At 61.8% G+C, this 387,099-nt stretch carries 357 protein-coding genes, 4 tRNA genes, 1 pseudogene and 2 riboswitches (1 of these 364 running past the window's edge); of the genes and pseudogenes, 197 read left to right on the forward strand and 165 right to left on the reverse strand.

The features are described 5' to 3' along the window. The 6 genes from BLT85_RS14795 to BLT85_RS14820 form a co-directional block, all read left to right on the forward strand. Nucleotides 1-738, forward strand: the 3' portion of a protein-coding gene (locus BLT85_RS14795; protein WP_231701490.1) for an ABC transporter substrate-binding protein. Its footprint begins 123 nt before the window's first position; only the last 738 of its 861 coding nucleotides appear in the window; its start codon lies beyond the left edge, outside the window; it ends in the stop codon at nucleotides 736-738. Next, nucleotides 731-2,710 carry a Fe(3+)-hydroxamate ABC transporter permease FhuB gene (fhuB, locus tag BLT85_RS14800; protein ID WP_093396360.1) on the forward strand — a complete coding sequence of 660 codons (1,980 nt, stop codon included), beginning with the start codon at nucleotides 731-733 and terminating at the stop codon, nucleotides 2,708-2,710. The genes BLT85_RS14795 and fhuB overlap by 8 nt, the downstream gene beginning before the upstream one ends. A gap of 25 nt (nucleotides 2,711-2,735) precedes the next feature. Next, a complete protein-coding gene (locus tag BLT85_RS14805) occupies nucleotides 2,736-3,485 on the forward strand; it encodes a sulfite exporter TauE/SafE family protein (RefSeq protein ID WP_093396363.1) in 750 nt (249 codons plus the stop codon). Between the two features lie 91 nt (nucleotides 3,486-3,576). Next, a complete protein-coding gene (locus BLT85_RS14810; protein ID WP_093396366.1) occupies nucleotides 3,577-4,587 on the forward strand; it encodes a zinc-binding alcohol dehydrogenase family protein in 1,011 nt (336 codons plus the stop codon). 119 nt (nucleotides 4,588-4,706) lie between these two features. Beyond that, nucleotides 4,707-5,630 (forward strand): hydroxymethylglutaryl-CoA lyase, encoded by a 924-nt coding sequence (locus BLT85_RS14815; protein ID WP_231701491.1) that lies wholly within the window; start codon nucleotides 4,707-4,709, stop codon nucleotides 5,628-5,630. Between the two features lie 61 nt (nucleotides 5,631-5,691). Continuing rightward, a complete protein-coding gene (locus BLT85_RS14820; RefSeq protein WP_093396372.1) occupies nucleotides 5,692-6,735 on the forward strand; it encodes an NAD(P)H-dependent flavin oxidoreductase in 1,044 nt (347 codons plus the stop codon). A gap of 5 nt (nucleotides 6,736-6,740) precedes the next feature. Here the strand turns inward: BLT85_RS14820 and fhuF are convergent, their stop codons facing one another. From fhuF to BLT85_RS14850, 5 genes are all read right to left on the reverse strand, one after another. Continuing rightward, nucleotides 6,741-7,508, reverse strand: coding sequence for a siderophore-iron reductase FhuF (fhuF, locus tag BLT85_RS14825; protein ID WP_157718188.1), 768 nt, complete (start codon nucleotides 7,506-7,508; stop codon nucleotides 6,741-6,743). Between the two features lie 195 nt (nucleotides 7,509-7,703). After that, entirely contained in the window at nucleotides 7,704-9,353 is a 1,650-nt protein-coding gene (locus BLT85_RS14835) for a diguanylate cyclase (protein WP_093396381.1), read from the reverse strand. After that, nucleotides 9,340-9,732 carry a response regulator gene (locus BLT85_RS14840; protein ID WP_093396383.1) on the reverse strand — a complete coding sequence of 131 codons (393 nt, stop codon included), beginning with the start codon at nucleotides 9,730-9,732 and terminating at the stop codon, nucleotides 9,340-9,342. Before BLT85_RS14840 ends, BLT85_RS14835 begins: the two co-directional genes overlap by 14 nt. A 180-nt stretch (nucleotides 9,733-9,912) precedes the next feature. Beyond that, nucleotides 9,913-13,830: a PAS domain-containing protein gene (locus tag BLT85_RS14845; protein WP_093396385.1), complete on the reverse strand. Its 3,918-nt coding sequence runs from the start codon at nucleotides 13,828-13,830 to the stop codon at nucleotides 9,913-9,915. 75 nt (nucleotides 13,831-13,905) lie between these two features. Next, entirely contained in the window at nucleotides 13,906-14,679 is a 774-nt protein-coding gene (locus BLT85_RS14850; protein WP_093396387.1) for an SDR family NAD(P)-dependent oxidoreductase, read from the reverse strand. A gap of 247 nt (nucleotides 14,680-14,926) precedes the next feature. Between BLT85_RS14850 and BLT85_RS14855 the strand changes: the two genes are divergently transcribed. After that, nucleotides 14,927-16,669, forward strand: coding sequence for a SulP family inorganic anion transporter (locus BLT85_RS14855; RefSeq protein ID WP_093396389.1), 1,743 nt, complete (start codon nucleotides 14,927-14,929; stop codon nucleotides 16,667-16,669). Between the two features lie 14 nt (nucleotides 16,670-16,683). Here BLT85_RS14855 and BLT85_RS14860 read toward each other — a convergent pair whose 3' ends face one another. The 6 genes from BLT85_RS14860 to BLT85_RS14885 form a co-directional block, all read right to left on the reverse strand. Continuing rightward, nucleotides 16,684-17,316 (reverse strand): cytochrome b/b6 domain-containing protein, encoded by a 633-nt coding sequence (locus BLT85_RS14860; protein WP_197673852.1) that lies wholly within the window; start codon nucleotides 17,314-17,316, stop codon nucleotides 16,684-16,686. A gap of 11 nt (nucleotides 17,317-17,327) precedes the next feature. Next, nucleotides 17,328-18,062, reverse strand: a complete 735-nt coding sequence (locus BLT85_RS14865; protein ID WP_093396395.1) for a sulfite exporter TauE/SafE family protein — start codon at nucleotides 18,060-18,062, stop codon at nucleotides 17,328-17,330. After that, nucleotides 18,062-18,847: an SDR family oxidoreductase gene (locus tag BLT85_RS14870; RefSeq protein ID WP_093396397.1), complete on the reverse strand. Its 786-nt coding sequence runs from the start codon at nucleotides 18,845-18,847 to the stop codon at nucleotides 18,062-18,064. The genes BLT85_RS14865 and BLT85_RS14870 overlap by 1 nt, the downstream gene beginning before the upstream one ends. Nucleotides 18,848-19,194: 347 nt before the next feature. Continuing rightward, a complete protein-coding gene (locus BLT85_RS14875) occupies nucleotides 19,195-20,127 on the reverse strand; it encodes an SDR family oxidoreductase (protein ID WP_093396400.1) in 933 nt (310 codons plus the stop codon). Then, complete coding sequence (locus BLT85_RS14880; protein WP_093396403.1) at nucleotides 20,124-21,065, reverse strand: bile acid:sodium symporter family protein; 942 nt, start codon at nucleotides 21,063-21,065, stop codon at nucleotides 20,124-20,126. The genes BLT85_RS14875 and BLT85_RS14880 overlap by 4 nt, the downstream gene beginning before the upstream one ends. After that, nucleotides 21,062-22,387 carry a flavin-containing monooxygenase gene (locus tag BLT85_RS14885; RefSeq protein WP_093396406.1) on the reverse strand — a complete coding sequence of 442 codons (1,326 nt, stop codon included), beginning with the start codon at nucleotides 22,385-22,387 and terminating at the stop codon, nucleotides 21,062-21,064. The genes BLT85_RS14880 and BLT85_RS14885 overlap by 4 nt, the downstream gene beginning before the upstream one ends. 100 nt (nucleotides 22,388-22,487) lie before the next feature. On the opposite strand from BLT85_RS14885, the gene BLT85_RS14890 reads away from it, so the two are divergent. The 13 genes from BLT85_RS14890 to apbC all read left to right on the forward strand — a co-directional run bounded on the left by BLT85_RS14890 (nucleotide 22,488) and on the right by apbC (nucleotide 34,713). Then, nucleotides 22,488-23,468 carry an AraC family transcriptional regulator gene (locus BLT85_RS14890; RefSeq protein ID WP_093396408.1) on the forward strand — a complete coding sequence of 327 codons (981 nt, stop codon included), beginning with the start codon at nucleotides 22,488-22,490 and terminating at the stop codon, nucleotides 23,466-23,468. Between the two features lie 293 nt (nucleotides 23,469-23,761). After that, the gene (locus tag BLT85_RS14895) at nucleotides 23,762-25,132 is read left to right on the forward strand and encodes an ABC transporter substrate-binding protein (RefSeq protein WP_093396410.1); all 1,371 of its coding nucleotides are present in this window, start codon (nucleotides 23,762-23,764) and stop codon (nucleotides 25,130-25,132) included. 265 nt (nucleotides 25,133-25,397) lie between these two features. After that, the gene (locus BLT85_RS14900; protein WP_231701608.1) at nucleotides 25,398-26,129 is read left to right on the forward strand and encodes an ABC transporter permease; all 732 of its coding nucleotides are present in this window, start codon (nucleotides 25,398-25,400) and stop codon (nucleotides 26,127-26,129) included. Next, nucleotides 26,126-27,004 (forward strand): ABC transporter ATP-binding protein, encoded by an 879-nt coding sequence (locus BLT85_RS14905; protein WP_093396413.1) that lies wholly within the window; start codon nucleotides 26,126-26,128, stop codon nucleotides 27,002-27,004. The genes BLT85_RS14900 and BLT85_RS14905 overlap by 4 nt, the downstream gene beginning before the upstream one ends. Before the next feature lie 70 nt (nucleotides 27,005-27,074). Continuing rightward, nucleotides 27,075-27,818, forward strand: coding sequence for a GntR family transcriptional regulator (locus BLT85_RS14910; RefSeq protein ID WP_093396416.1), 744 nt, complete (start codon nucleotides 27,075-27,077; stop codon nucleotides 27,816-27,818). A 10-nt stretch (nucleotides 27,819-27,828) separates the two neighbouring features. Continuing rightward, nucleotides 27,829-29,568, forward strand: a complete 1,740-nt coding sequence (locus BLT85_RS14915) for a fumarate reductase/succinate dehydrogenase flavoprotein subunit (RefSeq protein ID WP_093396419.1) — start codon at nucleotides 27,829-27,831, stop codon at nucleotides 29,566-29,568. Nucleotides 29,569-29,630: 62 nt separating this feature from the next. After that, the gene (locus tag BLT85_RS14920; RefSeq protein WP_093396422.1) at nucleotides 29,631-29,864 is read left to right on the forward strand and encodes a 4Fe-4S dicluster domain-containing protein; all 234 of its coding nucleotides are present in this window, start codon (nucleotides 29,631-29,633) and stop codon (nucleotides 29,862-29,864) included. Between the two features lie 10 nt (nucleotides 29,865-29,874). Then, nucleotides 29,875-30,834, forward strand: coding sequence for a HEAT repeat domain-containing protein (locus BLT85_RS14925; protein WP_093396426.1), 960 nt, complete (start codon nucleotides 29,875-29,877; stop codon nucleotides 30,832-30,834). A gap of 55 nt (nucleotides 30,835-30,889) precedes the next feature. Further along, nucleotides 30,890-31,213: a ferredoxin FdxA gene (gene fdxA / locus BLT85_RS14930; protein ID WP_093396429.1), complete on the forward strand. Its 324-nt coding sequence runs from the start codon at nucleotides 30,890-30,892 to the stop codon at nucleotides 31,211-31,213. A 178-nt stretch (nucleotides 31,214-31,391) separates the two neighbouring features. Beyond that, nucleotides 31,392-31,754 (forward strand): DUF971 domain-containing protein, encoded by a 363-nt coding sequence (locus tag BLT85_RS14935; RefSeq protein ID WP_093396431.1) that lies wholly within the window; start codon nucleotides 31,392-31,394, stop codon nucleotides 31,752-31,754. Next, nucleotides 31,751-32,758: a YeiH family protein gene (locus tag BLT85_RS14940; protein WP_093396434.1), complete on the forward strand. Its 1,008-nt coding sequence runs from the start codon at nucleotides 31,751-31,753 to the stop codon at nucleotides 32,756-32,758. The genes BLT85_RS14935 and BLT85_RS14940 overlap by 4 nt, the downstream gene beginning before the upstream one ends. 26 nt (nucleotides 32,759-32,784) lie before the next feature. Further along, nucleotides 32,785-33,561 (forward strand): ferredoxin--NADP reductase, encoded by a 777-nt coding sequence (locus BLT85_RS14945; RefSeq protein WP_093396437.1) that lies wholly within the window; start codon nucleotides 32,785-32,787, stop codon nucleotides 33,559-33,561. Between the two features lie 51 nt (nucleotides 33,562-33,612). After that, nucleotides 33,613-34,713: an iron-sulfur cluster carrier protein ApbC gene (gene apbC / locus BLT85_RS14950; RefSeq protein ID WP_093396440.1), complete on the forward strand. Its 1,101-nt coding sequence runs from the start codon at nucleotides 33,613-33,615 to the stop codon at nucleotides 34,711-34,713. Nucleotides 34,714-34,740: 27 nt separating this feature from the next. On the opposite strand, the gene BLT85_RS14955 is transcribed toward apbC, so the two are convergent. Genes BLT85_RS14955 through BLT85_RS14975 form a run of 5 tightly spaced genes read right to left on the reverse strand, consistent with a single transcriptional unit; the run spans nucleotide 34,741 to nucleotide 40,082 of the window. Continuing rightward, a complete protein-coding gene (locus tag BLT85_RS14955) occupies nucleotides 34,741-35,772 on the reverse strand; it encodes an AbrB family transcriptional regulator (protein WP_231701492.1) in 1,032 nt (343 codons plus the stop codon). Next, on the reverse strand, nucleotides 35,765-37,285 hold the full coding sequence (locus tag BLT85_RS14960; RefSeq protein ID WP_093396443.1) for a tripartite tricarboxylate transporter permease: 1,521 nt from the start codon (nucleotides 37,283-37,285) through the stop codon (nucleotides 35,765-35,767). Before BLT85_RS14960 ends, BLT85_RS14955 begins: the two co-directional genes overlap by 8 nt. Nucleotides 37,286-37,287: 2 nt before the next feature. Further along, nucleotides 37,288-37,743 (reverse strand): tripartite tricarboxylate transporter TctB family protein, encoded by a 456-nt coding sequence (locus BLT85_RS14965; protein WP_093396446.1) that lies wholly within the window; start codon nucleotides 37,741-37,743, stop codon nucleotides 37,288-37,290. Nucleotides 37,744-37,794: 51 nt separating this feature from the next. Next, nucleotides 37,795-38,775, reverse strand: coding sequence for a Bug family tripartite tricarboxylate transporter substrate binding protein (locus tag BLT85_RS14970; protein ID WP_093396449.1), 981 nt, complete (start codon nucleotides 38,773-38,775; stop codon nucleotides 37,795-37,797). 47 nt (nucleotides 38,776-38,822) lie between these two features. Beyond that, on the reverse strand, nucleotides 38,823-40,082 hold the full coding sequence (locus BLT85_RS14975; RefSeq protein ID WP_093396452.1) for an OprD family porin: 1,260 nt from the start codon (nucleotides 40,080-40,082) through the stop codon (nucleotides 38,823-38,825). A 191-nt stretch (nucleotides 40,083-40,273) separates the two neighbouring features. Between BLT85_RS14975 and BLT85_RS14980 the strand changes: the two genes are divergently transcribed. Both BLT85_RS14980 and BLT85_RS14985 read left to right on the forward strand, forming a co-directional pair. Next, nucleotides 40,274-40,942, forward strand: a complete 669-nt coding sequence (locus BLT85_RS14980) for a response regulator (RefSeq protein WP_093396455.1) — start codon at nucleotides 40,274-40,276, stop codon at nucleotides 40,940-40,942. Next, on the forward strand, nucleotides 40,939-42,318 hold the full coding sequence (locus BLT85_RS14985; RefSeq protein WP_093396458.1) for a sensor histidine kinase: 1,380 nt from the start codon (nucleotides 40,939-40,941) through the stop codon (nucleotides 42,316-42,318). Before BLT85_RS14980 ends, BLT85_RS14985 begins: the two co-directional genes overlap by 4 nt. On the opposite strand, the gene BLT85_RS14990 is transcribed toward BLT85_RS14985, so the two are convergent. From BLT85_RS14990 to BLT85_RS15000, 3 genes are read right to left on the reverse strand one after another with little or no spacing between them, the layout of a single operon-like run. Beyond that, the gene (locus BLT85_RS14990; protein WP_093396460.1) at nucleotides 42,257-43,354 is read right to left on the reverse strand and encodes a 5-oxoprolinase subunit C family protein; all 1,098 of its coding nucleotides are present in this window, start codon (nucleotides 43,352-43,354) and stop codon (nucleotides 42,257-42,259) included. The two genes, BLT85_RS14985 and BLT85_RS14990, sit on opposite strands and share 62 nt — an antisense overlap. After that, on the reverse strand, nucleotides 43,351-44,055 hold the full coding sequence (gene pxpB, locus BLT85_RS14995) for a 5-oxoprolinase subunit PxpB (protein WP_093396463.1): 705 nt from the start codon (nucleotides 44,053-44,055) through the stop codon (nucleotides 43,351-43,353). The genes BLT85_RS14990 and pxpB overlap by 4 nt, the downstream gene beginning before the upstream one ends. A gap of 2 nt (nucleotides 44,056-44,057) precedes the next feature. Continuing rightward, entirely contained in the window at nucleotides 44,058-44,804 is a 747-nt protein-coding gene (locus BLT85_RS15000) for a 5-oxoprolinase subunit PxpA (protein WP_093396466.1), read from the reverse strand. A gap of 80 nt (nucleotides 44,805-44,884) precedes the next feature. Between BLT85_RS15000 and BLT85_RS15005 the strand changes: the two genes are divergently transcribed. Continuing rightward, complete coding sequence (locus BLT85_RS15005; RefSeq protein WP_093396468.1) at nucleotides 44,885-45,568, forward strand: type 1 glutamine amidotransferase domain-containing protein; 684 nt, start codon at nucleotides 44,885-44,887, stop codon at nucleotides 45,566-45,568. 135 nt (nucleotides 45,569-45,703) lie between these two features. Further along, entirely contained in the window at nucleotides 45,704-46,666 is a 963-nt protein-coding gene (locus BLT85_RS15010; RefSeq protein WP_093396471.1) for an NAD(P)/FAD-dependent oxidoreductase, read from the forward strand. 64 nt (nucleotides 46,667-46,730) lie between these two features. Here BLT85_RS15010 and BLT85_RS15015 read toward each other — a convergent pair whose 3' ends face one another. Then, entirely contained in the window at nucleotides 46,731-46,898 is a 168-nt protein-coding gene (locus BLT85_RS15015) for a DUF1328 domain-containing protein (protein ID WP_093396474.1), read from the reverse strand. A 55-nt stretch (nucleotides 46,899-46,953) separates the two neighbouring features. Next, entirely contained in the window at nucleotides 46,954-47,793 is an 840-nt protein-coding gene (locus tag BLT85_RS15020) for a BON domain-containing protein (RefSeq protein ID WP_093396477.1), read from the reverse strand. A 286-nt stretch (nucleotides 47,794-48,079) separates the two neighbouring features. On the opposite strand from BLT85_RS15020, the gene BLT85_RS15025 reads away from it, so the two are divergent. Next, the gene (locus BLT85_RS15025; RefSeq protein ID WP_093396480.1) at nucleotides 48,080-48,646 is read left to right on the forward strand and encodes a DUF4136 domain-containing protein; all 567 of its coding nucleotides are present in this window, start codon (nucleotides 48,080-48,082) and stop codon (nucleotides 48,644-48,646) included. Between the two features lie 25 nt (nucleotides 48,647-48,671). On the opposite strand, the gene BLT85_RS15030 is transcribed toward BLT85_RS15025, so the two are convergent. The 4 genes from BLT85_RS15030 to BLT85_RS15045 all read right to left on the reverse strand — a co-directional run bounded on the left by BLT85_RS15030 (nucleotide 48,672) and on the right by BLT85_RS15045 (nucleotide 52,124). Then, the gene (locus BLT85_RS15030) at nucleotides 48,672-49,220 is read right to left on the reverse strand and encodes a cupin domain-containing protein (protein WP_093396483.1); all 549 of its coding nucleotides are present in this window, start codon (nucleotides 49,218-49,220) and stop codon (nucleotides 48,672-48,674) included. Between the two features lie 111 nt (nucleotides 49,221-49,331). Beyond that, nucleotides 49,332-50,405, reverse strand: coding sequence for an alanine racemase (gene alr / locus BLT85_RS15035; protein WP_093396486.1), 1,074 nt, complete (start codon nucleotides 50,403-50,405; stop codon nucleotides 49,332-49,334). Nucleotides 50,406-50,494: 89 nt separating this feature from the next. Continuing rightward, nucleotides 50,495-50,851 carry a RidA family protein gene (locus BLT85_RS15040; RefSeq protein ID WP_093396489.1) on the reverse strand — a complete coding sequence of 119 codons (357 nt, stop codon included), beginning with the start codon at nucleotides 50,849-50,851 and terminating at the stop codon, nucleotides 50,495-50,497. Further along, nucleotides 50,826-52,124 (reverse strand): D-amino acid dehydrogenase, encoded by a 1,299-nt coding sequence (locus BLT85_RS15045; protein ID WP_093396491.1) that lies wholly within the window; start codon nucleotides 52,122-52,124, stop codon nucleotides 50,826-50,828. The genes BLT85_RS15040 and BLT85_RS15045 overlap by 26 nt, the downstream gene beginning before the upstream one ends. 154 nt (nucleotides 52,125-52,278) lie before the next feature. Here BLT85_RS15045 and BLT85_RS15050 point away from each other — a divergent pair, with 154 nt between their 5' ends. Continuing rightward, on the forward strand, nucleotides 52,279-52,773 hold the full coding sequence (locus tag BLT85_RS15050) for an Lrp/AsnC ligand binding domain-containing protein (protein WP_093396494.1): 495 nt from the start codon (nucleotides 52,279-52,281) through the stop codon (nucleotides 52,771-52,773). Nucleotides 52,774-52,817: 44 nt separating this feature from the next. Next, a complete protein-coding gene (locus BLT85_RS15055; protein ID WP_093396497.1) occupies nucleotides 52,818-54,131 on the forward strand; it encodes an NAD(P)/FAD-dependent oxidoreductase in 1,314 nt (437 codons plus the stop codon). A 7-nt stretch (nucleotides 54,132-54,138) separates the two neighbouring features. Here the strand turns inward: BLT85_RS15055 and BLT85_RS15060 are convergent, their stop codons facing one another. The 7 genes from BLT85_RS15060 to BLT85_RS15090 all read right to left on the reverse strand — a co-directional run bounded on the left by BLT85_RS15060 (nucleotide 54,139) and on the right by BLT85_RS15090 (nucleotide 61,833). Further along, nucleotides 54,139-55,476, reverse strand: a complete 1,338-nt coding sequence (locus BLT85_RS15060) for a ribonuclease J (RefSeq protein ID WP_093396500.1) — start codon at nucleotides 55,474-55,476, stop codon at nucleotides 54,139-54,141. 60 nt (nucleotides 55,477-55,536) lie between these two features. Next, nucleotides 55,537-56,766, reverse strand: coding sequence for a nucleoside recognition domain-containing protein (locus BLT85_RS15065; protein ID WP_093396503.1), 1,230 nt, complete (start codon nucleotides 56,764-56,766; stop codon nucleotides 55,537-55,539). A gap of 109 nt (nucleotides 56,767-56,875) precedes the next feature. Continuing rightward, nucleotides 56,876-57,748, reverse strand: coding sequence for an N-acetylmuramoyl-L-alanine amidase (locus BLT85_RS15070; RefSeq protein ID WP_093396506.1), 873 nt, complete (start codon nucleotides 57,746-57,748; stop codon nucleotides 56,876-56,878). Nucleotides 57,749-57,810: 62 nt separating this feature from the next. Further along, nucleotides 57,811-59,484: a GGDEF domain-containing protein gene (locus BLT85_RS15075; protein WP_093396509.1), complete on the reverse strand. Its 1,674-nt coding sequence runs from the start codon at nucleotides 59,482-59,484 to the stop codon at nucleotides 57,811-57,813. A gap of 52 nt (nucleotides 59,485-59,536) precedes the next feature. Beyond that, nucleotides 59,537-60,361, reverse strand: a complete 825-nt coding sequence (locus BLT85_RS15080; protein ID WP_093396512.1) for an endonuclease/exonuclease/phosphatase family protein — start codon at nucleotides 60,359-60,361, stop codon at nucleotides 59,537-59,539. Nucleotides 60,362-60,417: 56 nt separating this feature from the next. Next, entirely contained in the window at nucleotides 60,418-61,053 is a 636-nt protein-coding gene (locus tag BLT85_RS15085; protein WP_157718189.1) for a thiol:disulfide interchange protein DsbA/DsbL, read from the reverse strand. 162 nt (nucleotides 61,054-61,215) lie between these two features. Further along, on the reverse strand, nucleotides 61,216-61,833 hold the full coding sequence (locus tag BLT85_RS15090) for a c-type cytochrome (protein ID WP_093396517.1): 618 nt from the start codon (nucleotides 61,831-61,833) through the stop codon (nucleotides 61,216-61,218). Nucleotides 61,834-62,097: 264 nt separating this feature from the next. Here BLT85_RS15090 and yihA point away from each other — a divergent pair, with 264 nt between their 5' ends. Then, nucleotides 62,098-62,742, forward strand: coding sequence for a ribosome biogenesis GTP-binding protein YihA/YsxC (gene yihA / locus BLT85_RS15095; protein ID WP_093396520.1), 645 nt, complete (start codon nucleotides 62,098-62,100; stop codon nucleotides 62,740-62,742). 236 nt (nucleotides 62,743-62,978) lie between these two features. On the opposite strand, the gene polA is transcribed toward yihA, so the two are convergent. Further along, nucleotides 62,979-65,726 carry a DNA polymerase I gene (gene polA, locus BLT85_RS15100; protein WP_093396523.1) on the reverse strand — a complete coding sequence of 916 codons (2,748 nt, stop codon included), beginning with the start codon at nucleotides 65,724-65,726 and terminating at the stop codon, nucleotides 62,979-62,981. A 94-nt stretch (nucleotides 65,727-65,820) separates the two neighbouring features. Between polA and BLT85_RS15105 the strand changes: the two genes are divergently transcribed. Continuing rightward, nucleotides 65,821-66,105, forward strand: coding sequence for a DUF2782 domain-containing protein (locus BLT85_RS15105; RefSeq protein WP_093396526.1), 285 nt, complete (start codon nucleotides 65,821-65,823; stop codon nucleotides 66,103-66,105). Between the two features lie 6 nt (nucleotides 66,106-66,111). After that, entirely contained in the window at nucleotides 66,112-67,065 is a 954-nt protein-coding gene (locus tag BLT85_RS15110) for a homoserine kinase (RefSeq protein ID WP_093396529.1), read from the forward strand. Here the strand turns inward: BLT85_RS15110 and znuA are convergent, their stop codons facing one another. Continuing rightward, complete coding sequence (gene znuA / locus BLT85_RS15115) at nucleotides 67,066-68,022, reverse strand: zinc ABC transporter substrate-binding protein ZnuA (protein ID WP_093396532.1); 957 nt, start codon at nucleotides 68,020-68,022, stop codon at nucleotides 67,066-67,068. 81 nt (nucleotides 68,023-68,103) lie between these two features. Here znuA and BLT85_RS15120 point away from each other — a divergent pair, with 81 nt between their 5' ends. The 9 genes and pseudogenes from BLT85_RS15120 (at nucleotide 68,104) to BLT85_RS15160 (ending at nucleotide 78,069) form a co-directional block, all read left to right on the forward strand. Continuing rightward, nucleotides 68,104-68,586, forward strand: a complete 483-nt coding sequence (locus BLT85_RS15120; protein WP_093396535.1) for a Fur family transcriptional regulator — start codon at nucleotides 68,104-68,106, stop codon at nucleotides 68,584-68,586. Continuing rightward, nucleotides 68,583-69,386: a zinc ABC transporter ATP-binding protein ZnuC gene (gene znuC, locus BLT85_RS15125; RefSeq protein ID WP_093396538.1), complete on the forward strand. Its 804-nt coding sequence runs from the start codon at nucleotides 68,583-68,585 to the stop codon at nucleotides 69,384-69,386. The genes BLT85_RS15120 and znuC overlap by 4 nt, the downstream gene beginning before the upstream one ends. Continuing rightward, nucleotides 69,379-70,164 carry a zinc ABC transporter permease subunit ZnuB gene (gene znuB / locus BLT85_RS15130; protein ID WP_093396541.1) on the forward strand — a complete coding sequence of 262 codons (786 nt, stop codon included), beginning with the start codon at nucleotides 69,379-69,381 and terminating at the stop codon, nucleotides 70,162-70,164. The genes znuC and znuB overlap by 8 nt, the downstream gene beginning before the upstream one ends. Before the next feature lie 84 nt (nucleotides 70,165-70,248). After that, a pseudogene (locus BLT85_RS15135) lies at nucleotides 70,249-71,243 on the forward strand (ligase-associated DNA damage response exonuclease). Continuing rightward, nucleotides 71,243-72,838 (forward strand): ATP-dependent DNA ligase, encoded by a 1,596-nt coding sequence (locus tag BLT85_RS15140; RefSeq protein WP_093396544.1) that lies wholly within the window; start codon nucleotides 71,243-71,245, stop codon nucleotides 72,836-72,838. The pseudogene BLT85_RS15135 and the gene BLT85_RS15140 overlap by 1 nt, the downstream one beginning before the upstream one ends. Continuing rightward, the gene (locus tag BLT85_RS15145; RefSeq protein WP_231701494.1) at nucleotides 72,822-75,290 is read left to right on the forward strand and encodes a ligase-associated DNA damage response DEXH box helicase; all 2,469 of its coding nucleotides are present in this window, start codon (nucleotides 72,822-72,824) and stop codon (nucleotides 75,288-75,290) included. The genes BLT85_RS15140 and BLT85_RS15145 overlap by 17 nt, the downstream gene beginning before the upstream one ends. Then, entirely contained in the window at nucleotides 75,287-75,937 is a 651-nt protein-coding gene (gene pdeM, locus BLT85_RS15150; protein ID WP_093396547.1) for a ligase-associated DNA damage response endonuclease PdeM, read from the forward strand. The genes BLT85_RS15145 and pdeM overlap by 4 nt, the downstream gene beginning before the upstream one ends. An 81-nt stretch (nucleotides 75,938-76,018) precedes the next feature. Continuing rightward, on the forward strand, nucleotides 76,019-77,233 hold the full coding sequence (locus BLT85_RS15155; RefSeq protein WP_093396550.1) for a putative DNA modification/repair radical SAM protein: 1,215 nt from the start codon (nucleotides 76,019-76,021) through the stop codon (nucleotides 77,231-77,233). After that, nucleotides 77,230-78,069 (forward strand): TIGR03915 family putative DNA repair protein, encoded by an 840-nt coding sequence (locus BLT85_RS15160; RefSeq protein ID WP_093396553.1) that lies wholly within the window; start codon nucleotides 77,230-77,232, stop codon nucleotides 78,067-78,069. Before BLT85_RS15155 ends, BLT85_RS15160 begins: the two co-directional genes overlap by 4 nt. Here the strand turns inward: BLT85_RS15160 and BLT85_RS15165 are convergent. The 5 genes from BLT85_RS15165 to BLT85_RS15185 form a co-directional block, all read right to left on the reverse strand. After that, entirely contained in the window at nucleotides 78,066-78,695 is a 630-nt protein-coding gene (locus BLT85_RS15165; protein WP_093396556.1) for an SCO family protein, read from the reverse strand. The genes BLT85_RS15160 and BLT85_RS15165 overlap by 4 nt on opposite strands. Beyond that, a complete protein-coding gene (cyoE, locus tag BLT85_RS15170) occupies nucleotides 78,692-79,597 on the reverse strand; it encodes a heme o synthase (RefSeq protein WP_093396559.1) in 906 nt (301 codons plus the stop codon). The genes BLT85_RS15165 and cyoE overlap by 4 nt, the downstream gene beginning before the upstream one ends. A gap of 65 nt (nucleotides 79,598-79,662) precedes the next feature. Further along, nucleotides 79,663-80,700 carry a COX15/CtaA family protein gene (locus BLT85_RS15175; protein WP_093396562.1) on the reverse strand — a complete coding sequence of 346 codons (1,038 nt, stop codon included), beginning with the start codon at nucleotides 80,698-80,700 and terminating at the stop codon, nucleotides 79,663-79,665. Nucleotides 80,701-80,704: 4 nt separating this feature from the next. Beyond that, nucleotides 80,705-81,304: a hypothetical protein gene (locus BLT85_RS15180; RefSeq protein WP_093396565.1), complete on the reverse strand. Its 600-nt coding sequence runs from the start codon at nucleotides 81,302-81,304 to the stop codon at nucleotides 80,705-80,707. Next, nucleotides 81,291-82,022 (reverse strand): SURF1 family protein, encoded by a 732-nt coding sequence (locus tag BLT85_RS15185; RefSeq protein ID WP_093396568.1) that lies wholly within the window; start codon nucleotides 82,020-82,022, stop codon nucleotides 81,291-81,293. The genes BLT85_RS15180 and BLT85_RS15185 overlap by 14 nt, the downstream gene beginning before the upstream one ends. A gap of 69 nt (nucleotides 82,023-82,091) precedes the next feature. Between BLT85_RS15185 and BLT85_RS15190 the strand changes: the two genes are divergently transcribed. Further along, entirely contained in the window at nucleotides 82,092-82,307 is a 216-nt protein-coding gene (locus BLT85_RS15190; RefSeq protein WP_093396571.1) for a twin transmembrane helix small protein, read from the forward strand. A 17-nt stretch (nucleotides 82,308-82,324) separates the two neighbouring features. Here the strand turns inward: BLT85_RS15190 and BLT85_RS15195 are convergent, their stop codons facing one another. The 4 genes from BLT85_RS15195 to coxB are packed head-to-tail and all read right to left on the reverse strand — an operon-like array spanning nucleotide 82,325 to nucleotide 86,547. Further along, nucleotides 82,325-83,224 carry a cytochrome c oxidase subunit 3 gene (locus BLT85_RS15195; RefSeq protein ID WP_093396572.1) on the reverse strand — a complete coding sequence of 300 codons (900 nt, stop codon included), beginning with the start codon at nucleotides 83,222-83,224 and terminating at the stop codon, nucleotides 82,325-82,327. Between the two features lie 30 nt (nucleotides 83,225-83,254). Continuing rightward, nucleotides 83,255-83,821, reverse strand: coding sequence for a cytochrome c oxidase assembly protein (locus BLT85_RS15200; RefSeq protein ID WP_093396573.1), 567 nt, complete (start codon nucleotides 83,819-83,821; stop codon nucleotides 83,255-83,257). 10 nt (nucleotides 83,822-83,831) lie between these two features. Further along, a complete protein-coding gene (ctaD, locus tag BLT85_RS15205) occupies nucleotides 83,832-85,412 on the reverse strand; it encodes a cytochrome c oxidase subunit I (RefSeq protein ID WP_093396574.1) in 1,581 nt (526 codons plus the stop codon). A gap of 10 nt (nucleotides 85,413-85,422) precedes the next feature. After that, nucleotides 85,423-86,547 (reverse strand): cytochrome c oxidase subunit II, encoded by a 1,125-nt coding sequence (gene coxB / locus BLT85_RS15210; RefSeq protein ID WP_093396575.1) that lies wholly within the window; start codon nucleotides 86,545-86,547, stop codon nucleotides 85,423-85,425. Between the two features lie 387 nt (nucleotides 86,548-86,934). Here coxB and BLT85_RS15215 point away from each other — a divergent pair, with 387 nt between their 5' ends. Beyond that, nucleotides 86,935-87,579: a hypothetical protein gene (locus BLT85_RS15215; protein WP_093396576.1), complete on the forward strand. Its 645-nt coding sequence runs from the start codon at nucleotides 86,935-86,937 to the stop codon at nucleotides 87,577-87,579. Nucleotides 87,580-87,594: 15 nt separating this feature from the next. On the opposite strand, the gene BLT85_RS15220 is transcribed toward BLT85_RS15215, so the two are convergent. Together BLT85_RS15220 and prlC are read right to left on the reverse strand one after the other, a co-directional pair. Beyond that, entirely contained in the window at nucleotides 87,595-87,858 is a 264-nt protein-coding gene (locus BLT85_RS15220) for a YheV family putative zinc ribbon protein (protein WP_093396577.1), read from the reverse strand. Then, on the reverse strand, nucleotides 87,855-89,897 hold the full coding sequence (prlC, locus tag BLT85_RS15225; RefSeq protein ID WP_093396578.1) for an oligopeptidase A: 2,043 nt from the start codon (nucleotides 89,895-89,897) through the stop codon (nucleotides 87,855-87,857). Before prlC ends, BLT85_RS15220 begins: the two co-directional genes overlap by 4 nt. 123 nt (nucleotides 89,898-90,020) lie before the next feature. On the opposite strand from prlC, the gene BLT85_RS15230 reads away from it, so the two are divergent. Continuing rightward, the gene (locus BLT85_RS15230; protein WP_093396579.1) at nucleotides 90,021-90,563 is read left to right on the forward strand and encodes a gamma carbonic anhydrase family protein; all 543 of its coding nucleotides are present in this window, start codon (nucleotides 90,021-90,023) and stop codon (nucleotides 90,561-90,563) included. Nucleotides 90,564-90,711: 148 nt separating this feature from the next. Next, the gene (locus BLT85_RS15235) at nucleotides 90,712-91,737 is read left to right on the forward strand and encodes an NADP-dependent oxidoreductase (protein ID WP_093396580.1); all 1,026 of its coding nucleotides are present in this window, start codon (nucleotides 90,712-90,714) and stop codon (nucleotides 91,735-91,737) included. 203 nt (nucleotides 91,738-91,940) lie between these two features. On the opposite strand, the gene BLT85_RS15240 is transcribed toward BLT85_RS15235, so the two are convergent. From BLT85_RS15240 to BLT85_RS15255, 4 genes are all read right to left on the reverse strand, one after another. Next, the gene (locus BLT85_RS15240) at nucleotides 91,941-93,608 is read right to left on the reverse strand and encodes a long-chain fatty acid--CoA ligase (protein WP_093396581.1); all 1,668 of its coding nucleotides are present in this window, start codon (nucleotides 93,606-93,608) and stop codon (nucleotides 91,941-91,943) included. A 123-nt stretch (nucleotides 93,609-93,731) separates the two neighbouring features. Next, nucleotides 93,732-94,427, reverse strand: coding sequence for a sensor histidine kinase (locus BLT85_RS15245; protein WP_093396582.1), 696 nt, complete (start codon nucleotides 94,425-94,427; stop codon nucleotides 93,732-93,734). Continuing rightward, entirely contained in the window at nucleotides 94,424-96,028 is a 1,605-nt protein-coding gene (locus BLT85_RS15250) for a tetratricopeptide repeat-containing response regulator (RefSeq protein ID WP_093396583.1), read from the reverse strand. The genes BLT85_RS15245 and BLT85_RS15250 overlap by 4 nt, the downstream gene beginning before the upstream one ends. A gap of 172 nt (nucleotides 96,029-96,200) precedes the next feature. Next, a complete protein-coding gene (locus BLT85_RS15255; protein ID WP_197673853.1) occupies nucleotides 96,201-97,595 on the reverse strand; it encodes an alpha/beta hydrolase domain-containing protein in 1,395 nt (464 codons plus the stop codon). A gap of 232 nt (nucleotides 97,596-97,827) precedes the next feature. Between BLT85_RS15255 and BLT85_RS15260 the strand changes: the two genes are divergently transcribed. Further along, nucleotides 97,828-99,660 (forward strand): glycosyl hydrolase family 79 C-terminal domain-containing protein, encoded by a 1,833-nt coding sequence (locus BLT85_RS15260; protein WP_093396584.1) that lies wholly within the window; start codon nucleotides 97,828-97,830, stop codon nucleotides 99,658-99,660. A 54-nt stretch (nucleotides 99,661-99,714) separates the two neighbouring features. On the opposite strand, the gene BLT85_RS15265 is transcribed toward BLT85_RS15260, so the two are convergent. Beyond that, a complete protein-coding gene (locus BLT85_RS15265) occupies nucleotides 99,715-100,434 on the reverse strand; it encodes a hypothetical protein (RefSeq protein ID WP_093396585.1) in 720 nt (239 codons plus the stop codon). Between the two features lie 705 nt (nucleotides 100,435-101,139). Then, nucleotides 101,140-101,216 (reverse strand) — tRNA-Arg (locus BLT85_RS15270). Nucleotides 101,217-101,423: 207 nt separating this feature from the next. On the opposite strand from BLT85_RS15270, the gene BLT85_RS15275 reads away from it, so the two are divergent. After that, nucleotides 101,424-101,858, forward strand: a complete 435-nt coding sequence (locus BLT85_RS15275; protein ID WP_093397823.1) for a c-type cytochrome — start codon at nucleotides 101,424-101,426, stop codon at nucleotides 101,856-101,858. A 53-nt stretch (nucleotides 101,859-101,911) separates the two neighbouring features. Here the strand turns inward: BLT85_RS15275 and rep are convergent, their stop codons facing one another. Then, nucleotides 101,912-103,918, reverse strand: coding sequence for a DNA helicase Rep (rep, locus tag BLT85_RS15280; RefSeq protein ID WP_093396586.1), 2,007 nt, complete (start codon nucleotides 103,916-103,918; stop codon nucleotides 101,912-101,914). A gap of 190 nt (nucleotides 103,919-104,108) precedes the next feature. Here rep and BLT85_RS15285 point away from each other — a divergent pair, with 190 nt between their 5' ends. Next, nucleotides 104,109-105,779 carry a putative bifunctional diguanylate cyclase/phosphodiesterase gene (locus BLT85_RS15285; protein WP_093396587.1) on the forward strand — a complete coding sequence of 557 codons (1,671 nt, stop codon included), beginning with the start codon at nucleotides 104,109-104,111 and terminating at the stop codon, nucleotides 105,777-105,779. 3 nt (nucleotides 105,780-105,782) lie between these two features. On the opposite strand, the gene BLT85_RS15290 is transcribed toward BLT85_RS15285, so the two are convergent. Further along, the gene (locus BLT85_RS15290; RefSeq protein WP_093396588.1) at nucleotides 105,783-107,288 is read right to left on the reverse strand and encodes a YifB family Mg chelatase-like AAA ATPase; all 1,506 of its coding nucleotides are present in this window, start codon (nucleotides 107,286-107,288) and stop codon (nucleotides 105,783-105,785) included. A gap of 30 nt (nucleotides 107,289-107,318) precedes the next feature. Next, nucleotides 107,319-107,594 carry an accessory factor UbiK family protein gene (locus BLT85_RS15295; protein WP_093396589.1) on the reverse strand — a complete coding sequence of 92 codons (276 nt, stop codon included), beginning with the start codon at nucleotides 107,592-107,594 and terminating at the stop codon, nucleotides 107,319-107,321. Between the two features lie 504 nt (nucleotides 107,595-108,098). On the opposite strand from BLT85_RS15295, the gene glnK reads away from it, so the two are divergent. The 15 genes from glnK to BLT85_RS15370 all read left to right on the forward strand — a co-directional run bounded on the left by glnK (nucleotide 108,099) and on the right by BLT85_RS15370 (nucleotide 120,159). After that, complete coding sequence (gene glnK, locus BLT85_RS15300) at nucleotides 108,099-108,437, forward strand: P-II family nitrogen regulator (RefSeq protein ID WP_093396590.1); 339 nt, start codon at nucleotides 108,099-108,101, stop codon at nucleotides 108,435-108,437. Nucleotides 108,438-108,487: 50 nt separating this feature from the next. Further along, the gene (locus tag BLT85_RS15305; RefSeq protein WP_093396591.1) at nucleotides 108,488-109,738 is read left to right on the forward strand and encodes an ammonium transporter; all 1,251 of its coding nucleotides are present in this window, start codon (nucleotides 108,488-108,490) and stop codon (nucleotides 109,736-109,738) included. 81 nt (nucleotides 109,739-109,819) lie between these two features. Then, complete coding sequence (locus BLT85_RS15310) at nucleotides 109,820-110,242, forward strand: secondary thiamine-phosphate synthase enzyme YjbQ (RefSeq protein WP_093396592.1); 423 nt, start codon at nucleotides 109,820-109,822, stop codon at nucleotides 110,240-110,242. Between the two features lie 122 nt (nucleotides 110,243-110,364). Further along, nucleotides 110,365-110,823, forward strand: coding sequence for a hypothetical protein (locus BLT85_RS15315; protein ID WP_093396593.1), 459 nt, complete (start codon nucleotides 110,365-110,367; stop codon nucleotides 110,821-110,823). 242 nt (nucleotides 110,824-111,065) lie between these two features. Further along, nucleotides 111,066-111,173, forward strand: a riboswitch (guanidine-I (ykkC/yxkD leader). A 52-nt stretch (nucleotides 111,174-111,225) separates the two neighbouring features. Continuing rightward, nucleotides 111,226-112,233: an ABC transporter substrate-binding protein gene (locus BLT85_RS15320; RefSeq protein WP_093396594.1), complete on the forward strand. Its 1,008-nt coding sequence runs from the start codon at nucleotides 111,226-111,228 to the stop codon at nucleotides 112,231-112,233. A 61-nt stretch (nucleotides 112,234-112,294) separates the two neighbouring features. Continuing rightward, the gene (locus tag BLT85_RS15325; RefSeq protein WP_093396595.1) at nucleotides 112,295-113,347 is read left to right on the forward strand and encodes a fatty acid desaturase family protein; all 1,053 of its coding nucleotides are present in this window, start codon (nucleotides 112,295-112,297) and stop codon (nucleotides 113,345-113,347) included. A gap of 1 nt (nucleotide 113,348) precedes the next feature. Beyond that, nucleotides 113,349-114,134: an SDR family NAD(P)-dependent oxidoreductase gene (locus tag BLT85_RS15330; protein ID WP_093396596.1), complete on the forward strand. Its 786-nt coding sequence runs from the start codon at nucleotides 113,349-113,351 to the stop codon at nucleotides 114,132-114,134. Next, entirely contained in the window at nucleotides 114,131-114,892 is a 762-nt protein-coding gene (locus tag BLT85_RS15335; RefSeq protein ID WP_231701495.1) for an SDR family NAD(P)-dependent oxidoreductase, read from the forward strand. The genes BLT85_RS15330 and BLT85_RS15335 overlap by 4 nt, the downstream gene beginning before the upstream one ends. Beyond that, the gene (locus BLT85_RS15340) at nucleotides 114,892-115,770 is read left to right on the forward strand and encodes a DMT family transporter (RefSeq protein WP_093396597.1); all 879 of its coding nucleotides are present in this window, start codon (nucleotides 114,892-114,894) and stop codon (nucleotides 115,768-115,770) included. Before BLT85_RS15335 ends, BLT85_RS15340 begins: the two co-directional genes overlap by 1 nt. Next, on the forward strand, nucleotides 115,770-116,546 hold the full coding sequence (locus BLT85_RS15345) for a creatininase (protein WP_093396598.1): 777 nt from the start codon (nucleotides 115,770-115,772) through the stop codon (nucleotides 116,544-116,546). The genes BLT85_RS15340 and BLT85_RS15345 overlap by 1 nt, the downstream gene beginning before the upstream one ends. Next, the gene (locus BLT85_RS15350) at nucleotides 116,543-117,325 is read left to right on the forward strand and encodes an N-acyl homoserine lactonase family protein (RefSeq protein ID WP_093396599.1); all 783 of its coding nucleotides are present in this window, start codon (nucleotides 116,543-116,545) and stop codon (nucleotides 117,323-117,325) included. Before BLT85_RS15345 ends, BLT85_RS15350 begins: the two co-directional genes overlap by 4 nt. Further along, nucleotides 117,322-118,089: a hypothetical protein gene (locus BLT85_RS15355; protein WP_093396600.1), complete on the forward strand. Its 768-nt coding sequence runs from the start codon at nucleotides 117,322-117,324 to the stop codon at nucleotides 118,087-118,089. Before BLT85_RS15350 ends, BLT85_RS15355 begins: the two co-directional genes overlap by 4 nt. Nucleotides 118,090-118,172: 83 nt before the next feature. Further along, nucleotides 118,173-118,928: an ABC transporter permease gene (locus BLT85_RS15360; protein ID WP_331456738.1), complete on the forward strand. Its 756-nt coding sequence runs from the start codon at nucleotides 118,173-118,175 to the stop codon at nucleotides 118,926-118,928. Between the two features lie 4 nt (nucleotides 118,929-118,932). After that, nucleotides 118,933-119,775, forward strand: a complete 843-nt coding sequence (locus BLT85_RS15365) for an ABC transporter ATP-binding protein (protein WP_093396602.1) — start codon at nucleotides 118,933-118,935, stop codon at nucleotides 119,773-119,775. 87 nt (nucleotides 119,776-119,862) lie between these two features. Next, nucleotides 119,863-120,159 carry a hypothetical protein gene (locus BLT85_RS15370; RefSeq protein ID WP_093396603.1) on the forward strand — a complete coding sequence of 99 codons (297 nt, stop codon included), beginning with the start codon at nucleotides 119,863-119,865 and terminating at the stop codon, nucleotides 120,157-120,159. A gap of 30 nt (nucleotides 120,160-120,189) precedes the next feature. Here BLT85_RS15370 and BLT85_RS15375 read toward each other — a convergent pair whose 3' ends face one another. From BLT85_RS15375 to lptM, 6 genes are read right to left on the reverse strand one after another with little or no spacing between them, the layout of a single operon-like run. Continuing rightward, complete coding sequence (locus BLT85_RS15375) at nucleotides 120,190-120,918, reverse strand: HAD family hydrolase (RefSeq protein WP_093396604.1); 729 nt, start codon at nucleotides 120,916-120,918, stop codon at nucleotides 120,190-120,192. Beyond that, on the reverse strand, nucleotides 120,915-121,829 hold the full coding sequence (xerC, locus tag BLT85_RS15380) for a tyrosine recombinase XerC (protein WP_093397828.1): 915 nt from the start codon (nucleotides 121,827-121,829) through the stop codon (nucleotides 120,915-120,917). The genes BLT85_RS15375 and xerC overlap by 4 nt, the downstream gene beginning before the upstream one ends. 20 nt (nucleotides 121,830-121,849) lie before the next feature. Then, entirely contained in the window at nucleotides 121,850-122,554 is a 705-nt protein-coding gene (locus tag BLT85_RS15385) for a DUF484 family protein (RefSeq protein WP_093396605.1), read from the reverse strand. After that, entirely contained in the window at nucleotides 122,551-123,381 is an 831-nt protein-coding gene (gene dapF, locus BLT85_RS15390; protein WP_093396606.1) for a diaminopimelate epimerase, read from the reverse strand. Before dapF ends, BLT85_RS15385 begins: the two co-directional genes overlap by 4 nt. Before the next feature lies 1 nt (nucleotide 123,382). After that, nucleotides 123,383-124,636, reverse strand: coding sequence for a diaminopimelate decarboxylase (gene lysA, locus BLT85_RS15395; protein ID WP_093397830.1), 1,254 nt, complete (start codon nucleotides 124,634-124,636; stop codon nucleotides 123,383-123,385). A gap of 6 nt (nucleotides 124,637-124,642) precedes the next feature. Beyond that, nucleotides 124,643-124,789, reverse strand: coding sequence for an LPS translocon maturation chaperone LptM (lptM, locus tag BLT85_RS15400; protein WP_093396607.1), 147 nt, complete (start codon nucleotides 124,787-124,789; stop codon nucleotides 124,643-124,645). Nucleotides 124,790-124,894: 105 nt separating this feature from the next. Between lptM and cyaY the strand changes: the two genes are divergently transcribed. Together cyaY and BLT85_RS15410 are read left to right on the forward strand one after the other, a co-directional pair. Further along, the gene (gene cyaY, locus BLT85_RS15405; protein ID WP_093396608.1) at nucleotides 124,895-125,233 is read left to right on the forward strand and encodes an iron donor protein CyaY; all 339 of its coding nucleotides are present in this window, start codon (nucleotides 124,895-124,897) and stop codon (nucleotides 125,231-125,233) included. Next, complete coding sequence (locus tag BLT85_RS15410; RefSeq protein WP_093396609.1) at nucleotides 125,230-125,409, forward strand: DUF1289 domain-containing protein; 180 nt, start codon at nucleotides 125,230-125,232, stop codon at nucleotides 125,407-125,409. The genes cyaY and BLT85_RS15410 overlap by 4 nt, the downstream gene beginning before the upstream one ends. On the opposite strand, the gene BLT85_RS15415 is transcribed toward BLT85_RS15410, so the two are convergent. Further along, on the reverse strand, nucleotides 125,410-128,247 hold the full coding sequence (locus BLT85_RS15415; protein WP_231701496.1) for a class I adenylate cyclase: 2,838 nt from the start codon (nucleotides 128,245-128,247) through the stop codon (nucleotides 125,410-125,412). Between the two features lie 10 nt (nucleotides 128,248-128,257). Then, entirely contained in the window at nucleotides 128,258-128,494 is a 237-nt protein-coding gene (locus BLT85_RS15420) for a TIGR02647 family protein (protein ID WP_093396611.1), read from the reverse strand. A 183-nt stretch (nucleotides 128,495-128,677) separates the two neighbouring features. Between BLT85_RS15420 and BLT85_RS15425 the strand changes: the two genes are divergently transcribed. Continuing rightward, nucleotides 128,678-129,337, forward strand: a complete 660-nt coding sequence (locus tag BLT85_RS15425) for a glutathione S-transferase (RefSeq protein WP_093396612.1) — start codon at nucleotides 128,678-128,680, stop codon at nucleotides 129,335-129,337. 42 nt (nucleotides 129,338-129,379) lie between these two features. Here BLT85_RS15425 and BLT85_RS15430 read toward each other — a convergent pair whose 3' ends face one another. The 4 genes from BLT85_RS15430 to BLT85_RS15445 form a co-directional block, all read right to left on the reverse strand. Further along, nucleotides 129,380-131,287, reverse strand: coding sequence for a beta-ketoacyl synthase (locus BLT85_RS15430; protein ID WP_093396613.1), 1,908 nt, complete (start codon nucleotides 131,285-131,287; stop codon nucleotides 129,380-129,382). 198 nt (nucleotides 131,288-131,485) lie between these two features. Next, entirely contained in the window at nucleotides 131,486-131,848 is a 363-nt protein-coding gene (locus BLT85_RS15435; protein WP_093396614.1) for a cupin domain-containing protein, read from the reverse strand. Between the two features lie 207 nt (nucleotides 131,849-132,055). Then, nucleotides 132,056-133,552: a CoA-acylating methylmalonate-semialdehyde dehydrogenase gene (locus BLT85_RS15440; protein WP_093396615.1), complete on the reverse strand. Its 1,497-nt coding sequence runs from the start codon at nucleotides 133,550-133,552 to the stop codon at nucleotides 132,056-132,058. A 214-nt stretch (nucleotides 133,553-133,766) separates the two neighbouring features. Continuing rightward, on the reverse strand, nucleotides 133,767-135,110 hold the full coding sequence (locus tag BLT85_RS15445) for an aspartate aminotransferase family protein (RefSeq protein WP_093396616.1): 1,344 nt from the start codon (nucleotides 135,108-135,110) through the stop codon (nucleotides 133,767-133,769). Between the two features lie 194 nt (nucleotides 135,111-135,304). Here BLT85_RS15445 and BLT85_RS15450 point away from each other — a divergent pair, with 194 nt between their 5' ends. Both BLT85_RS15450 and BLT85_RS15455 read left to right on the forward strand, forming a co-directional pair. Further along, a complete protein-coding gene (locus BLT85_RS15450) occupies nucleotides 135,305-136,804 on the forward strand; it encodes an aldehyde dehydrogenase (protein WP_172829838.1) in 1,500 nt (499 codons plus the stop codon). Between the two features lie 2 nt (nucleotides 136,805-136,806). Further along, complete coding sequence (locus BLT85_RS15455; RefSeq protein WP_093396618.1) at nucleotides 136,807-137,958, forward strand: MFS transporter; 1,152 nt, start codon at nucleotides 136,807-136,809, stop codon at nucleotides 137,956-137,958. Between the two features lie 7 nt (nucleotides 137,959-137,965). Here the strand turns inward: BLT85_RS15455 and BLT85_RS15460 are convergent, their stop codons facing one another. The 4 genes from BLT85_RS15460 to BLT85_RS15475 form a co-directional block, all read right to left on the reverse strand. After that, a complete protein-coding gene (locus tag BLT85_RS15460; protein ID WP_093396619.1) occupies nucleotides 137,966-140,038 on the reverse strand; it encodes a TonB-dependent receptor family protein in 2,073 nt (690 codons plus the stop codon). A gap of 31 nt (nucleotides 140,039-140,069) precedes the next feature. After that, nucleotides 140,070-141,284 (reverse strand): osmoprotectant NAGGN system M42 family peptidase, encoded by a 1,215-nt coding sequence (locus BLT85_RS15465; RefSeq protein ID WP_093396620.1) that lies wholly within the window; start codon nucleotides 141,282-141,284, stop codon nucleotides 140,070-140,072. A 23-nt stretch (nucleotides 141,285-141,307) separates the two neighbouring features. After that, entirely contained in the window at nucleotides 141,308-143,059 is a 1,752-nt protein-coding gene (gene ngg / locus BLT85_RS15470; protein ID WP_093396621.1) for an N-acetylglutaminylglutamine synthetase, read from the reverse strand. Nucleotides 143,060-143,186: 127 nt separating this feature from the next. Then, the gene (locus tag BLT85_RS15475) at nucleotides 143,187-144,959 is read right to left on the reverse strand and encodes an N-acetylglutaminylglutamine amidotransferase (RefSeq protein ID WP_093396622.1); all 1,773 of its coding nucleotides are present in this window, start codon (nucleotides 144,957-144,959) and stop codon (nucleotides 143,187-143,189) included. A gap of 253 nt (nucleotides 144,960-145,212) precedes the next feature. Between BLT85_RS15475 and BLT85_RS15480 the strand changes: the two genes are divergently transcribed. From BLT85_RS15480 to gabT, 3 genes are all read left to right on the forward strand, one after another. Continuing rightward, on the forward strand, nucleotides 145,213-145,680 hold the full coding sequence (locus BLT85_RS15480) for a MarR family winged helix-turn-helix transcriptional regulator (RefSeq protein ID WP_093396623.1): 468 nt from the start codon (nucleotides 145,213-145,215) through the stop codon (nucleotides 145,678-145,680). Nucleotides 145,681-145,847: 167 nt separating this feature from the next. Beyond that, on the forward strand, nucleotides 145,848-147,308 hold the full coding sequence (gabD, locus tag BLT85_RS15485) for an NADP-dependent succinate-semialdehyde dehydrogenase (RefSeq protein WP_093396624.1): 1,461 nt from the start codon (nucleotides 145,848-145,850) through the stop codon (nucleotides 147,306-147,308). Between the two features lie 60 nt (nucleotides 147,309-147,368). Next, on the forward strand, nucleotides 147,369-148,643 hold the full coding sequence (gabT, locus tag BLT85_RS15490; protein WP_093397833.1) for a 4-aminobutyrate--2-oxoglutarate transaminase: 1,275 nt from the start codon (nucleotides 147,369-147,371) through the stop codon (nucleotides 148,641-148,643). A gap of 3 nt (nucleotides 148,644-148,646) precedes the next feature. Here the strand turns inward: gabT and BLT85_RS15495 are convergent, their stop codons facing one another. Continuing rightward, complete coding sequence (locus BLT85_RS15495; protein ID WP_093396625.1) at nucleotides 148,647-150,086, reverse strand: phospholipase D family protein; 1,440 nt, start codon at nucleotides 150,084-150,086, stop codon at nucleotides 148,647-148,649. A gap of 80 nt (nucleotides 150,087-150,166) precedes the next feature. On the opposite strand from BLT85_RS15495, the gene BLT85_RS15500 reads away from it, so the two are divergent. From BLT85_RS15500 to BLT85_RS15510, 3 genes are read left to right on the forward strand one after another with little or no spacing between them, the layout of a single operon-like run. After that, a complete protein-coding gene (locus tag BLT85_RS15500; protein ID WP_093396626.1) occupies nucleotides 150,167-152,749 on the forward strand; it encodes an intermembrane phospholipid transport protein YdbH family protein in 2,583 nt (860 codons plus the stop codon). Between the two features lie 12 nt (nucleotides 152,750-152,761). Then, nucleotides 152,762-152,950 (forward strand): YnbE family lipoprotein, encoded by a 189-nt coding sequence (locus tag BLT85_RS15505; protein ID WP_093396627.1) that lies wholly within the window; start codon nucleotides 152,762-152,764, stop codon nucleotides 152,948-152,950. Between the two features lie 10 nt (nucleotides 152,951-152,960). Continuing rightward, nucleotides 152,961-153,311, forward strand: coding sequence for a YdbL family protein (locus tag BLT85_RS15510; protein WP_093396628.1), 351 nt, complete (start codon nucleotides 152,961-152,963; stop codon nucleotides 153,309-153,311). 26 nt (nucleotides 153,312-153,337) lie between these two features. On the opposite strand, the gene BLT85_RS15515 is transcribed toward BLT85_RS15510, so the two are convergent. The 4 genes from BLT85_RS15515 to BLT85_RS15530 all read right to left on the reverse strand — a co-directional run bounded on the left by BLT85_RS15515 (nucleotide 153,338) and on the right by BLT85_RS15530 (nucleotide 156,892). Further along, on the reverse strand, nucleotides 153,338-153,571 hold the full coding sequence (locus BLT85_RS15515; RefSeq protein WP_093396630.1) for a hypothetical protein: 234 nt from the start codon (nucleotides 153,569-153,571) through the stop codon (nucleotides 153,338-153,340). A gap of 86 nt (nucleotides 153,572-153,657) precedes the next feature. Continuing rightward, nucleotides 153,658-154,635 carry a lipase secretion chaperone gene (locus tag BLT85_RS15520; protein WP_093396633.1) on the reverse strand — a complete coding sequence of 326 codons (978 nt, stop codon included), beginning with the start codon at nucleotides 154,633-154,635 and terminating at the stop codon, nucleotides 153,658-153,660. A gap of 47 nt (nucleotides 154,636-154,682) precedes the next feature. Beyond that, nucleotides 154,683-155,618 (reverse strand): triacylglycerol lipase, encoded by a 936-nt coding sequence (gene lipA / locus BLT85_RS15525; protein WP_093396635.1) that lies wholly within the window; start codon nucleotides 155,616-155,618, stop codon nucleotides 154,683-154,685. A gap of 218 nt (nucleotides 155,619-155,836) precedes the next feature. Beyond that, nucleotides 155,837-156,892 carry a transporter substrate-binding domain-containing protein gene (locus tag BLT85_RS15530; RefSeq protein WP_093396637.1) on the reverse strand — a complete coding sequence of 352 codons (1,056 nt, stop codon included), beginning with the start codon at nucleotides 156,890-156,892 and terminating at the stop codon, nucleotides 155,837-155,839. Nucleotides 156,893-157,025: 133 nt separating this feature from the next. Between BLT85_RS15530 and BLT85_RS15535 the strand changes: the two genes are divergently transcribed. Together BLT85_RS15535 and BLT85_RS15540 are read left to right on the forward strand one after the other, a co-directional pair. After that, a complete protein-coding gene (locus BLT85_RS15535) occupies nucleotides 157,026-157,517 on the forward strand; it encodes an NfeD family protein (RefSeq protein ID WP_093396640.1) in 492 nt (163 codons plus the stop codon). Between the two features lie 2 nt (nucleotides 157,518-157,519). Then, nucleotides 157,520-158,443 carry an SPFH domain-containing protein gene (locus tag BLT85_RS15540; protein ID WP_093396643.1) on the forward strand — a complete coding sequence of 308 codons (924 nt, stop codon included), beginning with the start codon at nucleotides 157,520-157,522 and terminating at the stop codon, nucleotides 158,441-158,443. A gap of 14 nt (nucleotides 158,444-158,457) precedes the next feature. On the opposite strand, the gene BLT85_RS15545 is transcribed toward BLT85_RS15540, so the two are convergent. Next, nucleotides 158,458-161,595: an efflux RND transporter permease subunit gene (locus tag BLT85_RS15545; protein WP_093396645.1), complete on the reverse strand. Its 3,138-nt coding sequence runs from the start codon at nucleotides 161,593-161,595 to the stop codon at nucleotides 158,458-158,460. Then, nucleotides 161,592-162,848, reverse strand: coding sequence for an efflux RND transporter periplasmic adaptor subunit (locus BLT85_RS15550; protein WP_093396648.1), 1,257 nt, complete (start codon nucleotides 162,846-162,848; stop codon nucleotides 161,592-161,594). Before BLT85_RS15550 ends, BLT85_RS15545 begins: the two co-directional genes overlap by 4 nt. A 189-nt stretch (nucleotides 162,849-163,037) precedes the next feature. On the opposite strand from BLT85_RS15550, the gene BLT85_RS15555 reads away from it, so the two are divergent. The 3 genes from BLT85_RS15555 to BLT85_RS15565 all read left to right on the forward strand — a co-directional run bounded on the left by BLT85_RS15555 (nucleotide 163,038) and on the right by BLT85_RS15565 (nucleotide 166,609). Beyond that, nucleotides 163,038-164,729, forward strand: coding sequence for a long-chain-fatty-acid--CoA ligase (locus BLT85_RS15555; RefSeq protein ID WP_093396651.1), 1,692 nt, complete (start codon nucleotides 163,038-163,040; stop codon nucleotides 164,727-164,729). Nucleotides 164,730-164,827: 98 nt separating this feature from the next. Beyond that, nucleotides 164,828-165,802, forward strand: a complete 975-nt coding sequence (locus BLT85_RS15560) for a calcium/sodium antiporter (RefSeq protein ID WP_172829839.1) — start codon at nucleotides 164,828-164,830, stop codon at nucleotides 165,800-165,802. 93 nt (nucleotides 165,803-165,895) lie between these two features. Then, entirely contained in the window at nucleotides 165,896-166,609 is a 714-nt protein-coding gene (locus BLT85_RS15565) for a VC0807 family protein (RefSeq protein WP_093396654.1), read from the forward strand. Between the two features lie 84 nt (nucleotides 166,610-166,693). Here the strand turns inward: BLT85_RS15565 and BLT85_RS15570 are convergent, their stop codons facing one another. Continuing rightward, nucleotides 166,694-166,933, reverse strand: coding sequence for a VF530 family protein (locus BLT85_RS15570; protein WP_093396657.1), 240 nt, complete (start codon nucleotides 166,931-166,933; stop codon nucleotides 166,694-166,696). A gap of 313 nt (nucleotides 166,934-167,246) precedes the next feature. Here BLT85_RS15570 and BLT85_RS15575 point away from each other — a divergent pair, with 313 nt between their 5' ends. Beyond that, nucleotides 167,247-168,374, forward strand: coding sequence for a zinc-binding dehydrogenase (locus BLT85_RS15575; RefSeq protein WP_093396660.1), 1,128 nt, complete (start codon nucleotides 167,247-167,249; stop codon nucleotides 168,372-168,374). A gap of 170 nt (nucleotides 168,375-168,544) precedes the next feature. Here the strand turns inward: BLT85_RS15575 and BLT85_RS15580 are convergent, their stop codons facing one another. The 14 genes from BLT85_RS15580 to BLT85_RS15645 form a co-directional block, all read right to left on the reverse strand. Beyond that, nucleotides 168,545-170,713, reverse strand: a complete 2,169-nt coding sequence (locus BLT85_RS15580; RefSeq protein WP_093396663.1) for an AAA family ATPase — start codon at nucleotides 170,711-170,713, stop codon at nucleotides 168,545-168,547. 86 nt (nucleotides 170,714-170,799) lie between these two features. After that, complete coding sequence (locus tag BLT85_RS15585) at nucleotides 170,800-171,201, reverse strand: hypothetical protein (RefSeq protein WP_093396666.1); 402 nt, start codon at nucleotides 171,199-171,201, stop codon at nucleotides 170,800-170,802. A gap of 222 nt (nucleotides 171,202-171,423) precedes the next feature. Beyond that, entirely contained in the window at nucleotides 171,424-171,672 is a 249-nt protein-coding gene (locus tag BLT85_RS15590) for a hypothetical protein (RefSeq protein ID WP_093396669.1), read from the reverse strand. 109 nt (nucleotides 171,673-171,781) lie between these two features. Next, entirely contained in the window at nucleotides 171,782-172,177 is a 396-nt protein-coding gene (locus BLT85_RS15595) for a hypothetical protein (protein WP_093396671.1), read from the reverse strand. Nucleotides 172,178-172,273: 96 nt separating this feature from the next. After that, nucleotides 172,274-172,525: a hypothetical protein gene (locus tag BLT85_RS15600; protein WP_093396673.1), complete on the reverse strand. Its 252-nt coding sequence runs from the start codon at nucleotides 172,523-172,525 to the stop codon at nucleotides 172,274-172,276. Nucleotides 172,526-173,089: 564 nt separating this feature from the next. Next, entirely contained in the window at nucleotides 173,090-174,220 is a 1,131-nt protein-coding gene (locus tag BLT85_RS15605) for an aminotransferase class V-fold PLP-dependent enzyme (protein WP_093396676.1), read from the reverse strand. 147 nt (nucleotides 174,221-174,367) lie between these two features. Next, nucleotides 174,368-175,231, reverse strand: coding sequence for an ABC transporter permease subunit (locus tag BLT85_RS15610; protein ID WP_093396678.1), 864 nt, complete (start codon nucleotides 175,229-175,231; stop codon nucleotides 174,368-174,370). After that, nucleotides 175,228-176,133: an ABC transporter permease subunit gene (locus BLT85_RS15615; RefSeq protein WP_093396680.1), complete on the reverse strand. Its 906-nt coding sequence runs from the start codon at nucleotides 176,131-176,133 to the stop codon at nucleotides 175,228-175,230. Before BLT85_RS15615 ends, BLT85_RS15610 begins: the two co-directional genes overlap by 4 nt. Next, nucleotides 176,130-177,266: an ABC transporter ATP-binding protein gene (locus tag BLT85_RS15620; protein WP_093396683.1), complete on the reverse strand. Its 1,137-nt coding sequence runs from the start codon at nucleotides 177,264-177,266 to the stop codon at nucleotides 176,130-176,132. Before BLT85_RS15620 ends, BLT85_RS15615 begins: the two co-directional genes overlap by 4 nt. Before the next feature lie 131 nt (nucleotides 177,267-177,397). Next, entirely contained in the window at nucleotides 177,398-178,498 is a 1,101-nt protein-coding gene (locus BLT85_RS15625; protein ID WP_093396685.1) for a polyamine ABC transporter substrate-binding protein, read from the reverse strand. A gap of 101 nt (nucleotides 178,499-178,599) precedes the next feature. After that, complete coding sequence (locus tag BLT85_RS15630; RefSeq protein WP_093397839.1) at nucleotides 178,600-179,691, reverse strand: extracellular solute-binding protein; 1,092 nt, start codon at nucleotides 179,689-179,691, stop codon at nucleotides 178,600-178,602. A gap of 102 nt (nucleotides 179,692-179,793) precedes the next feature. Continuing rightward, nucleotides 179,794-181,164, reverse strand: a complete 1,371-nt coding sequence (locus BLT85_RS15635; RefSeq protein ID WP_093396688.1) for an aspartate aminotransferase family protein — start codon at nucleotides 181,162-181,164, stop codon at nucleotides 179,794-179,796. 43 nt (nucleotides 181,165-181,207) lie between these two features. After that, nucleotides 181,208-182,554, reverse strand: coding sequence for a glutamine synthetase family protein (locus BLT85_RS15640; RefSeq protein ID WP_093396691.1), 1,347 nt, complete (start codon nucleotides 182,552-182,554; stop codon nucleotides 181,208-181,210). After that, nucleotides 182,551-183,315, reverse strand: a complete 765-nt coding sequence (locus BLT85_RS15645) for a gamma-glutamyl-gamma-aminobutyrate hydrolase family protein (RefSeq protein WP_093397842.1) — start codon at nucleotides 183,313-183,315, stop codon at nucleotides 182,551-182,553. The genes BLT85_RS15640 and BLT85_RS15645 overlap by 4 nt, the downstream gene beginning before the upstream one ends. Before the next feature lie 272 nt (nucleotides 183,316-183,587). On the opposite strand from BLT85_RS15645, the gene BLT85_RS15650 reads away from it, so the two are divergent. From BLT85_RS15650 to aguA, 6 genes are all read left to right on the forward strand, one after another. Continuing rightward, nucleotides 183,588-185,012 carry a glutamine synthetase family protein gene (locus BLT85_RS15650; protein ID WP_093396694.1) on the forward strand — a complete coding sequence of 475 codons (1,425 nt, stop codon included), beginning with the start codon at nucleotides 183,588-183,590 and terminating at the stop codon, nucleotides 185,010-185,012. Between the two features lie 400 nt (nucleotides 185,013-185,412). After that, entirely contained in the window at nucleotides 185,413-186,678 is a 1,266-nt protein-coding gene (locus BLT85_RS15655) for an NAD(P)/FAD-dependent oxidoreductase (protein WP_093396697.1), read from the forward strand. A gap of 13 nt (nucleotides 186,679-186,691) precedes the next feature. After that, complete coding sequence (locus tag BLT85_RS15660; RefSeq protein WP_157718191.1) at nucleotides 186,692-187,324, forward strand: TetR/AcrR family transcriptional regulator; 633 nt, start codon at nucleotides 186,692-186,694, stop codon at nucleotides 187,322-187,324. Further along, on the forward strand, nucleotides 187,324-188,109 hold the full coding sequence (locus BLT85_RS15665; protein ID WP_093396703.1) for a M90 family metallopeptidase: 786 nt from the start codon (nucleotides 187,324-187,326) through the stop codon (nucleotides 188,107-188,109). Before BLT85_RS15660 ends, BLT85_RS15665 begins: the two co-directional genes overlap by 1 nt. Before the next feature lie 160 nt (nucleotides 188,110-188,269). Further along, entirely contained in the window at nucleotides 188,270-189,148 is an 879-nt protein-coding gene (gene aguB, locus BLT85_RS15670) for an N-carbamoylputrescine amidase (protein ID WP_093396705.1), read from the forward strand. Then, nucleotides 189,148-190,245 carry an agmatine deiminase gene (gene aguA, locus BLT85_RS15675; RefSeq protein ID WP_093396708.1) on the forward strand — a complete coding sequence of 366 codons (1,098 nt, stop codon included), beginning with the start codon at nucleotides 189,148-189,150 and terminating at the stop codon, nucleotides 190,243-190,245. Before aguB ends, aguA begins: the two co-directional genes overlap by 1 nt. Before the next feature lie 195 nt (nucleotides 190,246-190,440). Here the strand turns inward: aguA and BLT85_RS15680 are convergent, their stop codons facing one another. Then, the gene (locus tag BLT85_RS15680) at nucleotides 190,441-190,656 is read right to left on the reverse strand and encodes a hypothetical protein (protein ID WP_093396711.1); all 216 of its coding nucleotides are present in this window, start codon (nucleotides 190,654-190,656) and stop codon (nucleotides 190,441-190,443) included. Between the two features lie 39 nt (nucleotides 190,657-190,695). Then, nucleotides 190,696-192,090 (reverse strand): argininosuccinate lyase, encoded by a 1,395-nt coding sequence (argH, locus tag BLT85_RS15685; protein ID WP_093396714.1) that lies wholly within the window; start codon nucleotides 192,088-192,090, stop codon nucleotides 190,696-190,698. A 166-nt stretch (nucleotides 192,091-192,256) separates the two neighbouring features. On the opposite strand from argH, the gene BLT85_RS15690 reads away from it, so the two are divergent. The 6 genes from BLT85_RS15690 to BLT85_RS15715 all read left to right on the forward strand — a co-directional run bounded on the left by BLT85_RS15690 (nucleotide 192,257) and on the right by BLT85_RS15715 (nucleotide 198,545). Beyond that, nucleotides 192,257-193,318, forward strand: coding sequence for a sensor histidine kinase (locus tag BLT85_RS15690; protein WP_093397845.1), 1,062 nt, complete (start codon nucleotides 192,257-192,259; stop codon nucleotides 193,316-193,318). 20 nt (nucleotides 193,319-193,338) lie between these two features. Then, nucleotides 193,339-194,088, forward strand: coding sequence for a LytR/AlgR family response regulator transcription factor (locus BLT85_RS15695; protein WP_093396717.1), 750 nt, complete (start codon nucleotides 193,339-193,341; stop codon nucleotides 194,086-194,088). 79 nt (nucleotides 194,089-194,167) lie between these two features. After that, nucleotides 194,168-195,109 carry a hydroxymethylbilane synthase gene (gene hemC / locus BLT85_RS15700; RefSeq protein ID WP_093396720.1) on the forward strand — a complete coding sequence of 314 codons (942 nt, stop codon included), beginning with the start codon at nucleotides 194,168-194,170 and terminating at the stop codon, nucleotides 195,107-195,109. Beyond that, nucleotides 195,106-195,894 (forward strand): uroporphyrinogen-III synthase, encoded by a 789-nt coding sequence (locus BLT85_RS15705; RefSeq protein WP_093396723.1) that lies wholly within the window; start codon nucleotides 195,106-195,108, stop codon nucleotides 195,892-195,894. Before hemC ends, BLT85_RS15705 begins: the two co-directional genes overlap by 4 nt. Beyond that, nucleotides 195,881-197,317 carry a uroporphyrinogen-III C-methyltransferase gene (locus tag BLT85_RS15710; protein WP_093396726.1) on the forward strand — a complete coding sequence of 479 codons (1,437 nt, stop codon included), beginning with the start codon at nucleotides 195,881-195,883 and terminating at the stop codon, nucleotides 197,315-197,317. Before BLT85_RS15705 ends, BLT85_RS15710 begins: the two co-directional genes overlap by 14 nt. Next, a complete protein-coding gene (locus BLT85_RS15715) occupies nucleotides 197,310-198,545 on the forward strand; it encodes a heme biosynthesis HemY N-terminal domain-containing protein (RefSeq protein WP_093396729.1) in 1,236 nt (411 codons plus the stop codon). The genes BLT85_RS15710 and BLT85_RS15715 overlap by 8 nt, the downstream gene beginning before the upstream one ends. Nucleotides 198,546-198,585: 40 nt before the next feature. Here BLT85_RS15715 and BLT85_RS15720 read toward each other — a convergent pair whose 3' ends face one another. The 4 genes from BLT85_RS15720 to trxA form a co-directional block, all read right to left on the reverse strand. Beyond that, a complete protein-coding gene (locus BLT85_RS15720) occupies nucleotides 198,586-199,569 on the reverse strand; it encodes a 2Fe-2S iron-sulfur cluster-binding protein (RefSeq protein WP_093396732.1) in 984 nt (327 codons plus the stop codon). Continuing rightward, nucleotides 199,566-201,032, reverse strand: a complete 1,467-nt coding sequence (ubiD, locus tag BLT85_RS15725; RefSeq protein ID WP_093396735.1) for a 4-hydroxy-3-polyprenylbenzoate decarboxylase — start codon at nucleotides 201,030-201,032, stop codon at nucleotides 199,566-199,568. Before ubiD ends, BLT85_RS15720 begins: the two co-directional genes overlap by 4 nt. A 171-nt stretch (nucleotides 201,033-201,203) precedes the next feature. Then, nucleotides 201,204-202,469 carry a transcription termination factor Rho gene (rho, locus tag BLT85_RS15730; RefSeq protein ID WP_093396738.1) on the reverse strand — a complete coding sequence of 422 codons (1,266 nt, stop codon included), beginning with the start codon at nucleotides 202,467-202,469 and terminating at the stop codon, nucleotides 201,204-201,206. Between the two features lie 214 nt (nucleotides 202,470-202,683). Beyond that, entirely contained in the window at nucleotides 202,684-203,010 is a 327-nt protein-coding gene (trxA, locus tag BLT85_RS15735) for a thioredoxin TrxA (RefSeq protein WP_093396741.1), read from the reverse strand. A 147-nt stretch (nucleotides 203,011-203,157) separates the two neighbouring features. Between trxA and ppx the strand changes: the two genes are divergently transcribed. Then, nucleotides 203,158-204,663, forward strand: a complete 1,506-nt coding sequence (gene ppx, locus BLT85_RS15740) for an exopolyphosphatase (RefSeq protein WP_093396743.1) — start codon at nucleotides 203,158-203,160, stop codon at nucleotides 204,661-204,663. Here ppx and ppk1 read toward each other — a convergent pair. Genes ppk1 through BLT85_RS15755 form a run of 3 tightly spaced genes read right to left on the reverse strand, consistent with a single transcriptional unit; the run spans nucleotide 204,642 to nucleotide 209,148 of the window. Beyond that, on the reverse strand, nucleotides 204,642-206,819 hold the full coding sequence (ppk1, locus tag BLT85_RS15745) for a polyphosphate kinase 1 (RefSeq protein ID WP_407920180.1): 2,178 nt from the start codon (nucleotides 206,817-206,819) through the stop codon (nucleotides 204,642-204,644). The genes ppx and ppk1 overlap by 22 nt on opposite strands. 40 nt (nucleotides 206,820-206,859) lie before the next feature. Then, nucleotides 206,860-207,873, reverse strand: coding sequence for a porphobilinogen synthase (gene hemB, locus BLT85_RS15750; protein ID WP_093396749.1), 1,014 nt, complete (start codon nucleotides 207,871-207,873; stop codon nucleotides 206,860-206,862). 42 nt (nucleotides 207,874-207,915) lie between these two features. Further along, complete coding sequence (locus tag BLT85_RS15755) at nucleotides 207,916-209,148, reverse strand: GGDEF domain-containing protein (RefSeq protein ID WP_093396752.1); 1,233 nt, start codon at nucleotides 209,146-209,148, stop codon at nucleotides 207,916-207,918. A 256-nt stretch (nucleotides 209,149-209,404) separates the two neighbouring features. On the opposite strand from BLT85_RS15755, the gene BLT85_RS15760 reads away from it, so the two are divergent. After that, complete coding sequence (locus BLT85_RS15760; RefSeq protein WP_093396755.1) at nucleotides 209,405-209,965, forward strand: DUF6436 domain-containing protein; 561 nt, start codon at nucleotides 209,405-209,407, stop codon at nucleotides 209,963-209,965. A 16-nt stretch (nucleotides 209,966-209,981) separates the two neighbouring features. After that, nucleotides 209,982-211,490, forward strand: coding sequence for a methyl-accepting chemotaxis protein (locus tag BLT85_RS15765; RefSeq protein WP_093396758.1), 1,509 nt, complete (start codon nucleotides 209,982-209,984; stop codon nucleotides 211,488-211,490). Nucleotide 211,491: 1 nt separating this feature from the next. Here BLT85_RS15765 and BLT85_RS15770 read toward each other — a convergent pair whose 3' ends face one another. Both BLT85_RS15770 and BLT85_RS15775 read right to left on the reverse strand, forming a co-directional pair. After that, nucleotides 211,492-211,938 (reverse strand): YaiI/YqxD family protein, encoded by a 447-nt coding sequence (locus tag BLT85_RS15770; protein ID WP_093396761.1) that lies wholly within the window; start codon nucleotides 211,936-211,938, stop codon nucleotides 211,492-211,494. 28 nt (nucleotides 211,939-211,966) lie between these two features. Then, nucleotides 211,967-213,883 (reverse strand): ATP-binding cassette domain-containing protein, encoded by a 1,917-nt coding sequence (locus BLT85_RS15775; RefSeq protein ID WP_093396763.1) that lies wholly within the window; start codon nucleotides 213,881-213,883, stop codon nucleotides 211,967-211,969. A gap of 45 nt (nucleotides 213,884-213,928) precedes the next feature. Between BLT85_RS15775 and BLT85_RS15780 the strand changes: the two genes are divergently transcribed. Beyond that, the gene (locus tag BLT85_RS15780; RefSeq protein ID WP_157718192.1) at nucleotides 213,929-214,444 is read left to right on the forward strand and encodes a TIGR02444 family protein; all 516 of its coding nucleotides are present in this window, start codon (nucleotides 213,929-213,931) and stop codon (nucleotides 214,442-214,444) included. Here BLT85_RS15780 and BLT85_RS15785 read toward each other — a convergent pair. The 6 genes from BLT85_RS15785 to BLT85_RS15810 form a co-directional block, all read right to left on the reverse strand. Further along, the gene (locus BLT85_RS15785) at nucleotides 214,441-214,956 is read right to left on the reverse strand and encodes an AlgP family protein (RefSeq protein WP_093396767.1); all 516 of its coding nucleotides are present in this window, start codon (nucleotides 214,954-214,956) and stop codon (nucleotides 214,441-214,443) included. The genes BLT85_RS15780 and BLT85_RS15785 overlap by 4 nt on opposite strands. 17 nt (nucleotides 214,957-214,973) lie before the next feature. Next, nucleotides 214,974-215,447, reverse strand: a complete 474-nt coding sequence (gene rsd, locus BLT85_RS15790) for a sigma D regulator (protein ID WP_093396770.1) — start codon at nucleotides 215,445-215,447, stop codon at nucleotides 214,974-214,976. A 123-nt stretch (nucleotides 215,448-215,570) separates the two neighbouring features. Continuing rightward, on the reverse strand, nucleotides 215,571-216,086 hold the full coding sequence (locus BLT85_RS15795) for a disulfide bond formation protein B (RefSeq protein ID WP_093396771.1): 516 nt from the start codon (nucleotides 216,084-216,086) through the stop codon (nucleotides 215,571-215,573). Between the two features lie 106 nt (nucleotides 216,087-216,192). Then, nucleotides 216,193-216,690, reverse strand: coding sequence for a protein-export chaperone SecB (gene secB, locus BLT85_RS15800; RefSeq protein ID WP_093396774.1), 498 nt, complete (start codon nucleotides 216,688-216,690; stop codon nucleotides 216,193-216,195). A 46-nt stretch (nucleotides 216,691-216,736) separates the two neighbouring features. Further along, nucleotides 216,737-216,994, reverse strand: a complete 258-nt coding sequence (gene grxC, locus BLT85_RS15805; protein WP_093396777.1) for a glutaredoxin 3 — start codon at nucleotides 216,992-216,994, stop codon at nucleotides 216,737-216,739. A gap of 2 nt (nucleotides 216,995-216,996) precedes the next feature. Beyond that, on the reverse strand, nucleotides 216,997-217,419 hold the full coding sequence (locus BLT85_RS15810) for a rhodanese-like domain-containing protein (protein ID WP_093396780.1): 423 nt from the start codon (nucleotides 217,417-217,419) through the stop codon (nucleotides 216,997-216,999). Nucleotides 217,420-217,596: 177 nt separating this feature from the next. On the opposite strand from BLT85_RS15810, the gene gpmI reads away from it, so the two are divergent. Genes gpmI through BLT85_RS15830 form a run of 4 tightly spaced genes read left to right on the forward strand, consistent with a single transcriptional unit; the run spans nucleotide 217,597 to nucleotide 222,654 of the window. Continuing rightward, nucleotides 217,597-219,135, forward strand: a complete 1,539-nt coding sequence (gpmI, locus tag BLT85_RS15815) for a 2,3-bisphosphoglycerate-independent phosphoglycerate mutase (RefSeq protein WP_093396783.1) — start codon at nucleotides 217,597-217,599, stop codon at nucleotides 219,133-219,135. Between the two features lie 12 nt (nucleotides 219,136-219,147). Then, nucleotides 219,148-220,332 (forward strand): murein hydrolase activator EnvC family protein, encoded by a 1,185-nt coding sequence (locus BLT85_RS15820; protein WP_093396786.1) that lies wholly within the window; start codon nucleotides 219,148-219,150, stop codon nucleotides 220,330-220,332. Between the two features lie 49 nt (nucleotides 220,333-220,381). Continuing rightward, nucleotides 220,382-221,683 carry a S41 family peptidase gene (locus tag BLT85_RS15825; protein WP_093396789.1) on the forward strand — a complete coding sequence of 434 codons (1,302 nt, stop codon included), beginning with the start codon at nucleotides 220,382-220,384 and terminating at the stop codon, nucleotides 221,681-221,683. A gap of 14 nt (nucleotides 221,684-221,697) precedes the next feature. Next, entirely contained in the window at nucleotides 221,698-222,654 is a 957-nt protein-coding gene (locus tag BLT85_RS15830) for a divergent polysaccharide deacetylase family protein (protein WP_157718193.1), read from the forward strand. Here BLT85_RS15830 and hisF read toward each other — a convergent pair. The 4 genes from hisF to hisB all read right to left on the reverse strand — a co-directional run bounded on the left by hisF (nucleotide 222,651) and on the right by hisB (nucleotide 225,590). Beyond that, nucleotides 222,651-223,424 (reverse strand): imidazole glycerol phosphate synthase subunit HisF, encoded by a 774-nt coding sequence (hisF, locus tag BLT85_RS15835; RefSeq protein WP_093396794.1) that lies wholly within the window; start codon nucleotides 223,422-223,424, stop codon nucleotides 222,651-222,653. The genes BLT85_RS15830 and hisF overlap by 4 nt on opposite strands. Before the next feature lie 79 nt (nucleotides 223,425-223,503). Beyond that, nucleotides 223,504-224,256 carry a 1-(5-phosphoribosyl)-5-[(5-phosphoribosylamino)methylideneamino]imidazole-4-carboxamide isomerase gene (gene hisA, locus BLT85_RS15840; protein ID WP_093396798.1) on the reverse strand — a complete coding sequence of 251 codons (753 nt, stop codon included), beginning with the start codon at nucleotides 224,254-224,256 and terminating at the stop codon, nucleotides 223,504-223,506. Nucleotides 224,257-224,351: 95 nt separating this feature from the next. Continuing rightward, nucleotides 224,352-224,993, reverse strand: a complete 642-nt coding sequence (gene hisH / locus BLT85_RS15845; RefSeq protein ID WP_093396801.1) for an imidazole glycerol phosphate synthase subunit HisH — start codon at nucleotides 224,991-224,993, stop codon at nucleotides 224,352-224,354. Between the two features lie 3 nt (nucleotides 224,994-224,996). After that, nucleotides 224,997-225,590, reverse strand: a complete 594-nt coding sequence (hisB, locus tag BLT85_RS15850) for an imidazoleglycerol-phosphate dehydratase HisB (protein WP_093396804.1) — start codon at nucleotides 225,588-225,590, stop codon at nucleotides 224,997-224,999. Nucleotides 225,591-225,679: 89 nt separating this feature from the next. On the opposite strand from hisB, the gene BLT85_RS15855 reads away from it, so the two are divergent. The 5 genes from BLT85_RS15855 to BLT85_RS15875 all read left to right on the forward strand — a co-directional run bounded on the left by BLT85_RS15855 (nucleotide 225,680) and on the right by BLT85_RS15875 (nucleotide 230,548). Beyond that, entirely contained in the window at nucleotides 225,680-226,816 is a 1,137-nt protein-coding gene (locus BLT85_RS15855; protein WP_231701497.1) for an NAD(P)/FAD-dependent oxidoreductase, read from the forward strand. Nucleotides 226,817-226,870: 54 nt separating this feature from the next. Next, complete coding sequence (locus BLT85_RS15860; protein WP_093396810.1) at nucleotides 226,871-229,051, forward strand: AsmA family protein; 2,181 nt, start codon at nucleotides 226,871-226,873, stop codon at nucleotides 229,049-229,051. After that, nucleotides 229,048-230,145, forward strand: a complete 1,098-nt coding sequence (gene mutY / locus BLT85_RS15865) for an A/G-specific adenine glycosylase (RefSeq protein ID WP_093396813.1) — start codon at nucleotides 229,048-229,050, stop codon at nucleotides 230,143-230,145. The genes BLT85_RS15860 and mutY overlap by 4 nt, the downstream gene beginning before the upstream one ends. Further along, nucleotides 230,114-230,386, forward strand: coding sequence for an oxidative damage protection protein (locus BLT85_RS15870; RefSeq protein WP_093396816.1), 273 nt, complete (start codon nucleotides 230,114-230,116; stop codon nucleotides 230,384-230,386). Before mutY ends, BLT85_RS15870 begins: the two co-directional genes overlap by 32 nt. 86 nt (nucleotides 230,387-230,472) lie before the next feature. Next, a tRNA-Phe gene (locus BLT85_RS15875) sits at nucleotides 230,473-230,548 on the forward strand. A 51-nt stretch (nucleotides 230,549-230,599) separates the two neighbouring features. Here the strand turns inward: BLT85_RS15875 and BLT85_RS15880 are convergent. Continuing rightward, a complete protein-coding gene (locus BLT85_RS15880; RefSeq protein WP_172829841.1) occupies nucleotides 230,600-231,850 on the reverse strand; it encodes a PAS domain-containing sensor histidine kinase in 1,251 nt (416 codons plus the stop codon). 124 nt (nucleotides 231,851-231,974) lie between these two features. On the opposite strand from BLT85_RS15880, the gene BLT85_RS15885 reads away from it, so the two are divergent. The 10 genes from BLT85_RS15885 (at nucleotide 231,975) to BLT85_RS15930 (ending at nucleotide 240,967) form a co-directional block, all read left to right on the forward strand. Next, complete coding sequence (locus BLT85_RS15885) at nucleotides 231,975-233,450, forward strand: RAD55 family ATPase (protein WP_231701498.1); 1,476 nt, start codon at nucleotides 231,975-231,977, stop codon at nucleotides 233,448-233,450. Beyond that, nucleotides 233,443-233,829: a response regulator gene (locus tag BLT85_RS15890; RefSeq protein WP_093396822.1), complete on the forward strand. Its 387-nt coding sequence runs from the start codon at nucleotides 233,443-233,445 to the stop codon at nucleotides 233,827-233,829. The genes BLT85_RS15885 and BLT85_RS15890 overlap by 8 nt, the downstream gene beginning before the upstream one ends. 127 nt (nucleotides 233,830-233,956) lie before the next feature. Then, nucleotides 233,957-234,877, forward strand: a complete 921-nt coding sequence (locus tag BLT85_RS15895; protein WP_093396825.1) for a DUF389 domain-containing protein — start codon at nucleotides 233,957-233,959, stop codon at nucleotides 234,875-234,877. A 210-nt stretch (nucleotides 234,878-235,087) separates the two neighbouring features. Beyond that, a complete protein-coding gene (locus BLT85_RS15900) occupies nucleotides 235,088-235,855 on the forward strand; it encodes an ABC transporter ATP-binding protein (protein ID WP_093396828.1) in 768 nt (255 codons plus the stop codon). Between the two features lie 14 nt (nucleotides 235,856-235,869). After that, nucleotides 235,870-236,622 (forward strand): ABC transporter substrate-binding protein, encoded by a 753-nt coding sequence (locus tag BLT85_RS15905; protein WP_093396831.1) that lies wholly within the window; start codon nucleotides 235,870-235,872, stop codon nucleotides 236,620-236,622. Nucleotides 236,623-236,664: 42 nt separating this feature from the next. After that, entirely contained in the window at nucleotides 236,665-237,357 is a 693-nt protein-coding gene (locus tag BLT85_RS15910; protein ID WP_093396834.1) for an ABC transporter permease, read from the forward strand. Next, nucleotides 237,354-238,055 carry an ABC transporter permease gene (locus BLT85_RS15915; RefSeq protein WP_093396837.1) on the forward strand — a complete coding sequence of 234 codons (702 nt, stop codon included), beginning with the start codon at nucleotides 237,354-237,356 and terminating at the stop codon, nucleotides 238,053-238,055. Before BLT85_RS15910 ends, BLT85_RS15915 begins: the two co-directional genes overlap by 4 nt. Before the next feature lies 1 nt (nucleotide 238,056). Next, nucleotides 238,057-239,256 (forward strand): methyltransferase, encoded by a 1,200-nt coding sequence (locus tag BLT85_RS15920; protein ID WP_093396840.1) that lies wholly within the window; start codon nucleotides 238,057-238,059, stop codon nucleotides 239,254-239,256. 338 nt (nucleotides 239,257-239,594) lie between these two features. Then, nucleotides 239,595-239,670: transfer RNA gene (locus tag BLT85_RS15925), tRNA-Thr, on the forward strand. Nucleotides 239,671-240,622: 952 nt separating this feature from the next. Beyond that, nucleotides 240,623-240,967, forward strand: a complete 345-nt coding sequence (locus BLT85_RS15930; protein ID WP_093396843.1) for a PilZ domain-containing protein — start codon at nucleotides 240,623-240,625, stop codon at nucleotides 240,965-240,967. Here the strand turns inward: BLT85_RS15930 and BLT85_RS15935 are convergent. From BLT85_RS15935 to BLT85_RS15965, 7 genes are read right to left on the reverse strand one after another with little or no spacing between them, the layout of a single operon-like run. Then, nucleotides 240,964-243,060, reverse strand: coding sequence for a flagellar biosynthesis protein FlhA (locus BLT85_RS15935; protein WP_093396846.1), 2,097 nt, complete (start codon nucleotides 243,058-243,060; stop codon nucleotides 240,964-240,966). The genes BLT85_RS15930 and BLT85_RS15935 overlap by 4 nt on opposite strands. Nucleotides 243,061-243,073: 13 nt before the next feature. Beyond that, a complete protein-coding gene (gene flhB / locus BLT85_RS15940) occupies nucleotides 243,074-244,204 on the reverse strand; it encodes a flagellar biosynthesis protein FlhB (RefSeq protein WP_093396849.1) in 1,131 nt (376 codons plus the stop codon). 3 nt (nucleotides 244,205-244,207) lie between these two features. After that, the gene (gene fliR, locus BLT85_RS15945) at nucleotides 244,208-244,996 is read right to left on the reverse strand and encodes a flagellar biosynthetic protein FliR (RefSeq protein ID WP_093396852.1); all 789 of its coding nucleotides are present in this window, start codon (nucleotides 244,994-244,996) and stop codon (nucleotides 244,208-244,210) included. A 5-nt stretch (nucleotides 244,997-245,001) separates the two neighbouring features. Beyond that, complete coding sequence (locus tag BLT85_RS15950; protein ID WP_093396855.1) at nucleotides 245,002-245,274, reverse strand: flagellar biosynthetic protein FliQ; 273 nt, start codon at nucleotides 245,272-245,274, stop codon at nucleotides 245,002-245,004. A gap of 7 nt (nucleotides 245,275-245,281) precedes the next feature. Continuing rightward, nucleotides 245,282-246,046, reverse strand: coding sequence for a flagellar type III secretion system pore protein FliP (gene fliP / locus BLT85_RS15955; protein WP_093396858.1), 765 nt, complete (start codon nucleotides 246,044-246,046; stop codon nucleotides 245,282-245,284). Further along, nucleotides 246,043-246,414, reverse strand: a complete 372-nt coding sequence (fliN, locus tag BLT85_RS15960) for a flagellar motor switch protein FliN (protein WP_093396861.1) — start codon at nucleotides 246,412-246,414, stop codon at nucleotides 246,043-246,045. Before fliN ends, fliP begins: the two co-directional genes overlap by 4 nt. Continuing rightward, a complete protein-coding gene (locus tag BLT85_RS15965) occupies nucleotides 246,411-247,250 on the reverse strand; it encodes a FliM/FliN family flagellar motor switch protein (RefSeq protein WP_093396864.1) in 840 nt (279 codons plus the stop codon). The genes fliN and BLT85_RS15965 overlap by 4 nt, the downstream gene beginning before the upstream one ends. Nucleotides 247,251-247,722: 472 nt before the next feature. On the opposite strand from BLT85_RS15965, the gene BLT85_RS15970 reads away from it, so the two are divergent. From BLT85_RS15970 to BLT85_RS16050, 17 genes are all read left to right on the forward strand, one after another. Further along, nucleotides 247,723-249,132 carry a sigma 54-interacting transcriptional regulator gene (locus BLT85_RS15970; RefSeq protein ID WP_407920151.1) on the forward strand — a complete coding sequence of 470 codons (1,410 nt, stop codon included), beginning with the start codon at nucleotides 247,723-247,725 and terminating at the stop codon, nucleotides 249,130-249,132. A gap of 13 nt (nucleotides 249,133-249,145) precedes the next feature. Then, nucleotides 249,146-249,469: a flagellar hook-basal body complex protein FliE gene (locus BLT85_RS15975; protein ID WP_093396867.1), complete on the forward strand. Its 324-nt coding sequence runs from the start codon at nucleotides 249,146-249,148 to the stop codon at nucleotides 249,467-249,469. A gap of 6 nt (nucleotides 249,470-249,475) precedes the next feature. After that, complete coding sequence (fliF, locus tag BLT85_RS15980; RefSeq protein WP_093396870.1) at nucleotides 249,476-251,128, forward strand: flagellar basal-body MS-ring/collar protein FliF; 1,653 nt, start codon at nucleotides 249,476-249,478, stop codon at nucleotides 251,126-251,128. 19 nt (nucleotides 251,129-251,147) lie between these two features. Continuing rightward, nucleotides 251,148-252,158: a FliG C-terminal domain-containing protein gene (locus tag BLT85_RS15985; RefSeq protein WP_093396872.1), complete on the forward strand. Its 1,011-nt coding sequence runs from the start codon at nucleotides 251,148-251,150 to the stop codon at nucleotides 252,156-252,158. Nucleotides 252,159-252,169: 11 nt separating this feature from the next. After that, a complete protein-coding gene (gene fliH / locus BLT85_RS15990; RefSeq protein WP_093396874.1) occupies nucleotides 252,170-252,874 on the forward strand; it encodes a flagellar assembly protein FliH in 705 nt (234 codons plus the stop codon). Continuing rightward, nucleotides 252,871-254,205: a flagellar protein export ATPase FliI gene (gene fliI / locus BLT85_RS15995; RefSeq protein WP_093396877.1), complete on the forward strand. Its 1,335-nt coding sequence runs from the start codon at nucleotides 252,871-252,873 to the stop codon at nucleotides 254,203-254,205. Before fliH ends, fliI begins: the two co-directional genes overlap by 4 nt. Continuing rightward, nucleotides 254,202-254,627 carry a flagellar export protein FliJ gene (gene fliJ, locus BLT85_RS16000; RefSeq protein ID WP_093396879.1) on the forward strand — a complete coding sequence of 142 codons (426 nt, stop codon included), beginning with the start codon at nucleotides 254,202-254,204 and terminating at the stop codon, nucleotides 254,625-254,627. The genes fliI and fliJ overlap by 4 nt, the downstream gene beginning before the upstream one ends. A 72-nt stretch (nucleotides 254,628-254,699) precedes the next feature. Continuing rightward, entirely contained in the window at nucleotides 254,700-254,978 is a 279-nt protein-coding gene (flgM, locus tag BLT85_RS16005) for a flagellar biosynthesis anti-sigma factor FlgM (protein WP_093396881.1), read from the forward strand. Then, complete coding sequence (gene flgN, locus BLT85_RS16010; RefSeq protein WP_093396884.1) at nucleotides 254,975-255,415, forward strand: flagellar export chaperone FlgN; 441 nt, start codon at nucleotides 254,975-254,977, stop codon at nucleotides 255,413-255,415. Before flgM ends, flgN begins: the two co-directional genes overlap by 4 nt. A gap of 242 nt (nucleotides 255,416-255,657) precedes the next feature. Continuing rightward, a complete protein-coding gene (gene fliD, locus BLT85_RS16015; protein WP_093396887.1) occupies nucleotides 255,658-257,007 on the forward strand; it encodes a flagellar filament capping protein FliD in 1,350 nt (449 codons plus the stop codon). Continuing rightward, nucleotides 257,004-257,408 carry a flagellar export chaperone FliS gene (fliS, locus tag BLT85_RS16020; protein WP_093396890.1) on the forward strand — a complete coding sequence of 135 codons (405 nt, stop codon included), beginning with the start codon at nucleotides 257,004-257,006 and terminating at the stop codon, nucleotides 257,406-257,408. The genes fliD and fliS overlap by 4 nt, the downstream gene beginning before the upstream one ends. Beyond that, nucleotides 257,386-257,706: a hypothetical protein gene (locus BLT85_RS16025; protein WP_093396893.1), complete on the forward strand. Its 321-nt coding sequence runs from the start codon at nucleotides 257,386-257,388 to the stop codon at nucleotides 257,704-257,706. Before fliS ends, BLT85_RS16025 begins: the two co-directional genes overlap by 23 nt. Continuing rightward, nucleotides 257,703-258,956, forward strand: a complete 1,254-nt coding sequence (locus BLT85_RS16030) for a flagellar hook-length control protein FliK (RefSeq protein WP_093396896.1) — start codon at nucleotides 257,703-257,705, stop codon at nucleotides 258,954-258,956. Before BLT85_RS16025 ends, BLT85_RS16030 begins: the two co-directional genes overlap by 4 nt. Before the next feature lie 46 nt (nucleotides 258,957-259,002). Next, nucleotides 259,003-259,473, forward strand: coding sequence for a flagellar basal body-associated FliL family protein (locus BLT85_RS16035; RefSeq protein ID WP_093396899.1), 471 nt, complete (start codon nucleotides 259,003-259,005; stop codon nucleotides 259,471-259,473). Between the two features lie 10 nt (nucleotides 259,474-259,483). Then, on the forward strand, nucleotides 259,484-260,236 hold the full coding sequence (locus BLT85_RS16040; protein WP_093396902.1) for a FliA/WhiG family RNA polymerase sigma factor: 753 nt from the start codon (nucleotides 259,484-259,486) through the stop codon (nucleotides 260,234-260,236). Then, nucleotides 260,230-261,102 carry a flagellar motor stator protein MotA gene (gene motA, locus BLT85_RS16045; RefSeq protein WP_093396905.1) on the forward strand — a complete coding sequence of 291 codons (873 nt, stop codon included), beginning with the start codon at nucleotides 260,230-260,232 and terminating at the stop codon, nucleotides 261,100-261,102. The genes BLT85_RS16040 and motA overlap by 7 nt, the downstream gene beginning before the upstream one ends. Beyond that, nucleotides 261,099-261,995: a flagellar motor protein MotB gene (locus BLT85_RS16050; protein WP_093396907.1), complete on the forward strand. Its 897-nt coding sequence runs from the start codon at nucleotides 261,099-261,101 to the stop codon at nucleotides 261,993-261,995. Before motA ends, BLT85_RS16050 begins: the two co-directional genes overlap by 4 nt. Here the strand turns inward: BLT85_RS16050 and BLT85_RS16055 are convergent. From BLT85_RS16055 to flgA, 6 genes are all read right to left on the reverse strand, one after another. Then, nucleotides 261,971-262,447, reverse strand: a complete 477-nt coding sequence (locus BLT85_RS16055) for a hypothetical protein (RefSeq protein WP_157718194.1) — start codon at nucleotides 262,445-262,447, stop codon at nucleotides 261,971-261,973. The two genes, BLT85_RS16050 and BLT85_RS16055, sit on opposite strands and share 25 nt — an antisense overlap. Continuing rightward, nucleotides 262,438-263,394 carry a transcriptional regulator gene (locus BLT85_RS16060; protein WP_093396912.1) on the reverse strand — a complete coding sequence of 319 codons (957 nt, stop codon included), beginning with the start codon at nucleotides 263,392-263,394 and terminating at the stop codon, nucleotides 262,438-262,440. The genes BLT85_RS16055 and BLT85_RS16060 overlap by 10 nt, the downstream gene beginning before the upstream one ends. A gap of 190 nt (nucleotides 263,395-263,584) precedes the next feature. Then, on the reverse strand, nucleotides 263,585-264,496 hold the full coding sequence (gene lafA, locus BLT85_RS16065) for a lateral flagellin LafA (RefSeq protein WP_093396914.1): 912 nt from the start codon (nucleotides 264,494-264,496) through the stop codon (nucleotides 263,585-263,587). Between the two features lie 144 nt (nucleotides 264,497-264,640). Next, nucleotides 264,641-265,576, reverse strand: a complete 936-nt coding sequence (lafA, locus tag BLT85_RS16070) for a lateral flagellin LafA (RefSeq protein ID WP_093396916.1) — start codon at nucleotides 265,574-265,576, stop codon at nucleotides 264,641-264,643. 148 nt (nucleotides 265,577-265,724) lie between these two features. Then, nucleotides 265,725-266,615: a lateral flagellin LafA gene (gene lafA / locus BLT85_RS16075; RefSeq protein ID WP_093396918.1), complete on the reverse strand. Its 891-nt coding sequence runs from the start codon at nucleotides 266,613-266,615 to the stop codon at nucleotides 265,725-265,727. Between the two features lie 137 nt (nucleotides 266,616-266,752). Next, nucleotides 266,753-267,532: a flagellar basal body P-ring formation chaperone FlgA gene (gene flgA / locus BLT85_RS16080; RefSeq protein ID WP_093396920.1), complete on the reverse strand. Its 780-nt coding sequence runs from the start codon at nucleotides 267,530-267,532 to the stop codon at nucleotides 266,753-266,755. Between the two features lie 111 nt (nucleotides 267,533-267,643). Between flgA and flgB the strand changes: the two genes are divergently transcribed. The 20 genes from flgB (at nucleotide 267,644) to BLT85_RS16180 (ending at nucleotide 284,611) form a co-directional block, all read left to right on the forward strand. Then, a complete protein-coding gene (gene flgB, locus BLT85_RS16085; RefSeq protein WP_093396923.1) occupies nucleotides 267,644-268,009 on the forward strand; it encodes a flagellar basal body rod protein FlgB in 366 nt (121 codons plus the stop codon). Between the two features lie 2 nt (nucleotides 268,010-268,011). Further along, nucleotides 268,012-268,440: a flagellar basal body rod protein FlgC gene (gene flgC / locus BLT85_RS16090; protein WP_093396926.1), complete on the forward strand. Its 429-nt coding sequence runs from the start codon at nucleotides 268,012-268,014 to the stop codon at nucleotides 268,438-268,440. Then, on the forward strand, nucleotides 268,440-269,120 hold the full coding sequence (locus BLT85_RS16095) for a flagellar hook capping FlgD N-terminal domain-containing protein (protein WP_093396929.1): 681 nt from the start codon (nucleotides 268,440-268,442) through the stop codon (nucleotides 269,118-269,120). Before flgC ends, BLT85_RS16095 begins: the two co-directional genes overlap by 1 nt. Before the next feature lie 32 nt (nucleotides 269,121-269,152). After that, entirely contained in the window at nucleotides 269,153-270,331 is a 1,179-nt protein-coding gene (gene flgE / locus BLT85_RS16100) for a flagellar hook protein FlgE (RefSeq protein ID WP_093396932.1), read from the forward strand. Between the two features lie 9 nt (nucleotides 270,332-270,340). Beyond that, nucleotides 270,341-271,069 (forward strand): flagellar basal body rod protein FlgF, encoded by a 729-nt coding sequence (locus BLT85_RS16105; protein WP_093396935.1) that lies wholly within the window; start codon nucleotides 270,341-270,343, stop codon nucleotides 271,067-271,069. A 12-nt stretch (nucleotides 271,070-271,081) separates the two neighbouring features. Next, nucleotides 271,082-271,867, forward strand: coding sequence for a flagellar basal-body rod protein FlgG (gene flgG, locus BLT85_RS16110; protein WP_093396938.1), 786 nt, complete (start codon nucleotides 271,082-271,084; stop codon nucleotides 271,865-271,867). A 4-nt stretch (nucleotides 271,868-271,871) separates the two neighbouring features. Next, the gene (flgH, locus tag BLT85_RS16115) at nucleotides 271,872-272,528 is read left to right on the forward strand and encodes a flagellar basal body L-ring protein FlgH (protein ID WP_093396941.1); all 657 of its coding nucleotides are present in this window, start codon (nucleotides 271,872-271,874) and stop codon (nucleotides 272,526-272,528) included. A 58-nt stretch (nucleotides 272,529-272,586) separates the two neighbouring features. Continuing rightward, nucleotides 272,587-273,648 carry a flagellar basal body P-ring protein FlgI gene (locus BLT85_RS16120; RefSeq protein ID WP_231701611.1) on the forward strand — a complete coding sequence of 354 codons (1,062 nt, stop codon included), beginning with the start codon at nucleotides 272,587-272,589 and terminating at the stop codon, nucleotides 273,646-273,648. Between the two features lie 8 nt (nucleotides 273,649-273,656). Beyond that, nucleotides 273,657-274,676 (forward strand): lytic transglycosylase domain-containing protein, encoded by a 1,020-nt coding sequence (locus BLT85_RS16125; RefSeq protein WP_093396947.1) that lies wholly within the window; start codon nucleotides 273,657-273,659, stop codon nucleotides 274,674-274,676. Then, nucleotides 274,673-276,040, forward strand: a complete 1,368-nt coding sequence (flgK, locus tag BLT85_RS16130; protein WP_093396950.1) for a flagellar hook-associated protein FlgK — start codon at nucleotides 274,673-274,675, stop codon at nucleotides 276,038-276,040. The genes BLT85_RS16125 and flgK overlap by 4 nt, the downstream gene beginning before the upstream one ends. A 41-nt stretch (nucleotides 276,041-276,081) precedes the next feature. Next, nucleotides 276,082-276,996: a flagellar hook-associated protein FlgL gene (flgL, locus tag BLT85_RS16135; RefSeq protein WP_093397858.1), complete on the forward strand. Its 915-nt coding sequence runs from the start codon at nucleotides 276,082-276,084 to the stop codon at nucleotides 276,994-276,996. A gap of 11 nt (nucleotides 276,997-277,007) precedes the next feature. Beyond that, the gene (locus BLT85_RS16140) at nucleotides 277,008-278,045 is read left to right on the forward strand and encodes a hypothetical protein (RefSeq protein ID WP_093396953.1); all 1,038 of its coding nucleotides are present in this window, start codon (nucleotides 277,008-277,010) and stop codon (nucleotides 278,043-278,045) included. Between the two features lie 154 nt (nucleotides 278,046-278,199). Further along, the gene (locus BLT85_RS16145) at nucleotides 278,200-278,553 is read left to right on the forward strand and encodes a tryptophan synthase subunit beta (RefSeq protein ID WP_093397861.1); all 354 of its coding nucleotides are present in this window, start codon (nucleotides 278,200-278,202) and stop codon (nucleotides 278,551-278,553) included. Between the two features lie 176 nt (nucleotides 278,554-278,729). Next, complete coding sequence (locus tag BLT85_RS16150; RefSeq protein ID WP_093396956.1) at nucleotides 278,730-279,581, forward strand: STAS domain-containing protein; 852 nt, start codon at nucleotides 278,730-278,732, stop codon at nucleotides 279,579-279,581. Nucleotides 279,582-279,583: 2 nt separating this feature from the next. Then, nucleotides 279,584-279,946: an STAS domain-containing protein gene (locus BLT85_RS16155; protein WP_093396959.1), complete on the forward strand. Its 363-nt coding sequence runs from the start codon at nucleotides 279,584-279,586 to the stop codon at nucleotides 279,944-279,946. Next, nucleotides 279,943-280,338, forward strand: a complete 396-nt coding sequence (locus BLT85_RS16160) for an anti-sigma regulatory factor (protein ID WP_093396963.1) — start codon at nucleotides 279,943-279,945, stop codon at nucleotides 280,336-280,338. Before BLT85_RS16155 ends, BLT85_RS16160 begins: the two co-directional genes overlap by 4 nt. Next, nucleotides 280,335-281,345 carry an ATP-binding SpoIIE family protein phosphatase gene (locus tag BLT85_RS16165; protein ID WP_093397864.1) on the forward strand — a complete coding sequence of 337 codons (1,011 nt, stop codon included), beginning with the start codon at nucleotides 280,335-280,337 and terminating at the stop codon, nucleotides 281,343-281,345. The genes BLT85_RS16160 and BLT85_RS16165 overlap by 4 nt, the downstream gene beginning before the upstream one ends. Beyond that, entirely contained in the window at nucleotides 281,338-282,198 is an 861-nt protein-coding gene (locus BLT85_RS16170; RefSeq protein ID WP_093396966.1) for a sensor histidine kinase, read from the forward strand. The genes BLT85_RS16165 and BLT85_RS16170 overlap by 8 nt, the downstream gene beginning before the upstream one ends. Further along, entirely contained in the window at nucleotides 282,191-284,131 is a 1,941-nt protein-coding gene (locus BLT85_RS16175; RefSeq protein WP_093396969.1) for a response regulator, read from the forward strand. The genes BLT85_RS16170 and BLT85_RS16175 overlap by 8 nt, the downstream gene beginning before the upstream one ends. 45 nt (nucleotides 284,132-284,176) lie before the next feature. After that, nucleotides 284,177-284,611, forward strand: coding sequence for a PaaI family thioesterase (locus BLT85_RS16180; RefSeq protein WP_172829843.1), 435 nt, complete (start codon nucleotides 284,177-284,179; stop codon nucleotides 284,609-284,611). Nucleotides 284,612-284,624: 13 nt separating this feature from the next. Here the strand turns inward: BLT85_RS16180 and BLT85_RS16185 are convergent, their stop codons facing one another. The 6 genes from BLT85_RS16185 to BLT85_RS16210 all read right to left on the reverse strand — a co-directional run bounded on the left by BLT85_RS16185 (nucleotide 284,625) and on the right by BLT85_RS16210 (nucleotide 289,790). After that, on the reverse strand, nucleotides 284,625-286,754 hold the full coding sequence (locus BLT85_RS16185; RefSeq protein ID WP_231701612.1) for a xanthine dehydrogenase family protein molybdopterin-binding subunit: 2,130 nt from the start codon (nucleotides 286,752-286,754) through the stop codon (nucleotides 284,625-284,627). 67 nt (nucleotides 286,755-286,821) lie between these two features. Next, complete coding sequence (locus tag BLT85_RS16190; RefSeq protein WP_093396977.1) at nucleotides 286,822-287,274, reverse strand: (2Fe-2S)-binding protein; 453 nt, start codon at nucleotides 287,272-287,274, stop codon at nucleotides 286,822-286,824. A 147-nt stretch (nucleotides 287,275-287,421) separates the two neighbouring features. Further along, nucleotides 287,422-288,483, reverse strand: coding sequence for a M20/M25/M40 family metallo-hydrolase (locus BLT85_RS16195; RefSeq protein ID WP_093396980.1), 1,062 nt, complete (start codon nucleotides 288,481-288,483; stop codon nucleotides 287,422-287,424). Between the two features lie 52 nt (nucleotides 288,484-288,535). Further along, nucleotides 288,536-289,087 carry an ATP-dependent Clp protease proteolytic subunit gene (locus BLT85_RS16200; protein ID WP_093396982.1) on the reverse strand — a complete coding sequence of 184 codons (552 nt, stop codon included), beginning with the start codon at nucleotides 289,085-289,087 and terminating at the stop codon, nucleotides 288,536-288,538. Nucleotides 289,088-289,234: 147 nt separating this feature from the next. Next, complete coding sequence (locus tag BLT85_RS16205; protein ID WP_093396985.1) at nucleotides 289,235-289,441, reverse strand: DUF2795 domain-containing protein; 207 nt, start codon at nucleotides 289,439-289,441, stop codon at nucleotides 289,235-289,237. Nucleotides 289,442-289,514: 73 nt separating this feature from the next. After that, nucleotides 289,515-289,790 carry a con-10 family general stress protein gene (locus tag BLT85_RS16210; protein WP_093396988.1) on the reverse strand — a complete coding sequence of 92 codons (276 nt, stop codon included), beginning with the start codon at nucleotides 289,788-289,790 and terminating at the stop codon, nucleotides 289,515-289,517. 277 nt (nucleotides 289,791-290,067) lie between these two features. Here BLT85_RS16210 and BLT85_RS16215 point away from each other — a divergent pair, with 277 nt between their 5' ends. Further along, entirely contained in the window at nucleotides 290,068-290,280 is a 213-nt protein-coding gene (locus BLT85_RS16215; protein ID WP_093396991.1) for a heavy-metal-associated domain-containing protein, read from the forward strand. A 24-nt stretch (nucleotides 290,281-290,304) separates the two neighbouring features. On the opposite strand, the gene BLT85_RS16220 is transcribed toward BLT85_RS16215, so the two are convergent. Then, on the reverse strand, nucleotides 290,305-291,165 hold the full coding sequence (locus BLT85_RS16220; RefSeq protein ID WP_093396994.1) for an acyl-CoA thioesterase: 861 nt from the start codon (nucleotides 291,163-291,165) through the stop codon (nucleotides 290,305-290,307). Between the two features lie 186 nt (nucleotides 291,166-291,351). On the opposite strand from BLT85_RS16220, the gene ligD reads away from it, so the two are divergent. From ligD to rfbC, 10 genes are all read left to right on the forward strand, one after another. Beyond that, nucleotides 291,352-293,934 carry a DNA ligase D gene (gene ligD / locus BLT85_RS16225; RefSeq protein ID WP_093396997.1) on the forward strand — a complete coding sequence of 861 codons (2,583 nt, stop codon included), beginning with the start codon at nucleotides 291,352-291,354 and terminating at the stop codon, nucleotides 293,932-293,934. Nucleotides 293,935-293,953: 19 nt separating this feature from the next. Then, nucleotides 293,954-294,178 carry a DUF2188 domain-containing protein gene (locus BLT85_RS16230; protein WP_093397000.1) on the forward strand — a complete coding sequence of 75 codons (225 nt, stop codon included), beginning with the start codon at nucleotides 293,954-293,956 and terminating at the stop codon, nucleotides 294,176-294,178. Nucleotides 294,179-294,251: 73 nt separating this feature from the next. After that, a complete protein-coding gene (locus tag BLT85_RS17035) occupies nucleotides 294,252-294,338 on the forward strand; it encodes a small membrane protein YohP (protein ID WP_157718202.1) in 87 nt (28 codons plus the stop codon). A gap of 128 nt (nucleotides 294,339-294,466) precedes the next feature. Then, nucleotides 294,467-294,598, forward strand: a riboswitch (cobalamin riboswitch). Between the two features lie 83 nt (nucleotides 294,599-294,681). After that, nucleotides 294,682-298,977: a cobaltochelatase subunit CobN gene (locus BLT85_RS16235; RefSeq protein WP_093397003.1), complete on the forward strand. Its 4,296-nt coding sequence runs from the start codon at nucleotides 294,682-294,684 to the stop codon at nucleotides 298,975-298,977. 4 nt (nucleotides 298,978-298,981) lie between these two features. Next, nucleotides 298,982-299,458: a MotA/TolQ/ExbB proton channel family protein gene (locus tag BLT85_RS16240; RefSeq protein ID WP_093397007.1), complete on the forward strand. Its 477-nt coding sequence runs from the start codon at nucleotides 298,982-298,984 to the stop codon at nucleotides 299,456-299,458. Further along, nucleotides 299,436-299,735, forward strand: a complete 300-nt coding sequence (locus tag BLT85_RS16245) for a DUF2149 domain-containing protein (RefSeq protein ID WP_093397010.1) — start codon at nucleotides 299,436-299,438, stop codon at nucleotides 299,733-299,735. The genes BLT85_RS16240 and BLT85_RS16245 overlap by 23 nt, the downstream gene beginning before the upstream one ends. A 251-nt stretch (nucleotides 299,736-299,986) precedes the next feature. Further along, complete coding sequence (locus BLT85_RS16250) at nucleotides 299,987-301,033, forward strand: NAD-dependent epimerase/dehydratase family protein (RefSeq protein WP_093397013.1); 1,047 nt, start codon at nucleotides 299,987-299,989, stop codon at nucleotides 301,031-301,033. A gap of 63 nt (nucleotides 301,034-301,096) precedes the next feature. Continuing rightward, nucleotides 301,097-301,873: a glucose-1-phosphate cytidylyltransferase gene (gene rfbF, locus BLT85_RS16255; RefSeq protein ID WP_093397015.1), complete on the forward strand. Its 777-nt coding sequence runs from the start codon at nucleotides 301,097-301,099 to the stop codon at nucleotides 301,871-301,873. 12 nt (nucleotides 301,874-301,885) lie between these two features. Next, nucleotides 301,886-303,193 (forward strand): NAD(P)H-dependent oxidoreductase, encoded by a 1,308-nt coding sequence (locus BLT85_RS16260; RefSeq protein WP_093397018.1) that lies wholly within the window; start codon nucleotides 301,886-301,888, stop codon nucleotides 303,191-303,193. 72 nt (nucleotides 303,194-303,265) lie between these two features. Then, the gene (gene rfbC / locus BLT85_RS16265) at nucleotides 303,266-303,814 is read left to right on the forward strand and encodes a dTDP-4-dehydrorhamnose 3,5-epimerase (protein ID WP_093397020.1); all 549 of its coding nucleotides are present in this window, start codon (nucleotides 303,266-303,268) and stop codon (nucleotides 303,812-303,814) included. Here the strand turns inward: rfbC and BLT85_RS16270 are convergent. The 10 genes from BLT85_RS16270 to BLT85_RS16315 all read right to left on the reverse strand — a co-directional run bounded on the left by BLT85_RS16270 (nucleotide 303,782) and on the right by BLT85_RS16315 (nucleotide 313,740). Then, nucleotides 303,782-304,810: a glycosyltransferase family 2 protein gene (locus BLT85_RS16270; RefSeq protein WP_093397023.1), complete on the reverse strand. Its 1,029-nt coding sequence runs from the start codon at nucleotides 304,808-304,810 to the stop codon at nucleotides 303,782-303,784. The genes rfbC and BLT85_RS16270 overlap by 33 nt on opposite strands. 248 nt (nucleotides 304,811-305,058) lie before the next feature. After that, nucleotides 305,059-306,699 (reverse strand): complex I subunit 5 family protein, encoded by a 1,641-nt coding sequence (locus BLT85_RS16275; RefSeq protein ID WP_231701499.1) that lies wholly within the window; start codon nucleotides 306,697-306,699, stop codon nucleotides 305,059-305,061. Further along, on the reverse strand, nucleotides 306,696-308,210 hold the full coding sequence (locus BLT85_RS16280) for a proton-conducting transporter transmembrane domain-containing protein (RefSeq protein ID WP_093397026.1): 1,515 nt from the start codon (nucleotides 308,208-308,210) through the stop codon (nucleotides 306,696-306,698). Before BLT85_RS16280 ends, BLT85_RS16275 begins: the two co-directional genes overlap by 4 nt. After that, on the reverse strand, nucleotides 308,210-309,634 hold the full coding sequence (locus BLT85_RS16285; protein ID WP_093397028.1) for a complex I subunit 5 family protein: 1,425 nt from the start codon (nucleotides 309,632-309,634) through the stop codon (nucleotides 308,210-308,212). The genes BLT85_RS16280 and BLT85_RS16285 overlap by 1 nt, the downstream gene beginning before the upstream one ends. Then, nucleotides 309,634-309,921 carry an NADH-quinone oxidoreductase subunit K gene (locus tag BLT85_RS16290; RefSeq protein WP_093397031.1) on the reverse strand — a complete coding sequence of 96 codons (288 nt, stop codon included), beginning with the start codon at nucleotides 309,919-309,921 and terminating at the stop codon, nucleotides 309,634-309,636. Before BLT85_RS16290 ends, BLT85_RS16285 begins: the two co-directional genes overlap by 1 nt. After that, a complete protein-coding gene (locus BLT85_RS16295; RefSeq protein WP_093397033.1) occupies nucleotides 309,918-310,829 on the reverse strand; it encodes a hydrogenase subunit MbhD domain-containing protein in 912 nt (303 codons plus the stop codon). Before BLT85_RS16295 ends, BLT85_RS16290 begins: the two co-directional genes overlap by 4 nt. Beyond that, entirely contained in the window at nucleotides 310,822-311,157 is a 336-nt protein-coding gene (locus BLT85_RS16300) for a cation:proton antiporter (protein WP_093397036.1), read from the reverse strand. Before BLT85_RS16300 ends, BLT85_RS16295 begins: the two co-directional genes overlap by 8 nt. Beyond that, nucleotides 311,150-311,401 (reverse strand): monovalent cation/H+ antiporter complex subunit F, encoded by a 252-nt coding sequence (locus BLT85_RS16305; protein WP_093397038.1) that lies wholly within the window; start codon nucleotides 311,399-311,401, stop codon nucleotides 311,150-311,152. Before BLT85_RS16305 ends, BLT85_RS16300 begins: the two co-directional genes overlap by 8 nt. Then, nucleotides 311,398-311,889 carry a Na+/H+ antiporter subunit E gene (locus tag BLT85_RS16310; protein WP_231701500.1) on the reverse strand — a complete coding sequence of 164 codons (492 nt, stop codon included), beginning with the start codon at nucleotides 311,887-311,889 and terminating at the stop codon, nucleotides 311,398-311,400. The genes BLT85_RS16305 and BLT85_RS16310 overlap by 4 nt, the downstream gene beginning before the upstream one ends. Before the next feature lie 180 nt (nucleotides 311,890-312,069). After that, a complete protein-coding gene (locus BLT85_RS16315; RefSeq protein ID WP_093397040.1) occupies nucleotides 312,070-313,740 on the reverse strand; it encodes a methyl-accepting chemotaxis protein in 1,671 nt (556 codons plus the stop codon). Between the two features lie 328 nt (nucleotides 313,741-314,068). Between BLT85_RS16315 and BLT85_RS16320 the strand changes: the two genes are divergently transcribed. After that, complete coding sequence (locus tag BLT85_RS16320) at nucleotides 314,069-315,247, forward strand: acyl-CoA dehydrogenase family protein (protein WP_093397042.1); 1,179 nt, start codon at nucleotides 314,069-314,071, stop codon at nucleotides 315,245-315,247. Nucleotides 315,248-315,265: 18 nt separating this feature from the next. Next, nucleotides 315,266-316,408 carry an acyl-CoA dehydrogenase family protein gene (locus BLT85_RS16325; protein ID WP_093397044.1) on the forward strand — a complete coding sequence of 381 codons (1,143 nt, stop codon included), beginning with the start codon at nucleotides 315,266-315,268 and terminating at the stop codon, nucleotides 316,406-316,408. 52 nt (nucleotides 316,409-316,460) lie between these two features. Here BLT85_RS16325 and BLT85_RS16330 read toward each other — a convergent pair whose 3' ends face one another. Together BLT85_RS16330 and BLT85_RS16335 are read right to left on the reverse strand one after the other, a co-directional pair. Then, nucleotides 316,461-317,237 (reverse strand): outer membrane protein OmpK, encoded by a 777-nt coding sequence (locus BLT85_RS16330; RefSeq protein ID WP_093397046.1) that lies wholly within the window; start codon nucleotides 317,235-317,237, stop codon nucleotides 316,461-316,463. 101 nt (nucleotides 317,238-317,338) lie between these two features. Then, nucleotides 317,339-319,900 (reverse strand): putative bifunctional diguanylate cyclase/phosphodiesterase, encoded by a 2,562-nt coding sequence (locus tag BLT85_RS16335; protein ID WP_093397048.1) that lies wholly within the window; start codon nucleotides 319,898-319,900, stop codon nucleotides 317,339-317,341. Nucleotides 319,901-320,107: 207 nt separating this feature from the next. On the opposite strand from BLT85_RS16335, the gene BLT85_RS16340 reads away from it, so the two are divergent. The 6 genes from BLT85_RS16340 (at nucleotide 320,108) to cydC (ending at nucleotide 327,075) form a co-directional block, all read left to right on the forward strand. After that, on the forward strand, nucleotides 320,108-320,467 hold the full coding sequence (locus BLT85_RS16340) for a CidA/LrgA family protein (protein WP_093397050.1): 360 nt from the start codon (nucleotides 320,108-320,110) through the stop codon (nucleotides 320,465-320,467). Then, nucleotides 320,460-321,188: an LrgB family protein gene (locus tag BLT85_RS16345; protein ID WP_093397052.1), complete on the forward strand. Its 729-nt coding sequence runs from the start codon at nucleotides 320,460-320,462 to the stop codon at nucleotides 321,186-321,188. Before BLT85_RS16340 ends, BLT85_RS16345 begins: the two co-directional genes overlap by 8 nt. A gap of 135 nt (nucleotides 321,189-321,323) precedes the next feature. Beyond that, nucleotides 321,324-322,736: a cytochrome ubiquinol oxidase subunit I gene (locus BLT85_RS16350; protein ID WP_093397054.1), complete on the forward strand. Its 1,413-nt coding sequence runs from the start codon at nucleotides 321,324-321,326 to the stop codon at nucleotides 322,734-322,736. Between the two features lie 2 nt (nucleotides 322,737-322,738). Then, nucleotides 322,739-323,743: a cytochrome d ubiquinol oxidase subunit II gene (cydB, locus tag BLT85_RS16355; protein ID WP_093397057.1), complete on the forward strand. Its 1,005-nt coding sequence runs from the start codon at nucleotides 322,739-322,741 to the stop codon at nucleotides 323,741-323,743. Beyond that, a complete protein-coding gene (gene cydD / locus BLT85_RS16360; RefSeq protein WP_093397060.1) occupies nucleotides 323,724-325,421 on the forward strand; it encodes a thiol reductant ABC exporter subunit CydD in 1,698 nt (565 codons plus the stop codon). The genes cydB and cydD overlap by 20 nt, the downstream gene beginning before the upstream one ends. Beyond that, nucleotides 325,414-327,075, forward strand: coding sequence for a thiol reductant ABC exporter subunit CydC (gene cydC, locus BLT85_RS16365; RefSeq protein WP_093397063.1), 1,662 nt, complete (start codon nucleotides 325,414-325,416; stop codon nucleotides 327,073-327,075). The genes cydD and cydC overlap by 8 nt, the downstream gene beginning before the upstream one ends. A 9-nt stretch (nucleotides 327,076-327,084) precedes the next feature. On the opposite strand, the gene BLT85_RS16370 is transcribed toward cydC, so the two are convergent. The 3 genes from BLT85_RS16370 to BLT85_RS16380 all read right to left on the reverse strand — a co-directional run bounded on the left by BLT85_RS16370 (nucleotide 327,085) and on the right by BLT85_RS16380 (nucleotide 334,585). Further along, complete coding sequence (locus tag BLT85_RS16370) at nucleotides 327,085-330,357, reverse strand: carboxyl transferase domain-containing protein (RefSeq protein ID WP_093397066.1); 3,273 nt, start codon at nucleotides 330,355-330,357, stop codon at nucleotides 327,085-327,087. A 3-nt stretch (nucleotides 330,358-330,360) separates the two neighbouring features. Beyond that, nucleotides 330,361-332,055 (reverse strand): AMP-binding protein, encoded by a 1,695-nt coding sequence (locus BLT85_RS16375; protein ID WP_093397068.1) that lies wholly within the window; start codon nucleotides 332,053-332,055, stop codon nucleotides 330,361-330,363. A 133-nt stretch (nucleotides 332,056-332,188) separates the two neighbouring features. Continuing rightward, nucleotides 332,189-334,585, reverse strand: a complete 2,397-nt coding sequence (locus tag BLT85_RS16380; protein ID WP_093397071.1) for a penicillin-binding protein 1A — start codon at nucleotides 334,583-334,585, stop codon at nucleotides 332,189-332,191. A 184-nt stretch (nucleotides 334,586-334,769) separates the two neighbouring features. Between BLT85_RS16380 and BLT85_RS16385 the strand changes: the two genes are divergently transcribed. From BLT85_RS16385 to BLT85_RS16440, 12 genes are all read left to right on the forward strand, one after another. After that, complete coding sequence (locus BLT85_RS16385) at nucleotides 334,770-335,834, forward strand: pilus assembly protein PilM (RefSeq protein WP_093397074.1); 1,065 nt, start codon at nucleotides 334,770-334,772, stop codon at nucleotides 335,832-335,834. Then, nucleotides 335,834-336,412 carry a PilN domain-containing protein gene (locus BLT85_RS16390; protein WP_093397077.1) on the forward strand — a complete coding sequence of 193 codons (579 nt, stop codon included), beginning with the start codon at nucleotides 335,834-335,836 and terminating at the stop codon, nucleotides 336,410-336,412. Before BLT85_RS16385 ends, BLT85_RS16390 begins: the two co-directional genes overlap by 1 nt. Beyond that, the gene (locus BLT85_RS16395) at nucleotides 336,409-337,032 is read left to right on the forward strand and encodes a type IV pilus inner membrane component PilO (protein WP_093397080.1); all 624 of its coding nucleotides are present in this window, start codon (nucleotides 336,409-336,411) and stop codon (nucleotides 337,030-337,032) included. Before BLT85_RS16390 ends, BLT85_RS16395 begins: the two co-directional genes overlap by 4 nt. 5 nt (nucleotides 337,033-337,037) lie before the next feature. Continuing rightward, complete coding sequence (gene pilP, locus BLT85_RS16400; RefSeq protein ID WP_093397875.1) at nucleotides 337,038-337,559, forward strand: type 4a pilus biogenesis lipoprotein PilP; 522 nt, start codon at nucleotides 337,038-337,040, stop codon at nucleotides 337,557-337,559. A 56-nt stretch (nucleotides 337,560-337,615) separates the two neighbouring features. Continuing rightward, nucleotides 337,616-339,790: a type IV pilus secretin PilQ gene (gene pilQ, locus BLT85_RS16405; protein ID WP_093397879.1), complete on the forward strand. Its 2,175-nt coding sequence runs from the start codon at nucleotides 337,616-337,618 to the stop codon at nucleotides 339,788-339,790. A gap of 5 nt (nucleotides 339,791-339,795) precedes the next feature. Next, nucleotides 339,796-340,311 (forward strand): shikimate kinase AroK, encoded by a 516-nt coding sequence (aroK, locus tag BLT85_RS16410; RefSeq protein ID WP_093397083.1) that lies wholly within the window; start codon nucleotides 339,796-339,798, stop codon nucleotides 340,309-340,311. A gap of 80 nt (nucleotides 340,312-340,391) precedes the next feature. Next, entirely contained in the window at nucleotides 340,392-341,471 is a 1,080-nt protein-coding gene (gene aroB, locus BLT85_RS16415) for a 3-dehydroquinate synthase (RefSeq protein ID WP_093397086.1), read from the forward strand. Then, nucleotides 341,468-342,997, forward strand: a complete 1,530-nt coding sequence (locus BLT85_RS16420) for an AAA family ATPase (RefSeq protein ID WP_093397089.1) — start codon at nucleotides 341,468-341,470, stop codon at nucleotides 342,995-342,997. Before aroB ends, BLT85_RS16420 begins: the two co-directional genes overlap by 4 nt. Nucleotides 342,998-343,225: 228 nt before the next feature. Then, nucleotides 343,226-347,674: a glutamate synthase large subunit gene (gene gltB, locus BLT85_RS16425; RefSeq protein WP_093397092.1), complete on the forward strand. Its 4,449-nt coding sequence runs from the start codon at nucleotides 343,226-343,228 to the stop codon at nucleotides 347,672-347,674. A gap of 91 nt (nucleotides 347,675-347,765) precedes the next feature. Next, the gene (locus tag BLT85_RS16430; RefSeq protein ID WP_093397095.1) at nucleotides 347,766-349,184 is read left to right on the forward strand and encodes an FAD-dependent oxidoreductase; all 1,419 of its coding nucleotides are present in this window, start codon (nucleotides 347,766-347,768) and stop codon (nucleotides 349,182-349,184) included. A 125-nt stretch (nucleotides 349,185-349,309) separates the two neighbouring features. Next, on the forward strand, nucleotides 349,310-350,401 hold the full coding sequence (gene hemE, locus BLT85_RS16435) for a uroporphyrinogen decarboxylase (protein WP_093397098.1): 1,092 nt from the start codon (nucleotides 349,310-349,312) through the stop codon (nucleotides 350,399-350,401). A gap of 21 nt (nucleotides 350,402-350,422) precedes the next feature. Beyond that, nucleotides 350,423-351,193: a ParA family protein gene (locus BLT85_RS16440; RefSeq protein ID WP_093397101.1), complete on the forward strand. Its 771-nt coding sequence runs from the start codon at nucleotides 350,423-350,425 to the stop codon at nucleotides 351,191-351,193. Nucleotides 351,194-351,208: 15 nt separating this feature from the next. Here the strand turns inward: BLT85_RS16440 and BLT85_RS16445 are convergent, their stop codons facing one another. Further along, nucleotides 351,209-353,008 (reverse strand): SLC13 family permease, encoded by a 1,800-nt coding sequence (locus BLT85_RS16445; RefSeq protein WP_093397103.1) that lies wholly within the window; start codon nucleotides 353,006-353,008, stop codon nucleotides 351,209-351,211. Between the two features lie 331 nt (nucleotides 353,009-353,339). Here BLT85_RS16445 and BLT85_RS16450 point away from each other — a divergent pair, with 331 nt between their 5' ends. After that, entirely contained in the window at nucleotides 353,340-355,130 is a 1,791-nt protein-coding gene (locus BLT85_RS16450) for an acyl-CoA dehydrogenase C-terminal domain-containing protein (protein WP_093397106.1), read from the forward strand. A gap of 477 nt (nucleotides 355,131-355,607) precedes the next feature. Next, nucleotides 355,608-357,395 (forward strand): acyl-CoA dehydrogenase C-terminal domain-containing protein, encoded by a 1,788-nt coding sequence (locus tag BLT85_RS16455; protein WP_093397109.1) that lies wholly within the window; start codon nucleotides 355,608-355,610, stop codon nucleotides 357,393-357,395. 314 nt (nucleotides 357,396-357,709) lie between these two features. Here the strand turns inward: BLT85_RS16455 and BLT85_RS16460 are convergent, their stop codons facing one another. Then, nucleotides 357,710-358,492, reverse strand: coding sequence for a 2-keto-4-pentenoate hydratase (locus tag BLT85_RS16460; protein WP_093397112.1), 783 nt, complete (start codon nucleotides 358,490-358,492; stop codon nucleotides 357,710-357,712). Beyond that, a complete protein-coding gene (locus tag BLT85_RS16465; protein WP_093397115.1) occupies nucleotides 358,489-359,397 on the reverse strand; it encodes a TauD/TfdA dioxygenase family protein in 909 nt (302 codons plus the stop codon). Before BLT85_RS16465 ends, BLT85_RS16460 begins: the two co-directional genes overlap by 4 nt. A 108-nt stretch (nucleotides 359,398-359,505) precedes the next feature. Between BLT85_RS16465 and BLT85_RS16470 the strand changes: the two genes are divergently transcribed. The 4 genes from BLT85_RS16470 to BLT85_RS16485 are packed head-to-tail and all read left to right on the forward strand — an operon-like array spanning nucleotide 359,506 to nucleotide 364,783. Then, a complete protein-coding gene (locus tag BLT85_RS16470) occupies nucleotides 359,506-360,573 on the forward strand; it encodes an AraC family transcriptional regulator (protein ID WP_093397119.1) in 1,068 nt (355 codons plus the stop codon). Then, complete coding sequence (locus BLT85_RS16475; protein WP_093397123.1) at nucleotides 360,566-361,225, forward strand: ABC transporter ATP-binding protein; 660 nt, start codon at nucleotides 360,566-360,568, stop codon at nucleotides 361,223-361,225. The genes BLT85_RS16470 and BLT85_RS16475 overlap by 8 nt, the downstream gene beginning before the upstream one ends. Beyond that, nucleotides 361,222-363,693, forward strand: a complete 2,472-nt coding sequence (locus tag BLT85_RS16480) for an ABC transporter permease (RefSeq protein WP_093397126.1) — start codon at nucleotides 361,222-361,224, stop codon at nucleotides 363,691-363,693. The genes BLT85_RS16475 and BLT85_RS16480 overlap by 4 nt, the downstream gene beginning before the upstream one ends. Continuing rightward, on the forward strand, nucleotides 363,683-364,783 hold the full coding sequence (locus BLT85_RS16485) for a lipocalin-like domain-containing protein (protein WP_093397129.1): 1,101 nt from the start codon (nucleotides 363,683-363,685) through the stop codon (nucleotides 364,781-364,783). The genes BLT85_RS16480 and BLT85_RS16485 overlap by 11 nt, the downstream gene beginning before the upstream one ends. A 6-nt stretch (nucleotides 364,784-364,789) precedes the next feature. Here BLT85_RS16485 and BLT85_RS16490 read toward each other — a convergent pair whose 3' ends face one another. After that, the gene (locus tag BLT85_RS16490) at nucleotides 364,790-365,713 is read right to left on the reverse strand and encodes a polyprenyl synthetase family protein (RefSeq protein ID WP_231701501.1); all 924 of its coding nucleotides are present in this window, start codon (nucleotides 365,711-365,713) and stop codon (nucleotides 364,790-364,792) included. 186 nt (nucleotides 365,714-365,899) lie between these two features. Here BLT85_RS16490 and fni point away from each other — a divergent pair, with 186 nt between their 5' ends. The 5 genes from fni to BLT85_RS16515 are packed head-to-tail and all read left to right on the forward strand — an operon-like array spanning nucleotide 365,900 to nucleotide 371,820. Continuing rightward, on the forward strand, nucleotides 365,900-366,964 hold the full coding sequence (fni, locus tag BLT85_RS16495; RefSeq protein ID WP_093397132.1) for a type 2 isopentenyl-diphosphate Delta-isomerase: 1,065 nt from the start codon (nucleotides 365,900-365,902) through the stop codon (nucleotides 366,962-366,964). Continuing rightward, the gene (locus BLT85_RS16500) at nucleotides 366,961-368,244 is read left to right on the forward strand and encodes a glycosyltransferase (protein ID WP_093397135.1); all 1,284 of its coding nucleotides are present in this window, start codon (nucleotides 366,961-366,963) and stop codon (nucleotides 368,242-368,244) included. The genes fni and BLT85_RS16500 overlap by 4 nt, the downstream gene beginning before the upstream one ends. After that, nucleotides 368,241-369,413: a lycopene beta-cyclase CrtY gene (gene crtY, locus BLT85_RS16505; protein WP_093397138.1), complete on the forward strand. Its 1,173-nt coding sequence runs from the start codon at nucleotides 368,241-368,243 to the stop codon at nucleotides 369,411-369,413. The genes BLT85_RS16500 and crtY overlap by 4 nt, the downstream gene beginning before the upstream one ends. Beyond that, complete coding sequence (locus tag BLT85_RS16510) at nucleotides 369,410-370,900, forward strand: phytoene desaturase (protein ID WP_093397141.1); 1,491 nt, start codon at nucleotides 369,410-369,412, stop codon at nucleotides 370,898-370,900. The genes crtY and BLT85_RS16510 overlap by 4 nt, the downstream gene beginning before the upstream one ends. Then, nucleotides 370,897-371,820: a phytoene/squalene synthase family protein gene (locus tag BLT85_RS16515; protein WP_093397144.1), complete on the forward strand. Its 924-nt coding sequence runs from the start codon at nucleotides 370,897-370,899 to the stop codon at nucleotides 371,818-371,820. Before BLT85_RS16510 ends, BLT85_RS16515 begins: the two co-directional genes overlap by 4 nt. Here BLT85_RS16515 and BLT85_RS16520 read toward each other — a convergent pair. From BLT85_RS16520 to BLT85_RS16540, 5 genes are all read right to left on the reverse strand, one after another. Continuing rightward, complete coding sequence (locus tag BLT85_RS16520) at nucleotides 371,777-372,307, reverse strand: sterol desaturase family protein (RefSeq protein WP_093397147.1); 531 nt, start codon at nucleotides 372,305-372,307, stop codon at nucleotides 371,777-371,779. The genes BLT85_RS16515 and BLT85_RS16520 overlap by 44 nt on opposite strands. Beyond that, on the reverse strand, nucleotides 372,304-372,786 hold the full coding sequence (locus tag BLT85_RS16525) for a hypothetical protein (protein WP_093397150.1): 483 nt from the start codon (nucleotides 372,784-372,786) through the stop codon (nucleotides 372,304-372,306). Before BLT85_RS16525 ends, BLT85_RS16520 begins: the two co-directional genes overlap by 4 nt. A gap of 102 nt (nucleotides 372,787-372,888) precedes the next feature. After that, complete coding sequence (locus BLT85_RS16530) at nucleotides 372,889-374,613, reverse strand: DUF885 domain-containing protein (RefSeq protein WP_093397153.1); 1,725 nt, start codon at nucleotides 374,611-374,613, stop codon at nucleotides 372,889-372,891. Then, the gene (locus tag BLT85_RS16535) at nucleotides 374,610-375,314 is read right to left on the reverse strand and encodes a DUF1028 domain-containing protein (RefSeq protein WP_157718195.1); all 705 of its coding nucleotides are present in this window, start codon (nucleotides 375,312-375,314) and stop codon (nucleotides 374,610-374,612) included. Before BLT85_RS16535 ends, BLT85_RS16530 begins: the two co-directional genes overlap by 4 nt. A gap of 95 nt (nucleotides 375,315-375,409) precedes the next feature. Beyond that, nucleotides 375,410-375,964, reverse strand: a complete 555-nt coding sequence (locus tag BLT85_RS16540) for a cytochrome b (protein WP_093397158.1) — start codon at nucleotides 375,962-375,964, stop codon at nucleotides 375,410-375,412. Nucleotides 375,965-376,337: 373 nt separating this feature from the next. Between BLT85_RS16540 and BLT85_RS16545 the strand changes: the two genes are divergently transcribed. Together BLT85_RS16545 and BLT85_RS16695 are read left to right on the forward strand one after the other, a co-directional pair. Then, nucleotides 376,338-377,558 carry an alpha/beta hydrolase family esterase gene (locus BLT85_RS16545; protein WP_093397161.1) on the forward strand — a complete coding sequence of 407 codons (1,221 nt, stop codon included), beginning with the start codon at nucleotides 376,338-376,340 and terminating at the stop codon, nucleotides 377,556-377,558. Between the two features lie 131 nt (nucleotides 377,559-377,689). Next, a complete protein-coding gene (locus tag BLT85_RS16695) occupies nucleotides 377,690-377,836 on the forward strand; it encodes a hypothetical protein (protein ID WP_157718196.1) in 147 nt (48 codons plus the stop codon). Nucleotides 377,837-377,993: 157 nt separating this feature from the next. On the opposite strand, the gene BLT85_RS16550 is transcribed toward BLT85_RS16695, so the two are convergent. The 4 genes from BLT85_RS16550 to rpsU all read right to left on the reverse strand — a co-directional run bounded on the left by BLT85_RS16550 (nucleotide 377,994) and on the right by rpsU (nucleotide 382,424). Next, nucleotides 377,994-378,070, reverse strand: a tRNA-Ile gene (locus tag BLT85_RS16550). A 113-nt stretch (nucleotides 378,071-378,183) separates the two neighbouring features. Further along, nucleotides 378,184-380,040 (reverse strand): RNA polymerase sigma factor RpoD, encoded by a 1,857-nt coding sequence (rpoD, locus tag BLT85_RS16555; protein WP_093397164.1) that lies wholly within the window; start codon nucleotides 380,038-380,040, stop codon nucleotides 378,184-378,186. An 86-nt stretch (nucleotides 380,041-380,126) separates the two neighbouring features. Continuing rightward, nucleotides 380,127-381,992: a DNA primase gene (gene dnaG, locus BLT85_RS16560; protein WP_093397167.1), complete on the reverse strand. Its 1,866-nt coding sequence runs from the start codon at nucleotides 381,990-381,992 to the stop codon at nucleotides 380,127-380,129. Between the two features lie 216 nt (nucleotides 381,993-382,208). After that, nucleotides 382,209-382,424 carry a 30S ribosomal protein S21 gene (rpsU, locus tag BLT85_RS16565; RefSeq protein WP_036989131.1) on the reverse strand — a complete coding sequence of 72 codons (216 nt, stop codon included), beginning with the start codon at nucleotides 382,422-382,424 and terminating at the stop codon, nucleotides 382,209-382,211. Nucleotides 382,425-382,615: 191 nt separating this feature from the next. Here rpsU and tsaD point away from each other — a divergent pair, with 191 nt between their 5' ends. Further along, nucleotides 382,616-383,653 carry a tRNA (adenosine(37)-N6)-threonylcarbamoyltransferase complex transferase subunit TsaD gene (gene tsaD / locus BLT85_RS16570; protein WP_093397169.1) on the forward strand — a complete coding sequence of 346 codons (1,038 nt, stop codon included), beginning with the start codon at nucleotides 382,616-382,618 and terminating at the stop codon, nucleotides 383,651-383,653. Here the strand turns inward: tsaD and plsY are convergent. Continuing rightward, a complete protein-coding gene (plsY, locus tag BLT85_RS16575; protein ID WP_093397171.1) occupies nucleotides 383,650-384,234 on the reverse strand; it encodes a glycerol-3-phosphate 1-O-acyltransferase PlsY in 585 nt (194 codons plus the stop codon). The two genes, tsaD and plsY, sit on opposite strands and share 4 nt — an antisense overlap. Before the next feature lie 51 nt (nucleotides 384,235-384,285). Here plsY and folB point away from each other — a divergent pair, with 51 nt between their 5' ends. Then, nucleotides 384,286-384,648 carry a dihydroneopterin aldolase gene (gene folB, locus BLT85_RS16580; protein WP_093397174.1) on the forward strand — a complete coding sequence of 121 codons (363 nt, stop codon included), beginning with the start codon at nucleotides 384,286-384,288 and terminating at the stop codon, nucleotides 384,646-384,648. Continuing rightward, complete coding sequence (gene folK / locus BLT85_RS16585) at nucleotides 384,645-385,193, forward strand: 2-amino-4-hydroxy-6-hydroxymethyldihydropteridine diphosphokinase (protein ID WP_093397177.1); 549 nt, start codon at nucleotides 384,645-384,647, stop codon at nucleotides 385,191-385,193. The genes folB and folK overlap by 4 nt, the downstream gene beginning before the upstream one ends. Nucleotides 385,194-385,197: 4 nt before the next feature. Here folK and BLT85_RS16590 read toward each other — a convergent pair whose 3' ends face one another. Both BLT85_RS16590 and BLT85_RS16595 read right to left on the reverse strand, forming a co-directional pair. Then, entirely contained in the window at nucleotides 385,198-386,379 is a 1,182-nt protein-coding gene (locus BLT85_RS16590; RefSeq protein WP_093397180.1) for a multifunctional CCA addition/repair protein, read from the reverse strand. 65 nt (nucleotides 386,380-386,444) lie between these two features. Continuing rightward, nucleotides 386,445-387,099: SpoVR family protein (locus BLT85_RS16595; RefSeq protein ID WP_172829844.1), on the reverse strand; the 655-nt coding region annotated here is incomplete at its 5' end.

Raw genomic sequence — 387,099 nt, forward strand, 5'->3', positions numbered from 1 at the left:
GGCCTGGGCGTGACACCCCTCGCAGTCGCCGAGCTGGACAATTACCAGCGCTGGGTGGCGGTCCCTGAGATGCCGCCTACGGTTCATGACCTTGGTCTGCGTACCGAGCCCAACCTGGAACTGTTGGCGCAGCTACGTCCGGACATGATTCTCATCACGCCGCAATTCGAAGCAGCCCGGTCCAAGCTCGAGCGGATCGCGCCGGTTATCAGTCTGTCGATCTACCGCCCGGATGGAGATGCCTACGCCAACGCCCGGGAGGTCACCCGCGAACTCGGCAGGCTCACCGCAACCGCAGACCGCGCCGAAGCGCTGATTCAGGCAGTCGATGCGCAGCTTGCCGCATTGCGCGTCGCGCTGGCCGACCAGTCCATCGAGCCACTTTTCGTGGCCAGCTTTATGGACGATCGCCACGTTCGGGTGTTCGGCCCGCAAAGCCTGTTCCATGCGGTGCTGATCCGCGCCGGGCTGTCCAACGCGTGGACCGGTTCGGACAACTTCTGGGGGTTCGCCCAGGCCGGCGTGGAAAAACTGGCCGAGCCGCATGAAGCCGGGCTGATCGTCCTTCGGCCATTGCCCTTGAATGCCGAGCGCAGCCTTGCCGCCAGCGCCCTCTGGCAGAACCTTCCATTCGTCCGCGCGGGGCGGGTTTATGAACTGCCGCCCACCTGGCAGTTCGGTGGGCTGATTTCCGCGAGCCGCTTCGCAACGCTTCTGGCCGAGGCGCTGGATGGCTGAGCCGATGGGCCGGCGTCCGCCGGTGGGTCTGTGGATTGGCGGCCTTTTGCTTGTCGCGTTTGCACTGGCGGTGCTGCAGCTGTCTGTTCGCCTGCCGCCCCCGCTCTGGACAGAAGCGCTGCTGCAGCCGCAGCTGAGCGATGTGCGCCAGTTGCTGGTGCATTTCAGCTGGATGCCGCGGCTGGTCATGAGCGGTCTATGCGGCGCCGCGCTGGGGCTCGCTGGTCTGCTCATGCAACAGGTGCTGCGCAATCCCCTCGCTTCGCCCTCTACGCTTGGTGCGGCGAACGGGGCGCAGTTGGCTCTCGCACTCGCCACCTTGCATGCCCCGGCATTGCTTGTCGCCAGCCAGTGGATCGCCTTCGCCGGCGCGGCGCTGGCTACGCTGGCTGTGCTGCTATTGGCAGGACGGCGCGGGTTCTCCCCGCTTAGCCTGATTCTGGCGGGCATGGTCATCAGCTTGTATCTGGGTGCGCTGAACGTCGTGCTGATGCTGACGCAGCCGCAGGGGCTGACCGCGCTGTTCATCTGGACAGCGGGCTCGCTCAGTCAGAACAGCTGGGATGGCGTGATGTTCCTGCTGCCGCGGCTGGCCCTGGCGCTGCTTGCCGTATGGATACTGGCGCGCCCGCTGGCGCTGCTCGAACTGGACGAGACCGGGGCGCGCAGCCTTGGCGTGTCGCTCGGGCGCTTGCGTGTTCTGGCGCTGGGTATCGCAGTGTTCCTCACGGCCTGCGTGGTCAGCAGCGTCGGGGTGATCGGTTTCATCGGCCTCGCCGCGCCGGCCATCTGCCGGTTGATGGGCGCCCGCGGCTTCGCTCAGCGGTTGGTCTGGACACCGTTGCTGGGTGCCGCTTTGCTGTGGCTGGCCGACCTGGGACTTCAGCAGCTGGCCAGTGAGCGCAGTGAACTGCTGCCCACCGGCGCGGTGACCGCGCTGCTTGGAGCGCCTCTGCTATTGTGGCTGTTGCCGCGCCTGCGCATGGGTGCGGCCCCGGCAGTCCGCGCCGTGCCGAGTAGTCCCGCTCGGGCGGGCCCGGCGCGGCATACCCTGGTCGTGCTTGGCCTGAGCGTACTGCTGCTGGCGGCCCTGGCGCTATTTCTCGGGCAGGGAATGGATGGCTGGTCCGCCACGCTGGACTGGGCGGTGATCGAATGGCGTTTGCCGCGGGCGATGTCCGCCGCGGGCGCCGGCTTGATGCTGGCGCTGGCCGGAACCCTGCTGCAACGACTGACTGGTAACCCGATGGCTAGTCCGGAGATCATGGGCATCAGTGCCGGCGCGGCGCTGGGCCTGATGGCCATGGTCTTCCTCTGGCCTGCCGCGCCTTTGCTCGTTCGGCTGGCGATCGGCTGTCTCGGTGCTACGGTCACGCTGTTCATCATCATCGGCTTCGCCCGCCGTCAGGATTTCTCGCCGGAACGGCTGCTGCTGGTGGGTATCGCGATTAGCGCGCTGTTCGATGCGGTACAAACGCTGGTGCTGTCGATGAACGATCCGCGCGGTCAGGACCTGCTTGGCTGGCTTTCCGGCTCGACCTATCACGTGGAGCTGCCGCTGGCACTGGTCGCCCTGATCGGCGCCGGGGTTTTGCTCTCGCTGTGCCTGCCACTGCAACGCTGGCTGACGCTCCTGCCGCTGGGCGACAGCGCGCCTCGCAGTCTTGGCGTACCCCTGGCACGGGCGCGGCTGATGCTCATGTTGCTCGCCGCGCTGCTGACCGCAGCAGGCACGCTGGTAATCGGGCCGCTGAGCTTCGTCGGCCTGATGGCTCCGCACATGGCGCGGCTGCTCGGCTTTCACAAGGCACGCGGACAGCTACTTGCTGCGGCGTTGCTGGGCGCAGGGCTGATGCTGCTGGCGGACTGGCTCGGTCGCATGTTGATGTTCCCGGACCAACTGCCGGCCGGTCTGCTGGCGGCCGTCATCGGCGGCGCCTATCTTGTCTGGGGGCTCGGTCGTCGCGCCTGAGTCGCTCTGCAACCACGGACTGCCGATGTTCGAATACCTTGCACTGTTCATCTCGGGTTTCTTCGCCTGGATCGTATCCACCCTGGGCGGTGGCGGAGGCGCCTTCGTACTGGTGCCGCTGGTGGGTTTCATCGTCGGTGCGCAGGCGGTGGCGCCTGTCACCACGCTGGCCACCCTGATGGCCGGGGGCGGGCGGGTTCTGGTGTTTCGCCGCGACGTGCAGTGGTCCGTGGTGCGCTGGGGTCTGCCGGGAGCCGTACTTGGCGCCATCGGTGGCGCGTTGGTATTCGCTTCGCTGAAAGTCGAATGGTTGCAGATCGTCGTCGGTCTGTTCCTGATCAGCATGGTGGTACAGCATCGCTTCGGTGCGCGTGGGCGCAGCTGGACGCCTGCCAACTGGTGGTTCTTTCCGGCTCACATGCTGGTGGGTTTCGTCTCGGGGCTGGTCGGTGCGGTGGGCCCTGTGCTCAACCCGCTGTACCTGAGCGCCGGGCTCAGCCGCGCACGTCTGATCGGCACCAAGACGGCGATCTCCCTGCCCATGCAGATCACCAAGCTGGTCAGCTACGTGATTCTCGGCGCGCTCAGCGGCGAGCTGCTGTGGTTCGGCGTGGCGGCGGGAGCTGGCGCGGTGACCTCCAACTGGCTGGCCCGGCGCCTGTTGCGTGGCATGGCCGAGCGCACCTTCGAGGGCATCGTCTTCGCTTTCATGGCCATCAGCGGAGCCTGGATGATCTGGCAGCAACGTCAGACGATCGCCGTGCTCTGGCAATGACCGACTCGGCGCACAGAGCTTTCCTCCCCGCCTTTCGGCGTCTAAGGTTGGAGCAATCGTACATAACGTTCGAATTTGGTGAGGATATGCAATGAAAGCGATCGGCTATACCCAGCACGGTGACAGTTCCCGTGACGACGCACTGGTCGAACTGGACCTCCCCCGGCCCCAGCCCGGCCCGCACGATCTGTTGGTCCGGGTCGCCGCGGTATCGGTCAATCCGGTGGACACCAAGATCCGACGCACCCGCCCGGCGTCCCCGGACGAGCCGCAGGTGCTTGGTTGGGACGCGGTGGGTACGGTCGTGGAGACCGGCGATGCGGTAGAGGGCTTCGCCGCCGGTGATCGGGTGTTCTACGCCGGCGCTGTCAACCGGCAGGGTAGCAATGCCGAGTTCCAGCTGGTCGATGCGCGCATCGTCGGCCATGCGCCGGTATCGATCAGCGATGCGGAGGCAGCGGCCCTGCCGCTGACCGCCATCACCGCCTGGGAGTTGCTGTTCGATCGGTTTGGCGTGACCGAGGGCAGCGGCAAGGGGCGAAGCCTGCTGGTCATCGGCGCCGCGGGCGGTGTCGGTTCCATGCTGGTGCAGCTCGCCCATAGGCTCACCGACCTGACCGTGATCGGCACCGCAGCCAGGCCGGAAAGCGCCGAGTGGGCGCGCCAGCTAGGCGCCGACCACATCATCGACCATAGTCAGCCCATGCTGGCGCAGCTCAAACAGCTGGGCCTGGAGTCGGTCGACATGATCGCCTCGTTGACCCATACCCAGGATTACTACGACCAGTACATCGAATGTCTGACTCCACAGGGCAAGCTCGGGTTGATCGATGATTTCGACAGCCTCGACGTGATCAAGCTCAAGCCCAAGAGTCTGTCCCTGCATTGGGAGTTCATGTTTGCCCGCAGCCTGCATCAGACCGCGGACATGGCCGCACAGGGCAAACTGCTCGAACGCGTCTCGCAATTGATCGATACCGGCACGCTGCGAACCACATTGGGTGAGCACTTCGGCACCATCAACGCAGCCAATCTGCTCAAGGCCCACCGGTTGTTGGAGAGCCACAAGGCGCGCGGCAAGATCGTGCTCGAAGGCTTCTGAACGCAGCCTCGTCTCGCTACGTCGAGATCCGAGGCTACGCCTTGACAGTCCAAGGGCTGGACAACACCTTCGCCTGAGAAACGGCTGCCGGTTCGGCGGCCTTGCCAAGGAACATGTACGTGTCGACACAGTTTCCACCGCGAGTACGCCTGGTTGAAGTAGGCCCGCGTGACGGGTTGCAGAACGAGCAGCAGCCGATCAGCGTGGCTGAGAAGGTGCGGCTGGTAGACGATCTGAGCGCCGCGGGTCTGGGCTACATCGAGGTCGGCAGCTTCGTCTCACCCCGTTGGGTGCCGCAAATGGCTGGAAGCGCCGATGTGTTCGCTGCCATAGAGCAGCGTCCTGGCGTGACCTATGCAGCGCTGGCTCCTAACCTCAAGGGCTTCGAGGCGGCGTTGGCGGCCGGCGTGCGTGAAGTGGCGGTATTCGCTGCGGCATCCGAAGCCTTCTCCCAGCGCAACATCAACTGCTCCATCGGCGAGAGTCTGCAGCGCTTCGCGCCGTTGATGGAGGCGGCAGCAGAGCACGACGTGCGCGTGCGCGGCTATATTTCCTGCGTGCTGGGCTGTCCCTACGACGGCGCGGTGCAGCCCGCAGACGTTGCGCATATCGCAGCCGAGCTGATCGGCATGGGCTGCTACGAAGTGTCGCTGGGCGATACCATCGGCGTGGGTACCGCCGGCGATACGCATCGCCTGTTCGACAGGGTCTGTCGCGACGTGCCGCGCGAACGACTGGCCGGCCACTTTCATGACACCTATGGCCAGGCACTGGCTAACATACATGCTGCGCTGATCGAAGGCATCGCCGTGTTCGACAGCTCGGTGGCCGGCCTCGGCGGTTGTCCTTACGCGCGCGGCGCCACTGGCAACGTGGCCACCGAGGATGTGTTGTATCTGCTCAACGGGATGGGTATCGAGACCGGCGTCGACATGGATCGTCTTGTTACAGCTGGCGATCGTATATGTCAGGTACTCGGCAAGCTGAACGGCTCCCGGGTAGCCCGGGCCATGCTGGCGCGAATTGAGTCTGCGACCGGGTGAGACGCGCCCCGTCCTCCTCGTCATACGGCTGGCCTGGACCAGCCCTTTCCAAGGAGAGCCAATGAACCGCTCCAATCCGCTGGGAACACGAATTCCCTTGATTCAGGCGCCGATGGCCGGAGTGCAGGGCAGCGCGTTGGCGCTCGAGGTATGCCGCGCCGGTGCGCTTGGTTCGTTGCCTGCCGCGATGTTGTCGCCCGATGTGCTCGAACAGGAGCTGAGCAGACTAGCCGAACACAGCGCCGGACCCTGGAACGTGAATTTCTTCTGTCATACGCCACCTCAGCCGGACGAGGCGGCGGCGCTCCGCTGGCGCGAAGCGCTGCGGCCGTATTACCAACAATTCGGTATCGATCCGGACTCGGTCAAACCCGGCGCAGGCAGACGACCCTTTGACGCCGATAGCCTTGCGCTGCTCGAGCGTTTCCGGCCGGCGGTGGTCAGCTTCCATTTCGGCCTGCCTGAACCCGCTCTGCTGGATCGGGTCAAGGCGCTTGGTATCCTCGTGCTGTCTTCAGCCACGACCGTTGAGGAAGCACGCTGGCTGGAAGCGCGCGGAGCCGATGTCATCATCGCCCAGGGATCGGAAGCGGGCGGTCATCGCGGCATGTTTCTGAACGATGACCTGACCGCGCAGCTCGGAACTCTGTCCCTGGTGCCGCAGATCGTCGACGCAGTTCGCCTGCCGGTGATCGCGGCGGGAGGAATAGCCGATACCCGTGGCATACGCGCTGCCCTGGCGCTCGGCGCTTCAGCGGTGCAGCTCGGCACCGCCTATCTGCTGTGTCCGGAATGTACTACCACGCCGATCCATCGTGCGGCCCTGGCCAGTCCGGCCACTGCTCGTACCGCCTTGACCAATGTATTCAGTGGACGCCCCGCGCGGGGTATCGTCAATCGGGTGATGCGCGAGCTGGGCCCGATGTCGCCGGCTGCGCCGGCCTTTCCGCTGGCGACCGCGGGTATTGCACCCTTGCGAGCGGCTGCTGAACAACAAGGCAATGGTGACTTCTCGCCCTTATGGTCGGGCCAGAACGCCAGCGGCTGCCGGGAAATCCCGGCCTATCAGTTGACCGCCGAGTTGGGCAGCGCTTTCTCCGACTGAGCCGATCAGGCTTCGCGCGCGAGAATGGCGTCAGGTTGGTAGCCAGCCGGAGGGTTATCGGTGTGCGGACAGGTCGCGCATAGCTTCTTGCCCGGTAGCAGGTAGCGCACACAGCAGTGTTTGCGCTGCCGGTGCGGTTCGTCCGTGCCCGGGCGCTGCACATAGCGGATGCTGCCGTACAACGGATTGGTGTAACCATTGGGTCGACAGGTCGTAGTCAGCAGCTCCCTGCCCTGGCTCGTTCTGGCCTCCGGTGCCCCAGCGGAAGCGACCTCTCCAAGCGCCCATTCGTAATAGTGGCCGACGCTGCTCCAGAGTACCTTGGGCGCGATCTTCACCTGTGAGCACAGTGCCCGGATCACCGGATCAAGGTGATGGTCGAGTAGTTCTTCGAAGCGTTCGAACCCATTTACAGGTTCACGCGACCACGGGCGACCTATATCTGGCAGGACGAAGACTTCCGGCAGCCCGTCTTCGCCAATGACCACGCGAAGCGAGGCAACATGCACCGGCAGGCGCCAGTTGTGCAGCAGGCTGGCGGTCAGCACTGCCGGAACCAGGCGCAGGAAGTGATACTTGATCCAGATCGAGGCAAGCGCACGGCGATCGGCGTCGGCGTATTGCGGAGCGAAGCGCAGCAGATTGTCAGACAACTGTTGCGGGGCCAGATACTGCTGAAGGTCCACGGACGGACGCGGATCGCCGGCCAGCGTCAGCGTCTGGCCGAGCCTGGCCAGCGGGCCGGGGAACAGGTCTGGCAGTGTCTGAATCATGCGTTCTCCGTTGGCAGTCACCCGCTTCGGGCCGGCATGCATAAGGGTAGGATGTCCGCGGCCGGGGAGGTCGCGGAGGTCGATTACCAGCGATAGCTGAGGCTGGCGATGACGTTGCGGCGATTACCGTACCAGCAATAGTAGTCGCAGGTGGTGACATATGCCTTGTCGGCCAGGTTGTTGGCGTTCAGTTCATTAGAGCAGTCCCTGCTTCTGCTGTGGCGCGACGATCCGGTTGCGCCCCTGGGCCTTGGCCTGGTACAGCCCGGCATCGGCGCGCTCGAGCACCTCCTCGGTCTGCCACTCCGGCGCTTCACAGGCGCTGACGCCGGCACTGAACGTGCATTGGAACGGGCCTTCGCTACCGCTGAATTGCAGGGCCTCGAAGCCCTTGCGGATGTCGTCGAGGATGCTCTTGGCGTCCTGAGTATTGCAATTGGGCAGCACGGCCACGAATTCTTCACCACCGTAGCGGCCGAGACGGTCGATCTTGCGCAGGCGTTGACGCAACAGGTTGGCCAGCGCTCGAATGACATTGTCTCCAACGCCGTGGCCGTGGCGGTCGTTGACCAGCTTGAAGTGATCGATATCGATCATGGCGACGCTAACCGGCATATGTGTGCGTTGCGAGCGCTCCACTTCGAGCTCGACCTGCTCCTTGATGTCGGCGTGCTTGAGCAGCCCGGTAAGACTGTCCCGGGCCAGCGCCCGGCTGACCAGACGGGCACGCTGGGCACGGGAGAACACCGTCGTCAGCAAGGCACTGTCGCTGATAGGTTTGGTGATGAAGTCGTCGCCGGCCTTGAGCAACGCGGCCATCTGCCGGCCAAGGTCGGTTTCGGCGGACAAGTAGAGAATCGGCACGCGCAGCCAGTTGTCGTGCAGGCGGATCATTTGTGCCAGCTCGGGCCCGGAATAGCCAGGCATGTGCACGTCCATCACGATCACGTCCGGCAGGAAGTTATCGATATGTTCCAGCAGTTGTCGCGGCTGCTCGACGGTCTCGACCAGCATCCCTGCGGCACTCAATACAGTAGCGAAGCGTGCCGCCAGCGCCGTGTCGTCGTCGACCACGAGGATGCGAAACGGCTCGTTCTGCAGCGATCCGAAGCAGCGCTCCAGGCGATTCTCCAGCGCAGCCAGATCGACCGGGCGCGTGAAGAAACCCTGGGCGCCCGCACGCACCGCGGCGATCTGGATATCGAAGTCGTCGTTATCGCTAACCGCGATCAACGGCATAGGATGGCTCCAGCTGCTTTGCAGCTCGGCGATAGTCTCAAGCATCTGGTAGCCCGGTCCGGCCGGGCTGACGTCGATGACCAGCGCGTCCGGCTGGTGCGCCCGCAGCGCGGATGTCAGCGATTCGGCATCGGCGTGCCGCTCGACGCGGTAGCCGAAGCTCTCCAGCGTCTGTGACATGCGCATCGCCAGATCCGGGTTCGCTTCCAGTACCTGAATACCTCGATTCTCGCAGGTGTCCGCTATCATCTGGTCGGTGATCGGCTCTTCCGGTGCGGGGCCCAGCGGCAGCCGCCCAAGCAGGGCGATGCCGTCGGCCAGTTCCTGACGGCACGTTTCACCGAAGCCATCGCGCAGGCAGCGATTGGCCAGCTGCTCTAGCTCTCTTGCCTGCACGCCAACTTCGGCGAAGCCGAAGCTTCCGGCTGATCCGGCCAGCATGTGCAACTGGTCGCGAATCGGTTCCAGCGACTGCAGGTCAGGCTTTTGCTGCGCTGCCAGCTCCAGGGCCTGATCACGCAGCGCGGGCAGTTGCTGCTTCAGGCGCTGGCGAAATCCGTCGGAAAGCTGCTGAAGCTGTGCGCGCAGATGGTCAGTGGGCTGCATGCCACTGGCTCCAGATCGTTCGTACCTGCTCGGGGAGGGTCATCGGATCGAATGGCTTGGTGATCACGTGAGCGGCGCCCATGCGTTGGTATTCCTCTATTTCCGGTGGCTGAACCTTGGCAGTCATGAACACGATAGGTACGTCGTCCAGCGCCGGTTTTTCACGCAGATGGCGAAGCGTCTGCGGCCCGTCCATGCCGGGCATCATGACGTCCAGGAGGATGAACTGGGGAGCAAAAGCCTCGGCCACCTCCAGCCCCTCAGGGCCCGATGCGCAGGATTTGACGGTCATTCCGCCGACAATTTCCAGCGCAATGCGGACGATTTCCCGAATCGATGAGTCATCTTCGATGTGCAACAGTCGCTGCAGGTCACTCATGTCCGGCTCCAGGTGAAAATTTCGGCCTGCGGCATAACCCCTTTCCGGTCGGACGCGGCAGTGTCGCCGATGATCGGCAAGTCCAAGCGCAATGGTGAACGTACCAGGGACGCGAGTCGAGCCCGGTTTTGCATTCCAGGCAATGAGCTGCTGCGAAAGGCGCAGCACAGCGCGGAGTGCTCATTGCGGCTCGCTCTGCACTCCGTGGCCTGGTGTGCTCAGCGGCCTCGACTCGCCTGCGTCGAGCGGCAGGGTAAACCAGAAGGTCGAGCCACTTCCTTCGATGGACTCGAAGCCGACTCGGCCTCCCATCCGTTCGATCAGCTCGCGACTGATCGCAAGGCCCAGGCCGGTCCCGCCCCGCCTGCGCGTGTCCGAGCTGTCTGCCTGACTGAACTTGTTGAACAACAGCGGCTGCGCTGTCGCGGGTACGCCCTCGCCCTGGTCAATAACGCTGACCCGCACTTCCCCGTTTTCGGCGACAGCCTGGAGCGTGACATAGCCCTGCGGATGGGAAAACTTGGCCGCGTTGGACAGATAGTTGGCCAGAACCTGCCCGAGCCGCTGCGCATCGACTGTCACCTCAACATCATCGATTCGCCCTGCCTCCAGCCTTACCTTGTACTGGTCGGCGTAGCTGCGATTGGCTTCCAGCGCCTGCTCCAGCAGGGGTCGCAAAGGCTCGATCCGCATGTTGAAATGCACCTTGCCCAGCGTCAGCTTGTCCATGTCCAGCAGATCATTGATCAGACTGTTGAGGTTCTGACTGTTGCGTTGGGCGATCTCGAGCAGCCGTTGCATGGGTGGCGGTATCTCGCCGAGCGCGCCACCTGCCAGTAGCGAAAGCGCGCCGGACACCGCCGTAAGCGGCGTCCGCAGTTCATGGCTGACGGTGGATACGAACTGCGATTTCATCTGCTCGATGCGGTGCTGTTCGGTGGCATCCCAGAGGAAGCCGCCCAGCCACAGCAGGTTGCCCTGGGAGTCGAACTCCCCACGACCCTTTTCGCGCACCCATACCTCGTGGCCGGCGGCATGCACGATCCGATAGCTCAGCTCGTAGCTACCGCGTTGATCGATCTGCTCCTGTACAGCGAAGGTCAGCTCGAGGTCCTCCGGATGCACGACGCTGGCATAGCTGCGGACGCGACTGTCGATGAAATCGCTGGCCGGGTAGCCGGTGATCGCCTCGATTTCATCGCTGAGATACTGCATCGTCCAGTTCGCATCGTTCTGGCACCGGTAAACAGCGCCCGGCAGGTTGGTGACCATGCTGCGGTAACGTGATTCGCTTTTCTGTAGTGCGCGGGTGGCCTGAATCAGCTCGGTGATATCGGTGGCGATACCGAGAAAGCCAATGGGCTGCTGGTTCTCGTCGGCCATGCGCGTTACCGTGAGGTTGACCAGGCGTTGCGTTCCGTCCTTGCGGATGAAGGTCCACGGCAACGTTTCCGCCCGACCTGAGCGCACCTTGGCGACGAACACGTCGATACCCGTCACTGGTCTGCCCAGCTCCTCCGCCAGCGCCGCGGCCCGACGCTCCACTTCGGCGGGCAGGTGGAAGAGTTCGGGTGTGGACTTGCTGACGATTTCACTCGCGGTATAACCCAGCAGCTTCTCGGCGCCACTGTTGAACAGCGTGATGATGCCGTCGAGATCGATGGTGATGATTGCGACCTCGGTCGAGGCGTCGATTACTGCTCGAAGCGAAGAGCGCGCTCGGCGGATCTCCTCGGTACGCTGTACTTCGTCACTGATATCGGCATGGGTACCGCTCATCAGCAGGGGTTGACCGTGCTCGTCATGGCTGACGACCTGCCCCCTACCGAGCATCCACACCCAGTGCCCGTCCTTGTGGCGAATGCGAAACCGGGCCTGGAAGTAATCTTCTCTACCCTCGAAATGCTCCTGGACGCTGGCGCGCACCATCAGAAGATCGTCAGGGTGTACCAGGCTGCGCCAGGTATCGATCGTGGTCGGCTCGAGTTCCTCGAGTCGGTACCCGATGGTTTGCGCCCAACGCTCGTTGAATACGCACTCGCCGGTCTGGATGTTCCACTCGCCGGTGCCGATGTTGGTCGCTTCGATAATCGAGGCCAGACGCCAGCGCTCACGCTCGAGCGTCACTTCGATATGCTTGCGCGCCGTCACGTCGCCAATGAAGCCGTACCAGACTATATCGCCGTTATCGAGCTTGTGCGGGCTGGCAAAGCCGGCGACCCAGATTTCGCCCAGGCGCGGGTGCAACACTCGATATTCGCCACGCCAGACAGTAAGGTTCTCCGCCGATTCGCTGATGCTTTGCATGACACGGTCTTGGTCATCCGGATGCAGCCGTGAGATAGCTGTGGAAGCGTCTTTGGCTGCTTCCTCGGCGGTCACGCCGTAAATCTCCTCGATGCCTTCGCTGGCGTATGGGAACCAAAAGCGGCCATCGGTCGAGAGTTGAAATTTGTAGACCATCCCCGGCAAATGACGCGTCAGCCTGTTGAAGCGCTCGATCAGCGCATCGCGATCCTGCTCGGCCCGCGCGCGCGTCAGGGTGGAACCCACCCAGCGGCTGCAGAGCCGCATGAATTCGATGTCGATCTCGTTGAAGTCGGCCCGCACGGGCCGCGAGCTGGAGAAGCTGATCGTACCGAAATACTGGCCATCCACCACAACGGGTGCGCCGATATAGGATTCGACCTTGAACGTTTCGTAACTCAGATGTTGGCGGAAATCCGAAGCGCCGATGCGTGACAGATCGAGCACGTCCTTGTGTTCGATAACCAGGCTGCAGAAGGTCTGGCCGAGATCAAACACGTCGCCGTCATGCAGTGACTGGTCGGGACTCTGCTGCGCGACGACCAGGAACTGGTCACCTTCGATTCGGCTGACAATGCCCTGATCCAGCCCCAGGTAGTCACATCCCAGGCGCAGGGCGTTGTGCAGTCGAGCGCTAACGTCGAGCGAGGGTTCGGCAGCCATGTCGTTTAATGCATGCAAAGCCTGCTGCTGTAGTCGCGTCTGCTCGAGCGTCTGACGCCGCGCCGCGGCGCGGGTCAGGCTCAGCAACAAGAGCAACAGAGCGGTCGCTGCAAGGAAGGCTCCAATCCACCTCGCCAGCTGCTGCAACTGGTCGGCGCGGTGTTCGGCGAGGCTTTCGGTGACATCGCGCCAGGCAAGGATAAGCGCTACGGCGGGGGCGGAGCGGTTGGTCCGGGCGCGGTCATGCATGGGAAACTGGGAAACCAGATAGTGCTGCTCTCCGGCAGTAAGCAATTGGTGGCTAGGCCGATCAGCGGACAGTTCAAGCTGGTCTGCCTGCATCCATTCGAGCGCCTCTTCGCGCGAATAGCTGTCGAGCAGCCAGGTACCGTCCTCGCTGGTCGCCAGGCCGTCGCTATTATGTTCGCTTCGATTGATGGCAAGGGTCGGCTGGTGCAGCAGAACGGCCAGGCCAGCACCGAGCTCCCTGTCGAGCTGACGCAGCTCCGGAAGCATGCCGAAACCGACTTCAAGCGTGGCGACGACCGGCGCGCCAGCCTCGTCGGAGGCGCGAATCGGCACGACACCGCTCATGCCCAGGCCGAAACGGCCGACCTCCAGGCCGCTGCGCGCTACACCGCTGCGCTGCGCTTCGGTCAGCATCGGCCGGTTGCCCACCAGAGAATCGCCCCAACGCTCCGGGCGGTGCATGCGTAGCAGGCTGACGACGCCCGGGCTGAGATGTATATGCAACTGGTTGGCGCCTGCGTTCTGCAAGGCCGTCCAGAAACCGCTCATGTCCTGTTCAAGCCTCGCCCGGAACGTCGCCACCAACGGGCTATGCAGTCCGTCGCGCTGGGCCAGCTCAGCGGTCCGACGTATCAGACGCAGGGTATCGTCATCTTCCGAAACGGTCTCGGCCGCCATCAGTGCCTGTCGCTTCAACGCCTGCTGCGACTGCATCACCGCCAGCCGCTGCAGTTCTGCCTGGGCAGCGAGCTGCCCGGCCCAGCGATCTTCGCGCTGATGCCAGCTCAACAGTCCCAGAGCGAGAAAAAACAGAGCGAGGGCGAGGATGCCAAAGGGCATCACCAGACGCCCCGTTAACGGCAAAACGGGTTTGGCCATCGAGGGTTTCCACAGGTTTATGGGCAGACAATAGCCGTAAAGCGAAGCCCCTGCCAGCCGCCCAGCGACCTGCGGTCAGAGGCTGTTGCTCAGGTGTCCGCCATCGACATTGAGTACGCTGCCGGTCATGAACGAGCCGGCTTCGCTGGCCAGCAGCAGCAACGGCCCGCTCAGCTCCTCCAACTGACCGAGCCGGCGCATCGGGACCTTGCTGCGGATGTACTGCTGGCCTTTTTCGGTGTCGAAATAATCGCCGTTCATCTCGGTACGAAAATACCCCGGTGCGATGGCGTTGACCCGAATACCATGCCTGGCCAGTTCCAATGCCATGGCCTTGGTGAGCTGCACGACACCCGCCTTGGCAACCGCATAATGGCTGAGCGCCGTGCCCACCCGCAGACCCAGGATCGAGGCAATATTGATCACGCTGCCGCCGGTTTCGGCCTTGGCCATGGCGACGGTGGCACGATGGGCCACGCGCCAGGCGCCGTCCAGATTGGTATCCATCATGCTGCGCCAGTTGCCTTCGCTCATGTCCAGGAACGGCACCGGATCGCCGATCCCTGCGTTGTTGACCAGCACGTCCACCGTGCCGAAGGCCGCCTCGGCCTGGGCGAACCCGGCGTCGATGCTGTCGCCGTCGGTGACGTCCATCGGCACCGCCAGGGCCTGACCACCGGCTGACTCGATCCGTTGCACCAATGATTGCAGGCGTTCGACACGCCGCGCGGCGACAACGACGCGAGCACCGGCCTGGCTCAGGATCAGCGCAAAGTGTTCACCCAGGCCGCTCGATGCGCCAGTAATCAGCGCGGTTTTGCCGCTCAGGTCGAAACGGTTGTTGCTCATGTCTTGCTCCTTTCTTGGTTTGGGCCGCGTCGCTTGCGCAGCGACGGAACGACTACGGCGCTGCGCTTTCTGTTATTTTCGTACGACATGGTGGCGCCGGCCGATCATGTCATCTGCGCATTGTGGCGGTATTTTGAATACGTTGAACGGGGGCTTGAATGATCATCGACTCGGCGAATTCCTCGCCATGTAATGACCCGTTTGTGCAGGCGGGGTTCGAACCCCGCCGAGTCCGGGTCGCGAGCTGATGCTGGAAAATCCAAGGTTGCGCCCTCCGGGCGGCACCGGATGGCTGGCGTGGCTGCGCAACTATCGCGCGGCATGGCTCAGCGGTGATGTAACCGCCGGGTTGGTGGTCAGTGTGATGATCATCCCGCAAAGCATGGCCTACGCGATGCTCGCCGGCCTGCCGGTGGAGATCGGCCTCTATGCGAGCATGCTTCCGCTGGTGGGTTACGCGCTGTTTGCCAGCAGCATGACCCTGTCGGTCGGCCCGGTTGCGGTCACCGGCCTGATGACCGCTTCGTTGATCGCACCTCTGGCTCCGGCGGGCACCGAACTGTATCTGCAGCTGGCCATCTGGCTGGCGCTGCTGTCCGGCGCGATGCTGTTCATCCTTGGCCTTCTGCGCATGGGCTTCCTGGCCAATTTCCTCAGTCATCCGGTGATCAGCGGCTTCCTCAGCGGCGCAGCGTTGCTGATCATATTCAGTCAACTGCCGCATGTTTTCGGTCTGGCGGCGTTGCCGCACACGCCAGCGCAACTGGCGGACCAATGGCGACCGGTCAACAGTCTGGTCACGGCAATGGGTCTGATCAGCCTGGGCTGGCTGATGTATGCACGCACCCGACTCGCTGGCCATCTGGTTCGGTTCGGGCTGCATGTGGGCGTTGCCAGACTGGCGGCGCGGTTGGCGCCGATCCTGGTCGTGGTGCTCGGCATCGCTGCGACCGCCGGGTTCGATCTGGCCGAGCGCGGCGTGCCGGTAGTGGGCGATCTGCCGGCCGGTCTGCCATCGTTGCAGTGGGTCACGCCGGACTGGAGCCACCTGCGCGTGCTGCTGATTCCTGCTGCGCTGATCAGCCTGGTCAGCTTCGTGGAAAGCGTATCGCTGGCGCAATCCCTTGCCAGGCGCAAGCGCGAAAGCATCGACCCCGATCGCGAGCTGCTGGCGCTTGGCGCCGCCAATGCCTGCGCGGGCATGTCGGGCGGCTTTGCGGTGTGTGGCGGGCTGTCGCGCTCGGTGGTGAACATGGAGGCCGGTGCCAATACGCCGTTGGCCAGCATCATCGCGGCGGTGATAATCGCGTTGATTGTGGCGACGCTGGCACCCCTCTTCCCGCATCTGCCGCTGGTGGTGCTGGCAACCATCATTCTGGTCGCGGTCACGCCGCTGATCGATCTGGTCAGCCTGCGGCGCGCCTGGGAATACGATCGAGCCGAAGGCCTGACGCTGCTGCTGACAGCGCTCGGGGTGCTCGTTTTCGGCATCGAAGGCGGCATCATCCTCGGCGTCTGCCTGTCGATTGCCTCGCAGCTATGGCGGGGCAGCCGTCCACACGTTGCGGTGGTCGGTCGCGTGCCGGACACGCAGTATTTTCGCAATGTGAACCGGCACCTGGTCGAAATCGAGCCGCATCTGCTGGCCATTCGCATCGACGAAAACATCTTTTTTGCCAATACCAAGGCCGTCGAGCGAGCCTTGCTCGATGCTTTCAACGATTACCCGGACACCCGCCATGTGTTGCTGATCCTATCGGCGGTCAACCACATCGACAGCACCGGGCTGGACATGCTCAGCGAACTGACCGAAGGCTTTGCCGAGCGCGGCGTGCGGTTGCATCTCGCCGAGGTGAAGGGACCGTTGATGGACCAACTCACCGAGACCGACTGGATCAGTCAGCAGGTGGGCGAGGTGTTTCCCAGTACACACATCGCGTTCAACACCCTGGCCAATCTCAAGAGCGAGGAGCCGGCGAAGACGGAATAGGATGGCCGCTGCTGCTACAGGCCGCTCGCAACCCAGATGGCCAGGCCGGCCGTCACCAAGGCCGCAACCAGGACCATCGGGCGTGCCGGTTTGGGTGGTTCGACCGCGGCCGGAACGGGCTTGCGCCCGTGCAGCATGGCGCCGACGAGTTGTTTCCCACGCCACTGATACGCGGCGATGGCCAGCAGATGAACGCCAATCAGCAGGTACAGCGCCTCTTCGGTCGAGCGATGCCAGCCGCTCAGGGTTCGGCTCAGTTGCGATGAGACCTCTCCTGCCCAGGGCCCGCTGAACGCCACATCATCGCTGGAAAACAGGCCGGTAACAGCCTGGAAGCCAAACAACCCGAGCATCGCCAGCACCGACAGCGCACCGACGGGCGTATGGCCTGGGCCCTGCCACTGGCCGTGCCACTGTGCGACGAGTCTATGTGGCGTCGGCACGAAGCTGCTAAACCGCGCCGCGCTGGGCCCGCAGAAGCCCCATACCAGGCGGAAGCCGAGCAGGCCAACCACGGCCAGCCCTAAACGCTGATGCCAAAGCATCCACGCCTCGCCCAGACTTACGGTCAGCAGTGCCCCGGCCACGGCCAACACTAGCAGCCAATGAAACAGTCGCGTGGGAAAGTCCCAGACCTTTATCCGCACAGCGACTCCTCTTACCAGGCGTGCACGACTAGCAACGCGCCAGTCAGTGTCAGCAGCGTATAGACGATCTGCCGGAAGCGCGTCTCGTCGACGCGATGATGCAGCCATTCCCCGAGCAGTATTCCGACGACCAGAAGCGGTACGTAGGTTAGCGTGCGCGGCAGGGCGGGTATCAGGCTGCCCTGAAGCAGGAACAGCAGACTCAGACTCGCATTGAGGGTAAACCACACGCTGAGCATGGTCGCGCGCAGACGACTCTTGTCCAGCTCGGTTCCGGCCATGGCATAGACCAGCAGCGGCCCGCCGGAGGCGAACAGGCCGTGCGTGATGCCAGCTGCAAACGTCAGCGCTCGGCTGAGCCAGACCGGGTGTGCCTGGGAAACCACCCCGCGGGCCAGGCGCCACAGTTCACGGCCGGCGAACCAGACGATCAGCAGCCCGAACAGCAGCTTGAGCAACTGGTCATCAAGGCCGGTGTGCACCTGATAGCCGACGAGTGTGCCGGTCAGCATCAGCGGCAGAATCATCCGACTGAGCAGCGGCCAGTCTATGTACCGTCGGTTGCGCCAGGCGAGAAAGCCGCTCATCAGCACGCTGAGCGGAACCAGCACCGGCATCACCTCAGGCAGTGGCAGCACCAACGCAGCCAGTGACAAGGCGATGACCAGGCTGCCGAAGCCGGTGACTGCTTCGATGGTGTAAGCGATCAGAATGCATACGCCGACCCAAAGCCATGGGTCGATCATCAGCGCAGGTCCCCGGCGAATCGTTTGCGGACCTGGCGCAAATACAGTGACGGCGCGAAGCGCCAGAGCAGACTGCCGAAGCGAGATACCGGCTCGGGCATCAGCCAGCGCTTGCGTTGATCCAGGCCGTCGGCGATCAGCCCGGCCATCCACTCGGCGCTTTTCATACCGCCAACCATCGAGCGCGGGTGGCGTGCAACCTGGCCGTCCTTGTCGAGTGCGTGATGTTCGATAGGCGTGTCGAGAAAGCTCGGGTAGGCCATAAGCAGATGTATTCCGTCCGGTTCGAGTTCGAGTCTGAGTACCTCGAAGAACTGGGTCAAGGCGCTTTTTGCCGCGCAGTAGGCGGCGCGACCCGGAACCGGCATCCACCCGGCCATGGAACCGACGCAGATGATGCTGCCGCGGCTTTCACGCAGTAGCGGCAGAGCAGCGATGGAAAGTTCGACCGGGCCCTGCCAGTCTACCGCCATGACCTTGCGGAACACCTTCGGGTCGGTCTGGTGCGCTGGCGAACGGTGGGTGATGCCGGCGTTGTTTACCAGCAGGTCGAGGCGGCCGAAGCGTTTGCGGGTTTCGCTGACGAGCCGCTTGATGTCCGCTTCGCTGGTTATGTCTGTGGTGACAGCCAGCACCCGGTCCGGTGTGCCCAGCTCGTCGGCCCGCTGCGCCAGTTGCTCTGCGTTGATGTCTGCCAGAATCAGTTGATGGCCAGCGGCGTGCCAATGTCGAGCCATGGCCCAGCCTAGGCCTGACGCGGCGCCGGTGAGTAGGGTGGTATACATTTAGTTGCTTCTCCTTGCGTGCCGGCAGCTTTGCCAGCCGGGCAGGCTGGACACGCTGTGAATACATCCCTGTACGCTCGGCGATGCCCATCCTTGGGCATCGACGGTCCAGCCTGCCCGGCTGGCAAAACTGCTATAGAGCTGCCGAGTGTCTGCCCCGCCGCCCTCACCCATCAGTGCGCACAAGGCGGCGTTGATCCCGCACGGTTTCTTGCAGGCGTGCTGGGTAGCCCTTGGGCCAGACCGTCCATGCCCATGGATGGGCATGGTCGAGCTCACATGGATGTGCTCGTAGCGTGTCTGGTCCAAGGGCTACCCAGCACGGCGCTCGCACGGCTACCGAAAGATCAGCGCTGCCGCTTCCCATTGCACTGCACGAAAAACTCAAACGTCTCAGCGGAGGTTTTAGCGAGCCGATAGCCGAACTCTTCCTTCAACCGTCGGTTGCTCAACACCGGCCGATACAACAGAAACCGCACCTGCTCCGACCCCGTTGGCTTGCCGCGCCACTTGGCTACCTGCAAGCCAGCCTTGACCAGCCAAACCGGCAGCGTCAGCAGCGGCTTGTTCAGCCGTCTGGCGATGTCGCCCATGGTCAATGCACCGTCACCAGCCATGTTGTAGATGCCCGTCTTGCTCTCGCGCAGGCCCATTTCCATGGCACCGACCACATCCTGATCCCAGATGAATACGAAGGGTGAATTGCTGCCTTTCAAGGCGAGAATGCGCGGGGCGCGGAACAGGTCGGTAATCTGATTGCGCGTCTCGGAGCCCAGTACCGTCCCGGGCCGGAAGATCAGCTGGGCAAGCTCCGGGTGGGTGTGGCGATACTCGGCGAGCATCTCCTCGATCAACCGCTTATGGTCGGAGTAGGCGAATTCCGGATTGCCCCGCAGAGCATCCTGTTCATCGATCCACGACGGGTTGTCGGGATGATAGCCGTACGCCGCCCCAGAGCTGGTCACGGTGACATGCCGTACCCCCGCCTCCAGACAGCATTCGAGGACGTTGCGCGTGCCGTTGACGTCGATGTCGTAGTCGCGCGCGCGGTCCGGCGATGCCTGTAGAACCGAGGCCAAATGGACCACATGGGTGATCTGCTCAGCCCGCAGCAGCTCGACCAGCGCCGAGTCGCGAACGTCCAGCTGATGAATAGGAAAGCGCACGTCGTCGCGCTGGCGGATATCGGTTCCGATCACGACGAAGTCGTCTGCCAGGCGGTCGCCGAGTTGATGGCCGATGTAGCCGGCGGCGCCGGTGATAAGGATGCGTTGGTTCATGGTAAGCGTCCCGTGGCGGTCGGAGCGGAGTTGATCGGATCATCAGAAGGCAGCGGCAGGCGCGCCCAGATCTGCGATAGCGTCAGCCCGCTGACCAGATGCCAGACGCCCCAGAAGGCAGTGATCAGCATCATGCCGCCTGCCTCCGGAAAGAACGTGAACATGATGACCAGTCCCAGGCCGGAATTCTGAATGCCGACTTCCATGGTGACTGCGCGCCGATCGCTGACCGGCAACTTGAGCAGCTTGCCCATGGCGTAGCCCAGCGCCAGAGCCAGTAGATTGTGAGCCACCACCAGCCAGAAGAAGCTGTGAAAGCGCTCGACGAACAGATCCAGATTCTTCGAGAAGGCGATGGCCACGAAGCCGAGGAATACCAGAAGCGAGACGATGCGTAGCGGCTTCTCGCTGCGACTGACCAGCGCCGGGAAGCGGCGACCGGTGAGCATGCCCAATGCCAGCGGCAGGGCGAGCACCAGCAATACCAGCAGCAGAATCCCGCCTGGCTCCAGAGTGATCTCGGTCAGATAGCTGCGTGTGTACGGGTTGAGCCAGCCATACAGCGCAAAATTAAGCGGAGTGAGAACGGTTGCCGCCAGGCTCGACACCGCTGTCATGCTGACCGATACCGCAACATTGCCACGCGCCAGCCAGGTCATGATGTTGGAGAAGCTGCCGCCCGGGCAGGCGGCCACCAGAATCATGCCCAGCGCCAGTTCCGGATCGATGCGCATGGCCCAGGTGAACAGACAGGTGGCTAATGGCAGCAGCAGAAACTGTGCAACCAGACCGGCCAGTGGCGCGATGGGCGCCAGCGCGATGCGCTTGAAGTCTTCCAGCCGGAGGCTCAGCGACACGCCGAACATCATGCAGGCCATGATGAGGTTCAGCAGGATCAGGCTGGCCGGGTCGAATTCGAGCGGCAGGGCCCCGCTCATGCCGTTGCCGCCTGCGGCGGCATCGCTGGCAGGTCGCGTTCCAACTCGGCGATATGTTGGTGCAGCGAGGCGAGATAGGCGTCCTTGTTCACGTAATAAGCCATCCGCGCCAGCTTGATGTACTGATAACCGCCGTCGAGCGTAACCCGTGCCCGCTCGCGCTTGAGCTGGTTGAAACGGGTGGCCGCTGCGGTACTGGCGCGCTGCTGCTGAATGTATAGCGCAACCAGCCGGGCCTGCTGATTGCGCCCCTCCCAGCCAAGCCCCGCCGCTTCGATCATGCCCATCATGAACAGATTGTTGTGCTCCGGGTGGAACACGTTCATGTACAGCTGCGGCGCGTCGCGATCCAGCGGCCAGTTCAGATGCTCGCGGGCGATGAAGGGGTAATCCAGGAGGTATCCGGTCGCAAGCAGAATCAGGTCGTACTCGGCGGATTCGCCATCGCTGAAGTGCACGGTTCGGCCATCCATACGAGCAACGTCGCGGCGCGGCTTGATGTCGCCGTGACCCAGGTGGTGCAGGATCAACGAATTGACCACCGGGTGCGACTCGTACATGCGGTAATCCGGGTCCGGCAGACCGTAGTCGGACGGCTTGCCGATGATCATCCGGATCAGACCTGCATCAAATCGCTGTTTCAGCGGGCGCGGCATCTTCAGTTTGCCGCCGAGCGTATCGACCGGCCGACCTTTCACGAATTTGGGCAAGAAGTAATAGCCGCGGCGCAGGCTCATGTCCACGCTGGCTGCCTGATGTACGGCATCGACAGCTATATCTGCTCCGGAATTGCCGCAGCCGACGATCAGTACACGCTTGCCGCGAAACACCTCGGCCTTGCGGTATTCGGCCGAGTGCATCAGCTCGCCGCTGAACTCCCCGGGCAGGCTCGCGCGGTTGGGGGTATGCAGGGTGCCATTAGCGATCAGCACGCCGTCGAAGCGGCGGCTCTGCTTCTCGCCGTTGCGCTCGCTGACGAGCATCCAGCCGTCGCCATCCGGCGTCAGCTCGACCACGCGGGTGTTGAATTCATAGTGTCGCTTGAGTCCGAAGTGTTCGGCGTAATCACGGAAGTACCGGCGCATCTCGATATGGTGCGGATACGGCGCCACATTGTCGCGCATGGGGAACTCGGCGAACTCGGTCATGCGCTTGGACGAGATCAGGTGCGCGCTTTCGTACATGGTGCTGTGGGGGTTGTCGATGTCCCATAGCCCGCCGACATCGCTATGCAGCTCAAATCCGAGAAAGGGAATGTCGAGCTTTTGCAGATTTCGTGCGCTGGCCAGGCCCATGGGCCCGGCGCCGATGACGGCGTACATGGATGCGTTTCTCCGCTGGCTTGTTGTTATGATCACACTCTAAGCCAACGCAGCAATTCGGTATCGCACCGAACAGGACACGGGACCGGCAATTCAGGCCATGCACGACTGCGCCGAACACAGCGTCACTCCACGTTACAGCCAGGCCATTCTGCAGATGGCCGAGCGGTTGGGCATCGTTCTGCCCGATGGTCTTGACCGACGCCTGCAGGGCATCCAGCGAGTCCCGATCGGCTGGCAGGACGAGCTGTGGGAAGCCTTTTGTCAGGCCAGTGGGGACCCGCTGATCGGGCTTCGGCTGGGTTTGGAAATCCAGGTCGGCCATCTCGACAGCCTCGGCATGCTGCTGGTCACCTGCGAGACGTTCGGCGAAGCGCTGGAAGAACTGATCGAATACGCTCCGGTCATCGGCGATGGCGGGGAATTTCGGCTGCATCGGGACGGGCCCCAGGCGTTCATCGATTATCAGCCGCACCTGAGCGTACGCCGTGCGGAGCGGGTCGAGGCGGTGCTCGGCAGCATGCTCAACCTGAGCCGCTGGGCGACCGGCAATCGCTTTCAGCCCAGCGGCATGTGGCTGGCGCATGCTCCGCTAGCCGAGCCCGCGCGCTATGAAGCGCTGGTCGGCTGTCGCGTACATTTCAACGCCGGATGCAACCATCTGGGCTTTACTGCCGGCCAGTTGGAGCTGCACCAGATCCAGGCCAACGGCGCTCTGCGCGACCATCTGCGGAGGCTGGCCGACCAGACGCTGGCGGAACTCGGCCACCAGAGCCTGAGCGCCGACGTGCAGCGCCTGGTCACGGCTCATCCAAGCTGGGGCAAGGAGCGCATCGCCGAGCAGTTGCACCTCAGCGGTCGTCATCTTAACCGACGCCTTGCCGAAGATGGTCTGTCGTTCAAAACCCTGCGCGAGAGCGTCCTGCAAGCCATGGCCTGCCAGGCGCTGCAGGGTAACCAGCGCGTGGCGGATATCGCCGAGCAACTCGGATTCTCTGATGAAAACGCCTTCATCCGCGCCTTCCGTCGCTGGCAGGGCATGACGCCTGCGCGGTTTCGGTCAGCTCCCACTTCCAGCTAACGCTGCGGCATAGCGACTGGCATCCGAGCGGCGACTGCTTCCACTGGTTCTACTTGTTCTAAGTCTCCCGAGCGCCGCTGCGCCCCGCTGGAACGCCCGCACTGACCGCGCACCAAAGCCGAGCGTATCGGATCATCGCTGCCGCCTCGATCACCTTTCCCTGCTCCGATTCTTTCTCCTTGAAAAACAGCCTGATACCCCGACTGGTGCGGCTTTTGGCATAGCCGATGCAACAGCTATGACAGGCGTTATGACCTGTTAATACAAGTTGACCAACCGGCAAGGTGAAGACAATGAATAACCGAAGAGGCCTGATTGCTCTCGCGCTGTGCGGCACCGTGTCACTGTTCGGCGGCAAGGCCGCTGCCGAGACCATCCAGATCGGCATCGGCCACCAGAGCATGGTGACCAATACCGTTTCCGGGGGCGTGATTCTGGAGAAGCTCAACCTTCTCCACAAGCACCTCCCTGCCACCGGCAAGTATGCCGATGTCGACTACAAGATCATCTTCCGCGACTACGACTCGGGCCCGCCGATTACCAATCAGATGCTCGCTGGCAAGCTCGAGTTTGGCGTCATGGGCGACTACCCACTGATCGTCAACGGCGCCAAGTTCCAGGAAACCGGCAAGCAGCAGACGCGGTTCATTGCCGTGACCGGCTACAACCTCAAGGGTACCGGTAACGGCATCGTGGTGCCCTATGACTCCCCGGTCCAGTCGCTGGCCGATCTGGCCGGCAAGACCATCTCCACCCCGGTGGGTAGCGCTGCCTGGGGCATGACGCTCAAGGCACTGAGCGACGCCGGGCTGTCCGACAAGGTCAAGCTGGTCAACCAGGCCCCGCCGATCGGCGCGGCGAACATCGCTGCCAACCGCATCGATGCCCATGCTGATTTCTGTCCCTGGTCGGAAATGATGGAGTTTCGCGGTACCGCCCGGAAGATCTACGACGGCAGCGAGGCCGAGGTGCCGACCTTCCACGGCATCGTCGTACGCGAATCGTTTGCCAGGCAGTACCCGGAAGTGGTCGACGCGGTATTGACCGCGACCATCGAGGCCCAGCAGTGGATTCAGAAGGATCCGATGCAGGCGGCGATGCGCGTGTCTGAGTGGACCGGCGTCGAGAAGGAGGTGCTCTACCTCTACTTCAGCAACGGCGGCATTTCCACCATGGAAGCCAGCATCAAGCCGGAGTGGGTCGAGGCGCTGAAATACGACCACGCCCTGCTGCAAAAGGAAATGCAGATTCCCGATCTCGACTTCAACGCCTGGGTCGACGCCAGCTACCTCAAGCGCGCTTACCAGAGCGCCGGCCTGGATTACGACGCGCTGGTCGCCACTGTCGTGAGCCCTACGCCGAACAATCCACAGCTCAATCCCGCGGAAATGTGGGTCGACGGCCAAGGGATCGTCAGCTTCGACAGCATTGCCGAGATGCTTGCCGCCGAGAAGACAGCCATGGCCAAGGGCACCCTGGTCACCGCCACCTATGTCTACGACAACCGCACCGGACTGAAGCTGTTCGGCAAGGCTGCCTACATGGTGCAGGCGCCGAGCGGGGAAGTACTGGCCTTCATGAAGAAGGCCGATTCGGACAGCCACATCGCCGAGTTCGGCGGTACCGCGCTGGTTCCCGGCAAAGCCGTGGCGATGTTGCCCTGACTATTACGCCACGGACCCAAGTCGTCCGGGGCAGCCTGCTGAAGGAGCTGTAGCTATGACCATGAAATCGAACGTAGCGGTTGCCGAGCCGGTGGTTGCCCCGGCTCCGGCTCCGGCCGAAAGGGGTCCCGGTGCTCCGGCACTGGATGCCACCAGCCAAATGGAACATCACGACACGCCACCAGCCGCACCGGCACCGGCCGCCCTGCGTCATGCCACGCTGGAAAAGGCGCGCCGTTACGCAGTGCGGACCGCGGCGCTGATCATGGCGGTGGTGATCTGGCACCTGGCCTCGACCAATGACTTCAACCTCTTCGTTAACTTCGAGCACGTGCCGGAGCCGCTCACGGTTGGCGAGGCGTTCCTGGCCGAACTGACCGGTAGCGAGTTCTACCTGCACATCGCCCATAGCATGCAGCGCATCGCTATCGCTTACGGGCTGGCTGTGGTGCTGGGCGTGACCCTGGGCGTGCTGATGGGCCGCTCGAAGTGGGCCGAAGACATCATCCTGCCGTATATCGAACTGCTCCGGCCGATCCCGGCAGTGGCCTGGATTCCTCTTGCGATCCTGATGTTGCCGAGCGAGCAGTCGAGCATCGTCTTCATCACCTTCCTCGGCGCGCTATTCCCGGTGGTGCTCAACACCGTACACGGCGTCGAGCAGACCAATGGTGTGCTGGTCAGGGCGGCGCGCTGCCTCGGGGCAAGCAACTCGGCGATTCTCTGGCACGTGATCATCCCCGGCGCCATGCCCAGCATCGTCACCGGTCTGGCGGTGGGCATGGGTGTGGCCTGGTTCTCGCTGCTGGCTGGCGAAATCATCAGCGGCCAGTACGGCATCGGCTACTTCACCTGGACCTCGTACACGCTGATCCAGTACCCGCAGATCATCATCGGCATGCTCACCATCGGCCTGCTCGGCACCCTCAGCACCCTGCTGGTCCGCCTGGCCTGCAGCCCACTGCTGCGCTGGCAGCCAAAAGGAGCACGCGCATGAAAACCGCTACCCCGACCGATAGCCGTCTGGCCGTGCTCGATCACAGCCGCCTGAAAAGCCGTACCACACAGAGCGTCGAAGGCCGCGGCAACATCAGCGTACGCAACGTCGATATCGAGTTCGCCGTTAACGGCAGCCGCAATGTTGCGGTACAGCAAGCCAATCTGGAGATTCGATCGGGCGAGTTCGTCTGCCTGCTCGGCCCTTCCGGCTGCGGCAAGTCGACCCTGCTCAATGCCATCGCCGGCTTCGTCAATCCGACCCGCGGCGAACTGACCGTGGATGGCAAGGCCGTGACCGAGCCCGGCCCGGACCGCGGCATGGTGTTCCAGCAGCACTCGCTGTTTCCCTGGAAGAGCGTGCACGACAACGTCGCCTTCGGCCCGCTGATGGCCGGCGCCAGCCGCGCCGAGGCCAGCAGCGTGGCGCGCACCTTCCTCTCGCTGGTGGGCCTGGCCGCATTTGCCGATGCCTATCCGACCAACCTCTCGGGCGGCATGCAGCAGCGTGTCGGCATTGCCCGGGCGCTGGCCAACTACCCCAGCGTGCTCCTCATGGACGAGCCCTTCGGCGCCCTGGATGCGCAGACGCGAATCATGATGCAGGAGAACCTGCTGGAGATCTGGCGCGAGTTTCGCAACACCGTGGTGTTCGTCACCCATGACATCGACGAGGCGGTGTTTCTCTCCGATCGCATTGTGGTCATGAGCGCCAGCCCCGGACGGATCATCGCCGATATCCCGGTGAAGCTGCCGCGCCCGCGCGATCAGTCGCTGCTGACCAGCCCCGAGTTCATGGTGCTCAAGCGCCAGTGCCTGGAACTGATCCGTCAGGAAACCCTGAACGCCTTCAAGCAGCAGAACCGGACGGGCTGAACCATGCGCATCCAACGGCTCTTTTTCCTTTCGCTCGACATGACATGTCATGACAACCGGAGTGGCCGCCATGAATGGAATTGATCAGTTCGCGCCGGGCCAATCGCCGCTGCCGCTGTACGTACAAATCCGCGACAGCCTGCGCCGGAAGATTCTCGAAGGCAGTTATGCGATCCACGAGCGGCTGCCCTCGGAAAACGAAATGATGGTCGCCTTCGGCGTCAGTCGGATCACCATCCGACAGGCACTGCGCGACCTGCATAACGAAGGGCTGGTGTTCAGCGCCCAGGGCAAAGGCACCTACGTCAGCAAGCCCAAGGCGGTGCAGAACGTCCAGCGCCTGCAAGGCTTCGGCGAAGCGATGGCCGCCCAGGGCTATGAGGCGACGGCGCGGCTGCTGAGCATTCGCGAATGCAAGCCGGCCAAGGCGGTTGCCGCTGCGCTGCACACGCACTCCGGCGAAGACGTGGTCGAGGTCAAGCGTGTGCGCTACCTCAACCGTGAGGCGGTGTGCCTGGAAAGCAGCTACTTCCCGCTGGATATCGGTCGCCCGCTGTTTTCCCGCGATCTTTCCGGCGACATTTTTCCGCTACTGGAGAACCTTTTCGGCATCCCGCTCGGGCATGCCGAGATCGGCCTGGACGCCACCCTGGCCGATGACGAAACCCAGGACCTGCTTGGCCTGAAAGTCGGCGAGGCGATCCTGCGCGTGGAGCGCCTGACCCATAACCGCAGCGGTCGGCCGATCGACTTCGAATACCTCTGTTACCGCGGTGACTCATTCAAATACCAATTCCGAGTGGATCGGAAATAGGAGATTAGCCATGACTACAACCATCAACGACATCCCCGTTATCGATACCGACGTGCTGGTGATCGGCGGCGGTACCGCCGGTCCAATGGCCGCCGTGACCGTCAAGGAGCAGGACCCTTCGTTGAAGGTAATCCTGCTGGAAAAGGCCAACGTCAAGCGCTCCGGCGCCATCTCCATGGGCATGGATGGCCTCAATAACGCCGTGGTTCCCGGGCACGCGACGCCCGAGCAGTACGTCAAGGAGATCACCATTGCCAACGACGGCGTCGTTCACCAGCCGGCAATCATGGCCTACGCGCAGCGCTCATTCCCGATGATCGAAAAGCTCGACTCCTGGGGCGTGCATTTCCAGAAGGACGAGACCGGCGACTACGACATGAAAAAGGTGCACCACCTGGGCACTTACGTACTGCCGATGCCGGAAGGCCACAACGTCAAGAAGATCCTCTATCGCCGGCTGCGCCGAGTGCGGGTGGAAATCGAGAACCGCTTCCAGGCGACTCGCCTGCTCAAGGACTCGGACGGCAACATCGCCGGCATGATCGGGGTGAATACCCGGACCGCCGAGCCGATCATCATCCGCGCCAAGGCGGTGATCATGGCCACCGGAGCTGCCGGCCGTATTGGTCTGCCGAACTCCGGCTACCTGTTCGGCACCTACGAAAATCCAGCCAACTGCGGCGACGGCCATGCCATGGCCTACCACGTCGGCGCGGACCTGGTGAATCTGGAATGCTTCCAAGTCAACCCGCTGCTCAAGGATTACAACGGCCCGGCCTGCGCCTACGTCACCGGCCCGCTCGGCGGCTTTACCGCCAACGCCTACGGCGAACGCTTCATCGAGTGCGACTACTGGTCCGGCCAGATGATGCTGGAGTTCTTCAAGGAGCTGGAATCCGGCACGGGCCCGGTGTTCCTCAAGCTCGACCACCTGGCCGAGGAAACCATTCAGGAAATCGAGACCGTTCTGCACACCAACGAGCGTCCGACCCGCGGACGCTTCCATGACGGGCGCAAGGTCGACTACCGCCAGCGCATGGTCGAGATGCACATCTCGGAGATCGGCTTCTGCTCCGGCCACTCGGCTTCCGGCGTATGGACCGACGAGAACGGCGCCACCACCGTGCCCGGTCTCTACGGCGCCGGTGACATGGCCTCGGTAGCGCACAACTATATGCTCGGCGCCTTCGTCTACGGGCAGATCTGCGGTGAAAACGCCGCGCAGTTTGCCAAGAATCGCAGCGAGCCGGTGCTCGATGAAGCCTTCATTGTCGCCGAGCTGGCGCGTATCCAGGCACCGCTGAAGGTCAAGGACGGCATTCCGCCCGAGCAGATGGAATACAAGGTGCGCCGCCTGGTGAACGACTATTTGCAGCCGCCGAAGGTCACCAAGAAGATGGAGATTGGCCTGGAGCGCATTCTCGCCGTGCGCGAGGACCTGCCGCTGCTCTCGGCCGCCGACCCCCACGAACTGCTGCGCGCGCTCGAAGTGCAATCGATCATCGACTGCGCCGAGATGGCTGCGCGTGCCTCGCTGTACCGCACCGAGTCGCGCTGGGGCCTGTACCACTACCGTGTCGACTATCCCGAGCAGAACGATGCCGAGTGGTTCTACCACAGCCGCCTGTTCAAGGACGAGAACGGCAACATGGCCAGCGGCAAGCGGCCGATTGCCGACTACATCGTCCCGCTCGGTGAAGAGAAGGACGCTTACAACAAGTTGCGCGTGAAGAAAGCGGCCAACGCCTGATAACGGATGGTTGCCCGCCGCGGCGCGCAGCCATCCTCCGAAGCCTTGATGAGGAAAAGACCATGCCAATCAGCAACCATCGCTCCAGCGTCCCGGTCATCGTGGACGAAGAAAAATGCATCGCCGACAAGGGCTGCCGCGTCTGCATCGACGTCTGTCCACTCGACGTCCTGTGGATCAACGAAGACACCGGCAAGGCGCACATGAAGTACGACGAATGCTGGTACTGCATGCCCTGTGAGGCCGACTGCCCCACCGATGCAGTGAAAGTGAACATCCCGTATCTGCTGCGCTGAGGAGCTGCCCATGAAGACCTATGACGACCCGATGCTGCAGGAAATCGCCGAAAACCTGGCATCAAGCGACCCGGGCATTCGCCGGGTAGCGGTGCTCGAGCTGGTCGATTGCGGCGAGCCGGAGGCTGCGGAGCTGCTGATCCTGGCACTCAACGATCCCGACCCGGCCGTCCGCCAGGAGGCGGCCAAGGTGGTCGACGAGTTCGATGCCGTGGATATCGCCGATGCATTGATTGCCGCGTTGGGCGACAGCAACGAAGTGGTACGCAACTCGGCTGCGCATGCGCTGGCTGACCTCAAGGATCCGGCCGCCGCCGGCCCGCTGCTCGAAGCACTGGATAACAGCAGCGATTCCTTCGTCATGGCCGGCATCCTGCGAGCGGTCAAGCCGCTGCGCAATCCCGCCTCGCAGGCGCCGGCGCTAGGGTGCCTGAACCACGAGGACCCTCAGGTCCGCCGCGAGGCGGTAGGGGTGATCGGCTGGCTCAAGCAGACCGAGAACCTGCCGGCGCTGATCGAGCGCGCCCAGCACGACAGCGACGCCGAGGTCCGCCGCGCCGCGACCGGTGCGCTGGTGTACGCCAGCGGTGATCAGGTCGGCCCGACGCTGGTCGGCCTGCTCGGTGACGAGCACTGGCAGGTGCGCGTGGAGGCGGCGGTGAGCATTGGCAAGCTGGATTACCAGGCCGGTCTGCAGCCGCTGATGGACGCCACCCGCGACAGCTTCTGGCAGGTTCGCGAAAAGGCCGTGGACTCGCTGGGCAAGCTGGGCTCGGTGGGCGCCATCCCGGTCCTCGGTACTTGCGCCCGTGACCCGATGAGCAATCTGCGCAAGGCAGCCATCGGCGCGCTGGGCAGTATCGGCCACCGCGACGGCCGGCCATTCGTCGAGAGCGCCCTGGATGATCCGGACCCGGACGTGCGCAAGCTGGCGCGTTGGGCCATGTCCAAGCTCGAAGCGGCCGCCTGAGTCTGCTGCCCGGTGCACGGCGCCGGGCAATCTCAACCAGCAGGAGAACCATGCCATGACCTTTGTGGTGACCGAAAACTGTATTCGTTGCAAATACACCGACTGCGTCGATGTGTGTCCGGCCGATTGCTTTCACGAGGGGCCGAACTTCCTGGTGATTAACCCGGAAACCTGTATCGACTGCAGCCTGTGCGTACAGGAATGTCCGGCCGACGCGATTTACGCCGATACCGACGTACCACCGGACCAGACCCATTTCATCGAGCTCAACGCCGAGTTGGCCCAGCTGTGGCCGGTGATTGCCGCAGCCAGTGAGCCCATGGCCGAAGCCGATATGTGGATAGACCAGGGTGACAAGCTGCAGTTTCTGGAACGTTGAGGCATGTCCCAACTTGTCATGACGAGTTGGCTGAGACACACGCTGGTGGCTGCTGGTTGTCGGCGCCATCAGCGAAAGCGCTCGCCCGGTGCTGCTTGACGAGCGACAGCTGCGTCTCGCTGAAGCCCCGGCGCTGGTACTACCCAAGCGCAAGGCCAACCAGGCCTGAGGAGTCAACATGACCCGTCCGATGTTCATCGAAGCGCCGCAGGAAGTGCGGCTGAGAAAGCGTGAGAACCGCCTCGAGGTGCTCTGGGCGGATGGTCAGCGCACCAGCCTGAGCGGCCTGATGCTGCGCAGATCCTGCGCCTGCTCATTCTGCGTCCAGGCGCAGCAGACCGGCGCGCTGACCGTGATCGATGCCGACGTCGGCGTCGCCCGGCTGGAGGTCAATGGCGTCAGCGGCCTGCAGTTTCACTTTACCGACGGCCACTATAAGGGCCTCTATCCGTGGGGTTACCTGCGTGAGCTCAGCGATCAACTGGGCGAGCCGGTCGCAGATCCTCAGCCTGCCGGTCTCCAGGCGGAGCGCTGCGCATGACCGAGCGCGCCCAGCCCCGCGACCTGTTGCTTTGGGCGGCCGTTCGACGGCTGTACCCAGGGCTGGCGCTATGCGCGGTGCTGGCGCTCGCCGGGAGTTTCCTGGCTGAGCATTACGGCACGCCGGCGCTGTTGCTGGTGTTGCTGCTCGGCTTCGGTTTTGCCAGCCAGGGCCAGGATGTCCGGCTGCAGCCGGGAGTAACGTTCTGCAGCCGACAGGTGCTGCGCATCGGTGTGGCGTTGCTCGGAGCGCGCATGGGCGTCGAGCAGGTGCTGGCCGTCGGCAGTCTGCCCTTGCTGATGGTGTTGAGCTGTGTGCCCTTGACCATCGGCACAGCGCTGCTGCTCGGTCACTGGCTGGGGCTGCCAAGTATGCAAAGTCTGGTGGCGGGTGTGGCGGTAGCCATCTGCGGCGTATCGGCGGCGATCGCGGTGGCAGCGGTGATCCCCGCCGGCCGGCTGGAAGAACGCCGGCTGCTGGCGGTGGTGGTCGGCGTGACCGCCATGGGTACGCTGGCAATGCTTGCCTACCCGCCGCTGTTGGTCGCCATGGGTTACACCGACGTTCAGGCCGGGCTCCTGCTGGGCGCGAGCATCCATGACGTGGCGCAGGCGGCTGGAGCCGGCTATCTGGTCTCGGACGCGGCCGGCGATGTGGCGACGCTGACCAAGCTGCTGCGCGTGGCCTTGCTCGCCCCACTGGTGATCCTGCTCGGCCTGATCCTGCGCCGCGGCGAAGGCGGCAAGACCGAATTTCCCTGGTTTCTCATAGGTTTTCTTGCATTGTTCTGCGCCAACAGTCTCGGCTGGTTGCCTGAGGCGTTGAAACAGATGCTGGTGTCCGCATCGGCGGCGTGTCTACTGGCGACCATGGCTGCGCTGGGCATGCGCACGTCGCTCGGGGCTCTGCTGGCCCAGGGCTGGAGACCCATGATGCTGATTTTTGTAATGAGCCTGCTGCTGATGGCCTTTGCCACTGGTTCGCTGGCGCTGTTTTCCCTTTGACCTTGTAATTCGTTAAGGAGGCCATCATGGCTGCGATCGGTACGGAAAATGTTCTGAGCGTTCACCACTGGAACGACACGCTGTTCAGCTTCAAGACCACGCGGGACCAGAGCCTGCGCTTCGAAAACGGGCACTTCGTGATGATCGGCCTGCCGGTCGAGGGCAAGCCGCTGATGCGCGCCTACAGCATTGTCAGCGCCAATCATGACGAGTATCTGGAATTTCTCAGCATCAAGGTGCCGGACGGCCCGCTGACCTCGCGGCTGCAACACCTGAAGGAAGGCGATTCCATTTATGTCAGCCGTAAGCCGGTCGGTACGCTGGTGATGAATGATCTGCGCCCGGGAAAGCACCTTTACCTGTTCGGCACAGGCACCGGTCTGGCGCCTTTCATGAGCATCGTGCGCGATCCGGAGGCTTACGAGCGCTTCGAAAAGATCGTACTGGTGCACTGCGTGCGCCAGGTTAGTGAACTGGCCTACCACGACTATCTGACCCGGGAGCTGACGGAGCACGAATTCCTCGGCGACGAGGTGCGCGAGAAGCTGACCTATTACCCCACCGTGACCCGCGAGCCGTTCCGCAACACAGGCCGCATCACTACCCTGGTGGGGACCGGCAGGCTGGCCGCGGACATCGGCCTGTCGCAGCTCAACCCGGAGACCGACCGCGTGATGCTCTGTGGCAGCCCGGCGATGCTCGAAGAGCTCACCGGCATGCTCGACGGCATGGGCTTTGCAGCGTCAGCTGAACAGGGCGACCCGGGTGATTACGTGATCGAGCGGGCGTTCGTCGAAAAGTGAAATCAGGCTGATCTGTTACCGCCCGGCTGCGGCCGGGCATGGGAGCCAAGCATGTCCGAACCCGCACTGAAGATAGTACCCAATGAATTGTCCCGGCAGGCCGAGGCTGCGCTCGGCCAATGGATCGACCCGATCATCGGTTGTGATCTGATCAGCGCCGGGGCGGTGATCAAGCTGGAGGCATTTACCTTCCGGCTGTATATCGACCTGCACCTGGGCTTCCCGGCCGATCACTATGGCCCGCAACTGCGCAACGAGTTGGAGCGCTACCTGCTGGCCAATACCCAGGCCAAGGTGGTCGAAGTCAACGTGACCTGGTCGGTAAGCGCGGCGCCGCTGACCGCCCAGACCTTGCCGGCGATCAAACATCTGATCGCCGTTGCCTCGGGCAAGGGCGGTGTCGGCAAATCCACCACCGCGACCAACCTGGCGCTGGCGCTGGCCGCGCAAGGCGCGCGGGTGGGCATGCTCGATGCCGATCTCTACGGCCCCAGCCAGCCGCGCATGCTGGGCCTGTCGGAGCTGCCCGACACCGTCGATGGCAAGCTGCAGCCATTGGTGGGCCACGGCATTCAGACCATGTCGATCGGTTTTCTGGTCGACGAGGAGCAGCCGATCATCTGGCGCGGCCCGATGATCACCCAGGCATTGACGCGCCTGCTCAACGAGACCGAGTGGCAGGACCTGGATTACCTGATCGTCGATATGCCGCCGGGCACCGGCGACATACACATGACCCTGGCGCAGAAGATGCCGGTATCCGGTGCGGTGATCGTCACCACGCCGCAGGACATCGCCCTGCTCGACGCGCGCAAGGGTCTGAAGATGTTCGACAAGGTGAATATTCCCGTCCTCGGCATCATCGAGAACATGAGTACTCATGTTTGCAGTAACTGTGGGCACGAGGAACACATCTTCGGCGCGGGTGGTGCGCAGCGCATGGCTGAGGAGCATGACAGCGAGCTGCTCGGCGAACTGCCGCTGGATATCCGGATTCGCAGCGGTGCGGATGATGGCGAGCCGATCGTCGCGAGCGACCCGCAGGGCGAGCTGGCCGTCGCCTACGGCGATATTGCGCTGCGCGCGGCGGCGCGGGTGTGGCTACAGAGTCGCGTGCGGCAGCAGACGGTACCGACCATCGTCGTCGAGTAAGACCGCGATCTTGGAACGATGAGATCATCAGGCCAGTCGCGACCAGGCCCGATAGAGTGGTTCGGCGAGAAACATGACCAGGAACAGCCGCAATACCTGTAGGGCCGTGACCAGCGCCACCGACAGGTGCAGGGCCTCGGCGGTCAGGCAGAGCTCGGTAATGCCGCCGGGCATCATGCCCAGCATGAGGCTGGCATCGTCGACCTTCGCACCCAGGCTGAGCAGCTCCGCGAGAGCCGCTGCCACCAGCATCGCGGTTAGGGTAAACAGCAGCACGCGAAGCAAAAAGGCCGGAGCGCTACGGAAAAATGCCCGGTCGAAATGACAGCCGAGCGCGCAGCCGATCAGCCACTGGCCGGCCTCCCCGGCACCGGCCGGCAGTTCGAGATCGAGGTCGAACACGATGCTCGCGGCGCTGCAGATGATCAGAGGGCCGAGCATCCAGGGGTTGGGCTGGCCCAGGCGCCGCCAGACCAGCGCCAGCAGGCCGCCAAGCGGCATGAGCAACGCCAGCCACCGCCAGTCGACCTCGCCGCCCTGAGCTGGCTCGGCTGTCGGCAGACCCCAGGTGAACAGCGCTGGAACGATCAGCACCACGAGCAACAGTCGAAGGCTGTGCGCCGCGACGACCATCGCCGGCTGCGCCTGGTGGCGGGTCGAGAGCACGGCCATCTCGCTGGCGCCGCCGGGCATGCTGGCGAACCAGGCGGTGGCACGGTCCACGCCGCTGCGGCGCAGAATGGCGATGCCGATCAGACTGAGCAATGCGGTGCCGCACGCACCCAGAACGACGACCCACAAATGGCTGAGCATCTGTGCGAACACCGGCGCGGTAAAGTGCAGCCCAATGGCGCTGGCAACGATCCATTGTCCCGCTTGGCGCCCGCCGGGCAGCGGAACCAGCAGCCAGCCGCAGCAACGCACGGCGATCACTGACAAGAGTGATCCGACCATATACGGCAACGGCCAGTCAGCGATACTTGCCAACCAGCCGCCGATCAGTCCTACCACAGGCGTGGACCACATCCGCATGTGGTCCAGCCGGCTTGCTTCAGGCATTGGCTTCCACTACCGCCGCCACGCGTGCCCGGCGTGCGCGGTAGCCACGCCAGAATGGCAGGGCGACCATCACGATCACCAGCGCCCAGAGGCCCAGGGTGATCGGGCTGTTCCAGAGAATCGCCAGATCGCCGTCGGAGATCGACAGCGCCCGCCGCAGGTTGCTCTCCATCATGCCGCCCAGAATGAAACCCAGCAGCAGAGCCGACAGCGGGAAACCCAACTTGCGCATGATGTAGCCGAAGATGCCGATGGCGACCATCAGAAACAGGTCGAAGGTGGTGGCGTGGACCGCGTAGACGCCGATCGAGGTGATGATGGCGATGGCCGGCACCAGGGTCCAGTTGGGCACCGACAGGATGCGCGTGAAAATATTGATCATCGGCACGTTCATCACGATCAGGATGACGTTGGCGACGAACAGCGAGGCGATCAGGCCCCAGACGATGTCCGGCTGATTCTGAAAAAGCAGCGGACCAGGCGTGATGTTGTACAGCGTCAGCGCGCCAAGCATTACCGCAGTGGTGCCGGAGCCTGGGATGCCCAGCGTCAGCATGGGTACCATGGAGCCGCAGGCCGAGGCGCTGTTGGCGGTTTCAGGCGCGGCCAACCCACGCAGGTCGCCCTCACCGAAGCGGCCGCTCTCGCCAGCGATGCGCTTCTCCGACATGTAACTCATGGCGCTGGCCAGGGTTGCGCCGGCTCCCGGCAGAATGCCGAAGACGAAGCCCATCACGCCGCTACGCAAATTGGTAGCGAACACTGACGAGCCTTCCTTGAAGTTGAACAGCATCCGCCCGCTTGCCTTCACCGCGGCCTGGCCGTGATGTGTCCGTTCCAGCAGCGTGAGGATTTCGCTGATGCTGAATAGCCCGAGGACCAGCACCACGAACTGAATGCCGTCCGCCAGGCCAAGGCTGCCGAAGGTAAAGCGATACACGCCGCTGTTGGCATCGATACCGACGCAGGACAACAGCAACCCTATGATCACGGCTACCGCGGTCTTGACCGGCTTGTCGCCGGCCATGCCGGCCAGGCAGACGATGGCGAAAACCATCAGCATGAAATACTCGGCCGGTCCGAAGGATACTGCCCAGCGAGCCAGCATGGGCGCAAACATCACCACACCGAGCGTTGCGATCATGCCGCCAATGAAGGAGCTCCAGGCCGAAATCGACAGGGCGATGCCTCCCTTGCCCTGCCGCGCAAGCGGATAGCCGTCGAGCGTGGTCATGACCGCCGAAGCCTCGCCGGGAATATTGAGCAGAATCGAGGAAATCCGTCCGCCGTATTCGCAGCCCAGGTACACCGAAGCCAACAGGATGAGCGCAGTCTCCGGTGGCAGGCCGAGGGCGAAAGCGACCGGGATCAGCAGCGCGACGCCGTTGATTGGTCCGAGGCCCGGCAGCAGCCCGACGATGGTGCCGATGGTGGTGCCGGCGAGGGCGGTGACCAGATTGTTCGGGCTCAGCGCAACGCTGAAGCCCTGACCGAGGTATTGAAGAGTTTCCATGATCAGATCTCCAGCTGGGCGAGCACGCCCAGGGGTAGGGGCACGTCGAGAACGTTATCGAACAGGAAGTACAAGCCGACGCCGAGGACTACCGCCAGCACCAGACTCTGGGGCCAGCGGCCACCGAACAAGCGCGCCATGCCCAGAGCAAAGAGGATGGCCGTGGGAATGAAACCCAGCCGCTCGAACAGCGCGGCCAGTCCCAGCAGCAGAGCCAGGCAGATCAGTGCCTTGCGCATCATGGCTGGTACCAGTGCCGGTTCGTCGTCCGTATCGGCTTCAAGGCTGGGTTTGATGATCAGCACAATGGCGCCGAGTCCGAGCAGCACCATCAGCATCAGGGGGTAGGCGCGCGGGCCTACTGGTTCGTAGGAGTAGGGGGCTTGGTAGCCCCAGGCGATGAAACCGAGGCACAGGCAAGCCAGCAGCAGGCTCGCCGCAAACAGGCGTTGGTACATGGGGAAATCCTCGCAAGGGGCAGGCCGACGGGACGCCGACCTGTTCGGCTGTTACTCGACCAGCCCGAACTCGGCGGCCAGTTCGCGGTAGACCTTGACCCGGCTTTTCACATGCGTGTCGAGCTCGTCACCGGTCATCGCGAAGGGAAACAACTCACGTTGCTCGCGCAGCGTGGCGAAGTCTTCCGAGGCCAGCAGCTGGTCGAAGGCACTTTTCCACCAGTTGAAATCTTCGTCGGACACGTCCGGCCCCATGTAAAAGCCACGGATCACTGGCCAGCTGACGTCGTAGCCCTGCTCCTTGGCTGTCGGAATATCCGCCACGGCCTCGCCGGGCAGACGCTCGTCGGACATCACCGCGAGGATTCGCATGCCGCCGCTTTCGATGTGCGGCACGGAGTCGGATATGTCGGTGCTGGCCACATCGATATGCCCACCGAGCAGTGCGGTAGCCAGCTCGCCGCCGCCTTCCATCGCCACGTAGCGCAGGCGGCGCGGCTCGATCCCTGCAGCCCGGGCGACCAGCGCAGTCTGCATCCAGTCCTGCCCGCCGACGGTACCGCCGGAGCCGATGACCACCTTGCCCGGATCGGCCTTGAGCGCGGCTACCAGATCATCCAGCGTCTCGAATTCAGAGTCCGCACGCACCGCGATGGCGCCGTAGCTGGACCCAACCGCCGCCAGCCATCGCACCGCCGACTCGTCGAAGCGGCCGAATTTGCCCTGCGAAAGGTTCAGCAACGAGCCGCTGGAAAACGCGGTGATGGTGCCGCCATCATCGGCTCGCTGGGCGACCACGGAGTTGTAGGCAACCGCGCCGACACCGCCTGGCATGTAGGTCACGCGCATTGGACGCGACAGGATCTCGGACTCAAGCAACGCTGATTGCGCAAGCTTGCAGGTAAGGTCGAATCCGCCACCGGGAGCGGCTGGAGCGATACATTCAGGGCGTCGCGGTTCGTCAGCCAGGGTGTAGCCGGCCAGGCCGATGCAGGCCAGAGAGAGCAGCGCGGCGCGCAGGGAGGTTTTCATGGTGGTTCTCCTATGGAGTCTTATTGTAGGACCGTTAGTCGCAAGGCTTACCAGATCGGCAGGCTGTAACTGAGGATCAGGCGGTTTTCATCTGCATCGCGGGCGAAGCTGGAGCGGTAGCTCGCATTACGCCAGCGGATGCCGAGATTCTTCAGCGAGCCGGATTGCACGACATACATCAGCTCACTGTCGCGCTCCCATTCCCTGGCTTCGCCGCCGGCCAGCGGACGACCCTGGTCACCGCGCACGTAGCGGGTCATGAAGATCAGACCTGGAACACCGATGGCTTCGAAGTCGTAGTCGTAACGCAGCTGAATCGAGCGCTGGCCGGCTTCGGCGAAATCGTTGATCTGCACGAAATTGACCAGATAAGGATTGCTGCCGTTGATATAGGGGAAGGCGTTATCGCCGCGCAGCTTCTGTAACGCGGCAGTAACCACGTGTCCCGAACGACCGTAGCTGACCCGCCCCTGCCAGGCCTGGTTGTCGATATCGCCGGCCAGTGCGCTGCCCTGCTCTTCAGAGAATGCCACGCGCAGCTCGCTGGTCAGCACGCCCTCGCCCAGCGGTTGCTCCCAGGCGAGGCCGAGAAACTGTTGGCGGTAGAGATCATCCAGTTGTGCCAGATGAAAGCTGCCCGCCAGGCCTGGGGTGAATTGGTAATCCGCCCCAACCCATTGAAAATGATTTGCGTTGAACGAGCCGCCAAACCGGCCATTTTTGTTGTTCAGTGCCAGCTCGTCGGAGCCGCTCGAGTTGCGATACCGGACGCTTTCCAGATGTCCGAGGCTGACTGCCAGCGACTCGATCTCGCCGATGCTGACCATGGCACCTTCGAAGGTCTGCGGCAGGATGCGGCTGTTGTTTGGCTGCAGAGTGGGCAGTTTGGGAAACAGCGTGCCCACGTATACTTCGGACTGCGAAGCGCGCGCCTTTGCCGTCAGCCCGAGGGTGCTGAAGTCATCCTCCGCGCGGTTGTCAGAATCACGCGGCAGCAGGCCGGTACCGGTGCGATCCGGGCTCGAATCGAGCTTGATACCGAGCAGCGCCTGGGCATCGAGCCCGAAGCCAACGACGCCAGGGGTGAAGCCCGACTCGATATTCAGCAGAAAGCCCTGGGCCCATTCTTCGCGCTTGGACTGGCCGGCATCTTCCCGGAAGTCGCGATTGAAATAGATATTGCGCAGGTCGAGACGTGCACTGCTGTCTTCGATGAAACCCTGAGCATGACCAGCCTGACTGGCGAGCGTCGAACCGATGGCGAGGAGAGTGGGGGCCACGAGCGCCCGGCGTGGAACTGTACTCATCGATGCTGAACTCCATTCTTGTTTTTGTAACCGGGCGATCGATGCGCCCTGGGTGCGGCTTACCTGCTGAGGAGGGGTACCGTGAAGCGATGCTAGTCAGCCAGGCTTTCACCAACCTTTCATCCGTACGGCCAATAGCGACACCGGACGGGCGGTGTACACTTCTTCACGAACGACGCAGGGAGACTCAGGTGCGAATACTGCTGGTAGAGGATGATGCCGAGTTGGCTGACAGCCTGAGCCGTGCGCTCAAGTCGGGCGGCTGGACCGTTGATACGCTGCATGACGGGGTGGCGGCGGACCTGGCTTTGCGCACCGAGGATTACGCACTGGCCGTGCTCGATGTTGGCCTGCCACGCATGGACGGATTCGAGGTGTTGCGCGGTCTGCGCGAACGCGGTCAGACCTTGGCGGTGATCATGCTGACTGCCAGGGGCGAGGTGGGCGACCGGGTGCGAGGTCTGAATCTGGGCGCCGATGACTACCTGGCCAAACCCTTCGAACTGAGTGAACTGGAAGCCCGTGTCAACGCGTTACTGCGCCGCAGTCTCATGGGCGGAGAGCGTCAGCAGCACTGTGGTTCGCTGGTTTACGATCTGACCGACCGCCGGTTTACCCTCAACGGAGAAGCGTTGAGTCTGCCGTCGCGCGAGCACGCCGTATTGGAGAGCCTGATCGCCCGCCCGGGCCGGTTGATGAGCAAGGATCAACTGGCTGGGAAGGTATTTGGTCTGGATCAGGATGCTAGCCCCGAAGCCATCGAAATATACATCTCGCGCCTGCGCCGCAAGCTCGACGGCAGCCAGGTGCGCATCGTCACCTTTCGCGGCCTGGGTTACCTGCTCGAGGCGCAGGAGTGAACCGCTGGAAAAGCCTCCGCGGTCGGCTGCTCAGCCGTCTGGCCCTGGTGCTCGGTATATTGCTGGCGCTCGGCAGCATCAACGCCTACTGGAGCGCCCGCAGCGCAGCTGATGTCGCATATGACCGTTCCCTGCTCTCCTCGGCACGCGCGATTGCGGAAAGTCTGTTCGATGAGGACGGCGCGCTGTACGTGGATGTGCCCTATATAGCTCTGGACAATTTCGCCTACGATATTTCCGGGCGTCTTTATTACCAGGTGATCAGCCCGGCGGGCCGATCCGTCTCCGGCTACGAGGATCTGCCCGCCCCGCCGGACGGCACGCCGGTGACCCGCGATTACCCTGCTCTCGCCAGGTTCTACGACAGCACCTACCGCGGCGCCGATGTGCGGGTGGTCAGTCTGTTGCAGCCGGTCAGCGGCGGTACGCTGCAGGGCATGGCAGAAATCCGCGTGGCCGAGACCCGCGGCGCTCGCGAAGGCATGGCTCACTCTCTATTGCGCCATTCTTTGGTCAGTCTCGGGTTGCTGTCGCTAAGCGCCTTGTTACTCAGCTGGCTGGCGGTGAATGCGGCGCTGGCACCGCTCAGACGGTTGCGCGAGCAGGTCGCCGCGCGGCGCAGCGACGATCTCAGCCCGATCGCCACCGAAGGCTTGCAGCGCGAAGTACGGCCGCTGGTCAAGTCGATCAATCATTTCACCGGCCGGCTCCGGGAAAACTTCGAGCGCCAGCGGGATTTCATCGCCGAGGCCTCCCATGAGCTGCGTACGCCACTGTCGGCGCTCAAGGCTCGGATCGAGCTCGGCCTGCGCTCGTCTGATCCTCGCGACTGGCAGCAGGCATTGAGGGAGGCGCAAGGCAGCACCGATCGCACCATCGGCCTTGCCAACCGGCTGCTGTCGATGGCGCGCATCGAGCGTGGCGCGCGCGCTGTAGCCGAGGGCAGCGCCGAGCGCGTCGCGATGCAGCCGCTGGTACAGGAGATCGCCATGGCCATGGTCCCGCTCGCCCGCGAGCAGCAGATCGAGCTGGCGCTGGAGGTCGAGACCGGCTTCCACATCTGGGGTGAGCCAACGCTGCTTCAGGAGTTGCTTGCCAACCTGATCGATAATGCGCTCGGCCACACGCCTGCGGGAGGTCACGTGATATTGCGTCTGCGCTCGCCGCGAGTGCTGGAGGTGGAAGACAGCGGACCGGGCATACCCGAAGCGTCGCGCAGCAGGGTGTTCGAAAAGTTCTACCGGGACGGCGGTGCTGGCAGCGGATTGGGATTGTCGATCGTCGGCGAGATCTGCCAGGCGCATCGTGGCCAGATCAGCCTGCATGAGGGCTCGCTTGGCGGGTTGCTGGTACGGGTCGATTTCGAGAGGCAGTAACGGTAGCGCCAAGGGCGCTTCCGCGTGCTTCGGCGAACTGTTGCAGCACCTCCAGATGCTTGAGTCGTGCGAGTTCACTGCTCACTGGTCGCAGATAAACAACCTCTCCGGGCGCACTCTGCGCCAGACGCGCCACGGCCAGAGGCGTCAGTGCGCCAAGCCGCGGGTAGCCGCCAATGGTTTGCCGATCGTTGAGCAGGATGATCGGCTTGCCGTCCGGGGGCACCTGGATCGCGCCCAGTGGAATGCCTTCGGAGATCAATGCGAGCCCGGTGTAGCGCAGCGCTGGTCCGGTCAGGCGGACGCCCATGCGGTCGGCTCGGGCGTCGATGCGCCACGGCTGGTTGAATGCGGCGAACAGGCTGGCGCCAGCGAAGTCGCTGTATTGGGAGCCTAGAAGCACCTCTAGCGAGGCCGGTTGCGAATAGGGCGAGGCTGCTATCGCGCCGGAGACGGCGTTCCCACACAAACCCAGGTACAGCGACGCGATTGCACTGGGCGCCATCATGCCTCTGTCCCGCCGGGCCTGTGGGAGCGGCGTCCCCGCCGCGATGGGCCGGGCTGCGCCAGCGAAAGCCAACCGATCACCGCGGCGCAGTGCCCCGCCCCGACCATCCGGCCCACCCAATCCTTCGCGCACCACCGTCGACTGCGAACCCAGCACAGCCTTGATATTGAAGCCGCCGGGCACCGCAAGGTAACCCCGCACGCCGTTTCGTGGCGCTCGAAGTGTCAGACGTTGACCGGCCGACACCGCCAATGCACGCCATGGACCAACCGGGACGTCATCGAGCAGGGCGTCGAGATCGGCGCCGCCCAATGCCACCATGGTGTCAGTTTCGAAGCGCAGCGTGACGCCGCCGAAGGGCATCTCCAGCACGCTGGCGCCGGGCTCGTTGCTCAATAGACAGTTCGCCCAGCGCATCGCTATCCAGTCCAGCGCGCCGCCCTGGGTGACGCCGAGATGACGCACACCGAAGCGACCAAGATCCTGCAGCTGCGCCAGCCCCAGCGTTTGTTCGACGACCAGGGTCATGAGCCAGCCATCGACATGTCGTCGCCACCCAGCCGCACGAACTCGGCATGATCGACCGCGACAAAGCGCACCCGGTCGCCGGGCGCAAGCAGGCTGTAGGCGTCCCGATCGCGGTCGAACAGCCGGATCGGCGAGCGGCCAAGCAGATTCCAGCCACCGGGTGAAATCAGCGGGTAGATAGCGGTCTGCCGTTCGGCAATGCCGACGCTGCCAGCCGGGACCCGCTGCCGTGGCGTGGCCAACCGGGGCGCGGCAATCTGCGGCTCGACCAGTCCCATATAGGCGAAGCCAGGCGCGAACCCGAGGGCAAACACGCTGTATTCGCGGGCGCAGTGCGCACGGATCAAGGCGGCCTCACCCATGCCGCTTCGCTTTCCCAGCGCAGCCAGATCCGGCCCTACGCTGGGGTCGTACCATACCGGGATATCGTGCAGCGCGCCGGTTCGCTGCGCATCCAGCGGCTGCAAGCCTGCCAACGCGGAACCTACCAGCGAGCGAGCCTCCCGCTCGTCGAGATGCGCCGGATCGAAGGTGATCATCAGAGTGGTGTAGGACGGCACCAGGTCGACCAGTGCCAGGCCGAAGGTGCTGCGAACACGTTCGGCTGCGGCGAGCAGCCATGGCATGTTCGATTCATCGATGCTGTCGAACAGGCGCAGCGTCAGACTATCGAGCGCTGCGGTCTCGACGCGCGGACGCATGCTCAGCGTCGTTCTTCCAGGGCCGTGGCGATTTGCCGAACGACCATGATTGACTCGGGATTGTCGCCATGCACGCACAGCGTATCGGCTTTGAGGACCAGCTTGCTGCCATCCGCGGCAGTCAGGGGTTCACCGCGCGACAGGGTCAGTGCCTGGTCGAGTATCTCGGTCGCCAGGTGATGCACGGCGCCGGGCTGATCACGACCGAGCAGAAAGCCTTCGCCGTCGTAGGCGCGATCGGCGAAGGCTTCGAACATCAGGGGGATGCCGATCTCGTCGGCGATGGTTTGCGCCTGGCTGTTGTCACGGCGGGCCAGCAACATCAACTGCAGGGACGAATCGTAACGATGCACCGCCTGCATGACCGCTCGCAGCAGATCGGGCCGGCGCATCATGTCGTTATACAAGGCGCCGTGCGGCTTGACGTACTCGACGCGGGCGCCTTCGGCACGGCAGATGCCGTCCAGCGCGCCAATCTGATAGAGCAGCATGTCCTCTACTTCCTGATTGCTGCAGTTCATCGAGCGGCGGCCGAAGCCGACCAGATCGGGGTAGGCCGGATGGGCGCCGATGCGTACGCCGTGCTCGACGGCCAACGCGACGGTGCGGCGCATGGTGCCCGGATCGGAGGCATGGAACCCGCAGGCGATGTTGGCGCAGTCGACGTGCGGCATGACCTGCTCGTCCAGCCCCATCGTCCAGGCGCCGAAGCTTTCGCCCATGTCGCAATTGAGCAGCAGTCTGTTCATTCGAGGCTCCTCGGGAATGCTGAACAAACTAACCGAGAACCCGTCGAATGACCAACTCCACCCCGATGCAGGAGCATTCCATGAAAGTACTGATGGTATTGACCTCACACGACAAGCTGGGCGATACCGGCAAGCGAACCGGTTTCTGGCTGGAGGAATTTGCCGCGCCGTACTATGTGCTGAAGGATGCCGGCGCCGACATTACCCTCGCCTCGCCCGCGGGCGGTCAGCCGCCGATCGATCCGAAGAGCGATGAGCCGGACGCCCAGACCGCTGCCACCGAGCGCTTCAAGGATGATGACGAAGCCCGACTGCAGCTGGCCAATACGCACCGCCTGGCTGGAATCAGGCCGGAGGAGTACGACGCGGTTTTCTACCCCGGTGGACACGGTCCGCTCTGGGACCTGTATGACAACGCCGACTCTATCCGCCTGCTTGAGCAATTCGTCACCGCCAGCAAGCCCATCGCTGCGGTATGCCACGCCCCCGCCGTGCTGCTCAATGTCCGCAGTGGCGCCGGCGATCCGCTGGTGAACGGCAAACGTGTCACCGGCTTCGCCAATTCGGAGGAGGAAGGCGTCGGTCTGACCGACGTCGTACCCTATCTGCTGGAAGACCGACTCAAGGAAAAGGGTGGCGTCTACAGCAAGGGCGACGACTGGAGCTCGTATGTACTGGTCGACGGCAAGCTGATTACCGGACAGAACCCGGCTTCGTCCGAGCAGGCCGCGCGGGAACTGGTCAAGCTTCTGAGCGAGGCCTGATCGCCCACGCGACCTGGCGGGGATGACGCATCGAACCAGCCGGGCGACGAAGCGCAGCTCGGCATGGCGGGTCCAGGCGAACTTCCGGCCGCTTCGGGCTTCTATGGAACAGGTGCCCCATTCCAGGACTCGTTCATGTCATTTTCCAATACCGCGGCGAACGTCGCTTCGCCCTCGGCGGACGTCGATTGCGTCATCGTCGGGGGTGGTCCGGCGGGCCTGACCGCGGCGCTGTATCTGGCCCGGTTCCGCCGCCGTTGCCTGTTGATCGATGGCGGTGATAGCCGCGCCTCGTACATCCCCACCTCGCACAATTATCCGGGTTTTCCGCCGGGCATCGCCGGGGTTGATCTGCTTGCCCGTTTGCGCGACCAGGCGCGGGCATACGGTGCCCAGCTCGATGAAGGCTGGGTGGACTCCATCGAGCCCCATCCGGCAGGCTTCGCCGTCCGCCACGGGCATAACCTGACCCTGGCGCGGCGGGTCATCCTTGCCAGCGGTATCGAAGACGAACTGCCGGACATGCCTGACGTGCATGACGCTATCCGGGATGGCATCGTCCGACTATGCGCGATTTGTGATGGCTACGAGGTCAACGGAGAGAATGTGGCGGTCTATGGCGAGGCGGAGAACGCAATCAGTCACGCCGTATTTTTGCGTACCTTTTCTGACCACGTCACGGTCATCGTGCATGGCCAGCCACACGCCTGCGATGAGGCAATCGCCGTTGCAGATCATTACGGAATCCGCGTGGTGTCCGACCACGTCGAAGCGATGCGTCTGACCGAGGACGAGCGGGTCGAGGTGACCACCCGCGGCGGGGAGCGAATCGTTTTTGACCTCGTCTATCCCAGCCTGGGCAGCCGCTCCCGTTCAACCCTGGCCGCGCAACTGGGGGCACGTTGCGACGATAACGGTGCGCTGCTGGTGGATGACCACCAGCGCACCTCGGTGGAGGGTCTGTTCGCGATCGGAGATGTGGTCAAAGGACTCAAGCAGATGAGCGTGGCGACCGGTCAGGCGGCGATCGCTTCGACCGCGTTGCACAACAGCCTGGAAGCCAATCCCTGGGGTGGCTCCCGGCCGGACCGGTATTGAGTTTCGAGACAAAGGGCCACAAAAAAAGACCGCCCTTGGCGGTCTTTTTGATGGCTCAGGCCAGTCAGGGTCGCGGTCCGCGACGACTCATGAAGAAGGAGACGATGAACAGGATCAGGAAGATGACGAACAGCACCTGTGCGATGGTGGTAGCCGTCCCGGCGATGCCGCCGAAGCCCAGCACGGCAGCGATAATGGCGATGACGAGAAATACGATTGCCCACTTCAGCATGGTATGTCCTCTTGCAATTGAATGACGTTGGCTTGCGTCTGCCCTGACGGGCCTGTCACTTGCGAACGTTCAAGCCGTCGGCGTTCACTTCGGTCACTCCCCGAATGTCTTCGGCGGTACTGATTGCCTGCTCCCTTTCGGCTTCCGACTCGACTACCCCGCTGAGTCGAACCCGTCCTCGGTTGGTGTCGACCGAAATGCTGGTGCCGCTGAGGCTGCGGCTGAACAGAAGGCTCGATTTCACTTTGCTGGTAACCCATGCATCGCTCAGCGTATCGCCCGCCGTACCGGCCGCGTCCTGCGCAGCACCTGTAAAGTCAGACCCGGCGTCGGCGTTGACGTTCAGCTGGTTGCGTATTTCCCGTGCCTGCTCGGTATCGGCAGCGATGCGCTCTGCCAGCTCTTTGGTCTCTTCGGAATCGACCTGCCCGGTGAGGGTGACGAGGCCATCGTCGCTGTCGACCTGGATGTCCAGCCCCTGGGTCCGGCGGTTCCAGAGCAACTTGGACTTGATCGTCGCTGTGAGCGTGGCATCGTCGACGCGCCCGCCCAACCCGCGGTCGCGCTCCTCGCCGCGACCGGCCTGCTGGTCAACCTGAAGCTGGTTGTCGACACGGTTGATTCCGTCGACCTCAAGCGCGACCTGAGCGGCAAGCTCCCTGTCTACCTCCGAATCGACCGTTCCGGAGAGGATCGCCTTGTCACCTTCGATGTCGACGTCGATGTTGAAGGGGCTGAGGTTGCGGTTGACTGCCAGTGCTGTCCACACCGAACCCTGTTGACGGGCTTCGGTCAGTTGCTGGCGCAAATCGGCGTCCTCGGCGCCCACCCCTGCCGTGACAGCAAGCGCGCCGACGACCGCCATGGCGACGAGTGTTGGTTTGAGTCTGAGCATCGATGCCTCCTTCCTTGTTTCCTGGTGGAGGAAGAGGGCAACCTTCATGCCAACAGCGTTTCGGATGAAACACCTTGAAAATCAACCCACTACGATTAGCAGAGGGAAGGCGAAGCATGCAATTTGCACTATTTGCCCTCTCGCGGCTTTGCGCTTTGCACGAACATATCAGGGCGATGCAACAATTCAATTGGCGAGTCAGGGGGCGGGAACTAAAGATTGCTGCCGAGTCACGAATATATATAGACGTGCCGTTCTGCTCAGGCAGCCATTCCGGAGTATTCACATGTTACGCATGACCTTTTTGTCCGCCGCACTGGTGCTGCTCGCCGCCTGTCAGACTACCCAGCCGCAGCGAGACTACGACAGCAGCCGCAACTTCGCCGAGTATCGATCTTGGACCTGGGCCGACCCGGCCATCAACTTCACACCCGCCAACGACCCGCGGATCGGTAGCGACCTGGTGGCGCAGCGTCTCAAGGACGCGATTGCTTCCCAGCTCGACGCGCGTGGCTTGCGCCCGGCTGCTTCGCCGGAACAGGCGGATCTGAAGGTGCGTGCCGACATGGTCATCGACGAGCGTGAGCAGATGGTCACCACCAACTACGGCGTCGGCCTTGGTACCGGGTACTGGGGGGTATGGGGTGGTGGTCCTATGATGAGCGAGACGCGTTCGGTCGACTATCAGACCGCCACCTTGCAGATCGATCTGATCGATGCAGAGGACAATCAGCTGGTATGGCGGGGCAGCAGTACCGAGGTGGTGCGCGATCAGAGCCAGTCGCCAGCCGAGCGAACCCGTTCCGCTCACGAGCTCGCCGCTCGGGTACTGACCGGCTACCCGCCGAACTGAAGCGCTCGTAGCTCCGCGCCGGCCGTCAGAAGTTAGCCGGCGTGGTGGCGCTGATCAGCAGACAGGGCTCGTCGAACGGGTTGCGGAAGCGGTGCGGCTGGTTACTGTCGAAGTAATAGCTGTCGCCGGTTTCGAGCACATGGGCTTCACCGTTGACAGTTACTTCCAGCCGGCCGCTGACCACCGTGCCCGCCTCCTCCCCTTCATGATTGAGCATATCCGGCCCGGTATCCGAGCCGGGTGGGTAGGTCTCGTTGAGGAAGGCGAAAGCGCGGTTGGGGTGGCCTGTGCCGACCAGCCGCATGGTCACTTCACCGGAACCTATGTCGAGCAGCTCGTCGGCGCGGTAGATCACCTTGCGCTGACTGTCATGCTCGATTTCCAGCGAGAAGAAATCCACCAGGGACATCGGGATGCCCGAGAGTACCTTCTTGAGAGAGCTGACCGACGGGCTGACGCTGTTCTTTTCGATCATGGATATGGTGCTGTTGGTAACCCCTGCACGTTTGGCCAGTTCACGCTGGGACAGGCCCTTCATTTTTCTTATCGCTTTGAGACGCGCACCCACATCCAAGGTCGGGATCCTCCGGGGCGGCTGCAGGCAGCCGGATGGTGAGACAGTTGTCGATTCAGTCCGGGATCATTGCACGGCTGTGCAGAATTTTCAACGCGGTGCCGACGCGTGTCAGTCGCGATACAAGCGTTGCACGCGGTTCAGATTACAGAACAGCTGATAAGCAATGGTGCTGGCGTGGGCGGCCACTTCGCTGGCATTCAGGCCGTTGCCCCAGAAACGTACAGGCGTGCCCAGCCCTGCCTGTGGCAGGTCGGTCAGATCGACCGTCAGCATATCCATGGAGACCCGGCCGATGAGCCCGGTACGCTGGCCGCCGACCAATACTGGCGTGCCATCTCTGGCGTGGCGCGGATAGCCGTCAGCGTAACCCATCGCTACCACACCTATCCGCGTCGGACGCTGCGTGACGAAGCGCGAGCCGTAGCCGATCGGCTCGCCCGTCTCGATCTGGCGCACGGCGATGATCTTCGAGTCCAGTTGCATAACCGGCAGGAGTCGCTCTGCATGAGTCTGTTCGAATTCGAAGGGCGTCGCGCCATACAGCATGATCCCCGGCCGCAGCCAGTCGCCATGCGCCGCGGGCCAGGCGAGGACACCGGGGGAGTTGCACAGGCTCGCCGGACCGCCGAGCGCATCGGTGGTCCGGTGAAAGACCGCCAGTTGTTCCTCGGTGCGGCCGGTCTCCGGCTCGTCAGCACGGGAAAAGTGCGTCATGCGGGTGAGTGACGCCACATTCGGGCTGTTTTCCAGCGAGCGCCAGATGGCTGGATACTCATCTGGTGCGAAGCCGACCCGGTGCATGCCGCTGTCGAGCTTGAGCCAGACATTCAGCGGGCGGGCAAGCCGCGCCTCGGCGAGGTCCGCCAGTTGACCGTGGTGATGAATCACGACCCACAGGTCGTGCTCGACAATCAATTCAAGCTCGGTTACCTCGAACCAGCCTTCCAGCAGCAGTATCGGCTGGCTGATGCCGGCCTGACGAAGCTCCAGTGCTTCCTCGATGCAGGCGACAGCGAAGCCATCGGCCAACTCGCGCAATGCCTCGGCACAGCGAACCGCACCGTGCCCGTAGGCATTGGCCTTGACCACCGCCAGTGCCCGAGCCGCAGGCGCCAGCGTTTTAGCGAACTGATAATTGTGGCGCAGGGCGGAGAGGTCGATGACGGCGTGGGCTGGGCGCATGTTCGAATCTTGAGGGCGGCGGGATCGGGCTATCCCGGATGGCGCTAGCGTATCAGACTGACCGGGCGGCGAGGAGCAGCCCGACCTTGTCAAAGCGCCGCAATCACCGACATTTCGACGAGGATCTCCGGCTCGCACAGTCGCGCCTCGACCGTCGCCCGTGCTGGAGCGGTTCCTTCGGGCAGCCACTGGTCCCACACGCTGTTCATTGCTGCGGAATCGGCGTCGATATCCTTCAGATAGATGGTCACCGAGAGGATCCGCGTCTTGTCACTGCCGGCCTCGGCGAGTAACTGCTCGATGGCCGCCAGCGTGCTGCGGGTCTGGGCGGCGCAGTCAGCATTCAGATCCTCGTCGTCAGCTACCTGCCCGGCGAGATAGATGGTGTTCTGGTGAATGACGATCTGACTCATGCGACGGTTAGTGTGCAGACGCTGGACGGACATGCCGGCGTGTCTCCCTGTGTCGAGTGTAACGATCGATGCCGATGCCCTCGGTGCGGATCGCGGGTGTGTGTCCGCTGATCAGATCGGCCAGCAACTGGCCGGACCCGCAGGACATGGTCCAGCCGAGCGTACCATGGCCGGTATTGAGATAGAGGTTGTGCAGAGTACTGGCGCCGATCACCGGCGTGCCATCGGGCGTCATCGGTCGGAAGCCGGTCCAGAAGCTGGCCTGGCTGGCATCACCAGCGCCTGGGAACAGATCGCCGACCACCATCTCCAGCGTGGCACGCCTTTGGTCTCGCAAGGCGGTATCGAAGCCGGCCAGCTCGGCCATGCCACCGACCCGGATCCGGTCGGCAAAGCGTGTCACCGCCACCTTGTAGGTTTCGTCCATGATGGTGGACACCGGGGCGCGGTCGCTGTCGATGACCGGCAGCGTCAGTGAGTAACCCTTGACCGGATATACCGGCAGATCAATGCCCAGCGGCCGCAGCCACTGGGGCGAATAGCTGCCGAGGGCCAGCACGTAGCTGTCGGCGCGAAGCACTTCGTCGCTCAGCCGAACGCCGGTGATCCCTTCGCCGTCGCTGAGCAGGCCCTGAATTTCGCAGTTGAACCGAAACTCTACGCCCAGTGCCTGGCATTGTGTGGCCAGACGCGTGGTGAACAGATGGCAGTCGCCGGTCTCGTCGCCCGGTAGTTGCAGGCCGCCGACGATACGCTCGGCACTTGCGGCCAGGCCTGGCTCGGCTTCGATGCAGCCGGCCCGGTCGAGCAGCCGGTACGGCACGCCGCAACGTTCGAGTACGGCTATGTCCTTGGTAGCGGCGTCGAGCTGTTTCTGCGTACGGAAGAGCTGCAAGGTGCCGAGCTGGCGGTGTTCGTAATCCACCCCGCTGTCCCGGCGCAGCTCCACCAGGCAGTCTCGGCTGTATTCCGCCAGACGCATCATGCGTTCCTTGTTCACCGCATAGCGCGCCTCGGTGCAGTTGGCGAGCATGCGCGCCATCCAGCGGTACTGATCCGGATCGCTGGTCGGTCTAATGGCCAGCGGAGCATGCTTCGCGGCCATCCACTTGATTGCTTTCAGCGGCACGCCCGGCGCTGCCCAGGGCGCGGAATAGCCGGGCGAGATCATGCCGGCATTACCGAAGCTGGTTTCCAGCGCAGGCCCCGGCTGGCGGTCGATCACGGTGATCTGATGCCCGGCTTTGGCCAGGTACCACGCGCTGGTAACGCCGATTACGCCGCTTCCGAGGATCATGACGTGCATTGCGTTGGCTCCCGAGTGGGCGTGGATAGAATGGATAACTTGCCGCAATGGGCAATATCACTATTCTAGAAGCGCTGGGTCTGGGCGATTTCTCGAATAAACAGTATTGGTTGGAAAATAACGCTGTGAATAAGCTGATAAACAGGAAGAAACCATGAAAACGCGCAGGGCATCCAGCCGCGAGCTCGACAAGATCGATCTGAGTATTCTGCGCGTGCTGCAGAACGAAGGGCGCATCTCTTACGTCGAGCTGGGCGATCGCGTCGGGCTTTCGACCACGCCCTGCATGGAGCGGGTCAAGCGGTTGGAGCGCGAGAAGTTCATCCTCGGCTACGGCGCGCGGCTCAACCCGCAGAAACTCCAGGCCAACCTGCTGGTGTTTGTCGAGATCAGCCTCGCATCGAAGTCGGCGGACATCTTCGACGACTTTCGCCGCGCGGCGATCAAGCTGCCCCACGTGCTGGAATGTCATCTCGTCTCCGGCGACTTCGACTACCTGATCAAGGCGCGGATCTCCGAGATGGCCTCATACCGCAAGTTGCTCGGCGACATCCTGCTCAAGCTGCCGGGAGTCCGGGAATCGAAAAGCTACATTGTCATGGAAGAACTCAAGGAAACCCTGGCGATCCCTATACCTGAAAGCGATTAGCCGCTAAGCTGCTGTCAAATTTTATTTACATTTTTACGCCAATCCTGAACGGAACCAAGCCTGTGCTGACCCATACGCCTGACCATGCACCGTCCTACTACGCCGCTACCCGTAACCAGAGCCTGAAGCTGCCGGCCCTCGAAGGCGACGTGCAGGTCGACGTGTGCATCGTCGGCGGCGGCTTCACCGGCCTGAACACGGCGATCGAGCTCCGTCAGCGCGGCTTGTCGGTCGCGCTGGTCGAGGCCCATCAGATCGGCTGGGGCGCCAGTGGTCGTAACGGCGGTCAGCTGATCCGCGGCGTGGGTCATGATCTGGATCAGTTCGAGAAGACCATCGGCCGCGAAGGTGTGCGCGATCTGAAGCGCATGGGTATCGAGGCGGTGCAGATCGTCCGTGAGCGCGTCGAGGCTTTCAGCATCGATTGTGACCTGACCTGGGGCTACTGCGACCTGGCGAACAAGCCAGCCCATCTGGACCAGTTCCGTGCCGATCGTGACGAACTGCTGGAACTGGGTTATCCCCATGAACTGAAGATGGTCGAGTCCGGGCAGATGCATAGTGTTGTCGGCTCCGATTGCTACGTGGGCGGAATGACCGATGCTGGCTCAGGCCATCTGCATCCGTTGAATCTGGCGCTGGGCGAGGCCAAGGCGGCGCTGGAGCTCGGTGCTCAGCTATTCGAGCATTCCTATGTGACGCAGATCGATTTCGGCCCGGTGGTTACCGTGCATGCCGCACGCGGACGCGTGCGTGCCGGGCAACTGGTGATCGGCTGCAATGCGTACATCGGCTCGCTACACCACCAGCTCAGCGGCACAGTGATTCCGGCCGGCAGCTACGTGATCGCTACCGAGCCTCTCGGCGAGGAGCGCGCGGCACGGCTGATTCCGCAGAACATGGCGATGTGTGACCAGCGCGTGGCGCTCGATTATTACCGGCTCTCGGCAGACAAACGGCTGTTGTTCGGCGGCGCCTGCCATTACTCGGGCCGCGACCCTGCGGATATCGAGGCCTATATGCGGCCGAAGATGCTCAGGGTGTTCCCGGAGCTGGCAGACGTACGTGTCGAGTATCAGTGGGGCGGAATGATCGGCATCGGCGCCAATCGCCTGCCGCAGATCGGCAGACTGCCGGAACACAGCAACGTGTTCTATTCGCAGGCCTATTCGGGCCACGGGGTGAACGCGACGCACCTGGCGGCGCGGATTCTGGCCGAAGCCATCACCGGCCAGGCGAGCCGCGGTTTCGAGCTGTTCAGCCGCGTGCCGCACATGCACTTCCCCGGCGGCCAGCGCCTCCGTGCGCCACTGCTGGCGATGGGCATGGCCTGGCAGCAGCTGAAGGAAATCCTCTAGCGGGACGTCAGTCCTGTTTGACCTCGGTCAGGCCCCACTCCATATCGGCCACCCGTGCAGGCTGCGCGGATAGATCGAACAGGTCTCCGTTAGCCGGCACCATCCCCTGCATGCCCAAGCTGCGGGCGAATTCCAGATGGGCCTGCTGATGGTAGGGTTCGCCATGCACCGGCAGCAGGTAGCGCGCCTTCAGCCAGCCGTACATCTGCCGCAGGTCCTCCTGTGGCGGGTGGCCCGAGGAGTGGATGGGCGCCATCTCGTCATCGATGATATTCACGCCCTGCTCCGTCAGACCCCGGCGAATGCGCTCAAGCGATTCTTCGTTGCCTGGAATCAGCCTTGAGGAGAACAGTACGGTGTCACCTTCTTCCAGCGAGAGGTGCGGATGGTTGCCGCTGGCCAGCCGGCCCAGCGCCGCAGCCGGCTCGCCCTGGCTACCGGTACAGATCCACAGCTGTTGTTCGCGAGGCAGATAACCCAGCTCCCAGGGGCTGATAAAACCCGGGCGCGAACTCAGGTAATTCAACGCACGCCCAGCGCTGTGCATGGTCAGCAGGCTGCGCCCGAGCAGTCCGGCGTAGCGAGCGGTGTCGAAGGCGATTTCGGCGAGACTCTGCAGTCGCGCCAGGTTGCTGGCAAAGCAGGTGACGATAACCCGCTTGCGACAAGCACGGATCGTGTCAGACAGGCCGTTCTGCACGTCGGCCTCGGAGCGGCTGGTGCCGGGAACCGGGGCGTTGGTCGAGTCGCCGATTACCGCGTGAACACCGCTGCGACCCAGCGCTTGCAACCGGCTCTGCGCCGTCAGCCCGCCGACCACCGGTGATGGGTCGAGCTTCCAGTCGCCGCTATGGTAGATACGCTTGCCTGCCGCCTCGATGACGATGCCGTGCGACTCGGGGATCGAATGCGTCACCGGAATCCACTCGGCCTGAAAGTTGCCGATGCCTATCGGCTCCAGCGACCGAATCTCTTTCATCTGTGGCCACTGCAACGACGGGTCGAGCTTGTTGCGGATCAGGTGTGCGGCGAACGGGCTGGCGTACAGCGGGCAGTTCAGCTCGCGCCAGAGATGCGGAATGGCCCCGATGTGATCTTCATGCCCATGTGTAATCAGCAAGGCCGAAAGCTGTATATCGTGCTGCTTGAGTGCAGCGAGGCTGGGGACCGACATGATGTTGCTGCCGCCGGGCATCGACTGCAGCGCAAAGCCACAGTCCACTGCAATCCACTGTCCCGCCGAGCCGTACAGGTAGAAGTTCGCACCGAACATGCCGGCGCCCCCGAGGGCGATGAAGAACGGGCCTGGCTGACGGTGCAACTGGTCGAAGCGTGGTGCGGTCATGGGGCTGTCCTGTTCGAAGTCTTTCAAAACAGCTTAACAGATGATCCGCGACCGACCGGTTCAGGCAAAAAACCAGTAGCACACGGCGATGGCTGCGAGCATGCCGGCCAAATCGGCCAACAGCGCGCAGCCCAGGCCATGCCGTACGCGGCGGATACCGACCGCGCCGAAGTACACCGCCACCACATAAAAGGTCGTCTCGGTGCTGCCCTGAAAGGTCGCTGCCAGTAACGCGGCGAAGCTGTCGACCCCATGCGTGTTCATGGTTTCGATCATCATCGCCCGTGCACCGCTGCCCGATAATGGCTTGATCAACGCGGTGGGCAGCGCGTCGACAAAGCGGGTATCCCAGTCCATCGACACGGCCAGCCAGCGGATAGCATCCAATACTGCGTCCAGCACGCCACTGGCGCGAAGCACACCTACTGCTACCAGCATCGCAACCAGGTAAGGCAGCAATGAGACGGTGAAGCTGAAGCCTTCTTTGGCGCCTTCGATGAAGGCATCGTAGACATGCACCTTGCGCGCCCAACCGACCAGTAGAAACAGCATGACGATGCCGAACAGCGTCAGGTTGCCAACCAGCGTCGAGGTGGCAGCCAGCGCCTGTGCGGACAGACCGGCGAGCACGGCAAGCAGCGCGCCGAGTGCGAGAGCACCGGCACCCAGATAGGCCAGCACGACGGGATCCCACAATTTCAGCCGCTGCATCAGCGCGACGCTGAATAGGCCGGTGAGACTCGAAGCGGTAGTCGCCAGCAGGATCGGCAGAAATACCGCGGTGGGATCGGACGCGCCCTGTTGCGCGCGGTACATGAAGATAGTCACCGGCAATAACGTCAGCGACGAGGCATTGAGCACCAGAAACAGGATTTGCGCATTGCTTGCCGTGTCCCGGCTCGGATTGAGCGTTTGCAGGGAGTGCATGGCCTTCAGACCGATCGGCGTCGCTGCGTTGTCCAGCCCCAGCACGTTCGCGGCAAAATTCATGGTGATGTGCCCGAGCGCGGGATGCCCGCTGGGGACCTCCGGCATCAGACGGCGGAATAGCGGGTTGAGTACTCGAGCCAGCAGATCGATCAGGCCGGCCTTCTCGGCGATGGCCAGCAGGCCCAGCCAGAGAGTCATGGTGCCGATCAGCACGATGATGATGTCGACGCTGAGCCGTGTCATATCGAACAACGCGGCGACCAGGCGGCTGAACACCTCGGTGTCACCTCCCCCCAACCATTGCCAGAGCGCGGCAGCGAATGCGGCAATGAAAAAGCTCAGCCAGATACCGTTAAGCATGCTTGCAGTGCGTCCTGCTCGGCTTCATGTAGGGAGTCGCTCTGGCTGACCATCCGCGAAGGTGGGAAGTAGGCGACCGCGGACAGCTATGCTGCCGACTTGATGAGCATCATTCAAGAGCAGCTGGCGGGGCTTGGCAAGGGTCGGCTTCGCGTGGGGCATCAGCTGGGGCACACCAGTCCGGCCAGCTGACAGCGGCCGGAACCAGCGCTGCGAGCAGGGCCGCCGTCTCGCTGTCGGGCAGGCCGTCATACCGGGCAGGGCGAAAGCGCATCTGAAACGCGGCGATCACGTTGCGCAGTGCCGGGCTGCCCCGGTCGGTATCGATATCCTCTGGCAGCGCATACCCAAACGTCGCCAGCGACTGGCGAAACCAGCGCAACGGCGGCGTACGGTCTCTCAGCTCGTTCAGATGGCTCTGCACCTGCTGCTGGTCCGGCCAGATGGCCACGCCAGCATCGGCCAGCTGCTGCCAGGGAAATAGCGGGCCGGGGTCGAGCTTGCGCTGCGGCGCCACATCGCTATGACCGACGACCCGGTCGGGAGTCAGATTGTGCCGTTCCAGGATGTCTGCGAGCAGCTCGGTGAGCGCTTGGATCTGCCGCGGCTCCCAGGTATGCCAGACTCGCCCGAGCGGCGTCTCGCTGTAGCCGGGGTGGACCAGTTCGATGCCGATCGACGTCGCGTTAAGCCAGGTCCGACCCTGCCAGCTGCTGTCCCCCGCATGCCAGGCGCGGCGGCTTTCGTCGACCAGCCGGTAGATGGTGGGTGGACTCTGCTTGATCAGGTAATGGCTGCTTACCGGTCCGCGGGTCAGCGTGCCCAGCGAGCGCTCGAATCCGGACGAGGTGTAGTGCAGCACCACGTACTGCACCCGGCTATCCTGGCTTTCGGAGCTGTAACGGGTGTCGATGGCCGGGCCGCTCGCGCAGCCGGTCAGAAACAGCATAACAAGCAAGGAGTTGACGAGAAGCTTCACCATGTCCTCGGGATAAACGGGCCGAGTGACTAGCCTAGCATAGCAACGCGCTGGAACGTGGTGGTTCAGGCCGCTCGGACGATGCGGTTTCGGCCCGCCTGCTTGGCCTGGTACATGGCTTGATCCGCACGTTCGAAGGTCTCTTCGAGCGTGTCGTCAGGGCGGAACTGGGTAAAGCCCATCGAGATGGTAATGGTCACCCGTTCAGCTTTGAAGTGAAACGGGCATTGCTCGATACCGCGACGCAGTTCATCAAGCACGAGAGCGCCCTGCTGCACGGTTGTGCCCGGCATCAACAGGACGAATTCTTCACCGCCGAAGCGACCGATAAAATCCGTCTTGCGCAGCCGCCCCGAGAGCTGTTGGGCGATCAGCCGCAGCACCTTGTCGCCTGCCAAATGTCCGAAGCGGTCGTTGATCGATTTGAAATGATCTACGTCCAGAACGGCCAGCAAGAGATCACCACCATAGCGGCGCCAGCGGTCGAATTCCTCTTCCATGCGCTTTTGCAAGCCGGCACGGTTGGCCATGCCGGTGAGGTTGTCAAGCATGGCGCGCTGGCGCTGTTCGTCGAGGTGTTTGCGAAAAGTCTGGGCTTCTACTTCCATCACCTGGATACGCTCGATCATCGAGCGCATACGGCTGGACGTCTCTTCCTCCTGTTGCTCGCGGGAGCTGCGGGCATGATCGACGTCCTGCAGTAGTGCGTCGAGCTTGGCGTCGACGTTAGCTTTCAGTGCATCCAGTTCGGTTGCGTCGCGCACGTCGTCATGCAGCCCGGCGACCTGGCTGCGGATCGCTACCTCCAGCTGCTTGCCGGATTCGAACGAGCCAAGACAGGCGTCGTGCGCGGCTTCCAGATTGCCCTGAAATTGTGCAAGCCGCTGATTAAGCTGCTTGAGGTAACGTTCGAAGTCGTGTTGACGTTTCTGTTGAGCATTGAGTACCAACAGCATCAGTTCGTCGAGTACCGCAGCCAGTTCGTACCAGTTCAAACCGCGGCTAACCTGCTCGCGTAGCCGCTCACAGCGGCTTCGCTGATCGTCGAGCACCTGCAGTTCGGAAAGCAGATTGAGCAGGATGGTCTCGATATGGCCTGCAACTTGAGAATACTGCTGCGCCTCACCGCCCACCGGGCTGGACGCCGAGTCAAGGCGCGGCGGCACGGTGTCTTCCTGAATTTCGTCCTTCGTCTGCGGATCACCGATCGCCATATGCGATGCCATTGGCGCCGGCACCTGCGCGTCGCCACGCTTGAACAGGCGCGCCAGCAGCCCACGGCTTTCCGGACCGGACGGCGTATCGAATATCAGTTGCTGGACGACCGACAGCTCCTCCAGCAGAGCCGGGATCTGGTTGGCGTAGACGAGCGGAGCTTCGAGTTGCTTCTGCAGCTGTCGCAGTGCCCGGTTCGCGATCCCGGTCGGATGATGGCTTTGCAGATTCTGCGCCAGCGCCTGAAGGTGATGAGCGATCCTGACCAGGCGTTCCTGACGGTCTGCGTCAGCCTTGAGAACAGCGCGCTCCAGTTCCGGCATCAGGTCGGCGAGCAGATGGGGCGGGGCGTCGGCCCGTAGGGAGCCGCGGAGCTCACGCAGCCGCTGATCAAGCAACGGATCGAGCCCGTCGGCGGCGATACTGATACGAACCAGACTGCGCTTCAGAAGCTCTTCGTGATCGAGAAGACTTTCCACGGCTTCCTGCCCTGCATCGAGATCGCTGTTTCTTGGGTCCGACATGTGTGCTCCTGCACGCTGTAGCGGACGATTATAGAGTAAAACCAGACCGTAGCTAGCGGTTCGGCTCGCGCGGCTTGCACATCTGGTCGGGTAGTCGGATGTGCATGGCTACCGGCAAATGGTCTGAAATCGCCTGCGGTAATACTTCCACCTGTTCGATCGACAGGCTCGGGCTGATCAGGATGTGGTCGATCATCCGCGCCGGCTTCCAGCTCGGGTAGCTTCCCGGTAGGGACGCGGTATGCAGACCGCTCCCGCGCAGCGGCGAGTGATCCAGCAGATCCTCGGCGTGAGTGTTCATGTCGCCCATCAACACCACATGCTGGTGATCGGCCACGCGTTCACGGATATAGGCCAGCTGATTGTTTCGTGTACGCAGGCTGAGCGCGAGGTGCATCATCACCACCAGCAGCGAATCCTGACCCTGACCGAAACTGGTCAGAATTGCGCCGCGTCCGGGCAGCATGCCCGGCAGCTTGTGGTCTTCTACCAATTCCGGAGCGAAGCGGCTGAGCAGGCCGTTCGAATGCTGAGCGAATCGCCCCAGGTTACGGTTGAGCTGCTGATACCAGTACGGAAACTGCCCTTCCTTGGCCAGGTGTTCCACCTGATTGACATAACCGGAGCGTATGCTGCCGCCGTCGACTTCCTGCAGAGCAACCAGATCGAAGTCATTGAGCATGCGAGCGATCTGGCCGAGCGTGGCCTGGCGGCGTGCATGTGGTAGAAAGTGTTGCCAGCTGCGAGTGAGATAGTGGTGATAGCGCTGGGTATTGATACCCACCTGAATATTGAAGCTGAGCAGACGCAGCACGTTCGGCAGCGTCTGCTCGGATGAAACCCAGTGCGGATTGGTGCGCAGACAGGCTGGCGCCATGGATCCGTGGGTTGAGCGTCGTACCGGGATGTTTCCCGCTGAAATCATGGGCAACCTCAGTTGGATTGCCGTTCCCGCTCCACCAGGTACTCGGCAACCTTGAGCATGTCTTCAAAGCCGCCGGCCATGGCGGCTTCGATGCGATATTTTCCGTTCACTATCAGCGTGGGTACGCCGGTGGCACGGTAGGCCTTGGACAGCCGTTCGGCCTGGGCCATCTTGCCGCGCACGCCCATGGATGACCAGGCGCGCTTGAATTCCTTCTCGCCGATGCCGTGAGGCTCGAGAAATTCGATGATTTCGTCCTGAGTGGCCAGACGTTTTTTCTCGTTATGAATCGCCTGGAATACGGCCTGATGCGTCTCGTCCAGCTTATCCAGGCTTTCCAGAGTGTAGTAGAGCTGACCGTGGGTGTTCCAGACGCCGCCGAAGAAAGCGGGTACCGGACGGAAGTAGGCATCTTCGGGAAGGGTCTTCTTCCACTCGCCGATGATCGGCTCGAGTGAGAAGCAATGACCGCAGCCGTACCAGAACAGCTCAGCCACTTCGATCTTGTCCGCGTTCTGGGTGGGAGCCGGAGCGGTCAACTCCACGTAATGGACGCCAGCCTCGTAGGGTGCTGCTTCCTGAGCATGGGCCAGAGCCAGACTACCGAACAGCCAGACCAGGGCGATTGAAATCAACGCGCGCATGTAACTCTCCCGAACGAACTCTTGACGTATCGAATGATGACCGGCGGTTCGCCTGGTCATCGCTCATGATGATCCATGCAGCATAACCGCTACTGCACGAAAAAAGGGTGACCGAAGCCACCCTTTTTTTGAAGCCTGCCGCAACACACGGCAATACCTGGATCAGCGCAGGCCCTGAATGTAATTGGCCACAGCTTCGATGTCACGGTTGCTCAGCTTCTCGGCAACCATCTGCATGATGCGGGTATCACCATCGTTGGTGCGCTCGCCTTCGCGGAAAGCGGTCAACTGCTTGACGGTGTACGCAGCATGCTGGCCCGCCAGATGCGGGAAGCCCGCTGGCTCGTTACCCTTGCCGGTTGGCGAATGGCAGCCGGTACAGGCCGGCAGGCCGGTCGACAGGCGTCCGCCGCGGTAGAGCTTCTCCCCCGTTTCCGCCAGTTCAGGATCGGCGACCCCGCCAGACATGGTATTTTCGGAGAAATAGGCTGCTATGTCGGCCAGATCCTGCTCGTTGAAAGGGTCCAGCATGCCGGTCATCTCAACCACGACGCGACGGCCTTCCTTGATGTCGGCCAGCTGCTTGAACAGATAGCGGTCGCCCTGGCCCGCGAGTTTCGGAAAGTTGCCGGAGGTGCTGTTGCCATCGGCGCCATGGCAGGCACCGCACATGGCTACCTTGCCAGCGCCGGCTTCAGCGTTTCCTTCGACCGGGGCCTGTGCATAGGCCGAACCGGCCACACCGAGGGATAACACCAGACTCACGAGTAATTTATTCATCGGCTAATCCAATTACGGCTAAAAAAAGTGGCATTGCCCGCAGCTCCGGCTTCGTACGCCGCGTTATCCATACGGACTGCCTCGTTATTCGTTCCCGTCACGCTTCCTGTGCCAGTAGAGCGCCATGCTATCCGCCGCAAGGTGGGGCTGCAATGGTCAGACTGTCGCACTGAGTAGCCGGGATATAAAACCGCAGCAGTATATACTAAGCTACGTAGCGGCGTGAATGTCGTCGCCCCCATGCCAGCCTTCACGGATTCATCCATGTCTCTAGCAACACCTCTAGTCTCCCTGTGCCAGCGCGCATCCTTTATCAAAAGTGCCAGCGAAGTCGATCAGTGCCCGCCCGATCAGGGTTTCGAAGTGGCGTTCGCCGGCCGCTCCAACGCGGGCAAGTCCAGCGCCCTGAACACCCTCACCCATGCTCGTCTGGCGCGCACGTCCAAGACCCCCGGACGGACGCAGCTGATCAACTTCTTCGGTCTCGACGAGCAGCGCCGTCTGGTCGATCTTCCCGGTTACGGCTACGCCAAGGTGCCGCTGGCGCTCAAGGAGCACTGGAAGCAGCATCTCGACGCCTACCTTACCCATCGCGACTCGTTGGTCGGGCTGGTCCTGGTCATGGATATCCGGCATCCGCTGTCCGATTTCGACCAGATGATGTTGCAGTGGGCTGGCGACAGCAGCCTGCCGACGCTGGTGCTGTTGAGCAAGGCGGACAAGTTGGCATTCGGGGCGTCGAAGAATGAATTGCTGAAAATTCAGGCTCGCGTGCGCAAGGAACATGGCGATCTGGTGTCGGTGCAACTGTTTTCATCGCCCAAGCGGCAGGGCGTCGACGAAGCGCACGCGGTGCTGGAGCAATGGTTTTTTCCTGATCTGCTGGATATCGATGCGGCTGAAGGCTGATCGGCGGCAAATCGCAGGCAAAAAAAACCCCGAACTTCTATGGGGAGGGAAGGTTCGGGGCTTAACGACCGGGCTGTGCTAGGAAAGGGTTGCCCGGTTTTCTGCCAACACTAAATCACATCTAAGGAGCAAGAAGGGCTTGACTGGCCATTCACAAGCTCTGACCGCCCCGTTTCGCTGAAGTTCAAAAAAATTCCGCGAAACCACAAAAAAATTTTGAGCGGGACGAAACCGTTCTAGTGAGCCTCGTCCCAGTTCATGCCGGCGCCCACCTCAACGGCCAGCGGCACGTCCAGTTCCGCTGCCGCACTCATGCGCTGGCAAAGCCCTTCGCGCACACTGTCAACGAGGTCCTCTCGTACTTCGAGCACCAGTTCATCGTGTACCTGCATGATCACGCGCGCGTCCATCTGCGATTCGACCAACCAGCGGTCCACTTCGATCATGGCGCGCTTGATGATATCGGCCGCGGTGCCCTGCATGGGCGCGTTGATTGCCGTGCGTTCCGCCGCCTTGCGCATCGCCTGGTTCTTCGAATTGATGTCCGGCAGATACAACCTGCGTCCGAATAGCGTTTCGACATAGCCCTGCTCGTGCGCCTGATCACGGGTGCGTTCCATATAGCTGAGCACGCCGGGGTAGCGGACGAAGTAACGATCGATATAGGCCTGGGCTTCCTTGCGGTCGACGCCGATCTGCTTGGCCAGGCCAAAGGCACTCATGCCATAGATGAGCCCGAAGTTGATCGCCTTGGCGCTGCGACGCTGGTCGTTGCTGACCTCCTTCAGCGAGACGCCGAAGACTTCTGCAGCGGTTGCCCGGTGCACGTCCAGATCGTGACGGAAGGCATCGAGCAGACCCGGATCCTGGGCCAGGTGCGCCATGATCCGCAGCTCGATCTGCGAATAGTCGGCAGCCACCAGCCGGTACCCCGCTGGGGCGATAAACGCCTGGCGGATGCGGCGGCCCTCGGCGGTGCGAATCGGAATGTTCTGCAGGTTCGGGTCCGACGAGGAGAGGCGGCCGGTCGCCGTCACCGCCTGATGATAGGAGGTATGAATGCGCCCGGTGCGGGCGTTGATCTGCTCAGGCAGGCGGTCGGTATAGGTGCTCTTGAGCTTGCTCATGCTGCGGTACTGCATGATCACCTGCGGCAGCGGGTAACCCTGCTCGGCCAGCTCGGCGAGCACCGATTCAGCGGTAGATGGCTGGCCCTTGGCGGTCTTGGACAGCACCGGTAGGCCTTGCTGATCGTAGAGAATCGCGCATAACTGCTTCGGTGAGCCGAGATTGAACTGCTGGCCGGCGATGTCGTACGCCTGATGCTCGAGGTCGAGCATCTTCTCGCCCAGTTCGCGGCTTTGTACGCCGAGCAGCTGCGCATCGACCAAGGCACCGAAGCGCTCGATGCGCGCCAGCACCGGCATCAGCGGCATCTCGATATCTTTCAATACGCTCATCAGGCTCGGATGCGCGCGCAGCTTCTGGACCAGTGTCTGGTGCAGGCGCAGCGTGACATCGGCGTCTTCCGCCGAATAGGGCCCGGCCTGCTCCACGGCCACTTGGTCAAAGGTCAGCTGTTTGGCGCCCTTGCCGGCAACGTCTTCGAAGCGGATGGTGTTCTCGCCGAGATACTTCAGCGCCAGACTGTCCATGTCATGGCGGGTGGCGGTCGAATCCAGTACGTAGGACTCGAGCATGGTGTCGAAAGCCACCCCGCGCATCTCGATGCCGTAGTGCGCCAGCACGTTCATGTCGTACTTGGCGTGCTGGGCGACCTTGAGCTTGGTTTCGTCTTCCAGCAGTGGCTTGAGTTGGGCGAGCACGGCGTCGCGGTCGAGTTGCTGCGGCGCGCCCATGTAGTCATGGCAAAGCGGTATGTAGGCCGCCTCGTGCGGATTCACCGCAAAGGAGACGCCGACCAGTTCGGCCTCCTGTGCATTGAGGCTGGTAGTCTCGGTATCGAAGGCAAACAGCCGGGCGATCTCCAGCTTGTCCAGCCAGCGCTCCAGATCGTCCTGCTCGAAGATGATCTCGTAATGCCGCTCGACCTTCTCGGCTGGCTCGTCAGCCTTGACCGATCCTGGCTGGGCTCCGGCGCGGCTTTCGCGCTGCAGGTCTTCCAGCCAGTTACGAAACTCGAGTTCGCGGTACAGTTCTATCAGCGCTTCGCGGTTGGGCTCGCCCGGATGCAGCGCATCCACGCGAAGCTCGAGCTCCACGTCGGTCTTGATCGTGGCCAGCTGGTGCGACAGGTAGGCTGCCTCGCGGTGTTCGGTCAGCTTTTCGGCGAGCTTCTTGGCGCCGCGTATGTCCAGACCGGCGACCTTTTCGAGATTCTCGTAAATCACATCCAGCCCGCCGCCGAGGCCGCCGATCAGGCCGACCGCGGTCTTCTCGCCAATGCCAGGCACGCCCGGAATGTTGTCGGACTTGTCGCCCATCAGGGCCAGGAAATCGATGATGCAGTCAGGGCCGACGCCGAACTTCTCGCGAACGCCCGCCTCGTCCAGCACGGTGCCGCTCATGGTGTTGACCAGCGTGATATGACCGTCGACAAGCTGCGCCATGTCCTTGTCGCCAGTGGAAATGATCACCGGGCAACCGTTCGCGGCGCTCTGACAGGCCAGCGTACCGATCACGTCGTCCGCTTCCACGCCCTCGACGCATAGCAGCGGCAGGCCGAGCGCGCGAACACAGGCATGCAGGGGCTCGATCTGGCTGCTCAGCTCGTCGGGCATCGGCGGGCGGTGCGATTTGTAGTTTTCGAACAGGGCGTCGCGAAAGGTCGGACCTTTGGCGTCGAAGACCACCGCGAACGGGCTGGCCGGGTACTGCCGACGCAGGCTGCTGAGCATGTTGAGCACGCCCTTGATCGCGCCGGTGGGCTGGCCTTTGGAGGTCGTCAGCGGAGGTAGGGCATGGAAGGCGCGATACAGGTAGGACGAGCCATCCACGAGGATCAGGGGGGCGGTATCAGTCATGCGTCAGATCAACGTTCCGATAAGAAAAAGGGCTAGAATAGCGGCGGGTAGCAAGGCTGCACCTCCACCTTCCTATGACAGGACACAGAGTACCATGACACGTTCAGTATGCCGTTGGCTGGGAGCATTGACGCTGGCGCTGAGTTTCCCACTGTTGGCTCAGGAGCCGGTCACCGCCGAGCCTGATGTGACCATCCGCGAGGAAGGCGGTCGGCGGGTAGAGGAATATCGACTCAACGGCTTCCTGTATGCGATCAAGGTATTCCCCAAGAACGGTGCGCCATACTTTCTGGTCGCGGTGGACGACGAGGGCAACTTCGCCCGCGCCGACCAGGTGCAGGGCATGCGAATCCCGTCCTGGAAAATCTTCGAATGGTAGGCAAGCATGTCCGTCTTCACGCCGGTTGAGCGCAGCGAGCTGGAGCTTTTCATTGGCGGCTACGACGTAGGCCGCCTGGTCAGCCATGCGGGTATCGAAGGCGGCAGCGAGAACAGCAACTTCTTCGTTGAGTGCGAGCGGGGCTCCTTCGTGCTGACGCTGGTCGAGCGCGGGCCGGTGGATGAGCTCGATTTCTTCGTTGCGCTGCTTGAATGCCTGCATCAGGCGGACCTGCCGGTGCCCTACGCCATAGCCGACCGCCAGGGTCGGACGATTCAGCGCTTCAAAGACCGGCCGGCGCTACTGCAGCCGCGCCTGCCCGGCAGGCATGTGCAGGTTCCGACTATCGAGCATTGCGCGGCGCTCGGTGCGATGCTCGCTCGGCTGCACCAGGTCAGCAGTACTTGCGGCCTCGAACGCCAAAGCGATCGTGGACCGGAATGGATGCTTGCCGAGGTAACGCGATGCCGCCGGCAGGTTTCGCCGAGCGAAGCCGAATTGCTCGACGAAGCCGCCGAGGCGTTGCGGCGGGTACAGCAACGCGGGAGTCAACTGCCGAAGGCGGTGCTGCACGCCGATCTGTTTCGCGACAACGTCATGTTCGAAGGCCACCGACTGACCGGCATCATCGACTTCTACAATGCTGCCAGCGGCTGGACACTGTATGACTTGGCAATTTGCGTCAACGATTGGTGCATGAGCGAGCACCTGCGCCTCGATCCGCTGCGCAGCGATGCATTACTGGCGGCCTACGCCGCCCAGCGACCCTTTACCGCCAGCGAAGCGGAATGCTGGCCGGATCTGCTGCGTATTGCGGCGCTGCGGTTCTGGTTGTCCCGGCAGATTGCCGTACAGGCTCATGCGGACCAACCAGGCGTTCTGGTCAAGGAACCGCAGCACTTCATGCATATCCTCGAGGCGCACCGCGAGGTGTCGGTGCGCCTTGCCCCTTTCATCTGATCAGAGCGATTCCAGGCACCCGGCCAGGTCGTCACTCAGCGTGGTCAGAAACTCCACATAGCCCTGTGCGGTGACGGGCGCGTCGCCGCCGAGCGGATCGAGCGCAGCGCTGCGCACCGGCAGCCCGGCGGTCAGTGATTCGATCAGGCGCGGGGTGAATTGCGGCTCGCTGAATACGCAGCTCGGGCCGGCTTCCTGCAGCCGTTCACGCAATTGAGCCACATGGCGGGCGCCGGGCTGAACCTCGTGTGACAGGCTGAAGATGCCGCGCGCGCGCAAGCCGTAGTGGTCTTCGAGATAGCCGTAGCCGTCATGGAAGACGAAGTATGGTTTGCCTGCCAGCGGTTCGAAGCGCTTCTGCAAACGGCTGTCCAGCTGCATGACCTGTTCTTCGAAACGCGTGATGTTTGCGCCGAGGCGGTCGCTGTGCTCGGGGAACAGGGATGCCAGGTCCGCTGCCATGGCGCGGGCGATAGCGACGGCATTGGTGGGAGACAACCAGATATGCGCATCATAGGTGCCGCCATGATCATGTCCATGGCCGTGCTCCTCGGCATGAGCGTGCTGCTGGTGCTCGTGCTCGTCGTGTCCATGATCTTCTTCCGCATGCTCGTCGGCATGACCGCTCCCCAGCGGTCGCAGCGTGACGCCAGCAGCGTGCATCAGCGCCACGTCGGTGTCGCGCGACTTCAGCAAGTGCTCGAGAAACAGCTCCAGCTCCGGTCCGACCCAGTACACGCGCTGCGCCTGCTCCAGTGCGCGACGCTCCGACGGGCGCAGTGCGTAGCTGTGTGGCGACGCACCGACCGGCAGCAGCAGTTCCGGCTCGGCGATACCGTCGAGCGCGGCGGCTGCAATCAGTTGGAGTGGTTTGATGGTTGTCAGCACACGCGGCTCGTCGGCGCGAGCGGCAACGGCCAGGGTCAATCCTATGACGAGGGCGAAACAGCGAAGCATCGGTGGGTACCTGGAAGAAGTTAAGTGTTATATGATAACAGCTCGTTTCAATTCCGACAGTCCTCCCGGGCAAGGCGAAGCATGAGCGCTACTGATCCGCACGTTCCCCACGATCACACTCATTGTGTCAGCACAGCGCTGGATACCGCCGAGGAGGTTTGCGCCCGCGGTGGCGCGCGCCTGACCCCGTTGCGCAAGCGCGTGCTCGAGCTGGTCTGGCAGAGCCACAAGCCCCTCGGCGCGTACGACATCCTCGAAACCCTGTCACGCGAGGATGGCCGCCGCGCTGCCCCGCCGACCGTCTACCGCGCACTGGACTTTCTGCTCGAGCAGGGACTGGTGCATCGCATCGCCTCGCTCAACGCCTTCATCGGTTGTGCCCATCCGGAGCGGGCCCATGAGGGACAGTTCCTCATCTGTCGCAACTGCCGTATAGCGGTAGAGCTCGATCAGCCACTGATCCACCGGGCGATCAGCGATAGCGCCGCGGGTCTGGGTTTTGCCGTAGAAGCCGAAACCGTCGAAATTACTGGCCTGTGCGCGCGCTGCAAGGCGGCGGCATGAGCGAGCCATTGCTGGAATTGAGCGGCGTCAGCCTGTCGCGTAACGGCTCGGCCGTGCTGGAGGACATCAGCCTGCGCGTGGCACCGGGTGAAATCGTCACGCTGATCGGTCCGAACGGTGCGGGCAAGACCAGTCTGGTGCGGATCGTACTTGGGCTGCTGCAGGCCGATGCCGGCAGGGTCCGGCGCCAGCCTCGCCTGCGTATCGGCTACATGCCGCAGAAGCTGCATATCGATTCCACCCTGCCCTTGACCGTCGAACGCTTCCTGTTGCTCGCGCCTGGCTGCCGGCGTGCCGATGTTCGCGAAGCTTTGGAGGACGTCAACGCACTGCACCTTCTGCAACGGCCGCTGCAGCAGGTGTCGGGAGGTGAATTGCAGCGCATCCTTCTGGCTCGGGCGCTGCTGCGCAAGCCCCATCTGTTGGTGCTCGACGAGCCGGTGCAGGGCGTTGATGTCAACGGTCAGATCGAGCTGTACCAGCTGATTACCCGACTGCGCGATCGTTACGGTTGCGGTGTGCTGATGGTCTCCCACGACCTGCATCTGGTCATGGCAACCACCAACACTGTGGTGTGCCTGAACCGTCACGTCTGCTGTTCAGGCCATCCCGAGCAGGTCAGCCTCGACCCGGCCTTCGTCGCTTTGTTCGGCGAGCAGGCCAGCGCCCTGGCGGTCTACAACCATCATCACGATCACGCCCATGACCTGCATGGCGAGGTGATCGACAACAGCGATACAGCCGGCTCGCCGCGACTGACGCCGGTACACAAGCACGGACCTTCCTGCAAACATGCCTGACTTTCTGATTTACGCCCTGGCCGCCGGCCTGGGGCTGGCGCTTGTCGCCGGTCCGTTGGGTTCTTTCGTGGTGTGGCGCCGCATGGCCTATTTCGGCGATACGCTGTCCCATTCGGCATTGCTGGGTATCGCCCTGGGCATGCTGCTGGATATCAACCTGACCCTGGCGGTCACCGCCGGCTGCGTACTGCTGGCAGTGATTCTGGTGGCGCTACAAAACCGCCAGTGGCTGGCCAGCGACACTTTGCTGGGCATCCTTGCGCACAGCACCTTGTCGCTGGGCCTGGTGGTGCTGGCGTTAACGGACAACGTGCGCGTCGATCTGATGGCCTATCTGTTCGGCGACCTGCTGGCAGTCAGCGAGCACGACCTGTACTGGATGCTTGGTGGTCTGGCGCTGGTCGTGGTGTTGCTCGGGCTGCTCTGGCGACAGCTGCTCTCGGTGACCGTGCACGAGGAGCTGGCCCGGGTCGAAGGCCGGCCGGTCACCGCCATTCGCCTGGCGCTGATGCTGCTGATCGCAATCGTCATCGCCGTGGCCATGAAGGTCGTCGGCGTGCTGCTGATCACGTCACTGCTGATCATTCCTCCGGCCGCCGCCCAGCGGCACGCGCATACGCCGGAACAGATGGCACTCGGTGCCAGCATCTTGGGTTGCCTGGCGGTACTTGGCGGGCTGGGTATGTCGTGGAATCTCGATACGCCCGCCGGCCCGTCGATCGTGGTCAGCGCAGCCCTGCTGTTTGTGATGGCAGTCAGTCTGCCGCGGCGCGCCTGAAGGGCAAAGGGATGTAACACTCCAGCGCTGCGGTTGTCCCATGAACAGGCATCGAACAGGATGGCTTCATGGTTACACTGACGCATGCGTGATCCGCTGATCATTCCAACTGACGAAGGCTTGTACTGCCCGGCCGGGGATTTTCATATCGATCCCTGGCGTCCGGTGGCACGCGCCGTTATCACTCATGCCCACGCCGACCACGCTCGACCGGGCAACAGCGAATATTACTCGCACCATGCGGGGCTACCGATTCTCCGACACCGGCTCGGTGAAGCGCATGCGTTCCATGGTCTGGAATACGGCGAAGCGGTCGAGTTCGGCCGGACTCGGGTCAGTTTGCATCCGGCGGGGCACGTGCTCGGCTCGGCGCAGGTCAGGGTCGAGCACGCTGATGGCAGCGTCTGGGTAGTGACCGGCGACTACAAGCGAGACGCCGATCCGACCTGCGCGCCATTCGAAGTGGTGCCCTGCGACACCCTCATCACCGAGGCGACTTTGCTCTGCCCTGCTACCGCTGGCCCCCGGTGGAGCGCGTCGCGGAGCAGATCTGGGACTGGTGGTCCGGCCACAGCGACCGCCCCTGCGTACTGTTCACCTACGCGCTCGGCAAGGCCCAGCGGGTACTGGCGGCTTTGACCGCCCACACCGACCGGACCGTCTACCTGCACGGCGCCATGCTGGCCATCACCGACATCTACCGCGATGCCGGTGTTTCCATGGTGCCTACCGCTCCGGTGAGCGAATTGCCGGCCGATCACGACTTCGCTGGCGAGTTGATCCTCGCGCCGCCTTCCGCCGCCGGCTCGCCGTGGATGCGCCGTTTCCGCGGCGCCAGCACCGGGTTCGCCTCCGGATGGATGCGCATCCGCGGCAATCGTCGGCGCCGCGGCTATGACCATGGTTTCGAGCTCAGCGATCATGCTGACTGGCCTGCGTTGCTGCAGACCATCGAGCAAAGCGGCGCCAGTACCATTCTCACTACCCACGGGCGCAGCGAAGAGCTGGTGCACTATCTGTGCGAGCGAGGTGTCGACGCCCGAGCGCTGACCACCTTGTACGGCGGCGAGGAAGATTGATGCAGGCCTTCGCCAACCTCTACGCCGAGCTCGACGCCACCACGCGCACCCAGGCCAAGCTCGATGCCATGGTGCGCTACTTCACTGATGTCGATCCGGCCGACGGCGCCTGGGCCACCTACATACTCGCCGGCCGCCGAATGAAGCGACTGGTCGGCCCGCGAAAGCTCCGCGAATGGTTGAGCGAGGCCACCGGGCTACCCGACTGGCTGGTCGAGGAAACCTATCAGCATGTGGGTGACCTGGCTGAGACCATCAGCCTGCTGATGGAGGATGACAGCGAGCGCGAGGCTGTTGGCGGCTCGCTTGCCGAATGGATCGACCAAGCGGTCCTCGGTCTGCTCGATCTCGACGACGATCAGCGCAAGGCCCATGTCATCCGGCATTGGCGCGAGCTACCGCGCCCGGCGTGCTTTCTTTACAACAAGCTGCTCACCGGTAGCCTGCGGGTGGGTGTCTCGCGCGGGCTGGTCGAGCGTGCACTGGCGGCCCTGAGCGGCAGGCCGCGAGCCTTGATCGCACGTCGACTGATGGGCGAGTTCGAGCCGACGGCGCGCTTCTATGAGCGTCTGTTCGACGCCGAGCAGCGCGAGGAGCGCGCCGGCCAGCCTTACCCTTTCTTTCTCGCTTCGCCCCTTGAAGGTGGTCCCGAGGCGCTCGGTGATCTTCACGAATGGTTGGCCGAATGGAAGTGGGACGGCATCCGCGCCCAGCTGATCGCGCGGCCGGCAGGCATTTGGCTCTGGTCACGTGGTGAAGAGCCGATGGCCGGACGCTTTCCTGAGGTCGAGGCGGCAGCGAAGCTGCTGCCCGAAGTGGTGCTCGACGGCGAGCTGCTCGCCTGGGATACCGATGTCATGCCGTTTTCCCAGATGCAGCGACGCATCCAGCGCAAGACCGTTGGGGACAAGCTGCTGCACGAAGTACCGGTGGTTTTTCTCGCCTACGATCTGCTCGAAGATGCCGGAGTCGACTGGCGTGACAGGCCACTCGAAGAGCGCCGCGCGAGGCTCGAGGCCATTCTCGCGGAAGTCGATCATCCGGCGCTTCGCCTGAGCCCGGCCGCTGACGCCGCCGACTGGGACGCGCTGGTGGTAATGCGAGAAAGCAGCCGCGACCGGCGCGTTGAAGGGTTGATGCTCAAGCGCAAGCAGAGCCCTTACCGAAGCGGCCGGCCCCGCGGCGACTGGTGGAAATGGAAGATCGACCCATTGTCGATCGATGCGGTGCTGCTATACGCCCAGCCGGGTCACGGCCGGCGGGCAAATCTCTATACCGACTACACTCTCGCGGTTGCCGATGGCGACAGCTTCGTGCCCATCGCCAAGGCCTATTCGGGTCTGACCGACGAAGAGATCGGCAAGCTGGATCGCTGGATCAGGCGGAACACGGTGGAGAAGTTCGGCCCGGTTCGCTCGGTCAAGCCCGAGCAGGTGCTGGAAATCGCTTTCGAGGGCATCCAGCCCTCGCCTCGGCACAAATCCGGCATTGCCCTGCGCTTTCCGCGCATTCTTCGCTGGCGCCACGACAAACCGGTGGCCGAGGCCGATAGCATCGAACAGGTTCGGGAGTTGCTGCGTGTCTACGGCAGCTGACGGGCTGGAGCAGATTGAGGCGTGGTTCGCCGGGCTGGGTTGGCAGCCGGCCGGTTTTCAGCGCCAGGCCTGGCAAGCGTTTCGCGCCGGTCGCAGTGGCCTGATCCACGCCTCGACCGGTTCTGGCAAGACCCTCGCCGCCTGGCTCGGGCCGGTTTCGCTGGCGCTGGAACAGGAGCGCGTCCAGACCGGGCTGCGTGTATTGTGGATTACGCCCTTGCGTGCGCTGGCGAGTGATACGGCCGGACACCTGCAAGGCGCTGTCGATAGTCTGGGGCTGGACTGGAAAGTGGAAATCCGCACCGGCGACACCAGCGCCAGCGTCCGTGCCCGTCAGCAGCGCAAACTACCGCAGGCGCTGGTGACCACCCCGGAAAGCCTCTCGGTGCTGCTGTCTTACCGCAACGCCGAGGAACAGTTCGCCGGCCTCGATGCGGTCATTGTCGACGAGTGGCACGAGCTACTCGGCAGCAAGCGCGGCGTACAGCTGCAGTTATGCCTGGCCTGGTTGCGTGCGAGACGTGCCAACCTGCCGGTATGGGGGCTCTCGGCCACGTTAGGCAATCTCGATGAGGCACTGGCGGTGTTGCTGGGTGAGGGAGCCACGCCGGGAGAGCGCATTGCCGGCGAGCAGGGCAAGGAGTTGACCGTGCGCGGGCTGTGCCCGCCGAGCATCGATCGCTTCCCCTGGGCTGGCCATCTGGGATTGTCTCAGCTTGAGGGCGTGCTGACGTATCTGGAGCAGGCCGAGACGTCGCTGCTGTTCACCAATACCCGTTCGCAGGCCGAGCTGTGGTTCGAGGCGATCGCCAGAACCCGCATGGACTGGATAACCGAAATCGGCCTGCATCATGGCTCGATCGACCGCGGGCTGCGCAAGCGTCTAGAAGACGGACTGCGGGAAGGGCGGTTCCGCTGCGTGGTCTGTACCTCGAGCCTCGATCTCGGTGTGGATTTTTCTCCCGTCGACCGCGTGGTGCAGGTCGGCAGCCCCAAGGGCATTGCCCGGCTGATGCAGCGCGCCGGTCGTTCGGGGCATCGTCCGGGCGCGGCCAGTGAGATTCTTTGCGTGCCCAGTCACGCTTTCGAGCTGGTTGAAATCGCTGCCGCGCGGCGCGCCTGGAACGCTGGTCGTGTCGAGTCGCGCAGGCCGCTTCGATTGTGTCTGGATGTGCTGGCCCAGCACCTGGTCAGCCTGGCAGCAGGCCCGGGTTTTCGCGCCGAGGCGGCGCTCGCGGAGGCACAGTCGACGTACGCTTTCGCCGATCTGACCGCAGAAATGTTCGAGTGGTGTCTGGTGTTCATCACCCGGGGCGGCCCGGTGCTTGAACACTATCCGCAGTTCCAGCGAGTCGTCCAGACCGAGGACGGACTATATCGGGTCGAGGATGTTGGCATCGCCCGCCGCCATCGCATGGCGATTGGCACCATCACCAGCGATGCGCAGATGCAGGTGCGTTTCATGAAGGGCGCCAGTCTCGGCACTATCGAGGAGAACTTCATTGCCCGGCTCAACCCTGGCGATGTGTTTCTGTTCTCCGGCCGCGCGCTGGAGCTCATCCGCGTGCGTGACCTGATCGCCTATGTGCGCCCGGCCACCTCGCGCCGAAGCCACGTTCCACGCTGGTATGGCGGGCGTCTGCCGTTGTCCAGTGAGCTGGCCGACAGTGTGTTACAGATCTTGCAGGAGGTGGAGACGGGCCTATATACCGACACCGAGGTTAGTGCCGTGGCACCGGTGCTGGAACTGCAGAAGCTGCAATCCGCCCTGCCCGCTCCGGACCGTCTGTTGATCGAGCGTTGCCGGTCCCGGGAGGGCGAGCATCTGTTCGTCTATCCGTTTGCGGGCCGGCTGGCGCATGAGGGCCTGGCAGCGGTGTTGGCCTGGCGGCTCGGCCAGCGCGTGCCAGCGACCTTCGCCCTGTCGGTCAACGATTACGGGCTGGAATTGCTCAGCAGCGCCCGGCTTCCCGAGCTTGATGAAAACGATTGGCGCGCACTGTTGGCGCCGGAGCAACTGCTCGACGACGTGCTCGCGGCGCTCAACGCCAGCGAGCTGGCGCGCAGGCAGTTCCGCGATATCGCGCGCATCAGCGGGCTGGTGTTTCAGGGGTATCCGGGGCGCAGCAAGACCGACCGGCAGCTTCAGGCTTCCACCGGGCTGCTTTACGACACCTTGCAGCGCTACGATCCCCAGCACCGATTACTCGATCAGGCGCGCCGCGAAGTGCTCGAGGAGCAGCTCGACATTCGCCGGCTGCGCGAAGTGCTCGAGCACGCCGCTGCGCAGCAACTACGGGTGATGTCGCTTGAGCGATTTTCGCCGCTGGGCTTCCCGCTCTGGGTCGAACGCCAGCGCAGCCGACTGAGCACCGAAGACTGGCGTCAGCGCGTACAACGCATGCTCGAATCGCTGGAGCGCAACGCCAGCAAGCGCAGGAAGCGCGCATGAAGGAAATGCTGGACTGCGAACTCGCCGGCGAGAGTGTGATCATGCATGCCAACAGGGCGCTGTATCTGCAGGAGCATGCCACGCTGCTGGTCGCAGACACGCATTTCGGCAAGGGCGCCTTTTTCCGCAGGCAGGGCATCGCCGTGCCCAGCGGGCAGAGTGCGGCTGACCTGCAGCGCTTGAGTCGTCTGGTGGAGCAGTTCGAGCCGCAGCGCCTCATCGTACTGGGCGATGTGTTCCATCATCGGCCCACTGCCGACGAGCCGTTCTTCAAGCACTTTGCCGCCTGGCAGGCGCGACATCCGGATCTCACCCTGGAAGCAGTAGTGGGTAATCATGATCGGCACGTCCGCGGACTGACGCTGCCGATCGACTGGCACCCGCATCTGGACATCGGGCCGTTTCGCTTGTGCCATGAGCCAGAGGCAGTGCAGGGGCGACATGTGATCGCCGGGCACATTCATCCCGCCTATGCGCTGGCGGCAGCCGGCGATCGATTGCGGGCACCGGTGTTCTGGATGCGTTCCGGTGTGACCGTGCTGCCATCCTTCGGAGCGTTGACCGGCGGCTGGAACGTTCCCGAGGCGAAGGGCAGCCGGCTGGTCATGGTGCTGGACGGCCAACTGCTGCCGTTGCCGGAACTCTGAAGCGCCGCCGGTCAGCCTTCGCTTGAGTGGAGCAGGCCGGCTGCAATAAGCTGTATGTCCATACAGCTATCGGATGCTGCCATGCAGCTTGTCGACAAACTCGCCGTGCTCGCTGACGCCGCCAAGTACGACGCCTCCTGCGCCAGCAGTGGCGCTCCCAAGCGCAGCTCGAAGGGCAAGAGCGGCATCGGCGCGACCGACGGCATGGGCATCTGTCACAGCTTCACGCCCGACGGGCGCTGCGTGTCGCTGCTGAAGATCCTGCTGACCAACTTCTGCCTGTTCGACTGCCAATACTGCGTCAATCGACGATCCAGTGACGTGCCGCGGGCGCGCTTCACGCCGGAGGAAGTGGTTCGGCTGACCCTCGATTTCTATCAGCGCAACTACATCAGCGGGCTGTTCCTCAGCTCCGGCATCATCCGCTCGGCCGACTACACCATGGAGCAGCTGGTGCGGGTCGCCCGGCTGTTGCGCGAAGAGCACGAGTTTCGCGGCTACATTCATCTGAAAACCATCCCTGAAGCCGACCCGGCACTGATCGTCGAGGCGGGTCGCTACGCTGACCGGCTGAGTGTGAACATCGAGCTGCCGGATCCGGGCAACCTCATCAAGCTGGCGCCGGAAAAGCGTATCGACAGCATCACCCAGGCGATGGGCACTATCGACGATGCTTCGCAGGATTCGCGGGAGGATCGCCGCGCGCCGGCCTTTGCGCCTGGTGGCCAGAGCACCCAGATGATCGTTGGCGCTGACGCCAGTGACGATCGCACCGTATTGTTCCGGGCCGAGTCGCTGTACCGCGACTACCGCCTCAAGCGGGTGTACTACTCTGCCTTCAGTCCGATTCCCAACAGTCCGTCGTCGGTGCCATTCCAGCCGCCGCCTTTGATGCGTGAGCACCGTTTGTATCAGGCCGACTTTTTGTTGCGGGGCTACGGCTTCAAGGCCGGCGAATTGCTGGGCGATACCTCAGAGCTAGCGCTGGATATCGACCCCAAGCTGGCCTGGGCATTGGCCAACCGCGAACAGTTTCCCGTCGATCTCAATCGCGCCGATGCCGGCATGATCGCGCGAATCCCGGGAATCGGCCTGCGATCTGCGCAACGCATCGTCGAGCTTCGCGCGCTCAAGCGGGTGCGTTATCAGGATCTGTTGCGCATGCGCTGCATCATGGACAAGGCGCGGCCATTTGTAGTCACCGCAGACTACCGGCCCCAGCAGGACACGGTCGAGTCAGCAGTGCTGCGCACACACCTTCGCGACCAACCAGCGCAGTTGGGGCTTTGGGGATGAAGGTACTCGACTGCGACGACGACTTCGATCGCTGGCGTGTGCAGGCGCGCGGGCTGTTGCTGGCCAATGTACCGCCCGAACAGGTGTGCTGGGAGGACGCCGCGGCACGGCAGCTCTTCGGCAGTACAGGCGATGACATTGATCCGATGCCTGCAGCGCAGGACACGTCGATTCGCGTGCCGCCGGACTTGCTGGAGGATCTCAGGCTGGCCGGTTGCCACCGGATGCCGGGTCGCTGGAATCTACTCTACCGCGTCCTCTGGCGAGCCACGCATGGCGAACCCCAGGCGCGGCTCGCTGGTGATCCGGATGGCAGCGAACTGCAGCGGCGGATCAAGGCGGTCCGGCGCGAGGCCCACCATCTGCACGCTTTTCTGCGTTTTCATCCATGCCCGGCAAATCCCTCGCTGGACTACATCGCTGTGCACCAGGCCGCGCATGATGTGCTCGGCTGGGCCAGCGAGCATTTCATCGGTCGCCTCGGACGGCAGCGCTGGATGATCGTTTCATCGCGCGATGCGGTGTGGTTCGACGGTGAAACGCTGCAGTACCGGCGCGAGTGTCCGCCGGAATGGCGAGCGCTCGCCGATGCAGTGTGCAGCGAGGACGACGCGCTCTGGCAGACCTACTACAGCTGTATCTTCAATCCGGCTCGGGTCAATCCGACAGTCATGCGCGGACACATGCCCAGTCGCTTCTGGTCAGGCCTGCCAGAAGGCAAATTGATCGCTGGGCTGGTTGGTGACGCCAGGCTGGGTGCACGGCAGGTCGGGCAGGCCGGCCGAGTCATCGCCCGGCGCGGCAAGCGTATCGAAGTGCCGTCGAAAATCGACTAGCGCGCTATCAGCTGGGGCAGGTATCGGGCAACCGACTCGCGTTGCAGGGGCGCGCGGAGAAATCCGACGTAGCGGCCTTCCGGGTCGACCAGGATGACCTGGCCGCTGTGGTCGACCAGATAATCCTGTTGCGACGTGTCCGGCTCGATGTAGGCAACCGACAGGGCGGCGGCAAGCTTCTCGAGTTGCTCGGGCTCTCCCGTCGCACCGCTGAATTCGGGATTGAAATAATCCAGATATTCACGCAGCCGCTCGGGGGTGTCGCGCTCCGGGTCGACGCTGATCAGCGTGACGTGCAGCTGGTGGTTGCGTGCCTCCTCGGGCAGGTCGGCGATCAGCTGACGCAGCTCGGCCAGCGTGGTGGGGCAGACGTCCGGACAGAAGGTGTAGCCGAAGAACAGCAAATCCCATTGGCCGCGCAGTTGTTCCTCGGTCCACTCGCCGCCGCCAGCGGCCTGCAGATGGACGTCCGGAATGGACCGGGGCGTGTCGAACATAAAGATGCCGGCTTGCGATAGCTGCTCCGCGTCAAGCGCGGGCGATCGGGTCATCTTGAACAGCAGCAGGCCAAGGATCAGCGCAATGACCGCGAGGATGACCCAGACGGTCTTCTGTACGCCGCTCATAGCCAACCAGCGATACTGGCGTAATGATCAACCAGCAACGCAACGAAGAGCCACAGCAGGTACCAGAGTGAATACTTGAACGTCTTGATCGCCACATGTGGGCGACTGTCGCGCCACAAGGCCCAGGCCCAGTCGAGGAAACGAATGCCCAGTACCAACGCAGCGACCAGATACAACGGACCGCTCATCTGGATGACGTAGGGCAGCAGACTCACCGCCAGCAATATCAGTGTGTAGAGCAGGATGTGCAGCTTGGTGTAGCGCTCGCCGTGCGTGACGGGCAGCATCGGAATGTCGACCTTGGCATACTCCGCCTTGCGGTGTATCGCCAGCGCCCAGAAATGCGGCGGCGTCCAGGCGAAGATGATCAGCACCAGCAGCAGGCCTTCGGCATCGATCTGGCCGGTGACAGCGGTCCAGCCCAGCAGGGGTGGTGCGGCGCCGGCGAGACCGCCGATGACGATGTTCTGCGGTGTGGCACGTTTCAGAAACGAGGTGTAGATCACCGCGTAACCGAGCAGCGATCCCAACGTCAGCCAGGCGGTAATGGCATTGACCCATTGCAGGAGAATGACCATGCCGGCTACGCCGAGCAACATGGCGAACAACACCGCATTGAGCGGATTGACCCGGCCCTGTGCCAGCGGTCGCCGCTGGGTTCGAGCCATATGCAGGTCTATGCGCCGGTCCACCACGTGGTTGATAGCGGCGGCCGATCCGGCGCACAAGGCAATACCAAGATTACCGGCGAGCAGAATGGTCCAGGGCACGGCGCCCTCGGTAGCCAGCAGCATCCCGATGGCCGAGGTGATGATCATCAGCGCAACGACTTTGGGCTTGGTCAGCTCCAGATAGTCGCGCCAGCCCGCCTGTAGTCGGGCTGTATTGGTCAAGCTCCGCATCGTGCTCTCCCCCTGACGCTTTAGTGCGCCTTTATGTTTATTGTGGTCCCAGTATGCGCCAGCCGTCAGTGACTGGCCAGCGCGCTGCCCGGGTGCGGTCTGGCGAAGATTGCCGCCTTGCCGGGCGAGCGAAGCCTGTAGTTCACCGCGACCATCACCAGCAGCAGGCAGGCACCGCCAGCGTTGTGCGCCACCGCCACCGCCAGCGGCAGATGCGCCAGCACATTGGTAACGCCCAGGGCGACCTGCACCATCAGCGCCAGCGCGACCAACCCGGCGAGGCTCGGCAGGCCGGCGCGTAGCAGACGCCTGGCCAGAAACAGCACCGTCAAGGTGGTGATCAGCGCGCCGACCCGATGGGCGAAATGGATGGCTGTCCGGCCCGCCCCGTCAAGAATGCCGCCGAGGTAGTTGGGTCCAATCTCGTGGAAGACATCGAAGCCGGCCGCGAAGTTCATGTCCGGCCACCACTCTCCGTGACAGGTTGGCAGATCGGTACAGGCCAGCGCTGCATAATTACTGCTGGTCCAGCCGCCCAGCGCGACCTGCAGGATGACCACCGCCAGCGCGACGCGGGCAATCCTGCGCAGGGAAGCACGGCCGGCTCCGCCGAGAGGGTGCATTCCGCCATGTAGCCGCAAGCACATCAGCAGCAGCAGGCTTAGCGTGGCGAAGCCACCAAGCAGGTGAGCGGTGACGACCTGCGGCCAGAGCTTGAGCGTGACCGTCCACATGCCGAACGCCGCCTGACAGATCACCAGAACCAGCAACCCGAAGCTCAGGCCTACCGGGTAGCCGTCCTCGCGACGGTGACGCAGGCTGAACAGCGCCAGGCCGAGAATTACCAGGCCCAGGGTGCCGGCTGCGTATCGATGGATCATTTCAGCCCAGGCCTTGAACGATTCCACAGGACTATCGGGAAAGCGCATTTGCGCCGCCTGCAACGCAGAATCGCCGCGCGGTACGCTGAGAAAGCCGTAACAGCCTGGCCAGTCCGGGCATCCCAGGCCAGCGTGAGTAAGGCGTGTGTACGCACCGAGTACCACCACCACAAAGCCCAGCAGCAGTCCCAGCAATGCGAATCGATATCCCGGTTTGTGCATGTGATTACCCTATCTTCGAGACTTTGAGGAGGTGTTTCAGGTCGTCGAGAATCTGCCGGGCGGGCCGCTCCGGATTGCGCCGCAGGACGACACGCCCCAGCGGGTCGATCACCCACAACTGCGGTTGCTGACGCCATGCCTGCGGCTGGCTGTCGAGGCTGTCACGATACGCGGCCTCGTTGAGCGGCAGCACGGTGAGGCGAGGAAACTCGCTGTCGAGCCGTTCGCGCAGCGCTGGCGATGCCGGGTGAGCCTGCAGCAGAACGTGCTCCACGCGTCCCGCCTCGCGCCCCAGCGCCACGTTGATCTGTCGAGCCTCGTGAACCAGGGCAAGGCAGGCCTCTTCGCAATCACCGGGGGTGGTCACGGTAAGCCGCCAGGGTGCGCCATAGCCCAGGGGTTCGACGCCGGCGCCCCAGGTCTGCACCGATATTGCCGATTCGACGAGGTCGGACTTGTTGGTATGGCTTTCCGGCACGCCGTAGCCGGAGCGGGCCATCAGCCAGGCGACGAAGATCGGGCCGATGACTACCGCGAATACGGCAAGCAGCTTGAGCTGTCCACGGCGCGGTGGTGTGGTATCGGAGGGGTTATGATTTTCCATGTGGGATGGTTCCTTCCGAGTCGGGCCGCAAGCCGGCCCAGATGAACAGAACGAGCAGGGCGGCGGCCAGCGCGAACCATTGAACCGCATAGCCAATATGCTTGGCGGAGGTCATTGGCAAGCCGGGCCACTCCAGGCGCAGGGCGCCGGGGCCGCCATCGGTGACTCTTGCGATCCAGCCCGGGCCATCCAGGTCGAGTTGCTCGTACAGGCGCGAGGGATCGACGCGCACGATCAGCTTGGGCCAGCCCGGTCGGTCGGCCCCGTCGGGTAATTCGAAGCCGCGTCCGGGCTCGGGCAACGCCTCTACTGTCAGAGTCACCGTTTCCTCGGGCGTCTCCACGATCGGCCGCTGACTGCGATCGCGCCACGGCAACCAGCCGCGGTTGACGATCACCCATTGCCCGGACAGTTCATCGTAGAAAGGCTGCAGTACCTCGACTCCGGCGCGACCGCTACGGGTGCGGTTATCCAGTATCCAGGCATGTTCGACATCGAATTGACCCTTCAGCCGAATCCTCCGCCAGGCAACGTCCTCGCCAGTGGCAAGTTCAGTCAGGCTGCTGGGCGTCTGGGCGCGTCCTTGGTCTATGCGCGCCTGCATTTCGCGCTTTTCCTCGGCGCGCTCGAGCTGCCAGAAACCCAGCACCACGAGCAGTGGGAGGAAGGCACCAACGAAAACCCACATCGGCCAGCCGGGCGCGAACCGCCGGATCATTGCGCGCACCCCGGGCGGGAGGGTAGCGCTATACTGCGAGGACTTTCTACGAACAAGGAATCGTCGATCATGTGGCTCAAGGTAACCATATTGCTGTTGTTGGCGGCGCTGGCGATCAGTCTCTTCAGCGGCCTGTTCTTCCTGATGAAGGATACCGACAACAGCGGCCGGCTGGTCAATGCACTGAGTGTCAGGATCATTCTCACGGTGCTGGTGGTAGCCCTGATCGTCTATGGCTTCTGGTCCGGCCAGCTAGGGTGGAACACGCCCTGGCTGCACGATTGAGCAGCCAGGGCGTTCGCTTAGACCACGTAAACGAAGATGAACAGTCCGACCCAGACCACGTCGACGAAGTGCCAATACCAGGCCGCCGCCTCGAAACCGAAGTGATTGTCGGGCGTGAAGTGCCCCTTGATTACCCGCAGCAGTATCACCGTCAGGATCAGGGTGCCCATGAACACGTGGGCGCCATGGAAGCCGGTGAGCATGAAGAAGGTTGCGCCGTAGATACCCGAGTTGAGCGTCAGCCCCAGGTCATTGTAGGCGTGGACGTATTCCATGATCTGCAACGTCAGGAAGATCACCGCCAACACCACGGTCAATAACAGCCAGTTGCGCAGCGCCGCGCGCTTGCCGGCACGCAGCGCATGGTGCGCCAGGGTGACGGTGACGCTGGAGCTGATCAGGATGATGGTGTTGATCAGGGGCAGCTGCCAGGGGCTGATGGTTTCGCGCGGCCCGGGGAATGTCGCCGGGTCGGGGTTCTGCAGCAGCGGCCAGCTGAATTCGAAGCCCGGCCACAACATGTTTGAATAGCCGCGTTCGCCTTCGCCGGCCAGCCACGGACCGACTAGCACCCGGATGTAAAACAGCGCGCCGAAGAAGGCGGCGAAGAACATGACTTCCGAAAAGATGAACCAGCCCATGCCCATTCGGAACGAGCGATCCATCTGCGCGCTATACAGCCCTTGTCGGCTTTCACTGATGACGTTGCTGAACCAACCGAAGAACATGTAGGCAATGATCGCCAGTCCAGCCATCAAAACCCAGCGGGCAGCACCGGCTTCGCCGCCGCTGCTCAGATTGTTCATCAGCGTGCCGGCACCGAGCACGGTGACCAACAGGCCGATGGAGCCGACGATAGGCCACTTGCTTTGCGCCGGTACGTAATACACCTCGTGTTGCGTATCGTGACTCGCCATTGTGTTGTTCTCCTTATCAGGCAGCCTGGTTCAGTTGATGGGCGCGGCAGCCAGGTCCAGGCTGCCTGCCATGCGCTCGGTCACATCGAATAATGTGTAGGACAGTGTCAGCCGGCGAATCTCCCCGGGCAGTTCGGGATCGACGATGAAGCGCACCGGCATTTCGATGCGCTCGCCCGGCTGCAGTACCTGCTGGGTGAAGCAGAAGCATTCGGTCTTGTGGAAGTAGGCTGCGGCCTTGGATGGAGCCACACTGGGAATCGCCTGAGCCACCATCGGTTTGTCCGTGGGGTTATGCGCCACGAAGAGAATTTCCCGGGTTTCGCCGGGGTGTAGCGATAGCTCTTCGGCCACCGGACCAAAGCTCCACTGCATGCCTTCTGCATTGGTCGCGACAAACTGCACGCGCAAGGTCCGGGAGGTATCGACCGCGGCCGCCTCGCCGACGTAGGCGGCCTTGTCGGTCTTGCCATTGATGCCGAAGGCCTGGCACATCACATCGTAGATCGGCACCAGCAGAAAGCCGAAGCCGAACATGCCGACCACCAGCAACAGTAACTTGCTTACCAGCCGCTTGTTGCCCAGGCCTTCGCTCATGGCGCGCCTCCTACTTCACTTCAGGCGGTGTGGTGAAGGTGTGATACGGCGCCGGCGAAGGAACCGTCCATTCCAGGCCTTCGGCGCCATCCCACGGCTTGGCTGCAGCTTTCGGTCCGCCGCGGATGCACTTGATCACGATGTAGAGGAACAGCAACTGCGTGGCGCCGAACATGAACGCGCCGATCGATGACACCATGTTGAAGTTGGCGAACATCATGTTGTAGTCCGGAATCCGTCGCGGCATGCCGGCCAGCCCGATGAAGTGCATGGGGAAAAAGGCCAGGTTCATGCCGACGAAGCTCATCCAGAAATGCGTCTTGGCGAGGATTTCGTCGTACATGTGGCCGGTCCACTTGGGTAGCCAGTAGTAGGCCGAGGCGAAGATGCCGAAGATTGCTCCAGGTACCAGCACGTAGTGGAAGTGCGCCACCACGAAGTAGGTATCGTGGTACTGGAAGTCTGCCGGAGCGATCGCCAGCATCAGGCCAGAGAAGCCGCCGATGGTGAACAGGATCACGAAGGCGATCGAGAACAGCATCGGCGCCTCGAAGGTCAGCGACCCGCGCCACATGGTGCTCACCCAGTTGAACACCTTCACGCCGGTGGGTACGGCGATCAGCATGGTGGCGTACATGAAGAACAGCTCGCCGGTCAGCGGGATGCCGACGGTGAACATGTGGTGCGCCCAAACCACGAACGACAGGAATGCAATCGCCGCAGTGGCGTAGACCATCGAGGTGTAGCCGAACAGCGGCTTGCGGGCGAAAGCCGGGATGATCATGCTCACCGCGCCGAACGCCGGCAGGATCATGATGTACACCTCGGGATGACCGAAGAACCAGAATACGTGCTGGAACATTACCGGATCACCGCCGCCAGCAGCGTTGAAGAAACTGGTACCGAAGTGGATGTCCATCAGCATCATGGTCACCACGCCCGCCAGTACCGGCATCACCGCCACCAGCAGAAACGCGGTGATCAGCCAGGTCCAGACGAACAGCGGCATCTTCATCAGAGTCATGCCCGGCGCGCGCAGGTTGAGGATGGTCGCGACGATGTTGATCGCGCCCATGATCGAGCTGATGCCGGCCAGGTGAATGGCGAAGATGAAGAAGGTAACGCTGGGTGGCGCATAGGTGGTCGACAGCGGCGCGTAGAAGGTCCAGCCGAAGTTCGGGCCGCCGCCTTCCATCAGCAGCGTCGACGCCAGCAGGCCGAAAGCCGCAGGCAACAGCCAGAAGCTGAAGTTGTTCATCCGCGGCAACGCCATGTCCGGCGCCCCGATCATCATCGGGATCATCCAGTTGGCCAGGCCGACGAACGCCGGCATGACCGCGCCGAACACCATGATCAGACCGTGCATGGTGGTCATCTGGTTGAAGAATTCCGGCGCTACCAATTGCAGACCGGGTTGGAACAGCTCGGCGCGGATGACCATGGCCATGGTTCCGCCCATCAGGAACATGGCGAAGCTGAACCACAGGTACATGCTGCCGATGTCCTTGTGGTTGGTGGTCAGTACCCAACGCATCAAGCCTTTTGCCGGACCATGCGCATGGTCGGCGTGATGATCGATCACTGCACTCATGACAGGTCTCCTATTGGCCTTCTTTGAATTCGAGGATTTCCAGCGGCGTCACCATCTCGCCGGTATCGTTACCCCAGGCGTTGCGTTCGTAGGTGATGACCGCGGCGATGTCGACTTCCGAGAGTTGCTTGCCATAGGCGGCCATGGCGGTGCCGGGCTTGCCGTTGACCACGATGTCGATGTGCGCGGGAATGTTGGTGGTGGCTATGTCGCTGCCCTTGAGCGCCGGGAACATCGGTGGAATGCCTTCGCCGCCAGGCTGGTGACAGGATGCGCAGGCGTTGGAATAGACGCCTTCGCCACGCTCGACCAGCTCTTCCAGGGTCCATTCCTTGTCGCGCAGCTCGGCTTCGCGAGCGGCCAGTTCCTTCTTCTCGGCCAGCCAGGTGGCGTAGTCTTCCTCGCTCTTGACCTCGACCACCACAGGCATGAAGGCGTGGTCACGGCCGCATAGCTCGGTGCACTGGCCACGGTAGATCCCAGGCTCATCGACACGGGTCCAGGCTTCGTTGATGAAGCCGGGGATGGCGTCTTTCTTGACCGCCAGATCCGGCACCCACCAGGAGTGGATCACGTCCGAGGCAGTGATCAGGAAGCGGACTTTCTGACCAGCCGGAATGACCATCGGCTCATCAACCTCAAGCAGGTAGTTTTCACCTTTCTGCATGGTGTTGCCGATGGCGTCTCGCGGGGTGGACATGGTGCTGAAGAAGCTGATGTCCTCGCCCAGGTAGCGATACTGCCAGCGCCATTGGTAGCCGGTGATCATGATGTCTACATCGGCTTCTTCGGCGTCGTAGATTTCGATCAGCGTGCGGGTCGCGGGGATGGCCATCCCAACCAGGATGACCAGAGGTATGACGGTCCAGGCAATCTCGACCGAGAGGTTTTCATGGAACTTGGCGGGCACGGCGCCGCGGGATTTGCGATGCATGACGATCGACCAGAACATCACGCCGAACACCAGTACTCCGATGGCGACGCATATCCAGAAGATGGTCATGTGTAAGTCGAATACGGAGTGGCTGACCTCGGTCATCCCCCTGCGCATGTTCACGGTCCAATCGGCACAGGCGGAGCTGCTTAGCCAAAGCAAAGACAGTCCTGCCGGCCAGGCGCTTGCTTGTCGCAACATTCCCGGTCCCCTTTTATTGTTGTTATCGCTTCCGAAGCGGGGGCAAGCAGGCGTAACCGGGTTGGTCACGTACGGCTGAGCGGGTAGGGTCGGCCTTTCCGGCCATCTTCCGCGCACAGCAACCCCCAAGCACTCCAGACTGTTCCGAGTATAGACCTGCGAGGCCGCTTGGCAATGCTTCTGTTGGGTTATTTTTGACCGCTGTCAAGACCTTTTCGGGGCGCGGCGAGCAGCCTGAGACGGCTGCGGAGAGGGTGTTTTGCTGGCGATGTGAAGCCAATTGGCTGGTTGTGACTCGTCGCTGAGTCACTTTGACGGATATGAACCCCTCTGCTAGCTTCAATCCGATCCGATTATCCAATCCCACCGCCCCGTCCGGGAGCAAGCATGAATATCACCGGCCTACGCGATCGTGTGCGCCTGGCTCAAGAACATGAGCAAAACGAAACTGCTCTGCGAAGCTGGCTCGACCAGCGCCTGCCAGAGCTGCACCAGTCGATCGTCGTCGAACGCGATGGCGTCGAGACACTTTTCAATTTCATCCGCTGCTACATCGAGCACGTACCGGATGTCCTCGAAGCGGCCGAATCCGTCGCCGAGACGGCAACGCTGCGCACCCAGCTGATGCCGGTGCTGAAGGTGGCTGAAGCGTTCTTTCTGCATCCGCCGGTATTGCCGGAAGATCACCAGGGCATGCTGGCGCTGCTTGACGAGGCCTATCTCGCCCATCGCCTGGTCGAGGAAGTGAATGATCGCTATGTGGTGAACGGCGGGGAACAGCTGATTCCCATGGACATCACCCGGGCCAACCTGATCGTGCATCATCTACTCGGTGAGCCGTTTGCCAACGAACTGGATGCAGCCGTGGACCAGGCCGTGCGCGGGCTGGTGCCGGACAGCCTGTTCAGTTCACCATTGTTTCGGGACTACCAGGCACGTATCGACCCGGCCATGCGCCGCGAGCTGTGGCAGCAGTGGCCGTGCATGTCCGAGACGCTTGGGGTAGGGATCCGCTGGCGCGGCGGAGTGTAGCGCCGCGCCAGGCGGTCAGGGCTTTTTCAGCTTGGGATTGGGAAAAAACTGCACCGTCTGCGATGTCGACGGCTGGGCCGGCTTGGCTGTCGTGACGCGCGTGGGGATTTCCCTCGGTACGGAATTGCCGCGGACGTCCAGCGTATCGGCGAAGCCGCAGGCGATGCACTCGCGATGCGGCACGCCCTCGACTTCGTACATCTTGATGGTGTCCATCGCGCTGCATGCCGGGCAGACCGCGCCGGCGATGAAGCGCTTGACGATCACGTCCTCGCTCATGCCGCTTCCCCGGTCAGGCCGCTATGGCGCAACAGCGCGTCGATCGACGGCTCGCGTCCGCGGAAAGCGACGAACAGCTCCATGGGCTCGCGGCTGCCGCCCTTGCCAAGGATATGTTCGCGGAACGCACGTCCGGTTTCCGGATTCAGCACGCCCTCTTCCTCGAACCGCGAAAAGGCGTCTGACGACAGCACTTCGGCCCATTTGTAGCTGTAATAACCTGCCGCATAACCACCGGCGAAGATATGCGCGAAGCCGTTCTGGAAGCGGTTGAACACCGGGGGGCGAATGACCGATACCTCGTCGCGAACCGCGTCGAGCACCTGTTGCACGCTACGCCCGGAGCGGCCCTGGGCGTGCAGCTCGAAGTCGAACAGGGAGAACTCCAGCTGACGCAGCATGCCGAGTCCGGACTGGAAATTCTTCGCCGCCAGCATCTTCTCGAGCAAATCCTGCGGCAGCGGCTCGCCGGTTTCGAAATGGCCGGAGATCAGCGCCAGCCCTTCGGGCTCCCAGCACCAGTTTTCCATGAACTGGCTGGGCAGCTCGACTGCGTCCCAGGCAACGCCGTTGATGCCTGACGCAGCGGAATAGTCGACGCGGGTCAGCAGGTGATGCAAGCCGTGACCGAACTCATGGAACATCGTGGTCACTTCGTCGTGGGTGAGCAGCGCCGGCTTGCCGCCCACGGCCGGCGTGAAATTGCACACCAAGTAGGCGACCGGCGTCTGCACCGCACCACCGGCCAGGCGGCGGCGATCGCGGAATCCGTCCATCCAGGCCCCGCCGCGCTTGTTGCTGCGCGCATACAGATCAAGGAAGAACCGTCCAATCACCTGGTCGTCTTCGATGACTTCGAACAGTCGGGCGTCAGGATGCCAGCGATCGAACTCGTTGATCTCGCGCATCTGCACACCGTACAGCCGCTCCGCAACCGTGAACATGCCATCCAATACGCGGTTGACCGGGAAATACGGGCGCAGCGCTTCCTGAGAAATCGCGTAGCGATGCTGGCGCAGCTTCTCGCTGTAGTAGCCGACATCCCAGGTCTGCAGGTCTTCGCAGCCGTGCTCGGCGGCGTACTCGCGCAGCGCCTGGAGGTCGGCTTCGGCGAAAGGTTTGCTGCGCGAGGCGAGGTCGCGCAGGAAGCCCAATACCTGGTTGGTGCTTTCCGCCATCTTGGTGGCGAGCGACAACTCGGCGTAATTGGCATATCCGAGCAGCTCGGACAGCTCAAGACGTAGCGCGAGGATCTCGTCGATCAGCGGGCCGTTGTCGAACTCGCCGGCGTTCGGACCCTGATCCGAGGCGCGGGTCGAATAGGCCGTGTACAGCTCCTCTCGCAAAGCGCGATCGTCTGCGTAGGTCATCACGGCGTAATAGCTGGGGAATTCCAGCGTGATCAAACAGCCTTCCAGGCCCTTGGCTTCGGCGGCCTGACGCGCCTGATCGAGTGCCGATTCAGGTAGGCCAGTCAGCACGTTTTGGTCGGTGACATGCTTGGTCCAGGCCTGGGTAGCATCCATCACCTGGTTGGAAAACTTGCTCTGCAGCTCCGACAGGCGCATCTGCAGTTCGCCGTAGCGCTTCTGCTGGGCCGGCGGCAGTGCGATGCCGGACAGGCGGAAGTCGCGCAGCGCCTTGTTGATGATCATCTGCTGGGTGGCGTCGAGCTGGGCAAAACGATCGCTTTCGGACAGCTGCGTGTAGGCTTCGAACAACGCCTGATTCTGACCCAGTTCGGTGAAAAATTCGCTCAGCAGCGGCAGGCAACTGTTGTATGCATCGCGCAATTCGGGCGTGTTTACCACAGAGTTCATGTGGCCTACCGGGGACCAGGCGCGCGATAGCCGCTCTCCGGTCTCGTCGAGCGGCTCCATCAGATCTTCCCAGGTCCACTCGGTCGGCGACGTGGCGAGCAGCGCATGAATCTGCGCGCGATTGTCCGCCAGGATCTGCTCGATGGCCGGCTTGACGTGCTCGGCGCGAATCGCGCTGAACGGCGGCAGGTCATAGTCTTGCAGCAGCGGGTTCGACATGGTGTACGGTATCCTGATTCGTAGTGACTGGTTTCACGTGCCATCTTATTGAATACGGGCGTGTTTGGCACGGCTACTGGTTTTATTCAATCGAGCTCAGAGTTTCGCTAAATGAGGTGACGCATGCATATACGATCCTTCGCTGACAAAACGCCGCAGCTGGGCCGCGCCGTGTTCGTCGACCCATCGGCCGTGGTGCTGGGCGACGTGGTGCTGGGCGATGATTGTTCTGTATGGCCGGCGGCGGTGATCCGTGGCGACATGCATCGCATCCGCATCGGCAATCGGACCAGCGTGCAGGACGGCAGCGTTCTCCACATAACCCATGCCGGACCTTACAACCCGGACGGTTATCCGTTGCTCATTGGTGATGATGTGACTATCGGCCACAAGGTTTTGTTGCACGGTTGCACACTTGGCAGCCGCATCCTCGTCGGCATGGGCAGTATCGTCATGGATGGTGCGGTCATCGAGGACGATGTCATCCTCGGCGCCGGGAGCCTGGTACCGGCCAACAAGACGCTGGAGTCGGGCCATCTGTACATGGGCAGTCCCGCCCGACAGGTCCGTCCGCTGTCCGAGAAAGAGCTATCCTTCTTCACCTACACCGCCGGCAATTATGTGCGTCTCAAGGACCAGCACCTGCAGCAGGAGTGGGCTGGCTGATTGCAGCCGGTGTTTCGCTCGGCCTGCTGCCTGATGATCAGGCCCGTGAATAGTCCCGGGTCAGGTCTGGATTAGTCGACGCCCTGGTTTACCATCGAAACAGTCGGGGTGATCCCCGTCCTGTCTACCAACCAATCGCGAGGGAAACATGTCTGCCCATACCAACCGCAAGATCGTACTCAACCAACGCCCGCAGGGCGAAATCCAGGAGGGCGATCTGCTCCTGAAGGAAGAGCCGGTACGTGACATCAGGGACGGCGAGGTGCTGGTCCAGACGTTGTGGCTGTCGCTGGACCCCTACATGCGTCCACGTATGAACGACAGCAAGGGCTACATGGATCCCATCGGCATCGGTGAGCCGATCGTTGGCGAAAGTGTGGCCCGCGTGATTGAGTCCAAGTCGGACAAGTATCAGGTGGGCGATATCGTCACCTGCTACTCGGGCTGGCAGGAGTACTGCAGCTTCCCGGGCGATGCGCCGATGGTCTACAAGGTCGACGCTGGTAGCGTTCCGCTGCAGGCGTACCTGGGTGTGGCTGGCATGCCGGGCCGTACCGGATATTGCGGGCTGATGTATGTCGGCAAGCCCAAGGCTGGCGAAACCGTCGTGGTCTCGGCGGCGTCGGGTCCGGTGGGTACCGTTGTCGGCCAGACCGCCAAGCAGCAAGGCTGTCGTGTTGTAGGCGTGGCCGGTGGCGAAGAAAAGTGCCGTTTCGTGGTCGAGGAGCTGGGCTTCGATGCCTGCGTCGATTACAAGGCCGGCAATCTGGAAGCGGATCTCAAGGCCGCCTGCCCGGACGGCATCGACGTATACTTCGAGAACGTCGGCGGCGAAGTGACCCGTGCGGTTGCCAAGCTGTTGAACAAGGGCTCACGCGTGCCAATCTGCGGCTACGTTTCAGCCTACAACGCTGAAGACGCCAGCAAGGTCGAAACTCCGTTCCACGTGTTTGGCGCCATGGGCGAGAACAAACCGGAGCATCGGTTCTTCCTGGTCACCGAATGGCAGGACAAGCATCAGGAAATCACCAAGCTGCTGGCCGACCAGGTCGCTTCGGGCAAGCTGAAGTATCGCGAGACAGTTGCCGAGGGTCTGGAGAACGCCCCTGAGGCATTCAAAGGGATGCTCAAGGGCAAGAACTTCGGCAAGCAGCTGGTGCATATCGCTGATTGAGCTGACGGCGCGTCCCTGCGGGAGCACTCTCGTGTTACCCCGTGGGAGCGCACCTGGGCGCGATAGCTGAGCCAGACCGACAGCCTATTGCGGCCAGCTCAGCGCGAATAGCGGGACCGTGCAGTCTTCATCGCGGTCATGCCCGCTCCTACCAAAACCGTGCCCAAGGACGAAGCGCACCTGGGCACGACGGCGGAGTCTCGTCAGGGCTGCTCGGCCTTGGCCCACTCCTCTTCCTGCAGCGCCCGCCACATGATTTTGCCGGTGGGCGATTTTGGCAGGGCGTCGACGAATTCAATCAGCTTCGGACACTTGTAGGCCGACATGTTCGCCTGGCACCAGGAGAGGATGTCGTCGGCGCTGACGTCCTTGCTTCCGGCCTCGAGCACGATCACCGCCTTGGCTGTCTCGCCGCGACGCTCGTCCGGTGCTGAAATGATGCATACCTCCTGCACCGCCGGGTGACCGTAGAGCAGCGATTCGACTTCTGCCGGCCAGACCTTGAAGCCGGACGCATTGATCATTCGCTTGACCCGGTCGACCAGGTAGAAATAGCCCTCCTCGTCGTAGTGCCCGATATCTCCCGAGCGAAAGAAGCGCTTGCCGTCGAGTTCCATGAAGGCTTCCGCCGTGGCTTCGTCGCGGCGCCAGTAGCCCTGGAAGACCTGTTCGCCATGCAGGATGATCTCGCCGGTCTCGCCGGGCCCGACTTCCTTCAGCGTCTCGATATCCACCACGCGCGCGTCAACGCCGATGATCGGAATGCCCAGGCATTGCGGCTTGGGTGCGTTCGGCGGATTCATGTGGGTGGCACTGATGGTTTCGGACAGACCATAGCCCTCCGAGTACTTCAGGCCCATCTTGCCTTCGAGCTTCGCCGCCACGGCGGCCGGCATCGGTGCGCCGCCGCCGCCAATCGCCTGCAGGCTGGACAGGTCGTACTGGTCGATGGTCGGCTCGGACAACAGATCAACGACCATGGTCGAGATGTTGCGCCAGCTGGTGATCTGGAAGTCCTGGATCAGCTGTGCCGCGGTCTTGCGATCCCAGCGGGTCATCACCACCTGCGTGCCGCCGATGTAGATCGAGCTGTTCATACAGACCTGCATGCCGGTGACGTGAAACATCGGCACCGAGACCAGCTGGCGGCTGGAATGCTGCGCATTGCCCCAGGCCGAACAGTACACCGTGGTGGCCATGACACTGTGGTGGGTATGCACGCATCCCTTGGGATTGCCGGTTGTGCCCGAGCTGTAGGGGATCACGCAGAGATCGTCAGGGCCGGTGGTCAACGGGCCGGGCGCATGGGCTTCAGCCAGCGCGGCTTGCCAGGCGGTGACCCCATTCCCGGCGGGGATGTCGCTGGGCAGGCGCACGGCGTCGGGGAGTTCGAGACTGGTCGGCTCGGAAACATATTCGGAGTAGGCGCTGGCCACGACTTGCTTCAGCGAGCCCTGGCCGATCAGTCCGGAAAAATTGTCCAGCAGCTCAAGTCCGCACAGGGCGAAGCTCGCTTCGGTGTCTTGAAGCAGGTATTCCAGTTCCGCCTTGCGGTTCATCGGGTTGACCGGTATCACCACCGCGTTTGCGCGCAGGATGGCGTAAAAGCCAATAACGAATTGCGGACTGTTCTGCATGTACAGCAGCACGCGATCCCCGCGCTTCACGCCGGCCTGCTGCATGTAGCCGGCCAGTGCTTCGGCCTGGCGCTCCAGTTCACGGTACGACAGCGAGGTGCCGTAGTAGATGATGGCGGGATGGTCGGGGTAGCGCAGGGCGGAGATGGTCAGGTTGCTGTACAGACTTGTCTGGGGCAATTCGAGAAAATGCGGTACCTGGTCGGGCCAGACCTGGTAGTGACGATCGAACATGGCATGTCTCCGGTTACGGCTCGGTCTTGTTCTTGCGAACAGAGGAGGCTAGCCGCCTGGCCCGACGCTGCAAACGGATAACAGCGTCCGTGTTGACGCGTCATAAGCGCAGGGAGGGTCGACTCAGGGCAGCCAGATGCGGAACTCGCCGCCACCCAGGCGACTTTCGTTGGTCAGTTCGATGTGTCCTTCGGCGCCATTACGCTGATGCAGGCGTGCGATGCGCTCGCCGAAGTACAGTCCCAGCCCGGTGCTTCCGGTACTCATGTCGATACCCAGCACGTACTCGGACTGCTTCTCGATCATCTGCGGCGGATAACCCTGTCCGTCGTCGCTGATGGCGATGCACAGCTGCTCGCCGTCCATGAGCGCCTCCAGATGAATCGCCGAGCGCGCGTAGCGAATCGAGTTGTTGATCACATTCGCCACCACGGAGCCGACCAGCTCGGGGTCGAAGTACCCCATCATGCCGTCGACCTCGACTTCATAGCTGCCTTCGATATGGCGTGCGCGAAGAATGTCGTCGTGACGCGCCAGCTGCGATTCGAGAAAATCCTCCACGTCCAGCCAGGTAGGCCGCAGGGGAAGCTGGTTGACCCCGAGTTTATACAGCCCGAGCATCTGTACCAGCATGCCGTTCAGACGCAGTGACTCGTACTCGATGATGCCGTGTTCGCGCGTGTCGTTCATCTCGGGTGGCAACGCTGCCAGTGAGGCGCTGTACGCCTGCATCAGAAGAGCGAGCGAGTTTTTCATGTCATGTACGGTCGAGGCGATGACCGTCGAGAAGTCCAGCGCCGGGCCTTCTTCCTCGCTCATAGCGACTCCACAGAGCGCTGCAGCTTCTGGTAGCGCTCGTAACGATGGTCGCTGCTGGGCATGCTGCGTACCTGATCCAGGCAGCGCATACATTCTGCCTTCAATCCCGGGTCACGCTCGGCGGCAAGCAGCCGGAGCAACGATTGCGCGGTGTTCAGAGCGAAGCTGATGTTCCGCGGCTGGCTGGCCAGCGCCTTGCGGAATGATTCCAGGGCCTCGGGAAACTGCTTCTGCTGGTAATGGCGGATGCCCTCGCGGTTGTGCTTCTGAGCGTCCGCGCCCGCGTTGAGAATCGCGGTGTCGTCGGTCTGCCCGGCGATGCCTTCCATTACCTTCGGGTCGTCGCCGTACATCTCCGCACAGGTCGCGAGTACTTCATCCGCCCGCTCGGCCTGGCCCAGATCGCGCAGCTGGCTGGCCACGGCCAGGGCTACGTCGGACGGAAAGAAGGTGCTCATCTCGCTCATGCGTTCAGCTGCCTGCTCGGCCATCCGCTTGGCGTCGTCGGCTTTGCCGGCCTTGGTCAGGGTGCGCGCCTGCATCAGGTTCGAACGGACCCCTAGTGCCGGATCGTCCCGCCAGGTCTTGTCCAGCTCACCGAGCGTCTGTCTGATTTCCACCAGTGCGCGGGGATTGAGGCTGCCCTCGCCGGCCTGGTCGGTCAGGCTGGCGGCGAGATTCAGGTGGTTTTCCGGGTCTCGGAATGCAGAGTTGCGGCCCAGATCCACGGCTTGGCGAAACGCGCGGACCGCGCGGTCATGGTCCTGGTTCTGCTGAGCGAGCTTGCCCAGCTCGGCCTGACGACGCAGCGTGTTCGGGGAGATCTTCACGCCCTGCTCGATGTACTGCTGCGCCTGGTGCGTGTCCCCTTCCGCTGCGGCTACTGCGGCCAGGCCGTCGTACAGTGCCGGCAGCATCGGGAACAGTTCGATGCCTCGCTCATACAGGGCACGCGCCTTGTCCAACTGCCCCGTGCTCCGATAATGACCGGCAAGCGCTACCAGAGCCCAGGGCATCGGACGATCATCGACCAGCTTGCTGAGCAGGCTTTCCAACTCGGCATGTTGACCAAGTTCGCGTAATGCATCGGCTAGATAGCGCTGGCACTGCGGCGCATAGCGCGGATGGCTCGCCATGATCTCGGCGCTGGCGCGGGCGACACTGCGATAATCGGACCTGGCCTGTGCGTCGAGTATCGGCTTGAGCGCGTTTTTCCGCTCCACCAGCTTGTCCAGGCGCTGTTGCAGGCTGGCACGAGTGAACGGCTTGGTGAGATAGGCGTCTGGTTCGGTTTCCAGCGCCGCCATGACCATTGCCTGGCTACTCTCTGCGGTGACCATGACAAAAATGCAGTGCGGGCTCAGCAGTTTGGCGTGATGCAGCTCTTCGAGAACCTGTTGGCCATTCTTGCCTTCGCCCAGGTTGTAGTCATGCAGGATGATGTCATAGGTGTTGCGCCGGCACTGTGCCAGGGCTTCGTCGCCGTTGGCGGCGGTGTCGACGTTCTGCACCGCCAACTGTCGCAGCATGCCGGTGACGGACGAGCGAAAGTCGGAGAAGTCGTCGACGACGAGAAAACGTTTCTTGCTGTAGTCGATCATTCAGTAACTCGACAGATCCAGTGGTTTTGAGTGCGCTTGCCTGCAGTGTAGCCGATGCGCCCACTCTGAACCGAAAGCCTATTGCCACTATAGCAGTCGCAGGGCAGCGCTGGTCCAGCCTGTCGGTGCGGAAACTGATCGAGCGTCCGTGCCCGAGTCAGCCTGGATCGCCCTAGCGACGCTTCTTGCCTACGTCCGATTGGGCTGCGGCACGCAGATTGTCGCGCGCATCATCCCGTAGCAGGTAGCCGGCGCGTACGTTTTCCGAATCCGTCCGGGCCACAGCGGTGACGTAGCGGCCATGGTTGCGGTACAGCTCGGCCAGAGCCTGATCGTCGAGTGGCTCGTAGCTACCGAACAGGAAGCAGAACGATTCACCCGCATTGCTGCCCGTATTGATCGCGGTAGGCGCGGTCACCTGCGAAAGCTGAATACCGCCTTGAGCCAGACCCAGTTCGTCACGTGCCTTGACGTTGCCATCGAACTCCAGATACGGCGCGGAGGGCGGCAATTCACCGTCGATCCAGTCGATCATGTGCTCATGTGCGGCGGCAATCACGTGGTGTAACGGCACGCGGCTGAACGGTTCCAACGCGCAGTTGTACTGCGGCGCACCGCCGGCCAGGTCGCGCTCGGACAGCGGTCGACGATACTCCTGGCCCTGGTAGCCTGAGTGGGCTGTACCAGCAACTTCCCAGCGTCGATAGACCGGGCTGTCGGGACGGCGGCCAAGCGGTGTGCGCACGTCGGTCTCCGAAAGGATGTGAAACACCGGTTCGTCACCTTCTCGCGTCGGCGCGGTGCCAACGATGAACTCGTAGCCATCGAATACCGGATTCTCGATCTGAGGCAAAATGCGATCGTAATAGACCGTCATCCGGCCGGCAGACTGAGAGCCGCCCATGGCGATGATCTTGTCGACGGACAATCCGCCCATCGGGTCGGCCCCTTCGGGACCGCGCACGGCTTCGGCTGCCTGGGCGAAGATTTCGTAGGAGAGCTGGTCAGTCATCCATTCACCATCCGCAGTCACGTCGAGCTCGCCGTAGCGGGTCGGACTCCACTCACGCAACTGGTTCACGCCAACCCGCTGTGCCGATACACCGATCCATGTGTAGCCATCGCGCATGATCTGCTCGCCATGCCACAGCGCATCCAGATCGTAGCCGGCGGTGACATTCTGCCACTCCATCAGCACCACTCCGTTAGAACGAGCCTCGGAGATCGGCCGGCGAACAAGAATGCGGGTGCGGTATGGCACGTCTTCGGCCAGCAGGGTGCCGTCGGTGGCGTAAGCATCTGCCTCACCGGACAGGTAAAACTCTTCTTCCACATAGCGACGCTTGGCCAGGTCGTCATAGGTCGCAAAGAACGGATAGGTCTCGGCAAGATCGCTTGATGCCGGGTCTCCGGGTGGGCTGCCGGGTATCGGGCCTTCTATTGTCGGCGCGGCGAGAAGGCTGGCCGAAAGGGTCATGCCCAGTGTCAGCAAAGCCGCTCTGAAGGCGGGAGATGGAGCGAAACGGGACGGGTCGGCGGGCGCCGACGGAGAGGGATGGTGGCGCATGGGCGTTCTCCGATTGTGTTGTTTTTATGAGACTGACCGGGAGGTAAGTCTCATTGAGGATTAGTTTGCGGTTTCGTTTCGGTCAAGGTCGTTGGTCGGGGGCGAGAAGGCTGCTGGCAAATCGCCGCGAGCGTGGCGGGGCGGCGAGGCGTCTGGGGTGGGCAAACCGGAATAGTCAGCTAGGCTTGATGGGTGTCAAAAACCACCTAATTGCCAGCACACGGGAGAGGACATGCATCGCATGATCGCCAGACCGCGTCGGGACGCGTCAACATCCGGCGACATCGGATCAGCCGGAGCCATCATTCGCTGGGTGGGCTGCGCATTGCTATGTCTGGGTCTGCTCGGCTGCGCCACCGGCGGTAATCAGCCGGAACCGGAGATCATTCGCAGCTTTGTCGCTGAGCCAGCCACCATCACTGCAGGCCAGAGCGCAACTCTGAAATGGCACGTCAATGATGCCCGGGAGGTGTCGCTAGGCGGCCTTCCAGCGCCGGCTGGCTGGTCGGAGACCAGTGTGTCGCCGATACGCACCACCACTTACCGCCTGACAGCGGTGGCCGGGGCCGGGCAGACAGCGACTCGCGAAGTCACGGTCACCGTCGATGAAGGACCGATCCTGGCCAAGGTCGCTATCGACCCTCAGGCAAGCGGGCCGACCCTGCCTGGCGGCTTTCTGGGGTTGTCGCATTCCGCGGCGCAGGCGCAATTGCTGATGGGCGATCCGTCGATCGGCGCGAACCCGGTCTATCGGCAGCTGCTGGCCAACCTCATGCGTGACAGCGCCGGGCCGCTGAGCCTGCGCATCGCGCGTGACGGAACGGGTGACGCGAGCGTTCCCGACCGTTCCCTGACCACGGCACTGGCTAGTCTTCATCAGGAGATGAGCGGCATTGGCGAAGGCGTGCAGTACATTCTCGGGCTGGACATGAAGCAGGGCGTGCCCGGCCTGGCACGCATGCAGGCCCAAACGTACACGCAGAATCTGCCCGCCCAGGCGATACACGCGTTCGAGCTGGGGTCCAGGCCTGATCTGTTCGTCGAGCAGGGCCACCGCCAAACGGACTACGACTTCGCGGAATATTTCGCTGAATACCAGTTGTATGCCGAACAACTGCAAGAAGTAGCCGGCTCGAGCCTGGTGACTACCGCGCCATCGACGGCGCCTGGTAGCGAATCAGCGCAAGGCGAATTCGCCGAGCCAGCGCAGGTCGAGCACATGCTTATGAGCGCCTTCGACGTAATCGGCGAGGTCAGCCAGTACCCCGTATCGGGAACGGAGGCCGCCTGTGAGCCGGCTCACTTGCTACAGCCGGCCATGAGCACGCGAGCCGTGGAGCAGCTACACCCTTATCTGCAAGTGGCCCGCCGGGCGGCCAAACCTTATCGTCTGATTGAAGTGGATACGGCCATATGTGGTGAGGATGCAGCAGCGAGCGACACCTTCGCAGCGGCACTGTGGCTTGCCGATGCACTGTTCGAACAGGCCTATGCTGGCGTGTCGGCGGTAAATGTGCAGAGCAATCTGTGGGCTGCGGAAGGTGGCTGGGACCCTCAGGGGCTGTTTCATGTCGCGATCCCCGCGCAGCAATACAAGGTCTCCGCTGCCCGCGCTGCTCCGCCTGCAGAGGACGCTTTCAGTACCGAGTACAGCCTGCGCCGCGTACTGCCGCAATATTATGCTTTGCTGTTCTTCGCCGAAGCGACTGCTCGCCAGGCGGAATTACTGCCCGTTTCGGTGGCCAGCGACGACAACGTCAAGGCCTGGGCTACCCGGGATCGCCAGACCGGGCGAATCACCATCGCGCTGATCAACAAGGACAGGCAGGCCTTCGGCCGGGTGCGGCTGGAGATGCCCGGCTACACCCGGGGCGAGGTCAAGCGCTTGACCGCGGCAACGATCGAGACGCGGGATCAGATCCGCTTCGGTGGCCAGACTTTCGACGGTAGCACCGATGGCGTGCCACTTGGTGTGGAGCAGCGCGAGCGCGTGGAGCTTACCGATGGTGTGTTGGAAGTGGCGCTTGACGCAGGTAGCGCGATGCTGCTGCGCCTGGGTCGTTAAAGTCCGAACGTGCAACGGCCCGCACCCGCAGGCCGTTGATACGTGTATGGGCAATCACAACATCAGAAGCAGCGCCGCGTAGGCTACTGTGCCCGCGAGGAAAGCGCTGAAGCGGCTTTCGCGCTCTTCTGGCAGTTCTTCCTTCAGGACGTTGAGCACGACGCTACCGGTCAGGAAAGCGATCGCGGCGGACGTGGCGAGTTCGGATAGTTCGATGGCCTGCCCAAGGGCCCAGCCGGCCAGCACGGCAACCGAGAGTACCCAGCGCCCGCGCTGTCGAAACAGCGACTTGTGGTCCTGCTGCAGACCGAAATCATTGACCATGAAATGCAGCCCCAGCGCGACCGTGAACAGGACCAGATTGCCGAGACCTGGTTCTTCGCGGTGCACCAGCAGATAGCCAATCAAGACGTTGTAGGCGCTGAACGAGGCGATATGCAGCCAGAACACGCTGGAGGGCGGCGGCGCACCGGGCGGCAGTTTGCGCCGATGGACCTTCATCGCCTGCTCGAGGCCGTAGAAACACACCAGGCCGGAGAGTGCCAGCAGATAGGTGTGGTGCTCCAGGTAGCTGAGCAGATCGAATCGCGCCTCTTCTATCACCTCCTGACCTCGTGCCAGCTCTGGCAGCAGATGAATGAACACATAGGCCACCGAGACCCCGCCGGCCATCGACAGCCAGCGGCTCCTGGGCGTGCCATGGAGAAAGCGCAGGCGTTCGGTGTACAAATGGACGAGGATGAAGGCGAGAGTGGCGAGGAAGGTCGCTAGCATGAAGTCCGTTCTGAGATCGATGACTGTGCCTTGTCTGACATCTCATGCGGCGAGAGGGTCAATCCACTCGGAGTCGGCGCGCGTCTGGCCAAAAGGTCCGAGTGTCATCTCAGGTTTCGCGGTTTTCCTGCCCGCGCGTTAGCGAATCGAAATGTACAGCAGCACGACAGACATCACAGATAGGAACCCGATCAAGGCGCCGACAAATTCGAGCATGACATTCCAGGTAGGAAAGAGAGGCGAGGGAATCGCGGATATTCGTCGACTGCTGCCGAACGGACATAGCGAGGACGGTGAGGGTGATGGGTGAGGGAGAAGAGGCCGGACAGTGCGCTCTTTAGTGGCGAATTGATAGCGCTATTTCAGGCTATGGAAAACAAAGAGCCAGAACGGTCGGTTTTCGAAGCTGTGGCGGCAGATTGAGGTGTGCTGAACGACAGGTTCGGGTCGTTGGATCGTGTCGTTGGGGAACTAGCTCGAAAGGATTGGCTGCGAATCGCTTTAGCGATTCTTGGGGCTTCGCCCCGTCGCCGCTGTACGGCTCCGCCCAAATCGCTTTAGCGATTTTTGGGGCTTCGCCCCGTCGCCGCTGTACGGCTCCGCCCAAATCGCTTCGCGATTTGTCGAACGACAGGTTCGAATCTACCGTCCGATACACCTTTTCAAACTAAAAAGCCCAGCTTTCGCTGGGCTTTTTAGTTTGATTGGCGCACCCGACAGGATTCGAACCTGTGACCCCTGCCTTCGGAGGGCAGTACTCTATCCAGCTGAGCTACGGGTGCATTGCAGGGCCGCAATAATACGCATTGTCGGTGGGAACGTCCATGCCTGCTGGTGGGAAACGCGCTCGTGCTGCGGCGATTGGCCGCCCTGCGCGGCTTTGCGCGGCGGGGCTATTTTGTCGCCTGTGGGTTTACCGGTATACTCGCGCACATTGTCCGGGCATCGTACCCAGGCTGCTACCTATAGCGATGATGAGGATGTATAAGGTGACGACTGTGAAAAAACTTCTGGCTGCCTCTGCGGCCTTGCTTGCTCTGGCTGCCGGCAGTGCTTTCGCGGCCACCGACGACGAGATCGCCGAGCGCATCAAGCCCTACGGCGATGTCTGCTATGTGGGTCAGCCGTGTGCCGAAGAAGCCGGCCCGAGCACTGCGGGTGCGTCCGGTGGCGGCGCGCGGTCGGGGGAGGAAGTCTACGGCAAGTTCTGCACAGCCTGTCACGGCGCTGGCGTTCTCGGTGCCCCGAAGATGGGCGATAGCGCTGCCTGGGAGAGTCGCCTGGCCAACCACAATGGCAGCTTCGACGAGCTGGTCCAGTCGGCCATCACCGGTATTGGTGCGATGCCGCCGAAAGGTACCTGTGCCGATTGTTCGGACGAGGAAATCGCCGCTGCCGTTCAGCACATGTCCGGCCTGGAATAAGCGTTTCGCAGTATCGGAAAGCCACCTTCGGGTGGCTTTTTTGTGCTTGATTCTCAGCTTTTCAGCATGCTGCGGATGTCGGCCAATGCGTTGCGTCCGCGGGCCTGCTTCTGCTCCACGGGCGCGTCGTCGGTGCCCTCCCACTCCAGATCTTCCTTTGGCAGCTCATCCAGAAAGCGGCTCGGCAGACAGTCGATCACTTCGCCAAACTGACGGCGGCGCGCGGCGAACGTGAACGTGAGATTGCGCTTGGCCCGGGTGATGCCTACGTAGGCCAGGCGGCGCTCCTCCTCGACACTGTCCGCCTCGATACTCGAGCGATGCGGCAGGATTTCCTCTTCCATCCCGAGAATATAGACGTGCGGATATTCCAGGCCTTTGGAAGCATGCAGCGTCATCAGCTGCACCCGGTCGGTGTCCTCTTCTTCCTCGTGCCGCTCGAGCATGTCGCGCAGTACCAATTTGGAGATAGCGTCCTCGATGTCCGTTTCTCCGGTTTCGTCACGCTCGATGGTGGTCTTCAACGCATCGAGCAGGAACCAGACATTGCCCATGCGCTTGGCGGCGATCTCGTCGCTGGAGCAGTTCTGGCGAATCCAGTTTTCATAGTCCAGATCCAGCACCATGTCGCGCAGCACGCCGATTGGTTCTTCCTTGGCGCAACGGGTGCGTATGCCGTCCAACCAGCGCTGAAAGCGCTGCAGCCGCTCCAGGTAGCGTGGCTCGAGGTGCTCGGCCAGGCCCATTTCCGCACAGGCCTGGAACAGGCTGACCTGCCGGTCGTTGGCATAGTTGCCGAGCTTTTCCAGCGTCGCCGGGCCGATTTCCCGGCGCGGTACGTTGATCACCCGCAGTAGCGCGTTGTCATCATCCTGATTCACCAGCAGGCGGAAATAGGCCATCAGATCCTTCACTTCCTGACGGCTGAAAAAACTCGTGCCGCCGCTGAGATGGTAGGGAATCTGGTGGTGCTGCAGCTTCAGCTCGATGAGGCGCGACTGGTGGTTGCCTCGGTAGAGAATGGCGATGTCGCGCCAGGCCAGCTTGTGCTTGAGGTGCAAGGTCTGGATATCCGTAGCCACCCGCTCCGCCTCGGCCTCCTCGTTGCGGCAACGGACCACGCGGATCGGGTCGCCGTAGCCGAGTTCGCTCCACAGCTGTTTCTCGAACACGTGCGGGTTATTGGCAATCAGCGTATTGGCGGCGCGCAGGATGCGGCTGGTCGAGCGGTAGTTCTGCTCGAGCATGACCACCTTCAGCGACGGGAAATCTTCCTTGAGCTGTGCCAGGTTCTCCGGCCGCGCCCCACGCCAGGCGTAGATCGACTGGTCATCGTCGCCGACCACGGTAAACCGCGCCTGATTACCAACCAGCATCTTCACCAGTAGATACTGGCTGGCATTGGTGTCCTGATATTCATCGACCAGCATATAGCGGATGCGAAACTGCCATTTCTCCAGCACGTCCGGATGTTCACGAAACAGCACGACCGGGATCAGGATCAGATCGTCGAAATCGACCGCGTTGTAGGCCTTGAGGGTGCGGTTGTAATGCGTGTACACACTGGCGGCGGTCTGCTCGGCAGGCGATTTCGCCTGGGCCAGGGCCTGCTCGGGGGTGACCAGGTCATTCTTCCAGGCCGATATCTGTGACTGGATGCCCTCGATACCGTCGTCTGCGCCATAGTCCCGATGCATCAGGTCGGTAATCAGCGCGTTGGCGTCCTGCTGGTCGAAGATCGAAAACCCTGGCTTGTAGCCGAGCCGCTTGTGTTCCTTGCGGATGATATTCAAACCCAGATTGTGAAAGGTCGACACGGTAAGGCCGCGCGCGTCACCGCCCTTGATCAACTGACCGACACGTTCTTTCATCTCGCGCGCGGCCTTGTTGGTAAAGGTCACCGCAACGATGTACTGCGCCTTGATCCCGCACTCGCGTACCAGATAGGCGATCTTGCGCGTGATCACACTGGTCTTGCCACTGCCGGCACCGGCAAGTACCAGTAGCGGACCGCTGATGTAGCGGACGGCTTCCTGTTGTCTGGGATTGAGAGTGGACACCGCGTCGTCTCCTGCGTTGGCCGCGCATTCTAGCAGTCCAAACGATGCTCGACAGCGCGGCGGTCGGACGATAGTCTAGGGATGTATCTTTATTTTTCGAACAAGCTACTTTATAAAGCTTGTCTATATATCTAATTTCACGATGTTTTTTGATAGATCCGTGGGGGATCGATTGTCTGCCGACCGTCCGATGCAGCGTATTGTGTTGCTCGATAGCGACCCGGGTGCTCATTTGCTCCTGTGCCGCAGGCTGTCGGCTATCAAGTCAGCGCCCTTCGAACTGCTGCTCTGCGACGATTGGGAGCAGGTCCAGCCGATGATCGCCCAGGGCGCGGTAAGCGCCGTGATGGCGCGCAAATCGTTCCTTGACCCCCTTCGTGACTGCAGCGTCCCGCTGATCTGCCTCTCCTCCGAACCTGATTTCAATCCCCTGCCTTCCAGCATCGCCGACAGTATCTGGGATCAGGCCAGCGCCAGCGAACTGATGCGATGCCTGAACTATGCGATCGAACGGCATGCGCTACGCACTGCCCTCGACCATGCCGCCAGCTACGATCCGCTGACCGGCACCTGTAACCGGCAGATGCTGCATGACCGGCTCAAACAGGGGATGCGCCGCGCACTACGCACCAATCAGCCTCTGGCAGTGCTGTTTATCGACCTCGATAATTTCCGCCATGTGAACGACACGCTAGGCCATGGCGCTGGCGATAGCATCATCTGCGAAGTGGTCGCGCGCCTGCGGGGGGTACTGCGCAATACTGATACCATCGGCCGTATGGGGAGCGACGAGTTCGGTGTGATCGTCGAGGACTTCAGTAGTCCGGGTAATTTGTTGCAGGTGGCGCAGAAGATCACCAATGAGCTGGCCGAGCCATTTTCGGTCGATCGTGAAAGCCTGCTGCTCGGCTGCAGCATCGGCATCGCCACGTATCCCGACGGCGGCCAGACCGTCGACAGCCTGATATTGCATGCCAACATGGCCATGCAGCAGGCCAAGGCCCATCGTGGCTGCAACTTTCACTTCTATGACGACCGCATCAATCTGCAGGCCAGCAGCCTGATCGAATTCGAAGGCGCACTGCGTCAAGCGCTAAGGCGCAACCAGTTCGAGCTGCACTACCAGCCGCGCGTGGATCTGCGCAGCGGCAACATCGTGGGTCTCGAAGGCCTCATTCGCTGGCGACATCCCGAACGCGGTCTGCTTGGACCGAATGAATTCATTCCCTTGGCCGAAGAGAGTGGTCTGATCGTACCGATGGGCTACTGGGTCATCGCCCGCGCCTGTCATGATCTGACCCAGCTGCGGCGACGGCGCCTCGACAACATTCATGTCGCGGTGAACATGTCCTTCCGGCAGTTCCAGGACAGCCAACTGCTGCCAACGGTCAAGCGCTTGCTGGAAAAGACCGGCATCGACCCGCATCTGCTCGAGTTCGAACTTACCGAAACCGCGGTCATGCAGCACCCCGAGCAAGTGCAGATGACCATGACCGGGATGACCGGCCTGGGTGTGCGATTCTCGCTCGACGATTTCGGTACCGGTTTTTCTTCCTTCGTTCATCTGCACCGCCTGCCGATCAACCTCCTCAAGCTGGACCGCAGCTTCGTGAAAGGCATTGCACACCGTGACGGCGATCGCCAACTGGTAAGTGCGATGATCGAGATGGGTCATAGCCTGGGGTTGGAGGTGGTCGCCGAAGGCGTTGAACATCGTCAGCAGCTTGAGCTGCTGCGCCAGCTCGGTTGTGACCAGGTGCAGGGGTTTTTCATCAGCCCGGCATTGGCCTTCGAAGAGCTCTGTTATTTCCTCGACGCATACAGCATGGGCCGCGACGACGCACGGGCCAACGACCCCTGAGCTTCAGTGCCCTGGCTGGCGATCCAGTTGCCGATACTGCAGCGCCTCGGCCAGATGGCCACGCTCAATCGCGTCGGTCCCCTCAAGGTCTGCCAGCGTTCTAGCTACCTTCAATGCCCTATGGCTGGCGCGGCGTGACAGTCCCAGCCGCTCAATGGCCTTCTCCATCCAGCGCGCGTCATCGGTGCTCACTGCGCAGAAGTCGCGCAGCGAAGCGAGGTCCAGATGGGCATTCAGACACCCCTGGCGCTGCAGCTGGATAGTCCTCGCCCTGGCTACATCCGCTGCGGCTTCGGCGGTGGTGGGGCGGTTATTCCCGCTGTGTTCGAGACTGAACGGCTCGTTATGCATGGCCAGATGCAGATCGATACGGTCCAGCAAGGGTCCGGAAAGCTTATTGCGATAACGCTCGACCTGTTCGGCCGAACAGCGGCAGCGTCCGGATGGGTCACCTTGGTAGCCGCAGGGGCAAGGGTTCATGGCAGCGATCAGCTGGAAGCGCGCCGGGAACGTGAGCTGTTCGCGCGCCCGGGCGATATGCACCGCCCCCGACTCCATGGGCTCGCGCAGCATCTCCAGCACCTTGCGGTCGAACTCGGGCAGTTCATCCAGAAACAGCACGCCGTGATGGGCCTGGCTTATCTCGCCGGGACGCGGTTGGCTGCCGCCGCCGACAAGCGCTGCCGCCGATGCACCATGATGGGGCGCGCGAAAAGGTCGGGTCGGCCACTGGACCATCGGGCCGCGGCCGCAAACCGACTGCACTGCCGCGACTTCGAGCGCTTCGTCTTCGCGCAGCGGTGGCAGCAAGCCGGGTAGTCGACTCGCCAGCAACGTCTTGCCGGTGCCCGGCGGGCCGAATAGCAAGAGGTTGTGCGCGCCGCTGGCAGCCACGATCAAAGCACGCTTCGCCTGCGCCTGACCCTGAACGTCACCCAGATCGGAATAGTGGCTGACAGGCACGCTGGTATGAGCCGGGACGGATGGCAACTCGCGCTCGCCACGCAGATGTTCGCATAGCTCCAGCAGATGGTCTGCGGCGACGATACGTACGCCACGTACCATGGCGGCTTCCGCGGCGTTGGCGCGCGGCAGCAGCAGCGTTCGTCCAGCCTCGCGGCAGGCCATTGCGGCAGGAAGCACGCCCTGCACTGCGCGCAGCTCGCCCGATAGCGCAAGTTCGCCGAGGCATTCGCAGTGTTCGAGGCTGTCAGGTGGGATTTGTCCGCTGGCGGCGAGCAGCCCCAGGGCGATCGCCAGATCGAAGCGCCCGCCTTCCTTCGGCAGATCGGCAGGCGCCAGGTTGATCGTAATGCGTTTGAGGCTGGGAAAATCCAGGCGAGCATTCTGCAGGGCGCTGCGCACCCGGTCCTTGCTCTCTCTGACAGCGGTCTCCGGGAGACCAACCAGGGTCAGGCTGGGCATCCCATTGGCGAGATGCACTTCTACTGTCACGGTTGGCGCCTGGACGCCGAGCTTGGCGCGACTGTGCACGATGGCAAGGGTCATGATCGCTCCTTGATCAGGCCCGCCGAGGGATCAGGCGGGCGGTTGCGGGACGTCGTCGTCCGGCTTATCGGTCCGCTCCAGGTCGGCGACACGTTTCTCCAGGGCTTCGAGCCGTTCGCGAGTACGTAGCAGCACGACCTGCTGGGTGTCGAACTCCTCACGGCTGACTACATCGAGCTTGGAAAGCGCGCTCTGCAGCACGGCTTTGACGCGCTTTTCCAACTCCGGGCCGGGCGAACTGTGCTCGCCCGAAAAAAGGCGGCTGGCCTGGCTGGTAACGGCATCAATGAAATCTTTGGGCAACATGGCGTAAGTCCCGTAATGACAGGAAGCGGGCGGACGTACCGGTATTGGGCGTGATTCTAGCACAGCCACTCCAAAGCCTTTTTCGGACCCCGTCTCATCCGTGAGCGCAAATAGCGCACCTTGAGCATGCACGGTGCACCGGTATGGTGCGCCATTCTCCGCGGAAAGACGCCATGGTTCGCTTTGAAAGCCTATAACTATCTGATCGTAAACGAAAAACACAAACTGGCAGGGATTCTGCAAAGCACTGCTCAGCTGCCTGCGGTTCGATGACCCAATTTGGGTATAGGGCGCAGAGCCAGCATGACTTTGCAGTACGCATCTGAGGAGCGCATAAGAAGATGAAGCAGTTGCCCTGTGGCTCGTCGGCCGTTGAAGGACTCGCTGCTGTCCACGGAGCGGACCACTGCGACAGCGTCTGTGCATTGTCCGTTTCTAAAAGTCGCTAACTCGGCATAGACTTGTCCTGTCCCCCAGGGCAGTCGATAACACGGGAGTATCAACATGAAACTAGTAACGGCTGTAATCAAGCCATTCAAGCTGGACGATGTTCGGGAAGCGCTTTCCGAAATCGGCGTGCAGGGTATTACCGTCACCGAGGTGAAAGGCTTCGGTCGGCAGAAAGGCCATACCGAGCTGTATCGCGGTGCGGAATACGTGGTCGACTTCCTGCCCAAGGTCAAGATCGATGTGGCCATTGGCGATGACATGCTCGACCGCGTCATCGAAGCCATTACCAAGGCTGCCAACACCGGCAAGATCGGCGACGGCAAGATCTTCGTAGTCAATCTGGAGCAGGCCATCCGCATCCGTACCGGCGAGACCGATACCGACGCGATCTGAGGCGTTCAGTTCATTACATGAAGTAACTAAGCCTAATTGGGGGGCTTATTATGGAAGATATCGTACAGATCAAGTACGCGCTTGATACGTTTTACTTTCTGATCTGCGGTGCGCTGGTCATGTGGATGGCGGCCGGTTTCGCCATGCTCGAATCCGGCCTAGTCCGCGCCAAGAACACTACCGAAATCCTGACCAAGAACGTGGCGCTGTATTCGATCGCCTGCACCATGTATTTGCTGATCGGCTACCACATCATGTATTCCAGCCCGGAAGGCGGCATCTTCCCGAGCTTCGGATTGCTGATTGGTGCTGAGAACACCGCTGAGGACGTACTGGCAGGTGGTGATGACGCCCCCTACTACTCGGCTCGCTCCGACTTCTTCTTCCAGGTCGTGTTCGTTGCTACGGCGATGTCCATCGTGTCCGGTGCCGTTGCAGAGCGCATGAAGTTGTTTGCGTTCCTGGTTTTCGCCGTGATCATGACTGGTTTCATCTACCCGATCCAGGGCTTCTGGAAGTGGGGCGGCGGCTTCCTCAACGAAGCTGGTTTCCTCGACTTTGCAGGCTCCGGTGTGGTTCACCTGTGTGGCGCTACCGCCGCGCTTGCCGGTGTGTTGCTGCTGGGTGCTCGTAAGGGCAAATATCATGCGAATGGCCATATCAATGCCATTCCCGGCGCCAATCTGCCGCTGGCCACACTGGGTACCTTCATCCTGTGGCTGGGCTGGTTCGGCTTCAATGGTGGCTCGCAGCTGGTAGTGTCCAACATCGAAGATGCCAACGCCGTTGCGCAGATCTTCCTGAACACCAACGCCGCAGCCGCTGGCGGCCTGATCGCCGCTCTGGTCGTCGCCCGCATCCTGTTCGGCAAGGCTGACCTGACCATGGCGCTCAACGGCGCGCTGGCCGGTCTGGTGGCGATCACTGCCGAGCCGCTGACCCCCGGTGGCTTCCAGGCGACGCTGATCGGCGCAGTCGGTGGCGTGATCGTGGTGTTCTCGATCCTGGGTCTGGACAAGCTGAAGATCGACGATCCGGTCGGTGCCATCTCGGTCCACGGTGTGGTCGGTATCTGGGGCCTGCTGGCGGTCTGCCTGACCAACGATGACGCGACCATCGGCGCGCAGCTGATGGGCATCGTGACCATCTTCCTCTGGGTCTTCATCGCCAGCCTGATCGTCTGGGGCATCCTCAAGGCTGTCATGGGCATCCGTGTCAGCGAAGAAGAAGAGTACGAAGGGGTGGATATATCCGAGTGCGGTATGGAAGCCTACCCGGAGTTCACCAGCAGCAAGAAGTAAACTTCACGCTGGGATACTCATCCAACAGACAGGGCGCCATATGGCGCCCTGTCTGTTTTCGCAGTATGGAGGAGCAATGCCATGTGGCTACAACGCATGATTCGCCTGCGTCCACGCGCCAGAGGGTTTCATATCGTCACCGACGAGATCGTCGACGTCTTCCCGGAGCTGTCCGAGGTCCGCGCCGGGCTGCTGCACCTATGGTTGCAGCACACGTCCGCATCGCTAAGCATCAACGAAAATGCCGACCCGCTGGTGATGGGTGATCTTGAAGCTTTCCTGCGCCGGCTGGTCCCGGACGACACGCCTTATTTCAAACACACCTACGAAGGGCCGGATGACATGACGGCGCACGTCAAGAGCAGCCTGCTCGGCGTTCAGCTCAGCATTCCTGTCACCGAAGGCAGACTGGCGATGGGCACCTGGCAGGGCGTCTACCTGGGCGAGCATCGCGAGCAGGGCGGCGCCCGACGCATTATCGCGACGCTGCAGGGCGGCGACTGACCGATCGAGTCCGCTCGCAAAGGTTACTGCATCTGTATCAGGCGAACCTTGCGTGGCCAGCCAGGGTCCTATCTAGCACAGACCCAACCGTCTAGCACAGACTCAACCAGGAAGGAAATGCCATGAAAGCGCAGACGTTCCAGTACCTGACCGAATGGACCACCCTGTTTCACAACAATCTCGCCGACTCCATGGAGAAGGGCCTGCCGCAGCAGTCCGATGAGCGCGCCAAGTGGGTTTTGGAATACCTGATCGACCACGAGCGTACGCTTGCCAAGGAAGTCGAAGGGTTCAAGAAGCAGGCTGATGCCAATGCGCTGAAGACCTGGTTGTACGAGCAGATCACCGAGACGCTTCCGCCTGATTCACGCACACGTGACATCGATTTCGGCAGCATGGACTTCGATGCGATCAGTGCTGAGATCTTCGATGTGCATAATCAGGTCATCGAAGTCTGGGAAAGCATGGTCAGCAAAGGCGCCGTGCCCGAGGCCAGGGAGCTCGCGCAGAAAATCTACGACCTGGAAAAGAACGAAACGATGCGCCTAGCTGACCAGATCACCAGCGTGCAGCAGATGTAAGTTCCTCACCTCGGCAGGCCGGCGTGTTGCACCGCGCCAGCCCATGCCGCCCTCTTTTCGAGCGTTTCCCCCGTGTTTTGCCCTTTCCCCATTACCCTGAAACGTGTCTGGCTCGGACTCTGGGCCGCGGTGTAGAGGCGTTTGCGCCGGCTTCGGCAAAGTTGGCATCAACCATGCAAAACCTCTGGTGAAGCGGGATGAGTCATCTGCACGTCATGGCGCATCACACATATTGGAGTGGTACTTAGGCGAACTAGGGTTCCGGTCTGCAGGACGCAGATGTCTGGTCCGAGAGTTTTCCGGCTTCCACGGATCAGGAAGCTACACGGCGGGATAAAAGCCCGGGAGATCGTCATGACGACGCGATCCCGTGCTTTTTCTCACCGTGTAGGAGTTGCACACATGACCGTCGCAATGCTGCGTTGCTTTCGCAAGACTCTGCTTGGCATCGGCCTGGCAAGCGTATCCGCCATCGCACCTGTCGCTACCCAGGCGGCCGAGACGCTGAAGATCGGAACCGTCGTCTGGGCCGGCTACGGTCCGTTCTACGTAGCTGATGAGCTTGATCTGTACAAGGATCACGGCCTGGATGTCGACCTGCAGTTTTTCAATGACCCTGCACTGATTCCTTCGGCCATTGCCAGCCGGGCGGTCGACGGCGGGATGCTCACCTACGACCAGGTGGTGGGCTCGGTTGCGAAGGGTCTCAAGCACCGAGTGGTGATGCCAATTGATTTCTCCAACGGCGGCGACGCCATCGTGGCGGAAAAGTCGATCACCTCGATCGCTGACTTCAAGGGCAAGCCGGTTGGCTACAACCCGCTGTCTCCTTCGGATTTCCTGCTGGCCTACGCGCTGCAGACCAACGGCATGACTGAGAAAGACATTCGCCCGGTCAACATGACGCCCGAAGGCATTCCAGGTGCCATGGCCTCCGGCAGCCTGCCGATCGGGGTGACCTACGAGCCGAACGTGTCGCAGATTTTGGGGATGGGCAACGGCGAGAAATACCACGTCGTGTATTCCTCCAAGGACGCGCCTGGCCTGATCACCGACGTGCTGGTGTTCGACCAGAGCATGATCGAGAAGCGCCCGGAGGCGATCAAGGCGATGATCCAGGGGTACCAGGCAGGGCTGGAATACATGCAGGCCAATCCGGATGAATCGGCCAGGATCATCGCTAAGGTGCTTGGTGTAATGCCTGAGGAAGCGGTCGAGCAGATGGAAGGTGCCTACAACCTACCCCTGGACGAGATGGCGAAAAGTTTCGAGCAGTCGGATGACACCACGTCGTTCTTCGGCAGCGGAGCAGTCATCGCTGACATCCTGGTGAAGAACCAGCAAATTCAGGCGGCGCCTGACTTCGCCGACACCTTCGATGCCAGCTTCGTTGAAGCCCTGACCGAATAACCCAGAGGCAAGCCGGATGCTGCCGTCGGCGGCATCCGATGCATTGTCAACCGGAGGAGCCATGACCACATCCACATCCACTGCCGGGCGCGCTGCCAAGCGCAAGCCGCTGTTCCGTTATAGCGACGGTCCGCTGCCCAACATCCTTGCCATGACCTATAGTCTTGCCGGCTACGTTGTCGGCCTCGGTCTGTTGCTCGCTGATTCCTGGCTGCTTAAGGCAGGCGGGACGCTACTGCTGGCGCATGCGATGATCATCGGTGCCTACCTGATGCATGAATTCGCGCACGGCACGATCTTCAGTGCACCGCAGCACAACGCTCGCGCTGGCGCGGTATACAGCTGGATGACCGGTGGCTGTTATGCCGAATTCCAGGATCTGCGCCGCAAGCACATGCGCCACCACGTGGACCGGGCCGATGTACTCACGTTTGACAGCAAGCAGTTCATCAACGGTCTGCCCGGCTGGGTGCGCAAGCTGATTCTGGCGCTGGAGTGGGCCTACATACCTGCCGTCGAATTACTGCTGCATGGCTACGTCATCCTGCTGCCGTTCCTCAGCGACAGCGAGAAACAACGTGCCCGCCGTCCCGCGGTCGCCGCCACCCTGGTGGTGCGTACGGCCGCCTTTGCCCTGCTCGGCTGGTTGTCTTTTGCGGCGCTGGTGCTCTATGCGGTGGCCTGGCTGGTCATGATCACCGTGCTGCGCTTTACCGATGCCTATCAGCACACCTACGACGCCTTCGCCGTGCTGGAAGAAGGCGACATACCGGCAGACAAGCTGCGAGACCGTGCCTACGAACAGCAAAACACCTTCAGCAATCTGGTCTCGCTGCGCTGGCCAGCACTCAATCTGCTGCTGCTCAACTTCTCCTACCACAACGCCCATCACGAAAAGCCGGTTGCGCCGTGGTATCGCCTGCCAGCCCTGCATGCATCGCTGTACAGCGAGGGATATCGGCAGGTGGTGCCCATGAAGGAGCTGGTCAGCAGCTTCCATCGTCACAGGCTACGCCGGGTCACCGACGACGACTATGGGCACTTCGGTGAGGGTCCGAAGCGCGCCGACAACTTCTATGGCGCCGTCGGCGTCTCGTTCCTGACGGCGGTATGACATGCATAGCATTGATTACAGCGGACGCACGGTACTGATCAGCGGAGCCGGCAGTGGCATTGGTCGCGGGCTGGCCCGAGCATTCGCCGAGCAGGGCGCCCGGCTGGAGCTGCTCGATCGCGACGCCCAAGGTCTCGCCATGGTCTTGGACGAGCTCGAAGCGCTCACCGAGGTGCGCGGCCGTTGCGTCGACCTGGGCGATGATGCGGCGGTTCTGGCGTTCGCCGCCGAGTTGACCGAGCGCTGTCGTCACCTCGACGTCCTGGTGAACAACGCCGGCATCGAGAAGCCAACGCCGCTGCTCGACTCCGCAGCCGATGCCAACCAGCGCTGGCAGGCCCAGCTGGACAACAACGTGGTCAGCATGCTGCGGCTGACGCGGGCGGTCCTGCCCCTGCTTGGCGAAGGCAGCAGCGTGATCAATCAGTCGTCCATCTGGGGCCTGAGTGCGGTCGCGGGATTTTCTGCCTATGTAGCGAGCAAACACGCGGTTATCGGACTGACGCGTTCGCTGGCCTGGGAACTTGGGGCGCAACGCATTCGTGTCAACGCGGTCTGCCCAGGCTGGATTGCCACGGATGCAGCCATGGCCTCGCTGCGCAGCATGGCCGCTGCCAGTGGTCGCAGCGAAGCCGCTGAGCTGCAGCACATTCTGTCTGCACAGGCCATTGCTGAACTGCTGACGCCAGCGGACCTGGCCGGCACCTTTCTGTTTCTCGGAAGCTCGCTCGCAGCGGCAGTGACCGGTCAGGCGCTGGTGGTCAGTCGCGGGGAGATGATGCATTGAGCACGCAGTCCAGCCTGGCAGGGCAGCGCATTCTGGTGACCGGCGCCGCGACCGGTATCGGCCGCGCGTGCGTCGAGGCACTGGCCGGACGTGGCGCCCGGGTGTGGGCAGGCCATCAGGCGGGCCAGGAACCGCTGATGGATGAGCTGATCCGCTCGATGGCAGCGCAAGGCGGCACTGTTCTGGCCGTGGAGGCAGACGTCGCCGATGCGGCGTCGGTCGATGCGATGTTCGCCTCCATCGCCAAGGACGGCCCCTTGTATGGCCTGGTCAACAACGCTGGTGTCATTCTCGAAAAACCCTTTCTGCAAACCGATGAGCGTGACTGGCGTCAGGTCATGTCGGTCGATCTGGACGGCGTCTATCGCTGCTGCCGCATTGCCCTGCAGGGAATGGCCGCCCAGGGGGGCGGGAGCATCGTCAATGTTACATCGGACCTGGGATTTTTAGGCCGCGAGGAATACGTCGCCTATTGTGCGGCCAAGGCCGGTGTGATCGGTCTGACCCGCGCGCTGGCCCGCGAATTCGCGCCGCACATACCTATCAACGGCGTCGCACCCGGGCCGATCGAAACGGCGATGGTGTCTCCGGCCAACATGAGCGCCGAATGGATAGCCCGTGAAGTCGCCATCCCGGCGGGGCGCCTCGGTCAGCCGGCGGAAGTGGCTGCGGCGGTATGTTTTCTGCTTTCAAGCGAAGCGAGCTTTTTCACCGGACAGATACTGGGGCCCAACGGCGGCTCCTGGATGGGTGGCTGATGCTGCGGCCGGAGCTCGTTCTGATATTCGCCACCCTCCTCTGGGGCACCAGCTGGATCCCTCTGCGCGCTTTCGCAGAAGCCGGCATAAGCGGCATGCCCATGGTATTTGCCAGTTACGGATTGATTGCGCTGGTGGCCGTGCCGCTTCTCTGGCGGCAGCGCAGAGCGTGGCGGGGACAGGCGTGGGGGCTGCTGGCAATCGTGATCTTCGGCGGCTGGGCTAACACCGCGCTGATCTCGTCGCTGTCGCTGGGTCACGATATCGTCCGGCTCATGCTGCTGTTCTACCTGGCGCCAGTGTGGGCTGTGCTGGGCGGCTGGCTGATGCTGCGCGAGCAACTCACGGCGCTGCGTCTCGGTGCTCTTGCATTGGCGATGGTCGGCATCGCGCTCACCCTGGGGATCGGCCTGGACACACTCAAGCCGCTTGAGGGTGTCGATTGGCTGGCCCTGAGCGCCGGCTTCGCCTTTGCCATGAATAACCTGGCGACCCGCGCCGCCAACCGCATTCCGTTGTTCAGCAAGACCTTCGCAGCCTTTATCGGCAGTGTGGCCTTCGCCGGTGTGGCCTGTTTGCTACTTGATCAGGGCCTGCCAACGCTCCGCCCCGTTACCTGGGCACTGGTAGCCCTGTTCGCCGCTGGTTGGTTGCTCGCAACGCTGGCCGCGCAGTACGGCGTCACGCACCTGGAAGCCAGCCGGGCGGCCGTAATCATCGTTTTCGAGCTGATCGCTGCCGTGCTGTCAGCGGCCTGGCTCGGCGACGTGCCGCTTGGGCCGCGTGAGTGTGTCGGCGCCGCTTTGGTGTGTGTCGCTGCGGTGCTCGCCGCCTGGCCAGACCAGCCCCAACCTGCCCTGCCGAGGAGTGCAACCTGATGACAAGCGTATTCATGGACCAGATCAGCTGGATCGAGTATCAGCAGCGGGTCAATGATGGTGCAGTAGTGTTTCTGCCCTGCGGCGCTACCGAGCAGCACGGGCCGCACCTGCCGCTGGGCACCGATGCGCTGCTTTCTACAGCAATAGCCGCAGACGCCGCGCGCCAGGTCGACGGCATCGTCGCGCCGGCTCTGGCCTATGGGTACAAGTCACAACCCAAGTGCGGCGGCGGCCAGCATTTCTGCGGCACCACCAGCCTGGACGGCGCGACGTTGATTGCGCTGGTGCAGGACGGAGTGCGTGAATTCGCCCGGCATGGCGTGAAACGGTTGGTGCTGGTGCTGGGGCACTATGAGAACCAGTGGTTCGTGGCTGAAGGCATTCAGTTGGCGCTGCGCGAGCTGGGAACGGCCTGCGAGCTGGTAGTCATGCGCCTGGAGCATTGGGACTACTGCAGCGAAAAGACCTTGGCGGATGTTTTCCCTGACGGATTTCCGGGCTTTGCCCTGGAGCATGCAGCCGTGATCGAGACATCCCTCATGCTGCACTACCACCCCTCGCTGGTCCGTCTGGATCTCATTCCTGACGACGGCCCGGCGGAGTTTCCGCTGTATGACATCTATCCCACACGTACCGAATGGGTACCGCCTTCTGGTGTTCTTTCGTCGGCGCGGGGCTCGGATGCGGCCAAGGGGGCGCGCATGGCGGAGGATATCGTCGGAGGTATCGTCTCCGCAGTGCGCCATGAATTCTGCCTGGAGGTCACGTCATGAGCCAGGTTCTCAAGCTGTGGCCGTTGCTGACCGCCACCCACCGCTACGACAAGTCGTTCTCAACCCGCAACCGTGGCGAAGGTACGCTCATCGAGGCGCCGATCCTCGCGTACCTGATCGAAACCCGGCAAGGGCGTGTGCTCTTCGACGTTGGCTGTGACTATCACAAGCTCAACGATCCGGAGGCGCGTCAGCGCTGGTTCGATCCGGTGGAGTTTCCGATGGGTCCGCCGGAGATGAGCGAGGAGCAGCGGCTCACCTCGCACCTTCAGGGTATGGGCCTGACCCCGGCGGATATCGACCTGGTATTCCTCAGCCATCTGCACTTCGATCATGCCGGCGGCCTGTGCGAAGTCTGCGGAGCTGACGTGCATGTTCACGAGGCCGAGCTGCAGGCAGCCCGCGAGCCCGCCGACAATGCCTATTTCGCAGACGATTTCGCCGGTGACGTGCGCTGGAAGCCGCAGCGCGACGAATACGATCTGCTACCGGGCCTGCGCGCGATCAACACGCCCGGACATACCGCTGGGCACATGTCGTTGCTGATCGAGCTGCCCGAGGGCGCACCGGTGATCCTCGCCGGCGATGCCGCCGACCTCACGGAAAACCTTGAGGACGAAGTCGCGCCGGGTCTGTGCTGGCGGGACCGTGAAGACATGGCGGTAGACAGTATCCGCAAGCTCAAGCGCGTCGCAGCCGAGACCGGCGCTGAGCTCTGGCCGAATCACGATATCGCCTTCTGGCGCACCCTGAAACGCTTCCCGGAGTACCACGCATGAACGTACCCGATCGCTATCTGGGCGTTTGGCAGCGCACCCTGCTGCGCACCGCCGACGGTTTCGAAGACCGCACTACGCGCGTGTTCTGGCTGCAGACCGAGTCGCTGCACGCGGACATTCGCATTCCCGAACGGCAACCGCGCACCTTGCAGCAGCGCTGCGCACAGGCTGGTTTCGCCGGCGTGACAGAAGTCGAAGGCGACCTGTGCCGCTGGCATCGGCGGCTCGACTTCCATCCGGAGAGCCCGGAAGACGTTGGCCGAATGACCTTCGTCAGTGCCGACGAATTGCACGAACAGGCACTGGACGGTAGTTTCCTGGAGATCTGGACGCGCTTGCCGGACTCTATCGGCCGATCCGAGGCGCTGTGGCTGAGTGATTCCGAGCAGGGCGGACGCAAGGCTTGCCTGCTCAGGGCCGGCGACTATTTTCTGTTTGCAGCCAGCCGTCCGCAACCATTGGCCGGAGATCTACCGCTATGCGAGCGGGTGGCGACGTCCTCCGCCGAGCAGGCCGAGCATATGCTGGCCATGGAACTGTCTTTCGGTCGCATCGACTCCAGCGGGCACAGCTGGCGTGTCGAGCTGTCGACTTTGCCGGGCCGCTCGGGCAAAGCCTTGCTGCTCAACCCTAACCCGACGACGCCGTTGTCCGACTGGCCCGTCCAGCGACTGGCCGGGCTGGGCGCCTATTCGCCGGCAGCCGGTTGGCAACGAGCGGCGGTCCCTGCCCTCCGTCATCTCACCGAGGAGGCCCCGGCATGAACGCTCAGGCACCCCTGCCGGTATCCGGCATCCCGACGAAACCGGCCCGGCGGCGCAGTCGCTGGTGGACCATACGCGGCGACATGGGCGGGCGCAGCGTCGCCATTCTTGCCGCGGTCGGCCTATCCGCGCCCTTCGTAGCCTGGTGGCTGTATACCGCGCTGGGGCTGGCCGATCCCCTGTTCATGCCGAGCCCCGAGGCGGTGGTGCAACGTATCTGGCGCTGGGCGACCGAGGAAGGCCTGATGGGGGACATTGGCATCAGCGTGTATCGAGTGATGGCCGGGTTTCTGCTGTCTGCGCTGGTTGCGCTGCCGCTGGGCCTGTATCTGGGCACCTATCGCACGGTGCAGGCGACACTGGAGCCTTTGATCGATTTCATCCGCTACATGCCCGCGGTGGCGTTCATTCCGCTGGTCATGCTCTGGGTCGGCATCGACGAAGGTTCGAAGATACTGATTATTTTCATCGGTACCTTTTTCCAGATGGCCCTGATGGCTGCCGAGGACGTGCGCCGGGTGCCGATGGCGCAGATCGAGGCCGCGCAGACCATGGGCGCCACGCGTAGCGAGATCATTCGCCTGGTGGTTCTGCCATCGGCGCGCCCAGCGCTGCTGGATACCCTGCGTATCACCTGTGGCTGGGCCTGGACCTACCTGGTCGTGGCCGAACTGGTGGCGTCCAACTCCGGCCTGGGTTACGCCATCCTGCGGGCCCAGCGCTACATGCACACCGACAAGATCTTTGCCGGCATTCTGTTGATCGGTCTGATAGGCCTGCTCACCGACCAGGCTTTTCGCTGGGTCGGCCGCCGCGCATTCCACTGGCAGAAGAGGTAATACCATGGACAAGCCGTGTATCAGCATTCACCAGGTGGGCAAGCAGTTCGCGACCCGCAGCCAGACCATCGAGGCCCTGCACAACGTCGACCTGGATATCCGTCCGAACGAGTTCGTCACCTTCGTGGGCGCCTCGGGCTGCGGCAAGTCCACACTGCTGCGCATTCTTGCCGGGCTGGAAACGCACAGCAGCGGTGAGCTGTTATTGCATGATCAGCCAATCGATGGCCCGGGTGTCGACAGGGCGATGGTGTTCCAGCATTACAGCCTCTATCCCTGGCTGACGGTAATGCAGAACATCAAGTTCTGTCGCCAGCTCAAGGTCATTTCAGACGGCGTTCACAGCCAGGCCGATGTGGAAACGGCCAGCGGCCGCGCCGATGCGCTGCTCAACCTGATGGGCCTGGCGCCGTTCGCCGATGCCTACCCCAGCCAGCTGTCAGGTGGCATGCAGCAGCGGGTGGCGATTGCCCGGGCGCTGATGCCCCGGCCGGACATTCTGTTGATGGACGAGCCCTTCGGGGCGCTGGATGCGCAGACAAGAGAAGTGATGCACGACCTGATTCGCCACGTGCATCGGCTGGAGAAGACCACCATCGTATTCGTCACCCACGATGTGGAAGAAGCAATATACCTTGGCAGCCGCATCGTACTCATGGCGCCGCGCCCAGGGCGCATCGATACCCTCTACAATGTTCCGTTGCCCGAGGCTCGCCATCAGGATATGAAGCTGGAGTCGGCCTTCATCGAGCTCAAACGACAGATTCTTGCGCGAATCCGCGAAACGTCAGGGGTGCAGACCGACCTCGACCAGCTCGCGAAGCTCACGCAGGGGGCGTCCGTCTGAACGATGAAAAATAATCTCCGCGCCCTCTAGTCAAAAACTTTTGTTGCGCTATAAATAGCCTGTTTTTCCCGCTGCGAGAGCCAGGTAATGAGCGACGACGATATTGAAGACGAAGAGCTGGAGAGTGTGGACGACAATGACGTCGACGACCTGCCAGAGGTAGAGGACGACGAACCCACGCCCAAGCCGAAGAAAAAGGCCGCTGTCGCCGAAGATCCGCTTGAGGGATTGTCGCTTGAAGCCAAGGCTCGCGAGCGCGAAATGCTCGCCCGGCAAATCGAAGAGTTTATGGCGCGCGGCGGCAAGGTCCAGGAAATCGGCGACAACGTTGTCGGTGACCCGCCGAAAAAGCCTGACAGCAAATACGGAAGCCGGCCGATCTGATCGGTCTCGGTCGTTACCCGGGCCGAGCACTCAGCTCCGGCTCGGGTCTGCACTCTCGAGTCGGCTGAGATAGGACTCCAGCCAGCTTTCCACTTCGCTCAGGCACTTCACTTCCCCGTGTGGTCGCGGCTGGTCCGGCCAGGGCAGTTGCATGCGATTGAACCACAGCGTATGCAGGCCGACGCCTTGAGCGCCTTGAATGTCGTCGACTGGATGATCGCCGATATGCAGGGTTTCATGCGGCTCGGCGCCGGCGCGTTCGAGCGCGGCGAGAAAGGGCGCCGGGTCCGGCTTGCCGACGCCGACTTCGTCGGCTGATACGATCACCTTGAAGAAATCCTGCAGGCCCAGCCGTTTTACATCGGCGTTGCCGTTGGAGATGGTCGCCAGCTGGTAGCGTTTGGCGAGTCTGCCAAGCAAGGCTTCGGCATGCGGAAAAAAAGTCAGCGCATGGCGCGCTTCGAGAAATACTTCGAACCCCTGCAGCGCCAGCTCGCGAGCATGTTCTTCGGCGTAACCCGCTTTGCGCAGGCCGAGCTCCAGAATAGCTATGCGCAGCGCGGTCACCCGATGACGCAACAGCGGTTCGGCGGTCAGCACTTCATGGCGCAGCGCCCGACGAGCCTCTGCGTCAAGGTTACGCACGAACAGCGGCGCGTGTTCCGCAAGCCATTCCAGCAGCCTGGCTTCGGCAGCGACGACCACCGGCTCGGTTTCCCAGAGTGTGTTGTCGAGGTCGAAGGTCAACAGCCTGATCATGAGTCTTTCCCGTTTTTCCGTTTGGAGCGAGGGTGCGCCTGATCATAGACCTGCGCCAGATGCTGAAAATCCAGATGCGTATAGATCTGTGTGGTACCGATATCGGCGTGACCCAGCAGTTCCTGCACGGCGCGCAGGTCACCCGAGGATTCCAGCATGTGACTGGCGAAAGAATGACGCAGCATGTGCGGATGGACGTGCTGGCCTATGCTCTGCACGCCGCTGCGCCTCACTCGCAGCTGGATTGCCCGGGGTGTGAGTCGCCGACCCTGGCGTCCGACGAAGACCGGCTGATCCGCAGCCGCCACAGCCGGACGCAGTGCCAGCCATTGCTGCAACGCCTCCCTGGCCTTGCGGCCAACAGGCAGCACGCGGGTCTTGCTGCCCTTGCCCAGCACTCTGACTTCGCCTTCGCGCAGGTCCAGGTCGTGCATGCTCAGGCCTGCCAGCTCCGATAGCCGCAGCCCGGATGAGTAGAACAGCTCAAGCATGGCGGCGTCCCGTGTTCGCAGCCAGTCATCGTCCTCGCCATTGGGGACGCCAGCCTGATCGAGGAGGGAGCCGGCCAGATCGGCATCGAGCGTCTTCGGCAGCTTACGTGGCGACTTGGGTGCGCGCAGGTCGGCTGCGGGGTTATGCCGGCAGACGCGCTCACGAATCAGGTAGCGGTAGAACGCGCGGACCGAACTGAGCAGCCGCTGCAGACTGCGACCTGACTGACCGCTCTGGTGCTGCCGCCCGACAAAGCTGCGCAGTGTCTGAGTATCGACCGCATCCCAGCGATGGACGCCGTTTTGTTCGAGGTAGGTCAGCAGCGTGGCCAGATCGCGCCGGTAAGCATCAAGCGTGTGCGGCGAAACCTGTCGCTCGCTGCGCAAGTGTTCACCGAATGCATCGAGCGAAGCCTGCAGCGAGACAGCTGCCGTGTGCATCAGGCTCTGGCTTCGTCAGCCATCGGCCGCTGGCGCAACAATACGCGCGCCAGAGCGTCTGCCACATAGCCGAGAAACAGGGTGCCGGTAGCGCCCTTGTAGTGGTTGGCATCACGGCTGCCCAGTGCGAGCACGCCGTGGGAGCCCTGGTGCTGGATCGGCGCCAGAGCGGTCGACGCAACTTCGTTGCCATGCCGGCCGAACAGGAAGGTCAGTTCGTCAGGGCGCAGGATGCCGCTCAGAGGCTTGCCGCTATCGAGCAGATGGCCTATGGCTGCCCGGGCTTCGCTATGCGGCACACAGCGAGCATTGGAAAAACGTCCGGCTTCGCTGAACAGGATCAGGCTGACGAAGGGCACCTGGAAGTCGTCGCGCAAACTGTCTTCTATGCTGGCGATCAGTTCTTCCATGCTCTGCGCCTCGAGCATGCTCAGAACGAGCCTGCGGCTCTTCTCGAACAGGCGGTCGTTTTCCCTCGCCACATCCATCAGATGGTCCAGTCGATGGCGCACGTCGATGTTGCGCTCGCGCAGTAGCTTGACCTGCCGCTCGACCAGCGAGACCGCTTGCCCAGGAAGATGCGGAATGAATAACTCGGGCAAAAGCTCGTCATGTTCGGCAAAGAAGGTCGGGTGCTGGCGCAGATAATTCGCGACCTGCCTGGCGTCGAGCTCCTGGTCGGGTCGCTGCGGTGTGTCTGTCATACGCGTATCTGCCCCTCGTATACCCGAACTGCCGGGCCGGTCATCATTACCGGTTGGCCCGGGCCAGCCCACTCGATTTGCAGTGGTCCGCCGGGCAGCTCGATTGTTACCGGCGAGACCACATGTCCGGCTCGGATGCCAGCGACGGCAGCGGCACAGGCGCCGGTGCCGCACGCCTGTGTTTCGCCAACGCCGCGTTCGAACACCCGCAGGCGTGCGTGATGCTTGTCGACGATCTGCATGAATCCGGCGTTGACCCGCTTGGGGAACCGCGCATGGTTTTCGAACAGAGGCCCGAGCTGCGCCAACGGCAACTGCTGCAGATCGCTGACCAGCGCCACGCAGTGGGGGTTGCCCATCGATACAGCGGCAACGTCGTACAGCTGTCCGTCGACTTCCAGCGGATAGGTGAGAGCTTCCTGATCGGCCTGAAACGGGATATCTGCCGGAGTGAAGCGCGGCGCGCCCATGTTGACTGTCACCTGACCATCGTCACGCACCGACAGGGTAATCAACCCCCCGGACGTCTCGACGTGGATCTCCGATTTGGCGGTCAGGCGTTTGTCCTGCACGAAGCGGGCGAAGCAGCGCGCGCCGTTGCCGCACTGTTCGACCTCGCTTCCATCGGCATTGAAGATGCGGTAACGAAAGTCGACATCCGGCTGACCCGGCGGCTCGACGACCAGCAACTGGTCGAAGCCGATACCGGTATGCCGGTCGCTCCATTGACGAATCAGACGTGGCGACAATTGTGCTTGCTGTGTCACCAGGTCGATGACCATGAAGTCATTGCCGAGGCCGTGCATTTTGGTGAATCGCAACAGCATGTCAGGCCTCGGGTAGCAGGGACTCGCCGGCAAACAGCTCGCTGACGGTCTCGCGGCGGCGCACCAGGTGCGTGGTGCCGCCGTCAACCATGACCTCGGCGGCGCGCCCACGGGTGTTGTAATTCGAACTCATGACGAAACCGTAGGCGCCGGCGGAACGCACCGCGAGCAGATCGCCTTCGGCCAGCGCCAGCCGACGATCCTTGCCGAGGAAATCGCCTGTTTCGCACACCGGGCCGACTATATCCCAGTCGAGCGCGGCGTCGTCGCTGCGCGGGCGAACCGCGTCGATACCCATCCAGGCGCTGTACAGGGCCGGGCGGATCAGATCGTTCATGGCTGCGTCGATAATCGCGAAGTTCTTGTGCTCGGTCGGCTTGAGCAGGTTCACGCGAGTGAGCAACACGCCAGCGTTGGCAACGATGGAACGGCCCGGCTCGAACAGCAGTGTCAGGTTGCGACCGGCGACCATGTCGCTGACCTTGCGCAGGTAGTCGCCAGGCGCGGGCGGTTGCTCGTCGCGATAGGTCACCCCGAGTCCACCGCCCAGGTCCAGATGCTCGACGCGGATGCCGTCCGCAGCCAGCTGATCGATCAGCGCCAGCAGACGCTGCAGTGCATCGATGAAAGGCGCGTCATCGGTGAGCTGCGAGCCGATATGACAGTCGACACCGACCACGCGGATGTTCGGCAGATCAGCGGCACGGCGGTACACGGCCGGAGCGCTGACGATATCGATGCCGAACTTGTTTTCCTTGAGGCCCGTCGAGATGTACGGATGGGTGCCGGCGTCCACGTCAGGATTCACCCTCAGCGATACCGGGGCCTGTACGCCCAGCTCGGCGGCAACCTGCTGCAGACGCTCCAGCTCGGGAGCGGACTCGACGTTGAAGCAGTGGATGCCGACCTCGAGCGCGCGATGCATTTCGTCGGCCGTCTTGCCCAGGCCTGAGAACACCACGCGGGACGGATCACCACCAGCAGCCAGGACGCGCTCCAGCTCGCCGCCGGAGACGATGTCGAAGCCGGCTCCCAGCCGAGCCAGCAGGTTGAGCACGGCCAGATTGGAGTTGGCCTTGACCGCGAAGCACACCATGTGCGGGACATCACGTAGCGCGTTGTCCCAGGCCTTCCAGGCGCTTTCGATGGCCTGGCGCGAGTAGACGTAGCAGGGCGTGCCGTACTGCCTGGCGATGGCCGACAGCGCTACTTCTTCGGCATGCAGTTCGCCTTGGCGATAATCAAAAGCTGTCATGCGCAATCATTCATCCGTCGGTTGCTGGTTGAGTTCTTCCTGCGCAGGCGGGACAGTCTCGGCCGGCGTCTGCTGTGGCAGGAACAGCGGGCCCTTCTGACCGCAACCGGCGAGCAGGATGAGGCCGGCAAGGATGAGGAAGCTCGGTTTCATGATGAAATCCTGTTGAAAAACCAAAGATATCCGGCAGTATACCCAGCCGTCCGGTTCGGCGCACCCGCGCTACGCCGGCCAGATGAGCGGACGAGAGAACAAGGCATGCATGAGCTGAGTGAAGCAGCATTCAACGAGCAGGTCGATCGAATCCAGGATCTGATCGAACATGCAGTCGACGATTGCGGTCTGGACCTTGAAATGGACCATGTCGAAGGGTCGCTGATTCTGCGTCTTCCCGAATCCGGGCGCATCGTCATCGGCCGTCAGCCGGCGTCGCGCGAGCTGTGGGTCGCTACCCCGTCGCGGACCCTGCATTTCGGTTACCTGCCGGACCAGGGGTGGTTGCATGACGGCGAAGGAGAATCGCTTGGCGAGGTATTGTCGCGCGTACTCAGCGACCTCACTGGCGACGAGGTCGAACTGGATGTCGACGAACATTGAGCCAGCCAGCCGGTAGACAGCCCTCCCCCTGTGTCCGTCAATGCTGTCTGGATGCCGATCAGTGCCTGGGCTGCGGTCGGCTGATGCCGGAAATCCTCGAATGGGCCGCTGCCTCCGACGCTCGTCAGCAGCAGATCATCGTAGCCGCGCGGGCGCGCAAGCAGCGTCGCGGCTGATCAGCGCCGCTGCGCCTCGAGCGCCGCGTTGAGCGTGTCTTCCAGCTGTTGTCGGTAGCGTAGATATTGCACGGTATGCAGGTTTCCGGTCTGGTCGAGCACGGACAGGTCCAGATCGGTGATATAGCACGGGTAGACTTCCAGGCTGCGGCGACGACCTAGAATGTGTCGTGCGGCGGCTGCGTACAGCTGATCGCCGTATTCAAGCTGGGAAAACTCGCTCTGGTCACAGAAGATGGTCACGCTCAGTTGCTGACGGTCCGCCGGCTGGGCGATGGCCTGGACCGGGAAGTAGTCGGTCTCGATTCCCTGGGCAGCCACCGCTATCGGTTCAACGTGAAGCGGTCGGCCATCGCTCGGCGGCTGGATCCGGTACACCAGCACCTCGCCTTCACCCAGGCTGCTTTCCAGTGTCATGCTCGCCTGGCGGCGCAGACGGATGCTGTGCAGAAACCGCAGCATGGGTAGCAGCAACGTGCGTTCGTCGCGGTACGGCTGGCGGCTACGCCAGAATGCGCCGCGCTCGTCGAGCACGCTGACCTCGGCCAGGTTGCCCGGCAGCAAACGGTAGAAAACCTGAATGCGGCTGGGGATATCGTGCTGTAGCACGGTGCCGATATCCTGCCCGGGCAGCGCGTAGCCATCGAGGGCGAGCCGGCTGTAGCTGGGCCGCGCCGTGCCGAGATAGCGCATCAGGCGCTCCTGGTCCGGCAGCTCGGTAAGCTCTATTCCGTCCGCGCGCTGCTCCAGTACGTTGAAGTGATTCTGCACCTGAATCAGGAAGCGCCCTGGCGGATCGTTCAACACATTCGTGGCAGCGTCGCGAAACAGCCCCTCGACACGCTCGGCGATCGCCGCTGAACGATTTCGGCAGAAGCTGCGCGCGTGCAGCTCTGGTACGCGCCCGTTTTCCCGGCCCTTGTTCAGATAATCGGCAAGCGCCAGCAGGCAGGCATCCTCCCCTTCGAAGCGCGTCACCATCAGTTCGTTCCAGCTGTTGAGGGCGATCTGGTCGATGCTGCGGATCAGGTTGTCGCGTAGCCCGGAATAGCCCAGCGCATCGGTATGGCTGCTGATCAGATGAACGTTTTTCTGGCTCGCGCCGGGCATCGGGTCTAGCCCGACATTGACCAGCAGCAGAATCTGACAGGGCTGCGCGGCCCGGAGCAGAGCGGCTTCGGTGAGGGCCGGCAACGGCAGCGGAAAGAGCTGCTGCATGCTGGTCATCAGTTGGTTCACTTCGAACTCGGTCAGGTCGCTGCTGCCCGGATGCACGGCAAAACGGGTCGCGGCGTCGGCAAGCCCGTTGCGGTGAGCCCAGGCGAGGAGTTCGATGAGGTGTTGGGTCCGCTTGATGGGCGGCTGGTCGGACAGTTCGCCGATGCCCAGCGTGCCGTGGTACAGCGACCAGTTTGGCTGAGCCTGATCGCCGCGCAGGGCGAGGGTCAGCAGATCTTCGCTGATATCCGGTGCGATGCCCGGGTTGACCACCTCGACCTTGCCCGCTTTGCGCTCGAAGGCAGCATAGAGCCTCCGGCCGAGCAGTGACAGGTCGCGGCTGGTGATGTTGTTGATCACGCCGTGGCTGCGACCAAAGTGCGACAGCAGGCGATAGCTATGAGTCAGTTCGCGAACCAGTTGGCGGCGCTCCTGGGCAACCTCTCGCACGCGCCATTCATTGCGGGCATCCATCTGCTGGAGCTGACGTGGCCCCCACTGCCACTCGCGCACCAGCTTTTCCATCAGCGTGCGCTTCCAGCTGAGCGTGCCGCTGCGCCGGCTCAGACGCACGTCGGCCTTGATGTACAGACAACGTCGTATCAGCTCCAGCCGTTCCGTTTCGCCGCGCGACAGCAGGTAGCTCTCCAGACGCCGATAGAGCATGACGTAGGGGTCGAGCTCATCCACATCCAGCCGGTTGGCGTACACGGCGCGCTTGAAGTCGAGACTCAGACACTGGGCCTGGGGATGCTCGCTGGCGTACACCTCGGTCAGCACCAGTTTCAGCACTGACTTGTAGGGTGATTCGATGCCCTTGTACAGCTGCCAGAGACCGGCGCCCACGTATTCGCCGGCCGGAATCTGTGCAAGGTGGCCCAGGTCGAGACTTTCATGCTGTCGGATGAAACGCTTGTCGATCAGCTGGCGGGTGTAGTCCGGATAACCGGCTTCTTCGTAATCCGGGACCAGCCACCACAGGGGAAAGCGGCCGCCGAGAAGGACGGCGGTACGGTAAAACTCGTCGAGCAACAGATAATGCTGGCTGCTGCCGCAGTCCTCCGTGCTCAGTTCATTGTCGCGATCGCCACGGGCGAAGCTTGCCGGGTTGACCAGATGAAAGTGCGCTTCGCAGCCCTGGGTTGCCGCCCAGTCGGTGATCAGCTGGCATTTGCTGGCCAATTCCGCCACGGCAGGTGTAGCCAGATCGGGCGCATGACAGACCCAGATGTCGAGGTCACTTTGATCGGATTGGGCAATGGTCCCGCCACTGCCCATCAGATACAGCGCCTGGATCTGATGGCTGAAGCCGGCCGGATGACGTCGATAGGTAAAGCTGCGCGACAGCGCCTGAGCGCTCAGCAACTGCTGCGAATCGGGAGTGAAGCCCGGCAGGCCGAACGGCGTCTGCCGCGACACGTAGCCAGGCAACAGGGGATGGTTGACGTCGAAGAGCAGCGGAATCAGCTGCAATACCGTGTGTTGGCGCGGCCCTAGAGCCTGCTCGACGCGGCGTAGACGCTTCTGGTTGACTTCCATGAAGCGCCGGTAGAGCGTGGCGAGCGTCTTCCGGTCGATCCCTTCGCTGATCAGCGGCCGAATTTCGCCACGGTCCTGCACCTGGGTTATCTCAACGCGTGCGCAGAATGGTAATCAGCGTTTGGGCGTGCTCGGCAGCATCCAGGCCAAGGCTGGTCAGGTAGCCGCCGTCAGGCAGGCTGGTCAGGCCGCGTTCGTGCAACCGCGCCGCTGCTGCCACGGTCTCCGGGGAGGCATCGTGGTCGTGAATTTTCAGGCCTTCGCGGGTATTGCTCAGGTTGAACTGGTTGAGCAGATTGATTTCGGCGACTTCTTCGGGCGTGAGCATGGTGGGCGGCACCTCTTGGGGAGAACTGCTTTTTCCGCAGTCTAGCGTTAAATCGCGGTCAGGTGGTGGCCAATCGCAGGGTTCGACAGGGCTCATTCAGTCGGCTGATGGCTATGGACCTTTGGGTCTCGGGGCGATACAACGGAACGTCGCACTCACCCAATCAGATAATGGAGACACCGCATGCTTACCCTGCACGGATTCAACGTCAGCAACTATTTCAATATGGTCAAACTGGCGCTGCTGGAAAAGGGCGTGGACTTCAAGATCAACGTGGTGCATCCCAGCCAGGACGAGGCGTTTCTCAAGATCAGCCCGCGCGGGAAGGTGCCCTGTCTGGAAACCGAGCATGGCTGTTTCAGCGAAACCAACGTGATTCTGGAATACCTGGAAGAAACCCAGCGGGGCAAGCCGCTGTTGCCGAAGGATCCCTTCGAGCGGGCCAACGTCAGAGCGCTGGCCAAGGAAATCGAGCTATATATCGAACTGCCGGCTCGATCCTGCTACCCGGAAGTCTTTTTCGGTGGCAAGGTCGATCAAGCCATCAAGGACAAGGCCAAGGCCGATCTGCTCAATGGTGTGGCCGCGTTGAAACGGCACGGTGAGTTCTCGCCCTACGTGGCGGGTAACGACATGACTATCGCCGATCTAATGTTCCTGTACAGTATCGATCTGGCTTCGATCGTGGCGAAGAAGGCGTTCGGCATAGACTTGCTGGCCGACTTTCCCGAAGCGAAAGAACTGCTCGAGCTGCTCGGCAGGAACCCGCATGTGCAGCAAATCGAAGCGGACAAGAAGGCCGAGATGGCCGCCTTTGTCGCGGCTGCCCAGGCCAAGCGCTGAGAAGGGGTTAATCTGGCTGCGCCTTCACCGCAGGCGCAGCCCTCAGTCGATCATGTCGCCGAAGCGGTCGTCCTTGCGGAACACCAGCGGCTGATCGAAACCCGGCACCTTGATTTCTGTCGTGGTAATCCGCAGCTCGCGGTCATCGATCATGTCGTTGCCGAAGTTGTAGATGATGTCCAGCTGACCCTTCAACGCGCGTAAATCATAGGCCGTAGCCGCAGCTCGGGTCGTCTCGCGGCGCGCGGCATACTCGTTGTACGTGGCTTCGCCATGACGCTTGCGCAGCATGCGCTCGACCACGCTGGGCGCCAGCACCACGGCGCTGGCATTGTTGCCACCGAACCCTTTGGAGTTGATGAAGCAGACCTCCAGCGGATCATCGCTGCGCATCAGGTCGCGGTTGCTGATGCGCAGGTGTTTTTGATGCACGTCACCGGCCACCTCATCGATGGTCTTGATGCCCGGCACGATCTGATACTTGAAGGTGCCCAACGCCGAAGCCAGCTGGTCGGCGCTGGCGCTGGCCAGTGAATGGCCGACGAATGCCTTGGCCGCGGCGATTGGCCAGTCAGCAATGCCGAAGGCGTCGGCGATGCGGTCGAGCAGTTCGGACTCGGTGACCCGGTTGGCCGGGGTGCTGGAGCCGTGTGCATGCACGAAACTGCGGCTGCGCACACTCGCCTCACCGACGACCTGCATGGCGCTGTGCACGGCCTTGGCCATGGTCAGGTAGTTGCCCGGTCCCGGCGCGGAAATGGACTTCTTGAAGCCGTCGGCATTGATGAACACATCAGTCACTGCGCCGTGAATATCGGCGCCGAGCTCCAGCGCCAGCTCGTCATCCATCAGCAGGAAAAACTGTGCCGACTCGGCCAGAGTGAAGCCGCAGTTCTGGCTGAACGGACGGCTGGCGCGTCGGAAATCCACGTCATCCCGGCCCTCGATGGCTCGCAGTCCGTCCTCGGTGGCCAGGGCACCCATGGCGCCATACCCTTCGATACATTCCTGGGTGACCGGCGCTTCGCCGTTACCCACCAGCACCACGCGTGCGCGGCCGCTGGTAATCATCTCGGTGCCTTTTTGCAGGTTGTACAAAAAGCTCGCGCAGGCGCCGGTGATCGCGCCAGTGGTGCCGACGCTGCCGAGGATGTACGCGTTGATGAAATCGGCGGGCATGCTGTTCAGGCCCAGCGCGAGCTGCTTGGCACTCACCCGGTTACCCTTGAGGCGCGACTGCATCAACCCGCCGAAGCTGTTCTCGTCCAACTGGCTCATGGCGCTGCTGGCGAAAACGGCGATTTCGTCCGGCTGGACATGATTGACGATGGTCTTCCACTCCAGCCCGGTGGAGCGCAGCGCATCGGTCGCCGCGATGATGGTCATCTGCAGGCCGCGCGGGTGGAAGCGAGAAGCGTAGAGTTCGGCCGGGTCGAAGCCGCTGGGCAGCTGACCGGCGGATTTCACCGGTAGCGGACGATAGCTATCCAGTTTCATGTCGCAGCCGTCGTACATGGTGACCATGACTTCGGTCTCGTTCAGCGGCTCGACCGCCCAGTCCGAGGGCAAGGGCTCGGGGAGCTGTTTGGCCAGGGTCATGAATGAGAACGGCTTGCCTGCCTCGCCGGTGACCGTCAGATTCTTCTGCCAGTGCGCGGCGTCCACGTCGAGGTAGCGCTTTTCGATGCGCCGGACCAGGGTGCCTTCCAGAATGGTTTCGCCGAACCGCGCCTCGATGTCCGCAGGCGTGAGCACGCCGCGTTCTTCGTCGAGGTATTGCCCATCCTCCACGCTTACCAGTTTCATCATCACCGCCAGGCCGGCCAGGGTTTCCTGGCGTTCGGTAGCGGGAAGCGACTCCACCACAGTGCGGCGGAAGCCATGGTGAAACGAACTGCGGCCGGCGGCGTTGTAGCCACCGAAGCCGACGATTACGGGCAAACGCGACATCTTCGCAAGACTCCTGGCAGTACCCTGGCTCCGCTGGAGCGCGTGGCTGATCCCGTCGCTACGGAATCCTGATCGGGGGTCGCGGGGGACCATCAGCCTGGGCATGAATTGTGGGTTCGAATGCTTATGCTGACGAAGACTGTAACCGTTCGGTCACGTTTAGACCATGCTGTTTCTGACGCGTGACGGGCGGATACCTTACTTCGCCGGTTCGTAGATAACGTAGACCTTGCGTGTACGCGTGACCACTTCCCAGGTACCGCTAAAGCCCGCTGGAATCACTAAGCGGTCACCGGTGCGCACGGTGCGGGCATTGCCCTGTTCGTCGCGCAGGATCGATTCGCCTTCGAGGATCTCGCAATACTCGTGCTCGCTATAGCTGATCGACCATTGGCCTGGCTCGGCTTCCCATACGCCGGTCGAAAATTGTTCGTCGGGGCTGGAATAGTGATTGCGCACGTTCTGGGCGGGGTCGCCCTTCAGAATTTTTTCCGGGGCCGGACGGTAGTGTTCGGCTGGGGTTGGGGAGGTGGCGAAGTCGATGATTCGGTCGAGTGGCATGCGCATTCCTGGGTAAGTTGTTTGCGCGTTTCGGCGCCATTGGTGCCATCGGTGCGGCGAGGGTCACTCCTGCTGGACACGCACGAGTACGTCCATGTAGCTCGCTGTGCCCATCCCTGGGCACAGACGGTCCAGCAGGAGGGCCCCTCGCCACACCTGCTCAGCTTGTCAGTCGCCTGCTGGTTCGCATGGGTCAGCTTGAGGTCGTCACTTCATCGTCGGCATCACGAACTCGGCACCCGAACGAATCCCGGTGGGCCAGCGGGAGGTAATCGCCTTGCGCTTGGTATAGAAGCGCACACCATCGGGACCATGCATGTGCAGCGGTCCGAACAGTGAACGCTTCCAGCCGCCGAAGCTGTGAAACGCCATGGGCACCGGGATAGGCACGTTCACGCCGACCATGCCGACCTGGATGACATTGCAGAACTGGCGGGCCGCATCGCCGTCGCGAGTAAAGATCGCCGTGCCGTTGCCGTATTCGTGCTCGTTGATCAGCTTCACGCCGGTAGCGAAATCCGGCACACGGACAATGCACAGCACCGGGCCGAATATCTCTTCGCGGTAGATGGTCATCTCCGGCTGAACCTTGTCGAACAGACAGCCACCCATGAAGTAGCCGCTTTCCAGCCCTGGCACCCTGGTTTCACGACCGTCGACGACCAGTTCGGCGCCTTCGTTGACGCCCTGATCAACAAACCCCTTCACCTTTTGCAGGTGTTGCACAGACACCAGCGGACCCATCTCCATGCCCGGGCTCATGCCGTCGCCGATCTTGAGCGCCTTGACCTTCGGGCTGAGCGCGGCCACCAGCTTGTCCGCTACCTCGTCGCCAACAGCTACCGCGACAGAGATCGCCATGCAGCGCTCGCCGGCACTGCCATAGGCTGCGCCCATCAGCGCATTGACGGTCTGATCAAGGTCCGCATCGGGCATCACCAGCATATGGTTCTTGGCGCCGCCGAGCGCCTGCACGCGCTTGCCGTGTTCGCAGCCCTTGGAATAGATGTACTCGGCGATCGGCGTGGAGCCGACGAAGCTCACCGCCTGGATGTCCGGGTGCGTCAGCAATACATCGACCGCTTCCTTGTCGCCATTGACCACGTTGAAAACACCATCCGGCAGGCCTGCTTCGGTAAGCAGTTCGGCCAGGCGCAGCGGTACACTCGGGTCTTTCTCGGAGGGCTTCATGATGAAGGTGTTGCCGCAGGCAATAGCGATCGGGAACATCCACATGGGGACCATCGCCGGGAAGTTGAACGGGGCGATGCCCGCTACCACGCCCAGCGGTTGATTGACCGACCAGGCGTCGACCCCTCCGCCGACCTGCTCGGTGTGCTCGCCCTTGAGCAGGTGCGGAATGCCGCAGGCAAACTCGACCACTTCCAGGCCGCGTGTCAGCTCGCCCTTGGCGTCATCGAACACCTTGCCGTGCTCACGGGTGATCAGCTCGGCCAGCTCGTCGGCATGCGCCTCGAGCAATGCCTTGTATTTGAACAGAACGCGCGCACGGTTCAGCGGTGTGGTCGCCGCCCACGCCGGGAACGCCTGCTTGCCGGCTTCGATGGCCTGCTCGACTTCGGCAACGCTCGCCAGCGAGACTTCGCCGCGTGCTTCGCCGGTGGACGGCTGGTAGGTGGTCTGGGTGCGGGCGCTGGGCGCGGTGCGCTGGCCGTTGATGTAGTGGGTCAGTTGCAGGGTCATGCGTCATCCTTCCTGGTAATCCGTGCAGTCGCACCGATCGTAGAGTTTTGTGGGGTAGCGTCGAGGCGGTCCGGCTGGTTCGGACACGCAGCGAGTACGTCCATGTAGCTCGGCGGTGGCATCCTTGCCACCGACGGTCCGCCCCAGCCGAACCGCCTCGACGCTGTCAGGATCCGGCGCGGCGATCAGCGCTCACCAGACCCTGCGGCTCACGTCATTGGGTGCGCTTTATCACTTTGCCCAGTGCCTCGACCAGCTGGTCGATATGGGTCTTTTCGGTAATCAGGGGTGGCGACATGGCAATGATGTCGCCGGTGCAGCGAACCATCACGTCACCTTCCCAGTAACAGCTTTCGAATACGTCATATCCGCGCGTGCCCGGCGCGCCGTCGCGGCTGGCCAGATGTACCGCGCCGACCAGTCCGGCGTTGCGAATGTCGATCACGTTGGGCAGACCCTGCAGGCTGTGCAACGCTTCCTGCCAGTAGACTTCCAGCTCGCGCGCCCGGGTCAGCAGGCCGTCACGCTGGTAGATATCCAGGGTCGCCAGCGCAGCGGCCGCAGCCACCGGGTGGCCGGAATAGGTGTAGCCGTGGAAGAATTCGATGACATGATCGGGCCCGTGCATCAGCGCATCGTGGATGTCCCTGTTGACGAACACCGCCCCCATCGGGATCGCGCCATTGGTCAGGCCCTTGGCCGTGGTCATGATGTCGGGTGTGACATCCCAGCGCTGCGCAGCGAAAGGTTCGCCCATGCGGCCGTAACCGGTGATCACTTCGTCGAAGATCAACAGGATGCCGTGTTTGGAGGCGATCTCGCGTAGCCGCTTGAGATAGCCCTGCGGCGGAAGAATCACACCGGCGGAGCCGGACATCGGCTCGACGATCACCGCAGCGATGTTTTCCGCCCCGTGCAAGGTGACGATCTTTTCCAGATGGTCAGCGAGTTCCGCGCCGTGCTTTGGCAGTCCGCGAGTGAAGGCGTTGCGCTCCAGGTCCAGCGTATGCGGCAGATGGTCGACGCCAGGCAGCTGGGCTCCGAAAGCCTTGCGGTTGTTGACCATGCCGCCCACCGAAATACCGCCGAAGCCCACGCCGTGGTAGCCGAGTTCGCGACCGATGAAGCGGGTGCGGGTGCCTTGCCCGCGGGCGCGATGGTAGGCCAGCGCGATCTTCAAAGCGGTATCGACGGACTCCGATCCGGAGTTGGTGAAGAACACCCGGTCCAGGCCTTCCGGCGTGATATCGGTCAGACGCTCGGCAAGCTCGAATGCCAGAGGATGGCCCATCTGGAAGGTGGGAGCGAAGTCCATCTTGTTGATCTGCCGGGCCACCGCTTCGGAAATTTCCTTCCGACCGTGACCCGCGTTGCAGCACCAGAGGCCGGAAGTGCCATCCAGCACCTGGCGCCCCTCGGCGTCGGTGTAATACATGCCTTCGGCGCTTTCCAGCAGGCGCGGGCGCGCCTTGTATTGCCGGTTGGCGGTGAAAGGCATCCAGAATTCGTCGAGACTCTGGTTCGACGGAGCGCTGGCGGGGTGCGGCAAGCTGTTCATGAAACCTTCCCGGGTCAGACCGTGCAGTGGCGGAAGAATGGTCCGAGTTTATGTCAAAAATAACAAACGAAAAAGACCGTTAGCCCGCAATATGTCAAAAATATTGAATTTTCTGAACCCTCTGGTTTACTGTGTTTCGATCTTCAAACACAGACCGGCGACGTCTATCGGACGTTCCGCAGCGAGGCATGGACATGGCAAGCACATCGACTCTGGCAGATTGGCAACAACGCGCCGCAAGCCTGGACATCCAGGGGCAGGCCTTCATTAATGGAGGCTACCAGTCAGCGGCGGACGGCGAAACCTTCGACTGCATCAGTCCTATCGATGGACGGGTGCTCGGCCAAGTGGCCAGCTGCGGTCCGGCCGATGCCGAGCAGGCGGTGGCTGCGGCCCGACAGGCTTTCGATTCCGGCGTCTGGTCGCGGCTGGCACCGGCCCAACGCAAGCAGGTGATGATTCGCCTGGCCGATCTGATCGAGCAGAATGCCGAGGAGTTGGCGCTGCTGGAAACGCTGGACATGGGCAAGCCGATCAGTGATGCCCTGGCCGTCGACATGCCGGCCGCCGCACGAGCACTGCGCTGGAGCGGCGAGGCGATCGACAAGATCTATGATGAAGTCGCAGCCACAGCGCATGACGAGCTCGGCCTGGTCACGCGCGAGCCAGTGGGTGTGGTCGCGGCCATCGTGCCGTGGAATTTCCCGCTGTTGATGGCGTGCTGGAAGCTTGGCCCAGCGCTGGCTACCGGCAATTCAGTGATTCTCAAGCCCTCCGAGAAGTCACCCCTGACAGCGATTCGTCTGGCCCAGTTGGCCATCGAGGCCGGTATTCCGTCAGGCGTGCTCAACGTACTGCCAGGCTACGGGCACACCGTGGGCAGGGCGCTGGCGTTGCACATGGACGTCGATACCCTGGTCTTCACCGGCTCAACCCGCATCGCCAAGCAGCTGATGATCTATGCCGGCGAGTCGAACATGAAGCGCGTATGGCTCGAGGCTGGCGGCAAGAGTCCGAACATCGTCTTCGCCGACGCACCGGATCTGGATGCGGCGGCGCAAGCAGCGGCCAGCGCCATCGCCTTCAACCAGGGCGAGGTGTGTACGGCCGGATCGCGGCTGCTGGTCGAGTCGTCGATCAAAGATATGTTCGTCGAGAAGGTAGTCGCCGCACTGAAAGCCAGCTGGCAACCGGGGGATCCGCTTGACCCCGTCACCACCGTCGGCGCGCTGGTCGACACCACGCAGATCGAGACCGTCATGCGCTATATCGAAGCCGGCCAGGCGGACGGCGCGACGCTCAAGCTTGGCGGGCGCCGGGTAATGCAGGAAACCGGCGGCCTGTTCGTCGAGCCGACGCTGTTCGATGGTGTGACCAACCACATGCGCATCGCCCGCGAAGAGATTTTCGGTCCGGTGTTGTCGGTGATCAGCTTCGATACGTTCGAGGAAGCCATCGCCATCGCCAACGATACCGTTTACGGGCTCGCCGCAGCGGTCTGGACCAGCGACCTGTCGCGCGCGCATCGTGCGGCCAAGGCGCTGCGTGCCGGCAGTGTATGGGTCAATCAATACGACGGCGGCGACATGACCGCGCCGTTCGGGGGTTTCAAGCAGTCCGGTAACGGCCGTGACAAGTCGCTGCACGCCTTCGACAAGTACACCGAGATCAAGGCGACCTGGATCAAGCTCTAGCCATGCGCTGGGGCACTTATCTTATCGTCACCTCGGCGGTGGTCATCGTCGGGTTGGCGATGGGGATCACCTTGCCTTTGGTGTCGCTGCGCCTGGACGGCTGGGGTTATGACGCCTTCGCCATAGGTGTCATGGCAGCCATGCCGGCGATTGGGGTACTGCTCGGTGCCAAGATTACCGGCACGCTGGCTGGCTGGCTGGGTTCGGAGCCTTGCATGCGCGCGGTGATGGTGGTCAGCGCTGCCTCGGTGATCCTGCTTGCCCTATGGCCTAGCTATTCGGTGTGGTTGGGGCTGCGACTGCTCCTTGGCGTGTCGCTGACGATCACCTTCGTTCTCGGTGAAAGCTGGATCAATCAGCTGGTCGAGGACCGGTTGCGGGGGCGGCTGGTGGCGGTGTACGGCAGCGCTTTTGCGGTCAGCCAGCTTTGCGGACCCCTGCTGCTGAGCCTGATCGGCACCGAGGCAGACACTGGTTTCTGGCTGTCCGTCGGGTTGCTCGGGCTCGGCTTTATTCTGCTGTTGCTGGTCAATGGCGCGCCACGTGTCGACGCGCATAGCGCCAACAGCCAGGGCATCTTCAGCTTTGTGCGCACCCTGCCCGCGGTGGCCTGGGCCATCATGCTGTTTGCTGCCTTCGAGGCGATGACGCTGACGTTGTTGCCGGTGTATTTCCTGCGCGAAGGATTTGCTCAGGCACTGGCGCTGATCATGGTCAGCACCGTGGTGGTCGGGGACGCCGTATTGCAGGTGCCGATCGGCTGGCTGGCGGACAAGTTCTCGCGTACCGCACTGTACCGTGTATGCGGGCTGGTGCTGGTAGGCAGCAGCCTGGCGCTACCTGTGCTGTTGCATACGCCGCTGATCTGGCCGGTACTGGTGTTGTTCGGGGCGAGTGCAGGCGGGTTGTATACGCTGTCGCTGATTCTGGTCGGCCAGCGCTATCGCGACGACGCGCTGGTGCGCGCCAACGCGCATATCGCTCTGCTGTGGGGCGCCGGCTGCCTGCTCGGTCCGCTATCTACCGGCGCCGCCAGCAAATGGCTGAGTAGCCACGCGCTGCCGGGCCTGATGGCGATCGGCGCGCTGGGCTTCGTTTTACTGGCATGGCGGCGTGGTGCGTTCGCTGAGCTGGCGACGCCAGCTCAGCGATAGGCCCGTCTCAACGCCACTGGTACTGCAGGCTCAGGCCAGCCAGCCAGTTGCGCTCCAGGGCCGGCTCATAGAAACGCCCGCCGGGGCCGTTCACGATCAGCGATCCGATGTACTCCTTGTCGCCCAGGTTATCCACGCGGACGAAGGGTTCCACTGCCCAGCCGGCCACTTCGTGACGGTAGGCTGCGCGCCAATTGAACACGGCATAGCCTGCGGCCTGATCTTCGTTGGTGTCGTTGGCGTAACGCTCGCTCAGGCCCTGCGCCTCGATGGCGGTGATGAACCCGGTACCGGGCGGCTGCCAGGCCAGTTCTGCGAACAGGCTGTGGTTGGGTACACCGGGTAGATCGTTGCCCGACAGGTCGCCGTCTCCGGTGTTGTAACGATGGAAGCGCGCCTGCACGTAGGTGTAGGCGGCATAGGCGCTCACGCCGTGATCGAAGCGCTGTTCAAGCGCCAGCTCGAAGCCCTTGCGAGTGGACTCGGCGGCGTTCGCGTAGGTGGAGCGCTCCGTTACCAGCTGGTCCGGCCCGGTGACAATTTCATCATCGACGCTGGTATGGAAGATCGCGGCGCTCACCGAAGTCCTTTCCCGGCGAAGCTTCAGCCCGATCTCGCTGTTCAGCGAGCGCGCCGGCGAGAGCGCGAAATTGAGGCCGCTACCCTCGGGCCGGTAGGCCAGTTCCTGCGCGGTGGGCGTCTCGAAGCCCTGACCGACCGCCGCATATACGCTAAGCGCGGGCGTCCACTGATAGCTCAGCCCCAGCGCTGGGTTGGTCTGTTCGTAGAGCACGCTGCCGCTGTCATCGTTGCCATCGCTGAGATAGTCGTCTTCCGATTCGAATTCGACCTGGCTGTGACGCAGGCCGGCGGTCATGGTCCATTTCGGTGCCAGCGTCCAGGTGGTGATGAAGTAGGCATCCTGCCCGTCGACGCGATTGAACTCGTCGCGCTGCAGCGCGCCCTTAACGCCCAGTTCGTTGACGAAGCCCAGACGATCCTCGCCCTGATAGTCGTAAGTCAGGCCGGCGGCGAGCTCGACCGGCAGGCCGAACGCCTCGCTCTGGCGCTGCCAGCCGATTTCACCGCCACCGAAGGTGCGATCCAGCTGGATCACGCCACCGCCAGCAAACTCGCCGCTGCCCGGAAACGCCAGATACTGCTGCACATAGCGCTCGCCGCCGTAGACCATGACGGTGATTTCGTCGTCATTGGCCAGGCGCCGCTGATAATTCAGACCGGCCTGATTGTGGCGAACCGTCTTGCGTGTGTTGAAGCGATACGCATTGCTGACTGCCTGCTGGCGATCCTCACGCAGAGCCTCTTCGGTCAGGCCGAGCGGATCCTGCGTTTCCGGCTGGTCGAGGCTGTTGATCAGGAGGGTCAGGCTGGAGGCATCGTCGATGTCCCAGCCCAGCCGCAGGTTGGCCAGATCACGGCGGGTGTCGCTGTGATCGCGGTAACCGTCGGTTTCCAGGCGCGAGACGTTGGCCTGAATGTTCAATGGCCCGTGTTGGCCGCCGTAACGCAGGCGCGAGCGCCACAGTCCATCGCTGCCGATCGCGCTGCGGTTTTCGAGCGTCGGATAGAACGGCGCTTCGCCAGTGAAGCCCTGGACGATGCCGCCGGACGCATTGCCATACAACGCCGCCAGCGGCCCGCGCAGTACTTCGATCCGCTGCAGTGAGTCCAGATCGAACAGCGCCGGCTGGCCCTGACCGTCAGGCATGGTCAGCGGGATGCCGTCCTGTACCAGACGTACGCCGCGCACGCCGAACTGTGCACGCGCGCCGAAGCCGCGCGAGGATATCTGCAGATCCTGGGCATAGTTCTGGCGGTTCAGCGCGACGATGCCCGGCACCCGTTGCAGGGCCTCGGATATGTTGGCTCCGGCAGTCTGCGGTTGCAGGCGATCACCGCTGACGGTGTCGCGGGCCAATGGCAGGCGGATATCGTTCTCGGAGCGTTCGCTGCCGAGCACGACCTGGGTCGGTAGGCTCAATATCCGGGCATCGGTTTGAGCGGACGCTGCGGCACTCAGCGTGAGCAGTGGAAATACGATGATCAGGCGACATTTCATCAGGCAGATGTTCCTTCCCGGCAAGGCCGGCTCAGTCCTTCTTTTCAATATGGCGTTCCGGCTCGTGTGCTTCGGAGGCAAAGACCTCTTCCAGCGGCGGCAGAACGGTTTCGTTTCCGGTTACGGTATCCGGGGACAGCTGGCCGTGGAAGTTCTCCAGCGGCGGATCAGTGCGCTCGTCGTGCTCGAACATCGGCGGGCTGTAGACATACGCGACCAGCAGCCTGGTCAGCGCCTCGAGGCTGTCGCGGTGCGTGCGTTCATACCCGTGTGTAGCATCGGTGCCGAAGCCGATCAGCGCGATGCGGGTGTCGGTACCCGAGCGGATCGCCGATTCGGCATCGCTGTGGTAGTAACGAAACAGGTCGCGTCGCACCGGGATCTCGTCACGGTGGCACAGGCTCAGCAGATGGCGGGTGAGATGGTAGTCGTAAGGCCCGCCGGAGTCCTGCATGCACAGCGTCACGCAGCGCTCATGCGTGCTCTGGCCCGGTGCGGAGGGAGCGATATCCACCCCGACGAATTCGCTCACATCCCAGGGCAGGGCCCCGGCCGAACCGGTTCCGGTTTCCTCGGTGATGGTGAAGATCGGATGGCAGTCGACAGCCAGCAACTCCCCACGGTCGACCACTTGCTTGATCGCCGTCAGCAGGATGGCCGCGCCGGCCTTGTTGTCCAGGTGGCGCGAGCTGATGTAGCCATTCTCGGTGAACTCGGGCAGCGGGTCGAAGGCAACGAAGTCGCCGACATTGATGCCCAGTTCGAGCGTCTCGGCGCGGCTGGTGGTGTGCGCGTCGATGCGCAGCTCAACGGTGTCCCAGTTTACCGGGAGCGTATCCACGCCTTCGTTGTACGCGTGACCAGAGGCCATCAACGGCAGCACGCTGCCTCGCAGGCACCCGTTGTCGCCAAAGATGCTTACGCGGCTGCCCTCGGCAAAGCGGCTGGACCAGTGGCCGATCGGAGCGAGCTCAAGCCGACCGTTTTCCTTGATCCCGCGAACCATGGCGCCAATCGTGTCCAGGTGTGCGGCAATGGCACGGTCCGGCGAAGGCCGCTTGCCCTTGAGGGTGGCGCGGATGGTACCGCGTCGGGTGAGTTCGTAAGGGACGCCCATGGCGTCCAGGTGCTCGGCGACATAGCGCACTACGCCGTCGGTGAAGCCGGTCGGGCAAGGAATTGCCAGCATTTCCAGCAACGTGCGCTCAAGATAGGCCATGTCCGGCCCCGTGTGCGCGTGAGTCATTGAGTACCTCCGTTGGTCTCCGCTCATGGGTTGGTACGGCTGAGCGGGAACAGCAGATCGATGAAGCGCTCTGCTGTGGGCTGGGGTTCATGATTGGCCAGCCCAGGCCGTTCGTTTGCTTCGATTATCACGTATTCAGGCGGGTCGACGGCAGGCACTAGAAAGTCCAGGCCGACCACCGGAATCTGCAGCAGCTCCGCTGCCTTGATCGCATCGTCGCGTAGCCGCGGATGCAGCTGATCGGTCACGTCGATCAGTACGCCGCCGGTGTGCAGGTTGGCGGTGCGGCGGACGAACATCTGCTCGCCAGCCGGCAGCACGTCGTCCATCGAATAGCCCTGTGCTTCCACCGTACGGCGGGTCTCGTCGTCCATCGGGATGCGGCTTTCCCCGCCGGTTGCGGCTTGACGTTTGCGGCTCTGGCGTTCGATCAACTGGGTGATGGTGCGGTTGCCGTCGCCGCGAATTTCCGCCGGCCGGCGGATCGCCGCGGCAACCACCTGATAGTTGATCACCAGGATGCGCAGGTCGTCACCCGGGTGATAGCTCTCCAGAAGCACCTCACTGTCATAGTGTCTGGCTGCCTCGATGGCTTCTTCGAGCTCGGCGGTATCGCGAATATCGACCGAAATGCCTTTGCCCTGCTCGCCATTGTTCGGCTTGACCACCACCGAGCCGTGCTCCTGAAGGAACGCAGCATTGCTGTCGGCTTCGGCTGCCACGCGAAAGCTCGGCGTGCTCAGACCGGCGCGCTCAAGCGTGCGGTGTGTCAGGTGCTTGCTCTGGCAATAGGTCATGCTGACGGCGCTGGTCAGATCGCATAACGACTCGCGGCAGCGGATCCGGCGAGCGCCCTGGGTCAGCACGAAGATTCCGGCTTCGGCGTCCTGGATAGTCACCTCGATGCCGCGCCTTCTCGCCTCGCGAGTGATGAGGCGGGCGTAGGGATTCAGTTCCTTGTCGGTGTCGGGACCGATGAACAACGACTGATTGATGGTGTTCTTGCGCTTGATGGTGAACGTGCGCAGCTTGCGAAAGCCGAGCTTGCGATACAGCGCCTTGGCCTGCTTGTTGTCGTGCATTACCGACAGATCCAGATAGGTGCAGCCGCGGCTCATGAAATATTCCACCAGATGTCGCACCAGCGCTTCGCCAACCCCCTGGCGCGGGGTGTTGGCGTCGGCCGCCAGGCACCACAGGCTGGAACCGCGCTCGGGGTCATCGAAGGCGCGCTGATGGTTGAGCCCCATCACAGTGCCGATGATGTCGCCGGTATCTTCGTCTTCCGCCAGCCAATAGCTCGGTCCACCCTTCTCGCGAGGCGTGATCCGCTCAGGGTCGACCTTGACCATGCCTGCTGCGCCATACAGCGTATTGATTGCCGTCCAGTCCTCGTCGTCCTGCGGTCGGCGAATCATGAAACCGCGCACACCGTTGTGCGGCGGACGGTAGTCACTGAACCACAGCCTCAGGGTGTCCGAAGGATCGAGAAACAGTTGCTGAGGAGCGTACGACAGCACCACCTGGGGGTCGGCGACATACAGCGCGATGTCCCGTTCGCCGGGCTTCTCGTCGAGAAGCGTGTTGGCCAGCACTTCGTTATCGGCGAAGGTGTGCCCGACCAGCAGCCGACCCCAGCCGCACTGCAGCGTCACGTTCGGGCGCAGACCGGCATTGTCCACGCCCTGTTGGGCGTGGCCGGCGCGGAGGCCTTCATACGTGGGCGCCTGGCCGCGCATCAGCCTGTGCTGATCGGAGGGTTGGTGCTTGGTCATGTCGGGTCGTCCTCACCTGTTGGAATGCTGATCGAACGGCCTGGGACGGGGTCTATCGGGGCGTCGCATGTGTTCAGGCTGTCAGCCATCCTGACCATGCGTGGCGGGCAAAGTGCCCGCCCTTTTGTCACAGCCCGTGTGCGTCCAGCCAGAGTCCGAGGACGGCCAATTGCCACAATTTCGATCCCCGCAGCGGTGTGATGTGACTCTTCGGGTCGCTCAACAGCTTCTCGACATAATCTGGGTTGAAAAGCCCGCGCGCCCGAGCACGTTCGCTGGTGAGTGCCTCCCGTACCCATTCCAGCGTGCTGCCTTCCAGATACTTGAGCCCCGGAACCGGGAAGTAGCCCTTGGGACGATCGATGACCGCCGCCGGGATAACCTTTCGCGAGGCCTCCTTGAGTACATACTTGCCCTCGTCCGGCAGTTTGAAGCGACCCGGCACGCGGGCGGCGAGTTCGACCACCTCGTGGTCGAGGAACGGAACACGAGCCTCCAGACCCCAGGCCATGGTCATGTTGTCCACGCGTTTGACCGGGTCGTCGACCAGCATCACCGTGGTGTCCAGACGCAGCGCCTTGTCCAAGCCGCTGCTGGCGCCCGGCTGGGCGAAGTGATCGCGGATGAACTGGCCGGCATAATCTTCCTGAGCCCATTGCGGCATTACGGTCTGGCGATACTCATCGAAGCTGCGATCCATGAAGGCTTCCTGGTAGGCGCGCACCGGGTCGCTTGCCTCGTCCACCTTCGGATACCAGTGATAGCCAGCGAAGATTTCATCGGCCCCCTGGCCGCTTTGCACCACCTTGCAGTGCTTGGATACTTCGCGGGAAAGCAGGAAGAAGGCGATGTTGTCATGGCTGACCATCGGCTCGTTCATCGCCTTGAAGGCGTAGGGCAGCTCGGAAAGGATCTCCTGCTCGGGAATCATCAGCTGGTGATGGTCCGTAGCGAAATGCTCGGCAATCAGATCCGAGTACTTGAACTCGTTGCCGGCCTCGCCGTTGACGTCGGCAAAGCCGATCGAGAACGTCTGCAGCTTCTCTGCGCCGGCTTCGCGCAGCAGACCGACCAGCAGGCTCGAGTCAACGCCGCCGGAGAGCAGCACGCCGACATCCACTGCAGCCAGATTGCGGCGCTTGACCGAGGTGCGCAGGGCATCGAGCACACGATCCTGCCACTCATCGAAGGACAGATCCTTCTCGTCATCGCGGGCGCCGTAGGGCAGATCCCACCAGCAACCGGTCTGTTCGCTGCCGTCTGCTTCGATACGCATCCAGTGTGCCGGTGGCAGCTTCTGTACGCCTTTGAGGATGGTGCGGGGCGCCGGCACCACCGCATGGAACGACATATAGTGATTCAGCGCCACCGGATCGAGCGAGGTGTCGACATCGCCACCTTGAAGGATCGCCGTGAGGCTTGAAGCGAAGCGCAGACGCTGCCGGGTACGGCTCAGGTACAGCGGTTTGATGCCCAGTCGGTCCCGGGCCAGGAACAGACGGTTGGCGTCGCGCTCCCAGATCGCCAGCGCAAACATCCCGTTCAGGCGTGGCAGAAGTTTCTCGCCCCAGGCGTGATAGCCCTTGAGCAATACTTCGGTATCGCCGCCGGAAAAGAAGCGGTAACCCAGGCCTTCGAGTTCGGCGCGTAGCTGCGGATAGTTATAGATCGCACCGTTGAAAATCATCGACAGGCCGAGCTCGGCGTCGACCATGGGCTGGCCTGACGCTTCGGCCAGATCCATGATTTTCAGTCGGCGATGGCCGAAGCCGATCGGCCCGTGTGACCACAGCCCGGCGCTATCCGGGCCGCGCTGCGTCATGTGGTGCGTGGTTCGGTCCAGCGCACCCATATCGACGGGGCGACCGTCGAAGCGAAACTCACCTGCTAGTCCACACATGTTTTGCTCATCCTTTCAAATCCGGTTGATCAGAAAATGACCTGATCAGTTGGCGAACAATTTAAACGGCAAATACTTTGATGTCAAAGTAACGATGGTGTAGCATTTTGCCAATTCGACTCGGCAGGCTACTGTTTTCGCGCAAGCGAAGCGGCGACGTTTGCGCTTTGATCGAATATCTATTTATTACTGGAATATTTAGAGTGTATGGCAAAATGCATTCCTTTCTAGGGTGCAATGCCGGGAGCAGACTATGCACATGATGCACGACCTTTACCTCGGCCTCCGCCGGCTACAGCGCGCCAGTGAGATCCATGCCAAGCGGCTCGGCCGGCACAGCGGCCTGACGCCAATCCAGCTGTTGATCCTGCATAGCATCAGAGCCATGGGCGAAGGCACCTTGGGCGACCTGGCCAAGCAAGTCAGCGTTTCCCAGGCCACGTTAAGTACAATCATTGACCGCCTGGAGAACCGAGAGTTGCTGCAACGTATTCGCAGCAAGAGCGACAAGCGCAAGGTTCACCTTGCTCTGTCTGATAAAGGCGTCGCGGCGATTCAGGCCGAGCCGGCTTTGTTGCCAGCGGAATTCCTTGACCGTTTCAGCAAGCTTGCCGACTGGGAGCAGCTGATGCTGCTGGCGAGTCTGCAGCGTGTCGCCGGCCTGCTGGAAGCCGATCAGCACGGCACGCCGGAACTCTTCGACAGCGAAACGGCGGCCTGAGCCGGGGCTCCTTGCCTCCGCGCCTGCCTTCCTTGCTGACCGGCCGTAACGCGGCCGGCTGTCGTCTTTCCTTTCACTTGCCTGATCCGCTCGCTCGGCATAGCATTGTTTGATATTTCAAACACGCTTGTAGCAAATGCGTTACGTCTGCCCAGCCGGAGATCATCATGCAATTGAACGCCCCCGCCTTGTTTCGCCAGCAGGCCTACATTGATGGTCGCTGGTGCGAAGCCGACAGCGGCACCCGGACCGATATACGCAACCCAGCCAACGATGAGCGACTCGGCAGCGTGCCGAATATGGGTCGCGCTGAAACCGAGCGTGCCATTCAGGCTGCGCAGGCGGCCCAGCCCGCCTGGCGCAAGCGCACCGCGAAGGAACGTGCTGCAGTGCTGCGCAAATGGTTCGAACTGATGATGCTCCACCAGGAAGATCTGGCGCGCATCATGACCGCCGAGCAAGGCAAGCCACTGGCCGAAGCGCGTGGCGAAGTCGCCTACGCAGCCTCCTTTCTGGAGTGGTTCGCCGAAGAAGCCAAGCGCGTCTATGGAGACGTGATTCCCGGCCACCAGCCGGACAAGCGCATCATCGTGCAGAAAGAGCCGATCGGCGTCGCTGCGGCGATCACGCCCTGGAATTTCCCTGCCGCCATGATCACTCGCAAAGTGGGCCCGGCGCTCGCCGCCGGTTGCGCCATGGTGCTCAAGCCGGCGCCCCAGACGCCGTTTTCGGCCCTGGCTCTGGCGGCGCTCGCCGAGGAAGCGGGTTTGCCGGCAGGTCTGTTCAGCGTCATCCCAGCAGATGTCAGCCAGTCCAGAGAAGTCGGAGCCGAGCTGTGTGCCAACCCGATCGTCCGCAAGTTGTCCTTCACCGGTTCCACCGCGGTGGGTGTAAAGCTGATGGAGCAATGCGCGCCGACCCTCAAGAAGCTGTCTCTCGAACTCGGCGGTAACGCGCCCTTCATTGTCTTCGACGACGCGGATCTCGACGCCGCAGTCGAAGGTGCGATGATCTCGAAATACCGTAATGCCGGCCAGACCTGCGTCTGTGCCAACCGTATCTATGTGCAGGACGGCGTCTACGATGCGTTTGCCGAAAAACTTGTCGCGGCGGTCAGGGAGCTGAAAGTCGGCGATGGCTCGCTTGCCGGCATCACCACCGGGCCGCTGATCAATGCCGACGCGGTGAAGAAGGTCCAGGCGCACCTCAAGGACGCGCAGGACAAGGGCGCCAAGGTATTGGTCGGCGGCAAGCCGCATGAACTGGGAAGGTTCTTCTTCGAGCCGACGGTGATCACCGATGTCGACAGCAGCATGCTGGTTGCACGCGAGGAAACCTTCGGGCCGCTGGCGCCGTTGTTCCGCTTTAGCGATGAGGCTGATGTGATCCGCCAGGCCAACGATACCGAGTTCGGCCTGGCTGCGTATTTCTATGCTCGCGACCTGGGCCGCGCATTCCGGGTAGCCGAGGCGCTGGAATACGGCATGGTCGGCGTCAACACTGGGCTGATCTCCAATGAGGTCGCGCCGTTTGGCGGTATGAAAGCTTCCGGGCTGGGCCGGGAAGGCTCGAAGTACGGCATCGAAGAATACGTCGAGATCAAATACGTGTGTCTGGGCGGGATCTGATTGCGGACTGCGGCGCGGCCGGCCCGCCAATCGCACAAGCTGACCATATACGAGGCGAACATGAACAAAACCAACGAATCCCTGATGCAACGTCGGCATGCTGCGGTGGCCCGCGGTGTGGGCCAGATCCATCCGATCTTTGCACAGCGTGCCGAGAATGCCACCGTCTGGGACGTTGAAGGTCGCCAATACATCGACTTCGCAGGCGGCATTGCGGTGCTCAACACCGGGCACCGTCATCCGAAGGTGATGGATGCCGTGCGGCGCCAGCTCGACCAGTTCACCCATACCTGCTTTCAGGTGCTGGCCTACGAGCCCTACGTCGAGTTATGCGAGCGCCTGAATGCGATGGTGCCGGGAGATTTCGAGAAAAAGACCCTGCTGGTTACCACCGGCTCGGAAGCCGTCGAGAACGCCGTGAAGATCGCCCGTGCAGCAACGGGTCGAGCCGGCGTGATCTGCTTCACCGGCGGCTATCACGGACGCACGATGATGACTTTGTCGATGACCGGTAAGGTCAATCCGTATGCGGCGGGCATGGGCCTGATGCCAGGCGGTGTCTATCGCGCGCAATATCCCTGTCCGATACATGGCGTCAGCGAGGATGATTCGATCGCCAGTATCGAGCGGGTGTTCAAGAACGATGCCGAGCCGCGCGACATCGCAGCGATCGTCATCGAGCCGGTGCAGGGCGAAGGTGGGTTCTACGCTGCCTCGCCTGCATTCATGCAGCGGCTGCGTGAGCTCTGCGATCTGCACGGCATTCTGCTGGTGGCCGATGAGGTGCAAACCGGCGCCGGCCGTACCGGCACTTTTTTTGCGATGGAGCAGATGGGCGTTGCGCCAGACCTGACGACATTCGCCAAGTCTATCGCTGGCGGCTTCCCGGTTGCCGGCGTCTGCGGGCGTGCCGAGGTGATGGATGCCATCGCACCGGGCGGCCTCGGCGGCACCTACGCGGGCAATCCGCTGGCCTGTGCCGCTGCTTTGGCGGTCATCGATGTATTCGAGGAAGAAAACCTGCTGGCGCGTAGCCGCAAGATCGGTGAGCTGATTTCCGGCCGGCTAAGCGAAATTGCCAGCGAGGACAAGCGCATCGCCGATGTGCGCGGACTCGGCGCGATGGTCGCTTGCGAGCTGTTCACCAACGACGGTCACCCGCATGCCGAGCTGACCGCACGGATCGTCGCAGCGGCGCGGGAGAAGGGGCTGATCCTGCTGTCCTGCGGTCAGTATGGCAACGTCATCCGCATCCTCGTCCCGCTCACGGCGACCGACGTGGAAGTGCAGCAGGGCATGGATATCCTGTCGGCGTGCTTCCGCGAGCAGGACTGAGCCTCAGAACGTCGACATGCCGGTGGCTTCCATCCAGCGGTAGAGCCAGTAGCGCAGCCGGCTGTGGTCGGCAAATGCGTCGTAGGGCAGGCTGAAGGGCTTGCCTTCGGCGTTTGTCCAAAGCCGCTGGAAATGCTCCCGGGCTTCGACCAGCGCCGACTCGTCATGCTGCGCTACCAGTCGCACGCTGGTTTCCAGGTTCAGGTCATCCAGGTTGCGCCGGGTCAGGTTGGCTGATCCGCTGATCAGCTCGCCGATGCCATCGCTGTGCTCCAGACGCACCCACTTTCGGTGGCACTGCTCGCCCTGGGTGTCGCACCAGCGAACCGGAATGCCTGCTTCATGCAGGTCCCACGCTGCCTGGCGGTTGGGTATGCCGTTCTTCTCCCGACCGAACGCATCGCGGTTGGGATCGAGCAGCACGCGCAATTCCACGCCTCGTTTATGGGCATTGATCAGCGCTTTGATAATCGGCCGATGCGAGAGGTAGAACATCTCCATATCGAGCCGGTCACCTGCCTCGCTGGAATCGACCATGCGCAGCAGCCCGTCGCGGATGGCACCCTCGGTCAGTATCTGCACCGCAGGTAGTACCGCAATCGACATGTCCGGCGGCTGCGGCCAGTCCACTTCAGCGTTCGCCATGTTCAGCACCGCCTGCTCGGAGGCAAGCAGATCGAGCGCCGCCGCGCCACTGAAGCGCAGTGCCGCATTCCAGTGATGGCTGCTGGCGTCGTGCGGATTGGCAGAGGTCACCAGCCCGACCCAGTCATTGCCCTGATCGACGATCAGTGTCTTGCGATGATTAGCGCGGAAGTTGAGCAGCCGCAGCCAGCCGCGCAGGGTTACCTTCCCCTCGGCGACCGGATTCGGCAGCCAGCCGCCGTCCTCGCTGTTGCCAAGCCAGCTGCAGCAGATATGCCATAGCCCGGACCAGGCCGGGTTGGACGCCCGCAGCTTCGACACGGGGGTCATGACCACCCGTATGCCCGCCTCCTCCAGCGCTTCGATCGCTGGCGCTTGCATGCTGCCGTAAAACGTATTGAACGGATCGGTGATAACCACGATCTCAATATCAGCATGCTGGCGACGGGCCGCCAGTAGCGCCTCGGTCAGCTGGCGGCTCAGCGGTCGATGCTCGGCTTTGGCGGCGAAGTCGTTGAACAGGAACATGTCGACGACGATCAGGCGTCTGGCCTGTCCGATCAGGGCAAAGGCCTCGTCGAATACCTGCTGCTCAGTGATGCGCCTCTGGCCGTCGTGGTAGGTCTGGTCCATCAGCAGCTGCATGTCGCTGGCAGGCCGCAGCGGCCCGGTGAATGACAGGCCAGCCGGTAGCGGTTTGAAGGCCTGGTAACAGGCCATGCCGAGCCAGGCGAGCAGAAGCAGGCCGAGCAGGGCGCGGAGCCAGCGGCGAGGTGAGGTGCGACGAAGTTCATCCATGCGAATCATTCCGGGTTGCGTCAGCCTGACACGAAGTAGCTGCATGCTACCTTGAGCGATAGCCGATGAGGAGAGTGGCGATGCAAAGGGCATTGCGATGGATATTGGTCATTGTGCTGTTTCTGGGCCTGGCCGGCCTGTTTACCTTTCACTGGGCGCAGCGCGCGCTGCTGGATGCTGGTCTCGAGGACGTTGACTGGCAGGGTTTGCGTTACAGCTCCGGCGAGTTTCACCTCAACCGGGTGACCGGCGTGTATGTTGGCGGCAACGGCCGATTGCGGTTCGAGCTGAAAGAGGTTCGCCTGGAGCCAACCTGGCAGAACGGCCCCAGTGTGTTGCTGCTTGATATCCGTGATCTCGACCTGGACTGGAACGCCGGACCCGATCGCACCGCGGGCGAGCAGGCCCCGGTCAGCCAACCCATCGACGAATTCCTCAACGATCCAACCGATCAGTTCGATGCCTCGCGCGCCCTGCCGGAGATCACCCGGATCCACGCGCTGCGGCTCGAACTGCCGTGCCAGGCGCAGCGCTGCGAACTCTTCGGCGACCTGCAGGTGCGCAACCAGCCCGAACAGCAGCGGGTGACGGCAGACGCCCGTCTGCAGTCGGGGGGCGACACGCTGGATCTGGATGCGGCGCTCTATCGCGACGGCGCGGCGTTGGTCCTCGAGAGCGATCTGCGACTCAACGACACTCCCGGGATAGAACTCGCGGCGAGATGGCAGCGCAGCGAAAGCGGGCCGGAGCTTGCCGGCCATCTCGATGTTCCCTCCCTACCTGAGAGCGATGTGCTGGCAAGTCTGCTGCAACCCTGGTCAGACGTCGCGGTCTTGCCGGCTCAAGTGCCAAGCGGTCTGAATCTGCAAACCAGCTGGGCGTTGCGCCCGCAGATCGAGCCGCGCCAATGGCAGGACTGGTTGAATGGCGCTGTGCAATTCGAGGCCCATGCCGAACTGCAACAGCCTTGGTCACTCGCATCGGTTGGCTTGCTGAGCGGGGCGCTGGCGATGCGACTGACGGGAGATCGTGGGCGCTGGCTCCTGCACCAAGGTGATGCCCGGCTGCGTTTCGAAAACCCTGTACTGCCTGCATTGGAGGCCTTGCCGGCGGAACTGAGACCTGACGCGCTGACGATACAAATCCGCCCTCATCTGGAGCTCGAAATAGGCTGGCAACAGGAGCTGGCGCTGGCGGTGGAAGTACAGGTCGAAGGCGATTTGCATGGCTCGCTCACCGGGCAGGCGCGAGTCTCCCCTGGTAATGCCTGGCATGCGCGACTCGACGACGGTCGCATCACGATGCAGACGGCACGATTGGAGCAGGACGGGCTGCGCCTGCGCAACGTGCAGGCCGAGCTGCCGCTCCAGGCACAGCTGGATGCCGAGGCCGTGCAGGTGCAGTTCGGCCAGGCTGCGAACGTCCGCGCGGCACTGGCTTCGCATGCCGAGCTGGGGCTGGAGTTGTCCGATGTGCGCATCGGCTTGCCGGGAATGGTGATCAACGCGCCGCTGTCCGAGCCAGCGCTGATGGAAGTCGTCAGCCAGACGCAGGTTGCCGCCAGCCAGGTGCAACATGCCATGCTCAGGCCGCAGGGCTGGAGCCTGCAGGGAACGCTGCGTCAGGGGCGCGACGGCCTCAGCTGGAGCGGATCGGTGGCAACGGTGGGCGGGCTCGGGCTCGACGTGGCGCTGGTGTGGCCACTCGACAGACCCTGGCGCGCCGAAGTGCAGTTGCAGGAGGTGTTCTTCCGCGCCGCTAACCCGCTCGCGGCTACGCTGGCCGACTGGCCGGAACTGCTGACCTTGGCGACCGGCCGCCTGCGCGGTCGATTCGACGTCACCGGCGACACCACGCTTGAACGAGTCGAAGGCCGCATTGACGGCAGCGGCATCGGCGGGATCTATGATCGGGCGACCTTTGAAGGACTCAACCTGCCAGTCGATGTGGCGGTTGCCCATGACGCTCTCAGCGTACAGACCGATGGGTTGAGCCTGACGTCCCTCAACCCCGGCATCGAGTTGGGACCGCTCTCCGCGCGCCTCGGCTACAACGCCCCGCTTGCGGCTCCCGCTGACGGTCGCCTGGCCGTCCGCCATGCTGAAATGCAACTACTGGGCGGCGAGCTCAGTGTGCAACCGACCGTGGTCGACTTGAGCGAGCCGCGGCAGGATTTGGTGATCGACGTGTCCGGCTTACAACTTTCCAGTCTGTTCGAGGCTTACCCGGCCGAAGGGCTAAGCGGACGCGGCACCCTGGATGGCCAGCTGCCGATCAGCCTGGTTGACGGACAGCTGACGGTCGACTCCGGCTCGGTTCGCGCGCGGGAACCGGGTGGCGTCCTGCAATACCGGTCCGACCGTCTGAGCGAACTCGCCCAGAGTAATCTGGGCATGCGTGAGCTGGCCGTAGCCCTGGATGACTTTCGATACAGCGTGCTCTCGAGCGAACTTGACTATGGCGAGGACGGTGTGCTCATACTCGGCCTGCGTCTGGAGGGCAGCAACCCTGACCTGCAGAACGGTAGACCGGTACACCTCAACATCAATCTAGAGGAAAACATCCCGGCGTTGCTTGCCAGCCTGCAGCTCAGCGGTCAGGTTAGCGACATCATCCAGAAACGGGTTCAGGAGCGGCTGTTGCAGCAGCGGCTTGTCCAGTAAAAGGAGTGGCGCATGCGATGGCGCGTCTTGTCGGCCGTGATCCTGGTGTGGGGATTGGCGGCCTGTACCCCGACGGTGAGGGTGGCGGCCCCCAGCGAGCCGATCAACATCAATCTCAACGTCAAGATTCAACACGAAATCTATATCAAGGTCGACCGGCAGCTGGACGAGATCTTTAGCGAATCCAGCGGCCTGTTCTGAGGAAAACTGCATGCGTATGACGTTTCGTATCGGCGGGCTGTTGCTCGCCCTGCTGCTCAGCGTTTCGGCCTGGGCGATGACACTCAACGAGGCGATGACTGCGCTACCGGCCGCCAAGGCCGCGGGCCAGCTCGGAGAAAAACCGGATGGCTATCTCGGCGTAGTGGCGCCAGGCGGCAATGCCACCGCGGCGCAGATCGCCGAACAGATCAACCGTGCACGGCGGGCCGAATACCAGCGCCTGGCGAAGGACAACGGTATCCAGCAAGCCGATGTGGAGTCGATTGCCGGCAAGAAGGCTATCGAGCGCACCGCCAACGGCCAGTACATCATGCTCAATGGCGTGTGGATGAAAAAGTAATCGGCGTGGCCGCCTGTAACAGGCGGTCAGGACTGTCCTGAATCGCTGTCGTCCTTTCCGCCCGGGCGTGGCAGGTCATCTTCAACGATGCCGTGGGTCGCCTTGTAGGCCTCCCATTCTTCCCAATCATGCGGCGTGCCCGCCTTCGGTCTGCCCGGGTGCAGGGCACGCTCCAGCGACTTGCCTTTCAGGCTGCTGTCCTTGAGTTCTTCCTCGTCACCGTCCAGACCATATTTCTTGAGAAATTCATCGGCGCGCATGGTGCCTCCAGAGGTCGCTGAACAACCAGTATGGGCTCGCCTGCTGCAGGATGCACTGGCCGGCGGTCGTTCAATCGGAGGCGGAGCTATTCCACCAACGCTGCGACCCGAAGCCTTTCACGTTCATCGAAGCGGTCGCTGAGCAAGTCTTCTACCGCTGCTCGCTTGTCGACATCTGCCAGACCGGGTTCGTCGAGGATCGCCTGCCTCTCTTCGACGAAGCGGTCGAGGCGCTGCTGCCATTGTGCCCGCTCTGCGTCGAGTCGCTCGAGCCGTTCGGTTGCCTCCGGGCCAGCCAGCTCCAGGCGCAACTGGCGGACGGCCTGGGAAGGCGCGTTTTGAGCCCGCAGGGCCTGGGTGCGCTGGCCCAGCTCCCGATGCACTTGTGTGGTCAGCGCGTGCTGAAGATCCTCGGGCTGGCTGTCGCGCAGCTCGGCGATGGCGGCGGCGCGCTCGGCTGGGTCGAGCGATGCGTCATGCACAATCGCCAGGCGATCCAGGTGGTACTGGTTATACGCTTCCTCGCGGCCGAACAGCGCCTCGTGCACGTGGCGGTCGAACAGGCGCGCGCGCAGGCCGCGTACCGCTTCCTCGCGTGTGCGCAGAGCGGCCAGGTCAGCAACGACGGGCAGCTCTTGCTCCAGCTCGGCTACCCGACGTCTGTAACCCAGGTACGCATCGAGCAGGTTTCGGGCCTGCGATAGCGCTGGCTCGTCCAGCTGCGCCTGCAGTTGCCGATCGATCAGCGCGATGGCCTGGTCCGGCTCGATCTCGCCAACCGTCGCAAGGTAGTACTCGAACAGGTCGCGCAAGTGTTCGGTCACCAGAAGGTTTCCCTGCTGATCGACCTTGATCGAGCCGTCCACCGCGGTTCCGCGCAACGATGGCGGAGGTAGCGGTTCTGCCGCGCCGTCCTTCCGCGCTGAAATGCGCAAGCTTGATGCGGGCCCGACTGGCTCGATGATCTCGGCCTGTCGCTCGGGCGGGGCGGCTGTCGGACGGGTGTGATGCCAGCCGAGCAGCAGGATGCAGCCCAGCAACGGGGCGTAGACGATGGCTTTCATGATTTAACTCCTTGCTGGAGCGAGGCCGGCGCAGGGCCGGCCCACGCTTACAGACCGGCGTTTTTCAGCCGGTTCGCATGCTGCCGGTAAACCGAAACCGGGCTGGTCTCGAACAGGCTGGTCAACCCGAACGTCTGGTTGACCTCGTCCAGGTGATTCATCCGGTAATCATCGCGAATGACCATACCCAGATGCGAACTGCAGCGCCCGACCAGACCATCGTTGGCCTCGAAGCCGAAGGTCAGCGCGGAGGCTCCCATCAACACGTCCGACACGTCCAGCACGTTGGTCAACGGCCGCGTACCGCTCCACGAGTAGTAGCGTACGCCGCGAACCTTATAGGCGCCCTCGCCGCAGGCACTGGTGGGCAACCCCTGTGGAAATTTCGCATTGAAGCGGGCAGCGCCCTGGGTGTTCAGCGATTCGAGCGAGCCGAGCGAGTTCTGCGGGCTGTCGGAAGGGCTGCCCGACAGGAAATGAATCAGCGCGCCCATGCCGTTGACGATGCCGGCGAGAATCGCCTCGCCGGTTGATCCTTCGGGTATCTGGCGAAGGAAGTCGGCGGTTTTGGAACCCTTGTGCGGCGCGCCGACACTGGTAACCGAGGCGATCAGGTCGGGCCGAACAGCGGCCACATAGCGTGCCGTCGGCCCGCCATGGCTGTGGCCGATCAGGTTGACCTTGCCTTTGCCGCTGATCGCCGCGATTTCCTCGACCTGACGCAGCAGCTGTTCACCACGCGCCTCGGACGTGTCGAGCTGACTGACTTCGGTGATATACACCTTCGCGCCGTCACGGCGCAGCGCAGAGGGTATCCCGTACCAGTAATCCACGCCCAGGATGCTGTCGAAGCCGAGCATGCCGTGAGCGAGCACGATGGGATAGCGAGTCTGGGTGTAGGTTGAAGCAAGAGCCTGATGGCTGTAGCTGGCGAGCGAGGCGGCGAGCCCCACGGCCAGCGAGAAAGCGATCCTGTTACGCATAGCAGGTGTCCTCGGGTCGGGTTTTATTGTTGTTGTGCGACAGCTGCTCTTTTCGAGCACGCCAACCCAGCATAGGCAGCGCAGGTGAGGACGATAAGTCGGGGCGGGGCCGGCCAGGGAGATGACTGCGACGACAGGCAATGACCCAGCGGTCGTTGGCTCTGCCGTGCGATCATTGATTCGATTGATCCGATAAACGACCGTTCAGTGCTTGGCGTTCAGCGTCGACCCAGGTAGCGATCGAGCAGCGATTGCCACTCCGCCGATTCGGTCACGCGCAATACCTCCTGGGCGAGCGGCCCGCGCAGCTGGCTGCCAGAAGGCAGAGCGAAGGCGTACAGCTGTTCAGAAAACGTATTGCTGAGGATGTCCAGGCGCTGATCCCCCAGTTCGCGATTGCGATGCTGCATCAGCGGCCGGTCGTAGACCACCGCATCGGCTTCGTCCGCGGCTACGGCACGCATCGCTGAAGTCAGATCGGGGAAACGAGCCTGGTCGATACGTTGCTCGGTCAGATACTCGGCGCTGGCCGTGTCGGCGACGGTGGCCACGGTGAAACCCGGCAGATCGCGAGGTCCGTTTATCTGGCGTTGAAGATTGCTCACCGTAAGCGCCGAGGTGATGGCTGCGGTAAAGCTTGCGACCATGATCAAGCCGGCAAACATCCATACCAGGGCAATCAACCGGCCAGCGAGCGTCACCGGCGCCTTGTCGCCGTAGCCGACGGTGGTCATGGTTACCGCAGCCCACCAGAAACTCGCACCGATGCCCTGCGCCGGGGTCCCGCCGAATTGTTCGGTATTGCGCCGGCGTTCGACCAGCCAGAGCAGCGAGCCGACTAGCAGCAGGAGCAATGCCAGGCCTGCCACCAGGCTGAGGAACTGCCAGCTGAGGAGGGCGCCCAGGCTACGCAGAATGCCGGGTGAATCCTCACGCGGCACACCGATGGCCAGGCCGGTCTGGTAGAAGGGATGGGTGAAGTCGAATTCGGCTTCACGTTCGGCGGTCATGGTAAGCGCACCGACGGCGACATCGACCGAGCCCGTACGCGCGCCATCGAGCAGATCGGAAAAGGACATCGGCACCAGTTCATATTCCAGCTCTAGATTGCCTGCAATCTGCCGCCACAGATCGATGCTTATCCCTTCCCACTCGCCTGCGTCGTTCTGCATCACGAACGGAGGAACTTCGGTGATGCCGACGCGTATCGGTTCAGCGTGCAGGGAGGTGCTCAGACAAAACAGCAGGGGCAGCAGGCAGCTGATCAGGCGCATGAGTTACTCTCTTCTTCGGATTCCGGGCTTGATGGTAGCAAAACAATTCCGGGCATCGGCGCCCGGCGCAATCGTGTTTAAATGCAAATGCACTTTTGTGGCCCGCGCCCGTTCATCACACAAGGATCCGTTTATGCTCGCCGGCAGTCTGTTCACCAGTTTCGGATTTTGGCTCCTGCTGGGCCTTGCCCTGCTTATCTCTGAGTTTTTCGTGCCTGGGCTGATTGCCCTGTTCTTCGGCGTCGGCGCGCTGATCGTCGGGCTGCTGACCTGGCTGGGATTCATCGATGGTCTGGTCGTGCAGCTGCTGATCTTCTCGGGGATCAGCCTGGTGGCGCTGCTAGGCCTTCGTCGACATTGCATGGACTGGTTTTCCAGCGGCTCGAAGCAGGACGATGCCGCTGATCTGGACGACTCCGGCCTGCTTGGCGCCCGGGTGCGGGTTGCCAGCGACTTCGCCAACGGCGTTGGTGCAGTGCAACTCAACGGGGCCAAGTGGGACGCCGAATCCGACGAGCCACTCAAGATCGGCGACGCCGCCTGGGTCGTCGATCATCGCGGTATCGTCCTGACCGTCAGCGGCCAGAAACCGGCCAATAAAGGCCAAAAAGATAAAGGAGCATGAGCATGGAAATCGCAACCATCGTTTCGCTGGCTGTCCTGGTATTGGTGATCGTCACCATCGCCAAGACCGCACAGATCGTCCCGCAGCGTTCGGCCTATGTGGTCGAGCGGCTGGGCAAATACACCAAGACCCTGGATGCAGGCTTCCATCTGCTGATTCCGTTCGTTGATCGCATCGCCTATCGGCATACGCTCAAGGAAGAGGCGATCGACGTCGACCGCCAGGCGTGCGTGACCAAGGACAACATCCAGGTCGTGGTCAACGGTGTGATCTATCTGCAGGTGGTCGATCCCAAGGCCGCCAGCTACGGCATCAACGACTACCGCTACGCGGCCATGCAGCTGGCACAGACCACGCTGCGCTCGGTAGTCGGCAAGATCGACCTGGACAAGACCTTCGAAGAGCGCGAGACCATCAACATTCAGGTCGTGCAGGCGCTGGACGAGGCGGCCCGGCCATGGGGCGTGAAGGTCATGCGTTACGAGATCGCCGACATCGAACTGCCGGCAACCATCCTCGATGCGCTGGAAAAGCAGATGCGTGCCGAGCGGGAGCGCCGCGCGGTGGTCGCGCAGTCCGAAGGTGAGCGCCAGGCGAAGATCAACGTTTCCGAAGGCCAGAAGCAGGAAACCATCAACCTGTCCGAAGCCGAAAAGCAGCGTCAGATCAACGAGGCCGAAGGGCGTGCCCGTCAGATCGAGCTGATCGCGCTGGCCACCGCGGAGGGTCTGCGTCAGGTCGCCGAGGCGATTAACACCCCCGGCGGCAAGGACGCGGTTGGCCTGCGTGTGGCCGAGCAGTATGTCGAGGAGTTCGGCAAGCTGGCCAAGACCAACAACACCATGATCCTGCCAGCGGAGCTGACCAATATCGGCTCGGCCGTCGCTGCCATCACCAAGACCATGGAACAGGTCAACCGGCCCTGACCTTCAGGCCGCGCTCAGCTTGAGCTGGGTGCGGCCGGTTCTGCCCGCCTCACTCGCGCGGTTTCCAGCCAGGACAACAGCGCCGGGATCACGAACAGCACCAGTAGCGTGGAAAAGCCCAGGCCGAAGGCGATCGAGGTGGCCATCGGAATCAGGAACTGCGCCTGCAGTGACGTTTCGAACAACAGCGGCAGCAGCCCGCCAATGGTCGTCAGCGACGTCAGCAGCACCGCCCGCAAACGCTGCACCACGGCCCCGCTCAACGCCTCGTTGATGGCCAGCCCACGTTCGCGCTGATCCTGGTAGAAGCTCACCAGAATGATCGAGTTGTTCACCACGATGCCGGACAGGCCGAACAGGCCGAACAACGACAGGATGGTCAGGTTCAACCCCATGAACCAGTGCCCGAGCAGCGCGCCGACCAGCGCCAGCGGGATCACCGCCATCACGATCAGCGGTGTCGACCATGAGCTGAATACCCAGACCAGCACCGCATACATCAGTGCCAGACCGACCAGTAGCCCGGTGCGCATGTCCGACAGCGTATCGCGTTGGTCGGCCGAGCGGCCTTCGAAGCTGTAGCGCACGTTATGCCGCTCAGCCAGCGCCGGAAGCTCGGCCATCAGGGCTTCGAGCACCACACCGGCGGTGGTTTGCGCCTGGTCGATGTCGGCAGTGACCTCGACCGCCAGCTGCCCCTCCGCATGGCGCAGCGCATCGAAGCCCTGGCGGGTGGAGAACTCCGCGACCTGATACAGGGGCACACTACGACCATCGTCCAGCCGGATCGACAGGTCGCCCAGACTCGCCAGGCTGGCGCGCTCTTCGCGGGGCAGTTGCACGCGCACTTCGATTTCATCCGAACGCTGCTGGTAGATCTGTGCCAACCGGCCGTCATAGGCGGCGCGCAGCTGCCGGCCCAGACTCTGCGTGCTCAACCCCAGCGCCTGGCCGTAGGGCGTGAGCGAGTAGATGAGCTGCTCACGGCCCCAGGGCATGTCGTCATCGGTGCTGGTGACGCCGTCAACCGAGGCAAGCATCACCGCCACGGCGTCGGCTGCGTCCTTCAGCTGGTGCGGATCGCTGCCGGTCAGGCGCACGTTGACATCCTTGCCCGGCGGACCGGCTACCCGTTCGGTGATCGTCAGCCGGTCGATGCCCGCCGGCATGGCGATCCGCTCGCGCCATTCCCTGACGAAGGTGCGGTTGCGCACTTCGCGGTGGTCGGGCGACACCAGCTCGATCATGATCGAGCCCAGTTGATCTCCCTGACGCCCGGCACCACCTGAACCGCTGACCTCGCCCTGGCGCACGAGGAACGTTTGCAGCAGGCCCCCGCCTAGCGCCTGGTCAGTTTCCAGCAGCGTGTCTTCCAGGTGATCGAGAAAGCGCACCACCTCGGCTCGTGGCGTTCCGGCGACGAAGCTGGCATTGGCGTACAGCACCTGCGGTTCCGGTGTCGGGAAAAAGCTGAATCCGATGCGACCGCTACTGACCAGGCCGACGGCGAGCAGCACGCTGACCAGTGCGCAGGCGAGCGTGGCGCCGCGATGACGCAGGGTGAGCTCTGAAAACCGGCGAAACCGACCATCACGGAAGCGATCGAAGCCGCGCTCAAAGCGCTGCCGGATCGCATCGACCCGTTCGGTTGCTCCCGAATACCAGCGGCGCTTCCCGGGCACCACTGGCTTGAAGGCGCCGCGCAGGTGATGCGGCAGCACCACGAAGCATTCCAGCAGCGAGGCGATCAGCACGCAGATCATCACCGTGGGGATGTCGCCAAGAATATTGCCGAACACGCCGCCAACCATCAGCAGCGGCATGAAAGCGGCAATGGTCGTCAGCGAGGAGGCAACCACCGGCCAGAGCATGCGTTTCGCCGCGCCTTCCGAGGCATAGCCGGGTTGCTCGCCGTTGCGGTAGTGCGCGTCGGCATCCTCGCCGACGACGATGGCATCGTCGACGATTACCCCCAGCGCCATGATCAGCGCGAACAGCGAGATCATGTTGATCGAGCCGCCGATCAGCCAGAACACGCCCAGCGCGGCGAGAAACGCCGTGGGGATGCCTACTGCCACCCACAGCGCGACGCGTCCGGGCAGGAAAAGGTAAAGCAACAGCAGCACCAGCACCAGTCCACTCACGCCGTTGTTGACCAGCAGGCTGATACGGTCATTGATCAGTTGCCAGGCTTCGTCATAAACATGAATCGACAGGCCCGGCGGCAGGGTCGGCCGAACATCGCTGAGCCAGGTATTGAGTATCTCGGCAGAGGTCAGCGAGTTGCCGTCTTCGGCGCGCTGCAGCAGCAGTTCGACGGCCGGGTGGCCGTCATGGCGAAGCTGGATCTGGTTACGCATCGGTTCCTGAACTATGCGCGCCACGTCGCCGAGACGAAGGTGCGCATTGGCGCCCTCCACCAGTGGAATGGTGGCGAACTCGTCAGGCGAGCGCCGCTGCTCGATGGCGCGCAGCTCCCGCGCCGAGTCCTCTTCGCCGGCCAAGCCGGCCGGGAGATCGCGTGATTCGGCAGCGATGCGGTCGGCAACCTGATCGAGCGACAGACCCAGGCGCTCGAGCTGCGTGGTGGATATCTCTATGCTGACCTGTTGCTGGGGCAGGCCGCGAAGCTCGATGCGGTCGATGCCGCGCGCGAGCAGATCCTGCTCGAAGCGATTGGCCAGAGAACGTAGCTCGGCATCGGTGTAGGGCCCGTAGACCAGTACGCTGGCCACCGGATCGAACCGTGCGATGCGCACTACCTCGGGCCGCTCGGCGTCCGATGGCAGGTTGCGAAACTCCTCGACCCGTTGCCGGGCGTCGTCCAGCGCGATCACTGGGTCGGTCCCTTCGGCGAACTCCAGCGTAATGTTCGACACGCCCTGGGCCGAGGTCGAGGTCATCGACTTGAGATTTTCCAGGCTGCGCAGACGCTGCTCCAGCGGCTGGGTGATCGCCTGTTCGATGTCCTCGGCGGCAGCTCCGCTCCAGATCACCCGTACGCTGACGAAATCCAGCGCGAAGGTCGGGAAGAACTGGATGTTCATGCGCAACAGGCCGAGCGCCCCGCCCATCAGCATCACCAGCATCAGCAGATTGGCCGCGACCTTGTGATTGACGAAGAAGCCGATCGGCCCACCGGTCTGGTTCATTGCGCTGGTTCCCCGGCGGGCGTTCCGCTCTGCTCGACCGGATCCACACGCAGGCCATCGATCGCATTCGGCAAGTGCGTGACGATGATGCGCATGCCCGGTTGCAGTTGCTCGGAGCGCACCAGGACCCAGCGTGAACCGTCCTCGCGGAGCGTTTCGCCGACGCGCTCGACGCGCAAGCGTGCCATGCGGCCGTCGATCAATTGATAGATGGTGTCGTTGCCATACAGCGCGCTATAAGGCAGCGCAACGCTGTTCTGTCGCACCGGCCGCGGCACGCTGACCGCCAGCAAAGTGCCCAGACGCAGATTCGGCGCCGCCTCATCGAGGCGGAAAATCGCTTCGACGCCTCGCGCTTCGGCCAGGCCGGCGATGCGCTGCAGGGTCATGCTCACCGGCGGAGCGACCTCGAGCGTATGTGCTACCAGCTGTTCGCCGGCGGCCAGCGCCTGGACGAAATCCTGGCTGTAGATCTGCGGCAGGGTCGCGCGGAGCTCCATCCCGTCGACCGGATAAAACTGCATCAACGATGCGTTGGCGCTGACCTGATCACCTACTGCTACTTCAACCTGGCTGACCACGCCGTCGAAGGGCGCGCGAAAACGGCTGCGCTGAACGTCGCGCTCGGTGCTTTCCAGGCTGGACTGGGCGCGGTCGACGCGTGCCTGCAACGCCGCCTCGCGCGAAGGGAAGGATTCGATGGCACGTTCACGCGTGGCTACGGTCAACGCGGCGCGCTCCAGTGCGTCACTGGCCGCTTCGAGGTCGGCGCGGGAGACGACCTGTCGCTCGATCAGCTGTTCGGTGCGCTCAAGAGTGCGCCGGGCGTTGGCAAGGATGCGTTTTTCCAACTCCAGCGCCTGGCGGTCATTGGCGTGCGCGCTGCGCTCGCTGGTCAGCTGCGCTTCGGCATCGCGCAGCTCGGCACGGGCCTGCTGCAGGCGCGGCTCGATATCGGCGTCGTCCAGCGCCACCAGCAAGGTGCCTTCTTCAACTACCTGGCCGTCACGCACCGGCAATTGATCGATACGTCCGGCCAACGGCGCGACGACGGTAAAGCGCCGGGGCGACTCCAGTTGTCCATACAGGGTCAGGCTGGGTTGCAGTGCGCTGGGCTCGACGACCAACGTTTCCACCCGCCAGCTGCGTTCCTGGGGAGCCACCGGCTCGGGAGCAGGCCGCGTCACACGTAACAGAACGAAGACGGCAATACCGATGGCGATGATCAGCACCGGAACCAGACGTTTGCGCATGGGCACTCCCTGCAGGGTTTGATAGTCGTCCTGTATACGCGCCGGCCTGCGGGCGTTCAATAGGGACGCAGGGATCAGGCGGGTTTGTGCCTATAGTGCTTCATATCTCCCGTCGATTTGTATATCGGCAGAGACACTTGCAGGCTACCTTCTTATTCAAGACAACAACAAAATTGACGGAGGCGTGCCGTGGACGCAGATCTGCGCTGGTTGAAATCCTATCCCGACGATGTGAAGTGGGACGTGAGGCTTGAGCCCATCCCGGTCTACACCCTGCTCGACCGTGCGGCTGAGCGTTTCCCGGATCGTCCGGCTATCGACTTCTTCGGCAGCAAGCTCAGCTACCGTCGCCTGAGCGAGCTGGTCGAGCACGCTGCAGCGGGGTTTCAGTCGCTGGGCGTCAAGCCCGGCGTGCATGTTGGCCTTTACCTTCCCAATACGCCGCACTATTACATCGCATTCTTCGGTGTCCTGCGAGCCGGTGGCACGGTCGTCAACTATTCGCCGTTGGACGCCGAACGCACGCTCGAACACAAGATCGAGGATAGCGAGACCGATGTGATGGTCACGCTCGATCTGGCCGCGTTCTACCCGAAGATGGTCAGCCTGCGTCAGCGCACGCGTCTGAAGCATCTGGTCGTCGGCTCGCTGGGTGATTTCTGCGAAACGCTCACCGATGCTCAGGCCCAATCTCTCGGGCCTGTGGCGGAGAGCGACACAGCCGATGGCTCTGTGCACTTCACCAAACTGCTGGATAACGACGGCAAGTACCACGCATACCGAATCGCCGACCCGGCGCGCGAATTGGCCGTACTGCAGTACACCGGTGGCACCACCGGCGCACCGAAGGGCGCCATGCTCACCCATGGCAACATCACTACCTCCTGCGCGCAGCTCGAAGAAATTCTGCGCGGTACGCTCGAACCCGGCAATGAGCGCGTGCTGGCCGTTCTGCCGCCTTTCCATATTTACGCATTGATGGTGAATATGGTGTTCGGCCTGAGTATGGGTTCCGAGATCCATCTGCATCCTCGCTTCGACGTCGAAGCAGCACTGCGCGAGATCAGTGAAAGCCGGATCACCACTTTCCCCGGCGTGCCGACCATGTTCATCGGCCTGTTGAGCCACCCGGCGACGGCCAGCCATGACCTGACCTCGCTGAAGATGTGCAACTCCGGCGGCGCGCCTTTGCCGGTCGAAGTCCAGCAGCAGTATGGCCGAGTCGCCGGCTGCGCACTGAAGGAAGGCTGGGGCATGACCGAAACCACCACCACCGGCACCTTCTCGCCGAAGGATGCCGAGCCGCGTCCGGGTTCGTGCGGTATTCCGGTGCCTGGCGCACGCATTCGCATCGCCCCGCTCGATGGCTCGGCTGGCAGCGTGCCGGTCGGCGAACGCGGCGAGGTGTGCATCGCCGGGCCGAACATTACCATCGGCTACTGGAAGCGCGACGATGCGACCGCCGAGGCGATGACCGAGGATGGTTATCTGCGCACCGGCGATGTCGGATACATGGACGAGGACGGCTACGTATACATCGTCGACCGGACCAAGGACATGATTCTCTGCAGCGGTTACAACGTCTATCCGCGGGTGATCGAGGAGGCCATCTACGAGATGCCCTGCGTCGAGGAAGTGTCGGTGATCGGCGTTGACGATCCCTACCGCGGCCAGGCGCCGAAAGCCTTCATCAAGCTCAAGGCCGGCTCCGACCCGCTGGATTTCGAAACGCTGCAAGCCTTCCTTGAATCCCGACTGGGCAAGCATGAGCGCTTGCAGTCGATGGAAGTGCGTGATGCCCTGCCGCGCACGCCAGTCGGCAAGCTGTCGAAGAAGGAGCTATACGAAGAAGAAAGGCTGCGCGGGCAGGCCTGCGCCTGACCCATCCCGGCTCTTTCGAGGAACAGGATCGTCGCTCCGCTGGTCGGAAAGGCATGTTTTGCCGATAATGGCGCCCTTCTGACCTAGGAGATTTTTTCATGCTGATGGCCATCGCTGCTGTAATCGCCGGACTGGCGCTGCTGGTATGGAGTGCCGACAAGTTCGTCGAAGGCGCATCGGCCACTGCCACCCATGCGGGCATGCCTACGCTGCTGGTCGGCATGTTGATCATCGGTTTCGGCACCTCTGCTCCGGAAATGGTGGTTTCGGCACTGGCTGCCTCCCAAGGTAATCCTGGACTGGCGCTGGGCAATGCCTACGGCTCGAACATCACCAATATCGCGTTGATCATCGGCCTTGTCGCGGTCATCAGTCCGATCTCGGTGCACTCGCAGGTGTTGCGCAAGGAATTGCCGGTGCTGATGGGCGTCACGCTGCTGGCGGGCTATCAGCTGATCGATGGCCAGCTCAGCCGGATGGACGCCTGGGTGTTACTGGGGGCGTTCTTCCTGCTGATGGGCTGGTCGATCGTGCAGGGGCTGCGTGGTCGCGGCGATGCGCTGGAAACCGAGTACGACGCCGAACTGAAGGCGAACGCTATGCCGTTGAAGCCGGCACTGATCTGGCTGTTCGTCGGCCTGCTATTGCTGGTGCTCAGCTCGCGGGTGCTGGTCTGGGGCGCGGTCAGCATCGCTCAAAGTCTCGGCGTCAGCGATCTGATCATCGGCCTGACCATCGTCGCCATCGGCACCTCACTGCCGGAGCTGGCCTCTTCCATCGCAGCCATCCGCAAGAATGAGCACGATCTGGCCCTCGGCAACGTGATCGGCTCGGGCCTGTTCAACACCCTCGCCGTGGTCGGTATCGCCGCCGGCATCATGCCGTTGTCGGTCGACTCGGTCGTGCTCTATCGCGACTGGGTGGTGATGGCAGCGTTGACGCTCGCACTGTTCATCATGGGTATCGGTCTGCGCGGTCGGCAAGGTCGTATCAACCGGGTCGAAGGCGGGATACTGCTTTGCGTGTATGCCGCCTATACCGGCTACCTCGCCTACACCATCATCGGCGCCTGACCACCGGACGTTCCGATCGGCCAACGGCTGCGGATACCGCAGCCAGGCGGTGTATGATGGCGGACGAACACGAAAGAGACCGATTGAGCTTCGATGACTGACACTACTCCCCGCACGCCGCAGCACAAACCCCGCCCGATGGTCGATCTGCTGGTCAGCATTCTGCTGCCGTCAGTGATCCTGATGAAGTTCAGTGGTGACGATGACCTGGGCGCGCCGCTGGCGCTTATCGTGGCGCTGGCGTTTCCGATCGGCTGGGGTCTTTTCGAGCTGCTGCGCTACCGCAAATTCAACTTCATCGCCGTACTCGGGGTCGTCAGCGTCATGCTTACCGGCGGCATCGGGCTGTTCGAGTTGGATCCGCAATGGCTGGCGATCAAGGAAGCCGCGGTGCCGGGTGTGATCGGCATCGCCGTGCTCGTGTCGACGCGCACGCGTTATCCGTTGATTCGTACGCTGCTGTACAACGATACCGTGCTGAACGTTGCGCGGGTTCAGGAGCGCCTGGAAGAGCACGGTCAGGTGTCGGTGTTCGAGGAACGCCTTTCGCGCGCGACTTACTTCCTTGCCGGAACCTTCTTCTTTTCTTCTGTCATGAACTACCTTGTCGCCAAATGGATCGTGACCAGCCCGGCGGGGACCAGCGCATTCAATGAAGAGCTCGGCCGCATGACGCTGGTCAGTTATCCGGTGATCGCGCTTCCGACCATGATCATGATGGTGTTGATCATGCTGTATCTGTGGAAAACCATTCACGGCCTGACCGGCCTGAAGATGGAAGATATCGTCGCGCAGAAGGCAAGCTGAGCGCAGCCCAGCGCCGGGTCCCCGGCGCGATAGCAGACTCTTCGTATGAGAGGCTCGAGCCTCTCGCTCTGAACCTCCCCAAGCTCAGCGACCCGAGCCGCCTTCCCTCGCCATCGATATATACAGGGCCTCAACCTTCTCGCGAGCCCAGGGCGTCTTCCGCAGAAAGCGCAGGCTCGATTTCACGCTCGGGTCATGCGTGAAGCAGCGAATGTTGATGCGCTGCCCAAGCCCTTCCCAACCGTACCGGTCAACCAATTCGTTGATCATGCGCTCCAGCGTAACGCCGTGGAGGGGATCCCGGGATGGGGTTGGGTCGGGCATAGGAAGGGCTCCGTTCGATGTTCCAGGCAGATAAGACTACCGCACGCTGCGATCTGGGGGCGAATCGGGCAGTTGACCGCGCATGTGAATCCCTCGACTTGCCTTGCATGGTGACCCGGGTGGCTTCGCGGAGGGTCGCCTGCCGTTCGAGAAGAACAGATCGATCCAGTGGACTACTCTAGCTCCATTGATCACGACGATCAGACAGTCCCAGCGAAGCGGATCACGCAGACGCTAAGGGATGCCTCGCATTTTTTGAAGCGACACCGGTTAGCGAAGTACCAGACCATCTAAATTTTTGGAGGAGAAACACGTGTCAGATACCAACATCGAACTGATTTCGACGATTAGCGAAGACAACAAACTGGAACTTGCCCTGCGCGAGATCGAGATCCCACAGCCGGGCGAGAACCAGGTGGTCATCCGCATCGAAGCCGCCCCAATCAACCCGTCTGACCTGGGAGTCATGTTCAGCGTGGCGGATATGACCACCGCCAGGCAATCCGGCAGCGCTGATCGCCCGGTCATCAGTGCCGACGTGCCGCCCAAATTCATGGGCGCAGTGAAGAAGCGGGTTGGCAAGTCCATACCCGTGGGCAACGAAGGCGCGGGTACCGTCGTCGCCGCGGGCTCATCAGCCGCTGCGCAGAGCCTGATGGGCAAAACCGTTGCGTTCATTGGCGGGGGTAGCTACCGCAAATACGTATGCGCCAATGTGCAAAGCTGTCTGGAACTTGAGCCGGGTACGACGGCAGTCGAAGGCGCATCAAGCTTCGTTAATCCGCTGACCGCATTGGCCATGGTAGAAACCATGCGCGCCGAAGGTCACAAGGCTATCGTTCACGCTGCGGCGGCCTCTAACCTCGGACAAATGCTCAACCGCATCTGTATCGCCGACGGCATCGACCTGGTCAATATTGTCCGCAAGCCGGAGCAGGAAGCCTTGCTGCGCGAGCAGGGTGCCAAGTACGTGGTCAATTCGAGTAGCGACAGCTTTATGGCAGACCTGACCCAGGCACTGATCGACACCGGCGCGACCATCGCCTTCGACCCTATCGGCGGCGGTCGCCTGGCCAGTGACATCCTCACCTGCATGGAAGCCGCCGTCTCCCGCGACATGACTGAATACAACGTGTACGGTTCTGACATCTACAAGCAGGTGTATATCTATGGCGGCCTTGATCGCGGTCCCATCACGCTGAACCGCACCTTTGGTTTTGCCTGGGGTGTAAACGGCTTTCTGTTGTTCAATGCGTTAGGAAAGCTGGGTCAGCACACCGCCGCCGCCATGCGCAAACGCGTCGCGGCCGAAATCAAAACCACGTTCGCCAGCCACTACACCCACGAAGTATCCCTGTCCGGTGCGTTACAGCTGGATGCGATCTCGGTTTACGGCAAGCAGGCGACCGGAGAGAAGTTCCTGATCAAACCACAGAGCTAACGTTTAGCGGCTGGCCATGAGGCCATCTTAAGGCGTTGGAGTCAGATTGATTCCAGCGCCTGCATGGACAATGCGCTGGGGGATGGGGCGTTTGAAGAAAATCCCCCACGGTTGTTGGTTTGGTTGACACGAAAAAAATATTCGCTTTCTTTTTGCGCCACTTTTCTCTGCTAGCATTTGGACATGGCTTTGTAGTGGTCCGGGAACCCCGTTACCTCAAAAACCAGCTTGAATCCCTCCCTGAAGGCGTCATAGTTAAATTCCTTCATATCTATGATGTTCTGGCCTAGTGAATGTGACTCCCGATTGATATATCGGCAAAAGGCTTGGAACTTCGCATCTTGGAGTTCCGGCATCTGAAAAACGTTATTCAGGTCTTTCTTGCGCACAAAGTTGAAAAAGTACTCGACTATGTTGCGCATGCAGTTTGCGATAAGTGCCGGCGGTTGAGACTGGTCGTTGACAACGGACCAGTACGCTTGATAGTCATTTTGAACTTCCTCGTATTTCATCTCTTGGATGACGCTGCCAGAAGAGGGCTTTGAAAGTCTAAACAATTTCTGTGTTTTTTCACGGCGCTCGTGATTCGGATCTGTCATCTCGTAGAAGAAGTAGAGGCTATGGGTTAAGACAATAACCTGACTGAATCGATCCCCTTTGAAGAAAACTGAACGAATGAGTTGCCCGACGTTAAAAACGTATACATGAGAAAGGCTCGAAATTGGATCGTCTATCACCGCGATGCGCTGAGCGTGGGTGTCCTCTGAGCTGGCCTTACCTTTACACAGCTCGCAGAAGTATAAGAAGCTGATCATCATCTTCTCCCCCTCGCTTAGTGAGTGAAATGCATCTTTCGAATCGCCGGCCCGCACCACTCGATAGAGATTTTCAGAATGCTTCCGTACGCTGAAATCATCTATGCCGAGGTCAATAAGCCCCGCATTTATAGCGGCGACCGCATGGTCAATATTTACTGTCTGTTTTTGTGCGTCCGCAATTTCTTTCCTCACCTTAGCCAGGTCAGTATCGATATTTCCGATCTCTACCATTAAGCCTTTCAATTGCCGGTCAGCAGCCTGTTGGTCGGCATCAAACCTCGATATCGTTTGGTCAAACTGCCACCGCATTAGTTTCCAAAATTCGTTTCGTAAGTTATCGAGAGCAGATTTACGGTTCTTGAGCTTGTCGTTGTATTCGTCGATTTCCGTGTTAATCAAATCTATTACTGAGTTGAAATCGGCGATCAGGCCAGCCGTGTCGGATAGCGTAGCCGGAAATTTCGGGCTCTTTATTTTTTCTTCAATCTTGCGGACATTACTCTCGATCTCGCCCACGAATAACTGATATTTGTTGGTTATAGAGTCCTTGTGCTTTTGCGAAAAGGGATGGTCGGTAAAAGGACTCAGCCCAAGCAACGAATCGAAGGCGGCTCGGTAAATCTTTAGAAGTTGAGCAAGCTCATCTAACTGCTGCTCGTAGGTCACATCAAAATACGACCTCACGCTGTCGATAAATTTCTCTGAAATCGTTGCTTCCTGACAGAATGGGCATTGTGCGTTTGAATTACGTACGCTTTCCGGTAGGTACGAAAGGCCTTGCTTTACCCAGTCCGAGCTGCCCAACTTTTCGATTAGAGCGGCAACCTCGCTATCGCTATTCCCAAGGATGGATTTTTGGAACACTGCGTCCGACTCGACACCATGAGCAGAAAAAGAAATAGTTGCCAGGCGCGGTTGAAGCTGAGCTTCATCACCTTGGAGTGCTTCCACTTCCTGCCGGATTGTTTGAACGTCTTTTTTTGGTTCACCGGCAGGTTTCGGGATGCTTTGGAGATGGGCAAAAAGCTTGTCCTTTTGTCCCTTTAGACCTTCGAGACAGTACTCAAGAACGCGATCACCGCCTGCATAGGTCTGCTTGATGCTCCAAACTTTCTCTATGGCCTGATATTTTTTTTGAGAAAATGCGCGTGTTGCCGATTCCTGTTCACTGCGCTTATCTTTTAGGTCTTGCTCAAGCTCACCTTGCCTTTTTGTCGAGTCGACTATCTTTTGTTCAGCTTCTTTGTTCTCTTTTGAAAGGCTGAAGATGCCTTGCAACCGATCCGCGACATAAAAGTTGTCTCGGATGAAAGCTTGGTTGTAAACGAGAACTGGAACCGATGCTGCGGGTACCTTTTTGCATAAGATGAACGCAGAATCATTGGGCTCATAAAAAAAATTTGAGATTGTTGATTTGCCGGTTCCGTTTAGGCCGTAGATAAGATTTATTTTCCTATCCGTAACGAGCGATGTGGCTTTCTTAAAGCTCGCCACTGCATTCATGTGGATTTCGGTAATCACCTATCGCAGTCTCCTACTCCAGATCACATGAAGCCGAGCTATTCGGCGGTTTTTAAGGCGGGACACTTAAGAGATTGTTACGCTGGCTATACTGGGTCTCCTGAAGACCTACTTTTAAAGCCGGGATGAATCATCTTTTTATATGCATTTGCGACGGAGCTAAGCTGGATACTCATTTCAGAAATTTTATCAGTCGACCAGGTCTCTGGAGATACCCAATATTCAGCTTTATGCTCACAAACAATAGCAAGCTCTCGGTCTATGTGACGCAGAGGAATCGCTGCCGCGGCCCAATATTTCGCTAGCTGTGCCTCGGTTTCGTAATTTCTTTTATAATCCCTAGCCATGCCGGCATAATAAATTTGCGTTTCCTTTAGGGCGGTAGAGATTGCGCGCAAAGCGTTATCTCTTAGCTCTCTTTTATCTTTTTCAAGAGTAGCTATCGGCCCTAACAGCTTGGTTAAGCTTTCTACAACGTACTCAATCATTATTATTTTTCCTTTTACTGAATTCCCCGCGGCCGCGATGTAGCCGAGCAGTGAGATTAGGTGTGTGTAAAAAAGGACTTTTATTGACATCCTTTGGGCCATAACCCCGCCAACAAGTGCACGGTCTAGGGGAGACGAACAAACTGGGGTCAGATGAATATTTCTCTCAGAAACCTTCATCTGACCCCAATTTCCTCTCACAGAATGTAGTAACTAAACACATCATCGGTCCTCTTGCACTTTATTTACAGTCCCGTAGCCACCATTTCGCACAAAGCCATCACCGCTAGGTATCAAGTCTGTTATCACAACAAAAGTAGACTCTACTTGCTTCCCAGGGTTATACCCCTCAAATTCTTCTTTGTTATGGCAATCAATGATTTCCTTAAAAACAGCCGAATCCCCTTCGTTTATCTCTACAGGCGTATAAATCGGAATATCAAAAAAGAACTTACTTAAGGTTAAATCCATGAATCCTCTCTCTCTTAAGTGGTAGCGCCATAACGCGACGCTATGCGGAAATCCTAGAGCCGCGAAGCGGTGGAAAAATTGTCCGGCCCAGCGTATTGTTATAGACGACCTAAAATCTCTGAGAGGTTGGAACAACACCGACTCCAACCGCTATACCGCCCAACAAAGACCCGACGTTATAGGCCCAGTTCGTATCCCCGAAAATCTGGGCAATAAGACTTGCGCCCCCCAGCAGCAGAATAACCAGAAGCGTAATGTATGATATCCAGCGAAAATAAAGACTGTCATCCAAAAATTGGTGGGCACGGCCTCTCAGCACTTCCCAGAACATGAAGCCGGCGAACGCTATTACGAAGCCAAGAATATAGCCAGATACAAACTTATAGAGGTTTGGTACTCCTAATTCTCGAATTTGCTCAGAGGTTGAAATCAAAAGCATCCAAGCCAGGAAGCCAACAACGGCTATGCCAAACTCCCAGATTCGTAATTTGTCAGTGTTACTCAAGCTTTCCTCCTATAACGCCCGGCACACGTGCCGATTTGTAGCCGCGAAGCGGCGGAGAAGCGGTCACCGTGCTGCCGCTTGTTAGGCGCAACCAGCCTAGTTGCCATAGCCCGGCCGCCACGGTTCTTGCTCAATTGCTGCAAGATTGCCTTGGCCCAACTGAAGCCAGAGTTTAAGCACGTATTCACGGCTAACGGATTTCATGTGCCTCGGCTCACCCTGTTCAAGATTCTCCCAGACAACCAGGCCTCCTGGGTAGGCGCCGAGACACCATTCACTCTCATGTGTCAGCGAGACCGAATTGTGTTCTTCATCTTCTATATCGAGTTGAGCGAGTAGCTCCTTCATTTGCGCCTCCGTAGTGTCGGATTCGCAGTGCCCCCAGCGGTTATGGGTGTGATACGCCACTTTGCTTCCTCGGCTGCCTAATAGTAATTAGATGGAATTCCAGCATATTGCATATTGGTTGCTTCCACATATTCCCGCCAATGCCGGACCGGTGGGAGTGGGTTTTCCTCATGGAAACAACCACTTGCTATTCCGCTCGGCTCGACACCTGTAATCGCGTGACTTCCACATTTGGTCCGCTCAATATTCCGCCCGTCGAGGCGCTAGCCATTACAGCAGGCGTGCGAGCTCAGAACCTGCGACGGTTTTGACAGAGAAGCTACCGCCCTGCCGGTGCCAAGAAGGCTTAGCATGCGTGTGTATAAAAGGCTGGGGATGAGACGGCTGTCCTTGCCGCTAGGCGGGTGTATCGACGGCATCCCTTGCCGACTTCGAGCATATATCAGGGGTAGGGCTTTTCCAACGGTGTGATTGGACTGCGAAATTCAGCAGACCTAAGGCACACCGAGCAGATTCAACGAAGGTTGAGCCTGCTCAGCGTGCTATCAGCATTGCGAAGAGTGGTCAGCCCTTAACCGCGTCCAACGCCTGGCGCAGGTTGCTCACGGTGCGCTCGATATTGTGCAGTTTATCCAGGCCGAACAGGCCGACGCGGAAAGTTTTGAAGCCGGCGGGCTCGTCGCACATCAGCGGTACGCCGGCTGCGGTCTGCAGGCCCTGGGCGATGAATGCCTTGCCGTTCTGAATGCTGGCATCGGTGGTGTAGCAAACCACTACGCCTGGCGCGCCGAAGCCGTCGGCGGCGACGCTGGCGAAGCCCTTTTCCTGCATCAAAGCGCGCACGGCACGGCCTAGTTCCAGCTGCTCCTGCTTGACCTTGTCGAAGCCGTAATCGCGGGTTTCCAGCATGGTGTCGCGGAAGCTGCGCAGGGCATCGGTGGGCATGGTGGCGTGGTAGGCGTGGCCGCCATTTTCGTAGGCCTGCATGATCTGCCGCCATTTCTTCAGGTCACAGGCGAAGCTGTCGCTGCTGGTTTCGGCCAGGCGCTGTTCGGCACGCTCGCTGAACATGACCAGGGCGCTGCAGGGTGAGGCGCTCCAGCCTTTCTGCGGAGCACTGATCAGTACGTCCACTGCGCAGGCCTGCATGTCCACCCAGACGGTGCCGGAGGCGATGCAGTCGAGTACGAACAGACCGCCGACTTCGCGAACGGCTTCGCCCACGGCGCGCAGGTAGTCGTCAGGCAGCATGATGCCGGCTGCGGTTTCGACGTGCGGTGCGAAGACGATATCCGGCTTGCGGCTGCGGATTTCTGCCACGACTTCTTCGATAGGTGCTGGCGCAAACGGTGCCTGATCGCCGGTACCGGTCTGGCGTGCCTTGAGTACGACTTCCTCGGCGGGCATGCCGCCCATCTCGAAGATCTGGCTCCAGCGATAGCTGAACCAGCCGTTGCGAATAACCATGCAGCGCTTGTTGCGGGCGAACTGGCGCGCCACCGCTTCCATGCCGTAGGTGCCGCCACCCGGGACCACGGCGACTGCGGAGGCCTGGTAGACCTGCTTCAGCGTGCCGGATATATCACGCATCACCTCCTGAAAGGTTTGCGACATGTGGTTCAGGGAGCGGTCGGTAAAGACGACGGAATATTCGAGCAGGCCGTCCGGATCGACGGTGGGGACCAGGCTGGACACGGTGGTTTCTCCAAGCGGGTGTAAACAGGCAGTGCCGGGCAGACCGGCGACGAAGGGGATTATCCTAACCCGATTCGGGCGGTCCAGTCGCGTAACGCTGATCTAGGGCAGGAAGCCGGGGCTGCGCAGTGCACGCCCCGGTCTCGATCAATTGCGGCGACTGTCGATGGCGTCCTTCCAGGTTGGCGCGGCCTCCGCTTCCGGCATCCGCGAGCGCTTCTCGGCGCTGCGGGCGACGAACCAGGCCAGTAGGGTGAACAGCGACACGGCAAGCAGGATCAGGCTGGCGATGGCGTTGATGTCCGGCTTGACGCCCAGGCGCACGGCAGAGAAGACTTCCATCGGCAGGGTGGTCGCGCCGGGGCCGGAAACGAAGCTGGCCAGAACCAGGTCATCCAGCGACAGCGTGAACGCCAGCAGCCAGCCGGCGAAGATCGACGGCGCGATCATCGGCACGGTGATCAGCAGGAAGGTCTTCCATGGTGGCGAACCGAGATCCAGCGCGGCTTCTTCGATGGACTGATCCAGCTCACCCAGACGGCCGCTGACCACGATGGCCACGTAGGCCGTGGAGAAGGTGGTATGGGCGATCCAGATGGTCACCATGCCGCGCTCGGCCGGCCAGCCAACCAGTTGGGCCATGGAGACGAACAGCAACAGCAGCGACAGGCCGGTGATCACTTCGGGCATCACCAGCGGTGCGGTGACCAGTCCGGAGAACAGCGTACGGCCGCGGAAGCGCTTGATGCGCGTCATGACGAATGCCGCGAGCGTACCCAGCAGTACCGCGGCACATGCGGTGAAAAAGGCGATCTGCAGACTACGCTGAACCGCGTTGATCAACTGCTGATTATCCAACAGGCCGACGTACCAGCGAATCGACCAGCCACCCCAGACGGTGACCAGGCGCGAGTCGTTGAACGAATAGATCACCAGGATGAGCATCGGCACATAGATAAATGCCAGGCCCAGCCAGAGCATCACGGTGGAGAAGGTCGAGCGAGTGTTCATGCGTTCTTCTCCATTTCTCTGGACTGGTTGTAGTGGAACAGGATGATCGGAATCAGCAGGATCAGCAGCATGATGATCGCCAGCGCCGAGGCGATCGGCCAGTCGCGGTTATTGAAGAACTCCTGCCACAGCACCTTGCCGATCATCAGCGTCTCGGGGCCACCGAGCAGCTCGGGAATGACGAACTCACCGACGACCGGGATGAACACCAGCATCGAGCCGGCGATGATGCCGCTCTTCGACAGCGGCACGGTAACCGTCCAGAACGCTTTGGTTTTGCCGGCGCCGAGATCCATGGCTGCTTCCAGCAGGCTCATGTCGTGCTTCACGAGGTTGGCATACAGCGGCAACACCATGAACGGCAGATACGCGTAGACGACACCGATATACACGGCCGTATCGGTGTTGAGGATGGGGATCGGCGAGTCGGTAATCCCCATGCCCATCAGCGCCGAATTGAGCAGGCCGTTGGTGCTGAGAATGCCCATCCAGGCGTATACGCGGATCAGAATCGCGGTCCAGGTCGGCATCATCACCAGCAACAGGTAAACCAGCTGTTTGTCCTTGGGCGCGCGGGCGATGGCGTAGGCCATCGGGTAGCCGAGGGCGAGACACACCAGGGTAGAGAAGAAGGCGATCTTCAGCGAGCCGAGGTAGGCCGAGTAGTACAGCGAGTCGCTGGCCAGGAAAAGGTAGTTGCCCAGATTCAGCGCGATATTCAGCGATTGCTGGGCGTATTCGAGCAGTGGCTCATAGGGCGGAATGGCAATCGCCGCTTGCGAAAAGCTGATCTTCAGTACGATGGCAAAGGGCAGCAGAAAGAACAGGAACAGCCACAGGTATGGGATGCTGATGACCCACAGCTTCCCGCTCGGGAGCAGTCGCGACAACCCCCTGCTCATGACTGCAGTACCACGCCGGCGTCGTCTTCCCAGCTGATATAGACCTTGTCGTCCCACGTCGGACGCGGCAGTCGGCGCTCGGAGTTATGAAAGAACGCCTGAACCAGCAAACCGCTTTCGAGCTTGATGTAGTACACCGAATGACCGCCCAGGTAGGCGATGTCATGCACGTGGCCGTGGCCCCAGTTATGGTCTCCCTCGGGCTTTTCGGTGCTGACGAACAGCTTTTCCGGGCGCAGTGCATAGGTGATCTTCTTGTCCTGCGCGCGCGTGGAAATGCCGTGGCCGACATAGATATCACGGTCAAGGTGACGGCAGCGGATGATGGCGTGATCTTCCATGTCGCTGATGATTTCGCCTTCGAAGCTGTTCACGCTGCCAATGAATTCGGCTACGTGACGGCTCACCGGACTTTCATAGATATCCATCGGTGTGCCGACCTGGGCGATCCAGCCCTGATGCATGATGGCGATCCGCTGGGCCATGGTCATGGCTTCTTCCTGGTCATGGGTGACCATGATGCAGGTCACGCCGACGCGCTCGATGATCTCGACCAGCTCCAGCTGCATCTGCGAGCGCAGTTTCTTGTCCAGCGCGCCCATCGGCTCGTCGAGCAACAACAGCTTCGGGCTCTTTGCCAGGGAGCGGGCCAGTGCCACGCGCTGACGCTGGCCACCGGACAACTGGTTCGGCTTGCGCCGTGCGTAATCGGTCATGTGGACCAGCTTGAGCATCTGCTCGACGCGGTCGTTGATGTCGCTCTTGCTCATGCGGTCCTGCTTGAGACCGAAGGCAATGTTCTGCTCGACGGTCATGTGCGGAAACAGCGCATAGGACTGGAACATCATGTTGATCGGGCGCTTGTAGGGCGGCAGGTCGGTGATGTCCTGGCCGTCGAGCCACACACGGCCTTCGGAAGGTCGCTCGAAGCCGGCCAGCACGCGCAACAAGGTCGACTTGCCGGAGCCGGAGCCTCCGAGCAGGGCGAAAATCTCGCCGCGGTTGATGGTCAGGCTGACGTCGTCCACCGCCAATGCGTCGTCGAACCGCTTGCTGATCCGATCGATTTTCACGAACTCGTTCGGCTCGGCCTTGGCCATGGCCTGTTTCATGGCTCCTGCTGCACCAACCATACTAATCTCCACTTGGCGATGCGAACGGCGCTCGCCTGGTCTGTACCGCTGACACAAAACTCAGCGGCGAATCATTCGATAGAACGGAATCGATACGAAAGGCCGCCCCTTGCGGGACGGCCGGTACAGCGTTACTTACCGGATTTCACCCGGTTCCAGGCGCGGGTCATGACGCGCTGGGCTGCCATTGGGCGAGGCTTGGCCACGTACAGCTTCTTCATGGTCTCTTCGGTCGGATAGATTGCCGGGTCGCCGATGATTTCCGGGTCCACGAGTTCGTTTGCCGCCTCGTTGGGGTTGGCATAGGCCACATAGTCAGTGATCGGCGCTACGACATCAGGACGCAGGATGTAGTTGATGAACGTGTGTGCATTGTCCGGGTTCGATGCATCCTTCGGGATAGCCATCATGTCGAACCACAGCTGAGCGCCTTCTTTCGGGATGGTGAAGGCGATATCCACGCCGTTCTCGGCCTCTTCGGCGCGGTAAGCGGCCTGGAAGATGTCTCCGGAAAATCCGACCGCCGCGCAGATGTTGCCGTTGGCCATGTCGGTGATATAGCGCGAAGAGTGGAAGTAACGTACGTGCTCACGCACCTTCAACAGCATCTCCTCGGCCTTCTTGATATCTTCCGGGTCGTTGCTGTTCGGGTCCAGGCCAAGATAGCCCAGCGCTGCGGTGATCATCTCGTCGCCAGAGTCCAGCATGGCAATGCCGCAGCCAGCCAGCTTGCTGGCCACCTCAGGCTTGAATACCAGGTCCCAGGAATCGGTCGGTGCATCCTCGCCCAGGGCCGCCTTCACTTTCTCGACGTTGTAGCCCACACCGGTCGTGCCCCACATGTAAGGGATCGCATGCTTGGCGCCCGGGTCGACGGTCTCGAGTTGCTCCATCAGCTTCGGGTCGAGATTCTTCATGTTCGGCAGCTTGCTGTGGTCAAGCTCCTGGTAGACGCCGGCCTGGATCTGCTTGGTCAGAAAGTGGTTGGACGGCACGACGATGTCGAAGCCGGAACGACCGGTAAGCAGGCGGGCATCCAGCGTTTCGTTGGAATCGTAGACGTCATAGGTGACGTCGATTCCGGTTTCCTTTTCGAAGTTGTCGATCGTGTCTTCGGCAATATAGTCGGACCAGTTGAAGATCTTCAGTTCGCCTTCGGCCTGGGCGCTGGCAGCAGTTCCCAGCAGGACGGCGGTAGACAGGGCAAGCAGGCTCTTCTGCAAATGTTTCATTGTCTCTCCTGTAGCGGACTCCAGCCTCTTCACGTTTGGCCTGGTCCACATTTGTTAGGGTTGCCGGGACCTTCGTCCCGGCAGATTCAGCTTACAAGCCCTTAACGACCGGACTTGATTCTGGTCCAGGCACGGGTACGCACGCGCTCGATATTCGGCGGCAACTCGGCCAGCGTGAAGAGTTTATTCAAGGTCTCGTCGCTCGGATAGACACCCGGATCATTCAGCACCTCGTCGTCGATCATGGGCTTTGAAGTCGCATTACCGTTGGCGTAGGCAACGTAGTTGCTGATCTCCGCAATCACCTCCGGGCGCAGGATGTAGTCCATGAAAACGTAGGCGTTTTCGACATTCTTCGCGTCCTTGGGAATGGCCATCATGTCGAACCACATGGCGGCGCCTTCCTTGGGAATAACGTACTGGATGTCGTTGCCGTTGCCGGCTTCCTCGGCGCGATCCGAGGCCTGGATGATGTCTCCGGACCAGCCGACCGCCACGCAGATGTCGCCATTGGCCAGGTCAGTGATGAACTTGGAGGAATGGAAGTAGGTGATATAGGGACGCACGCCCATCAACACGTCTTCGGCCTTGGCATAATCGTCGGCATTGGTGCTGTTCGGGTCCAGGCCGGCATAAAACAGTGCGGACGGAATGACCTCTGCCGGCGCATCGAGGAACGCCACGCCGCACGTCGCCAGCTTTTCCATGTTTTCCGGCTTGAATACCAGATCCCACGAGTCGAGGGGGGCGTCGTCGCCGAGAACCGCCTTGACCTTGTCGACGTTGTAACCGATGCCAGTGGTGCCCCAGAGATAGGGGAAGGCGTACTGATTGCCGGGGTCGTTGGTCTGCAGAGCCTTGAGCAGCGTCTTGTCGAGATTTTCCCAGTTCTTCAGCTTGCTCTTGTCCAGCGGCATGAAGGCACCAGCCTTGATCTGCTTGCCGAGGAACTGGTTCGACGGCACGACAATGTCGAACCCGGAGCTGCCCGACAGCAGCTTGGCTTCGAGCACTTCGTTACTGTCGAATACGTCATATACCGGCCGAATGCCGGTTTCCTGCTGGAAGTTGTCCAGCGTATCTTCGGCGATATAGTCCGACCAGTTGTAGATGTTCACCACTTCCTCGGCCTGGGCGAGGCTACCAACGGTGGCTACACCGACGGCCAGCAGGGTCTTGCTCAGATGCTTGATCATCGTTCTCAGCTCTCCATCCATTGTGTTTGAACGCGTTGTGAACCTGTACGGCTTGTTCCCTACACACTCGAAGCACCCGCGGACACTGCCGGCCGACCGTTACACGCCGAGCTGTTCCGCCGTCTGATCAAGGCACTGCCGAATCGTGTTCACCAGTTCGTCGATTTCCGACGGCCGAATGACCAGAGGCGGAGACATGATCATGGTGTCCCCAACAGCCCGCATGACCAGGCCATTGCGTACACATATGTCGCGACACAGCGTGCCTGCGGTCCCTTTTTCCACGAACCGCACGCGCGTTGCCTTGTTCTTCACCAATTCGAGCGCGCCGAGCAGGCCGACACCGCGTACTTCACCGACCAGGCGGTGATCCGCCAACTCGGCGATTTTGCTCTGCAAATACGGTGCCGCTTCCTGTTTGACGTACTCGACGATCTTTTCCTCGCGCAGGATGCGCAGGTTTTCCAGGCCCACCGCAGCGGCCACCGGATGACCGGAATAGGTATAACCGTGGAAGAATTCGCCGCCCTCGTCGATCATGGTTCTTGCGACCCGGTCGCCGACGATGACTCCGCCCATCGGCAGGTAACCAGAGGTCATGCCCTTGGCGATAGGCATCAGATCGGGCTTGAGATCGTAGTACTGGCTGCCGAACCATTCGCCGGTGCGACCGAACCCGCAGATCACCTCATCGACCACCAGCAGGATCTGGTACTTGTCGACGATGCGCTTGATCTCCGGCCAGTAGGTCGAGGGCGGGACGATGACCCCGCCTGCGCCCTGGATCGGTTCGGCGATGAACGCCGCGACGTTCTCCTCGCCGACCTGCTGAATCTTCTCTTCTAGCTGGCGTGCGGCCCACAGGCCGAACTCCTCCTCGCTCATGTCGCCACCTTCGCCGTACCAGTACGGCTGGGGAATGTGCACGATGCCGGGAATCGGCAGGTCGCCCTGCTCGTGCATCGGTGCCATTCCGCCGAGGCTGGCGCCGGCGACGGTTGATCCGTGGTAACCGTTGATACGACCTATGACGGTTTTCCTGGTCGGCTTGCCCTTCAAGTCCCAGTACCGGCGGACCATGCGCAACACGGTATCGTTGGACTCGGAACCGGACCCGGTGAAAAACACGTGATTCATGTGAGCTGGGGCGATCTCGGCTATAGCCGCGGCCAGCTTCACCGCTGGAGGATTGGCGCACTGGAAGAAGCTGTTGTAATACGGCAGCTCGAGCATCTGCTTGTATGCGGCATCGGCCAGCTCACGCCGGCCATAGCCGATGTTGACGCACCACAGGCCGGCCATGCCGTCGAGTATCTTCTGCCCCTCGCTGTCCCACAGATAAACACCCTCGGCGCGCTCGATGATGCGCGTGCCACGGCTGCCCAGATCCTTGTGGTCGGTGAACGGGTGCAGATAGTGCGCGTGGTCGAGCGCGCGCAATTCGGCAGTAGTATGGGTTGGCTGGCTCATCGGTACTCCTCTCCTCCGTAGGTGCCCGGCAGGGCAGCGGCAATCAGACGCTCAGCAACAGGAACTCACGTTCCCAGGAGCTGATCACGCGCTTGTAGTTCTCATGCTCGACACGCTTGACCGAGACATACCCGCGGCAGAATTTTTCGCCAAGGATCTCCTGAATATCGTGGCAGGCCTCCATACGCTCCAGCGCCGATTCCAGCGTGAATGGCAGACGCAGGTTGCGACGTTCGTAGGCGCGGCCTTTAACCGGGGCAGACGGCGAAATGCCGCCGACCATGCCGAGGTAGCCACACAGCAGACTGCCGGCGATGGCGATATACGGATTGGCATCCGCGCCCGGCAGGCGGTTTTCCACGCGGCGGTTCTGCGCGTTCGAATCGGGCACGCGCAGGCCGGCGGTACGGTTCTCTTCGCCCCACTCGACGTTCACCGGTGCCGAGGTATCTGGCAGAAAGCGGCGGAACGAGTTGACGTTCGGTGCAAACAGCGGGAGTACCTCGGGGATGTAGCGCTGTAACCCGCCGATGTGATGCAGGAACAGCTCGCTCATGGTGCCGTCGGGGTTGGAGAAGATGTTCTTGCCGGTCTTCTTGTCGACGATGCTCTGGTGCAGGTGCATGGCACTGCCCGGCTCGTTGGTGATCGGCTTGGCCATGAAGGTGGCGGTCATGTCGTGCTTGAGCGCGGCTTCGCGCATGGTGCGCTTGAACACCAGAATCTGGTCGGCCAGATGCAGCGGGTCGCCGTGACGGAAATTGATTTCCATCTGCGCCGTGCCTTCCTCGTGAATCAGCGTGTCCAGGTCCAGACCCTGGGTCTCGCACCAGTCGTACATGTCCTCGAACAGCGGATCGAACTCGTTGGCTGCGTCGATGGAGAACGACTGGCGACCCGTCTCCTGCCGGCCGGAACGACCGATCGGGGGTTGCAAAGGCAGATCCGGGTCTTCGTTGCGGCGGGTCAGGTAAAACTCCATTTCCGGGGCGACGATCGGTTGCCAGCCCTTGTCGGCATACAGCTTCAGCACCTTCTTGAGGATATTGCGCGGCGACATCTCGATCGGGTTGCCCTGCTTGTCGTAGCAGTCATGAATGATCTGCGCGGTCGGCTCGATCGCCCAAGGCACCAAGTAAATGCCGTTTTCGTCCGGCTTGCAGATCATGTCGATGTCGGCAGGGTCGAGCAGCTCGTAGTAGATGTCGTCTTCCACATAGTCGCCGGTAACCGACTGCAGCAGGATGCTTTCGGGTAGGCGCATGCCTTTTTCGGACACGAACTTCATGGTCGGGGCAATCTTGCCCCGCGCGATGCCGGTCAGGTCACTGACCATACATTCGACTTCGGTAATCTTGTGTTCTTTAAGCCAGGATTCGATCTGGTTCATACAGTCCTCGAAGCCGCGCGTGCCCGGCAGGCGTCGCCAAACGCCCTGAAGATCGACAGGTAGAAGGGGTTTTCAGTGACCTTCCACTCCGGATGCCATTGCACGCCCAGCGCAAAATTGCGGGCTTGGTCGACCGAGAAGGCCTCGATCAACCCGTCGGGGGCGGTTGCTTCCGGCCGCAGGCGCGGCGCCAGATGGTCCACTCCCTGTGTATGCAGGGAATTGACCCGGGCCGAACCGCGGCCGGACAGTTCGTAGAGCAGTCCCCCCGGTTCAACCTTGATATCGTGAGCGGGACCGTACTGGATATCCACCGGCTGGCTCTTGTCTTCGCGATGCTCGATGAAGCCAGGCACTTCATAGAGGCGTTGATGCAGGCTGCCACCGAAGGCGACGTTCATCTCCTGGAACCCGCGGCATACGCCAAGCACAGGTACGCCACGCTCGATAGCGGCACGAATCAGCGGCAGGGTAGTGGCGTCGCGCTGAGGATCATGTTGCTTCGGATCAGCGCTGGGAGGGCCAGCATAGTGATGGGGCTCAACATTCGAAGGCGAGCCGGTGAACAGCACGCCGTCGAGCGTATCCAGCAGTTGCTCGCTGGCCAGGCGGTCGCCCAGGGCAGGAATCAACAGAGGAAGACCGTTCGCACCATCCACGACGCCGAGGATGTATTTTTCCCCTACTATATGGAAGGGATGCAGACCGCTCCTGTCGGTGCAGCAGGAAATACCTATCAGAGGTTTGCGCTGAGATGACATGTCCATGGTCTGTGTTGAATAACGTACATGAATTCGATGTTGTTCAATTTTTTACACAATAGCAGTAAAAAATCCCGATTACAAAATCGCAAAAGGCGTGACTTTTCTTGAATCAGTCCGCTTACCGAAGGCCCAAGAATGGCCATATCTGGTGCGCGCTGCACATATATAGTGCATTGTCTGCTCTATTGACTCGCTGAGGCCTTTCGGATTAACTCTCTCACTAGTACTCGCGTGATTGATATATTTTACAAAAAACACAGGTGATACCAATGCAATCCCTAGCCGGCGCGGATACTGCACCGGTCGATGCTGACGCAGCCAAGCCTTCGTCAGGCAGTATCCAGGAAGCCGAGGCGTTTCTCGCCGCGCATCCGGAAATCCACTTTATCGACCTCCTGATAGCCGACATGAACGGCATCGTGCGCGGCAAGCGCATCGACCGCTCGGCTCTGCTCAAGGCTTATGAAAAGGGCATCGCCCTTCCGGCCTCTATCTTCGCACTGAATATTCAGGGCACCACTGTCGAGGAAACCGGGCTCGGCCTTGAGATCGGCGATGCCGATCGCATTTGCCTGCCCATCCCCGACACCCTGAATATCGAGCCCTGGCAAAAGCGCCCGACAGGTCAGCTGTTGATGACCATGTACGAGCTGGATCGCAAGACGCCATTCTTCGCTGATCCGCGCTATGTCCTGCAACGCATTGTAGAGCGTTTCAGCGAGCTCGGCCTGAAACCGGTATCGGCATTCGAGCTCGAGTTCTACCTGATCGACCAGGAAAACCTGACTGGCCGTCCGCAGCCGCCGCGCTCGCCCATGTCAGGCAAGCGGCCCAATTCGGTTCAGGTCTATTCCATGGACGACCTGGACGAGTACGCCGAATTCCTAGAGGACGTCATCGAGGCTGCCCACGAGCAGGACATCCCCGCTGACGCCATCGTCGCCGAGTCTGCCCCTGGCCAGTTCGAAGTCAACCTTCATCACGTGGATGATCCGGTCAAGGCGTGCGACTACAACGTTCTGCTCAAGCGCGTCATCAAGAACGTGGCCTACGACCATGAGATGGACACCACCTTCATGGCCAAGCCCTACTACGATCAAGCCGGTAACGGTATGCACGTGCATATAAGCCTGGTCGATGCGGATGGTCACAATGTCTTCGCTTCCAAACCGGATGGCTCACTGGGTGACATGCTGCGCTGGGCAATCGGCGGCCTGCTCGAGACGCTGCCGCAATACATGGCATTCCTCTGCCCGAACGTGAACTCATACCGCCGCTTCAGTCCGAGTTTCTTCGTGCCTTGTGCACCGACCTGGGGCATCGATAACCGTACCGTGGCCGTGCGTGTGCCCGGCGGGGACGCCGACGCCATGCGCATCGAGCATCGCCTCGCTGGCGCTGACGCCAACCCGTATCTGCTCATGGCCGCGTTGCTTTCTGCGATTCACTACGGCATCAGCAACAAGATCGAGCCGCCACCGCAGACCGAAGGCAACGCCTACGATCAGCACGAGGCGTCGCTGCCGACCAACCTGCGCGATGCACTGCGCGAGCTGGAAACGTCGGAAGTGATGAAGGAGTACATCGGCGAGGAATATCTCGATGTGTTCGTGCTGTGCAAGGAAAGCGAGCTGGAGGAGTTCGAGAAGACCATCTCGGACCTTGAGTACATGTGGTATTTACATACCGTGTAGCTGTTTCGCTTGATCGAAATCCCGCCGTTTGGCGGGATTTTTGTTGGTGTTGTTAGTGAGCTCGGTGTGGGTGCGCGGGTGCGTTAGCCTCGTACGAGACACGCTACTAGCCGTCCATGGGGCTCGACCACGCACATCCCTGTGCGTGGACGGTCTCATACAAGGCTAACGCACCCGCGCACGTGTACATTGTGCGCTCAGCAAACACACCGGGGATCGGTTTTGCTGGGCTTCACGCAGCAGTTACCTGGGCTGGCTCCGTAGCGCTTATGTCGGACCGTCCACGCACAGGGATGTGCGTGGTCGAGCCCCAGGGATGGCTTGCCGCGTGTTCGACATAAGCGCTGCGGAGTCAGCCCATTGCACGCAACTTGCAGCACCCACGGCCAAGGAACAAGCAATGCGCCAAAACGACTCCTGGTACCAGTCCACCGCCAACCCCGCTCCGGCTCATCCGACCTTACACGGTACCGAGCGCGCCGACGTGTGCGTGGTCGGCGGCGGGTTCACGGGCATCTCCGCAGCGCTGGAGCTGGCCGAGGCCGGGCGCCGGGTGATTGTGCTGGAAGCTGAGCGTATCGGTTGGGGCTGCTCGGGGCGCAACGGCGGACAGATCAATCCGGGCCCAGCATGCGACCACTCGGTACTGGTGAGTCAGCTTGGCACGGAGGACGCGCGCAAGGTCTGGGAGCTGACGGTCGCCGGGGTAGAGCTGTTGCGCTGCCGCGTGGCCCGACATCGCATCGAGTGCAACCTGAAATCCGGCATTCTGCTCGTCGCCAACAAGCCGCGGCATGTCGATGAACTGCACGCCTGGCAGGCTTCGCTGCAGGCGTTGGGGTACGACCGGCTGACCTTTCATGACCGGACGTCTTTGACCGGCCTGGTCGCTGCCGATTACCATGCAGGTGTGATGGATGAAGGCGGCGGCGACCTGCATCCGCTCAACTATGTGCTGGGGCTCGGTGACGCTGCCGCCCGGGCAGGCGCACGGGTTTTCGAACAGTCGGCGGTGCTCGACTGGCAGGAGGACGCCGCTGGTGTTGTGGTTCGCACGGCAACCGGACAGGTTCGCGCCGGGCATCTGTTGCTGGCCGGCAACGCCTATGTTGGCGGGTTGCTGCCGTGGCATGCGCGACGCTTCATGCCGATCGGCAGCTACATCGGGGCGACCCGGCCCCTGGGGGCGCTGGCGGAACAGCTGATACCCTCCCGTGCGGCGGTGTGCGACATGAAGCACCTCCTGGATTACTACCGCCTCAGCCATGACAACCGCCTGCTGTTCGGCGGCCGCGCCAGCTCCTACGATGCTCGGCCGGAGCGGATTGAACCTGCGATGCGAAAGCGCATGGCGACGGTGTTTCCGCAGCTGGCCGGGGAACGTTTCGACTTTCTCTGGGGAGGCAAGGTGGCGATGACGCTGAACAAGGCGCCACAGTTCGGCCGCCTCGGTCAGCGTGTGTTGTTCGCCCAGGGCTACTCGGGGCAGGGCGTGGCGTTGTCCGGGCTCGCCGGGCAACTGATGGCGCAAGCCGTGATAGGTCGCAGCGAGGGGTTCGATCTGTTCGCGCGCATGCGCCATGCCCCGGTACCGCCCGGTGCGCCGCTGCATACCGCGATCCGGGCGCTGGCGCTGCTATGGTATCGTCTGCGCGATATTCGCTGACTTCGGATACTTCATGACCGCGCGTAACCCACCGAAACGCCGCGCCAGCAGCCGGGAACGCATCGAGCGCATTCTGGACGCCACCGAGACCCTGCTCGGCGAACAGGGCCTGACCGAGTTGTCGATGTACGCCATAGCCGAGCAGGCACAGATCCCGCCCTCTTCGGTGTATCACTTCTTTCCGCAGGTCGGCGACGTACTGAGCGCGCTGGCCGAACGGGTATTCGTCGAGCTCGACGCATTATTGCAGGAGCAAGCCGAGTTAGCCCACGAAGGCGGCTGGCCGGCATTGGTCGAGCGCATCGAAGCGCGCTTTCAGAGCTACTACCAAGCCAACCCCGCGGCGAGCGAATTGCTGCTCGGGGCGCATGAGCTGGCGGCTGTGCGTCAGGCCGATCGGCAGCATGACCTGCAGCTTGGCCAGCGATTCCGGGAATGCCTGGAAACCCGGTACAGGTTGCCGCATCTTCCCCACGAAGTGGATATCTTCACGCTGGCACTTCAGGCTGCGGACAAGTTGCTGGCGGTCGACTACCAGCAGCATGGCCGCCTCACTCCCCCCATGTGCCGTGAGGCGACTCGTCTGGTAATCGGCTATCTGGGAGTCTATCTGCCTGTCGTTCTACCGCCAGTGGAAGCCCCCTGATGGGGTTGTTCGGCAAGCTATCACAATGGCGCGAAAGTCGGCGCCTGGAGCAGCTCGAAATCCCTGACGCGCTGTGGTTGGAAGCGCTGGGGGATTGGGCCGTCTACCGCCGCTATGCTCCGGACACCCAGGCGCGGCTGCGCGAGCTGGCGCTCCGGTTGGTGCTGCGAAAGCATGTAATAGCTGCGGGTGAGCTCGACATCAGCGACGCGATGCGGCTGCGCATCGCCGGCATGGCGGCAGTGCCAGTGCTGGAGCTGGGCCTGGACTGGTACGACGGCTGGCAGACGCTGATCATTTATGACGGTCCCTTCATCGCCGAGCATAGCTGGCAGGACGAATACGGCATCGTTCACGAGGAGCTCAGCGAACGAAGTGGCGAAGCCTGGTATCGCGGCCCGGTGGTGTTGTCCTGGGAAGATGTACTCGCCTCAGGGCGCAATGGGTTCAACGTCGTGGTGCACGAGCTCTCGCACACACTCGACATGCGCCGAGAGGGCGCCAATGGCGCGCCGCCGCTCCACGCCGGTATGGATCCGGCGGCCTGGAAGCGCGACATGCAGGCCGCATGCGACGATCTGGCCCGGCGCTCGGAAGCAGGCGAAGCTCTGCCGGTCGACGAATATGCGTTGGAAGATCCGGCCGAGTTCTTTGCCGTGTTGTCCGAGACCTTTTTCGAGACACCCGAGGCGCTCAAGGCGGCGTGGCCGACGATTTATCAGCACCTGGCTGACTTCTACCGGCAGGACCCGCTGGCGCAGATCGCTCGCGGCAGTCCTCAGTGATAAGGGCTATCCTGAATTGCACTTATTTCATGGGCTGGCTTGTATTCGACAAATATCGATCTGCCGGAGGGTGCTGAAGCTGTATGCAGATGATCTGCGTTGTAAGGTCGATATTTATCGAGTATAAAGCCGGCATCATTCATTCTTGCAGGAGACTTACATGTCCCGTCTCGTGACCGTCGCAGCCACTCAGATGAGCTGTTCCTGGGATCGCCAGGATAATATCGCCAAGGCCGAACGGCTGGTTCGTCAGGCTGCCAGCCAGGGTGCGCAGATCATCCTTATTCAGGAGCTGTTCGAGACGCCGTACTTCTGCCAGAAGCCGAATCCGGAATACCTACAGTTGGCGACCGAGGTCGACAAAAATCCGGCAATCGCGCATTTCCAGGCGCTGGCGCGAGAGCTGGAAGTTGTGCTGCCTGTCAGCTTTTTTGAGCTGGCCGGACGTTCGCGCTTCAATAGCGTGGCGATTATCGATGCGGACGGCAGAAACCTCGGCACCTATCGCAAGAGTCACATTCCAGACGGCCCGGGGTATCACGAGAAGTACTACTTCAATCCCGGCGATACCGGTTTCAAGGTCTGGAGTACCCGGTATGCCAAGATCGGTGTGGGCATCTGCTGGGATCAGTGGTTCCCCGAGTGTGCCCGGTCCATGGCACTGCAGGGTGCGGAGATTCTGTTCTACCCGACCGCCATCGGCAGCGAACCGCATGATTCGAGCATCACCTCGCGTGACCACTGGCAGCGTGTGCAACAGGGGCATGCCGGTGCGAATCTGATGCCGGTAATAGCGAGCAATCGCATCGGGACAGAGGAGCAGGACGGCTACGACATTACCTTCTATGGCTCCTCGTTCATTGCCGACCAGTTTGGTGCCAAGGTGCAGGAAGCCGGCGAAACCGAAGAAACGGTGCTGGTGCAGGAATTCGATCTGGACCGCATGGAGCACATCCGTAGCGCCTGGGGTGTGTTTCGCGACCGCCGGCCCAACCTGTATGCCCCGATCAAGACGCTCGACGGCAACCTGGAGTCCTGATGTATACCTTGCATAGTACGCCGCGCGCCGATGGCTATCGCATGCCTGCCGAATGGGAACAGCACGGCCAGACCTGGATGGTCTGGCCGGAGCGGCCGGATAACTGGCGTCTCGGCGGCAAGCCGGCGCAAGCCGCGTTCGCCGAGGTGGCCGGGGCCATCGCCAGCTTCGAGCCGGTAACCATTTGTGTGTCACCCGCACAATACTCTAATGCCAGCGCTCAGCTCGACCACCCGGCCATCCGCGTCGTCGAGCTGAGTAGCGACGACGCCTGGGCTCGCGATACCGGTCCGACCTTCGTGATCAACGGACAGGGCGGGATTCGCGGCGTCGACTGGACATTCAACGCTTGGGGCGGCTTCGATGGCGGGCTGTACTGGCCCTGGCAGCGCGATGATCAGGTTGCCGACAAGATACTCAGTCTGGAACGCTGCCCGCGTTACCGTACCGAGGGCTTCGTGCTGGAAGGCGGAGCGATCCACGTCGATGGGGAAGGCACCGTGATCACCACCGAGGAGTGTCTGCTCAACCCGAATCGCAACCCGCACATGGTGCGCGAGGAGATCGAACTCAAGCTCGGCGATTATCTGGGTATCGAAAAAGTCATCTGGTTGCCGAATGGCCTGTTCAATGACGAAACCGACGGCCACGTCGACAATTTCTGCTGCTTCGTCCGGCCGGGCGAAGTGCTGCTGGCCTGGACTGATGACGAAGAGGACCCCAACTACCTGCGCTGTCAGGCCGCCATCCGCGTGTTGCAGGCCAGCCGCGACGCCCAGGGAAGGGAGTTCGTGGTTCACAAGATGCCGATTCCGGGACCGATTCACGCCTCCCCCGAAGAATGCACGGGAATCGACAAGGTCGCCGGCAGCCAGCCGCGGGATCCTTCGATACGCCTGGCCGGTTCCTATGTGAATTTCCTGATCGTCAATGGCGGCATCGTCGCTCCGGCCTTCGATGATCCGAAGGATGACGAGGCGAGGGAGATCCTGCAGCAGCTGTTTCCGGATCGCCGGGTGGTGATGGTGCCGGGCAGGGAGATCCTGCTGGGTGGGGGAAATATTCACTGCATTACGCAGCAGCAGCCGGCAGCGTAGGGATCAAGCTGTGGTGAATAAGCGGTGATGGCAGGAGCGCTGGAACGGCGCTGAGAGTACGCGCGGCTCGGTGCATCCTGCTTCGCGGTCCTGCCCGCTCCTACAGGGGGGGAGCATTTCGGGTAGTGCAGGGAGAGCGATCTGGATAGTGGCGATGCGTGCCCGTACTGGGCGCGAGCGCAGTTTCCGGACGCGTCACGGTTCCGAGGTGGGTTCCGCGTTCTGCGGTGTCGAGCTGCTCGGCTCCTGGGAACGCTGGCTTTCGCGGATCGCTTGCAGGTCGGCGAGTTCGTCCAGCTCACAGACGGTGCATTGCCCGTATTCCGGCTGAATGGTTTCGACGTAGCGTACGCGCCGGCTGGCTGATTGCCGGTCGGCGCTGACGCGATAACGTGGTCGGTCTTCGCTCATCTGAAGCGGCTCCGCTGGGGGATATCCCGTTGGACCCACTCAGCCGCCCAGCAATTCCCTGCCACGCGCTACCGCTGCACGCACCTGAGCCGGCGCCGTACCGCCGATATGGTCTCGCGCATTCACTGAACCTTCCAGGGTCAGCACTTCGAACACGTCCTGCTCGATCTGGTCGCTGAACTGGCGCAGCTCGTCCAGGCTCATGTCCGCCAGGTCCTTGCCGCTGTCCACGCCGTGTTTCACCGCATGGCCAACAATCTCGTGGCAGTCGCGGAACGGCAGTCCCTTGCGTACCAGATAGTCGGCCAGGTCGGTGGCCGTGGAGAACCCGCGACGAGCTGCTTCGCGCATCACCTCGACCTTGGGCTGGATGGCAGGAATCATGTCAGCAAAAGCGCGCAAGCTGTCACGCAGTGTGTCCACGGCATCGAACAGTGGCTCCTTGTCTTCCTGATTGTCCTTGTTGTAGGCCAGCGGCTGGCTCTTCATCAGCGTCAGCAGCCCCATCAGGTGGCCGTATACGCGGCCGCTCTTGCCGCGTACCAGCTCAGGTACATCCGGGTTCTTTTTCTGCGGCATGATCGACGAGCCGGTGCAGAACCGGTCCGGCAGGTCGATGAAGTTGAACTGCGAGCTGGTCCAGAGCACCAGCTCTTCGGAAAAGCGCGACAGGTGCATCATCGCCAGCGCGGCGGCAGCGCAAAATTCGATGGCGAAGTCGCGATCCGACACGCCGTCCAGCGAGTTGCCGGATACGGCTTCGAAGCCCAGCAATTCACAGGTCACGCTGCGATCGATAGGGTAGGTGGTACCGGCCAGCGCGGCGCTGCCCAGCGGCATGCGGTTGACGCGCTTGCGGCAGTCGGCCAGGCGCTCGGCGTCACGCGCGAGCATCTCGAACCAGGCCAGCAGGTGGTGGCCGAAGGTGACCGGTTGCGCGGTCTGCAGATGCGTGAAGCCGGGCATGATCACTTCGGCGTGCTTGTCCGCCTGCTCCAGCAGGCCGCTTTGCAGACGCTTGAGCTCGCCGAGGATGATGTCGATTTCTTCACGGAGCCATAGACGGATGTCAGTGGCGACCTGGTCGTTGCGCGAGCGGCCGGTATGCAGCTTCTTGCCAGTGATGCCGATGCGATCGGTCAGTCGCGCCTCGATGTTCATGTGCACGTCTTCGAGGTCCACGCGCCAATCGAATTCGCCGGCTTCGATCTCGGCCTGGATCTGTTTCAGGCCATCGATGATCTGCTCGCGCTCGGCGTCGCTGAGCACACCGACCTTGGCTAGCATGGTGGCGTGAGCGATCGAGCCCTGAATGTCGTGCTTGTACAGGCGCTTGTCGAAATCCACCGAGGCGGTGAAGCGGGCGACGAAGGCATCGACCGGTTCACTGAACCGTCCGCCCCAGGATTGATTGGTAGTCTTGTCTTGGCTCATGTCGGTGGATCCGTTTGTGCTGGGTGGGCGAATAGCCGGCGTGTTGATGTTGCGGTGGAAAACCGCAAAGCATTTCCACCAGGCGGCGCCGCACGACTCGCTGGAAGCCGCATAGCATACCATTTCCCGCTTGCGCGACGACCGCGCGCTGATCGACACTGCGCCAATGAAGAACGGACTCTGGACACTGCTGAAAAAACCTTACCCCGGGGAAGATTTCTTTCTGCCGGACCTTTGCTCATCGGTCGCGGTATTCACCCTCGTGGTGCTTGCCGAACTGGTGGTACTGCTCTGGGTGCTGGCCCAGCCGGTCGCGGGCGGGTTTGACTGGCTGCAGCTGGCGATGGCGTCGCTCTTCGTGCAGTGGATCGTGCTGCTCTCGGCGGCTCTGCTGTGCCGCCTGCGTCCATGGATGCAGCGCCGGCCGCTGGGTCTGGCGATTGCCGCCTGTTACGCGGTGGTGATTTCGCTGGTGCTGCTGTTCACGGTGCTCGGTGAGTGGGTGTTACACCAGGGCATGCTCGGTGTGCCGCAGCTGGACGGCGAACTGCTGCTTCGCCATGGCCTGATCGCCGCGATCATGACCAGCCTTCTGCTGCGCTACTTCTACCTTCAGCAACAGTGGCAGCGGCAGACCCAGGCCGAGCTCAAGGCGCGGTTGCAGTCGCTGCAATCGCGTATCCGCCCGCATTTTCTGTTCAACAGCCTCAACAGCATCGTCAGTCTGATCGAGTCGGCGCCGGACAAGGCGGAAAACGCAGTGCTCGATCTGGCCGACCTGTTTCGCGCCAATCTGGGGGAAGCCGAAGGCGTGGCGACCTGGGCGGAAGAACGTCGTTTGTGTGAGGGTTACCTGCGTATCGAGCAGTATCGCCTTGGTGACCGTTTGCGTGTGGAATGGGATACGGACGCGCTACCGGCAACCACGCCGATGCCGCTGCTGACGCTGCAGCCGCTGCTCGAGAACGCCATTCTGCACGGGCTGCAGCCCAGCCTGAGTGGTGGTGACATCCTCATTCACGGCGTCTATCGAAGCGGCGTGGTTGAACTGGAAGTCTCCAACAGTTGTCCAGACGTGGTAGATAGCCATCAGGGGGCGCGCATGGCCTTGCAGAACATCCGGGCGCGTCTGGCCGCCTTGTTCGGGCCGCAGGCAAGTGTCGAGGCATGGCGAGACGGCCCGCGCTACTTCAGCAAGCTGGTCTATCCTTGTAGCAAACGTCCATAACCGCAGGAAGTCATTAAGGCATGAAAGTACTGATCGCCGATGATGAACCACTCGCTCGCGAACGCCTGACCAGACTGGTCTCCGCGCTCCCGGGCTACACAGCATTACCGGAGACGGCCAGCAACGGCCAGGAAGTACTCGATATCGTAGCCGAGCAACATCCCGACATTGTCCTGCTGGATATTCGTATGCCGGGCATGGATGGCCTGCAGGCCGCCGCCAAGCTGAGCGAGATGAGCGAGGCGCCGGCGGTGGTGTTCTGTACAGCCCACGGCGAGTATGCGCTCGAAGCCTTTTCCGTGGCCGCCGTCGGCTACCTGCTCAAGCCGGTTCGCAGTGAGGATCTTGCCGAGGCCCTGGCCAAGGCGCAGCGGCTCAACCGCATGCAGCTGGCCAACCTGGGCAAGGCTGGCGTGACCAGCGAGTCCAATCAGGCGCGCAGCCATATCAGTGCCCGGACTCGGCGTGGTGTCGAACTGGTGCCGATTGAGGAAGTGCTCTATTTCATAGCAGACCACAAGTACGTCACGCTGCGACACTGCGAGGGCGAGGTCCTGCTGGACGAGCCGCTCAAGGCGCTGGAGGACGAGTTTGGCGACTACTTCGTCCGGATCCACCGCAACGCCCTGGTTGCCCGCAATCGCATAGAGCGTCTGCAGCGCAGTGCCATGGGGCATTTCCACCTGCATCTGAAAGGCTTGCCGGAGGAAACGCTAACGGTCAGCCGGCGCCATGTGCCTGGGGTACGCAAGCTGATGGATCAGTTGTGATCCACGCTGCGACAGCCGCCCGCGTGGATGCCTGTCAGGGCATGACGTATCATGCGGGCTGGTCCTGAAAGAGAATCCCATGAGTCGACATCTGCGTATTGCCACCCGCAAGAGCTCGCTGGCCCTGTGGCAGGCCGAGTACGTCAAGGCGCGCCTGGAAGAACTCCACCCGCACATCACGGTAAGTCTGGTCCCGATGGTCAGCCGCGGCGACAAGCTGCTCGACTCGCCATTGGCCAAGATCGGCGGCAAGGGTCTGTTCGTCAAAGAGCTCGAAACAGCGATGATGAACGACGAGGCTGACCTCGCGGTGCACTCGATGAAAGACGTGCCGATGAATTTCCCCGATGGTCTGGGGCTGTATGTCATCTGCGAGCGCGAGGATCCGCGCGATGCGTTCGTCTCCAATCGCTACGAAACCGTTGCCAGCATGCCAGCCGGCAGCATCGTCGGGACATCCAGCCTTCGCAGGCAGGCCCAGCTGATGGCCCGTCGGCCGGATCTGACCGTGCACTTCTTGCGTGGCAACGTGAATACCCGCCTGGCGAAGCTCGATGCCGGTGAATATGACGCGATCATTCTTGCTGCCGCCGGGCTCATGCGCCTCGGCTTCCAGGAGCGCATCGGTTATGCCATGGCTCCGGAAGAAAGTCTCCCTGCGGGCGGCCAGGGCGCGGTCGGTATCGAATGCCGGACCGACGATACCGAATTGCACGAGTTGCTCGCTCCGCTGAACGATGTGGATAGCGGCTTGCGGGTCCGCGCCGAGCGCGCGTTGAACCACCGTCTAAATGGCGGATGCCAGGTGCCGATTGCCTGCTATGCCGAACGTGAAGCCGGGCAGATCTGGTTGCGTGGGCTGGTAGGCCAGCCTGACGGCAGCCGACTGATCACCGCCGAGGCGCGTGGGCCGGAGGACGATCCGGAGAAGCTGGGCATCGCGGTGGCCGAGGATCTGCTCTCACAAGGCGCACAGGACATCCTCGATGCGGTCTATCAGGAGGAGGGCGGTGCCCGGTGAGTGGTCGTCGGCTGCTGCTGACGCGTTCGGCCGAGGATAACCGGCGGCTGGCGACCAGGTTGGCGGCAGCGGGCGTTGACACGTTGAACATACCGCTCATCTGCATCGAACCATGCGAAGAGACTTTCGCACAGCGCCAGCAGATGCTCGATCTCGATCGCTATCAGGCGGTGGTGGTAGTCAGCCCTGTCGCGGCGCGGCAAGGGCTCGAGCGGCTCGATCGGTACTGGCCTCAGGCTCCATCAGACATTGAATGGTTGGCGGTGGGTGCAACGACGGCTTCGGTGTTGTCCGAATACGGACTGCCTGTGTGCAGACCCGACGACGGCCAGGATAGTGAAGCGCTGCTGCGTCTGCCGATCTGGCAACAGCTGCTTGCAGTACCCAATCTGAAGGTGTTGATCTGGCGAGGGGTAGGTGGGCGCGAGCACATTGCCGAGACGGTGCGGGGCGCCGGCGGCCAGGTCGACTATCTTGAATTGTACAGGCGTACACAGCCGGCCGGGTTGGGTGACCAATTGTTGGCAGCATCCGGGCAAGGCGTACAAGGTATTCTCATCAGCAGTGGCCAGGCGCTCGAACACTGGCACGACGCTGCTGCGCAGCAATGGACCGCCCAGCGACACTGGCGGTGCCTGGTACCCAGCCAGCGGGTTGCCAAGCGCGCCGCAGAGCTGGGCTGCACTGACATTGTGGTTTGTGATGGAGCGGATGACGCGGCAGTTCTGGCTGCCATCGCCGCGCATCCGTTGACGCAACAAGGGGAACAGCGTGGAACCGACTGACAAGAACAAGCCGAAGGGTCCTATCGACACCGCCAGCGATCAGGCGACCGCCAAGGCTGGTACCGATCCGGTTGCAGAGCTGGGCGGCTCCGAGCAATCCCGAAGCGACGCTGATTCCAGCGCCGCCAAGGTGGCGGGAGCGAGTTCTTCTTCTGACTCCGGTTCAGCTGCTGCCAGCGCGGGTAAAAAGCCGGATTCAGCCGCGGCGACAAAGGATGCGGGTAGTGGTAGCAGCCGGGCCACTGCACCTGATGCAAAAAACGCGTCCGCATCGAAAACCGGAACCGGAACCGGAACCGGAACCGGAACCGGAACTGGTACTGGTACTGGTACTGGTACTGGTACTGGTACTGGCTCCGGCGGAAGCAAGCCGCCTGGCCGCCCAGCCAAGTCGTCTTCGTCCGGCGGCCGGGGGCTTGCCTCGCTGGCGCTGCTCATCGCCCTCGCGGCCGGAGGGCTGAGCCTATGGCAGTGGTATCAAAGCCAGGCGGCTGAAGACGGGCGTGATGCGGCGCTGCAGGAGCGGCTAGAGCAACTAGAACAGGATCAGCGCCAGGCCAGCGAAACCCAGGCGCAGCGTCTGGAAGACGTGCCTCGCGCCGAGCAGCTGGAAGAAACCCGCCGGCTGGTTGATGATTTGCAGCGCAGCCAGCAGCAGCTGCGCAACCGCTTGGAAGAGCAGGGTGATACCCGCACCGACTGGAAGCTTGCCGAGGCCGAGTATCTGCTGCGGCTCGCGTCGCTGAGACTGATGGCCGCTCAGGATGTTCGCTCGGCCAGTGAAATGCTCGAAGCCGTCGATCAGATCATGCGCGACCAGCCCGATAGCGGAGTATTCGCTGTGCGGGAAGCTCTGGCGCGCGTTCAGTCGGAGCTCAGCGCCCTGCCAGATGTCGACCGCGCCGGTATCTACCTGCGTCTGGCCGCTTTGCACGACAAGGTCGACCGCCTGGTTGCACTGCCTGTCCCCGAGTTCGAGCCCGGCTCGGCTGCCGCCGAGGAAGAGCCCGCAGCGGATAGCACATGGGCCGACCGCGTGTTGTCGCGTCTCGAGCGTTACATCCGGGTTGATTTCAAGCGCGGCAAGGTCATTACCCCGCTGATGGATGAAGCCGAGATGCAGCGAATTCATCGCACTCTCCAGCTGACCATCGAACAGGCGCAGTGGGCTGCGCTGCGTGGGGAAGGCGAGGTCTACCGTAGCAGCCTCGAGCGAGCCAACGAGATCCTCGAGCAATTATTCGAAGGAGACAACCAGCAGGTACAGGCGATGCGCCAGCAATTTTCCACGCTCGCCGAGCGTCAGGTAAGCGTGACGCCGCCGGATCTCGCACCGGTTCAGCGTGCGCTGAACGAGTATATGCAGAACAGAGGCCAGTCTTCCGGCGGCGACCAGCAGGACCAGGAGACGGCGAATGAATAAAAGCTATATCGCTATCCTCATCGTTCTGCTGGCCTCCGCTCTATTGGGGATGGCCATAGCAGAGGACCCCGGATATCTGCTGATCGCCTGGCGCAACATGTCGGTCGAGACCAGTATCTGGGTTGGTCTCGCCGTTCTCATCGGCCTGTGGCTGTTGTTCATGCTTGTTCGTGGGCTGATTCGCCTGCTTCGCGTTTCGGGGCGGAAGGTTAACCCATGGTCCCGGCACAACCGTGGTCGCCGCGCCAGTTCGGCGGCCACACGTGGGCTGCTGGAGTTCGCCGAAGGGCACTGGAGTCAGGCGCTGCGCTTGCTGAAGCGATCGGCGCCGCACGCCGAGCAGCCCTTGATCAACTATCTCGCTGCGGCGCGCGCGGCGCATGAGCTGGAAGATTACGGCGAGTCCGACAGCCTGTTGCGTGAAGCTCACGACACGACGCCCAAGGCGGACGTTGCCATTGCGGTGACGCAGGCTCAGTTGCAGATCGCCCGCGGCCAGCATGAGCAGGCACTCGCCACCCTGACCCGGCTGCGCAAGGATCATCCCAAGCATCTTTATGCACTGAAGCTGATGAGTCAGTTATACGTGCGGCTGGAGGACTGGCCGCGCCTGCAGCAGATGCTGCCTGAGCTGCGCAAGCACAAGGTACTGGGCGAAGCAGAGCAGCAGGTGCTCGAGCATCAGGTATATCTCGCGCTGCTCGCTCAGGCTGGTCAGCGCGCGCTGCAATTCGACCCGCCGCAGCCTGACCCCATCAACGGTGTCTGGAACCAGGTGCCAAAGGCAATGCGTCATGATCCGACTCTGGTCGAGGCTTATTGCCTGCAGCTGCGCGGTATGGGTGCGCAGGAGCTTGCCGAGCAGACCTTGCGCGCTGAGCTCAAGCAGCACTTCAATGACCGTCTGGTGCATCACTACGGGCTGGTGCAGGGCAAGGACCCCGCCAAGCAGCTGAGCACCGCCGAGCAGTGGCTGGGCGAGCATCCGCATGACGCCACGTTGCTGCTGGCGCTGGGCAGGTTGAGCCTGCGCAATAGTCTGTGGGGGAAAGCTCGCGAATACTTCGAGGCGAGCTTCGCCAGCAAGCGGGATATTCAGACGTGTGCCGAACTGGTTCGGTTGCTCGAGCATATGGACGAGCATCAGGCTAGCGAAGCCATGTTGCGCCAGGGCTTCGCCCTGATGGTGCACGACCTGCCTGCGTTGCCGATGCCTGACAAGCGCTGAAGCCAGGCAAGCCCCTCGGGGGCTTGCCTGGCCTGGCGGGTCATTCGCCTAGCGCTTCTCGGGGTGCATACGAAAAAACGTCGGCACGCATCCTTTGCTCAGGCATGCCGGCGGCGACCAGGGTATCCAGCGTCGCATACACCATCGGCGGGGAGCCGCTCACGAATACCTCATATTCACCGAGGCTGGTCAGATCGGCGCTGACTGCCTGCGGCAACAGACCCTGACGGCCAGGCCAGGCCGCGTCATCACTTACCACCTGATGCAGGTAAAGGTTGGGCTGGTTGGCCCAGCTGTTCCAGAACGGCGCCTGGTAAAAGTCCGTCGCCTCGCGTACGCCCCAGTACAGGTGGATCGCTCGGTCGAAACCGCGAGCCAGACAATCTTCGATAATGCTCTGCATCTGTGCCAGGCCGGTCCCGGCCGCGATGAGAATCAGCGGCTTGTCCGGCAGCTGGCCAACGTGGCAATCGCCCAGCGGCACCTTGATACGCGCAATTCGATTGCGGCGCAGATGCTCCACCAGCGCGATAGTGGACTGCTCGCGCGCGAGAATCTGCAGCTCGAGTTCCCTGTTGTCGTTCGGCGCTGAGGCGATGGAGAACGCTGAGGACTCGCCATCGTCGCGCTCGAGCAGCAGATATTGGCCGGCGTGGTGGCGCAGAGGCTTGCCTGCAGGTGTGCGTAACAGGACTCGCCATACACCTGCGCCGATATCGGTACAGTCGACGACCTGACAGGCAAGGCTGCGCAGCGGAAGCTCGTTCGGGCCCAGTACGTTTTCCCAGTTCAATTCGCAGTCATCCAAAGGTCTGGAGATGCAGGTGTATAGCTCACCTTGATCAACGATGGCATCCCTCTGTCGTGCAGTGCCACTGATCAGGTTGGCCGCACAGATATGGCAATTGCCGTTGCGGCAGCTCTGCGGCACGTCGAACCCAAGGCGTTGCGCCGCGGCGAGAATGGTTTCGCCCGGAAGCAGGTCGATCTCGTGTCCGGACGGTTGTAGCTTGACCTTGGTCATTCGATTCCCAACTCGTTCCAGATGGCGTCTATGCGCTCTGTTACCGCTGTGTCCTGCTTGATCGCCACGCCCCATTCGCGGGTCGTCTCTCCCGGCCACTTGTTGGTCGCGTCAAGTCCCATCTTGCTGCCCAGGCCGGACACTGGCGAGGCGAAGTCGAGGTAATCAATCGGCGTATTGTCGATCATCACAGTGTCGCGCTTGGGATCCATGCGCGTGGTAATCGCCCAGATCACGTCGTTCCAGTCCCGCACGTTGACATCGTCATCGGTGACGATAACGAACTTGGTGTACATGAACTGGCGCAGGAAGGACCAGACACCGAGCATCACACGCTTGGCGTGGCCAGGGTACTGCTTTTTCATCGAGACGACCGCCATGCGGTACGAGCATCCCTCGGGCGGCAGGTAGAAGTCGGTGATCTCGGGAAACTGTTTTTGCAGGATGGGTACGAATACTTCGTTCAACGCCACGCCGAGAATTGCTGGCTCATCCGGTGGGCGGCCGGTGTAGGTACTATGATAGATCGGCTTTTCGCGCTGGGTAATGCGCTCGATGGTGAAAACCGGGAAGCGGTCCACCTCGTTGTAGTAGCCGGTGTGATCGCCGAACGGACCTTCGTCCGCCATGTCGCCAGGGTGGATGACGCCCTCCAGGACGATTTCCGCGCTAGCCGGGACCTGCAGATCCGAACCGCGGCATTTCACCAATTCGGTGCGCTGACCGCGCAGAAGGCCGGCAAACGCATATTCGGACAGCGAGTCCGGGACTGGAGTCACCGCGCCAAGAATGGTCGCTGGATCGGCGCCCAGCGCCACGGCCACTGGAAAGGGCTGGCCTGGATGCTTGTCGCACCATTCCTTGAAATCCAGTGCGCCGCCACGATGGCTGAGCCAGCGCATGATCACCTTGTTACGGCCAATCACCTGCTGGCGATAAATACCCAGATTCTGCCGATCCTTGTTCGGGCCCTTGGTGACGACCAGGCCCCAGGTGATCAGCGGGCCAGCGTCTCCAGGCCAGCACGTCTGCACCGGGATACGGCCCAGATCGACGTCATCGCCTTCGAATACCGTGGCCTGGCAGGGGGCGTCACGCACCACCTTGGGAGCCATGGAAATGACCTTCTTGAAGATAGGGAGCTTGGACCAGGCGTCCTTCAGGCCCTTCGGCGGATCAGGTTCCTTCAGAAAAGCCAGCAGCTTGCCAATCTCGCGAAGTTCGCTGACCTCATCAGCCCCCATGCCCAGCGCGACCCGTTCGGGTGTGCCGAACAGGTTGCCAAGTACTGGCATGTCGAAGCCTGTAGGATTCTCGAACAGCAGAGCGGGGCCGCTCTTGCGCAGGGTGCGATCGCAGATCTCGGTCATTTCCAGAATCGGCGAAACCGGTGTCTGGATGCGCTTCAACTCGCCCTTCTGTTCAAGGGCCCGGATGAAATCGCGTAGATCGGAATATTGCATCTGAGCTTCAAGCCTCAAGCGGCAAGCGGCAAGCTGAACGGAGCCAGCGAGCCGCTTGGAAGTTTGACCTGCTGCACAGTGAGCCATCAGCCAGGCGGCAGAAACAGAGCAAAGTGCTACCGATCTGCGCGGCTGGCTTGCCGCTTGAAGCTGATAGCGTGCAGCCGCGGTTTAGTTCTTGCTGCGCTTCATCGACTGGAAGAATTCGTCGTTGGTCTTGGTGTCCTTCAGACGGTCGAGCAGGAATTCGATGGCGGCGATCTCGTCCATGGAATGGAGGATCTTGCGCAGAATCCACATGCGCTGCAGCTCGTCTTCGCTGGTCAGCAATTCTTCGCGGCGGGTACCGGAGCGGTTGATGTTGATTGCAGGGAAGGTGCGCTTCTCGGCGATCTTGCGATCCAGATGGATCTCCATGTTGCCGGTGCCCTTGAATTCCTCGTAGATCACCTCGTCCATCTTCGAGCCGGTGTCGACCAGCGCGGTGGCGATGATGGTCAGGCTGCCGCCTTCCTCGATGTTCCTTGCTGCACCAAAGAAACGCTTGGGCTTTTCCAGCGCATGCGCGTCAACACCACCGGTGAGGACCTTGCCGGAGCTCGGGATAACTGTGTTGTAAGCACGTGCCAGACGGGTGATGGAATCGAGCAGAATGATCACGTCCTTCTTGTGCTCGACAAGGCGCTTGGCCTTCTCGATGACCATTTCGGCCACCTGCACGTGACGGCTCGGCGGTTCGTCGAAGGTCGAAGCAACCACTTCGCCGCGCACCGTGCGTTGCATTTCGGTCACTTCCTCGGGGCGCTCGTCGATCAGCAGAACGATCAGATGACACTCGGGGTTGTTACGCGCGATGTTCGAGGCGATGTTCTGCAGCATCAGCGTCTTGCCAGCCTTCGGCGGTGCGACCAGCAGACCGCGCTGACCTTTGCCGATCGGCGCGCACAGATCGATGATCCGCGCCATCAGGTCTTCGGTGGCGCCGTTGCCGGCTTCCATCACCAGTCGATCGTCAGGGAACAGCGGCGTCAGGTTCTCGAAGAGAATCTTGTTCTTGGTGTTTTCCGGCTTGTCGAAGTTGATCGAGTCGACCTTCAGGAGCGCGAAGTAGCGCTCGCCATCCTTCGGCGGCCGGATCTTGCCGGAAATGGTATCGCCCGTGCGCAGATTGAAACGGCGAATCTGGCTGGGAGAAACGTAGATATCGTCGGGGCCGGCAAGATAGGAAGAGTCAGCCGAGCGGAGAAAACCGAAACCATCTTGAAGAATTTCCAGGACGCCATCGCCGTGGATGTCTTCACCGCCTTTCGCATGTTTCTTGAGGATGGCGAAAATCACATCCTGCTTGCGTGATCGGCCCATATTCTCGAGGCCCATCTGATCGGCGATTTCTAACAGTTCGGTAATGGGTTTTTGCTTGAGTTCGGTCAGGTTCATAGATTTGATGGTTCAGGCGTCTTTCGGCAGGACGGTTAGTAACAGGCCGCCATTGGGAATGGGGCGATGGGTTTGGCTGAAGTAGGGAAGCCAGTGCCACGGGGTGTGACAGGGAATTGGAAAGCAAATCTAGCACTGCTCTGGACAGGCGTCTAGCGGAAAAGCCCAGAAAATTCGCCCCCTGCAGAAAAAATAGAGGGGGCGGAACCAAGCCTCAGATATTGCTGTCGAGGAAGGCTGTCAGTTGCGATTTGGACAGCGCGCCAACCTTGGTCGCCTCGACATTGCCGTCCTTGAACAGCATCAGCGTGGGGATGCCGCGTACGCCATACTTGGGCGGCGTATCAGCATTCTCGTCGATGTTCAGTTTGCAGATCTTCAGCTTGCCGTTGTAGTCCTTGGCAATTTCGTCCAATACCGGCGCGATCATCTTGCACGGGCCGCACCATTCAGCCCAGTAATCCACCAGCACCGGGCCATCGGACTTGAGTACTTCGCTTTCGAAGCTGCCGTCGGTGACATGCACGATCAAATCACTCATGAGTCTCTCCAAGGATATAGGGGGCAGAATGGAAGTCATCATAGCACCACCCTGCGGATCTGCGAAAGGCGACATCGGGCTGCCGCGTTAGCACGGAAAAGTGCCTCCGGCGGTGCTAGAATCCGGTCAGGTTATTCACGGGAGCGCATGGTGCAGACAGAACAGCCGGACTTTCCGCTGGTAGCGGCAATCGATCTGGGCTCGAACAGCTTCCATATGGTTTTGGCGCGTGTCGATCACGGTGAAATCAAAATCCTCGAGCGACTCGGGGAGAAGGTCCAGCTGGCGGCCGGGCTCGATGACGATGGCAACCTGACCGAAGAGGCGATGCAGCGCGGCCTGGACTGCCTGCGTCGTTTTGCGCAGCTTATCAACGGGTTGCCCGAAGGCGCAGTACGCATCGTAGGAACCAACGCGTTGCGCGAAGCGCGCAATCGCAGCCAGTTCATCCGCCAGGTGCGGCAGATCCTCGGCCACCGGGTAGACGTCGTGTCCGGCCGGGAAGAGGCGCGGCTGATTTATCTGGGCGTCGCCCATACGCTCGCTGACGACGCCGGAAAGCGCCTGGTTGTGGATATCGGCGGGGGCAGTACCGAATTCATCGTCGGCGAGCGATTCGAGTCGATTCTTCGGGAGAGTCTGTCGATTGGTTGCGTATCCTTCAGCCGGCGATATTTTTCCGATGGACGCATCACGCCGTCACGCTACGCCGAGGCGTATACCGCCGCGCGCCTGGAGCTGATGCAGATCGAGCAGGCGGTCCAGCGGCTCGACTGGCTGGAGGCGGTCGGCGCCTCGGGTACCATCCGTACCATAGGCCAGTGCCTGCAGGCAGCCGGCATGGGGCAGGGCGAGGTCACCCGCGACGGCCTGCAGTGGCTCAAGCGACGGGTGATCAAGCTCGGGCAGATCGACAAGCTCGACCTGCCCGGCCTGAAGGTTGATCGGCGTCCCATCCTTCCTGCCGGGCTGGCTATTCTCGAAGCCGTCTTCGAAGCCTTGAGCGTTGACGTGATGTACCACTCGGAGGGAGCGTTACGCGAAGGGGTGCTCTACGATCTGCTCGGCCGGCATCAGCACGAAGACGTCCGCGAGCGCACCTTGAGCGCGCTGATCGAGCGCTACCATGTCGATAACGACCAGGCTGCGCGCGTCGAATCCAAGGCGGTCAGGCTGCTGAACAAGGTGGCTGAAGCCTGGGGGCTGACTGACCCGAAGTACGCCGCCCTGCTTCGCTGGGCGGCCCGCGTGCATGAGGTAGGCATGGACATTGCCCATCACCAGTATCACAAGCACGGCGCCTACCTGATCGAACATTCTGACCTGCCGGGGTTTTCGCGGCAGGAGCAGCAATCCATATCGCTGCTCATCCGCGGTCATCGGCGCAACCTGCCGAGCCAGGATCGGCTGAGTGATTTCGGCGAAGAGGCGCAACCGTTGCTGCGCCTGAGTATGCTGTTGCGCCTGGCGATCCTTTATCACCACATCCGCGGCTACCAGGAAATGCCGGCGCTCGACGTGGAAGCGTCGGGCGATACGCTCAGTGTGGCTTTTCCGGAGGGCTGGTTGGACAGCAACCCGCTCACCCAGGCCGACTTCCAGCAGGAAATGCAGGCCTGGGAGAAGGTGGGTTACACGCTCAGCGTGCGTTGAGGCGAGTTGCCCAGCTTGTCGAGCAGCGTGCTTTGCGCGCTGCGGGCAAGCTGGTTGCCTGAAGGGCTGCTGCGCACGTAACTGCCGTCAGGCTGCAGAATCCAGCTCTGCGTATTATCGGTCAGAAACACCTGCAGTTCTTGCTTGGCCCGCGTGATCAGCTTCTTGCCTTCCAGCGGGAAGCAGGTCTCAACGCGCTTTTCCAGGTTTCGCTCCATCATGTCGGCACTCGACAGCCAGACCTGGTCCTGACCTTCATTGAGGAAGTAGTACACCCGGCTGTGCTCAAGGAACCGGCCGACGATGGACCGCACATTGATGTTATGCGACACGCCGGGAATGCCGGGGCGCAGGCAGCACATGCCTCGCACGATCAGATCGATCCTCACCCCCGCCTGCGATGCCTTGTACATCGCCTTGATGATCTTGGCGTCGGTCAGTGCGTTGACCTTGGCGATGATCTGCGCGGGCTTGCCGGCCTGTGCCGCGAGAGTTTCCCGGTTGATCAGCTCGAGCAACCGCTTTTTCAGCGTAAAAGGCGCCTGCAGCAGCTTCTTCATGCGCAGGGTCTTGCCCATGCCGATCAATTGGTTGAACAGTTTGTGCACGTCTTCCGTCAACGCCAGATCGGAAGTCAGGATGCTGTAGTCGGTGTATAGCCGGGCATTGCCGGCGTGGTAGTTGCCGGTGCCGAGGTGAGCATAGCGGCGCAGCACCTTGTCTTCGCGGCGCAGGATCAACATCATCTTCGCGTGGGTCTTGAAGCCGACCACGCCGTAAATGACGACCGCACCCGCCTGTTGAAGGCGGCTCGCCAGCTGCAGGTTGGATTCTTCATCAAACCGCGCACGCAGCTCGATCACCACCGTGACTTCCTTTCCGTTTCGCGCAGCATCCACCAGCGCGTTGACGATTTCAGAGTTGGCACCGGTGCGATACAGCGTCTGCTTGATCGCCAGCACATTCGTATCCTGCGCGGCCTGGCGCAGCAGGTCGACCACCGGACTGAACGATTCGTAAGGATGCAGCAACAGGATGTCCTGCTTGCTGATCGCCTGGAACAGGTTGTCGGCGCTGGACAGAAGCTTGGGTATGCCGGGGCTGAATGGCGGGAACTGCAGTTCCGGATGGTTCTCGAGCGCGGTGATGGAAAACAGCCGGGTCAGGTTGACCGGACCATTGACCTCGTAGAGCTCCGCCTCGCTGAGCCCGAACTGCTTGAGCAGGAAATCAGTCAGCGGTTTCGGACAGTTGTCAGCTACCTCCAGGCGCACCGCATCGCCGTAGCGACGCGAGAGCAACTCGCCACGCAGGGCGCGGGCCAGATCGTCCACTTCGTCGGGGTCCACGATGAGGTCGGCGTTACGGGTGAGACGGAACTGGTAGCAGCCAAGGACCTTCATGCCGGGGAACAGTTCATCGGCGTGCGCGTGAATCATCGACGAGAGGAAGACGAACGCGTCGCCGCCAGCTTCGCACAGCTCTTCCGGGAGACGTATCAGGCGCGGTAGCGAACGCGGGGCGGGAATGATCGCCAGACCGGAATCGCGGCCGAAGGCGTCGGTGCCTTCGAGCTGGACGATGAAGTTCAGGCTCTTGTTCACCAGCAGCGGGAACGGATGGGTGGGGTCGAGGCCGATCGGACTGATTACCGGAGCGACTTCCTGGCGGAAATAGCGGCGCACCCACAGGGTCTGCTTGTGCGTCCACTGGTGCCGGCGTGCAAAGCGAATGCCTTTCTCAGCCAATTGAGGCAACAGAACATCGTTGAGGATGGCGTACTGGCGATTGACCTGCTGATGCGCCAGTTCGCTGATCTTGGTCAGCACCTGCTGCGGCTGCAGGCCGTCAGGACCGGTCTGTTCGCGGGCAAAGGTGATCTGTTTTTTCAGACCGGCGACGCGAATTTCGAAGAATTCGTCCAGGTTGCTGGAAAAGATCAGCAGGAATTTCAGCCGTTCAAGAATCGGATAGGACTCATCGAGCGCCTGTTCCAACACGCGTATGTTGAACTGCAACTGCGACAGCTCACGGTGGATGAACAGCTCGGGGGCATTGATATCGGCGGCTGGTGCGGCGGGCTCGGCAGGTGCGGTCAATGCCGGTGCGCTACGCACCACTGGCAGTGACTGCGCCGGGTCCTTCGCTTCGCTCATCTCGCCCCCGCTCTTGAGTTCCTGCATGAATTCCTCTTGGTTAGTTCGACTGTCGCAGCTGACGGGCTGCGGTCTTGGCAAAATAGGTCAGAATGGCGTCCGCGCCGGCGCGCTTGATCGCGGTCAGCGATTCGAGAATTACTGCCTCGCTCAGCCAGCCGTTGGCAATGGCGGCCTGGTGCATAGCGTATTCGCCGCTCACCTGGTAGACGAAGGTCGGGACCTTGAAGGTCACCTTCACGCGATGGACGATGTCCAGATACGGCATGCCGGGCTTGACCATCACCATGTCGGCGCCCTCGGCGAGATCTTGCGCCACTTCGTGCAGAGCTTCATCGGTATTCGCCGGATCCATCTGGTACGTGGCCTTGTTGCCTTTGCCCAGATTGCCCGCCGAGCCCACCGCGTCGCGGAAGGGTCCATAGTAGGCGCTGGCATATTTTGCCGAGTACGCCAGGATGCGGGTGTTGGTGTAACCGGCTTCTTCCAGCGCATAACGCATGGCGCCGACGCGGCCATCCATCATGTCCGACGGCGCGACGATGTCGGCACCTGCTTCGGCGTGCGACAGCGTCTGCTTGACCAGCGTCTCGACGGTGATGTCGTTGAGCACGTAGCCGGCGTCATCGATGATGCCGTCCTGGCCGTGCGTGGTGAACGGGTCCAATGCTACGTCAGTGATCACCCCTAGCTGCGGAAACGCCTGCTTCAGCGCCCGCGTGGCGCGTTGGGCAAGACCTTCGGGGTTATACGCTTCAGCAGCATCCAGCGACTTGCGCTCGATCGGAGTGACGGGGAACAGCGCTACAGCCGGAATGCCCAGTTCGACCAGTTCGGCGGCCTCTTCGACCAGCAGATCGATCGAAAGCCGGTCGACACCGGGCATGGAAGGCACGGCTTCGCGCTGGTTTTCACCTTCGAGAACGAATACGGGGTAGATCAGATCGTCGACGCTCAGGCGCGTCTCGCGGACCAGGCGACGGGAAAAATCGTCACGCCGCAACCGCCGCAGGCGGCTCAGCGGAAACTGGCGATTTGCAGGATCAAAGCTCACTGGAACTCCCGGGATGCCGGAAAGGCACCTATCTGGTTGACGTTATACGTCCAGATTATGACGGAATTGCGACAGCAAGCGTAAGGCCATCTCGTCCTGTAGCTCCTGGTCCGGCTCGCTGGCCAGTTCGACGCGGTTGCGCCCAAGCGCCTTGGCGCGATACAGCGCGGCGTCTGCAACGCCGACCAGCGTGTCGAAACTGTAACCGTGCTGGTCCGTGCAAGCCACGCCCATGCTGACGCTCAGGGCAACGGGGATTTCGTCGTTCTGCCAGGGCTGGGCGCAGAGCGCCTGGCGGATGCGCTCGGCGACCTGGACCGCGCTTTCGGTGTCCAGTCCGGGCAGCAGCAGAATGAATTCTTCTCCGCCAAATCGACCCAGCAGATCGTCGTTACGCAAATGCTGGCGGACGCGGCCGACCAGATGACACAGCACGGCGTCGCCGGTCTGATGGCCGAACTTATCGTTGATGCGCTTGAAATGATCGGCGTCGAGCATGATCAGCGTGGTCGGGTAGGCCTGCTGGTTGGCCAGTTCGAGCACTGCCGAAGCCTGCTCCTGCAGACTGCGACGGTTCAGCGTATTGGTCAGTGCGTCGCGTTCGGACAAATGATGCAGAGCGATCGTGGTCCGGTAATGCGTCATCAGAATGAAGCCGCAGGCCAGCCCGATCTGCGCCACCATTGCGCCGAGTAGCGTGACGCTCTGCATCGGTACCAGGCTCGCCTCAGGCGAGGAGGGCAGGAATGTGAAGCTCAGGGCGGCACGAAACGCCAGGCCGACCGCGCAGAACAGGGCGGTGAAGCCGGTGAACCAGTAAGCGGTTCGCATCGGTTGTTCGGCGGGGATAAGCAGCTCGCGAGCACAGAGCAGGCTCATCCCGGAAAGGATGACCGAAGAGATCACAATGCGTGCCGGCACATGGTCAATATGGAAGCGGAACACCCACATCAGCAGCATCACGGTCAGCGCTGCAATCACAGGCCCTGTCTGCGGCTGGGTCTGGCCCTTGAAAGCGCGGATACCCAGCCAGGTGACGCCGATGCCCAGGGTCATCAGGGTATAGGCGAACACCACCGACAGTCCGTGGTGGATATGGTCCTGATACACGTTCAGAACCAGTCCGAGCATGATGGCGAAGTTGCCTAGCGCCCAGTGCCGCAGACCTTTTTCGCTGCCGGCGTGCCAGGCGGCCACGCACAGCAATAGCGTCATGCTCAGAGTAACCAGCGACAGGGCTACTCCAAGTGTGACAACGTCAAGTTCTCCAGGCATGGGGAAATATCTTCCTTGTCCGGCTGGGAATGTGCCGGATACTGCTTGTATCCAAAATAGGAATTCCGCTCAGAAGGGCAACCATAGCAGCAGACCGTCGATCGCATGCGCGGTTCCCAGCGGAAATGTGGCGGAGTTAGCAGTTGATAGTCGGGCCGATGAACGGCGATCCGGTTTTTCTATTGGGCGGCGATGCATGGCGCTCTCTACAGTGCGGCCAGTGCAGCGTTCACCACCACCAGCAGCGAGGCTTTCAATGACTACAGGCAAGGGCACGATCTGGCGGGCAGTGCTGACTGCTGCTCTGCTGGTGGTCTGGCTCGCCGGGCTGGTCTGGGCGTTCTGGTGGTACGAAGGCCGCTACGTGAGGGCTTTCGACCGTCCTGCACTGTTCGACGGTGTCAGCGTCGAGCCGCCATTTCCCGCAGGCCAGGTCCAGGTAGTGCATGTATGGCAATCCGGCTGCCCCTGTAATGCCGGCCATGAGCGGTATGTCGCGGAGATGACCGAGCGGTTTACCGCCGAGGGGGTCAAGTTCGCTCGTGCCGGCTCGGCAAGTAACGAAAATATGGACAGTCCGTTCAAGGAATTGCCCTATTGGCCGATACCCTCAGAGTGGGCCGACTGGCCTGGCGCTCCGTCTATCGCTATCTGGGACGCCTCCGGTCGGTTGGCATATGTCGGGCCTTATAGCGACGGCATGCACTGCAACAGCCAAAGCAGTTTTGTAGAGCCAGTAATACGGACATTGCTGTCGGGCCGATCGGTCAACATCACCTCGCAGGACACGGTGTCCTGCTTGTGTGAGCTCCAGTAACCGGAACAGCATACGAATGAACACCCTCGGCAGTTCTTCCTCCCTCGGGCTGGAAGGGTTGTACCTGAAAGCCGACCGCACCATGCTCGGTGTCCTCTGGATCACGCTGCTTTATTCTTTTGCGCTTGCCGCCTGGCATCAGACCTGGATGCAGGCACTGCTGGTTGGCGGTGGCACGCTGGCGGTGATGCACGGTCTGCATGCGCTTATTCGCGGGCAGCGGCTCTTCCGGTGCATGGTCGCGGTGGCGCTGATGGTGATGTCGGCGCTGCACATCAACCAGAGTCACGGCGCCGTGGAGATGCATTTCTCCATTTTCGTACTGCTGGCCTTCCTCATTTATTACCGCGACTGGCTGCCGATCGTAGTCGGGGCTGGAGTGATCGCGGTGCACCATCTAGCCTTCTTCTATCTGCAAAGCCAGGCAGCGGGAGTCTGGCTTGCTGCAGAGGCGACCTGGGGATTGGTATGGGTTCACGCCGGTTACGTTGTGGTCGAGGCTGCGGTGTTGATCTATCTGGCCCAGCAGAGCATGCAGGATGCGCAGGAAGGCCTGGCCCTCAGCGAGGCCACCGCGAACATCACTGGCGGACGCAACGGCATCGATCTCAGCTACCGGGTGCCGATCCAGTCGCCAGCGATGGATGCATTCAACAACTTCGTAGGTCAGTTGGGGGGCGTTGTCGGCGGCGTGCAGAGCGGGCTCCGCCAGTTGGGCGAGCTGAGCTCGGACGTTACCGGCAAGTCGGTCCAGGTTCGCCAGGGTGCAGACCTGCAGGCGAACGAGGCGAGCTATATGGTGCAGGCAATCGGCGAGCTGAGCGCGGCGACGTCTGAGGTGGCCCGAAATGCTGAAGAAGCGGCGCACGCGGCACGCAACGCGGACGAACATGCACTGAAGGGTAATCAGGCGATGCAGCGGATCAAGCAGGAGGTCGCTTCGTTGCACCAGGATATCGGCGTGACTGGTGAAGCCGTCGAAGGCACTGCGCGGATCGCAGCGGATATACACCAGGTCGTCGATGCCATACGCGGTGTGGCCGAGCAAACCAATCTGCTGGCGCTGAATGCGGCCATCGAGGCTGCACGGGCCGGTGAGCAGGGCCGTGGGTTCGCCGTGGTCGCCGACGAGGTTCGAAACCTGTCGCAGCGCACCTCGAAATCCACCGCCGAGATTCAGGATTTCATTACTCGTTTGCAGGAAGCATCAGGCGCCGCTACCCAGGCGATGGTTCGCAGTCGGGCATCGGTGGGGCGTTGCCTGGATTCGGCAGACTCCAGCGCGCAAATGCTTCAGGGTATGGTCGGAGAAATTGCCCATATTTCCCAGCTCAACGAGCTGATCGCGACCGCGACGCAACAACAGGCGGCTGTTGGCGATGACTTAGCCAAGCACGTACACGGCGTTCGTGAAGTTGCCACGTCCAACGCTGGTCAGGCGGTCGAGCTGGCCTCGCTGGCAGATCGGCTGGATACCTTGCGTAGCGAGCTTGATCAGCAGGTCAGCCAGTTCATCATTCGTTGAGTCAGAGCTGCGCGAGCAGGCGGTCCAGGGAGTTGGCGAATGCCTGTTTGTCACGGTCGTTGTAGGGCGCCGGGCCGCCGCGGCCGGCGAGGCCGGCGCCGCGCAACTCGTCCATGAGGTTGCGCACGGCAAGGCGCTCACCGACGTTCGATGCGTCGTAGACGACCCCGCGCGGGTTGATGGCGACGACGTTCCGCTCAACCAGTCCGGCGGCCAGCGGGATATCGGCGGTCACCACAAGGTCACCGGGGCGGGCATTGTCGATGATGTAATGATCCGCCGCGTCGGCTCCGCTGGGTACGGTCACTTGCCGGACGCCCGGCCCCGGCGGAAGCTGCTGAGGGCTGTTGGCGACCAGGACCAGTTCGATCTGGCGGCGCCGGGCGGCGCGTACGACGATGTCGCGAACCGGTCGCGGGCAGGCGTCTGCATCTATCCACAAAGTCATGGCGTCGGTTCCGCTGTGGTCTGGGTTGTCAGAATTCGGCGCTGGCCTGCAACGATTCCATTTCTTCGCTGGCGTCCAGCCATTGGGCTTCGAGCGTTTCCAGCTCCTGCTTGCGGCTGGTCTGGCGCGCCAGCAGCTCCTTGAGCCGATCCTTGTTCTCCGTTTGATAAAGCGACGTGTCGCCCAGTGCCGATTCGATTTCTTCCAGCTCACTATTGAGCCGGGACATCGACTGCTCGAGCTTGTCGATGGCCTTTTTCATTGGTGCCAGCCGCTGCCGCTGCTCCGCCGCCAGGCGCCGCTGAGCCTTGGCGTCGACTTTCGGTTGCTCCGGATCCTCGGCCGTTCCGTCTGCCTGAGATTGCGCCTGCTGCTGGCGGAAGCGTGCCAGCCAGCGTGTGTACGTATCGAGGTCGTCTTCATAGACTTGCAGGCGCCCATCGGCGACCAGCCACAGCTCGTCGGTGGTGTCGCGGATCAGTGCGCGATCGTGCGACACCAGCAGCATCGCTCCATCAAAATCCTGAAGCGCCAGAGTCAATGCGTGGCGCATTTCCATGTCGAGGTGGTTGGTCGGTTCGTCGAGCAGCAACAGGTTGGGCTTCTGCCAGGCAATCAGTGCCAGGGCGAGGCGCGCCTTCTCGCCACCCGAGAAATGCCTGACTGGCTCCTCGGCTCGGTCGCCATGGAAGTCGAAGCCACCGATAAAATTGCGCAACGTCTGCTCGCGCTCCTGCGGGGCAAGACGAGCCAGGTGCAGCAATGGGCTGGCTTCGGGATCGAGGCTGTCCAGCTGATGCTGGGCGAAGTAGCCGATGGCCAGATGTTCGCCGGTTTTCAGCTCGCCGGCTTGCAGCGGCAAGCTGCCCGCCAGCGTTTTGATCAACGTCGACTTGCCGGCTCCATTCGGGCCCAGCACGCCGATACGCGCGCCTGGTGCAAGCTGCAGCTTCACCTGCTCGAGAATGGCCTGTTCGCCGTAACCGAGCTGGCCCTTGCGCAGGTCGAGTAGGGGGCTGGACTGCTTGTCCGCCTCGCGGAAGCTGAACGAGAAGGGCGAGTCGATGTGCGCCTGACTCAATACCTCCATCCGCTCGAGAGCCTTCAGCCGGCTCTGCGCCTGACGTGCCTTGGTCGCCTGGGCGCGAAACCGAGCGATGTAGCGCTGCATGTGTTCCCGCTGCGCCTGCTGCTTTTCGAACGCAGCCTGCTGCTGCGCGAGACGCTCGGCCCGGGTACGCTCGAACTGCGAATAGCTTCCGCGGTAAAGAACCAGCTGCTTTTGGTCTACGTGCACGATGCTTTCGATCACCGCGTCGAGAAAATCGCGATCGTGGGAAATCAACAACAGTGTACCGGAGTAGCTTCTCAGCCAGTCCTCCAGCCAGAGAATGGCATCGAGATCCAGGTGGTTGGTCGGTTCGTCGAGCAGTAGCAGGTCGGAAGGACACATCAGCGCCTGGGCAAGGTTCAGGCGCATCCGCCAGCCGCCGGAAAAATCACCGACCCGTGCCTCGGTCTGCTCGCTGGTGAACCCGAGGCCGGCGAGCAGCGTCCGGGCGCGGCTGTCGGCCGTGAAGCCATCATGCGATTCCAGTTCGGCGTAGACTGTGCCGAGCCGCTCAGCGTCCTGACGTGCTTCGGCCTCGGCCAGCCGCTTCTGAATGTCTCGAAGGCGCTGGTCGCCGTCGAGAACGTAATCCACCGCGTTGCGCTCGAGATCTTCGATTTCCTGGCGCATATGCGATAGCCGCCAGTCGTCCGGTAGCGAGCAACTGCCGGCATCCGGCGTGAGTTGGCCGCGCAGCAGTGCGAACAGGCTGGACTTGCCGGCACCATTGGTGCCGAGCAGGCCGACCTTCTGGCCCGGATGAATGGTCAGGTTGGCATTGTCCAGCAGTCGCAGCGGGCCGCGCTGCAACGTAAGAGATTCGATCTTGATCATGGCTGCGGAGTATATCAGCGAGGATCACCAGGGAGTATGAAAGGTATGACTATGTCAGATATCGGCCTGCAGGCGTTCGCCGATGGGTTCTACCGCCAGCCGGAAGCGCAGGCGCTATTGCTTGAATGCCAGGACCGTTGGGGGATGGACGTCCTGTGCCTGCTCGGAGCCTGCTGGCTGGCCTCCTCGGGCCGAAAGCTGGACGTCGATGACTGGCGTCAGGTTCTGGCCGGACAGGCGCATTGGCGCGACGAGGTAATCGAGCCGCTGCGTCGGGCGCGCCGCGGGATCAAGCCGATCGTCGAGGCAAGTGAGCTGTATCGACAGGTCAAGCAATGCGAGTTGAGTGCGGAGTGGTTGGCGCTGGAATGGTTGGAGCCGAGCCTGGACAGGCATGCTGCAGTCTCCGGCGAATCAGTCGAAACGACCGCTCGCGAGGCGATTGCGGCCTACTGCGAGGCTTCAGCCGTTACCCAGGAAGCACCGCCATCGCAGGTTCGCGATGCGCTGGCAGCACTGGCCGCCAACTGGCGCGCCGATATCAGCGCGCCCGGGGCTTAAGCGCTGGGGTCGGCCTGCTTGGCGGGGCTCTTGCGACCCCGGTTGCGGCGCGGCGCGCGGCGGGGTTTGTCTTCTTCAGCTGCAGCCTGGGGGTTGTCCCGCTTGTCGATGGCCTGGTTGACCTGTGTCTCGATTCGATCGAAACCCTTGGCCAGGCGCAGCGTCTGGCGGATATCACCCTTGAGTTGCTTGATATAGGTTTCGGCAGCCTCACGAGACTGACCGAGGTCCGACATCGCCTGCTCCAGTTCCTCGACCTTGTCCTGAGCCTTGGACACCGACTTGTTCTCGGCTCCGCTTTGCCTGGCGCTCAGCTTGTCCCTGGCCTCGACAAGCTTCGCATCGAGTTTGGCATGCTGCCGATTGATCTTCTCCAACGCCTTGTGCGCGTCCTGCTCGGCCTGCTGGCACGCCTCGCCAAGGTGATCCTTGAGCGAACGGGTCAGGGTTTGTAAAAGGTGCAGGGGAGTGGTGACCTTCCCGGTCTTTTTCGCTTCGCTTGCTTGTGCCACAGGCGACTCCATGTTTGTCAACTGGCTGCCAATACAGCCCGGTGGGCGTTATGCAGTACTTCGATGAGACAATCTTCCAGCTCGAATCGCTCGTGCAGCATCGCGCCAAGCGTGTGCAACCTCGCCTGCATATCCGGCTCGTCCACACCATTGGCGGTGTTGGCGTAGCGGTCATTGAAGGCCACGGCTTCCTGAGTGATGGTTTCGATGCGCGGGTAGACCTGACGGACCAGCTCCAGCCCGCGTTCGTTCTGGAAGTCTTCCGCTTCGCGGATCAACTGTTCGTAGATCTCGAAGTGACCCGCAGATACGTAATCCACCAGCACGTCACAGAAGGATTCGAGGGCCTGGTCGGGGTTCTCTTCAGGCGGGGTCCGGTCGCGAAGGTCAACGTATTCGCTGATCAGTTGCTTGCGTTCGGACAACCAGCGGTCGACCAGCTGATTGACCCCGCCCCAGCGTTCCTGGGCTGTAGTGCAGCTCTCCAGCATCTTCCACCTCTTCTATGAGCGGCCGGCGCATCGGGCCGGTAAAACCGTCGTGATCGTTATGGTGGCAACAGCATAGGCCAGTCGACGCAGCAGCATCAATACCACGTAAGTTGCGCGAAAAGTTCAATCACGTGAACGAAAAATCTGTACCAGCCCGAAGATCGTGAAGCCAATGAACGCGATCAGCGTGCACTCGGCGATACTCAGACCCAGGAACGTCCAGGTCACCGCGGCGCAATCGGCCGTCCCGCTGAACAGCAGACCGAGCATGTCGTGCAGTGGAAGCACGTCCATCATGTAATCGAGGCTGGGCAGACAGGAGGGCAGTTGTTCGGCGGGCTGATATTGCAGCCACACCTGCCGGCCGGCGATGGCGGCGCCCAGGCCGGCGAACAGGGTGGTTGCTACGCCGTAGGCGCGCGCCGCGCCAGCGCGCCCGCGACCGTCCCGGGGCGCCGGGTTATGAATCACCGCAGCGAGGCAGGTCAGTCCGATGAGTACGAAGGCAATTCGCTGAATGATGCACAGCGGGCAGGGCAGCAAGCCCATGTAATGCTCCATGTACAGAGCGATCAGCAGCAGCACGATACAGATGATGAAAGCGAGAAGATAAAGCAGGCGCGAGGCAGGCAGGGTCATGCTTGTTTCCGTCAGGTTTGAAACTGGTGGCCTACCATAGAGCAGAGCCCCGACGGAGACAAGACACAGCACCGGCTGGCGGGAGTTGCCAGCCGGTTTTGGTCGATCAGGCGGTCTGTTCGCCTTCCTGCGCGCGGCGCTGTTCAGCCTGCGCATACAGCGCATCGAAGTTGACCGGCGACAGCATCAGGGGAGGGAAGCTGCCACGCAGAACGAGGTTGTCGATCGCTTCACGAGCATACGGGAACAGGATGTTCGGGCAGAAGGCGCCGAGGGTGTGGCGCATCGAAGCCTCGTCCAGTCCGTTGATGGCGAAGATACCGGCCTGCTGCACTTCGGCGATGAAGGTGACTTCGTCGTCGCCGTTGGTCACGGTGGCGGAGAGGCTCAGGACTACCTCGTGGACGCCTTCCTGGAGCTGGCTGTGCCGTGTATTCAGGTCCAGGTTGACCTGCGGGTTCCACTGGCTCTGGAATACCGAAGGTGCCTTTGGGGACTCGAAGGACAGATCCTTGACATAGATGCGCTGCAGGCTGAACTGCACCTGCTGGTTGCCCTGCGCAGCGCCATTGGCGGCTTGATTGTTCTGATTTTCGTCGGCCATGTGCGGTCCTTATGCGTGTATCGTTGGGTCTTGAAAAAAGAGATGTTCAGCCGGTCAGCATCGCATCCAGTTTGCCGGCGCGCTCGAGCGCCATGAGCTGATCACAGCCGCCGACATGGTGATCATTGATCCATATCTGCGGTACCGAGGTGCGGCCACCGGCCAGCCGAGTCATTTCGGCACGCACGTCAGGCTTGCCGTCGACGCGGATTTCCCGGTAATCGACCTTCTTGGCGTCGAGCAGGTGCTTGGCTCGAATGCAGAAAGGACAGAAATCGCTGCTGTAGATCGTGACGTCGGACATAGTCATTTCACCAGGGGTAGATTGTCGGCTCGCCAACCGCCGATCCCTCCAGCCAGTCTGTGGACATGCTCATGGCCTGCCGCCTTGAGTTGCTTGGCGACCGACCCGGCATGCTGGCCGTTGGCGCAAACCAGGATGATGGGTTTGTCCTTGTACTTGTCCAGTTCTACCAGACGCTTCTGCATGCTGTCATGGGGAATGTTGATCGATTCGACGATATGCCCGCCCGCGAACTCCTTCTTCGAGCGTATGTCCACCACCTGCGCATCGTTCTTGTTGATCAGGGCTGTCGCCTGCTGGGTAGTGATTGCCTTGCCGGCCTTGCGACCCTCGGTAACGATCAACAAGGTGAGCACAACCAGAAAAGCCGTGGTCAAGATATAGTGGTTGCCGATGAACTCGATGAGGTGCTGGAGAAACTGCATGGGATGGTCCCGGATCGATAAAGTCCGCCAGTATACACAGCACCCCCTAGTGGCAGAACCACCCACGCGAATGACATGCCTGCACTTGGCAAGTAAACTGATTGCACCACGCCTGTCCGCCCCTGCGGTCTGCCGGCGGGTGCGCTTCCGAGAACCCAACCTGTGAGTCCCCTCAGTATGACAGCTGCTCCAAAACCCTTGGTCCTGATGATTCTCGATGGCTTCGGACACAGCGAATCGCCCGATTCGAACGCCATCATGGCCGCGAACACCCCTGTTTGGGATACGTTGCTGGCCACGGCCCCGCATACGCTGGTTTCCGGCTCGGGAATGGACGTGGGTTTGCCGGACGGGCAGATGGGCAACTCCGAGGTCGGACACATGAATCTAGGGGCGGGCCGGGTGGTGTATCAGGATTTCACCCGTATCACCAAGTCGATAGCCGGCGGCGACTTCTTCGAGAATCCGGTGCTGTGCGAGGCGGTGGACAAGGCGGTCGCAGACGGCAAGGCCGTCCATATTATGGGCCTGGTATCGCCGGGCGGCGTACACAGTCACGAATCACAGGTTGTCGCCATGGTCGATCTGGCTGCCCGTCGCGGTGCCGAACGCATCCTGGTACACGCGTTCCTCGATGGCCGCGACACCCCGCCGAAGAGTGCAGAACCATCGCTGACGATGCTCGACGAGGCTTATCAGCGCCTGGGCAAGGGCCGCACCGCGAGCCTTATCGGCCGTTATTACGCGATGGACCGGGACAATCGCTGGGAGCGCGTCGAGGCTGCCTACAACCTGATTACCGAGGGCCAGGCCGAGTACTCCGCGGCTACCGCCAGCGAGGGTCTTTCCGCTGCCTACGAGCGTGGCGAGAGCGACGAATTCGTCAACGCAACGGTCATCGGCGAACCGGTACGGGTCGAAGACGGCGATGCGGTGGTGTTCATGAATTTCCGCGCTGACCGCGCCCGTGAGCTGAGTCGTGCATTCGTGCAGCCGGATTTCTCCGGTTTCGAGCGTAAGCGCTCCCTGCTGCTTGCCGGCTACGTCATGCTGACGCAATACGCTGCCGACATTCCGGCTCCCTGCGCCTTCCCGCCGTCTTCGCTGGACAACGTGCTCGGCGAATATCTGGCCAAGCAGGGCAAGACCCAGTTACGCATTGCCGAGACAGAGAAATACGCGCATGTCACCTTCTTCTTCTCCGGTGGCCAGGAGGAGCCCTTCGAAGGCGAAGAACGCATCCTGATTCCGTCGCCCAAGGTAGCTACATACGATCTGCAGCCTGAAATGAGCGCACCCGAGGTCACCGACAGAATCGTCGAGGCAATCGAGCAGCAGCGTTATGACGTGATCATCGTCAATTACGCCAACGGTGACATGGTTGGGCATACCGGTGTTTTCGACGCTGCGGTAGCAGCAGTCGAATGCCTGGATGGCTGTATCGGTCGTATTCAGAGTGCGCTGCAGAAGGTCGGTGGCGAGGCGTTGATCACCGCCGACCATGGCAATGTCGAGCAGATGTCCGACGATTCGACAGGCCAGGCGCACACCGCGCATACCTGCGAGCCGGTTCCCTTCGTCTATATGGGGCCGCGCCAGGTCGAGCTGCGGGAGGGCGGAATCCTTTCGGACGTCGCGCCGACCATGCTGAACCTGCTGGGACTTGAGCAGCCGAGCGAAATGACCGGCCGCTCCATCGTCACCCGGGTGGCTTGAAACGGAGCCTGAATGAACCGAAGCAGAGGGTCATCCGGCGGCGCATCGATCCGGTGCGCCGCCGCGATCGCCGGCGTTCTGCTGGCCTGCACGGTCACGCCTGCCCAGGCTGATGACAAGCGGGAAGCGCAGGCCGAACTGAAGCAGACCGAGGCCGAGATCAACCGGCTGAAGACGATGCTTGGCAATCTCAAGCAGGAGATGTCCGGCCTCGAGTCGGAGCTCAAACAGAGTGAAACCGAGATCGGTCGGCTGCGGCAGGAAACCCGTGAAATCGAAAACCAGATCGAAGAAGGCGAGACCCGACTCGATGATCTGACCGAGCAGGCCGAACGCCTGCATGCTGCGCTCGAGGCGCAGCAGTCGCAGATTGCCCGTCAGGTGCGCGCCGCCTATATGGCCGGCAATCAGGATTACCTGAGGGTCATGCTCAATCAGGACGATCCCGCCCGGATGGCGCGCATGATGCAGTATTACCGCTACGTCAATGCGGCCCGCCTCGAGGAGATCGACCAGTACCGGCAGACTATCGAGCAGATCCATCAGGCCAGCGCGGCGATCGTTGCCGAGCAAGCCCAGCTGCAGAAGAATCGCGAACGACTTGCCGAACGCCGTCAGAGCCTGGAAGCAGAGCGGGCCAAGCGCGGCGAGCTGCTCGCTTCTCTCGACCGGCGCAGTCGTAGTGAAGGGCAGCGTCTTCAGCAGCGCCAGGCCGAGCGGGCAGAGCTAAACAAACTGATCAAGTCGCTCGACGAAGCGGTAACTAGCATACCGACCCCTGCCGGAAACCAGCCCTTTACCCAGGCCAAGGGCAAGCTGCCGCTACCCGCCAAAGGCACCATAAAGGCTCGCTTCGGTAGCCAGCGTGGCGATGATGCCCGGCTGAAGTGGGACGGCGTGCTGATCGCTGCCTCCGAAGGCACGCCAGTGCATGCAGTGCATGGCGGGCGGGTGGTATTCGCCGAGTGGCTGCGCGGCTCCGGACTATTGATGATCCTCGATCACGGCAATGGCTACCTGAGCCTGTACGGGCACAATCAGAGCTTGCTCAGGGAAGTCGGAACCTGGGTCAAGCCGGGCGAAACCATCGCTACGGTGGGTAGCAGCGGCGGGCTTGGGAACCCTACCCTGTATTTCTCGATACGCCATCAGGGCCGCGCGCTTGACCCGCTCGCCTGGTGTATGCTGTCCGGATAAACGCAGCGGCCCGTCCCAGGCGCGCCGATCAAGACCAGTGGAGATTCAGATGACTGCAGCTCGTACCCTGTTGGCTTCGTGCCTGAGTCTGGCACTGGTCTCGGTTCCCGTCGGCGCCCAGGAGCCTGGCGCGGTTCAGGCCGCTCCCGAGCAGGCGGCACCGGCTCCGCTTCCGCTGGACGAGCTGCGCACCTTCGCCGAAGTCATGGAGCGCATCCGCTCTGCCTATGTCGAGCCGGTCGATGACGTCACCCTTCTCAATAATGCGATTCGCGGCATGCTCGAAGGGCTCGACCCGCATTCGGATTACCTCGATCCAGAAGATTTCAAGGGGCTACAGGACAGCACCAGCGGTCAGTTTGGCGGCCTGGGCATTGAAATCGGACTGGAAGAGGGTTTGTTGCGGGTAATTGCGCCGATCGATGACACGCCTGCCGCGCGGGCCGGGATCCAGCCTGGCGACCTGATCATGATGATCGACGACCAGCCGGTGAAAGGTATGAGCCTGGTCGAGGCAGTGGAGAAGATGCGTGGGCCGGCCGGCTCCAGCGTTACCCTGACCATCGTTCGTGAAGGCGATAAGCCGTTCGAAGTCGAGCTCGAGCGCGCCATCGTCAAGGTCAAGAGCGTGCGTACCGAAACGCTCGACCCCGGCTATGCGTACCTGCGCATCAGTCAGTTCCAGACCAATACCGGTGACGAGGTGCGGCGAAGCCTGCAGCGCCTGACCAGCGAAAATGACCTCAAGGGCATCGTGCTCGACCTGCGCAACAACCCAGGCGGTGTGCTGCAGGCGGCGGTCGAAGTGACGGACAGCTTCATCGATGAGGGTTTGATCGTTTACACCAAGGGTCGCCTGCCGAATTCCGAGATGCGATTCAGTGCGACCAGCAATGCACCGGCTGGAGATGTGCCGCTGGTGGTGCTGATCAACGGCGGTTCGGCGTCGGCTTCGGAGATCGTTGCCGGTGCTCTGCAGGACCACGGCCGTGCGATCATCATGGGCACCGACAGTTTCGGCAAGGGCTCGGTACAGACGGTCCTGCCGCTCAACAACGACCGTGCCCTGAAGCTGACCACTGCTCTGTACTACACGCCGGACGGCCGGTCGATTCAGGCGCAGGGTATCGTGCCGGACATTCGTGTCGAGCGCGCCAAGGTGACCGTCGATCCGGAGCAGGCCTCGGCCTACCGCGAAGCGGATCTGGCGCGCCATCTGAACAACGTCAGCGGCGAAGAGCGGCCAACGGTGCGCACGCCGGTTACCGAGCGCACCGAGCGCGATAGCGACTACCAGCTCAACCAGGCATTGAACCTGCTTAAAGGTCTGAATATCTCCCGCAAGCAATGAGGCCAGCGCGGATCTTGCTGCTGGCGTCGCTGCTGGCAGGCTGCGACACGCCCGAGCCATCGTTGCAGCGGGACGAGGCCGGTGCGGGGAATGCCCCGGCCCCGCGTCTCGCTGCGACGCCTGAGCGTGATCGTCAGCGTGTCGAGTGGATCCGCCTAGAGCATGCGGGCTGGCGTCAGGTCGAGGCGCCTGCGCCGGTCATTTCCGATACTCCCGCGATCGCCGACATCTCCGCGACGCCATCCGAGCCCATCCCCGCGGCACCTGCGTTGGCAATCATTATCGATGACGTCGGCCATGGTTATGCCGCCGGACGGCATCTGATCGATCTGCCTTTTCCGGTCGCGCTGGCAATACTTCCCTACACCCCGGCTGGCCCGCGCCTGGCAGCCGAGGCTGCATCGGCCGGCAAGACGGTGATGTTGCATCTGCCAATGGAGAACCTGGCGGGTTCGTCCCCCGGTCCGGGCGGCCTGTACGCGCACATGGACGAGCAGGAATTCATGCGCACGCTCGAAGAGACGCTGGACAGCCTGCCGAGTGTTCAGGGCGTGAATAATCACATGGGTAGTCGCCTCACCGCCCTGCGGCCACAGATGGACTGGGTGATGGCCGAGTTGGCCGAGCGCGGGTTGTTTTTTATCGACAGCCGCACCCAGGCAGCTACCCAGGCGGCGTTCGCCGCGCAGGCGCAGGGCGTGCCGAGTCTGTCCCGCGACGTTTTTCTGGATAACACGCGCAACGCCCAGGCGATGGAGGCGGCGTTGCAGGTGGCGTTGGGCAGGGCGCGCCGCCAGGGATTCGCAGTACTGATCGGCCACCCGTACCCGGAGACCCTGGCATTTCTCGCCTCGCGAGTTGCCCAGGTGCCTGAACGGGATGGGGTGCAGTTGGTGTCGCTGGAAAGCCTGTTTACCCGGCAGTCGCCGCTTGTTCAGCCCGTGCTGCCGCAGGCAGGCCTTCAGCGTTAGAGGCGCATCTCGATGCCGCGTTCGGCCATGTATGTTTTGGCCTCGCGTACGCTGTATTCGCCGAAATGGAAGATGCTCGCGGCCAGCACCGCATCTGCTCCACCTTCGATTACGCCGTCCGCCAGATGTTGCAGGTTACCGACGCCTCCCGACGCAATGACCGGGATGTGCAGGGCGTCGCTGATGGCCCGGGTCACGCCCAGGTCGTAACCGCTTTTGACGCCATCCTGGTCCATGCTCGTGAGCAGAATCTCGCCAGCGCCCAGTTCCTGCATCTTCCGCGCCCACTGTACGGCATCCAGCCCGGTCGGCTTGCGCCCGCCGTGAGTAAAAATCTCCCAGCGGCCTGGCTCGCCTGGCGCCGACACGCGCTTGGCATCAATCGCCACCACGATGCATTGCGAACCAAAGCGGTCAGCCGCCTCGGCAACGAACTCAGGCGTGAACACTGCTGCAGTATTGATGGAGACCTTGTCGGCACCTGCGTTGAGCAGGTTGCGAATGTCACTGACCGAGCGCACCCCGCCACCGACCGTCAGCGGAATGAAGACCTGACTGGCCATGCGCTCGACCGTGTGCAGCGTGGTGTCGCGCTCCTGATGGCTGGCAGTGATGTCCAGAAAGGTAATCTCGTCGGCGCCCTGTTCGTTATAGCGACGGGCGATCTCCACCGGGTCGCCGGCGTCACGGATGTTTTCGAACTTGACGCCCTTGACCACGCGACCGTTGTCCACGTCGAGGCAGGGGATGATGCGTTTCGCCAGAGGCATTGAGCTTTCTCCGAAAGCAGCTGCAAGCGCTGAGCTTCAAGCTGCAAATAAACCAGAAACCTGCACGAACAACTGCCGCTTACGGCTTGTCGCTTGCCGCTGCTGCTTCGTCGCAGAGCGCCTGCGCTTCGGCCACATCCAGCGTGCCCTCGTAGATCGCTCGGCCAGTGATGGCGCCAACGATCCCTGGGGCACCGGCATCAAGCAGAGCCTGGATGTCGCCGAGGTTATGAATGCCGCCCGAGGCGATCACCGGGATCGAGGTGGCGTTGGCCAGTGCTGCTGTGGCTTCGACGTTGCAGCCTTGCATCATGCCGTCCTTGGCGATGTCCGTATAGACGATCGCCGAGACGCCATCGGCCTCGAACCGTTTGGCCAGATCGATCACCTGGACGCTGCTGACCTCGGCCCAGCCATCGGTGGCGACGAAGCCGTCCTTGGCATCGAGGCCGACAATGACCTTGCCCGGGAAGGCGCGGCAGGCTTCGCCGACGAATTCCGGCTGCTTGACCGCCTTGGTGCCGATGATCACGTAGCTTACCCCGGCGCGAACGTAGTGCTCGATGGTTTCGAGTGAGCGGATGCCCCCGCCGATCTGGATCGGCAGGTTCGGGTAGGCACGGGCAATCGCGGTAACCACCTCGCCATTCACCGGCTGGCCTTCGAAGGCGCCGTTCAGGTCAACCAGGTGCAGTCTGCGACAGCCAGCCTCCACCCACTTTGCGGCCATGGCTACCGGGTCGTCGGAAAATACCGTGGCGTCGTCCATCAGGCCCTGGCGCAGACGGACGCAGGCGCCGTCCTTGAGATCGATAGCGGGGATGATCAGCATCGCTTTTTTCCTTCGGAAAAAGAGCCTCAAGCTTCGAGCTCCAAGCCTCAAGCGGACGCTTGTAGCTAGAGGTTTTCAGCTTGCGGCTCGGGTTATTACCAACGCCCATCCCAGGCCAGGAAGTTCTGCAGCAGCTGCAGGCCGTTGGTATGGCTCTTTTCCGGGTGGAACTGGGTGGCGAATATAAAGTCGTCGGCCAGCGCAGCGGCGAAGTCGACGCCGTAATGGCAGCGGCCGGCAAGATGTGTGTGCTTGCTCGCGGCGGCGTAATAGCTATGCACGAAATAGAAGCGCGCGTCCTGATCGATGCGGTGCCACAGCGGGTGATCGATGGTCTGCTTGACCTGATCCCAGCCCATGTGTGGCACCTTCAGGCGCTCGTCGCCTTCGCGCAGATCGTCCCCGAAATAGCGCACGTCACCGGGGAACAGACCAAGGGCGTCGATCCCGCCGTTCTCTTCGCTGCGCTCAAGCAGCATCTGCATGCCGACGCAGATGCCGAGCAGCGGCTTCTCGCCCGCGACCTGGCGAACGACGCGATCAAGACCGAGTTTTTGCAGCTCGCTGACACAATCGCGGATCGCGCCGACACCGGGCAGGATCACCCGATCGGCAGTGAGGATGACGTCGGGGTCGCTGGTGACTTCCACTGCCTGGGCACCCACGTGCTCCAGAGCCTTGGCTACGGAGTGCAGGTTGCCCATGCCATAGTCGATTACCGCAACATTGCTAACCATTCGTTACAGGGAACCTTTGGTCGAAGGCATCATGCCGGTCATCCGCGGATCCATTTCCACGGCCATACGCAGCGCCCGGCCGAATGCCTTGAACACTGTCTCGATCTGGTGGTGGGTGTTCACGCCACGCAGGTTGTCGATATGCAGTGTGACCTGGGCGTGGTTGACGAAGCCCTGGAAGAACTCCATGAACAAATCGACGTCGAAGCCACCAACGGACGCGCGCGTGAAGTCGACATGCATGTGCAGGCCGGGGCGTCCGGAAAAGTCGATGACCACGCGCGACAGCGCTTCGTCCAAGGGCACATAGGCGTGTCCATAGCGGCGCGTACCTTTCTTGTCGCCGATGGCCTTCGCGAAAGCCTGGCCGAGCGTAATGCCGACGTCTTCCACAGTGTGGTGGTCGTCGATGTGCAGGTCGCCACGACACCGGATGTTCATGTCGATCAGGCCGTGCCTGGCAATCTGGTCCAGCATGTGTTCGAGGAACGGGACGCCGATGTCGAAGTCGGCCTGGCCGGTACCGTCAAGGTTGATGTCAACCTTGACCTGGGTTTCCAGCGTGTTGCGCTCGACGCTTGCCTTGCGCTCCGCCATGGCAGTTCTCCAAGAGTGATGGCAATCAAGGGCGAGCATTATACGGGCTGGGCGCGCCCGCGGGCTACATTGGATGATTGGGATTGTTGATGAGCACGATTGGCAGGGAAGAGAAGATGGATTGCGACGTAGTGGTAGTGGGCGCAGGCGTGGTTGGCCTGGCCTGTGCGCAGCGGCTTGCAGCCGACGGCTGGCAGGTCATGGTGCTGGAGCAGGAGGGCTGGCCGGGCCAGCACGCTTCCAGCCGGAATAGTGAAGTGATACACGCCGGACTGTACTACGCGCCCGGCTCGCTCAAGGCGGAGCTTTGCCGCCGGGGTAGGGATCTGCTGTATCAGTGGTGCGACGCGCGGCAGGTGCCGCACCGGCGCATCGGCAAGGTGCTCGTCGCGGTCGAGGACAACGAGCTGCCTGCGCTCCAGGCGCTGCACGACAACGCCTCCGCCAACGGCGTCTCGCTCGACTGGCTCGACGCCGCCCAGGTGCACGCGCTGGAGCCCGAGGTGCGCGCCGTCGGCGGATTGTTCTCCCCGCTGACCGGCATCATCGACAGCCACGCGCTGATGCAATCCTACGAGGCCGCACTGCAGGATCGGGGCGGTCAGCTGGTCTGCCAGGCGCGGGTGGAGCGCGTCGAGGCGAGGCCGGAAGGTTATATCGTGCACGGATCGAGCGGAGGCGAAATGTTCGCGCTGACCACCCGCACGGTCCTTAACGCTGGTGGCCTGTTTGCGGCGGAACTTGCCACACGTATAGAGGGTTATCCCGCCGAGCGTGTCCCGACCATGCATTTCTGCAAGGGCAGCTATTTTTCCTACAGCGGGCGTTCTCCATTTTCCCATCTGGTCTATCCCATGCCGGAAGCCAATACGTCCGGGCTCGGCGTACACGCGACGCTGGATCTGGCAGGACAGCTGCGGTTCGGCCCGGATGTCTGTTATCAGAGCGACCTCAACTATGAAGTGGATCTCAGTGTGGCCGACCGATTTGCGGCGGCGGTGCAACGCTATTGGCCTGGCTGCGATCCGCTGCGGCTGGTGCCCGGCTATGCCGGGATTCGCGCCAAGCTGAGCGGGCCGGGGCAGCCTGCGGTGGATTTTGTCATCGAGGGATCGGCCGATCACGGCCTGCCGGGCCTGGTCTGCCTTTACGGGATCGAGTCGCCGGGGCTCACCGCCAGCCTGGCGATCGCGGATGAGGTAGCCAATCGGCTGCACAATCTCTAAGGTAAGCCGATTCGGGTGGATGCCCGTACTGGCTGGACAAGAATAGGAGTGCTCATGAAAGCCGCCAAGATCGTCGGTCTAGTTCTGCTGAGTCTTTTGGTACTGATCGTCATCGCGTTGTTCATCGTCACCCGGCTGTTCGATCCGAACGACTATAAAGAGCAGATTCAACAGGCCGCGCGTGACAAGGCCAATGTGGAACTGACCCTTGGTGGTGATATCGGCTGGTCGTTGTTCCCCTGGCTCGGCATCGAGCTCGGGGACGTGACCGTCGCACCACTGGAACAGCCCGACCAGCCGCTCGCTCAGGTCGGCTCCATGGGTCTCGGCGTGGAGGTACTGCCGCTTCTGCGTCGGCAGTTGCGCATGAGCGATGTGATCCTCGACAGCGTCACCCTGAATCTGGTGCGCGATGCCGAGGGTAACGGCAACTGGGAGACCGTCGGCCCGCAGGAGCCGGTGGACGAGCCGCTGCCTTCCGGGGATCAGCCCCAGACCGAGCAGGAGCAACAGGAGTTTGATCTGGCCATCGAAAGCGTACGCGTGACCAACGCTGCGGTGAGCTATGTCGATCGTCAGTCCGGTCGCACCATTCAACTGGAAGACCTGAATCTGCGGACTGGTGCCTTGATCGAAGGCCGCCCGGTCGACGTGGAAGTGCTCGGCCTGGTGGTGCTTGATCAGCCACTGATGCGCATCCGCATCGATCTCAATGCCATTGCGCTGTTCAACCTGGAACAACAGCAGTATCAGCTCGATGCAATAGACCTGAACGTCGACGCCAGCGGTGCGCCGTTCGATGGCCGCGCGGTGTCGTTGCGTCTGCAGGGCGATGCGCGACTTGATCGCGCCGCGCAGACGGCGGAGCTCAACCAGGTTCGTCTGTCGCTGGCGGATCTGCGTGCCACGGGCCAGTTGACCGCTACCGACATCGACGGGGACCTGCGCCTGGCTGGGGCGCTGAACGTCGCGGATTTCAATGCACGTGAACTGCTCGCCTCGCTCGGTCAGGACATTCCCGCCACCGCCGATCCGCGCGCACTGGAAAAGGCCTCGCTCTCGGCGCGCCTGGAAGGCTCCGCGCAGTCGTTCATGCTTGAGGATCTGCAATTGACCATTGATGACGCGACGCTGACCGGTCGCGCCGGCCTTGCTGACTTCGAACGCCAGGCGCTGCGCTTCGATCTGGCTGGCGAGCGGCTGGACCTGGATCGGTTCCTGCCGCCGGAAGAGCAGGTGGAAAGCGCTCAAGAGGTCGTCGCGCCCCCGGTGGCAGGCCGTGGCGAAGGTGGTACGCGCTCCGCTTCTGCGCCGCTCGAGTGGAGCGATGCGCCGATTCTGCCGCTCGAGACGCTGGCGCGGCTGGATGTCGACGGAAAACTTGCGGTGCAGCAGCTGATCCTTACCGGTCAGACCTTCGAGTCCTTCGTTGCCAGTGTCCAGGCGGCGAACGGGCGTGTCCGTTTACGGCAGCTGGAGGGCGGGGTATTCGGCGGGAAGTTCAGTGCTACTGGTGAAATCGACACTCGAGCCACGCCGGTTCGCGTGCAGGCAACGAAGCAGCTACGCAGCATGGATTCGCAGGCCATTCAGGAAGCCTACGAAGTCCCGCTGCAGTTCCGCGGCGAGTTGGACATGGACCTCGACGTCACAGCACGCGGTAACAGCATGGCGCGCTGGATGAATACCCTGACTGGCAGCGCCCGCTTTGACGTTCAGGATGGCGCCCTGCTCGGCGTCAACCTGGAACAGCAGGCCTGTCAGGCTATCGCGCTGGCCAACCGCAAGTCGCTGGGTCAGCCCCGTGGCGCGGAAAACACCCCATTCAACCGGCTAAGGGGCACCTTCAAGATCGTCGACGGTACGGTAACCACCAACGATCTGGTGGTCGCCGTACCGGGGATCCAGGCCAGCGGTCGCGGTGCCCTGGAGTTGCCGGTGCAGCGCATGGACTTCCGTCTTGGCCTGTTGATCGAGGGCGACAAGAGCGAAATGCCTGATCCTGCATGCCAGGTGAACGAGCGCTATCGCGACATCCAGTGGCCGGTACGTTGCCAGGGCTTTCTGCATAACGCAGCCAAGAGTTGCGGCGTGGACACTGACGAGGTGGCCAAGATTGCCGGGCGACTGCTCGGCGACGAAGCGCGGCGCAAGGTCGAAGAGCGCGTAGAGGAGAAGCTGGGTGACCAGGCGCCTGCGGTTCGCGACGCCATACGGGGGTTGCTCGGCCGGTGATGCCTGAGATGTTCTCCGACGCGGTGCTGGACTGGTTCGACAGGCACGGCCGCAAGGACTTGCCCTGGCAGCAGGACATGACGCCGTACCGCGTCTGGGTCTCCGAGATTATGCTGCAGCAGACGCAGGTCAGCACGGTGATCCCGTACTATCAGCGCTTCATGCAGGCGCTGCCAAGTGTCGAAGCGCTGGCTGCGGCGCCAGCTGATGAAGTGCTGCACCTGTGGACGGGTCTGGGTTATTACAGCCGCGCGCGCAACCTGCACAAAACGGCGAAGCTGGTGGTCGAGCAGTATGCCGGCGAATTCCCGCGTAGCGCAGAGCGGCTTGCCGAGCTGCCGGGCATCGGTCAGTCGACCGCGGGCGCTATCGCCAGTCTGAGTATGGGCGCGCGTGCACCGATTTTGGATGGCAACGTCAAACGTGTATTGGCTCGCTTCGATGCGGTACCCGGTTGGCCGGGAGAGCGCCCCGTGCAGCTGCGCCTGTGGGAGCTCGCCGAGCGCTATACGCCACGCCAGAGGGTAGCTGACTACACTCAGGCGATGATGGATCTGGGCGCCACGCTCTGTACCCGGAGCAAGCCCAGTTGCTTGTTGTGTCCGCTGCAGTCTGCATGCAAGGCGCGGCAGTTGGGAACTCCGACGGCCTTTCCACAAGCGCGCCCGCGCAAGGCGATACCCGTCCGCAGCTGCCTGATGCCGCTCGCGGTGGATCCGCGGGGCGCGGTCTGGCTCGAGCGACGCCCCGATAGTGGTCTCTGGGGTGGACTATGGTGTCCGCCTCAGCTCGATGACGACACCGAGCTCGATGAATGGCTTGCCGGTCGCGGATGGAAACGAGGCGAGGTGGCGCCGTTGGATCCGCTGCGGCATACGTTCAGCCATTTTCACCTGGATATCCGCCCGGTCCTGGTGCGTGTGGATCCCGGCGCTGGCGTGGCCGAGGCCGGGCAGGTCTGGTATAACCTGCGCAAACCGACGCGCCTCGGGTTGGCAGCACCGGTCAAAGTGTTGCTCGAGCGCGCGCAACGCCATCTTCACCCAGATTCGGAGGTATCCCATGTCCCGCACGGTGATGTGTCGCAAATATAAGCAGGAATTGCCCGGCCTCGACCGACCGCCGTATCCCGGTCCGAAGGGTCAGGCGATTTATGACGACGTGTCGAAGAAGGCCTGGGATGAATGGCAGGCCCACCAGACCATGCTGATCAATGAGCGCCGGTTGAACATGATGGATGTGGAAGACCGCAAATTCATCCAGCAGGAAATGGACAAGTTTCTAGCTGGCGAGGCTTATGCCCAAGCCGATGGTTATGTTCCGCCAAGCAGCTGATTGCATGGTAACCGGCTGAAAAATGGAAAATATTCGGTCGGGGTGCTTGACAGTCAAAGTTCAGAATCGTTTAATGGCGCCCCGTTGCCCAGGTAGCTCAGTCGGTAGAGCAGAGGATTGAAAATCCTCGTGTCGGCGGTTCGATTCCGTCCCTGGGCACCATTATCGATACAAAAAAGGCTCACCTCCAAGGTGGGCCTTTTTTGTTTGCCCTCACGCTTCTGCCGGCGGCCGCAAAGGCAGGGTCACGCGAAATGTCGTGCCTTCGTCCGTGTTGCTGATTACCGCAGCCTTGCCGCCATGCGCTTCGGCGATCCCGTTGACCACCGTTAGCCCCAGTCCCCATCCCTGCTCCGAGCCGTTCTGATGCGCTGCCCTGCGATGATAGGGTTCGAAGAGTCTCGCCTGGTCTTCGGCGGGTATGGCCGGCCCCTCGTTGTGTACTTCCAGAGCGACCGTTTCGTTCTGTTCTCGCACCGAGACGCTGACGGGCCGCCCGGCGGTGCCGTACTTGACGGCGTTGATGCACAAATTTTCCACCATGCGCCGCAGCTGCATGCGCGACCAGAGCCCGCTGATCGGAACTGGCGCGCGAAGTACGAAGCGATCGCCGAAAAGCGTCGACAGCTCTGCCAGTACATCCTCGACCAGGTCCGTCAGCTCCAGTGGCTCCACTTCGATCGACAGCTTCTTGCCCGAGCGCAGCTGATTCGCATCGAGCAGGTCGCCGATCATGCGATCGCACCGGTCGAGACTGGCCGCAATGCGCGCCGACAGTCTTTGCGCCTCCGCCGGGTCGCTGCCTTTGCGGAACAACAGTTGCGAGGCGAACTTGGCGGCTGCCAGCGGAGTGCGCAGATCGTGGGTCAGAGTCAGTACGAACAGCTCACGCAGATCGCGCTCTTGTTCGAGTTCGACCTTGGCCTCGCGCAGTCGGCTGTTCGCCAGGCGGATCTCGATAGCCTGTTCGTCGTTGTGCATTTCTGCCGCTGCCAGCCGCGACCGGTCGGCCATGAACGGCGTGACATCCTCGACCCGATGCAGGATGTGGGTGAGTTGCCCCTCAGCGTCGAACACCGGCGTGTTGACCGGGCTCCAGTAGCGCTCCTCGAAGTCGTCGGAGTCTCTCAGACGAATATCGTATTTCTGTATCGCCATTGCATCGGGCACTCGATGTTTGAGCACGCGTTCGAAGGAGGCCGAGAGGTTGGCGGTGCTATGGGCTTGGGGATCGTGCGGGTTGTCCGGAAAGACTTCGAAGATGTGCTGGCCGATGATCGCATCGCGCTCAGTCATGGTTGCCCGGAGGTAGGCATCGTTGACCGCGGCGATGATCAGTTGCGAGGTAACGACCAGATAGGGGGCCGGTGCAGCATGGAACAGGCCGCAGAAGTCGGGCTCGTTCTGCCTGGTCTCGGCGGGGCGCCGCGAGGGCAGCGCGGGGCCGCTGGGCGGCGTCGACATGTTCAGGGCTCCTCCACGGTGACTGTTCACCCAGCTTAGCAAGCCTGCAGGCAGTGATCGCGTCATGTTGTCGTTTTCGCGGCATGCTAGTATGCAGCCATTGCTCGAGAAGGCGAGAACTGCAGTGACTGACGAATATAGCGACCAGAGGGAATTAGCACGCCTGCCGACCGGCGTGCCAGGTCTGGATACTGTCCTTTGTGGCGGATTGCTCCCGCGAGGGGTCTACATTGTCCAGGGCGGCCCCGGCGAAGGAAAGACCATCCTTGCCAATCAGTTCTGCTACAGCCGCGCCGCCCAGGGCGAGCGGTCGCTGTACGTCACGCTCCTAGCCGAAACGCACCACCGCCTGCTGCGCCATCTACGACACATGGAGTTCATGGTGGAGCACCAGCGCTCGGAGGCGGTGTCGTACGAGAGCGCCTTCGACACCTTGCGTAACCAGGGCCTGGAGGGCGTGTTGCGCTTCCTGATGCGCAACGCAAAGAACCGCAAGGCATCGGTAATCGTCGTTGACGGCCTTTTCGCGTTGGAAGAGACGACCGAATCCGAACGTACTTTCCGTGAATTCATCAACGATGTAGCCGCGTTTGCCGATATGAGCGGCTGCACCGTCCTGCTGCTGACCAACAGTGATCGCAACGGTGGTAGCCCTGAATTCACCATGGTCGACGGCTGGATCGAACTTGGCAGTGATGAGGAAGGCAGTCGCAGCTACCGCTACCTCAAGGTGCGCAAGTTCCGCGGTAGTGGATTCGTGTCCGGTCGGCACGTGGCCGAGATCAGCAACGAAGGCTTCCATGTCTATCCGCGTCTGGAGGCGATTCACGGCCATGAACCCGCCGTGGCCATGCGGGACGCGCGGGTAACTAGCGGGGTCACTGGGCTCGACGAGTTGCTAGAGGGCGGCCTGCCGTACTCATCCACTACCGCAGTGATCGGTCCGAGCGGAGTCGGCAAGACTACGACCGGCCTCGGTTTCATCTGTCAGAGCACGCCGGAGGAGCCGGGCCTGATCTTTGGCTTTTACGAAGACGAAGGACGGCTGCGACGCCGCGCAGAGTGCCTGGGTCTCGACCTGGGCACCTTGCTCGGCTCGGGTATCGTTGAGTTGCTGCACTTCCCTCCGACCGAGGCCTTGATCGACAAGCTCGCAGAGCAGCTGCTTGATGCGATCGACCGCCGCGGAGTACAGCGGCTGTTTCTCGATGGCGTGGACGGGTTCATGCAATCCACGGTCTCTCCGCAGCGGCTGGGTCGTTTTTTCACTGCGCTGACTTCCGCCTTGCGTACCCGAGGCGTCACGACGCTCTTCACGTCGGCAATCCCTGAGATCATTGGCGGCAAGAGCGCTATCACGACAGCCTCGGTTTCAGCGATTGCAGAAAACATCATCCTGCTGCGCTACGCCGAACTCGATTCGACGCTGCACCGGACCATCGGCGTGATAAAAATGCGCGAAAGCGGTTTCTCGCCGCACCTGCATGAACTCTATCTCGGCCGAAACGGCGTCGCCATCGGCGAGCAGATGAGGCACACCGAAGGAGTAGTGCTCGGACGGGCGCGTCGTCGTTCCTCCACGGACGGTCAAGATGCCTGAACGCGACGCAGGCGCGCAAACGCCCCTGGTTCTCCTGGTGGAGGATGAGCGGGCTCTGCGTAAGGTGATGGAACTCGTCCTGCAAGGCGAAGGCTACGATGCCATGACCGCCAACAACGGGCGCGAGGCCCTGGCCTTGCTGGAGCAGGCGCGGCCGAACCTGATCATATCCGACTACGTAATGCCTGAAATGGACGGCGGCGAGCTGGTGCGTCGGGTCCGGGCGGACGACCGTCTTGCAGGTATCCCGATCCTGCTGATGAGTTCCGGTTTCCCCGAGGATCTGCCCGAGCGCGACCTCGTCGACCTGTGCATGGAGAAGGGTGGCAAACTCGACGTGCTCCTGGATGCAGTCGCCTCGCTGATCGCCAAGGGCTGAACGTCCGCCTTTTCTCCTGCCGCTGCGACCCGGCTGCGGAACTATCCGTCCTGGTGTCCTCTCCTTAGTGAATACGTTGCCGCGCTGCGCTTCCTGCCGCGGCGGCGCCTGCATACGGGAGAAAGGCATGCCTCGTGCGATAAAAGTCAGTCTTGCTTCGGACAAGAGTCAGTCTCTGGTTGATCGGCTACTGTCCATCGAGGGTGTGATAAGTATCGACCTGCAGCGAGGCGCGTCGATAGCGCCGGCCGGCGACGTGGTATCCATTGCCGTGGTCAATCAACGCACGCGTGCCGTCTTGGACATGCTCGATGACCTCGATGTGACGCGGCAGGGAAGCATCCAGATGAGCGCGCTCACCAGTGTGGTGAGTCGCGGCAATCAAAGCCTGGTGAACAAGGAGTCGGACGAGACTGTGTGGGACGAAATGGCCTTCATGCTGCGTACCGATACCAATCCGTCGCTCAACTACATTCTGGCAATGTCCCTTGCTGGTGCCATTGCCGCAGGGGGACTCTGGACTGACACCTTGCACGTGATCGTAGGCGCCATGCTCATCGCTCCAGCCTTCGAACCGCTTGCCCGCCTGCCGTTTGGCCTGATTGTCGGAATCCGCGAACTGGTGCCGACAGGTCTCAAGTCGATGGTGGTCGGTAATCTGGCGATGATTGTCGGGGCGGTGTTATCGACTCTGGTGCTGGCGTGGTGGAGTCCTGGCGCCAGCGACGCCTTTGTCGGGAATCAATGGGTGTCCTTTTGGAGCAACATCACGTTTAACAGCCTGTGGACCTCTCTCTTCGGTGGCATCGCCGGCGCGGTAGTCATCAGCGCACAGAAGTCGGTACTTACCACGGGCGTGATGGTCACCCTTGCACTGATTCCGAGCATGTCGCTGGTCGGGATGGGGATCGTCGCTGGAGATTTGGGGCTCATGGGTATGGCGGCCTTGCGCTGGCTGCTCGACGCCCTGCTGGTTATCGTCACATGCGCGTTGGTTTTCGGGTTCAAACATCGCTTCCTCCATCGTCGCCACGAAGCGAGCAGCTAATGGCGACCAGATGTGGTCCGCCAGTTTAACTTGGAAAGACTTTTGCATGCATATTCGGGACATGACCCGTCGACGGTTCTTGGTCATGGCCATCAGCTGTGCTAGTTTTGCCAGCATGACGGATGCATTACAGAGGGAATTTCAGGCATTTCCGGGTATCATCCCGGCCTCGTTTATTTGACTGGCGAAAGCCCAGATGGAAACCGATACGTGACCCCGCCGGCCCTGGAAGTGCGCAACCTGCACAAACGCTATGGCGACCTTGAAGTACTCAAGGGCGTTGATCTTGTTGCCCGCGACGGCGACGTCATTTCGATCCTCGGCTCTTCCGGCTCCGGAAAGAGCACTTTGCTGCGCTGTATCAACTTGCTGGAGAATCCGCAGCAAGGCCAGATTCTGGTGGCCGGCGAAGAGCTGAAGCTCAAACCGGACAGGGACGGTGAACTGCAGGCTGCAGACAGCAAGCAGATCAATCGTCTGCGCGCCCGAGTAGGCTTCGTCTTCCAGAGCTTCAACCTCTGGCCGCACATGAGCGTTCTCGACAACATCATCGAAGCTCCGCGCCGCGTGTTAGGCCAAAGCAAGGCTGAAGCTGTGGCCGCTGCCGAAGTGTTTCTGGAAAAAGTCGGCATCGCTGACAAGCGTGACTCCTTTCCCGCCCAGCTGTCCGGTGGCCAGCAGCAACGCGCGGCGATCGCCCGCACCTTGGCCATGCAGCCGCAGGTAATCCTCTTTGATGAGCCGACCTCGGCGCTCGATCCTGAAATGGTGCAGGAAGTACTCAGTGTGATTCGTGCGCTGGCAGATGAAGGACGGACTATGCTCCTTGTTACGCATGAAATGCGTTTCGCCAGGCAAGTATCCAGTCAGGTCATATTTCTTCATAAGGGCCAGGTGGAAGAAATCGGTACCCCCGAGCAGGTGTTCGACAGCCCCGTATCCGAACGGTGCAAGCAGTTCATGTCCAGCCATAGCTAAAGGAGCAGTAACCAATGAAGAGCTACAAGAAGGTCTTGCTGGCCGCCGCGGCAGCCATGTTGATCCAGATTCCGGCCATGGCGGCGGAAACTCTGCGCATCGGTACCGAAGGCGCCTATCCTCCGTTCAACGAGATCAACAACAAGGGTGAAGTGGTCGGTTTCGATATCGATATCGCCAAGGCACTGTGCGAAGAAATGGGCACCGAATGCACGGTGGTCACCTCTGACTGGGACGGCATCATCCCGGCACTGAACACCCGTCGCTTCGACTTCCTGGTCGCCTCCATGTCGATCACTGACGAGCGCAAGCAGGCAGTGGATTTCACCGATCCCTACTACACCAACAAGCTGCAGTTCGTTGCGCCGAAGGACGAAGAGTTCAAGATCGACGAGCAGAGCCTGAAGGGCAAGACCATCGGTGCCCAGCGCGCGACCATCGCTGGCCAGTGGCTGGAAGAGAACCTGTCCGACGTGGTCGAGATCCGCCTGTATGACACCCAGGAAAACGCTTATCTGGACATGAGTTCCGGCCGCATCGACGGTGTGCTCGCGGACAGCTTCGTGCAGTACGAGTGGCTGCAGAGCGACGCCGGTTCGGACTTCGAGTTCAAGGGTGAGCCGGTGTTCGACAACGACAAGATCGGCATTGCCGTACGCAAGGGCGATCCTCTGCAGGAACGGCTGAACAAGGCGCTGGACGCGATCATCGAGAACGGCACCTACGCCGAGATCAACGCCAAATACTTCCCTTTCAGCATCCGCTGATTCGACTGGGCGGGCCCTTCAGGGCCCGCAACTGATCCTGACATGCTCGATTTGCAAGGTTTTGGTCCGGCCCTGATCGAAGGGACCTGGATGACGATTCGTTTGTCCCTCGCCTCGGTTGCGCTGGGACTGCTGCTCGGCCTGGCCGGAGCCAGCGCCAAGACTTCTGCCAATCCGCTGTTGCGCGGGTTGGGTGGTTTTTACACATCCGTCGTCCGCGGGGTGCCGGAAACGCTGTGGGTGCTCATGGCCTACTTCGGTACGGTGTCGATGATGAACTGGATCGGCAGTCATTTCGGCAACCCGTATCTGACGCTTAATCCGTTTCTGGCAGGCACGCTCGCCCTGGGCCTGTGCTTTGGTGCCTATGCCACCGAAGTGTTTCGCGGCGCCTTGCTCGCGATACCGCCGGGCCAGAAGGAAGCCGGGCTCGCGCTTGGCATGTCGAACATGCGCATTTTCTGGCGGATCACGCTGCCCCAGTTGTGGCGCGTCGCCCTGCCCGGGCTGGGCAATCTGTACCTGATCCTGCTCAAGGACACTGCCCTGGTCTCGCTTATCACCCTGGATGAGCTGATGCGCAAGGCACAGGTAGCTGCGAACTCGACCAAGGAACCCTTCACCTTCTACTTCACCGCGGCGTTGATCTATCTCGCGCTCACGGTCGTCATCATGGCTGCGCTGCACTGGTTCGAGCGGCGTGCCAATCGCGGCTTTACGAGGACGGAGCTATGACCTGGGCCGAGCGTTGGGAGCTCGTCGTACGCTTCGGTCCGCAATTGTGGGACGGGACCCTGGTCACGTTGCAACTGGTGGGGATCGCGGTATTGGCCGGCCTGTTCATCGCCATCCCGCTGGGGCTGGCCCGTGCGTCGAAACACTGGTACATCCAGGCGCTACCCTACAGCTACATCTTCTTTTTCCGCGGCACACCCTTGCTGCTGCAGTTGTTTCTGGTCTATTACGGGTTGTCTCAGTTCGAGGTGGTGCGCGACAGCTTCCTCTGGCCATTCCTGCGCGAGCCTTACTGGTGTGCGCTGCTGACCATGACGCTGCACACCGCAGCCTATATTGCTGAAATCCTGCGTGGTGCCATCCAGTCGGTACCGCCAGGTGAAGTGGAGGCGGCGCGCGCGTTGGGCATGTCGCGCAGCCAGGCGCTGCGCTACATCATCCTGCCACGTGCGATTCGTATCGGTCTGCCAGCCTATGGCAACGAGGTAATCCTCATGCTCAAGGCCAGTGCTGTGGTCTACACGGTCACGCTGATGGACGTGATGGGGGTGGTGCGTACCATCAACTCCCGTACGTATCAGTACGAGCAGTTCTTTATGGTTGCCGGCCTGATCTACCTGGTGGTCACCATTGTGTTTACCCAGTTATTCAAACTGGTTGAACGCTGGTTGAAGGTCGAGGCCAGCCGCAGGCGCTAACGTGAGCCATGCCGAGCAATTCGAGGCGCTGGACGCCTGGCTGAGCGAATATCAGGCGGTCTGGCGTGCGCGTCCCTTTGTGCAGCATCGTCTGCCCTGGGAGGCAGACTGGACAGAGTTGTCCACGGCGCTACGCGCACGCGCGCTGGAGCAGGCCGAGGCCGACCACGGCGATCCCCATCGGCTCGATCTGCCAGCACCGTTCCCCGCGCTGGCAGCGACCTCCCGGCGCCTGAGCCGCTTGCCCGACTGGTCCTCCAGCCCGCCGCCAGTCCCGCTCAATCTGTCGGCGCATATTCCAGGCCGCAAATGGCAACAGATCCAGCATTTCGCCCACATCACCTCGCTTACGCTGACTGAACCTGCCGCCAAATGGGTCGACTGGTGCGCAGGGAAGGGCCATCTTGGTCGATTGCTCGGCTGGCGCTCTGCCGCGCCGGTGATGTGCCTCGAACGCGACAGGCAACTCAACCATGACGGTGCGGAGCTCAGTCGGCACTGGCAGGTGTGCGCCGAGCACGTCGAGGCGGATGTTCTGGCGCCTGAAACCTGGGGCAGGCTCGCAGCAGAGCAGAGCGTAGTCGCTCTGCACGCCTGCGGCGATCTGCATGCCACGTTGCTTCGCCAGGGCGCCGCGGCCGGCTGCCGACAGCTGACCTTATCGCCGTGTTGCTACAACCGCATCGCCTCGCCAGCGTACGAACCCATGTCCGCGCTTGGTCGCCACGCAGCCGTGTCGCTCAGTCGGGAAGATCTCGGATTGCCGTTGCAACAGACGGTCACCGCAGGCAGGCGGGTGCGGGCGCTGCGTGACCGGTCGATGGCATGGCGCCTGGCGTTCGACCTGTGGCAGCGTGAGGCTCGCGGGGTGGATGAATACCTGCCGACGCCGTCCCGGCCGGAAAGCGCGCTCGCCTGCGGGATGCCGGCGTTCTGTCGCGATCTTGCCGCCCACCATAAGCTGGCGTTGCCTGAACCTGAGAATTGGGCAGTGCTTGAAGCCCACGGCTGGCAGCGGCTGGCCATCGCCCGCAATCTGGAACTGGTTCAGGCTCTGTTCCGGCGTCCACTCGAGGTGTGGTTGCTCCTCGATCGGGCGCTGTATCTAGAAGAGCAAGGCTACCGCGTCAGGCTCGGCCAGTTCTGCCCCGTCGAACTCACCCCGCGTAACCTGATTCTGCTGGCTGAGCGGGCTTCCTAACAGCTCATCACCATCCTGTGTACGGCTTGCTAACAGACTTATCCACAGCATGGCCTCGACGGGGTTATCCCCGACGGCTGTGCATAACATTGTTGAAGACTTCTTGGTAATCGCTCACAAGCCCCGCGGGGCGTGGTCTCGCGCCGATCGATCAAAAAACGAGCTCTGTGAATGACTGTAGAAACAACGAGTTGGAGCTCACTTATGAAGTCAAGCTCGAAAAACTATTCACAAGTGAGCCAGCTTCGCTTCGGCGCCCTTACGCAGATGAATATTTTCTACATTCCCGCCCTCTGCGGGGTTTACAGATAAGCCAGCACCGATATAATGCAACCCGCGCCGGTATAGCTCAGCTGGTAGAGCAACTGACTTGTAATCAGTAGGTCCCGGGTTCGACTCCTGGTGCCGGCACCAAGAAATAAACGACTTAGGCTCGCTTAACAGGCGGGCCTTTTTCGTTTCTGCGATTGGGTACCACTTCGGGTACCGCCACCTCGTTAGTAGCTGTCTACTGCTTTCCGCTGTTTTCGCCGACTTTTCGCCTGACCGCGCCTGCAAGACCAAGCGAGTCAAGGTTGCGTGAAACCGTCAGACAGGAAAGATCTCGCCCCAGGCTCGGCGGCTTGGTGAGCCGCTCCTGCCTCCCACCATCTCGGCCTGCGCCAATAAAGTGTCGATCGCGCACGCGTTTCCAGGCGACTGACGGAACTTTGTTCCTCCAACACAGTCCATCCGCTGATAGCACATTGCCTTGAGGGATCGACATGGATGAGAACAAACGTGGTTGGGTCTGGGCATATCGCAAGGTGCGCGGTTGGCACGTCTCTGGTGTGCAAGCTTGCTACCGGGCGACTCGTTTCGCCTTGACCGGCGATAGCGGCTCGTTTCACAGTCACGGTGGATGGCGCAAGTCGCGGCTCACGCGCGGCTGACAGATGAAGAATCATCGAGCGGCGCCGCGCAAAGCAGCGCGCGACGCGTAGTTCTCGGCGGTGTACGCACGGCCGTTGCCTAAGCCCGGCGTCAACGGTGCGACGCGTGCTGGAATGGATCAATCCACCATCAGGTTCCTTTCTGAAGTCATGGTTGGGGCCTTGCTGCGCTGGCAGGGCTTATTTCTTATGAGCGATTTCCGTGCTGCCTCCCTTGCCCTTGTCGTCTCACTTCAGCGACGCGCAAAAAATATCGACAGACTGTTCGCTTAAAACGAGCCTGGCTTTGAGTTTGCCAGTACAACTCCTTCCTTTCGTGAGCGATGCACGAGTCTGATGCCTCGTTTCCGAACTCGCGCTTAAGGAATCCCAGCACCTGGTCGCTCTTTGATTTAAGCTTTTGCAAAACGGACAGGAACAGAGGGAACACGCTCATGCGCGGTCAAAGTCGTATTGTTTTCAGGGCGGTCTTTCGCATCAAGGTGAGTGACCGCGCCACTGGCGAGTTGGTGGGCTACGTCGGAGATATTTCCGAGCGGGGACTAAGAGTGTTGAGCGACACGCCCGCCGTGGCCGGAACGACCATCCAATGGCGGCTGCGCATGCGCAGGGACGATGGTTTCCAGTCGGTCGACATCGACGGCCACTGCCTGTGGTCGCGGCAAAATGCCCGGAGCGGTCAGCGCGAGTCGGGCATTCGCGTGGATCAGCCGAACGAGGCGTTCGTGCAGCTGGTCGAGAGTCTCCGTGCGCGTAGAAAGGCGAAGCAGCCGGCCTAGCCAAGGGTGCCGTGGATACTGACCTCGACGCCCTCGGGAATCTCGTTCTGCGACAGAACATGCAGCCCGGGGCTGAACACCTTCGCATAGCGCGCCAACAGCGGTCGCAGCTGCGGCATCACGACCAGGATCGGAGGGTGGCCTTTCTGGCGGAGCTGCTCCTTCACTAGAGGCATCTTGTTCTGCAGCTGATTCAGCAGGTTCGGTTCGACCGGAATGCTATCGAGGCTGACCGAGCCTGCCTGCTGCGCGGAACTCAACGCACTCATCAAGGTGTTCTCCAGGCTGTTGTCGAGGATGTACACGAGCAGTTCGCTACGATCCCCCGAGACGCTCGAAACGATGCTCCGGCGCAGGGCGTAACGCACATCGGCGGCGATCAGCAACGGATCCTTGGTGGATTCGCTGCTCTCCAGCATGGCGGTGGCTACCGACACGATATCGCGCAGTGAAACCTGTTCCTGCAGCAACTGCCTGTACACCTTGTGTTGCAACGTATAGCTGAGCTGCGCCTTCAGGCTGTCGGCCAGCTTAGGCGCCTGGAGCGCCAGGCGTTGCATCAGGTGCTCGACGTCGTCGTGCTTGAATATTTCCGGAAGACTCGCGCGAATGATCTTGTTCAGGTGGGTGGCGATCACGCTGGAGCAGTCGATGACCTGGTAGCCGAGGTTCAGCGCCTTGGGTTTTTCTTCGGGATTGATCCAGACGACTTCCATGCCGTAGGCCGGATCGGTGCCGATGACGCCGTCCATTTTTCCGTATGTTTCGGCCCCGGGAATAGCCATCAGCCGATCCGGATGGAGCTCGGCACCATCGAGCTTTTCACCGTTAATGAGGATCTGATACTGCGAGGCCTTCAGACGCAGACTGTCGCGGATCTGAATTTCCGGCAGCAGGAAACCGAGTCTCTCCGACAGCGTCTGGCGCACGCCACGTACCCGCTGGGGCAGCGGCGCGCCACTTTCAGGGCTGACCAGCGCGACCAGTTTGTATCCAAGGGAAATGGAGATGCGCTCGACCAGGGGGATGTCATGCCACTCAAGCGTCGCAATCTGCTCGCGCTCCATCGCCTGGCCCAGAGCCTCGACCTTGGTCAGTTCGTCTTCGTCGATTTCGGGATGAAAGCGCGCCACACTCCAGCCAATGAACGCCAACAGCGAAGCGAAGCCGAGGAACGCCAGGTGCGGCATGCCCGGCACCAGAGCCAGAACGAACAGGATCCCGGCTACGGTGTAGATCAGCGTGGGTGACGCCAGCAGCTGACGGCGTACCTGAGAGGTGATCGCGCTCGACTCGTTGGTACGCGTGACGATGATTGCCGCGGCAGTCGAGAGCAGCAGGGCAGGGATCTGCGCTACCAGACCGTCACCGATGGTCAGCAGTGCATACTGGCGAAACGCGTCGCCAGCGCTCAGTTCATGCATGAACAGGCCGATGGCAAAGCCACCGAACAGGTTGATCAGCAGGATCAGGATGCCGGCGATGGCATCCCCGCGAACGAATTTCGAGGCGCCGTCCATCGCGCCATAGAAGTCGGCCTCCTTCGCCACTTCCTGGCGTCGCTGTCTGGCTTCTTCCTGGGTAATCAGGCCGGCGTTCATGTCGGCATCGATTGCCATCTGCTTGCCCGGCAAGGCGTCGAGCGTAAAGCGGGCGGTCACTTCGGAGATGCGCTCGCCACCCTTGGTGACGACCATGAAGTTGATGATCATCAGGATGACGAACACGATCAGGCCGACGATGAAGTTGCCGCCGATGACCACTTCGCCGAACGCTTCGATCACCTTGCCCGCCGCGGCCGTTCCGGTATGACCCTCGAGCAATACCACCCGGGTGGATGCAACGTTCAGCGTCAGCCGCATCAGCGTGGTAACGAGGATCACCGTCGGGAACAGCGAGAAATCCAGCGGGCGCTTGGCGGAGACGGTCACCATCATCACCAGCACCGACATGGCGATGTTGAACGTGAAGAGAACGTCCAGCAGCAACGGCGGCAGCGGCAGGATGATCATCGCCAGGATCGACAGGATGACCAGAGGAATACCGATCTGGCCGGTGGTCAGAATGGGCATCAGTTGCTGAAATGGCTTCATGGCTGCTGGGGTCTCAACGGATCAGTTCTGCAGGGATCGGTAGCTGGCTGGCCAGCTCGGGTTTGCTGCGGCGGCCTGCGCGCCAGGCCTTCAGCTGAATGACGTAGGTCAGAACATGCGCCACGGCGGTATACAGCGGCGCGGGTATTTGCTGATTGATCTGCGTGCTGTAATACACGGCGCGGGCAAGAGGCGGTACCTCGATGATCTCCAGCTTGTAGCTGTTGGCCATCTTGCGGATATATTGCGCTGTTTCATCCACGCCCTTGGCGACGACGAAAGGCGCCTCGGCCTTCTTCAGGTCATAGCGCAAGGCAACCGCGTAGTGCTGTGGATTGACGATGACCACGTCGGCATCCTTCATCACCTTGCTGATCTGGCGCTGGGAGAAGTGCCGCTGCAATTGCTTGATCCGCGCCTTGACCTCCGGTCGGCCTTCCTGGTTCTTGTGCTCTTCCTTCACTTCCTGCTTGGTCATGCGCATCTTCTTGGTAAAGAAGAACTTCTGCAGCGGCACGTCGATGAAGGAGAACAGCACGAACACCAGAATCATCATGATCGATACATAGAAAACCAGATTCATTGCTCCGCTGATCGCCGTGTATACATCGCCGCGCTGCAAGGCGATGAACCGCGGCGCTGCGGCCAGCAGTAGAAAACTCGCGGTGACCAGCAGGACGATGATTTTCAGTACCGACTTGAGCAGCTCGGTCCAGTTCTGCGCGGAGAAAATCCGACCTATCCCGGTGATGGGGTTCAGCTTGCTGAGCTTGGGCATGAAGTTCTTCGACGAGAAGACCCAGCCGCCGGGCATCAGGGAAAACACCACAACCAGCAAGCTGGTGATCAGCAGCGGAAGCATCAGCTTCATGTAGATCAGCAGGTTGTGCCCGAGCACCAGCTCCAGATCGTCGGGGGTGATTTCGCTCTGATGGAAATTGACGTAGGAGATGCGAAACAAATCCTGCAACCCTTCGAAGAACATGCCGAAGCTGAATTTCAAAACAATGAGCGTGGCCAACAGCGATACGGTGGTGGCCATGTCCTTGGATCGCGCGACCTGGCCTTCCTGCCGACTCTTTTTCAGCTTGTGTTCGGTAGGCTGTTCGGTTTTTTCCTGTGAGCTTTTGTTTTCCTCGGACATGTCTCACTCCTGAAGCGCGATGCCGAGGTTGTCGAGCAACTGTCGGGTAAGCAGCAGATAGCTCTCCGACATGTTGTGCAGCGTAAAAAGAATCGCGATCCAGCCGGTGACGATAGCCATGGGAAACCCGAGTGCGAACAGGTTCATGGTCGGCGAGATGCGGTTCAGCAGGCCGAAGCAGAACAGTACCAGGGTCATGCAGAACACCATGGGCAGAGCGATCATGACCGCCGCAGAAAGCACCCAGCTCATGGCGAAGACCATGGTGGTCAGGCCGGTAAAGTGCAGGCCGCTGCCCACAGGCCAGAATGTGAAGCTCTGGTAGAGCACGCTGACAATAACCAGATGGCCATCAACAGCAAAAAACAGCAAGACCAGCATCGTGTAGTACAGCTGATACAGGATGGGCGAGGACGAGATGCCATTCTGCGGGTCATTGAATCGCGCCATGCTCATGCCCATCTGCGTCGAGATCATTTCACCGACCAGACTGTAGATGGTGAAGACCAGCTGTAGCGAGACCCCCAGCAACATGCCGAAAGCGATCTGCTCCATGGTCGCCAGCAATCCGGCGATCGACAGCGGGCTGATCTGCGGCGGCGTCGGCAACGTGCCACCCAGCGCCAGGGTAAGAATCAGAGCCAGCAGTATCCTGCCTGGCATCGACAATGCCTTGTGACTGAACAACGGGGCGAGCGTGAACACCGCGAGGATTCGACAGAATGGCCACCAGTAATCCTGCATCGAGAGCAGGTAGTCGTTGGCGTCGAATATGGCTTGCGATGAGTTCATGCGCGTCAGCCAACCAGCTGACCGGCCTGCTGGAACGTACGGATGAACAGTTCGCTGAGCGTGCGCAGAATCCAGTGACCGGCGAACACCAGCATGCCCAGCGTAATCAGCAGGCGCGGCAGAAAGCTGAGCATCTGCTCGTTGATCTGCGTGGCCGCCTGGAAAATGCTCACCAGCAATCCGCCGATCAAGCTTGGAATAACCAGAATGCAGACCACCAGAGCGATCAGGTACACGGCATCGGCAATGATCGAGACGGCGGTATCGGGGGTCAGCATGGCGGCCTCAGAACGGTTGGATGCTGGTGGTTAGGGTGCCGACCATCAGGCTCCAGCCATCGACCAGAACGAAAATCATCAGCTTGAACGGTAGTGAGATCATCATCGGCGACAGCATCATCATGCCCATCGCCATCAAGACGCTGGCCACGACCAGATCGATCACCAGAAACGGCACGAAGATCATGAAGCCCAGCTGAAAAGCCGTTTTCAGCTCGCTGAGAACGAAGGCCGGCAACAGCAGGGTGAAGTCCAGGGTGGACAGATCCTCGGGAATCTCCTCACCGACCATCGAGACGATCGTATGCAGGGAGGTTTCGTTGGTCTGTGCCAGCATGAATCGGCTGAGCACGCCCTTGGCCCTGTCGAGCCCCTGTTCCAGCGTGATTTCGTTGGCCTCGAATGGCTCGTAGGCGGTGCTGTGCACTTCCTGCCAGACGGGCCGCATGACCAGCAGGGTCATGGTCAAGGCGATGCCGATCAATACCGCGTTGGGCGGACTTTGCTGCAAACCGATCGCCTGGCGCAGGATCGAGAGGACAATGATGAACCGCGTGAAGCAGGTCATCATCATCAGCATGGCCGGCAGGAAGCCGAGCAGGGTCATCAGCACCAGGACCTGCAGCTTGATGCTCATCTCCTGGCCGTTTTCCGTATCGTTGAACGACAACAGGGAAATCTCCCCGCCGGATGACTGGGCCGTCACCGTTGCGGGGGCAAGCGCGAGCAATACAGGCAGGGCGCAACGAGCCAGGGCGCGAAAAGGGATCATGCCGTGATGTCTTTCAAGCCAGAGCCGCTGAGTTCAAGGATGCGCAAGCCATAGCTGCCGTTGACCACCACCACTTCGGCCTTGGCGAACAGGGCGCCGTTCACCTTCACGTCCAGCGGTTCTCCGGCGAGCTTGTCCAGCGCGATAACGCTGCTGGCGTCCACTTCCATCAGGTCCTGTAGCTGGAGCTGTACCGAGGCAACCTCGAGGGTCACCTGCACGGGAATCTTGCCGAAGAAGCTGAGATCCTGCTGGGGCAGTTTCGGCCTGGTATCTTCGATCGCTGCCGGCGGCTCAGGAGAGTCGAGGCGCACATCGCTGCCGTTGATCAGACTGTCCAGTTCGTTGTCGGAGAGTTGGTCGGTCATGTTGGTTTCACGCTTTCCAGAGAAGTGAGACACAGGGAACCGTCGCTTTCAAAAATGGCGCCCCGAAACAGTCTGTGTTGTGCAATGCGCACATCGCAGCGCTCCTGCATGCGGACCAGGATGATGTCGTCCGGCCTGAGCGCGAGCACATCGGCGAGCATCATCTGCATGGACGCAACGATGCATTCCATGCGCACCGGCAGGCGTTTGATGTTGTCCAGCGGATCGCCCATGGAGGTGGCCGATCCGGGCCCGGCCATCTTGCTGATCAGCAGGTCAGCAATCTGATGGTCCAGATAGATGTGCATCGATGAGGTGGTCGAGGTGACATGGTTCTCGAACGTCAGCCCGACTCGGTAATCCCACGATGGACGATCGTAAGCATTGTCGTAAGCCTCCAGCTTGCCCAGGCTGGTGCCGCCGAGAATCGCTCTCCCAAAGAGTTCGGATACTTCCCGGCCAAGCCGATCGCGCATGCGCTCTTCCGAAGTGCTGATCGGCGATGATTCGCTACCCGGTACATTGACTCCGCCATAGTAGCCTTCAAGTACTTCGCCCAATAAAGTGCGCGCAATCGAAAATCCAACTTTGCCCAACGTCGAACGAAACACGCAGTCCGGATCGCCGTTGACTGTTTCATCGACGGCTATCGATTTCTGTTCCAGATGAACCCGGAAGTTTCGCAGGAAGTAATCGCCGATCACACGGGGATACTTGTTCGCCGCTTCGCTTATATAGTGCGGCACCTTGTGATAGTGCCGTCCGAGCTTGTGCGGCTGCAATCTGACAAAAGCATCCGGCGGCACCCCATGCTGGACTTTCGAATTACCAATCATGTTCAGGATCGCATTCTCAGAGGTTGTTGCCGCAGCTCTTGCGAGCGGTTGGCAGGAAAACTGAGGGAGACATGACGAACTGACATGCCTCGGTTCGCCGTTGCGCCGCGTGGACAGCGGAAGCCTGGCGGCATGCGGTGGAGTCTATGGGTGCGCGGGGGTGGGGATTAAATCAATAGATATCAAATCGCATCAAAGCGGCGTGATACGCCTTTTTGAGATCGATTTACAGGAAGTGATTCGCCGATTGCACGCGGGCGTTGCTATGGTCGGCGGACATTGGATGCGCCTGATAACCAAGGGCGACCGAAACAGTAGATAGATTAAGTTTTATTTGCGGGAAAAATAGGAACTGCGTCGCAAAGCGGAATGCGGGCAAGAGAGCAAGCAAAGTTCTGCCTTATGTGCGCGCGATAGGTTGGGCCCCGTTATGCGGGTTTCGGCAACCAGTATGACCGAGCAGGTGATATCAGTGAAAGGTTCAAGCCAGGCCATCAACTTCAGTCAGTCTTTCCGTTCTGGTGAACAGCCCATACAGGGCAGAGTCGCCATGGTTGGGGACAATAGTGAAGTCTCTCAGCAGCTTCGCCGTGGCCTGATTGAATCCGGTTGCGAAGTTGTCAGCGCTTCGGGCTTTGGTCAACTTCGCGCGCTGGGTCCGAACACCTGTGGGCTGATTCTGTTAGTGGTCAGCGCCCTCGAAGCCGACACGCTTTTCGAGCAGGTGGCAAGCCTGACCCGGCAATGGCCGCAGCTGAGTGTCGTACCCATCGTCGGCTACGAAGACCAGCAGAAAGCCGCCACCCTGCTTGAGCTGGGCTGCATTGATTATCTGCTGTGCCCGTTCAGCGATGGCCAGTTGAGCCAACTGCTGCGGCGCATCAGCCAGGCTGACGCAGCGCAGGAAGACTTTGTCTCCTGCTCCCAGGCCGGGCGTCGCTTGCTGACCATGGCCCAGCGCGTCGCCATGACCCGAGCGCCGATTCTGATCACCGGCGAAACCGGCACCGGCAAGGAAATGATGGCGCGCTACATTCATCGTTTTTCCAGCGTTCGCGACGCACCCTTTATTGCAGTCAATTGTGCCGCCATTCCCGAGGCGATGCTGGAGTCGATTCTGTTCGGCCATGAGCGCGGCGCATTCACTGGCGCCGTCAGCGCTCAGCCGGGCAAGTTCGAGCAGGCCAACGGCGGCACGCTGCTGCTCGATGAGATCGGCGAGCTGCCGCTATCGCTGCAGGCCAAGCTGTTGCGTGTGTTGCAGGAGCAGCGCGTGGAGCGCCTTGGTGGGCAGCGTGAGATCGATCTGGACGTGCGCATCATTGCCGCGACCAACCGCGACCTGCAGCGGGAAGTCGCCGAAGGGCGCTTTCGCTCCGACCTGATGTTCCGGCTCGACGTGCTTCCGCTGCAGATTCTGCCGCTGCGCGAGCGCAAGGAGGATGTCGTTCCGCTGGCGCGGCAGTTCATCCGCAAATATGCACCGCATGACTGCGATCAGCAGCTTTTGACCCCCGAAGCCTGCCAGGCGCTGATACACCATAACTGGCCCGGCAACGTACGCGAGCTGGAAAACACCCTGCAACGTGCGCTGGTGCTGCGCAATGGTTTGTTCATCCAGCCGTGCGACCTGGGGTTGGCGGTGCCGGAAGGCACCTGTACGCCTGCGCCTGTCACCGCGGCAATGCTGCTCGGTGGCGAGTCCGGCAAGGCCGCGTTGCGCGCCAGCGGCAAACTGGCCGAGTATCAGCACGTGATCGATACGATTCGTCAATGCGACGGCCACAAGGCCAAGGCTGCAGAGCGGCTGGGCATGACCCCCCGCGCGCTGCGTTATCGACTGAATGCCATGCGCGAGCAGGGCGTGGAACTACCCGTCTGAGGAGAGCTGCACAGTGAGTTCGATTTCCCAGGTACAAACCCAGATGCTCGACCGCATGCAGCAATTGCAGACGGCATCGTCCGGCATGCCTGTCCGTCCGGCACTGGATACGTCCGAAGCTGGTCCGGTCCAGGCGTTCACCGACGTTCTGCGTGCTGTGGATGGCGAGCAGCATCGGGCCAGCCAGGCGTTGGCCGATGTCGACAGCGGCAAGAGCAAGGATCTGGTCGGCGCGATGGTCCAGAGCCAGAAGGCCAGTCTGTCCTTCTCGGCGCTGGTGCAGGTGCGCAACAAGATGAGTAGCGCCTTCGATGAAATCATGAGAATGCCGATCTAACCGCCGATGAATAACTCCGCCGTACTGCAGACAATCAGAGACAAGTTTCCCGCGTCCGGCTTCAAGCCTGATCCGCGCACCGTGATGTTTGGCATCGCCATGCTCGCCGCTGTCATCGCGGTCGCTATCGCGATTTATCTCTGGCGTGAACCGGCCGGCTTCAAGCCATTGTACGGCGCCGGTGAGAGCTATCAGGCGGCCGAGGTGATGCAGGTGCTCGACGCCCAGGCGATCCCCTATCGCCTGCATCCGCAGAGCGGTCAGGTGCTGGTACGCGAAGATCAGCTGGCCGTGGCGCGGATGCAATTGTCTGCCCAGGGCGTGAGCGTCGCCGTGCCGCCGGGCTATGAACTGTTCGACCGTGACGAGCCGCTGGGCACCAGCCAGTTCGTCCAGGACGTTCGCCTCAAGCGCAGCCTGGAAGGTGAGCTGGCTCGAACCGTGATGAGCCTGAAAGGAATCGAGCAGGCACGGGTGCATCTTGCCCGCGAAGAAAATCGCTCGTTTGTCGTCGGGCGGCGCCAGCCGGCCAAGGCGTCGGTCATGCTGCAACTGGCGCCGGGTACGCGCCTGGCGCCTGACCAGGTCAGCGCCATCGTCAATCTGGTCGCCAACAGCGTGCCGCAACTGTCGGCGGCTGACGTGAGCGTCGTCGATCAGCACGGCGCGCTGCTGTCGCGCGGCCTGGAAGCCTGGGGCGGGCCGAGCCGCAACTGGCAGGTCCTGGACGACTACCAGAACAAGACGACCGCCAATATTGAAGAAGTGCTGGCGCCCGTCCTTGGTTCAGGCAATTACCGCATCAGCGTCGCTGCCGATGTGGACTTCAGTCAGCGGGAAGAAACGGTACAGACCTTCGGCGACGCGCCTCGGCTTCGCGACGAAAACCTGCGTAGCGAAAGCGCTATCGACCAGCTGGCTCTGGGTGTGCCGGGTTCCCTGGCCAACCGGCCATTGCAGAAGCCTGCGGACGGGGAAGAAGGCGCGGACAAGGAGAACCAGGCGGCCACGTCGCTGCGTGAGGAATCCACGCGCAAGCTCGACTACGACCAGTCGGTGATGCACGTCAAACACGCGCCCTTTGCCCTGCGCCAGCAAAGCATTGCCGTGGTGCTGAACGCGTCCAGCGCTCCCGAGGGCGGCTGGAGCGAAGAGGCGCGGGCCGAGATCGAGGCCATGGTACGCAGCGCTGCCGGTTTCAACGCCGAACGGGGTGATCAGGTGACATTGAGCATTCTGCCTTTCTCCCAGACCGCCTCGATCCTCGAAGAGCAACCCTGGTGGGAGAACGCGGGCATCCTGTCCTGGGCCCGTCTCGGTGCCCTCGCGTTGCTGGCGATATTGTTGCTGCTATTCGTCGTGCGCCCGGCGATGCGCGCAGTCAGCCGTAGCGATCAACAGCCTGCCGACACGGAATTGCCTGAGCTTGCGGCTCCGGAAGTCGAGCGGATGACGCTGCAACAGCCTGAAGAGCGGCCGTCGTTGAGCATTCTCAGCGAGCTGAGTCCGCTCGCCGAAATCCGCCTGCCGGCGCCTAACTCGGGCCTCGAGCTTCAGGTCGAACATCTGCAAATGCTCGCACGCAACGACCCGGAGCGGGTTTCGGAAGTGCTCAAGCATTGGATCGGTCGTAACGACCGCGACATCAACCCTGCCTGAACCAGTCGGATAACAGTCTATGAGCAATCTTAATACGCGCAGGCAGATGAGCTCCGTCGAGCAGGCAGCAATCCTCATGTTGAGCATGGATGACGCCACCTCTGCCGGCGTCCTCAAGCACTTCTCCCGTGAGGAAATCGTTGCGATCAGCCAGGCCATGGCGCGCTTGAGCAACGTCAAGCAGCCGATGGTCACCGAGGTGATCGGCCGGTTTTTCGAAGACTATCGCGAGCAGAGCGGCATCAAGGGCGCCTCGCGTGGCTATTTGAGCGGCATGCTCGGCAAGGCGCTGGGCGGTGATATCACCCGCAATCTGCTCGACAGCATCTACGGCGAGGAAATCCGCGCCAAGATGGCCAAGATGGAGTGGATCGATCCCAAGCAGTTCGCTGCTTTGATCGCCAAGGAACATGCGCAGATGCAGGCGGTGTTTCTGGCGTTTCTGCCTCCGGCCATGGCGGCCGAGGTGCTGGAAAGCATGCCGCCCTCGCGTCAGGACGAGCTGCTGTTTCGCATCGCCAACCTCAATGAGGTCAACAGCGATGTGATCCGCGAACTCGAACAGCTGATCGATCGCAGCATCGCCGTGCTGACCAACCAGGGCTCGCAGGTTCGCGGCGTCAAGCAGGCGGCGGACATCATGAACCGCTTCAAGGGCAACCGCGATCAGATGTTCGAGTTGCTACGGGCTCACAGCGACGAGCTGGTCAGCCAGATCGAAGACGAGATGTACGACTTCTTCATTCTCTCCAGGCAGACCGAAGAGGTTCTGCTGGTTCTGCTTGAAGCCATTCCGCTGGAAGAGTGGGTCGTCGCGCTCAAGGGCGCCGAGCCCGAGTTGGTCAAAGCCATTCAAAACGCCATGCCCAAGCGTCAACGTCAGCAGATGGAATCGATCAGTCGGCGCCAGGGCCCGGTGCCCATGAGCCGGATAGAACAGGTTCGCAAGGACATCATGGCCATGGTTCGGGAGATGTCCGTCAATGGCGAGCTGCAGCTCCAGCTGTTCCGTGAACAGACCATCGAATAAGCGGAGGCAACATGGCAGTCAAGGTGATCAAGGGGAGCGGCAAGCCCTGGCGTAGCTACCGGTTCCCGCCGCTGTGCACGGGCCCGCGCGTATTGGGCGGTGATCTGCAGCAGGCGGACCAGGCAAGTCTTCAGCAAGCGGTTACTGATGGCTACCGCGACGGGACCGAACGCGGCTATCAGGAAGGCCTGCAACAGGGCCTCGAAGCCGGACGCCGTCAGGGCTTCGATGAAGGCTGCGAGCAAGGCCGGCAACGGGGGTTCGAGGAAGGCCGCTATCAGGGGCTGCAGGTGTTCGAGCAGGCCAGCGCGCCGTTGGAAACCATGCGCAAGGAGCTACGCAATTACCTTGATGAACAGGACAGCAAGACTCGCAAGGACTTGCTGGAGCTGGTGCGCAAGGTGGCTCGACAGGTCATTCGCTGCGAGCTGACGATCAACCCCACCCAGTTGCTGGCGCTGGCCGAGGAAGCATTGGCGAGCATGCCGGGGGATCAGGGCGAGGTGCAGATTCTGCTCAACCCCGAAGAGTACGCGCGCATCAAGGACATCGATCCGGAGCGTGCCGAAGGCTGGCGCCTGGTGCCCAGCGAGCGTCTGGCGCTGGGTGAGTGCCGCGTGATTACCGACCAAGCCGAGGCGGACATCGGTTGCCAGCAGCGGCTGGACTCGTGCATGGATACGCTGGCCGAACACTTGAAGGTCGCCAAGGCATGAGCGTACGCGAGGCGTTCAGTCTCGATGATGCGCTGCGCTCGCTGGAGAACGTGCAGCTGGCCAAGGTCAGCGGCCGCCTGGTGCGGGTATCCGGTCTGCTGCTGGAAAGTCTCGGCTGTCAGCGCATGACAGGCCAGCGATGTCTGGTCGAGCAGGGCGATGGCAGCATGCTGGAAGCTCAGGTGGTGGGCTTCGATCGGGATATTACCTATCTGATGCCATTCAAGAAGCCGGTCGGGCTGACTGCCGGCTCGCGGGTGTTCCCGGCCAAGGACGAAGCCGTGCTGCATATCGACGAGTCCTGGCTCGGCCGCGTGGTCAATGGGCTTGGCGAGCCGCTGGACGAGCTGGGCAAGCTCGACGGCCGCGACGTGTTGCCCACCGAGTTGCCCAACGTACACCCGCTGCGCCGGCAACCGGTCAGCGAACCATTGGACGTTGGCGTGCGCGCGATCAATTCCATGCTGACGCTTGGCAAGGGCCAACGGGTCGGTCTGTTCGCCGGTAGCGGCGTCGGCAAGAGCGTATTGCTGGGCATGATTACCCGCCAGACCAAGGCCGATGTCGTGGTGGTCGGGTTGATCGGCGAACGTGGCCGCGAGGTGCAGGAATTCCTGTTGCACTCGCTCGGCCCGGAAGGGCTGAAGAAGGCCGTCGTGGTGGTTGCGCCGGCCAACGAGTCGCCGCTGATGCGACTCAAGGCGACCGAGCTGTGTCACAGCATCGCCGCTTATTTTCGCGACCAGGGCAATGATGTCCTGCTGCTGGTGGATTCGCTGACCCGTTACGCTATGGCTCAGCGTGAAATCGCCCTGGCGCTCGGCGAGCCACCGGCGACCAAGGGCTACCCTCCGTCCGTGTTCGGCCTCTTGCCTGAACTGGTCGAGAGTGCCGGCAACGGCGACGCCATCCGCGGCAGCCTGAGTGCGCTGTACACCGTACTGGCCGAAGGCGACGACCAGCAGGATCCGGTGGTCGACTGCGCCCGGGCGATCCTCGACGGACATATCGTGCTGTCCCGCAAGCTGGCGGATGTCGGCCATTATCCGGCGATCGATATTGCCGCCTCGGTCAGCCGCTGCATGTCACAGGTGACGAGCCCGGAACATCAGGCCGCGGCACGCAAACTCAAGGAGCTGTACAGCACCTTCGAAAAGATTCGGGAGATGATTCCGCTGGGGGGCTATACGCCCGGCATGGACGGTAAAACGGATCGATCGGTACAGCTGGCGCCACGCATCGAACGCTTTCTGCGCCAGGAAGTGCGCGATGAGGCCGAGTTCGAACAGAGCGTTGCGGCGCTAACCAAGCTGGTCAAGAGTCCCGCATGAAAGAACAGATACAGACGCTCTCGCGCCTGGCGCAGCTACGCAACAATACTGTCCAGCAGATGCTCGGTCGGGTCGGCTATCAGCAGAGCCTCTGCCAGCGTTATCGCAACAATATCGAAGGTCTGAGCAGGCTGTGTAGTTACACCGCGCCGATGACCACGCCCTTGCAACGGGACAACCAGCATCGTTACAAGGCGACGCTGCACAAGATGATCGAGCTGCAGCGACGCGAGCTGGCGGTGGCGGAAGCGGGGCTGGAGCGCATCCGCGAAGAATTGCTCGCCGCCCGGCGCAACGAAAAGGTCATCACCCAAGTGCTCGACGGCAAGGTCCAGGAGTGGAGTCAGGAGCTTGCCAGGCACGAGCAGAAGATTCAGGATGGCCTGGCTTCACAGGCATGGCTGCGCGCCCACGAAATCTGATGTGAAAAAAGATTTAATCGCTGGTGCGCTGCGGTCGCCTGTAGGTTTCAATCACACTCGTTGGACGTAATCATGGACATCACCAGGCCCAGCATCACCGGCTCACGGCCGATCACCGACACCAGCGCCGCACAGGTTGGCGAGCGTTCGGCTGTCGCCAAACCGGCGTCTCCCGTCCAGGCTCCAGCCGTGCGACCGGACGCCTTGCATGCAGCGCTGCAGGCGCTGCCCGAGGTGGACATGGATCGCGTTGCCGCGCTGCGGCAGGCACTGGCCGAAGGCAGCCTCGACACCAGTCCGCAGAATCTCGCCACCGATATGCTGGCCTTCCATCGGGGCAGCCGTCGTTGAACTCGCGGGATCGCCTGCTGGCGGCACTTGATCAGGATATCCAGCAGGACCTGGTCAGCTATCGCCAACTGTTGGCGTTGAGCCAGTCGCTGCATGTGCAGCTGCTGCAACGTGACGCGCAGGCGGTCGAAGATACCAATCACGCCATTGCCGTACTCGTCGAACAAGCCTCGGCCCGCGCTCAGCGGCGGAGTCGTATACTCTCGGCGTTTTCGCTGAAAGCCGAGGAGCAGGGCATGAATATCCTCTTCGCCTCGTGCGGTCGCGAAGTGCGCGACGGATTGGAAGCTGGCTGGGCGCAGCTTGGCCGGCTGGTCGACGCCTGCCGGCAACAGAACGACTACAACGCTCAGCTGCTGGCAATGCAGCATTCCATCCTTGACCACCTGCTTGGCCAGACTGCCCAGGCCGATATCTACGCTCCCCAGTACTACTGATCCGGTTTCGCCGGGATCTGTCGCATCCTCGTTGTTCTGTCTTAATCATTTCCCCTTCCGCGTCGCCTGTATTGTCCATCAGGCCGGCTTTCGCCCGGCAGCGGAAAATTCATTTCCGCTGTGGGTTCCGCTTGCCGCCGATGGGAAAGGAAGTTGCTCTGTCCCTGAGAAAAAACCTATATAAAACAACAGATTCTGGCTTGGCACGGTAGTTGCTATCTACTAGGAAGAGGATACCCACGATGAACTTTGATTCCAATTACGCGCAAAGCATGGCTACGCAGTTGGCCCAATACGAGGTGCAGGCCCCGCTGGCTCGGTTCGACCGTAAAGAGGCGCTTTATCGCGGCCAGCTCGATGCGCTGAACAAGCTGGATAGCGCCCTGAAGACCTTCCGCACCGCGGTGCGTGATCTGAAAGGCGTGGGTACCGCTTCCATGCTGGTGAACAAGGCGACCATGAGTCAGGAAGGCGTGGCTACGGCTACCGTGGGCACAACGGCGGTGCCGGGCACCTATCAGTTCGTCGTGGAGCAGCTGGCCAGCCAGCACCAGATGGCTTTGACCAACATGCAGCCGATCAGCGCGGCGACCACTGGTGACTTCAAGATCAGTGTGGGTACGCAGCAGTTCGCTATCAACCTGAGCACCGCTGATTCTGACGCGGACGGCCAGATAACACCGGCTGAACTGTCAACGGCGATCAACCAGGCCGCCGACAACACGGGTGTCAGCACGACGCTGGTGAGCAACGGTGGCCAGGTATCGCTGGTACTCACCAGTGACGCCAGTGGCACCGCCAATGCCCTCACATTGAGTTCGACCGATGCAGGCTTTCAGACCGTGCTCGATGGTCAGACCGAGCTGACCGCAGCGAGCGACGCCAAGGTTCGCCTGGGCGGTGCTACCGGCATGGAGCTGGTTAGCTCAAGCAACACCTTCGATAACCTGGTCGATGGCGTGAGTCTGACTTTCCAGCGCGTGCATGCCGCGGGCGAAACCCCGTTGAGCGTCACCATCGGACAGGATGGCGAAGCAACCAAAGCCAAGGCGAAGACGTTCGTCGATGCGGTCAATGCACTGATGGCCAGCTTCGACAGCCTCACCGCCAGTGGAAACGAAAGCGCTAAGCGCGGGCCGTTGGCCGGCGACTCAACCATTCGGTCGATCGAGAGCATGGTCAATCGCGAACTGCGCAACGTGTTCGGAGGCGCGCGGCTGATGGACTTTGGCATCAGCTCCGATCGTAACGGTCTGCTGCAGCTGGACACCGCGAAGCTGGAAAAGGCGGTCGCCGCCGATCCCGACGCGTTCGATCAGCTGTTCGCCGGAGAGAACAATCTCCTCGCGACGCTGGAAGAGAAGCTCGGCCTGTACACCAACTCCACCAACGGCGTGATGAAAAGCCGCAAGGACAGCGTGGACATGGCGCTTCGCCGTAACGAAAGCCAGATGGCCCTCATTGAACAGCAATACGACCGCAGCTACGCCCGCTATCTGACCCAGTTCACCAGCATGATGCAGATGATGCAGGCGATGGAGCAGACCCAGGGCATGTTTGCCACGCAACAATCACAGAGCACGTTTGCATGAACGATTTCCTCCTTGAAGACAGCTACGAGCAGTATCGCTCGGTAGACCTCGAAGCCAAGGCCGCATCGGCCTCTCCCTATGATCTCGTACTGGTCCTGGTCGATGGCTTGCTCGACGAGCTGGCCCGCGCACGCGGGCATATCGAAGGCCGACGCTACCAGCAGAAAGGCGCGTCGCTGGAAAAGTGCATGAACATCCTCAACGGCCTCAGCAGTGCGCTGGATTTCGACAACGGCGGGGAAGTGGTGGCCGGGCTCGCGCGGCTGTACGACTACTGCATTTACCGCCTTTCAGATGTCAGCGTCACGCTGTCGGTCGAGGGTATCGATGAGGTCATTGCGTTGGTCGGCACCCTGCGCGAAGGCTGGGAAGGCGTTAATGCAGCACGCAAAGCCTCATAGCGCCCGGCTTGCCGGGGTGCTTCAGCAGCTGCGTGCGGCGCTCGATGCGTCGGACTGGGATGCGATCGGATCGAGCAACCTGATGATCCGTGAGCTGCTCGCCTGGTTGCCGGCGGATAGCGCGCTAGACGAGCAGGCCCGGCAGCTCAAGCAGGACCTGCAGGCCCTGCATGCCGAGGCGCTTACCCGCTGCCGGGCGGAGTGCGATCGGCTGCGTGACGTGTTGCATAGCCATACCGAACATGCCGAAGGCCGCTCGGCCTACATGCAGATAGACAGTTTAGGAGACGGTAGATGATTCACTTGATGACCCCGGCTGGCACGGGTGCGGACCGTCTCGAAACAGTACGCAGCGCCAAGCTGATGGGCGGCGATGCCGCTCCTTCCGGCAGGGCCGAACAGCTCGGCATGCACGATATTCTTGCCATGCTCGACACTTTGCATGGCGCGCAGGGCGAGCCCGTTCAGTTGCCCGCTGGCGGTGATGGCGACGCGCAAGCGGAGCAGTCGCAGGCGGAGCCAGCGGTTTTGCCGGCACAACCGAACATCGACAGATCCTGGCAGCCCGGTTGGGGAGCGCAGGCCAGCTTGCCCGCGGCGGCCGGTCGGGATCGCCCTGTCACCTCTGGCGAGGCGCTGCCTACCGCCGAGTCGGTTCTGGATCGTGCTTCGTTCGGGGTTGCGCAGAGCGCCGATCAGCGCACAGGCGATCTTCCGCTGCAGCAGATCGAGCAATGGCTGGGCGAGCTCCAGGATCTGCGCCGTCGCCATGCTGCACCAGGTGAGCAGACCGAGGAGCCGATGAGGGGCGTTTCGGGCGGGCATGCAGGCATGCCTGAGCCGCTGCGGTTCACTCAGCAACAGGATTCGATCCGCATGCAGGCGCAGTGGAGCAATCTGACCGAGCCGCGCGGCTTCAACATGCCACTCGAGCAGGACGTAGCTACCGGCTCGCGCCTGGCCACGGCAGCCGTGACAATGGATGACGCGTTGCTATCAACCGTGATGGACGAGCCCGCATTGCAAGCTGTTACCAGCCGGACGAGCGAGACGCTGAGCAGTGTTCACCCGGGTGCGCCGACGCAACCGGTGACCGGTCAGGCTCCGGTACCTGCGGAGATTCGGCTGCAGGGTTCCGAAGCGCGCTGGGGCGAGCAGATGTTGCAGGCACTGCGTGATCAGGTCGAGATGCAGCTTGCCCAGCGCAGCCAGCACGCGACGATTCGTCTCGACCCGCCGGACCTTGGCAGTCTGGACATCCAGATCAATCACGAGCAAGGCAAGTTGAGCATCCAGATCAACGCCGGCCAGGCTGACGTCGCCCGGCTGCTGAACATGCTAAGCGAGCGCTTGCGCCATGAGTTGCTGGGTCAGAATTTCTCCGAGGTGACCGTGCAGATCGGCGGCAACGCCGATCAGGGCCGCGAAAGACGTCAGAGGCAGGCCGACGACGCCGGTCCCGAGTCGATCGCTGCCGCTCGAGTAATCGAATCAGCCCGGACCGATAGCAATCGTGACCCGGCGGGTGACGTGCTGATCAGCGTATGACGATTACATCGACCTTCTTCATTCAATTCGCTAACGAGTAGCAGCCATGGCCTTGCCGCGCATCATCCTTATCGTGCTGATTCTGAATACCCTGATTCTGCTTGGCAGCGTTGGGCTCAACTATCACCTGCTCAGCAACGTCCCGGCACAGACGACAACTGGCCTGGCCTCCAGCGCGGCGCCAGTTGAGACGGCGACCAACCGGGATTACCAGTTCTTCCCGGTCGAGAAAGTCATCGTCAACTTGCGTGGTGAAAACCGCGAACGCTATTTCGTACTGGACCTCGTTCTCCAGGCCGAACTGGAGACCGACGCGCACCGGCTCGAGCAGATCGATCCGATCGTGCGTAACTCGGTGGTCGCCAACCTGAGTGCCATGGGCTTCGAGGAATTGCGTGCCATGTCCATCAGCGAGCTGCAGGGCAGGCTGGAGTCGGCGTTGATTGCCGACCTGGCAGCGAGGAAGCTGAACCAGCCCTTCGCGCATGTCCTGGTCAGCAAGATGATCGTTCAGTAACGAGGCCGCGATGAACGCCAACTGTGCCATCGACAGCGGTTATGAGCTACCCGAGGATAGCCATACCACCTTGTCCGCCGCCGAAGAGCAGCGCTGGGTGAAGCAGTACCTGCCGCTCGTCAAGCGCATCGTCAGTCAGCTATCGCTGCAGGCGAACCAGGTGCTCGACCGCCAGGACATGGAACAGATTGGTCTGATGGGCTTGCTCGAAGGCCTGCGCCGTTACGGCGCTCCCGACGAGCACTTCGGCCGGTTCGTTGCGCTGCGTATTCGCGGTGCGATTCTCGATGAGCTGCGCCGACAGGACTGGCGCCCCCGGCAGGTACGTCAACAGGTGCACAAGGTGCGCGATGGTATTCGTGCCCTGTCTCGCCAGCTGGGACGCGAGCCGACCGACGAAGAGGTTCTGGCTCACACCGGGCTCGATCAGCAAGGCTATATGGACTTTCTGCAAGCCGATGCCATCGATGCGATCGAGAGTCTGGACGATCTGCTGCAAAAGGGCATGGAGCCAGGCTCCGAGCGCAGCAGCGGGTTCGAAGAGCGTATTCATCAGGAGCGCCTGCTCGCTCAGGCACTCGCGCGCCTGAACGAGCGCGAGCGGCTGATCCTCACGCTGTATTACCAGCACGAACTCAACCTCAAGGAAATCGCTCTGGTGCTCGATCTGACCGACGCCAGGGTATGTCAACTCAGCAAGCAGGCTCTGAACAAGGCCTGCGCTTTCTTAACCGCAAACGAGAGCATCGCATCATCATGCTGAAAATACTCGGATCCTTCATCATCCTCGGCGGCGTGCTCGGCGGTTACGCTATGGCCAACGGCGAAATGGCCATGCTATGGCAGCCGGCCGAGATGGTCATCATCCTCGGGGCGGGGATCGGTAGCCTGATCGTCGGCAATCCCAAGGAAGTGCTGATCGAAATGCTCGCTCAGGCCAAGGGCGTGTTCATGTTCAAGCGCCGCGGGCAGGAGTTTCAGCGTCAGTTGCTGATGTTGCTGTATGAACTGCTGGAAACTGTCGAAGCCGGCGGACTCAAGGCGCTGGACCAGCACATCGAAGAGCCGGAAGAGAGCGAGCTGTTCAACCAGTACCCGTTGATCAGCCAGGAACGCAATCTGATGGCGTTCATCGCCGACAACTTCCGCCTGATGGCCATGGGCAAAATCACCGCTCACGAGCTGGAAGGTTTCCTAGAACAGGAACTGGACGCCATGGAGCAGGCGCTGATGCAACCCTCACGTTCGCTGCACAACGTCGGCGAGGCGATGCCGGGCTTCGGTATCCTCGCGGCAATCATGGGCATCATCATCACCATGGGGCACATCGACGGGTCAGTTGCGGAAATCGGCGGCCATGTCGCGGCGGCACTGGTTGGCACCTTCATCGGCATCTTCCTCTGCTATTGCCTGATGGGCCCCTTGAGCAATGCGATGAGCCAGCGGGTCAAGACCGAGCTCTCTGCGCTTGAGTGCGTGCGCACCACGCTGGTCGCTCACCTCGCCGGCAAGCCGACCCTGCTGGCAGTTGACGCTGGACGCAAGCTGATCGAGCAGGACGTCAAGCCGGCGTTCAAACAACTTGAAATATGGGTCACCACCTTCGAAGAGCAGCGGGACGCGGCATGAGACAGAAACAGGGTCATGGCGACGTAACCATCATCAAGCGGCGCTCCAAGAAGGGCCATGATGAAGCGCATTCCGGTGCCTGGAAGGTTGCCTTCGCTGATTTCACCATGGCGATGATGGCTCTGTTCATGGTGCTTTGGGTGGTTCAGGCCATGAAGTCCGAACAGGAAGCCGAGCAGCGCCGAACCGTAGGCACGCCGATCTGGGAAGGCGGGGACGGAATCTTTGACGGCACCAGCCGCTTGGTCATCGAACCAGTAGAGGCGCCACCGCCGCCAGCGTTGACCAACGCCGAATACCAGCGCAGCGATGCAGATCAGGTCTACGGGCAGGCCGGCGTGGCGGAGCTGGAAAAGCTCGCCGTGCTGATGCGTGACATGGCTATCGAAGCCGACGCGCAGAGCAATCTGCAGGTGGAAGTCGTGCCTCAGGGGCTGCGGATTTTGGTCAAGGACGATCAGGATCGCTTCATGTTCCAGCGCGGCAGCGCAGTGCTGACCGATCATTTCCGTGAGCTGTTGGTCCGCCTGACCGGCGTGCTCAGCCGCGTCGATAACAAGCTGATCATCAGCGGGCATACCGATGCGACGCCGTACCGTGGCAATGGCGGTTATAACAATTGGAATTTGTCCGGTGATCGAGCATTGCGTGCTCGCAACGTGCTGGTTGAGGCGGGGCTACCGGCAGCCAGTATTCTTCAGGTGACCGCGCAGGCAGACGGCATGTTGCTGCAACCGGATGAGCCGGAGAGCGGTGCCAACCGGCGGATCGAACTACTGCTGCTGACGGCTCAGGCCGAGAGCCTGTATCAGGAGCTGTTTGGTGACCGTTCGGCGCGGGTGAACTTTTCCGAGCAGGGCGCGAATTATCAGAGCGCTGGCGACTCACTCTGACCCGGGCAAAAGAACTGCAGGCTTTCCCGCGCGTACAGGCAGTCACCAACGGGATGTAAGGTAATACTGGCCCCACGCAGCCGGCTGTACAGAAGGTTGAACACCAACTCGGTATCCAGCTCTGGCGTCAGCCGGGTCACCTCGCCATGGTCGACGTGCATCACATAGCGACCATCATCGAACTCGAGCAAGCCCGAGCTTTCCAGCAGGGTGTCACCCTGGCGACTCATGGCGTAGAACCGACCATTGCGAAAGCGTATGTTGTGGCTCGTCTGGATGACGCGGCCATCGCTTAGCTGGACCTGCCCGGCGGAATGATAGCGACCGTCCGGCACCTTTGCAGAGCCGGGATCACGCATCGTGTGCCACGCGGCGGCCAGCAGCAGTGCCAGGGCGACTGGCAATACGACGCGGGTCAGGAGCCCCGTTGGCGAAAGCAGGGTCATAGACATTGTGTGAGCTGCTCGTTCGCTATCAGCTGCAACTGGCTTCGGTGAAACATCAGCCAGTTGGCGTTTGCGCTGCCTTGCGGGCAGAACAGCTGGAAATAGTCATCATGCCAGCCGAGGGTCAGCTCGACCGGCCCCTCACTCATAGCCGACACGCGCTCCAGCAAGGGCGTACTGTCACGCTCGAGCATATCCAGCATCGCTGGCTCGGTAGCCATCAACTGCATGGTCACCTCGTCATGTTTCACTTCCCGGGTTACCAGTTCACTATCTGTAGTGTCCATCCAGGCGCTGGCGCCCAGGCCTGCTAGCAAGGTGATTACAAACAGCGCGGCAGCCGTCCAGCGTGAACCGCTGTGGTTTTTTCTAGGTCGTGGAGCAGCGGTTGGCTCGTCTTGCGCTCCTGCAGCAGCAGGATCGTCGATTGATGGCGCTGCCGAGACCGGCTCCGCTTCAAGCCTGCGTGCATCGGCCTCTGCCACAGCGTCGGCCGGTCCAACCGCTTCAGTGGGTTCCGCTGCCGGTCCGGCGACTGCGGCCGGAACCACCTCTGCCAGGTCCCGCTCGCGGATATAGTTCGGATTGAACTGATAGCCGCGTCGCGGCAGCGTCTGAATAATCTCCCGACCTTTTTCGTCGCAGAAGATCTGGCGCAAGGAGTAGATCTGCTGGTTCAGGCTGCCCTGGCCGACAATGCGATCCGGCCAGGCGAAGCCCATCAGCTCTTCACGCGGCACCACTTCCCCCGGCTCGCGCAACAGCCGCTCGAGCAAGCGGCTCCCGGCATAGCCGAGATCAACACGCTGTACTTCTGCGTCGCTTTGAATAAGCAGCTGAAACAAGGAAGGGTAAAAGCAGATGGTGCGATCGTCACTGCCGGTCTTCAGCAACAGCCGCGTCACGGTCTGTGCTGTTTCCTGCGGCGGCACTCGGTCGGAAGGTACATTCATCGATGGAACCAGCCCTCACGGCTAAATTCATAGGGCAGTTTTTTCTTGTCTCGGCATTCTGACCGCTGCGCAGGGGTGCGCGCAACCTCATGATGACCCGGCGGTCCGAATTATCGCCGCATGTAAACTACGGATACGCAAACAAAAACGCCCCCGCAATAGCGGAGGCGCTGTTACCACCCGGTGTCGCTTAGCCCAGCAGCGACATGACCATGCCAGGCATCTGACCGGCTTGCTTGAGCATGGAGATGCCGGACTGCATGAGCATGGAGTTCTTGCTCATTGCGGCGCTTTCCATGGCGAAGTCAGCGTCCATGATCCGGCCCTTGGCCATCTCAGTGTTGTCCTTCATGTTGGCCAGGTTGTTGCTGGTGTGGTTCAGGCGGTTGACGGTCGCGCCGAATTGAGCACGCAGCGAACCAATGCTGTCCAGGGCGTTGGCAAGGGTATCGATCATCGCGTTGGCGTTCGTGTTCAACGCAGTGGCCGGAACAGCGGTTGATGCCAGTTCAGTACCGGGCACGGCGCTCGCGTCGTAAGTACCGGAAATGCCGCTCAGAGCGGTTCCCAGGGCGGTCAGCTTGGCAGTGACGTTCAGTTCCATCTTTTCGGCGGAGCTGGCGCCGATTTGGAAGCTGACGGCTGCGGCGAACTTGCCAGCGCTGCCATTAACCACAGTGCCATCGCTGAACAGATTTTCACCGGCGTATTTGGTGTTCTTGACGATGTTCGCCAGCTCGTTGCCCAGCTCGTCATATTCGCCCTGCAGTGCGATCAGATCGGCGCCGCTGTTGGTGTCGTTCGACGCCTGGGTGGCCAGATCCTTCATGCGCTGAACGATGTCAGTCATCTCGCCAAATGCACCTTCGGCGGTCTGTAACATGGAAACCGAGTCCCCAACGTTACGCATGGCCACAGCCATACCGCGGCTCTGAGCGTTCAGACGGGTAGCGATCTGAAGGCCAGCGGCGTCGTCGGCCGCAGAGTTGATGCGCAGGCCGGTGCCCAGGCGCTGCTGGTTGGTGGCGAGGGAGGAGTTGAACTTGTTCAGGCTGGTATTGGTGGTCAGCGCTGAGTGGTTGGTATGAATCGACAGAGCCATAAGAGTGATCCTTGCGATGTGATGGAAATCTTGAGCTGGCTGTATCGCCTGCTACAGGTAATAGGCGACCGTTTCGATATGGCAATTAAGCGCCAAACGAAAAACGCCCCGCAAAAGGCGGGGCGCTAGGTCGTGCTAGACAAATTAACCGAGCAGCGACATGACCATGCCAGGCATTTGGCCGGCTTGCTTGAGCATGGAGATGCCCGACTGCATGAGCATGGAATTCTTGCTCATCGCGGCGCTTTCCATAGCGAAGTCGGCGTCCATGATCCGGCCCTTGGCCATCTCGGTGTTGTCCTTCATGTTAGCCAGGTTGTTGCTGGTGTGATTCAGACGGTTGATGGTGGCGCCGAACTTGGCACGCAGTCCTCCAATAGTGTCTAGAACGCCCGAGAGGCTGTCGATTTCGGCGTTCGCACCCGCTGCTGTCTTGATCTCGGCGCCACCAGCGGTGACATCGGCTGCGGCGTCCGCTGCCAATGCGGTGAAGACCGTACTGACATCACCCAGGCCGCCGGCTGCCGCACCTACCAAGGTCCCGAGTTTTGCGCTGACATCGAGAGTCATTTTTTCGGCGGTAGAGCTGCCGATCTGAAAGCTCACCCCTGCCGCGGTGGAGCCGAACTTGCCTGCGGCACCGTCGATGACACCTGCGTTGCTGGCAAACAGTTTTTCCCCCGCATATGCGGTGTTGCTAACGATATTGACCAGCTCTTTAGCCAGCTCATCGTACTCACCCTGCAGTGCGTCCCGATCGGACTGACTGTTGGTTCCGTTAGCAGACTGGGTAGCCAGGTCCTTCATACGTTGAACGATGTCAGTCATTTCGCTGAAAGCGCCTTCAGCGGTTTGCAGCAGCGAAACGGAGTCGCCCACGTTACGCATGGCCACAGCCATACCGCGGCTCTGAGCGTTCAGACGGGTAGCGATCTGAAGGCCAGCGGCGTCGTCTGCTGCAGAGTTGATGCGCAGGCCGGTGCCCAGGCGCTGCTGGTTAGTAGCGAGGGAGGAGTTGAACTTGTTCAGGCTGGTATTGGTGGTCAGAGCTGAGTGGTTGGTATGAATCGACAGAGCCATGAGAATGATCCTTGCTGCGATGTGGTGGAGTTCTTGAGCTGGCTGTATCGCCTGCTACAGGTAATAGGCGACCGTTTCGATCTGGCAATTAAGTGCCAAACGAAAACGCCCCGCAAAGGCGGGGCGCTGGATAGACGTGCTAGACAAATTAGCCGAGCAACGACATGACCATGCCGGGCATTTGGCCGGCTTGCTTGAGCATGGAAATGCCCGACTGCATGAGCATGGAGTTCTTGCTCATCGCGGCGCTTTCCATGGCGAAGTCAGCGTCCATGATCCGGCCCTTGGCCATCTCGGTATTGTCCTTCATGTTGGCCAGGTTGTTGCTAGTGTGGTTCAGACGATTGATGGTCGCGCCGAATTGAGCGCGAAGGCCGCCGATTCCATCCAGCGCACCACTCAAGGTGTCAATCATTGTATTGGCGCCGGCTGCAGTGGCAATTTCTGTGCCGAGCGTAGCAGTGGTCGGGGTGGTGAAGTAGGCGCTGATACCGTCAAGGGTGGTGCCCATCAGTGTCGCAGTCTTGGCGCTGACATTCAGCGTCATTTTCTCTGCCGAGCTGCTACCGATCTGGAAATCTACGCCTGCGGCGGCGCCGAATTTCCCGCCCGTGCCCGCCAGGTCAAACAGTTTTTCTCCCGCGTAGGCAGTGTTCGATACGATATTGCTGAGCTCCTTGCCCAGTTCGTCATACTCGCCCTGCAGTGCATCTCGGTCGGCCTGGCTGTTGGTACCGTTGGCAGACTGAGTAGCGAGATCCTTCATCCGTTGGACGATGTCAGTCATTTCGCTGAAGGCGCCTTCAGCGGTCTGCAGCAGGGAAACGGAGTCGCCTACGTTACGCATGGCCACAGCCATACCCCGGCTTTGGGCATTCAACCGGGTAGCGATCTGCAGGCCAGCTGCATCGTCAGCGGCGGAGTTGATGCGCAGACCGGTACCCAGGCGTTGCTGGTTGGTGGCGAGTGCAGAGTTGAACTTGTTCAGGCTGGTATTGGTGGTCAGCGCTGAGTGGTTGGTATGAATCGACAGAGCCATGGTAGTGATCCTTCCTGCAATGTAATTGGCATTCCCGAGCTGGCTTTCCGCCCGCTAAGACCAGTAAGCGACCGTACTAGGCCTCCAATTAAATTTTCCCCAGGACTCGCCCGCTATCGCTTGGGGCGCTCTGGCGATCACTCCCAGGTACTGGTGACTTCGCCAGGCCCGATCACCTGGGCCTGAATCACTGCGTCGCTGGTCACGTTGCGCACGCGGATGACTTCGCCCTGCTTGCCGTCTGCCAGCGCTTCGCCATGGGTAGACGCTTCGATGCCTTGGTGGCGAGCGAGAATTCGTACCGGCTGCCCGCGGCGCACGGGCGGCGCTTCGCTGAGTAAGGAGGGATTGAGCACCTGATCCGCGCGAAGCCGGCGGCGGGCACTAAGTCCGATGACTTCCTTTTCCTCGGTAATGAAGCCGCGCTGGGCGCGGCTGATGTTGATGCGCTCGCGTTTTAGGTGGCCGGGCTCGATCGGCTGGCCGCGATCGACATTGGTCGCCGTGGCCAGTACCGGCAGAAACAGGTCCTGGCGTGTGCTCAGGGTTTGCGTCCAGCCGGGTTGATCGGGGCAGCGCAGTTCCAGGCGCAGGCGGTCGAGCGGAGTAGGACGGCCGCTGGTCTGGGTGACGTCCAGTGGCTGGCTGCAAACCGGGAAAGCGCTGCTGTCACTCAGCGGGCTGATGTTTAGATTGAACGTCAGGTTACGCCAGCCGTTGCGCTCGGCTTCGCGTTTGATCATCGCTTCCAGGTAACTGGTCGCTGCCGCCTCGATCTGCTCGGTGGCGCTGCCAGTGGCATGCGTGACGCCGGCGAGCGCAAAGCCCAGCAGCGCGGCGGAAAGGACTTTTCCCCCTGCTGCCGCAGTCTGGCGAAAAAGCGGAAATGCAGCGTTGGTAGCGGACGGCCTGATCATGGAAAGAGCCTTGTGAATCAGTGAGTTGAGATGTGCATCATCTGTAGGCACAGATAATGCATAGACCATGCCGTAGATAGATTGGCACCGCTTCACTCAGGGTTTCAGGACATGAGTATACAGTTCGACAAGGCATACGGCGTGCACGTCCAGGCGATGGAAGTACGCATGCAGCGCAGCGAGATATTGGCCGCCAACCTGGCCAATGAAAGCACTCCGGGCTTTCAGGCGCGCGATATCGATTTCGCCGGGGCCATGCGGGATCTGGCGACACGTGGAGCGTCCTCCTTCCGCTCTGCCAGTTCAGCTTCGGACCTGATGTACCGGGTGCCGAATCAGGCTTCGCAGGATGGCAATACCGTCGAGCTGGGCGTCGAGCAGGCGGAGTTTTCCCGCAATGCCATGGACTTCCAGACCAGCCTGACCTTCCTCACGATGAAATTCAGCGGGCTGAAAAAAGCCATAGAAGGACAGTAAGCATGTCATTCGATTCGATTTACCGCATTGCCGGCTCGTCCATGAACGCCCAGACCGTGCGCTTGAACACCGTGGCCAGCAACCTGGCCAACGCCGAGTCGGCGGCGGGCAGCGCAGACGAGGTATACAAGGCGCGCAAGCCGGTATTCGCTGCCATTTATGAGAATGGCGAGCTGACCCGGCCGATGGGCATGGGCGGCGCGCACGTTCAGGTGCTGGACGTGGTGACCTCCGGTCGCGACCCGCAGCGCCGGCACGAGCCGGGCAACCCTCTGGCCGATGCCCAGGGCTACGTCTATTACCCCGATGTGAATAGCATCGAGGAAATGACCGACATGATGTCGGCCACGCGCAGCTTCGAGACCAGCGTCGAAGTACTGAACAAAGTCAAAAGCATGCAGCAGGGTCTGCTGCGTCTGGGAGAGATCTGATGACTACGGTCAATGGCGTCAACTCTAACGCAGTGAACGGTGTCGCCGGCGACGAGCCGCCCCGTGCGGCCGTCAATTTGAGCGATGCGGCGCAGATGGAGAACACCTTCATCACCCTGATGACGGCACAGATCCGCAATCAGGATCCGACCAAGCCGATGGACAGCAGCGAATTCCTCAATCAGTTCTCGGCCATGTCGCAGGTCAAGAGCATGGAGAACATGGCCTCGCTGACCCGCAACAGCCTGATTCTCACCGACAACCTGCAAACCCTGACCGCTGCCGGCCTGGTTGGCCAGGAGGTCAAGGTCGGCGTTGATCGCGTCACGCTGGGCGACAGCGTAATCAGTGGTCAGGTCAATCAGCAGAACGCATCCGGGCAGACCCTGGTTCGTCTGACCGATAGCGCCGGTGAGACGCACGTGATCAGCCTGGGTGGGCAGGCCCCCGGCCCGGTGAGCTTCAAGCTCGATCCGCAAGCGCTGGGTCTGGCGCCGGGGCCGTACATGATCGAGGCCGAGACCGATGCCGGCGAGTATCCGTCCATCGAGGTATCTGGCCAGGTCAGCCGGGTTCGCGTTAGCGCAGAGGGTCCGGTGCTGGATGTGGTAGGTGCCGGTAGCGTGCCGTTCTACAGAATCACCGAGTTTGGGCAGCCGGCCCTGGCCGGTTTGCTCTGATCGATTAACGATTTTTTGGAGGCTTTGACGCCATGAGTTTCAACATTGCCCTGTCCGGTCTGAACGCCGTCTCCGATCAGCTCGGAACCATCAGCAACAACATTGCCAATGCCGGCACCACCGGCTTCAAGTCCTCGCGTACCAACTTCGGCAGCGTCTATGCCGATAGCCAGGCGCTGGGTGTCGAGGTGCTGGGCAAGACCCAGAGCATTTCGCAGAACGGCACATTGGTAGCGACCGGTCGTACGCTTGACCTGGCGATCTCTGGCGGCGGTTTCTTCACCACCAAGGGCACCAACGGTGAGCAGGCCTATACCCGCGCCGGCGTTTTCAATACCGACAAGGACAACTACCTGGTCAGCGCGGCGGGTCACCGCCTGCAGGGCTACCCGATCGACGCGGCTGGCACGTTGCAGACTGGCGCCATCGGCGATCTGCAGGTACAGACCGCGAATCTTCCAGCCAAGGCCACCGACAGCCTGAAGTTCATCGCCAACCTCGATGCCGATCAGGAAGTACCTGGTGTGACTCCGATGGATCCGGCCAACGTTGATAGCTACAACTTCACCTATACCTCGAAGGTATATGACTCGGTCGGCCGCGAGCACGCAGTGACCCAATACTTCGTCAAGACCGCGGAGAACACCTGGGACGTGCACTATCAGGCCGGCGGCGCTACGCAGACGGCGAACCTTCAGTTCGGTACCGATGGTCAGCTGGTTGCCGGCCATGACCAGGCGTTCACGTTCAACCCGCCCGGCGCCAACCCGATCACCATGGCGATCGATTACAGCGGCACCAGCCAGTACGGCTCGGACTTCGTCGTGACCAGCAACCGCGCCAACGGCTACACCGCCGGCGAACAAACCGGCCTAGCTGTGGAAAAAGATGGCCGTGTCTTCGCCACCTACAGCAACGGTCAACGCATGGTCCAGGGTCAGCTGGTACTCGCCAACTTCGTGAACCTGCAGGGCTTGCGTAACGAGAGCGGCACCATGTGGACGGCCACCGAAGAATCGGGTGCGCCGCTGATGGATATTCCCGGCGCAGGCCAGAACGGCTCCATCGCCTCCGGCTCGCTGGAAAACTCCAACGTCGACCTGACCCGCGAGCTGGTCGGGCTGATGGAGAGCCAGCGCAACTATCAGGCGAACACCAAGGTGCTGAGTACCGACAAGGAACTCGCGCAGCTGCTGTTCAACGCCATCTGAGGCTGAATCATGGACCGTTTGGGATACACCGCGATGACCGCTGCCAGCCGCAGCATGATATCGCTGCAGGTGCAGGCGAATAACCTGGCCAACGTCAACACGCCCGGCTTTCGTGCCGACCTCGAAGCGTCCGAAGCCGTGGCGGTGGAAGGTTATGGCTACGACGCGCGACACATGGCGGTGGTCAAGGACAACGGCGTCGACATGCGTCCCGGCACAGCCATGGCTACCGGCCGGCCGCTGGATGTGGCGATCCAGGGCAAAGGCCTGCTGGCCGTGGAAACCGATGACGGCGAGGCCTACACGCGCCACGGCAGCCTGCAGGTGGATGCCGAGGGCCGTCTGACGGTCAATGGCCGCGCGGTTCTTGGCGACAACGGTCCGATCATGCTGCCCGAGTACAGCAGCGTCACCATCGGCTCTGATGGTGTGATAACCCTGATACCACGAGGCGATTTCGCCCTCGTCGAAGCCGGACGTATCAAGCTGGTCGACGTGCCCGCTGCCAACGTGGTCAAGCGCCCGGACGGTTTGCTGGCGACCAAGGATGGCGAGCCGGCGCAAGCCAGTGATGAAGTGGTGCTGGTACCGGGTCATCTCGAGTCGAGCAACGTGTCGGCCATCGAGCAACTGGTGTCGACCATGAGCCTGAACCGGCTGTTCGAGGCCCAGGTAAAAATGATGAAAGCTGCCGAGGATCTGTCCACGGCGGGCAACCGAATAATTCGTGGCAGCTAACGGAGACCTCTCATGAGTTCTGCAATGTGGGTAAGCAAGACCGGACTGGCCGCGCAGGACAAGGCGCTCTCCGCAGTCGCCAACAACCTGGCCAACATCAATACCACCGGCTTCAAGAGCGACCGGGTGGTGTTCGAAGATCTGTTCTACACCATTGAGAAGCAGCCCGGTGCGCTGGCCGACCAGGTCAATACCGTGCCGTCGGGCATTCAGCTGGGTAGCGGCGTGCGGGTTGCCGGAACACAGAAAGTGTTCACCGAAGGCAGCATGCAGACCACCAACCAGCCGATGGACCTGGCGATCGTAGGGAACGGCTTCTTCCAGGTCGAGTCGCCATCTGGCGACATTCTTTACACCGAGAACGGCCAGTTCCAGCTCAACGCCGAAGGCCTGATGGTCAATACACAGGGTCTGCCGCTGGTGCCGGCGATCGAAGTGCCGGCCGGCAGCAGCCGGTTCACCGTGAGCACCGACGGCATCGTCACGGCGGTGTTGCCTGGCGAGTCGATGCCGGTCGAGCTCGGCCAGATCAGTCTGGTGAACTTCGCCAATGCGGCCGGCCTGGAAGCTCTGGGCGGCAATCTGTATCGCGAGACCATCGCCAGCGGCGAGCCGGTCGAGGCTGCTCCGGGTGAAGACGGCATGGGCCAGCTCAAACAGGGCGTGCTGGAAGGCTCGAACGTTCAGGCCGTCGAAGCCATGGTGTCGATGATCTCGATCCAGCGCGCGTACGAGGCCAATGCCAAGGTGCTCGATGCTGCCTCAGGCATGCAGCAGTTCCTCAACCAGACGGTATAAGCACATGAAGACCTTGCTGTCGCTGGCCCTGCTGGTGCTGCTTGCCGGCTGTCAGAGCACCGCTCCTTTCCAGGACGACTCGGCCCTGTACCTGCCAGCGGAACCGGACTACGTCATTCCCGAGGCGCAGGCTGGTGGATTGTTCCGCTCCGGTTACAGCGGCTCGCTGGTCAGCGATCGTCGCGCAGTGAAGGTGGGCGACATCCTTACCGTGGTGCTCGATGAGTCGACCCAGTCGAGCAAGAGCGCCGGGACCAGCTTCGGCAAGGAAACCAGTGTTGGCATCGGTGTGCCGACCCTGCTGGGTACCGAGTTCGAGCAGCTGAACAGTTCGGCTTCGGCCGAGCGCGACTTCAAAGGCTCGGCCAGCAGCTCGCAGCAAAATACCCTGCGCGGCTCGATCGCGGTCACCGTGCATCAGGTGCTGCCCGGCGGCACGCTGCTGGTGAAGGGTGAAAAAGCGCTGCGCCTGAATCAGGGCGACGAGATTATCCGGCTCTCCGGTCTGGTGCGGATCGATGACATCAACCGCTACAACCAGGTGTCCTCGCAGAATGTGGCCAACGCGCAGATTTCCTACGCCGGTCGCGGTGCGCTTGCCGACAGCAACCAGCCCGGTTGGCTTACCCGATTCTTCACCAGCCCATGGTTTCCCCTGTGAGCTGCGGAGCTAGTTCATGAAAACGTTGATCCCGCTGCTGCTCTGTGCGGCATTTCTTATGAGCCCTTCGGCGTCGGCCAAGGTCGATCTGATGGATCTGGTGGATGTCGAAGGCATCCGCGGCAACCAGTTGATCGGCTACGGGCTGGTGGTCGGCCTGGACGGCACCGGTGATCGCGGCCAGGTGCGCTTTACCGGGCAGTCGGTCGCCAATCTATTGCAGGACTTCGGCGTCAGCCTCCCTCCGAACGTCAACCCGAACTTGAAGAACGCGGCCGCAGTGACCGTCACCGCCGAAGTGCCGCCGTCCTACAGCCCGGGGCAGACCATCAACGTCACCGTTTCCTCGTTGGGCGATGCCAAGAGTCTGCGCGGCGGCCTCCTGCTGATGACACCGCTGCGCGGCGTCGACGGCGAGGTCTATGCGCTGGCCCAGGGTGATCTGGTGGTGGGTGGCCTGAATGCATCCGGCGCGAGTGGATCGAGTGTGTCGATCAATCACGCCAACACCGGCCTGATCCCAAATGGCGCGACCATCGAGCGGATGATCCCGAGCGATTTTGCCGAGCGCCCGGACATCATGCTGAACATGCGTAGCCCGAGCTTCCAGACCGTCACGCGGATCGTCGAGAGCATCAACGAGCGTTTCGGCGAAGGCACCGCGCATGCGCTCAATGCTACCAAGGTGTCGGTACGCGCGCCGGTGAGCAGCACTCAGCGCATGAGCTTCATGGCCATGCTCGAAGGGCTGCAGATCGATGAAGGCCGGGTGCGGCCCAAGGTGGTGTTCAACAGCCGTACCGGAACCGTGGTGGTGGGCAAGGGCGTGCGTGTCAGCGCCGCCGCCGTGGCGCACGGCACCCTTACCGTAACCGTCAGCGAAAACCCGCAGGTCAGCCAGCCCGGCCCATTCTCGGGCGGGCAGACGGCAGTCGTGCCGAACACCGCTATCGACGTACGCCAGGAAGCCAACCCGATGTTCGAGTGGCCAGAGGGCGCGAGCCTGGAGGCCATCATCAGCACGGTGAACAGCCTGGGTGCGACCCCCGATGACGTTATGAGCATCCTGCAGTCGCTTGAACGTGCCGGCGCGCTGAACGCCGAACTGATCGTAATGTGAGCTCGCCCATGAATGTTCATTCGTTTTCACATGCGCAGCATGGCCTGCGTACCCTGACCGGCGCTCCGGATCCGCAGCGGCAGAAGCTCGAAGCCGCAGCTGAGCAGTTCGAAGCCTTGTTTCTGCAGCAGATTCTCAAGCAGATGCGCAAGGCCGGCGATGTGCTGTCCGCCGACAATCCGATGCGCAGCCGCGACCTCGATACCATGCGCGACCTGTACGACGAAGCGCTGGCTGACAGCATGTCGAGTCGCGGCCAGACGGGCATCCGTGACATGCTGGTCAAGCAGCTGTCCGGTCAGCAGAGCGCAACAGATGAAGTGGATGCCGCACATATGCAGGCATCTTCGCTGCCGCGTTCGGCTAGCGGGGCCTTCCAGCCGCTGGCCGATACCTGGCGGCGCGGCGTCGATCAGATAAGCGATATCTGGGAGCGCGGCAGTGCGTCCTTCCAGAATCTTGTGGCGAGCGTGATCAAACACGAATCCGGCGGGCGCGTCGACGCGGTATCGCCAAAGGGTGCCCGCGGACTCATGCAGCTGATGCCAGACACCGCGCGGGAAATGGCCGCCAAGCTGGGTATTCCCTACAGCGAATCCCGTCTGGCCAGCGATGGTGATTACAACAAACGTCTTGGCACCGCCTACCTGAACAACATGCTGGATCGTTATCAGGGTAGCGAGGTGCTTGCGCTGGCCGCGTACAACGCCGGCCCGGGTCGGGTCGACCAGTGGCTGCAAACCGTGGGCGATCCCCGTGGCAAGCAGATCACCGAGGCTGAATGGATCGAACGGATTCCCTTCAGCGAGACCCGAAACTACACCCGCAGCATTATGCGGGACTTGCGCGAACAGGCTTCACAGTCTTTGCAGCAAAAACCGGGAGCGGCCGACGCCGGCTCGGTAATAAATCAGCCGGAGCGGCTTAATAACAGCAGCGATATGGTCGCCTTCAATACTCAGCGGACAGTGGCTTCAGCAGCCTTTGCCCAGCCGATCCGGATTGAAACCAAGGAGTCTGCGTCATGAGTATGTTGAGCCAGATCGGCTACACCGGTCTGCAGTCGAGCCAGATGGCCATGACCAGCACCGGGCAGAACATCGCCAACGTCAACACTCCCGGTTTCAGCCGAATCGCTCCGACCATGGTGTCGCTTGCCGGCCAGAGCGGCCTGAGCGCGGGCGGCGGGGTGCAGATCAACAGCATCCGCCGGTTGAGCAGCGATTTTCAGAATCAGCAGCTGTGGCGCTCGAACACTGAAATGAATATGCACTCCAGCGCCCAGCAGTATCTCGGCGCGCTGGAAAGCCTGATGAGCGGCGACGGCTCGAGCATCAGCATTGGCCTGGATCAGTTCTACGCCTCGCTGAGCGAGCTCACCGTCAGCCCCGAATCGATCGCCCTGCGTCAACAGGTGATCAGCGAGGCCGGTAACCTCAGCCACCGCTTCAATGGCCTGAGCGGCAGCATCGACGCGCAGGTTCGCGCCGTGCAGGAACAGCGCGAAGCCATGGTCACCGAGATGAATGGTCTGGTCGGCAATATTGCGCAGATCAACCGACGCATCGTCGAAGCGCAGGGCGTCGGTGACGATACCAATGCCCTGCGCGATCACCGCGAAACGCTGGTCGGCGAACTCAGCCAGTTCGCCAGCGTGCGCGTACATGAGGTTCCGGACGGCTCATTGACCGTCTCGCTGAGTAACGGTCAGCCTCTGGTCGCCGGAAGCACGGCCAGCACCGTACAGGTCGAGCGGCTGGCCACTGGTGAGCAGCAACTGGTGCTGACCTTCGGCAAATCGACATTTCCCATCGCGCAGGATCGTCTGGGCGGTGGGCTCGGCGGCCTGAGCAAGGTCGAGTACGAATCGCTGCGCCCCGCGCTGGCCTCGCTGCACAGCATCGCCAGCGAACTGGCCGGTGCGACCAACGCGGCCCTGGCCACTGGCTTCGACCTGAATGGCAATCCCGGTCAGCCGCTGTTCGCCTACGACGCAGCGAGCATCACTGGCCTGCTCAAGACCACCGGTATCGGCGCTGCCGAACTGGGGCTTTCAGCAGTCGACAACGAAGTGGGTAACAATGAGGTGCTGCTCGATCTGCTGGCGCTGCGCAGCCGTACCGTGACCATCGGCGGCAACCAGATGACGCTGAACGATGCGTACGCCGGCATGCTCGGCCAGGTAGCCAGCGATAGCCGCCAGAACCAGGCGGATCTACGTTCGGCGACCACGGTCCGTGAGCAGGCCCAGGCCCAGCGTGACAGCATCAGTGCGGTCAATCTGGACGAGGAGGCGGTGAATCTGATGACCTATCAGCAGGCCTATCAGGCCAACATGAAAGTCATCACCACCGCCAACCAGCTGTTCAACGACCTGATGGCTGCATTCTGACAGGCAGGCACTTTCAAGCGGATCGACGGAGCTGAATGACCATGCGCATTACCAACGCCCAGACCATCGCCATCATGCACGGCGCGATGAACAACAACTCGGCAAAGCTGGGCCATCTGATGCAACAGATGTCGTCCGGCGACCGCATCATCCAGCCCTCGGACGACCCCATCGCCAGCGTGCGGCTGCTGCGTCTGCAGCGTGAAGAAGCCAGCCTGGCGCAGTTTCGCACCAACATCGCCACGCTGTCGTCCAGCCTGTCGATCCAGGAAGCCAACCTCAAGGCGACCTCGGACACCATGCTCAACCTGCAGGACCTGATGCTGTGGGCGGCCAACGATACCAATACCGATGCCGACCTCAAGGCGATCGCCGGCGAGATGGAAAGTCTCGAGCAGACCCTGCTCAGCTTTCTCAACGTTCGTGACGAAGAGGGCCGCTATCTGTTCTCGGGCACCACCAGCGACAAGCCCGCCGTCACCTTCGACGAAACGCTTGGGCAATACGTCTCCACGGGTAACGACAAGCATCGCCAGGCAGCGGTGGCCAATGGTGTGCTGATCAACGAGAACGTTACCGTCCGGGAAGTGTTCGGGGCAGATCTGACCTTGCTCAATGAGCTTCACAGCATGGTCGGTCGCTTGCAGGATCCGGCGCTGGATGCAACCGATCCGGCTGTCAAGGCGCAGATCCGCACCACCCTGGATGAACTGAATGCCACCCACGGCAAGCTGCTCGGTTCGGTATCGGAGCTCGGTGGTCGGCAGAACACGCTCACCATGCTGGGCGAAAGCAATACCGACGTGTCCATGGTCAACCAGAAGATCGAAGGCGAGCTGTCGCAGCTCGACTACGCTGGCGCCAGCATCGATCTGAACCAGTACATGCTGGCGTTGCAGGCGACTCAGCAGACGTATCTGAAGATCAATCAGATGTCCTTGTTCAGCAAGCTGTAGGCCACTGACCGATGAAAATTGACAAGCAGCTCCCGGTTGTCACGGCGATTGACCCGCAGGGGCACAGCCGCGCGGAAGGGCATCGTGCGCTCGCTGGTGAGTCGCAGTCGAAACTGCCCGGCGCTACGGAGCAATCGGCGCGATACCGTGAGGGCGGCAAGCATTCGGGCTACAACCTGCAGCTCAACCGGCAGTTGACGGCCATGCAATCGGCGGATAGCTATCTTGCCGACGTCGCGGCCCGCCTCGACCAGGTGAAGCTTGCGCTCAGTCGTCAGCTGGCAACACCCACTGCTGATGCCCAGCCCGCTTTGCGCGAAGCAATCGCCGTCCTGGAAAGCATGCTCGCCGAGCGTAGCAAGCGTTCCGCCGGCAGTCTGGATGCCAACCTCAGACTGAGCCTGAACGAACCTGCACGTACCCGCTTCCGCCTCCCGGGACTGGACTCGCTTGAGAGGCTGCAGGCGGTTCAGGAGACCCTGATCATCAAGGCCGGACGTCGGCAATCCGAGCCGGGTGTGGTAGTGCTTGAGCGAGGCGTGCATCCCGAGCAGATCCTGCGCCGGTTCAATGAGGCGCTCGCGCCAGCCGGGGTGCGTACCGAACTGGATAGCGATGGGAAGGTGGTTTTCAGCAGTCGTGAAACCGACTGGCTGCGTCTGCAGAACGGTATCGCCGTGCAGGGGCAGGGCGAGCTGTTCGAGCCAGACCGCTACAGCCTGGTTTCACCTCAGCAGGAAAGCTTCCTGACACTGGGTGAAGATCTGAAGCTGGAAACCAGCCAGCAACAGCGCAGCATGCTCGATACCGTGGTGAAAGCGCTTGATCGAATCGCTCTGCTGCGTGATCAGCTGAACCAGAGGAAGCAGGAAATCCGCGAGTTTCTGTCTCGACAGAGTGGTCAGAATGATCAGCAATGGGCAGCGGACTATGTGCAGTCGGTATTTGGACTGATGCAGAAAGCGACCTCCAACTACGCCGCCGTGACGCAGACTGTTGTCGCTCAGGCCAATCTCAACCGTTTTGCCGTCGTCAGTCTGTTGTCGTGATGAACGACGCTGGCCTGACAGGAGCCGCTCCGGAATGTCGATCATAGCCGACTGTTGCACCGCACTCGATTGCGCTGGACATGTCGAAAGCCGCAGTACATCCTTCGAAATTCAGGCTAGGCTGCAGCGCAGTGAAGCGCGCCCGGAGGAATCAATGGTGTACGTTCAGCGAGATGCTGACGGTCTGCTGCTACGCGTCGAGAGCAGACCGTTCGAGGGAATGACAGACACTCTAGCGGTCGAGAGCGCGGAGTTGGCAACCTGGCTCAAGACCAGAGAAGAAATACATGGACGTCTGCAGGCGCTAAAACAGACCGACATGGACATGGTCCGTGTACTCGAAGATGTGGTCATCGTTCTGGTTGAGCGTGGCGTCATCAGCTTTACCGATCTGCCTGAAGCTGCCCGGCAGAAGCTCGACGAGCGAGCGCTGGCGCGTGCCGACCTTGAGGGATTCAGCGGTGCGATCACCGGCCGTCTCGGCAGGCAGGCAGTTGTGGATCGTTAGCCACCGCGCTCCCGGAAGGTTTGTATGCGACGCCCTGGTTCCCCAGGGCGTTTGTACTTGTGCCGCGCTCCTTCAGCGAGCCGTAAAAGGTCCGTCGTCCAGACACTCGTCCTTTCGATGTTTCAAACCTTTTCACAGCATGTATCATCAAGCCACTCAACATGGAGACTCAACGCATGGCGCAGCTGGATCAACGTACGATCAACGCATTACTACAACAACAATCTGACGTTCAGACCGAGTGGGTACGCAATCTCGACGCCATGGGCTCGTCTCGCGGCCTGAAGCCCGGCGAGCTGGAGGGACAGACCTCGGAATTCATTACGCTGCTCGCAGAAGGAAGCGCCAAGGCCGGCGCGGAGAACTGGGTAAGCGGGGCGTGGGATGCAACCAGACAGTTTCTGGAGAAGCTTTCGCATAGTCGAGCGCTGCAAGGCTTCGACTCGCAGCAGACGGCGGGCTTCGTCTTCTCGCTGAAACCATCGTTGTTCAGTATGCTGCAACGTACGCTGGCCGATGAGCCGCTGACGCTCACTGCGCAGCTCACGGCTGTATCGGAGTTGCTTGATGCAATGGGGCTGCACACGGTGCAGACTTTCCAGAAAGCACGCGAAGGCGTCATCAAGCGTCAGCAGGAGGAGCTCCTCGAACTGTCTACCCCGGTGGTCAAACTGTGGGATGGCGTCCTCGCCCTGCCGATGATCGGCACGCTGGATTCTCAGCGCACCCAGGTGGTGATGGAATCGCTGCTGCAGCGCATCGCCGATACCGGCTCGGAAATCGCGATCATCGACATCACTGGTGTGCCCACCGTCGACACGCTGGTGGCCCAGCATCTGCTTAAGACCGTTACCGCCATTCGCCTGATGGGTGCCGACTGCATCATCAGCGGCGTGCGTCCGCAGATCGCCCAGACCATCGTACACCTCGGCCTGGATCTCCAGGGAATCGTCACCAAGTCCAGCCTGGCTGACGCCCTTTCGCTGGCGCTGCATCGTTCCGGGCTGACCGTCACCAAGGCGAACTGATCATGGAGCGCATACCAATCCTGCGGATGGGCGAGTTCCTGCTCGTGACCATCCAGGTGGAAATGCATGACCAGTTGGCGTTGACCCTTCAGGACGACCTGTCCGAGCGGATCGATGCGACCGCCGCGCGTGGCGTGCTGATCGACATTTCAGCATTGGAGATGGTGGATTCGTTCATTGGCCGCATGATTGCCAACATATCTGCCATGTCGCGCATCATGGACGCTGAAACTGTCGTGGTCGGAATGCAGCCGGCGGTTGCCATCACCCTGGTCGAGCTGGGCCTGGATCTGCCCGGCGTGAATACCGCGCTGGATGTCGAGCGTGGAATGCGACTGCTTCGTCAACGTGTGAAGCGGCGATGAGTACTGGTACGCAACCCATCAGGTCCGAGCAGGACATCGTGCTGGCCCGTCAGGCCGCGCGCAAGCTGGCACAACAGTGCGGCTTGCGGCTGGTATCGCAGACCAAGCTGGTCACCGCCGTCAGCGAGCTGGCTCGCAACACGCTGGTGTACGGTGGTGGCGGCGACATGCAGTGGGAAATCGTCGAGAAGGACCTGCGCAAAGGCGTGCGCATTTCTTTCGTCGATCAGGGCCCTGGTATCGCGGACATGAAACTGGCCATGACCGATGGCTGGACGTCCGGAGGCGGGCTGGGTCTCGGGTTGACTGGAGCCAAGCGGCTGGTCAACGAATTCGAGATCGATAGCCAGCCTGACGTCGGAACCAGAGTGACCATCAGCCAATGGAGCTGAATCTTGGCGGAACGCTGACGGAAGTCATTCCTGTCGAGGATGACAGCCAGGTCGGCCAGACGCGGCGCCGGGTCCTGCAACTGGCTGCGGATATCGGCTTCGATGCGACGGATGCCGGCCGAGCGGCGTTGGTCGCCACCGAGCTGGCGACCAACGTGTTGAAACACGCACGACTGGGCGAGGTGCACCTGCGGCTGGTGCCTTGCGCCGACCTGCAAGGGCTGGAAATCATCGCGGTCGATCGTGGTCCGGGGTTCGACGCGCAGCGCTGCCTGCGGGACGGCTTTTCCACCGGCGGCACGCAGGGAAACGGGCTGGGTGCCATTTCGCGGCAGGCCCAGGTGTTCGACCTTTACTCGGATGAGCGCGGGTCGGTGATTCTCGCCCGGCTTTATCCGCGTGCCACTCAGTCATGCGATCTGCGTTTCGGCGTCAGTCAGCATGCGCAACGTCACGAGACCGCATGCGGCGACGGTTGGCATCTGGCGGTCGACGCGCAGCGGATCTGCGTGTTGGTGGTAGATGGGCTGGGCCACGGCGAAGACGCAGCCAAAGCGGCGCTGGCAGGCACCACAGCCTTTGCCGAGCATCCCTTCGATCCGCCGGAAACGCTTATTGCCGATATGCACCGCAGCATGCAGGGCACTCGCGGCGGAGCGGCGGCGATCGCGCAGTTTGACGCGCGCGACGGCAACGTGAAGTTCGCCGGCATCGGCAACATCGGCGCCAGACTGGCATCGCCAACAGGCTCGCGAGGCATGGCTTCGCACCCCGGCATCGTCGGGGTGCAGTTTCGCAAGGTCCATACTTTTACGCAGACCGTCGCAGGCGGTCAGCTGATGCTGCTGTTCAGCGACGGGCTGCAGTCGCGCTGGGACCTGCAAGACTATCCGGGTCTGGTTTCTCAGCATCCAGCGGTCGTCGCCGCGGTGTTGCATAGAGATTTCTGCCGGGGTCGCGACGATGCGACGATCTTGGTCATCGAATTGGAGGTGCCGCATGGCTGATGCACAGGACTCGCAGGCAGACGCCGCACGGCTTGCCAGCGAGAACGAAGCGCTGCGAGCGGAGCTGGAAGAAACCAACCAGGGCGTGCTGGCTTTGTACGCCGAGCTGGATAATCAGGCCGAGGCGCTGCGTCAGGCGTCGGAACTGAAAAGCCGGTTCTTGTCCTATATGAGCCATGAGTTTCGTACACCCCTTGGCTCGATTCTGAGCATCGTTGGTCTGCTGCGGGATGAGCTGGACGGGCCGCTGAACGAAGAGCAGCAGAAGCAGCTGGCATTCATCAAGGGCGCGGCGCAGGAACTGACCGAAATGGTCAATGACCTGCTCGACCTGGCCAAGATCGAGGCTGGCCGTATCAGTATCTCGCCGGCCTGGTTCGATATGCTCGACCTGTTCTCCGCCTTGCGCGGGATGTTCCGGCCGATAGTCGACGCCGAAGCGGTGGACCTGGTCTTCGAGGAACCCGCAGGCATACCGCGACTGTACACCGACGACAAGAAGCTCGGGCAGATTCTGCGCAACTTTATTTCCAATTCTCTGAAGTTCACCTTGCGTGGCGAGGTGAGGATCTGTGCGCAGTTGATCGGTACTGACCACGTGCGCTTCTCGGTCTCCGATACCGGGATCGGCATTCCCGAAGAGCTGCATGACAAGCTGTTCGAAGATTTCATGCAGGTCGACTCGCCAGTCCAGAAACGCCTGCGCGGCACCGGGCTGGGATTGTCTCTTTGCAAGCGTTACGCGGAGCTACTTGGCGGTCATGTCGGATTGCGAAGCGAGCCGGGGGTGGGTTCCACCTTCTTCGTTGAGGTCCCGGTATCGCTGCAGCTGGAGACTGCGCCCCATGAGTGACAAGCAGCTGCTGATCGTCGACGACAACGCAGCAACGCGCTATGCGATGCGCCGCCGCTTGGAAAACCACGGCTTCAAGGTTCTCGAGGCAGGCAATGGCGCAGACGGTCTGGCTCTGCTCGCTGCCGAAGATATCGATGCGCTCATTCTGGACATTAACCTCCCGGATATGAGCGGTTTCGATATTGCCCGTCTGCTCAGGGCAGAGTCGAAGACAGCACTGTTGCCCATCGTGCATGTCTCGGCTGCCTCGATCGAAAGCGGCGACATCATCACCGGCCTGGACTCGGGCGCGGATGCCTATCTCATCCATCCGATCGACCCTGAAGTTCTGCTCGCGACGTTGCGCACGCTGCTGCGGGTCCGGCAAACCGAAGCGGCGTTGCAGGAAAGCGAGGCCCATTTTCGCGAGATTTTTCATAACATCTCGGCGCCGATTGCGGTCATTGGCGCCAATTTTCAGGTGCACGAAGCCAACCGCGCCTTCTCCAGGCTTATCACTGAGGCGCGCTGCGGCGAGCGGCTGGGCGACTGCTTCGAAGCGGGGCAGGACGACGAGCTCGAAACGGTCAGGACACGAATACGAGCTGGCAAGCGCTGGACCGGGACGCTGAAAATCCGCATGCATGGGTCGGTGCGCCTGACCCAGTGGCAGGTCGCGCCCTATCGCGCGCCTGATATCGCCATGGTGTTCGTTGAGGACGTCACCATCCGTCACCAGAAGGAAATCAGCCAGCGCGAGCAGCTGGCCACGGCGAACGATCTGCTCGCTCAGGAAGTGAAGGAGCGGGTACGCACCGAAGCGCAATTGCTTCAGGCGCGGAAGATGGATTCGCTGGGCAAGCTGACCGGGGGCATTGCCCACGATTTCAACAACCTGTTGACCAATATCATCATGAGCCTGCAGCTGCTCAGTGAGCGCATCGAGCAGGGGCGTCTGGAAAACCTCCGGCGTTACGCCGATGGCGCGCTGGCCTCGGCTCAAAGCGGCGCGGCGCTCACTCACCGGTTGCTGGCCTTCGCCCGTCAGCAACCGCTGGAAGCGCGGCCGGTCGACATCAACGCCTTGCTCGGCTCGCTGGAAGAATTGCTGCGCCGCTCGATCGGCAAGCAGGTCGAGTTGAGCTTCGATCTCGCGCCTGGCACAGCCGTGGCCCAGGCCGACGCCAGCCAGCTCGAGGCGGCGATTCTGAACTTGGTGATCAACGCTCGCGACGCCCTGCCCGGGGGCGGCGGTATTCGTATCAGCAGCGCAGTGATCGACAGCCGGGACGATCCGGAACTGCCGGATGGCAGCTACGTGGAGGTGTCGGTGCACGACAACGGAATAGGCATTGCAGCAGATGTGATAGACAAGGTGTTCGACCCCTTTTTCACCACCAAGCCGCTGGGACAGGGCACTGGGTTGGGGTTGTCCATGCTTTACGGTTTTGCCGGTCAGTCCGGCGGCATCGCTCGCATTCGCAGCGAGGTCGGCGAATTCACCGAGGTCAGCCTCTTGCTCCCAGCTGCCGAACTGGCGGAGGAGGTCGTGCCTCCGCCAGCGCTGAACAAAACCGTCGTTCGCAGCGGCCATGTGCTTATCGTCGAAGACGTGCTCGCGGTAAGCGCCATTATTGCCGAACGTCTGACCGAGGTCGGTTACCAGTGCACTCAGACCGACAGTGTCGAGAACGCCCTGTCGTTGCTGAACGGAGACACGCCCATCGACATCCTGCTGACCGACGTAGGGCTGCCGCGCATGAGCGGTCGTGAGCTGGCCGAGGCGGCGCGCCGTTGTCGTCCCGGCTTACCCGTGCTGTTCATGACCGGCTATACGGAGCAGGCCCGCGACCGGGACTCCTTCGTAGGCGAGAAGATGGATATCCTGTTCAAGCCGTTCAATGTCGAAGAGCTGCTCAGCAAATTCGCAAGCCTACTGCCGGGCCGGTGAGGCCTGCGCCAAGGCCTGTTTTCGTTCGTTAGTCGAGGATTCATCATGGCGCTACGTGCCGACATCACCCTTGAAAGTCTTAACCAGCGCAGCGAAGGCCACCTGCCCGGTTATATGGGCATCGAGATCTTGGCCGTTGAAGACGGCGCGTTGAGAAGCCGCATGCCGATCCAGCCGATGCATCTCGCGCCGAACGGGTATCTGCATGCGGCGAGTGTCGTCGCGCTCGCCGACACCAGCTGCGGTTATGCCACGGTTGCCCATCTGCCCGACGGCGCACAGTCGTTCACCACCATTGAACTCAAGAGCAACCATCTAGGGACGGCGCGCGAAGGGGCGATCGCCTGCACCGCGACAGTCGCCCATCTGGGGCGTAACACCCAGGTGTGGGACGCCGTGGTCATTGACGAGACGACCGGCAAAACCATTGCGCTGTTCCGCTGCACGCAGATGGTGCTCTGGCCCAGACCAAAGGCGTAACCAGCCCCGCGGCTCAGCTCAGGTTGAACCCATGGTGCACCAGAGGCAGGCGACGGAGGCGTTGACCGGTCGCAGCGAACACGGCGTTCAGCAGTGCCGGCGCAATCATTGCGGTGCCGGCCTCGCCCACGCCTCCCGGCGCTTCGCCGCTATTGACTATGTGCACGTCGACCGGGGGCGCTTCGCTGATCCGCAGTTGGCGATAATTGTGGAAATTGGTCTGCTCGACTCGGCCCGCTTCGACGCTGACTTCGTTGAACAGGGCGGCGGACAGGCCGAACAACGTCCCGCCCTCGATCTGCGAGCTCACCGAGACCGGATTCATCACTTGTCCGCAATCGATGGCGACAACGATGCGGTTGATGCCGATAGTCTTGTCCTGGCGAGCGTTCAGCTCGACTACGGTTGCCAGATAACTGCCGAACACCTGCTGCACCGCCACGCCGCGGCCGCTGGCGGCAGGCAGCTCGCTACTCCAGCCCGATTTTTCCGCCGCCAGTCGTAGCACCGCCTGAGCGCGAGGATGGCCACCAAGCAGCGTCATGCGGTATTCGACGGGGTCGCGCTTGGCAGCATGGGCCAGTTCGTCAATGAAGGACTCCAGCGCAAAGGTGCTGCGTAGCGGGCCAACTCCGCGCCACCAGGAGGGGCGCAGCGCTGTGGGCGGCACAGGCACGTAATCCACTCGCAGTGCTGACAGGCTGTAGATCGGATGTGCAGCGACCTCGATCGCATCCGGGTCGAGCCCGTCGGGCGATACTGCAGCTGGCGCATAGCGCGCCATGACCGACTCGCCGACTATCTTGTGGTGCCAGCCCTTCAAGCGCCCCTGTTCATCGACTGCAGCGCGAAACCGATCCAGATACTGAGGTCGGTACAGGTCATGGGTGGTGTCTTCCTCGCGCGTCCAGGTGAGCTTGATGGGGAAATCGACATGCCGGGCGATATCCACGGCCTGGGTAATGAAATCCACCTCCAGCCGGCGGCCGAAGGCGCCACCTATCAGCTGGTTGTTCACGATCACCTGTTCGAGCGGGCGTCCTGCTGTCTCGGCAGCGGTCATCTGCGCCAGCACCGGGACCTGTGTGCCCACCCACAACTCCACCGCGTCCGGGCGCACCTGGGCCACGCATGTCATCGGTTCCAGCGCAGCGTGTGCCAGGAAAGGCTGGTGATATTCGGCTTCAACATTGTTCGCTGCGCTCTCCAGCGCGGCGGCGATGTCGCCGGTCTGGTTGGCCAACGCGCCGTCCCGGCTGCTCGCCTCACGCAAGGTCTTCTCCATCTGCGCCGAATCAATGGAGGCATTCTCGCCATAGTCCCACTCGATCTTGAGGGCACGTACCCCGGCAAAAGTCGCCCAGGTGTGGTCGCCGATCACGGCTACCGCGCTCTCCAGACGCACTATCTGTCGTACCCCGGGGACCGCCCGGGCATCGCTGTCGTCCACGCTGGCCACGCGGCCCCCAAGGACCGGACAGGCGGCAGTACTGGCGTACTTCATCCCCGGCACGGTGAGGTCGATGGTGAACTGTGCGCTGCCATTGACCTTGGCCGGCGTGTCCAGCCGCCGGGTCGGTTTGCCGATCAGTCGATACTCACCGGGGCTTTTCAACGGGATCTGCTCCGGGACGGTCAGCTGCGAGGCGGCATCTGCCAGCTCTCCGTAGCCTAGCGAGCGGCCATCCGGCGCAATGACACGACCATTCGCGGCCCGCAGACCATCAGCCGAAAGCTGCCATTGGCGGGCCGCTGCGCTGATCAACAGAAGCCGGGCGGCGGCCCCGGCACGACGTAGCTGATCCCAGTTGCTGCGGATCGAAGTTGAGCCGCCTGTGGCCTGAAAATTCAACAGCTTGTCGTTGTACAGCTTCTCATTGGGTGGTGCCTCGCGCAGTGCGATCTGATCAAGGTCGATTTCCAGCTCCTCGGCAACCATCACTGCCAGGCCACTCTGAGCGCCCTGACCCATTTCGATCTTGGGTACGGTAAACACCACCTGACCAGCCCGGTCGATGCTGATGAAAGCATCCAGTGCGGTAGCGGTGGCCATCCGGCCATCCTCAGGCCCCTCGCGGATAACCTGTTCGGCGGCGCTGCGCCCTGAGTAAGGAAGTGAAAAAGCGATGACCAGGCCACCCATGGCCAGGCTTCCTACCTTCAGGAACTGGCGGCGCGATAGTTCGACAGATTCGGACACGGAGAGCTCCTCACGACTGGGCGACGCGCTTGATGGCGCTGCGAATGCGGGTATAGGTACAGCATCGGCACAGATTGCCGGCCATGCTTTGGTCGATTGCCTTGTCGTCTGGCGAGGCATTGGACGCTAGCAAAGCAGTCGCCGACATGATCTGGCCGGACTGGCAGTACCCGCACTGCACCACTTCGTCGTCCAGCCAGGCCTGTTGCACCCGCCGGCCCAGCTCGCTGTCGCCTATCTTCTCTATGGTGGTGACCGCTCGGCTGCCTACGCTGCTGACCGGCGTTACGCACGATCGCACCGGCTCGCCGTCCAGGTGCACCGTGCAGGCACCGCACTGGGCGATACCGCAGCCGAACTTGGTACCGGTCAACCCCAGCACATCGCGAACGACCCAGAGCAGGGGCATATCTGCCGGGACATCGATCTCGGATTCTTCGCCGTTTACAGACAGCTTGATCATACTTCGCACCTTGTTTGACGGACGTACCCAACTGACTGTAGTCGAACCATCGCGGTATGACCGAGGTTCGTTCGACGGTTGCTGAAGTGTTCGGGCGATATGTCCCGTATGGCTTCACCCAAGCCGTCGCTGGGCGAATATTACTGTTCAGGCGCGCCGATGCGGATCGAGGAGATAGCAGACCAGCGTTTGCGCGCAGGCCTCGATGGCCCCATCCAGTATGACTTCGTAGCCGTGTGTGTTTTCCGTGGGAATGGCCAGGCAGCCCGCCTGTGGCGAAGCGCCGGTCAGCAGCACCGCGCTGGCGTCCGAGGCGAACCCCGGCATCAGTGCTGGCTGCGGACAATAACCGCACGCGGCCGCTGCGAGCAGCAATGACTCCGACACCGAGCGGGTGTAGTAGCCTTTTTCGTCGCCGGTGAGCACGATGGGGTCGACCGAGAGCCGCGTATCGTATTCGCTTGCGACCGGGCCGACCTCGAGCGCCAGGCAGATGTCGCCAGGCAGCGTCCGCGCCGCGTATTGCGCGCCCGCGTTGGTTTCTTCCTCGCTGCTGGTAAAGGTGAAATACACGTCGTGACTCAGCGACTCGCGTTTCTCTATCAGTTGCCCGGCAGCCACCAGCGCCGCGAGGACGGGTGCGCGGTCATCCATGAAATGCGCAGCGATACCGTCGTTCAAGCGAAAGGGTTTGCGCCAGTGCTGACTCAATACCACGCGACTACCGGCGCGCACGCCGAGCTTGCCCAGTTCGGCCTTGTCGCGCCGGGTGATCACATGCACGTCGTTCCAGCCGACGTCTCCGCTCAGCACATGCTGAGATTGCGGCGTCGAAGACGTGCCGTGCATGGTGCCGAACGATAGCGCCCCGGTGACTACCTGATGGTCGCCAAGAATATCCACCGGACACATGCCAAAGTTGACCGGGTAGGCTCCGCCAAGGGCGAAAACCCGCAGGGCACCATCCTCGTCGATGCGCTTGACCACCATGGCGATTTCGTCGAGGTGCGCCATGACGCGGATCGCCCCTTCGGCTGGCTCGGGCGCTCGCACCAAGCCGATCAGGTTGCCCGCCGGGTCTGACCAGAGCTCATCACATAGCGGTTTCAGTACCCGCTGGCAGATGTCGCGTACTTCTTCTTCCTGCCCGCCCGGGCCGCGCGCCAGCAGGAGTTCTTCCAACAGCGCCTGGTTCGATTGTCCGAGCATCGGTTCCTCTCAAATCAGTCCGGCCAAGCCCACTGAGCTCGCCCGAGCGGCCCTAGGAATGAATAGCACAGTTGATGGCATCCTTCGGCAGCTTGACGTCCTCGACCGCGTGGATCATCCCTGTCTCGATCGCTTCCCTGGGGTTGAGGATGCGCGGGGCGGCGGTCAGATAGTTGCGTACGTCCATCGTTTCGTTGGCGCCTTCGGTGCGCTCCTGGACGATGCTCGTATACAGCTCCAGATCGTAATCCAGGCTCATTGCATATTCCGACATGCGCGAATGGTCGACCGAGCCGTGCAGCGTCCAGTGGAACGGATGGAAGAGAAACTTGCTGTGATGACAGGCGGTGCGACGGCGACCGGCAAGGAACAGGATATTGCCCATTGACTCTACCGTGCCGAGATTGTGCGTATTGACCGGAACCGGCAATGACATCAGGAAATTGAACATGGTGAAGCCGTAACTGCATTCGCCGCCCATGGTGGCGATGCGTAAAACCAGCTCAGTGGCATCCTGTTGTACGGCTTCGGAGCATTTGCGGATCAGCTGGCCACAGGTGCTGGAGTTGATTGGCGCGGTGAAATTGATGACGTGAACGGTCATGGACGAGTCTCTCAGGTTGGGCCCAGAAACCTGTCCTGGCTGGATTGGCCGTCGCGTCGTGCGACCTCTCTAGCGGCGGACGATATGGCTCCGAGTGCGTTCGAGCGTCAGGTTCGCGGCAGGCGTACAAGCCCGCCGCGACCGTCGCTATCGGACATCGCCATACGCCTTCATAACGTCGGCCATGTTGCGATATTGCTCGTTGGGCAAGTTCTTGAAAATTTCCAGCACCTCCGAGCCTGCGCCGTTTCGTTGCGCCTGTTCGATGAGCTGGTCCTGATTGGCAGGATAGTCGATACCCTTCAGATAGCTGCCAACCTCGATGGGAGAATCGCCTTCGGTTCCACGTGCCATAAGGACCTCCAGTCAGTCAGTCAGTCAGTCAGTCATTGGAAGCGGGAGCCGATGGCCCCCGCTCAAGCCAGTATCAGCTGTTGCGTCCACCGCTGTTGCTGTTCTGGCCGCCTTTACGCCCGGCTTCGGACGCTTTCTCGCGGTCGTTGGCGAAATTGCCGCCACTGTTCTGGCCGCCCCGGCTACCAGCCTCGGAGGCGCGCTGCGGATCATTGGCGAAGTTGCCACCGCTGTTCTGGCCACCCTTGCTGCCGATTTCCTGATAGAAATCCTGGTCGTGAGTGCGCGCAGTAGTTTCGCCGCCCTTGCGGCCAGCTTCGTTGGTGCTCATGCCATCTCGAGTCGACATAATACCTCCTATCGATTTAGAGAATTTACTACTAATATCAAAGAGCTACGATAGCCGCTCCGGTTGGATCGGAGCTTTTTGCCGCTCTCACTGCCTACGAAAAAACCCCATCCGGAAAGTTCAAACGGCGGCCGGTATGGATCGACAAATGGTGGCATTACCATCCGCGGCGGACCGTCTACCCTCAATCAAGGACGCCGAGTAACCTGCTTGACCTTGCCACGATGTCAGGGTCGAACATCCAAGCACAACAAGCCCAAAACAGAGGAGTCACCACATGAGCAAGATCGAGTTATCGGTAAGCGAAATGACCTGCGGCAATTGCGTACGCCACGTCAGCGAGGCGCTGGAGAAGCAGCCTGGTGTGGAACGCGCACTGGTTGACCTGGACTCCGGCCGCGCGGTGGTGTCCGGGGACTCCGATCCGGAGCGCCTGATCGCCGCGTTGCAGGAAGAGGGTTACCCGGCCGAGCTGGTCGGCCGCGAGTGAGCGGAATGATTGCTACGGTTGAAGCTACTTCAGGGTCAGCCGTAGTAGTTGCTCGCGCAAGGTGCCCGGAATCGGCACAGGCCGGTTGCTGGCCGGATCGATGACTACCATCACGCTGTTGGCCGCTGCCTGCATCTCGCCCTGGTAGCGGGCCCCGCCAGTAAAGACGAACGAGCTGTTGCCGATCCGTGTGATCCCGGAGGCCAGATCCACCTGGTCGAAGCCGGGCTGATAGCGCAGAAAGCTGATATCCGCCGAAGCGATCAGAATGCCTAGCCCGCCCATGTCCAGACTGCGTATGCCGCTGAATCGGGCCTGCTCCATATAACGTGCCAGGGCGGCCTCGCTGCGCTGACTGTCCGCATCCAGATCGGCATAACGCGGCGTGAGCGGTTGGCGCACCGGGAACTCGCTGGCGCTGTTGAGCCGGTCGATATAATCGGCAGGTGCCAGGTCGGCAGGGGTATTGAGAGCGGCTTGCTGCAACCTGTCGCGGGTCGCCTTCGGCAGGGCGACCTGGCGGCCCTGATCGAAAGCACCGATCACGCATTGTTGGGTACCGACGTGGTTGCCATCCTGATACAGGTCGCAGCGGACCTGATAGTCGTTCTCGCCGCACATCAGCACGCGTACTTCTGCCTGGATGTCGCTGCCATACCAGGACACCAGCCGGTAGTCGGTGATGGCGCGGACCGGCCGCAGGCGAATGTCATCGGAAAACCAGGCATCCTTTCCGAACATGTCCATATGCGCCAGCAGGCGCGCTTCCTGATGCAGCTGATAGATCCTCGAGTTGTTCACGTGCCGCCAGGTATCCAGGTCGGTATAGCGGGGCGTGATCGAGCAGCGGAAGATGGCCTCGCCCGGTTTGTCGCTTGCACTCATCTGGTCGAATCCTCGAAATCGTTATCAGCGCGAAAGGATGGCGGCTCCGGTGGCTTGCGCGCAACCGGATCCAGGCTGAATCACCAGTGCAAATAGCCTTCTATCGCAGGTCCGGTGGGCAGTGCTCCGGTGAACCTTGCGCGGCGGTGCGGCTCTTAACTAACAGGTACCAGCCAGAGAACGCGTATGAGCCAGCCACTGGAAGAGTACAACCGCAAGCGTGATTTCGCCGCTACGCCCGAACCTTCCGGCGAGGGGAAAAAGCGCCGCGCCAGCAAGCGAAGCGGCGGCGACAAGGCGCTGCAATTCTGCATTCAGAAGCACGACGCCACCCGCCTGCACTATGACTTCCGTCTGGAGTTGAACGGTACGCTGAAAAGCTGGGCGATACCCAAGGGGCCGAGTCTGGATCCCAAGTCGCGGCGCCTGGCCGTGCATGTGGAAGACCATCCGCTGGATTACGCCACCTTCGAAGGACACATCCCCGAAGGGCATTACGGTGCGGGCGATGTCATCGTCTGGGATCGGGGCGTGTGGATTCCGCAGGGTGATGCCGAAGCGGACTACGCGAAAGGCAAACTGAAGTTCGAGCTGCAGGGTGAGAAGCTTTCCGGCGTATGGAATCTGGTGCGCACCCGCATGGATGGCAAGAAGGAGCAGTGGTTTCTGATCAAGTCCAACGACGAGGTCGCCCGCCCGGAAAACGAGTTCGACGTCGTCGCCGAGCAACCGCACAGCGTGCTCAGTGACCGTACCATCGTCGAGAAGAAGCGCGGCAAGAAAGCTGCGGCCAAGGTCGACAAGGAGGCGACTCCCAGGGCGGTGAAGAAAAAACCGGCCACGCCGCGCACGACGAAATCTTCGAAACTCACGGGCGCCGAGCCGGCGCCGCTTCCCGAATCGATCAAGCCGGAGCTGGCGACTCTGGTCGAGACGATCCCGGACGGCGACTGGCGCTACGAAATCAAGTTTGACGGCTACCGAATCATGGCGCGTATCGAAGATGGTGAAGTCCGTCTATTGACGCGCAACGGGCACGACTGGACGGCGAAGATGCCACGCCAGGCCGAGGCGCTGGCCAGTCTGGCGCTGGAATCCGCCTGGCTCGATGGCGAAATGGTTGTCACCGATGAGAACGATCTTCCGGATTTTCAGGCGCTGCAGAACGCCTTCGAGGAAGGCAAAAGCGGTGGCATTGTTTACTACCTCTTCGACATGCCCTATCTGAACGGCATGGATCTGCGCAAGGTGCCGCTGGAGGCGCGCCGCGGCGCGCTGGCCGAGGTGCTACAACGCAGCGAAGACGACATCCTGCGGTTTTCCGAAGACTTCGACGAATCGCCGGATGCGATGCTCAACAGCGCCTGCCAGATGAAGATGGAAGGTTTGATCGGCAAGCGTTCCGGTAGCACCTACGTATCACGTCGCAGCAATGACTGGATCAAGCTCAAATGCAAGCATCGACAGGAGTTCGTCATCGTCGGCTTCAGCGAGCCCAAGGGTAGCCGCAGTGGCTTCGGGGCGTTGCTGCTTGGCCTGCACGATACCGACAGTGGCGAACTGCGCTATGCCGGCAAGGTCGGCACCGGTTTCAACGAGGCGACCTTGCGCAGCATTCACAAGCAGCTCAAGCCGCTCGAGACGGACAAGCCGGCAGTCGCCAACCCGCCCAAGGGCGCCGATGCCCGAGGCGTGCACTGGCTCAAGCCGAACCTACTGGCCGAAGTGTCGTTCGCCGAGATGACCAAGGATGGCAGCGTGCGGCATGCCGTGTTCCAGGGGTTGCGCGACGACAAGCCCGCCAGGGACATCGTCGCCGAAAAGCCTGCCGCAGCGGCTCCAGCCCGCGGCAAGAGTCAGACTGCGGGCCGCAAGGCGGCCAAGGCCGGGCCGAACCTGCGGATTACGCACCCCGACCGGGTGATCGACGCCAGCAGCTCGACCACCAAACTGCAGCTCGCCGAATACTACGCCAGGGTCGCTGGCTGGATGCTGCCGCATCTGGAGAACCGCCCGGTTGCGCTGGTCCGCGCCCCGGAGGGTCTGTCGGGTGAGCTGTTCTTCCAGAAGAACGCCGATCGTCTGGCCATTCCCGGCATCGAGACGATGGGCAAGGAGTACTCCGGCCAGCCGGTGATGATGGTCAACAACGCCGAGGCGCTAATCGGTGCAGTGCAGATGGGGACCATCGAATTCCACACCTGGAACGCGACCTCGGCTGACCTGGAGCGGCCGGACCGATTCATCCTTGATCTCGACCCCGACCCGGCGCTGCCCTGGAAGGCGATGGTCGAGGCGACCCAGCTCACCCTGGCTGTGCTCGACGAGCTGGGTCTTCAATCGTTCGCCAAGACCAGTGGCGGCAAGGGGATTCACCTGGTGGTACCGCTTACCCCATCGGCCGGGTGGAGCGAAGTCAAGACCTTCAGCCAGGCGATCGTCAAGCATATGGCCAAGCTGTTGCCGGACCGCTTTTCCGCCGTCTCCGGCCCGAAAAACCGTGTTGGACGCATATTCATCGACTATCTGCGAAACAGCCAGGGCGCGACCACTATCGGTCCGTTCGCCGCCCGCACCCGCGAAGGCATGCCGGTCTCGGTGCCGATCTTCCGTGAAGAGATCACCGAGATCCCCAGCGCCAACCTGTGGACCGTCCACAACCTGCATGAGCGGCTTGAGGAGCTGGACGAGGACCCCTGGGCCGGTTACGCCGCAGTCGAACAGACCATTACCGCCGAGATGCGCGAGCGTCTGGGCATGAAACGCTGACCGCCGAGAGGGGACCCCCATGCAGAACTATCACGTCACACCGACCGACAACGGCTGGCAACTGATCAAGGAAGGCGCGTCGCGACCGGCCCGCCGCGCACAGACCAAAAAGGAAATGCTTGAGCTGATGCAAGAGTTCATGGAGGGCAAGACCGCCTCGGTGAAGATTCATCTGCAGGACGGCAGCATCCAGGAGGAGCGCACCTATCCGCGTCGAGCGGATCCGGCCAGCAGCCCGGGCTGAGTCGCGCTTCGTCCGAACCTCCGGGTACCAGCCGTGTCACACGCTTCGAACATCCTTTTTTCAGGAGCAACGCATGCTTAAGTTTCTTGCCAGCACCGTCGGTATCATTTTCCTCATAGGCCTGTTGGTCATCATCGGTCTGCTCATGCTGATTTTCTGAGCCTACCGCAGGGCGGAACGGGTCAGCCGGGACCGGCTGGTTCACGCCGCCCCGCGCGTTTTGCCACCTGCGTGCTTGATTCCACTTCGCGCACTGCGTATGGTGCTGCGCTTGTCAGCGCCCGGCGCTGATCGACTGGAGTGCGCGGTGCCCGTAACCATGGGCTAATTGGAAGACAGTCGAATGCTGTCGCTGCCCCCGCAACGGTAGGGTCGTTTCGAACGACCGAGCCCGATACAGCCCACACTCCCCAGGTAAGGTTGCGGTGGGCGACCTCCCGATAGAGACAGCAACGCGCCCGCGTACTGTTTTCGTCGGTAGCCCACGTCATGACGGAGTGGGCATGCGACACCATCGATATCTCTTTCTGCTGTTTTTCGTCGGCCTGCTCTGGCCGGCTCTGGGTCATGCCCGCATCAATGCCATCGTCTCGCAGTACAGCGCTGCCGAGTTCGCCTCTGCGGCCGGCATGTTCGACGCCTCCGGCGCGAAGCTGGCAGTAAGCGCACGCACCCCCGAACAACTGACAGAACTGAGCGATGCCGAGATCGAGCAATGGCTGGCCGAGGGCACACAGCTGCTGGTGGTCGGTTTGTTCGGTCCGGAGACCGAACGCCTGCAGCCACTACTGCAGCGTTGGCGCGGCAACGATATGTTCATCATGCATAGCGAGCTGCATCTGGTCGCGCTGTCGCGGAGCTCGGGAAAACCGGTTTTCGACACAACCGAACAGGCACGCCTGCTCGGCGCGCAGAAGCCGGGTGATGATCTCGCCGGCTGGGTCAGCCAACTGCAGCAAGCGCATCCACAGCAGGCTGAGTGGATAGAAGCCCGCAGCTACTGGCTGTCTGGAGGCAGCGACAACATTGCGCGCCTGCTCGGTTGGCTTGCCGCCCGTCAAGATCCGCGAATTGAAGTCGCTGCGCCTGTGCCGCGCCCCGCCTGGCGCTTCTACCAGAATGGCGCTATCCGCGAAGCAGCTGAGCTGCAGTGGCAGGAAGGACGGGCAGTGGCCATCATTGACCACAGCCGCGCCGACCGCAGCGGTGATCGGCAGCTCAACGACGAGTTGTGCAAGGCCCTCGCCGCTCGCAAGCTTGGCTGCGTCAGTCTGTTTGCCGACTGGGGCGAGGGCACAGTGGCTGCGCTGCGCTGGTTGGTGGAGGGCGAACACCCGCCGCTGGCTGCGGTGGTGGTGTTGCAGGACTTCGTCATGGGTGGCGGCGAAGGGCGCGACCAGGCGACGGCACTGCTGGCGCAACTTGACGTTCCGGTAATCAAGGGGCTGCGTCTGGATGACCGTGACGAGAACGCCTGGCAGCTGTCCAGTGACGGGATTGGCCGCGACAAGGTGCATTACCAACTGGCCTTACCTGAACTGCAGGGCAGCAGCCAGCCGCTTGCGCTGGCTACCTGGCAGTCGGCGCGGCTCGATCCGGTCAGCGGCATCCGTTACGGCTTCAGTGTGCCGGTGGTCGAGCGGGTCGAGTCACTGGCCGATCGCGTTCGTGGTTGGCAGCGTCTGCAAGTGAAAGCGAATGCCGACAAGCGAGTGGCTATCGTCTATTACAACCACCCGCCGGGGCGGCATAACATCGGCGCCGACAACCTCGACGTGCCGCAGTCGCTGTTTGAAATGCTCAAGCGCCTGCAGGCCGAGGGCTACGCGACCGGACCTCTGCCGGAGTCGCCCGAGGCGCTACTTGAACTCTTGCAGGAGCGCGGGGTAAACCTGCCCGAGCATAACGACGCGTTGGCGCACATGGCCAAGCATGTGCAACGGGTCAGTGCCGATAGTTACCGCGATTGGTTCGCCGGCCTTCCCCAGGCTTTGCAGGCCGAGATGGTGCAGGGCCCGTTGGGTTACTGGCATGCCCAGTTGCGCAGGGCGATCGAAGCGTCCGAGTTCGAGCGAGCCGGTCAGGTGCTCGAGCAAGGCAGCAGCGAGCTGCACCATGTGCTCGACGGGGTCGATCATCCGGCTCGTCAACGGGCGCTGGATCTGCTGGCGCAGCTTGAAGCACTTTATCAGACCGCCTTGCAGCAACCATCGCAGGCCGACTGGCCTGGCGCTGAAGCGCTGGTCGATGCCCTTGCTGCGACCGGCATCGAAGGGCTGCGCGGGTGGGGTGCGGCCCCCGGACGGGTCATGGTCCATGAAGACGAGCTGATCCTGCCCGGGCTGCGTTTCGGCAACGTATTCATCGGACCTCAGCCGCCGCGCGGCTGGGAAGTGGACGAAGAACTGTTGCATGCCAATCTGGTGTTTCCGCCACCCCACCAGTATCTGGCGTTCTATCACTGGCTGCGCGACGACTTCGCCGCCGACGCCATCGTCCATCTCGGCCGGCATTCCACCTATGAATTCCTGCCGCGCCGGCGTGCGGCGCTGAGCGACGAAGACTATCCGCTACAGATCATTGGCGATGTGCCCAGCATTTATCCGTACATCGTCGACGGGGTCGGCGAGGGCATCCAGGCCAAGCGCCGCGGTCTGGCGGTCATGGTCGACCATCTGACGCCACCGCTGGTCGCCACGCCGCTGTATGACCATCTGCTTCAGCTTCGCCAACTGATCGAAAGTTTCGAGACCGGTAGCGGCCAGCACGACGGACCGGCGCGCCGGGCGACCATCGCCCAGATCAAGTCCATCGTCAGCCAGGCCGGGCTGGAAGAGGAACTGCGGGAATCGATGGCCGAGCCGCTTGCGGCGCGCGGCATCGAGTTCGAGCAGGTCGATGACGATCTTCTGGTGCATGAGGTGGGGCACTACCTGACCAACATCCAGGAACGTTTCATGCCGCTGGGGCTGCACGTGTTCGGCAAGCCGTGGACGGACGAGGCCGTCGACACGCTGCTGGCATCGATGGGCGAGGGCGCCGAAGCGCATCGCCAGGCTCTGGTCGACTCGCCCGCCGCAGAGATGACCGCACTGATTGGCGCGCTGGAAGGACGCTTCGTCCGACCGGGCAAGGGTAATGATCCGGTGCGCACGCCCGAAGTACTACCCACCGGCCGCAACTTTCACGCGCTGGATAGCAGCCTGCTGCCCAGCCGAGTCGGTTGGGGGCTTGGGCAGGAGCTGGCCAGCCAGGCGCGCCAGCAACCGGTTGAACCGGGCAGCCGCGAGGCAGTGGTGCTCTGGGCCTCGGACACCGTGCGCGACGAGGGCGCCATCGTCGCCTTTGGCCTGGATCTCCTGGGTGTAGAGCCGACCTGGAACAGCCGCGGAATCGTCGAAGGTATCCGTCGGGTGCCGCTCGTTGACGAGCGGGAGCGCCGGGACGTGTTGTTCACCACCTCGGGGCTGTTTCGTGATCTGTACGCTGACCAGCTGGCGCTGCTCGAGCGCGGGGTCCTGCTGGCGCTCGACGGTGCCAGCGACACCATCCGCCGTGACTATCCTGCGCTGACCCTTGCTCTGAGCGCTGCGCTTGAGCCGCTTGGCGCCGGCGCGATTGGTGGCGACGAAAGCCTTGAGGTCAACCGGGTGGCGGCCAACTGGGTGACGGACGCCGCGCGCCGGCTGGATGCCGGGCTGGGGGCGGACCAGGCTGGCCGGCTGGCGTCGTTACGGCTATTCGGGGTGGCGCCCGGCAGTTATGGCGCCGGCGTCAATACGCTGGTCGAGCGCTCTGGCAGCTGGCAACAACGCGGCGAGCTGGCCGACGCCTATGTCGCGCGGATGGGCCATGCCTACGGTATCGATCAGCAGGGCGCGGCCGTGCAGGGCGTATTCGAGGACAATCTGCGCCAGGTGAACCGCACCTACCTGGGCCGCTCCAGTAATCTGTATGGTCTGATCGACAACAATGACGCCTTCGATTATCTGGGCGGGCTGAGCCTGGCGGTCGAACAACTGAGTGGCACCGCGCCGGACAATATCGTCATGTGGCACAACGACCCGAAGAAGGTTCGCCTGGAGTCGCTGGGAACCGCGCTGACCGCAGAGTTGCGCGGCCGCTTTCTCAATCCCGCCTGGATCGAGGCGTTGATGCAGCACGACTACGCCGGCGCCCGGACCATGGGCAGCGAGTTTCTCGAATACCTCTGGGGCTGGCAGGTGACCAATCCGGAGCTGATCCGCGATTCGGCGTGGGAAGAGGTCAAGGCGGTGTACATCGATGACCGCTACGACATCGGCCTGGATGAATTCCTCGAACAGGGCGCCAACGTCCACGTGAAAACCAACATGCTCGCGGTGATGCTGGTGGCGATCAAAAAAGGATTCTGGGAGGCCGACGAGGCCACCATCGCAGAATTGGGCGAACGCTTCGCCGCATTGGTTGCCGAGCATGGTCTGCCCGGGAGCGGTCACACGCGTCCGGACCACCCTATGCTCGACTGGCTGGAGCCAAGGCTGTCGGATGAGCTGCGTTCCGGCCTGCAGGACCGGCGACAGGCAGCGCTGCAACCCGTGGAGGCTGAATCTTCGCCGAACACCATCAGTGAAGTGACGCTGGAAGAGCAGGAGCCAGGAGAGCAGCGGGACCAGCCTTCATCTGATGGCGCAGCCCAGGATGGTGAGAGCGAGGCCGACTCGGCATCGCCGGTACCTGTATTGATCGGCCTGGCTATTGTGCTTCTGCTGCTGGCATTCGGCATCTGGCGCGGCCGCGGTCGCGCACTGGAGAGGTAAGGATATGTTCGATAGTCAGGTGTTCGCCTGGTTGCATCTGCTCGTCGGCTGGCTGCTCAAGCCGGTCACCTGGGGTCTGTTCGGCCTGTTGATGATCGCTGTGATCGATGTCGGTATCGCCATAGGCGAGCGCTTTGGCGGCCTGGCGCGCTGGCGCCAGCAGCCCTTGACAACGGTGGAACGACTGGCTCGTCGACGGCTCGACCGCGCAGACCTGATCGCCCGTGTCGGGCCCATGCTAGGTCTGATGGGCACGCTGATTCCCCTCGGGCCCGGGCTGGCGGCGCTTGGCGAGGGCAATGTGCAGATTCTCAGCGTGGCCATGCGCGTGGCCTTCGATACCACGGTGCTGGGCCTGCTCGCGGGCGTGCTGGGCTTTGCCCTGGCGCGCTTGCGTCGCCGTTGGTATGACGACCTGCTCGACGACCTGGAAGCGACCATGAAACAGGAGCGGGGCGATGAGCCGTCGCTGGCGCTCTAGTCGCTTCGCCTCCGGCGAGGACGACCCGCTCGGGCCGTTGGCCAACATGGTCGACGTCGTGCTGGTGTTTGCCTGCGGGCTGATCGCCGCGCTGGTCGCACAAACCGATCTGCTCACCAACCTCGAGCAGGCCGGCCAGCCGGTTCCGCTGGAGCGTGGACGCGAACTGCCGCAGATCCCGGATACCCTGAGTAGCGAGCGTGGGCAGGGCTTGAAGAGTCTCGGTCAAGTCTATCGCGATCCAGAAACCGGCAAGCTGATCCTCATCGGCGACTAAAGTGGCACCGGGCCAGCCGTCGGCCCGGCTCGAATCTAATCTCCCCCAAGCTTCTCTGCCCTCCCTCCAGACAGCTCTCTCAGGGCATTTCGGCAACATTCAGTGACTAAAAGCCCTGCTAAGGATCGCACCCGTCGAATGGGCTGATGTCAATTTGCGATGAGCGGAACTTTGGTATTCGGCGACTGCCAAATCATGCGTTCGTTTGAATTTGTTTCAATCTGTTTCATTCCTCGGTGCCAAGGAAGACCATGAAAATTCTTATTCTCGGAAATCTCGGTTACATCGGTCCTCTGGTCGCGCGCGAACTCGCCCAGAAGCATCCCGATGCGACGCTTCACGGGTTCGATAACGCCTATTTCGCCCATTGCCTGACCGGCGCTACCACAGTGCCAGAGCGCTTCCTGCGCAAGCAGATGTATGGCGACGTGCGTAACGTAACGGCCGACATGCTCAAGGGTTACGACGCGGTGGTGCAACTGGCTGCGGTATCGAACGATCCGATGGGCAATCGCTTCGCTGCGGTGACCACCGACATCAACCAACGCTCGACCGTCTCGATTGCCCGGGCCGCGGCGCAAGCTGGCGTGCGCAACTTCGTGTTCGCGTCCAGTTGCAGCATTTATGGCGTTGCGGAGGGCGCGCCGCGCACGGAGAACGATCCCACCGCGCCCATGACGGCCTATGCCAAGTCGAAGATCGGTGCAGAGCAGGAGCTCGAGACCATCGACACCGACATGGTCATCACTTGCCTGCGTTTCGCCACAGCCTGCGGCATGTCGGACCGGTTGCGCCTGGATCTGGTGCTGAACGACTTCGTCGCCTGTGCGCTGAGCGACGGCAGGATCACGGTGCTGAGCGATGGCTCACCCTGGCGGCCATTGATCGACGTGGCGGACATGGCTCGGGCAATCGACTGGGCAGCGCATCGCCCTGCCGATAACGGTGGCCGCTTCCTGCGCGTCAATACCGGCAACGACGAGCGCAATCACCAGGTGCGTGATCTGGCCAATGCGGTGGCGCAAGCGGTGCCTGGCACCAGCGTCAGCATCAACACCGATGCGCCGGTGGATAGCCGCTCGTACAAGGTCGACTTCAGTCTGTTCCGCGAACTGGCGCCCGATCACCAGCCCCAGGTCACCCTGGATATGTCCATCGAGCGGCTGATCGCCGGTCTCAAGCGCATGAACTTCAACGACTCACAATTCCGCTCTTCTCCGCTGATGCGTCTGCACGTATTGCAGGGGCATATCGAGGAAGGGCGTCTTTCGGAGGATCTCACATGGCAACAGGCATGAACCAAGCGATGACCAGTCCAATCTAGCGGTCAGATTTTCGCCCAATCTAAGGAGGGGCCAATAATGAAAGTGGCAATCTTTGCGGGCGGTTTCGGAACTCGACTGAGCGAAGAAACTTCGGTACGCCCAAAACCGATGGTCGAGGTGGGCAACCGCCCGATCATCTGGCACATCATGAAGATGTACGCACAGCACGGCTTCAACGAGTTCGTCGTCCTGGGTGGTTACAAGGTCGACTACATCCGTGATTACTTCCTCAACTACCGCGGCAAGCGCAGCGACTACACCATCGATCTGGATACAGGCGAAGTGCAGTGGCACGACGAGCTATCGGAAAACTGGAAGATCACGGTGCTCGATACCGGCGGCGACACCATGACCGGAGGGCGCTTGAAGCGCGCCCGCAAATATCTTTCAGATGGCCCTTTCTGCCTCACCTATGGCGATGGCGTCAGTGACGTCGACATTACCGCGCTGGTGCGCCAGCACCGCGAATCGAAAAAGTGGTGCACCCTGACCGCGGTCACCCAGCCCGGCCGCTACGGTGCGCTGCGTCTGAACGACCAGCGCACCGAAGTCGAGGCCTTCCGTGAAAAAGGCGCTAAGGACGGTGGCTTGATCAATGGTGGCTTCTTCGTCTGCGAGCCGGAAGTCTTCGAACTGATCGACGACGACAATACGGTCTGGGAAAACGAGCCGATGGATCGGCTGGTCGAGCGCGGCATGCTCGGCAGTTATCATCATGATGGTTTCTGGCAAAGCATGGATTCTCTGCGCGACAAGGTGGTGCTGGAAGAGATCTGGTCCACCGGTGCGCCCTGGAAAACCTGGAACGACTGAGCGGAGAGTCCCATGATTATCGTTGATACGGCCCTGGCACGACGCCAGGCCGAAGGTCGGCCGATTCGTGTCGGCATGGTCGGTGCCGGGTTTCAGGGCAGCGGCATAGCGCTGCAGATCATGACCGCGGTCCCGGGCATGGAGCTCTGTGCGGTGGCCAACCGCAATATTGCCAGCGCAGTGGGCGTGTACGATCAGGTCGGCATCCAGCCGCAGCGTTGCGACACCCGCGCTGAACTGGAACGTGCGATCGCCGACGGGCGGCCGGCGGTCACCGAGGATGCCGAAGCGCTGGCCAGTGCCGATGGTCTGGACGCCATCATCGAAGTGACGGGTTCGATCGAATATGCCGCCCACGCCGTCCTCGCCGCGCTCGAGCACGGCAAGCATGTGGTGCAGATGAACGCCGAGCTCGACGGCACCATCGGCCCGATTCTGAAGACCCGGGCCGACGCCGCCGGTGTCATCTACACCTTTTCCGACGGCGACCAGCCGGGCGTCCAGATGAACCTGTACCGCTTTGCGGCGGGTATTGGCGTCAAGCCGGTACTGTGCGGCAACATCAAGGGGTTGCATGACCCCTACCGGGACCCGACTACGCAGGAAGCGTTTGCCAAGCGCTGGGGTCAGAAACCGGCCATGGTCGCCTCGTTTGCCGACGGTACGAAAATTTCCTTCGAGCAGGCAATCGTCGCCAACGGCACCGGCATGCAGGTCGCACGCCGGGGCATGCTGGGTCCGGACTTCTCTGGTGGAGACCCGGGCGCGCCGCTGGTGCCGATCGAGCAGACCGTCTCGGCCTTCGAGGAACATATCGATCCGTCCGGGCCGGGCCTGGTCGATTACGTGGTCGGGGCGCGACCGGGGCCTGGCGTTTTCGTGCTGGGGACCCTCGACAATGCGCGGCAGAAGCACTATCTGGAGCTCTACAAGCTGGGCAAAGGTCCGTATTACTGCTTCTACACGCCATACCATCTGTGCCATTTCGAGGTGCCCAATTCGGTGGCCCGTGCGGTGCTGTTTTCCGATCCGGTATTGACGCCCAAGGGTGGCCCGCAGGTCGGCGTCATCGCGGTGGCGAAGAAGGATCTCAAGGCAGGTGATGTGATCGAGGAGTTCGGTGGCTACGAGGTGTACGGCGTGGCCGATAACATCGACGCGGTTCGCCGTGACAGGCTTCTGCCGGTGGGTCTTGCCCTGGGTTGTACACTCAAGCGTTCGGTGCCCAAGGATGCAGCCTTGACCTTCGATGATGTCAGTTTCCCTGAAGGTCGCCTGGTCGATCGGTTGTACGCGGAGCAGGAAGCGCTTTTCGCCTGACGAACATGCCTGGCGGCGCTGGCTGAACGCCAGCGCTGGCAGGCTTTTTTTTGGCTTCACGGAGCACGGCAGATGATTTACCACGAAACCGAATTGAAGGATGCCTGGCTGATCGAACTGGAGCTGCGCGGTGATGACCGCGGCTTTTTCGCCCGCACCATGTGCCGCGACGAGTTCGAGAAACACGGCATGGCGACCGACTATGTCCAGCAGAACATGTCGGTGTCGGCGTTCAAGGGGACGCTACGCGGCATGCATTATCAGTTGCGCCCCTATGCCGAGGCCAAGCTGATCCGCTGCCTGCACGGGGCTATTGTCGATGTGATCGTCGACATCCGCGAGGACTCACCAACCTATCTGAAGCATCAGATGTTCGAGCTGACCGACAGCAACCGCCATCAGCTGTACGTGCCGCCCGGGTTCGCGCACTCTTTCCAGACGCTGACGGACGACGTTGAAGTCAGTTATCTGGTTTCATCCCCCTATGCACCGCAGTACGAAAGGGGGTTGCGCTATAACGATGAGCGGCTTGGCATCCAGTGGCCGGAGACGGTCACCACCATCTCCGACAAGGATGCGGCATGGCCGTTAATTGGCGAGCAGACGGAGCCGCTGTTCTGAGCGACGATTGTTGCCGGCGTCACGGAAATAAGTGACCGTGTCGCCGGCCGGCGCGTAGTAGCGTACCGACACACCCAACGTCTCGATAGGCGCATCTGCGGGTTCGCTCATCGGGCGGAATCGACCGCTTTCCATCAACCCCCGGAGAACGATTCCGGCCTTGTGGAACTCACCGCGACGCACCAGCTTGAACATCACCTTCCATTGATGCAGCGTGGCCATGACCACGCGACGCTGTTTGTAATACTTGCGCGCCACGAACATCTCGTTGCGAATCAGATGGCGGTGATACTCGATGCGGTTCGGATTGCGCTCGGCGACGATGTCGATCGAGCCGCTTTCCTGACGCAGATGCTGCACCTTGCTGGCGCCTACCAGGAAGCCCGGCGCGTGTTCGGTGACCCGCAGCGTGTACTCGCTGTCCTCGCCCCAGATGAACATCGACGCCAACGGCAAGCCATGCTCGCTCAGCGTGGAACGCGGAACCAGGATCGAGACGAAGGTGGCCCGGCGAATCGGTACGATGCCGTGTTGCAGCGTCAACGGCCAGTTCTGGTAGTTGATCCGGTTGAGGCGGTCGTCGAGGTGCGGCGAGTTGGTGATCAGGCCTTTCTCGGTATACGCGGTCGACAGAAGATACGAATGATCGATGCCTTCGCGGTTCAGTAGTGCGTCGGACTCTTCCAGCCGCAGCAGCGCATCAGGCTCGGGAATGACATCATCATCCATCATCCAGACGAAGTCCGCGCCGTTCTTGTAGGCAATACGGAAACCCGCGTTGAAGCCGCCCGAGGCGCCGATGTTTTCGGAGAGAACGTACACCTTCAGGAACGGAAAGCGTTCCTGCAGAAGCATCTGTTCAGTGCCGTCGGTGCTGGCATTGTCGATGACGATGATCCCGTCGCAGGGGCGGGTTTGGGCATAAACGGCGTCAAGACAGCGTTTAAGCAGATCCTTGCGGTTGTAGGTGAGAACTACGGCGAAGATCTTATTCATGACCAATATTCCTTAGTTGGTTAAGGCAATCCCTTAAAGCGAAAACATAATTCCTGTCACACGGCGAGAAACACCTTGTTACAACCTCTAAGATAGCGCAAGGCCATGTCAGTTCCCTTGGCGCGACGGGCGGGTGACGGGTGGAAAGCCCTAGATCACCACCTCCCGCACATTCGCATTGCCGCGGAGCAGAGCGCGGCCGGTTAGCAGTCCTGCTGTTAACTCAGACACTGCACGGCATAACGCGTTCATTGGCCGAAAAGCCAGCCGACCAGTAGTAGGCTCAGCAGCACCCAGGCACTCCACATCACTGGCTCGCCGGATAAGCGCCGGTTGAGCTGCCGTTCGAGCGGGCGAAAGTCCGGCCTGATCCGGCCGGCTGGAAGACGTGGCGGTCGTTGCAAGGCTCGCACGAGCCCGAGTGACAGGTAGCGCGCCGGCTGTGGCAGCCGACCGGCGAGACCGGAGCCCCACCCGAGCTGGCTGGCGGCTGCCAGCGCCAGGCCAGCGACCAGGATCGGCCAGAGCATGCTCCAGGTATACGACCAATCGAGGCTGTACACCAAGGCGCCGCGCAGTGGTGGCCAGGCCCAGGGAAGCACCAGCGAAGCCATGCACAGCGGGGCCCAGAACGCGATCTGTGCCGGAGCGATATGGCCGCCGGCAGGTTGTTCGCGAAGCATCAGCCAGACGGCTCTACCGGCCAGCAGCGCAGTGCCGACCGAGCCCAGGCTGAGCAGCAGCGTCCAGTCTGCCCAGGCGCCTTCCGTCATGAGGCTTTTGAGCTGCGTTTTTACCGCGCCCCCGCTGGTCAGCGGCGCACCTGCCAGCGCCAGCGCAGCGATCCCCAGCAGCGCCAGATGCAGCGGCTTCAGTTTCTGCTGATGGGCTAGGCCCGCGCCCATGAACAGTGCGCCCTTGGCCAGACCATGATGTACTGCATACAGCGCTAGCAGACTTGCGGCGGCACCTCGGTGGTCTGGGTCGCTCCAGGCCAGGGCGATGATTATCAGCAGATAGCCGATCTGGCTGACCGAGGAGTAGGCCAGCACGCTCTTCGCTCGACGTTGCAGCAGACCGAACACCACGCCGTAGAAAGCGGTCACCAGGCCGAGTCCGAGCAGGATCAGCGAGGCCTGCCCGGCAAAGGTCGCCTCCCCTATCGGTAGAAAGCGCCATATGCCAAGAACGCCGGCCTTTAACATGGCGCCCGACAGCACCGCGCTGGCAGCCGGCGGTGCGGCAGGGTGGGCCATGGGCAGCCATACGTGCAGCGGCCAGAAGCCGGCCTTGATGCCGAAGCCGGCGACCAATAGCAGGGCAGCTAGCTCCGACACCGGTGCCTGCTGCAAATCGCCGAGGAGCAGGCTGCCCCCGGCAGCATCGATACGCAGCAGCATTCCGGAGAACACCAGCATCTCACCGAGCATTGCCAGCTGCAGATAGAGGCGTCCAGCCTGCCGCGGCCCCGGACCGGCCAGGTGCGCGACCAGCGCATAGGCCGCGAGACTCATCATCGAGAACCCGACGTAGAAGCCAGCCGCGTCCAGGGAGACGATCAGCAGCAGGTTGCCCGCCAGGGCGATCGACCACAGGCTCCAGAAGCGCCGCAGGTGGTCTCGCAACGTCGGGTCATGGTAGGCGAAGCCAGTGGCGCAGCCCCACAGTAACGCAGTGAATCCCAGCCAGGCGCGCCCAAGCGGATCCTCCAGACCCCATTGCGTGCCCGGCCAGAGTATCGAGATCACCAGTGGTTCGGGGTTGACGGCGACGCAGAGCAATGCCGGCAGCACGCTGGTCCACGCCCAGGCTGCGCTCCGCGGCCAGCGCATGGCCAGCGCACCGGCGATCAGCGGAGCGACGATGGCTACCAGCCACAGCCAGCTCACAGACCGAACTCCCGATTGACGATCAGCTGCGCCCAGGACAGCGGGCTGAACGAGGCGCCGGCGAACAGCCCGGCGAGCAGGGCCAGGCAAGCGGTGAACACAGTCGGTGCGAGCAGCATCCAATGGGTTTCGCCCCAGCCCGGTCGACCATTCCCCAGCGGTCGCTCTTCTGGCCAGCTAGACGGGGCGCGGCGGAACCAGGCGCGATATAGCAGCGGCAGAAAGTAAGCCGCGTTCAGCAGCCCGGAAAGCACCAGTACCAGCAGTACCCAGCCGGCCCCGACCTCCAGGGCGCCCAGCCCCAGGTACCACTTGCTGATGAAGCCGGCCACCGGTGGTACGCCGATCATGCCCAGCGCGGCGATGCTGAACGCAATCATGGTCAATGGCATTCGTCGGCCAACCCCGTCGAGGTCACGAATCGAGTGAATACCCAGTGTTTCGGCCAGGTTGCCGGCGCAGTAGAACAGCGTCACCTTCATCAGGCCCTGATGGACCAGATGGGCCAGTGCGCCGACCGCCGCAATCGGGCCGAGCAGTGCCACGCCGAGAAGAATGTAGGAGACCTGGCTAACCGTTGAATACGCCAACCGCTTTTTCAGCTCGCTCTGCTGCAGCGCCTTGATCGATCCGTAGAGAATGGTCGTGGTCGCCAGAGCGAGCAGCGGGATGTGCAGTTGCAGTTCCTCCACCAGCTCGGTCCCGAACACGTCGTAAACCACCCGGATGATGCCGAACGCGCCGGCTTTGACTACCGCAACCGCATGCAGCAGTGCGCTCACCGGCGCCGGAGCTACCATCGCCCGCGGTAACCAGCCATGCAGCGGCACGATGGCTGCCTTCACTCCGAGGCCGACCAGCAGCAGAGCGAAGGCACAAACCAGCGTCGCACTGTTGTCCGCATCGGCTGCCAGATAACCGCCCGGAGTGAAGTCCGTCGCGCTGTCGCCCTGGGCATGCAGGAGCGCGACGCCGACCAGTACCAGCGCGCCGCCGGCGAGCGTGTAAGCCAGGTACAGCCGGCCGGCAGCAAGCGCCTCTGGCGTGCCGCGGTGAACCACCAGAGGAAAGGTCGCCAGGGTGAGCATTTCGTAAAACAGCAGGAAGGTCACCAGGTTGCCGGCCAGGGCAATTCCCACCGTGGCGCACACGCAGAGACTGAAATAGCCGAAGAACCGCGAGCGTAGGGGCGAGTCCTCAAGGTAGCCAATGGCGTAGAAGGTGGTGGCCAGCCACAACACCGACGACAGCGTGATGAACTGCAGCGACAGCGCATCGGCTTGCAGCACCAGATCGCCCTCGGGCAGGAACGACAGGGTGAACCGATACGCGTAACCGGCGCTGACGCCGTACAGCATGACCGCAACGAGCAGCAGTTTCAGCAGCACCGCGCCGATGTTCAGACCTACACGCAGCCGCACCTGGTCTTCACGCAAGGCGAAAATCAGCACGCCGGGTATCAGCGAGCTGAGCAGCAGCATCAGTGGTAGCAGTTCGATCCAGGCGGCCATCAGTCACTCACCACGGTAAGCCAGAAGATCAGCGGCTCGCTCAGCAACGCCATGGCCCAGACCAGCAAGGCGGGCAGCATTGCCAACCACTGCGCGAACAGATCGGGACGGTGGTTCGGCTGGTTGGTCTCGGCGCGGTTGAAGGTCAGCGCCAGCACCCGGAACACATAGCCGGCGCTGGCCAGCGTGCCGAGTAAGACGCCGACCGCCCAGGGCCAGTTGCCGGGTTCGGCCAGCAGCGGCTGCAGCAGCACCCATTTGGCGACGAAGCCACCGCTTGGCGGTAGGCCGACCAGACTGAACCCCGCCAGGGCGAAGGCGAAGGTGGCCACCGGCATGGTCTGCGAGGCGCCTTTCAGCGCCCATACACGCTTGGTGCCGAGAGTGCCCTGAATCTCGCCGGCGGCCAGAAACAGGCTGACCTTGGCCAGTCCGTGAGCGAGCACGAACAGCCAGAGAGCAACCGAAAGAATCACGCTGCGCCAGTGCAGAAGCAGGCCCAGCGCGAGCAGCGCATAGCCCAGTTGCGCGACGGTGGAATAGGCCACCAGGCGCTTGAGCCAGGGCGTGCGTAGCGCCGACCAGCCACCGCCAATCAGTGCCAGGATGCCGGCGATGGCGAACAGGGGGCCGATGCTGATGGCGAAGTCGGCCGGAGCGATCCGGCTCCAGACCAGCCACAGAATGAACAGCGGCCCCTTTACCACCAGGGCCGAGAGCAGCGCGCTGACGGCGGTGGGTGCACGGCTGTGGGCATCGGGGAGCCACATATGCAGCGGCCAGAGCGCGCCCTTGGTCATCAGACCCAGGGTGATCAGTAGCAAAGCGATCCGTGTCGTCGCGTCATCCACGGTCATGCTGCCGAGCAGGCCGATGTCCAGCGCACCGTAGCGACCATAGAGCAGAGCCACGCCCAGCAGATAACACAGCGAGCCGGCCAGCGAGAGCAGCATATAACGCAGGGCAGCGGGGTACGCGTGCCGCCCGGCCAGTGCGATCATCGCTACTGCGCCGAGCCCGAGTAGCTCCAGGGTCACGTACCAGTTGAACAGATCGCGTGACAGCCACAAGGCGCCGAGGCTGGCATGCAGCAGGGAAGATAGCGGCCAATAGTCGCTGTGCCGGGTTTCACTGTGCCGGCTCCGCGCGGCATAGACGGCGACCAGCAGATGGATCAGCGCGGTGTAGGACAGCAGCAGCGAGCTGAGCATGTTGATCTCGAAGCGGATGCCCAGCGGCGCTGACCAACCACCGAGTGCAATGTGCACCGTGCCGTCCTGCATCGCCGTCTGCAGAGCCAGCCCGCCACAGATGAGACTGGCAAAGCTACTTAAAATCACCCAGTAGCCCGAGCGTATGCGCAGCAGCAACAACAGCAACGCCGTTGCCAGCGGGATGGTCATGCTGCCCAGCGCGGCCAGCATCAGGGCGGCTCCGGCTTGCTGGTGTCCTGCCGTCCGGGCGCAGCCAGGCGCAGCGCGAAGGCCGTCGCGCTGACGGCCACCACCAGGCCGGTAACGACCAGCGCGTGGGGCAGTGGATCGATCGCAGCACCGCGAGTCGCCAGTGTCACCAGCACCATGAATACACCGCTACCCATGATATTGATTGCGATCAGTCTGCGCATCGCGTGAGTCTGGCAGCACAACCCGTGCAGCCCGATCACCCATAAAAGCAGACCGAGGCCGAGATACAGGGCAGCCTGACTCATCCGTCCATCTCCCGATGCTCGCCGACCACCAGTAGCGCCAGACTGGCTGCAATCGATAGCGTGGCAATGATTTCGAGGCCGAGAATTAGCCTGCCTGCCATCGACGCGGGAAGAACCAGCCACCCGTCACCCCACGCACCGGTGATCACGGCGACCCCGAGAAACGCCGTGACGCCTCCGCACACCAACACGCGCGTGGGAAAGCGCGCCCAGTCCATCGGCCCGAGCATGCCCGCCAGGCGTAACACGACAATGCACGCGGCCAGCAAGGCTCCGGCCTGAAAGGCGCCGCCTGGAGCATGGCTGCCCCGCCACAGCAGATAACCGGCCACCACGATGCCAAGGGGTGCAAGCAGTCGCGCCCAGGCGAGTAAAACCGGCCAGGCGGTTGGAAACGCCTCGCCTGAAGGACGCAACTGTCGAACGCCCAGCAGCGCAAGCAGGAGTACCACCAGCTCGAGAAGCGTGTCCCAGACTCGATAATTGAGCAGCACCGCGGTCACCGGATGATCCACCCCGCTGGCCGGTAAATGGTAGCGAGTAAGCGCTGGCAACGCCGAGCGCATCTCCAGTGTCGGCAGGGCCGCTTGCAGCAGGATCGCCATCACCGCGAGCGCGAGCACTGCCGCTGCGATCATGCGCGGTCGGGCGGTGCGCGTGGCCCGCTCCGGAGCGCAGCGCGCCAGCGCGCTGAATAGCAGAACTCCAGTAAGTCCGGCGCCGATAGCCGCTTCCGCCAGGGCCAGGTCCGGCGCGCCGAGTCGCGCCCAGGTCAGTGCCAGCAACAGGCCGAAGCTGATGAACATGATCACGGCGGTATACAGATCGCGCGCATGGATCGCGGCAATGGCCAGCACCGTCAATAGCAGGCAGAGCGTGCCGTCGAACAGCAGGTCGACCTCAAACATCGCTCGACTCCGCTGCGTGCGTTGCCGAATCCTTGATGGTGCTGCCGGAAGCCTCTTGTCGATAATGGGCGAGCAGCTGACAGGCCGTGGCGCCCGACCCCATGATCAACAACCATATCAGCAGCATCACCAGCACCTCACGCGGACCGTCGGCGCGTAGCGCAAGCCCCACGACCACGCAGCCCAGCCCCAGGGTGTCGGCCTTGGTCACTGCGTGCAGTCGGCAGTAGAGGTCAGGGAAACGCAGCAGGCCAACCGTGCCGGCGATGAAAAAGAAGCCACCGGCAACCCAGAAGGGCACGCTCAAGACCGCCAGCCACTCACTCATGGCCGGCCCTGCGCAAATATTGCACCAGTGCGGCCGAGACCACTGCGGCAAGAAGCGCCAGTACCAGCGCCGAGTCGAGCAGCTCCGGCTGCTCCTGCCAGTGCGCCATGATGAGCAGCAAAGCGGTCCCAGTGGTACCGAATAGCTGGATGGCCAGCAGCCGGTCGGCGCGGCTGGGGCCGCGCAGAATACGCCACAGGCCCGCACCGATGCTCAACAGCAGAACACACGCCAGCACACTCATGGTTCGCTATCTCCGAACAGACGGCACAGCGAGCTTTCCAGCGCGGCGACCTGCCGTTGCCAATCGGAGCCGACATCAAGCACGTGCAGGCGCAACCGGTCTTCTTCAATGCCGATTGCCAGCGTGCCGGGCAGCAGGCCGACCAGGCTGGATAGCAGCAGCCGTACCTGGCGATGGTTGGAGCGCACCGGATAATCCACCCAGTCGGGGGCGATCGGCAGGCGTGGGTGCAGGGCGCGGCGGGCTACGTCCCAGCCGCCGCTGATGGCCGCTAACAGAAAGCGGGTGATGAACTGCGGCAGTGCAAGCGGCCGGATGGGCAATGGTGCCAGCTGCAGGCGCAGGGCAACCAGGGTGGCGGCGATGGCGCTTGGCAGGCCCAGATACCATCCGGCATTGCCGGCCAGCAGCAGCCACAGCGCGATGAACAGGATCAGCCAGTAAGCCGCTGACCGAGTCGTTGAAAAGGTAATCCGGCGGACAGACACTCTCACTCCCATGGCGGTGTGCAAGCCGACGCCGAAGACCAGGCGGCCCCGGTATGCTGGGACATCTGCGGTCGGATACGTATGCATCCGAAGCGAGGCGAGCCGTTTCGCTCGTACCCCGAGTCTAGCTGGAGACTCTCGGGTTCGCGGGTTTGTTCAACCCACGACCCCGTGGCCTGGTTAGCGCATATTTCGCTGAGCGCGCTCGCTACGCTCGCCTAGCTGGAAGAAGCTGACCTTGGACGTCAGCTGGTCGGCCAGTGCCGCCAGTTCATGGCTGGAGGCCGCTACCTGGTCTGATCCGGCCGAGGTCAGCATGGTCGCGTCGTGAATGCGGATGATGTTCTGGTTGACCTCTTCGGCGACTGCGCTTTGCTGCTCCGATGCGCTGGCGATCTGGGCGTTCATGTCGTTGATTTCGCCCACTTCGTGGCGAATCTTGCCCAGCGCCGCTTCGGCGCGAGTGGTCTGTTCTACCGTGGTCCGCGCCAGATCACGGCTGGTCTGCATGACCGTCGCCGCCTTGCCGGCACCTTCCTGCAAACGACCGATCATTTCCTGGATTTCCCGAGTGGAGTGCTGGGTGCGTGCGGCCAGCGCGCGAACTTCGTCAGCGACGACGGCGAATCCTCGGCCCTGCTCGCCTGCGCGCGCAGCCTCGATGGCCGCATTCAGCGCCAGCAGGTTGGTCTGCTCGGCAATACCGTTGATGACCTCGGTAATCTTTTCGATATCGCCACTGTCGCGCGATACCTGCTGGACGGTTTCCGCAGCGTCTTCGAGGGTGGCGGCCAGATGTTGAATGGCGCCAGAGGCATCCTTGACCATGAGATTGCCGTTCTCGACTTCGCCATCGGCGTTGCGCGTCGCACGGGCGGCGCTGGCGGCGTAGCTGGCGATTTCGTTCACGGTGGCTGCCATCTGATTGATCGCCGTGGCCATCTGCTGGGCCTCCGCGCTTTGTACCCGAATTTGCTGGTTGTTGCTGTCAGAGGTGCCGAGCAATTGGCTCGATGACTGGGTCAGAGCCTCTGCAGCCTGGGCTACCTCGCGCATGGTGTCGCGTAGCCGGGACATGGTCAGCTTCACCGTGCCCATGACGCTATCGGGGTAGTCGGTATCGATGCGCTGGTCGAGGCGACCTGCAGCCAGTCCGCGAATGACTTCGGCAACTTCATGCGGTTCGGCGCCGAGCGTTGCCCGCATGGTGCGGATGATCATCAGCGAGACGAACACGCTGAGGATCAAGGCTATGGCGGTAGCGATCAGCGTCAGCATGCGAAAGCCGCTGGCTGTTTCGCGGACGGCAGTGATGTCCCGGCTGATTTCCGATTCCTGGTAATCGATGAAGGCGTTCACCCGTCGGAGCCATTCGCTGTAGGCCGGCGACACGTCAGAGAGCAGGAACAGCCGGGCGGCTTCGCGGTCGCCGGTCTGGCGGATATCGATCAGCGCTTCGGTCATCGGCAGCGCGGACGCCTCGATGTCCTTGATGTCCTGGAGCAGCTTGCGCTCGGTGGCATTGGAGGACTCCGCGATAAGGGTATCCATTGGCCTGGCCGATTCCCGATAGAAGCTGGCCAGCCGCTCGATTTCGCGCAGGTGCGCCGCAAGCTTGAGCGGGTCGTGAACCAGCACCGCATCGCGAATGGATATGGCACGGTCATGCACCGACCCGCGGAAGTTGATGGCGTAACGCTGTTTCACGGTTGCGCCGTCGCTGACATCGGTGAGCGTGCGGTCGATGAAGCCGACACGCTGGATGCCAATCGCGCTGAGCATGATCATCAGCGAGAGCACCAGGCCGAAACCGAGCCCTAGACGTTGTGCAGTGGTCAAATTGGAGAACATGGCAGGCTCCTGGCCTTGAGTGATGACAGGATGATATCACTTAATTGTACAAAGTCACCCATTCGTATAATTAATCGGCGATCACCCTGCGCTCTATCGTTCCGGGTTTATACCTTGAGTTTTCAATACACTGCGCCAATTATGGCCATTATCTTTCCCTATCAGGGCGGGAATGGAGGAGGCTCTGCGCGTCAGTTTGTAGATGTCCTGTATAAGATAGGCCTATACGACTGATCAATGAAGTGTCATTTCGCCGGTCAAATCCGATTTGCCGGCTACGCTTTACGGGTATTGTTTGGCGTAGCCCTATCAACTGAAGGAGATTCCCGTGAGCGATCTTGAGACGTTCCGCCTGGAGACCCGCGCCTGGCTGGAAGAGAACTGTCCGCAAAGCATGCGGACACCGATGACCAGCGATGACGATTCGTGTTGGGGCGGACGCAACTTCAAGTTCAAGAGCGAGGACCAGCGGCTGTGGTTGGAGCGCATGGCTGAGCGGGGTTGGACCGCGCCGGACTGGCCGAGAGAATACGGTGGCGGTGGGCTATCCCAGGCCGAGCACAAGGTGCTGCGCGAAGAGCTGGCGCGTATCAAGGCGCGTCCGGCGCTGTCCAGCTTCGGTGTGTGGATGATCGGACCGGCGATTCTCAAGTTCGGCTCCGAGGAGCTCAAGCGTCAGCATCTGCCGCCCATCGTGCGCGGTGAGATCCGCTGGTGTCAGGGTTATAGCGAGCCGGGCGCCGGTTCCGACCTGGCAGGGCTGCAGACCCGCGCCGAAGACCAGGGCGACCATTTCATCGTCAATGGTCAGAAGATCTGGACGTCCTATGCGGACAAGGCCGACTGGATGTTCTGCCTGGTGAGGACCAATCCCGAGGCGAAAAAACAGCTGGGCATCAGTCTGGTGCTGTTTGACATGACCACGCCTGGCGTCAGCACACGGCCGATCAAGCTGATCTCCGGCAGCTCGCCCTTCTGCGAAAGCTTTCTCGACAATGTCCGCGTCGAAAAAAACCAGGTCGTCGGCGAAATCAATGCCGGTTGGACCATCGCCAAGTATCTGCTCACCCATGAACGCGAAATGATTGGCGGCATGGGTCGCACCGCGGCCGGCCAGAAGACCCTGGCGCAGCAGGCGGTGGATGCGATCGGGCTGGACAATGGTCAGCTGGCGGACGGTATGCTGCGTGGCGAAGTCGCACGCTGGGATCTGGACGCGCGTGCATTCGAGCTGACCGCCGAGCGGGTGCTGGATGAAGCCAAGGCTGGCCAGGGGGTGGGCCATGCGTCGGCGATGCTCAAGTACTACGGTACCGAGCTGAACAAGCGCCGACAGGAACTGTTGGTCGCGTTACGCGGCAGCGAGGCGCTGGTCTGGGAAGGCGAGGCATCGCGGGAGGGTATCCTGCCGCGCAGCTGGTTGCGCTCCAAGGGTAACTCGATCGAGGGCGGCACATCCGAAGTGCAGCTCAACGTCATCGCTCGCAACATTCTCGGGCTTCAATAACGGATCGGGGGACGCAACATGGCAGCTTTGGTACTCAATGAAGAACAGCAGATGCTCAAGGATGCGGCCAAGCGCTTTCTCGCCGAGAGCGCACCGGTCAGCCAGCTGAGATCGCTGCGTGACAATCGTGACGAGACCGGGTTTTCGCGCGAGCTCTGGCAGCAGATGGTGGAGATGGGGTTCGTCGGTACGCTGATTCCTGAGGAGTTCGGCGGCTCGGCGTTCGGCTTCACCGGGATGGGACAGGTCTTCGAGCAGGCCGGGCGCAATCTCAGCGCATCGCCGCTATTGTCCAGCGCGGTTGTCGGCGTTTCGCTGTTGCAGCTGGCCGGCTCCGACGAGCAGCGGCAGTCAATGCTCCCGGCGATTGCTGAGGGTAAGCTGTTGCTGGCGCTGGCCGTCGATGAGAAGCCGCGGCACGCGCCGCAGCATATCGAGACGGTCGCGCAGGAGCGCGACGGTGGTTATGTGCTGACCGGTAACAAGGTTTTCGTCATCGACGGACACGTCGCGGACACGCTGATCGTGGCCGCGCGTACCCACGTTGCGGACACCGCCAGCGAAGGGGTCTCGCTGTTTCTGGTCGACCCGAAGGCCGAGGGTGTTACGCTCGAACGCACCATCATGGTCGACAGCCGCAATGCGGCAAATGTCTCCTTCGATCACGTCAAGGTTGGGTCCGATGCCTTGCTTGGTCAACTTGACCAGGGCTACACGGCGCTCGACAAGGTGCTGGACATAGCCAACGCGCAGCTCGCAGCAGAGCTGCTGGGTATATCGTTGGAGGCTTTCGATCGCACCGTTGCCTACATGCAGGAACGCAAGCAGTTCGGTGTGGTGATCGGCTCGTTCCAGGCGCTGCAGCATCGCGCTGCGCACATGTTCAGTGAGCTGGAGCTGGTCAAGTCAGTCGTGCTCAAGGCATTGGTGGCGCTGGATGAAAACGATCCGGAGGCCAAGGCGCTGGTGAGCCTGGCGAAGGCCAAGGCGTCAGAGGTGGCGGAGCTGGTGACCAACGAGGCCATCCAGTTGCACGGTGGCATGGGCATGACCGATGAGTTCGACGTCGGCCTGTTCATCAAGCGTGCGCGCTCTGTGCAGGCGCTATACGGCGACTATCGCTATCACGCCGATCGGTTTGCCCGCTTGCGCGGTTACTGATCGTTCCGCTGCAGACGTAGCGGCGGGACCTGCCCGCCGCTACGCTGTCCGCTCAGAAGTGAACCTTGACCAGCAGGCTGATGGCGCTCTGGTTGGTATCCAGACCGAAATTGCCGTTGTTCACGCCGTATTTGTTCTTCCAGTAATCGTATTCCACACCGGTGTAGAACTGCTTGGCTGACCAGCCGAGCGCCTTGCCCATGTCGTATTTGATCTGCGGGTTGAAGTGCAGGTTGGCGTGGTAATCCTCACCGTCGTTGTCCACCACCCAGTCGATGAACCCGTCGATAAGTACGTCCGAGCGACCTGCCGGCAGGGTATAGCCCCACACCGGGGTGATCTGCCATACGCCGCGGCCGCCGTCAGGCTGGTCGGCGTAGCGGTAATAGCTGTTCAGCTGAAAGTAGTCGAAACCGGGGACGTTCAGGTCGAGCGCCGGACCCAGCAGATAATTGTTCAGATCACCCCGGCCAAACTCGTAGGTGGCCGCCAGCAGCACGTCGCGAATCAGGCCGTCGTTGCTGACGCTGTCGGTGAGTTTGCCGAATGACAACCGCGGCGACAGCTCGCCATAAAAGGTGTCGCGGTAGCCGAAGCCATTTTCAGCGCCCTGATAATGAATGGCGTCGACGAACAGAAACAGGTCGCCGGCGTTCCTGCCGCTGACGTGTTCGAAGGTCAGCGTCTGCTGGGTTTTCGGGTCGAGCTGGAAGTCGGTGCCGTACAGGTAGGTCAGGCTGTTGTTTTGCCACTGCATCGGGTAGGCAACGGCCGAGGCGCTGAACGCAAGTCCGAGCGCGCTCAGTGCGGTAACGGTCAATCTGGTCATTCGGGTACGGCTCCGGTGGGCTGAGTCACATTTGCGGAGCGCATCTTAAAGCAAACCAGGGCAAGTTCCAGCGATTTCAGCGAAGCCGTGCGGGCGCCGTTTCAGTCGTCCGTTTTCGCCTGGTTCGGGGCAGCTTGGCCAGGTCGGCGCATGTCGCACATCAGTCGGGTCATGGTGTCGCTGTTCAGCGGGTGGCTCCAGTAGAAGCCCTGCATGTAGCGGCAGCCGTGGGCGCGCAGGGTTTGCAGCTGGGATTCGGTTTCCACGCCCTCGGCCAGAGCTTGCAGCCCCAGGTTGTGCGCCAGCGTGATCATGCTGCTGACGATGATCTGGTTTTCCGGGTCTGTGTCCAGGCCTTCGATGAACGAGCGGTCGATCTTGATCAGGCTGGCGTGGAAGCGCTTGAGATGGGCCAGTGAGGAATATCCCGTGCCGAAGTCGCCGATGGCGATACGCACCCCGAGAGCGCTCAATTGCTGCAGCTGCGACGTGGCGGCGATCGGGTCTTCCATGGCGATGCCTTCGGTCAGTTCCAGTTGCAGGTAGCTTGGATCGACCTGCCAGGTACGCAAGCTGTTGCGGATATGCCTGACCAGGTCACCGCTACGCAGCTGCATCATCGACAGGTTGATCGATACCGGTGGCGGATTCACGCCGTCGTCGATCCAGTGGCGGACCTGTGACAACGCCTGGTTCAGAACCCAGTCGCCGAGGGCGAGCATCTGTCCGCTCGCTTCGGCTACCGGAATGAATTCCACCGGACTCAGCTCGCCCAGTTGCGGATGTTCCCAGCGCAACAGCGCTTCCATACCGATGATCGAGTGGTCCTGCATGTCCCATTGCGGTTGGTACAGCAGCGACAGTTCAAGGTTGTCGATGGCCGAGCGCAGCGAGCTCTCCAATGTAAGCATCCGCGACATGCGCGTCTGAATCTCGCCGGTGAAAAATCGATACGTATTGCGGCCCTGCTGCTTGGCCAAGTGCATGGCCGCGTCGGCCCGGCGCGTCAGCTCATCGAAGCTGAGTCCGTCCTCCGGATAGATGGCAATGCCGATCGATGCCGACGGGCTGACCATCTGCCCGCCCACCGAGACCGGACGCACGATATTCTGTAGCAGCCGTTCGGCGACATGGGCGGCGGCGACGCTTTCCAGCCCCGGCAGGGCGAGAATGAATTCATCGCCGCCGTGTCTGGACAGTGTGTCTTCCTCGCGCAGTTGACCCCTTAGCCGCTCGGCCATGGCGATCAGCATTTCGTCACCGGCCTGATGACCCAGTGTGTCGTTGATGTTCTTGAAATGATCGAGGTCGATCGACATCAGTGCGACCGGCGCAGCGTTACGCTCGCTGATGCCCAACGCGAGATCGACGCGCTGGTGGAACAGTTTGCGGTTGGGCAGGCCGGTCAGGCTGTCGAACTGCGCCAGGCGGAGGATTTCCGATTCCTGTTGCTTGCTCTTGGTGACGTCCCGAGCCACGACGACAAAGCTGTCTGCGCCATCGACGTGCTTGGGCGCGGCGGATATCTGGAACCAGAACGTCTGACCCTTGATGTTCAAGCGGAACGGCTCGCTCTGCGCGTGACCCTGCACCTTGGCCAGGGCGAACGTGCGCTGACAGAGCGGCAGCGCCTCTCGCGGTAGCAGCGGGGCAATCAAGCGACCCTTCAGCGGCTGCGTGGTCAGTGCCATCAGTTCGTTGCCTGGGGCGTGGAACTCCGTTACCCGGCCGTCGCGGTCGATTTCCATGACAACGTCGGGTAACGCATCGAAAATGGCCTGCAGACGCTGCTGGGAGCGCTCGATCAGCTTGTAAGGTTGCTCGATGCTTTCGACGAAGATGGCCCGCACCAGAAAACCGTACGCAACGACCTTGAATACATGTCCGAGCGCTACCAGATGATGCGCGGAATTCTCATAGGTCGTGAAACACAGCTGCGTCAGAGCCATGGCACCCGCGGCGCCAAACAATGCCGCAGCATTGAAGGGCAGCGGCCGCCGCATGGCGAGCCAGAGCGCCAGCATGGCGATGGCGTTGACGGCGGCCAATCCGTGCTCGAAGCGAACCTTGGCGGGAGTGAGTCCTACTCCGGGAACATGCAGGGTGGGGAGCAGTTCGGGCAATCCCAGCGCCAGCACATGAAACAGCGCGACCGGGAGCATGACGGTGAGTAGTACGGCGAAGCGCTGGGCGCCGATCCGTGAGACGCGCCAGGGCGTCACTGCGACCCAAAGCATGGCGATGGCCGCCAGGGCGCGTGCGGCCAGCCAGAACAGAATGGACTTGTCCGAGCCGGATGGCGTGAAGTAAGTCGGCATACCGCTGAACGACAGCATATGACTGAAGTCGAGTATCGCCACCCCGAGAAACAGGCAGGAAAGCACCAGAAGGCTTCGGGATGACTGGCGCCGATGACTGCTCCAGCCAATCGCGAACACCATGCTAGCCATGATGATGGCGATGGTTTCGACCAGGGTATGCAGAGGCGGTGAGCCTGCCATGGCAGCAGCCGATGCGCGCAGACTTTCCGGAAGTGACACGAAGCGGGCGACCAGATACACCGCGGCCATTGCCGCCAGCACCAGCGCAACGGACTTCAGCCCATGGCGGTGACTGGGGTGCCGGCGGCGGAACGGCGACAGGCTGCTAAGCTCAGGTTGCATCGAAGACGAATCCTTGGACCAGGCCCATTTGCGACAGGTGTCGCGTGCTCATGTCCGAAAGCATATCGCCATCAGTCGGGGAATGCATTGACTTGTCGTGCCGCGGACTTATCCGCGTCGCTTGGTGTGTTGCGCCATTGGTGGAATGGCCAGGCTGGCTGGCCGGGCTCATAATGTCGGTCCGGACATAGACGGTGGATTCCCTTCATGTTGTTGCGCGGTTTGACTTGGCTGATTGTGTTCCAGCTGTTGGGCACTGGCCTGAACCAAATGTTCCTCTCATTCCTCCCGGGTCCCATCATCGGCATGGTTCTGCTGCTGGTCTTCCTCATTCTTCGCGGCAGCGTCGGGGAGCCCATCGATATGGCGGCGGGAGGGCTGCTCAAGTACTTGCCCCTGATTCTGGTGCCTCCAGCGGTGGGCGTGATGATGTACGGTGCGGAAATTGCCGAAGACGCCTGGGCTATCCTGGGCAGTCTGGTACTCTCTTTTATTTTCACATTGCCGTTGTGCGGTTGGCTGATGCAGCGGCTCATCCGTCGGCAGGCGAGGGCGCCGCATGAGTGATTTGCTGCAGATCGGCTGGCTGGCGATCATCGAGCATCCACTGTTCTTCATCGGCCTGACGTTGGTGGCCTACCAGCTGAGCCTGGTGGTGTACGAACGCACGCGTCTGCCCTTGCTGCACCCGGTGTTGGGATCGATCGCGATCCTCGTCGTTGTGCTCTGGCTGCTCGATGTGCAGTTCCCCACCTACCGCGACGCAGTCGGACCTCTTCTGGTATTGCTGGGGCCGGCAACGGTGGCTCTGGCTGTGCCGTTGTATCTGAACCTGCGAAGGATACGCCAGTTCTTCTGGCCGATCCTGATCACGCTGCTGGTAGCCGGCGTCTTTGCCACGGTCAGTGTGATTGCGCTCGGGTGGCTGCTGGGCGCAAGCCCTGCGGTATTGATGACGCTGGCGCCGAAGTCGGTAACCACGCCAATCGCCATGCTGGTGGCCGAGCAGATCGGCGGCATTGCCGCGCTGGTAGCCGTATTCGTCATGTTCACCGGCGTGCTCGGGGCGGTCATCGGGCCCTGGCTACTGTCGCGCTGCGGTGTCTCGCATCCGGCCGCGCGAGGTATGGCCATGGGCCTGACGGCGCATGCCGTGGGCACGGCTCGGTCTCTGGAAGAGAGCGAGGAGGCAGGCGCGTTCTCCGCACTGGCAATGAGTCTGATGGGGATAGCTACGGCCGTGCTGCTGCCGCTGGCGGTGGCAGCCTGGTATTGGCTCGGCGGTTGACTGCCGCTGCGGCAGACTGCCGCGCAGGCGGAACATCGCGACGAGGTGCGTAGTCACAGTCTAGGGTCGAGTGCCACGGCCCTGATCCCGCACGCGGGCAGATGACCTGCCAGTTCCCAGCCAGGAGTGCCTTTGATGGATTTGGATCCGTTACTGCTGTCACGCTTCCAGTTCGCCTTCGTGGTCTCGTTCCACGCGATTTTTCCGGTCTTTACCATCGGTCTTGCCTCGTATATCGCCTTCCTGGAAACCCTGTCGTTCAAGACCGGCAATCCGGCCTGGGAGCAATTGTCCAAGTTCTGGGTGCAAGTCTTCGCCGTGGTATTCGCCATGGGCGTAGTGTCGGGCATCGTCATGTCGTTCCAGTTTGGCACCAACTGGAGCAACTTCTCCTACTCGGCCGCCAACTTCATCGGACCGGTACTCAGTTACGAGGTGGTGACCGCGTTTTTCCTCGAGGCCGGTTTTCTTGGCGTGTTGCTGTTTGGGCGAGACCGCGTACCCAAGGGGGTGCACCTGTTCGCTGCCTACATGGTTGCGATTGGCACCTTCGTCTCGGCTTTCTGGATTCTCGCCACCAATAGCTGGCTACATACGCCGGACGGCACCGAGTTGCGCGATGGCATCTTCCATGTGACCTCCTGGTATGACGCGATCTTCAACCCCTCTTTCCCGTATCGCTTCACGCACATGGCGATTGCTTCGTTTCTCACCGGCTCCTTCGTGGTGGCTGGCGTCAGCGCCTGGTATCTGCTCAACGGGCGAGAGGTCGAAGCCAACCGCAAGGCACTGTCGATGTGCCTGTGGGTGATACTGATTCTGGCGCCGACCCAGGCGGTGGTTGGCGACCTGCACGGCCTGAACACCTTCGAACATCAGCCGATGAAGATCGCGGCGATGGAGGCGAACTGGGAAACCCAGGACAAGGTTCCGCTGTTGCTGTTCGCCCTGCCTGACCGGGACCTGCAGGACAACCGTTTCGAAATCGGCATTCCCAAGCTCGGCAGCCTGATTCTTACCCACCAGTGGGACGGCGAGGTCCCGGGGCTGCGCGAAGTGTCGGTGGAAGATCAGCCCCCCGTGTGGATCGTGTTCTACGCGTTTCGCATCATGGTGATGATGGGGCTGCTGATGATCGGCTTCGGTCTGGCCGGGCTATGGCTGCGTCGCGGCGGTCGTTACTGGCGCGCTCCGTGGTTCCTGCAGGGGCTGCGATTCATGAGTGTGGCCCCCTTCATTGCGGTGCTCGCAGGCTGGGTCGTGACCGAGGTCGGTCGGGCGCCCTGGCTGGTGTACGACATCGTGCGCCACGAGGAAGGCCTGACGCCCTCACTCACAGGCGGCATGGCGTTGTTCACGCTGATCGGTTACATCGCGGTCTACGCGGCGATCTTCGGCGCGGGTCTGTACTACCTGTTTGGGGTGCTGCAGGCGGGCATCTACGTCGAGGATCCGAGGCTGTCCGATCATGCAGACCAGGCCGAGCGACCGATGCGGCCGCTGTCGGCGACTCACGTTCGCTTCGAACATGAGAACAAGGAGCACTGACCATGGAAAATTTCGATCTGTCGATGATCTGGGCCGTGATCATTTCCTTTGCGGTGATCATGTATGTGCTGATGGACGGGTTCGATCTGGGTGTGGGCATCCTATTCATGTTCGCGCCCGATGAGGACGCCCGCGACGTGATGATGAACTCGGTGGCGCCGATCTGGGATGGCAACGAGACCTGGCTGGTGCTGGGTGGCGTAGGGCTTCTGGCAGCCTTCCCGCTGGTGTACTCGATCCTCCTTCCGGCGTTGTATATAGGCGTTTTCCTGATGCTTGCCGGGTTGATCTTCCGCGGAGTCGCCTTCGAATTCCGTTTCAAGGCGCGCAGTTCGCGGTATCTCTGGAACTGGGCTTTCGCTGGTGGTTCCTTTTTGGCGGCGTTCGCTCAAGGTGCGGTGGTAGGAACCTACATTCAAGGTTACGAAACGGAAGGGTTGGTTTATTCGGGAGGCCCGCTCGACTGGCTTACGCCGTTCACAGTGGTCACCGGGATCGGACTGGTTGCGGGCTATGCGCTGCTTGGCTGCACCTGGATCATTCTCAAGAGTGAGGGTTACATCCAGGCATGGGCTTACCGACTGGCACCCTGGCTATTGCTGGCGGTGCTCCTGGTGTTCGTGGTCATCAGCGCCTGGACTCCGCTGGTGGACCCGGCCGCCTACGAGCGCTGGTTCGCTGATGTGCGCTGGATCTGGATATTCCCGATTCTGGCCGGCCTGAGCGCGGTACAGATCCTGCGCAGCGTGTTCAAGCGGCAACAGGCGTGGCCGTTCCTGGCGACCATGAGCATGTTCGCGGCGACTTATTTCGCCCTGCTCTGGACCCGCTGGCCTTACGTCATCCCGCCGAATTTCACGCTGTGGGATGCGGCGTCGGCGCCCGAGTCGCAGCTGTTCCTGCTGATCGGGGTGCTGTTCGTCATACCTATCATCCTGATGTACACCGCCTGGGCTTACTGGGTATTCCGCGGCAAGGTCCGGGTGGGTGAAGGCTATCACCATTGACCGCCAGCGCCGCGCTCGTGCGCGGCAATGGTTACAGCGCTACCAGCGCCCGGTCAGATCATGGTTGCTCGGCGCGCTCGCTGCGGCGTTATGCAACGTCGTCGCCACGGTGCTGCAGCTGGGGCTGATGGCCTGGCTGATCCAGCGCATTCTGGTTGATCAGGTCTCGGTATCGCAGCTGCTGAAGCCGGCGATGGCCCTGGCTTGCGCGGTGTTGTTGCGAGCGCTGAGCCAGGCGCTGCATGACTATTGCGCCCAGCGGGCGAGTGCCAGGGTGCGTCAACAGGTCCGCTTCGATTTGCTGCAACGCTGGGCCGTAGCCGGGCCGGTCGGGCTCGCTGGCCGCTCTAGCGCAACCCTGGCCAACCACTGGATAGAACAGGTCCAGGCTCTGGACGGCTATTACGCCCGATTCGCCACCCAGCAGTGGCTGGCGCTCGCCGGTCCGCTACTGATCGGTCTGGTCGTGCTCTGGCAGGACTGGGTCGCCGCGCTATTCCTGTTTCTCGCAGGGCCGCTGATCCCCCTGTTCATGGCTCTGGTAGGGATGAGCGCCGAACGGCTCAGCCAGCAACATGTGCTTGAGGCAGGGCGGCTGGCAGGGCACTTTCTTGACCGCGTACGTAGCCTGACCACGCTGCAGCTGTTCGGCCAGGTGCCAGCCGCGGTTGCAGACGTTCGAGCCGCTGCTGACCGCTATCGGCGAATCAATATGCGCACTCTGCGGGTGGCATTCCTGTCCTCGGCGGTTCTGGAGTTCTTTGCCGCAGCCGCCATCGCCGTGGTGGCGATGTACATCGGCTTCGGCCTGCTCGGCTATATCGACTTCGGCCCGGCCGGAGAGCTCACGCTGTTCTCAGGGCTGTTCATTCTGTTGCTGGCGCCCGAATTCTTCCAGCCGTTGCGTACGCTTGCCCAGCACTACCATGATCGCGCGGCTGCTTTGGGCGCTGCCGATACCTTTGCCGACTTCGAACGGGAGGGCGATGATCCGCAAACCGTATCGGCTGGCTCCGCAACCGCGCCGCAAGCCTGGGCGCAGCAAGTGCGTGTCGATGCCCTGGGATTAAGTTATCCGGGCCGCGGCAGAGTACTGGACGGCGTCGAGCTGCACGTTCAGCGCGGCGAGGTGGTTGCACTGGTCGGACCGTCCGGTTCGGGCAAGTCGAGCCTGTTGCACTGTCTCGCTGGGTTCGTCACGCCGGATACTGGCTCGATCACCGTGTTCGGCAAGCCGGCCGGTTCGTTGCCGGTCGCCTGGCTGGATCAGCGTCCCTTGCTGATCCAGGGTAGCTGGGCGGATAACCTGCGCTTTACGGCGCCGGATGCACGGCCGCAGGCGATGCGCGCTGCGCTGGACGCTGCCGGGCTGACCGACCTGCTCGATCAGCAGGCGGCCGGTCTCGATGCGCCGCTTGGCGAACAGGGTCGCGGTCTGTCGGGAGGGCAGGCCAGGCGCCTGGCCCTGGCCCGCGCCTGGCTGATCCGATCCGATCTGGTGCTGCTTGATGAACCCACCGCCGGACTCGACGAGACCAGTCAGCAACCGGTCATCGAAGCCATCGCTCGCCTGGCTGCCAGCGGCCGTACCGTGATAGTTGCCACTCACCATCCTGCACTGATGACCGTCGCAGATCGCTGCCTACGCGTTGAGCAGGGGCATCTGTACCATGCGTGACATCTGGCCGTGGGTACAGCTCATACTCGTCCGGCGGGTGCGCCTGGCCGTCGGAGCGCTGCTCATGGCGCTGACCATCGCCGGTGGCATCGGTCTGCTGGCCTTGTCCGGCTGGTTCATCACCGCAACCGGCCTGACGGCGTTGCTCTGGGCAAGCGGCACCCGGACGCCGTTCGATGTCTACATACCCGGCGGCGGAATCCGCTTCTTCGCGCTTACTCGGACGCTGTCCCGCTACGCCGAGCGCCTATACAACCACGACACCGTGCTGCGGCTGCTCGCCGATCTGCGAACAGCGCACTTCAGCGCCATGAGCAAGCTTGACGCCGCGACACTGGCGCGCTGGCGATCAGCGCAGTGGCTGAACCGGCTGACTGCGGATATCGATGCGCTGGACAACCTCTATCTGCGTCTGTTGGCGCCACCGCTGGTTGCCTTGCTGGGCGTCGTCGGCATATCGCTCCTGATCGGCTGGTATCAGCCCCGTTCCGCTCTGTGGGTCGCTGCGGCTCTGATTGCGCTGCTGATGTTGAATACGCTCGGAGTCGCCTGGTGGACCCGGCGTCTCGGCGCGAGCCAGGTCGAGCGGGTCGACACCCTGCGCAGTGAGGCGGTGGAGCATGTCCAAGGCCTGGCGGAGCTGACAGCGGCGGGTGCCCGGCTCAGTCATCAATCCCGTCTGCTGCGCATCAGCGCTGCCAGCCTCGCCGAGGAGCAGGGGCTGCGCGGCCGCACGGCGCTGGTTCAGGCTGCATCGACCGTCGTCATGCAGGGCGCGGCATTGGGCGTGTTGTTCGGCGCCTTGCTGGCCTATCGTGATGGTGCGCTGAGTGGTCCGGTCGCGGTGATGCTGACGTTGGCGGTAATGGGGCTGGCCGAAGCCTTTGCCGGCTTGCCGGCCGCCTTCGCCATGTTCGGCGCGACCCGGCGCGCTGCGCAACGCCTCAACGAGCAGCGGCGGGTGCAGTCGAGTCTGGTCGATCCCGGCGGTGCTGCCGCACCATCGGCCGGACTTCCCGACCTGTCCTTCGAGGACGTCTGCGTTGCGCATGCCGGGATCCAAGCCTTGACCCTAATGGTCGAGCCAGGCGAGCGGCTGGCTATCATCGGGCCCTCCGGCTGCGGCAAATCGACCCTCGCTGATCTCGCTGCGCGGCTGATCGATCCCGATCACGGCAGGCTGTGCTCGGGCGGCGTATCGCTGCGCGACCTGTCCCTGGATAGCTGGCGTGAACGGGTCGGTTATCTGACCCAGCGCACCGAGCTGATGCACGACAGCATCGCAGCGAACCTGTGGCTCGCTCGGCCTGATGCCTCTTTCGAACGACTCTGGTCGGTACTTGAGCTGGTCGAGCTCGGCGATGCGGTGGAAGGATTCGCCGACGGCATTCTCACTTGGGCAGGCGAGTCTGGCCGACAACTGTCCGGCGGCGAGGCGCGGCGCGTTGCGCTGGCGAGAGTACTGCTCAAGGATTCGCCCTTCGTTATTCTCGATGAGCCGTTCAGCGGTCTCGACGAGGCGACAGCAGAGCGTATACGCAACAACCTCGAACCCTGGCTGGCGGGGCGCACCGTACTGATGTTCGCCCATGCTGCCGAAGCGCTGCCGCACGCCGACCGGCAGCTCAGCTGGAGCCAGCTGAACCGCCGCTAGGCTGCGTCGCTACCAGGTATCGACGAATGGTCGCAGGCCGCGTTGCAACGACTCTGGCGGTGCCGAACTGAGCCCGCGCAGCAGCCAGTCGCGCGTCTCGACCGGATCGATGACGGCGTCGATCTCCAGGAAGCTGGCCATGCTCAAGCCTTTGCCGCGCTGATAGAGTTCGGCAACCAGCTTCTCGAACAGCTTCTGCCGCTCGCCTTCGTCCTCGATAGCCGCCAGCTCCTTGGCATAGCCCAGGCGCACGGCGCCTTCCAGTCCCATGGCCCCGAACTCGCTGCTCGGCCAGCCGATGGTGAACATCGGCGCATGGAAGCTACCGGCTGCCATCGCCTGGGCGCCCAACCCATAGCCTTTGCGCAGCACCACGGTGAAGAACGGAATCTTCAGGCTGGCGGCGGTGACGAACATGCGCGAGACATGGCGTACCGTGGCCTGGCGCTCGGAATCCGGGCCGACCATGAAGCCGGGCGTGTCGCAAAGCGAGACCATTGGCAACCCGTGAGCCTGACACAGCTGCATGAAGCGCGCGGCCTTGTCACCGGCAACGGCATCAATGGCGCCGCCGAGGTGCATGGGGTTGTTAGCGATCAGGCCGAAGGCTTTGCCGTTGATACGCACCAGCGCGGTGATCAATCCCGGCGCGAACTGACGGCGCAGCTCAAGTACCGAGCCGTTGTCGGCCAGGGTCTCGATGACCTGCCGGATGTCGTAAACTCGCAGGCGATTCTCCGGAATCAGATGGCGCAGGCGGCGTTGATCCGCGCATTCGCCGCCGGGCAGGTCGCCCTGGAAATAGGAAAGATATTGCTTGGCCACGCGGGTGGCTTCGGCCTCGTCCGGCACCACCATGTCCACGACGCCGTTGGGCCCGTGCATGCTGGTGGGGCCCACTTCTTCTGGTGTGTAGCGACCCAGTCCGCCGCCTTCGATCATCGCCGGCCCGGCCATGCCGATGGTGGCGTTTTCGGTAGCGATGATCACATCGCAACAACCGAGCAGCGCCGCATTGCCGGCGAAGCAGCGACCGGAAACCACACCGACCAGCGGAACCTGCCCGCTGAGCCGGGCCATACGCATGAAGGTGGTGCAGTCGAGCCCGGCCACGCCGACCTTGTCGATGTCCCCCGGCCGGCCGCCGCCGCCTTCGGTGAAGAACACCAGCGGCAAGCGCCACTGCTCGGCCAGCTCGAGCATGCGGTCGGTCTTCTTGTGGTTCATCACGCCCTGGGTGCCGGCGAATACCGTGTAGTCGTAACTCATCGCCATGCAGCGTGCGGCTTCGGCACCGAAGTGCTCGGCGTTGACCGTGCCGATGCCGGTGATGAGTCCGTCAGCCGGACTCATCTTCAAAAGGTCCTCATGGCTGCGGCGGGTGCGCTGGGCGGCCAGGGCGAAGCCGCCGTATTCCATGAAGCTGCCGTCATCGAGCAGATCGGCCAGGTTCTCCCGGGCGGTGCGTTGACCGGTCTTGCGGCGCTTGGCGACGGCTTCCGGGCGGCGCTCGTCGGTGAGGTCGGCGCGGCGCTGAAGCAGTTCATCCAGGTCGGCGCGAATATGATCGAGGTCGACACTTTCTTCGCTCTGTACCTCTCCGGCGGCCACCTCGGCCGGCTCGACAAAGGCCAGCGGGCTGCCTTCGAACAGGCTGGCGCCCGGTTCGACCGGCAAGGCTCGAATGATCCCGCCCTGTTCGGCCTTGACCACGAACTCCATCTTCATCGACTCCAACACAGCGATCGGCTGGCCGGGCGCGACGGCGTCACCTTCGCTTACTGCCAGACTGACCAGAACGCCCTGAACCGGTGCGGCAAGCGCTACGGTGCCGGCCGGAGCGTCGATCTTCTGTTGTGCGTCCGCGCTATCGGCGGAGCGGCTGAAGAACAGATCCTGATGTTCCGAATCGGCCACCAGGGAAGCCGCATGGGTTTCGATAAAGCGGGTATTGACCTGATTGGCCTGGACCGAGGGGTGTTGCACCAGGTTGCGCAGGAACGCCAGGTTGCTCGCAACGCCTTCCAACCGAAATTCGCATAGCGCGCGATAGGCGCGGCGCAACACGCCGGCAAAGTCGGCATCGGCATGCACGATCAGCTTGGCCAGCAGCGAGTCGAAGCTGGGGCTGGTGGTGTAGCCGCTGTAGCCGTAGCCGTCGACACGGATGCCGGGGCCGCTCGGTGGTTCGTAGACGGCCAGCGTGCCACCTGAAGGTTTGGTGCTGGCATCGGCGGCCATGGTCTCGAGATTGACGCGAAGCTGAATGGCATAGCCACGCGGCGCAGGAATGTGCTGTTGCTCAAGTTTCAAGTCGGCCAGGGTCGCGCCGCCAGCCAGACGCAGCTGGATTTGCACCAGATCCAGCCCGGTCACCGCTTCGGTCACCGTGTGCTCGACCTGAACGCGCGGGTTGGCTTCCATGAACACGAACTGGTGGGTGTCGTCGTCGACCAGAAACTCGAAGGTGCCGAGCCCGCGATATCCAGCGGATCCGGCGAGCTGCAGGGCGGCGTCCAACAGCCTCTGGCGAAGCTCGGCTCCCAGCGTCGGGCTCGGTGCAATCTCCAGTACTTTCTGATTGCGCCGCTGCAGCGTGCATTCCCGCTCCCAGACGTGCGCGACTGACTTGCCGTCGCCAATGACCTGAACCTCAATGTGCCGGGCATTCTCGATCAGCCGCTCGACATATAGGTCGCCTGAGCCGAAGGCCGAGCGCGCCTCCGAGCTGCAGCGGGCATAGGCCTCGTCCAGTTCGCCAGGGTTGTGAACGGCGCGCATGCCGCGACCGCCGCCCCCGGCCAGCGCCTTGAGCATGACCGGCCGGCCGCCGTGGTCTTCCATGAATCGCCGCGCCTCGTCCAGGCTGGTGGCCTGGTTAGTCCCCAGACCCAGCGGTACGCCGATTTCGATTGCCAGTTGCCGGGCACGTGACTTGTCGCCAAACAGGTCGAGCACCTCGGGTGACGGGCCGACAAAGGTAATGCCGGCCTCGGCGCAGCGCCGCGCCAACTCGCTGCTTTCGCTGAGAAAGCCGTAGCCCGGATGCAGTGCGTCGCAGTGGCTCTCGCGTGCCACCGCGATCAGTTGGTCTATGTCCAGATAGGCGGCTGCGCCCCGGCCCGTCAGAGCGTGTGCGACATCAGCCTTGCGCACGTGCAGCGACTGGGCGTCGTCTTCGGCGTAAACCGCCACAGTGGGAATATCCAGCTCGGCCGCAGCGCGGGCGATGCGGATGGCGATTTCGCCGCGGTTGGCGATCAGCAAGCGTTCAAATGGCATGAGTTAGTTGATCCATTCCTGCAGGTCCTGTTTCTTTACCTTTCCGGTAGCGGTCATCGGCAATGAGTCGACCAGCCTGACCTCCGGCACCTTGTAGATGGCCATGGACTGGCGGCACCAGTCCATCAATGCCTCGGCTGTCAGCCCGCTGCCGGGCTTGGCGACGACAAAGGCGACCGGGCATTGCCCGCGCTTTTCATCGGCACGACCAATCACCGCCGAGGCGAGAAGGTCCGGATGCTGGCCGAGCATGGCTTCCAGTTCGCTGGGGAACACGCTCATGCCGTTGACCTTGAGCATTTCTTTGCGCCGTCCGAGATAGCGGATATGACCGGTTTCGGTAATTACGCCGCTGTCGCCGGTGTGCAACCAGCCATCGCGCAGCGCATCGGCGCTGGCCTCCGGCTTGTTCCAGTAGCCTTTGAGCAGCGATGGCGAGCGCACACAGAGCTCGCCTTCTTCACCGAGCGGCAGCAGTTCGCCCGTTTCAAACGCACACACCTTGAACTCGGTGCCGGGCACCGGCAGGCCGACGAAGGTGGGTGCGGATTTGAGGTCGAAGTTGTCGTCCTGCATGCCGGCAGTGAATGTGTCGCAGGTGTGCGTTTCGGTCATGCCGAAGCTGGTTTCGAAGAACGTGCAACCGGTCAGTTCCCGCCAGCGGCTGCGGTACTCGGGGGTGAGCTTCTTGATGAATGACACGCAGCTGGTGATCTGCAGCGAACTCAGATCAAAATCGGCAACGCGGGGATGGTCGAGCACTTCCGAGGCGCTATCGACCAGCAGACCGGTATGGCTGACCTTGTAATGTTGCACCGCGGCCATGAAGGCTTCGGCGTCCCAGCGCGCCAGCAACACCAGCGTGGTGCCGCTGAATACCGGATAAAGCAGCCCGGCGTTTTCGCCGGCGATCCAGAATTCCGGCATGAAGTTCAGGCTTATCCGGTCCGGATCGAGCCCCAGCGCAACAGGCAGGAAGCTGGCGCAGGTATACAGCATGTCACCGTGGGTGTGAATGCAGCCCTTCGGCAGGCCGGTCGTGCCGCCGGTGTAGTTGAGCGCAGCGATGTCATCCAGGGCCAGTTGCGGTAGCCGTTCGGCAGGCTGGGTTCTGGCCAGCGCAGGGAGCAGGTCGACGCTGTCGGTGACCTCCAGCTTCGGGGCCCGGAGCAGGTCGGGCACAGGGATCGGTGGTTCGGCAGGGCAAAGCTCGGACAGGCTGGTACTGATCACGACGTTGAGCTCGGTCTGGTCGCGTATCTCGCGGACCACGGGCAACAGTTGATCGAAACAGACGATGGCTGTGGCCCCGCTGTCCTTGAGCTGGTAGGCAAGCTCCATGCCCTTGGCCATCGGGCTGACCGGGGCATGAACGGCGCCGGCTTTGAGGATGCCGTAGAACGCGACATGCAGCTGCGGACAGTTGGGCATGAACACGGCCACGCGATCCCCGGGGGCGACGCCAAGCGAATACAAAAGCGCGGCGCAGCGGTCGCTGAGGTCGTCGAGCTCAGCGTAGGTGGTGCGGTGCCCGTAGTATTCGATGGCAGGCCGTTCGGGCGTGTGGCGCGCCCAGTGGCGCAGATATTCTGTCAGCGGCTGTTCGCCGAGGGGATATTGCGGCTCGACCGGCTTGCCTGCCGGCCAGGCCTGTTGCTGAAGCGCTTTCAGGTTGCTGAGATAATCCCGCTCTAGCATGGCTGCTTGCCTCTTGTTCTTGTCTGTCCTTGCAGCTTAGGGACAGACAAAGCCAGAGTGAAGCTCGGCAAGCGAGAGCATGGGTGTCATCGACATGCTGAATTGCCGGCGATAATCACCGGCAAGCATTTTGTCAGAACAATTCCAGCGGTGTAGCGGCGTCGTCCACGCTGTATCCGTTATCGTCCAGTTCGCTGAACGGCGGTGGCGCATCCTCGTCCTTGAACACTTCGAAATAACCGTCAGTCGAGCCCGGGCGAGTAGAGCGGCCTGTCTCCGGATCGATGCGCACGCTGACCAGCCCCTCAGGCATCGGCTGGCTGTGCTCCGGGCGACCTTCGAGCGCCTGGCCCATGAAGCGCATCCAGATCGGCAGGGCGGTGGTGCCACCAAACTCGCGCCGTCCCAGTGTGGCCGGCTGATCGAAGCCCACCCACACGGTCACTACCAGATCCGCGTTGAAGCCGGAAAACCAGCCGTCCTTCTGATCGTTGGTGGTGCCGGTCTTGCCTGCCAGGTCTTCACGGCCCAGTTCGCGCGCGCGCACGGCGGTACCGCGACTGATGACGTCCTTCATCATGCTGGTCAGCTGGTAGGTGGTGCGCGGATCGACCACGCGTTCGGCGACCGGGACGTCATCCTGGAGCGGTGCCAATGTCTTGTCTCGGTATTCCGCCAGACGTGACTGCATACGTTCGAGGGCCGCTTCTGCCACAGGCGGCTGCGTCAGATGCACAACCTGCCTGAAACGGTCTTCGACGCGGTCGATCACGTAAGGCCGCACCGCGTAGCCGCCGTTGGCGATGACGCTGTAGCCCTGAGCGATTTGCAGCGGTGTGAGTTCCGACGTACCCAGGGAGGCGGAGAGATTGCGCGGCAACTCCTCCCGACGAAAGCCGAAACGCTGAATGTAGTCCAGGGAGCGATCCACGCCCATATCCTGCATCAGCCTGATCGAAACCAGGTTGCGCGAGCGGTACAAAGCTTCGCGAAGGCGAATCGGACCGAGAAAGTCGCCGCCAGAGTTCTGCGGCCGCCACTCGGTATCCTGGAATTCATCGACGTACACCAGGGGCGCGTCATTGACCAGGCTCGCCGGTGTGTAGCCGTTATCGAGCGCTGCGGCATAGAGGAACGGCTTGAAGCTCGACCCTGGTTGCCGACGAGCCTGGGTGACGCGGTTGTACTTGCTCTGCAGGAACGAGAAACCGCCAGTCAGCGCCTTGATGCTGCCATCGCTGGGCTCGAGTGCCACCAGGGCGCTCTGCGCCTGAGGCAATTGCGCCAGGCGGTAGGCTTCGTCACCTGTCGGCGCGACCCGCAGTACGTCGCCCTTGGCCAGAATGTCCCGGGGCGCCTTCGGCACAGGGCCGAGACTGTCGACGCCAAGCTGGGGCCGCGCCCATTTCATCTGTTCCCAGGGAATGGCCGCCTCACTTCCGTCGCGCAGCACGATGATTGCCTGGTCGCTCTCGACCGTCGTGACGATGGCCGGAACCAGGCCGCCGAGGGCCGAATACTGGCGCAGTAATCGCTGGTACTCCTCCGGGGTCGCTTCGGGGTGCCTCGCCTCCGGCCCGCGGTAGCCATGCCGGCGATCGTACTCCATCAGACCCTCGCGCAGCGCGCGGTTGGCGTGCTGCTGCAGTGTGCTGTCGATGGTCGTGTAGACATGATAGCCGTCGGTATAGGCCGCATCTCCGTAGCGATCGATCATTTCCAGCCGGGCCATTTCCGCCACATAGGGCGCTTCCACGTCCAGATCGGCGCCATGGTTGCGGGCGGTGTTGGGGGTCGCCACTGCTTCGTCATAGGCTGCCTGGTCGATATAGCCAAGGCCCAGCATGCGCTGCAGGATCCAGTCGCGGCGAATCTTGGCCCGCTCCGGATTGGCGATCGGGTTGAAGCGAGAGGGCGCTTTGGGCAGGCCAGCGATCATGGCCAGATCAGCCAGTGGCAGTTCCGAAATGGTCTTGCCGTAGTACACCTGTGCTGCTGCCTCGATGCCGTAGGCTCGGTTGCCGAGGTAGATCTTGTTGACGTACAGCTCGAAGATTTCCTGCTTGCTCAGGTTGCGCTCGATCTGCAGTGCCAGAAGGATCTCATTGATCTTGCGGGAAAATACCCGGTCGCTGGTCAGGAAATAGTTCTTCGCGACCTGCATGGTGATGGTGCTTCCGCCGGTCTGGATCTGTCCGGTGCTGATCAGCTCGCCGACCGCCCGCGCCAGGCTGGACGGATCGACACCGTGATGGTTCAGGAAGTTGTCATCCTCCGCAGCCAGAAGTGCCAGTATAAAGTTATTCGGCACCCGGTCGAAATTGATAGGGAAGCGACGCATTTCGCCGAATTCAGCGATTAATTTGTGATCGGTGCTGTATATCCGTAACGGGGTTTGCAGTTGTACGTTACGAAGTGTTTCAACATCCGGTAAAGCAGGGCTAAGATAGAGCGCTACCCCGCTCAGGCCCAGCAACGGAGCGCTTGCCAGAGCCAGCAGCGACCAGAGAATAAATTTGACGAAACGCATGAGGGAGAGGGATTTCCCTGATAATTGAGATGGTTAGCTACAGGCTAAGGTGAGAACGGGTTAACAGTCTGCATTATAAGCGCATTTTTTTCGATTTCGCCATTTGCGCTTGCACAGCGACTGTTATTTAATGTAGGAAAACATAAACCGTCCGTAAGTGTCGGTCGCTGATAGGAAATTGGCTGTGCTAGGGCTCATAAAAAAGAAGTCGAATGCGCTTCTGGGTATCGACATCAGCTCCACGACCGTGAAGCTGCTTGAACTCAGTCGCTCCGGTAACCGCTACAAGGTCGAAGCCTACGCGGTTGAACCTCTCCCTCCGAGCGCGGTGGTAGAGAAGAATATTGTCGAGCTCGAAGGCGTCGGTCAGGCGCTGGAAAAGGTCCTCGCGCGTTCTCGAACCTCACTCAAGCAGGCCGCCGTCGCGGTAGCCGGGTCCGCGGTGATCACCAAGATCATCGAAATGGATGCCGGTCTCGACGATGCCGAGATGGAAGAGCAGATCAAGCTCGAAGCTGATCAGTATATCCCTTACCCGCTCGACGAGGTCGCCATCGACTTCGAACTGCAGGGTCCCTCCGCACGAAATCCGGACCGGGTCGAAGTGCTGCTGGCGGCGTGCCGCCGAGAGAACGTCGATATCCGCGAAGCAGCGCTGGCTCTCGCAGGGCTCGATGTGAAAATCGTCGAGGTCGAGGCCTACGCCATGGAGCGTGCCTGTGAGTTGGTGGTTGGTCAGCTTGACGGTGGTGACCAGGCGCCGACCATCGCGGTCATCGATATCGGTGCGACCATGATGACGCTTAGCGTGCTCAGCAAGGGTCGTATCATCTACACCCGCGAGCAGCTGTTCGGCGGCAAGCAACTCACCGACGAGATTCAGCGCCGTTACGGACTGTCCCAGGAAGAAGCCGGTCTGGCGAAGAAGCAGGGCGGTCTGCCTGATGATTACGAGACCGAGGTGCTGGGTCCGTTCAAGGACGCAGTGGTGCAGCAGGTGTCACGCTCGCTGCAATTTTTCTTCGCCGGCGGCCAGTACAACGATGTCGACTACATCCTCCTTGCAGGCGGCACGGCTTCCATCCCGGGTCTTGACCAGCTGATCCAGCAGAAGCTGGGCACGACGACGCTGGTAGCCAATCCGTTCGCCAACATGACCCTGTCCAACAAGGTGAATGCGGTGGCGCTGAGCAACGATGCTCCGGCGCTGATGATCGCGTGCGGTCTGGCAATGAGGAGTTTCGACTAATGGCTCGCATTAACCTGTTGCCCTGGCGCGAGCAGCTCAGGGAAGAGCGAAAAAAGGAATTTCTGACCGTTCTGGTCCTCATCGTGCTGTTCGCCGGCGCGTTGATTTTCCTTGGTGATCGGGTTCTTAGTGGTCGCATCGACCACCAGAACGCCCGAAACGAATTCCTCCAGAAGGAAATTCAGGTGCTCGAGGCGCGGATCAAGGAAATCGAACAGCTTCAGGCCCGGCGCACCCAGTTGCTCGACCGGATGAAGATCATTGAGGATCTGCAGGGTAACCGGCCAATCATCGTCCGGGTGTTCGACGAAATGGCCAGAAGTCTTCCTGACGGGGTGTATTTCACTTCGGTCGAGATGAAGGGGCCGACCATCAATATCAAGGGTGGTGCGGAATCCAACAGCCGGGTTTCCAACCTGATGCGCCAGATGGACGCCTCGGAATGGTTGACTGCGCCGAATCTGACCGCGGTGCGTGCCGTAACCCAGGGAGCCGTCGATCAGGCCAACGTATTCGAACTGTCGGTACGTCAGACAGAGCCGGGTTCCCGCGCCGCTGAGGGAGAGCAGCAGCAATGAGTTTCGCTCAATCCATGGAAAGCCTGAAGAAGGTCGATCTGAACGACCTGGACTTCAACAATATCGGTGCCTGGCCCGGCGCGCTCAAGGTAATAGTCGCGGCTCTGGTGTTCATCGTTCTGGTGGGTCTCGGTTACCAGTTCCATCTGAAGGATCTCCGTGCCTCGCTCGAGCAGAGCGAAGCAAAGGAAGTGCAACTGCGTGATGAATTCACCCAGAAGTCCTTCCGCGCGGCGAATCTGGATGCATACAAGGAACAGCTTGCCGAAATCGAGGAACGCTTCGGCACCCTGCTCAAGCAGTTGCCAAGCGATACCGAGGTTCCGGGTCTGCTTGAAGACATCACTCAGATGGGCCTGAACAGCGGGCTAGAGTTCGAATCGATCACCTTGCAGCCGGAGGTGGTCCAGCCGTTCTACATCGAGTTGCCGATCAGCATCGTCGTGCAGGGCTCCTATCACGACATCGGCACCTTCGTCAGCAGCGTGGCCGGGCTACCGCGAATCGTAACGCTGCATGACTTCACCATCGCGCCTCTGGAAGACGGAAACTCCGACCTGCTCAAGATGAGCATCGTAGCCAAGACGTATCGCTACAACGAGGAGGGGGCGCAGCAATGATCATCATGAATCGTAAGTTGATCGCCGTAGCGGCGCTGGCCTCCATGCTGGCTGGCTGCGGCAACAGTGATTTCCAGGACCTGCAGGTCTTCATGGACGAAACACGGGCCAGACCCACCGGCAATATCGAGCCTTTGCCGCGGTTCCAGCCCTACGAGGCATTTACTTACAGTGCGACGTCCCTGCGCAGTCCGTTCCAGCCGCCGGTGCGGATCGATCTGACCAAGCGTGAGCGCGGCTCACAGGATATCCGGCCGGACGAGAACCGGACAAGGCAGTTCCTTGAAGGCTTCAACATTGAAGGCTTCGAGATGGTAGGAACGCTTAGTAATCAAGGTGGCATGCAAGCGCTGGTTCGTGGCGCTGGCAGCGTGCATCGAGTCAGGATTGGCGATTATCTGGGCCGCAATCACGGCCGCATCACCGGTATCGAGGAAGGGCGAATCGAAGTGATGGAGATAGTGCCAGACGGGGAAGGTGGTTGGTTGGAGCGCCCGCGTACACTCAGCTTGCCTGAGCGCGGTTAGGACAACCAGGGAGAGATAACATGAACTGTAAACAGTCACGCGTGGAACGCAATCAAATGCCTCTAACCAGGAAGTTTTCGCTCGCCGCGGTCTTGGCCGTGCTTAGCCCGTGGGTGGCCGCCGCCGACCTGCAGAATCTAGATGTGGCATCGCTGCCGGGCGAGAGGGTAGAGCTCAAGCTGACCTTCGACGAGCCCGTTACGGTCCCGAAAGGCTATACCATCGAGCAGCCAGCACGCATTGCGCTGGACCTGCCGGGCGTCAAGAACAAGCTGGGAGAGCGTAGCCGCGAGCTTGGTCTGGGCAACGCTCGCAGCGTCAATATCGTCGAGGCAAACGACCGCACACGTCTGATTGTCAACCTGACGAATCTGGCGCCTTACGCTACGCGTGTGGAAGGGAACAACCTGTTCATCCTGGTTGGGACCGACAGCGCGCCGGGCTACCGGGCCCCGGCCACTGCGAGTACTGCCTCGCCAGCGGCGGCCTCGTCGAACAACTGGAAGCCGGCCGATGAGCCCGCCGTGTCGGCCGCCGCCGCCGGTGGAAAATCCATCCGCAGCCTGGACTTCCAGCGTGGGGAGCAGGGCGAAGGCAACGTGATCATCGACCTGTCCGATCCGTCGATCCGCGTTGACGTGGACGAGCAGGCTGGGCGCGTCCGCCTGAATTTCCCGAATACCAGGCTGCCCGACGAGCTGCGAGTACGCCTGGACGTGAAGGATTTCGCTACGCCGGTCAACTTCATCAATGCCTCCACTTCTGGCGGCGACGCAACGATCAACATTGAACCAAGCGGGTACTACGAGCATCTGGTTTATCAGGCGGAGGATCGCCTGATCGTCAGCTTCAAGCCGTTAAGTCGCGGCGAAGTCGAGCGGCGTCGTGCCGACGAATTCGCTTATACCGGTGAGAAGCTATCGCTGAACTTCCAGAACATCGAAGTGCGCTCGGTGCTGCAGCTGATCGCTGATTTTACCGACCTGAACCTGGTCGCCAGTGATACCGTCGAAGGCAGTATCACGCTGCGCCTGCAGAACGTTCCATGGGATCAGGCACTGGATCTGGTACTCAAAACCAAAGGTCTGGACAAGCGCCAGATCGGTAACGTGCTGCTAGTTGCGCCGGCAGACGAGATCGCCGCGCGTGAGCGTCAGGAGCTGGAGTCCCAGCGCCAGATCGCCGAGCTGGCACCGCTTCGTCGCGAGCTGATTCAGGTCAATTACGCCCGTGCAGGCGACATCGCCAAGCTCTTCGCCTCGGTTACCGCCGGAGCCCAGGGTGAGCAGCGTGGATCCATTACCGTAGACGATCGCACCAACAGCATCATCGCGCTGGAAACTCAGGACAAGCTCGACGAGCTGCGCCGTATCGTCACCCAGCTGGACATTCCGGTTCGTCAGGTGATGATCGAGGCTCGGATCGTCGAAGCTAACGTCGGTTTCGACAAGGCGCTGGGTGTTCGTTGGGGCGGTAACGTAGACCTTGGGTCGCGTTTCAATGCCTTTGGTAAGGACGGAAGAATGGGCGTGACGGAGGATCCGAATCCAACCACGGTCACTCTGCCTGACGGTACTACCCAGGAAGTCTCCCGCACCACCGCCGGCTTTATCGGTATTCCCGAAGTCCCGCTCAATACCCCGTTCGTGGACATGGGCGTGATCGGCGCTACCTCTGGTATCGGCATCGGCTTCATTACCAATAACGCAATCCTCGACCTGCAACTGTCGGCAATGGAAAGCACCGGCAACGGCGAAATCATCTCCCAGCCGAAGGTTGTCACCTCCGACAAGGAAACCGCGAAGATCCTCAAGGGTTCGGAGATTCCGTACCAGGAGGCCAGCTCAAGCGGCGCGACGACGACGGCTTTCGCCGAAGCTGTACTGTCGCTGGAAGTGACCCCGCAGATCACGCCGGATAACCAGGTCATCATGGAAGTCGTCGTCACCAAGGACGAGCCTGACTTCACCAACGATGTGAACGGTGTGCCGACTATTCGCAAGAACGAAGTGAATGCCAAGATCCTGGTCGCTGACGGCGAAACCATCGTGATCGGTGGTGTATTCTCCAGCGAAACCACACAAGCGCAGGAAAAGGTACCCTTCCTGGGTGACCTGCCGGTGGTGGGCCGAGCGTTCCGTCGTGATATCACCTCGGAGAGCAAGACCGAACTACTGGTATTCCTCACGCCGCGTATCATCAATAACGGAGCGATTTCCGTTGCCAGGTAAGCACTTTGCGTAACGTGTTCCTCATAGGTCCGATGGGCGCTGGCAAAAGCACCATCGGACGCCTTCTTGCCAAGGAGCTGAAGTTTCCGTTCAAGGATTCTGATCGGGAGATCGAGGCCAGAACCGGCGCCGATATCCCGTGGATCTTCGACGTCGAAGGAGAGGAGGGTTTTCGCGAGCGTGAATCAGCAATGATTGCCGAGCTGACAGCGGAAGAGGGCATCGTGCTGGCCACCGGTGGTGGTGTGGTGATGCGTCCGGAAAACCGCAAAGCGTTGGCCAATGGTGGTTTGGTCGTCTACCTGCGCACGAGTGTCGAGCAGCAATTGCAACGCACTGCAAAGGATCGCCAACGTCCGCTTCTGCAGACCCCCGATCCGGAAAAAGTACTGCGGGACTTAATGGCCAGGCGTGATCCGCTATATCGGGAAATCGCCGATCTGACCATTGATACCGACCAGCGGGGGCCGAAGGTGGTCGTCAATACCATCGTCGCCCGACTGCGGGATTCGGCGAACTGATTCACTGATGCTCCTGCCGTTCCTCGTTTTCGCAGCGACTGCTCTGATGTATGCTGGCGGGCCAGCAACGGAGGGGTGTCATGCAGCGGTTGACGGTCGAACTCGAAGAGCGCAGTTATCCCATATATATCGGCGAAGGCCTTCTCCAGGATCCTGAGCTTCTTCTCGGGCATATCGCCGGGAAACAAGTCTGCATCGTCACTGACGATACGGTGGCCCCGCTTTATCTTGAACAGGTTCGCGCGCTGCTTTCCGGGCGCGAGGTGCTGTCGGTCGTCCTGCCCACGGGCGAAGCCTACAAGAACTGGGCGACGCTGCAGCAGATTTTCGATGCATTGCTCGGTCATCGCCATGATCGGCGTACCACGCTTGTCGCACTGGGTGGCGGCGTGATCGGTGATATGACCGGGTTCGCTGCGGCCTGCTATCAGCGCGGCGTCGACTTCATCCAGGTTCCGACGACGCTATTGTCCCAGGTCGACTCGTCCGTAGGGGGCAAGACCGGCATCAATCATCCTGCGGGCAAGAACATGATCGGCGCGTTTTACCAGCCCAAAGCAGTGCTGATCGATACGGCTACGCTGCGTACGCTGCCAGCTCGCGAGGTCAGTGCCGGCCTTGCGGAGATCATCAAGTACGGTCTGATCCGTGATCCCGCTTTTCTCGACTGGCTGGAAAGCAACATGGCCAGCCTGCGCAGTCTCGATTCGAGCCCGGTTACCGAAGCCATCGCACGCTCCTGCGCGATCAAGGCGGAGGTAGTTGGGGCGGATGAACGGGAGGGCGGCGTTCGCGCAATACTCAATCTCGGACATACATTCGGACACGCCATCGAGGCGCACCAGGGCTATGGTACCTGGCTGCATGGCGAGGCGGTCGGGGCTGGTATGACGATGGCGCTGGCCATGTCTGAACGGCTCGGCTGGATCGATCACGAGCATTATCGCCGCGCTGTCGCGCTCATTCGCGCAGCCGGGCTACCGGTAGCGCCCCCGCCGGAGATGGGCGTCGATGATTTCCTTCGGCTGATGTCCGTGGACAAGAAAGTCCTGGACGGCCAGCTTCGCCTGGTTCTTTTGCGCTCGCTGGGTGAAGCCGTAATCACCGCCGACTACCCATCCGATGCCTTACACGACACCCTTCGGAAAGACTATCCATGAAAGCAGAGCGGGACCCAGGCATCAACGCCGTCACTGATGAGCAAGCCGTGCTGGAATATTACCAGTTGAGTCATGATCCGTTTGCTCCGCGGACCCCGGGCTTCAAATTCTTCACGCCCCAGCGCAAACCGGTGCTGGCTCAGCTACATCATCTTGCGCGATTCGGCGGTCAGGTGCTGGTCGTCACGGGGCCGCGCGGAAGCGGAAAAACGCTGCTGAGGCAGGCGTTGGTAGCCAGTACCAACAAGGATGCAGCGCAATGTGTCGTCACATCCGGACGTGAAGCCGAATCTCCAGCTGTTCTGGTGGCTACCTTATGCCAGGCGGTGGGTGTGTCAGAGAAGTCGGTCGCGGCGTTGCTCGAGCGCGCCGAGCAGATGCACGACATAGGCATGCAGCTCTACGTTGTCGTGGACGATGCTCACCTGCTTGACGCCGAGTCGCTGCAGCTCCTCGCAGACCTCAGTCAGATTGATGCCAAATTCGCTCCGAAAGTATTCCTCTTCGGTGAGGACGTGCTGGCCGGCACCCTGGTGACGGCCGATATGGCAGACGACCAGCCCTGGTACCACCGCATCTCCCTGCAGGCCTTGAGCCTGGAAGAGACGCGAGAGTATCTGGCTCAGCGGCTCGAGGGCGCCGGACAGTCGATCGAGCTGTTCAGTGATGCGCAGGTAGCCTGGATCCATGAAGAAAGTGAAGGTTGGCCTGGGCGCATCAATGAAGCTGCCAAGCGTGCATTGCAAGATGATCGCGAAGATGTTGCGCCGGTCAGCGCTAGGCGCACGCCGATCATCCCCCGGCGTTCGCTGATTGCCCTGGTACTGGTATCGCTTGGCGTAATCGCTGCCTGGATGATGGGCGATAACGAGCCGGTCGAACCGAGCACGACAGTCCTCGAACTACCGGAGCCCGTACCAGAAGTGGACATGACATCGATGGCTGCCCCATCGTCTCTGCCGCCCAGCGAGCCGGTGGACCCCATGGAGGCTGCTTCGGACATGCCAGAAGACCTGGCATTGTTCGAGCCGCCACAGGACGCCAGTGCTGGCAGTGCCCTGGCGGATGCTCCGTCGTCCGCTTCGCCGCAGACCGGTACAATGCAGCCGTCGGCAGCAGCGGAGCCCGAAGCAGCGGCGGCCGTCGCGCCGGAGCCTGTCGCTGTCGTTGAAGCGCCAGCGCTGCAACCTCAGCCGCCGCAGCAAGCCGATCCCAATCCCTCCGCGGCACCCGCGGCGACTGACGCATCCTCCTGGTACCGTCAGCAGGCTGGCAATCGCTATGTACTGCAGTTGCTCGGATCCCACTCCAGGCAGGCAGCGCTTGAATTCATGTCTGCTCACGACTTGTCGGATCTGCACTTTTTCGAAACGCGCCATGAAGGCAAGCCCTGGTTCGTGGTAACCCAGGGCGCGTATGCAGACCGGCAGCAGGCGCAGGCAGCGGCAAATCAGCTTCCCGGCCCGCTGCGTCAGCTGAAACCCTGGCCGCGGACCATCGCCAGCATCCAGCAATCTCTGCCATAATCAGTTTCGGCCCGCCTCAGGGCGGGTCGCCACTCTTTCTTCGGCGGTAAAAGCTTTCCGATTTACGACATTTGGATATGCTTTTGCGGCACTTTTCGCGCAAAATAAATTGTGGCCCCGCGAGCCGCTGTGTACAATTACTCCCCTTTTGTCCGGCGCCTAGCCAGATCACGCCTTCTGTTGACTGCACTAAGCGCTTGAATCCAATAGCTTTTTGAGAGTGTGCCTATGAAAGCAGGTCTATACCAGCCTGATCAGTTCAAGGATAACTGTGGCTTCGGCTTGATCGCCCATATGGAAGGTCAGCCCAGTCACCACCTGCTGCAAACGGCCATTGAAGCTCTGACCTGCATGACCCATCGCGGCGGCATCAATGCTGACGGCAAGACCGGCGACGGCTGTGGCCTGCTGATTCAGAAGCCCGATCGCTTCTTGCGTGCCATCGCGCAGGACGAACTGTCCGTGACACTTCCGGAACAGTACGCGGTCGGCATGATCTTCATGAGCGCCGACCAGGCCTCTACCGACGCGGCCCGTCAAGCCTTTGCCCAGGCTTTCGAAGAGCAGGGACTGACTTCGCTGGGCTGGCGCCCGGTACCGGTCGACGAAAGTGTACTCGGACCGCTGGCGCTGAGCTGCATGCCGCGCATCGAGCAGGTTTTCGTTTCCGGCGAAGGGCTGGACGAGCAGCAGTTCGGCATCAAGTTGTTCTTCGCGCGTCGCAAGGCCGAAATGGCCATGCAGACGGATGAGAACTTCTATGTCTGCAGTCTTTCGCACAAGGTCATTGCCTATAAAGGTCTGATGATGCCGGCCGACCTGGGCCGCTTCTATCCGGAGCTGAGCGATCAGCGCATGGAGACCGCGATCAGCGTATTCCACCAGCGTTTCTCCACCAACACGCTGCCCAAGTGGCCGCTTGCCCAGCCTTTCCGGTTGCTCGCGCACAATGGTGAGATCAACACCATTACCGCCAACCGCAACTGGGCCAACGCACGGCGCAACAAGTTCACCAATGAACTGCTGCCTGATCTGGAAAGCGTCTCGCCGGTCGTCAACGTCACCGGCTCCGACTCGTCGAGCATGGATAACATGCTCGAGCTGCTCATCAACGGCGGAATGGACCTGTTCCGGGCGATCCGCATGGTGGTTCCGCCTGCATGGCAGAACGTGGAAACCATGGACGCAGATCTGCGTGCCTTCTACGAGTTCAACTCGATGCACATGGAAGCCTGGGATGGTCCCGCAGGCATCGTGTTGACCGAAGGACGCTACGCGGTCTGCCTGCTGGACCGCAACGGTCTGCGTCCGGCGCGCTACGTCGTCACCAAGAACGGCTACATCACCCTGGCGTCGGAGATCGGCGTGTGGGACTACCAACCCGAAGACGTGATCAGCAAGGGTCGTGTCGGCCCTGGCCAGATCCTCGCTGTGGATACCCAGACCGGCGAGGTGCTACACACCAACGATGTCGAAGGTCGCCTGAAGTCGCGCCACCCGTACCGCAAATGGCTGCGCGAGAACGCTCTGCGCATCCAGGCAACTCTGGATGACCGTGACCACGGCTCTGATTTCATGGAGCAGGAGCGTCTCAAGCAGTACATGAAGATGTTCCAGGTCACTTTCGAGGAGCGCGATCAGGTGCTGCGTCCTCTGGCCGAAAACGGCCAGGAAGCGGTCGGCTCGATGGGCGACGATACGCCCATGGCGGTGCTCTCCGGCCGAGTACGCTCGGTATACGATTATTTCCGCCAGCAGTTCGCGCAGGTTACCAACCCGCCGATCGACCCGCTGCGTGAAGCCATCGTCATGTCGCTGGAGACCTGTCTCGGCGCCGAGCGCAACGTGTTCGAGGAAACTGCCGAACACGCCAACCGGGCGATCCTCAGCACGCCGGTCATTTCGCCCGCGAAATGGCGCACCTTGATGACCCTCGACCGTCCCGGCTTTGCCAATCAGGTCATCGATCTGAACGCGCCGGAAGGCATGCCGCTGAACGAAGCAGTGACCGCTATCGCTCTGCAGGCCGAAGCGGCCGTGCGTGAGGGCAAGACCTTGCTGGTTCTCAGCGACCGAGGCATCGAGCAGGGCAAGTTGCCGGTTCATGCTGCGCTGGCTGTCGGCGCGGTGCATCATCACCTCGTCGCTCAGGGGCTGCGTTGTGACTGCAACATCCTGGTCGAAACTGCTACCGCGCGCGATCCGCATCATTACGCAGTATTGATTGGTTTCGGTGCTAGTGCGGTGTATCCGTACCTGGCATACGAAGTGCTGGGCGATCTGATTCGTACCGGTGAAGTCATCGGTGACCTCTACGAAGTCTTCAAGAGCTACCGCAAGGGCATCTCCAAAGGCTTGCTGAAGATCCTGTCGAAGATGGGCATCTCTACAGTGGTTTCCTACCGAGGCGCGCAGTTGTTCGAAGCAGTCGGCCTGGCCGACGAAATTGTCGATATGTGCTTCCGTGGCGTGGCCAGCCGCATTCAGGGTGCCCGTTTCAGCGATCTGCAGGCCGAGCAGAGTCTGCTGGCGCGCGAAGCCTGGAACCCGCGCAAGGCAATCCAGCAGGGCGGCTTGCTCAAGTTCGTCTTCGGCGGCGAGTACCATGCCTACAACCCGGACGTGGTCCGCGCGCTGCAGGACGCGGTTCAGGGCGACAGCTACGACAAGTACCTGGAATACGCCACGCTGGTTAACAGCCGCCCGGTCGCTTCGTTGCGTGACTTGTTGAAAGTCCGTGACGACCAGACTGCCGTCGCGCTGGAGCAGGTGGAGCCGCTCGAGAGTATCTTTAAGCGTTTCGATTCTGCAGGCATCTCGCTCGGCGCGCTCTCTCCGGAGGCGCACGAGGCGATCGCCGAGGCGATGAACCGCCTTGGCGCACGCTCCAACTCGGGTGAAGGTGGCGAGGATCCGGCGCGTTATCGCACCGAGCGTACCTCCAAGATCAAGCAGATCGCCTCCGGCCGCTTTGGCGTCACCCCGGAATACCTGGTCAACGCCGAGGTCCTGCAGATCAAGGTGGCGCAGGGTGCCAAGCCCGGCGAGGGCGGCCAGCTGCCCGGCGGCAAGGTCAACGAGCTGATCGCTCGGCTGCGTTATGCAGTGCCGGGCGTAACCCTGATTTCGCCGCCGCCGCACCATGACATCTACTCGATCGAAGATCTCGCACAGCTGATTTTCGATCTTAAGCAGGTCAACCCGAGCGCGCTGGTGTCGGTCAAGCTGGTTGCCGAGCCGGGCGTAGGGACCATCGCCGCTGGTGTGGCAAAAGCCTACGCCGATCTGATCACCATCTCGGGCTACGATGGCGGCACCGGTGCTTCTCCGCTGACCTCGATCCGCTATGCGGGCTCGCCATGGGAACTCGGTCTGTCCGAGGCACACCAGACTCTGCGCGGCAACGATCTGCGCGGTAAGGTGCGAGTGCAGACGGACGGCGGTCTGAAGACCGGCCTGGATGTGATCAAGGCGGCGATCCTTGGCGCCGAAAGCTTCGGCTTCGGTACCGCGCCGATGATCGCACTGGGCTGTAAATACCTGCGTATCTGCCATCTGAACAACTGCGCTACCGGCGTCGCGACGCAGAACAAGTATTTGCGCGACAACCATTACATCGGCACTGTGCAAATGGTGATGAACTTCTTCACCTACGTGGCGATGGAAACCCGGGAATGGATGGCCAAGCTGGGCGTTACTCGCCTGCAGGACCTGATCGGTCGCACTGACCTGTTGGAAATCCTGCCGGGCAGTACCACCAAACAGCAGAATCTCGATCTGCGTCCGTTGCTATTCAGCGATGCGGTCCCGGCGGACAAGCCGCAGTATTGCGAGCAGCCGCGCAACCGTCCGTTCGACCAGGGGCTAACTGCCGAGAAAATGGTCGAACTGGCGCGTCCCGCCATCGATGGTCTGACCGGTGGCGAGTTCGAAATGAACCTGACCAACTGTGACCGTTCCATCGGCGCCCGTGTCTCGGGGGAGGTCGCCAAGCTGCATGGCAACCAGGGTATGGCGAAGGCACCGATCACCTTCCGCTTCAAGGGCACTGCCGGCCAGAGCTTTGGCGTCTGGAACGCTGGCGGCTTGCAGATGTACCTGGAAGGCGATGCCAACGACTACGTAGGCAAGGGCATGACTGGCGGCAAGCTGGTCATCGTGCCGCCGAAAGGCAGCCCGTTCCGCTCCGAGCAGACGTCGATCATCGGCAATACCTGTCTCTATGGCGCGACCGGCGGCAAGCTGTTTGCTGCGGGTGTTGCTGGCGAGCGTTTCGCCGTGCGCAACTCCGGTTGCCACGCGGTGATCGAGGGCTCCGGTGACCATTGCTGCGAGTACATGACCGGGGGCATGGTCTGCGTACTGGGCGCTACCGGTCACAACTTTGGTGCCGGCATGACCGGTGGTTTCGCCTACGTGCTGGACATGGACAACAGCTTCTTCGACAAGCTCAACCATGAACTGGTCGAGCTGCACCGTATCAGCAGCGAGTCGATGGAGGCTTATCGCAGCCATCTGACACAGGTGCTCACTGAGTACGTGGCCGAGACCGATAGCGCCTGGGGACGTGAAGTGCTGGAGAATCTGGATGACTTCATTCGCCGGTTCTGGCTGGTCAAACCGAAAGCCGCGAGCCTGCGTGCATTGTTGACCACCACGCTGGCGAGCCCGCAGTAAGCCAACATTGGCGCGCCCTGGATGGCGCGCCAGCGATTAGTTCTGGTGCTGACCGGCCCGTGACTGGCTAGCGCCGAGATGAGGTTTAGATATGGCTGACCGATTGAATAACGACTTTCAGTTCGTCGAAGTGGGCCGCAAGGACCCGAAAAAGCGTCCGCTGAAGATGCGAAAGACCCAGTTCGTCGAGATCAACGACCAGTTCAAGCCGGACGAAGCGGCTGATCAGTCGCATCGCTGCCTGGAATGTGGCAACCCCTATTGTGAGTGGAAGTGCCCGGTTCACAACTACATTCCCAACTGGCTCAAGCTGGTGTCCGAGGGCAACATTCTCGAGGCGGCAGAGCTGGCCCACCAGACCAATACGTTGCCGGAAGTCTGTGGACGCGTCTGCCCGCAGGATCGCCTGTGCGAAGGTGCGTGCACCCTCAACGACGGCTTTGGCGCGGTAACCATCGGTTCGGTGGAAAAGTACATCGCCGATACGGCTTTCGCCATGGGTTGGCGCCCGGACATGTCTCAGGTCATACCCACCGACAAGCGCGTGGCTATCATCGGTGCCGGTCCGGCGGGCCTGGGTTGTGCCGATATTCTGGTGCGCGCCGGGGTGAAGCCGGTGGTGTTCGACCGCAACCCTGAAATCGGCGGCCTGCTGACTTTCGGTATTCCGGAATTCAAGCTGGAAAAGTCGGTCATGTCACGTCGCCGCGAAGTCTTCACTGGTATGGGCATCGAATTCCGTCTCAACACGGAGATCGGCAAGGACGTCACCATCGACCAGCTACTGGAAGAATACGATGCCGTATTCATGGGCATGGGTACCTACACCTACATGAAAGGCGGGTTCCCCGGGGAAGATCTGCCAGGCGTCTATGACGCGCTGGATTTCCTGGTGGCGAACGTCAATCGCAACCTCGGGTTCGAGAAGTCTGCAGACGACTTCATCGACATGAAGGGCAAGAAGGTCGTAGTGCTGGGTGGCGGTGATACCGCGATGGACTGCAACCGTACGTCCATCCGCCAGGGCGCGAAATCGGTGAGTTGTGCCTATCGTCGTGACGAGGAGAACATGCCAGGTTCGCGCAAGGAAGTGAAAAACGCGCGTGACGAAGGAGTGAAATTTCTGTTCAACCGTCAGCCGATCGCCATCGTTGGTGAAGACAAGGTAGAAGGCGTGAAGGTAGTGGAAACACGTCTCGGCGAGCCGGATGCGCGTGGTCGTCGCAGCCCTGAACCCATCCCCGGTTCCGAGGAAGTCCTGCCGGCCGATGCCGTTGTCATCGCCTTCGGCTTCCGTCCGAGCCCGGCCGAGTGGTTTGGCGACAAGCAAGTCGAAACCGATAGCCAGGGACGTGTCGTTGCTGGTCAGGCACCTAAGTTCAAGTTCCAGACCAGCAATCCGAAGATCTTTGCCGGCGGCGACATGGTCCGCGGTTCGGACCTGGTGGTCACTGCCGTATGGGAAGGCCGTCAGGCCGCCGAGGGTATTCTGGATTACCTGGAAGTCTGAGCTCTACAGCACAAACAACAAGGGCGCCTGAGGGCGCCCTTGTTGTTTGTGCCTGCGGCGGGCCTGATGTTTGCACCGATTGCCGTTACAATGTGTGCTGATCTCGCCACCGGATACCGCACTCCATGACCGAACTGAAGAACGATCGCTTCCTTCGCGCGCTGCAGCGCCAGCCCGTGGACGTCACGCCCGTATGGATGATGCGCCAGGCGGGTCGCTACTTGCCCGAGTACCGTGCTTCGCGCGCACGCGCAGGCGATTTCATGGGGTTGTGCATGAATCCGGAGATGGCTTGCGAAGTCACTATGCAGCCGCTGGACCGCTATCCGCTGGATGCTGCGATTCTTTTCTCGGACATTCTCACCATCCCGGATGCGATGGGGCTGGGCCTGTATTTCGAAACCGGGGAAGGCCCTCGTTTTCGCAAGCGTATCGATACCGCAGCCGACATCGAAGCCCTGCCGGTGCCCGATGCAGAGCAGGATCTGGGCTATGTCATGGGAGCGGTTCGCACCATTCGCCGCGAACTCAACGGCCGGGTGCCTCTGATCGGCTTCTCGGGCAGTCCGTGGACCCTTGCCACTTACATGGTCGAGGGCGGTTCATCGAAGGACTTCCGCAAGACCAAGGCGATGCTCTATGACCAGCCGGAAGCCATGCACCAGCTGCTGGGCAAGCTGGCCGACTCCGTCACGGCCTACCTCAACGGCCAGATCCTCGCAGGCGCTCAGGCGGTGCAGATTTTCGACACCTGGGGCGGCAATCTCTCTGCTGACGCCTACCAGAAGTTCTCCCTCGCTTATATGCGTCGCATCGTCTCCGGACTGATCCGCGAGCATGATGGACGCAAGGTGCCGGTGATCCTGTTTACCAAGAACGGCGGGCTTTGGTTGGAGAGTATCGCCGAGGCGGGCGCGGATGCGCTGGGGCTGGATTGGACGATGGATATCGGCGTCGCCCGTTCCCGGGTTGGCGCCAAGGTGGCCCTGCAGGGCAACATGGATCCAACCGTGCTATACGCCAAGCCGGAGGCGATTCGCGCCGAAGTCGGGCGCATTCTCGCCAGTTACGGCAAGGGGAATGGTCATGTGTTCAACCTGGGTCACGGTATCACTCCCGAGGTTGACCCGGCACACGCCGGCGCTTTTATCGAAGCGGTTCACGAGATGTCAGCAATCTATCATGATCCCTCTGCTATCGTAGGCCAGACGAACTGATCATGTAACAGGGGAGGCGGTATGCGGCGTGTCGTGTTCAACCAGAAGGGTGGCGTAGGCAAGTCGAGCATCGCCTGCAACCTCGCTGCGGTCAGCGCCGCGGCGGGCTACAAGACTCTTGTGGTTGACCTGGACCCGCAGGCCAACTCCAGCCATTATCTGCTCGGCTCGGGCCTCGAAAGCGTCGACCGGACGCTCGCCGACTTCTTCGCGCAGACGCTCTCGAGCGGTTCGGGCAAGGTGTCGGCCGAGCAGTATGTGGTGGAAACACCGTTCGAAAATCTCTGGGTAATGCCCTCCAGCCCGGATCTGGCCGACCTGCAACACAAGCTGGAGTCGCGTTACAAGATTCAGAAGCTGCGCAAGTTGCTCAAGGAACTCAAGTCGAGCTACGAACGGGTCTATATCGACACGGCGCCGAGCTTCAACTTTTATACGGTTTCGGCGCTTATCGCCGCCGACCGCTGCCTGATTCCCTTCGATTGCGACAGCTTCGCCCGCCAGGCGCTGTACGGCTTGTTGAGCGAACTGGAGGATATCCGCGAAGAGCACAACGAGGATCTTCTGATCGAGGGGATCGTGGTGAATCAATTCCAGTCACGCGCTGCGTTGCCGAAGAAGATTCTCGACGAGCTGATCGCCGAAGGCCTACCGGTTCTGCCGGTATACATTTCCAGCTCGATTCGGATGCGCGAGTCGCACGAGGCCTGCGCCCCGTTGGTTTATCTTGATGGGCGGCACAAGCTGACGCAGCAGTTCATCGAGCTGCACGACCACCTGGAAAGCCGCTAGCGGTTGAGTCGCGCCTTACTGGTTGGGAAACAACGGCCAGAACAGCGGGATGATCAGCGTGGCGGTGAGCCACATCATCAGATTCAGTGGAATGCCGATACGCAGGAAATCACTGAAGCGATAACCGCCGGCGCTGTAGACGAACGTATTCGTCTGATAGCCGATCGGGGTAGCGAAGCTGGCGCTTGCCGCGAACATCACTGCAACAACGAAGGGACGCGGGTCAGCGCCCAGCTGCTGGGCGACACCTATGGCAATGGGCGTAAGCAGTACAGCCACAGCATTGTTGCTGACAATCTCGGTGAGGATCGACGTCAGCAAATAGATGAACGACAGCATGAACAGCGGCCCGAGTAGCGGTGCGAGCAGCATGACCTGGTCGACCACGCTGCTGACCAGCCCCACCCGATCCATGGCTATGCTGATCGCCAGCATGCCGAAGATGATCGACAGAATCCGCCAGTCCACGGCCTTGTAGGCGTCTTCGGTATCCAGGCAGCCGGTCGCGATGACCACCGCCGTCGCGATCATCGCCAGCCCTTCGATAGGCATGATCTTCAATGCGGCCAGGACCATCACCGATAGCACGGCGAGGATCGCGATCGGCGCCTTGTCGCGCCGATACGCGCGCTCCTGCACGGTGTTCAAACTGATCAGCTCGCCATTGTCAGCAAACTTCTTGATCTGCGCTGGCGTGCCTTCGACCAGCATCACATCGCCGAATTGCAGCTGAAAGTCGTCCAGGTTGTCCTGGATGTTCTCATTGTGTCGGTGGATGGCCAGAACGTGTATGCCATAACGGGCGGTCAGGTTCAGGTCGCGCATTGGGCGGTGGCTGTAGCGGGAATTGCGTCCTACGATCGCTTCCGCCAGTACCACGTCCCGCGTGGAAATGGTCTCGAAGCGTGCGGCCTGCTCGCGGTTGAAGGCCAGTAACCCATTCTGCCTAAGCTCGACGAAGTCCTTCATGTTGGCGTGCAGCACCAGGCGATCGCCGGCGCTGAGCACCGTACTGTTGACCGGCGTCGACAGCTCTTCATCACCACGGAAAATCTTCAGCACCTGGATGCCGCTGTCGCCGTTCAGGTTGGCTTCGGAAATCGTCTGATTGACCACTGGAGAATCCTGCGGAACCAGCAGTTCAGTCATGAAGGGGCGGCTCTGGTCTGGTCGCAACTGTTTGGACAGACTTTCACGGTCTGGTAGCAAGCGATGCCCAATCAGCATGATGAACGCGACGCCGATGGTGGCGACGATCATGCCGGGGAAGGTGATATCGAACATGCCGAACGGCTCCATCCCCATCTCCCGCGCGACGCCATCCACGAGGATGTTGGTCGAGGTGCCGATCATGGTCATGGTCCCGCCAAGAATGGTGGCGTAGGACAAGGGGATGAGCATCTTCGATGGCTTGCTGCCCACCTGAGTGGCGAGCGCCACGGCGACGGGAGTAAGGATCGCCACGACCGGGGTATTGTTGATAAAGGTCGAGAGCACGAGCGCGGTGATGATCAGACTGAACAGCGTGCGCAATGGGCTGCCTCCGCCCATGCGTGACAGCCATTTACCCAGTGACTCGACGCAACCGGTCCGTTCCAGCGCGGCGGAGAGAATGAACATGCAGGCAATGGTGATCGGCGCACTGTTGGACAGCACACTCAGCACATCGGAAGGTGACAGCAGGGTACTGACCAGAAGAATCGCCACTGCGATGGCGACGACGACGTCCGGACTGAACTTTTCGCGAACGAAGGCGTAGATTACCCAGCACAACAGCGCTGCCACGCCAATCATTGGCAATGAATCCCAGCTCATCGGTCACCTGTGGTCTCAAGCTTGAGGCTTTCCATTCTGGGAAAGCGCAATGGGCGACACATTAGAAGGGATGCTTAGTCTTGTCCAAGTCTAAATCAGCATCTTTTATGCGTTTCAGGAATAAGTGACCTCAGCCAGTTGTGTGCCCGCAGTTGCCTCTTCAGTGAGACATGACCCGTCGGTCAAAAGCGCTGCGTTATGGCCTTGTATCAAGCGATGTAATCATAGTCAGAGATTCTTGACCCATGAAGCAACCCTCCGTAGTGTTCAAACGCTCGTATGAACTGCCCTCCGTGACGGGCTCCCGTCCGGCCTTCCGTTGGAGTACACCATGCCTGAATACAAAGCCCCGTTGCGGGACATGCACTTCGTCATGGACGAAGTATTCAATTTTGCCGCGGGCTATGAAGCCTATGGTCTGACCGACGCGTCGCCGGATCTGGTCAGCGCCGTCCTGGAAGAAGCGTCGAAGTTCGCTGGTAACGTCCTGGCTCCGCTCAACCGTACCGGTGACGAAGAAGGCTGCCATATCGAAAACGGTGAAGTCACCACGCCGGCCGGCTTCAAGGGCGCCTACCAGCAGTACGTCGATAACGGCTGGTCGTCGATGACCGGTCCGACCGAATACGGCGGCCAGGGCCTGCCGGCCTCGCTGGGTCTGGTGGTCAATGAGATGGTCGCTTCGGCCAACTATTCGTTCAGCATGTATCCCGGCCTATCGCATGGCTGCGCAGCAGCGATTCGCGCGCACGGCACCCAGGAGCAGAAAGATCTGTACCTGGCCAAGCTGACTCCCGGCTACTGGACCGGCACCATGTGCCTGACCGAGCCGCACTGCGGTACCGACCTGGGCCTGATCAAGACCCGGGCATTGCCTCAGGAAGACGGCAGCTACAAGATTACCGGCACCAAGATCTTCATTTCCTGCGGCGAACACGATCTGGCCGAGAACATCGTCCATCTGGTCCTGGCCAAGCTGCCCGACGCACCGGCCGGCACCAAGAGTATTTCGCTATTCATCGTGCCGAAGTTCCTGCCCGACGCCAGCGGCGAGAAGGGCGAGCGCAACAGCCTGGTCTGTGGTTCGCTCGAGCACAAGATGGGCATCAAGGCCTCCGCTACCTGCGTGATGAATTTCGACGACGCTACCGGCTTCCTCATCGGCGAAGTGAACAAAGGCTTGAACTGCATGTTCACCATGATGAACCACGCACGCCTCGGTACCGGCATGCAGGGTCTGTGTCACGGTGAAGCGTCCTATCAGAGCGCTGTTGCTTATGCCAAGGATCGCCTGCAGATGCGCGCACTGTCCGGCCCGGCCTTCCCTGACAAACCCGCTGACCCAATCATCGTGCATCCTGACGTGCGTCGCATGTTGCTGACCATGAAGTCATTCAACGAGGGCAATCGTGCGCTGGCCTATTACACCTCGCAGCTGCTCGACAAGGCACATTACTCCAAGGACGCTGAAGAGCGCGCCGATGCCGAAGATCAGTTGGCGTTTCTGACGCCGATCTGCAAGGCATTCATGACCGAAACCGGCCTGGAAGTGACCATCCTCGGTCAGCAGGTGTTCGGTGGCCACGGTTACATCCGTGAGTGGGGCCAGGAGCAGCAGGTGCGTGATTGCCGTATCGCGGGCATTTACGAGGGCACCAACGGCATCCAGGCGCTCGACCTGCTCGGCCGCAAGGTGCTGATGAGCCAGGGCAAGCTGCTGCGCGCTTTCACCAAGCAGGTACACAAATTCTGCCAGGCCAACGAAGGCCATGAGACGCTCGGCGAGTACGCCAACAAGCTGAGCCAGCTGAATGCTCAGTGGGGCGAACAGGTGCAGAAGATCGCCATGCGTTCAATGCAGAACCGCGAAGAAGTCGGTGCTGCGTCGATGGACTTCCTGATGTACTCCGGTTACGTCACCCTGGCCTTCTTCTGGTTGAAGATGGCAGTTGGCGCGCAGGAGAAGCTGTCTGCGGGTACTTCGGAGGAAGACTTCTACAAGGCCAAACTTGCCACGCAGGAGTTCTACTTCAAGCGTCTGCTGCCGCGAGCCCAGGCTCACCTGGCCGCACTGGAAGCCGGTGCCGACACGCTGATGCAGATGACTGCCGAGCAGTTCTAAGCGCAGCTGGTGGTTCAAAAGCCCCGACTCGTCGGGGCTTTTTTGTTTAGGTTGGACACAAGACAGGTCGGCTGGTTGAGTGGACATGACTAAGCCGACCGTCGATCGCATGGATCGATCGCCGAGCTACACGGATGTACTTGCCGCGTGTCGGCGTGTCGTGTCGGCTTAGCCCGCCCTGCACGGACTCAAGCTCGCACCGGTGGGCTGTGCTCGCGCATGCTGCCGCACAGGAGGCAAGGCGGCCTGCGCAAGACGCCGTGAACCCGGCGTGGGGGCTTCACCAAAACATCCATGTTTTGGAGACTTGCTCCGACCGCCTTCCCCGCGCGGCTCGTTCGGCTTCGTGTCCAGTCGGGAGTGACCAGTCGTCGCTTTTAGGTCACAAAAAGACGCTAACGATCTAATCGGTGTCGCGCTACAATCGTTGCCACGTTCCAGTATCAACTGGCGACCCACTGCAAGAGGAGTCCTCCCGTGGCCGACTACAAAGCCCCCCTGCGCGATATCCGTTTCGTCCTGAATGACGTGTTCGAGGCTGACAAGCTATGGCAGAGCCTGCCCGGTCTGGACGGCGCGATCGATGCCGAAACCGCCGACGCCATGCTCGAAGAGGCCGGCAAAATCACCTCCCAGACCATTGCCCCGCTCAACCGTAGCGGCGACGAAGAGGGCGCGCGGTGGAACGACGGCGTCGTCACTACCCCTACTGGCTTCAAGGAAGCGTATAACGTCTACGCCGAAGGCGGCTGGGTTGGTCTGGGTGGCAACCCCAACTACGGTGGTTTGGGCATGCCCAAGACGCTGGGCGTCCAGGTCGAGGAGATGGTCTACGGTGCCAACAACAGCTTCGCGCTGTACGCGGCGCTGACCGCGGGCTGCTGTTTGGCGCTCGACGCGCATGGTAGCGAAGAGCTGAAGAATACTTACCTGCCTCAGCTGTATTCAGGCACCTGGGCAGGTACCATGTGTCTGACCGAGCCGCACGCCGGCACCGACCTGGGCATCATTCGCACCCGCGCCGTACCGCAGGAGGACGGCTCCTACGCTGTCACCGGCACCAAGATCTTCATTACCGGTGGCGAGCACGACCTGACCGACAACATCATCCATCTGGTTCTGGCCAAGCTGCCCGACGCGCCTGCGGGGCCGAAAGGTATCTCCCTGTTTCTGGTACCGAAGTTCATGGTCCACGAAGACGGCTCGCTGGGTGAGCGCAATGCGGTGGCCTGTGGATCGATCGAGCACAAGATGGGCATCAAGGGCTCGGCCACCTGCGTAATGAACTTCGATGGAGCCAAGGGTTACCTGATTGGTGAACTGAACAAGGGCCTCAATGCCATGTTCACCATGATGAATTACGAGCGTCTGTCGATCGGCATCCAGGGCATCGGTTGTTCCGAAGCCTCGTATCAGAGTGCCGTCGACTATGCCCGTGACCGCGTACAGAGCCGTGCGCCGACCGGCGCCCAGCAGCCCGAAAAGGCAGCCGATCCGATCATCGTGCATCCGGACGTGCGTCGTATGTTGCTGACCATGAAGGCCATGACCGAAGGCAGCCGTGCGTTCTCGACCTATGTGGCGATGCAGTTGGACGTGAGCAAGTTTGCGGAAGAGCCGGAAGCGAAGAAAAACGCGGAGGATCTGGTTGCGCTGCTGACGCCGGTTGCCAAAGCGTTCTTTACCGACGTGGGCCTGGAAAGCTGCGTTCACGGCCAGCAGGTATTCGGCGGCCACGGCTATGTTCGCGAGTGGGGTCAGGAGCAGCTGGTACGTGACGTGCGCATCGCGCAGATTTACGAAGGCACCAACGGTATCCAGGCGCTCGATCTGATGGGCCGCAAGACCGTGGCCAACGGTGGTGCGTTCTTCAAGGTGTTCGCCGCTGAAGTTCGCTCGTTCCTCGAGGCGAATCAGGCTGAAGATATGTCCGAGTTCGTTCAGCCGCTGGCTGCTGCGCTGGATAATCTGGAGGAGCTCACCGCGCTGGTGATCGACCGCAGCCGCAACAACCCGAACGAGATCGGCGCGGCGTCGGTCGAGTACCTGCACGTGTTCGGCTACACCGCGTACGCTTACATGTGGGCGAAGATGGCCAGGGCGGCCCGGGCGCGGTTGAATGACGATGCAGATGGTTTCCACGCAGCGAAGCTGTCGACCGGTCGCTTCTTCGTCAAGCGGCTGTTACCGCGCATTCACTCGCTAAGCGAATCCGTGCGCGCTGGCAGCGAGCCGCTGTACGAGCTGGATGCGGCGCAATTTTGAGTCGAGTGAGCCGGTGCGAGTGTGACAAATTGTAAGCAATCGCTTACGCGCCGCGGTGGCAAACGACTATGTGCAGCCTGTCTCGCCCTGCGTAGTATTGATTTTGCTAGGAGCGGGGCAGGAAGCCAGTAGAAAAACAGGGATCAGGGAAGGCGCCAGGACGGCGACACTAATCAGGGATTGAGCAGGGACGATGCCTGTAGACATGGTCATTAACGGATTTAAGGACCATGCCTGAAGGCATGAGCATTAAGGATGATCAGGACAGTTCTGCAAAACCTCGCTTCGGCGGGGTTTTTTCTTTTCTGCACCCGTCAAACGAAGCGACAGTTCAATACACCCAGCGCGCCGAGTTCCAGCCGCAGTTGATCACCACGCCCCACGGGTTGCATTGGCCCGAGTGCGCCGCTCAGTACGATATCCCCAGCCTGGAGTGGATTCCCTTCCGCGGCTCGCTGACGCGCCAGCCAGAGCAGGGCGTTGAGCGGGCTCCCCATGCATTGACTGCCATTGCCCTCAGCCAAGGTTTCGCCGCTGCGTGAAAGCTTCATTGGCAGACCGGCGAAGTCCAGGCTGCGTGGGTCAACTGGGCGCGACCCGAGTACAAAAAGTCCCGAGCAAAGGTTGTCCGCCAGGGCTTCAAACAGAGAGCGGGGCCAACCCTCGATTGCCGAGTCGCAGATTTCCAGCGCAGGCAGCGCACCGCCTAACGAATCGAGCAGCTTGGCCAGGCCGGCTTGCGGATCGTCGAAGGTGCGGCTCATGACGAAGGCAACCTCCGCCTCGACTCGTGGCTCGATGAGTCCGGCCACGGGAATGGCGTCGCCGTCCCAATATTGCCAGGCTTGCAGCAGCGCGCCGGATAAAGGCTGACCGATGCCTGTGGCAGCCTGCGCGCGTTGATCGGTCAGGCCTAGCTTGTAGCCGATGATTTCCTGCCCGGCTTTCTGATACATCGCCAGCAGAGCTGACTGAACCTGCTCTGCTCTGGCAAGGCTGTCGATCGCAAATCTCTGGCCCGGTGCGTGGCAGGGCTTACGGGTCAGGCGCGCGCGGAAAAGCTCGAGCGCAGCTGCTTCGGTGTCGAAGTCGGTCATGGCGTCGTTCCTCGTTCCGGTACGCTTCCCTTGACGGTCGTGCGGAACATTTCTCGGCGAGCGCCGAAGTAGTCCGATACCGGCTGGTGCCAGACACAGCGGTTGTCCCAGATGGCCAGCGTGCCGGGCGTCCAGCGCATGCGGCAGCTGAATGCAGGCGCAGTTGCAACGGAGAAGAGATAATCGAGAAGCGGGCGCGACTCCTCCGGCTTCATGCCTTCGATGCCCAGCGTATAGGCTGGATTGGCGAACAGTACTTCGCGGCCAGTTTCCGGGTGGTGTGTGATCAGCGGGTGGCAGCGTACGTCGTGATCGACGTTGCTGCCCCAGACGATCTGCATGCTTTCAAGCCCTGCGTTATGGCGGCTGTTGGGGCCGTAACCGAACTCCGGGCTATGTACAGCGTTCAGGGTTCGCAACATGTTGCGCATCGCCGGCGATAGCCACTCGCAGGCCAGATACATGTTGTTATACAGGGTGTCGCCGCCGTGGCTTGGCACGTCGTGCCCGTAGAGCAGCGTGAACGCTGGGGGCTGCTGCTGGAATGACCAATCCGAATGCCAGGCGCCGCCGAACACGACCGGGGTGCCTTCGCCAGCCTCTTTTCGCACATGCACGACATGCGGATGCTCGGGCATCGGCTTTACGTATGGCTCGATCCCGAACTCGCCGAAGCGCAGTGTCACGCGTTCCAGGTCCTGGACCGATAGATCCTGTTCACGAATGAATAACACCTGATGATCGAGCAAAGCCTGTCGCAGCGCCATTTGGCCGTTGGGGTCCAATGATTTCAAGTCGAGACCGTACACGTCGGCGCCGAGTGCTCCGCACACGGGACGCACGTCCAGCTGGCTCTCGGCGCGCGGCTGATTGTTCTGCGCTGTGGTGTAGAAGAATTCGGGCATCACGGGTCCCTTTTATAGTTGTTCTGTTCAACGCAGCATGCCGCAGCGCCTATACTGGCTCCATGATCTTTTCCGCCAGGACATGACAGTTACTGCCAGGGGAGCGCGATGTGGCGACAGCGGCGCGGTAGCACGAACATTTTGTACCTGTTGAATATTGCGGCTGAGCTTGGCGTCGGCAGCGAGGTGTGCCTGTGTGACAGCGGGCTGGAGCGCGCCGCGCTGGAAGACGTCGAGCACACCCATGAGCTCTGGCAGGAACTTGCGGTGATCCGCAATCTGGTCGCGGTCTGCCCGCAACCCGGCGTTGGACTGCGCATCGGCAAGCTTTACCATCTGACCAGCCTGGGGCTGCTCGGCTATACGATGCTCGCCAGCCGCACGCTGAGCGAAGCGATTCGTGTCAGCAGCCGGTTTCGTCCGTTATCGTTGTCGATCTGCCCGGTACGGCTACAGCCAGAGCCAGATGGCCTGGCGATGCTTTTCGACGATAGCGTGCTGCCGCAGGACGCTCGGTCTCTTGTCATCGAGCGCGGGCTCGCTGCCTGGACCAAGCTGTTTGGAGAACTCTTGCAGCGCCCGTTCCATCCCAGACGCATCGATCTGAGCTTCAATCCGGCAGACGGGCAGCTCTTTACCGAACACTTCGGCTGCGAGGTGTCATTCGGGGCCGGGCGAAACGGCATGCTGATTGACGTCGATGACCTGCAGGCACCGCTTCCCTTGGCCAATCCCTTCACTCAGCGCACGTGCGCCAGTCTCTGCCAGCAGCTGTGCGATAGCCTCGACGATATCAACGGCCCCTTGGCTCGTCAGGTTCTGCAGGTGCTCATGAGTCGTTCCGGGCGTATCAATCCGGCCCGCGAAGTCGCAGGCTGGCTGGGCGTCTCGGAGCGTTCCCTGCATCGCCGGCTGGGGCAGGAGGGGTACAGCTTTCGCATCCTCGACGAGCGCGTGCGTCGTCAACTCGCCGAGCATCTGCTGTCTGACAGCTCTCTTGGTCTGGAGAGCATCGCCCATCAGCTCGGATATGCCGAAGCGGCCAGTTTTTCCCGTGCGTTCAAGCGCTGGACCGGGCGGCCACCGCTTGAATGGCGCAGACAGCGGGCCGCCGGCTTTGGCCCGTTGATGGATGCTCTGGCTGCGACCCGCACAGGGGTGCCTGGCCATGCTTGAAGTGCGCAACGTGAGCAAGGCCTACCAGGGCCCGCAAGGGCGCGTACAGGTACTGGATGGGGTGGATCTCGATCTCGGCGAGGGCGAATCGTTAGCCTTGATGGGGGAGTCTGGCAGTGGCAAGAGCACGCTGCTGCATCTGATTGCCGGCCTGGATCAGGTGGATGACGGCTCGATCCGCCTGGGCACGGTGCATCTTTCCAACCTTGGTGAGGCGGGCCGGGCGCGCTACCGCCGCGAGGACGTAGCGGTAGTATTTCAGCAGTTCAACCTGGTTCCTTCTTTGACCGTAGCCGAGAATCTCGCGTTGCAGGCGCGCCTGGCCGGCCGGCTCGATACTCGCTGGCAGGCTCACCTGATCTCAGCGCTGGGGCTTGATGGGCTACTTGACCGACTCCCCGAGCAGCTTTCCGGAGGGCAGCAACAGCGCGTTGCGGTCGGTCGGGCGCTGGCGTTGCGACCGCGGTTGATCCTGGCCGATGAGCCAACCGGAAACCTCGACGAGCAAACTGCCGAACAGGTGCTGGATCTGCTGCTGGAGCGCGTCGCCGAATCCGGCAGCGCTCTGTTGATGGTCACTCACAGCACGACTTTGGCAGACCGGTTGCAGCGCCAGTTGAAGCTCTCACGAGGCCGGGTAGTCGAATCATGATTCGCCGGACTGGCTGGGTAATCGTGACCTTGCTCAGCCATTGGCGACGTCATCCGTTGCAGCTGGGTTGCCTGATCGTCGGTTTGTGGCTGGCCACGGCGCTATGGAGCGGCGTCCAGGCGCTCAACCAGCAGGCTCGCGACAGCTATGATCGCGCCGCGCAGCTGTTCGGCGGTCAGGCCGGGCAGGTGCTGGCCAGTGCTGATGGTCAAACTTTCGATCAAAGTCGATACGTCACTTTGCGTCGGCTTGGCTGGCCGGTTTCCCCGGTGTTGCAGGGCTCGCTCGCGGTGAGCCTCGCCGGCCAGGCCGGCAGTGTGGAGTCCGTGCAACTGGTAGGCATCGATCCGCTGACGTTGCCGCCAGACAGCTCGCTAACCCGCAGTAGCGAGACGGCGGATGTCACAGCGTTCATCGTTGCGCCAGGCCAGACATGGATGGCAGGCGATACGCTGACCCGGTTTGGTGTGCGCGATGGCGATGTTCTGATGTCAGCCGAAGGACGGCGGTTGCCGCCGGTGCGCCGCAGAGACGAATTGCCGCCGGGGGTGGCGATGGTCGATATCGGGCGGGCGCAGCAGTTGCTCGGGCTGCCCGGGCACGTAAGCCAGTTACTGGTCGCCGAACAGTTTGCCGCGCAACAGCCTGCCATTCCCGACACGCTCGCGCTGCGCTGGGATCGGCGGGAGGAGGCCGACCTGCAGCGGCTGACCGATAGCTTCCATCTGAATCTCACTGCGCTTGCCTTGCTGGCTTTTCTCGTCGGGCTGTTCATCGTCCAGGCAGCGGCGGGGTTGGCCATGCAGCAGCGCCGCAGACTGATTCAGACGTTACGTGCCTGCGGCGCCAGCGCCGGGGAATTGCTGATCGCCTTGACGTTCGAGCTGGTGTCGCTGGCACTGATCGCCGGCTCACTCGGTATGTTGACCGGCTATCTCTTGGCCGGCGCGTTGGTCGGTGATCTGGTGGCGAGCCTCCAGGGGCTCTACGGCGCGGAGGTATCCGCGCAGCTGAACGCAAGTTGGAGCTGGTGGTTGTCCGGGCTCGCCATGAGCCTGGCCGGAACGCTGGTAGCCACGGGTGGGCATGCGTTGGCCGCGCTGCGTCAGTCTTTGGTTCCCAGCCGTCAGGCGCCTGGGTGGATGCAGGCGCAGCGGCGGATGCTCCGCACTCTTTCCACTGTATCGCTGGTGCTGCTCGCGCTCGCTGCGGGCTTGTGGGTAGCGGCGGACGGCCTAGTCGCCGGCTTCGCGCTGCTCGGCTGCATTCTGCTGGCGGCGACGCTCGCGCTGCCCATGTTGCTCGCTGTCTTATTGGGCATCGGAAGACGGCTTGCACGTGGACCCGTCAGCCAATGGTTCTGGGCTGACGGGCAACAGCAGCTGTCCCGGCTGAGTCTCGCGTTGATGGCGCTGCTCCTGGCTCTGGCCGCCAATATCGGCGTGGGTGGCATGACCGAAGGTTTTCGTCGCACCTTCACCGACTGGCTGGACCAGCGGCTGGCCGCCGATGTGTATGTCCGGCCGGAGGGGGAGCGGCAAGCACAGGACATACTCGACTGGTTGCAGCTGCGCGCAGATGTGGACGATGTGCTCCCCAGTTGGCAGGTCGACTCCAGTGTTGACGGCTGGCCGACCGAGATCAGCGGGGTAATCGAACATCCGCTGTATGCGCAGACATGGCCGCTGCTGGAGGCGCGAGCGGACGCGTGGCGGCGGCTGCAGAGCGGAGAGGGGGCTCTGGTTAGTGAACAATTGGCCAACCGAGCCGACCTGGCGCTGGGCGATACGCTTGAGCTGGATACGCCCGCTGGTGCCTGGTCTCTGGAACTGGTGGGTATCTATCCCGACTACGGCAATCCGCGTGGCCAGGCACTGGTAGCTGCGCGGGAGTTTCTGCCTCGCTGGCCGGAGGTTCCTGTAAGCAGTATCGGGATTCTCGGCGACAGCGATCCGGCGGCCCTGGCGCAGGCGATCGAGGCGCAATTCGATGTCCGCCGCGTCGCTGATCAGGCGTCTCTCAAGACTTACTCGTCGCGCGTCTTCGAGCAGACGTTCGCCGCGACTGCGGCATTGAGTACCTTGACGCTCGGAGTCGCGGCGCTGGCTCTGTTCAGTACCTTGCTCGGGCTGGCCGATACCCGCCTGGTGCAGCTTGCTCCGCTCTGGGCGATGGGGCTGCGCCCCGCTCAGTTGGGATTACTGTCATTGGCACAGCTGGCTGTTTTGGCGGCCTTGACCTGTCTGCTGGCGATACCGCTTGGACTGGTGCTGTCGTGGTGCCTGGTCGCGGTGGTCAATGTACAGGCGTTCGGCTGGCGGCTGCCGTGGCACTGGTTCCCCGGTCAATGGTTACAACTCGTTGGCCTCGCCATGGTCGCAGTGCTACTGGCAGCCAGTCTCCCTGTAGCGCGAATCGCCCGGGCGCGCCCGGATAATCTCCTGAGGCAGTTTGTTCATGAAGGTTGATTTCCGTCTTGTCGTGGTGTGGCTGCTGCTGATGTTGAGCGGATGCGAACAGAGTGGAGAGTCGCCCCAAGGTTTCGCTGGGCTGGGCGCGCAAGCGGAGGGTTTCGAACAGGTGAAGGCGGGGGCCGCGCTGCGTTTTCCGGATGATCACTTGCCGCACCCGCAGTTTCGTATCGAATGGTGGTACGTGACGGCCAATCTCAAGGATCAACAGGGGCGCGACTGGGGCGTGCAATGGACTCTGTTCCGGCAGGCGATGGAGCCGCAGAACCAAAATCAGGCGGCAGACGGCTGGGCCAGCGCCCAGGTCTGGCTGGGGCATGCTGCGTTGAGCAATGAGAACCTGCATCTGTATGCCGATCGCCTGGCCCGGGGCGGGATTGGACAGGCTGGCGTCAGCGCCTCCCCGTTCACTGCGTGGATAGATCATTGGTCGCTGACAGCTCCGAGCGCGGGCTCAACAGAGGAAGCCAAGCGCCTGGGCGAGCTGCGTGTACGCGCAGCGGCGGACGGTTTCGCCTACGACCTGCGGTTGCACAGCGAGGGTCCGCTGGTGCTGCATGGCGATGCGGGCGTGAGCCGCAAATCGCAAGGCAGGCAAGCCTCCTATTACTACAGCCAACCGTTCTATCAGGTAGAGGGGATGCTCGAAGTCGAGGGGGAGCCGGTCTCCGTGACAGGGCAGGCCTGGCTCGACCGCGAATGGAGCAGTCAGCCGCTGGCCGCCGACCAGCGAGGTTGGGATTGGTTTTCGCTGCATCTGGCGGGAGGCGACAAGCTGATGCTGTTTCGCCTGCGCAGTGATACTGGACAGCCCTTCGCTTCGGGTAGCTGGATCGCGGCTGACGGCACTACCGAGGCAATCGATCCGTCGAGCATCTCCATGCAGGAACTGGAGCACCAGCGCGTTGCCGGTCGGAAGCTGCCGGTGTCTTGGCGACTACAAATCGCCTCGCGGAATCTCGATCTTGAGGTAACAGCACTGAATGCGCAGGCCTGGATGGGAACGTCGATCCCTTACTGGGAGGGCCCGGTGCGCGTGGGTGGCAGCCATGAGGGGATGGGTTACCTGGAGATGACCGGTTACTGAAGCCGCTCAGGCACTCGAAATATGTGAGGTCCAGGAGGAGGTGCAGACGGGCTCGAACAGCTTGCGCATGAACCGACTGATCTCGCCCTGCTCGCCGAACACGGCTGTCAGATGTACGTCTGCCTGATCCAGATGGGCTACCAGCTGGCGTCGTGCCGCATCCTTGCCCAGCAGCGCGACCAGCGTGGTCTTGCCCTGGTCCTTGCCCACGTCCTTGCCCTGGCAAGGGCTGTCGTCGAGCAGATCGTCACATAGCTGGAAGGCCTGGCCCAGCTCGTCGGCAAAGCTCGCCAGCTGCTTGCGGGTGCTCGGCTTGGCTCCAGCCAGCAGCGCGGCGATATCGAGCGTCGCTTCGAACAGCACGCCGGTCTTGAGCCGGTTTGAAGTGTGGATGTCGCCAGCGGAGCGAGCGGTGCTGTCACGCAAGTCCTTGTATTGGCCTTTAACCAGCCCCTGGGTCCCCACGGCATCGGCAAGGCGAGCGACCATCCGAGATTTCACGTCACCATCGATCCCGGGCGTGCTGGCAACAATGGAAAAAGCGCGGGTCAGCAGGGCGATCGCGGCCAGCGTGGCAATATCTTCGCCGTAGCGCCGGTGCGTAGTGGGACGCCCGCGACGGAGTTCAGCGTCATCCATGCAGGGGAGGTCGTCGAAGACAAGCGAGGCGCTGTGGACCATTTCCACAGCGCAGGCCAGGTCGAGAGCTGGCTGAGTCGGCGCGCCGAGTTCGCGAGCGGCCATGAGCAGCAGCAAAGGCCTGACGCGCTTGCCTGGCGCCAGCGTGCTGTGCCGCATGGCCTGGCTGACCTGGTCCTGTTCAGCTTCGCCAAGCAGCGTCGCCAGGTGCCGCTCGATATCGTCACGCAGCGGTGCAAGCGTACAGGTAGTGTCTTCCTGGCTGACCGATTGTGCGGGCATTGGACCCATGAACACGCTCCTTTCCTGACTGCGACTCGTACACGCGGACGATGAACTGTTGGGCACGTTGCCACTCAGACATCCGGTTGACGCAATATTAGGTTAAGCTAAGCTTATTGTATAACTTTTGCATAATATTGTGCTTAAGATAACGACAGCGTCGCCAGGGAAAAAATCCCCTTTCAGGAGTAGTAGATGGGTAAGTCCGATCTCGTAGAGCGCAAGAACGATCACTTGGACATCGTTCTCGACGCGAAGCGGGCGTTGGCCAGTACCGATTCCGGGTTCGCCGGTGTTCGCTTCCGCCACTGCGCCTTGCCTGAACTGAACCTCGACGACATCGATCTGAGTACAGCTTTTCTGGGCCGCAAGCTTTCTCTACCTTTGTTGGTCAGCTCCATGACCGGCGGCGCGGCGCGGGCCGTAGGTATCAATCGGCATCTCGCCGAGGCGGCGCAGCACATGGGTATCGCGCTGGCCATCGGTTCACAGCGAGTCGCTCTGGAAACCGGCGCTGATCAGGGGCTCACCCGTGAACTGCGTGGTTATGCGCCCGACGTGCCGCTGCTGGCGAACCTCGGCGCCGCCCAGCTTAGCGAAGCCAAAGGTCTGGAGGCGGCCAGGCGAGCCGTCGACATGATCGAGGCGGACGCACTGATCGTACATCTCAATCCTTTACAGGAAGCTGTACAAGGGGGAGGTGATCGCAACTGGCAGGACGTACTGCGATCGATCGAAGACGCCGCCTCGCACATGCCGGTCCCGCTGGTCGTGAAGGAAGTCGGCGCCGGGATCTCGGCAGATGTCGCCCGACAGCTGGTGGAAGCGGGCGTTGCGGTGATCGATGTGGCCGGGGCGGGTGGCACCAGTTGGGCTGCCGTGGAAGCAGAACGCGCTAAAAACGCCACCGACCGTGCCGTCGCCCTGGCATTCGCCGACTGGGGTATTCCGACCATGACGGCTCTCGCGGACGTGCGGGCGGCCCTGCCCCATACTCCGGTCATAGCCTCAGGGGGCATTCGCAACGGCGTAGACGTTGCCAAGGCCATACGCCTAGGTGCCGATCTGGCGGGGCAGGCCGCTGCGGTGCTGCATTGCGCTACGCAGTCGACGGAGGCAGTCATCGAACATTTCGACATTGTCGGCAAGCAGTTGCGGGTAGCCTGTTTCTGCACCGGCAGCGCTAACCTGGAAGCCCTGCGGCGCGCACCACTGCTTTCGTTGCCGTCGGCTGCCGCTGCCGCGGAGCGCTGGACATGACCCACTACGCCGTAGTCGCTCCGACCTACCCCAGCCATTTCGCTGCGCTGCAGGCGCTCGCCGGAGAGCTCATCGAGCGCGGCCACCGGGTCACCTTCATTCATCAAGCCGAGGCCGCCAGCTGGCTCAGGGATCCGCGCATCGGCTTCCGTGCGGTGGGCTCGCAGGCAGACGGTCGCGGAAGTCTCAAGCAGACGCTGGACCTGGCGGCCAACCCTGGCGGCCCGCTGGGTCTGCGGCGATTGATCGGGGATCTCGCGCTCAACACACAGATGCTTTGCCAGGAGCTGCCCGGTGCTATCCAGGCGCTGCAAGTCGACGCGCTGATCTGTGACCAGATGGAAGCTGCCGGGGGCCTGATCGCCGAAGCGCTGGAGATACCTTTCGTCTCCATTGCCTGCGCTTTGCCGGTGAACCGCGAGCCAGGCATACCGCTGCCCGTGATGCCGATGGCCTACGACCCGGGCGAGTCTGCCCGCCGGATGTATGAGGGCAGCACCCGCGTGTATGACTGGATGATGGGCCGACATGGCCGAGTGCTCGAAGCGCAGGCCCTTCACTTCGGTCTGCCGGTTCGTAGCGGCCTGCACGAATTCCTCTCGCCGCTGGCGCAGATCAGCCAGACCGTGGCTGGATTCGAGTTTCCCCGCCAGGCATTGCCGGCCCACTTTCATCACGTCGGCCCGCTGCGCCCGCCTCTGACTGGCGAAGCCGATCTGACCTACGACATCGATCCCGAACGCCCGATGGTCTTCGCCTCGCTGGGAACCCTGCAGGGGCACCGATTTGCCCTGTTCCAGCGCATCGCCTGGGCGTGCGAACGGCTCGGTGCGCAGTTGCTGGTGGCCCATTGCGGCAGGCTGAGCGATGCGCAGTCGGTCCGACTGCAGGAGCATGGCGCCTCCTGGGTAACCGATTTCGCGCCGCAGCGAGCAGCTCTTGCGCGTGCCAATGCGGTGGTCACCCATGCCGGTCTGAACACGGTGATGGATGCGCTGGTTGCGCGCACGCCGATGCTGGCGATACCGATCGCCTTCGATCAGCCCGGCGTCGCTTCGCGCGTCGTGCATGCTGGCGTCGGGATCAAGGTATCGCCACGCTTCACCGCTGCGTTGGGAATAGCCGAGCGCCTGGAAATGCTCACTACCGAGCCGCAGTTCGCCGACAATCTCGACCGTCTGGGCAGCGAAGTGGATGCCGCGGGTGGTATCAGACTCGCTGCGGCCATCATCGAGCAGGCGATCACCACTCGCCAGCCGGTGACGGAAGTACGCGCGTGACCAGCCGATACGACCTGATTCTGGCCGGCGGCGGCCTGGCCAATGGACTGATTGCCTGGCGTATCGCCCAGCTGCGTCCGGACTGGAAGATTCTCCTCCTTGAGCAGGGCAACCGGCTGGGCGGCAATCATACCTGGTCGTTTCACCAGGCCGATCTCAGCGAGGCAGAACACGCCTGGCTGGCGCCCCTTGTCGAGCATCGCTGGCCGGGTTACAGGGTTCGTTTCGCGAATCTGAAACGTGGTCTGAGTGGCGGCTACGCGAGTATCCCGTCGGATCGGTTCGCCGATCGCTTGCATACCGATCTGGGCGACCGCGTTCGCACAGCGGTGGAGGTGGCCGCTATCGAGCCGACACGCGTGCAGCTGGCCGATGGGCAATGGCTGGCGGGGCGGGCGGTGATCGATGGTCGAGGCCCGCGCGCTTCCGACCATCTGGCGCTAGGCTGGCAGGCCTTTCTCGGGCTCGAAGTGCAACTCACCGCGCCGCATGGTCTGACTCTGCCCCGGTTGATGGATGCCGATGTCGAACAGGGCGCGGGCTACCGCTTCGTCTATGTGTTGCCGCTGTCGGAAGATCGCCTGCTGATCGAGGACACCCACTACGTCGATCAGCCGCTGGCCGATCACGGGCTGTTGCGTCGCCATGTGCGGGATTACGCGAGTCGCCAGGGCTGGGTTATCCAGGAGGAATTGCGAGAAGAGACCGGAGCCCTGCCGATTACCCTGGCAGGCAACTTCGATGAGTTCTGGCGCGAGATTGGTGACGTTCCGTGCAGTGGGTTGCGCGCCGGACTGTTTCACCCGACCACAGGGTATTCACTGCCGCACGCGGTACGCCTGGCTGATCGCATCGCTGCGCTACCCGCGCTCAGCTCGCCGGTGCTGCTGGGTGTCGTGCGCGAGGAGGCGCAGCGCCAATGGCAGCGTCAGGGTTACTTCCGCTTGCTCAACCGAATGCTGTTTCTGGCTGGGCGGCCGGAACAGCGCTGGCGTGTCATGCAGCGCTTTTACCGGCTGCCGGAAAAGCTCATTGAACGTTTCTACGCTGGACGGCTGACAGCCCTCGACAAGCTGCGCATCGTCACCGGCAAGCCGCCTGTGCCGATGACCGAAGCGTTACGGGCGGCAAGTTTGCGGTCCCCACAACAACTAAGGAATCCCGAATGAGTGAGCCGCAGCGCGCCGTGGTTATCGGTGCGGGTTTTGGTGGGCTGGCGTTGGCCATCCGTCTACAGTCCGCCGGGATCCAGACCACGCTACTGGAAAAGCGCGATAAGCCGGGTGGCCGTGCATACGTATACGAGGATGCCGGCTTCACCTTCGACGCCGGCCCCACCGTCATAACAGACCCCTCGGCACTCGAGGAGCTGTTCGCGCTCTCGGGTCGCGCAATGAGTGACTATGTCGAGCTGCTCCCGGTCGCGCCGTTCTACCGGTTGTGCTGGGAAGACGCCGAGCCATTCGATTACGCCAATGACCAGGATGAACTTGATCGACAGATAGCTGCGAAGAACCTCGCCGACGTGGGTGGCTATCGCCGCTTCCTCGCATACTCGCGTGCGGTGTTCGAGGAAGGATACGTCAAGCTGGGTGCCGTGCCGTTCCTGTCATTCCGCGACATGATTCGTGCCGGTCCTCAGCTCGCCCGGCTGGAAGCCTGGCGCAGCGTGTACGGTATGGTCTCGCGCTTCATCAAGGATGAGCATCTGCGCCAGGCGTTTTCCTTCCATTCGCTGCTGGTAGGCGGGAGCCCCTTTGCGACATCGTCCATCTATGCGCTGATCCACGCGCTGGAGAGGAAGTGGGGGGTGTGGTTTCCCCGCGGCGGGACCGGCGAGCTGGTGCGCGGGATGGTGAAGCTGTTCGAGGATCTTGGCGGAAAGCTGGAGCTGAATGCCGAGGTCGATCGCATCGAGACCGCCGGCGATCGAGTTGAGGCAGTGACCCTGATGGATGGCCGCAGATTTCCGACTGACGCGGTGGCGTCCAATGCTGACGTGGTGCATACGTACGACAGGTTGCTGGGCCATCACGAGCGTGGGCAGAAGCAGGGGCGGGCGTTGCAGCGCAAGCGTTTCAGCATGTCATTGTTCGTCATCTACTTCGGGCTGGACCAGCCGCCCACCGATCTGCCGCACCACACCGTCTGTTTCGGGCCGCGTTACCGCGAGCTGATTGACGAGATATTCAACGGCGACCAGTTGGCCGATGATTTCTCACTCTATCTGCATTCTCCCTGCGTGACCGACCCATCGCTGGCTCCGGAGGGTTGTAGCGCGCATTACGTGCTGGCGCCAGTGCCGCATCTGGGCAACGCCGACATCGACTGGGAGACCGAAGGCCCGCGCTACCGTGACCGTATTCTCGACTATCTTGAAAAGCACTATATCCCCGGCCTGCGGCGACACCTCGTGACCTGTCGACACTTCACCCCCCACGATTTTCGTGATGAGCTCAACGCCCATCTCGGCTCGGCGTTCTCCCTGGAGCCGGTGCTCACTCAAAGTGCCTGGTTCAGGCCGCACAATCGGGACGAACAGCTGCATAACCTGTATCTGGTAGGCGCCGGAACCCATCCCGGCGCAGGCGTACCCGGAGTGGTGGGTTCGGCCAAGGCAACGGCCGGCCTGATGATCGAGGATTTGAGTGCATGAATGCGGTGCTGGCCGAGCAGGCGAGGCAGACCATCGAAGCCGGCTCGAAGAGCTTCGCCCTGGCATCGAGATTGTTCGACGCGCAGACCCGGGCGAGCGCCGTCATGCTCTACGCATGGTGCCGGCATTGCGACGATGTGATCGACGGGCAACAGCTTGGCTTCGGCCAGGTCGGGGCGCCGCAGGCTGGCGAGTCCACCTTGGAGGAACTACGCGTTTCCACCCGGCGGGCTTGCGCTGGCGAGCCGATGCAGCAGCCCGCCTTCGCCGCCCTGGGTGAAGTGGTGAGGATGCATAGGATTCCGCCGCGCTTCCCCATGCAGCACCTGGACGGCTTCGCCATGGATGTCCGCAGCCGGGAGTATCAGACCGAGGCGGACACGCTGGAATATTGCTACCACGTCGCCGGCGTCGTCGGCGTGATGATGAGCATGATCATGGGCGCGCGGGATGACGCGACACTGGATCGTGCCTGTGATCTGGGGCTGGCCTTCCAGCTCACCAACATCGCCAGGGACCTTGTCGAGGATGCGCAGATCGGGCGTTGCTATCTGCCGATGAACTGGCTGCGCGAGGCCGGTGTCGAGCCCGCAGAGCTGGCCGAACCCGCAAACAGGCAATTGCTGTCAGACTGGGCGGCGCGGCTGGTGGACATGGCAGAGCCCTACTACCGTTCGGCGCGTGGCGGGTTGAGCGCATTACCGATGCGCTCGGCGTGGGCGGTGGCGACGGCACGCAGCGTCTATCGTGAGATTGGTATCCAGGTCAGGCAACAGGGCACACATGCCTGGGATGAGCGCATCAGTACCAGTCGGCTGGATAAGCTTCGCCTGCTCTGCCAGGCTTCCGGTATCGCGCTAAGTTCGCGCGCCGAAACTACCGAGCCGCGTCCGCCGGGGTTGTGGACTCGTCCTCGTTGAGCGAAGCGCTCTTGAGTGGCCCCTCATGCAGCTCACGAAGCTGACGGCGCAGCGCGGATACCGGTGGCGCGTAAAGAAACCCGTACGATACACAGCGCTGACGATCATGCACCGCATGGTGCATCAGGTGCGCCTGATAAAGACGTTTGAGGTAGCCGCGACGAGGCACGTAGCGGAAAGGCCAGCGGCGGTGTACCAGCCCGTCATGCGCAACGAAATACAGAAACCCGTAGGCGGTCATGCCGGCACCTACCCACTCCAGCGGGTGCCAGCCGGCAGTGCCAAGCGCAATCAGCGCAATGGCGACGCCAGCGAAGACCACCGCGTACAGGTCATTCTTTTCGAACCAGCCGCTGCGCGGCTCGTGGTGCGAGCGATGCCAGCCCCAGCCCCATCCGTGCATGATGTGCTTGTGCGCGAACCAGGCGAACAGCTCCATTCCGGCCAGCGTGGCGAGGAACACCAGGGCATTGACCGCAATGCTCATTGCTCAGCCTGCTCGAGCGCTGCGCGTAGCGCCTCGGGATCGCTGAACTCTGAGGTACTGGACACTCTGCCGTCCTCGAGCCTCAGCCACAATACCGGCTCGGCACCGGTGCGTTGCGGCGCGAGCTCACCCTTGCGGTCGAGCAGCACGCGGTAATTGGCCGAGCGCATCGATGGCACCAGAACCATCTTCGCAACCAGTCCGGGCACGCGCGATATATCGGCGACATAGACTGCCGAGCGCGCTTCGAGAAACCCGGAGGGAAGATCCTTGATAGCCGAGTCGACCAGCTTCGCGGCGCCGTGGCTGCTGGCGAGCAGCACCAGTCGGGTGTCGTCGGCCAGCGTGTGTTTCTGATCGTGCTGATCCTGAAACTGCAACGGCGAGACGGAGTCGCCCACCCCGATCGCAAACGCTGGCAAACTGCCCGCTGCGCCGGTCAAGGATGCTGTCACCAGAAGATGTTTGAGCTTGAGCATGGTCGACACCGCTGCCTGTTCAAAAAATACAGCTTAGCCGAATCGCGAGCCGCTGTGTCGGCGGTTGTGTGTCGATAGCTTGCTGTTAATGGCCGCCCCGCCTCAGACCTGGCGCTGTATCCAGTCCTCGATCTGCTCAGCCAGAACGTCCAGCGGCAGCGGCCCGAAGCCGAGTACCGCGTCGTGGAAGCCGCGCTGATCGAAGCGGTCTCCGAGTACCGCGCAGGCCTGTTCCCGCAGCTTGAGGATCTCGAGTAGCCCGAGCGTGTACGTAGTCGCCTGGCCAGGCATGACAAGATAGCGATCGACCTCGGTAACGCATTGCGGGCGGCTGGCTGGAAGGTTGGCGTACAGATAGTCGATCCCCTGCTCCCGAGTCCAGCCACGGGCGTGCAAACCGGTATCTACAACCAGCCGACAGGCACGCTTGAGCTCCTGGGTGAGCCGCCCGTATTCACCGTAGTCGTCGGCGTACAGTCCGATTTCATGCGTCACCAGCTCAGCATACAAACCCCAGCCCTCGACGTAGGCATTGTAGTTGGCATAGCGGCGGAAAGTAGGCAGCGTGGTCAGACGATTGGCGATGGCGAATTGCATGTGGTGCCCGGGCACCGCCTCATGAAACGCGAGAGCTTCCATGGTGAAGGTCGGTAGCTGCTCCAGATCGTACAGATTGATGTAGAAGGTTCCAGGCCTGCTGCCATCGGACGCCGGGCCATGATAAAACGCCATCCCGGCAGTCTGCTCCCGGTGTGGCTCGACTGCTCGCACCTGCAACGGGTCCAGTGGCAACACGTGGAAAAGATCGGGCAACCGCTGCTGGACGCGATCGATGACCTGGTGCAGGTCATCGAGATAGGCCTGCCGGCCCTGTGTGGTCTGGGGGTAATAGAAGGACCGGTCTTCGCGCGTGAAGTCGAAGAAGGCTTGCAGATCGCCTTCGAAACCGACTCGCGAAATCAGCTCGCGTATCTCATCCTGGATGCGCGCCACTTCGCTCAGGCCCAGGCGATAGATGCGGTCCGGGTCCAGGTCGGTGCTGGTTTCCCATCTGAGGCATGCGCGGTAATAGCTTTCGCCGTCGGGAAGGGAGCCGGCCCCGCCCTCATCCGGAGCCTCGGCTAGCAGCGTCTGGACGAACTCGGCCAGACGCCGATAGCCCGGCGCCACGTATTCGTGCAGCGCTCGATGGCATTCATCTAGCAGCTCGTCACGTGCTGATTCAGGCACGCCGGAGGCAGCGGTGACTTTGCGGCGGAAGTCGTCGGCGAGCATGCTGCGCTCGGGCTGATGCAGGTCGGTTATGACGCGGTTGCAGTCCTCGATGATCTGTTCAAGCAGAAATCGCGGCAGCACCACGCCGTGATCGCGGCGCACCGAGACGCTCTGTGCGACCTGGTCGCTGGCCTCAGCGAAGGCGCGTAAGCGCGCGAGGTAGTTGGCGGCGTCGCGTTCGTCCTCCAAGCGATGCATATTGATCATGAACGCCGGGAATTCAGCGTGCAGGCCGAATTTCTGATCCAGTGCATAGCGCTGGAAACGGTGTTCGAAGCGCTCGAGTATTTCTTCACAGTCGCGCCGGAACAGATCGTGGTTCATCCGCTGCGCCAGGCTTAGCTCGTCATACGCGAAGGTTTGCAATGCCTGGAGATGGCGTCTGGTCAGGTTGGCGTAGCCGGCTTCGCCGGCGTCGGAGTAGTCATCCAGTTCGTCCTGCCGTTCGCTTCGACCGAACAGCGCAAGCTTTTGCGGGAAGTAACCGATGCGCTCGTTGAATGCTTCTTCGAAGAACAGTTCGATATCCAGTCTCTTTTGACCATCGCTCATGGCAAACGCCCCTTGAGCATGGCTAGCGGGCCTGGCTCGGCACCGGGCGGTCTGGGGACATCCTTTCGCTTGGGGATATTGCTCATGCTCGGCAGGATTTCCTCGATGTAAAGCCGGTATAGCCGTCCTAGCTCTTGCATCGGGTCGTCATGGTCGTCAATGCGGATGTCGCAAAGGGGATACTCTTCCTCGGAGAACACCATGATATTGGCGGAGCGCTCGCCTTTCACGTCGCCGCCTTCGCTTTCACCGGTCTGAATGGCCAGTACCAGCCGTTCGGCGAGATCAAGATGGACCGTGCAGTTCATGGTCGCGACAACCGAGTCGAGCACGTGCGGTCCGGCCAGCCGGTTACCCTGTGTAGCGAATCCGTCCCCTTGCAGATGGCCGGCCCATGGGATGGTGTCGCAGCCGGTCCACACCGCGGTGCGACCCTGCATGTCTACGACACCAACCTGACGATCCTGGCGCTGCGCATCGAGCTTGATCACCTGATCGAGCGCATCGCTGGCGCTGGCACCGTGCTGCATCAGCCGAAGTCCATCGTAGGCCAGGTAAGGATTCAACAGGGCCTGTGAGGCAATCACGCCGACCTTGGGGATGCCATGGCACGCAAGCTTGCCTACCGATTGCACCGCTGTGCTGGCCCCTACACCGATTTGCCCTGTGCGTGCGCAATGTGCCACTACCGAAAAAGTCACGATTACCTCCGCCAGTTGATCCCGCACAGTGGTTGACTGGCGTGGCAACGCTCAGTTCATCGTGACTCGCGCAACGGAAGGAACCCGGGTACGTCTTAGTTCTGACGATTTCCCAGCATTCGAGCCAGCACGTCTTCATCCCTCGGCCGGCTGCGGTGAACGAAGACCATGACGACATGACCGACTATCAGCACCAGCAGTAGCCAGCCGAGCCAGCTATGGAGCAGGTTTCCTGGCGCGGTCATCCAGTCGATGGAGCCGCCTTCGAAGCCGGGCATGAGCGGAATTCCCAGTGGCTCGAATGCGCGGCCCGACCCGTACTGGCGCACCAGGGCGAGCAGGGGCACGATCAGCATCAGTACGTACATTGCCAGGTGGCCGAGTTGTGCCGGAATGTTCAGCGAGGGCGGACGATGTCCGCGGTTATACAGGGACCACAAGGCGCGGATACAGATCAGCGCGATAAGCAGTGTGCCGACAATCTTGTGCGTGCCCCAGAGAAAGCCTTCGACCGTGGTGTCCTCGAACAGCCAGTGAGCCACAGCCGAAGCGAACTGCCACGCCAGCACCAAGGCCATGCTCCAGTGCAGAAATCGACTGATCGTGCCGTACCGCGCCATACTGTCGAGTGGTTGCCACTTGCTGCTCATTATCGCCCCGTTGGATTGATGAAATGTCGTACCACCTGCTACCGCCATGCTCTCGGCGATTATCAGGAATTATCCGCATCGGCATGCGCTGCAGTCTAGCGGTTTCAGCCGGTGAAGTGCCAACGATGGCGAAGCAGCGGACCGTGAATCTGCTGCGTCGCCAGGCTTGTGATTGCCGCCATTTAATGGCGATACGATTGCACTTTTCGGTATTTCTGTTTTCACAGTGGCATGCCTGGCGGAGCGGAGCGACGATCAGGCGCAGTCAGAACATTGCTCCAGGCCGACGAGTTTCTTCTTGTTTCGCTTTTCCGCTAGGTCATGCCGCTTCTGCGGTGCGCCGACGAATGGCCTGATACAAACGGAGGAGCACGTGAAGATCAAACTGGTCTGCTTGATGTTGATGGGACTGCTGAGCGCGGGTTGTGGCGGCGGAGGCGGCGGTGGGGGAGAGCCAGCCCCAGCTCAGGAGGAGCAGACACCCCCGGCAGACGGCTCGCCCACTACCGACACCCCATCCCAACCGCAGAACCCACCGAACCGTCCATCTTCTCCGCGCCCGCAACCGCAACAGCCCGAGCCGGAAGAAGAGGAAGAGGAAGAGGTTCCGGCCACTCCCGGCACTCCGGGGCCGATCCTGAGCCCGTCAGATCCAGAGCCCGCTGAACCGGACTCGCCCGAACAAGAACCCGCAGACCCAGCGCCGACGGACCCGGAAGAGCCTGCGCCCACCGAGCCAGAAGATCCCACTCCGACCGAGCCGGAGGAACCACCGACTGACCCAGAGGATCCGGTGCTCAATTCGAACCCCTATGCTTCTGCGGGTTGCGGTTTCGATCCGATGGTGGAGGGGGAGCACACCCTTCGCATCAATGGTACCGACAGGATTTTCACAGTGGACCTCCCGGCCGACTACGACCAGAACCGAGCCTATGCAATGGTGTTCGGCTTCCATGGACGGGGTCGCGACGGCCAATTCCAGAACACCAATTACGGCAACCTGGCGTCGACCATGGGTGACGATGCGGTTCTGGTCTATCCGGAGGGCTTGTACATGGACAACCAGGGCGCGGTGGGCGACAAGCATGGTGGGAGTGGTACCACGTGGGAAATCGAAGGTTCTACGGACCTCGAGTTTTTCGACGCCATGTTGCAACAACTCAAATCGGAAACGTGCATAGACGAACAACGTGTCTACACCGTCGGCTTCAGCATGGGCGGTTACTTCTCTGCGCGATTGGCATGTGAGCGAGGAATGGACGTGCGCGCTTTTGCTGCCGCCGGTGCCGGTGCGCCGGCCATAGACCCGGCCATGTGCGAAAACATGTCGGCCGCATGGCTCGCGCATGATCCGGAGGACACCGCCATCGACTATGAGGACGCGGGGCTGGCTCTGCGCGACTATTGGCTCGATGTGAACATGTGTGGTCCGGAGACCCGTCCGATCGCGTCGGAAGGCGATTGCGTCGAGTACACCAATTGCGCGGTGGATTATCCGGTCCAGTGGTGTACCTACAGCCAGGGCAGCAATCACCATCAATGGCCGAACTTCGCACCTCGGGAAGTGTGGGACTTCTTCCTATCGCTGGAGTGAACACAACACCGTCGAGAAGAGCGCCGCTGCCTGGCGGCGCTTACATGGTTTCCGTCAGAGGCTTTGGCGGAGCGTCCAAGGGCAGTGCCACGGTTGTACGGCCTGCCCGCCGCTAACAGAGAGAGGTCCATATGAATCTCAATCGTGAAGCGCTGGGACAAATCTTCCCCGTGTTTATCTGCCTGCTAGCCGTCACCGTCTGGCTACCGCTCTTCGTATTGCTGCGCGCGGTCCTCTGCGTCGTCACGCCTGCACGTGAGCGAAGCTGTACGTTCTAGGTCGGATGCTCGAGCGCCGGTATCGAAACCAGGCGGATAGATGGGCCAGCACGGCGAAGGCTGGGTTTCGCGAAGCACGCTTCGCGCCGCCGGAACGACGAGCATCTGCGATGCGAGGCTGGGATAGTCCGATGAGGACCGGCATGACCGAAGGGAATGGTGGGCCCAGTAGGACTTGAACCTACGACCAAGCGATTATGAGTCGCCTGCTCTGACCAACTGAGCTATGGGCCCACTACAGGTACAACGCCGCGCATTATACGGACTGCTGCCAGAGGTGACCATAGCGGTTTGGCTTGGCACAGGGATAAAAAAACCCGGCCGGAGCCGGGTTTGTGTAACGCGAATTACTCGTCGAGGAAGCTACGCAGGTGATCGCTGCGCGTCGGATGACGCAGCTTGCGCAACGCCTTGGCTTCAATCTGACGAATCCGCTCACGGGTTACATCGAATTGCTTGCCGACCTCTTCCAGCGTGTGGTCGGTATTCATGTCGATACCGAAGCGCATGCGCAGAACCTTCGCCTCGCGGGCGGTCAGCCCGGAGAGGACTTCACGAGTGGCTTCCTTGAGGCTTTCCACGGTAGCCGAATCGATTGGCGATTCCATGGTCGAGTCCTCGATGAAGTCGCCCAGGTGCGAGTCTTCGTCATCACCGATCGGCGTCTCCATGGAGATCGGCTCTTTGGCGATCTTCAATACCTTACGGATCTTGTCCTCAGGCATCTCCATGCGCTCGCCCAGCTCTTCCGGGGTCGGTTCCCGGCCCATCTCCTGCAGCATCTGCCGGGAGATACGGTTGAGCTTGTTGATCGTCTCGATCATGTGCACCGGAATACGAATGGTGCGGGCCTGGTCGGCGATCGAACGGGTGATGGCCTGACGGATCCACCAGGTCGCGTAGGTCGAGAACTTGTAACCACGACGGTATTCGAACTTGTCCACCGCCTTCATCAGGCCGATGTTGCCTTCCTGAATCAGGTCGAGGAATTGCAGGCCGCGGTTGGTGTATTTCTTGGCGATCGAAATAACCAGGCGCAGGTTGGCTTCGACCATTTCCTTCTTGGCGCGGCGTGCTCGTGCCTCGCCGATCGACATCCGGCGGTTGATGTCCTTGACCTCGGAGATGGTCAGGTCGAAATCGGACTCCATCGCTGCGAGTTTCTTCTGCGCACGAATGATCTCCGGCTTGATCGCCTCGAGGCCTTCGGCGTAGCGCGGGCCATCAGCCAGCAGACTATCTACCCAACCTTCGTTGACTTCGTTGCCAGGGAAGCTGCGCAGGAAGTCGGCGCGGGGCATCCGCGCATCACGCACGCATAGCTGCATGATTGCGCGTTCCTGGGCACGAATGGCGTCTTGCGAGCCGCGAACCCGTACGACCAGTGCTTCGTACTGCTTGGGAATCAGCTTGATCGGCATGAACAGCAGAGCCAGCGCATCCAGTTCCGCCGTGGCCTGCGGGCTGCCGCGGCCATGCTTCTTCAGGGCCTTCTTGGCCTTGTTCAGCTGGTCTTCGATGGCGCCGAAACGCTGACGAGCGACTTCCGGGTCCGGACCACCGTCACCTTCTTCTTCGGTGGAGTCGTCGTCGCTTTCTTCCTCGTCATCATCGGCCTTGTTTTCGGGCTTGGCCTTGACGGGCTGAGCCGCAGCAACCTCGGCGTTCTCAGGCGCAGACATGCCATCGTCGTCAGGATCGATGTAGCCACTGAAGACGTCGGACAGGCGACCGCCTTCGTCGACGACCCGATGGTAATCGGCCAGGATGCTGTCGACGGTGCCGGGGAACATGGAGATGGCCGACATGACTTCGCGGATGCCTTCCTCGATGCGTTTGGCGATCTCGATCTCGCCTTCGCGGGTCAGCAGCTCGACGGTACCCATTTCGCGCATGTACATGCGCACCGGGTCGGTGGTGCGGCCGATATCACTTTCGACCGCGGCCAGTGCCGCCGCAGCCTCTTCGGCCGCAGCTTCGTCAGCGTCGTTGTCAGCCAGCAACAGGGCATCGGCATCGGGCGCGGTTTCGAAAACCGTGATCCCCATGTCGTTGATCATGCGGATGATGTCTTCAACCTGCTCCGGATCCGATATATCCTCCGGCAGATGGTCGTTGACCTCCGCATAGGTCAAGAAGCCCTGCTCGCGACCGCGAGCGATTAGCTCCTTGAGACGGGATTGCTGTTGCGCTTTTCCGGACATAACAACCCTTGTGGATGCCTTGTGTGCAAAAAAATAAGCTGCGGATTATACCCTGATCAGGGTCTCCAGCGCCAGTTGGCGCAAGCTCAACGGTCGGCCGTCGATGCCGTCCGATTGGCGAGTAAGGTCCGCAGCTGCTGTTTTTCCTCGGTGGTGAGCGGCACGCTGGCCGATTTGTCGAGGAGTCTCTGGATGTGGCGGTCGGTTTGTCCCGCCTTCAATCTATTTATAGTGTCAAAAAACTGTTGTTCAAGGTTGGCGCTCGGAATATTCAACAACCATTCCTTTTCGGCGAGCCGAGAAAGCTGTTCGCCGAGTGCCGTACCGTGCCAGCGCGCCAGTAATTGTATTGTCGACAGTCCCGGGTTTTTCTGAAGGGCGCCGATCAGCGCGATCAGCAGTCGCGCCTCGTCTCTATCCTCGTCGGCGAACTCCTGGGCTTCGCTGACCACCCCCGCAAGATGGGGATGGTGCAGCAGGGTTCTCGCCGCCCCAAGCAGCGGGTCCTCGACATTGCTGCGTTCAACTGACGAACGGCGCGGAGCGCTGCGCGTCCAGCGCTCGCGTTTCGCGGCGGCAGGCTCGTAGCGCGGCGCTTCGGTCGTGCTGTCATCGGTCGAATAGTAATGCTCGGCCTCAGCAGGGGGCGGCGGACTCGCTGGCAGCTCGTCGAGGCGCATGCCTGTCCGATTTTCCAACGCCTGGCGCAGCAGTCGGCGCAACAGGCTGCCCGGGACCTGCTCGATCAGCGGAAGCGCCAGGGTCGCCAGGTGTGCTTTGCCTTCCAGGCTTTCGATGTTGGCTTCTTTTTCGAGGTGCCGGAACAGATATTCGGTCAGCGCGACGGACTTCTGTACCAGGCGCGCGCGGAAAGCATCCTGCCCTTCGCTGCGTACCAGCGTATCCGGGTCCTGCCCTTCGGGCAGAAACAGGAAGCGCACATGGCGGCCGTCTTCCATGGCAGGCAGGCACGCCTGCAAGGCCCGCCAGGCGGCCTGCCTGCCGGCATTATCGCCGTCGAAACAGAACACCACGTTGTGTACAACCCGGAACAGGCGGCGCAAATGGTCTTCGCTGGTAGCAGTGCCGAGCGTCGCCACCGCGTTGGTAATCCCGTGTTGGGCGAGGGCGATGACATCCATGTAGCCTTCAACGACCAGGATGTCTTCAAGCTGACGGTTGCTCCGTCTCGCCTCGAACAAGCCGTAAAGCTCGCGGCCTTTATGAAACACCGGGGTTTCCGGAGAGTTCAGGTACTTGGGCTTTTCGTCACCCAGGACGCGCCCACCGAAGCCAATGACGCGCCCCCGCGCATCGCGGATGGGAAACATGATGCGATCCCGGAAGCGGTCGTAACGCTTGCCGGTCTCGGGGTTCTCCACTACCAGCCCCGCATCGAGCAGTGCTTTCTGCTCGGTGTTGTCATGGGCCAGATGCGACATCAGATTGTCCCAGCCGGGCGGGGCGAAACCGACGTCATACAGCTTGGCGATCTGGCCTGTCAGCCCGCGTTGCTTCAGATAGCCTACGGCGCGCTGTCGTTGCCCATGATGGCGCAGCTGCTGGCGATAGTAAGCAGCTGCTTGTTCCAGCAGCGCATACAGGGGGCTGTCCTGGCGCGGGGTGGATTGGCCCTTGCGGTCGGTGCGCTCTTCACGCGGGACATCGACGCCCTGGTTGCGAGCGAGTTCTTCGACCGCCTGGGGGAAATCCAGGCGTTCGAAGTCCATGATGAAACTGATCGCGTTGCCGCCGGCGCCGCAGCCGAAGCAGTAGTAGAACTGCTTGTCCGGACTGACGCTGAATGAGGGCGATTTTTCGTTATGGAACGGGCACAGTGCGGAGAAGTTCTTGCCGGTCTTCTTCAGCTTCAGTCTTGAGCCGACGACCTCGACGATGTCCGAGCGGCCGAGCAGATCATCGATAAAGCCCTGTGGAATCAGCCCAGCCATGCCTGTTGCCCTGAAAAAGCTAAAGAGACGCCGGTCCGCTGGCGTCGAGCGATTGGATCGGACACTATCTCACGGCAACGCAAAAAACCAGCCGTATCCATATTCAGGATGGCCGGAGAAGTGCGTTCAGCAATATTGCCTGCTCTGTATCGGGGGGGGGTGCGGGACCCACGCCAATTCAGCGGGCCTGTGTCAGGCCCGGCAGACAGCTGTAACTCAGTACAGACGCTCGCGGCGGCGGTTTTCGCGCTGCAGCTTCTTGGCGTGACGCTTGACGGCAGCAGCTGCCTTGCGCTTGCGCTCGGTAGTCGGCTTCTCGTAAAACTCGCGGCGGCGGACTTCGGCGAGTACACCGGCTTTCTCGCAGGAGCGCTTGAAGCGGCGCAGTGCGACGTCGAAGGGTTCGTTCTCTTTTACTTTGACGGCAGGCATTTCGTACCTTTCTCAAATCTGTGAGTCATGGCTACCGGCCTAGCCAGTAGCAAGTGCATTTCAGGGGAGCGGATGTTACCGCCTAAATTCGAGAAATGCAAAGTCTTCATGGTTAAAAACTAGCCGCAGGCGGCCGGGCTGATTATCATGCGCGGCATGTTACCTGAAGATGACGGCCAGACAGGCAGACAATGCGCATTCTCGGAATAGAAACATCCTGCGATGAGACAGGCGTAGCGCTGTACGACAGCGAGCGCGGCCTGCTGGCGGACGCGTTGTTCAGCCAGATCGACCTGCATCGCATCTATGGCGGCGTGGTTCCCGAGCTGGCGTCGCGCGATCACGTTAAGCGCCTGGTTCCGTTGATGCGCGAGGTCTTCACGCGCGCTGGCGTGGCTGAAGGTGACGTGGACGGCGTAGCGTACACGGCCGGCCCCGGGCTGGTTGGAGCGCTGCTGGTAGGCGCCGCTTGCGCCAAGGCGCTGGCTTTTGCCTGGGGCGTCCCTGCACTGGGCGTCCATCATATGGAAGGCCACCTGCTTGCGCCCATGCTGGAAGAGAATCCGCCGGAGTTTCCGTTCGTCGCCTTGCTGGTATCTGGTGGCCATACCCAGCTGGTTCGGGTGGATGGGATCGGCCGTTATCAGCTGCTTGGCGAGTCGCTGGACGACGCTGCCGGTGAAGCCTTCGACAAAACAGCCAAACTGATGGGGCTGCCGTATCCGGGCGGGCCGGAGATCGCCCGCTTGGCTCAAACGGGCGAGCCGGGGCGCTTCGTCTTCCCGCGTCCGATGACGGACCGCCCGGGTCTCGATTTCAGTTTCAGCGGCTTGAAAACCTCGGTGCTGAACGCCTGGCAACAGGCTGGAGGGAGCGATGTCGATTCACAGACCCGTTGTGATATCGCCCTGGGCTTCGAACATGCTGTGGTTGAAACCCTGACTATCAAATGCCGCCGCGCACTCAAGTCCACCGGACTCAAGAGGCTGGTGATCGCTGGGGGCGTCAGCGCCAACCGGCGTCTGCGTGAGTCGCTGGGGCGGATGGCGCATGGTTTGAACGGAGAGCTGTTTTATGCGCGACCCGAGTTCTGTACCGACAACGGCGCGATGATCGCTTACGCTGGCTGTCAGCGACTGCAGGCAGGGCAGCGCGACAGCGCCGGGATCGAGGCCCGGGCTCGATGGCCGATGGAGCAGCTACCGGCGATAGACCAGGCCGACAGCTAGCGGCGGAAGTCGTTTTCGGTACCGCTGAGCAGGCGGCCGATGTTCAGACGGTGCCGTAGCAGGATCAGCGACACCATAAGCAGGATGGGTAGCAGCAGTTGCGGGTGTCGCCAGGCGAACCAGGGCAGAAGCCCGGCACAGGCGGCCAACGACGCCAGTGACGCGATACGTTTGATCAGAAACACGGCCAGCCAGAGCACTGCTGCGATCAGCGTAGCCGGCCAGGACAGCAGCATCAGCGCGCCGCCGGCCGTAGCCACGCCCTTGCCGCCACGAAACTGATGGAATATCGGCAGGATGTGTCCGATGATTGCCGCCAATGCGACCCAGCCTTGCTGGGGTGGTGACAATCCGACCCGCGCTGCAATCCACACCGCCGCGGCGCCCTTGCTCCAGTCGCCGACCAGTGTGGCCAGCGCCAGCTGCCGGTGTCCCAGGCGCAGCATGTTGCTTGCGCCGGGATTGCCGGAGCCGCTGTAGCGAGGGTCTGGTAGCCTCCCAAGCCTGCTCAGGAGCACGGCGAACGACACCGAGCCAAGCAGGTAGGCAATACACAAGAGAATGACGAACTTCGCAGGCATCGTCGTCGCGCCGTGGCAAAAACCAGATTGTAGACGAACAGTGGGGGACGAGTGGATCAGGTATTCATTAACGGGTTGTCTGTCGATGCTGTCATAGGCGTCTACGACTGGGAGCGGATCGCTCCGCAGCGCCTGATCATCGATCTCGACATGGGCTGGGATATGGCCCGCGCTGCAGCAGAGGACGATATCACTGCGACGCTCGATTATGCTGCGATCAGCCAGAGAATCGCCGGATTCGCAGCGGCCAGTTCGTGCGCCCTGGTTGAAACCTTCGCGGACAGACTCGCCAGCGCGATCATTTGCGAGTTCGGTGTGCCCTGGCTGCGCTTGCGTGTGACCAAGCCCGGCGCTGTGCCGGAAGCGCTCGGAGGCGTCGGAGTACTGATCGAGCGTGGCGCCAGGCTGTCGTGACTGCCATCTATCTCGGGCTGGGCAGCAACGTCGACCGGGAACACTTCCTGCGCCGTGGGCTGGATGCGCTCGAGCAGCTACTCGGGCCGTTGCAGTGTTCACCGGTTTTCGAAAGCGATGCGGTCGGTGTGCTCGGGCAGCGCTTTTTCAACATGGTGGTCGGGGCGCAGACGCACCTGAGCCTGGCTGACCTGAATGCGGGGCTCAAGGCTATCGAAGCGGCTTGCGGACGGCGAGAAAGCCGAACCGCAGGCCGTATTACGTTGGACATCGACGTGCTGGTATACGGTGAACTGACCGGGAGGCATGACGGCATAGAGCTTCCACGTCCTGAGCTACGACGCAACGCCTTTGTGCTCTGGCCCTTGGCGTTGCTGGCGCCACAGCTGACGCTGGCGGGAGAGCCGAGCAATATCGCCGGGGTTTGGAGCGCGTGGCAGGGTAATCAGATGCTCTGGCCGGTAGAGTTTGCCTGGCGCGAGCAGTCTCTGACTCCTTTGCCTTTAATCGAAACGTACCGGCCTCGTGACGTTTCCGGCCGTTGAGCGCCTAATGCTGCGTCTGCTGCTCCGCCTGGTACGCTTCCAGTGCTTTCACGCGCTCTTGCTGCAAGGCTTGTCCGAGCTCGCCTCCGCCCAGCCCGCGGGCCAGTAGCGCCTCCACGCCAACTTCCCGTACTGCCATGGCGGCCTCGCTCAGATAGGGTGTCTCCCGGAGCGCCTGCCCCGCGCCTGCGCTGCGTTGGAACGCCTCGCACGCGTCGAGAAACTGCTCGAAGCGTTCCGGTCGGCGATAGATGTCGAAGGCCTTGAACATATCCATCAGCGCCTCGGCCGACAGTTCGCATGCCTTCTGATAACACAGTTGGAACCTGCCGGTGAGCACGGCAAGCTCCTGACAATCGCGAGGTACCTTGAAGCGACGATTTGCCGACTGGATCGCGCTGAGTTCGTCGCGTGGGCATTCGCTTATCCGAGTTGACTCCGCCAGGCTTTCGACAAGGCAGGCCCAGCGTGGCGGCAGCGGAAGCCGCATCTTTCCGGTCTGATGTAGCGTTGGCAGGAGATGCTCTGGAAGCTGCTCGACCCCGAGCTCCGGCAGCAGATGCTCCAGAGCCCGGCAGTCGCGAAGCGTGGCGATGAAGACGTCAGGCCGGGCTTCCATCAGCGCTCGGCTGATCTCTTTCCAGCTTCGCTCAGGGGTCAGTGCTTCCAGCTCGCCGGAGATGGCGAGTTCGCGCATCAGTTGCAACGTCTCATCGGCAATCCGGAAACCCAGGTCGGCGTAACGCGCGGCAAATCGCGCCACCCGCAATACGCGCAACGGATCCTCACCGAAGGCGGGTGAAACGTGGCGCAGCAGTCGTTGCTGCAGGTCAGCCCGGCCGCCGTAGGGGTCGACGATGCTGCCGTCATCGTCCATCGCCATGGCGTTGATGGTCAGATCGCGACGCACCAGGTCCTGCTCCAGCGTCACGTCCGGACTCGTGTGAAACACGAAGCCGCCGTAGCCCCGACCGCTCTTGCGCTCGGTCCGGGCGAGGGCGTACTCCTCGCCGGTGCGGGGTTCAAGAAACACCGGGAAATCCTGTCCGACGGGTCGGAAGCCCGCTGCGATCATATCCTCAGGCGTTGCGCCGACCACAACCCAGTCGCGCTCGGTAACGGGCAGGTCCAGCAGTTGGTCGCGCACCGCCCCGCCAACCAGGAAGCGTTTGAATGAATAGTTCATGCGGCGACTGTAAGCGATTTGGCTGAAGCAGGCCAGGGAGCACCCGGGCCCGCGACTGGAGCTGATCAGATCGGCGGGATGTTCAGATCGAAGCGCGGGAGACGGCCCTCGACCGGGCGCGGAGGGACATGTACCTCGTCGACGACGCGCTCGCCTTCGACGCTTTCGAGATGAATGTCGAAGCCCCAGAGACGGTGCAGATGCTTCATCATCTCGCTGGTCGACTCGCCCAGCGGCTTGCCTTCATGCCGCTGATGCCGGAGCGTCAGCGAGCGGTCACCGCGCCGGTCCACCTCCCATACCTGAATGTTCGGCTCCCGGTTGCCCAGGTTGTACTGGGCGGCCAGATGCTGGCGGACGGCTCGATAGCCCTCATCGTCATGGATGGCGGCGATTTCCAGATGGTCACGCTGGTCATCGTCGACCACCGCGAACAGTTTCAGATCCCGGATCACCTTGGGCGAGAGAAACTGCAGGATGAAGCTTTCGTCCTTGAAGGTGCGCATGGCAAATTTGATGCTCTCAAGCCAGTCGCTGCCGGCAATGTCGGGAAACCAGCGGCGATCTTCTTCGGTAGGGTGTTCACAGATTCGGCGAATGTCCTGCATCATCGCGAAACCCAGCGCGTAGGGATTGATGCCGTTGTACCAGCGGCTGTCGAAGGGTGGCTGGTAGATCACACTGGTGTGCGACTGGAGGAACTCCATCATGAAGCCCTCG

It is taken from the genome of Halopseudomonas xinjiangensis (genome assembly GCF_900104945.1).
Classification (GTDB): Bacteria; Pseudomonadota; Gammaproteobacteria; order Pseudomonadales; family Pseudomonadaceae; genus Halopseudomonas; species Halopseudomonas xinjiangensis.

What these genes read in the sequence shown, in the direction of transcription:
- BLT85_RS14880 (WP_093396403.1), bottom strand. Translation starts at nt 21,065, where the DNA reads ATGAGCGGGGCCCTGCCGCTCGAATTCGACCCGGCCAGCCTGATCCTG.
- lysA (WP_093397830.1), bottom strand. Translation starts at nt 124,636, where the DNA reads ATGACAGCTTTTGATTATCGCCAAGGCGAACTGCATGCCGAAGAAGTA.
- BLT85_RS15240 (WP_093396581.1), bottom strand. Translation starts at nt 93,608, where the DNA reads ATGTTCGATCGTCACTACCAGGTCTGGCCCGACCAGGTACCGCATTTT.
- BLT85_RS15690 (WP_093397845.1), top strand. Translation starts at nt 192,257, where the DNA reads ATGAAGAACGGACTCTGGACACTGCTGAAAAAACCTTACCCCGGGGAA.
- BLT85_RS14870 (WP_093396397.1), bottom strand. Translation starts at nt 18,847, where the DNA reads ATGTATACCACCCTACTCACCGGCGCCGCGTCAGGCCTAGGCTGGGCC.
- flgH (WP_093396941.1), top strand. Translation starts at nt 271,872, where the DNA reads ATGAAGACCTTGCTGTCGCTGGCCCTGCTGGTGCTGCTTGCCGGCTGT.
- BLT85_RS16460 (WP_093397112.1), bottom strand. Translation starts at nt 358,492, where the DNA reads ATGACCGACTTCGACACCGAAGCAGCTGCGCTCGAGCTTTTCCGCGCG.
- BLT85_RS15065 (WP_093396503.1), bottom strand. Translation starts at nt 56,766, where the DNA reads ATGCTTAACGGTATCTGGCTGAGCTTTTTCATTGCCGCATTCGCTGCC.
- BLT85_RS15375 (WP_093396604.1), bottom strand. Translation starts at nt 120,918, where the DNA reads ATGATCAGGCTGTTGACCTTCGACCTCGACAACACACTCTGGGAAACC.
- rsd (WP_093396770.1), bottom strand. Translation starts at nt 215,447, where the DNA reads ATGCTGGAGAGCTGCACTACAGCCCAGGAACGCTGGGGCGGGGTCAAT.
- cyoE (WP_093396559.1), bottom strand. Translation starts at nt 79,597, where the DNA reads ATGCGGAGCTTGACCAATACAGCCCGACTACAGGCGGGCTGGCGCGAC.
- BLT85_RS14890 (WP_093396408.1), top strand. Translation starts at nt 22,488, where the DNA reads ATGCACGACTGCGCCGAACACAGCGTCACTCCACGTTACAGCCAGGCC.
- aguB (WP_093396705.1), top strand. Translation starts at nt 188,270, where the DNA reads ATGTCCCGTCTCGTGACCGTCGCAGCCACTCAGATGAGCTGTTCCTGG.
- BLT85_RS15770 (WP_093396761.1), bottom strand. Translation starts at nt 211,938, where the DNA reads ATGACTTTGTGGATAGATGCAGACGCCTGCCCGCGACCGGTTCGCGAC.
- BLT85_RS15085 (WP_157718189.1), bottom strand. Translation starts at nt 61,053, where the DNA reads ATGCGCGCGTTGATTTCAATCGCCCTGGTCTGGCTGTTCGGTAGTCTG.
- BLT85_RS15510 (WP_093396628.1), top strand. Translation starts at nt 152,961, where the DNA reads ATGCGTATGACGTTTCGTATCGGCGGGCTGTTGCTCGCCCTGCTGCTC.
- BLT85_RS15180 (WP_093396565.1), bottom strand. Translation starts at nt 81,304, where the DNA reads ATGGAAAATCATAACCCCTCCGATACCACACCACCGCGCCGTGGACAG.
- cydB (WP_093397057.1), top strand. Translation starts at nt 322,739, where the DNA reads ATGGAAAATTTCGATCTGTCGATGATCTGGGCCGTGATCATTTCCTTT.
- BLT85_RS14905 (WP_093396413.1), top strand. Translation starts at nt 26,126, where the DNA reads ATGAAAACCGCTACCCCGACCGATAGCCGTCTGGCCGTGCTCGATCAC.
- rpoD (WP_093397164.1), bottom strand. Translation starts at nt 380,040, where the DNA reads ATGTCCGGAAAAGCGCAACAGCAATCCCGTCTCAAGGAGCTAATCGCT.
- BLT85_RS15385 (WP_093396605.1), bottom strand. Translation starts at nt 122,554, where the DNA reads ATGACAGACACACCGCAGCGACCCGACCAGGAGCTCGACGCCAGGCAG.
- BLT85_RS15245 (WP_093396582.1), bottom strand. Translation starts at nt 94,427, where the DNA reads ATGAGCGAGGAAGAAGGCCCGGCGCTGGACTTCTCGACGGTCATCGCC.
- pilQ (WP_093397879.1), top strand. Translation starts at nt 337,616, where the DNA reads ATGCCTCTAACCAGGAAGTTTTCGCTCGCCGCGGTCTTGGCCGTGCTT.
- BLT85_RS15965 (WP_093396864.1), bottom strand. Translation starts at nt 247,250, where the DNA reads ATGATTGGTAATTCGAAAGTCCAGCATGGGGTGCCGCCGGATGCTTTT.
- BLT85_RS15480 (WP_093396623.1), top strand. Translation starts at nt 145,213, where the DNA reads ATGCACATGATGCACGACCTTTACCTCGGCCTCCGCCGGCTACAGCGC.
- cyaY (WP_093396608.1), top strand. Translation starts at nt 124,895, where the DNA reads ATGCATGAGCTGAGTGAAGCAGCATTCAACGAGCAGGTCGATCGAATC.
- BLT85_RS15615 (WP_093396680.1), bottom strand. Translation starts at nt 176,133, where the DNA reads ATGAGCAGGGGGTTGTCGCGACTGCTCCCGAGCGGGAAGCTGTGGGTC.
- fliH (WP_093396874.1), top strand. Translation starts at nt 252,170, where the DNA reads ATGGCAGTCAAGGTGATCAAGGGGAGCGGCAAGCCCTGGCGTAGCTAC.
- rpsU (WP_036989131.1), bottom strand. Translation starts at nt 382,424, where the DNA reads ATGCCTGCCGTCAAAGTAAAAGAGAACGAACCCTTCGACGTCGCACTG.
- BLT85_RS16515 (WP_093397144.1), top strand. Translation starts at nt 370,897, where the DNA reads ATGAATGCGGTGCTGGCCGAGCAGGCGAGGCAGACCATCGAAGCCGGC.
- BLT85_RS15175 (WP_093396562.1), bottom strand. Translation starts at nt 80,700, where the DNA reads ATGCACAAACCGGGATATCGATTCGCATTGCTGGGACTGCTGCTGGGC.
- fhuB (WP_093396360.1), top strand. Translation starts at nt 731, where the DNA reads ATGGCTGAGCCGATGGGCCGGCGTCCGCCGGTGGGTCTGTGGATTGGC.
- cydC (WP_093397063.1), top strand. Translation starts at nt 325,414, where the DNA reads ATGCGTGACATCTGGCCGTGGGTACAGCTCATACTCGTCCGGCGGGTG.
- BLT85_RS15620 (WP_093396683.1), bottom strand. Translation starts at nt 177,266, where the DNA reads ATGGTTGGTGCAGCAGGAGCCATGAAACAGGCCATGGCCAAGGCCGAG.
- BLT85_RS16510 (WP_093397141.1), top strand. Translation starts at nt 369,410, where the DNA reads ATGAGTGAGCCGCAGCGCGCCGTGGTTATCGGTGCGGGTTTTGGTGGG.
- trxA (WP_093396741.1), bottom strand. Translation starts at nt 203,010, where the DNA reads ATGAGTGATTTGATCGTGCATGTCACCGACGGCAGCTTCGAAAGCGAA.
- hisF (WP_093396794.1), bottom strand. Translation starts at nt 223,424, where the DNA reads ATGCCTCTGGCGAAACGCATCATCCCCTGCCTCGACGTGGACAACGGT.
- gltB (WP_093397092.1), top strand. Translation starts at nt 343,226, where the DNA reads ATGAAAGCAGGTCTATACCAGCCTGATCAGTTCAAGGATAACTGTGGC.
- BLT85_RS15290 (WP_093396588.1), bottom strand. Translation starts at nt 107,288, where the DNA reads ATGACCCTTGCCATCGTGCACAGTCGCGCCAAGCTCGGCGTCCAGGCG.
- BLT85_RS16370 (WP_093397066.1), bottom strand. Translation starts at nt 330,357, where the DNA reads ATGCCATTTGAACGCTTGCTGATCGCCAACCGCGGCGAAATCGCCATC.
- BLT85_RS15445 (WP_093396616.1), bottom strand. Translation starts at nt 135,110, where the DNA reads ATGAACAGCTTGCCGCACCCCGCCAGCGCTCCGTCGAACCAGAGTCTC.
- BLT85_RS16540 (WP_093397158.1), bottom strand. Translation starts at nt 375,964, where the DNA reads ATGAGCAGCAAGTGGCAACCACTCGACAGTATGGCGCGGTACGGCACG.
- BLT85_RS16060 (WP_093396912.1), bottom strand. Translation starts at nt 263,394, where the DNA reads ATGAATGTACCTTCCGACCGAGTGCCGCCGCAGGAAACAGCACAGACC.
- prlC (WP_093396578.1), bottom strand. Translation starts at nt 89,897, where the DNA reads ATGTCGAACCCGCTGCTGCAAGACTATGACCTGCCGCCGTTCAGCGCG.
- BLT85_RS15985 (WP_093396872.1), top strand. Translation starts at nt 251,148, where the DNA reads ATGAGCAATCTTAATACGCGCAGGCAGATGAGCTCCGTCGAGCAGGCA.
- BLT85_RS15075 (WP_093396509.1), bottom strand. Translation starts at nt 59,484, where the DNA reads ATGTCGGACCCAAGAAACAGCGATCTCGATGCAGGGCAGGAAGCCGTG.
- BLT85_RS15720 (WP_093396732.1), bottom strand. Translation starts at nt 199,569, where the DNA reads ATGACCAAGGTCAAGCTACAACCGTCCGGACACGAGATCGACCTGCTT.
- gpmI (WP_093396783.1), top strand. Translation starts at nt 217,597, where the DNA reads ATGACAGCTGCTCCAAAACCCTTGGTCCTGATGATTCTCGATGGCTTC.
- BLT85_RS16280 (WP_093397026.1), bottom strand. Translation starts at nt 308,210, where the DNA reads ATGGCCGCCTGGATCGAACTGCTACCACTGATGCTGCTGCTCAGCTCG.
- BLT85_RS16035 (WP_093396899.1), top strand. Translation starts at nt 259,003, where the DNA reads ATGGCCTTGCCGCGCATCATCCTTATCGTGCTGATTCTGAATACCCTG.
- BLT85_RS16485 (WP_093397129.1), top strand. Translation starts at nt 363,683, where the DNA reads ATGAAGGTTGATTTCCGTCTTGTCGTGGTGTGGCTGCTGCTGATGTTG.
- flgM (WP_093396881.1), top strand. Translation starts at nt 254,700, where the DNA reads ATGGACATCACCAGGCCCAGCATCACCGGCTCACGGCCGATCACCGAC.
- BLT85_RS15665 (WP_093396703.1), top strand. Translation starts at nt 187,324, where the DNA reads ATGGGGTTGTTCGGCAAGCTATCACAATGGCGCGAAAGTCGGCGCCTG.
- BLT85_RS16470 (WP_093397119.1), top strand. Translation starts at nt 359,506, where the DNA reads ATGTGGCGACAGCGGCGCGGTAGCACGAACATTTTGTACCTGTTGAAT.
- BLT85_RS15650 (WP_093396694.1), top strand. Translation starts at nt 183,588, where the DNA reads ATGCAATCCCTAGCCGGCGCGGATACTGCACCGGTCGATGCTGACGCA.
- ngg (WP_093396621.1), bottom strand. Translation starts at nt 143,059, where the DNA reads ATGACCAAGCACCAACCCTCCGATCAGCACAGGCTGATGCGCGGCCAG.
- BLT85_RS15325 (WP_093396595.1), top strand. Translation starts at nt 112,295, where the DNA reads ATGACCACATCCACATCCACTGCCGGGCGCGCTGCCAAGCGCAAGCCG.
- BLT85_RS15060 (WP_093396500.1), bottom strand. Translation starts at nt 55,476, where the DNA reads ATGACCGCACCACGCTTCGACCAGTTGCACCGTCAGCCAGGCCCGTTC.
- flgL (WP_093397858.1), top strand. Translation starts at nt 276,082, where the DNA reads ATGCGCATTACCAACGCCCAGACCATCGCCATCATGCACGGCGCGATG.
- BLT85_RS16030 (WP_093396896.1), top strand. Translation starts at nt 257,703, where the DNA reads ATGATTCACTTGATGACCCCGGCTGGCACGGGTGCGGACCGTCTCGAA.
- BLT85_RS14910 (WP_093396416.1), top strand. Translation starts at nt 27,075, where the DNA reads ATGAATGGAATTGATCAGTTCGCGCCGGGCCAATCGCCGCTGCCGCTG.
- BLT85_RS15160 (WP_093396553.1), top strand. Translation starts at nt 77,230, where the DNA reads ATGAAGGTACTCGACTGCGACGACGACTTCGATCGCTGGCGTGTGCAG.
- BLT85_RS15350 (WP_093396599.1), top strand. Translation starts at nt 116,543, where the DNA reads ATGAGCCAGGTTCTCAAGCTGTGGCCGTTGCTGACCGCCACCCACCGC.
- BLT85_RS15540 (WP_093396643.1), top strand. Translation starts at nt 157,520, where the DNA reads ATGGAAATCGCAACCATCGTTTCGCTGGCTGTCCTGGTATTGGTGATC.
- BLT85_RS15000 (WP_093396466.1), bottom strand. Translation starts at nt 44,804, where the DNA reads ATGAACAGACTGCTGCTCAATTGCGACATGGGCGAAAGCTTCGGCGCC.
- BLT85_RS14865 (WP_093396395.1), bottom strand. Translation starts at nt 18,062, where the DNA reads ATGATCGACCCATGGCTTTGGGTCGGCGTATGCATTCTGATCGCTTAC.
- BLT85_RS16340 (WP_093397050.1), top strand. Translation starts at nt 320,108, where the DNA reads ATGTTGTTGCGCGGTTTGACTTGGCTGATTGTGTTCCAGCTGTTGGGC.
- lafA (WP_093396916.1), bottom strand. Translation starts at nt 265,576, where the DNA reads ATGGCTCTGTCGATTCATACCAACCACTCAGCTCTGACCACCAATACC.
- BLT85_RS16520 (WP_093397147.1), bottom strand. Translation starts at nt 372,307, where the DNA reads ATGAGCATTGCGGTCAATGCCCTGGTGTTCCTCGCCACGCTGGCCGGA.
- flgE (WP_093396932.1), top strand. Translation starts at nt 269,153, where the DNA reads ATGAGTTTCAACATTGCCCTGTCCGGTCTGAACGCCGTCTCCGATCAG.
- BLT85_RS16305 (WP_093397038.1), bottom strand. Translation starts at nt 311,401, where the DNA reads ATGAGTGTGCTGGCGTGTGTTCTGCTGTTGAGCATCGGTGCGGGCCTG.
- BLT85_RS15860 (WP_093396810.1), top strand. Translation starts at nt 226,871, where the DNA reads ATGAAAGCCGCCAAGATCGTCGGTCTAGTTCTGCTGAGTCTTTTGGTA.
- motA (WP_093396905.1), top strand. Translation starts at nt 260,230, where the DNA reads ATGCTGAAAATACTCGGATCCTTCATCATCCTCGGCGGCGTGCTCGGC.
- BLT85_RS15305 (WP_093396591.1), top strand. Translation starts at nt 108,488, where the DNA reads ATGGAAGATATCGTACAGATCAAGTACGCGCTTGATACGTTTTACTTT.
- BLT85_RS14955 (WP_231701492.1), bottom strand. Translation starts at nt 35,772, where the DNA reads ATGCCTGAAGCAAGCCGGCTGGACCACATGCGGATGTGGTCCACGCCT.
- BLT85_RS14875 (WP_093396400.1), bottom strand. Translation starts at nt 20,127, where the DNA reads ATGAACCAACGCATCCTTATCACCGGCGCCGCCGGCTACATCGGCCAT.
- BLT85_RS15565 (WP_093396654.1), top strand. Translation starts at nt 165,896, where the DNA reads ATGACTGACACTACTCCCCGCACGCCGCAGCACAAACCCCGCCCGATG.
- BLT85_RS16290 (WP_093397031.1), bottom strand. Translation starts at nt 309,921, where the DNA reads ATGAGTCAGGCTGCCCTGTATCTCGGCCTCGGTCTGCTTTTATGGGTG.
- BLT85_RS15215 (WP_093396576.1), top strand. Translation starts at nt 86,935, where the DNA reads ATGAATATCACCGGCCTACGCGATCGTGTGCGCCTGGCTCAAGAACAT.
- BLT85_RS15020 (WP_093396477.1), bottom strand. Translation starts at nt 47,793, where the DNA reads ATGCTCAGACTCAAACCAACACTCGTCGCCATGGCGGTCGTCGGCGCG.
- BLT85_RS14940 (WP_093396434.1), top strand. Translation starts at nt 31,751, where the DNA reads ATGACCGAGCGCGCCCAGCCCCGCGACCTGTTGCTTTGGGCGGCCGTT.
- BLT85_RS16430 (WP_093397095.1), top strand. Translation starts at nt 347,766, where the DNA reads ATGGCTGACCGATTGAATAACGACTTTCAGTTCGTCGAAGTGGGCCGC.
- apbC (WP_093396440.1), top strand. Translation starts at nt 33,613, where the DNA reads ATGTCCGAACCCGCACTGAAGATAGTACCCAATGAATTGTCCCGGCAG.
- BLT85_RS15495 (WP_093396625.1), bottom strand. Translation starts at nt 150,086, where the DNA reads ATGGATGAACTTCGTCGCACCTCACCTCGCCGCTGGCTCCGCGCCCTG.
- BLT85_RS16055 (WP_157718194.1), bottom strand. Translation starts at nt 262,447, where the DNA reads ATGTCTATGACCCTGCTTTCGCCAACGGGGCTCCTGACCCGCGTCGTA.
- rfbF (WP_093397015.1), top strand. Translation starts at nt 301,097, where the DNA reads ATGAAAGTGGCAATCTTTGCGGGCGGTTTCGGAACTCGACTGAGCGAA.
- BLT85_RS15655 (WP_093396697.1), top strand. Translation starts at nt 185,413, where the DNA reads ATGCGCCAAAACGACTCCTGGTACCAGTCCACCGCCAACCCCGCTCCG.
- BLT85_RS15315 (WP_093396593.1), top strand. Translation starts at nt 110,365, where the DNA reads ATGAAAGCGCAGACGTTCCAGTACCTGACCGAATGGACCACCCTGTTT.
- hisH (WP_093396801.1), bottom strand. Translation starts at nt 224,993, where the DNA reads ATGGTTAGCAATGTTGCGGTAATCGACTATGGCATGGGCAACCTGCAC.
- BLT85_RS15155 (WP_093396550.1), top strand. Translation starts at nt 76,019, where the DNA reads ATGCAGCTTGTCGACAAACTCGCCGTGCTCGCTGACGCCGCCAAGTAC.
- glnK (WP_093396590.1), top strand. Translation starts at nt 108,099, where the DNA reads ATGAAACTAGTAACGGCTGTAATCAAGCCATTCAAGCTGGACGATGTT.
- znuA (WP_093396532.1), bottom strand. Translation starts at nt 68,022, where the DNA reads ATGCTTCGCTGTTTCGCCCTCGTCATAGGATTGACCCTGGCCGTTGCC.
- BLT85_RS16260 (WP_093397018.1), top strand. Translation starts at nt 301,886, where the DNA reads ATGATTATCGTTGATACGGCCCTGGCACGACGCCAGGCCGAAGGTCGG.
- BLT85_RS15950 (WP_093396855.1), bottom strand. Translation starts at nt 245,274, where the DNA reads ATGCTGACCCCCGATACCGCCGTCTCGATCATTGCCGATGCCGTGTAC.
- BLT85_RS16220 (WP_093396994.1), bottom strand. Translation starts at nt 291,165, where the DNA reads ATGAGTGCAAGCGACAAACCGGGCGAGGCCATCTTCCGCTGCTCGATC.
- BLT85_RS16525 (WP_093397150.1), bottom strand. Translation starts at nt 372,786, where the DNA reads ATGCTCAAGCTCAAACATCTTCTGGTGACAGCATCCTTGACCGGCGCA.
- fliF (WP_093396870.1), top strand. Translation starts at nt 249,476, where the DNA reads ATGAATAACTCCGCCGTACTGCAGACAATCAGAGACAAGTTTCCCGCG.
- BLT85_RS15550 (WP_093396648.1), bottom strand. Translation starts at nt 162,848, where the DNA reads ATGCGCAAACGTCTGGTTCCGGTGCTGATCATCGCCATCGGTATTGCC.
- BLT85_RS16175 (WP_093396969.1), top strand. Translation starts at nt 282,191, where the DNA reads ATGAGTGACAAGCAGCTGCTGATCGTCGACGACAACGCAGCAACGCGC.
- BLT85_RS16315 (WP_093397040.1), bottom strand. Translation starts at nt 313,740, where the DNA reads ATGTTCTCCAATTTGACCACTGCACAACGTCTAGGGCTCGGTTTCGGC.
- BLT85_RS14845 (WP_093396385.1), bottom strand. Translation starts at nt 13,830, where the DNA reads ATGGCCAAACCCGTTTTGCCGTTAACGGGGCGTCTGGTGATGCCCTTT.
- BLT85_RS16155 (WP_093396959.1), top strand. Translation starts at nt 279,584, where the DNA reads ATGGAGCGCATACCAATCCTGCGGATGGGCGAGTTCCTGCTCGTGACC.
- BLT85_RS15370 (WP_093396603.1), top strand. Translation starts at nt 119,863, where the DNA reads ATGAGCGACGACGATATTGAAGACGAAGAGCTGGAGAGTGTGGACGAC.
- BLT85_RS16040 (WP_093396902.1), top strand. Translation starts at nt 259,484, where the DNA reads ATGAACGCCAACTGTGCCATCGACAGCGGTTATGAGCTACCCGAGGAT.
- flgB (WP_093396923.1), top strand. Translation starts at nt 267,644, where the DNA reads ATGAGTATACAGTTCGACAAGGCATACGGCGTGCACGTCCAGGCGATG.
- BLT85_RS16205 (WP_093396985.1), bottom strand. Translation starts at nt 289,441, where the DNA reads ATGGCACGTGGAACCGAAGGCGATTCTCCCATCGAGGTTGGCAGCTAT.
- fliR (WP_093396852.1), bottom strand. Translation starts at nt 244,996, where the DNA reads ATGAACTCATCGCAAGCCATATTCGACGCCAACGACTACCTGCTCTCG.
- flgG (WP_093396938.1), top strand. Translation starts at nt 271,082, where the DNA reads ATGAGTTCTGCAATGTGGGTAAGCAAGACCGGACTGGCCGCGCAGGAC.
- BLT85_RS15585 (WP_093396666.1), bottom strand. Translation starts at nt 171,201, where the DNA reads ATGATTGAGTACGTTGTAGAAAGCTTAACCAAGCTGTTAGGGCCGATA.
- BLT85_RS15220 (WP_093396577.1), bottom strand. Translation starts at nt 87,858, where the DNA reads ATGAGCGAGGACGTGATCGTCAAGCGCTTCATCGCCGGCGCGGTCTGC.
- BLT85_RS15320 (WP_093396594.1), top strand. Translation starts at nt 111,226, where the DNA reads ATGACCGTCGCAATGCTGCGTTGCTTTCGCAAGACTCTGCTTGGCATC.
- BLT85_RS15450 (WP_172829838.1), top strand. Translation starts at nt 135,305, where the DNA reads ATGGCAAGCACATCGACTCTGGCAGATTGGCAACAACGCGCCGCAAGC.
- BLT85_RS15765 (WP_093396758.1), top strand. Translation starts at nt 209,982, where the DNA reads ATGAACACCCTCGGCAGTTCTTCCTCCCTCGGGCTGGAAGGGTTGTAC.
- gabT (WP_093397833.1), top strand. Translation starts at nt 147,369, where the DNA reads ATGAACAAAACCAACGAATCCCTGATGCAACGTCGGCATGCTGCGGTG.
- pdeM (WP_093396547.1), top strand. Translation starts at nt 75,287, where the DNA reads ATGAAGGAAATGCTGGACTGCGAACTCGCCGGCGAGAGTGTGATCATG.
- BLT85_RS16350 (WP_093397054.1), top strand. Translation starts at nt 321,324, where the DNA reads ATGGATTTGGATCCGTTACTGCTGTCACGCTTCCAGTTCGCCTTCGTG.
- BLT85_RS15190 (WP_093396571.1), top strand. Translation starts at nt 82,092, where the DNA reads ATGTGGCTCAAGGTAACCATATTGCTGTTGTTGGCGGCGCTGGCGATC.
- BLT85_RS15285 (WP_093396587.1), top strand. Translation starts at nt 104,109, where the DNA reads ATGCAGCGTATTGTGTTGCTCGATAGCGACCCGGGTGCTCATTTGCTC.
- BLT85_RS15910 (WP_093396834.1), top strand. Translation starts at nt 236,665, where the DNA reads ATGCTCGATTTGCAAGGTTTTGGTCCGGCCCTGATCGAAGGGACCTGG.
- BLT85_RS15515 (WP_093396630.1), bottom strand. Translation starts at nt 153,571, where the DNA reads ATGCGCGCCGATGAATTTCTCAAGAAATATGGTCTGGACGGTGACGAG.
- gabD (WP_093396624.1), top strand. Translation starts at nt 145,848, where the DNA reads ATGCAATTGAACGCCCCCGCCTTGTTTCGCCAGCAGGCCTACATTGAT.
- BLT85_RS16395 (WP_093397080.1), top strand. Translation starts at nt 336,409, where the DNA reads ATGAGTTTCGCTCAATCCATGGAAAGCCTGAAGAAGGTCGATCTGAAC.
- fni (WP_093397132.1), top strand. Translation starts at nt 365,900, where the DNA reads ATGGGTAAGTCCGATCTCGTAGAGCGCAAGAACGATCACTTGGACATC.
- BLT85_RS15340 (WP_093396597.1), top strand. Translation starts at nt 114,892, where the DNA reads ATGCTGCGGCCGGAGCTCGTTCTGATATTCGCCACCCTCCTCTGGGGC.
- BLT85_RS15430 (WP_093396613.1), bottom strand. Translation starts at nt 131,287, where the DNA reads ATGTCGCGTTTGCCCGTAATCGTCGGCTTCGGTGGCTACAACGCCGCC.
- BLT85_RS15810 (WP_093396780.1), bottom strand. Translation starts at nt 217,419, where the DNA reads ATGCAGTTTCTCCAGCACCTCATCGAGTTCATCGGCAACCACTATATC.
- BLT85_RS15360 (WP_331456738.1), top strand. Translation starts at nt 118,173, where the DNA reads ATGGGCGGGCGCAGCGTCGCCATTCTTGCCGCGGTCGGCCTATCCGCG.
- BLT85_RS14915 (WP_093396419.1), top strand. Translation starts at nt 27,829, where the DNA reads ATGACTACAACCATCAACGACATCCCCGTTATCGATACCGACGTGCTG.
- secB (WP_093396774.1), bottom strand. Translation starts at nt 216,690, where the DNA reads ATGGCCGACGAAAATCAGAACAATCAAGCCGCCAATGGCGCTGCGCAG.
- BLT85_RS15500 (WP_093396626.1), top strand. Translation starts at nt 150,167, where the DNA reads ATGCAAAGGGCATTGCGATGGATATTGGTCATTGTGCTGTTTCTGGGC.
- lptM (WP_093396607.1), bottom strand. Translation starts at nt 124,789, where the DNA reads ATGAAACCGAGCTTCCTCATCCTTGCCGGCCTCATCCTGCTCGCCGGT.
- BLT85_RS15520 (WP_093396633.1), bottom strand. Translation starts at nt 154,635, where the DNA reads ATGAAAGCCATCGTCTACGCCCCGTTGCTGGGCTGCATCCTGCTGCTC.
- BLT85_RS16440 (WP_093397101.1), top strand. Translation starts at nt 350,423, where the DNA reads ATGCGGCGTGTCGTGTTCAACCAGAAGGGTGGCGTAGGCAAGTCGAGC.
- BLT85_RS14970 (WP_093396449.1), bottom strand. Translation starts at nt 38,775, where the DNA reads ATGAAAACCTCCCTGCGCGCCGCGCTGCTCTCTCTGGCCTGCATCGGC.
- BLT85_RS15070 (WP_093396506.1), bottom strand. Translation starts at nt 57,748, where the DNA reads ATGGTGAAGCTTCTCGTCAACTCCTTGCTTGTTATGCTGTTTCTGACC.
- BLT85_RS15230 (WP_093396579.1), top strand. Translation starts at nt 90,021, where the DNA reads ATGCATATACGATCCTTCGCTGACAAAACGCCGCAGCTGGGCCGCGCC.
- BLT85_RS16150 (WP_093396956.1), top strand. Translation starts at nt 278,730, where the DNA reads ATGGCGCAGCTGGATCAACGTACGATCAACGCATTACTACAACAACAA.
- BLT85_RS15530 (WP_093396637.1), bottom strand. Translation starts at nt 156,892, where the DNA reads ATGCGCCTGATCAGCTGCCTGCTGCCCCTGCTGTTTTGTCTGAGCACC.
- BLT85_RS16250 (WP_093397013.1), top strand. Translation starts at nt 299,987, where the DNA reads ATGAAAATTCTTATTCTCGGAAATCTCGGTTACATCGGTCCTCTGGTC.
- BLT85_RS14805 (WP_093396363.1), top strand. Translation starts at nt 2,736, where the DNA reads ATGTTCGAATACCTTGCACTGTTCATCTCGGGTTTCTTCGCCTGGATC.
- BLT85_RS16590 (WP_093397180.1), bottom strand. Translation starts at nt 386,379, where the DNA reads ATGAACTATTCATTCAAACGCTTCCTGGTTGGCGGGGCGGTGCGCGAC.
- BLT85_RS16375 (WP_093397068.1), bottom strand. Translation starts at nt 332,055, where the DNA reads ATGCTAGAGCGGGATTATCTCAGCAACCTGAAAGCGCTTCAGCAACAG.
- grxC (WP_093396777.1), bottom strand. Translation starts at nt 216,994, where the DNA reads ATGTCCGACGTCACGATCTACAGCAGCGATTTCTGTCCTTTCTGCATT.
- BLT85_RS15455 (WP_093396618.1), top strand. Translation starts at nt 136,807, where the DNA reads ATGCGCTGGGGCACTTATCTTATCGTCACCTCGGCGGTGGTCATCGTC.
- BLT85_RS15310 (WP_093396592.1), top strand. Translation starts at nt 109,820, where the DNA reads ATGTGGCTACAACGCATGATTCGCCTGCGTCCACGCGCCAGAGGGTTT.
- BLT85_RS14835 (WP_093396381.1), bottom strand. Translation starts at nt 9,353, where the DNA reads ATGCAGCCCACTGACCATCTGCGCGCACAGCTTCAGCAGCTTTCCGAC.
- BLT85_RS15425 (WP_093396612.1), top strand. Translation starts at nt 128,678, where the DNA reads ATGCTTACCCTGCACGGATTCAACGTCAGCAACTATTTCAATATGGTC.
- BLT85_RS16695 (WP_157718196.1), top strand. Translation starts at nt 377,690, where the DNA reads ATGAATCTCAATCGTGAAGCGCTGGGACAAATCTTCCCCGTGTTTATC.
- BLT85_RS14960 (WP_093396443.1), bottom strand. Translation starts at nt 37,285, where the DNA reads ATGGAAACTCTTCAATACCTCGGTCAGGGCTTCAGCGTTGCGCTGAGC.
- BLT85_RS15420 (WP_093396611.1), bottom strand. Translation starts at nt 128,494, where the DNA reads ATGCTCACGCCCGAAGAAGTCGCCGAAATCAATCTGCTCAACCAGTTC.
- BLT85_RS15165 (WP_093396556.1), bottom strand. Translation starts at nt 78,695, where the DNA reads ATGAGCGGCGTACAGAAGACCGTCTGGGTCATCCTCGCGGTCATTGCG.
- BLT85_RS14895 (WP_093396410.1), top strand. Translation starts at nt 23,762, where the DNA reads ATGAATAACCGAAGAGGCCTGATTGCTCTCGCGCTGTGCGGCACCGTG.
- BLT85_RS16490 (WP_231701501.1), bottom strand. Translation starts at nt 365,713, where the DNA reads ATGGGTCCAATGCCCGCACAATCGGTCAGCCAGGAAGACACTACCTGT.
- BLT85_RS15295 (WP_093396589.1), bottom strand. Translation starts at nt 107,594, where the DNA reads ATGTTGCCCAAAGATTTCATTGATGCCGTTACCAGCCAGGCCAGCCGC.
- alr (WP_093396486.1), bottom strand. Translation starts at nt 50,405, where the DNA reads ATGCGCCCAGCCCACGCCGTCATCGACCTCTCCGCCCTGCGCCACAAT.
- BLT85_RS15570 (WP_093396657.1), bottom strand. Translation starts at nt 166,933, where the DNA reads ATGCCCGACCCAACCCCATCCCGGGATCCCCTCCACGGCGTTACGCTG.
- ubiD (WP_093396735.1), bottom strand. Translation starts at nt 201,032, where the DNA reads ATGCAATATTCCGATCTACGCGATTTCATCCGGGCCCTTGAACAGAAG.
- aguA (WP_093396708.1), top strand. Translation starts at nt 189,148, where the DNA reads ATGTATACCTTGCATAGTACGCCGCGCGCCGATGGCTATCGCATGCCT.
- ppk1 (WP_407920180.1), bottom strand. Translation starts at nt 206,819, where the DNA reads ATGAGCGAAGCGAAGGACCCGGCGCAGTCACTGCCAGTGGTGCGTAGC.
- fliJ (WP_093396879.1), top strand. Translation starts at nt 254,202, where the DNA reads ATGAAAGAACAGATACAGACGCTCTCGCGCCTGGCGCAGCTACGCAAC.
- BLT85_RS15435 (WP_093396614.1), bottom strand. Translation starts at nt 131,848, where the DNA reads ATGCCACTCGACCGAATCATCGACTTCGCCACCTCCCCAACCCCAGCC.
- BLT85_RS16190 (WP_093396977.1), bottom strand. Translation starts at nt 287,274, where the DNA reads ATGATCAAGCTGTCTGTAAACGGCGAAGAATCCGAGATCGATGTCCCG.
- flgK (WP_093396950.1), top strand. Translation starts at nt 274,673, where the DNA reads ATGAGTATGTTGAGCCAGATCGGCTACACCGGTCTGCAGTCGAGCCAG.
- BLT85_RS15355 (WP_093396600.1), top strand. Translation starts at nt 117,322, where the DNA reads ATGAACGTACCCGATCGCTATCTGGGCGTTTGGCAGCGCACCCTGCTG.
- BLT85_RS15660 (WP_157718191.1), top strand. Translation starts at nt 186,692, where the DNA reads ATGACCGCGCGTAACCCACCGAAACGCCGCGCCAGCAGCCGGGAACGC.
- plsY (WP_093397171.1), bottom strand. Translation starts at nt 384,234, where the DNA reads ATGCCTGCGAAGTTCGTCATTCTCTTGTGTATTGCCTACCTGCTTGGC.
- BLT85_RS14935 (WP_093396431.1), top strand. Translation starts at nt 31,392, where the DNA reads ATGACCCGTCCGATGTTCATCGAAGCGCCGCAGGAAGTGCGGCTGAGA.
- BLT85_RS16170 (WP_093396966.1), top strand. Translation starts at nt 281,338, where the DNA reads ATGGCTGATGCACAGGACTCGCAGGCAGACGCCGCACGGCTTGCCAGC.
- BLT85_RS16330 (WP_093397046.1), bottom strand. Translation starts at nt 317,237, where the DNA reads ATGACCAGATTGACCGTTACCGCACTGAGCGCGCTCGGACTTGCGTTC.
- BLT85_RS16300 (WP_093397036.1), bottom strand. Translation starts at nt 311,157, where the DNA reads ATGAGTGAGTGGCTGGCGGTCTTGAGCGTGCCCTTCTGGGTTGCCGGT.
- BLT85_RS15505 (WP_093396627.1), top strand. Translation starts at nt 152,762, where the DNA reads ATGCGATGGCGCGTCTTGTCGGCCGTGATCCTGGTGTGGGGATTGGCG.
- BLT85_RS16480 (WP_093397126.1), top strand. Translation starts at nt 361,222, where the DNA reads ATGATTCGCCGGACTGGCTGGGTAATCGTGACCTTGCTCAGCCATTGG.
- fliI (WP_093396877.1), top strand. Translation starts at nt 252,871, where the DNA reads ATGAGCGTACGCGAGGCGTTCAGTCTCGATGATGCGCTGCGCTCGCTG.
- BLT85_RS15695 (WP_093396717.1), top strand. Translation starts at nt 193,339, where the DNA reads ATGAAAGTACTGATCGCCGATGATGAACCACTCGCTCGCGAACGCCTG.
- BLT85_RS16025 (WP_093396893.1), top strand. Translation starts at nt 257,386, where the DNA reads ATGCAGCACGCAAAGCCTCATAGCGCCCGGCTTGCCGGGGTGCTTCAG.
- BLT85_RS16325 (WP_093397044.1), top strand. Translation starts at nt 315,266, where the DNA reads ATGGCAGCTTTGGTACTCAATGAAGAACAGCAGATGCTCAAGGATGCG.
- BLT85_RS15185 (WP_093396568.1), bottom strand. Translation starts at nt 82,022, where the DNA reads ATGATCCGGCGGTTCGCGCCCGGCTGGCCGATGTGGGTTTTCGTTGGT.
- BLT85_RS15045 (WP_093396491.1), bottom strand. Translation starts at nt 52,124, where the DNA reads ATGCACGTCATGATCCTCGGAAGCGGCGTAATCGGCGTTACCAGCGCG.
- BLT85_RS15795 (WP_093396771.1), bottom strand. Translation starts at nt 216,086, where the DNA reads ATGACCCTGCCTGCCTCGCGCCTGCTTTATCTTCTCGCTTTCATCATC.
- BLT85_RS16270 (WP_093397023.1), bottom strand. Translation starts at nt 304,810, where the DNA reads ATGAATAAGATCTTCGCCGTAGTTCTCACCTACAACCGCAAGGATCTG.
- hemC (WP_093396720.1), top strand. Translation starts at nt 194,168, where the DNA reads ATGAGTCGACATCTGCGTATTGCCACCCGCAAGAGCTCGCTGGCCCTG.
- BLT85_RS15465 (WP_093396620.1), bottom strand. Translation starts at nt 141,284, where the DNA reads ATGACTCACGCGCACACGGGGCCGGACATGGCCTATCTTGAGCGCACG.
- fhuF (WP_157718188.1), bottom strand. Translation starts at nt 7,508, where the DNA reads ATGATTCAGACACTGCCAGACCTGTTCCCCGGCCCGCTGGCCAGGCTC.
- lipA (WP_093396635.1), bottom strand. Translation starts at nt 155,618, where the DNA reads ATGCGTAACAGGATCGCTTTCTCGCTGGCCGTGGGGCTCGCCGCCTCG.
- polA (WP_093396523.1), bottom strand. Translation starts at nt 65,726, where the DNA reads ATGACTGATACCGCCCCCCTGATCCTCGTGGATGGCTCGTCCTACCTG.
- BLT85_RS15600 (WP_093396673.1), bottom strand. Translation starts at nt 172,525, where the DNA reads ATGAAGGAGCTACTCGCTCAACTCGATATAGAAGATGAAGAACACAAT.
- dnaG (WP_093397167.1), bottom strand. Translation starts at nt 381,992, where the DNA reads ATGGCTGGGCTGATTCCACAGGGCTTTATCGATGATCTGCTCGGCCGC.
- BLT85_RS16420 (WP_093397089.1), top strand. Translation starts at nt 341,468, where the DNA reads ATGAAAGCAGAGCGGGACCCAGGCATCAACGCCGTCACTGATGAGCAA.
- BLT85_RS15105 (WP_093396526.1), top strand. Translation starts at nt 65,821, where the DNA reads ATGACACGTTCAGTATGCCGTTGGCTGGGAGCATTGACGCTGGCGCTG.
- BLT85_RS15935 (WP_093396846.1), bottom strand. Translation starts at nt 243,060, where the DNA reads ATGAAGCCATTTCAGCAACTGATGCCCATTCTGACCACCGGCCAGATC.
- BLT85_RS15235 (WP_093396580.1), top strand. Translation starts at nt 90,712, where the DNA reads ATGTCTGCCCATACCAACCGCAAGATCGTACTCAACCAACGCCCGCAG.
- BLT85_RS15755 (WP_093396752.1), bottom strand. Translation starts at nt 209,148, where the DNA reads ATGCCTGGAGAACTTGACGTTGTCACACTTGGAGTAGCCCTGTCGCTG.
- BLT85_RS15890 (WP_093396822.1), top strand. Translation starts at nt 233,443, where the DNA reads ATGCCTGAACGCGACGCAGGCGCGCAAACGCCCCTGGTTCTCCTGGTG.
- BLT85_RS14855 (WP_093396389.1), top strand. Translation starts at nt 14,927, where the DNA reads ATGCTGGAAAATCCAAGGTTGCGCCCTCCGGGCGGCACCGGATGGCTG.
- BLT85_RS15040 (WP_093396489.1), bottom strand. Translation starts at nt 50,851, where the DNA reads ATGTCCGTCCAGCGTCTGCACACTAACCGTCGCATGAGTCAGATCGTC.
- BLT85_RS15545 (WP_093396645.1), bottom strand. Translation starts at nt 161,595, where the DNA reads ATGAACCAGACCGGTGGGCCGATCGGCTTCTTCGTCAATCACAAGGTC.
- fliP (WP_093396858.1), bottom strand. Translation starts at nt 246,046, where the DNA reads ATGATCCCTTTTCGCGCCCTGGCTCGTTGCGCCCTGCCTGTATTGCTC.
- BLT85_RS14990 (WP_093396460.1), bottom strand. Translation starts at nt 43,354, where the DNA reads ATGACCCTGGTCGTCGAACAAACGCTGGGGCTGGCGCAGCTGCAGGAT.
- BLT85_RS15915 (WP_093396837.1), top strand. Translation starts at nt 237,354, where the DNA reads ATGACCTGGGCCGAGCGTTGGGAGCTCGTCGTACGCTTCGGTCCGCAA.
- BLT85_RS15930 (WP_093396843.1), top strand. Translation starts at nt 240,623, where the DNA reads ATGCGCGGTCAAAGTCGTATTGTTTTCAGGGCGGTCTTTCGCATCAAG.
- BLT85_RS14965 (WP_093396446.1), bottom strand. Translation starts at nt 37,743, where the DNA reads ATGTACCAACGCCTGTTTGCGGCGAGCCTGCTGCTGGCTTGCCTGTGC.
- BLT85_RS15680 (WP_093396711.1), bottom strand. Translation starts at nt 190,656, where the DNA reads ATGAGCGAAGACCGACCACGTTATCGCGTCAGCGCCGACCGGCAATCA.
- BLT85_RS15780 (WP_157718192.1), top strand. Translation starts at nt 213,929, where the DNA reads ATGACTATGTCAGATATCGGCCTGCAGGCGTTCGCCGATGGGTTCTAC.
- aroB (WP_093397086.1), top strand. Translation starts at nt 340,392, where the DNA reads ATGCAGCGGTTGACGGTCGAACTCGAAGAGCGCAGTTATCCCATATAT.
- BLT85_RS14885 (WP_093396406.1), bottom strand. Translation starts at nt 22,387, where the DNA reads ATGTACGCCGTCATCGGCGCCGGGCCCATGGGCCTGGCCAGCGCACGA.
- rfbC (WP_093397020.1), top strand. Translation starts at nt 303,266, where the DNA reads ATGATTTACCACGAAACCGAATTGAAGGATGCCTGGCTGATCGAACTG.
- BLT85_RS16345 (WP_093397052.1), top strand. Translation starts at nt 320,460, where the DNA reads ATGAGTGATTTGCTGCAGATCGGCTGGCTGGCGATCATCGAGCATCCA.
- ctaD (WP_093396574.1), bottom strand. Translation starts at nt 85,412, where the DNA reads ATGAGTGCAGTGATCGATCATCACGCCGACCATGCGCATGGTCCGGCA.
- BLT85_RS14850 (WP_093396387.1), bottom strand. Translation starts at nt 14,679, where the DNA reads ATGAGCAACAACCGTTTCGACCTGAGCGGCAAAACCGCGCTGATTACT.
- BLT85_RS15365 (WP_093396602.1), top strand. Translation starts at nt 118,933, where the DNA reads ATGGACAAGCCGTGTATCAGCATTCACCAGGTGGGCAAGCAGTTCGCG.
- BLT85_RS15635 (WP_093396688.1), bottom strand. Translation starts at nt 181,164, where the DNA reads ATGAGCCAGCCAACCCATACTACTGCCGAATTGCGCGCGCTCGACCAC.
- BLT85_RS15015 (WP_093396474.1), bottom strand. Translation starts at nt 46,898, where the DNA reads ATGCTGAAGTGGGCAATCGTATTTCTCGTCATCGCCATTATCGCTGCC.
- lafA (WP_093396914.1), bottom strand. Translation starts at nt 264,496, where the DNA reads ATGGCTCTGTCGATTCATACCAACCACTCAGCGCTGACCACCAATACC.
- hisA (WP_093396798.1), bottom strand. Translation starts at nt 224,256, where the DNA reads ATGCTGATCATCCCCGCTATCGATCTCAAGGACGGCGCCTGCGTCCGT.
- BLT85_RS16145 (WP_093397861.1), top strand. Translation starts at nt 278,200, where the DNA reads ATGGTGTACGTTCAGCGAGATGCTGACGGTCTGCTGCTACGCGTCGAG.
- hisB (WP_093396804.1), bottom strand. Translation starts at nt 225,590, where the DNA reads ATGGCGGAGCGCAAGGCAAGCGTCGAGCGCAACACGCTGGAAACCCAG.
- rho (WP_093396738.1), bottom strand. Translation starts at nt 202,469, where the DNA reads ATGAACCTGACCGAACTCAAGCAAAAACCCATTACCGAACTGTTAGAA.
- znuC (WP_093396538.1), top strand. Translation starts at nt 68,583, where the DNA reads ATGAGCGAGCCATTGCTGGAATTGAGCGGCGTCAGCCTGTCGCGTAAC.
- BLT85_RS16450 (WP_093397106.1), top strand. Translation starts at nt 353,340, where the DNA reads ATGCCTGAATACAAAGCCCCGTTGCGGGACATGCACTTCGTCATGGAC.
- BLT85_RS14810 (WP_093396366.1), top strand. Translation starts at nt 3,577, where the DNA reads ATGAAAGCGATCGGCTATACCCAGCACGGTGACAGTTCCCGTGACGAC.
- BLT85_RS15255 (WP_197673853.1), bottom strand. Translation starts at nt 97,595, where the DNA reads ATGCGCCACCATCCCTCTCCGTCGGCGCCCGCCGACCCGTCCCGTTTC.
- BLT85_RS15640 (WP_093396691.1), bottom strand. Translation starts at nt 182,554, where the DNA reads ATGAACCAGATCGAATCCTGGCTTAAAGAACACAAGATTACCGAAGTC.
- BLT85_RS15010 (WP_093396471.1), top strand. Translation starts at nt 45,704, where the DNA reads ATGTCATTTTCCAATACCGCGGCGAACGTCGCTTCGCCCTCGGCGGAC.
- BLT85_RS15120 (WP_093396535.1), top strand. Translation starts at nt 68,104, where the DNA reads ATGAGCGCTACTGATCCGCACGTTCCCCACGATCACACTCATTGTGTC.
- BLT85_RS15475 (WP_093396622.1), bottom strand. Translation starts at nt 144,959, where the DNA reads ATGTGTGGACTAGCAGGTGAGTTTCGCTTCGACGGTCGCCCCGTCGAT.
- BLT85_RS14840 (WP_093396383.1), bottom strand. Translation starts at nt 9,732, where the DNA reads ATGAGTGACCTGCAGCGACTGTTGCACATCGAAGATGACTCATCGATT.
- BLT85_RS14925 (WP_093396426.1), top strand. Translation starts at nt 29,875, where the DNA reads ATGAAGACCTATGACGACCCGATGCTGCAGGAAATCGCCGAAAACCTG.
- BLT85_RS15715 (WP_093396729.1), top strand. Translation starts at nt 197,310, where the DNA reads ATGAATAAAAGCTATATCGCTATCCTCATCGTTCTGCTGGCCTCCGCT.
- BLT85_RS16095 (WP_093396929.1), top strand. Translation starts at nt 268,440, where the DNA reads ATGACTACGGTCAATGGCGTCAACTCTAACGCAGTGAACGGTGTCGCC.
- BLT85_RS16195 (WP_093396980.1), bottom strand. Translation starts at nt 288,483, where the DNA reads ATGCTCGGACAATCGAACCAGGCGCTGTTGGAAGAACTCCTGCTGGCG.
- BLT85_RS16245 (WP_093397010.1), top strand. Translation starts at nt 299,436, where the DNA reads ATGAGCCGTCGCTGGCGCTCTAGTCGCTTCGCCTCCGGCGAGGACGAC.
- BLT85_RS15460 (WP_093396619.1), bottom strand. Translation starts at nt 140,038, where the DNA reads ATGAAATGTCGCCTGATCATCGTATTTCCACTGCTCACGCTGAGTGCC.
- BLT85_RS17035 (WP_157718202.1), top strand. Translation starts at nt 294,252, where the DNA reads ATGCTTAAGTTTCTTGCCAGCACCGTCGGTATCATTTTCCTCATAGGC.
- fliD (WP_093396887.1), top strand. Translation starts at nt 255,658, where the DNA reads ATGAACTTTGATTCCAATTACGCGCAAAGCATGGCTACGCAGTTGGCC.
- BLT85_RS16445 (WP_093397103.1), bottom strand. Translation starts at nt 353,008, where the DNA reads ATGAGCTGGGATTCATTGCCAATGATTGGCGTGGCAGCGCTGTTGTGC.
- pxpB (WP_093396463.1), bottom strand. Translation starts at nt 44,055, where the DNA reads ATGCGTCCGCGCGTCGAGACCGCAGCGCTCGATAGTCTGACGCTGCGC.
- fdxA (WP_093396429.1), top strand. Translation starts at nt 30,890, where the DNA reads ATGACCTTTGTGGTGACCGAAAACTGTATTCGTTGCAAATACACCGAC.
- BLT85_RS15820 (WP_093396786.1), top strand. Translation starts at nt 219,148, where the DNA reads ATGAACCGAAGCAGAGGGTCATCCGGCGGCGCATCGATCCGGTGCGCC.
- pilP (WP_093397875.1), top strand. Translation starts at nt 337,038, where the DNA reads ATGAATCGTAAGTTGATCGCCGTAGCGGCGCTGGCCTCCATGCTGGCT.
- BLT85_RS15895 (WP_093396825.1), top strand. Translation starts at nt 233,957, where the DNA reads ATGCCTCGTGCGATAAAAGTCAGTCTTGCTTCGGACAAGAGTCAGTCT.
- argH (WP_093396714.1), bottom strand. Translation starts at nt 192,090, where the DNA reads ATGAGCCAAGACAAGACTACCAATCAATCCTGGGGCGGACGGTTCAGT.
- BLT85_RS16240 (WP_093397007.1), top strand. Translation starts at nt 298,982, where the DNA reads ATGTTCGATAGTCAGGTGTTCGCCTGGTTGCATCTGCTCGTCGGCTGG.
- BLT85_RS16210 (WP_093396988.1), bottom strand. Translation starts at nt 289,790, where the DNA reads ATGTCGACTCGAGATGGCATGAGCACCAACGAAGCTGGCCGCAAGGGC.
- BLT85_RS16230 (WP_093397000.1), top strand. Translation starts at nt 293,954, where the DNA reads ATGCAGAACTATCACGTCACACCGACCGACAACGGCTGGCAACTGATC.
- BLT85_RS16295 (WP_093397033.1), bottom strand. Translation starts at nt 310,829, where the DNA reads ATGTTTGAGGTCGACCTGCTGTTCGACGGCACGCTCTGCCTGCTATTG.
- BLT85_RS16050 (WP_093396907.1), top strand. Translation starts at nt 261,099, where the DNA reads ATGAGACAGAAACAGGGTCATGGCGACGTAACCATCATCAAGCGGCGC.
- BLT85_RS15195 (WP_093396572.1), bottom strand. Translation starts at nt 83,224, where the DNA reads ATGGCGAGTCACGATACGCAACACGAGGTGTATTACGTACCGGCGCAA.
- BLT85_RS15880 (WP_172829841.1), bottom strand. Translation starts at nt 231,850, where the DNA reads ATGTCGACGCCGCCCAGCGGCCCCGCGCTGCCCTCGCGGCGCCCCGCC.
- flgC (WP_093396926.1), top strand. Translation starts at nt 268,012, where the DNA reads ATGTCATTCGATTCGATTTACCGCATTGCCGGCTCGTCCATGAACGCC.
- BLT85_RS16180 (WP_172829843.1), top strand. Translation starts at nt 284,177, where the DNA reads ATGGCGCTACGTGCCGACATCACCCTTGAAAGTCTTAACCAGCGCAGC.
- BLT85_RS15590 (WP_093396669.1), bottom strand. Translation starts at nt 171,672, where the DNA reads ATGGATTTAACCTTAAGTAAGTTCTTTTTTGATATTCCGATTTATACG.
- ppx (WP_093396743.1), top strand. Translation starts at nt 203,158, where the DNA reads ATGGTGCAGACAGAACAGCCGGACTTTCCGCTGGTAGCGGCAATCGAT.
- BLT85_RS15260 (WP_093396584.1), top strand. Translation starts at nt 97,828, where the DNA reads ATGCATCGCATGATCGCCAGACCGCGTCGGGACGCGTCAACATCCGGC.
- BLT85_RS15265 (WP_093396585.1), bottom strand. Translation starts at nt 100,434, where the DNA reads ATGCTAGCGACCTTCCTCGCCACTCTCGCCTTCATCCTCGTCCATTTG.
- BLT85_RS15200 (WP_093396573.1), bottom strand. Translation starts at nt 83,821, where the DNA reads ATGAGCGAAGGCCTGGGCAACAAGCGGCTGGTAAGCAAGTTACTGTTG.
- BLT85_RS15625 (WP_093396685.1), bottom strand. Translation starts at nt 178,498, where the DNA reads ATGAAACATTTGCAGAAGAGCCTGCTTGCCCTGTCTACCGCCGTCCTG.
- BLT85_RS16185 (WP_231701612.1), bottom strand. Translation starts at nt 286,754, where the DNA reads ATGGGTGGCCTGGTCATCGCTTTTTCACTTCCTTACTCAGGGCGCAGC.
- BLT85_RS14920 (WP_093396422.1), top strand. Translation starts at nt 29,631, where the DNA reads ATGCCAATCAGCAACCATCGCTCCAGCGTCCCGGTCATCGTGGACGAA.
- BLT85_RS16390 (WP_093397077.1), top strand. Translation starts at nt 335,834, where the DNA reads ATGGCTCGCATTAACCTGTTGCCCTGGCGCGAGCAGCTCAGGGAAGAG.
- BLT85_RS15905 (WP_093396831.1), top strand. Translation starts at nt 235,870, where the DNA reads ATGAAGAGCTACAAGAAGGTCTTGCTGGCCGCCGCGGCAGCCATGTTG.
- BLT85_RS15110 (WP_093396529.1), top strand. Translation starts at nt 66,112, where the DNA reads ATGTCCGTCTTCACGCCGGTTGAGCGCAGCGAGCTGGAGCTTTTCATT.
- BLT85_RS16285 (WP_093397028.1), bottom strand. Translation starts at nt 309,634, where the DNA reads ATGCTGGCCGCGCTGGGCAGCATGACCATCCCGCTGGCAACGGCGTTG.
- yihA (WP_093396520.1), top strand. Translation starts at nt 62,098, where the DNA reads ATGTCTCTAGCAACACCTCTAGTCTCCCTGTGCCAGCGCGCATCCTTT.
- coxB (WP_093396575.1), bottom strand. Translation starts at nt 86,547, where the DNA reads ATGTTGCGACAAGCAAGCGCCTGGCCGGCAGGACTGTCTTTGCTTTGG.
- BLT85_RS15870 (WP_093396816.1), top strand. Translation starts at nt 230,114, where the DNA reads ATGTCCCGCACGGTGATGTGTCGCAAATATAAGCAGGAATTGCCCGGC.
- BLT85_RS16235 (WP_093397003.1), top strand. Translation starts at nt 294,682, where the DNA reads ATGCGACACCATCGATATCTCTTTCTGCTGTTTTTCGTCGGCCTGCTC.
- BLT85_RS15855 (WP_231701497.1), top strand. Translation starts at nt 225,680, where the DNA reads ATGAGCACGATTGGCAGGGAAGAGAAGATGGATTGCGACGTAGTGGTA.
- BLT85_RS16335 (WP_093397048.1), bottom strand. Translation starts at nt 319,900, where the DNA reads ATGCAACCTGAGCTTAGCAGCCTGTCGCCGTTCCGCCGCCGGCACCCC.
- BLT85_RS16160 (WP_093396963.1), top strand. Translation starts at nt 279,943, where the DNA reads ATGAGTACTGGTACGCAACCCATCAGGTCCGAGCAGGACATCGTGCTG.
- BLT85_RS15560 (WP_172829839.1), top strand. Translation starts at nt 164,828, where the DNA reads ATGCTGATGGCCATCGCTGCTGTAATCGCCGGACTGGCGCTGCTGGTA.
- BLT85_RS16380 (WP_093397071.1), bottom strand. Translation starts at nt 334,585, where the DNA reads ATGCGTTTCGTCAAATTTATTCTCTGGTCGCTGCTGGCTCTGGCAAGC.
- dapF (WP_093396606.1), bottom strand. Translation starts at nt 123,381, where the DNA reads ATGCTGTTGCGATTCACCAAAATGCACGGCCTCGGCAATGACTTCATG.
- fliS (WP_093396890.1), top strand. Translation starts at nt 257,004, where the DNA reads ATGAACGATTTCCTCCTTGAAGACAGCTACGAGCAGTATCGCTCGGTA.
- tsaD (WP_093397169.1), top strand. Translation starts at nt 382,616, where the DNA reads ATGCGCATTCTCGGAATAGAAACATCCTGCGATGAGACAGGCGTAGCG.
- BLT85_RS14820 (WP_093396372.1), top strand. Translation starts at nt 5,692, where the DNA reads ATGAACCGCTCCAATCCGCTGGGAACACGAATTCCCTTGATTCAGGCG.
- BLT85_RS15080 (WP_093396512.1), bottom strand. Translation starts at nt 60,361, where the DNA reads ATGGCGCCAGCCTGTCTGCGCACCAATCCGCACTGGGTTTCATCCGAG.
- BLT85_RS16475 (WP_093397123.1), top strand. Translation starts at nt 360,566, where the DNA reads ATGCTTGAAGTGCGCAACGTGAGCAAGGCCTACCAGGGCCCGCAAGGG.
- BLT85_RS15050 (WP_093396494.1), top strand. Translation starts at nt 52,279, where the DNA reads ATGAAAACGCGCAGGGCATCCAGCCGCGAGCTCGACAAGATCGATCTG.
- BLT85_RS14945 (WP_093396437.1), top strand. Translation starts at nt 32,785, where the DNA reads ATGGCTGCGATCGGTACGGAAAATGTTCTGAGCGTTCACCACTGGAAC.
- flgA (WP_093396920.1), bottom strand. Translation starts at nt 267,532, where the DNA reads ATGATCAGGCCGTCCGCTACCAACGCTGCATTTCCGCTTTTTCGCCAG.
- BLT85_RS15330 (WP_093396596.1), top strand. Translation starts at nt 113,349, where the DNA reads ATGCATAGCATTGATTACAGCGGACGCACGGTACTGATCAGCGGAGCC.
- znuB (WP_093396541.1), top strand. Translation starts at nt 69,379, where the DNA reads ATGCCTGACTTTCTGATTTACGCCCTGGCCGCCGGCCTGGGGCTGGCG.
- BLT85_RS16465 (WP_093397115.1), bottom strand. Translation starts at nt 359,397, where the DNA reads ATGCCCGAATTCTTCTACACCACAGCGCAGAACAATCAGCCGCGCGCC.
- hemE (WP_093397098.1), top strand. Translation starts at nt 349,310, where the DNA reads ATGACCGAACTGAAGAACGATCGCTTCCTTCGCGCGCTGCAGCGCCAG.
- BLT85_RS15005 (WP_093396468.1), top strand. Translation starts at nt 44,885, where the DNA reads ATGAAAGTACTGATGGTATTGACCTCACACGACAAGCTGGGCGATACC.
- BLT85_RS16140 (WP_093396953.1), top strand. Translation starts at nt 277,008, where the DNA reads ATGAAAATTGACAAGCAGCTCCCGGTTGTCACGGCGATTGACCCGCAG.
- BLT85_RS16215 (WP_093396991.1), top strand. Translation starts at nt 290,068, where the DNA reads ATGAGCAAGATCGAGTTATCGGTAAGCGAAATGACCTGCGGCAATTGC.
- BLT85_RS15140 (WP_093396544.1), top strand. Translation starts at nt 71,243, where the DNA reads ATGCAGGCCTTCGCCAACCTCTACGCCGAGCTCGACGCCACCACGCGC.
- BLT85_RS15090 (WP_093396517.1), bottom strand. Translation starts at nt 61,833, where the DNA reads ATGAATAAATTACTCGTGAGTCTGGTGTTATCCCTCGGTGTGGCCGGT.
- BLT85_RS15645 (WP_093397842.1), bottom strand. Translation starts at nt 183,315, where the DNA reads ATGTCATCTCAGCGCAAACCTCTGATAGGTATTTCCTGCTGCACCGAC.
- BLT85_RS16530 (WP_093397153.1), bottom strand. Translation starts at nt 374,613, where the DNA reads ATGAGCGATGGTCAAAAGAGACTGGATATCGAACTGTTCTTCGAAGAA.
- lafA (WP_093396918.1), bottom strand. Translation starts at nt 266,615, where the DNA reads ATGGCTCTGTCGATTCATACCAACCACTCAGCGCTGACCACCAATACC.
- fliN (WP_093396861.1), bottom strand. Translation starts at nt 246,414, where the DNA reads ATGACCGACCAACTCTCCGACAACGAACTGGACAGTCTGATCAACGGC.
- BLT85_RS15760 (WP_093396755.1), top strand. Translation starts at nt 209,405, where the DNA reads ATGACTACAGGCAAGGGCACGATCTGGCGGGCAGTGCTGACTGCTGCT.
- BLT85_RS14975 (WP_093396452.1), bottom strand. Translation starts at nt 40,082, where the DNA reads ATGAGTACAGTTCCACGCCGGGCGCTCGTGGCCCCCACTCTCCTCGCC.
- BLT85_RS16500 (WP_093397135.1), top strand. Translation starts at nt 366,961, where the DNA reads ATGACCCACTACGCCGTAGTCGCTCCGACCTACCCCAGCCATTTCGCT.
- BLT85_RS16105 (WP_093396935.1), top strand. Translation starts at nt 270,341, where the DNA reads ATGGACCGTTTGGGATACACCGCGATGACCGCTGCCAGCCGCAGCATG.
- BLT85_RS15775 (WP_093396763.1), bottom strand. Translation starts at nt 213,883, where the DNA reads ATGATCAAGATCGAATCTCTTACGTTGCAGCGCGGCCCGCTGCGACTG.
- BLT85_RS15440 (WP_093396615.1), bottom strand. Translation starts at nt 133,552, where the DNA reads ATGACCCTGCAACTGACCCACTACATCAACGGCCAGCGCACCGCGCCC.
- BLT85_RS15610 (WP_093396678.1), bottom strand. Translation starts at nt 175,231, where the DNA reads ATGAACACTCGCTCGACCTTCTCCACCGTGATGCTCTGGCTGGGCCTG.
- BLT85_RS15535 (WP_093396640.1), top strand. Translation starts at nt 157,026, where the DNA reads ATGCTCGCCGGCAGTCTGTTCACCAGTTTCGGATTTTGGCTCCTGCTG.
- ligD (WP_093396997.1), top strand. Translation starts at nt 291,352, where the DNA reads ATGAGCCAGCCACTGGAAGAGTACAACCGCAAGCGTGATTTCGCCGCT.
- BLT85_RS15825 (WP_093396789.1), top strand. Translation starts at nt 220,382, where the DNA reads ATGACTGCAGCTCGTACCCTGTTGGCTTCGTGCCTGAGTCTGGCACTG.
- BLT85_RS16200 (WP_093396982.1), bottom strand. Translation starts at nt 289,087, where the DNA reads ATGACCGTTCACGTCATCAATTTCACCGCGCCAATCAACTCCAGCACC.
- BLT85_RS15345 (WP_093396598.1), top strand. Translation starts at nt 115,770, where the DNA reads ATGACAAGCGTATTCATGGACCAGATCAGCTGGATCGAGTATCAGCAG.
- BLT85_RS14900 (WP_231701608.1), top strand. Translation starts at nt 25,398, where the DNA reads ATGGCGGTGGTGATCTGGCACCTGGCCTCGACCAATGACTTCAACCTC.
- BLT85_RS15250 (WP_093396583.1), bottom strand. Translation starts at nt 96,028, where the DNA reads ATGATCGACTACAGCAAGAAACGTTTTCTCGTCGTCGACGACTTCTCC.
- flhB (WP_093396849.1), bottom strand. Translation starts at nt 244,204, where the DNA reads ATGTCCGAGGAAAACAAAAGCTCACAGGAAAAAACCGAACAGCCTACC.
- BLT85_RS16120 (WP_231701611.1), top strand. Translation starts at nt 272,587, where the DNA reads ATGAGCCCTTCGGCGTCGGCCAAGGTCGATCTGATGGATCTGGTGGAT.
- BLT85_RS15025 (WP_093396480.1), top strand. Translation starts at nt 48,080, where the DNA reads ATGTTACGCATGACCTTTTTGTCCGCCGCACTGGTGCTGCTCGCCGCC.
- BLT85_RS16125 (WP_093396947.1), top strand. Translation starts at nt 273,657, where the DNA reads ATGAATGTTCATTCGTTTTCACATGCGCAGCATGGCCTGCGTACCCTG.